The following is a 461,373-nucleotide window of genomic DNA, read 5'->3' as shown; positions in this document are numbered from 1 at the left end:
CGCCAGTTTTATATAAAAGTTATTTAACTCAGGCAAAAATGAAAATATTACGTCCTGAGATTGAAAAAGTAACTGCAAAGTATAAAGATGACGCTCTTAAAAAGCAACAAGAAACTATGCGTATTCAGCGTGAGGCTGGAGCGAGTCCTTTATCGGGATGTTTACCGGCCTTATTACAGATGCCTGTATTTTTTGCCTTGTTCAAATTTTTCCCAACTGCTATCGAATTAAGACAAAAAAGCTTTTTATGGGCACATGATTTGTCGAGTTACGACGAAATTTTTAAACTTCCTTTCCACATACCGGTTTACGGAGATCATGTAAGTTTATTTCCAATTTTAGCATCTGTTGCTATATTTTTCTATATGCAAATGACCACTGGTCAAAACATGGCGCAGGCACAACAACCAGGAATGCCTAACATGAAGTTTATCATGTATTTATCGCCATTATTCATGTTAGTTTTCTTTAATAATTATGCAGCTGGTCTATCGCTTTACTATTTTGTATCTAACTTAATTACAATAGGACTGATGTTGGTTATAAAGAATGTGATAATTGATAAGGATAAGGTCCTTGCCAAAATTGAGAAAGCAAAAGCTAAACCTAAAAAGAAGGGTAGATTTGCTAAAAGAATGGAACAGATGATGGAACAAGCACAAGCTCAACAAGAGTTACAGAAGAAGAAAAAGTAACATCCTATTATACAACATTAAAAACAGCTTTGTGAATATTTCATAAAGCTGTTTTTTTATTAATTGGCTTTACTTACTTAATTCAGTATATAACTTCGTGTAAGCTTAGTAAATATAAAACTATGAACTTTCTCTCGTTTTAAATTTTAAATCATATTAGCAACTACTTAAAATATAAAAAAAGTGTTTTTACATATGTAAAAACACTTTTTATGATTTTCAGTTCTTTTTCCTTAATACCTTACTCCTTAAGAGTAACTGTTCTTGTCACACTATTGAATGGTCCAGGTATAACTTGATTATTATCGTCAACAAGCTCTAGTTTGATGGAAACTTCACCCATAGGAAGTCCTTTTACAATATATGGAGCCCATTCAGTAATAGTAAAAACTTGATCGTTTATAGTAGCTCTTACCTTATTTCCGTCTTCTGAAAGAGTGGTGTTAATAACAAAGAAATCTAATAGTAAATTCTCAGTGTCTTTACCAGAATACTCTCCTTTAGGTCTGCTATAAATAAGAGTAGGAGCATTCATATCCAATTCTTGAGTTATCTCGTCACCTACTTGTACTTTCTTTACCACGACAGAATTGTTATTTTTAACAGATTCATGGTAAGATCTACTTAAAAAAGCTACTAGGTGGTGTGTTCCGTCAGGAAGAGCTTTAGTAAAGGTAGGCTCATAGTGAGCAGAGTAGGGTTGATTATTCACAATAAAATGAATGTGCTGACCTTTTCCTGAATTGGCTAAACGGTTTGCATTTTCACTTTCAGTAATTGCTCCTAATTCATAGTTTGTAACTTCAAAATCAAAGTTAGTATCACCGGAAGGAATAGTTCCAGAAACATCTGGAGATTTAAGAGAAAGACTAGCAGTTTCATAAGCTGGTGAGTCCATTAATTTTTCGATAGTAATAGAAGGCAATTCTTGTTCTACCATCGCTTCTTCAGAGAGCATTTCTTCGGTTTCCTCTGATTTTGGAGATTCTTTACATGCAATAAGTGTGGTAGCTGTTAAGGCTAAACCAATAGCTGCTATTCTATATTTTTTTATGTTCATGATGTTAGTTTGTTAGTTAATTTAAATTTTTAGTCTTCTCAAAGATAGTAATAGTGATTTGCAACAACGTGTAAATTAACGCTTTCTTGGGTTTGTGACTTTTGTTTTGTTAATGTAAGAAAATAAAAAACCCAGCTATAAAAGCTGGAATTTAAAAGTGACACGTACTTATAGAGCTTGACATGAAATTTTAGACGCCCATAGATAAACGGTTTTTCTAATTTGAAAAAATCTATTATATCTTGTTGACGTTCAAATTTTCTACCTTTAATTACATCTCTTAATTTATGCAAATAACTTTGAGATATTTCGATACCCGCAATCAAATTTTTTTGGTATCAGACAGGTCTGATTGGGAAATAGGTAACACCTCATCCTTGTAGGATTGGATAAGTTCTCGAATACTATTAAGCATCTATTAATGCGGTAGCTTATCTCTCAATATACCATACAGAAAAGTACCTGCTATTGCTCCAAAAATCACTATTAATATTGAAATATAGCCTGAACCTGCAAGTACATACATTGGTCCTGGACACGCACCGGCAAGTGCCCAACCTAATCCGAAAAGAATACCGCCTAAAAGGTAACGAGCTACACTCTTGTTTTTTGGTTTTAAGCTCATCTCACTACCATCTAAAGGTTTAATGTTATTTCGTTTTATGACTTGAACACCAATGACTCCAATTACCAAAGCAGATCCTATGATTCCATACATATGAAAACTACCAAATTGAAACATTTCATAAATACGAAACCAAGAAGCAGCCTCAGATTTATACATTATAACTCCAAAGAAAATTCCAATTACTAAATATGTTATATAACGCATTGTCTAAAAGATTAAAGGATATAAAAAATGAACCATTACAAGCCCGCCAATAAAGAAGCCAATTACTGCTATAAGTGAAGGTAATTGTAGATTACTCAATCCAGAAATGGCGTGACCTGATGTACAACCACCAGCATATCGGGCTCCAAAGCCTACTAATAAACCGCCTGTCAATAATATGGCAAGTGTAAACGGGTCGCTAAGTGCCTCTGTTGCAAAAATTTCTGGTGGTAAATAAGCTTCTCCGGCGCTTTTAATATTATAATCTTCTGAAAGCTGTTGTGCAATTTCAGGGTTGATTTCCACCGTATTATCGCTTAGGTAATTTGCAGCGATAAACCCACCGATTACTGCACCTAAAACAACCATCAGGTTCCAGCGTTCCGCTTTCCAATCGAATTTAAAAAAGTCAGAGGCTTTTCCTGCGCCGATAGCAGCACAAGCCGTTCGTAAATTTGAAGACATTCCAAATTGCTTTCCTACAACTAATAGTACAAACATTGTAAGAGCGATGAGTGGCCCAGCGACATACCAAGGCCAAGGTTCATAAATCCAATTCATATTTTTAATTTTTTACAAAGAAATGTCTATTTATAGATTTTGTCAGTAACCAATGTTACATTGGAGTAAATATTATAATGCAAAACACCCAGCTAAATGCTAGATATTTATCTTAGTTTCGATTTTTAATTTATAAATCTTAAAAATTCTTTGGTAATTATAAAGGTGTCTAATAACTCGTATCGTCCAGCTTCACTTTACCGTGGAATGTTTTATATAAAAACAGAAAATAACCAGCCAATAAAGGGGAACCTATAGCTACAATGGTAAGCATAATACCCAAAGACTTTTGGGATGATGCAGCATTGTAAATAGTAACACTATATTCAGGGTCAATGGTTGATGGCAACAGCACAGGATACAGTTGAAATGCCACGAGCATTAATAAAAACGCCATAGTTAATGATGAAAAAATTAATGCATAGGCATACTTCTTCTTTGATACTAATCTAGGAACGTTTGCCACGGCCAAAAATGCAAGTACAGGAATGATAAAGAAAACAGGGTTCTCTTTAAACTTGTCCGTTACACCGGGAAGAAAAACCAATGTATAAAGCGATGTTGCTGCAAAACTTACAATGAAAAACACCATCCCTTTCTTAAGTAAAAAAGTAAGCCTAGCGTGTAGACGTCCTTCTGTTTTTAACAGCAAGAATATAGCACCTTGAGTCATAAAAAGTGATACCGTGGTTAACCCCACCATTATTGCATATGGGTTTAAAAATGAAAAGAACATACCGCCTTTATAACTGTAGTTCTCACCCAGTTCGAATCCTTGTAAAATGTTTGCTAACACAACTCCTAGTAAAAATGAGATGAGTGTATTCGATACAAAATAAATAATATCCCAAGTTTTTCGCCACCATAGCATATCCTCAGCACTTCTAAATTTGATGGCCGATGACCTTAATACGAGAAGCATTAAAAAGAGCATAAACGGTACATACATCGCAGACAACATCGTTGCATACATCACAGGAAACCCTGCAAATAATGCACCTGCACCAATGATTAACCATACCTGATTTGCATCCCATAATGGGCCAATAGCATTTATTGCAATACGTCTACTTAAGTCCTTTCTAAAAAACAAATGCCAAGAACCTGCACCATAATCAAAGCCTTCTAAAATTGCATAACCCGAAAACAGTAGTCCTACTACTAAGTACCAAAGAGTTGGATAATCTATCCCTAAAAATGTTTCCATAATTATGCGCTTAAACGTATTTTAAAAATTCATCTGGATTCTTAGCTTCATCGTAAGGACCGTGCTTTATTTTTTTATTTACAGAATAGAGAAATAAAAGAAACAATATCGTATAGACCACTAAGAATAGTATTAAAGAAAAGAGTATTTGGTTAGAAGATACTTCTTGAGAAAAACCTTCGCTAGTTCTTAAATGCCCATAAACAATCCAAGGTTGTCTCCCCATTTCGGCAGCAAACCATCCAACCTGGTTCGCTATTTGAGGCAGTAATACTGAAAAAGCAAATATTCGTAACAGCCATTTTTTATTGAATAAGGTACCTCGCCACCATAAATAGCTTGCATATAAAGTTAGACCTATAAGGAACATACCAATAGAAATCATAATATGATAAAATTGAAATACAGCGTTCACTTGCCCAGGTCTATCTTCTTTAGGAAATGCGTTTAATCCAGTTACGGGTTCTTCAAAATCTTGATGCACTAAAAACGATAAACCGCCTGGAACTTTTATACCTGTTACCTCTTGGGTTTCATCATTTACCCAACCGAATAAATATAAATCAGCAGGAGCAGATTCTTCATAATGCCCCTCCATTGCAGCTAGTTTTGCAGGCTGATTTTTTGCTACACCGTCGGCAGAACTGTGACCTGAAACTAATTGTGTTAATGAAATTACAGTCGCCAGACCTAAGGCTATTTTAAACGCTTTTTTCGATATTTCAACATAACGTCCGTTCAACAGATAATAGGCGTGTACACTTAGCACTAAGAAAGCACCTGCTAAAAAGGCACCTTGCCAAACGTGAATGATTCTGTCTACACTTGAAGGGTTGAATACCATAGCCCAGAAATCGGTAACTTCCGCTCTTGCATTAAGACCTTCGCCTACGATGTGATATCCTGCAGGTGTTTGTTGCCAACTATTTGCAACAACAATCCATACTGCAGAAAACATCGAGCCTAAAAATACACCTATGGTGGATATAAAATGTACCTTGGGCGATACACGATTCCAACCAAATAGTAGAATCCCTAAAAAAGCGCTTTCAAGACCAAAAGCAAACAAACCTTCTGCAGCGAGCGCACTTCCAAAAATATCACCTACATATCGAGAATACACAGACCAGTTAGTTCCAAACTCAAATTCCATTATAATACCTGTTGCCACACCTATACCAAAAGTGATAGCAAAGATTTTTAACCAAAAACGAGTTAATACCTCGTACTGTTTATTTCCAGTCTTCAAATACATACCTTCCATAAACACCATAATCAGCCCTAAACCAATACTCAATGGCGGATAGATGTAGTGAAATGCAATGGTGAAAGCAAACTGGATTCTAGCAAGAATTTCTGTATCCATAGTGACGAAAAATTTTTATCAAAGGTAAAATCCTATATTTCTTAAATAGGTAACTTGGGTTACATATAGAGTTTTTTTATTCTTTTTTTTAGCTGTGTAACTTAGGTTGCTTATTCTGTTTTTTTTATTTTTTTATTTTGTCTTCAATAAGCGGTATAAATACAATTTACGCTTTCGCAAAAGCGTAAATATGAAAATCAATTTCTGAATGATTTTTATCAGTTTTATTTACGCTGTAGCTATTTAATTTTGCCCCTTGAAGTTTATAAGTGCTGTCATATTATCTATCCTAATACTAAGTAACAGTCTTAGAATTTCCTTAGTCTATACTTGGTACGCTTTAGATATTGAGAGTTTTGTAGAGCAATTATGCGAAAACAAAAACAGACCTCAGTTGCAATGCAACGGAAAATGCTATTTGAGCAAAATGAGTAGTAAAGAACTAACTCAAGATGAGCAGACTATTCCTACTATAGAGTGGGAACAATTAATATTTTGTTTAACCGATTCTATACAAGATAGTCAAGCGAATACAGTTGTTTTAAGATCTGAAAATTTCTACGATTCAAGAATGTTTACCGAAGGTTACTTCCAGTCTATTTTTCATCCTCCTAAAGAGTAATCTGCACACAGCTTTACTATTAAAAGAGAGAATTGTTATGTTCTCTCCAGATTACTATTATTCAATTTTGAAATTTAAAAATGAAAATAAAACAATTTGCGCTCTCCGCTGCGCTTATTCCTGCTATCTTATTAGGTCAGGAAACCATAAAACAAGATTCAATTAAGACAAAATCAATTAAACTAAATACTGTTATTGTGACTGGGCAAGGAAAAACAGATCCGGTGCTCACAATTGTAAAAACAGACTTGCTTAAAAAAGTCGTTCAGCCAAAGAATGTTGCAGACCTATTTAATGATTTCAATGGGTTTTCTTTGATAAAACGTGGTAATTATGCCATTGACCCGTCATTTAGAGCTTCACAATATGAGCAACTAAATATTCAATTTGATGGAGGTACAAAAGTGATGCACGCTTGCCCAAATCGGATGGACCCGATTACCACTCACGTTGTACCAGAGGATATTGAAAGAATAGAGGTTATAAAGGGGCCTTATACTGTTAGGTATGGAGCAACTTTTGGAGGAGTTATTAACCTTGTAACTCAAAAACCTAGTGCTATGGATAACGGTTTGCACGGCAGTATTAACTCTGGTTACGAATCTAATGGCAACGCATTAGTATCTTCTTTAAAACTTCATCAGGTAACCGATACCTATGACATAACTGGGAATGTTGGTTATCGTGATTTCGGTGATTATGAAGATGGTGATGGTACTGAAATCCCATCATCCTTTAGAAGTTTGGATTACGCTTTACGTTTTGGATATAATATATCAGAGAATCAGCGAATACAAGCACACTGGAGGCAATCTTTTGGTAGGGATGTACTGCACGCTGGACTGCCTATGGATACTGAAGAGGATAATAGTTCTATTTTGTCTTTGGATTACAAAATTTCTAATTTAAAGGGTTTAGTAAAAGAAGTAAATGCAAAAGCCTATTATTCTTATGTTGACCATATAATGTCCAATTCGAGAAGGCCATCCTTTACAATGACAGGAGCCTTATCTAAAATAGATGTAACTACTGCTGGCGGAAGAGTGGAACTTAAAATGAAACCTACCGATAAATGGACGCTATATGGCGGACTGGATGCCTTGCTTATTGCGAGAGATGGTGCAAGAACTCGTACGGGAAAGCGTAATATGATGGGAGACTTGCTACCTGAACCTAGGGTGTTTCAAGATAAGATATGGCAAGATTCTTATGTAAATGACTATGGCATATTTGCAGAAAACAAGTATGCTGTTTCAGACAAAACGATGTTAACGGCTGGGGTGCGTTACAATGTAGTATTTTCTGATATTAAAGACCCTGAAGCAGATTTTCAACAACTCTATGCCAATTTAGAACAGCGCGAAGAGCATAACGTTTCTGCTACAGTATCAATAAAACATAAATTATCAGCCAATAAAACGCTAGAAGTTGCGTATGGTCGTGGGGTACGTTCTGCAAATATGATTGAACGTTATATCAATCATTTTCAGGTAGGTCAGGATCCTTTTGAGTATGTAGGAAATCCTAATCTGGACGCTGAGGTAAATAATCAGTTTGAAATAGGTTTTAAAGGTCGTAAGCGTTTTGAAAAAGGGATTAACGCTTTGCGTTATGCTATATCTGGGTATTATGCGCGCTATGAGAATTACATTGTTGCCGTTGTAGACCCTACACTAGATAGAAAGTTTATGCCTAATGCACAGCCGCAAGAAGTGAAACGATTTATCAACCTTGATAAAGCGTATAAGATAGGTTTTGAAGCAGAGGCTAGGATAGATTTTGCAAACTACTTCAATTTTTCTAGTGTATTATCTTACGTATATACAAGAAATCAAGACCTTGATGAGTCATTACCCTTAACACCACCTTTAACTACACGTATAGGATTGAGCTATGAAAAAAATAAATTTTGGGCTAGCATAAATTATACTATAACATCAAAGCAGGACCAAATAGCAATAAGTTTTAGAGAACAAGAAACGGCAGGTTATGAAGTTATCGATTTACGCTTAGGTTACGAACCCATTGACAAACTAAATATTGGGTTTGCAGTTCTTAATCTATTTAATGAAACGTATAACAATCACTTGAATTTCTCATTCGTTAATCAAGCAGATTTTACAAGGATACCAATAAATGACCCTGGAAGAAACTTCTCGGTATTCGTACAATATGCATTTTAAAAATGCTTTATTAAAAATAAAAGCCCTTTTGATGATTTCAAAAGGGCTTTTTAATTTTATACTTGTTTTGCTATTTAATCTCGATAAGCGGACAGCATCCAAACAAGTTTTTCTTGCTGAACAATGTAATCACTCATCAATGCTACTGTACCTTCATCATTAGCTTCTGCTGCTATGGCCAGAATTGCTCTTTCTTTGTTAAGCAATATTTTTAAAGATTCCAGAATGTTATCGATAGCATCTTCACCATCTGTTACATTTTCAGCAGAGTTAATATCAGAAGTATCCAGATACTTTTTGAATGAATGTAGTGGCGTTGCACTTAACGTCAGTACACGTTCTGCAATTTCATCAACCTTTATAAGAGCGTCGTTATATAGCTCTTCAAATTTTAGATGTAGTTCAAAGAATTTCTTTCCCTTTATGTTCCAGTGGAATCCTCTAAGATTCATATAGAACATTTGGTAATTAGACAATAAGTCGTTGAGTTGTAATGCTGTGGTTTGAGATGTTTTATTATCTAAACCTATGTTATTTGTGTTTTTCATAGTGTATTATTTAAAATCATTTACAGCGTCGCTCAAGTCGTAAATTTTTGCATCTTTGAGCTGTCTTTCCAAAATACTGCTTCCTGCTGCACTTCTGTAACCACCTGCACAATGCACTACAATAGGTTTGTCTGTTGGGATGTCATCGGCCGTATCACGTAATTGATTGAGCGGATGCGATATGGCACTTTCAAAAAATTTACCGTCTTCAACTTCGCTAATATTTCGTATATCTACGATGGTGTATTTTTCAGGATTTTTCTTGAAATCTGCTACATCTAGTTGTTCGGTTTTCATAAGATTTTCATCAGATAGCGTAATAACTTTTTTGAGTTGTTTTTCATATCCTATTTTGGCAACTCTGTTTAACATATAGTCTTTAGAATCCTCACTATCTATGACTAAAGTGAATGCTTCTTTGGGTTCTACGATGGAACCTAACCAAGTTTCAAATTTTGCGTTTTCAGAACCTGCTTGAATGTTTATACTTCCAGGTAAGTGTCCTTTCTTAAAAGAAGCTTCATCTCGCATATCTATAATTAGGTCAGTAGCTGTAGACTCTTTTTCAAAAGGTACTTTCGAGATAGCAGGCTGCAAATTTTCTGCGCCAATTTTGTTCACATCTACATTAAATCCAAAATAAGAAGGAATAAAGGGCTGACCATCGAGAATGGTGTCCATAAATTCTTTTTTTGATTGCTTTTTGAACGCCCAATTGTCTCTTCTCTCGTCTCCCAGTGTACTACTAGCAGCATCACTTAAGTTCTTGCCGCATAAAGAGCCCGCACCGTGTGCAGGATACACCACGGCATCGTCTGGTAGCTCATTGAATTTAGTGGTTATAGTTTGGTACATCATTTCGGCAAGTTCTTCACGTTTAGCTTGCATATTGCCTGCTTTCTCACGTAAATCAGGTCTGCCCACATCACCAATAAATAGTGTATCACCAGTAAATAAAGCTGTATCATTATTTTCTGTTGCTACAATGGTAATACTATCTGGCGAGTGCCCAGGTGTGTTAATAGCTTCTAGCGTAGCGTTCCCAATTTTGATAGAATCTCCATCGTCAAAAGTTTGATGCGGATAGTCGGCTCCTAACTTTTCGCTATTGTAAATAATTGCTCCAGTTTCTTTCTGTAGTTCTAAGTGAGAACTCACAAAATCTGCGTGTGGATGTGTTTCGAGCACTGCCACAATTTTTGCGTTATTCGCTTTCGCGAAAGCGTAATACTGCTCAGGGTCGCGCTCTGGGTCTATAATGGCCATTTCTCCATTGCTAACTACAGCGTAAGAGTAATGGGCTAACGGCTTATATTCAAATTGCTTTATTTTCATATGTATATTTTTTAAGAGATTAAAAAAGGGCTTACGTATCGTATCGAAAGCCCTTGTTTTCTTTTTTTAGATATCTTTTTTAGCTAAATACCAAGTGACTTTTTCTACCGAGTCGTCTGCAAGTCTATCGTTTAATGCATCGAGTGATTTTGGTGGTGGGCAAATAGCTTTATCACCTCTTTTCCAGTCTAGTGGCATAGCTACTTTGTGTTTGTCAGATACTTGAAGTGCGTCTAGCGCTCTTAGAATTTCATCCATATTACGACCTACGTTAAGCGGGTAGTACATAATTAAACGTATTTTTTTAGAAGGGTCTATGAAAAATACTGCTCTTACAGCCGCTGTCTCACTTTCATTAGGTTGTAGCATACCGTATAATTTAGATACTTTCATATCGATATCTGCTATAATAGGAAAGTCAAAATACACACCTGTATTTTCTCTTACGTTTTGTACCCAACCTAAATGGGCGTGAATACTATCGATACTCAAACCAAGTAACTCGGTATTTAACGCGTCAAATTCGGCTTTTCTAGTCGCAAAACCACTCATCTCAGTGGTACAAACTGGTGTAAAATCTGCAGGGTGAGAAAACATCACTATCCATTTGTCTTTTGCAAAATCAGACATTTTGATGTTCCCTTTAGTAGTTACTGCTTCAAAATCTGGTGCTGTGTCTCCAATTCTTGGCATTGAAGTAACTGGCTCTTGTAATAAATTTTCTTTATCCATTTTATAGTTTTTAATTATCGTATTTTTAATGTAGTATAAAGATAAACTATGATTACAGTATCTACTGTAACCTGTGTTACATACTAATGGAATTAACTTTTTTTAACATTTAATACACGAGACAACCGTGACTTCATAGGGGTTTTAGAAGAGTTTAGGTAAAAATCGTCCTGTCCTTTTTTTATATATAGGATAATCAATAAATATAGATGTGAGTTTCTTTTCTTCGTATTTTGATTTAAAGAAAAATAAAATTAGAAGGGCTGACGTAATAATTAGTTTATATGCTGAGCCTATGTGCAGACCATATCCAAATAAGGCAAAAAGAATGCCTGTGTAGATAGGATGTCTTATGTACTTATATGCATATCCTCGAATCAATTCACTTCCAGAAACTGGCGTAGGAAAAGGTGATAAATGTTTATTGAGTTGAAGTAAGCTTATGATTCCGAGTAGAACACCTAAAATCAGCGTTATAAGACCTATGTTTTTTAGTATTTCATAAGTTGAAAAACTAAGTGCTGTTGTAGGTATAATGTATATAACAAAGAGTATAAGCTGAATCGCTACATAGATATAATCCCAACTTGATTTTATCATTTCACTTAATAATTTGCTATCACAAACGATATTAAAAAAGGCGAACTTCTTATTTGAAATACGCCTTTGAATTTTAAGATTATAAGATTTTTCCTAAACGTCTTGTCCTTTCATCATCTTATTCCAGTAGAGATAAGGAAGCATAAACTTCTTAAGCATCCATAATCTCCAATGTTCTTTGGCACTATTAAACACTAACATTCTTTTTAGTTTTGGGTCTGGTGTAAAATTACCATCATAATCAAACTCTGCTAAGGTCATTTTACCATATCCAGTTACAAGTGGACAACTGGAATAACCATTATAGGACTTTGTACCTATCTTGTCCTGGGCGATGAGTAGACTTAAGTTGTCTACTACCACAGGAACTTGTTTACGAATTGCCGCTCCTGTTTTAGCGGTTGGTAGTCCAGCAACATCCCCTAATCCAAAGATATTCGAGTATTTATTATGCTGTAATGAGTGGTGGTCTACATCTAACCATCCAGCTTCGTTTACAAGTGTAGAATCGCGAACAAATTTTGGTGCTGCTTGTGGTGGGGCTAAATGTAGCATATCAAACGGCATTTCTATAATTGCATCGCTACTCATCTTTTCTCCTAACGAATTATCCTCAGTAATGATGCACTGATTCTCATCTGTAGCTGTATTTCTAAAATAGATAATTTGTTTTTCAGCATCAATTTTGAAAGGAGCGTAATATGGTTTGAAGTGCATCCCATATCTATGAATTACCTGCATTAACGTGTCCCTTATCGGTTTGACACCAAATATTACTGTACCAGGGGTAGCAAATACAACGTTTGTCTTTTTGCTTAAACCATTTTTTCTAAAATAATCAGCTGCTAAGTAAGCGATTTTTTGAGGAGCACCTCCACATTTGATTGGAGTGGTGGGTTGTGTGAATACAGCGTTTCCTCCTTTGAAATTTTTAATGACCTCCCAAGTGTGTTTTGGGTCAGTATAATTACTGCATACCATACCTTTATCTAGTGCTTCTGGTAATCCTTCTATTAAGGAAGGTTCCATAACCAAACCTGGTGCCACAACAAGATAATCATAAGTGATATCACCACTTTTTTCTGTGTGGACAGTATTGTTATCTGCATCAAAACCTTTGGCTTTATCTTTTATCCATTTTGCTCCTTTTGGGATAATGGATGACATAGGCCTACCCGTCTTTTCATAGTCGTAGGTGCCAGCACCAACTAAAGTCCAAGCAGGTTGATAGTAATGGGTGTCTGCAGGTTCTATTATAGCAACGCTATTAGATTTCTTTTGCTTTAGTAATTGAGCTGCGGTCATTATTCCTGCAGTTCCTCCTCCTATAATTAAAATTTGAAAATGTGATGCCATTTTTTTATGCTATTTTTTTAACTTCATAAAAATACCCGACAAAAAACATTAAATGTGTAACTTGAGTTACATAAGAATAAAAAAAAGCAGTTAAAAATCATAACTGCTTGAAAAATCATTAATTTACTTAAAACTATTTCTTTACCCTGCAGGTATTTAATCCTACAATGGTGTATAAAGGACAGAAACTGACAAAGCTTGTTATTAGGAAAACTCCAGCAACCGCTAATAGGATGTACGCTAAAGTACCTTCGATAATACCTTGCCAATATAAAACACCAACAACTGCTGCTATAATAATTCTGATAATGCGGTCTGCACCTCCCATATTTTTTTTCATAAAAACATTTTTTAAAATAATCTATTAAGAAATAAAGTGCCGTAAATAAACCTGCACAAATAATACAGACCCAAAGCAACTTTAAACCTTTTTTCATTTTTTCTTTTAATGTTGAATCAAAAATATAATATTAGAGTGTTATTTCTTGTGACGGATGTTACAAGACAAAAAAATACAAATGAATTTAACTCAAACACAAGCTGTACTCGGCAGTGTAGATATTTATATCATAGACCAAATTCTAAAAAAAAGATATGCACCTAATGAAAAAATATTAGATGCTGGTTGTGCAGAAGGAAGAAACCTGAAATGGTTTTATGCCAATGATTACGATATCTATGGTTTAGATACCGACAATCAACGTTTGGAAAATGCAAAATTGAATTACCCAAAATCTGCTTCAAACTTTAAAGTAGGTAACATCGATGATTTGCCTTACGGTGAAAATGAATTTCATCATATATTTTGTTCGGCAGTGTTACATTTTGCGGAAAGCGAAGAACATTTTTTTAAGATGTTCTCTGAACTTGTAAGAGTGTTGAAGCCTAATGGGACCTTATTGATAAGAATGGGGTCTGATATTGGTTTGGATGGAAATGTACCCTACCTAAAAGAAAGTAAAACAAATAGAGCAGGAACTTTTTTTCTTACAAGAGGACATATTAAGGCACTTCTGGAAAACCACGAGATAGAACTTATTGAACCGGTAAAGACAACCAATGTTGAAGATAAGAGAGCTATGACCACTTTGATATTTTGTAAAGTGTAACTTGTGTTATAGACTTTTATTTCTTTGAAATCTATTTTTATTGAAAAAGAATGAAAGGCTATGGAAAAGTATTTAAACGGTTTTATGGATGTCTTTTTAGGCACTGTAGATTGGACTTTAAAATCAATTCTTTTTTGAAGTCCCTTGGTACACCAATTATTTTTATGATCTTATTGCCATATCCCTGCTCGTATGGGTATTAGAAATAATATTCCCGTGGCGTAAAGAGCAGTCCATCTTTAGAAAAGACTTTTGGTTAGACGGGTTTTATATGTTTTTAATTTCTTCATTTTCTCGGTAGCCATAAGTGGTTTTTATAAATTACTTCAATTAGGTTTTACCGATATTGGGATAACTTATAAATCCCTCGCTTTGTTTCACTCATCAGGCTGGCCTATATGGGCGCAGTTAGTCGTATTCTTTGTGGTATTAGACTTTGTGCAATGGTTTACACATACACTTTTACACAAGTACTCTTTCTTTTGGAAATTTCATAAAGTACATCATAGTGTTAAGGAGATGGGATTTGCTGCGCACTTGCGTTACCATTGGATGGAGAACATTTTATACAAGCCCTTAAAGACGTTTGCTGTAATGATACTGTTTGGCTTTGAGACACAGCAGGCTTATATCGTTCACTTTTTAGCTATCGCAATTGGGCACTTTAATCACTCTAATATTAAAATAACTTGGGGACCATTAAAGTACATTGTCAATAATCCTGTAATGCACCTGTATCACCACGCCTATGTTTTGCCTGAGGGAAAATATGGGATGAATTTTGGAATTAGCCTAAGCCTTTGGGATTACGTATTTAAAACCAATTATATTCCTGAAGACAGTGGTACTATTGAACTAGGATTTCCTGGCGATACTAAATTCCCTACCGATTTTGTAGCGCAGAATACCTATGGTTTTAGAAAAGGACAAAAGTGATTAAAGTAGGGTAACACTACCTTGAGCTAGCTTTACAATTCCATCAGTTTCTAATTTTTTTAATAACCGTGATATGACTTCTCGCGAAGAACCTAAATCGTCTGCAATGTGTTGATGGGTTGTTACTATTGTGTGTGTTTTTTTTAGTTGAGCCTCTTTCTTTAAATATTCTAGTAATCTGGTGTCTTTATTTGAGAAGGTCAAGATTTCAATAACATTGAGCAGTTCCTCAAACTTTAGGTTGAAAAGGTCGTAGATAAACTCATTCCATCGCGGGTATTTCTTTGCAATACTAATTGCCTTATCAGCAGGTATTAATACCACTTCTGCAGTTTCTTCTATAATTGCCTTTACTTTGCTGGTTGTATTATGAAGTACTGTGGTCATTGACATTATACAACTTTCACCAGGTTTTATATAATAGAGTAAAACTTCATTGCCATTATCTGGTTCTTCTTTAAAAACTTTAGCGAGACCTGATATCATTAAAGGAATGACTTTTACATAAGCACCTTGCTTAAGAATTATAGTGCCAGCATCGAACGTATGTAAGCTACTTATAAATATAAGTTCTTTTTTGAGCTCTGGCATCGTAGCCAATTTAGGGAAATATGTATTTAGAGCTTCTTCTATCAAGACGATTTAAAATTATTCTGCAATATCTCAATTTTATTTAATGCACTTAATAAGCTAAGAAAGAATAAATTCTACAGCCCTTTGTGCGTGTAAGTCTGTAGTAGCTAACAATGGGACTATAGTTTCATCCTGCTTTATTAATAATGGTAACTCTGTACATCCTAAAATTATTCCTTCTGCACCACTTTTTACGAGTAAGTTTATTTGATTAAGAAAAAATTGCTTTGCTTTATCTGTAAAAATACCTTGTGTAAGTTCTTTAGAAACATAGTTGTGAGTTTGACCTAGACAATGTTCTTCTGGGATTATGGTTTCAATATGGTGCTTAGTTTTTAGAATTTTAGGTATAAAGTCACCTGTCATTGTAGGTTTATTACCAAGTAATCCTAAAGTCTTTAGACCTTGTTTTTTTGCTTCATTTCCGGTGGCATCAGCAATGTGTAGAATTGGAATGTTTATTTTGGGCTGTACATATTCATAGGTCATATGAGGGGTGTTAGCACAAATAACAATAGCTTGTGCACCTGCTTGTTCTAGCTTGCGAGACACATCTAGATACTTTGCGTTTATTTTTTCTATATTTTGCTCACGCATTAATTCGATATTAATACTATGAATAATCAATGGTGGATTGCTTCGAGTGCCAATTTTATTACCTACTAATTCATTAATAAGTTTGTAGTATTCTATGGTAGAATGCCAAGATGTGCCACCTATAAGACCTAAGGTTTTCATAGTCTATTTCTTTTGAAGTTTTATGAATAGTTCTTTTCCTTTTCTTTCAGATTCTGAATTATAACAAGGTTCCATTGTCTTTATAGAGAAGTATGGGCTAAAATAGGCCTTGTATTCACATTTATCTCCTCCAAATGGAGGATGGTCTTTGTAAAGTGGTGCATCAAAAAGTAAACCTACTAGTTTGCCTTCTTTTTTTAATAACTCTGATGCTTTTGTAACATACTGGCCTCTTAGTTTTGGGTCAATAGCACAAAAGAATGTTTGCTCTATAATAAGGTCAAACTTCATCTTTACATCAAAAAAATTCATTTTGATTAATTGAGACGAAGGATAGTCTGGTACCCTTTTTTTAAGGTTAGTTAAAGCCGTCTCAGATACATCAACAACAAAAACGTTTTTAAATCCTTTTTTTACTAAATACTCTGCTTCATAGGAATTTCCGCCACCGGGAATTAAGATTTTAAGTTTCTTATTATCCAACTGTTCAAAATAGTATTCTAAAGGCCTAGAGATTTTACCTAAATCCCAACCAATACTATTGCTTTGATAGCGGTTCTCCCAATAGTTAGAGTCCAAAGCTAGTTCAGGATTTTTTTTCATTTGCTTCAATATTATTGGTTTTAAGAAAGTAGTTGTAGGTAAGCGTTAACAGTAAAACGAATACAGCACCAGCTATACCTACCAAAATACTCTCCATTGTGTCTAAACTAAAAGAAATTCTTATGAATATAGTTGCAAGCACAAATGATGAATACCTAAATATTACATTGTATGCTGTAGAGTAGCGCAAGACTATAAGTACAATTAAAATATCACAAAAAATAAGTATGGTATAAAAGGACTCAAACGACTGCGTATAGGTACCTGTTTGTATAAGATGAATGGTGTCATTAATGCCAATGATAAAGAAGCCTACCAAAAGAACTAAAGCAAGCAGTTTTTTTACTGCTATAAATGATAGTAGCTCTGTTTTACTACTAGTTATTTTAGCGTGTTTTTGCAGGGAGTAGGTAAGGCTCGTCAAACCAAAGATGATAAGTCCACCAGCTCCATAGGCAAACATATTAATTACTGGTTCTGAGTTAAACGCCCAGTCTGAAAGATTATCAATATGACTAAATTCTTTGAAACCAGACCTTAAGAAAATTAAAGAGAGGACTTCATATTGTTTACTGTTGGAACGTGCTACTGATTGCGGAAGTGAAAAAATTAAACTAAACAGCTCAAAAATTAAAAGCAACGTAAATGAAATCTCTATGGCAAAAAATGGATGAGTAAAAAACTCGTTGGCAGGTAATAACCACTCTGCTTTTATTGCACCATAATAACATATACCTAAAACAAAACTTGCAACAAGGATATTACTCACCCAGCGTTCAGTAAAGGAAGATGTCCAGACAGTTTTTACGCTATCATAAAGTTTAACTGCTATTTTAAGTATCGGTTTCAATAATAGACTAATTCTGGTGTCTTATAATTTTTTCAATGAGCTCGGTCTTTTGCATTAAACCCGACTCTTTCCATTTAATAACTCCCTTTTGAAACAAAATTAAAGTAGGAACTCCGCGCACATTATACTCTGAAGCGAGTGCTTGATTTTTATCTACATCAATTTTCAAAATGGTAATTCTGTCTCCTAATGATTCCTTAACCTCTTTTAAAATGGGTGACATTATCTTACAAGGACCGCACCATTCTGCGAAAAAATCTACCAATACAGGTTTGTCTTCTTTTATTATGTCTATGAATTTTTTGGGCATATTACTATAGTTTTAATCCAATTCCCAAACCAATGTTCCAAGTGTTATAACCGTCAAACCTTTGGTCTAAAAATAAGTTAGGTAATAAATAAAAAGAATCTGTTATATCTTTTTCGTATTCAATCCCGACACGCATCAAGTAAAACGATTCATCTTTCTCTAGTTCTACACCTGGTCCTAACGTCACGACAAAACCGCCACCAAACTGGTAAAGTGCATCTAAAGTGAGCACCAATGGATTTACTCTTTCAATTTCTTCACCATTAGAAGTTCGGATGATAAAGGTTTCTATTTCAATATCATTATGAAGTCCGATTCCCCACGAATGATTAAACCAGTACTCAAAATCTAAACCCCAAGAAGGTACAAAAACATTATCCATACCTTCACTGTTAACAAGTGTATGGCCAATAACTCCGGCAATTCTAAATCCACTCGCTCCAGCTTGCCTATGTAAGTGTTCTTTATGTTCCTGGGCATTTGCTTGAGCGACCATTGCTATGAGTAGAACTATTGTAATTTTTAAGGTATTCATTTTAAATTGTATAAATGATTTTGGTTTCCCAAATTCGATTATTGGAATTAGTGTTACTTCTAACGAAATAGATATCGTGGTATCCAGAACGTATTTTTATATGGTTGTTTATTCGATAGCTAAGGCTTATGTTCATCCTATTTTGGTCTATGGCTTCGGGTCTAAAACTGTCTTCAAAATCTAGATGCAGTTCATCGTATAGCACTAAATTTAATTTCCTATTAGAGGCAAAGGTTTTCAGCGGAATAGTAACTTGAAACTTATACCTCAATCGATTTCTATAATTGGTTCCATCGATGATATATTTTTCTGGGGCTAATTCAATAATATTTTGCTTGAATCGCTCTTCAAAACGCAATCTATGTTGAAGCGAAAATTTTGAAAATGGGTGCTTTATGGTAAGCTGTTGAAATATATTATGCTCCTTAAAATCTATAGGCGCTCTAAAATCTGAAAAGCTATTGTTGTCTATATAGCTATACCCAAAGGCTAGGTCTAGTTCTTCACTTACCTTATAATGCACAAAGGGTCTGATAATGAATTGCTCCCATTTTTTTAAAAAATCGGTTCGCCGATTATTAAACTCAGAATTTATAGACCATTTATCGCTTATTTTTATACCAATATCTACCGTATTCCAGCTGCTATAATATTTTTCTACCTCCTGTGCATTCGTTTTATAAAATGGCGATACTATCAATAGCGCAAAGAGTACTTGTTTCATTTTATTGATTATAAGTAATACTCCACATACCTCGCACTTCGTTGACATCATATCCTATGGCTTTGTCTTCAGGGTAAAGGCTAGTAATAGTCTTAAATACCTCTGGCTGAATAGTTTTTCTAGGTGTGCCGTGACACTGCAAACACATTGAGTTTGTTAGTATTGGCGCATAGAAAGTAACCTTCCCATTTTCTACTTCTGTTATTGGCTTATATTCTTCGTTGTTTGCAATAGCTTTTTTATATTGAGCGATGATGCTCAGTTCTTTGGTACTTGCCTGATTATTTGGGTTGCGTGGCTTATCCGAAACACGTTTGATGTTGGCGTTCTGTGCGACTGCCATACTATCGGTTATAGGATAAGCTCGTTTATTGCAGAAGGTAACAGCTTCTTTGGTTCCTTTTTTCTGAATAGTACCCATAAGGTTCTTACCTAGTTCTTTTTTGGTGTTTAAAGCATATTGTAACCCACGTTCTACTGGTGTGTTCGCTTTCGCGGAAGCGGAACTTGCACTTGCTTTGCCGTCGTTGCGGTATTTCATTTTGCCCTTACTTTCTTCTTCAATATGTTCTTTAAACCATTCTGGCTCTTCTATTTTAAAGTCATAAATATATTCTGATATCAGTTTGATTTCTTCTTCTGAAAACGGTTGATAAGGCATAACACCGAATCGTTTTACAGCTCCTCTCATTTTGGCTTTGTCTTTTGAAGGTTCCCTCACAAAGTTCCACATAGCAGTCACAAACTCTTCTTTTGTAGTATCATCACCAATGTAATGGGATTTAATGGCCACCATAGGCGGTGCTATTCTACTGTCGTGGTCGGTAGATGGATTATGGCAAACGTAGCATTTGCTTTCCATTAATTTCTTCCCAGGATGATTACTCGCCGAGTATGCTATCGAAGGCTCTTTGATTTCTACTTGCTTTGAGTAGTCTGAATTTTTATTCTGATTACAGCTAACTAATAGTGTTATAGCAAGTATTGGGATTGATTTGATGAAATTCTTCATTTAGGAAATTATTTATCAAGAGGTTGATTTTACAGTAGTTTTATTTCATTTTACCTGTTGCGCAACTCACAAACGATTTCGCTTTGGACAAAACTCCATTTGAGTCATCGATTGTAGGGTAGCCCAGCGTTTTTAATTTCCTTTTTACTTCTAGTGCGTCTTCAGAATTTGTTGCTGAAAAGGCGATAGTGGAATTTTCAATATCAACAGTGATATCTGTTATATTACTTATCTCGGATAGTTTTGAAGTGATGGTCTTTGCACAACTGCCACACTTTAAATTTTGAACTATTATTGATGTTTTCATATTGTTTCAATTTATAGTAGCAATTTATCTCGAAAGTCAAAAGTGTGCAGTAACATAGGTTACATACGAGCAAAAAAAATGGAGACAATTTTTGTCTCCATTTTTTTTCATTAGGGTAATAAGTTCAGAAATTTGCAATTCCTCCATTAAGATTAATGGTCTCCACAAAGCCAGCATCCTCCATATTCTGGCACGCTATTGCTCCACTTTTACCACTCTTACTATAAACATAGTAGTGCTTTTGCTTGTCTAGATTTTCAATGGTACGTTTAAACGATTTTGTATTGTGAAGCGGTATGCTCAAAGCGCCAAAGCGTGTTGTTCCTTCAGGCTCATTTTCAGATTTTACATAAAGTACTTCAGGGTTTGCATCCTGCTCTAAAAAACTATGCCATATAGAACCACTTGCAATCGTCATTGTTTATAATTTTAAGTTTATTACCAGTTAAGATATCCACCCTTTAAATCGTAAATTTCCTTAAAACCTAAGCTGTCTAATTTTCTAGCTGCTTTTTGGCTTCTATTTCCAGAGCGACAATACAGATAAACTGCCTTGTCTTTCTCTAACTTGCTAAACTCGTTTATAAATTCTTTTTGATTAAAAAAGTCAATATTTTTTGCTTTCGCAATATGGCCTGCTTTATATTCTTTGGGCGTTCTCACATCTACAAGCTGTACTTTTTTGGCATTTATGGCAGCTTTAAAAGATGCTTTATCAAGAATAGTAATGGAATTGCTTTGTTGTTGGCCTGAGCCAAATAAGAAAGAAAGTAAAGACATAATGATTAGTAAAAATTTCATTTAATTTTTCTATCAAAATTAGTTTACAACAACTGGATTGTAAGTAACTTGTGTTACACACAGAGAAAAGGCTAATGAAAAAAGCAGCCTTTTAAGACTGCTTTTTTATCTACTAACCAACCAATAAAACCATAGCAATGATGCTATGGTCCTCAAGATTCTTTTATGCAGGAATAACTGTTTTTCCTGTCCAAGCGAGCATCCCTCCAGAAAGGTTGTAGGTGTTTTTAATACCCAATCCATTTAAAAGTTGACAGGCTTGCCCACTTCTATTTCCACTTCTGCAGTAGACGTAATAATTCTTGTCTTTATCTAATTTTTCAATTTCTGATTTGAACTTAGGGGCATCTAGAAAATCAATCATTATTGCATTTTCAATAATACCTTCAGCACATTCTTTAGGTGTACGTGCATCAATAATTACAGCATTACTATCATTTGCAACTAGCTCTAACCATTCGGTTTGATTTATATTTCTCATCTATTGTTTATTAAAGTGTTGAGGGGCAAACATAATCAGTCGCAGGTACTCCTGCTTCTTTTATGGCTTTAAAACCACCCTTTACGTCAATTAAATTATGGATGCCGCGACTTTTTAAAATGGAAGAAGCAATCATACTTCTGTAACCTCCAGCGCAGTGTACAAAGAAAGGTTTGTCCTCAGGAAATTCTGCTAGATGATTGTTCAAGAAATCCAGCGGTGTGTTGTTTGCATCAATCACGTGCTCTGACAAATACTCACTTTCTTTACGTACATCAAATACAGGTAGTTTTTCTTCTTCAAGGTCATTCTTGAATTGTGTAGCTGTAACAGAACTTACTACGTCATATTCTTTAGCTGCCTTTTTCCAAGCTTCAAACCCGCCTTTTAAGTAGCCCAATGTATTGTCAAAACCTACACGAGATAGTCTTGTCACAGCTTCTTCTTCGCGACCTTCGTCAGTAACTAAAAGTATAGGTTGTTTTACATCAGCAATTAGTGCACCAACCCAAGGTGCAAAACTACCATCCAAACCTATAAATATTGACCTAGGAATGTGTCCGTTTGCAAAGTCATCTTGATGTCGTACGTCTAAAACGACTGCTCCCGTTTCGTTAGCTGCTACTTCGAAAGCATTAGGCGAAAGGGCTTGAGTTCCTCTACTCAATACTTCCTCGATATCATCGTATCCTTCTTTGTTCAACTTTACATTTGCTGGAAAATACTGTGGTGGTGGTAGTAACCCGTCTATAACTTCTGCGATGAACTCTTCTTTTGTCATATCTGCACGTAAGGCATAGTTCATTTGCTTTTGGTTACCCAAACTATCTACGGTTTCTTTCATCATATTCTTACCACAAGCAGAACCTGCTCCGTGCGCAGGATATACAATAACATCGTCAGCAAGTGGCATTATTTTTTCGCGTAAGCTATCGTAGAGAAAACCTGCTAAATCTTTTTCTGTTAACACACCCATTTTCTGTGCTAAATCTGGTCTACCAACATCTCCTAAGAAAAGCGTGTCTCCACTAAAAATGGCGTGGTCTTTTCCGTTTTCGTCTCTAAGAAGATATGTGGTACTTTCCATTGTGTGACCAGGCGTATGTAAAGCAATAATAGTTACATTACCCAGTTTAAACTCCTGACCATCCTCTGCTATTATTGCATCAAATGAAGGATTAGCATTAGGCCCGTAAATGATAGGTGCGCCTGTTTCTTTTGCTAGGGTTACGTGACCACTAACAAAATCGGCGTGGAAATGAGTTTCAAAAATGTATTTAATTTTTGCATCGTCGAGTTTGGCTCTATTCAAATAGGGTTTTACCTCTCTCAAGGGGTCGATAATGGCAACATCACCATTACTTTCGATGTAATAGGCGCCTTGAGCAAGGCAACCCGTATAGATTTGTTCAACGTTCATCTCTTTTATTTTAAATTTTATAGTGTAAAACTATATAGATTGTGAAGTATGTACAGTAACCTAAGTTACATAATAGTAAAATTAACAGAAACTCCTATTATTTCTGTGATAATAGGAGTTTTGAAGGTGCCAATTCATTGATTACAATAAGGTCGTTGGGCAAACATATTCTGATTTAGGAACTGTGGTTTCAGAAATTTCTTTAAAACCGCCTATTACATCTACAAAATCATCCCAACCTCGTTGCTTAAGAATGGAAGCGGCAATCATACTTCTATAGCCTCCTGCACAATGAAGAATAAAAGGTTTGTCTTTAGGGAATTGTGCTAAATGCTGATTGATTTCGTTTAAGGGTACGTTTGTAGCATCTATGACGTGTTCTGATTGAAACTCACTGTTTTTGCGTACATCAATTACCATAGGTTTGTCTTTCTTGTATTCACTTTCAAATTGCGATGGCGTTATACGATTTACAGTTTCAATATCCTTTCCACTGTTTTGCCAAGATGCAAATCCATCTTTTAAGTATCCTACAGTGTAATCATAACCCACTCGGGATAGCCTAGTAATTGCCTCTTCTTCTTTACCTACTTCGGTAATTAAAAGAATTTGTTGTTTTACATCTGGAATCATCTCACCAACCCATTGCGCAAAATTACCGTCAAGCCCAATGTTAACACTATTGGGAATAAATCCTTTAGCAAAATCATCAGCATCGCGAGTATCGAGCATTAGTGCTCCTGTTTCGTTTGCAATTACTTCAAATTCATCTGGGCTCAAGGCTTTTGTGGCTCTATCCATAATAGTATCTAGACTTTCGTAACCTTTGATATTCATCAATACATTTTGTGGAAAGTATCCTGGAGGTGCCGTAAGTCCAGTTAAGAGCGCTTTGATAAACTCTTCTTTGGACATATCTTGAAGCGCATAATTATATTTTTTTTGATTTCCTAGGGTGTCGGTCGTTTCCTTACTCATCATTTTACCACAAGCGGAACCTGCACCGTGGTTAGGATATACGATTAAATCATCACTTAAAGGCATTATCTTATTTCTAAGGGAATCGTAAAGATGACCTGCAAGTTTTTCTTCTGTAAGGTCAGAAACTACGTGTTGCGCTAAATCAGGGCGTCCAACATCTCCAATAAATAAGGTGTCTCCTGTAATGATTCCATGTTCCTTACCGTTTTCATCAATAAGAAGGTAGGTGGTACTTTCCATTGTATGACCTGGTGTATGGATTACTTTTACTTTGTATTCACCTACTTCAAATACTTGTCCATCCTCAGCAGTTGTAGCTTCATAGGCTGGTTTGGCCCCTGGGCCAAAAACAATCTCAGCACCTGCTTTTTTACGTAAGTCTAAATGCCCACTCACAAAGTCTGCGTGAAAATGAGTTTCAAACACATACTTTATTGCTGCATTGTCAATTTGTGCACGATCAATGTACGGTTGAACTTCTCTTAAAGGGTCAAATACGGCAGCTACACCGTTGCTTTCAATATAGTACGCTGCGTGAGCTATACATCCGGTATAAATTTGTTCTACTTTCATACTGATTAGATTTTATGATTAAACAAGTTAAAAGTAGACTCTAATTAATTTTTTATCAGTTACTTAAGTTACACAAGAGAACTTTAATAATAAACGATGACTTTTGTCATAAAAGTGGTTTTTTTATCAAGAAATTTGTAAAATAAAAACGACCCCTGAAAAGAGGTCGCTTTAAGTTATCAAAGTACACTAAAATATCATTGCTCAATAAAGAATTCCATATAAAAAATAAAAATTGCCATAACGAATATAAAGTAGCCAAACCCTTTCTTTAATTTTGAGCCATCTATGAAATTACTCAGATAGCTTCCGATAAAAATTCCTACAAAAGATAATCCAGTAAAAATTGATAAAAACATCCAATCAATTTCCATAGTTAATGCATCTCCAAAGAAAAACCCTAAAAGAGATTTAAATGCAATTATAATCAAGGACGTACCGACTGCTACTTTCATTTTGACTTTTGCTAATATTACAAGAGCCGGTATTATTAGGAAACCGCCACCTGCTCCTATGAGTCCTGTTATACCGCCAACAATCAGACCTTCTGCTAATATTAAAGGGTAATTGTATTTAACCTTTTGGCTTTCTTGTTGCTTTTTATCCTCTCGTTTTTTTAACATTGAGAAGGCGGCTGGAATCATTAGAATGGCAAACAGTCCAAACATGGCCATCCTTCGGGTAAAGTCAAAATCATCAATACTAAATAATACATCAGGCAAAGCAGGAACCACATATTTCCTTACGAGTGTAACACCTGCAATTGCTGGTAGTCCAAATACTACAGCTGTCCTCCAATCTACATAACCCTTTAAATGTTGTTTCAAACCTCCTACTAAAGCGCTAGCACCTACAATAAAGAGGGAATATGCTGTTGCTACTTTTTCATTAACTGAGAATAAGTAAGCGAGTACTGGTACAGCAAGTATGGACCCACCACCACCTATTAAACCTAAAGAAATGCCTATAATTAATGCACTAACGTATCCAAGTAATTCTAATAATTCCATATGTATTTAAGTAATTTGGGACGAAAGTATGCAGACATCAATTAATTAGGAGTAACATAGGTTACATAGCTAGTCTAAATTTATTATTTCGATGTAATTTCTGTGAAGTTCGATGCTACCTAGGTTTTCTAATTTTTTAAGAAGTCTCGAAATCACTACTCTTGAACTATGCAATTCATAAGCAATTTCCTGATGTGTACTATGTATTATGTTGTCTTTATTTATACGAGCTTTTTCCTTAAGGTAATTTAGAAGTCGTTCGTCCATATTGTCAAAAGCAATACTGTCCATAGTAAGAAGCATTTCATTTAATCTATTATGGTAGCTTTCAAAAACAAAATTTCTCCAAGATCTATATTTGGAAGTCCAAACCTCCATTTTTTGAATAGGAATCATAATAAGTTTGGTATCTGTTTCTGCAATAGCTCTAATCTCACTTTTGGTTTGTCCCATACAACACGTCATTGTCATAGAACAAGTTTCTCCTTTTTCGAGATAATACAACAAAAGCTCATCACCATTCTTATCTTCTCTCAATACTTTAATTGCTCCAGAGACAAGTAAGGGCATCCCTTTTACGTAAGAGCCAATTTCCATTAATTTGAAACCTGCTGGAACTACCTTATAGGTGCCCACTTGTAATATTTCATTAATTAAGGCACTTTCAAAAAGATGCCCATAGCTATTTTTAAGTTCTTGAATCATTTTGTAAATAAAATTTATTGTCTAAAATTAGTTTTCATTTAAGGAAAAAATGTGCCCAAATAGATTTTGAAACGGCTCCTATGTAAGGCATTAATAGAAATAAACCTAAAACAATATAACTAAATATGGCAAGTGGGTGTTTTGCCAAACCTGAGAAAAAAGTCAAGACGAAAATGGCTACCCCTATAGCTACCCCTACAGCATATGACACATACATTGAACCAGTATAGAAAGCAGGTTCTATGTGATAGTTTAAATCAAATTTAGGACATCTTGGTTTTACCTTATTCAATCCTGATGAAAGTTGATATGGATGCGATTCTAAAAATTTACCCTTCTTACAGCGTGGGCATTTCAAGAATAACATACTGTATAACTTTGTTCTTTTAAACATTTTAGAAATTTTTTGATAAAATTAAATGAACTACTAACTGTTTTCAGTAACATAGGTTACATAGATTTGTGTTTTTCTCTTGTGCTTTTGTTTTGTTGCAATCTATCTCGTAGGACTTTCATGTCTGCACTTACTTTATTCTCTAGCACTCTTGCATAAATCTGAGTGGTGGCAATCTTTGTATGTCCTAAAAGCTTTGAAACGGTTTCTATGGGCACACCATTGGAAAGAGTTATTGTTGTGGCAAAAGTGTGACGTGCCATATGGAAAGTAAGATTCTTTTTGATGCCTACGTGGTTGGCTACCTCTTTGAGGTAGACATTCAATTTCTCGTTTGTGATGATCGGTAATAGTGATGAGGTTATAGCTGTCATAGGATGGTCGCTGTACTTTTCAATGAGTTCTTCAACCTTGCCCAGTAATGGAACTTGTACAGCACTCTTGGTCTTTTGACGTTTAGTAACTATCCAATTACCACCATCGATTCCCTTCATCACATTATCTGCAGTAAGCGCCATAATATCCACATAGCTGATACCAGTATAACAACTGAATACAAACAAATCTCTTACACGGTCCAGACGGTCACTATTGAAGTCGTGGTTCTCGAGATTCTCAAGCTCAGTTTCTGAAAGAAACTCACGATTTGATTTCTCATACTTCGGTTTCCATCTCGCAAATGGGTCGCGCTCCAACCATTCTAAATGATAAGCGAGTGTTACCATTTTGCGTAGGCGCTGAATATGCTTCATAATGGTATTTTGACTTAATGCTCTTGGGTGGCCGACTGGCCAGACATTCGCCAGATAGTTTTCAAAATCCACCAAGAATTTATAGTCCAGCTGCTTAAGGTAGATGTCCGTTGTTTTCTTCTCTTTCTTCAGAAATTTGTTAAGGTAATTTTCTGTTACACCGAAATTCCGAATGGAACCAACCGCAAGTGTATTTTCAATTTTCTTACTGTGGTATTCGATGAGGTCAAGCAATGATTTTGATTTTTCATCGTCACCTATGAATTTGGCTTTGATGATTTTGGCGGTGACGAGCTCTTCTTTGTAAGTTAGGTCTTGGTAAATTTGAAAGAGTTTTGTGTACGTCTGGTCAAGATAAAAGTTAAGCTGTTTGGCTTTGGCATCAGTTCCTTTTGAACGCTTCTTAGTAACATCCCACTTGTTTACGTTAATGCTATGTTTTAGACTGATGTTTGCCCGCTTTTGATTTACAGTTACACGAGCGTATAGATTGGCAACGCCATCTTTGGCGCGCGAAGTGTTAATCCAAAATAGGATTGCAAAGGTGTTTTGTGACTTCATAGTTGTCGTCTTTAAAAGGTTAAACTTTATGCGACGAATGTCAAATCAACTATGGTTCAGAGTTTTATGCCTGCGGTCAACACTGTTGACTGCCATATTCTTTGTTGACCGAATTGTTGACGTTTCAATTGAAATCGTATCAAATTCTATGATGGTCTAAAAACTACAAAACCTTGCAAATCATAAGATTTACAAGGTTTTAGTACTCTTTCAAGTTTTGTTTAGTGAACTCAACGGGACAGAGTTCGAACTTTTTGAAGGAAGATATTAGCTTAATTCTCTCAAAATCAATGATTATGAATAATGCTTCCTCGCAAAGATTTAATCCCACTTCATCTTCTGTAATCTAACAGCATTTAAAATAGCAAGCAAGGCAACACCAACATCTGCAAAAACAGCTTCCCACATTGTGGCAAGACCACCAGCTCCCAAAATGAGGACTATGATTTTAACTCCAAAGGCTAAAACAATATTTTGCCAAACAATACTTCTGGTAGAACGACCTATTTTTATGGAACGTGCAATCTTTGAAGGTTGGTCATTTTGAATGATAACATCTGCAGTTTCTATAGCAACGTCACTTCCTAGACCACCCATTGCCATACCAACATCACTTGCTGCCAAAACTGGTGCATCGTTGATACCATCTCCTATAAAAGCGACTTTTGTATCCGGTTGTGCTTTAAGCTTTTCTACTTCGTTAAGCTTATCTTCTGGCAACAAACCACCTTTTGCCCAATCAATGCCTAATTCTTTAGCAACCTGTTGGGTAATTGAATCCTTATCGCCAGAGAGCATTATAATTTTTGAAATTCCAGATTCCCTGATCTGTTTAATCGCTTGATGGGCATCTTCCTTCAGTTCATCGGCAATGGTAACATAGCCAGCAAATTTGCCATCGATACCCACCATCACGATGGACTCAATAATGCTATCGGTTTCAGCAGGAACATCTATGCTATTTGAAGTCATCAATGCTTTATTTCCTACCAAAACGGTTTTCCCATTTACACTTCCTTTTAATCCCTTACCAGCAATTTCAGATACTGCTGTAGCTTCATAGCCGGCACCTTCTGCCTTGTATTCCAGAATTGCTTTTGCAATAGGATGTGTGGATTGTTCTTCCATCGCCATCAGGTACTGCATAAATTCAGCTTCCGCAAAAGTGGATTTATTTACCACTTCCTTAATCTTAAAAACACCTTTGGTCACCGTTCCCGTCTTATCCATTACCACGGTATTCACCTTAGTCATTGCATCCAAAAATGATGCGCCTTTAAACAGGATTCCGTTGCGAGATGCAGCACCCAATCCACCAAAATATCCTAGCGGAATGGATATTACCAAAGCACAAGGACAAGAGATAACTAGAAAGATTAAAGCTCGATATAGCCAGTCTCTGAACACATAATCATCTACAACGAAATACGGTAAAAAGGTCAGACCTATGGCTAAGAAAACTACAATAGGCGTGTAAACACGAGCAAATTTTCTAATAAACAACTCGGTTTTAGATTTACGAGCGGTGGCATTCTGCACCATATCTAGAATACGTGCGATAGAGCTGTCCTTGAACTCCTTAGTAGTTTCTACCTCAATAACTCCATCAAGATTGATGCTTCCTGCAAATACAGATGCTCCTTTCTGGACGGTATCCGGTTTACTTTCTCCGGTAAGAGCAGCGGTATTGAAAGAACCTTTATCTGAAAGTAATATTCCATCAAGAGGCACTTTTTCTCCTACGCGTACTTGAATTTTTTCGCCTATCTCAACCGTCTCAGGATTAACCGAAATGAAGTCGCCATTTCGATATACTAACGCCTCATTAGGTCGCACATCTAATAAAGCCTTGATATTTCCTTTTGCTCGGTTAACCGCTGCTTGTTGAAATAATTCGCCCACGGCATAAAACAACATTACAGCTACACCTTCTGGGTATTCTCCTATGGCAAATGCGCCCAAAGTTGCAATGGACATTAAAAAGAACTCCGTAAAGAAATCTCCATTCTTAATACTGTTCCAACCTTCTTTTATTACAGGGAAGCCAACAGGGATATAAGCTACGGTGTACCATACGATTCTTACCCATCCTTTAAAGAAGGGAAAAGTGTCAAAATAATCAACTGCAATACCTATTATAAGCATTACAAAACTGAAAATCGCCGGTAGATAAGTTTTCAAATTAGACACTTCGTCTGGACTACTGTGATTGTGTCCATCATCGTGACTGTGCTCGCCCTTATGTTCTTTAGGGTCTATGTCCCGTAAATTTATTTTTTTCTTTTTCATTGACTATTGAATAAGTTAATTATGTCATTTGGTATAGGCATACGTTTTAATGGTGGCACATTTGAACCTCCTGTATTTCCTAGTGGAACGTGATTAATAAACGACTTCCAACCACCAACAACTAATCTGATTATTTGACCAAATACTTCTTTAGTATTCTTTTGCATAAACCCAAATTTCAACATTAACCAATGTGAATAGGTATGCTCAATTGGATACGATTGACCTATAATATGACTCCTTTCTAAATGATACCAAGCAATTGCAAATTGTTCCATTTTCAAATTATTGCGGTACAACTCTAATTCTTTACTATATGCCTGTCTTAGATGTCTTGGTATTTTAATATTGAACCTCATATCCATTGATTTTGAATAAAAGTAGTTTAATAACTAGTGCAACAGAAGTGCATTTATTGACCACTACATTTATCACATATTCCTTTTACGACCAGATTCACATTTTCTGAAACAAACCCATCAGGCACTTTTATTTGAGGGATTTTATGTTCCGTAAGACACACCGTTTCATTGCAATTATTACAATGAAAATGCAAGTGTAAATCTTGGTCAATCTCACAGTTACAGCCACTTTCGCATAGCGCATATTTTGAAATGCCAGTACCATCATCTATTTGATGAACAATTTTCTTTTCTTCAAAGGTTTTGAGTGTACGATATAATGTGGTGCGTTCCGCTTTCGCGAAAGCGGACTCAATATCCGTTAGTGCTACCGCAACTTCCTTTTCAGCCAAATATTTATAAATCAAAATGCGCATCGCTGTAGGACGCACTTGATGATTCTCTAATGTTTTTTCTATTTCGGTCATTGTTATTTCAGATTGTTTTTGATTTTTTTTGCCTTCGATAAAGCTTCCCATCCTTCTTTTGCTGCGTATGGAACAATCAGCAGCGCAGCAACTGGGTCTGCCCACCACCAGCCTAACCAATTCACAAGTAGTAATCCTAATAAAACTACTACCGTTTGATAAAGGCAAATAAATGTATCCTTTGCATCAGCTTTTAGAGCTGGACTGTCCAATTTGTTACCATATTTCCTTTTATAATAAATCAAAATGGGATTTACGATTAAGGATATTACTAATATCACAACCCCAATAGTTGACCAAGAAGCCGTTTCTTGACTTATTAATTTAGATATGGAATCATAGGATATAAAGGCACAGATAAGCGCAAAGGATATAGCAATGACATAAAGCGTTATCATTTTTCGCTTTTCTACACGTTTCTCATCTATTCCTTTGATTTCGCCGTGTAACCGCCAGCCCAATGTTCCAGCACTTATTACCTCTATGGTACTGTCAAGTCCCCAGCCAATTAAGGCAGAGCTGTTTGCGGTAAATCCTGCAATAAGTGACACGACCACTTCAATGATGTCATAGATGACGTTCCATATTTGAAGTGTGCGTGCTTCTTTTAAATTTTGTTGTCTTGTAGCTTCCATAAATTTAGTGTTCGTGTTCTGTTTCTCCTTTTTTCATTTCTGCCATTAGGTAGTAGGCGTTATTAAATGCAAAAGGTGTGTTTAGACTTGGGGTTTCAAAAAAACGTATCGCTATCCAGTCACCATCTTTTTCGCCAGTTTTAACCTCTATTGGTGTAAAACTCCACGCTTCACCTTCCCTTTGCGCTGTAAATACATACGTCTTTCCTGCTTCTGTAACTACGGCACTTTCTGGTAGTGCTATAGTCTGCTGGTTGTCAACTTCAATTTTACCTTTAATGTACATTCCAGGTATAAGACCGCCTTCTTTGTTCTCAATTTCAGCGTGAACGTGCACTGCTTTGGGATCTTGTTCAAAGGTCTGGCTGACCGAATAAATTTCGGCTTGCAGTTCTTTTCCTGGACGCGATTGAATACTGAAGCGCACTTTTTGTCCTTTTATTACTTTATCTACATCTTTTTCAAAAACCATTAAATCTGCGTGCACGTGGTCTGTATCTACTATTTCCATCAGATTGGTCTGTGGCTCTACATACTGCCCAGTTTTTATAAATACCTTTTCTACAACACCTGCAATGGGACTGCGTAATGCCACACGCTGGTAAATCGTACCATCGCGCACGCCACTTGCATTGATGTTGTACTGTTGCAATTGCGCTTCAAGGCCTTTTACCATTGCCGTAGATGCCTGATAGTCTGCGGTGGCTTTTTGATAATTCATACCAGATGCAACGCCAGCTTCATAAAGTCTTTTTTGACGTTCATATTCTTGTTTTAAAAAAAGACTGTTGCTGTAGGCATTTAGGTAATCACTCTGTATCTGAATAATACTGGGATGTGAGAGGTATGCAACCGCCTGGTTTTTTTTAACCTCGTCGCCTTCAATTACTTCTATTGAAGCCACATTTGCTCCCGCGAGCGTGGTAATATTAGCTTCGTTTTGCGGTGGTACTTCCAGCGTTCCGTTTGCTTCTACATAACCGCTCATATTGCGCTGTGCAAGAGTGTCAATTTCCATTTGTAAGGCTACAAACTGTTCTTGCGTAAGCATTACTTCTCGAGCCTCGCCTTCGGTATGGTTTTCTCCATCAGTTTCACCTTCAGAATGGTTTTTTTCTGTTTCAGAATGGGTGGCTTCATCGTGGCCATCTTCAGTTTTTGAGTCGCCACAACTGGTCAATAATAATGCTAGTAGCATTGTTGTAACAGGTATATATTTTATCGTTTTCATCTTTTTAGTTTTGGAAATATTGTAGTTCAAACAAGGCTATTAAATAATTATCGAGTGCGTCCAGCGCATCCATTTCAGTCTGGATGGCATCCCTGATTATTTGTGTGAATGCCGCATAGTCCAGCGCTCCTTCTTTATATGCCAGCAACGCGCCCTTTCGCTGGTCTATGGCAAGCGGCAGCGCTTCAGTTTTATAGAAAAACCAAGTGTCCCGCCATCGCACATAATTTTGCATCGCTTGTGTATATTCAGATTGTAACTCACGCTGTTTATAGGCTGCATTGGTTTCTGCAATCTGTGCATCCAGTTTTGCAGCTTTTGCACGGCTGCGGTCTGGGCCAGAAAACAGCGGAACGGTAATGCCCGCTTGATAGGTGTAGAAACCGCTATCGCCATTTACTCGTTGCAGACCACCTTGCAGATTAAACTGGGGCAGTAAATTTGCCCTTGCTGCGTCATAGCTTGCTTGTGCTTCGTCTATACGCTTTCGCGAAAGCGATAACTCAGGATGATCATTCAATGTATTATTAGACTCTAAAATTGAAATTTCACTAGCTCCCAATTCATCAGAAACGCCGTACATCGCATCTGGTGTCAACCAAAGGTTGAGCTTTTGCAAGGCGATGAAATAGTCTGTTTCTGCCTGCTGAAACTTATTGTTAATTTGTAGTGCTTGATTGCGCGCAGCAGCATATTCCAGTCTTGAAATGGCTTCCACTTCATAATTGAGTTCTACAGATTGTGCAAACTGATCATAAATGCTGTCCAGTTCTCGGTACAAAACAAACTTCTTCTTTGCCTGAAAAGCTTCTGACCAGGCCTTTTTGACTTCCCGTTCTATCTGGATTTCCGAAAGGTCAAGAGCTGTTTCGGCTAACTGGATGCGTTGTTGTTGCAAACGTTTTTTAGCACCTATTCCCAGTAGATCAATATTTTGTTGACCGATACCTATCAAGGTATAAATACCCTGACCATCTGCCACTTCTTCGCCACCCGTAAAGACCTGTGTACTACCATAGTCGTAGGCATTGCCTGTGAGTGCATTCTGTCTTTCGATTTCGAGCTGGCTTGCTTTGAGTACAGGATAATTTTCTTTGGCAATTTCTACAGCTCGTGATAATGTGATGGGCGTGATGCTGTCCTTAGCAATGAGATCTTGCACAGGTGCTTGTGATTGTTGCGCTCTCCCTTCGACTGCTCTCTGGGCAGATGCCGAAGCGGTACCACCTAACATAAAACCAAGTATCAAAATTGTAGTCAACGCTTGCGGATTAAACGAACCAATCTTATTCTGCTCTTTGCGCTCGCGTCTCTTTTCTATAAACGTATAGAGCACGGGAAGAACGACCAACGTGAGTAGCGTAGCTGTAAGCATTCCACCGATGACCACTGTAGCTAGTGGTTGCTGCACCTCTGCACCGGCAGATGTGGAAAACGCCATAGGTAAAAAGCCAAAGATATCTGTAGTAGCCGTGAGCATAATGGGACGAATACGTTCTTTAGTCCCTTTAAATATTCTATCCTTTATACTTATCACACCTTCTTCTTTTAAGGAATTAAATCGGTTTATAAGTACCAGTCCGTTAAGAACTGCAACACCAAATAGCACAATAAAGCCGACACCTGCCGAAATACTAAATGGCATATCCCGCAACCATAGGGCAAACACACCACCGATGGCCGCCAAGGGAATCGCTATGTAAATCATTAGCGATTGTGAAAAGGATTTTAAGGCAAAGTACAGCAGTATAAATATTAAAAACAGGGCGATGGGCACAACGATTATCAAACGATCCTTTGCGCTTTGTAGATTTTCAAACTCGCCACCATAGGTAATATAATAGCCTGATGGCAAGTCCAGTTCTTCATCTAATTTTTGCTGAATATCTTTTACTACAGACTCCACATCCCTGCCTCTTGCATTTACACCTACGTAGGTTCTTCTATACGTATTGTCACGTGAAATTTGCATAGGTCCAGGGACGTATTCAATTTCGGCTATTTCGATAATGGGTATCTGATTGCCATCCTTAAGATCGATATACATATTGCGTAGGTCATCGATACTTTTTCTATGGCTTTCATCAAATCGTACCACGAGATCAAATCGTTTCTCGCCTTCAAAAATTACTCCTGCGGTTCCCCCAGCGAATGCGGTACTTATGTAATCATTTACTTTTTGAATATCCAGTCCATATTGCGCCATTTTATCACGCTTATATTTTACGGTCATCTGTGGTAATCCTGCAGTTCGTTCTGCACTCACATCACCAGCGCCAGGAACGGTCTGTATAATCGCTGCCATTTCCTGAACCTTTTGTGATAACACCTCTAAATCTTCGCCATACAGCTTTACCGCAATATCTTCTCTTACACCTTCTAACAGCTCGTTAAATCGTAACTCTACTGGTTGTGTAAAGACTAAATTCACACCTACGAGTTCTTCATCTAATTTGTCTCTAATGGCATCTATCAAACCTTCTTTAGTAGTAGCTGTTGTCCACTGGTCCATATCCTTGTTTAGGATGATGTACATATCTGCAATATCCATAGGCATAGGATCGGTAGGAATATCTGCAACACCTATACGAGCTGTGACTGTTTTAATTTCAGGGAAATTTTCTAATAGGATAGTTTCTATTTTCTTGGAAACTTCAATAGATTCGGATAATGAACTTCCTGGTCTAATGAGTGCTTGCATTGCTAGATCTCCTTCATCAAGCTGGGGCACAAATTCTCCACCCATATTAGAAAAGATAAAACCAGCAATAAGAAGTAATACGGCAGCAGCTGATAAAACAATAAGTTTTAGTTTAAGGGCTCCCTTTAATAATGGCATATATGCACTATGAATAGCACCTATAATTTTATCACTTATTTTTTCGAGCCAGCGCTCAAACCTGCCGAACCAGTTTTTGGTATTTTGTACTGGTTTCATAAAAAGCGCTGCCATCATAGGCACATACGTGAGACACAAGATGATGGCACCTATCATTGCAAAGCCAAAGGTGTATGCCATAGGTTTAAACATTTTACCTTCTACACCAGTTAGAAAAAGTATAGGCGTAAAAACGATGAGGATAATTATCTGTCCAAAAAAAGCGGAACCCATCATCGTGCTTCCTGCATCATAAGCTACTTTATCCATCACTCCTTGATTGAATTTTAGCTTGCCAGACCTAATTCGTTTTTGGATCTCATAAACCGTTCCTTCTATAATAATTACCGCACCATCTATGATAATCCCAAAATCAATAGCTCCCAAGCTCATTAAGTTTGCCCATACATTAAACTGCTTCATCAGGATAAAGGCAAAAAGTAAGGACAAGGGTATGGTCGTGGCTGTTATGATTCCACCTCTTAAACTACCCAGCAATAACACAAGGGCAAAAATCACTATAAGAGCACCTTCCAGTAAATTAGTTTTAACCGTATCTGTAGTTCTGGCAATAAGCTCACTACGATCAATTATAGGGGCGATCGTTAAACCTTCTGGCAGGGATTTTTCAATTTCTGCCATACGATCCTTTACATTTTGAATAACTGCATTAGGATTAGAACCCTTGAGCATCATAATCATACCGCCCACGGCTTCCTTACCGTCTTGGGTAAATGCACCATAACGTACCTGACTCCCAAAATGGACACGCGTTGCTACATCTCCAATTGTTATGGGAATGTTGCCTTCGTTGATAATCGAGATATTCTTGATGTCTTCCAAAGAGCGAATAAGACCTTCGCCTCTTATGAAGTTTGACATTTTATTTTTCTCAATATAGGCACCACCTGTATTGACATTGTTCATAGCAAGAGCATCATACACTTGTGAAATGCTGATGCCCATACTATTTAACTTTTCTGGATCGACGGCAACTTCGTACTGCTTAATGCTACCACCATATGAGTTAACTTCTACCACACCTTCCAGTAAAGTAAGTTGTCGTTTGATAACCCAGTCCTGTACGGTACGCAGTTCCATAGGCGAATATCTGTTTTCAAATCCTTTCCCTGGCTGAATGGTGTATTCATAAATTTGACCTAATCCTGTGGAAATAGGTCCCATCGAAGGACTTCCAAATTTTTCAGGTATAGATTCTCCAAGTTCGTTGAGTTTTTCCCCTACCAGTTGTCTAGGAAGATAAGTCCCCATATCGTCCTCAAAAACGATGGTTACTACAGAGAGTCCGAAACGTGAGATAGATCTTATTTCGGTAACGCCCGGTAAATTACCCATAGATAATTCTACAGGATAGGTCACGAACTGTTCAATATCTTCCGTTCCCAGATTGGGCGATTGCGTGATGACTTGCACTTGATTATTGGTAATATCTGGCACAGACCCAAGATTTACCGTTGCCATTGACCAGATACCGACACCCACAAGAGTCAAGGTAAACAAGCCAATAATAAATTTGTTATTGATTGAAAAATCAATGATTTTGTTAATCATAGATTAGAAAATTAATTCAGTTAATAAATGACTTTACGCTTTCGCAAAAGCAAAAACATAGTTGAGTATTCCTGTTAGGAAAACTTCAAAAAGGATATAGTTATCCTATTAAAACTGAATTATGCCCGAGGTGGTTGGAAAAGAGATTCCAGATATCTGGAATTGAATTGAAAAGAATAATATGAATATGTCACCCTTTTTTCAAAGAGAAGTGGCTTTATGGTTAATGCGTTAGAAGGCGTTAAAAAAACTGTAGGATAACAGCATTGATGATGTGAATGTACAGGCGCACTATCGTCGTACGAGCCATCGTGATGGTCTTTGTTATCAGACTCATCATTGAAAACTACCTCTACTACATATTCATAAAACGTATCTCCACCATACTCTTTATGCATTTGGTAATGCGATAAAAAATGTGAAAACTTCTCTATTTGTTCACATATTTCCATATTGGCTGTAGCCCCTTGAAAAAGGAATAAGATTGCCATTGATATAGAACAAAATGCTTTCATATATATTACAAAGATAAAAGAATAATGATGCAATTGAGTTGCAAAGGGTTTTTACAACGAATCAATTAAACTTCCGCAAGTCAACATTGCATCGCCATAGTATGGATTTCTTATTTCTTCTTCCATACTTAACCATACCGCACCTTTATTGTTATTTGCCATAGGGCATTTCTGAATGTAATAATTTGTCGAGTTTTCTATGCTCATTGCAATAGGCACGATATTCTCGTTTAGAATGACGAAGTGAGAACGCTGATTTTCCAGAATGTCATTGTTTGCAATGGCATCCAGCATCTCAATACTTTTGGTTAAATGTTGTTTTTCCATCGTACCTAAATCATCAGTCGATATTGCTTTTAATTTTTCTGATGTCGCTTTCGCGAAAGCGGAAACTTGACTTGCATCGCTTGCTACAAGGGCATCTTTCATTTTGAGATATGATGGTAATGCTTTGTTGAAATCAGAACTAAACGCATTACTGAAACTCATTTCCATATCGCCCATCATTGCTGATTCGTCCTGCATCATTTGCTGATTCATCATTGATTTTTTACCCTGTAATTGTGCTGCTGCATCTACCGTGAACGTTCCATTGGTAACAATTTCATCGCCATTATTTAATCCGGAAGATACTTGGTAAGTTTCGCCAGAGCGATTGCCCAAGGTCACTTCGCGCATTTCAAACACAGGCTCGTTAGGATTGGTTTTAACATATACCAATGAGCGCTCGCCCGTCCATAGTACAGCACTTGCAGGTACGGTAAGGGTATTTTCCATAGTTTGCGTTGCGCCTTTAACCTTGCCCGTCACAAACATTCCTGGTTTAAACAGGTTGTCTCTATTTTGAAGGGTTGCACGTACCGTTACCGTGCGTGTCGCATTATTTAGAATAGGGTCGATGAATGAAATAGTTCCTTCAAATTCCTTGTTAGGATAGGCATTGGTCGTGATGTTGATTTTTTGCCCAATGTTGAATTGCGCTATTTGATTTTCATAGGCATCAAATTCTGCCCAAACCGAATTGAGGTTGCTCAACTTCACAATAGGCTGTCCTTGATTTACATAATCGCCTTGTGCTGCCATTACTTCTGAAACCGTTCCGGAAACCGTTGCATAAATCGGGAAATTCTCTCGTACCGTTCCACTTTCTTCAATAGCATTGATTTGTGTATCTGAAAGTTTCCAGTTTTTGAGTTTATTGCGAACTGCTTTATACAAAGCGGGTTGCGATTCTTTCAACGATGCTGCGGTAATCAATTCCTGTTGTGCCGCTACAAGGTCTGGTGCGTAAATGGTTGCGAGCAGCTGACCACGATTTACTTGTTGACCTTCATAGTTGACGTTGAGTCTTTCTATTCTTCCTTTGAAATAGCTGGCTTGCACAGTATTGTTTTCTTCATTAGCAGCTATTTTTCCAGAAAGGGATATCATCCCATCATCATCGCTGGCTTCTGCATTGCCCACGATAGTGGTTTGAATATTTGCCAACGCCATTGCGTTTTCAGTCATTTTTATCTCGTTTGCAGCGAGACCTTCTGCACCAGCTTCTGCAGGGATTAAGTCCATCCCACATATAGGACAATCGCCAGCTTCTGGTTGCATAATCTGTGGATGCATTGAGCACGTCCACATCTGGTCTGCACTCTCGCCAGAGTGGTCGTGTTGATCAGACATCTCGGATATATCCTTGTTTGCCATAGTATCACTTGACCCGTTTCCAAAAATGAGCCAGCCTGCGCCCAGACCTATTATTAGGGCTATTGCTATATATAAAATGTTCTTATTCATAATCTTATTTTTCGTTTTCTAGACGTTCAATCATTGCTTTCATCTCTGCAATTTCCTTACGTTGTGCCTTAATAATGTCTTCTGCCAGTTTTTTTACTTCTGGGTCTTTAATATCTGCACGCTCACTTGTTAAAATTGCTATAGAATGGTGCGGTATCATTGCTTTCATCCACAGTACGTCGCCCACAGTGGATTTTTGGTCGCGTACTAGTCCTAATGCTCCCAAAAACAATATAACACTACCTGCGAGAATTGCAATATTCTTTTTCTTGTCTTTATACATATTCAACATAAATAACAACATAATAACAGCCATAGTAGCTATTCCTAAACACACCATATAAAATCGTGTAAGACTGAACCACACGTGGTCAAACTCGTAGGTATTTAAATACATTGTGATGTACATTGCTATAAATGATGACCCTAGCATAAGGAAGAATTTAGTGTATTGGCTCATTCCTTTGTTCTTGTTTTCGTGTTCGTTTGAATTCATAATTTTTGGTTTTATTTGTTACTAATTATTTGATTTTCTTTTTTAGTTTTCTGATTGATGGGGAACTGATATACCACAAAACGAAACCGCTTAAGACAGTTATCAATCCCAAAAGTGAAAATGCCCTTAACAACAACGTGTTGAAATTATCCCTTCCCTGATAATCCATTGTATGGGTCATCCATAGAAAATCAAACCAGCGCCAGTCTCTGTGTCTCACCGTTTGAAAAGCGCCATTTTCAACCGCCACATAGGCTTTTAAATTTTGTGGTGTCTCATACGAGATTTCATAAGCTGGAAGTGGGCGACCTCGATATTCGTGATGTGGCCCTACAGAATCGACTAATTGAATTTTTGCTATTTCTAAATCGTTCAACATATACCTATTTGCAACTTGTTGTGCCTCTTCTTTAGAAATTCCGTTTTTCATTTGTCCCGTTCTTGCGTTATAAAGCTGTGCTTCATTAATCCAATAATAAGGTTCATTGGCTATTTCCAGTAATTCCAAAGATTGTACGGGTTCTTTAGTAGCAAGTTGGGATGTGCCGAGCAAATCATTAAATGTAGTCTTTAAAGGTGCTTCTTTCTTAAAATGGTCGCCGTGTATCTCGTCGATGTCTGTCCAGCTGAAATACATCCCACTAATCGTCCACATCAGAAACTGAATCCCTAAAAAGATACCCAAATAGCGGTGCGCTTTTCTAATCCATTTCGCTGTTTTTCTGTTCACCATTTTACTTTATTTCAAAAGGAAATTCAATCGTGACTTTTTCCCAACTCATTGATATTGTTCCGGAAGTCTCAGTTGTTTTGTTTACGTTATACTCTAAATGTTCTTTAATTTCTTCGGAAATTTTAGGTGTCACTTTAAATCGTAATACATCATCATTTTCATTATAGTCGTCCTTACCGTGTTGGTTCCAATTCCTGTTGAAAATGACAGTCCATTCTTCTTGATTCGGAATTACAAAAAACCCATATTTCCCGGCTTTCAATTCTTTACCGTCAATTTCTAAATCCTTATTTGTTTCAAGCCAAGTAGCCATATGGGCACCAGCCTGCCAGACTTGGTCGTAAGCCAACAGTCCACCGAAAATAATTCTATCCCTTACGCCTGGCGACGAATAATCTATATGGATATGTGTATCGCCTATCATCGCCATTGCCGATGTATGTGGACTAAGGGTTTTTTTGTTCTCAGATTTAGGTTCACTCTGGGTATGATTGTGCTCTATCTCTATTTTGGTATTATTCTTTTCTTCGTTTTTACATCCGCTGACAGCAACTACCAATAGGATTATCAAAATTTTATATTTCATAAGTATTTAATTAGTTAGATTATATGTTTTTACTTTTTAGACGTAATGAGTTGGCAATTACCGATACCGAACTGAAGCTCATCGCCAAAGCCGCAATCATTGGCGATAAGAGTATTCCAAAAAACGGATACAGTAGTCCTGCTGCAATAGGGATACCCAGCGTGTTATAAATCATTGCAAAAAAGAGGTTTTGTTTGATATTGCGCATTACTGCATCACTTAGATTTCTTGCCTTTACAATACCGTGTAAATCGCCTTTCACCAATGTAATGGCTGCACTTTCAATGGCAACATCCGTACCTGTTCCCATTGCGATACCTACATCACTTTTAGCGAGTGCAGGTGCATCATTGATACCATCGCCTGCCATTGCAACCACCTTGCCTTGCTCTTGTAATTTCTCGACTTCCTGCAATTTGTTTTCTGGTAGCATACTTGCTTGAAAATCGGCAAGGTTAAGCTCATCTGCGACAGCTTGGGCGGTGTCGTGATTATCACCAGTAAGCATAATGACCGCAATTCCCTTATTCTGCAAATCCTTGATAGCTTTTGCACTTGTTTCCTTGATTTTGTCGCCGATAACGACGTAGCCTACAACTTGACCTTCTACAGCGAGATAGGAAACCGTTTTCCCTTGTTTTTGGTAGGATTGTGCCTCGTTTTCCATAGCTTCGGTAAGTGTAGCATTTGCCTGTTCCATCATTTTGGCGTTACCTAAAGCCACTTCTTTATTGTTAACTTCACCTTCAACGCCTTTTCCAGTTACTGCGTTAAATCCATCTGCTTTTAAAAACTCTGCGTTTTGTTCTTTTCCATATTTTACGGTGGCTTCCGCCAGCGGATGTTCACTTTGGCTGTTCAAGGAAACAATGTATTGTAGTACTTCGGTTTCGGTAAAACCCTTCTCAAAAGAACCCACTTTCTCAACTGTAGGTTTTCCTTCGGTTATCGTTCCGGTCTTATCGACAATGAGAGTATCTACCTTATCCATTTTCTCAAGGGCTTCAGCATTCTTGATAAGCACCCCATTTTGTGCGCCTTTACCAACACCGACCATTACGGACATAGGTGTCGCAAGCCCCAAAGCACACGGACAGGCGATAATTAATACGGCAATCGCATTAACCAAGGCATAAACATAGGCTGGCTCTGGGCCCCAAATCGCCCAAACGCCGAATGTCACAGCAGCGATGATGACCACGATTGGCACGAAATATCCCGAAACGGTATCGGCCAACTTTTGGATGGGTGCACGGCTTCGACTGGCATCATTAACCATCTGTATAATCTGTGATAACAGGGTGTCAGACCCCACCTTTTCAGCTTTCATCAAGAAGGACTGATTGCCGTTGATAGTTCCGCTACTTACTTTATCATCTACTGATTTGTTTACAGGAATGGGTTCGCCTGTAATCATCGATTCATCGATGGAAGTTTCGCCTTCGGTAATAACGCCATCCACAGGAATCTTATCGCCCGGCTTCACACGTAGGATATCGCCCAATTCAATTTCATCGATGGCCACTTCCTGTTCTTCCCCATCAACTACCTTTATAGCCTTGTTAGGTGCCAATTTTAAAAGTTCCTTGACTGCGGAATTGGTCTTGCTATGCGCACGAGCTTCGAGGACTTGACCAAGTAGAACCAAAGTTAGAATCACCGTAGCAGCCTCAAAATAGACGTGAACCGTACCGGCTTCGGTCTTGAATTGGTCAGGGAAAAAATCGGGTACGAGCATCCCGAACACGCTGAAGAGCCAAGCAACGCCAGCACCGATACCGATAAGCGTAAACATATTTAAGTTCCACGTCTTTATACTGCGGTAGGCACGTTCAAAGAACATCCAAGTAGCGTAGAATACCACAGGAATAGAAAGCGCAAATTGAATCCAGTTCCAATATTTTAATTCTAAAACATCATATAAGGGGTTGTTGGGCAGCATTTCGGACATTGCAATGATAAAAATGGGCAATGTGAAAGCGACCGCTATCCAGAACTTTTTAAGCAGTTTTTTATAGGTCTTTTCTTCTGCGGATAAATCGGGTTTCATAGGAACTAAATCCATTCCACAAATTGGACAGCTTCCCGGTTCGTCCTTAATAATTTCTGGGTGCATCGGGCAGGTATATTGAGTATCAGAAGTAGTCGCTAAATTCACTTCTTCGACCAAATCCATTCCGCAAACAGGACAATCGCCTGGTCTGTCGTAAGTCTTGTAGCCCTCGCAATGCATCGGACAGTAAAATGTTCCTGTTCCTTTGCCTTTAGGTTTATCAACTTGCTTCTTATCGTGGGTATGATGATGTTCCCCATTTTGATGGATGCTGTATTGCCCACCGTCCGCTTTTAGAGCCTCTTGAAATTTTTCGATGGGAATATGTGCTTGCATTTCGATGATCGCTTCGGCTTTTTCTAAATTGACAGATGCATTAGTAACACCTTCTATTTTGGAAAGCGTCTGTTCGACGTGGTTTCGGCAACCATTGCAGGTCATTCCGTGTATGTGATAGGTGTGTGTCATTTTATGATTGGCTAAAAATTATTTAACATTTCTGGATGATGAATGTGTTTTTACTATCTGCCATTTTTCCTCTATCTTCTTAAGGATAGAAGTCGCCACCCCTTTTTTCTTTATGGTTCGAGTATTGCCTTTATCATCGGGATTGAGAACTATGGTGTAGACATAAGTTTCGGTAGTAAACGCATAGGGCAAATCTACTTCTGCATCAATTTCATAATCTGAAAATTCAAACTTCTTGAAATGCCCCAATTCTGGACCCAAATGATGTTCTATATAGTGGGCATAGGTGCCTTCAACACCACCAGATTCAAAAACCTCGGAATCTTCTGTAAATAAGTCAAAAGTACCTTCGGTTGTCAAGTTTTGTAGCGCATCTTTGTAGGTTTTCATTACTTTAAGCACCGCTTGCTTTTCTGTGTTTGTATCTTGTCCGAACACTTGGCTTGTTGCTATTATAATTAATGCGAATATTGTAGTTTTTCTAAGTGCATTCATCCTGTTTATTTTTAAGAATTTTTACTCAAATTCATTTATATCATTATTCATTTTTCTAATATTTTTTATTGTGCCTGACAAGGGAAGGGCTACTAACTAACCAACCATCAACTTTCCCTTCCCATATCAGGACTTTATTCCAAACTGTCTTTTAACGCTGTCATATAATCTATTATCATCCTCTTATATTCATCTGAAAGAATTGCATCTTTATGAATGAGTGTATAAGAATCCAAGGGCATTTTATCTTCTTCAATTTGGCTTATGATAGACCGAAGTTTACTATTCTTTCGCCGGTCTGAATATGTTGCCCATTCATTAAAATTAAGTTCGTCCTTACCTTCTTGTATGTGATCTTCCAGAAACCAAGCCGCAGGCTGTATCTTACTATACCACGGATAATCTGTATTATTACTGTGGCAATCGTAGCAAGAAACCTGCAACCGATTTTTTATCGTTGCAGGCACTTGATTTTCGACCATAAAATCACTTTGCGGTACATAATCGCTCTCGTTCAGAATTATTGGAAAGAACTGAATCACTATCAATGCCACAAGGGCAAGCCACGCTATGATTTTTAAAAACTTCAATTAGTTGATTTCTCGCTGTACTTTACCGCATTTCAACATTTTGTCACCGAAATAGGGGTTTCTAATTTCTTCGTTCATACTAAGCCAAGCACCACCCTCATTATTATTATACATAGGGCAGAATTGCTCGTATATCTTCATCTCTGTTCCAGTAATGGCAACCATATCGGTAACATCCTTGCTTAATATCTTAAAGTGCTCACGTTGGTGTGCCATATCACTTTCTGAAATGTGTTCTGCGTGTTCAATTGCGTCTTCCATAATATCCTTGAGTTCTTGTTGCTCACTATCTGAATAGCTCGATGCATCAAAACTGCCTAAAGTGCTTGCCAGCGTGGCGCCCAGTTGTTTTGCTTTGTCATTGTCATCGCCTACAAGAGCATCTTTTAAGTTGAAATAGTCATTCAAGATTGCTTCTGCTTTTGCATCTTGGTTGTCATTCATCGCCATATCGTCTTTGTCATCGATAGACTCTTGATGCATCTCATTACTCATAGGTGCAGCCGGTTCGTTCTTGTTTACATCTTTGCAGGAAACCGTTAGTACCGTTGTAGCAGCAAGTGCCATCATACCTAGTGTTCTTTTTACTTTTTTCATCTTTGTTGTTTATTTAAGTTAATTATTGTTTTAAAATCTTAATGAAAGTCCGCCACCCCATCCAAAACGGTTGTCATAGCTTCCCATTAAAGAGAAATCTCTACTCAGTACATATTCAAGTCCTACTTGCCAAGTCGTTTCTTCTTCAAAATCAGTCCCTTCTTCAAAGTCATTTACCCAACCAAAATCCATTTGGTATTCATACTCACCATAAAGGGCAACATTTCTAAATATCATAGTCGCTGTCGCAAAAGAGATAGTAGGACGTAACTTGTTATCAATCCGTAAATCGGAATCGATTAGAAGTGGAAGCAAATAACGAACACCTACGACACCTGTGGTAGATATTTCTTCAAGGCTATCCACGCCTTCGTTTTCAACATTTACACCTCCAAAAACCCTGAAATAACTATTGAGCCAACGCTCGTATGTAAACTCTGCTTCTAAATTTTCATTCCAGCCATATTCTCCTCTTAAGGTAAACTGATTACGAATGTTCGTTGCCGTATAATATAATTCTGTCATATGGCTTGCCCCAGTGACTTCTCCCCAAGTGAACATATGATTTGCCTCATTGGTAAGATTGGTCAAAGGATATCCTTCTAATCGTTCATCTCGTGGTGTATCGTAGCTAAAAATTCTAGCCATACCACTGTTTACGTGATATAGAACGTGACAATGAAAATACCAATCACCCTTTTCATCCGCAGCAAACTCAATGACTACCTTTTGCATCGGTGCAACATTAACCGTGTGTTTTAATGGACTGCGCTCACCATTTTCATTAAGTACCCTAAAAAAGTGTCCGTGTAGATGCATTGGGTGGTGCATCATTGTCATATTGTTAAGCGTTATTCGTACAACTTCTCCCTGATTGATTTTTATTTTATCGGTTTCTGAAAGTGGTACTCCGTTTATTGACCATACATATCGGTTCATATTACCAGTTAGGTTAAATAGCATCTCACGTGTAGGTCTGTCTTCCTCAAATTCGGTACTTTCTGGCGCTTTTAAATAGTGATAATTAAATTCAGGATTACCACCTGTTTTCATATTATCACCTATCACTTTGTCTTTTGGAACCATATAGCCCATTTTCATTCCACCATCCATTTGCATCTTATCGTCTTTCATTTTCATATCCTGATGAGCCATACCGTTGTCTTTCATTTTGATGGAATCTTTATCTTTCTGCATCCCATCCATCTGCATTTTGTCATCTTTCATATTCATTCCATCCATTTGCATTCCATCCATCTTCATTGCGTATTTCTTCATTTTTTCAATACTATCATTTTTTGAAGGGTTGAACTTAACTGCTGGGGCTCCCATTTTCATATCCATTGACATCATCTCTTGCATCTGTTTAATCAAATCAGGTCTAGGAACTTCTGGAGCTTTCAATGTATTGCCTGTTCCTAAAAAGGTAGATGCTTTACCAGAACCGTCTTGTGAAGTTGCAAGGATTTCCAGCTTTCCGCTTTCTGGAATAGTTACTATAAAGTCATATGTTTCGGCAACTCCGATTAATGTTTTATTGTGTGGTACAGGAACAACATCTAACCCATCCGCTGCTACTAGCGTAGGGTCTTCGCCACCGAATGTAAGCCAGAAATAAGTGGCAGCAGCTGCATTTACAAAACGTACCCTTACCTTTTCACCAGGTTTAAAATCAGGATAGTTCTGTTCAGGTTTTCCATTTATAAAAAAATAATCGTAGTAATTGTCAAGTATAGCCATATCTGGCATACGTTGCCACATCATTTTCAACTTAGCTCCAACAGCACCTCTGGCGATTACTTTATCCCAACTTTGTACTTGATTTTTCTTAATGAGGTACCATTCATTACCTCGTTTTAAGTTACGGAGTTGTGTTTTAGGATTTTCATCCATCCAGTCCGAAAGTACGAGTACCAAATCTTTATCATACTCTAATGTGGTCTCTTTAGGATTGATTTGAATTGAGCCATAAACACCTCGTTGCTCTTGCAATCCCGTATGTGAATGATACCAATAAGTTCCAGATTGTTTGAGCGCAAATTTGTACTGTTGAGTTTCGCCTGGCTTAATAGGTGGTGTATTTAGATAAGGTACACCATCGTAAAAATGTGGAAGTATTAAACCGTGCCAGTGCACAGATGTTTCTACATCCATTTTATTGGTTACGTTAATAATAGCAAATTCCCCTTCATTAAATTCTAAAGTTGGACCAGGAATACTACCATTAAAGGTCATCGCTTTTACATCTTTACCCGTGTAGTTTACAGTCTCATAATCAATAGTTAAATCATAGACACGTTCTGGCCAATTATCAACATTTTCTTCGGATTTGTTGGCCACAAAAGGATTGTCTGGTTTTTGTGCTTGCACTGCAAATCCAAATAGTATTAAGAAGAATATTAGTAGTTTTTTCATATTTATTTTTAATTTTTACCAAAATTAAAGCTGTTTTTCAGCGAGTTGTGTCATAATCTTGGTTCTTATCTATAAAATTTGGTCTAATGAATTCCTAAAATTTTGCTGTTGCTTTTTATAGGTCGTTAAGCTCATTCCTGTTTCGGTCTTAAATTGTCTACTCAAATGATTGATATGGCTATAATCCAATAGTTGACTTATCTCGGTAAAATTCTTTTCCTGTGTTTGTATGAGTTCCTTGACCTTTTCGATTTTCAGTTTAATGAAGTATTTTTCAATGGTATTTCCTTGTGTGAATGAGAATACCTTACTGATTTTTGAATAGTCTTGATGTAATTTTTCTGATAGGTGCTTAGATAATTTGTCGCTTAGTTGGATGGGTAGATTTTCCATCATTTTTATAAGAATAATTTTCACCTGCTCAGTTAGTGTATCCTCAGCAGAATCGATAATTGCGAAGCCGTTATTACTCAGAATTTCCTTAAAAGCATATCGCTCATCGTCGTTCTTGATGTCAAGTTTTACACGTCCCAATTCAATTTCTTTTAGTTCAATGCCCTGCAATTCAATTTCAGATTTGAGCACCTTGATACATCTATCACAAACCATATTTTTTATGTAAAAATCCTTGACCATAATTAATTGATTAGATAGTTAATAATGGCCGATTGTACATAGTACATTTGCACCGACTCGATTTGATTCATCTGAAACTTCAACTGCAATTCCTGAATGTCCAGCACATCGTTAAAATCGATAGTGCCCGTTTCATAATTTTTTACCAGAATTTCCTCGGCATCTTGGGCTTGTTTTAAGTTGCGCTCTTGTGTATTGTAAGCGATGCGCGCTTGGTTGCGTTGTGATTGCGCTTTCGCGAAAGCGGATTCCAGCACATTCAATCGCTGTTCCCGTTGGGTTTCTATTTCTTGCTGGCGCAGTTCATTTTGCCTTGAAATGGATTTGTAACGGTTGTTAAAAATGGGAATGGATACCGAAACCATTGGCATCAATATATCTTTCCCATTATCGCTAAAATTGACATCGCTACGTTCTGTTACAGGCAAGTAGTCCACACCAAAACCAATCATAGGTAAGCTTTCACGCTGGTTGAGTAGTTCAGATTGTGCCACAGATTCATAAAGTTTATCGTATTTGAGCAGTTCAGGATTGAGCGCCAGCGCTTCATTACTATAAAACGGGTCTTCCTGTGGAATTTCCATTTCTGGAACGACGTCAACCGTCATCATTGATTCGCGGTTGAGCAAGTTGTTGAAAGCCGTTTGTTCTGCTGTAAATTCTTCTTCCAGCACTTCCTTTTGTTGCTGTAACTCATTTTGCCGTATTTGAAGTCGCAACACATCTACGGCACTCGCTTTACCCACTTCTACAGATGTGAGCGCAAGTTGCTCATAGGTTTGCAATAGCTGTATATTTTCATCAAGCACAGCTTGCTTGGCACGTATAGAATACAGGCTATAATAGGATTGTGCGACCGAAAGTGCGAGCTTGCGCTTTGCAATCGTGATGTCCACATATTCGGCATCTGCCATTGCGGTGGCATAATTTTCACGAGCTGTAATAGTACCAAACCACGGCAACATCTGTTTTACACCTATCCGTGCACGTTGTGCGCCCACTCTGGTTTCTGGCTCGCTCACAAAGTAGCCGGCACTTACTTCGGTATTGGGAATCCAGTTGGCTTCGTTTACCTTTTCTTCGGCGATGTTGTACCGCAATTCAAAGGCTTGAATTTCTGGATTGTTCGCTTCGGCTTCCTGAATATAGGATTGTAATTGTTGCGCTTTCGCGAAAGCGGAAACAAACAAAAACACGAGTATATATTTTAATTTTTTCATCTGTTTGCTCTTTTAAGTTGGTATTCCTTTTTCCAGCTGTATAAAACTGGTAATAGGAAATAAGACGTAACGTCGATTATCATTCCGCCAAAAATGGGTATCGCCATCGGTATCATTATATCGCTTCCCTTGCCTGTGGATGTGAGTACGGGAAGTAGTGCCAGCACCGTTGTTACGGTAGTCATCAAACACGGACGAATGCGTTTACCTGCGGCTTCCAAAGTGGCGAGTCTTATACTTTTTTTATTGTCTGGTTCGTTGCTTTTGAAAGATTGGTCTAAATAAGTCGCCATAACTACACCATCATCTGTAGCAATACCAAATAGGGCAATAAAACCTACCCAAACGGCGACACTTAAATTGATGGTCTTCATATTGAACAAGTCCCGAAGATTTTCGCCGAAAAAACTGAAGTTGAAAAACCAATCTTGTCCGTACAACCATATCATTATAAACCCACCCGCAAAGGCCACGGCGATTGCAGTAAACACCATAAGCGATGTAGAAACCGACCTGAACTGGAAATACAAAATCAAGAAAATGACAAGCAAGCAAAGTGGTACAACAACCGACAGCGTTTTTTCTGCTCGCAACTGGTTTTCATACGTTCCTGTAAAGCGATAGCTCACGCCCTGTGGCACGACCAGCGAACCGTTATCAATATTTTCTTGAATCAGCGCTTGGGCATTTTCGACCACATCCACTTCTGCAAAGCCATCGAGTTTATCAAACAGCACGTAGCCAATAAGAAAAGTGTCTTCACTCTTAATGACCTGTGGTCCTTGCTCGTAGCGAATATCTACCAATTCGCCAAGCGGTACAGGACTTCCTTTTTCAACAGGAACATAGATATTACGCAAGTCGTCTGGATTTGCCCGTAATTCTCTTGGATAGCGGACACGCACGGCGTAGCGTTCACGGCCTTCCACGGTTTGCGTTAGTGGCATACCGCCCACGGCCACTTGAAGGATTTCCTGCACGTCCATAATGGATATGCCATATCGAGCCAATTGGTCTCGCTTAATATCGATGAGCAAGTAGGGTTTGCCCACGATACGGTCTGCAAAGACAGCTTGTTCTTTAACGCCTTCGGCTTGTTTCAAGATGTCTTCCAGTTGCAGTCCAAAATTTTCTATGGACTTTAAATCGGGACCTTTTACCTTGATACCCATAGGTGCTCGCATTCCCGTTTGTAGCATTACCAATCGTGTTTCGATGGGTTGCAACTTGGGTGCAGATGTCACGCCTGGTAGTTTGGTTACTCGAACTATCTCGTTCCAAATATCATCTGGACTCTCGATGTCTGGTCGCCAGTTTCGGTAATACTCGCCGTTTTCATCTTCAATCAACTCTTCGCGTGTAGCGGTAGTCTTGAGCGATGCTTTGTCATAATTGACATCTTCGTCTATCTCATTATTTGGGTTAATAATAAATTTGTCGTTCTTCAGTACAAACAATCCATCGTCATTGACCTTATAGCGTTGTCGCTCGCCTGAACTATTCCGCATATATTCAGATTTATACTGAATGACATTCTCATACATCGAGAGTGGTGCTGGGTCGAGTGCGCTTTCCGTTCGTCCTGCTTTTCCTACTACGGTTTCAATTTCAGGGATGCTCGCCACCGCCATATCGAGCTGTTGTAAGACTCGCTTGTTTTCTTCCACACCAGCGTGTGGTAAGGATGTAGGCATCAGCAGGAAAGAGCCTTCATTCAGCGCTGGCATAAACTCTTTGCCCGTATTTCGCATAATAATGATACCCAACGTGAGCACCGTAGCCGGAACGATTAAGAATAGATATCGGTTCTGAAGTGCCCATCGCAAAATACGCTCATAGTATATCCTGAAAATCGAGAACACACCAAGCAGTCCAAAACAGATAATGGAAACAAATAACAAGTTCATCACAATACTTCGGTCAAAGCCTAACGGTCGCCAGTAGGTAGCGAGCAAGAATACGATGGCAACCGATGAAATGATGATGTCCAGAAGGTTTTTACGCTTTACCGCTACGCTCTCTCGTTGGTCGTGAATCTCGCCAGCTCGATTTCGCGAAAGCGTACCACGCATCTTTAAAAGTGATGTTATGGCAAAGGCAATTAGAATTAGCCCCAACCAAAAGCCGTAAACGATGGCGAGAATTCCCAATAAAACAAGTAAGCCATTGATGACGTACTGTGTCCGTTCACGCAAATTCGTCTTACGGAAAAGAAATGCCGCAATGGGTGGGATGAGAAATAGCGCAATGATGAGTGATGCCGTGAGTGCCATTGTTTTGGTAAAGGCAAGCGGACGGAATAGTTTTCCTTCGGCACCAATCATTGTAAATACGGGCAGGAAACTGATTATTGTTGTTAAAACTGCTGTTAGAATAGCACCAGAGACTTCGGCAGTTGCGTTGTAGATGATTTCGTTTGTGGTGTATTCTTTACCGTTTTCATTAAGGCGCAGCTTTTCATCTTCCAAGTGCCGTATCATATTTTCGGCGAGTATCACGCCCACGTCCACCATTGTACCGATGGCAATGGCAATACCTGAAAGTGCGACGATATTTGCATCTACATTAAAGAGCTTCATCGTGATGAAAACCATCAAAACGGCTACGGGTAACAACCCTGAAATAAGGATGGATGCACGCAGATTGAAAACCATTATAATAATGACCAAAATGGTAATTAGGATTTCCAAAGTGAGTGCTTCATTGAGCGTTCCCAGCGTTTCTTGTATGAGTTCTGTCCGGTCATAAAATGGTACAATGGTAACTTGCGAAATGCGACCATCTGATAAAGTTTTTGTGGGAAGTCCAGAGCTTATTTCGGCAATTTGCGCCTTGACATTATTGATAACTTCCAACGGATTTGCACCGTAGCGAGCGACTACGACACCACCTACGACTTCGGCCCCTTCCTTATCGAGAATACCACGTCTGGTAGCAGGCCCCAAATGGACGTTAGCCACATCTTTGATGCGGATGGAAGTGAAATTTTCAGAATCTACAACTGCATTTTCAATATCTGCTATGGACTTGACGTAACCCAATCCGCGTACGAGGTATTCCGCTTGATTGATTTCGAGAGTCTGTGCCCCTATATCTTGATTGCTCTGTTTGACGGCTTTAACCACATCGCCCATACTCACGTTGTACTGGCGCATTTTTTCTGGGTCAATGTCCACTTGGTATTCCTGAACATAGCCACCAATGGAAGCTACTTCAGAAACACCACTTGCCGATGACAATCCATATTTCACATAGTAATCCTGTATGCTACGCAATTCCTGTAAATCCCATCCGCCAGTTACGTTGCCGTCTTTATCACGACCTTCCAGCGTGTACCAAAAAATCTGTCCGAGACCCGTGGCATCTGGTCCTAATGATGGATTGACACCATCAGGTAATAGGTTTGCAGGAAGTGAGTTCAGTTTTTCAAGTATGCGACTGCGTGACCAGTAGAACTCGATGTCTTCTTCAAAAATGATATAGATGCTTGAAAATCCAAACATAGACGAACTACGAATGGTTTTCACACCTGGAATACCGAGAAGCGAAGTGGTAAGAGGATATGTGATTTGGTCTTCAATGTCCTGTGGCGAGCGACCTTGCCACTTGGTAAAAACAATTTGCTGGTTCTCGCCAATATCCGGTATGGCATCAACGGCAACTGGGTCTGTAGGTAAAAAGCCCGTTTCCCAATTAAAGGGTGCGTTGACCACGCCCCAACCCACAAATAGGGCGAATAGTAGAACGGCAACAAGTTTGTTTTCTATGAGAAATTTAATGCTCTTATTCAGCATAACATTTGATGTATTAGATAATTGGAATTACGTGTTGCGGAAAATGGCAAACACGAGTTTTAGCCCACTACAGCATAGCTATTGGGCTTCATTCAAAAAATCTAACAAATCAAATTAAGAAAGTCTGGTACATCACTTGCACATCCCGTTTGACAAAGGGTCGCGGGTAATCTTCAAAAGGAACTTCTTCAGATTCGGTTCCTTCAAATAGGTTTATATAAGAATATGTAAAAGCAGCGATGAACGTTTGCTGCTCGCAAGTCAACTTGGTAAAGTTTTGCTTTAAATCATCCTGTCCTTCAATAATTAATTGCTCATCAGAGCAACAGGAATTTTTGGTAAGCATCGGATTTTCACAACCTATACTTGACTGCTCTTTTTCCATTCCACAGGTTTCTGCTGATTGGAACAATGAAAAATCTACAAGAGAATCCCCACAATAATGCATATCAACAGTAAATGACATCGTGGTAAAAAGTACCACGACTGCCATTAAGATAGCCATCGATTTGTGGAGGAATTTCTTCATTAAGTACAAAAATAATAAAATTTGATATAATTTGTTGTACTTTCTTATTTAGAATGCTTCTTGAAAGTATAAATTTGGTTATTAGTCTGCTTTTTTAATGCGTTCATTTTTATTCTTCAACAACTTGTTTTTCAAGATATCCATATCATTGCTAACCTTATGCTCGAGTACTCGAGCATAAATTTGAGTAGTAGCAATTTTACTATGTCCTAAGAGTTTTGATACCGTTTCTATAGGAACACCATTGGAAAGCGTTATGGTAGTTGCAAAGGTATGGCGTGCCATATGAAACGTTAGATTTTTAGTTATACCAACATAGTGAGCAACTTCCTTTAGATACACGTTCAATTTCTCATTAGTGATTACTGGCAAAAGTGTTCCTGTTACTTCTGTCATAGGATGCCCTTCATATTTAGAAATGATTTCTTCTGCTTTTCCAAGTAACGGGACTTTGACTGAAGATTTTGTTTTTTGACGTTTGGTATATATCCAATTTCCGCCATCCATACCAAGCACCAAATTATCTTCTGTCAAATTCATTATATCCACATAGCTGATACCGGTGTAGCAGCTAAACACAAATAAGTCACGCACTCTGTCCAGGCGTTCGATAGAAAACTGAAAGTTTTCCATATTGGAAAGCTCATTTTCAGAAAGGAACTCACGTTGCTTCTTCTCGTAAACTGGTTTCCATCTTACAAATGGGTCCCGTGGAATCCATTCCATATGATAAGCCAACGTTACTATTTTACGTAAACGTTGAATATGCTTCATTATAGTATTCTGGCTTAAGGCTTTTGGATGACCAGCTGGCCAGTAATTGGCTAAGTAATTTTCGAAGTCGCACAGGAATTTATAATCGAGCTCTTTTAAATAGATATCGGTTGTTTTCTTGACTTTGTTGAGAAATCTGTTGAGGTAGTTTTCGGTCACTCCGAAGTTTCTAATCGTTCCCTTTGCCAGAGTATTTTCAATTTTTTTACTGTGATAGGCGATGAGGTTTTGAAGTGATTTGGATTGCTCGTTCTCGCCTGTGTAGTGGGCTTTTATGAGCTTGGCCGTTATCAATTTTTCTTGAAATTTTAAGTCTTGGTATATCTGGAAGAGCTTAGTGTAAGTCTGGTCGATATACTGATTGAGTTGGCGAGCTTCTGCAGAGTTACCCTTACTTCGGTTTTTCTTAGGGTCCCAAAGTTTTACCGGCACTCGTCTTTTTAAACTGATGTTAGCTCGTTTTTGGTTTACCGTGATTCTGGCATAAACCAGAGCTTCGCCATCTGTGGCGTTCTTTTGGTCTGCCCAAAAGAGAATTGAGAATGTGTTTGTTGACCGCATAGTTGTCGTCTTTAGATTATACAAATCGTCTTGACGAATGTCAAATCAACTATAGCAAGTATTTCAAAGCTTTTCTTGAAAGTGTCAGTTCAACTGACACTTTGAAAATTAACTGACGATTAGCTACCATATAGAAGCAAATCGTTTCATTTCAAATGTTGGTCTAAAAACCAGAAAGCCACGCAAATCATAGTGATTGCGTGGCTTTGTTGTCATTTTGCAATGACTAAAGTGACCTCGACAGGATTCAAACCTTGTCTGTAATTCCTTAGTATTATTGACTTTCTTAGTTTTTCAATTTGATTACTAACCTAATAGCTACCATTTACATTGAAAGTCTTTATAGTTTTTTGTCTTTCTCAGGACATCATAAAGATACGAAAATCAAGGATTCAAACCTATATAAATCATATTAAATACTATGAAATTTGTTCAAGATATTGGTTAATGATTTCCTCTTTAATGCCACTATATTCGGCGAATTCTTCTGCAGTGATAAATTGGTGTGACTTCTTACCAAAGTGGGTTTTAATGTCATTTAAAAGCTTACGACCGTAGCGTTCACTTCTTCCAGTGATACGCTGTATGTCTTTTGGGTATATACAAGCTCTTACTATTCTCATTTTATACTCTATCCATACTTTATCTATACCTCAACTATGGATTGTTTATATGTCTTCTTATGGCATAAAACGCATTTTGTGGCACCAATGTATGGCTGTTTTTGATTTCTTTTATAAAACTAATGTCTTTTGTCTAATAATCAAAAAATTAGAGTATTATGGCTAGACAAACAGGTATTATCAAATTAAAAGGAACTATCGGAGATATTTCCTTTTACAAAAGCGCAGATGGACACCTTGCGCGCTATAAAGGAGGTGTCGATGCCAATCGTATTGCCAATGATCCTGCGTTTCAGAGAACTCGTGAAAATGGCTCTGAGTTTGGACGTGCTGGTAAAGGAGGTAAAGCGATTCGTAATGCTATTCGTGTGCTTTTGCAGAACGCAAAAGACAAGCGTGTAGTGAGTCGTTTGACTAAATCTCTTGTAGCTATTACAAAAACTGATACTGTCAATGAGCGTGGTCTTAGAACCATTGAAGATGGTGATATGGCTACATTGCAAGGCTTTGAATTCAATGCTAACGGAAAGCTAGGCGCAACATTATTTGCTCCTTATACTACATCTCTTGATCGTACAACTGGAGATGTCGATGTGAGTTTGGCTCCATTTTCACCAACAGTAAGAATTGCAGCTCCAGGAGGTACTACTCACTTTAAGGTAGTAATGGGTGCTGCAGAGCTTGATTTTGCCAATGAGACCTCAACTTTTGAGAGTGATGAAACGGCGATTCTTCCTTATGATAGTGCAAATACTGCAGCAATTGATTTGAGTGTTGCACTTCCAGCAAACTCAGCGCTTCCAATTTTGCAAGTCGTTGGTATTGAGTTTTATCAAGAAGTAAATGGACAAATGTATCCGTTGAAAAACGGTGCATTTAACGCACTTGCTGTAGCAAAAGTAGATACTGTCTAAATGAATGTGTTGTTGCAAAGGACCTATTATAAAGAGGGCACTAATAGTGCTCTCTTCTATAATGGTCAGTTTTTAGGTTTTGCTATTGAATTACCTTGGTTAAACAATGAAAGAAACGTGTCTTGTATACCTGAAGGCGAATACGAGCTGAAAGCGAGGTATTCGGCAAAATTTAAGCATCATTTACATCTTACTAATGTAGAAGGTCGAAGTCTTATACTACTGCATCCTGCTAATAACGCGAAGCGTGAGCTTCGTGGTTGTATAGCTCCTGTAACTCAGTTAACAGGTATAGGAAAAGGAACTTATTCCAAACCACTGTTTCAAAAATTAGTATCTCTTTGCTATCAAGCATTTGACAGAAACGAAAATGTATTATTAACTATTAAATCTTAAGACAATGAATATTGTAGAACGTTATAAAAAACCAACGCCAAAGTTCTTCAGAACTTTGCGTAACATCGGTATTGCGCTCGCTACCGCAGGTGGCGCAATTATCGCAGCACCCATTAGTTTGCCAGCTGTCCTGATAACCGTAGCAACTTATATGACTGTTGCCGGAACCGTTGCTACTGCTGTTAGTCAAGCAGTAACGATTGACGAAAAAACAGAGGTGCCTAAAATAGACGGAAAAGATTCCGCGTCGAATATTAAATAGAGTGACACAAAATGTGACACATATCAAATTTTCGGTACTCGGTGGGACGTTATCTTCTGCGTGGATTCATATCACATCAGATGACCTTATTAAGACAGCACTTATGGCTGCCATAGGCGCTGTAATTAGCTATGTGGTTTCATTACTCGTAAAAAGACTGCATCATACGCTACTACGATTACGGTCTGGACGAGTGCCGAGAAAGAAGAAAAAGTAATAAAGAAGAGCTTCCGAAGAGGCTCTTTTTTTATTCCGATACTTTCATTGTATCACAAAACCCTTCCGTATTATTTTAAAAGAAAAACAAAAAAAAGAAAGCTATTTCTCTAGTGGCGTGGCAATGCTGTCAAGTTTTTTGGAAAAAATCGTGCGCCTAGGAGGAAGGTTGAAAAAAAAAGAACTGCCTTTTGGCGTGCTATTTTTTTCAAAACCTTTGGCTTGAACTTTATAGCATTATTGTGGTGGCCGATGGAAGCCAACTAAATTTGTGGCCTTTTTTATTATTCTTCTTCAGACTGTTGAATAAGTGGTTGATAACTAGAGTTTACTATTGTTATTTGAATTTCTATTTTAAGTACATTTAGTATCAAATCAATACAAATATTATGTCAAAATTTGAAGTATATCAAGATGCTAGGAGTGAGTATCGTTTTAGATTAAAAGCTGGTAATGGTCAAAAAATATTAGCAAGTGAAGGGTATTCAGCTAAAGCTGGATGTATGAATGGAATAGAATCTGTTCGTAAGAATTCACAAGATAATAAACGATATGAACGTTTAAAATCGAGTAATGGTAAGCACTTTTTTAATCTTAAGGCGAGTAATGGTCAGGTTATAGGAACTAGTGAAATGTATGAATCTTCTTCTGGAATGGAAAATGGTATTGCATCGGTTACATCTAATGCACCAAAAGCAACTATTGAAGAGGTTTAAAAATTTTAAAAAGAAGTTTTAAGGCCTTCTTAAGTAGAAGGTTTTTTTATTCGCTATTGTTTGTTAAGCAGGTAATCTAAAAGGCGCGAGCCGACTGCGAGATTAGCAAGGGTACTGTGAGTGATAGTGTGAGGTACGAGCACTCTCACGGTAATGTGGTAACACTAGGTGGCGCAGTTTTTTGATTTGGCTAAAAGTGATTTCTATTTTTAATGGAATAGGTAAGTGCTGTGTGTGAGTGAGGTGACTGACGGTAGGAAGTCGCCGAAGGAATACATAGTTCTTACAAACTAGGACGGAAGCGGTACAGCTTATCCGCTAGGTAAGGTGGTATGGCTGTAGGACGTTATTTAATAACTGAAATTTATTGAATAGGTATCAAAAAATGTGACACCGTTTAAGCCCGCAGCGACACGCAGGCTCGCAAAACATTAAATAGCGGTTGTGCCTTAATAAATTATGCGTGTGCATAGCACACACAGCTTTGGATTTTAAGGCACAAGAGTAGCTATGGGTGAGGAATAGCGTAATGTGTGCAATAGTACAAGTAAATAGTGCGACCGAGGACGTTACGCCGCAGTAGTACTATTTACGGTAAGCACAAATGCGACGATAGAAGTATTTTTGATTATGTACTATGAAACGAAATGGAGCGACTGACGAACACCTTATTACCTGCCTTCCCGAATTTTGAAATTATTAGTGCAGATGAATTGAAAGATGTATTCTTTTTAATTTAGATTATACAGGTTATATTAAACCTTTTTGGCAAAGCGTTTAGTAAAAGCATTTACTCGAATATATTTTAATCCTTTTTGAATTATCGAATTGATCTAATATCCTTTTCTACCGTATTTTTTCACTACGTCTATATACTTGTTGTGCAATCTTAGATAGTTTTCTAATGAACATTCGATGCTACCATTTTTTGAATCTTCAAAGTGCACTGGTATTGGTTTATACTTTTCTATGAGTTCATCATATAAGTTATCTAATATTAAAAAGTAATCTATAACATATTCATATCCTGTAATGTCTAACTCCAATTCAACTTGTTCCTGCTCGTAAAATATTATGGAATCTGTTTTCCAGTTCTCAGAAAATTCAAAATAGATAGATCCATATAGGTTTTCTTGATTTTTAAAGAACCAGATTAGTCTTTCTCTTTCAGTACTACAATTGTGATAATCCACCAGACTCTCAATTGCTTGTTCTTTCACTTGTGTTATCTCAAATACGCGTTCTACTTTACATACCAAACTATAAGCATCGTTATATAAGTTGTAGTCGAAACATTCAAATGGACCAAAACCGTTAATGGTTTCGCTTAAGTAGTTAAAGTTATTGTAGTACCAATTCAATAATTTATCTACTTTTATGGGTTTTTCGATCTCACTTATTTGATTTAATAATTCATTATATTCTTTTTTTATAATGAGGTACTTTGAGGTAGGTTTAAAGTTGTAATATTCATCTTTTCTAAAACTGAAACCTAAATCTATGGACTTTTCAAGATCTGTAAAGTTTGTGAGTTTATTACAGACGTAAATATCATCTGCAAACTCTCCATCTTGACTTTCAATAAACAGGTCTAAATAGTATCCAGAATTTGATAGAAAGGTCATTCCTTCACAGCCCTTATTGCAAGATTCACAAATACCAAAAAATACATCGTCGAAGGAATGGCAATCGTCACGCCTAGCTTGATTAAACTTCTTTTCTAATTTTTCAAGAAAAAGTGATTTAGGAACATCTTGATATGGCTTATTATCATCCAGCAGTTCTTTTAAAGCAGCTATGTCGAAGTTTTTGATGGCTTGTGTTATTTCATTAATAGAATTAATCTTCATTCTCTTTCTTCTCGTAATTCTGTATTAGTGAAGAAATGAAAGCACCACCAGCTGCTGTAGCTAACCAACCCCAAACACCTACACCTGTACCTAAAGCTGCAATACCAATGCCTCCAGTACCAAAAATGAATAGGCCAGTGACAGCACCTAGGAAAGCGCCAATAAATAGCTTGCTATTAGTTGATTGATCACTCCACATAATTTGTTTGATTTCTTTTGCTTTTTCCTTGGTCGTAAGATTTGATGACTGAACTTTATTTACTTGCTTTAAAATCGTCATCAGTTTTTCTTTCTTAGAACTTGAAAGCTTTGAGATATAGTTAATTGCTTTTTGTAAATTACCTTTTGTTTTATTTTCATTCATCTTTATCAAAGATTTTTAGAGCATCAATTGCAGCGACTTTCAACCCACCTTTTTGTTTCTCGTATTCATTAATATTTTTAAGACATTTGATAAGTACGTCTTTTGTAATTTGACTTTCCTCAATTTTTGTTGATTTAAGTTCTTCTAGTATTTTAGACAAAAAAGACTTTCTTTTTTTTAAGTTTTTTTGGAATTCTTGGAAAGTGAATATAGAATCAGAAGAGTCATTTACTGAAGAAGTATTTGAAAATAAGCCTTCATTGACTTGATTGTTTTTTGCTTTAGTTTCAATTAAGTCTTTTTCAGAGTCAGCATTGATTTTTGATTCAATATTTGTTACTGAATTTATTGGTTTACTATTAACTGAGAGCTCAACTTCTATTGATTGTTCAGTTTCTTCGTTGTAATTACTTTGATTAGGTATTATATTGTTTGTCTTTTCACTGTCAGCCTCTTCTTTGCTAGGCTCTCTATTTACAAATTCTTCATCACTAAGTTCTTCTACAATCTCAGGTTTCCAATTTAAATCCAAAGATCTTGTAGACTTCAACAAGGGAGAACTTGAATATGATTGTAATGATTTTGAGATTGTTTGCATAGAAAACGTGTAACCAAGCATAAAAAGAACTTTTGAAGTAGATATAATATCGTGATACTTCAACTCTAAAACGGTATCTTTTATGCTAGAAATATCATATTCATTCTTTTCCATTTTCTTTTTCAAAAAATAGAAATAACTATAAATTGTAAAAGCATTTTCTAGTTTTCCGTTTTCTGATAGCACATTTTTGAGTTTTTTGAAAGGTTCCCTAGTAAGCGATTCAAGTTGGATCTTTTCTTCTATAAATTTTAGTGCTTTATAAAATGAAACTTCATTTATCCTTTCTTTGTTTTCAATCACGAATTTATAAAACATACTACTCTTAGTTTTTTCAATATCTATCCCTGTTTTTTTCATACCGACACAAGCCGTTTTTAAGACCGCTTCAATGTTGCCTTCAGGTATAAAACTTGGTGTGATATTAAAATCTACTAAGTGAGCAAGAGTTGAATCTTTTTTTTCTGGATTTTGATTATTTAATTGAAATAATGTTGCAGCTTTAAAATCACTTATAAAATCATCTTTTGGAACTTCAAGTTCATATATTGAGCAAAGCTCAGTACCTGCTGTATTTCTTAAAATATGACTTCGATGATTAGTAAATGATGAGTAAACTGATGGGTTGAGAGGTCTCGATATTTTAAGATCGTTATTAAGTTTAGATATAAGCAGCCTTGAACCAATTTCAGATAAAGGTATAATAGACTTTATTCCCTCAAATTTTAATAACGGAGCATTGTCATACTCTAAATTTCTGCTATATTCAATGAGTAATACCTCGTGCTCTTGCTCATAAATTGGTATTGAATTTTGTAATAAATCTACTTGATTTTCTTCCGACAGTATATCAAAATCGTAATACGTTAGTGGAATAATTCTATCTGATGATGTTCTTAATCTATCATATTTAATTAAATAATTTAATTCTGAACGAAATAGAACGATGATTATATTTTTCATTTATTTTTTTTATTTAAAAAACGACCTCGTCGTTATCAGATTCTAAATTCTTTATTTCTCTTACTTTAGTGTTTAATAAGAACCTCTTAAATCCTGAATACATAGCGCCAGTAAAGGTTATCAATAAATCTCTTTTAGCTCTTGAAAGAGCAACTAAGATTACCGCATTTTCATTATCTGCTTCTCCTAAATCAGTTTGAATACAAGGCAAAGCAACAGCATCAAAATCGAGCCCTTTAGAAGAATGGTAAGTAATTAAAACAATCTTGTTTTCAGTATTAGCTTTCTCTAATGAACCAGTACCGTTCCCTACATACATTAATGGAACACCTTGGTTATTTAAGTAAGTATTCATAGCTTCAAAATTTCTACTTGACAAGGCATAATCTGGATAAGTACCTTCAGACCATTTTTGTTTCCCTTCCAATTCTAAAATGGTATCGACATACTTTATCATATCATTTTTCTTAAAAAACAATACCGCGTTAACTTCTCCAGGTCTATCAATATTAATTTGCTTTGTTTCATTCCAGGAAAAAGTTATTTCTTCTTCATAGCTATTTGCTTTAAATAGTCTTATCTCAGAATCCTCTCTACCTATATGTACCATATCTGCAAAAAGATTGTTGTACACGTTTTGTAATACTCCTATAACAGTTCTTGTTAAACGATAAATAGTAGTTGTAGTTCTTTCTATTGGACTTAATTGTGCTATAATTTCTTCTTTCGTAGCGGGTTTTTCTTGAAATTGAGGAACTCTTGAATAAATAGATTGCGCTGCATCACCAGCTATGATTAATTGATTGCACCCATTTTTCATTCTTTCTAATAGAATTGTTGGTATATCTTGTATTTCGTCACAGAAAACTGCGTCAAATTTTTCTCCTTTAAAAAGACGCTTATTGACATCATAGATTGTTATTACTGGAATACTTTTACCTCTCAAGGCAGGAATTTGTCTCAATCCTGAAGCCAGTAAATCAATTAAGGCGTGGGTGAAAACGACAACGACAACATTAGCACTTGGGTTTCTTATTACATAATCCGTTAAGGCGTGAAGTAAAACAATAGATTTGCCAGATCCCGCGTGACCCTGTATCCAAATAGGTTTTCCTTTTAAATTGGGTATTTCATCTATTATTTCTCGTTGCTCAGGACCTAGCCTAGCTTCTTCTATCATCCATTGCATATTACTATAGTTTGGTTATTTTTGGTTTTAATCTAATAATTGATTTGTTTGTAACTAATTCACAAATCAATCTAGATTCTTGATTAACTTTCAATATAAGTTTGGTAGGGATATCATTTGTATATTCATCCCAATCAAACCGAATTTTTTCGCCTGTAACACTTGATATTAAGGTTATTGAATTTTTATTGTTGGCAGTTTTACTTTCATATTCTAAAGAAGGAAGAATTTCTCCTTTTTTAAATAAAATAGTTTTCTTAATATTTTCATCGAGATAAATATCTCCATTTAGCACAGTCTCTATAATTTGTTTGCCAAAAGCATTTGACACAAAAGATTGTATCGCATTTCCGAATCCTACTTGTTCTTGGCTATTATTTGGCATAACTATTTTATCTGCCTGAAAATAATCAGCACATAGTGATCTTAAATAAGGGTTTTTTGCTCCTCCTCCAGATATAATGACATAATCAAAATCATCTCTTGATAAATTAGCTTCGTTTATCGTTTTATCAATACTACTTTTAAATCCCTTATAATTTTCATTCCCATTAAAATAATTTGTCATTATATCATTAAACTCTGAATAACTAATGTCAATTGAATTGTATTTTCCGTGATCGCGGGTGTTACACTGTTTATTTATTTCTGACTTAGATAATTCATTTAAAGTATAATGTACTTGAGCGTCTGTCTTAACCGATTTACAAAACTCTAGTTTTAAATCTTCACAATTTTTTAAAATAAAATCTTCATCAATAACTAAACTATTATCTTTTTCAAAAAGCCTTTTAGAAATTAATCTATTAATAAAATTACCACCGATGTTACTATTTCTGTAGATAGCTAAATTTTCTGCAATGACGTTGTCAGTATCTTTAACTAATCTAATAGCGCAACAATCTACTGTCCCTGCTCCAACATCAATTACCAAAATATTTAGGTCTTCCTCTAAATCTAACGCAAGATTTTCTTGATGGATAGTACCTAAAAGAGAAGAAACAGGCTCCTCTATAAAAGCAAATGTTCCTTCTTCATAGCCTGCTTGTAAAATGTAGCTTTCAAGAAGTTCTTTTTCTTTTAATCCATAATTAGCAGGAGTACTAAAAGAATAACGCTTATCAAATGGTAATTGTTTATCTGCAATAATTTTATCAATTTCAACTTTCAGTCTCTTGAAAAAAACGATAAGAGCATCTGCACCATTATTTATTTGGAGTGACGGGTGATTAAGTAGTTTTGAATCTGGAAATGATTGATTTTCTAGGTTTAAAATGTTTTCTTTAAACCCATACCAACCATTTTTACCAAATGAGAACTGATGCCTTTTCTCTTTAGCATACTTACCAAGTAAAAACTGATTTCCTACGATTCCCATAATTGAAGGAACTATTGTACTACTAGAAGCGATCCCCAAATGATCTTTTTGTTCAATTTCGAGTAGTTCAACTTTTAAATTATCATCTTGAACATAAGCTACAGAGCAAACAGAGCTAGATGTACCAAAATCAATACCAATAAACGAGCGATTTGTTAAATCTTGTATTGAGTCATTTATATCATTTAGAGGCCTGTATATAGCATTAATACCTACTTTATTGGACTCTTGCTTTACTTGAGTTTTAACTTTATTTAAAAGCGAATAATCATACTTTAGATTTTTTCTAGGAATTAAGCCGTCAGTATAATTCAATAAGTTTTCTCTTATAATTTGAGATGGTCTATAGTTTATAGAAGTTAGAGCAGAAGCACTCCTGTTTCCAGAGGTAGTGTTTTTATTAATGTTTGGAAATTTGGATTCAATCGCCTTTTCTAATTTTGCTATTTGTGATCTAACGCTAGTTGTTAAATCAATCATAAGTAGAGTTGAGGTATTCGGGATAAAATTAAAAATATCGAGAATATTATTTTCTAAGATTTTATACTTGTTTTGAGCTATTTCGTTGATACAGTTTTGAATTACAACCAAATCCGCATTCTTAAAAATTGATTTATTAGAATTTACAACATTTGGATCAACGAGATCAAATTGATGTCTATTCCAATTCAATGAGATATCATTAAATCTATTTAAATCTGGTAGCATAAAACCAGTAAGAGCAGAATGGCTATAACCCCAAGTTGCAGCATTTATATCTAAGATGTCAACATTAATATATATAATATTAGCACAATATTCCAGAATGTATTTTATTGTACCATAAGCTTCTGATCCTGGACCACCTCCAATAAAAACAGCAGAAAATTCTGTTTTACTTTTCATTGTCGATAGATCTTGCTCTAACAGTATTTTATAAATCAACTGATAGTAATGCGGTAGATACGTTATTAAATAAGCGCTTTGTATGTTTTGTTTTGCATAATCTACATAAACTGGTGGTGGCTTTCGATATGAAGCTCTTAATTGCCTTACATCAGGTTGAAGTGATTGTAAGTAATCCTTTATTTCTAATGATTCATCATTCAATTCAGCAATAGCTTCTACAATTTGATTGTAAATACTCATTAGCTTACAATGGTTCTGAATGTTAGATTAATCCTTGGGTCATTGATTTTTTTCTGTATTGGAATTTGATGAAGCCAGTTATGCTGCAAAGCGCCTTTCATAATTACTAAAGAGCCAGGTACTAGTTCTAATTGAAGTTTTTCATTAGGCTCTGTTTTATGTTTTAAATCAAAACGTCTTGTAGCTCCCAAGCTAACAGAAGCAATAAGAGGATTTATACCCAGTCCTTTTTCATCATCTGCGTGCCAGCTTACTTTATCGTTTCCATTTCTATATAAATTTAATAAGACACTATTGAAATCTGATTCTGGCAAGAAACTTTCTATGACTCTTTTTATACCCAACAATTCTTTAGTCCAAGGTTTGGGATTACATAAAATACCAGAATATTTATAATTAAAACCTTCATAGCCATACCAAGCAGTCTTTCTGGGTATAGGATAAGTTTTTCCGTACATTTTAATTTCTTCCTGCCTCCATTCAATAGAATTTTTTAAGATTTTAAAATAAGATTTTGCTTTGTCTAATGGCATAAAATTGTCCATATACCAAACTTCACCATCAAGCAATTGCATCTTTTTAAATACTCTTTCTTTTGGTTCTTGATTAAATAAATCCATAAGCAAAATATATTATACTATCCTAGATAATTTTAGTTCAACAAAATACTAATATTTTCGTACATAATCCTTAAATTGTCCAATATTTGTCAAGTCTTTTAATGAAAACTTTACTAAGATGATAGGTGAACGCATACGAACGCTGAGAGAAGCTAATGATATCCTACTTCGACAGCTTGCAGCTAAGCTGGATATGGATCAAGCATTATTAAGTAAGATGGAACGAGGTGAGCGCTCTTTTAGAAAAGAAGATATTGATGCACTTGCAAAAATCTTTAAACAATCTAAAAAAGAACTGTATATACTCTGGTTGGCTGATAAGGTTTTAAAGACAGTAGGAGGTGAAAGATATTCTAAGGAAGCTTTAGAGCTTGCTATTAAAAATGTGTGATCAAAATACAATCCTTTTTTTATTTAAAAATTGTATGTAGCTAAATACTGGGTATCTGAGTATTAATACTATGTGTTCTGATTTTTTTTGAATTTGCAATTTGCGCGTTGGCAAAAAATACTGGTTATGGTAATGGAGCGTCTATCCGATAGGTAGGAGCGTAGTGGACATAACTAGTATTGCGCACGAACGGAAAGCTTTTGCGAGTGAATGAATGTAGCTTGCGAAAGGAATGAATGAGTAAGTGCTGGAAGTGTGGCGTTATGATAACTTATTCTCTAACTTATCCTTCCACTTTTTCCAATTAGGCATTATAGAAGTCAAGACATTGTAAAACTCTTTATTGTGTTTTGGTATTACAAGATGGCACATTTCGTGGATCAAAACATACTCAATACATTTAGAAGAAGCTTTTATAATTTCAGGATTGATGGTGACTTTATCAATTGTATTACAGCTTCCCCAGCGTTTGGCCATTCTTCTAATTTCAACTGTGGGCATTTTGATATCGTACTCTTTAAATTTCGCGAAAGCGTCAATAGCTATTTTGTTGAATTTCTTTTCGGCGTGCTCATAATACCATTTTGCCAATAGTTTTTTTACCAATTCTTGATTAGTTGTTTCTTTACAGGTTACTTGTAATCTTCCAGCTTTAAGTTTTACTTGATTCGTGTTACCGGCAATCACTTTTAAAAGGTAGGATTTACCAAGATAAAAATGCGTTTCGCCAGAGATATATTGACGCTCTGGAGTGCGTGGTAGAAATTGTTCAAAGTACTGTTGTTGTTTTATAATCCAGGATGCTCTTTTTTCGACTTTTAAATCAATATCTTTTACAGAACTTTCTACTGGAGCAATGATATGAACAGAACTATCTGGATGTACCTCGATAGCTAATGTTTTACGCTTAGACCGCTGCAGCTCGTAAAAGATTTCTTTTGTGCCGTATTGTATACTTCTCATTAGAAATTGTTTTTAGCTACACGCAAGCACTTGATTAATATGGCATCGATTTCATCAAAACTGATTTCAATTCCTAATTGGCTTCTTTTACTGATCAAATAATCTTCTATTTGATTTTCCATTTTGTTTTGAATGTCGACATTCTTTTTCCAATCTGTGATGATAAGACTGTTTACAATCTGTTCAATTTCAACACCTGCCTCTGCAACTTTTTGTTTGCTTATTTCTTTATCCAGTTTTTTGTTGAGTACTTCATTTAAAGCTCCATAAAAAGCTCTCGCTCTTGGATTGTTTTGTACTGCATTTGGAATACCTTCTTGATAGCCGTTCTCTAGGTCGTCTCTTGTTTTTTGCATTGCCTCGAGGTATTCTTTTTCTGTAAGTCTGCCATCGTAAAAATCTTTAATGGTTTGCTCTATCAACTCTGAGAATTTTTTGTAAAAAGCCTCATCTTTCTCCATATTTTCTGTGATGACTTTTTTCATTTGGTGAGCTATAAAGTCTGCTTTAGAAGCTGGTGTTTTACCGTAACTTTCTAATGCCTCTTGTACCATATTTTTGTCAAAAATATTTACATCACGAGATAGTACTTGTACATTGTCGGCATCTATATAAGTGTCTAATAGCTTACGTACACGTGGTTCATATTCTTTATAAGATACTTTTTCGGCATAGCGAAATTGCACCGATAGACGTAAACTTTGGAATTTCTTTAATTCACTTTTATAAAAGCCAATTTGCTCTGTAGTAAATTCATTATAAAAGTCGTCTGAAGCTAATGCGGTTTGGAGAATTCTAGCAAATGCAGAAACACGGTCGTAAAACTGATCACGAATGTCTTTATCTGCTATATGTCTTTCTAGCGCTTCAATATCTTTTTTGTCATAAACGCCTTTAAAAATATCCCAAACCTCTGCGTGACGTATAGGAACTTTACGTATTTCATCTTTTACATCAACTACGGTGTTTTTTAAGTCCTCTTCATCAAAATCCTCTAAAGCACTGTACTCGGTTAATGCCTCATCAAGTTTTCCTAAAATACCTACATAGTCTATGATATGTCCATATTCTTTACCTTCAAATAGACGATTTACTCTTGCAATCGCTTGCAGTAAGTTATGTGCTACTAGTGGTTTTGCTAAATATAGTACCGTGTTTCTCGGTGCATCAAAACCTGTTAGTAATTTGCTGACTACGATAATAAGTTCAACCTCCTTGCTATCTTCTTTAAAACGCTGAATTACATCTGTTTCATAGGCTTCTTGGTCGTTATGGCGTTCTAAGATTTGTTTCCAATATTTTTGCGATTCGCTAGAGCTTTCTGACCACACATCATCGTTATCTTGTCTGCTATCTGGTGGTGTAAAAACTACACGTGTATTAATTCTAAGAGAAGGATCTGTTTGTGCTTCAAAATACTTTTGGTATTTGATGGCTACATCTATTCTAGGAACCGCTAACTGCGCTTTGAAACCTGTGTTCTTCCAATTGTCTCGAAAATGTTCTGAAATGTCATAGGCAATTTCTTCAATCACGTTATCAGATTCATAGATTTTAGCTATAGTGGCAAACTTCTTTTTTAAATCTTTTCGCGCTTCTTCATTTAGCGGTGCTGCTAGACGTTCAAAACCCTTATCTATTTGTTTTTTGTTGATACTCAATTTTGCAGAGCGTCCTTCGTATAGTAATGGTAATACTGCACCATCTTTTACTGCTTGGTCTATGGTGTATTTATGAATAAAACCACCAAATTTTTTAGAGGTGCTTTTTTGAGACTTCATTAAAGGTGTACCGGTAAAACCAATGTATGAGGCATTAGGTACAATACGTTTCATATTTGCGTGTGCGCTACCGTACTGACTGCGGTGACTTTCATCTACGAGTACAAATATGTTTTGAGACTCCTCTTTAAAAGATGCACGTTTTGTAGCTACTTCAAATTTATCAATGATGGTGGTGATAATTTCATTGCCTTTGTCTTGCAATAGCTCTACTAAGTCATTACCACTTTTTGCCTTTTTTACATTTTTTCCACAGTTTACAAACGTTTTAAATATTTGTTTGTCTAGGCTTATTCTATCGGTTACAATGATTACTCTAGGTGATTCTATTGTTTTATCTAGCGCAAGTGCTTTAGAAAGCATTACCATTGTTAATGACTTACCACTACCTGTAGTATGCCATATTACACCGCCTTGACGGTTCCCTTCTTTGTTTTTAGTTTTTACACGCTGTATGGTTTCTTGTACAGCAAAGTATTGCTGGTAACGACATATTTTTTTGTCTGGACCATCAAAAACTATGTATTTATAGGTTAAATCGAGTAATCTTGTAGGCTTACACAGCGCATAAATGCCCTTATCTTGCTCTGTAACCAATCTTTCTTCGGCTAGCGTGTTATTAGTCTTCTTTTTAAGTAGCTTGGTAATTTCACGTTCTGCATCCTCTTTCCAGACACTCCAGAATTTGGCTTTGGTACCAGTAGCACCATACTTTACTTCATTAGGGTGTACTGCTAGTAACAACTGTGCAAAGTAAAACAGTCTAGGAATGCCTTCGTCCTCTCTTTGGTTACGAATGTTTTGGGAAATAGCTTCGTCTAGCGCTTCATTTTTATCACGACGTTTGTTCTCTATAACAACAAAAGGAATCCCATTAACAAATAGTACGATATCTGGACGACGTTTTCCTTTGCGACCTTCTACCTCAAACTCTTCTGTTACGTGGAAGACATTGTTTTCTGGATGCTCCCAGTCTATGTAGTTTACGGTGTAGGCTTTACGGTCTCCTTGAACCGTCTCGTTAAAACTCTTACCTAGTGTAATTAAATCATACACACGCTCATTAGTTTGTACTAAACCTTCATTAGGTACATTTTTTAATGCATTAATGGCACCTTGAATGCTACCGGTAGAGAATTGGTATGATTCTCCTTTGTACTCAAAAGCATTAATTTTAGCTAACTGAGCTGCTAGTATATCATCTAGAATTACGTTAGTGAATAGCTCGCCACGTGCTTTAAATACGTCATCTGGAGATATGTATTGCCAGCCCATTTTTTGTAATAGAGAAAGTGCTGGTTTTTGAGAGTCGTTATATTCTGAGTAGTTTGTCATCTTATTTTGATAATGTTTTATTTAGTCCTTTCATAATGAGGAAAATTATTTCTGAAGTATGAACTGTACTAAATAGTCTTTTGTTTTCCTCGACTGACAAACCATTGTTTTTACTTAATCTATCTAAAGTGTAATTGTTTAAAAACTCTAAATTTGACTTATAATCTATTTTATCTTCACTCTTTTTAGAATTGTAGTGACTTACAAACTCTTTATAAATTTTGTTTTGTGACGATTGCCATTCAATTGTCAATTCTTGTGGTTTATTGCCTTTAAGAGCTTCAATGATTCTTGATGTTAGCCCACCAAAGATGCCCATAAAATATACAGGTGTATCATTTTTTAATGCAAGAATGGATTCTTCTAAAAGACCAGGATATTTGCCTTTAAAATTGGACATACCACCACCAGTGAAAATTCTAGCATCTGTATTACTTTGCATCTCTTCCCTCATCTTCGTTAAACTTTCTGACCATATAAAGAGATTATCATTTCCTTCAGGAGGATAGAATTTTGACTCATCAATATCTAAATTTGCTGGTGGCTGAACTTTAATAGGTAAAACACCATTCTTTCTAAATTCTAAAACATCGGTAGTTTTAAGATTAAGGTATATAGGGAAACTGAAGTAATTTTGAAAAAAAATCTTACCTGCTTCTTTACTAGGTCTATACTGATATACTAAATTTGAGAATAATCTAGTGTATCCATTTTGACGTAAATCCCCACCATATATCAAATTACTACCGTGTATTATTAAAAACCTGGTTATCTCAGTTATTAGATTTTTTTGATGTGCTAATGAGAAACCTAAATTTTCTATTTCAGAACTATTGCTAATTGAAATAGCAACATTTTTACCGTCAAAAAGATGAACTTCTCTTTCTTTTGACGATTCTTTTAGTTCGTCAGCAACATATTTATCTAAATCCTTGTTAGTTACTTTATTTTCTTTTTTCATATCTATAAAATATATGTTGGTAATAAAAGAGGTGTTATAAATTTAATTTTCTTGTCTACATCATTTAGCAGACTAAGTTCCTCGATACCAATTGGTGGATCTGGATATAAAACAATAAGAGATTTAACTTTTTTGTTGTCTGATTTGAGATTCTCTATATCAATATAGTTAAATAGTTCTGGTGCTTTGGGAAGCACTAAACAACTATGTTCTTTTTCTAATTCATACATCTCAACGATTGATTTCAAATAAAGTTCGTTGTATTTATCGCTGATAATTTGCGATAAAATTAGATTTATAATTTCTTCAAAATTATTGTTCCAAGTGATAGTAGGAAAATTTCCACTATAAGGGAAACTTCTTCTTTCTCCCTTCTTAATATCCATTACACCTATAATTGGACATCTATATCTTTTAGCAATAATGATCTCTTTTCTACACCATTCTCTATCGGAATATATATCTGTATTGAATATTACAAATGCAGAGTGGTCTATATGTTTTTTTATTTCCTGTTCAAATTGATGTCCATCTGCTATATCATTAGCGTCAAAAAATGCTTTCAGTTTAGTATTACTGTAAATATGATTTCTAAATTGTATCGCTAAATCTTTACCGTCATCCTTGGCGTGCGAAATAAATAATTTAATTGGCGGATCACTGTGTATTTCAGTATCATATTTTTCCTTAACGTTAAATAAAAATTTTGCAATGCTTTCAAGTAGTCTGTATTTAATAACTCTATTATTAGCATCAAAAGAATTCATATCTGGATAAAAATGGCTTTCATCTGTCTTAATAAATTGAAAATTATTTAAGTGCTCTGGGTTGAAATCAAATGCGTATTTACTAAATGGTACAGGTAGTATTCTTGTGTTTTTAGGTTTTGATTTTATTAAATCATCTATAGCAGTTGTCCAATTCGTGTCATTAAACATATAATCATCCACCAGAATGATAAGAACATTTTTTTTAGACTCCGAAAATGGTATTTCAGCAAAGGTTTCCTTGTTATGAGGCAATGACCTATAATTAACAGGTATGTCATATTTGGCGTGTGTTACGTTTCCGTTTTCACCACTATAAGTATTGTATATACTTTCTGCATAATCTATACCTACTTTGAAATCTGGGTGCCATAAAACATAAATTGATAAAAGGCTTTTAAACTTTTTCATACGCATAAATTTTTGGTTAATCTTGGTATTGCAGTATTCACAATTTTATCCGATTCATTATTCTTCTTATAAAATGCCAGCTCCATTGCATTTTGAAATTCTAGCCTATTTTCAGTCCAATCCATAACAACTGCGTAACCTGATTCTATATTTGCATAAAACCTCTCTGAATAATTAGCTTCGTTATATGTTTCACCTAAACCGTAATCTGGATGAGAAGGAAGTCTAATTCCTAATAAGCCTGCATATCTATCTCCAACCTTTTTATTGAGTGCACCACCTATTTCCCAATCAACGTGCTTTCTACATTTGGTCTTGGGACCTAACAAAACTGCAAGTACTGTTGTGTCTTTCATATAGCCTTGATTAATCAATCTATGTATATACTCGTCACTATTTTCGCCATTAATCTCGTCTAGCATAACAGATTGATTAATTATTAAATCACTAAAAAGATTATCAAATTCTTGCCTTTTTAATTGATCATCATTGTGATAATAGCTTACAAATACATTACGCTTGGATATGTTTTTTGGTAGAGAGTGTGACCAACTGAAATAACTGCCATCATAGGTAAAACTTCCATACCTAGACCATTTATTGTTTAATGTGCGTTTAAGACCTCCAATATTATTCCCTTGATTGTGGCAATTAACCAACCAATTTCTATCCTTTGTTTCAAAAGGACTTAATGTGTTGTTATTTACTAATCCTATACTTACTGTGTCAATTAGTTGTTGATCTTCTCTGAAGGATAGCTTTGATATTAAATATTCTTTACTCATAATTTCTCTTTTATAATTCCCAGTCTAAAACACTATCCAACGAATGCATAGTATTGGAATGTGCTTTTATATAACCATAAGACTCTAGGACCGGTTGAGGTCTACCTAAAATTCTTGCTAAATAAGTGTTTAATGATTTTGTTCCTCTTACGACAGGTACGGTTTTTATATACTCAGGTAGAGATGCGTTAGAAATACCTTTAAGAGTTAGTGCACCAATAGTTGTTTTATCATAACCATATCCTATTTCCCAAGGAACCCATTTTGAGTATATAGTACTTGGTGAAATAATACATAACATATGAGAACTGTTATTAATCCCTTTTTTAATACAACGTACTACACCAGCTGGATTATTAGTTTGAACTTGATGTTTTAAATCATAATCATATTCATCTAAATAGACGTCTATACCAGCTTTCATAATATAAGTTGCTATTTTTTTGCAATATTCAAGGTCACTTTTGTGATGACTTATGAAAATACATTTCTTACCTATAGATAGGTTTATTTTAGCTTTACTCTCATTGAGGCTGTGCGCTCTGTTAATACCTAACATAATTATATTTTAAATCCTAAAAAGTTGAACGCATTTCTATCTAATCTTTCTAGATTATTGACTATCTCGTGATTAGCATTGTCTCGTTTCCAAATTGCATAGTTGATTTTACTTTCTAAATCACGTTGAACATTTTTCCATCTCATTGAGACTGCGTAACCTGAATCAATATTAGCTTGTAAACGGTCTGGAACAGAATGATTCGCTACTGGTAAGTACACTGCTAGCAATCCTTTGGGTCTGAATGAACGTTTAGGGTTTTTACTGTTTTTATAGCCTCTAAGAGATGCCCATAATTCCCAGTCTATCCATTTTCTATGACCTGTTCTTTCTCCTATAAGGACAATTGTAACTGAACAAGAGCGCATTTTATCTCTTATAACCTTATAAATTTGTTCTTCAGAATAGTGAGAGATATCATTTTTTAATGAATAATCTGCTACTTTCATCCCACGTTTTATTTGACGCAGTTCTTCAACATATTGCTGATCATAATCGTGATGATAACTCACAAAGAAATTTCTTGTTTGTTTAGCCATAGTCCTAAATTTTAACCCTTTTCTCACCAGTTAACAACTGCTGCATTAAACCTTGTTTTTGTTTTTTTAAATGCTCAACTTTTTCCTTTAAGATGTCAATTTCTTTGTCTTTGGAAGAAAGTACATCTGCTATTTTCTTTTGTTCATCTACGGTTGGGAGCATAACTCTAAATCTTCTAATAGCCTTTGTGTCTAAGAAAGGTTGTGCATTTCCTGTAAACAACCCTAGCTGTTGTCTTAAAATCATATCTGATTTTAAATAATAGATTAGAAACTCTTTCATTATTTTTTTATTAACTCTAATTCTAGGCGCATTATAGGAAAAAACAAGTCCAGAGAACTCCTTTGGGACCTCAAAACTAATACCAGCTGTTGCTCCTGTTCCGGCTATTAATAAATCACCTTCTTTCAAAACAAATCTTTCTGTTGCTTCAGTTTTTAAAATATACTTAGAGTCACTACTCAAGAAGTCGGTAATTCTTATTAATCTAATAGCATTTTTATGTTCCTGATTGACGTAGGTAATATATTGTGAGCCTGCGCCTCTTTTGACTTCAGCTAGTTCACCAAGTTTCACCTCTTCCCACTCCTCAGTAAACCCATCAAAACGCTTCTTACCAGTAAGTAGCTCCTGCATAAGTCCTTTTTTAAGCTCTTGTTTTTGGGCAATGAGTTGTTCTTGTGCAGCGATAGCTTTGTCCCAAGTGTTGAGGATGTTGGCTATTTTTTGTTGTTCTGGTAGTGGTGGGATACGTAAAGGGCAATCAAGAACTTGTTGTTTTCTTAGATTAGTCTGTTTAACCCCATCATCAAATTTTAAATAATATCTATTTCTATTCAAACTATAAAATAAATACTTACTATCTATTCCCTTCGTTGTTAACCCACCAATACGTTGGTTTAGAGTGTATTTATTACTTTCATTAACATAAAAACACTTAGCTATCGCTCTACCATTTGGAATATCACTCATAACTATAGCAATATTGTCTTTTTCTAATGGAACTAATTGGGAATTAGTTTTTTTAAATACAAGTCCTTCTGTAGAGACAAACTTTGAATTTACTAGATAAAAATCACCATCCTCATCAATAAGTTTTTCGTGTCCTTTACCGTTTTTAAATCTAGCAACATCTTCAAGCTTTAAGATTTTCCACTCCTCAGGAATCCATCCTAATTTGGTTTTTTTGTAGCCTGGTTTTGTTTGTTCTTTCGCGAAAGCGGTATTGTTTATAGCTGTATTGTTCATTAAAATGTGTGCTTAAAAAGTTGGTATAGAGGATATAGTTTTTCAAAGTCATTCATTATCGTGGTAACAATATTGTTGTCTGAAATTGCTCTGTCATCAGGTCTATATATACGTCCAATCCTGAAATAATAAATTTTAGGGTTGTCTTGCAACGTGAATTCTTTAAGATCTGTCGCATCTGTAAAATCGGTTACAGGTACTTCTTCATCTGCAATGGTTATTGTAAATGATTTATCAAGCTCTTTAATTAGTTGATAATATTGTTTTGTGAAATCAGGATTGCTTTTAAGTTGTTTTTTAATGTAGTCTCTATCTGGATAACTACCATCGTTTTTTCCCACACGCAGTTCTACCCATAAATAGTCTTTAAGAATTAAAATCTCTAAACGCATATGGTATAGTGATGTCATATTATCTCCATACTGGTTTTTATATTCTTCAAGTTCTTCCTCACTGCGACCGTAATGCAGCCAAATAGCATTAAGGCTGCTAGATGCACGCTCGTTATGTCTAAAAGAAGATGTAAGGTGTTGTGACTGGTGGTGCGCATATATTTCCCAACCCTTTTTATTTATTAATGGGTAGATGCGATTGTGTAATTCTTCTAATTTATTACGTACTTCTAGTCGTTCTTTAATAGGGCCAGGCTCGTCTAAGATTGGTTTGGGTGCTGTAAAAGCGTCATAATGCTTAAACGTAAAAAACTGGCCTGTAAAATCGTAATCTTTTAATGCTACCGCTCCTTTAGTTACACCAGTAGCCTTTTTAAATTGCTTTGTAAGTGATTGTAATTGCTTTTCTTTATCTCTACGTTCTGTATAAAACAGTTTATAGTCATTGAGCCATTCTTGAGTGAGTATGGTGCCTAAGTTGTAATAAGTTTCGTACCAATTTAATAAATCATCTACTGTATCTTCATCTTCAATTTTTAAACTCATTTCTATATTAGCATTTAAACCGCCTTTAGTACAGTTGCCAGAACCTACAAACGCCGTCCACTCTTCATCAATTCTAAATAAGTACACTTTAGGATGAAAGAAATGATTTTTTACATCATAAATTTTAGTTGCAACTTTATTATCTATTAGTTTTTGCAATGCACTAGGTTGTGTAGGTAAATCGTACCCTACCAGTATTTCCAAAGCACAGTCTTCATCTCTATCATCAAATAAGGATAGGCCATAGTCTGTTATCATCGCTACAGCGATGCAAATTTCATCTGCTTTACGGATGAATTTTTTAAACTCTGTTTCTAGTTTTAGTACTTTGGTCATTCTGTTTTAAGTTTAAATGTTTTTAAAGCATCTATTTAGTTAGATAGGTATTGCTCATAATACTCTTGTGTATCATTTGAAAGTTTATGATAATAAGCTGCAGCATCTGGTGGAGATAACTCTTGCATTCTAACAGTGTCTATTTTATAAATAGCGTCGTCTACAGTTACAAGATGAACATCTGTAGTTTTGCGTTTTGGATCAAAGTGTAAAACGATACGTGGTTGCATTGCGATTTCCTCTAGTTGTATATGAGAAGCATCAATGAAGATTGCTACAACGGATTTAGGATTGATGTTCGCTATATCTGTTAACAATCTCTCTTTGTAATCTTCAGCAATGTTTATTGCGTAATTAGGTATAAAGACTCTTACATTATTATACTTAGGGTTGTTTGCGTATAGTTGTGCAATCAATCCTGCCATTTCTAATGTATAATTCCAAACTTCATTCATATTCTTTATAATTTAAGCTTTCGTGAAAGCGGTGTTATCTGTAACTGCTTTCATATTATTTTTTCTTTTTAATTTTCTCAGCTAGAGCTTTTAATTCCTCAAGTTCCTTACGGTCTGCTTCTTCAGCAGCTTCTTTTTTGCGCAGCTTATCATAAGTTACATAGTGCATACGTACTTTTTTCTCCATTGCTTTGTGTGATATTTTTCCTGGTGATTTAAGCACAGGAAATTCATTGAAAGCAATGAGCTTGTCCAGATTGTTTTGCCAGTAAGACATTGTAAGGTCTTGCTGGTTTTTTACACGTAATTCTGCTTGTTCTAAGAAGATAACTACGAGTCTGTTAAGGCTGTCTAACTCATCTGCAACTAGGTAATTTTTTGCAGTAGTGATATCTTGTTTGCGCACCACATTACCTTTCCAGTTAGTCAATCCCATATTGGGCTTACGTGCATCTGCTCTAGCAACAATAAGCTCTGCAGCTGTCTGTCGTGTTACTGCAAAAAGTAGTTTGTTTTGTGCTTCGGCAAAAAACATTTGTGTTGCCTTGTCTGTAGGGTCGTAATCGCTACTTAAACTAAAAAGGTCACGTACTTTTTGGTAAAAGCGTTTTTCACTTGCACGTATATCACGTATACGCTCTAGTAACTCATCAAAATAATCTGGGCGACCATCAGGATTTTTAAGACGCTCGTCGTCTATAATAAAACCTTTGCGCATATATTCGGTAAGGTTACGTGTAGCCCATTGTCTAAACTGTACACCACGTTTGCTACGTACACGATATCCTATAGCAAGAATCATTTCTAGTGCGTAGAATGACACCTCATACTCTTTACCATCTGATGCAGTTGTTAAGTAATCCTTAATAACTGAATTAGGGTTTAACTCCTTGTCTTTCAGTATGCTTTTGATATGCATACTGATATTAGGAACAGAGGTGTCAAAAATTTCTGCTAGCTGTTTTTGATTGAGCCACACGGTATCATCACGTTCAAATAAAGCTACTGATGCTTTACCATCTGAACTGGTGTAAATGATGATGTTATTTTGTTCGTTATTTTCCATTTTTAATACCCTAGTTCTTTTAAATGCTTGTTCATTTCTGCACGTACTTCTACGAGCTGGGCTTCTAGTTGTTCAATGTTTTTTTGAACCTCTGCAATATCTACAGGTTCTTCCTCTTCAAAAGTGTCTACATAGCGCGGTATGTTTAAGTTGTAATCATTCTCTGCGACTTCGGCAGGAGATACCACAGCACTGTATTTGTCTACGGTAGCAAACTCTTTATAAGTATTTACAATTTTCTCAATATCCTGCTTACGTAGTACATTTTGCTTTTTACCGTCATCAAATTCTTTACTCGCATCTATAAATAAGATGTCCTTAGTTGCTTTTGCTTTATTAAAGATGAGAATGGCAGCCGGTATACCTGTACCATAAAATAGATTAGTAGGTAATCCTATAACCGCTTCCAATAGATTTTCTTCTATAAGCTTCTTGCGTATTTTTTGTTCTGCGCTTCCGCGAAAGAGTACGCCGTGTGGTACAATAACACCTACTTTACCCGTAGGTAGGGTGGTTTCTATCATATGCAGGATAAAGGCATAGTCTCCTTTAGATTTAGGAGGTACACCACGCATAAAACGCTTGTAGCGATCAGCCTCTGCGTTTTCGTGTCCCCATTTATCTAAACTAAAAGGAGGATTTGCTACCACAATATCAAACTTCATTAAGGCATCGCCTTCTAGCAGTTTAGGGTTATTTATGGTGTCGCACCACTCAATTTGTGCAGCATCCATACTATGCAAGAAACAGTTCATCTTACTTAGTGCCCAGGTATCACCATTACTCTCCTGACCATATACTGCAAAATCATTAGATGGGTTGCCATCTTTATCTTTAGTTTCTTCAGCTACTTTAATAAGTAGTGATCCAGAACCACAAGTAGGATCAAATATTCTATTTCCTTCTTGCGGAGCTACTAATTTTGCTAATAGGCTTGATACTTCTTTAGGCGTAAAAAATTCACCTCCTTTTTTACCAGCTCCAGAAGCAAATTTTTCTAGCAGGTACATATAGGCTTCACCTAAAATATCTTGTTTACCTTCCCATTGTGATGGGCGGAAATCGAGTTCTGGCTTTGCAAAATCGTTAATTAGATTTTTTAAACGACGGTTACGGTCTTTAGTTTGACCTAGCTTATCAGAGTTGAAACTGATGTTTCTAAAAACACCATCGAGTTTTTCAATATTTGCCTCCTCAATTTTTGCAAAGATGGTGTCAATTTTTTCACCTATATCTGTATCGTTTCTATGCTCGTAGATATAATCAAAGGTGCAGTTGTTTGGTAATACAAATCGCTCTCTTCTTAGTTTACGTTGTATAAGTTCGTCATCATCACCATAGCGTTCTTTTAGTTCATTATAGTGATCTTTCCAGACATCACTTAGGTATTTAATAAACATAAAAACGAGGATGTAGTTTTTGTATTCTGACGAATCAAAAGCACCTCTAAAAGTGTCGCAGGCATTCCATAATGCTGCATTTATTTGCTCTTGTGTGGGTTTTGTTTGGTTTGACATTTTATAGTGCGTTTAATAATTGAGTGGTTGTTAATTGATTTTTTAATGCAATGATTTTATGGCTTAATGCTAGTTCCTTATTATGTAAACTGGCTACTTGAGCTATTTTATGTTGTGTTTCTAATGATGGTAGAGCAATAGGTGCTTCTTCTAAAATAGGTTTACTAATACTTTTAGTGTAGGTTCCTGTCTCATTAGATTTAAAATAATTTTGCACCTCAGTTTGATTTAGGTACCAGGCTATGTAAAAAGGATTAGCTAACCTGGTGTCAACTTTGAGAACAAACAGCGCAGATGAAGCTATAGTAGGAGTGTCATCAATTTCTTCAAAAACTAGTGAAAAATTGTTAGTTCCCTTTGCTATGAATAATACATCGCCGTTTTCAAGAAAGTATTTATCTTTTATTTTTTCTCGCTCCACAAGAGTGCAGTCTTGTCCAATTACGGTATAGTCATTTTCAAAATCTTTAAGCTGTATCACACGAACACCTCCATTGTGAATATGCTGAATTTTACCTCTAAAGGAATATCCAGAAGACAAGCCTTTATAGCTTAGAATAGATTTTAATGACACAATTTTACTCCGCATAATTTATGTTGCATAATTATTATGATGCAAATATATGTAAAATTTATGGTTTATGCAAATTTATTTACGCATAATTGCTATGATGCATTTTAAATTATAGTGTTTTGCAGTGATATGTTTAGTTTTGGTATATTAGCTATTACTATGAAAATCTTATTTGTTTGTTCGGTAAATAAACAGCGGTCAAAGACTGCAGAGGACTATTTTGCTGAAAAATATCAAGCATACAAATTTTTAAGTGCCGGTACTAATCTTAGGATTTGTAAGAGAGAAGGTACTACGGAGCTGACTGAAGATTTGTTGCAATGGGCTGATACGGTTTATGTAATGGAGCAGAAACATCTTAATCAAATCCAAAAACATACTGGGTCTAAATATTACTCAAAGATTAGAGTGTTAGATATTCCAGATGTTTTTAAGTATTATGATAAAGAATTGATTCGATTGCTAGAGGATAAGTTGAACTTTTCTTGATTTGTGTAATTTAAATTTTAGATTCTTTTGTCTTTGCTTTTTGCTGAAAAGCTAATAAGATTAAATTGCTCGCGCATTCTAGAGCGAACACGCTCTCCATAACGTTCTTCAATTTCTACAGCATTAAGATTTGTTGTTATATGAGTTAAGATGTCTTTTTGTTTAAAAACCTCATATCTTGATATGAGAATTTCGCCCATTACATTACAGTCTTTACCGTAATGTCTGCCAATGTGCTCAACGCCTAAATCATCAAAACAGTATGCTTTATTATCGCTATAATCTTCAATCATTTTGAACCCTATACCATTAAAACCAAAAACGATATTGCGACACGGAATAAACTTGTAAGTTTTTTTATGAGGAACAAGATGAGGTAATAGACGCATCAGCGTCGTTTTGCCACAGCCTACTGGACCAGATAAGAGTATGCCTTTTTTAGTGTCAATATTTAGTTTCTTACAATACTCGTGATCTTGAATGAAGTAGCTTGCAAGCTTAAGTAATAACTCGTGATCCTCTTTGTAGATTTTGAAATTCTTGCCAAAGCATAATTTCCCTTTTGCATCTAGGTAGTTAAGTATCTTAGGAAAATCATAATTGATGGCTTTGCCATTAAAACTACCTAATTCAAACTGTGTGGCGCCTTCAATAAGTATGTGTGGTGCCTTTGGATTAAATATTGTTTCTGATTGCTTCATAGCGGTTGATTATAATCTTTGTTTCTAACTGTGTGTAGGTTGTCTCTGATTTGGGACTGCTGTTTGTTATTTGTTTTCGCATCTCGACTGCGCTCGATATGACCTGCTCGAACTGATATTTCCATATGTTTGAGCATCCAATTTTTAGCGGAAGCGTGCCAATTTTCCATTTTTATTTTACCACCTATTTTCCAGCCATTAGCTTGATAGTGGTTGTAGAATTTTTGTGCTTCTAATTGAGGCCAGTTTTCTTTTTTGAAAAAATCTAAAACTTCTAATTCGTTTTTTGGAAGCTCCAGTTTATAACTGTTTTCTATTTGTTTATACTGTTTATTAGAAGGTACCAGTGCTTGTCCTTGATTTGGCACACCTAAGTCTAGAGCTTGTCTCGCAACTTGTTCCATTTGTTGTCCTGAATATGGTACAGTTGAATTTTGATGAGAATGAGCGTCTTCATTTATGAGATTCCCGCTTTCGCGGGAACTAAAGTTGAGCATCTTGATTACAGAACCTTTAAACGGATTGTGAGATGGTAAATAAATGAGATATTTGTAGTAGTGCAATTGTTTGGTGCATCTATGATAGGTTGATTTTGAACCTATTTTAGACAATTGCATTACATCTTCTCGGTTTACGTGGAAGCTTTCGCGAAAGCGATTATGGTTCCATATTTGAAAGAATGCTAAATATAGACTAATGTGTGTAGGGTTGAGTCTGGTATCTTTTTGGAACAAAGCAAATACCGCGTTGAGGTGTTTGATGTAATTAACGTCTGCCATTGTTTCATTTTAAGAAGCAACTTTGTTTTCTTGAAGAATACGAAGTATTTCTTCATACTCGTATAGAATAATACCACCAATTTTTGTGTAAGGCAGTGTACCGTTGATTCTTAAGTTCTGTAATGTTCCGGGACTGATTTGGAGCATTTCCATCACCTCTGCAGATTTGAGGTATTTTTTGATAGTTGTTGGAGCTTTTTCTTGTAGAAGTTTTTTGAGTTCTCCAAGAAGTTCTAGTTTAAAATCGTAAAGATCGTCTGTGGTAAGAATTGATGTTGGCATTTGTAAAACTGTTTTAAAAAGCAAAGTCATCCGGTTAATTGGATACAGATGACTTTGCATTGATTTGACTTTCGTTTTACAAAGCTGGTAAGATTTATAATTTTTTATTCGGTATGTGTTCGGTACTACCGAGATAATTTAACATTTATGACGTTGTAAAAAATGAGCATTTATTTTGAGTTCACTTAGCATTGTCAAGGTCTATGCGTTTTTCTAGACTGCGTTTTAAATGGTCTAAAAATTTTGTGGTGTCTTTCTCACGATTCTTAATTTCGGCATAGGTTTTATAGAAATTGTTTAGGTTTAAATCAAATAGTGTCGCGCAGACTTCGGCCATTTTGCTTAATTCAGCTTGTCCGTTTCTGATAGCTCCTGCACTATGTAGTGCATAAATAATTTCTACTAAATCAGTTTTAGAAGCTGTCCAGGACAAGCCATTTAAAATGGCTGGACTGACTTCTTCAATAATTATGTTGTCTTTCTTTTTGTTGAGGTATTCTAATTCAAGATCGTAGTAGTTGGAGAGTAAATCATAACCAATTACTTGCGCAGCAAGATTGTCGTGACTGGTAGAAAATTCTGGATCTGTAAAATAATGAGAAGTATCTACGGGAAAGTCTATGTTGTCTTTACCACGAACAAAATATATATGGTCTAGTGTGTTATTGCATTGCCTGGTATACTGGAAGAATTCAAGATTTCGCATTTTATGTTTTTCTAGTTTGTCTATTGCAGAATGAACATATTTAATTTGTTTAGTAATACTCGCGTTAGGTTTTTCAGAAATAAATCGTCTAACTTTTGAAAAGAATTTTATACGTCCATTGATAAACGGTTTATCATATTTGAAAAAAGATATTTCTTCTTCTTGAGTGAAGAAGTTATCCTTGGTCCTTAATTGTTTTCTTAATTTATTTAATGTCTGTACAGAAAGGTTAAGACCGTCGTTAAGAACAGATAGATTTCTCAGGTTAGATTCTTCTATCTTAATGATTTCTTTTTTGTAACGTTCAATGATTTGGGAAATGTGTTGCATAGGTTGGATTTAAAATTTATCCATTAAGCTATACAACACATTTAAAATTTCAAAATAGGAGTGAGGGAAGCGGGTTCTTGTAAAAACTTAACTGCTTGCTTTTGAGTTTTTTGCAACTGTGCTATCTTTTGATTTATTGAGTAAAACGTTTTTTAAGGCATTCATATCTGCACTTACTTTATTTTCAAGTACACGAGCATAAATTTGAGTTGTTGCGATTTTTGAATGACCTAAAAGTTTGGAAACCGTTTCGATGGGAACGCCGTTAGAAAGCGTTACAGTCGTTGCAAATGTATGTCGTGCCATATGAAAGGTTAGATTCTTATTAATACCTACAAAATTGGCTACTTCTTTAAGAAACATATTGAGTTTTTCGTTTGTGAGTACTGGAAGTAATGAATTATTAACTGCTGTTACCGGATGATCTTTGTATTTATTTACGATATCTAAAGCTTGCCCTAATAGAGGTACTTTGACTGTTGTATTGGTTTTCTGTCTTTTGGTCATTATCCAATTACCTCCGTCTATACCTAAGACTAAATGATTGGGTGTTAAGTTCATTATATCTACATAGCTAATACCAGTGTAGGAGCTAAAAACGAATAGGTCGCGAACACGATCTAATCGTTCAGAAATGAAAACCTTGTTTTCGAGTTTTTTTAATTCTTGCTCTGATAGAAATTCTCTGTTTGTTTTATCGTAAGTCATTTTCCATCTAACAAAAGGGTCTTTATCTATCCATTCTAAGTGATAAGCCAGCGTAACAACTTTTCTGAGTCTTTGTATGTGCTTCATTCTTGTATTGTTGCTTAATGCTTTTGGGTGGCCAGTTGGCCAAACTTCTGACAGAAACAATTCAAAATGACTTAAGAATTCAAAATTGAGTTGGTTGAGGTAAATGTCTGTTGTGTTTCTTTTTTGCTCCAGAAACTTAAATACGTAGTTTTCTGTAATGCCAAAATTTCTTATGGAACCAGAAGCAAGTGTGTTTGCAATTTTTTTACTGTGATACTCAAAAATATTTTTAAGTGTTTTTCCTTTGTTGTCAGCTTCGCCTGTGTATTGTGCTTTAATAAGTTGAGCCGTAATGAGTTCTCCTTTAAATTTAAGGTCCTGGTAAATCTGGAAGAGTTGTGTGTAAATCTGATCTAAATACTGATTAGCGTTTTGAGCTTGGTGCGAATTACCTCTTAGTTTTTTCTTTTTTGGATCCCAAAGATTTTGAGGTACCCGTCTTTTTAAACTAATATTTGCTCTTTTTTTATCTACAGTTATTCTAGCGTAGATTAATACTTCGCCATTGATAGCGTTCTTTTGGTCTGCCCAAAAGAGAATTGAAAATGTGTGTGTTGACCGCATAGTTGTCGTCTTTAGATTAAACAAATCGTCTTGACGAAAGTCAAATCAACTATAGCAATACATTCAGCGCTTTTTGTGAAAGCGTCAGTTGAACTGACACTTTGAAAATTAACTGACGGATAACTGACATATTAAAGCAAATCATATCATTTTAAATGTTGCTCTAAAAACCAGAAAACCACGTAATTCATAAGAATTACGTGGTTTTGATAAGAGTTTAAGCTCTTTAAAGTGACCTCGACAGGATTCAAACCTGTAACCTTCTGAGCCGTAATCAGATGCGCTATTCAGTTGCGCCACGAGGCCTTTATAGCTGCTTAATGAAAACATGTTTCTCACAAAGCGGTTGCAAATATACTATCATTTTTTAAATATTGAAATAACTTTAATTAAAAAGTTTATTCAGTTTTTTAATTTTGATCTATGACTGAAAAAGAATTAAAAGCAATTGTAGTTGATGTCCCAGATTTTCCTAAACAAGGAATCATTTTTAAAGATATCTCTGGTTTATTAAGTACTAATGAAATCAGAAGTGGTGTCGTAGATAAATTAACCCAACCTTATCAGGGTAAAAGGATTGATGTAGTTGCTGGTATAGAATCAAGAGGATTTTTATTTGGAATGTTGCTTGCGCAAAAGTTGAAGGCCAAATTTATTATGATACGTAAAGCTGGAAAACTTCCTGGACCAATACTGAAAACAAGCTATGAGCTAGAATACGGAACAGATTCATTAGAAATTCAGGAGAAATCGATTAAAGAGGATGATGTAGTTTTACTTCATGATGATGTTTTGGCCACAGGAGGAACCGCTGCGGCTGCTATATCGTTGTTAAAGGAGGCAGGAGCAAGTAAGGTGTATGCTAATTTTGTACTTGAACTAGGCTTTTTAAATGGGAGAAAACAGTTTTCTGAATCGACACACTCTATTTTAAAATACTAATCAAAAAAAGCCCGAAGTTATTCTTCGGGCTTTTCTTCCAAAAAAAATCTAACTTAATACATTGCCTGTAGGGCAGTGATGTCGTTATTATTAAACTCTCCACCTGTACTTCCAGAAAAACATGCATTCATAAGGCTAGTAGGATCCCAACCAGTTGGAGTACCAGCTAAATGAACGGCTCCATCAGAACCTGCAGACTCTCCAGATTGATTACAAGATTGTCTAGAAAACCAATCACTGTGGCGGAAACCTATAGAGTGGCCCATTTCATGACAAATCACATGTTCATTCACATTAGTCGAAAAGTTTTCTAAATTATAGATTTGACACCATTTGTAAGGACGCCCATTAGAAGGAAATCCAGCTACACCACCAGATCCAGAATTAGAAAAGGAAGTATCGTAAACTACCATATCGGCACTATTAGTGTCAGTTCCAAAAGTCAATCTAAAATTTAAACTTACTCCACTTAAACGATTATAATTCGCTACAGCCCATCTTAATCCAGTCTGTGCCTTAGAAGATAATCCATATTGATTATTACCAGTGTAACCTAGTATATCAATTGTAGTGTTTGAACTGCTAACTAGATTAAAAGTTCTGTATTGCTTTTCAAGATCTCCTTCTCGTTCAAGCGCAAAGAACTCATCTTCACTTAAAGCAATATCATCTTGAAGAAAAACACGTTCAATTGAAGTGTTATCAGGTAGAAGAAAGTCTTTTAATTCTACGTCTTCTACTTTATAACCAAGTTTAACAGCATGATCTTGTATAGCTTTTAATCTAGGATTGTCTAAATTTTCTTCTCGTGACTCATCCGAGGAACAAGAAGTAATTAAAAGACCTACTAATGCAAATCCAATCATTGATAATTTGATAAGGGATTTTTTCATTTTTAAAAAATTTAAAGGTTAATGCCTTAAAACTAGAAGATTAAATCCTTAGCAACAAAATACGTTTTTTACATAAAATTCATGATTCAATATATAAAATTATGATATTCAAATACTTAAATCTGATGTAGGACTATTTTTACATTTTATATTTTCGATTAAGTGCATCATAATATTAAAATTATCATTTGTTAATCGATACGGCACGATAATTGATTTTAATCTTAATGTTTAACGTTTTAGCGATAAAACATCACAGTGATAGTGTAAAGAAATTAAAATATTGGAAGTCCAATGATAAATTATTAGGAACGCACGATAAGTATAGAAATAAAAAAAAGCCTTAGAATATCTAAGGCTTTTTGGGTGGAAGACCGGTTTCGAACCGGCGACCTCCGGAACCACAATCCGGCGCTCTAACCAGCTGAGCTACAACCACCATATCAATGTGAGTTTTTTAACGTGGTGCTCAAGATATCTCAACCACGACTTTTAAAGCGGTGCAAATTTATAACATTTAAAAATTATACTCGCTATTTTTTTTAATTATTTTAAATCAAATAAACTATTTATTGCAGGATATCGTTCGACTGTATATCCTTCGGCATAATTGCTTCCCGTTAATCGACCTAAATTTGCTGCCCTATACTTTATACTTTGTAAGAAGTTTTCCGAATTAATAGGGGTTTTAGGACCTTCATCACCAGCTTTATAAAACTGCGATTCATAAGCCATTACTGCTTCTAATTTTTGATCTATAAACCCTGAAATATCTACAACAAAATCTGGTTCGATATCTTTCCATTGTATATAATGATAAACGTGATTAGGTCGCCAGTGGTCTTGTTTTTTTCCATTTAAAAAGGTTTCAATCCTTAATAAACCGGATAAAAAACAGCTCACACTTGCAAGGTTGGAACCCTTTGCGTGATCTGGATGACGATCGTCGATAGCATTACATAAAACGATTTCTGGTCTATATTTTCTTATTACCCTTACGATTTCCATTTGATGATGTTCATCGTTAGTAAAAAAGCCGTCTTTAAATCCTAGATTTTCTCTTACATCTAGATTCATAACTTTAGCGGCATTTGCAGCTTCTTTATCTCTTATATCTGCACTACCTCGTGAACCTAATTCACCACGAGTAAGATCAAGCACACCAATTTTTTTTCCTAATGACTTCTCTTTGATTAATGTACCAGAACAACTTAATTCTACATCATCAGGATGAGCACCTATGGCAAGTATATCTAATTTAATTGGCTCCATTATTTTGTGCTTTTCTCCATCGCTTGTTCGATGTCGTTAATTAACAAATCTACTTCCTCAATACCTACAGATAACCTAAGCAAGTCATCACTTATTCCTTGCTCAGCTCTTTGTTCTGGTGTCAACAAACTATGTGATGTTAAACTAGGGGCTAGGATAGTACTTTCAACTCCTGCAAGACTTAATGCTGGCTGAATTAAGTTTAGTGCTTCTAAAAATTTATCCGTTTTTACAGAACTTTTGAGCTCAAAAGAAAGCATACCACCATAACCCTTCATTTGATTTGTTGCAATTTCGTAATCAGGATGTGATGGCAATCCAGGATAGTTCACTTTTCTAATTAACGGATGTAATTCTAAAAACTTAGCCAGTTTTTTTGCATTTTTCGATTGCTTTTTGACTCTTAATCCTAGAGTTTTTATACTACGATCTAGCATCCACGCGGTTTGATCGCTTATGCTGCCTCCATAATTTTTAGCTGTATTCCACACACGATCAATATCCTGTTGTGAACCACTTACCGTTCCTGCTGTTATGTCGCTGTGTCCACCTAAATACTTGGTAGCACTGTGAATTATAATATCAATCCCAAAATCTGCTGGTGTTTGATTAACAGGTGAGGCAAAGGTGTTGTCGATTACAGATTTTAATTTGTTCGCTTTCGCGAAAGCGGAAACAACTTCAAGATCAACAAGCTCTAGTAAAGGATTACTAGGTGTTTCTACATAAATCATTTTAGTATTCGGTCGAAGAGCTTTTTGAAGGTTTTCTTCATTAATACGTTCAACCATGGTAAATTCAATACCCGTATTTTTAAATTCGGCAGCGGCAAAATGTGCTGTTCCACCGTAAATAGCCCTTTGTAAAATGATGTGGTCACCAGTTTTCAAAAAGCTCATGAAAACAGCACTTATGGCAGCCATACCACTCGCTAAAATGAGTCCGGCCTCTGTATTTTCTAATGCAGCCATCTTTTCACCCAATGCAACTTGATTAGGTGTATTCATGTAACGAGGATATAAATTAGTGCCAGGATTGCGGTAATCGTAGGCTGTAGATAGGTACAATGGAGCGGTAGCACCACCGTATTTGTCATCTCTTAATTGCCCAGAATGAACGCACAGGTAATTAATATTTTTTTTCATAGAGCGAATGTAAGAACTGTCTATCACATCTTCTCACAATTACCTGCAAAAACATACCTTTACCTGATTACAAAATTCAATTATAAATGACCACTGTTTACACTAATATTAAAGAACTTTTTCAAATACGTGACGCATCCATCAAAAGAGTAATAGGCAGTCAAATGAAAGAATGTCCCAGCATTAAGAATGCTTTTATCAAAATAAAAGATGGTGTAATAGAGGATTTTGGAAAAATGAGTGATCTAGTTGTTGTTGAAAACCAGGATCAAATAGTCGATGTACAAAATACTATAGTAACTCCTGGATATGTTGATAGTCATACTCACCTTGTTTTTGCAGCTACAAGAGAAAAGGAATTTGAGGACAGAATCAACGGATTAACCTATGAACAAATTGCTGCTCGTGGTGGAGGAATTTTAAATAGTGCTGCCAGATTGCAAGACATGAGCGAAGATGAATTGTACGAACAAGCATTAATAAGACTTAAAGAGGTAATAAAAACAGGAACAACATCTATTGAGATTAAAAGTGGATACGGATTATCCATGGAAGGCGAGTTAAAAATGCTTAGAGTCATTAAACGTCTTAAGGAAACAGAGCTATCACCTGGAGTATTTATGTCTATCAAAGCTACTTTTCTAGGAGCTCATGCGGTGCCATTGAAGTATAAAGACAATAAACAAGACTATGTAGATTTTATCATTGCAGAAATGCTACCTAAAGTAGCCTCTGAAAATCTCGCAGATTATATCGATGTCTTTTGTGAAAAAAATTACTTTTCAGTTTCACAAATGGTCCAAATTTTAGAAGCTGGAGCAAAATACGGTTTAAAAGCAAAGGTCCATGTAAATCAGTTTAATGTATTGGGAGCTATCAAAAAAGCGGTAGAACATAATGCTATAAGTGTAGATCACCTCGAGGTTCTAGAAGATGAAGACTTAGAATCACTGAGTAATTCAAAAACAATTGCTACGGCTTTACCTAGTTGCAGTTTTTTCTTAGGATTAGATTATACACCTGTTCATGATTTAATGGATAAAGATATTGCGGTTGCACTAGCTAGTGACTATAATCCAGGCAGTACACCATCGGGAAATTTGAATTTTGTTTTCTCCTTAGCTTGTATTAAAATGAAAATGACACCGCAACAAGCTTTTAATGCGCTAACTATTAACGCTGCCGCAGCTGTAGAGCTTGATGAATCAGTAGGAAGTATAACCAAAGGAAAAAGAGCCGACTTATTATTCTTTAAAAATATTGATAATCTAGCTGGAATTCCTTATAATTTTGGAACATCACAAATTGATAAAGTGATGATTTCTGGAACTTTTATGTAGGTATGAATTACGTTAAATTTATTGACAAATCGGCTCAGAAGCAATTTGTAAATCACCGATCCCAAATTGATAATTCTAAAGAAAGGGAAGACGCCTCTGTTGTTTATGCAGAAAAAATAACCTTTCTTAATAGTAATGCAGAATTAGTTCGTTGTCAAGAAAAATATGTCTTACTAGGAGTACCAGAGGATATCGGTGTAAGAGCAAATTTTGGTAGAGTAGGAGCTAGTGAAGCTTGGGATTCATTTTTACCGATTTTTCTTTCTACTCAAATTAATAGATATCGCTCAATAGATAATATTGCTGTATTAGGAACTATAAAGACCGAGGATCAAATGGATTTTTGTGAAGGTCTTTATTCCTATCATCCAGATGATCGTTTGATTTTAAGTAAATGTGTACAAGAAATAGATAAACGAGTAGAACAGGTCATAAGTCAAATCGTTCAATTAGGAAAAATCCCTATAGTAATAGGTGGCGGTCATAATAATGCATACCCTTTATTAAAAGCAACAGCTGTAGACCATGCAATTGATGTAGTGAATATTGACGCACATACTGATTTGCGACCAGCAATAGGAAGACACAGCGGTAACGGGTTTTCTCACGCACTTAAAGTCGGAGCAATCGGCAGGTATCATGCAATAGGATTACAACCTAGTGCTCTTACTACTCAAATGCAAGAACTCATAGATCATGATTTGAGAATTTCGGCAGATTTTATAACAGATAGAATAGACTTTACTCAAAGAGTAGAACAGGTGTTTGATAAAATTAAACTGGAACACTTTGCTCTTGAAATTGATATGGACGTAGTAAAAGACTTTCCAAGTAGCGCACAATCTCCTGTAGGTTTTTCATTTCAAGAATTAATAGATATAGTTACCGAAATAGTCAAAAAAGGACAGCCTCGCTATATTCATATATGCGAGGCTGCTCCTGTTTATGGTTATAAAAATCAAGTAGGAAAGGCGCTTTCCTATTTAGTAAATACTTTGATCAACATTTGATTCGTATCGTTGATCTGTTAGGGTTTTTAGAAAATTTATGAGATCAGTTTGCTCTTGTTTAGTAAGGTCTAATGGATCTGGTGGCAAGGTTTGATATTCTTGATCAGTTATTCCAATACCATAACCACCACCACGATTATAAAAATCAATTACTTGCTCAAGTGTGCTGTAAACTCCGTTGTGCATGTACGGTGATGTGATTTCAACATTGCGCAAACTTGGAGTTTTAAAAAAGTGTTTTCTAGATTCAGTTTGATAAACCTCATACACACCTAGGTCTTCATCAATTGTAGCGTTTGTGTTTTCAATTGTTGCAGGAGTTCCCAAATGTTCAATTTCGGTTTCAGTAAAATCAGGCGGAATAGTTCCATTAAAAACTGGGGCAAAATGACAAGTTGCACATTGTGCTTTACCCATGAACAAATTAAAACCATTAATTTCTGACGAAGTTAAGCTTGATTCTTCTCCTCGTAGATTTCTATCCCATTTTGAATCCCAGCTATTCAAGCTACGTAAATAGTCTGCTATGGATCTTCTTACAGTTGATTCATTTAAAGGTTGATCAGGATAAAGGGTGGTAATTGATTTTAAATAATCTTCATTCTGCTTTACCACTTGTAATAGTTTAGAAACATCAGTGTGAAATTCTGTTTCATTTTCAACTACATTAATAATTTGTCCTTCTAGACTTCCAGATCTCTTATCATAGAAAAAATTATTTTGATAAGCTACATAGGTTAGGCTAGGGCTATTTCGTTTTTGATCCTTACTTTTTGCAAGTCCGTCTGTAAATGCTAGTTTATCTACATGACATGTAGCACAGCTTATTGCTCCGTTACTTGAAAACCCTTTCTCATTGAATAGTTTTTTTCCTAGCTCAATTTTTTCTTGTGTAAGTGTGTCTACTCGGTATCCTGCAAAATGATCTAGATTGAGTAGTTCGTTAGAAAATAGAGCTTCTGCTTCATTAGATACCGCCATTTCTAGTGGAAAATGAATGGTTAGTTCTTTAACGGTTTGTGCCCATAATTTAAGCATGGGATCACTATGATTTCTAATGTAATGATAGCGATCAAAAGAAGAAAATGAATGTTTTTTTAAGTAGTTGTTATTTGCCGTAAATGCGTTTTCCCATTCTTTAGCTAGAGATTCATTAGGGTGTTTGGATAACACTAGATTGATTAGGTATTCCGCTTTCGCGAAAGCGGAAACAGCATCCTCTAAACTGTTTTGTAAAGCTGGACTGTCATACCCAGTAATTCCTGTGGTTGTTGTACGTAGGATTTGATTACGGACCATCCATAATACATGATAGGTTTGATAGTGAGAAAAATCGGCATTGCGAGCAAGTGCATCCATTTTATTACTCATGTGATGAGCAGTTTTTTGAGCAAGTATGAGGTCGGGATTTTCACCGAAAATGTTTTCCTCTAAAGATTGAAAACTTAAAGGATTAAGTTCCTTGATATCTGTAGCATCTTCCTCTTCTACCTTAAGTATATTCGGAGCGTTCAAACTAGCATAAACTTGTTTATCATGAAATGATAGAACGGGCTCAAGAGATTTGAAATTTTGTCTAGAAACTTTAAACAAATCCCTCATTACTTTGATCTCCTTGGTCTCACTAATAGAATCTAGAAGATCACGATTTTCAATAAGTTCCTTTTTATAAGTAGACTCAAGTTCTTCCCAGTGCTTGGTAGTACTTATATGGGAATATTCTTGAGGTTGCTTACAGGCGTAATTTAAGAGAATAAGGCTTGCCATGAGGCAAGCCTTTAAAATATTATTTATAATACGTAACATGATTATTGTTCTAATCCTGTAATTACATACAACATACTACCTTCTTTACGGCTGTTTGCAACATCTATAACCGCAGTAGGATCAGAGAAGGCACTACCATCGGCAGGTTCCCATCCGTGATTTTGTGTAGCAACTAGGAAAGAACCTGGTAGGCCAGTTTGCATAGAGATATCAATCATTCCTGTTATTTCCCAAATGCTATTTTCAGTTCCTACTCCTGCAGCAGCAGCAGCAACTTGGTCACATTCAAGAACTGTTTTTACAGTACCGTTGTTTAGGTCGTATTGATACATTCTTGCATAGTGTTGTCTTGCAGGATCGTCAAAGTATCCATTAGGATCTTCTTGAATGTATGCATAGTTTTCTGTAACAAGAATATTATCTGGACTATGGAATCCCCATGCTTTTCCATTAACCTTATCACCATCTAACACACAAGTAATAGTAGCAGGTCCTGTAGGATCATTCTCATTAAGTACTACTTTGTACACACGACCGTATCTAGTTCCTTTTCCTATCAAACCTGGTTTGTCTCTACCAGTTACGGCTATATAAACTTCTCTTTGATTAGCTGCGTTTCCTCTTCTCCAGTCGATATCTTCAAGTCTAGAGAATCCCATTACGCCTTTTTGTTTAGCCTCAGCATCTAGTAGATCAATGTTACGCTGATTAAGTTCTACAAATTCGGCTGTGTATGTTTGACCTTCTTGCATGTCCATTTCATAGTTAATACCGCTGGCAGTAACTTTAAGACCGTATAATTTACCACTGTACAGATCACCTCTATCACCTACGTACATTCCTAATTGTCCAGAAGGAATGTTATTATCAGAATGATCGTCACCAATAAAAACAACAGTTTTATCTTGATAAGCATCTTTACCTATCGCTACTGCATTTTCAGTACTCCATTGTCCCATAGCAGTTAACAATTCTGGAGTAGTGCGTGCGCTAGAAGGTTTTGTAGGTTCAGTTACGAATACACCTTTAGATGATCCACCCCATTCACCACCTGATAAATAAAGCGGTCCAAAGCCATGTTCCTCTGGAGTAATTAGTGATCCAGAACATTGAGCGGTACTTGCTGTTGCCGACTCACTTAAAATATACTCACCTTTTACAGGTTTAAAGGTATTGTCCAAGGTGATTCTAGCTATGGAGTAATCTGCTTCAATGTTATTGATAAGAGTGAAGTTATCATCGGCGCGGTTGTAAATTAATCCCATTCCATCGGCCATTGATCCGTATACGAAATTTGGAGATTCAGTCAATTGATCTTCACTAGATAGTATTGGGTATACTTTTACTGAAGAGAAGTCAGATGTTGTTTTAAGGTAATTACCGGTAACGGAGTGAGCTTTAAAATCGATGCTGTCAGCTTGCGGATTTGAAGCTTGATTATCATCGTCGTTACAAGAGACAAAAATAGCAGTTGCTAAAAGGCTAGCGGTTAGTAATTTAATTTTCATGTGTTTTAAAATTTTTAGGTTGTCAAAACTATTCACACATCGATCATGGTCAGGTTTTAAAACCGCTATTAAAATCTTAACTCCACGTAAACATTTTGCGAAAACACTTTACTTTAACTTTAACTCATTGTTACATCGATTGAAAATCAAATAAATATCAAAATGAATAAAATTATTTTAAGTTTTTTAGTTCTTGCTGTCACTCTTTCTTGTAAAGAGGAAAATAAAAAAGAAGTCATTGAGGAAGAAGTAATGGTTGAAGAACAGACTAGTTATGAACCCGAGTTGTCGATAAACCCTATATCTCATGCTACTTTTTCAATGGAATGGGATGGAACCGTATTTTACGTGGATCCTGTAGGAGGCGCACAAGCTTTTGAAGGAATGAAAAACCCGAATATTCAGCTCGTGACTGATATTCATGGTGATCACATGAATGCCGAAACCCTTAAAGCAACACAAGGAAATGCTACATTAATATCACCACAGGCAGTGGCTGATAAATTAGGAGATGATTTTGAACCTATAATTCTTAATAATGGAGAAGTAAAAACGATCCAGGACTTTACTATAACTTCAATTCCTATGTATAATCTTACGGAAGAAAGATTAAAATTTCATGAAAAGGGACGCGGTAATGGTTATGTTATTGAAAAAAACGGTTATCGAGTTTACATTTCTGGTGATACTGAGGATATTCCAGAAATGCGTAATCTTGAGAATATAAATAAAGCTATTGTTTGTATGAACTTACCATATACTATGGATATAGAGCAAGCGGCAAATGCTGTTTTACAGTTTCAACCACAAGAGGTGATTCCTTATCATTATCGCGGTACCGATGGTTATCAAGACGTAGAGAAATTCAAAAAATCTATTGAAGAGGTTAATTCCGACATCAAAGTAAGTTTGATGGAGTGGTATCCAAATAGAGATAATGGATAAGGATGCTTATAAATTAATACTTTAAAACTGCTGTATGTATTTCTTGTAATAAAGGTAACATTCAGGCTTAAGGATCTTTTCGTATTATGACTCCATTGATGCTATTGAATGTTGTGATTATTGGGATACTACAGGCGGATCTCTTATCGAGTTGGGTAATTTTGAACAGGCTGTAAAACTAAAAGTGAACTTTTGTCATATTTTGAACCTGATTAGATAAACGATGGAAAAAATGATTTTACATAGTTTAAAAAATATCTTACGCTGGATGCTCTTAGTGTATCCAGCGTTACTATTTAGTCAAGAGCAAAATTTCAAGTTTTATGATTTAAATTCTAAAACCCAACTAAAGGAATTTTATTTAGATGTTGTAAGTGAGGTAAATCACCGGATATTTTATCCTGACAATAATGGAATAGTTACAATTGATAAAAAAATTATTCAAACTAGTTCCTCTATTTATTTACATCATAATTTTAATCAGATACTTATAGAAAAGAGTCTTTTTAATAAAGAAACTATCAATATTAAAAGCCCTGAACAAATTTTGGATGAAATTGTACTTGGTGAAGAAGTACCTGTAATTGTAAATATAGGTGCCTTCAAGGGTAGCAAGCCTCCCATGACGATTACCTCTCAGCCCTTTTATGTTGGTATAAAGGTTCCTGATTCATTATCTTATTTATTGCGCGATGTTAATATACCAATTAGAAAAAAAGGAATCTGGGTTCCGGGAAGTAAAGGAGCTGTTTGCAAGGTAGATTTTTTTGTTCTTAATGAATCCACTGGATATATAAGAAAGGTGAATAACGAGAACTATCAAATTAATATTACAAGCAATCGTTCTCATGTTATTAATATTAAAATAATTGAAAGGATTCTTGTTAACTCTGGAGAAACTTTTGTAATCTGCTTGTCTCCCATAAAAGGCTCCTTTAATTTAAAAGAGGCGCCTTCAAAAAAGAATAAAAATGTCAAGAATTTCTTTGCTTCAAAAAGAAATGATTCTATTTTTTTAAAGGATGCAACTGTAGATTCTTGCCCTAAAATAAATATTAATTTAGAAGTGTTAGATTAATCTTCTTAATTAGTTTTTTTTTTCACTTTTACAAGAGTTAACTAATCAAAGCCACCGGTGGTTTAATCTCACTAACCGCTTCTTAACGAAGCATAAAATTAAACCATGAAAAAATTTAATTTATTATTTTTACTACTTTTATCAGTGGTAAGTTTTTCTTGTGAAACAGATTCAGAAGAATCATTAGAAAAAGAATCAAATCAAACCCTATCAAAATCAGGATTTGATGCAGAATCGACCTATTTTAGTATTCTATCGAACACTGAGGAAGGAATGATACAATTTGATAATCTTGATAATCCTGAAAAACAAGCTGTTTGGGTATTTAAGTATAACAGATTTATTACGGATAATATTCTAAATACAGCACAATTGGATGTTGTAAATGCTGTAAAAAATTATGTTGAATCGGTTGATTTTGACACAGAGCCAAATGCTGTCGCAGAAGCTTCATTAGAAGATCAAATACAATCTGTTTTTGATGAAGATACTTCAAGTTTTTTGTTATTAACTCTTGAAAATGGTCCTAGTGATATTAATCAAAGCGGTACCACTCAGACTGAAGGTTGCTTTTGGTGTTCGGAGGTAACTACTTCTGGACCTTGCGAAAGAGTTATTGTTAATGGTGACTTTATTGGTTTTCAAAGAACCAGTCCAGGTAGGGTCAGAAGATTCTGGATTGGATGGAGCGATACCACAATAGTAGAACCTTGCAGTGGTGAGGAATGGGCAGATGAAGGTTTTCAAGATTGGCCTAATAACTCTTAAATGAAATACAACCTATTACTAATAGTTTGCTTGTTTACGCTTAATAATATTTTAGCGCAAACAAGCAGCTTTTATTTTTATAACAGCTCTGATAGAGAGAAAATTAATTTTTACACTTTATTACTATACAATTACGGAAAGCCTTTAAAATATCTACCAGATTCAAATGGTAAAGTAGTTTTGGAGAAAAACCTAATTAATAATTCAGACTCCATATTATTATTGAATTTTCAGAATAGAATTAGAATTAAAAAGGAAAAATTTAGTCAGGAGAAGATATATTTAGATAATACCACTAGTTTAGAACAGATTGTTTTAAATGTTCGAAAAATAGAAGAATATGGAATTGATAGATCTAATTTTGTTCCTTCCGAATTAAGGCCAAATAATAGAATAGGTACGTTTTTTCCAGTCGAACATACCAACAAAAACTTAATTGGTATTAAAATTAAAATCAAAAAAGGGTTTATTCCATATACAAACATTACAAGAGCAAAACGAGAAAAAGGCGGCTTGAGAATCCAATTATACAGTTTGCGAAATGATACTTTGGTCGAACTAAAAAAAATCAATTTTTATCTTGAAGGTAAGTTTTCTAAATGGTTAACTATTCCTATAGAAGAGTTGAATTTGAGGGATTTGGATAATATAATAGTTAAAGTAAATCCAATTAGTAAACCAATTTTTGTTAAAACTGTACGCAAAAAAGAAAGTGACTCAATCAGAAATGTTATGATCATTGGTAAAAAACCTAAGATATGGAATAAGTATTCTTCAGATAATATTTTAAAAATTAAATTGATTTTGAAATAACTAATTGTACTTATGCTTACGTTTTATGATCTCGATGTTTTCCTTTAAAATAATCAAAAAAACTTTTCTTAACTATTGTACATGTATAAAATAAGATTATCTTTGCACCCGATTTAAAATGAAGGTATGGTACCTTCTTTATAATTTATTGAAACAGATTTTTGAGCTATGGCACAGAAGAGAACATATCAACCTAGTAAGAGAAAAAGAAGAAACAAACACGGTTTCCGCGAGCGTATGGCTTCAGCAAACGGTCGTAAAGTACTAGCTCGTCGTAGAGCAAAAGGACGTAAAAAATTATCTGTTTCTACTGAAAGAAGACATAAAAAATAATGATTGTTCATTATTACTTAATAAAGGCGTTAATCTTAAGGGTTAACGCCTTTTTTTATAACTTATCTTTGAATTCCTAAATTACACATTTCCACACCGATGGCTAAACGATCAGACTTAAAATCCATATTACTTATAGGTAGCGGTCCAATTATTATTGGACAAGCTTGTGAATTTGACTACTCAGGTTCTCAAGCATTGAGATCACTGCGTGAAGATGGTATTGAAACCATACTTATCAATTCAAATCCTGCGACTATTATGACTGACCCTAGTATGGCAGATCATGTATACTTGCTACCGCTTAACACAAACTCAATTAGAAAGATTCTAAAAGAGCATCCACAAATTGATGCAGTGTTACCGACAATGGGAGGACAAACAGCTCTTAACTTGTGTATTGAAGCGCAAGAAAAAGGAATTTGGGAAGAACACGGTGTAGACTTAATCGGTGTAAATATTGATGCTATTAATATCACCGAGGATCGTGAGAAGTTTAGAGAACTCATGGAAAAAATAGGTGTAGGTATGGCGCCACAAGCTACTGCTACATCATTTTTAAAAGGAAAAGAAATTGCGCAGGAATTCGGATTTCCTCTTTGTATAAGGTCATCCTTTACTTTAGGTGGTGCAGGAGCAGCAATTGTTCACAAGGAAGAAGATTATGATGAATTACTACGTCGTGGACTAGAGGCTTCTCCTATACATGAAGTAATGATCGATAAAGCCTTGCTAGGTTGGAAAGAATACGAATTAGAATTATTACGTGATAAAAATGATAACGTAGTGATCATCTGTGTAATTGAAAACATGGATCCTATGGGAATTCATACAGGTGATTCTATTACAGTAGCACCTGCTATGACCTTATCAGATCGTACGTATCAAAAAATGCGTGATATGGCTATCCATATGATGCGCAGTATAGGTGAGTTTGAAGGTGGTTGTAATGTTCAATTTGCTGTTAGTCCAGACGAAAAAGAGGAAATCATTGCCATTGAAATAAATCCTCGTGTTTCTAGATCATCGGCGCTTGCAAGTAAAGCTACCGGTTATCCAATCGCAAAAATAGCTACTAAACTTGCCTTAGGTTATACCCTAGACGAGTTGAACAACCAGATCACGGGTAGTACATCTGCCTTGTTTGAACCTACAATCGATTATGTAATTGTTAAAATTCCACGATGGAACTTTGATAAGTTTGAAGGCTCAGACCGCACACTAGGCTTACAAATGAAAGCCGTAGGTGAGGTGATGGGAATTGGTAGATCATTTCAAGAAGCTTTGCACAAAGCAACACAGTCACTTGAAATTAAACGAAACGGACTAGGTGCCGATGGTAAGGGTTACCGTGACTACAATCAAGTGATTGATAAGTTGACTAATGCAAGTTGGGATAGGGTTTTTGCACTATATGATGCTATTGAAATGGGAATTTCTCTTTCACGTATTCATGAGATCACTCGTATTGACATGTGGTTCTTACAGCAGTTTGAGGAATTGCACCAACTGGAAAAGGAGATTTCAAAGTTTGATATAAATACGCTTTCGCGAAAGCTACTCTTAGAGGCTAAACAAAAAGGATTTGCCGATAGACAGATAGCACACATGCTAGGTTGCCTAGAAAGTGAGGTATACAACAAAAGAGACGAGATGAACATTAACCGTGTTTATAAGCTCGTAGATACCTGTGCTGCAGAGTTTCCTGCTATGACGCCTTATTACTACTCAACCTTTGAGGCAGAGATGCAAACTGCTGATGGTAAGAGGTTTGCACAAAATGAAAGTGTTGTATCGGATAAAAAGAAAATTATTGTATTAGGATCAGGTCCTAACCGTATAGGCCAAGGAATTGAATTTGATTACTGTTGTGTTCATGGTGTATATGCTGCTCAAGAATGTGGTTATGAGACTATCATGATTAACTGTAATCCTGAGACTGTGTCTACCGATTTTGATACAGCAGATAAGCTGTATTTTGAACCTGTATTCTGGGAACATATCTATGATATTATTCGTCATGAAAAGCCAGAAGGAGTTATAGTTCAATTAGGTGGACAAACAGCGCTTAAACTAGCTGAGAAACTAGATCGTTACGGTATTAAAATTATGGGTACAAGCTACGACGCGCTGGACCTAGCTGAAGATCGTGGACGTTTTTCAACCTTGTTAAAAGAGAACAACATACCTTATCCTAAATTTGATACAGCGACAACGCCAGATGAGGCCTTAAAAGTAGCCGATGAATTAGATTTCCCGATTCTAGTGCGTCCTTCATACGTACTTGGTGGTCAAGGGATGAAAATTGTGATCAATAAGCAAGAGCTAGAAGCACACGTTGTTGACATTTTAAGAAAAATACCTAATAACGTTCTTTTACTAGATCATTATCTAGATGGTGCCATAGAAGCTGAAGCAGATGCTATTTGTGATGGTGAAAATGTATATATCATAGGTATCATGGAACACATTGAACCATGTGGAATACACTCTGGTGATTCTAACGCTACATTGCCTCCTTTTAATCTAGGAGATCTTGTAATGCAGCAAATTAAAGATCACACTAAAAAAATCGCACTTGCACTTAAGACTGTTGGTTTGATCAATATACAGTTTGCAATCAAAGATGATACGGTTTACATTATCGAGGCTAATCCTAGAGCATCTCGTACAGTACCTTTTATTGCTAAAGCTTACGGAGAACCGTATGTAAACTATGCTACTAAAATAATGCTAGGAGAGAAAAAGGTTACTGACTTTGAATTTAATCCACAACTAGAAGGTTATGCGATCAAGCAACCTGTGTTTTCATTCAATAAATTTCCAAATGTAGACAAGAGATTAGGTCCAGAAATGAAATCAACCGGTGAGAGTATTTTATTTGTAGACAGCCTTAAGGATGACGAGTTCTACGATTTATATGCACGTCGACGTATGTATTTAAGTAAATAATATCAAATTAAATTAATTGATAAAGCCTTTGTTTGTTTGAACAAAGGCTTTTATTTTTAAATAATATGAGAAGCCATGTAACTGTTATTAAGTCTGCAACTGTTTTGCTATTTCTATTGTTCCTAGTTCAATTACTTCATAGGTTTTTTCCTATACCAGGATTAGATGTGATCTATGTAGATTGGATCTGGATATTAATAAGTTTTTTGTTGTTGGGCAGTTATGCAGCTGTGGTTACTTGGATGTTTTCTACAACCAGCACGAGCAAAAAAGTATTTTCCTCGATGACGGTCTTAATATTGGGTTTAATAGGATTGTGTTTTTGGTTGCACGAGGCAGAAGTAGAACTTAAAAAATCAGGTAGAAAATGACTAACGATAAAAAAGATAAAATACGCAAACACGCCAGTATTTTTAGAGGTTTAATTATTGCTTATTCCTTAGTTTTTGTTGCGTTTCTTATTGTAAAATTTGCAAAACCAGAGCTTTTATCTCAGGTTGTGATGGGATACACTTTTAAGTGGTATTTTTTAAGTTTTTTGAGTTTACCTATCTCGTTTTATGGTGTTTGGTATGTTTTAAACCTTGCGCCTAACCGACAACTTACAAAAACTAATCAAGTCTTAGGCTTACTATTTTTTGGAATTATAGGTATGTGGATAAGCTTTCCTTGGAAAAATAAACTAGAAAAGCAGATTAAGAGAGATGAGAAGAGGATTAAGTTTGATTAAATCAACTCTCACTCCTCAACATTTTTAAAGTAAATCCACCCATGATTGCAATTGCCAAAATCATGAGAATCCACAACCATAATTTGTTTTCAAATAAGCCTTTTTCTTCTACCATTGGTTGATTGGGAATGATTAAAATTTCTTCTCCTAATGATAATGAGGTGAGTTCTTCAGGGATGTTGTCTTTAAATTTTTCAATATCATAGCTAGGTAGTTGATCGTTTTCTTTACCATAGGCGAGAAAAAAATCGGCTTCCTTTGTAAATCGAGCTAACAAATAATCTCTAAATCCTGATACGTTAAAAGAGTCTACGTATAAAGGTTCATTGTTGCCGTTATAAATGTTTAATCGTAACTTTTTACAAGTGGTTGCTGGAAAGGTATAGGTATTATCGCTACTAGAATCTAAAACACCTGTGATTAAGGTGGCATACTGATAGCGATAACCATCATCTAATTTTACACTATCGGCTAAATATTCTAGCTTAAATGGACGGTAGTAATCGAAATTTGATTTAATGTTAATAAGAACTCTACTTATACGCGCAGTATCATCCATTTGAGTAAATACTAGACTTTCATTTGAATTTGTTGTTTCCTTTTTTGTAATTGTTGATGGGTATGAGATGTTCTCTCCTTTTTCTACTTCAAAACGTCTTAATCTCGCTCGGTCTAGCTCTGCTTTATCTATGTTTTTAACTAGCACTCGGTAGTATTGATATTCACTAGGTTCAAAATGCAATTGACTATATTGATAAGTAACCTGTTTATTTTTAATACTAGTAATTCTATAATCGTCTAGTAAAGTATACCATTCTTTTTGGTCATTGCTAGCATCTAGTTGAATCTTCCAATCAAAGTTTGTCTCAATAAAATCTAGATGTATTTTATTTATAATTTGTGCGTCCTCCAATTTAAAAGTAAAGAAGATACCATCTTCATTTTTGGTTTGATTGATAAGTTCAAAAGCTAGATCTCTATTTACTTTTTTACTAGTGCTTGAATGCATTAAAAATGGAACCTGCGTTGTATCTGTTTTAGAAACTCCATAAATACGCATATCAGACAATCGTTGATTGAGATGCTTATACATTTCTGGCTTTATATTTATTTTGTGCCAACTATCTGTCGGTCGCTCTATACTGCGCTTATACTCATAAGTATGGAGTTGGGCAAAAGTCAATGAGGCTATAAAAAGAAAGAGAAATGCCAGTTTATTCTTCTGATTCATCTGCGATTTGTTTATTGAATTTATTGTACAAGAAGGATGCAATAAGCATCAAAGCTCCTATACTTATAAATACTATAGTTTTAGAAATGGTGTTCAAATAGGTGAGGTCGTAGAAAAACAATTTTACCAGTGTAAGTCCAAATAAGGTTATGGCAGTGATTCTAATGTATTGTTTGCGTTTCCAAATTCCTAGAATTACTAAACCTAATGAATATACAGCCCACAGAATACTTAAACCCAACTTGTAGTTATTGCTTACTCCAGCAAAATCCATCCAGTGCAATAATTCACTGCTCAAAATCCATAGAATAGTAGTGTGTACGAACAAAACTATGGGCTTAGCAAACGCTTTTCCTATATAGTTTTCCTTATAATGTAATCTTATAAGGTAATGCAGTAATACAGCAGTAGTAATTCCTAGATACCTCAAATTGACCTGCCATAAAGAAATACTGGTATAACCATCCTTAACTCCATCTAAATAGGAATCCCTAAGCTCACTGAAGTTCCACAATCCTGCTATCAGGAGCACAAGAATAGAAAATCCTATAAACCCACAATTAACTTGACCAAGTATTTTGTTTTTAATCCATTTTAAATTAATTCCTGCTAGTAAAGCCACAAATCCAAACGAATAAAACAAAAGCCAAGTGTCATGTAGTAAAGTTACATTTCTATCATGGCGTGTACCACCATACAAGGCAGTGAGCGTTTTGGTTGATATGTTACGTGCATGTTCCCAGTAAATATCAATTTCAACTTTAAAAATCACATAAGACATCATTATTAATAGTGATGGTAAAACATAATGCATTACGTGAAAGAATCCATTAATCGTGAATTCTGGAATCGCTCGCTTTTTATTAAAATAGAGATAATTGATGCTACCTAATCCTATTATATAAAACAACCCTGTAAAAAAGGTAGTATGCCACAACGCTTTCAAATTTGAATCATAAATCTCACGGTCAAGTTGATCCCAGTCTTCAATTAAACTCAAGGTAGCTAGAATAATAATCGCGTAAGCTATTTTTTCATAGGGAGCAATATTTTTAATTCGCCCTATTGCAAAAAGAACAGCAGCGAGAACTGTCCACGATACAGTTACCCATTCACCATCTAGCTGAACAGGAATCGCAAGGGTAATAAAACTTAACACTAGGGCAGCTACCAAATAAAATAGATTGTTTGAAGCTAATTGCTTCTTATGGATTATAACAGCAACTATAAAGTGAATTACAGCATTTAATAGTGTGAATAATCCAGTAAAATCCCTTGTACTTGAATGGGACTCTAGGAGTAAATAACCAGTCGCAAAAAACAATAACGAATTCGCCAATAGCATGACAATATCGATTACCGTATACACTTCTTTTTGTACCAGTTTGTATACAATAAACATCGTATAAAAGGTGAGAAAAATAAGACTAGAAAAGAACAGAGCTTTACCTAGGTCATCGTTTACGTTATAGCTGGTTATTGACCAAGTTATAAAAATGAGCCACGTAGCGCCAAAGGCGACATAGTAAAGTGATTTCCATTCCTTTTTAAAGGCAATGGCAAGAATTCCAAAATTAATAAGAGAAATATAGCTAAACAGTATCGCCATCCTACCAGAACCATCACTTAAAAAAAAAGGTACGGCATAGGCGCCTATTAGTCCTAAATGCGCGATAATAGAGCGGTCGTATTTAAGTGCTGTAATTACAGTGAATAGGGTAAACAAGGCCATCAAAATAAAGGCGACCGATTGGGAATATAAATGGTAGAAGCTATATCCTGAAAAGGTGACAAAATACATCACACACATCGCACCGCTTACTAGCACCGCACTGTATGGTTCGTATTTCTTCTTTAACTTAATTCCGATTCCCAGTAACGAGATACCAGTGATATAACCTAGAATAATTCTTGTAAGTGGGCTTATCAGGTTATTTTCAATTGAATACTTCACCCCAATTATTACACCTATAATTGTGATTAAAATACCGATTTTATTGAGCAAATTTTCTCCTACAAATTTTTCTAGGCTATTTGTTGAGGTTTTTTTACTCATATCATTAAACCTATCCTTAACCTGTGGATCTAGCTTGTCAAACTTTTTTATTGGCTGTTCGGTTGAGGTTTGTTTTTTCTCAACGGTTTCAATTAATTCTGATACAGGTTTAGGTTGTTGTTTTACTGGTTGATCCTGAGATTCCTGTACCAAGCTGTCCTTCTTAAAAGCTTGAATTTCCTCACGTAACTGCTTCATGTTGCGTGCATACTCTTCTTGTTTCCGCTCTAGATATTGCAGCTTGTAAATAAGGTCATTAAGTCGGTCGTTGCTCATAAAAGGAAGTCTTGGTTATGCCAGTATCTAGGGTGAAGGTAATCATTTATCCACAACCTTGGTATAAGAAAAGTATTTACTAAAATCCTATAAAACTTAAGGAGTCAATAGATCGGTTGAATGAAAGGTGTTGGTGAGATTACGCTTTCGCGAAAGCGTAACAAATATTATCTTACCATTTTTAAATACAGATCATGAGAATATTAATCGCCTTTTTGTTCACCGCTCAATTATTTACAGCCCAAAATATAGATCTCAAAGAAATAGATAAGTATATCACTAGCACTCAGAAGGAATGGGATATACCTGGTTTGAGCGTAGCTATTGTAAAAGATGGAGAAATTGTATTTGAAAAGGGATACGGTGTTATGGAAATAGGGAAGAAACAGCAGCCCGATGAGCACACCTTATATGCCATTGCCAGTAATACCAAGGCCTTTACAGCAGCTATTATTGCTCAGTTAGTTGAGGAAGGAAAATTAGATTGGAATGATAAAGTTCAATCTTACTTACCTTACTTTGAAGTGTATGACCCTACCATTAGTCGTATGGTAACCATTAAAGATTTACTGAGTCATAATGTGGGATTAGGTACTTTTTCTGGCGACGCTATTTGGTATAAAAGCGAATTATCTACCGAAGAAATAGTAAAGAGAATCAAATTTGTACCACAAGCATATGAATTTAGGGATGGATATGGATACTCTAATTTGATGTTTATAACAGCAGGCGCAGTGATAGAAAAAGTAACAGGTAAGTCTTTTAAAGATAATGTTACTGAGCGTTTTTTAAAACCTCTAGAAATGGATGACACTGTAGTAAGTGTAAATGATTATGGTTCTAATAGCAATGTAGCGACACCTCATGGTAGATCTGGTGATACTAATTATAAAATCGATCACGTTGCTTGGGATAACGTAAGATCTACAGGTGGTTTGATTTCTAGTGTTCACGATATGGGTAAATGGATGATATTTAACATGAATCATGGGGTTTATAAAGCCGATACTTTATTTAATAAAAACAATCGCAATAAAATGTGGAGCTTACAAAACTCATTTGAGGTGAATCAAGTAAATCGCAATGGTAGAGGTCAGGCTTTTAACGGTTACGGTCTAGGTTGGTTTATCACAAATTATCAAGAGCATTTTCAAATAGGCCATGGCGGTGGATACGATGGTATGATATCTACAGTTCAAATGTTACCTGATGAAAAACTGGGCGTTGTGGTTTTAACAAACGGAGTAAAAGCTCCCACAAATGCTATTGCTTATTATGTTTTTGATAGGTTTTTAAACAGGCCGATGAAGGATTGGAGTAAAGAAATGCTTAATGGCTATAATAAATGGAAAGCTAGTGATACAAGAATTGCAGATAGAAAGGCCGCTCGTGTTAAAAATACAACGCCAACTGTTACTAAAGAAGAGTTGATGGGGACTTATCACACACCGGCTTATGGTAATTTTTACGTAAAGGAGGAAAACGGTGAGCTACAGCTGATCTGGGAACACAGCCCTTTACTATCTAGTACCTTGTCTCATTTCAATTACAATGCTTTTGAAATGAAGTGGAATCATCCACAGGTCTGGTTCAGTTTTGGAACTGTGAATTTTGAAACCGATGCTTATAATAACGTGATCGGTATTTCATTTGATGTCCCAAATGACGATTTCTTTATGGAAGAACTTAATGCAAAGAAGGTAAAATAAAGCTTATCTTTTTTCTAAAACCGCGTTTACTGATACATTAATTTCATCAGCGATTTTATTACTTACAATAGAAGGGATTTCAATATTAAATCGCTCTGGTAACAAGGTGAAGTTAGCTGTTAGCTTTACTTGCTCGCCGCTTTGGGTTAAATTAACTGGAAACTCCAATAGTTCTTTTTTTCCGTGTAATTCTATGGTGCCTTTAAAAGTATATTCATGCAATAGCGCATCATCAAGTGCAGTAGAGGAGAACTCTGCCAAAGTCCCTTTTAAAACAGCTTTAGGATAGGTATCACTTTCTACATAATTCTCATTAAAGTGCTCTTCCATAAGAGCAATGGGAAATTTAAAACCTCTAAGTAGTACAAGAGCGGCTAGTTCTCCAGATTTAACATCGAGTACAATGGTGGCATTATTGTTTATAGCCTCGACAGGCTCAAAGCTAGGAACGCTGGCATTAAATTGAACTTGTCCTGTTCTAGTTAAAAACCGTTCTCTTTGAAGATTTACTAGTAGAAATAAAGTTACCGTTATTAAAAGCGTGAGATTTTTCATGATGAATTAATTTTCTATGAATCCACCATCTCGCCATCTTAAGACAAGATCTATAGAAGATTGAGGTAAACCATTTGTTCCTTGTGGCATTAATAATGGATCGCCAGGTTGTCTGGTTATCCTATCTATAAGAGTACCGTTTTCGGTACTGTTACGTACTTGGTCATAAGTTTCCAGTCTTAATCCACCACTAGGAGCAGCATTTTGATGACAATTCACACAAGAGTTTTGCATGATTTCCTTTATGGAGCCATCATAAGTTACAACCTGTGGTTGTGGATCATTTTGTATTTCTTCAAAATCATCTGGACTTGTTTCACTACAAGATGATATAAATAGGGAAATAAACAAAAAAGTAAGAAAAAACCTCATTAAATTATATTGAATTCAGTATAAATATAAGTATATATTAAAATTGACAAGAATTTTTTATAATATTGATAATCAATAAAGTTAATTTGTTTATAGTTCATCAATTTGAATAGAAAATACTTATACATATTTCTTATTCTGCTTGTCCTTGTTGGTGTCCTCAGTTATAATTATGTTTATCAGGATCATAAGGATATAAAGAATGAAAGTGCTTCCATAAAATTAAATTCTCAAGATTTAATTTTGATGCTCACTGATGATGACCTAGAAAACGATAAATTAATTCTGGATCAAGTTATAGAGGTTACTGGTGTAGCAACAGATAAAGCGGCGCAAGAAATGACATTAGATTTTAATGTTTTCATTCAACTCGCAAACCCAACTAAGTTTCCTCTTAATCACACTTATACAGTAAAAGGTCGATGCATAGGTTACGATGATCTTTTAGGTGAAGTAAAAATAGATCAAGCATACATTCTTAACCCACAAAACTCAAATGATGATGAAAAATAATTACTCTTTTTATTCGATTTTAACAGCAATACCGGTTGCACTGCTAGTATTAGTAGGTTTTACTGGTGGGCAAACAGGTAGTTTTTCTGGTTCGCCAGGAGATAACAATCAAAATTGTACCGCATGTCACGCGCCAGGAGCAAATCATGGTGGAAGTGCAGCATTAAGTGGTGTACCAGCTACATATAACGCAAATCAGGCCTATAATTTAAATCTAGCCATAACAGGATCATCAGTTTCAAAATTTGGTTTTAACATTACAGCAGAAGATGATAGCGGTAACAAAATTGGAACTTGGACCACAGGAACAGGTAGTCAATTGAGATCAGGTGGATCAGGATTGACTCACACAGCAGCAGGATCTAGTCAAAACAACTGGAGCTTCAATTGGACAGCGCCAGCAAGCGATGTAGGAGCGGTAACTTTTTATTATGCAGCCTTACAAGCAAACGGTGCTAGTGGTAACAGTGGTGATCAAGTAATTACAGGATCCTCAAACGCTGTTCTTACCACCATTGATAGTAAATTATCAGACTTTACTTTATATCCTACTCAAGTAATGGATAAAGTAAGCATAGCCCTAGAAAACGCAAGTGCTGCTCAAATACAAGTTTATAACATGCAAGGTAACCTTGTTCTAGAATCAAAAATTCAGGATCAAAATGAATTAGATGTAACTCGTTTGTCTAGTGGTATATACATCACTCGTGTAATGGTAGAAGATGCAGTGTCTGTTGCAAAATTTGTTAAATATTAATAGCACCTAATCCGTATTGTAAGTATTACAAACACCTCTTTATAGAATGAACAAATTTCTACTTTTATTACTACTACCTTTTTTTGTTACCGGTCAAGACGATCTATTAGATGGACTCGACATTGAAGATGATAACCAAGTTACCAGTACTTGGAAATCTCTTAAAGTGGTAAATTTTGAGACCACCAAATTGGTTGCAAAAAATGAGTTTCAAGTTATAATATCTCACAGATTTGGTAGTGTAGAAAACGGAATAGACGATCTTTTTGGACTTGACAACGCCGTGACCAGATTTCAATTTGTGTATGGAGTAACCGACTGGATGCATCTAGAAGCAAGCCGCAGCGGATTCAATAAAACATACCAACTAGCTGGTAAATTCAAACTTAAATCACAAGAAAAGCAGGGATTTCCCTTCACTATTTCTTTATTTACAGCAGCAGATTTTTACAGCGCCGTAAATGAAGAACTTTATCCAGGTATTGAATTTATGGACCGCACCGGTGCTACGTTACAATTTATCGCAGCCCGTAAATTCTCTGATCGTTTTAGTGCACAAATTAGCCCGACTCTTTTTCATCAAGGCTTTGTTCCGGTTGATGAACAAGATAACACTCAATATGCGCTTGGAGTAGGAGCTAGGTATAAGCTGTCTAATAGATGGAGTATAAATGCCGATTATGGCTATCATTTGAACCGTGCTAGTGAGAACAATTTTGTTAATCCATTAAGTATAGGAGTTGATTTGGAAACAGGTGGACACGTTTTTCAAATGCATTTCACAAATGCCCAGCCTATGTTGACCAACAACTTTTTGAGCGGTGGAACAGGCGATTGGACCGAAGGTAGATTTTATTTTGGATTTAACTTGGTACGAGTTTTTTAGAAAGTAAGTGACTATTCACGCTTTCGCGAAAGCGAATCAACCACATGAAAGAAATAGTCTAAAACTGGCTATTTCACATGGTAAAAGCTATAGCATAAATTGTTTGCATTTCAATTTATGACTTATAGCTTAATTTTTTTATTGCAGAAAAAGCTTTGTCAACCATGTGATCTTCAACAAGTACACTGAACTCATTTGTAGTAGAGATTACCTCGTATAACGAAATACCTTCCCAAGCAAACCTCTTAAATATTTGGTAGTATAGACCTGGGATTTTAGTATTAATTTCAGGTAATCCGATACTTATCGCGCATAAATTTTCTTGAAGCCCAATAAGATGTTCACTAGTAAAATGCTTTTCAATTTTTTGCTTTTGACTGGCAGAAATCACGAGATTACTCTCATGTGTACCTCTGGAAAAGCCATAAAATACATTCGTCTCTATGGATGATATCATCTTACTATGGCTTATCATCAAGGTACTCGAGTTTTGAAACGTATAGTCAACCAGATTTGAGCGCACTGTTATATCACCTAGATTTTTTAGAACCGTTTTTAATTTATTAGAGTGTCTTAAATTGTTGGGTGGATTATAACGTCTTAATGCCATCATTACTGCTCCTGTCTTGATAGGTTTCCTCAGCATATCGCTTATAGGTTCTCGTAGCTCTTCAGCAAGTGCCGAAAAGTTGATTATACGTCTGGCAAGTGCTTCTTCTAAAAAGGGTTGTGTGAGTAATATCTCCTCAACACATTCTGATACAGTTTTCATTTTGTTAATTATATAACAAGTTGTGTAATTTTATTCAAATATCAGTAATAATTTACTCAACTTGCAAGTCAGACGTAAGTTTGCCAAAAATTTATTGAAATGTTGGTATTAAAGTTTGGTGGTACATCAGTAGGCTCTATTGAAAATATGAACAATGTGAGATCTATCATTAACGATGGAACACAAAAGATAGTAGTACTATCGGCCATGTCTGGAACGACTAATGCCCTAGTTGAAATATCGGAACAACTCAATGCAGGTGATCGAGATAATGCGCTAGAATTAATTGAAGAACTATTTGTCAAATATGCTCAAGTGGTAGAGGACTTGCTTCAAGATCAACAATTGAAAGAAGAAGTAAGCAAGTATGTGCTGTCTGTTTATGAAACGCTCATAGAGCAAACGAAAAGCAAGTATAACGAGCTAGTTCATAATACGATAGTTGCGCAAGGTGAATTACTTTCTACCTTTATATTCAGCCGATTTTTAATTCAAGAAGGTATTAATGCTGTTTTATTACCAGCACTTGATTTTATGCGTGTGGATCAACAACATGAGCCTGACTCTTTTTACATTCAACAAAATTTGAACAGGATTCTTGATGATAATCAACAAGCTGACATTTATATCACTCAAGGTTTTATTTGCCTAGATGTTCAAGGTCAAATATCTAATTTACAACGCGGTGGTAGTGATTATACCGCATCTATAATAGGAGCAGCAATCCAAGCAGAAGAGGTCCAAATTTGGACTGATATTGATGGGTTTCATAATAATGATCCACGGTACGTTGAAAATACAACCGCTATACAAAAGATATCTTTTGATGAGGCGGCTGAGTTGGCTTACTTTGGAGCAAAAATTCTGCATCCACAAACCGTCATGCCGGTTAGAGATTTGAATATTCCTGTAAGATTAAAAAACACGATGGTACCAGATGCCTATGGGACATTAATTACTCAACAAGTACATGGTGAAGGGATCAAAGCTATAGCCGCAAAGGATGGTATCTATGCTATTAAAATAAAATCGGCGCGCATGTTGCAAGCCCATGGATTTCTTAAAAAGGTATTTGAAGTGTTTGAGAAATTCCAAACTCCTATTGACATGGTCACTACCTCAGAAATTGCTGTATCGTTAACCATAGATGATGCCACTCATATAGATGCTATTGTAAATGAACTTGAACAAATAGCGAGCGTAGAGGTTGATGCAGGAATGAGTATCGTATGTCTAGTAGGAAATAATATAATCTACCATCAGGATACACCACAATTATTTAATATCCTTCAAGATGTAACAGTGCGCATGATCGCTTATGGTGGTAGCAATAACAATATTTCCTTATTGATTAATACGGAATATAAGAGAAACACTCTGCAAAAATTACAGAGTTATGTTTTTGAGTCGGAAGAGAAGATGGTGGTTGCCTAAAACGTTACAATTTTACCTGAACATTATAGTTTTTAAACTCTTCTAGGTATTTGGTGTCAGAGAAATTTGCCTCGGCGATTTCTTTGGCACTTTTGATTTTAATTTGTTTTCTCTTTATAGCACGAGCAAACCTTCTTACGTGAGTCTCGTTAGTAATTTTAAGTCCTGGTACTGTCACGGTATTTCCATTTTCATCTTTGGCAACCATGGTTAAAAATGAAGAATTACAGTGTTTTGACTCACCAGTTTGAATGTTTTCAGAATCTACTCGTATACCTACTACCATCGATGATCTTCCTACGTAGTTGACTGATGCTCTAAGAGTCAACATTTCACCTACCTCTATTGGAGCTTTAAAATCCACTACATCAACACTTGCTGTAACACAGTAATGACCACTGTGTTTTGATGCGCAGGCAAATGCAATTTGATCAATTAATGATAACACATAACCACCGTGAATTTTTCCAGAAAAATTAGCATTTGACGGCAGCATGAGAATGGATAACATAACTCGGGACTGCTCTGGTGATTTAAATGTTGATGAACTCATGGCATGTTTATTTTAAAGTGTTTGATCGTTATTACGCTTTCGCGAAAGCGTAATCCATCACAAGTTACTCGCGATTAAAATGAGGGCTTTGTTCTTTACTGACCTCAGTAATGAAATACTTTGTATCACCCCAAAAAAAGAAAGTGCCAAATTTTTCTTCGTATTTTAATTTTACGTATTGACCTTGATACTCTTTTAATTTCTCAATGACCTCTTTTTCATGATCCATCACTGAAAATGAAAATATTTGAGCACCGCTTATACCTTGAGAAATTTCACCTTCCCAAGTTTTAACCACAACACCTTTACTGGAGAATTTAATTAATTCACCGGTACGGTATCCGTCGGAATAGGTGGCATAGTACAAAAAGGTGTACCATAGAACGGCCATAATTAAAATGGTGGCTAGAATTACTCCTAAAATACGTTTCATGCGATATAATTTTTAAAGAATAGGCCAGTTAAAATGGCGATACCAAAACTAAGCAATGTTCCTATTAAGACATACTCGGTGAGCTTCATATTTTTTGCCTTGCTTAAATCACCAAATCTAAAAACCGATTTTGCAGTGAGTAATAAACCGACTGCGCTAAAGTTATCGGTGATTACAAAAACAAAAATGAGTAATCGCTCAATAATTCCTATCCAGCGACCTGCATTTTTGAGCCCATAGATGCCAGTATCTTTTTCGGTTAATTTCCATCGTGTGAAAAACACTTTGAGCATAATGGCTACTGGCGATGTAAGTAGTACTACACAAGTAATTAAGGGTATGGTATAAGCTGGAAAACTATCTGGAACGATCTCGTTTTTTCCTAAATGCAAATTGACGAGTATTAGTATAACGATAAGATGTGCCACTTGATCTGCGGTAAACATCCAGCGTTTGTTTTTCTTTCTTGTCAATTTAATTTTGAGCGCATCTATAAGTAAGTGAGTAACGGTTATAGTTACTGCTATGTACCACATTTCTAGATCCCAAATAAGTACAAGACTTAGTAAGCCGTGTATCAAAGCATGTAGGTATAAGTGATAGGATGATAATCCGTCTTTTTCCTTCTTCTTAGTAAAGCTATCGGATTGCAGGACAAAATCTCCTAATAAATGAGCGAGCAGTAATTTAAATAGTAGTTCCATGATTGATGTCCTTAAAATAATACTTTTCAAATAACTCCAATAGTGCCTGTACCTCTTTTAATTGTACTCTATCTAATCTACGGCTGGCAGTAGATTGTTTTATTCCTAGTCGTTCACCTATTTGTTGCTGAGTTTGATCGGGATGATTTAAAACCTCAAAAAGGGCCTCGGCGCCATTATTTGTCCAACTATCCATAAAGGTAAGGGCTAGTTGTAATGACGTGTTCATATAGGTGTCGTAGTGAGTATTACCACTACTTACCATTATATTTTGTTTTAATTCTTTGAGAGAATCTAGTAAAGCACCAGATCTTGTAAATGCACTACCTGTTGATATGGCAATGTTGTTTTGTATTAATTCTACATCACCTAATCCTATAGCCATGCGTGCAGCTATTCCTTTACGTTTAAGAGCTGTTTTTATTTTGAGACAAACTAGTAACGCCGTTGAGGTTTCTTTTATAAGTAGTTGAAAGCTGTCTCCTCTATAAATGTGAAATAAATCAACTTCTTGAAGTTGGTTAAGTACTTTATCGAGCTCATTTAAAAAAAAGCCAGCTTCCATTTGTTGAGAAGATATGATGTCTCCTGCAATAATAGCTTTCATACCATTACATGTTTAAGTAGCACTTCAAATATATTACATTATAGTGTAATAAATAGAAATATTACGTTTTTATGTAATTATTATATAAGAATTAGCTATTGATCTAATCATTAGACTCAATTCCTAAAATGTCAGGATCACTGTCAACAGCCCTTTCTACCAGCTTCTCGTTGAGATGTTTATTAGCTTTGGCTCCTAATTTTCTAAGTTTTTCAACACGACCTACTAGATTACCAGAACCTTCTGTAAGCTTGTTCATACTAGAAGAATATGTTTTTTTAACAGTATCTAGTTGAGTTCCTACTTTGATTAGATCTTCTGTAAGACCTACAAACTTATCATAAAGTGCGCCGGCAGCATTGGCAATATCTAGTGCATTGCGCTGTTGCTTTTCGTTTTGCCACATTGTGTCAATAGTACGTAAGGTAGCTAGTAGGGTAGTAGGTGTCACAATTACAATATTCTTTTCAAAAGCATCGCTGTACAAACTGCTATCTGTATTAAGCGCCATGGCAAAGGCAGGTTCTATAGGCACAAATAACAATACAAAATCTGGACTTTCTATTCTATATAGATCGTGATAGTTCTTGCCCGATAAATCACTTACGTGTTTCTTAAGCGCATTAATGTGTTCTTTAAGATAACGTTCTTGTAATTGATCGTCTTCTTCATTTACATAGCGTTCATAGGCATTAAGAGAGACTTTACTATCTATAATCATCTTTTTGCCACCAGGTAAACTCACAATAACATCAGGAAAAACAGTCTTACCATCTTCTGTTTTGAAGCTTTGCTGCACTTCATATTCCATGCCTTTTTCTAGTCCAGACTTTTCCAGCACACGTTCTAAAACAAGTTCACCCCAATTCCCTCGCATTTTGGCATCACCTTTAAGCGCTTTGGTTAGGTTATTTGCCTCGGTGCTCATTTTTTCATTGAGCTCCTTTAAACCTATAATTTGCTGTCTCAAGGCACTTTGACGGTCGATCGTGTCCTTATGAGTGTCTTCCACCTTCTTTTCAAAACTCTTTATTTTCTCCTGTAGCGGATTTAATATTTGTTCAATACTTTCCTTGTTTTGACTGGCAAACTTGGTGCTTTTCTCTTCTAAAATTTTGTTAGCAAGATTCTCAAATTCTTTAGTGAACTTTTCATTGAGCTTCTCAATTTCTAGTTGTGCCTCAGCATGTTTTTCTTCCGCTTTCGCGAAAGCGGTACGTTGCTCTGCCAGCAACACATTCAAATGTTCCTTCTCTCGAGCTACTTCTTTAAGTTCTTCTTTTAGAGACTCATGACGTTTACTTAAGTCATTGAAGTTTTCTACTTTACCAGCTATCTGACTTTGTAAGGTGTTTTGCTCTAATTTAAGTTGATCTCGTTCCTTAGCTACTTGTAGAACCTCTGTGAGTTGAGCTTCTAATTGCTCCTTGTTGTTACGTAGTAAATTAATCTCACCAGAAAACTTAGTTTTAGAAAAAAACCAAGCGATGACAGCACCTAAAACAGCACCAATTAAAAAAATAAATAACCAAGAAAAATCGTCAAACATAAAAACAGATTTAAACCTTAAAAATACATCAGTTGGTTGAGTACTAAAATCACTTTTACAAAGTCTTTTCCACAATTAAAAAGGACTAGGTGCTTCAAAGGTCATTTTTTCTTTTGTGTAAGGATGTACAATAGTGAGTTCTTGAGCATGTAGGTACAACCTGTCCTGTTTTGTTCCATAAAGATCATCACCTTTTATAGGTGCGTTCAATCCCTCGTGATGAGCTGCATGAACTCTTAATTGATGGGTGCGCCCAGTTATTGGATAAAAGTTTACTTTGGTATATCCGTTTTTAACCTCTATGACTTCAAATTTTGTTCTAGCATTCTTACCATGAATGGGATCTACAAGTTGGTAAGGTCTATTGTCTAGATCTACTCTTAAGGGTAATGAAATAAACCCATCTTGTTTTTGAACGATACCATCTAAAACCGCAGTATATTTTTTACTCACAGTTCTCGTGATAAACTGCTCTTGCAGTCTTTTATGTCCTTTTTTATCTAGAGCAATAATCATAATTCCAGATGTTGACATATCCAATCTGTGCAAAATCATGGGGCCTGTGGCATTAGGATATCTTGCTCTCATACGTTCTTCAACACTATCGGAAATATTCTTACCTCGAACTGATAAAAACTCTGCTGGTTTGTTAATGACGACTATGTATTTATCTTCATATAAAATGTCAATTACTTTACCTATTGCTGGGTTTTGTAACATGGGATTTTCATCGACTTGTAAACCTTGTAACATATGCAGGAGTAATGGCTCACATTTTGAACGACAGGCTGGGTAGAAGTTACCATGTTTACGCACCTGTGATGGTGGTGATTCCCCATACCAAAATTCGGCCATGCATATGGGGTCTAGTTTGTTTAAATAAGCGTATTGTAATAGTTTGGGAGCGCAGCAGTCACCAGTTCCTGATGGAGGGAAGAAAGGAGGAACGTTTTTAAAGATATCTAATGCCGTTCTCGATTCGCCTTTTGCATTCAGAAAGTTGTACTGTTCAAAAATAAAAGATTGTAAATCGTTTGACTTTTCCTTGCGCAAAGATTTAAGTCTAGAGATTTCCTTCTCTTGATTTGTAACAATGGAGCCGGCTTTGGTTGCTTTTTCCTCTAGATAAGCACGATACTCTCTCAAAAGAAACTTTTCTTTCATGCTCTGATCGTGGTGCTTTTTGCGTAATTCCTCTAGATCTTCAGGTTGACCAAGCGCTAGGTTTCTAGATTCTTTTCTAGCTTGCTTTTGTTTTTTATGCTTGGCTATTTGAGCCTGTATCTTTTCCTCGTTTTCTTCTAGAATTTTTTGATACCTTATTTTTTGAGATAAAAACTTCTCATCATGTTCTAGTTGGTAAATACGATCATTGATAAAGGCAAGTTCTTTAGATTCAATGGCATACCTGCCAGTAGTTTCAAACATATTATACACTAGCGGTACAAAATAGTTATTCTCTTGTTCACCTGTAATTACACCAGAGAAAGCACTCAAATAGCCCAGCTCTCCTTGTGAATCTCTTACCACCAAAACACCAAACATTTTACCCAAATGGTGTTTATAATTTTTTGGACCAAGATTTAAATCAAAAAACCAATTATCAAAACTTTCCAGGTATTCCTGTAATTCCTGACTCGCTATACTAGCTAGTTCATGAGGTTTATAATAAAAAGGAAATGTAAACCTATCTGGTAATTCAATACCTGATATGTCCTTTGAAAATCTATGTACTAGCGACATTTATCCCAGACTTTGCATTTCAACTAGAGTGTGATAAAGACCGTTTTTGGATAATAATTCATCATGAGTTCCTTGCTCTACAATTTGCCCTTTCTTCATCACCACAATGTGATCTGCGTTTTGAATAGTAGATAGTCGGTGTGCAATAACTACTGATGTTCTATTTTTCATCACACGCTCTAGCGCATCTTGCACTAGTCGTTCGCTTTCAGTATCTAGTGCGCTAGTAGCTTCATCTAGTATAAGAATAGGAGCGTTTTTAAGAACTGCTCGTGCGATAGAAAGACGCTGTTTTTGACCACCGCTTAATTTACCACCGCTGTCACCAATATTTGTGTGTATACCATTAGGAAGATCTTTTACAAATTCCCAAGCATTAGCAATTTTTAAAGCCTCAATAATACTTTCTTCACTGGCATTTTTGTCACTCAACGCGACATTGGCAGCCACGGTATCATTGAAGAGGATAGAATCTTGTGTAACTAATGCCATCTGGTCTCTTAGACTTTTTAAACTAACATCTTTAATATCGTGTTCATCAATAGATATGGTGCCATTTTCAATGTCGTAAAACCTTGTGAGTAAGTTAGCTATCGTGCTTTTACCAGAGCCAGATTGACCAACCAGTGCGACGGTACTTCCCTTTGGGATATCTAGGCTGAAGTCTTTAAGTACTGGTTCATCAATGTATGAAAACGTAACGTTTTTAAGCTGTATCGCTTTCGCGAAAGCGGACATCTCAACAGCACCTTCTTTATCTTCAATCTCATTCTTTGTATGGAGTATTTCAAGTACACGCTGTGCAGCCGCATTACCTTCTTTTACTTGATAACTTGCTTTTGAAAGAGCCTTGGCTGGTGTTAATATGTTGTAAGCCAAAGCCATAAAACCAATAAATGTCGTGGGATCTATACTTTCTTCTGTGAGTACCAGTCTACCACCAAACCAAAGCAATACTCCAATCATGAGAATTCCTAAAAACTCACTCACTGGACTAGCCAATCCTTTTCTGTGATTGAGCTTGATGGCATATCTATTCATGCGCTGCGTACTACTCTCAAATGTTTCTTGTAAGCGTTCTTCTGCATTGAAGCCTTTTATTACTTTCAAACCACTTAGGGTTTCTTCTAAAAGGGACAAAAAGTAACCTTGCTCTCGCTGTACTTGACTACTACGGTTTTTTAATTTTTTACCCAATCTAGAAATCAAAAATCCAGAGACAGGTAAGAATAAAATCATAAAAATGGTAAGCTGTGGACTTAAGATGATCATTAATATTAAAGTGAAAATAATATTAAGTGGTTCCTTTATAATCAATTCTAGAATCGACAAAAAACTATGTTGAATTTGTAATACATCGGCACTTGTGCGTGCGATTACATCACCTTTACGCTTTTCAGAAAAATAAGAAATAGGCAGATTGATGATTTTTGCGTATAAATCATCACGTATATCCTTTAAGACTCCATTTCTCAAATAGGCAATAAAGTACATTCCTAAATAACCAAATAGATTTTTAAGGAAGAAAAGTGATAGAACTAGGGCGATAACAACTATTAATGCTTGTTCTTTACTTTCAGTTTGAGTGGTTACATAATATCCTAAGTATCCTTTGAGATAGTCCATACCGTTTTGAATTCCAGTCCAAACAGGTTCTTCGGTAATTGCTTGTGTTTTGTCAAACAAAACATCTAGCATAGGGATTAAGGATACAAAGCTCAATGCTCCAAATAGAGCAAAGAGAATATTAAAAGTAATATTCAATATTCCTGAGGTTTTGTAGGGCTTTGCATACCTCAGAATTTCTTTAAAATAATTCATTTATTGAATGTCTAAATCTTTAAGTACAGCGTCTATTTTATTAATTAATTGTTGCTGTGTTGCTTTGTAATCTTCTGGATTGGACAATCCAGTTTTAGTTGAAATATAAAATTTGATCTTAGGTTCTGTACCACTAGGTCTGGCTGCTATCTTAGTACCGTCTGCTAGATAAAATATAAGCACATTGGACTTTGGAACTTCCATGGTTTCTTTTTTATCCAAATGCTTATTGTACCTAATACTACTGGAGTAGTCTTCTGTTATGATAACTTCTTGACCAGCTATAGTTTGTGGTGGCTGTTCTCTTAAGTCAATCATCATTTGCTTTATTTCTGCAGCACCAGATATACCTTTTTTTACTAGAGCAACCAGTTTTTCTTGATAAAGACCATGTTGCTGGTAAAGTTTGATCAAGTCCTTGTAAACGGTAGAATTATTTGCTTTAGCTTGCGCGTACATTTCACAGGCTAGTAGTGCTGCGGTTACAGCATCTTTGTCTCTTACAAAATCACCTACCATATATCCAAAACTTTCTTCTCCACCACCTATAAAATCTTGATTTGGATGATCTTTAATCATTTTGGCAATCCACTTAAAACCAGTTAATCCTTCCTTACATTCTACATCATAAGCCATTGCCAAATCATGCATCATCGGTGTACTTACAATGGTAGAACCAATGAAAGGATTAATTAATGAACTTAGATCAGCTTTTTTAAGTAAGAAATCGGTCATGGTGATCATGGTTTGATTACCATTAAGCAATACCATGTTACCATCATTATCACGCACTGCGACTCCTAATCGGTCACTATCGGGATCAGTTCCTATAACCATATCAGCATTAATTTTATTGGCAAGTTCTACTGCCATTTGTAATGCTTCAGGCTCTTCAGGATTAGGAGACTTTACGGTAGGGAAATCACCGTTAGGTATAGCTTGTTCCTTAACAACGTGTAAATCGGTGTAACCAGCTCTTTTAAGAGTTTCAGGAATTAATGTAATGCTGGTACCGTGTAAACTGGTAAACACAATTTTTACCCGGCTACGATCTACATCACCTGCAACTTTTGCAGCTTTTATACTATCTTCAATAAAGGCATTATCATCCTCTGGAGTTAATAATTCTATGAGTTTATCATCACCGTTAAAGTTGATATCTTTAAATTCTAACGAATTAATGAGTTCTAGCAATTCTTTATCCTGTGGAGGAACTAGTTGTCCGCCGTCCTGCCAGTAGACTTTATAACCGTTGTATTCTGGCGGATTGTGACTTGCGGTGAGTACAATACCTGCGTGACAATCTTTACGTTTTACGGTGTAAGAGAGCAGTGGAGTAGGGCGCAATTCTTCAAATAAATAAACTTGAATACCATTTGCGCTAAAAACTTGAGAGACAGTTTGAGCTAATTCTTTTGAATTGTGCCTGCAATCATAGGCAATAGCCACTTTTATTTGTTCTCCTGGAAATGTTTTTTTAAGATATTGAGAAAGTCCTTGAGTGTTTTTTCCTAATGTGTACTTATTAATTCGGTTTGTACCAACTCCCATTATTCCTCTCATACCACCAGTACCAAATTCAAGGTCCTTGTAAAATGACTCTTCTAATTGAGCTATATCTTGATCAATTAGATGTTGTGTTTGACTACGTGTTTCCTTATCAAATGGTTCTTGAGTCCAAGTTTGGGCTACATTCAAGATTTCTTGTTTATTCATAATCATTGATTAGAATTGCAAAGATAGGAATTAGTAGCAATGCTAGCTTTTAAACTCTTACATAGAGTTTGTTAAACTACATGGTGGTCATTCTCCTAATGATCTAGTTTCTCCTCAATAAAGTAACGGCCGCTTTGGTTACCACTGCGCAATATCAACTCTCCTAGAAAACCTGCAATAAAAAATAACGTACCTAATAACATAACGGTAAGCGCAATAAAGAACCAAGGATTGTCAGTCACAAGATTATAGGGTAAATCATTGTATAATCGGTAAAGTTTTGAAATGCCTACATATCCTGCGATTACAAAACCAATTAAAAACATAACGATACCTAAACTACCGAATAAGTGCATGGGGCGTTTTCCATACTTAGACAAGAAGCCAATGGTAATTAGATCCAAAAAGCCATTGATGAATCTTTCATATCCAAATTTGGTACTACCATATTTCCTAGCTTGATGAACAACAATCTTTTCAGTAATATTCTTAAAACCAGCATTTGCAGCAAGAACGGGAATGTATCGGTGCATTTCACCGTGAACATCAACATTCTTTACCACTTCACGGCGATAAGCCTTTAAACCGCAGTTAAAGTCATGCAAGGTTAATCCACTGGTTTTTCTTGCAGCCCAATTAAATAATTTACTAGGTAAGTTTTTGGCAATAACACTGTCATAACGTTTCTTTTTCCAACCACTTACTAAATCAAAACCTTGCTCTGTAATCATTTGGTACAATGCCGGGATTTCTTCAGGACTATCCTGTAAATCGGCATCCATTGTAATGACCACTTCACCGTTTACAGCAGCAAACCCTGCGTGTAGAGCTTGTGATTTTCCATAGTTAGTGAGAAATTTAATGGCGTTTGTGTTGTTATGCTTTCGCGAAAGCGTACTCACCACATCCCAACTGTTATCAGTGCTACCGTCGTCAATAAACCAGATGTCGTAGGTGATATCTGTTTGTTCCAAGACGCGTAGAATCCATTGATGAAGTTCTTCTAAGGATTCCTCTTCATTTAAAAGAGGGATGACTATGGACAGTTGTTTACTCACGATTTAAACCTGTTGTGGGCGTTTTTTTCTTAAAATCAAACCTACGATTATTCCAGGAACCAGCAGTAGTAATATTTTCATGACTGTAGAAAGGGAGAACCCTTGAAAACTTAAATCCATTTTTTGCGGTTTTGGTATAGTCAACCCTGCTGCCTTACGCTCTTCATAAACTTTCATAGCAGCGTCTTGCACCGTGTTTTGTAATTCAGGATCTATTTGTGTGTAAATTAAATAAATGGTTGCTGATTCTGCAATGCAAATTAGTAAAATTGCCAAGAAAAAACCTGCGACTGCTTCACGTGTTTGAATAAAACCTTTCTGACTGATTTTTGCGTGGATTTGCGCGCCAAAACCAAAGCCCAGTGGCCACAGTATATGTGCAAATACACTTATTAAGGGATTGAGAAAATCACCTGTTTTCCAGAATATAAGATAGGTGGTAACCATTACGATTGCTCCTATAATCCCGTAGGATAATCCTATCTTTTTAATTTGTGGAGGCAGCATGTATATTTATTTTATTTAAGGCAAAGATAGTTACTGTACTTTTGTTATGTACAAGAGAAACTTGTTTAAAATAAGTTTCCATGTTTTAGCTCTTAGTAAGTAGTAGAAAAACTAAAAAATGCTGATATTTGCGTTTCAAGCAACATATTTTTTTAAAAGATGTTGTATTACAAATAAAAAAGTTTAAATTTGCACCCGCAAAAAGAACAAGTATAGTCATGCAAAAAGGAATACACCCAGATAATTATAGACTAGTAGCATTTAAAGATATGTCTAACGATGAAATCTTTATCACTAAGTCTACTGCAGATACTAAAGAAACTATTGAAGTGGATGGAAATGAGTATCCACTAATCAAATTAGAAATCTCTCGTACATCTCACCCGTTTTATACAGGTCAGAGCAAGCTTATCGATACTGCTGGTCGTATCGACAAGTTCAAGAACAAGTACGCAAAATTCAAAAAGAAATAAGGTTTACTTATTCAGAATATACAAACGCCTCGAGAAATCGAGGCGTTTTTTTATGCTTGTCTTTAAGTCTTTTTAGTTGTCTTTTTATAAGCTCTTTAATTATCCTTGACGCCTTGTAAAATTTTATCGTGCAAGTTTGCATTACTTGCATCATCACAGTGTAATACTGAGATATCTCCTGTTGTTTCCAAAACTACTGCTACTACTTGATCTAGGTGGATAACATTAGCCTCTCTTAATTTTGCTATTAATTGATCTTCATGTACGTGAGCTTTTTTAAGATTGTCATAAAGAATTTCCTTTCCTTTCATTAACAGAATAGGTTGATTTGAAATACTGCTTTTTATTTTGGAATTACGTTTTTGGATTATTGAAACAATTAAAGTAAGTAATAATAAGGCCGCTATTGCTGTAAAGCCTTGAGCAACTGATGTCGATGAGGTTAAAGTAGAAGAAACAATACTACCTATCGCTACTGTGATGGCAAAGTCGTAAGTAGTAAATTTTGCAAATGATCTTAATCCTACAATTCGTGTTATTATAATAATCAAAATGAAGATTGCCACACTACTTACTATAGTTTCCCAAATGGGGTCGTCGCTTGAGTAAATAAAATCCATAAAACTGTCTTTTCTTTAAATGTAGTAGAATTCTGAAAAGGAGATAGACAACTTAAGGTAGAAATAACATTTCTATCTCTTTTTTCGCTGTTCTTCTTCAGTACGAGTCATTAACCAATAAATCACGTAAAAGATATTCAAAACTCCTGCTACAAATGCCCAGAACATACTTCTATTGCGAGTCCAAGAACAAACCACGGCAAGTGAGGTGAATATGGCGGTTCCCATTGAAATTCCAGAAGAGGTAAAGGTTTCTTTAGAATGGTTGAGTATAATCAGAGTATTCATGTTTTTATTTCAAGAAAAGAAATTTTATCAATAGATATTCCTAAAACTAGTTTAAAAATATCTGAAATCAAAAACGCCTCGAGAAATCGAGGCGTTATAATAAAAAGTAGGGACTGATTACCCTAAATATGACTTAAGGATTTTACTTCTTGAGTTTTGTCTTAATCTCTTAATACCTTTTTCTTTAATCTGGCGCACGCGCTCACGAGTTAAGTCAAAAGTTTCACCTATTTCTTCAAGACTCATAGGTTGTTGATTTCCTATACCGAAGTAAAGAGAAATAACATCTGCCTCTTTTTGAGATAAGGTTTCAAGTGCACGCTTAATTTCTAACGTTAACGACTCGTGTAATAATTCCTTATCTGGATTAGGTGACTCACCACTGCGTACAACATCGTAAAGGTTTGATGTTTCTCCTTCTTTAAGCGGAGCATCCATGGATACGTGACGACCAGCGTTTTTAAGAGATTGCTTAACGTCGCTCACTGTCATGTCTAGCTCTTTAGCTAGTTCTTCAGGTGATGGTGGACGCTCGTGCAATTGCTCAAGGTGTGAAAATGCCTTATTAATCTTGTTAATAGAACCGATCTTGTTCAATGGTAGGCGCACGATACGTGACTGCTCTGCTAGTGCTTGTAGAATAGACTGACGGATCCACCATACTGCGTATGATATAAATTTAAATCCACGAGTCTCATCAAATCTTTTTGCAGCCTTTACGAGTCCGGCGTTTCCTTCATTAATTAGATCTGGCAACTTAAGACCTTGATTCTGGTACTGTTTTGCTACAGAAACTACGAATCGTAAGTTTGCTGTAGTCAGTCTTTCTAGGGCTCTTTGATCACCTTTTTTAATGCGCTGAGCTAATTCTACTTCTTCCTCTGCGGTGATAAGATCAATTTTAGAGATGTCTTGTAGATACTTATCCAGCGATTTAGACTCACGGTTTGTAACCTGCTTGGTGATTTTGAGTTGTCTCATGTAGTAATGAAAGATTTATAAGGGTTAAACAACTGACAGCTTTTGTCAGTCTTTAAATAAGTAGCAAAAATCATGCCGTTCACTTACTTGCTGACTAATCTTCAGCCTAGTAATGGTAAGACTTTTACACAATTTAATTAGTCGTAAAACATTCGATTTTATTACACCTCGTGTTTAATTTTTTCACAGAATTATTCGTTAATTATCTACACTTCTATATTTCAAACGATTGAGAAGTGTTATAATTAATTTATTAAATGCATTAAAAGAAAGATTGTAGTCCATAAAACGACTCTTAACCAATTCTTTTTAGTTAGTTTAATACATGTCTCCTTTTTATCTGGATGTAAATCAATTTTCTTGTGTAATGGAACGTAAATAACCATCGTTGTCACCCAAGTAAGGATAACTAGTGCAAAATAGATGGCATTAACAAAAGAAAGATCGTTCCAGGCTAAATAAATGCTTATAATCAATTGAATAATCATCATAGGAGCAACTATAAAGGTTATGTTGCGTGTGTAGATCTCATGCCATTTTGATAAGGATTCATTAGTAAAGTACTTAAAGCTAGGATAAATTAATAATTGAACCATCCAAATAAGTACTACTAATCCAAAATCGATTGCAAGTTGTAAGTTTTCTATCATTTTATAGTTCTTATTTTATAAGCCCAGTAGATTAAAAATGGATGGATAATGACAAGTCTTAACCAACCTATCCAATTAGGTAAACAAAATGATCCCGCACATCCTTCATTTTGAATGAAGTATATATGAGCAGGAATAAATGCTACTAGCATTATAATGGTGATTTGAGAAGCTAGTTTTCGCGACTGCAGCATTGAAGTATTTATACGAGACTGCAAAGGAAGTGGAATCCATATGAGAACTGCTACCAATATTTCTAGTGTTCCTGATATATAATTAATTGCGGATGGGTAGGGTAAGTAAGAAGGAATCACTGTGTGGTATACTTCAGGAAATATAAAATGAAAAACCCCAGCTATTCCATAAAAAATTGAAAATAGATATAGCGACAACTTTTTCATCAGGTTAATTTCCATTTATAATCCGTATGTACCTTTTTGAGTATGAGATAAAATGGTATCCACCAGATAAAGTCATTTGTAATTAAGGTATAAATAAATTCAAAAGGTACTGTGTCTTGTAGATAGTTGAATACGAATCCAACCGGTCCAAAAATTTTACCTAAAAATCCAACGGCGACTATGGGCCAATGTTTCATTGGGTTGTAGCTAGCCCACCAATAACCTAGACCATAAACACCTATCACCATTCCCATTCCTTGCCATACCATGGGATGATTAAGTGGTTGCATTCCTACTAACTCAAAAAAATGATTAGGAAAAAGTACTACCCATGAACCCCAAAGGATATTGTAAATTGCTGCTAATTGTAAGGTAAGCTTCATTGTTTATTCTCTTAGTACGATCTGTTCGGTCAAGCTTACTCATTTGTAAATTATCGCACCAGGTCCTTACGATATAAACGTCTTCTTTTATGCAAAACTGGATCGTAATTCTTCCATAAAGATTGAACAGCAATATTATCTTCTAATTCTGGATTTGTTTCACAAAAGGTGATCCCATTATCCATGAAAGTTTTTGCTACATTTCTGAATATTAATGCAGTTACTCCTTTTCCTTGATATTCAGGATCAATACCAATTAGATAAAATGCGGCACGGTTATTTTTTCGTTTAGCTCTAAGTAAATGTATAAATCCGAATGGTAATAATTTACCTTTGGCTTTCTGTAAAGCTTTAGAAAATGAAGGCATTGTTATAGCAAATGCTACTAATTTGCCATTGCTGTCTACTACACATTTAATAAAATCAGGATTTATAAAAGGCAGGTATTTTTCTTTATATAAATCTATTTGATATTGCTGGATAGGCACATAGGTTACCAATGACGAATAAGTTTTATTCAATAATTCAAACATCTCGTCTACATAGGGTAAAATATCCTTTGTCGATTTAAATTCTAGAGGTTTAAGGCCGTAACGTTGCATGATGATATCAGCAAACTTGTTGAATTTTTCGGGAACTGGATTGGGTGGAGTGAATTTGAATTCGATCCAGTCCGCACTTTTTTTGAATCCTAACGCCTCCATGTGTTTCATGTAGTAAGGATGATTGTACCATGTTATCATGGTGCCTAATTCTTCAAACCCTTCTACCAGCATTCCTGCCTTGTCCATGTTAGAGAAGCCAACAGGCCCTTCTATAAATTCTAGATTTTTTTTGTGGCCAATTTTTTCGACTGCATTTATTAACGCTTTTGTAACTTCAATGTCATCAATCATATCCAGCCAACCATACCTCATTTTAGGTTTTTTCTGATCATTAATCTCAATATAATTAATGATGCCAGCGATACGACCTACAATTTGTCCATTTTTATAAGCAAGAAATAACCAGCAATCAGCGTTCTTGAAAACCTGATTTTTCTCTGGATCAAAGTTTGCCATTTCGTCTTTGACGATTGGTGGTATGTAGTAGGGATTGTTCTTGTATAATTCCAGTTGGAATTGAACGAATTTTTTAATGTCTTTCTTTGAAGAAATCTGTTTAACTTCTATCATATTCTTATCCTCTTCCGTCTGGGTTTTGGTCTTCTTCTAGATTAAGCTTGTTTTCCTTGTTTTTCTTTTTGCGTTTGTTCCCACCTTGTGAACCGGATTGTTTTATCTCAGGATCTTTGTGAAAGTCGATTCTATAGGACATTCCTAAATTTACTTGGAACACGGTAGGTGTATCTTTAAAGTTTACAGTCACACTACTATCGACCTGCCAGTCTTTATTAATCAAGTAAGTAGCACCGCCACGCGCTAGATCGTCACTATAGAAATCTGATTTAAAACCTTGATACTCTCCAAAAAACGCCCATTTGTTGTTGATACTATGTGTCATGGTAATGATCCATTGCCATGAAGGAAAATCAGTTCCTAGACGATCTACTCCAAAATTTGTAACTAAAACCCATCGACCCCAATTGTTTTGGGTGATTAATTCAATTCTGGGAGAGAAGGTAGGGTCCTTGGGTGGAGTAAGTAAATTATTATCGCTCAAATCAATATTGGCGCCAGCATATATAGCTAGTGCAGGAATTAGATCTTTCCAATTCAAACGATTATTGGCATGATAGCTATAAAGATTGATTTTCTTTTCACCAAATACACGTTTAGGATCAAAAAACATATACTTTGCACCCAAAGTACTTCTAGAAAAGTTATTAAAACTGAATTGAGAATTTCCAAATCCGGTTATTTGAGTTTGTTCCACACTAGCGAATCTTCCTATATACGAGAATTCTAGTTCTTCAAAAAAGGCACCGTATCGCAATTGAAAATTTAAACCATAATAGTCACGTTCATAACGTTGAATTACATGTTCTTCAGTACGATAAAATACATTTGCTTCGACTTGCGCTACTCCAGTACCCAAAGCATAAGCACCTTGAGAAAGACCGGGATTATTTGTGTTTATTGTTTCCGTATATTGCGCTTGTGATAGAAAAGGTGTAACAAAAAGCGCCGTAATTATACTTATTCTATAAATAATTGCGTTCATGGATTAATATCTATGAGCCAAATTTAAGATTTATTAAATACTATCTATCTACTGATATTTTATTTTTGATAGAAACATTTCGTTTTAACTCTAATGAAGACCTTTTTAATCATCCTTATGGTCTTAATAGCCTTAAGGATTTTATTTAAGATATTCCGTAAACCTATACTAGCCTGGCTGGGTAAAAAAGCGATGCAACGTTTTCAAAAATCTTTTGAAAAAAGAGCAGGTTTTAACAATCCATATTCCGCTACCAATAAGTCAGAAAACGCATACCAAACACCTGATAAATCATTTAAAAAAGCTCGCTCCAAAGAAAAGAAAAAGGTCGGTGAGTACGTCGACTTTGAGGAAATTGATTAATTTCCCACCATTAACCATATAACCTTCTTCATGAAGCTTGATTTTAAAAAAATCTGGCCGCACTTTATCGCTATCGCGATTTTTTTAATTGCAGCCTTAGCTTACTTCAGTCCTGTTCTAAGCGGTAAAAAATTATACCAAAACGATATTGTTCAATATAAAGGTAATGCCAGTCAGTTACTGGATTATAGAGCACAAGGTGAGGATATTTATTGGACCGATTCCGCTTTTGGTGGTATGCCTACTTATCAGTTAGGAGCAAGATATGATTACGATTTTTTTGATACTATTGATAGGACCATAAGGTTCCTGCCACGTCCGGCAGATTACCTCTTTCTCTACTTAATTTCCTTTTACATTTTAATGCTGGTAATGCGCATACCATGGAAAATAGGGATCATAGGAGCACTCGCATTTGGATTCTCCACCTATCTTATTATAATATTAGGCGTTGGTCACAATGCCAAAGCCCATGCGATAGGCTATTTCCCACTTGTTCTATCAGGAATTTTACTAGTCTTTCAAAAACGCTATTTATGGGGTTTTATGCTCACCGCACTGGCGATGGGACTAGAGTTACAGGCTAACCATCCACAGATGACCTATTACCTAGGGCTTTCAATGGTAATTTTAGGAATTGCTTATTTTATTGATGCAATTAGAAAAGGCTTATTGCTACATTTCTTTAAGAGCACAGGTATACTGGTAGTAGCAGTTTTATTGGCATTTGGTACAAACAGTGCAAATCTCATGGCAACCAGTGAATATTCTAAGGAAAGTACACGTGGACCATCTTCTATTTCTATTAATGCTCAAGGCGAAAGCGTGGAACCACAACAAGCTTTACCTTACGATTATATCACAGAGTACAGTTATGGTTTAAGTGAAAGCTTAAATCTTATCATTCCAAGTTTTGCCGGTGGTGGTAGTGGAACAACGCCAGATGCTGACTCAAGAAGTATGAACTATCTTTTGGGGCAAGGAATACCAGCAAATTATGCCCAAGAGTTTCTTAATACTAATGTAAGTACTTATTGGGGAGCACAGCCTATAGTTGAAGCTCCTGCCTATCTAGGAGTAAGCGTGGTTTTTCTTGCTGTTATAGCTTTATTTCTAATTAAAGGAAGATTGAAATGGTGGACATTAGGGTCTATCCTTTTAGCATTATTACTTTCCTATGGAGATAACTTCTCGTTTTTGACTAAATTCTTTATCCAGTACGTACCATTTTATGATAAATTCAGAGCAGTTACATCCATACAGGTCATTATAGAATTCTTAGTGCCTGTTCTCGCCGCGGTTGGATTATATCATATCTTCAATGACAAGACACTAGCTGTTAAACGTAAAAAAGCATTGCTCTTTGCTACAGCAGGGTTTGGTGGTTTTTTGTTAATACTAATTCTACTTGGCGGTAAACTATTTGATTTTGCTGGTCCATCAGATGGTTATTTTGCTCAAAATGAACAACTAGGAACCTTATTTGTAGAAGCCCTTAGAAAAGATAGACTTAATATGATGCGAGCTGATGCTATCAAAGCACTTGTAAGTATTTTGATAATTGCTGCTATAATTTACACGGCACTCGAGAAAAAAGTTACAGAAAAGGTTGCTTTGATCGTTTGTGCATTGGTGATACTAATTGACTTAGTAAGTTTTGACTTACAATATGTGAATGAAGAGGACTATGTCTCTGCAAGAGAATATGATAACGCATTACCTTACACACAAGCTGATGCTCAAATACAACAAGATCAAGGGCATTTTAAGGTATATGATTTACTGATGAGCCCTTTGACTAGTGCTCGCGCATCAAAATTTCATAAAGCTTTGGGTGGTTATCACGGCGCTAAACCTAGAAGATTTTATGATTTGCACAGGTTTTATTTTGAAGATGAAAATACGAGACCTATTGGAGTAACCGCGCAAAACATTCAATTGTTGAGTATGCTAAATGCTAGGTACGTGATCGATCAAGACAGTACAGGAGTATTGGCCCAGCGCAATCCATTAAATTTAGGTCCTGCTTGGTTTGTAAAGGATTTAAAAGTAGTTGAAAATCAAAATGAAGAAATACTACAGCTTAAAAATCTGGATGGAGATAATCACGCCTACATCACTAAAGACCAATATGAAAAGTTAGGCAGTCCTATTATAAAATTAGACTCTGCCGCTACCGTTAAATTGACTTCATATCATCCAGAGAAATTAACCTATACTACTCAATCCAATGAAGATGGTGTAGTGCTGTTTTCAGAAATGTATTATCCGCATGGATGGCAAGCAACTGTTGATGGTAAAACAGTTCCTATAGTTAGAGCTAACTATGCTCTACGAGCCATTGCTGTTCCTGCAGGAAAACATGAAGTAACAATGAAATTTGAACCTGAAGTTGTTGCAACAGGAACTAAAATTATGCTGGCAAGTAATGCGCTACTATTACTGTTATTTATTGGTGGATTGTTTTATGAATTTCGCAAGAGTAAATAATGAATAATTCCTTAATTCTGGTTACGTATTACTGGCCACCTGCTGGTGGTCCAGGAGTGCAGCGCTGGCTTAAATTCATAAAATATCTATCGCATTACAACTATGATATAACTGTTGTCATACCTGAGAATCCAGATTATCCTGTAGTTGATTCTTCATTGAATAGCGATGTTCCAGAAAACATATCTATTATAAAAGTTCCAATAGCGGAACCTAGTAAGTGGTTGGGTAAGCTTTCGCGAAAGCGTACTAAAAAATTACAACGTGGCATACTTGATAAGCAACCATCCTGGAAGGAAAAAATCGCTTTGTTTATAAGAGGTAATTTCTTTATACCAGACGCAAGAATTGGTTGGAAGAATCGCGTGGTCAAGGAACTAAAAGATAGAGTCAATAATTCCAGCATTATCATTACAACCGGACCGCCGCACTCTGTTCATTTGGTTGGATTAGAACTCAAGAGGATGTTGTCACAGTTGAAGTGGATAGCAGATTTTAGGGACCCATGGACCACGATAGGTTATCACAAATCACTACAACTTACCCGTATCGCAAAACGTAAACACGAATCCTTAGAACAAAAAGTACTGGATGCTTGTGATCATTTGTTAGTCACTAGTGAACATACTAAACAAGAGTTTGCAACGAAAACTCACACACCTATACGAGTAATTACCAATGGATTTGATAGGGCTGTAAACTCAATGACTAAGCAGCCGCCTGGTGTATTTACAATGTCTCATATAGGGACCTTGCTTTCTGATCGTAATCCACATGTGTTATGGCAAGTTCTATTAGAATTGACTCAAGAAAACGAGTTGTTTAAATCTCATTTCAAGCTAGTACTTGCAGGAAATGTAAGTGATGAAATATTAAAAAGTATTAGGGATTATAACCTGAATCCTTATCTCGAAAATCATGGTTATGTTAAGCATGATGTGGCATACAGCCTAATGAAGGCAACTCAGTTACTATTACTTATTGAAATAGATTCTAAGGACACACAAGCCATAGTACCTGGTAAGTTATTTGAATACTTGGCTAGTAGAAGACCTATAATTGCCCTTGGACCTTCTAATGCCGAAATTAAAACTAGGGTAGAGAAGGCAAAAGCTGGTTCTTTTTTCACCTATGATGCTAAACAAGATCTTAAAAACTATATTCTTTCCAGATTCAATGATTATTTAGAAAATAAGAATATTGGGATTGATGCAACTGATATCGAGCAGTTCCATCGTAAGAATCTTACGCATAGTTTGAATCAATTGGTAAATGAGGTATGGGAATAGTAATTAAACATAGCGCGTGGAATTTTGGCATCACAGGAGCTGGTTTTTTGCTAGGAGCTGTTAATGTATTATTGCTAGCCACTACTTATTTAGATGACGAATATTATGGATTATGGGGTTATGTGTTATCCATGGCATTCCTGCTATTTCCACTTATGTCTTTTGGGATTCACAACACAATCGTAAAAAACTTTGCTCATTTTAAAACTAAAAAGGAGAAAGATACTTTTCTTACACAAATGCTCTTCTGGCCATTATTAATAATTATACCTTTCTTTGTTTTGCTATACTTTAATCAAGACCAAGCAAGGCTTTTCATTTCTAGAGAAAATCAGATAACGGGTGATTTTCTTTGGACGATTCCTTTAATAGCTGTTTTTCAAGGTTACTTCGAAATTTTTTATGCTTGGTCCAAAGTACATATGAAGACAATAGGTGGCAATTTCCTTAAAGAAGTTTTTTATAGGTTGTCTGCTACAGTAATGCTTATTCTTGTAGCAACCCAAATCATTACGCAAGTTCAATTTATCTATAGTCTAGTTCTTATTTATGCTTTGAGAGCTTTTCTCATGAAGATTGTGGCTTATAGAATTTATTACCCAAAATGGCGTTGGGGAAAATTACTAGCTACTAAGGAACTAATTACTTATTCCTTATTTATGATTATAGCTGGATCGGTAGGGACGGCCATGCTAGATTTAGATAAAGGAATGCTCAATCAATTTAATGAAATTGAGAATATTGCCTATTATAACGTTGCAATTTTTATAGCTGCGGTTATAGCAGTGCCTGCTCGAGGAATGGCGCAAGTTTTACATCCACTAGTTGCTAGTTATTATGCTGCTAACAATACCACAGATTTAGAGAAATTATATAAACGTAGTTCTCTTAACTTAAGCATCGTATCTGGTTTTTTGCTTTTAATAATTGTTTGTAATGTAAATGAGTTTTACAAACTACTGGAACCTGAATTTAGCATTGCGATACCGGTAGTGTACTTGATAAGTTTGGTTAAATTTTCTGAATCACTTTTAGGAAGTAATAATGCTATATTATACAATACTAATCTATATAGAGTGACACTTTGGATGGGTTTGTGTTTGGTACTAGTCGCCATAGGTTTAAACATTTGGCTTATTCCCATTTATGGATTGGTAGGTGCTGCCATTGCAACATGTGTTGCCTACTTGAGTTATTCTCTTGCAAAAGTCCTTTACGTTTATCACAGACTTTACATTCATCCCTGGACGCCACAAACCTGGAAATCACTACTGATAGTGATTGTTGGGGTACTTCTATTTGTGTTTTGGGATTTTAGTTTAAATGTATATCTCAACATAGCACTTAAAAGCATTTTAATCACAGCTTATTACATACTAGCTATTTTAAAAGGTAAGGTGAGCTATGAACTTACTGGTTTATACCAAAAGTATAGAATAAAAAAAACTGCCTGATTGCTCAGGCAGTTACAACTTCACTATTTTTTATTTAAGATCTGCCGCCACTACGAGATCTAGAAGAACTAGTATTATTTGATCTTTTTGATCTACTGGAGTTAGTGCTCTTTGCTCTCGAGTTTCCTCTTGTGCTTCTTGCACTAGTTGGTCTACTAGATCTGTTAGAACTTGTTGCTCTAGTGGATCTATTAGATCTTGCAGGAGCTACTCGATTAGTTCGTGTACTTCTAGAGTTTGCGATTCGTTCGTTGGACCTGTTTGATCCTGAATTATTCGTGATTCTGGCAGTTCTATTTGATCTAGATTCTACTCTGGAATTTCTATTAGTTGTACCTAAGGTTGTATTTCTTGAGCTACGAGTTGATCGTGTTGCTCTTTCATTAGACCTACTAGAACTACGTCCTGTAATGGCAGTATTTCTATTATTATTTGAACTACGAGTAGCATTACTGCGTCGTGTTGATGAGGTGGCAGTACGATTTACGGTTGTTCTTCCTCTTGAAATTGCAGCTCTTTCGTTACGACCTCGGTTGTTTGAAGCTATTGCGCGACCACGAGAATCTCTACGACCTCTTTCAAAGCTTCTTAATCGTACACGATCGTTAGGTCTATAAAAGTTACGTCTCACATTATTACGTACAAAGCAACCGTTATAATAATTAGGGCTTCTCCAGTAAGTACGGTGGTAGTTCCAAGAAAATCTAATAGGATTATAATACAATCTGTAAGGATTGTTCCATACAATACATCTATCAACTATTGGAATAGCATAAAACCTGTGCCATGGCCTATAAACATAAACGCGATTAAAAGGATTAATAAAGCCAGCTGTTCTTACAATAACTCCTGGACGATTATAGAATACAGATAAGCTTCCTACACGGTTTACCCATCCATTACGGTAATTTATAAATACATCGCCTGCCTGTATAATTCTACCATAGCCATCATAATAAATAGGAACACTTTCTACTTGTATTACCGCTCCGTAATTATCATATTGTACATAACGGTCATAATCATAACCCGTATTAAAGGATATATTAATATTAGACGTGTTTATACTGACGCTAGATTGAGGACCGTATTCTAAAAAATTGAAGTCAAATTGTCCATCTGGGAACACAGCAAATTCAATGCCTCCTTCAACAAAAATAATTCTATCATCAAAGTTGTAACTACGATGATCTTCTAGTTTTTCGGCTTGGCTTACACCTGATCCTACTAATAATAGTAGTAAAGTAATGAGCTTGTTCATAGTTGTAAGTTTAGATGTAGGACTTCATTGTCAACTACAATTAAGTAATATCAACCAGCGTGCCAAAATAACCTTACGGCCTTGCTAGGGCACTTGATTAAGTTGTTATTGCGTTGAAATCTAGTTGCTTGTATTTAATCCTTCATCGCCATTCCACACCTTACGATTTGGATTGGTATGTTTTTTTATAATTTTTTGTGAATCCAAATTGGATGCGATAGAGTTTTTGATGCCATAAAGGATATCACTTGCACGCTTTCGCGAAAGCTTATCATCAACAATCGGTTTTGGATAAGATTCACCTAGTTTAAATTCATAAAAAGCCTCGTCCATGGAAGTCATTTTCCAAGGTTCATGGATAAATCCAATAGGTAAATTTTTCAATTCTGGAACCCATTTTTTAATAAAGGTTGCATTTGGATCATGGTCTAAACTGTTCTTGATAGGATTGTAGATTCTAATAATATTGACGCCTGTTACTCCTGCTTGCATTTGTAATTGAGGAAAATGAATTCCAGGTTCAAAATCTAAAAAATGTTGGGCGAGATGTGGGCTCGCATTTTGCCAAGGTTGCCATAGATGAAAAACAAAAAAACTGGTAAGCATGGCTCGCAGTCTAAAATTGATAAATCCCGTATCTATAAGACATCTCATGGCAGCATCTACCAGTGGATAGCCTGTTTGACCAGTTTTCCATGCCTTTACTAATCTTTCATCTGTTTTCTTACCCAAATTTCTATAAGCGGGATGAAGACTGCGCCATTGCATTTGAAATTCCATTTCAAATTTCTGGATGAAGTGAGCCTGCCATCTTAATCTTGAAAGAAATGAGTTAAGATTACGTAAGTCCTTAATACTATTTTTTTTACTTGCGGCAGTTTGAACTACCATACGCATACTTAGGTTACCCCAAGCTATGTATGGACTTAACCTACTACTGTGTAATCTGCTGGTCAATGGTTTTGAATAGTTTTTATTGTAGCCTGTTATACGATCGTCTAAAAAGGAATTAAAATATTTCAAACCGGTGGTCGTTCCACCTTTTTGAATATTAGCACATTCCTTATAGGTTAAACTGAAAGTATTGAAATGGTTGCTCAATTGGGAAACACTGTCTTTATGTACTACCATAGAATTATTAAATACAGAATGTTGTAAATCATCATTCATGTATTCAATCCATTGATCTTTCCAGGTTTTTCTATTTGATATACCTCTTATTACTCCATTAGAGATAGATTCATTCCACCGAATACCTTTATCTTTTAATAATTTACCTACTTGTATATCTCGCTCATATGTACTGTAAATTCCAGTTTCTTGATGTGAGTAAACGGTGGTAATATTAAATAAACTAGATAGCTTATTAAAAGTTAAACTAGCATCATCTTTAATACATAATATCCTAGTATTATAGTTATAAAGGGTACGGTTTAAATCTTCAAGACTTTGTTTTATAAAAGTAAAATGACGTTCACTGTAATGAACGTCATTCAATATTATTGGTTCCAAAATATACAGCAGTAGGGTAGGGACATCTTCTTGAAGTGCAATTTTTAAAGGCAGATGATCTTGTAAACGAAGATCCCGCTTAAACCACACGATATTAATCTTATCAAGCTTCAATTGTTAGGATACAGCTTCTTTATAGGTTTTAAGACAACGTTCTCTAGCTTCTTTGTGATCTACCATCATGTCTGGATATTTATCAGTATCGTGTTCAGGTACCCATTCATTGATATACTCTTGTTGTTTATCAAATTTATCCTTTTGTGTTATTGGATTGAATATTCTAAAGTAAGGAGCAGCATCTACACCGCTACCAGCAGCCCATTGCCAATTACCTACATTTGAACTCATTTCATAATCCAATAATTTTTCGGCAAAATAGGTCTCGCCCCAGCGCCAGTCTATTAATAGATGTTTACACAAGAAACTTGCCACAAGCATGCGAACTCTATTATGCATATATCCAGTAGCATTAAGTTCTCTCATTCCTGCGTCAACTAATTTATATCCTGTTTGACCGTTTTTCCATTTTTCAAATTCATCTTCATTATTGCGCCATTCGATACGGTCGTACTTTGATTTGAACGCTTCGTCTTTAGTATGTGGAAAATGATACAAAATTTGCATGAAGAACTCTCTCCAAATAAGCTCTGATAAAAATGTTTTGTTCTCTACATGATCTGCATTTGCTACCATTTTTCTCACACTCACCATTCCAAATCTTAAATAAGGACCTAACCTAGATGTACCGTAGTGCTTAGCAGGGAAATTACGAGTAGATTCATATTCAGATAATACTTTTTTAGTCACTCTATAGTCGGTAACATCGATACTAGATTTTTTAAATCCCATATCTGCCAGGCTCACATTAGGTAATCTACTATGCTCGATACAGTTTTTTAAATAATATCCAGTGTTGTATGTGGTGATGTCTTTACCTTGTCCTACGTCTTTTCTAAATTGTTCTAACCATTTGTTTTTATATGGAGTGTAAACCACATAGGGATCACCATCTGCTTTAACCACTTCATCCTTTTCATATATAACTTGATCCTTGAACGTGTTAAATTCAATATTTTTATTACTCAGGAGCTTTTGAACTTTTTCATCACGCTCTTTGGCATAGGGTTCGTAATCGCGGTTAGTATAAACAGCATTGACATCAAAATCCTTCAGCAATTCATTCCAAGCACTTTCCGGATCATCGTATAAAATTGCTATCGAGCTACCATGCTTTTCTTGAAGCTCATCACGCATACCTTGTAAATGTTCAAAAATGAAAGTCACTCTGGCATCGTCTTCAGGTAATTTATTAAGAATGTTTTTGTCAAAAATAAAGATGGGTAAAACGGGTAGATCGCCCTTCAAAGCCTCAGTAAAACCAGCGTTGTCATCTAGTCTTAAATCCCTGCGAAACCAAAATACATTTACCTTACGAGACATTAATTACCTAAATTTAAAGTGGATTTTCCGCCGTCAACTCCAATTACTTGACCTGTGATCCAACCATTATTTTGTTCTAGTAAAAATTTAGTTATACTGGCAATATCATCAGCAGTTCCTACTCTTTTCAATGGATGTAAATCACCCATTTTCTCTTTTTTTGCATCGTTATTTAATAACCTGCCAGCAAGTGGTGTGTCAACGAGAGATGGTGCTACGACATTAACTCTTACAGTTGGAGCATATTCTGCAGCAAGAGCTTTAGCATATCCTTCTATAGCGCCTTTTGCGGCAGCTACACTTGTGTGAAAAGGCATTCCTGTTCCTACTGCAACGGTTGAAAAGTAAACAATACTGCTGTTACCATCTTTAGTTAATAGTGGAAGAACGGTTCTCGTAACTTTAAGAAGTGAAAAGAAATTTATATTCATATCATCTTCAAAATGTTCTTGTTTAAGCATTTTAAATGGCTTAAGGTTGATACTGCCGGGACAATACACAAACCCGTCTAGACTTTCTGGTAATTGACTTACATCAAGCTCGTCTGTAGTAGCATCAAATGGTATATGTGTGACATCGTCTGGTAAATTCTCATTTTCTCTAGATGCTACAAATAGATTATGGTCTTGATGCATGTGTTGTACAATGGCATTTCCTATTCCATGGCTTCCGCCTATTAATAATATATTTTTTGACATGTTAATTTAATATTTGATGTTTACTTACGGATTTGTTCTCAGGAGCGGTTGTTTCTTTGAAGGAACCAAAATGGTTAATGAGTGCGCTTTCGCGAAAGCGGAATATCTCTTCAAGCTTTTTCTTTACCAATGGAGCTCCTAATTTTCCTAAAATTCCCAATGGTAATCGGTAATGTATAAGATCCTCCATCAAAGTACCACCTGGTATTTCTTTAATGAAATGTACATGGTGCCAGGTAGCATATGGACCATACATTTGTTCATCAACAAAAAATTTTTTGAGTTCTACTTGAGTAATGTGTGTAACCCAATTAGTTCTATAGAAAGGAAGTGGTTTTACTGAATACTCTATAAGCTGCCCAGGATACATACCGCGATCAGTCCCGTATAGAACTTTCATTTGTAATTCTGGTGGAGTGAGTAACTTTAAATTATTGGCATCGGTAAGGAATTCCCATGTCTCATCTAAAGTTATCGGTAGTTTTTGTGTAGCGTGATGCTGATATAATTTCAAAACATTTGTTTAAGTTATAAAATTAATACTTAAACAAAAATAGTTTTGAAAAAGGTTGTTAAATTTTAAAGTTGATCTTGATCAGAATAGATTGCTTACTTCTTCTCTCACAAAACTTAGCGCTGTAGAACTAGGAGATCGTTTGTCCATAAGATCGTTGAGTAACGCACTACGCAACTCTGCCGCCGATGAATTTTTTTCTTTGAGAGCTACTTGTCTTATTTGTTGAATGGTTGTGTTTTTTGCAGCCCTTATGATATTCCAGCATTCTTCACTCACATAAATTTGCATAGCAATATTGTGTTCAAATTCTTGCTCAATGGTATTAACCAGTAACTGCTCGTAATCACTTTTTGATAGATTACCAGGTTTTGTTCGTACAACGATATTGGCTGGTTTAATACGTTCTAGAAAAAGAGTCATTCTTTCATAGGCACTCATGCGAGTAGGTAATGTTTTTCCTTGCGACTCTCTAACGGTTAAAAACCTGCGACGGCGTTCTTCATTTTTCATAAATGAAGCGATAGATATGTATGCTACAAATCCTACTATGGCAGCTGGTAATAAAGATAAAAAGACCTGTGGAAGAATGTTGTCCATTGAAGTTGTTTTAGTTTTAATATAGTTCAGGCGAATTTAAAATAAATAACGCACTTGTAGTCCAGTAATTGTATTCTATTAACCAGATATCTTTATCAAAATTAATTTGATCAAGAACCTATTTTAAAGTATTAATTTGCCTCCTAAATAGGGACAATTTTCCATTTTTGATAAACCGATATAATCTACTGGAGTCTTTCTGTATCTGTAGGTGTGTTCTAAAGTTTGTGTGAGATTCATATCACCCAATGAAATATCAACATCTTCCATGTTAAATTGACAAGGATGCTCATATCCTGAAGCATGGGTAATTTCTAGTAGTTCTTTATTAAACTTAGTAAAGTAACTTGCCAGTCGATCTGCCTTTTCAGGAACCACTATCCCACGTTGTAACCATTTGTTTTGAGTTGCTATTCCTGTAGGACAGGTGTTGTTATGACATGCCTGTGCTTGTATACATCCTATTGCAATCATCGCTTCACGTGCTACGTTAATCACATCGGCACCCATTGAGAATGCCATAGCTGCTTTTGCCGGAAATCCTAATTTACCACTTGCAATAAAGACGATGTCATTTGCCATGCCTCGTTTATTAAAGACTTGATATAGATCTGCAAATCCATGCACCCATGGAAGTGAAACATGATCTGCAAAACTAGGAGGCGCCGCTCCAGTACCACCTTCACCGCCATCTACAGTTATAAAATCGGGTCCTTTTCCTGTAGCTTGCATGATGTCTGCAAGTTGTTCCCATTGAGCAAGCTTACCGATGGCTGCTTTTATACCAACTGGTAGTCCTGTTTCTCGAGCGATATCCTCAACAAATTCAATTAAACCTTCAATACCGTCAAAGGCACTGTGAGTAGGCGGAGATAATACATCTTTACCCATAGGTACATTACGTATCTCACTTATTTCCTTACTTATTTTTGATCCAGGAAGCACACCGCCTTTTCCAGGTTTGGCTCCTTGTGATAGCTTGACCTCGATTGCACGTATTTGTGGGTTGTCTGCGACTAATTTTTTCATGTGTTCCATGGAAAAATTACCTTCCTTATCACGTACACCGAAATATCCAGTTCCAAAATGGAAGACTACATCGGCTCCTCTTTTATGATAGGGAGAAAGGCCACCTTCACCAGTGTTGTGATATGCATTAACTTTTTTTGCACCTTGATTCATGGCGTCAACTGCTTTGGCGCTAAGAGATCCATAACTCATGGCACTAATGTTTATAACACTTGCTGGTCTATATGGTCTTTTTCTATTTTTTGAAGCACCTATGACCTTAGCACAAGGAACGAATTCTGGTTTGCGTTTGGAAATATGATCCTCTTCAACTTTAAAAGGCATCATTGCATTATTAACGAATATGTATTGATGAGAGTGTATATCTCGATCAGTACCGAATCCTTCATAGTTGTTTTCGTTTTTTGCACTAGCATAAATCCAACCTCTTTCAATTCGATTAAAGGGTAGTTCTTCTCTATTATTTGCCACTATGTACTGCCTTAATTCTGGACCTATACTTTCTAGCCAGTAGCGTATGTGACCTACCACCGGAAAATTACGTAGTATAATATGCTTGCGATTGAATAAATCGTAAAGCGCTACTAGGATAATAAATACAACTAGGTACCAATACCACGCTAATTCAGATAAAAAATTAATTACATTTTCCATATTGAAGTATTAAAGGCCTAAAAGTACAATGATTACTATAAAATAAACATGCAAAACTTGGAGCTTGTGATATTCTAAGGTTATATAGTGCTCATAGATTAAAGTAACGTTAATTTGTATGCTGTTTCTAAACGATTGTTTAGTTTTGTATTCAACTTTGTTTAAAATGCCAAGAATTAAAGAATATAACGAAAGTGATGTGCTAGAGAAGGCGATGAATCTTTTTTGGCGTAATGGTTTTGAAACTACCTCGATGCATATGCTGGAGAAGGAAATGGGAATCAATAAATTTTCCATTTATTCAAGCTTTGGCAGTAAACAAGGTCTTTTGTTAGCCAGTATTAAATGTTATCAAGAACAATTGAACAGCTTGTTAATTGAAATAGAAAAAGGAAAGAATGGAAAGCAAGCGATTAAAAATTACTTCTATAAATTCCTTTCATTTTCACAAAGAGGTAACAACAAAAATGGTTGTTTGATTACCAATACAAAAAACGAATTAGGAGATAAGGCTGCTCCAGAAATAAAGAATGCTTTGGTAAACTTTACCTTAGGAGTGAAAGACATTTTTGCCAATGCGTTAAGTAAGGATAGTTCAAGAACAGTCGAAACAATTAATCAACAATCAGATTATTTATTGATTGCTATGTTTGGTTTGTCCAGTGCCTCAAGAGTTTTTGATAGAGATCAATTAGAAAATTACATCGAACAAATATTTAATTCAATATAATTTTTTTTAATCTATAACTAACCGATTAGTTAGTTATAAAAATTGCAAATTATGAATACAAGTCAAAAATCAGAAATCTTAGAAATTCACACAATCGAAAGTGCTCCAGAGAAGAGTAAGGCTCTTCTTGAAAAGTCGCAAAAAGCTTATGGATACGTTCCAAATTTACATGGCGTACTAGCTGAATCACCTAATCTTTTAGAAGCATATCAAAATCTACATGAACTTTTTGCTTCATCATCATTCAATGATGAAGAGTTAACTGTGGTATGGCAAACGATCAATGTAGAACATGAATGTCATTACTGTGTTCCAGCTCATACAGCAATAGCAAAAGCAATGAAAGTTGATGATGAAATCATTGAAGCCCTACGTAATGAATCTGAATTGCCATCTGCTAAATTGGAAACTTTACGCGATACAACTCTTGCAATTGTAAGAAACAGAGGTTTTATAGATGAAAAAACCTTACAAGATTTTTATGCAGCAGGATATAATCAAAAGAACTTACTGGATATAATCTTAGGTTTATCCCAAAAAGTGATTAGTAATTATACTAATCACATTGCAGAAACCAAGCTAGATGAAGGTTTTGCAAAATTTGATTGGAAAAAAAATAAGTAAGCCTATTTTAAGTAGGTACACATTGTTGTGTGCCTACTTAAATTTTATCTAGATTATGACTAACAGAAGAAACTTTATTAAAAATTTGAGTATGATAGGAGCATCATCAATGATGCTACCTAACTTGATAAACTCAGCCCCAAACTGGAATCCTATGAAAACCGAAAATTTAGAACGACCTAAGGTGTTGTTTTTTGATGTTAATGAAACATTACTGGATTTGACACAAATGAAAACGCAGGTTGGTAAAGCTTTAAATGGAAGAGACGATCTTTTGTTCTTATGGTTCACTACAATGTTACAATACTCCTTAGTAACAACAGCGAGTGGTCAGTATGAACATTTTGGTTACATAGGCGCTGCAGCCTTACAAATGGTAGCAAAAAATAATGGGATTGATATTACCGAATCTCAAGCGCGTGAAGTAATAGTTGAAGCTTTAAGAGGTTTACCTGCACATCCTGATGTAAAAAATGCTTTAGCAGATTTAAAAAATGATGGTTACAAATTAGTATCATTTACTAATTCCTCGAACGCAGGAGTTAAAAAACAATTTGAAAGCGCTGGACTCACTGATTTCTTTGACGAAAAGTTAAGTGTAGAAGATATTGGAAAATTTAAACCATTCAGAGAGACGTATGAATGGGGAGCGAGGAAGATGGGAATAAAGTCAAATGAGGCGATGATAATTGCAGCTCATGGATGGGATGTTGCTGGCGCACTTTGGGCTGGATGGCGTGCTGCATTCATTAGTAGACCTGGGAAACAGATTTTTCCTTTAGCACCAAAAACAGAAATTAATGAAACAGATCTTCAAAAAGTTGCTGATATCCTAGTTACTTATAAATAAATAATTTTGTCCTTTCATATAATTCGATTTTATATGGAAGGCCAAAATTTCATCACTCCGTTTTTTTAGGATTATACATTACAATTAGTTGTATCACAATAGCAAGGACAACTAGAATACAAATTTCTAATTGAGTAAAAAATTCGACAGTGTCTAGAGCTTTTCTGCTTATTGACATTTGTTTTCCACCTTCGTCCAACTGTACTTTAGACAAATCACTTAAATTAGATTTAAGATTATCAATTTTTGCTAGAATCTCATTCTTATTTAAGAGATTAATGGAGGTATTCTTGTTTTCTAGAGTCATTAAATCTGCCAGGTTGCTTTTTAAATTTTTATAAATTTTGGATTCTTTTTTGGTGAGCTTCGTTTCATCGTACCTAGCAAGTAAAGACTCTATATGTTGGTTTACTCTAGAGTTTTGATTTTTGTAAAACAAACTATCCCTTAAAACGATAGCAACCTCTTTTTCATGTATGGATTGCTGCAATTCAAAAATCAAATCGCTTGCTATTATTCTATCTTCATAAATAGTAACCACCGAATCACGAACACGTGTAAAGTTGTTCTTATCAATTAGATTGGTTGCGATGATTAAAACGAAAACAATAAGTATACCTAGAATCCACTTTAATTTGTTGTATAAAGACATAATAACATTATTCTTAGTTAGCAAGTTTAAAAGTAAATATACTAAATTGAGTACTTTAAATGGATATTAAAATCATTCAAATTCGTGCATTAATTCTCTAACAAGATTTGCCACTTGATTGTGTTTTTCTTGTTTAATAAGATGTTTCGGTGGTGACTTTCGTACGTCGCAATCTGTGATACTACAACGTTCACAAGTTACACCTACTTTATAGGAGTTTAAAGAAGGGTCTTTAATAAATTTGATTTTTCTTTCTAGACTTTTATCTATAAACATACCTATTGTGATACTACGGTAATGACCATCCTTAAAAGGATCTTTGGTGGCCGACGATAGAATTAAGTATTTCACATTTGGTTCTGGAAACTCTGAAATTTGAATATCCATTTCATGTTCCTTATTTGATGAGGTAATTTTTTTAAAAACTTTTATGGAAGCCCACCTTCTACAATAGTGTTCATCTGTTTCATTGGCCCTAGGAGAATGTTGATGAGCAAGGTGAAGTTCTTTTTTAAGCCAATAATCATCTGTACCTACTTGATGCGTATGTCTAAGAAAAAATAAATTTTTAATTCCGAAAGATGCTGGTAAAATATTCGTTAGCCTTTGGTAAAAGGATTCAGGAGATGCGTTAAAACTATTTATGAGTTGTAAAAAGGCAGATTTATCAAAAGTGTCCTTTTCAAATATTGCTTTTAGCTTGATATCAAGAATTTGCTTACTTAAAATAAGAGCACCTGCTACATAGGACGCGTAAAAATTATTTAAAACAGGATCAAAAGAATCAAAACTAAGCCATGGGAACGTATTGACACGCTGTTCAATTTTAAGATGTTGGTAGGCTAACTCCTTTGCATATATGAAAGTGCGTTGGGATTCATCCACCTCATGATGTACAAGTAGTGTTTTGCTTTTTGGTACAAAAACAGATCTTAAGTTTTCTAAACCATGTTGATGTCCTAACGCCTCTGCATTAATCTTATAATGATACTCTTCGATTAAAATTTCTTTTAAATCTTCTGATTTGATCGACGAAGACAAATTTATTTGAAACCTATTTGCTATTGCTGTTGCTTCATCCTCAAGATGTTTAAAATAGTTATAATTGGCCTCTTGGTAGGATCTCAATGAAGCTAAGTAAAAACTCTCTTTGCTAAAATTATAATGTTGGGCTATTTCAATGATTGTGCTTATAAAAGCACTTACCTTATCAGGAGCGTTGGAAACGAGTTCTATAAGGTGTCGCTCCTTAATTCCAAAAAGTTCCAAAGGAATTTCCTTAAATACATTAGACTCTAATAATCGACCTATAGGTGCAAGTTTTTTATCTAACTTAAGAGATACTAGTTGATCATAAGGAACTTCTAATTTTTCGGCAAGCAGCACAATTTTATCCGGTTTAGGGTACTTTTTACCGTTTTCTATCTCATTTAAATAAGATTTTGAAAGTCCGCTCAATTTAGATAATCCATAAAGAGATAAATCCTTATCATTCCTTATTTGACGTAGCTTAAGCCCAAAAATCAATTTGATATAATCTTCCTTCATATTTCAAAAATAATCATTTTGAGAATAAGATGATAATAGAAAATATTCATATTTAGCGAACGTTCGCTTGTTTTATAAAATTCTTTGATATAGTTTTGGAATCAAATCTACAAGACATGACAAATTTAATAGCTCAAGCTCCGGCAGTATCTTTTGATCCTCAGGTTACTAATCATTATAATGATGTTTTAACCGATGAAGCTTTAGATTTCTTATCGGTGCTTCATCACCGATTCAATGAAAGACGTATAGAACTGCTTGATAAAAGAAAAGCCACACAGGAATATTTTAATAAAGGTAATTTTCCATCCTTTCCTCAGGAAACTTCCCACATTAGAAATTCTGACTGGAGAGCAGGAACTATTCCCAGTGATTTAAGAGATAGACGTGTGGAGATTACAGGTCCTGTGGATAGAAAAATGATTATAAATGCTCTTAATTCTGGAGCGCGCACTTTTATGGCAGATCTAGAGGACAGTAATTCTCCTACATGGGACAACAACATGCAAGGACAACAAAATCTTAGGGATGCCAATCAAAGGACTATTTCATACACACATCCTAAAACTGGTAAATCTTATAACCTCAATGAATGTCCCGCAGTTCTTCTTGTACGTCCGCGTGGACTGCACCTAGAGGAGCGTCATTTGATGTTTGGAGATCAGATTTCATCTGGTAGTCTTATTGATTTTGGCCTATACGTTTTTCACAATACGCAAGTGCTTTTGAAAAAGGGTAGTGCACCTTATTTCTATTTACCTAAACTTGAGCATTATGAAGAGGCTACATGGTGGAATGATGTGTTCGCTTTCGCGGAAGCGTACCTAGAAGTACCACTTGGAACTTTTAAAGCTACAGTGTTGGTAGAGACTATTACGGCGAGCTTTCAATTAGATGAAATTATTTACGAATTACGTGATCATATAGTAGGATTGAATTGTGGTCGATGGGATTATATTTTTTCATATATCAAAAAATTTAGAAATCATAAAGACTTTATAGTTCCAGATCGCGATCAGGTTACCATGACATCTCCATTAATGGATGCCTATTCAAAATTAGTTATTCAAAGATGTCATAAACGAGGTATTCTAGCTATCGGTGGTATGGCTGCTCAAATTCCTATTAAGAATGATGACGAGGCAAATGCAGCTGCACTAGAAAAGGTGCGTAAGGATAAGGAACGCGAGGTTAAAAACGGTCATGATGGTACCTGGGTTGCACATCCTGCGCTAGTACAAATAGCAATGGATGAGTTTGATAAGCACATGCCTAAGGAAAATCAATTAGATCGCCTACTTAAAGACCTTACGGTAAATGAAGCAGACTTAGTTGAGTTGCCTAAAGGATCAGTAACAGAAAAAGGAGTGCGTAAAAACATTAATGTAGGTATTCTATATACTGAGGCATGGTTGAGAGGTCACGGTGCAGTAGCACTTTATAATCTAATGGAAGATGCTGCAACTGCCGAAATTTCAAGGACACAATTGTGGCAATGGCTGAAAAATGAAGTTCGATTAGATGATCATCGTGTTTTAAATAAAACCTTGTATGCCGAGCTTTTTAATGATGAGGTAAATAAGCTCAAAGAGATATTCAGTAAAATACCGAATAACCGGTTAGATAAAGCAATCGAAATTTATACACAGCTGGTGGAGAATCCAGATTTTGAGGAGTTCTTGACTTTACCAGCATATCAATTTATATAAAAAAATCCTGCGATTGCGGCAACAATCTACAGGATTCAAGCAAAATTAATTTACTAATAGCAAAATTATGAAAACTAGCGCACAAAGTACCTACACAACTGTATTAGAAAAAGTGCAACAATTAAAAAAACAATACGGTAACTCTTGGGATCAAATTCAACCAGAATATGCTGCAAGAATGAGTGTACAAAATCGTTTTAAAACTGGATTAGATATTGCAAAATATACTGCTGCGATTATGAGAAAAGACATGGCAGAATATGATGAAAATCCAGAAAAGTATACCCAGTCATTAGGTTGCTGGCACGGATTTGTGGCGCAACAAAAAATGATCGCCGTAAAAAAGCATCATCAAACAACTCAAAAACGCTATTTGTATTTATCAGGTTGGATGGTCGCGGCATTAAGGTCAGAATTTGGACCATTGCCTGATCAATCCATGCATGAAAAAACAGCAGTTCCTGCACTAATTGAAGAAATATATGATTTTCTCAAACAGGCTGATGCCGTTGAACTTAATGATCTATTCAAAAGATTAGAAAATGGAGAAGATGTTATAGACAAGATAGAAAATTTTGAATCTCACGTGGTTCCTATTATTGCTGATGTTGATGCTGGTTTTGGAAATGAGGAAGCTACATACTTATTGGCAAAAAAAATGATACAAGCTGGTGCCTGTGCTATTCAAATTGAAAACCAAGTTTCTGACGCTAAACAATGTGGTCATCAGGATGGTAAGGTAACTGTTCCTCATGAGGACTTTGTGGCAAAATTACAAGCAATACGTTATGCGTTTTTAGAACTAGGTGTAGATCAAGGAGTAATCGTTGCTCGTACAGATTCAGAAGGAGCAGGACTTACTCAAAAATTACCAGTTTCTCAACAACCTGGTGATCTTGCTTCTCAATACTTATCATTTGTAGATACTGAAGAAGTAACCCTAGATGAAGCAAATAACGACGATGTGTTGCTTAAGCGAGATGGTAAATTAGTACGCCCTATTAGACTTGCAAATGGCCTGTATAAGTTCAAGGATGGGACTAATATTGATAGAGTAGTATTAGACTGTATCACGAGTTTACAAAACGGTGCAGATTTGTTATGGATTGAAACACCTACACCTAACGTGAAGCAAATAGCCCATATGGTACAGCGTGTGCGTGAGGTTGTACCAAATGCAAAATTGGTTTATAACAATTCGCCATCTTTCAACTGGACATTGAATTTCAGGCAACAAGCTTATGACCAAATGCTGGCCAATGGTGAAAATATAACACTATACAATCGTGATTATCTTATGGATGAACGATATGATAATACGGAATTGGCCGAGATAGCAGATCAAAATATTAAAACCTTCCAACGTGATGCTGCATTGCAAGCGGGAATTTTTCACCATCTCATAACTTTGCCTACCTATCATACCACTGCGTTACACATGAATGATCTAGCTCAAGATTATTTTGGTTCTCAAGGAATGCTTGCCTATGTTGAAAATGTTCAACGTCAGGAAATTAGAAAAGGAGTAAGTTGTGTGAAGCATCAACGTATGGCAGGATCTGATCTTGGAGATGATCATAAAACATTTTTTGCTGGAGATAAGGCTCTTAAGGCTAGTGGAGAAAAAAATACCAGTAATCAATTTGAGTCGCCACAAGTAGATGTTGAGGTAATTAAAATGGTAACTGGATAATTAAGTTTTAGTAATAGTAATGTAATGTTGAAAGACCGCTCTTTTCTTAGAGCGGTTTTTTTATGATACCCTTTCTCGTGGATGAGTATCTTTATTTTGATGCAGTAAGTTATTATCAAAAAAGAATTCAAAAAGCTACCCTGATTTTACAGTTGTTAACGTGTATAAAATTTTAAAAGATAGGTTTTAAAATCAACCTTCAACTCGTATCTTGAACCGTTCTAGAAAAAGATACTAAGTGGAGGATTATATATCACAACTCAATGATGCACAGCGATTACCAGTTTTGCAAAAAGATGGTCCTATGATCGTAATTGCTGGTGCAGGTTCAGGAAAAACGCGTGTACTTACTTTACGAATAGCCTATCTTATGCAGCAAGGTGTTGACGCATTTAATATTCTGGCTTTAACCTTTACTAATAAGGCAGCACGAGAAATGAAAACTCGTATCGCTGACATAGTTGGACAAAGTGAGGCAAAAAACTTGTGGATGGGTACTTTTCACTCTGTATTTGCTCGACTGCTTAGAATGGAAGCAGATAAATTAGGATATCCATCAAATTTTACCATATACGATTCTCAAGACTCTCAAAGATTAGTAAGTGCTATCATTAAAGAGATGGGACTGGATAAGGAGGTTTATAAATACAAACAAATTCAAAATAGAATTTCTTCACTTAAAAACAGCCTTATAACTGTAAGAGCTTATTTTAATGACGCCGATCTTCAAGAGGCCGATGCGATGGCACGTCGACCTAGGTTTGGAGATATTTATAAAGAATATGTTGAGCGCTGTTTTAAAGCAGGAGCCATGGACTTTGATGATCTGTTACTTAAGACAAATGAATTATTGAATAGGTTTCCACAAGTCTTAGCCAAATATCAAGAACGATTTAAATATATTCTGGTAGACGAGTATCAAGATACCAACCATTCACAGTACTTGATAGTAAAGGCCCTTTCTGATAAGTATCAGAATATTTGTGTAGTTGGTGATGACGCTCAATCCATCTATGCCTTTAGAGGTGCAAATATTAATAACATTCTGAATTTTCAACGTGATTATGATGATGTAAAAGCTTATCGACTTGAACAAAATTATCGTTCAACTAAGAATATTGTGGAAGCTGCAAACTCGGTAATTGAACACAATAAAACGAAATTGGATAAGGTGGTTTGGACCGCAAATTCGGATGGTCCTAAAATCATCGTACACCGATTAATGAGTGATGCCGAAGAAGGTCGTTACGTTGCGAGTTCCATCTTTGAAAACAAGATGCAACATCAATTAGATAACGATCAATTTGCAATTCTATATAGGACTAACGCTCAATCTAGAGCAATAGAAGATGCATTGCGTAAAAAAGATATTCCTTATAGAATCTATGGAGGTTTAAGCTTCTATCAACGTAAAGAAGTTAAGGACGTACTAGCTTATTTACGAGTAATCGTTAATCCAAAAGATGAAGAAGCTCTTAAACGCATAATCAATTATCCTGCTCGAGGTATAGGAGCAACTACAATGGATAAAATTGTAGTTGCTGCAAAAAATTATGGTCGCAGTCTCTTTGAAATTATAGAAAATATTGATCAAATAGGAGCTGGTATTCATACAGGAACTAGAACCAAGTTAAAAAACTTTGCTACCATGATTAAAAGTTTCCAAGTAATGGAAGAGACTAGCAATGTTTTTGAATTAACCGAACATGTTATTAAAAAAAGTGCCTATCTCACCGAGCTTAAGAAAGACGGTACTCAAGAAGGTATTTCTAGAATAGAAAATATAGAAGAATTGCTTAATGGTATGCGTGATTTTGTCGAAGGACAAAAGGAAGTCGATGAAGCGCGTGGGTCTCTCGCAGAATTTCTAGAAGATGTGGCGCTGGCAACAGACCTGGATAATGATAAAGGTGATACAAATAGAGTATCTCTTATGACGATTCACTTATCAAAAGGTTTAGAGTTTCCCTATTTATACATAGTTGGTATGGAAGAAGATCTATTCCCTAGTGCTATGAGTATGAATACCAGAGAAGAACTAGAAGAAGAACGACGCTTATTCTATGTAGCTTTAACTCGTGCCGAACATCAAGCTTACCTCACATACACATTAAGTAGATATAGATGGGGAAAATTAGTTGATGCAGAACCTAGTCGTTTTCTAACCGACATTGATGATAAATATTTAGAATACACCACACCACCTGATGATTATCGTTTTAAAAGTGCACTTAGCGATCATCTATGGGATGAACCAGATAAGTCAAAATTACGTCAATCAAAACCCAAAAACGGTACGCCACCTAGTGTTAACAATCCTAGTCCAGAACAATTAAGAAAGTTGAGAAAACTGCGTCCAGTTGCTAGCGCATCTAATAAAGCAGCGCCTATTAATGATCTAGGCGCTCTGCAACCAGGAGTTTTAGTGGAGCACGCCCGATTTGGTCGTGGTGAGATTTTAAACATTGAAGGAGCTGGTGGCGAGAAAAAAGCTGAAATTAATTTTAAAATAGGTGGTATTAAAAAGTTACTTCTAAGGTTTGCTAAATTAGAAGTGGTTAAAGATTAAATAGAAAGTTAATCAAAAAACTCAATTACAACCAAAAAACCAGATCATGCAGAACATCCAATTCCCTATAAATTTTAAGTTCAAAATCTCGACCATAAGTAATGATTTTGTCGCTACAGATGCTACTGGCAAAACAGTCGCTTATGTGAGACAAAAAATGTTTAAGCTCAAAGAATCGGTCAATGTTTATACCGATGAGAGTAGAACGCAAATTCTTTATAACATAAAGGCAGACAAATGGTTGGATTGGAGTACAGCTTATTCCATGATTGATCCCAACGGTAGGGTAATTGGTAAGGTTGCTCGTAAAGGCTGGCGTTCAATGTGGAAGGCAGAGTATCATATCGTAGATCAAAATAACCAACCACAGTATATAATAAAAGAGCGCAGTGCAATGACACGCTTCTTAGATGGCTTGCTAGGAGAGGTTCCTGTACTTGGTTTTTTTACAGGATATTTGTTTAATCCAGCTTATGATGTAACGGTCGTATCAAATGGAAGTCCAGTAGTAGAGCTAGTGAAAGAACCTTCTTTTTTTGGTCGCAAGTTTAGTTTAAACAAAATAGCAGAGATCGATCAAGATGACAAAATAAGAGTCATGCTCAGTTTAATGATGATGATATTATTAGAGCGACGTAGAGGTTAAAATTGGAAAACCTTGCCATCTAGAGCAAGCTCACTATTCTTAAAAACAGTTTGAGCCTCTTCTTTAAACAAATTGTAGTCACCATATCTTGATGAATAATGTCCCAGTATAAGGGTTCCTACATTTGCTTTGAGAGCTATAGTTGCAGCTTCTTCGGCGGTAGAGTGTTTTGTTTTGTCACATAAATGAGCATGAGATTTTAAAAAAGTACTCTCATGGTATAAGGCTGTTACACCTTGTATTTGTGGAACAATATCTTCTTTATAAACTGTATCACTGCAAAAAGCATAGCTCTTTGGCTCATCACCATCAGTAGTAAGTTCAACATTAGGTATCACCTCACCATTATCAAGCACAAAATTAAAACCTTGTTTTATCTTTCGATAATAAGCTTGATCGATACCATAGCTTTCACAGGCTGCGACATCTAATTTTCTATCGCCTGGTTTTTCTTGAAATAAGAATCCTTGCGTAAAAACTCTATGATCTAGTGGTATGGTGTGTATAGCTAGTTGGTCATCTTCGTATAGTAAAGTTTCTTTGTTTTCTACGCTTTCGCGAAAGCGTAAATCAAAACTAGTATACACCTTAGCAAGTCGCAATTGTAGTAGAATAAGTTCCTTAATTCCTTTAGGTCCATAAATCGTCAAATCAGACTCGCGCCCTAAAAGACAAAATGTAGAAATTAAACCTATAAGACCGTAGACATGATCACCATGCAAATGAGAGATAAAAATGTGCTTAATACGAGCAAACTTTATTCGGTTTTTACGCAAGGCCATTTGAGTTCCTTCTCCACAATCGATTAAAAAAAGATGGCCTCGTAATTCCAATACTTGTGCAGTAGGTCGTGCGTTATCTCTAGGTGTAGCACTGTGACATCCTAAAATGGTAAGTTTCATATCTAATAGTGTAGGGCAAAGGTATGAAAGCACAATAAGTTAAATATAAAATCCTTCTTAATAGTTAAATATCAATAAGTGTGCGTAATAGTAATTTAAAACACTACTTTTGCAAAATATTTAAAACAAGTTATTTGAAAAATTTTGAAGCCTTAGGGCTATCACAGCCGTTACTAGACGGCCTTGCTGAAATGGGGTTTGAGAATCCAACAGAGATTCAACAGCAAGCGATTCCCATCTTGTTACAACATGATGGAGATTTTATAGGTCTGGCGCAGACCGGTACAGGGAAAACAGCAGCTTTTGGTATTCCATTACTAGAGCTCATGGACACATCGTCAGACGATACACAGGCGCTTATTCTAGCACCTACTCGTGAACTAGCACAACAAATTTGTAAGCAGTTAGACTTAATGTCTTCCAAATTGGGTAAGTTGAAAATTGTACCCGTGTTTGGAGGAGCTAATATCATGGGTCAAATCAAGGATTTGAGAAGAGGAGCACAAGTAATTGTTGCTACTCCAGGTCGTTTGATGGACTTAATGAAACGTAAGGAAGTACGCCTAGATTCCTTAAGATTCATGGTGCTTGATGAAGCCGATGAAATGCTTAACATGGGGTTCAAGGAAGATATCGATTACATCCTTTCTAAGAGTGATATGGGTAGAAATATTTGGTTGTTCAGTGCTACTATGGCACGTGAGATCAAGCAAATCGTTAATACCTACATGAACAATCCACAAGAAGTTAAGGTTAATCGTGAGAATATTGTAAATACAAATATTTCTCATGAATACGTACAACTTAAAGCAAGTGACAAGATTGAAGGATTGCGTCGTATGTTAGATTATGATCAGGATATGTTTGGTGTAGTGTTTTGTAGAACAAAACGCGATACGCAAAATGTAGCCGATCAGTTAAATAATAACGGTTACTCAACCGAAGCTTTACACGGTGATATGTCGCAACATCAACGAGATGCAGCGATGAAGCGCTTTAGAGATAAAAATATAAACCTTCTTATTGCTACCGATGTTGCTGCAAGAGGAATTGATGTTGATGACATTACTCATGTAATTCACCTTGCTCTACCAGACGATCCAGAATTTTACACACACCGATCTGGTCGTACCGCACGTGCTGGTAAAAAGGGTGTTTCCATGGCCTTTGTTACCAAAGGAGATACTCGTAAACTTAAATTTCTAGAACGTAAATTGGGAATAAACTTTGAGAAGGGTGAAATTCCTAAGATTGAAGACATAGCCGATAAGCGTATTAATCGTTGGACAGAACAGCTTATTGTTCAAGATCTACACAAGAAACTGAATGTTGAAACAGTAGATGGCGTTATGGCAGCCCTTGAAGGTATTACCAAAGAACAATTGGTAATGAAATTCTTGAGCCGTGAATTTGAAAGTATTTACAAGCGCTCTTCTATTACTGATGTAAATGATCGCAGCAAGGGACGTGATAGAGATTCTGGTAAGGATAGAGGTTATAAAACTAATGGTAAGGAAGAAGGGATGAAAACATTCTTCTTAAACCTAGGTCGTAAAGACGACGTTAATAAAGGTGCTATTCTTGGTTTTATTTGTGATGTTACTGGAATAAAAGGAAAAGAGGTTGGAAGAATTCTAGTTGAAGGTGCACATTCATTTATTGACGTAAGTGAAGAAGTTGCTCCACTTATGAAAGTTCTAGATGGAGCACAACGCGATGGACGTGAACTACGATGCAATGAACACAAAGGTGAGGTAAGAAGATCTAGAGATAGAGGTCGTAGCGGTGGTCGTGATAGAAATCGCGGTCGCGGTGGAAAGAAGCGTGAAAACGATAATGGTTCTTTTAAAGGACGCTCAAAGAGATCAGACTTTGATAAGTCAGGATCTAGACCCAATAAAGATGATAAGGTAGTTGAATTCCCAAGTAAAAGAAAAGGAAATGGTAGTAAAGGAAAATCAAAGAAAAAGGGGCGATCAAATTTCTTTGGATCTAAGTGGGATTAATAATTCCATTTTAACAAATATTAAAAAGGCTCTTGATCATTCAAGAGCCTTTTTATCTTATAACCTAAGATTAGTCTATTTTACTATGTGTTTAATAGTGCTGGTGTTTCCTTCGGTAGATGTGATTTTTAAATAATAAACTCCAGCTTGTAAGTTATGATTAATAGTAGAATTGTTGTCTACAGTTTTATTTTGTACCCATCTTCCAGTACCATCATAAATAGCAACTTCCTTAATAGGTGTAGTAGTTTGAATTAGGAAACTATTTTGTGAAGGATTAGGATAAATGATATACTCATTAAAACTGACCTCATCCTCGCTCAATAAATACGTTTGACCAGATTGATTACCCCATATGTATTCCACTAGATCGGGTAAATCTATAAACGGATTACGATTGAATTGCCAGTTGTAGACTACGTTATTTCTGTTCATTTCAAAATCATCTGGTGGATCATTACGATGCCACTGCAGTAAAGTTGCAAGATCGCCTATTTGACCACTGGTAGAATTACTAGGATTTCCATTTACTACGTCTAATCCATTATAACGTAGCGTCATGTAGAAAATGGCTCTAGCTACATCACCATGCCAACTGCCTTGTGAACCGCTAGGACCATCATATTCAGGATAGTCTTTATTACCACGTTGACTATTCTCTGGTCCGTCTGTAGCTCTTAAATGGTGAGCGTCGCTTTGACCATGTCTTAAACTGTCCGCATTAGTAGGAGTCCAGGCAGACATACCGTCGATGGTCTCATCATACTCAATTTCAAAAAAGCCGCCTCTAGATCTTGGGTAAATATGTTCTCTATTCCACCTACCTACATTACTACTTCCTGTTTGAAACAAAATATCACTGCGATCCTCTTCAGAATATAGTAACCACACTTTATTAGAATTAAGTGGAGAAACATCCGCTTGTTTTAAAATTTCTATGGTGTCATCGTAAGTGTGAATACGTACGGTATTCTCATCTGCGATTAAATTAGTAATAGCTGTTTCAAGAGTGTTTCCTGATAAATTATTTAAACTATCATAATAATTTGAAGGTGCGGTGCTATTAACTATACCATATGTAGGTTGAAGTGGTGTACCGTAATTTGCTATTTGAAAATCATTGTCAACTATCAATACAGTTTCATTATCCTTCAACCTTTTGAAACCTACAGGCAGACTATTTTGAATATTAATACGCATGAATTCATCACCTTCATCAACAACATCATCTATTATGGTAAAACTTTCTGTTATAGAAGTTACACCAGGCGTAAAGGTTACTTGTGTAACTCCTGTATAATCGCTGGTATCAAAACCTGCGTTATTTAAACTATAATTAAGAGTAAATGAGGTACTCGATGCTTGAGTAAGAGTAAAAGTGATATCAACTGACGATCCTTCATCGACAGATGCACTACTAGTGGTATAACTTACACCAGTATAACTAGGTGTGGTCGTATCGTTAAGAGAATGAGGTGTGCTAGTTTTTACTTCAAAGGTTCCATCGGCTTTACGTTGAATAGATTCTGACAGCTTATTACCATTCTCATTTTCATTATACTGCACCGTTTCACCCAGTAAATTAAGTAAATTCTGATTAAGAGCATCATCTGTTTCATAAACTAATGCGTCTATCAAATTGGTCTGATTGGCAAAAGTACGATCTGGCCAATCCGTGTCATCACCCAGATAAATAGCCACTGCATCAGCACCATTTTGTATGTTTGATTCTGCTAGTAATCTATCTGGAACTGGTGATACTTGAGAACTACCTAGAACTATTAATCCATTGTTGTCGGTAGTTAATCCATCTAGATCAACGGTATAATAACTTCTTCCTTGACCGCTAGAGGTGCTAGTACTTCCGTTAAAAAATACCAATACATAACCATTTAATGATTGAAATGGATTGTCTGTTTTAAGCTCGACAAACTCCATGTAATCTGTGCCTGGAGTATCTGTATCAAGTTCATTGATAACTACTTGTGAGTACGCTTTCGCGAAAGCGAAACAAAACACAAACAGTGTGTATACATATTTCATAAAGAGGGAATTATGCTGCAAAGGTAAAATCCTTAGTATGAAGTTATTGTTAAGAATAACGTTGTCAGTAGTTCTTTTATCAACAACGGTACGTATTCAGTCGCTTTTATCATGTTTTTTAATTTCATTTAGAGAAAAAGAGTTAGGTTTGATTATGGCTGATGTTGATTTTTATAAAAATCTATATGTTTATTATGACGCTGTTCATGATGTGCTGGCAGATGAATCTTTATTTGAGATTGTGCCAGAAAGCTGGCATATTATAGTGACTGATGTCCAAAACTCATCGGCAGCCGTAGCAGCTGGAAAACATCAATTGGTTAACCTAGCTGCCACTGGTTGCATTGTGGCATGTCTTAATATTTCTAGAGAGCGTGAAATTTCAATTCCCTTTTTCTTTGGCGGCGATGGTGCTACTATTATGGTTCCCGAGTCATTACTAGACGAATGTTTGCATGCGCTTGTCTTACACCAACAGAACTGTAAGGACAATTTTGATTTCTTTCTAAGAGTTGATTCTAGGCCGCTTAAAGAATTATATAATCAAGGAGCAGTTCTAAAGATTACTAAAGTAAGATTGAATGAGTTACATGTTTCTCCAATTGTCCTAGGAGATGCTCTTCAAATCGCAGAGAAAAGTATTAAGAAGGATAACCGTGAAATCCAATTATCTTCATTTCCCTTTAATCTTAATCTTAACGGGATGGAATGTAAATGGGATAAAATCGAGCCACCACAAACCAATAATGAGATTTTAACTTTAATCATTAATGCTACCAAAACTGAGTGGCAAAGTGACATTTATAGTAACGTATTACGATTACTAGACGAAATTTATGGTGAATATGGTATGAGGCATCCTATTATTCCAGAAAGACTTAATATGGTAGACAATCTTAAACAATTGAAAGATGAAGTTTTGATGAAGTTTTCTTCGATGAGTTGGTTAGAAATGACAAAGTCTATCATGAGAATTTTGATAGGCAAATTTTATTTAAAAAATAGTAAAGAAGGACAACGGTATTTAAATGAACTATCCCTACATACCGAATCATTGATGATTGATGGTTCAATTAATACTGTTATTACTGGAAGCTCTATCCAGCGAGAGAAACTATTAAAGAAACTGGAACAACTAAAAGAAAGTGGACAAATTACTTTTGGTTATCATGTAAGTAATACAAGTGTACTTTCTTGTTTTGTAACTGCGCTTGATGATTATCATGTGCATTTTGTCGATGGTGATCAAGGTGGTTATACCAGAGCAGCTCAGATATTTAAAAGCAAAAAGCCCAACTAATAAGTTGGGCTTTTTTCATAATAGCTTCTAATCTACTAATAGTAAGTAAATCTTCTAACTTTTGCAATGTATTTAGCCAGTCTGATAACTTGGTGACTATATCCATATTCATTGTCATACCATACGTACAGAACAGCATTCTTCCCAGAATCATCAACTATTGTTGCGTTTGAGTCATAAATAGAAGGAGCATTTGAACCAATTATATCACTAGATACTAATTCGTTGTCAATACTGTATTTTATTTGTTCAACAAGATCACCTTCTAATGCATATTTCTTCATGGTTGCGTTTAAGGCCTCTTTGCTTGTAGAATTCTCTAGTTGTAAATTAAGGATAGCAAGAGAACCATTAGGAACAGGAACTCGAATAGCGTTTGATGTTAATTTACCTTCAAAACTAGGTAGTGCCTTACTTACTGCTTTACCAGCACCAGTTTCAGTAATTACCATATTGAGTGCAGCAGCTCTACCACGACGGTATTTCTTGTGCATATTGTCTACAAGATTTTGATCGTTAGTATAAGCATGAATGGTTTCAAGGTGTCCTTTTACAACTCCGAAGCTATCTTCCACTGCTTTTAAAACAGGTGTAATAGCATTTGTTGTACAGCTTGCCGCAGAGAAAATGTCTATTTCATCAGGATTGTTTTCTAGGTGATTCACACCATGAACAATATTTGGTATTCCTTTACCTGGAGCAGTAAGTAAAACTTTGTGAGCTCCTTTTGCCTTTAGATGACGTGCTAAGGCTTCATCATCTCTGAAAGCTCCTGTGTTGTCAATTATTAAAGCATCGTTTATACCGTATTCTGTATAATCAATATCTTCTGGAGCATTGGCGCTTATCATGTTAACGGTTGTTCCATTAATGATAAGAGCTTTATTTTCTACACTATAACTTACCGTTCCAGAAAAATCACCATGCACACTGTCTTGTGCAAGAAGAGAGGCTCTTTTTTCTAGAACACTTTGAGATATTTCTCCACGAGTAACAATAGCTCTAAGTCGCAACTGGCTTCCTTTACCTGCTTTGGTCATTAATTCACGAGCAAGTAATCTACCTATTCTACCAAAACCGTAAAGAACAACATCTTTTGGTGTGATGTTATCTTGATTTTGAGCGTCTCCTAATTTTTTTGCAACAAAACTAGTAGCATCTTGTATTTCATTATCTTCAAGATGATACTCGTAGGTAAGCTTGCCTATATCTACTTTGGCAGGTGGTAAATTAAGCTGTAAAATTGCTTGCGCAATTTCAACACTATCAAATACCGAGATAGGTTTTTGAACAAATTCACCAGCATACTCATGTAAGTTGATGATTTCGCTCACGTTACGATCGATTAGTTGATTACGGAAAAGTACTAACTCAATTGATTTGTCATACCATAAATCACTAACAGCTTTAATGAAGGCTACAGCGGCACGACGTCGGTCTGTTTGAAAAGCAATTTCTTTCTCGTAGGTGTCCATTTGGCTCATGGAAAAAAGGTTTAGTTTTATTTTTTGCAAAAATAAGACAACTACAACGTTTGCGATAATGGTTTGTGAATAAATTTATTTTGTTTTTTACAGGAATCTTTTTCAGTGTTAAATTCTACACATTAATTCATTGAAATGTTGGGAAACTACTGATAACACTGAATGTAAGGGCTATAAATATGATGTAAATACTTGCTTTTATTAACAATAAGTAACACACTTAAAAATCTGTTTATGAAGTATTTAACTTTTAATCTAAATATAGTCGTAAATTTGCACCGCGAAATAGGTAAGGGGTGACAGTAACATACCGAAATCAAATTTTATGAATACACGTTTATTAAATGTGTTAATGTATTCCTTAATAATAGGAATATCACTCATGACAATGAGTAATGTAGGAGCAAACCTACTGGATAAAGAAACCAAAATTGCAGTCAATCGAGAGCCTCAGCAATTTATAGCTTATGGTTTTCATACCATGGGACCTAAGTATTCTGTAAAAAAAGCAAAGGTGACTTCTTTCCCAATTGAAAGTGAAAGAGGATTTGATGCATTCAGAACTGCGCTGGCATTTAAAGAGTCACAAGGTAAATATCATAAGGTAAATTCCTTAGGGTACTTAGGTAAATATCAATTTGGAAAATCTACACTCGAGCAATTAGGTGTGAATGATACTTTATACTTTTTGAACTCACCATCTCTTCAAGAAAAAATATTTGTCAAGAATCTAAACTATAACTATAAAGTTTTGAAAGATTTTCTTGAGGAATATGAAGGTAAAGAGATCGCTGGAGTAAAGGTTACAACAAGTGGAGCACTGGCCGCAGCGCATTTATCTGGACCTGGTGGAGTAAAGCGTTTTTTTAGAACTAAAGGTAGACGTAATAATAAAGACGCCTATGGAAGTTCAGTTAAGGCTTACATGAAAAAATTTGCTGATTACGACTTAAGGACTGTATTGAAATCTTAATTGCGATTTTCAATATGTTTATAAGCTTCAATCACCTTTTTCACTAATCGGTGCCTTACGACATCTTTATCGTCCAGATACATCATTCCTACTCCTTCAGTTTCTTTAAGAATTAATAATGCTTCTTTAAGACCTGATATGACACGTCTAGGTAAATCAATCTGTCCAGGATCACCAGTCACAAAGAATTTTGCGTTTTTACCCATTCTAGTTAAAAACATTTTCATTTGTGCATGAGTTGTATTTTGAGCTTCGTCTAGGATAACATATGCATTGTCCAAAGTTCTACCTCGCATGAAAGCTAACGGTGCAATTTGAATGGTTCCTTTTTCAATAAGTGAACCTAATTTTTCATTAGGAATCATATCGCGTAACGCATCATAGATAGGCTGCATATAGGGATCTAACTTCTCTTTGAGATCACCAGGTAAGAAACCTAAATTCTCTCCAGCCTCAACAGCTGGTCTTGTTATAATAATGCGCTTTACTTGTTTTTCTTTTAAAGCTTTGACAGCCATTGCAACACCTATATATGTTTTTCCAGTTCCCGCTGGACCAATTGCAAAAACTAGATCGTTCTTTTTACATAGATCAACAAGCTTTCTTTGATTATCTGTTTTTGGTTTAATTAGTAATCCACGATTACCGTGAACCAACACATCATCAATTTTTTCTGACTTATAATCGCTAGCGCCATCAGTCATTAGTAATCTTTCAATCACATTTTCATCAATCGCATTATATCTGGAAAAATGAGTTAACAACATCTCCATGCGCTTGTCAAACTCCTCTAACTGTTCTTCGTCACCATATACTTTCATAGTGCCGCCACGTGCAACTATTTTAAGTTTTGGAAAATGCCTTTTTAAAAAAGAAAGATTCTTGTTTTTGACACCAAAAAAGTCAGATGGATTAGTTTCGGAGAGATCAATTATAAGTTCGTTCAAATGTATTCAGTTTTATAAGCTATTGCGTGATTAATTTTATAGCTTTGTTATTGAATTAAGCTTTAGGAAAATTACACATATTTCTTGAAACTGACCTTAGTTTAAGTTTAAAATATTATCAATTAAACGCAGCTACATCTCACTAACCTATGCCCATTATAACCTTGACTACAGATTTCGGATATAAAGATCCTTATGCAGGAGCTGTTAAAGGGGCTATTTATTCTCAATTTTCTGATGCACGTATTGTAGATATATCTCACGATGTTACTCCATTTAGTGTTGACGAGGCTGCATTTATGATTTATACGAGTTACTCACAGTTCCCAAAAGGTACTGTACATGTAATTGGAGTAGATGCAGAGCATACTCCTGAGAGTCCTCACATCGCAGCTCTATTAGATGATCATTATTTCGTATGTGCAGATAATGGGGTTCTATCGTTTATCTTACAGAAGTTTAGATCAACAAAAGCGGTAGTAATAAATATTCACGATAGAATTTATTCCAATTTTACGGTTTTGGATGCCTTTGTTCAGGTAGCCTGTCACATTAAACGAGGTGGTACTTTGGAAGTAATAGGAGAACCAATAACTGAGCTTAAAAGCTTACCTGGAATTCTTCCTATTCTATCTAATGATAGTACAAGTATAAGGGGCAAAGTGATATTTATAGATAATTACGGTAATGCCATCACAAACATATCTCGTGACGTATTTGAAAGTTATGGAAAGGGTAGGAACTTTATTCTACAAGCACGCGATCAAAAATTTAATAGAATTTATAATCGATACTCTGAAATCGTCAAATATGATGAGAACGGAAAATCGAATAAACCAGATGGTAAAGGGCTAGCGCTCTTTAATAATTCAGGATACCTAGAACTAGCTACCTATAAAAGTAATCCGCTCACAGTAGGTAGTGCTAGCAGTCTTTTTGGTTTAGAAATTAACGCACCAGTAACAATACAATTTGAATCATGATAGTACGCATCGTTCAGATGGTTTTTGAAGAAAAACATATTTCTAGCTTCCAAACCATGTTTGATCATTATAAAGAACAAATACGTAATCAAGAAGGTTGTACCTTTTTAGAATTATATCAGGATATAAATGAGCCTGAAAGATTTTTTACTTACAGTTATTGGGATTCAGAAGAGTGTTTAAATAAATACAGGAAATCTACGTTATTTAAGGAAGTTTGGCCTAAAACAAAAGAAATGTTTGCCCAGCCTCCAACTGCATATTCAGTGCTTAAAAAAGTAAGTTTGTCATGAGAGCTATCTTTATAAAGGAATGGAATGGATACTTTTCGTCCATTACGGGTTACTTGATTATAGGGTTGTTTTTATTGATCTTAGGATTAGTATTATTCGTATTTCGAGGAGAGTTTAATTTGTTAGACTACGGATTTGCTGATGCTTCACCATTTTTTAGTTTATTACCTTGGTTGTTTTTGTTTTTAATTCCAGCCATAACTATGCGCAGTTTTACAACTGAGCTTCAATTAGGAACAATGGAAATGCTATATACTAGTCCATTAAGCATGCGAGCAATAATCGGTGGTAAGTTTATGGCTTCCTTTCTAATGATTTTAGTAGCGCTTGTTCCTACCATTTTGTATATCCTAAGTTTAGGGTGGTTAGGTAATCCGCAATTTAATATTGATTTAGGAAGTGTTTTAGGTAGCTACCTAGGAGCCTTACTATTAGCAGCTAGCTATGTTTCGATAGGATTATTTGCAAGTAGTTTAACCAGTAATCAAATAATAGCATTTCTTCTAGCTGCAGTCTTAAGTTTTGTTATGTATTTCGGATTTGAAGGATTAGCTAGTCAGTTATCTAGTAATGATTTTGTAGAGTCATTAGGTATGAAATATCATTATTCTAGCCTTTCAAGAGGCGTTCTAGACACTCGAGATGTAACTTACTTCATAGTAATTTGTGTATTCTTTTTCGCTTTAAGCGAAAACATATTAACCCTAAAACGTAAGAGGAAGTAATATGAAATCCAGATTAAAACTTATACTGTGGCCTAGTTTGATAATAGTGGGATTAATAATATTAAATTCTTTACATCATGAAAGGTTAGACCTTACGAAAGATAAAAGATTTACTTTATCAAAGCAATCCAAAGAGCTGCTTACAAGTATTGACCAAGCTATGTATGTCCAAGTTCTTTTAGATGGTGATCTACCGGCTGAATTTAGAAAATTGAAATTAGAAACCAGACAATTACTAGAAGAATTGTCTAACATCAATTCGAATCTAAAATTCGAGTTTATTAATCCGATAGCCGACTTGAATCAAAATGAAACAGATAGAGTTGCGGCCCAACTAGCACAAGAAGGTATGAAACCAGCAGTTGCAAGCGTGCAGGAAGCTGGTAAAAATACCAAAGTACTTTTATTTCCTTATGCCAAGTTTTATTATAATGAAAAACAAGTGGTCACTCCACTATTAAAATCGGTAGCTGGTGCAAGTGCAGAAGATCGTGTAAACTCCAGTATTCAACAGTTAGAATATCAATTGATAGATGCCCTTAAAAGAGTTTCAACCAAAAAGTCAAAAACGATAGCCGTTTTACGTGATAGTGGTAATCTAACTGACAGGCAACTACAAGATTTTTTACAGTCTATTCAATCGTACTACAAGGCAGCACCTTATGCTATTGAATTTTTAAATGACAATGATAGTGTCCAACCACAAAAGGTATTAAATAGTCTTAAAAAATTCGATCTGGTGGTTGCTCCTAAACCTACTAAACCTTACAGTGAAATAAAAAAATATATACTAGATCAATATTTAATAGATGGCGGAAAAATGCTTATGGCTGTAGACCCGATCATTATGGAGGATGATAGCCTAAGCAATTCACAAGCTAAAGCGTATGCTCTTCCTAGGTCTCTCAATATTGACGAAATGCTATTTAGTTATGGATTGCGATTAAAAACTGGGTTAGTTCGTGATGAAAAGTTTGCACCTATAGCGCTAGCAGTAGGTCAAGGTAGAAACACTCAGTATGAAGCGTTCCCATGGCCTTATTATCCTGTTTCAAATTCTACTACAGATACGACTCAAACAGCCCAATCAATTATAAAAAATCTTGAGGATGTAAAGTTTGAATATGCTGGAACTATTGATACCCTAAAAAATGATATCGAGAAAACGGTTTTATTAACCACTTCAAAAGCTACTCAATTAGTCACGCTACCTGCTGCTGTGAGTTTAAATGAAATAGAAAAGCCTATTAATTCCCAGGCATTCAACTCAACTCAACAACCGCTAGCAGTTCTAGCTCAAGGAAATTTCAAAAGTGCTTATAAAAATAGAGTGAAACCTATTATGTTGAAAGAACACTTGGACTATGGGAAATCTGGTGCATTAGTTCTTATCTCTGACGGTGATATAATGAAAAATCAAATAATTGCTGGACAGGTTCAAGAATTAGGATATGATATTAAAACGGGAATGAGTTTTGGTAATAAGGAGTTTTTAATGAATACTATCAATTACTTGTTGGATGATTCAGGTTTGATTTCCTTGAGGAATAAGGATATCATTATTCCATTTTTAGATGTCCAAAAAACGTATAATGATCGATTACAATGGCAATTAATCAATGTAATAATACCATTAGTTTTTGTTGCTCTACTAGCAGCTATCTTCTTGTTATTACGAAAACGTAAATATTCTAAAAAATAAAAGGTAATTACTGAATGAGCATCAGTAATTACCTTTCAATATATAATTAGTAAAGATTTATACGTTGAATAAGAAATGCATTACATCACCGTCTTGAACGATGTATTCCTTACCTTCAACTTTAAGTTTACCAGCTTCTTTCACTTTTTGTTCTGAGCCGTATTCTACGTAAGTGTCATATTTGATTACTTCGGCTCTAATGAATCCTTTTTCAAAATCGGTATGGATAACTCCAGCAGCTTGTGGCGCAGTAGCTCCTATATTGACGGTCCATGCTCTTACTTCTTTTACACCAGCTGTAAAATAAGTTTGTTGATTGAGTAATTTATAAGCAGATCTTATCAATTTTGCACTTCCTGGCTCTTCAAGACCAATATCAGCTAAGAACATTTGACGTTCTTCATAATCATCTAACTCGTTTATATCGGCCTCCGTTCCAACAGCAAGTACAAGTACTTCGGCATTTTCATTTTTCACGGCTTCTTTAACTTGTTCTACATAGTCGTTACCCGAAACAGCAGCATCGTCATTTACATTGCATAAATAAAGTACAGGTTTATCAGTGATAAGTTGCAACGGTTTTACAAATTCATCACGATCGTCTTGATCAATTTCAACAGCTCTTACGCTTGTGCCGCTTTCTAAAGCTTCTTTAAGCTGTTCTAGTATTGCAAGTTCTTTTTGAGCTTCTTTATTACCAGTCTTTGCAGCCCTTTTAACTTTTTCTAGCTTTTTTTCTACAGTTTCTAGGTCTTTTAATTGAAGTTCAATATCAATCGTTTCCTTATCTCTTATAGGGTCTACACTACCATCTACATGAACAATGTTATCGTTTTCAAAACATCTTAAAACATGAATAATAGCATCGGTCTCTCTAATATTCCCTAAAAATTGATTACCTAAACCTTCACCTTTACTGGCTCCTTTTACTAAACCTGCAATGTCAACTATTTCTACAGTAGCAGGAATTACCTTTTCTGGTTGTACAAGTTCTTCAAGTTTTGATAATCTAGGATCTGGTACATTAACAACACCTACATTAGGTTCTATTGTACAAAATGGGAAGTTGGCACTTTGTGCCTTGGCATTTGATAAACAATTGAATAAGGTTGATTTTCCAACATTAGGTAATCCTACAATTCCTGCTTTCATTACTAAACAATTTTATGAGATTCACATATCTTCCAAATTTCCTTTTGCATCGTCCTGATCAATTATGAAAAGATATGTTGTTTGTTTTTAAAGGCTGCAAATATACAAGTAAAGCATCTTTAATTGGTTAGTTTCAAAAAGTAGAGCGTAAAAAAAATCCTCTTTTATAGAAGAGGATTTTATAAGTGAATTATTTCTAATCTACTGAATATTAATACCGCTGTTTTCTAGGGCTTCTTTAATACTATCTTCATCAATGTTGTCATCGCTATCGGTTTTAATCCCAAACCCTTCAAGCATATTCTTTACCTTTTGTTCGTCAAGATCACTGTTTTCTAGCTCTTTCATCATTTTCATGATATCATTAAGATTCATATTGTCACCTGTGATTCGGGCAAGTCCCATTCCTACTTTTGGCATATTTGCATACACTAGAACCTCATCGATAGCATCCTTTTCTCCTTCATACACTAGATGAACTTTCATATCATCAGAACTATGTCTCATCAATGTTTTATAAGAATCACTTTTAAGAATTTTATCTAAGCGTTCTCTTTCTTCTTCAAAATTTACTTTTTGAGCATCCTTAGGTAGTGCTACCAGATTAATTTTGTTAATGGATTCATAGGCTTTTTGTGAATCTTCACTCATGTTATCCATTTTAAAACCTACGATACCCTTAGGTACACTGGTGGACAGATATCCATCCTTTTCCTGAGTATCAACAAGAAATTTTTGTAAGCTATCCTCTTTTTCACAGGAAACCAAGGCAAGAGCTAAGAATAGACTAGTTCCTATAAGTTTGATTAAATTTTTCATAGTAGTTTGATTTAATGGTTTATAAATTACACCTCTTGTAATTTTCTACAAGAGGTGTTAATTGTGTTTTACTCCTGAGTGGCTTGTTCAATCTGTTTTTGTCCAGGAACATTAAGCTTTTCAGTGATTTTTGAAACTTGATCTAGATCTAGGTCACCGGTGATAACAAGAAATACGGCATTAGGTTCATCGCCATTTACGTTATTGATAAGCATTACCAATTCGCGTATTTTTTTATCAGAGCTACCCTTGCGCATGTGGAATGTAAATAATTGACCATCCTCTTTAACATGCATCAACTTAACTAGCTTTTTTGATTCGATATACTTATTTGCCATTGCGGCCATACGAGTAGCACTTTCTGGATTATCGGTAGCATACACACGTAATTCAGTAAGCTTATCTATCATCTTTTTCATCTCCTTAACCTCTTCATCTTGGGAATTAAAGTCAATGTTTGTAATAAGGCCAAACATTTCACTCGTTACCACTGTTTCTGATGTGTTTTTAAGATTGCCCATGGCATCTAGGTTTTGAGCAGTTGTGTAGGTTACACTTAGAATAAATACTGCTAGGTATAATAACTTTTTCATTGTTGTACTTTTTTTGTGATTGTGATTGTTTTCTATTTTACTAATTGTATAATGGGTTCTGTTTTTTGATTAACATGTTTAACAGGTGCCAGTTTACTTTTTCCTTTATTAAATTTCTCACTGACTAATTTCAGTGCATCCATTGTTGCAGCATAGGCTTCTTCTGGAGATTCGTAAGTTCCTAAATCTGCTTTTTGATTATAAGAATAAAACCCAGCGCCAACTGCTATTAGAAATGAGAATCCTGCGGCGATTGCTAGACCTTTCCAATTAGAAAAGCCTGTTTCATTACTAGTGGAATGTGCTGGTATCGCTTTCGCGAAAGCGTCAAATTCAATATCCTCTTCTACAGCATCATCTTCAAAAGTTTTGAACATGGCAGAATACATTTTGTGTTCTGGAGCTATATCATTTGAATTGAAATAGTCTCTCAATTGCTGCTCCTCGGTTAAAGAGGTATTGCCTTCCCAATATTTTTGTAATAATTCATTCATGCTATGTCTGCTTTAAAATGAGACTCTAATTTTTCTTTGAGCATTTTACGAGCTCTACTCAAACTTACTCGAACAGCTGTTGATTTCATTCCCATTATTTGTTCAATGGATTCAAAATCATACTGTTTAATATCTCTTAATTCCAGAATCGTTTTATACTGTTCTGGTAGTTCTTTAATCATTTTCTGTACCAGTTTAACTTGTGCCCGTCGTTCTAATTCTTCTTGAGCATTACGTTCATCATACTCATAATTGTTGTGAACAATTTTAAGATGACTGGCCTGTTTACTTTTAAGTCTATCTAATGAATAATTACGAGTCATTTGCATGGCATAAGCCTCTTTATTATTGATAGAACTCAAGCTGTCTTTTTTCTCCCAAAGCTTTACCATTACTTCTTGTACGGCATCTGCTGCCTCATCAGAAGAACTTAAAAGTCTTTTAGCGAGAAAGTACATTTTGTTTTGTACTTCTTTAAAAGTATTTACAAAAGTTGTTTGGTTCATTGTTGTGGTTCTATTATCATGACGAGGACCTTCAAACATTGTTACAAAATGAAAATAAAAAATCGTAAATTATTGTAAGATAGATTGTTGCTTTTGTAATGATAGGTGGTTTCAAGTAAAATTAGGTGAAATATACAGGTTCAAGGGGAAATTTATGGCAATGTTTTTGTGATTACTTTTACTTACATTTACTACAAATTGATGAGAATGAATATTAAAAAGCTTTTGATAATACTGGTATTGGCAGTATCGGTAACAGCGTGTTTTGATGACAACGATGATGTTTTTGCCAGTGGCAATACGGTTAAAAATTTTGTTTATCGAGGTATGAACGCTTTCTATTTATACAAAGCCGATGTGCCTGTTTTAGATAACGATCGATTTGCGACGGTAGCAGACCTAGAAGAATATCATGCACAATTTCCATCACCAGAATCCTTTTTTAGTTCCTTGATTTTTGAACCAGAAAATGTAGATAAATTTAGTGTCATTTTTGAAGATTACGTAGTCCTACAAAATGTGTTATCAGGTCAAAATTTAAGCAATGGAATGGAATTTGGTCTCGTGGCCGAGGATGGAAGTGCATCCGACATCTTTGGTTATGTAAGATACGTTCAGCCTAATTCTGATGCCGATTTGCAAGGTGTGACCAGAGGAATGGTTTTTAACGGGATTAATGGCATACGACTTACACGAAATAACTTTCAAACCTTATTGTCGCAAGATTCTTACAGTATTGATCTGGCTACACTATCGGGTAGAACGACAACATCAACTGGAAATTCAATCGCATTGAATAAACAGGTGCTTCAAGAGAATCCTATTTTATTATCTAAGGTCATAGATCAAGGATCCCAAAAAATAGGCTACTTGATGTATACTAGTTTTCTATCCCAATTTGATGAAGATTTAAATATTGTATTTGCTAATTTCCAAGCTCAAGGTGTTACACATTTAGTATTGGACTTGCGATATAATGGTGGCGGATCGGTCAATAGTGCGATCACTCTTGCCAGTATGATATCTGGTAATCCAACTAGTGATGTTTTCTCAACCGAAGAATGGAATCCAGATGTACAACAATTTTTTCTAGATAATAATCCAGAAAGACTTACTAATTTCTTTAGACGTACAACTATTAACAACAATGCATTAAATACACTTAATCTAGACAAGGTACATATTATTACCACAGGTAGCAGTGCTAGTGCGAGTGAACTTGTCATAAATGGATTAGACCCTTATATAGATGTAGTTCAAGTAGGTGACGATACAGCAGGTAAATTTCAAGCCAGTATTACTCTATACGACAGCCCAGATTTTTCATTTAATAATGTTAACCCTTCTCACAGGTATGCTATGCAACCTTTAGTTTTAAAAAGTGTTAATAGTGCAGGAGTTACAGATTATTTTGATGGTCTTGCTCCTGATATCAGATTACTTGAGGATTTTGAAAATTTAGGTGAGTTAGGTGATGAAAACGAGCCTTTATTAAAAGCATGTTTAGATGATATAGCTTTAAATGGAAGATTACAAAATAGAACTAGTCAACCTGAATTCCAACTTATAAGTGATAGTAAGGACTTTAAGCTACTAGGTAATGATATGTGGAAATAAAATGAATAGCATTGTGAATTTTACCAAATTTCCAGCATACGTAATTATAATCGTTACACTTTTCTCTTCTCAGATTAATGCTCAAAAGCAATACTTCGATCAGTTAGGTGAGGCGTTGACAAAAAAAGAGTTTAGGAAATTAAAGCGTAAGGGTAGTGATAGCTTACTTGAAATAACCAGTATGGATAATCAAGTGAATGAATTACGCCTGAGACGAAAAATTGTAGAGGTCTCAAATTCTAATGAAGAAATTAATACTATAAATCAAATCACAGGAAATAGTTTTGATACTGAGCAGCCTTTACTAATTCTTTATTATCCAACTATTGAAGAGGCAACTTTAGTAAGGGATGAATTACTAATTTCTAAACATTGGTACACACGAGAATATGCTATTATACTCAGAGAGATAAATAAATCCTTGGGTAATATTCTAATTGTTGCTGGGCCTAATCCATTTAATATAAAACTACCAGGAATATATAATGATGATTTAAATTACTTTAAGTACACTTACTTCAATTCTAAAATAAGTACTGCGTCATTTTTTTATCTATCAGAAGAAAACTCGTTTATTGAACCTGTAGATTTTATGATTACTTATGCTTCTCTTAATCAAAGGAAATGGATAAGTATTAAAGATTATGAACCAGTAAAAAATGATTCTGTGACCGAGGAGATTGTAACAGTAAATAACTTGTTACAGCCTACAAAAGTTCCTAAAACTAATCAATTGGTAAAAAAGATTGAATACTTTACACTCAATCAATCTAAAGTATTTAAAGTGATACATGAAATGGATGAAGTAAGAACCATTGATACGGTATTGCGTAATAATCTGGCAGATTATTTATTTGATATCTCAGGCCAAGTAGTAGAGCGTAATGATACTATAGTAATTGATTTTAATAAATACTATACGTACCAAGATTACAGTTTAATTTATGAGATAAAACGCCGATTAAAAAGAACGGTAGAACGAGAGGATAATCAAAAATATTTTCATGTGGTTGAACCAGGTTCTCTATACATACCAGAAGAAGGATATTATGATTTTGAGGATAATATTAGAAAAACTTTTTTACCAGAATATTCTAATCATTTAGGTAGTTTAATAGTCATTTTCCCAGATGGTAAAATGACCTTAAGTAATAGTGAGGAATTTGAATTTGACATCTATGATCTTTTAGATTACGAGAAATTTAAACGAACTAGAGAAAGATGGTATAAATCCAATACGTCAATGGGAATCGTTACTCCTAGTGTGCAAGAACCTCGAAAAGAATTCAATCCTGCTTTATTAAATCAGTAGCGTTAACAAGTTTTTAATGATTTCTTTTTGTCATTCGTTTGTATTTTAGTGCTCTTAACTAAAATAACTCATGAAACGTATTCTTTTATTTTGCTTTTTGGCATCGGTTATGATTACCAATGCACAAGAAGTAAACCTTGATTTATTCAAAGATTTAAAACCTAGAAATATTGGCCCAGGTGGAATGTCTGGTCGTGTAACATCTATTGATGTTGTTGAAAATCAACCCGAAATAATTTATGCAGGTACCGCTAGCGGTGGCTTATGGAAAAGTGAAAACGGTGGTGTAGCCTGGAATCCTATATTCGATAATGAAAAAACAGCCTCTATAGGAGCTGTTGCTGTACAACAAAGCAACCCTAGCGTGATATGGGTAGGTACTGGTGAAGGTAATCCTCGTAATAGTTTGAACGGTGGTTATGGTATTTACAAATCATTAGATGGTGGTAAAAGCTGGACTTGTATGGGACTTGAAAAAACTCGCCACATCCACCGTGTAATCATTGATCCCACAAATCCAGATGTTGTTTATGCAGCTGCGATAGGTTCACCTTGGGGTGTTCATAAGGAGCGAGGAGTTTATAAAACTACCGATGGTGGTAGAAATTGGGAAAAAGTTTTATTTACCAATGAGTCATCTGGTGCTGCAGATTTAGTAATGGATCCTACTAATCCTAATAAACTAATAGCTGCTATGTGGGAACACAAAAGAGATCCGTGGTTTTTTAAATCTGGTGGATCTGGTTCAGGCTTGTACATCACACATGACGCTGGAAAAAATTGGAAAAAGATAACCGAAAAAGATGGTTTGCCTAAAGGCGACCTAGGTAGAATCGGTGTCGCTATAGCTCCTAGTGAACCTAATATAGTATATGCACTAGTTGAATCTAAAAAGAATGCTTTGTATAAGTCTACTGATGGAGGATTTAACTGGAAAAAAATAAATGATAAAAGCGATATAGGGAATAGACCTTTTTACTATTCTGAGATTTATGTAGATCCACAAAATGAGAATAGAGTATATTCTATTTTCACTTACGTAAACGTATCTGAAGATGGTGGAAAAAACTTTACCCAATTAATGCCAGCTTACGGTGCAAACAATGGCGTTCATCCCGATCATCACGCTTGGTATATTCATCCTAAAAATGGAAAATTTATGCTTGATGGGAATGATGGTGGACTTAATATCACTTATGATAGAGGTAAAACATGGAGATTTATTGGTAATTTACCAGTAGCGCAATTTTACCATATTAACGTAGATAATGAATTCCCTTATAACGTATATGGAGGAATGCAAGATAACGGTAGCTGGCGTGGTCCAGCATATGTTTGGAGAGCTCAAGGAATTCGTAATAGTTATTGGCAGGAAATTAGTTTTGGTGATGGATTTGACGTTGTTCCAGATCCTGATAACAATCAATTCGGTTATAGTATGAGTCAACAAGGTTTTGTAAGTCGTTACGACTGGAAAACTGGAAATAATTACAGTGTAAGACCTACTCATCCTGATCCAGACGTTCAATTGAGATTCAATTGGAATGCAGCCATTAATATTGATCCATTTGATAGCAAAACTTTATATTTTGGAAGCCAATTTGTACACAAATCAACCGATAAAGGCTTGACCTGGAAGGTAATATCACCCGATCTTACCACAAACGATCCAGAGAAACAAAAACAATCTGAATCAGGTGGTTTAACAATGGATGCAACAGGTGCCGAAAATCACACAACCATTTTAGTAATCGAACCTAGTGATGTTGAAAAGGATGTCCTTTATGTAGGAACAGATGATGGTCGAGTACACGTTACTAAAAATGGAGGAGAAAGTTGGACTGATATTTCAAAAGGACTAAAAGGTTTACCACAAGGTAGCTGGATTGCACAAATCAAAGCAAGTAAATCTAAAAAAGGACACGCCTTACTTATTGCAAACGATTACCGTCGTTTTAATTACGAGCCATACGCATACCGTACTACAAATTATGGTAAAAGCTGGGAACGTATCGTTGATAAAGACGATGTAGTAAGCTATACCTTAAGCATCATAGAGCATCCTGAAGAAAATAATTTGATGTTTCTTGGTACAGACGATGGTCTTTATGTGAGTTTTGATGCTGGTGAAAACTGGCAAAAATACACACATGGTTTCCCAACAGTTTCGGTTAAGGATATGGTAATCCATCCTCGAGAAAATGATTTGGTAATAGGAACCTTTGGTAGAGCAGCTTGGGTTTTAGATGATTTAGCTCCATTTATCGCTTTCGCGAAAGCGAACTCACAATCAAACATAGCTCTATTTGAACCACCAGTTGCTTATATGGCAAGATTTCAACAGCCTACTGGTAGTAGATTTGGTGCAGACGCGATGTTCCATGGAGAGAATAGAGATACTGGCGGTAGGTTCAAATACTACTTTAAAAAGGATCCAACCGTAGCAAAGGACTCCACAAAAACAGACTCCTTAATGCTTAAAATTTACAGAGGTGAAGAACTTATACGCACCTTGAAAAGAAAAGCTCCAAAAGAAGAAGGTATTTATTCATGGAGATGGAATCTTACAGAAAAAGGAGTTAATAGACCTTCAAAATCAGTAAGAAAGAGTACGAGAGAACCATCAGGATTAAGAGTTTTGCCAGGAGACTACAAGGCGCAACTAGTCTATAATGACGTTGTAAGTACAACCATGATAAAAGTCCAAGACGATCCTAGAATTACTGAATATACAGATGTTCATGCCAAGGAAAAGTATGATGCTCTGAAAAAGCTCGAACAATTAACGGTTAAAATTTCTGAGGTTACCGATAAATTGGCAGAGAATATTGAGAAAGCCAGCAACTTTAAATCCTATTTATCAAAATTAGATAAGGAGTCTTATAAGAACGAAATTGAGGCAACTGAGAAAATGGTAGATACATTGAAGAAGGAGCAAGAAAAATACTTTGGTAAGGTAGATAAACGCCAAGGAATTACTAGGAATCCCGAAATTACTGTTCTTAATAGACTGTATGCAGCTCAAAGTTATATAGGTAGTCGTCAAAGTTCTCAAACAGCTACAGAAGCTCAACTGTATGAACATGCAGAAAATGCAGTTGATAAAGCAGTTAAGGAGACTAAATCTCTACTTAATACTCATTGGCAACCTTACGTTCAAAAAATGAAGCAAGTGTCTATCGATACCTTTAAAAATGAGTAGTAGAAAAAATGTTACCTACTTTCTCGTAGCTTTAATAGGTAGCCTCACCTTAGGATTAGCTCCTTTTATACCAGAACCTCATGTGGTTGGGAAATGGCGCTGGCTTTTAGGAGGAGCAAAGGGTATGAAGTTTATGGATTATTTCGATCTATTTTTACACAGCTTACCTTTCATTTTGTTATTGTTTATGACAATTAAATTGTTACCTATAAGAAGGAGAGACTAGAGAAATAAAAAAGCCGGTTTACAATTTGTAAACCGGCTTTTTTATTTGGTAGGTGATAAAAACCACAACACTTATTTAGGGTATAATAAAAAAGGCTGCCTTCAAAAGGCAGCCTTTTCTTAATTAATTAAATCAATTACTTTTTAACAAACTTACGCGAAACTGTTGTTCCATTTGCTTGAAGTTGTATGATATAAACATTAGGATTTAAATCACCTACGATTATTCCTTCCTTCATCACAGCACCGCTTGCTACCTTGCGTCCTGTCAAATCGTATATTACATACGTAGATTGTTGTTCTATACCGGTAGTGAATAGAATATCTCTTACAGGATTAGGGTAAACACTGATAGCATTTACAGGAATAGATACTTGTGAATTATTAGAATCTCTTGCTGTACCACATTCACCTAGATTTACCCATTGTCCAGGTTGTAATTCAAATAGGAAGTTTTGATAAACAACCTGATCGCCTACTGAGTAGGAATTATTACTGTTGTAAGCAGGAACTCCATCACATTTGTCTGTTGACGCTGTGGCAGTTGTTATTCTTAAGTCATCAACAGCAATGTCACCTTGCCAAGATGAAGTTGTATTAACCACAAGTCGCAATTGTACATCCTGTCCTGCATAACTAGCTAGATCAATATTTGCTTGTCTCCATGCAGCTCCTTGATCTCCTTGAACGCTGAATATAGTGGAGTAAGCACCACCATTACTTGCATCCACTCTTAATGAACCTACAGCATTACCAGTCATTTGATATTGGAAAGAAAGTGTGGCATTTGATGTTGAAGTAAGATCAAAACATGGAGAGTCTAATGCTGCTACTTTATCAAAATTAGGATTAGATGCTTCTACATAAATATAGAAAGATCCTTGAACAGCACCGCTAGGTCCTGTACTACTTGAAGGAGTTCCACCAGATCGTAAAGTCCAATCTAAAGAATCTGTATTATTTTGAGACCATTGTCCTAGAGTATTTTCAAACCCTTCTGAATATGGGAAACTTGAAACACCATTTGCACATCCAGAACCACCACCAGATGAACCACCTTCAGAAATAGATATAGCATCGACAGCAATGTCTCCTTGCCATGAGTTTGTTGTATTAACTACAAGTCTTAACTGTTCTACATTAGAACTTAGTGTTGCATTAGCCGTTTTCCATGAAGCTCCTTGATCTCCAGATTGTGTAAAAAGAGTAGACCAGGATGAACTACCTGCATTCCTAGATTGTAATTCAAGAGTACCTACTGCATTACCAGTCATTTGATATCTAAAGCTAACATCTGGTGAAGAACCAGCAGCAAAATCTAAACAAGGTGAATTTAAAATTGCAGTTTTATTGAAATTAGGGTCTGATGCTTCTACGTATACGTAGAAAGATCCTTCATCAGCACCGTTAGGTCCTGTGCTACTTGATGGAGTTGTGCCAGATCTACGAGTCCAATCAAGAGAATCACCAGTATCTTGAGTCCATCCACCAAGTGAATTTTCAAATCCATTAGAATAAGGGAAACTATCAATTGTACTGTTACATCCTGTATCACCACCACCAGATGGAGGCGTACATTTTGTAGACTGCGCTAGCGCAGCATGAAAACCTCCATTTAATAAATTGGCTCTCATACGTGCTTTTTGTCCAGCGGTAAACAAGTTCATACAAGCATCATCAGAATAATCCATGTAATTTTGGACCATATCTACAGATCCACAAGAAACACTACCTATTTGACAACCACCATTTGAGGCGTCAGATTCTGGTGTGTCTGCAACAAAATCATCGGCACCACAAGGTCCATCACCCCAAATGTGGCGCAAACCTAAAAAGTGACCTACCTCGTGAGTAGTTGTTCTTCCACCATCAAATGGTGCCGAAACAGCGCCTACACGCCCAAAATAATTGTATCCCATAACAACACCATCAGTTGCACGGTTTCCACCAGGAAATTGAGCATATCCTAAAATACCTGGTCTACCATTGCTATTAAGAGCAGAAACAGTCCACATATTTAAATATTGAGTGGTATCCCAAGGGTCGGTACCACCGGTTGCACTACTTTTCATTCTATTTTGCGTGGTATTCCAAGATGTAACACTAGAAGCTTTACGGGTGATACCATTGGTAGGGTTACCATTAGGATCAACTTGCGCTAGACAGAATTCTATTTGCATGTCTGCTGCTTGTGACCATGTGTTGTCTCGATCACTATTAGTTCTTCTAAAATCTTCGTTGAGCACATCAATTTGAGATTGAATTTGAGCTTGACTTATATTTTGAGTAGCATTGCTATAAATCACATGAACAACAACAGGAATGGTTATAACAGCACCATTCACGGCTTTTTGTTGAATTAAATCATTGGCTTTCTGTTGAATGTATCGTTCTTCTTTTGCGATTTTTTGGGCAAGGCTAGGGTCTTGTGCCATGGCGTATTCCATATCATCATGTGTAGAACAGTCACGTTGTTGGGCCATGGCTAAAGTAGAGATTAGCATAAACAGAGCTAATACTCCAATAGAGTGCATTTTCTTCATGTATAAATATTTAGGGTTAACATTTGAGCTCTGAATATAGGGATAAACTAATTATTTTATCAAAAAATTAACTATTCATAGCATAATATCTATTTTTTTCTATGTAAACCTAAGAATATGATAAAAATGGGTTAGTAGGTCGATAAACTGTATATGAAAAACTTAATAAGCTTAATAACAGCCCGATAAGATTGGTGGTGTTAACAAAGTAATTTTAACTTCGGTTACATTTAGTCTCCTTCTACCGATAATAATGGGTTTTATTACACTAAAAGATTTTTATTCACAATAAAAGATAAAACTCTGTTAATTAATTACGCTTTCGCGAAAGCGTAATAAGCATTACAATTAGTATATTTCAAGCTACTACAGATAGATGGGATATGGCAGAAAACGTACAATATACTGAGGATAATATCAGGTCATTAGACTGGAAGGAACACATAAGAATGCGTCCTGGGATGTATATCGGTAAACTGGGTGATGGATCTAGTGCCGACGATGGAATCTACATCCTACTGAAAGAAGTTATTGACAACTCGATTGATGAGTATGTGATGGGTGCAGGAAAAACTATCGAGGTGTCCATTCAAGGTGAACGTGTTATCGTACGTGATTATGGACGTGGGATCCCACTAGGAAAAGTGGTTGATGTTGTCTCAAAAATGAACACTGGTGGAAAATACGATAGTAAAGCCTTTAAAAAATCTGTAGGATTAAACGGTGTAGGTACTAAGGCCGTGAACGCTCTTTCCACTTATTTTAGAGTAGAATCTACACGTGATGGGAAAAGTGCAAGTGCCGAGTTTGAAAGAGGTGAACTTACCGACAAGGATTTCCTTGAAGAGACATCAAGACGTCGAGGTACCAAAATGACATTTGTTCCCGATGGTGAAATCTTTAAAAATTTTAAATTTAGGCCTGAGTATGTCTCTCGCATGCTTAAGAACTACGTGTACTTAAATCCGGGTTTAACCATTATCTATAACGGAGAAAAATATTTTTCTGAACATGGTCTAAAGGATTTATTAAGTGAAAAAATTACCGAATCCGATAGGCTGTATCCAATAATACACTTGCGAGGTGATGATATTGAGGTGGCTATTACTCACAGTAAAACACAGTACAGTGAAGAGTATCATTCCTTTGCAAACGGTCAAAATACCACCCAAGGTGGAACGCATCAAGCTGCTTTTAGAGAGAGTGTAGTAAAAACGGTGCGTGAGTTTTATGGAAAAAACTATGATGCGAGCGATGTTAGAAAATCCATTGTAAGCGCTGTGGCTATTAAGGTGATGGATCCTGTTTTTGAATCTCAAACTAAAACTAAATTGGGTTCTACAGAAATGGGTGGAGACTTACCAACTGTAAGAACTTTCATTAACGATTTTATTAAAACATATCTAGATAATTACCTACACAAGCATCCAGAAACTGCTGACGCTCTTCAAAAGAAAATTATACAAGCAGAAAGAGAACGCAAGGAGCTTTCTGGTATTCGTAAGCTAGCTAGGGATAGAGCCAAAAAAGCTAGTTTGCACAATAAAAAACTAAGGGATTGTAGAGTACATCTAGGAGATACTAAAAAAGAGAATAATCTAGATAGTACTTTATTTATAACGGAAGGAGATTCTGCAAGTGGATCTATAACAAAATCACGTAACGTAAACACACAAGCGGTATTCTCATTACGCGGGAAACCATTGAATTCCTATAACATGAGCAAAAAAATTGTTTATGAAAACGAAGAGTTCAACTTGCTACAAGCTGCTCTCAATATTGAGGATAGTATGGAGGATTTGCGTTACAACAAGATTGTCATTGCAACTGATGCCGACGTGGATGGTATGCATATACGTTTGTTATTGATTACTTTTTTCCTGCAATTTTTTCCTGAATTAATTAAAAAGGGGCACTTGTATATTTTACAAACACCCTTATTTAGAGTTCGTAACAAAAAAGAAACAAGGTATTGTTATACACCAGAAGAACGAGCTGCCGCACTTATGGAATTAGGTAAAAATCCAGAAATAACTCGATTTAAAGGATTAGGTGAAATCAGTCCAGATGAGTTTGTTCATTTCATTGGCGAGGACATGCGATTGGATCCAGTGATGTTGGACGATGGTATGAGTATCGATGATTTATTGAAGTTCTATATGGGTAAAAACACTCCAGATCGTCAAGAATTTATTATTGACAATCTTAAGGTAGAAATGGATGTGATAGAGGAGTAGTATGATTAAATACAAACATGTGATAATTGTAGCTGTGATAGCCGTTCTACTTTTTTTGATAGGTAGCACGTTTAAAATATTACACTGGGCGTTTCCTTATGGAAATGGTAATTATTTAGGTGGTGAAGACTTAATTGTACTATCAACTGTTATGTGGATCATATCGGGTACTTTATTAATAATAAAAGCCTATAAATCTAAAGGTGATCACTTTTTCAATAGATGAGGATGTATTGAATTTTGAGTGAGAACATACAAATAAAACACAGTTAACTAATAGCAGATAACTGAAACGAGTAAATGAGCGAAGAACACGAAGAACTAGAGCATTTAAACAGTAGCGATCAAGAACAGCATTCTACTGAAACTATAACCAGAGTTACAGGAATGTACAAGGAGTGGTTTCTTGATTATGCAAGCTACGTGATATTGGAACGCGCTGTACCAGCGATAGAGGATGGTTTTAAACCAGTACAGCGACGTATCATGCAATCGATGAAGGATTTAGACGATGGTAGGTACAACAAAGTAGCCAATATTGTGGGACATTGTATGCAGTACCATCCTCATGGTGATGCCAGTATAGGTGATGCTATGGTGCAAATTGGTCAAAAGGACCTTCTTATAGATATGCAAGGTAACTGGGGTAATATTTTAACTGGTGATCCTGCAGCAGCTTCTCGTTATATTGAAGCTAGACTCTCAAAATTTGCTCTTGAGGTATTGTATAATCCTAAAATTACGGAATGGCAATCTAGCTATGATGGTAGGAGAAAAGAACCTATAAATTTACCAGTAAAATTTCCCTTATTACTTGCACAAGGTGCTGAAGGTATTGCGGTAGGTTTGAGCACCAAAGTATTACCTCACAACTTTAATGAGCTCATTGATGCTAGTATCAAGCATTTACAAGGAAAAAGATTTAAAATTTATCCTGACTTTCCAACAGGCGGCGAGGCAGATATTTCAAATTATAACGATGGTTTAAGAGGCGGTAAAGTGAGAGTGCGTGCCAAGATGCACTCGCCTGAGAAAAACACCATCGTAATTACAGAGATACCATACTCAACAACTACAAGTTCCCTTATTGATTCTATTTTAAAGGCAAATGAAAAGGGGAAAATTAAAATTAAACGTATAGAAGACAACACTGCTGCACAAGTAGAAATCGTCGTTCATTTGCCTAGTGGTTTATCACCAGATAAAACCATGGATGCTCTTTATGCCTTTACAAATTGTGAGGTAAGTATTTCGCCATTAGGCTGTGTAATTGAGGATAATAAACCACTATTTATTGGTGTTTCTGAGATGTTGCGTCGCAGCGCAGATCATACTGTTCAATTACTTAAGTCAGAACTTGAGATATTATTGCATGAGGTTGAAGAACAATGGCACTTTGCTTCTCTAGAAAGAATATTTATTGAAAATAGAATTTATAGAGATATTGAAGAGGAAGAAACTTGGGAAGGAGTAATTAGTGCAATCGATAAAGGACTTAAACCACATATTAAGCACCTAAAGCGCGCAATAACCGAAGAGGATATTGTTAGGTTAACTGAAATTAGAATCAAGAGAATTTCAAAATTTGATATTGATAAAGCACAACAAAAGATTCAGGCTCTAGAAGATCGCATTGCAGAACTTAAACATCATCTAGAACATTTGATTGAATTTGCCATAGATTACTTTACTAAACTCAAGAAGGATTATGGTCAAGGTAGAGAACGCAAGACTGAGCTGAAAAACTTTGAGGATATAGTAGCAAGTAAAGTGGTTATTAGAAACACAAAACTATATGTTAATAGGGAAGAAGGTTTTATAGGTACAGCTCTTAAACGAGATGAGTATGTATGTGATTGTGCAGATATTGATGACATAATAGTATTTACAAAAGATGGTACGATGATGGTGACAAAGGTGGATTCCAAAACCTTTATAGGAAAAAACATAATCCATGTCGCTGTATTTAAGAAAAAAGATAAACGTACTATTTACAATGTTATCTATAAGGATGGTAAGTCAGGACCTAGTTATATAAAAAGATTTGCTGTGACTAGTGTGACACGAGATAGGGCTTACCCTATGGGTAAATCAGATAAAGGTTCTGTAGTTCATTATTTCAGTGCAAATCCTAATGGTGAAGCTGAAGTTGTTACAGTAAACTTAAGACAGCAAGGCAGTATTAAAAAGCTTAAATGGGATATAGATTTTAGTGAAATCCTCATTAAAGGAAGAGCATCTAAAGGAAATCTTGTAACGAAGTATAACATTAAGAAGGTCGAGCTTAAAGAAGAAGGTGTAAGTACACTTAAACCTAGAAAAATTTGGTTTGATGATACAGTACAGCGTCTTAATGTAGACGGTCGTGGTGAATTACTAGGTGAATTTAAGGGAGAAGATCGTTTACTTATTATCAATCAAAAAGGTATCGCAAAGACTATTATTCCTGAGGTGACTGCTAGATTTGATGATGATATGGTAGTCCTTGAAAAATGGGAGTCTAAAAAACCTATCAGTGTTATCTATTATCACGGTGAGAAGGAATTATTTTATATCAAAAGGTTTTTTATAGAAAACCCAGAACGAGAAGAAGGTTTTATTCCAGATGTACAAGGATCCTATCTGGAAGTTATATCTACTGATTATCGCCCTATGGCAGAGCTGGTTTTTAATAAACCTAGAGGTAAAGAACAGCCGCCTAATGAAGAGGTTAATATTGAGGAATTTATCGCTGTAAAAGGCATAGGTGCTCAGGGTAATATGCTTACTAAATCTAAAGTGAAACAAATTAACTTATTAGATGCGTTACCATATGAGGTACAGGAGGAAAATGAAAGTGAAAATGATGAAATAACCACCTCAAAAGAACATCTTGAAACGTCACAACAAACTGATGCTAAAGATGAACCTACGACCAATAAGTCTGAAGATAGTAATCTTCCAGAACCACCGGTGGATGATACGGGACAAAGTAGTCTGTTTTAAATTACGCTTTCGCGAAAGCGTAACAAAAAATATTATTTATTTACTAGGAACGTCTATAGTTGGTTTTTGATCTGATTTGTTAAATACGTAAGTAAATAACCACGTAAGTGTAAAGGTAGGAATGATATCCATACCAGGAACCAGTTCTTCTATTGTAGTAATGATACCAGCTGCAACACCTGTTTTTCCTGGGTAGAGTAGGGTCATGAGGTAACCTGCTATGGGTGCCCAAAATAAATCTGTCGTCTCTCCTAAAAATGGAAGGATGTAAGATGACATACCTACTAAATCTAAGGCTATACTGGCAAAAAGTTTTGATTTTTTAGATTGAAACATATTCAGTTTTTTAAACTGTTTAGTTCAAATAACGTTCCAAACTTATTTTTTAGTATCTGAAAAAGGATTAATGCTTTGTATTTTAATGTTTTATAAAGGTAGGTTTAAAAGTTTAACGTTAGTCCTACCGTATTTGGGGTCGCACTAAAACTGAGAGAGTAGGAACGTTGTTTAGGTTTTTTAGTTCCATAACGCTGCTCGCCATATCCATTTCTAGTATCTAAATATCTATCTACGGCTTCTACGGTTGCAATCGTAATAGCAAGACTTAGAACTACATCGGTTAAGTAGTGAGCTCCTTTCCAAACACGTGAAGCAGGTGAAACTAAACCTAGAGTATAAATACCTGCTTTTACCCAAGGATTATCAAAATGTTTTGCGAGCGCATAGGCTGTGGTGAATGACAAAATGGTATGACCAGATGGGAATGATCTATAACCAGACTCGCCAGAAAACGGTCTAAATTCAGATTTTCCTACACCAGTTTCTGGTCTACCACGTCCAGTAACAGATTTTAAAAACTGTTGTAGAAGACCACCAGCGGTTGCGCTACTTATCATCAATACACCTGTTCGCCTCCATTCAGGGCTTTTGGTAAATAGTCCGTACAAATAGATACCACCAGTTACACCATAATTGTTTTGAGGACTTCCAAAGTACCATCCAAAATCACTAATTACAGTTGGAATATCGTCTTGTTGTCTGCGTGCCCAATCGCTTGTTTGTTCGTCAACTAAATACAAACCACCAACAAGACCAGCAGTAGCACCTGCACGCAACCAATCTCTTTGTTGCCAGTGAAAAGGCCTTGAATAGGTGTAGGCTACACCATTAAACGCATTTTTTCCATCATAAGCTAGTAGTTGCCAGGTATTCATTTCTTCAACTTGTAAAGATGTGAATTTATCTGATTTGAAGTTTTGACTAAAAGATAAACTGTTGGTTAAAAGTAGAATAAGAATGATTACTAGTCGCCTCATAGGTAAATGATAATTTGCAAAGATACACTTAGAAGTTGTTTTGATACGCTGATTAACAATAGTCTATGAAATAAGTGTAATATTTCTACTCAAAAATCGAATTTTAATTTTTAACAAAACAAAATAATAGTATATTTGCAACCGCTTTTCACAATAGCGCTTGATTATTGTACAAGCATGGTCGCGTAGCTCAGCTGGATAGAGCATCTGCCTTCTAAGCAGACGGTCACAGGTTCGAATCCTGTCGCGATCACGAAAATATAAAAGGTTAAAAGCCAGTTACTTGAGTAGCTGGCTTCTTTGTTTTTAAGGCTTTTTTGATGTGTTTAAAGTGGTTATTTATAACTTTACACAACCTTATTATAACTTAAAACGCAATAAAAGCGCAACAAGATCACAATAAAATCACAACATGAAAATATACCTTAAGCACAACCGTAACTGTGAGATTGTATTAAGAGCGGTCCATAAAAACAACCGCAAGCAAACTAAGTTGTGTGATTGTGATCCTAAACACTGGAATGAAAGCGCGCAAATGATTACCGGTGATCATCCACAGTTTGAAAAAATATATCCTTACTTACAAGAGATTATTAAACGATCTCGTGAGCCACAATTGAAACTGGAAAAGGATTTGGATAAAGTAATGCATTATGTACTTAATGGTGTAAATACTGATCCTGATTTCCTAGAGTTTATTGATGAATATCTACAATCACGCAAGCAAGTAGCAAATGAGTTAGAAAATAGAAAAAATCTAACTGAGCGCAACCGCGAAATGGGACATATTAAACACTATAATACGGTGTTTGAAAAATTAAAGGATTACTACAGTTATATAAACTATTCTCAGATTGATAGCTGGTGGTGCCAGCAATTACAACAAAAATTGCATGAGGATGTTTATATAAGTGATGCAACGGCCAATAGTTATATGAGCCGTGTAAAATCACTGTACAGTAAGATGATTTTAAAATATAGGTTGCCAGATGCTGCTGGTTTTAATGCTGTACCTAAATTAAGAGTAAGCCAGCGCAGCTATGAAGCACGCAAAAAGCGCCTAGATGATACTAGTATGATGACTTTTATCAATGCAGACTTATCTGGAAACCAGGAAAGGGCACGCGATATATTTGTTGCTTTATTTGATTTATGTGGTTGTGATCTTACTGATCTGTATTTCCTGGAGCGCAAACAATTGCATCGTGGTCGTATATTCTTTGAGCGCAGTAAGGTGCGTGGTAGTTCTATGGATTTAATGGTGAGTGATAGGTTGAATGATTTTATTGAAAAATATGCGGTTAATGGTGATAAATACTTGTTCCCATGGCGCAAGGATTTGAAAGGTTATCACACTTTTAGGGATAATGCTAGGCGTGACCTAAGACGTGGCGCGGCAAAATTGGATATTAAAGATATTACTGGTGGTGAAATTACGATGAAATGTGCTAGGCACACCTTTGCTAGTCGCTCCAAAGAAATGGGTATTGATGGTGATTTACTTCGTGAACTTATGGGTCACCGCCGCAATGATATTGATAATTATTACAAGGAAGCTTATCCAGAAAAGGTAAGAGATCAAGCTCATAGTAGGGTTATAAGTTTTTGATGATGGTACGCTTTCGCGAAAGCGTAATTATACTACCAGTTATCTATTTTATAGGTAAATAGATCGTTGAAAGCATTTTCTAACCTAGTCAACACGCGTGTAGTCATTTTGTTATTGCGTATTGTGTTGTCTTTGTTTTTTAGCAAATAAGTTTCTGCAGGTGCATCTGGATTGCTATCGGTGACACCTAAAACACCAACTTCTACATCGCGGAAATTGATATTTGTGATTGTTACCCTGTATTTATTTTCTTTAAATTCTATCACGAATTTATACTTAACTGGTCGTTTAAAGATAACGCCTAGTGAACTTTTATCATGTATTATATCGCTGTATTGTGTATAGCCTACTATGGTATTACTGGTGGTGGTAAGCTGCTGGTCAATGGGTATATTTTTAAGCAAATAACTCTTAAATTGTTGTAATTGTACACTGTCATTGAAGGTTTGTTGATATTGCAAATTTCCATTTTGCGCGGCAAAATTGGTTTGAGCAATTATCGTAGTAGTAAAAAATAGGAAAATGACAGTAAGCTTCATGTGTTTTTTAATTTTTTGGTGATGGAAGTTAAGCCTTTTGTATCAATTTGATCTGTGGTTTTAAGTATTTTTTTTGTGTTGTTGTAGGTTTTGAGCAATAGCTCACTTACTGCTTCATTGTTATTTACTAGTGCTCTACTGCTAGTAAGTAATTGATCACCTATATACTGGATCATATTCATTATTTCAACATTGCTTACTGGATCCTTTTCTATCCTGTATTCTGTGGTAGGTTCTTCTACTTTATTAAGGTGTTTTTTTGCTTCGTGGGACTCTAAATATTCTATTAATTTATTCAAAGTTGTACTTCTGGGATTTGTTTTTTGCGCAATTATGTTATCAATTGTAGCAATGGCAATTCCTGTTTCTTTACTTACTAAATATGATGATAAGTTATTGTTTAGTAAATAGTTGCGTATCTCATTTACTGTTTTCATAGTTGTTGTTTTTATAGGGTTTACAAAGTTAAATTAAAAAAAAGACATCTAAAGTTGTATAACATTGTACAAGTTTGTGTATATTTGGTGCAAATATTGGTATTAATACTGATTTAAAAAAGTGATTACTACCAGTTTGAAACAAAAGTACTAATGGAATTATCGAAACGTGAAACTGAGATACTGGATCTTATTTGTGATGGTAGTCCTAATAAACAAATAGCTGATAAGCTGTGTATTAGTGATCATACTGTTAGAAATACAAAGGTTCGTATGATGCGCAGGAATAAAGCGCACAATGTGGCTCACCTAGTACGTATGTACATTTTATCAATTGAGAACCCTAAGCAATATTTTCTTACTGCTGTTTTACTAGCAGTTCATGTATTGAGTATTGCTGTGAATCCTGGTCAAGAATTAAGAAAACCAGCGCGCACAGGTAGAAGGGTAAGAAAAGAGCAAATATTATGATTGATGTAATTATAGGTGAACCGCTTCCAGTAGCTGTGGCAAAGTCTGTCACTAGAATGTTAACTATGATAGAGCGCAAGGAATTGTGTGAAGCTCATGGTTATAAGAAATGGACCATTCAATCCATATTGAAATGTGAGCAAAATGTTACAAGTAATAATAAGCAACTTGTTATTGATGCAATAAAGCTGTCTGTAGAGAATGCTAAAAATCATATTGATATGGTTGATTCTTTACCGGCACAATATCAAGAGGAATTTAAACTAACTGAATTATCGAAAGATGGTAAATACTAATCAATGTAGTGTTCCAGATCATGTAAAAGTGATAAATACTGCTAGGCATATAAGTGAGATTAATGTGCTTGCTGCAAGAATAGATCAGGTTAAATCTAGCTCGCTGTTTACTGATGAGGAAAAGGAAACCATGATAAGAAACTATAACGCTAGACTGGAACGTCTACAATAAACCTGAATAAAGATGAAAATTAAGGATAAAATATTATCAGTCACTATGCTGATTGCATGTGTAATTATTTTATGTGGCTTTTTTGTGATGGTAACCTTTCAACATCTTCTTGCTGGTACGGTATGCATAGCAATAGGTGTGTTTGTAGTTCTAGTTTGTATAGGCGTGTTAATACCTAAATATGAGCAGTATGATGGGTAGTATTAATGTACAGGATTTTATGGATCACTTAAGAGCAAATGATCTTGTAATTACTAAGCGTGAAAACTTGAATGATGCCGCGCTCAAAATGGAAATTTTGAAACATAAGCAACGAAAACTTTTGTCAAAAAAGTGGTTGAGTATTAGAGAGATCATTGATGGGAACCTTATTGAATTAGGTTCAAGATCTGGTGTGTTGCGAGTTATAGAAAGTAGGCCTGATTGTGATCTTATCTATAAGAATATAAATGGAGTTAACAAGGTGCTTACTAGCGCTATAAAACAGATACGTGATGAGCGAGCAATTGTGTAGGGTAAGTAAGACTTACCAAAAACCAACTGTGCAAATATGTAAGCCTGGTACTTGTGAGCTAGATGCTGGGCCATTTGTTGACACGTGTAGGAAGTGTGGTTGTGTAAATGGGTTAATCAATTAGTTATGAGTCAAGTTATAAAAATGACCTTTGATGTTAAGGTTGCAAAAGATGTAGGAACAGATGCTGCTATAGTACTGTCAAACATACAATACTGGGTGTTTAAAAACGCAGCAAATGATAAGAATTTTCATGATGGAAAGTATTGGACTTATAACAGTGTTAGAGCTTTTACTGAAATATTTGAATGGTTATCTACTAGACAGATTAGGACTTGTATTGATAAGTTAACTCAAAGGGGTTATTTGCTTGAAGGTGAGTATAATAAAGACAATCGTGATAGAACTAAATGGTATACCACTACGGATCAATTTACAACTTTACCAAAAAGTAAAATGCAGCTGACTAAATTGACAAGCCCACTTGACAAAAAAGTCAACTCATATAAGGAGCAAATAATAAACACAGATAATAAACTCTATACACAGCCTTCTTCTGAAAATTTAGATGTTATACCAGATTCAGCTTCTAATTTCTTAAGAACTAAATATCCAACCTTATTCACAGATGCTATGCAAAAAGCTCCGCAACATGTGCGCGAGGATATGAAAAAATTACTAGCAGACTACGATGCAAAAGTATTGAAGGAAGATATTGAATATGTTCCTAAAAAACTTTATGGCCGTTTAATCGGTTTGATTAATAACTGGAAAGTAGATACAGTTGTCAATGCTGCTGCTCCAAAAAGAAAACTTCTTCAATAATGAAACAACCAAAAAATACATATAAGCAAAATCAATCCAGCTTAAGAAAAATAAGTGGCGAAGGTATGGTCCCACCACAAGCAGTTGATATAGAAGTTATGATTTTAGGATCATTACTTACTACTGCAGATGCTATACATGAAGTAGCGAATGTAATTAAAGAACCAAAAGTGTTTTATAAACCAGCACATGTAATGGTTTACAAGGCTGTACTATCATTAGTTGATAAGATGGCACCAGTAGATATGATTACTGTAGGTCAAGAGTTACGTAAACTAGGTTACTTTGAAAAAGTAGGTGGTGATAGGTTTTTAGTTGAGTTAGTAAGCCAATCAATTTCTACCGCTCATATTGAGCATCATTGTAGAATATTACTGCAAAAATATATTGCTAGACAAACAATTTTGCTGTCTAATGAAATTGCTAGTAAAGCGTATGATGATACTACTGATGTGATTGATCTTCTAGCAGATGTGAGTAATCAATATAGTAACCTTCAGGATTTAACATTGAGTGGTAGTAAGCAGCCAAGTTTTACAGATGTTTTAAAGAAGGTGGAGCAAAGGGTTGAAATAATAAGTTCTAAAGACTCAGATGCTCTAACAGGTGTAACTTGTGGTTTGTCAAAACTTGATAAATGGACAAGTGGCTGGCAGCCAGGTGAGTTAATTATTCCTGCTGCTAGACCTTCAATGGGTAAAACTGCTTTCATGATTGGTGGGATGAATGCCGCAGCAAAACAAGATTTAGCATGTGGTTTTATTTCTTTAGAAACTACAACTGTTAAATTGGTTACAAGACAAGTTGCTCAAGATAGTCATTTTCATTTGACACAATTATTGACTAAAGGTTTTGATAAGCTTGAAGATTTTGAAAAGCTTAGAAAAGTTACACAAGCTATGTCTGGCTATAAATGTTATTACAACGATCAGGCTTATGATATTTCAGATATAATAGCAGTTGCTAGAAAATGGGTGAGAGATCATCAAATAAAAATTCTCTATATAGATTACTTACAGTTAATTAAAGATAGATCTTATAAAGGAGATAATAGAGAGCGTCAGGTTTCTGGTATTTCTAGAAAATTAAAGTTGCTTGCTAAGGAGTTGAATATTCCTGTAGTTGCTCCATCTCAACTATCCAGAAAATGTGAAGATAGGCCAAGTAAAAGACCTGTGCTATCAGATTTAAGAGAATCAGGTTCTATAGAACAAGATGCAGATATTGTGTTTTTTATTTTCCGACCAGAAGTATATGGTATTGATCCTAAGGATGATGAAGATATGGTGCGCGAGAATTGTAATATGGAATTTATAATAGCCAAGTTTAAAGATGGTCCAGTCGGTTCTGTTTTGGGTTATTTCAAAGCTGATAAAACTAAATTTTATAATCATGATTATATACCATATGAAAATTATGTAGCACAGGGATCTCCTAGTGATGCTTTTGGTGATAAAGATGATTTAGCATTTTAATATGAAAGTGAATAGACCTTGGGTAAAAGAATATAAGCAGCAGGAAAGAACTGTTGATAATTCAAAGTTTTACAACAGTAGAACCTGGCGTAAGACTAGAAAATTATTTCTAGAAAACAATCCATTGTGTATTCATTGTGAAAGGTTGGGTGTAACCACACCAGCAAATGTGGTTGATCATATAATACCAATTAGTGAAGGTGGTGATAAGCTAAACACGAAAAATTTACAGCCTTTGTGTAAAAAATGTCACGAAAAAAAGAGTGCTAGTGAGAGCGCAAAAAAAAGGGGTATGGGTAAAAAACTGAGCGTTTACAAGCGATGTACATCGCATGATAGTCAAAATTTTACTCACGAATAATTTTTAAGGGGGGACCTTAAGTCTAGAGTTATGGAAAAAATAAAAAACACAGTTAAGCCGATTGCAAAAAATCAGCAGTACAAAAAAGTACCAGCTGCACCGGTGTACTTATCACCTAGTGCTAAAAAGCACTGGAAGCAAGTTGCAAAAATCTTGATAGATGCAGAAGTGCTTAAGCCTACTCACTTAACAGGTCTAGAAGTACTTGTTGATGCAAAAGCTCAGTTTGAATATGCGGTGAGAGCTATTCAGAAATCAAATCGCAAAAAAGCAGGATCTGGTTACATCCAGCAATTCAGCACCGGTGCAAAAAATATTTCAGTAGAGCAAACACTTAAGCGCGATGCTATTAAAACAATGATGCAGTGCCTTAAGCAATTTGGATTAGATCCAAAATCAGAAAAGGAATTGAATACTGAGCCTAGCAATCAATTGAATCTGTTTGATGGCATCATGAAAGAATTAAAGAAAACCAGCTAAAAAATGAAACTCACAAAAGAAATAAAACAATCTATTCCATACCAGTATGCAATGAGTGTTGCTGCAGGTGATATTCCTACTGGCAAAATGATGAAGCTAGTGGTAGATCGTTTTTTTAGCTGGATCAAAACAGCGCAAAAAGACGGCTACTACCTGGACCACGAAAACGGAATGATGGTGATTAATTTCTTTAAAACTTGCCTTAATCACACACAAGGTAAACTAGCTGGCCAACCATTTGTACTAGCGCCATTCCAGCAATTCTGTTTGTACAATGTATTCGCTTGGAAAAACAAGAAAACCGACCTGCGACGTATATCAACTGTGTATGATAAGCGCGCCAAAAAGAATGGAAAAACTGCAGAAATGGCTGGTGTTGCATTATTTATGATGTCATTTGAAAATGAAAGCAGTTCACAAGTTTACGTGGGTGCCACTAAAGAAGAACAAGCAAAGCTATGTTGGAAACAAGCCAAAGACTTTATAGATCACACAAGATCAAATCCAGTATTGCGCAGTCTAGGTTTTGAAACAAAACAACGCGAGATAATATTTAAACCACTTAATTCAGTGATGATGCCACTAGGTGGTGACAGTAAAACCCAAGACGGTATATCTGCGCACCTATCAATAATTGATGAATATCACGCACACCGCGACGATTCAGTAAAAGAAAACTTAGAATCATCCAGTGTAATGCGACAACAACCTATCACATATCACATCACTACCGCTGGTGCATCCATTGGTTCAGTGTGTTATGAGTACGAGCAGGTGTGTAAAGATATTTTAATAGGTCTTAAAGAAGATGATCACACATGGATTATGATTCATGATCTAGATGAAGGCGATGACTGGCAAGATGAAACCAACTGGTACAAGGCAAATCCACTCCTAGGGCAAGGCCTATCCGTTAAAAACCTGCGTGCCGAATTCACAAAAGCACAAAACCAACCATCAAAGGTCCCTAATTTCAAAACAAAACACCTCAATATGTGGGTGAATTCCATGACCTCATTCTTTACCGATGAAGAATGGATGGGTAAAGGTAACGATGCCACATTCAGTGACGACGTTTTTAAAGAATTAGGCTGTGTACTAGCGCTGGACCTTTCAACTAATAAAGACCTTACAGCACTTAGTGCAGTAAGCTATCCAGATGAAAACGGAGTGCGCTATCACAAGGCGCTGCACTTTTGCCCTAAAAAAACAATCCTGCTGCGCAGTAAAGAAGATGGAATACCATACCAATCATTTGCAGATGAAGGACTAATCATACCAACACCAGGCGATAGAGTAGACTACACAGTAGTAGAGCGATATGCAACACAGTGGTATGAAGAACTAGGAGCCGATGCTCTAGAGATTGACAGCTGGAATGCAAACAGTGTAGATGAAAACCTAACCAACAAAGGACTGCTAGTACGTGAATTTGCACAAAACATACGTCACATGAATGTACCGTGTAAAACCTTTGAAAATCTAGTCCTAGATGGCAAGTGGCGCCATGGTGGCAACAGGTTACTGCGATGGCAAATAGGTGGATTGGTGGCAAAAATTGACCTTAACGAAAACCTAAAATTTGATAAAAAAGACAGCCGTCGCAGGATTGACGGCATCATAAGCGGTGTGATGGCACTAGGTGGCACCATGACACCGGTAGATACTAGCAACCTCAGTAAGTACAACGACGCAAATCAAATCCAATTCTAAAACCACAACTATGAGCACAGCAAGTAAAGTAAAGCAGTTTATGCAATCACAAGGTTACACAAACAACACCAGTAACTACGGCATCAAGCAAAACCACGATGTAGCAGGCACCTGGAACTACAAAAAACCATCAGTCATGCTATCAGAGTTTTTGAATTTCATGAATACACAACCAGAAAATTCATAACCATGCACAATATACAGTTACAACTCACGCACCACGAGCAACAAGCGCACGAGCAGGCACTAGAAGAAATGAAGTCAAACCACTTTACCATAGAACAAGTTGCGCAAAGCTTCAATAACAAAAAGCATCACATCATCCTTGCATTTAAAAACCTCAATGACATCTACGACTACGGCTATCTAGTACGCATGAAACAAGTAGAAATACTTAATGATACATTGTTTAATGCTAATGATTTAGATATATAGATATGGTTGATTATAAGGAAAAATTAAGATGGAGTGAATCGCTAGCAAAAAGGATAATCAAAGATGTAAATCCTTATGCTGTAATTGTTGGATTGACAACAGGTTTTGATAGTAATGTTGCTTTAAAATTGGCTACCATGTTTTTTAAAGTTGATGCAGCTTTCACTTGTGATACAACAATTGCTGCACCAGAAACACTAGCAAACTGTGAAAAAGTGGCTAAAGAAGTTTATGGTTTAAAATGGATATGTAAAGCACCACCATACAACGGTAAAAAAGAAAACAAAGACACATATTTTGAGGTAGTTAAACAGCACGGATTCCCAGGTAAAACAAAAACAGCTCATAATTGGATGTATAGATGGTTAAAGGATCATACTGTTAGTTCAATAATATCAAATATTAGAAAAGGAAAGCACAATAGGCCTATTGTTATAATAAGTGGTGCAAGAAAATACGAGAGTGTAAGAAGAATGGGGACCAGTGAAGATGTTACTGTTATAGGTAATAATATATGGGTTAACATATGTAATGAATGGACAAATAGTGAAGTTCATGCTTTTGCAGAAGATAATAAGCTTAGTAAATACAGATCACCTATATCAAAAGCAATAGGAATGAGTGGTGAATGTTTCTGTGGTTGTTTTGCTGGCAAAGGTGAATTAAACGAAATAAAAATAGCAAGCCCATCTACTCATCAAAAATTAGTGGACATTCAAAAATGGTTAACTGCTCATACAGAATTCAGTTGGGGATATGAAGAAAGTCCACCTAAACAATGGATTTTAGAGAAACATGGACAAACAAATATGTTCAGTATCTCAAATATGATTATGTGTAGTACTTGTATGAATAATCAATCAGTTTTACAATAGTTACCCCTATTCAACACCAGTGAGTTAGAGTAAATGTATAATTAAAAAGTAAGAAAAATCGTTAATTGTGGCGTAATAATCAATTAAAAAACCCTTGAATTATGAATCAACCAGTAACATTTGAAACCTATAAGCGAGTTTGCCAGTTAGCAACAAGAACTGGCTTCATGAAAGCCTATTACCAGGCATTGCCACAGTACGACACCTTCAAACAAACCTTTGAAGCCATCAACAACGAGTACTACCAGCACTTTAATGAATACCGCTATAGTGATTACAAAGCATTTCAAAAAGCCTACTCAAAATACATGCGCCGTGATAAATAACAAACCAACCATACAAGAACAATATATACTAGACAATTACCTCAGTATGTCAGTAAGTACGCTTTCGCGAAAGCTGAATAAATCACGCACCTATGTACGCAATAGATTCCTCAAGTACAAACTACAAGTAAGTGAACAACAGCAAAAACGCATACTAGCACAAGAACGCGAGCACAGAAGTAAATGGACACCACAAATGATCCAGTATTTAAAACAAAACTATCTAGAACTACCGCAAAAAACACTAGCACGCCATATAGGGATAAGCGCGCCAGCAGTAGGTAACAAGATGAAACAATTAAACCTTCACATACCACAAGAAATAAAGGACCAGCGCAAGCAACAATCCTATTTCAAAAAAGGGCACATATCCCATAATAAAGGAGTGCCCATGGATCAATGGATCTCACCAGAAGGTAAAAAAGCCATCCAGGCTACACAGTTTAAAAAAGGTAACAAGCCGCACAATACAAAACATAATGGCGCCATAGTAGAACGACCAGACAATACTGGTAAAACCTACCTATACATACGAATATCAAAAAGCAATTGGGAACTATTACAACGCCACGTTTACCGCACACAAGTAGGACCACTGCAAGATGATGAAGTAGTACGATTTATTGACGGCAACACCTACAACTGTAAACCAGAAAACCTAGAAAAAGTAAGCCAAAAAGAAAACATGCTGCGCAACTCCATCAATAGATACGGACCAGAAATGGCCAAAGCACAGCGCACACTAGCCAAACTTAAAAAGCACCTACACCATGAAGAAACTTAAAAACATAGAGGAATACAAATGGAAACACTTCAATGATGAGCAACAAGAGATAGTGCGCGATGTAGTACTACATGATTTCTTTCACCATCAAGATAATACAGACAGTGCAATAGCGCACCGCACAAAATTACCCTACTACGTAGTGTTTAGAGTGTTAAACATCTACATTATAAGAGAAACAAACCTTAAAAAATTAAAAGCAAAATATAAAACTATGGATATTCATAATTTAAACCAGAAACTACACCAGCTATTTGATGACGTAAAAGCAGGTAAAGTAGAAACCAAAACAGCCAACACACTTGTGCAAATATCAAATTCAATAGTCACAAGCAGTAAGCTGCAGCTAGATGCTATTAAAACTCAAGATAAAATAGGAACAGTACCGGCAGGAATACTAGAAGAACAACCACAAAAACCAGTACTAGCCGATGGTTTAGTAAAACAAATAGCAGGCAGCGCAAGTAGTGGAGTACTATCAGAAAACGAGTACGCAAAACACCTAGGATTCGATGATAGACTACACGCTATTAGAACCCTAAAAGCAAAGCCATTTGAAAACAAGTACAACGATTACCTAAAAAATCAAGCATCATAATACCACAGAAACCATGAAAGCAAACGAATTAAGAATAGGGAATTACGTTAAATGTTTAAACGAGTCAAGACAGATTCTAGGTGTAACCAAACATAATGGAACAAATGAAACTGAATTGCATTATGCCGAGTTTAAAGGATTGTTTCCTATGAAATTATTTCATTTAAAACCTATCCTAATATCATTTCAATGGTTAAATGATTTAAGGTTTAAAAAATACCCTAAACATTGGGGATTGCATAAAGGTAGTGTTTGTTTCCACGAAAACAATGTTTTTTATAAAGGTGTTGATATAGGTGTGAAAGTTAAATACGTTCACGAGTTACAAAATTTATACTTTGCTTTAACTGGTAAAGAACTAGAAATTAAAAACTAAAACCATGAAAGAAAACTTAGACCTTATCCTAAATCATGTTTTAAATACTGTATTAATCAATAAGAATGATTTAAGAAAAGCACCAAACAGTAATAAGATAGGAAAGTTTGTTAACTCCTATGTTCAGTATCTAGGTAATATCAATTTATCAGATACGAATCCAGCAACAATGCAAGAAATTCTAAACAACTATAAACCAAATACCATGACCATCACACACGACCACGACAACAGCAAGTTTGAAGAACACAAACTATTTGATTGTCCTAGACAATCCTACGGCAACTGCAGCTGCACCACACAATGTGAAAACAACAATCCAGAATTATGACACCACAGCAAGTAAAAAACCTAGGTTACCAGCACATAAAATCCTATGATCACGATGCCTACAATACTGATCGCTTTCAAAAAGGAGTGATACAAGTAGAATTTACCTACCACACCGCTAGCCAGCAATTAGAAACAGTAGACATCACCATTGATGAAGTAATAGGAAAAGAAGTAACCTTTAACCAACTCAAGCAAATAGATAACATACTTAACTAGCGCTATGAATATAATAAACGCACTTATCATCCTTACTGTTACCATAGTGATATGCATGCTTATAAGCCTATTATTTATGTGGGATTTCATAGCAGCACACTGGTTGCGCCAGGCACTAGTAATACTATACATACTGGCCATGCTAGCCATAGGAATCAAAGTATCACTAGCAAACCTATACATCAACAATCCACCAGAAAACAAATAATTGAAAAGCTTAATCATGAAATATACTCTTGAAAATACAATGAAAGCAAAAAGCAGTTTGATAGAAAACGGCTTTAAAGAAGATGATTTTTATCCTGCAAATGAAATGGATGTAGAGTGTGGCAGAATAAAAGGTGAACCAGTTATTAAAAAAGATGAAGATGGTAAAACTGCTTTTGAGCTATGGTCTGAAAAGCTTTTTTGGGATGAAAACGAGGATAGTTATTTAAAATATTGGACTCATAATGGCGTATAAACTAAAACCAGTTAGATGTGAAAATTGCAAATACTGGACTAGAGATAAAAATTACAAGACAGAAGGTATTTGTAGTAAAGATGGCAGAGTAAGTAGAGAGTTTCATGTTTGCAATTTGTTACCTACCAACGAAGATAGAAGAAATGCGAAAATACACAAGTACGCATAATTTTTATAGCGTAGGGATATGGCCGCAGGCAAATTGTCCTGTAACGGCTTTGTATAAAAATTGAAGCCGTAAACAAACGATAAACATTGAATTAGAAACTAATTATTAAACAAGCAAAAGCTTTAAAATTAAGCACCTTAACAGGCTTTTGTTTTTATACTTTGTTAGGGTGCGTTATTTAAAATGGAAGATAAATTGCAAGAAATATTAAATGATAGTGAAGAAACTATCGAAAGATACGAACACCAAGTAAAGGATTTAGAAAATAAGATTAGCTTTTACTCACAGCACAAACTTGAAGAAGAGCTTAGAATAACTCGAATAAAACACGATTGCTTAAATATGGCAATTTATAGGTGGCGAAAACAACAAACAGCTTTAATAGACTTACTTAATGCGTGGAACTCATAATGCACCCTAACGGTCAGGGTATATCTTTCTGGATGGCGCAGCCATACAAAGTGAAAGATTGCTGCGGCATCTAGAAGATAAGCTTTGTTAATGAGCAGTGAACTAAATTAAACAACTAATTAAGTAAATATGAAAAATAATTTGAATAAGCCGAAGCATACCCTGACCGTTAAGGAGAATGAGCAGGGCGAGAACATTTGTAATTACTGTCTTGAAAAAGTAGAAAAACTACCTGACGGAATTTATTGTGAATCTTGTATAACAAAATACTCTTGACACAAATGTGTAGCAATGCGTGCCTTTAGGACATTCTCCTTAACGGCTACTTGTAAGAATAGTAGCCGATTTTGAAACACTAACTTGTCAAATTACAACAAATATTGAACATAGATAATAGCTTAAATAAACCGCTTAACTCGGCTATTATTTTTACAAATTGTTAGGCAACGTTAATTATGATTTACATAACATACAAGTCTAATTCATTTGATAATGGCACTTATATAAATAATGTTTGGGAAAGTCAATATCAGGATTTAGAACAAGCTTATAAAACATTTTTAAAGAGAGAAGCCGATAAAATTGGAGCTACTATAAATCCACATTGGGGGAATTTAATGAACCACAAAGACCATCACAAAACACTTTCGGATAAAGAATATAAAGAGCTTGATAAGAAATGGCGAAAGTTTATCAGAATGTGGAATTTTGATAAGTTTATTGCAGAAAAAGGGAAAGGGCATAAATTGAAATACACTACGATTATGCGCTAATGTTGCCTAACGGTCAGGGCATATCTTTCTGGATGGCGCAGCCAGACAGGGTGAAAGATTGCTGCGGCATCTTGAATATAAGCTTTGTTGTGTGGAGTTACCACAAGGCAGGAAACTAATTAACCAAATAAACAATAACATCCCAATGCCGTAGCATGCCCTGACCGTTGTGGGGAATGAGCGTTGCGGGAGTCTTAAATATTTTGATATGGAAACGAAAAAAGTAAAATGGGAATTCAGAATAAGAACCGATAAATTCTATTGGTTTCATTATGCAAGATCATTGCATTCTTACACAGACACCAATGAGGTAACTTATCATTTCAGGTTCTTATGGTGGTATCTACAAATTAATAAGGTTGGTAGAACTGTTCTTAAAAAATATTTATAGCGTAGCAATGCGACCCTTGTGGTCATTCCCCACAACGGAAATAGATATAAATTGATTTTAAAACGATTAAATAAAAATGGAAATAAAAGAAGCAATACAAGTACTAAAAGACCATAATTTATGGCGAAAAGGTAAAGATGAAACAATACAAATGACAAACCCTAAAAAATTAGGAATTGCCATTGATACAGTAGTAAATGAGTTTGAAAATTTGTTTATATCTGGTGTTAGTGATAGTTCTATGGACTTTATAAGATATAATACTGAAGACCTTAAAAACGCTTATAGAAAAGGTGAAAAAGGAAAAACATATCACTTAAAAGGTCGTGGAGTTATACTACCTAGTAGCTATGAAGATGTCAATGGATGTTAGAATTATCACTAACGCTCGCGGATATGATTTGTTGCGGATTTCGAGCCATGTCAAGAGTTTACTCTTGTAAATGGTAGTAGAAATAGGAGTAACAAACGCTTAAAAAAAACCAATTGCGATAGCAATAATTCATATCCATAGTTATCTGCGGTAAAATATGAATAATTATGACAGAAAAAGAATTTGATAAAAGATTTCGATTTATTACTGAGTACGGTCTTGATACTATAGAAAGTTATAATAAAACTAAGGCTTTTCATTGTAGTGTTTCAATTCCTCTAGAAAAAAATCTTGATTCTCTGGAAAATACTTCTTGATAAAATCCTCTCTTTCATTTTCATTTTGTTGAAGAATTACAATACTAGCAAATTGCGCTAATTCCATATGACCTTTTTGTAATGTTTCAGAATAGAATTCTTGAATTGGTTTAGTGGATTCTTTAATTAAATAATCAGATAACTCTTTGAATTTATCACTATCATATATGACTTTACTTATTTCAAAAGACAACCGTTCATCTCTCATTTCAACGTATTTTTTAACTTCATCTACCTTGAATATTTCGGTAAAGACTTTCATTGAGTTTATGATTTCTTTTTGCTTATTTATTTGTGTTTTTTGAATAAAGAAAACTATTAGATATATTAATGTGTATATTCCAATTATAACTATTGTTAGAGTGTTGTCCATAAAGTTTAATTCTAATCAATGCGCAGCATTGAAAGGTTTTTTTAAACGTTATCCGCGAGCGTTATCTGTGATTAGTGTTACAGGTGAAACGTAGTTTCGTAACACGTATCCGAAAACCGAAAGCAACAAGCGTAGCGTAGTTGCTGAGGTTGAGGTTATCGCAGATAACGGGCAGCGTATAAGGTTTGTGGATGCGCAGCATACACGTAGAAACCGATTGAGCTGCGCATCTATGAACTTTATACTTTGTTATGTATAGTAGTTATCGAATAAGAAAAAAAGAAAATAAATATTAACTCACGATTGCCGATGCGTAGCCATTACGCTGCCCGTTATGCTACAATAGCAATCTTTTAAACTATTAAAAAATTATGAAACAAGCTATTCAAGTAAGAACAAACCTTTATTATATCAAGGATGAAAAAGAAAATTTTGAAAAGATTAATGAGATAATTGTATTGTGTCACAAACACACATATAAATTAAACAATCAGTCTCAGATAGTTAGGGAAAGTGGTATTGAAGAATTAAGGTTTACGATAACTCAGGAAAATGCAAAAGCCTTTATGGAAACTTTTCAAAATATTCTTGATGCTGATGAAAAAGACCTTAGTTAATTTTTTACTGGTTTGATTGCGTGCCTCGATGGCTATTGTAGCATAACGGACGAGTGTATGAATAGTTTTTAACCTTAAATAATAAACAATGACTGAATTTGAAAAATACTTAAAGCTTGAAATTGAGCAAGTAGAGAAAGACCAAAAATTAGAAGATACCGAATATAGGCAAGGAAAAAAGTACGCTTACTATACTGCTTTAAATGCCTTTAAAAAATTATTTATACACGGTGTTGTAGGGTCTAAAGACGTACAGTTAATGCGTGATGCACTCCTTAAATCTCGTGAAGATACTGCAAGAGTTAGGGAACACACTGCTATTAAGCAGACCTTAGAAATATACTGTGACCTCGATGAATTACCGACTGTTGAAGAAGTGCTTGAACGAATAGGAAGAAAGCATTAATTGCCTACAACAACAATTCAACCGCAACTTTCAACACAAATAACTATGGACCAACATATTAAACTAATTAAAAGACTCAAAGATGATACCTTCTTAAAAATGAAAGTAAAAGAAGGTATCATATTAGATACCAGGCTTAATATTGTAACCTGTATCAATAACAGGAGATTCAATAAAATCACTCAAATAGACATGAGTAAGTGGTGTAAAGTATCAATAGCAACCATTAAAAGGTTTGAGCAGCTGCAAGTAGACAGCCTATCATTATACTTAAAATACATGTACCTGCTTTATGATCTCAATGGTAGAAAACAACAAAAACCACCTAAATACCTCTATTACAAGAACTCTTAATTAAATACAAACTATGACATCATTATCAAACGTTCAAAAAGCAATTAAACAATTAAATAAAGCTGCTAGTCAATTGGTTAAAAGCAAGCATTATAAAAATTTAAATAAATCAATCGAAAAACTAAAAGCATTAAGTAATGAACATCCAAGAGATTAAAAAACTAGCTAAACAAAGCGCAGATAATAATGAAATAGATTCTTCAAAAGATGAATGGCATTCGCATTATTATGGTTTTATTTTTGGTATGCAAGAAGCTTTTAAAGTTATACAGTGTGGCGTTAACAAAGATATAGATAACCACCCAATTGAAGGAGTAAACGAATTTATGTCAACAGACATAGATAGTGAATAATAACCTTAAAACACTTACTAATAGTCGTAAAAAATTGATCAAGTTTTTATACTTCTCCAGCTTTTTTAAAAGGTAGTCCTGCATATTAAAACTTTTGAGTTTCAAGTAAATCTGTTTCATAAACTAAATCTTTTGTCGATTCATATATAAAACGCAAAAACACCCTTATCTGTTTATGAAACTTATGAACATAAACATTCCTCACAACAACTCCATAACATAACGACAACGCAACCAAGCCTTAAACCTAATATTGTGTCATTCATAGTTAGATTGATTGATGAAATTAGGAAGCGCATTCATGTTGGTTGGTAATAATGCAACATCCACTACTAGATCACACAGTAGTGGATGGTTTCCTAATCTATTTGCTACAACTCCATCTGCACAAGCAGTAAGCGCCACCAGTGCGCTTACTGTTTCTGCTTTCTATAACGGTGTAGATCAAATATCAAACGACCTTGCCAAAATACCATTCCAGGTATACAAAAAAACAAACCAAGGCCGTTCACGTGATCGCAACCATCCAGTAGATAAACTTATATCCTCAAACCCATCACCACTCATGACCAGCTTTACACTACGCAAAATGCTAGTGCAAAGTGCAATCGTAAAAGGTGACGGCTTTGCAGTAATCATACGTAACAACGCTGGCCGTCCAGTAGAAATACGATACACTGATTACTACGACGTGCACAAAGTATTCAAGTACGATAACGACATCTGGTATAGTGTAAAAGGATATAAAAATCCACTACCTAGTAGTGAAATGATTCATATACAAGGCTACAGCGACAACGGCCTGCGTGGTTGCAGCGTGATACAATACGCAGCAGCTTCACTAGGGATAAGCATCAATGCACAAGCCTTTGCCAGTAAGTCCTACGACAACAAGGCAATTTCTACCGGAGTACTAGAAACCGATAAAGAAATAAAGACTACCAATAAACCATTGGTAGCATCTGCATTTGCAAGCGCAATGCAAGAACCTACCACCTATAGAACAGCAGTACTGGATGAAGGGATGAAGTACAAGCGTATTTCACTCACACCAGCTGAACTGCAATTCATAGAAACACATAAAAACGGAGTAGTAGAAGTAGCACGCTGGTTAAACATCGCGCCACAAAAACTTAAAGACATGGACGGTGCATCATACAACGCACTAGAATTTGTGTCAATACAGCACGTGTCAGACTGTATACAGCCATGGGCAGTAAAAATACAGCAAGAATGTGATCGCAAACTATTCACACCAGTTGAACAAGCAACAACCTACACCGCATTCAAGTACAACGCATTAATGCAAACTGATGCAAAGTCACGAGCAGACTATTACAGCAAGTCCATCATGATGGGTTGGCAAACACAAAACGAGGTGCGCACGCTAGAAGATCTCAATACAATAGATGGTCATGACCAGCTACTCACACCAGTAAACACACAATCACAGGAGCAAATTCAAGCAGCCCTACAAAATACAAACAGCGATGGATAAACAAATAAACATCACACAACACCGTATGGTGCAAGTGCGCAATGTGGATACCAGTCCAGAAAATCGCACCTATGAATTCATAATATCAAGTGAATCACCAGACAGTTACGGTACAGTATTCACCGCAGCAGGTTGGGACATGACACGATACGCCAGCAATCCAGTAGTATGCTGGAACCACCGCAGCCACAGCGACGATCCAGACGATGTAGTAGGGACCAGTGAAGTATTTCGCGATGGTGACCAGTGGATAGGACGAGTAACCCTAGAAACAGGTAATAAAAAAGCCGATAAGTTAAAACGCAAGATAGACAACGGCACCATACGCGGTGCAAGCGTTGGCGCACTAGTGCATGAAGGTGAATGGGGTGATAAAGAGCGCGGTCAGGATCCAGATACTTTGTATTTCACACGTCAAGAATTGATAGAGTGGTCCATCGTGAGCGCACCATCAAATCCAGATGCTGTTAAACGTAACCGTGAGAATATAGATACCGCTTTCGCGAAAGCGCAATCACAACCACAACAACCACAAGAGCAAACAGTGAGAAAACTCGATGAGTTTGAAGCTGTCTATTTATATAATAAAAACAATTCGTAAAATGAAAAAATCTGTCATTTTAAAACAACAACGTGCTGCAAAAGTAACAGCACAAGGACAACTCATCGAGGCCAGAAATGCAACTGCAAATGGTACATTCACAGATGAGCAACAAACGCAATTTAGAACACTAGAACAAGAAATCACTGATCTAGATACTCAAATTGCAAATGAAGAAGCTATTGAAGCTGCACAAGCACGTGCCGCTGCACAAGCTGCAGACACCGCACCAGCTATTCCAGGTGGTAGACAAGAGCGTGGTGAGCAAGCAGAAAAGCGTGATATTCAAAAACGTGCCAGCATCCTTAAAGCAATTCGTGACCGTTCAAACGGTAAACAATTAGAAGGAGCAGAAAAGGAATTAGATGCTATTGGTCGTGAGGACAACCGTAATGCAAAGGTGGATACACCTAACAATGCAGCTATCGTTGTACCTATGATTCAACGTGCAGACCAGCAAACTGTAACACAAGATTCAGGTAACTATGGTGGTCAATTAGTGCAAGATCAGGCACCACGCGTGCAAGATCCATTCATGCCTAGATTATTTCTTGAAGATTTAGGAGCTACTGTGTTAACAGGTTTAACCGGTGGAGATATTCCAATGCCTAATGCGCAAAATTTCAACTTTGAATGGTTGGCAGAAGGTGCAAAAGCTTCAAAGCAAAAACAAACCTTCACAGGTCCATCATTATCTCCTAAACGTGCTAGTACAAATGTAGGTGTGTCAAATCAATTGATCATGCAAACATCTGGATCGGCAGAAGAGATAATCAGAAGATTGTTAAGACAAGGTGCAGCGCGCATTATGAATGCTGCAGCAATTAATGGTGCTGGTGGTGTTGCTCCTTTGGGTGTGTTAAATACATCAGGAGTTAAAGAAGGTACAGGAACAAGCGCACAAGCGTTAACTCACGCGCTAGCTGTTGAACTTAGAAAGCTTATCAATGCAGAAGATGCTACAAGTATAAGCCGTGGTTGGATTATGCACCCATTAGTGCAAGCAGCTGCAGAGTTGATTAAGAAAGATGCTGGATCTGGCCGTTTCTTACTAGAGCCAGGAGCAGACACATTCATGGGTGAAAAATTTGTTTCAACTACACTAGTACCTACACTAGATGCTTCTGGTACTGATGTTTACCCATTAATCTATGGTGATTTCTCACAATTATTTGTTGGTCAATGGGGTGCAATGTCACTAGTAGTTGATCCATATACCGATGCAGATGCTGATAGTATTAGGCTTATACCTAATCTACACGCTGGTGTTGCAATTGCAAAGCCTGATGCGTTTGCTAAAAACGAGTTTATTTCAGAAGCTACTTCATAGTAGTAGGGTTTATTTAGTTAAGAAGGAAAAAGCCGCTGTAACGGCGGCTTTTTTTAAAATCTAATTTAAAAATTTATATCATGTCTACACCTAAAGAAGTGGCAGAAAACAAAGTTGAAACAACTAAGCAAGCTGCAAAATCTACACCTAAAACAGCTAAAAAGAAATCAGTTAAAATGGTAAACGTAGTGCCATTAGTTCCTTTAGCTGGTAAATATAATGTAGCATCAAAACTGGGTAAACCAGTAAAAATGGAAGCTAAACAAGCAGAACTTGCAATTGATGCAGGTGATGTAAAAAAAGCATAACACCATGCAATTCACAGTAGATCCATTAGATTCAGACAGATACTGCACACTAGCAGCAGCAAAAAAACACCTGCGTATTGAAGCAGATTATACCATTGATGATGATCACATCACAGATAGTATTGAAAGCGCAGCTGCACAAGTAGAAAATTACTGCAATGTTTTATTTGGTACACGTGATTTCACAGTAGAAACCGCACAACTAGCCAATAAAATAGAACTACCAGTATATCCAGTACAGTCTATTACGTCTATAATCTATCAAGATGAAAATGGTGATGAACAAACAATGAGTGATAGTGATTACAGGTTGTTTCAACTAGATCAACAAAGAGTTACTAGCATACATTTTATAGGTAATATTCCATCACTACAAGCTAATAATCCTACCGCAGTAACCATTACAGGTGTGTGTGGATTGGGTAAAGTACCAGGTGATGTAAAAAAAGCCGTAAAACTATTAATAGGTGATAGTGATACCTATCGTGAGGACAGGCAACTAGCAGGCACAGACCGTGCAGTAAGCAAGTTACTCAGGCCTTATAAGTATTAAAACATGGTAAAGCAGTACACAGAACAGCCATTCATTGGTCAACTGGACCACAGGATAGCTATATACCAAAACACGACAATCGACACCAGTACAGGTGAAGATGAAGAAAGTGAGGTGTTGCTGTGTAACGCAATGGCACAATACAAGGATAGGAGTGATACACTTACACAAGATGACAAAGTACTTCATGTAAACACACGTGAGTACATCATACGCTACAGGCAAGATGTGTATGATAATAGATTGTCGCTAGTAGTAAGAATTGATAACAGTGATTATCGAGTGTACAGTGTGGTTGAAATGGGCCGCAATAAGTTCTTAAAAATAACCTGCACATTACATGAGTAAGTCACTAGTAGAAATAGAAGGTTTTGACCAGCTGCGCCAGCAAATATCTAGACTAGGTAAGGACAGTTTAAAGCGTCGTGAAATGCTCAAGATATTAAGGCAAAGCGCCAAAGCAACTGTAAGAGCTGCAAAGCGTGAAGCTCCTGTAAGTGCAGCGCCACACCTAGTAAGTGGTAGGCGTACACGCAAGGTAATACAGCCAGGTAACCTTAAGAAAAGTATAGGGAACATCACTGGTAGGTCAAAAACAGTACCTACTATTTATGTAGGAGCAAGAGCAAAGCGCAACCACGATGGCTGGTACGCACATTTTGTACATGGTGGTACACGATCTGGTATACAGCCCAATCCTTTTATGGATCGAGCGTACAACCAGACAAAAGGACAAGTCACTCCAGACCTAGAACAAAAAGTCGCACGATACGTGCAAAAACAAATAAACAAATTAAGAAATGCTACTTAAGGATAGTCAGGACATACATGCGTTATTGGTAGATATGAACAACACAGTGGCTGATGGTAAGTTCACAAAGTTCTATCCACTAGTTGGTGGGGTAAAGGCTGTAGAGCCTTTTGCAACCTATACGATAGTACAAACCAGTGATCCTACAAAGGATAGAATGCGCCAGTATACAGGTGATTTCACAGTAGTAGCACAAACCTATAATGATGCAGCAGCGTTGACTGAACTGCTGCAATCATATTTTGGAGCTGTAAAAGGCTTTTATTTTCAGTCCGGCACACCGGTATATAACGATGAACAAGATCGCTGTGTTGTAGTAACAACGTATAATTTTAAAATGATATAGCCATGGCGGTATATGATGGTAGTGATTTAAGATTCACACTTAATGGTAAGACTGTTTACCACGCTACAAACTGTTCAATTACAGTAAGTAGAGCGCTTAAAGAACGCGCAACAAAGGACACTAATGGAACTGAGGTTGCAAAAGGTATTAAATCATGGTCAGGATCTGGTGAAGGTCTTGCAGTGATGGAATTGCCAGCTGGTGTGACTACATCACAAGCCTTTGAAGATCTGTTTGATGCCTACAATGATGATACAGATGCACTTGTAGATGTAGAATTAACACTAGGTGCAACAGGAGCAACAGGTGATACTTACTACAAGGGTAAGGCTATTATTACAGAGCTTAGTTTAAACGCTCCTAATGAGGAAGATGCAACAGCAAGTTTCTCTATCACTGGTAGCGGTGTGCTAGAAAAAGATACTGTAGCATAATTATGACAGCCGGGACGTTGTTCATAGAAGTGCAAGGCACTCGCTATGGTTTAAAATTTGGATATGCTGTACTCAGGCAGTTAGGAGTTCTTTTAAAAGTTAACGATTTGCAAGAGGTCTTTTCACGTCTCGGTAAGTTGGGCGAGCTGGCAAACGGTAAGCTCAACTTTGAGTCGTTAGATCTTATAGGTGATATAGCACTAGCATCAATACTAGCAAGTGATTCACAGGCCACACTATCACGTGAGGATTTAATCACGCATTTCCTAGCTCATAATGATGATATGATGCAAGTCATCAACCAGTTTGTAGCAAGTATGCCACAGGCAGCTACAAGTAAGCAACCTGCTCCAAAAAAAAAGAAAACCACCAGGAACAAGAAATAGTCACCTGGGACACATTAGAAAGGCTGTGTGGTGAGATTGGTTTACCGCTGTGTGAGTTTTACCAGTACACACCACGTGCTTTCTTTAATTATTTAGAAGGTGTACGCTTTCGCGAAAGCGAGAACGCAAAACTACTTCTAGAAAACCACAGGCGCGAGTGCATGTACATGATACTACCGCACTACGACAGCAAAAAGAACGGTAAACTGAAACCACAGGATATATTAAAATTTACGTGGGATGAGCAACCGGAGCAAGAAAAAAGCACAAAACCTTCCATCTGGGATCGTATAGGACCGATGGCAAAACAAGTAGATAATGGCTAGTTTAGCACAGATTAATATAAAATTTGCAGCCGATCTCAAACAGTTCTCTACACAGATGCAGAATGCACAACGCAGCATCACAAAAATGGGTAGAAAGCTGCAAAGTGTAGGTAAAGGATTATCAATAGGAGTTACGGCTCCTATTGTTGCATTAGGTACTGCCAGTGTTATAGCCTTTGACAAACAAGCCAAAGCAATAGCACAGGTAGAAGCTGGTTTAAAATCTACTGGTAACGCTGCAAATAAAACCAGTGAACAACTGCAAGCCATGGCATCGCAGTTGCAAAACACCTCATTATTTGGTGATGAGGAAATTTTAAAAGATGTTACCGCACAGCTGCTTACTTTTACAAACATTGCTGGCGCACAATTTGACCGCACGCAACAAGCTGCGCTTGATCTAGCCACTAGGTTAGATGGTGATTTAAAAAGTGCATCCATACAGTTAGGTAAGGCCTTAAATGATCCAATAGCAAACTTAAGTGCGCTTTCTAGATCTGGTATACAATTCTCAAACGAGCAAAAGGCTCTTATTAAATCACTAGTAGAAACTAATCGCCTGGCCGATGCTCAAACAATCATCCTTGATGAATTAGAGAAACAATATGGTGGTGCTGCACAAGCTGCTGCGCGTGCTGGTACTGGGCCATTAAAACAGTTACAAAACACACTAGGAGATTTAAGTGAACAATTTGGTGAAATTATAAGTGAAGCCATACTGCCACTGGTTGACTACTTAAAGAATCTAGCTGATAGATTTTCAAAACTAGATAAAAGCACAAAGAAAACTATAGTTGTTATAGCAGCTCTTGCTGCTGCAGTAGGACCGTTATTAGTGACATTAGGTTTTATGATGACATCTGTAATACCTGGTTTAATTACATCCTTTACAACTTTAACCACAGTAATATCTGCAAATCCTTTTGGAGCTGCTGCAGTAGCAGTTGGTTTATTGTTAAGTGCTTTTATTGCATTAAACGCAGGTACAAAAGAAGTTATAGTGCAGCAAAGTGCACTAGCAGAAGTAAGAAAACAGGCAGCTGATAGTATTGCAAAAGAACGTGCTAATCTAGAGCGATTATTAATCGTTGCACGTGATGAAAAGGTAAGTAAGGAACAGCGTTTAAAAGCTATTAAAGAAATTAACGCTATATCACCAAAGTATTTAGGTGATCTTACTCTAGAAACTATAAACACTAATAAAGCAAAGGATGCGATAGAAGCTTATAATGAAGCTTTATTGCAAACGGCTAGAGTAAAAGCAGCTCAACAAAAGTTAGTTGAGATTGAGAAAAAAATTATTAATACTGAGGTTTCATCTGCTCAAACAAGAGTTGATATTGCTAAACTTACTGAACAGCAATTTAGACTACAAAATGATGCTAGAAAAACAAATATTGATCTAGTTAATGAGCAGAAAAAAGCAGTAGAAACTTTTGATAAAGTTATAGAAGCTGGAACTGCAAGCCTAGTAAAACAGCGTAATGCTTTAATTGAGATTATTCGTGAAGGTGAAAAATTCAGTTTAGGTAATGAAAAAGCAACTAAAACAGTTAAAGATTTAACTAGCGCAGTAAATGATTTTGATCCTAAAAAATTAAAAATACAAGCTCCTGAAATAATTGTTCCAGAGATACAAAGACCAAATGCAGATGCGCCACTAGAACTTGTAACACAGGAAGATGTAGATGTATTTGATGAGCGACTGGCACAAATGCAAGCAAACGCAGCGCAGTTTGCAGAAGAACTAGCACCAATAATGGAAACCGCTGCAGAAGGTTTTGCAGTTGGTTTTGGTCAATTGTTAGGTCAGGCAGCACAAGGTGGTAACTTCTTACAAGGTTTTTTCACTTTGTTTGTAGATACACTTGCTACGGTAGCAATTCAAGTAGGTAAAACGGCAATAGGAATAGGTATTGCAGTTGATGGTATTAAAGCAGCTTTAAAATCCTTAAGTGGTCCAGTAGCTATTGCGGCTGGTGTTGCTCTTGTGGCGCTAGGTACGCTAGCTAAAAGTGCGTTATCTAGCATTGCAGATGGTGGTCCTACACCTTTTGCAAATGGTGGTATTGTAAGCGGTCCAGTTAATGCACTAGTAGGTGAATACGCTGGTGCACGCAACAATCCAGAAGTGATTGCACCATTAGATAAATTACAAAGGTTGTTAGGACCTATGGGTGGTGGCACAACTGTAATTGAAGGTGAGTTTGTACTACGTGGTAACGATCTAGTACGAGTAATAAAGAGACAAGAAAATAGAGATAGCCGCACACGATGATTCCAGCAAGTAACTTAACGATCACTATTGTAAATACTGCGGTAAATAATATGCCGCTAGATGAAGAATTTGCACAAAAAGGTACACTAGAACTTAAATGGAATGGTGGTGATGATAGGCACCAGTATATGATGCCTAGTGAGCTTAATTTTTCAATGGAAGTGATAGATGCTCAAGATCTAGCTTTTAAACATCTTTTTACCGGTAATGAAAAACAATATCAAGTAGTAATCACTAATGAAAATAGTGATGTGATATGGCGCGGTCATCTATTACCAGAACAGTATGAAGAACCTTATGAACATAAAATACTCTATGTTAACTTCACAGCAACTGATGGACTGGCAAGATTAAAAGGTAAGCGATTACCTGGTGAATTGTATAAAGGTAGACATAGTGTAATTACAATTATTAACGAGTGTTTAAAGCAAACCAATCTAGAGTTGCCCTTGTATTTTTCACCAGCGATAAGAAATGATTTTGCAGCCGTTGGAACGGATTACACTAAGATATTTGTCGATGGTGGTACGTACCTGGGAACGAGTAATAAACCAGATGATTGTTATAAAATCCTAGAAGGATTGCTAGAAACTTTAGGTTGTAGCCTTTTCACGTACCAGGATAAATGGTTTATAACCGCGCACAATGCTTATGAGTTTGATGCTTTTTCTTCAAACTTAATACAGTATTACGTGTATGATGATGGTGAGTTTACTGGATTTGAAGATATGTTTATCAATCCAGATGTAGTGAATTTTGAAGCTACTCCACAAGTAAGTCTATTACCACCATTAAAGAAGGTAACTGTTAACTGGCCAGTAGATGAACCAGAAAACATATTGCCTGATGATATTATACAACAACCGTATGAAACCAATCTACAGTGGCAAAATCCACCAGCTATAAAATATTGGTCACGCAGTCAAGGTTACATGGGATTGAGACAAGAACCGCTAGGTGAACGACGATTACCAGATAATATAAGTGTGTGGAGTGCAGGAAATTTATCATTAAGTGATGATGAAGTAGCACGACGTCGTAATATGGTGAGCAGTGAACAGTATGTGGTAATGACACAAAATGGTATTGTGGTACAAGATAACCGCAACCATTATATGGAGTTATCGCAACCAGTGTACTTAAAAAGTGTGCCTGATTACATAAGCTTTAGCATCACACTAGTAGGTATTTTTAATTTCATTGATAATAGTGGACCGTTTCCTGCACTAGACGAGACTTTGTATGGTAATGATAATCTTAATTATGCGATACTCTATGATGGTCAAATGATCATAAGTAATCATCCAGATTATATCAATAGAGATGCATATCTATTAGATATCAATTTTGAAGGTGGTAGCGTGAATAATGCTGCTAATCCTAAACGTATTGTAGGTAGTTTGTCTATTGAGGACTTACAACTACCATATCCTGGTGGTGAATTACAATTGCGTATTTACAGTGGTGCTGGTGGTAATATTAACAATAACAATATTTACATAGATACAGTAGGTATGCGCAATTTGCGTATAATTTACACAGCAGATAAGGAGCAAGTAACAACAGTTAGCAGAGATATAGACTGGACCACTGAAATTGAAATAGATACTATTCATGGTGGTAATGTAAATGATTTAAGTATCTCACACTTTACGCTAGATGCTACTGATAATTTACTAGCAAATTACACAGAATATACTCCAATAGGTTCAAGAGAATTAACTACTGGATATGTACCACCGTATACCACTAATCAATACATAGAAGTTTCACAAGCTGATTACAACGCGCTAGAAACGGCTGTAAATGATGGTAAAGAGTTGTATGGTATTATTACTGATACTTTTAACTATACCCAAATTAGAACTAGTTATCCTGCGAGTTTTCCCATGTTTAGAATAGTAGGTAATCAATACTACGTATATCTAGAATATGTAGATGGTAGGGTATTTAATTACTATGTACTTGCTGGTGATGTTATTAAAGATCAATTATTTATTTACAATCAAACTACTGCACAAACAAATATACCTCGTGAGTTTAGAGAGTTGTGGAGTCGTTCAAATATAGACACCTTAAACGAAAATAAGCGCTATACTGCGGTGCGTGCGCAACTAGTTCATGACACACAACCAGCTGCGCTAGTTAAAATAGATGCTAGTGTTTTTGGGTTGTTAGATCCATGGACCATGTTGCAGTATAACATTGATGGTGTTAAAAGGTTTATTACCACTGATTTATCACTACAACTGGATGAGGGAATGAGTCAAGTGACAATGGTAGAAAATATATATCAACCAGATGTAGAGACTACTACAACCATAATAAATGAAGAATAATGGCTACAATTAAAATAGCAACTTTAAGAAACCATGTGCGTGTTGATCAAGATTTTATTGATGATGCAACAGCAGCTGGTGATGTGTTGCAAGTTGAAGTGATTAATGGTTATCTGGGTGAAGCACCGGTACTTGTTGATTATGATAGTTTATCAGGTATGTATCAAAAGGCTATTAAAGATAGTATTGATGTAGCTACCTATCAAAATGAAGATCCGGCCAAAGTATTTAAAGTAAGTTTTGATGGAACCACGCACACGCTGGATGGTTATGTAAGAACAGGTATACCTAGTTCTGGAACAGCTCTTACTTCAAGTGATGAGCTTATTGTTGTATTTACCATTGCATGGTTTAATGGTTTAAATAATCAACTAGAATTGCCATTAACTATTGCAGCTGGGCAAGCCTTACAATCTACTGAAACAGATGTGCTTGCTACCTATGGAATCACAGTAAGTGGGAACAGTGATAGTTTTTCTGTATCAACAACCACACCTTATAAATTGAATGCAGCAGCGCCTTTGGCTGCTAGTGATTACGTGATTGTACGTGATTATGATATTAATACAATTTACCAGTAGTATGCCGCAAGATAATGAGATACATAAGATAGAATTTAGAGTGCCACAGTACAATCTGTATATAGATGAAGGAGTGTATAAGGCAAATACGTATGAAAATGAAACATTTGAATAATGAGTAGAACAATTAAAAGAAGCGGCAATAATGGTCCCTTAACAAGTGCCGATCATGATTTCAATATGGGTTTAGTAGATCAAGCACTAGAATCTATTGAAAACATAAATTTTGACGGTGTAAAGGTTTATGAAACCCTAGCGGATGCGATAGCAGTTACACCTACACCAGCAGATTATACTGGTTTTTCTGTTGATCCTACTACCGATCCTGATAACGCTGGCCAATATTATTATCTAGCTAGTGAGCAAGACGGAGTAAAAAAGTATAGAGAATTTATCGACAATAAATTTATCATCGATTATTTTTACGATGGTATTTTAGAGTTTGGAGGTATCACTACTTCGGGTGCTGAAGTATTCAACGATGTTAGAGCAAGGAGTTTGCTTTTTAAAGTACCAGTAGGTACTTATAAGATTGTTTTACCTAGCACAGTTCTTATAGGTTTTGTAGTTGCTTATGAAGGTAATACACCATCGCAGTATATAAGCAATAACACTTCATTTACTACAACAGGAAACCAAGACGGTATAAGATTTTCGCTTAAAAAAGTAGACGGAAGTTCTTTTACTTCTACTGAGATTCAAGCACTAGATATAAGTATCATAAGTTCAAATGAAGTTGATTTACAACAACTACCTAAACTAGTTGAGTTTATGGGTAAGGTTGATATTAACTATGAAAATCAAGGTTTTGAGTTTGGTGGTATTGATGCAAGCGGTGGTGAGGTTTCTAATTTTGTACGTGTTAGGTCTGTTGATGTTGTTAGTTTACTTCAAGGTGATTACACACTAATTAACCGATCTGATATTTTAGACGTTAATAAATGCTACGGCTATTTAGATGGTAGCTTTATTGGTGAGATTCCATTTGCAAACAGCAAAATAACAATAGGTAGCAATATCAACGGAATAAGGTTATCACTGGCAAAGCCTGATGGATCAACTATAACACAACAGCAATTAGATGACCTTGTTTTTGAGATAAAAAAAGACGACCTATCACCTCAAACAAATGCAGAATCAACAGTAAGTGGGTTTTACGCAGGTAAAAAACTTGCTGTGTTAGGTGATTCTATTTCTTATGGTTTTATTCCTAGAAACGATCCTGATTACCCTGGTCAATTAGACAGCTATGCAAAGTTATTAGCACAAGAACTAGGAATGAGTTTTCAAAACAATGGTATTAACGGTAGTACACTAGGCGCATTGTCTATTGGTACTTCTTCTAATTCTCCATTTGTTTATAGATATAATGACCTAGATGACGATGCTAAATTAATTATAGTAAAAGGTGGTACTAATGACTTAAATAAAGGTATCCCATTAGGCACGTTTACAGATACAGACGAAACGACCTACTATGGTGCATTGCATATACTAGCAAAAGGATTAATTGAAAAGTACTATATAAATCAAGGTTTGACAATAGGTCAAGGCGTTGACATTCTATTTATAGCGTCTATTAAACAAGGTATCGACCTAGAGGCTACAACAAACGCACAAGGAAAAACTATAAGAGATTATGGTCTAGCAGTTAAGGAAGTAGCTGAATATTATTCCTTACAGTTTTGGGATGGTTGGTCGTTAAGTGGATTAAACCCTCATATTTTCAGAACAGTAACTGGAGTTGATGCACCTAGTTTAGACGATTATAATCCATATATGCCTGATGCTGTTCACCCTAATCAAGAGGGACACGCTATAATGGCTAGGAATTTAAAAAGGTTTATTGATATTAAAAACTGATTTAGGTAATTAAAGAGAGAGTATTGAGGAGTATTAATTAAGTGTAATTACGCTTTCGCGAAAGCTTAAATAGTATGATTTATTCAGGTATAAAATTGATAATAAGCTGCTTTATAATGGCATGGCAAATAGATCTATTCCTGTACACTAATAATGGGTATGTGATAGATTGTATGATTATGACTGTTATAGGCGTGTGTACTGTGAATACTGCAAAATCATTAGTAAAATTAAAAGAATACATACGCTCATGGATGCTCAACTCAAATTAATGTTAATAGTTATAGGTGCTGGCATAGTAGGTAGTGTAGTAAGGATACTAAACGAATTGCAGAAACGTAAAATACCTAATAAAAGAAAGGCTTACATAGCAATGTGTACAGGTGCTTTATTGATTGTAATATGGCACCTACCACCGCTTTTTGGTATCACTGATAGTAAGGTATACTTAAGTATCATCGCTGGTATCATAAGTGTAGATGTTGTGGAGCTGTTTATCACCAAAGGTGCAGGATGGATAGAAAAGTTTATCAATAAAAAATTTAATTTCAAAGAAGATGAAAGTAGTTGATTTGTTTTACCTGGTGATACACTTTGTGATCATCGCATTTATCCTAAGGGCGATTTTTTATTTATTCATGGCAAAAAAACACATGCGGTGGTATGCATTTATCACACGTGTGGTGCCGTTAATTGCTGGTTTGATAGGTTTACTGCATCAAACTAATAATCCAGAGCTGCTTGCAGAGCGTTTTCCTTTTATATGGTTGTTTATGATAGGCTTGTCACATTACTTCTATGTAAGTGCACGTGATATTGCTATGGCAGTAAATACTATTGAAAATACTATTACTGATGAAGTAATCACCAGAAAATTACAAGTACTAGAAGATATTGAAGCCGATGATGGAGAAATCACTCATGTGTGTATTGATGATCTAGATAAAATGCTAGAGATTAATGTGACTTATGCAACATCTAATGCTCGTGATAAGGCTATTAGAAAAATACCACCACATGCTTATAGCGATATGTGTTTTGTGTTTTACATGATGTACAATTCGGTATTTGGACTGCAGGAGCATAAAAAAGCGCATGAACGTATAAGAATCATTGAAGGTGAAGTACTAGAACTACACAGTGGTGATGTTTTTAAAGCTGGTGATATTATAGACTTGCCACCAGGTGAACCACATGGTTTTAAAGCATTGACCTATGTAAAAGGAATTAGTGATCTCAAGAAAATAGAATAGATATGGATGCTGTGATTTATCATAAAAGGCATACTGCAGTAATGCATGTGAGCGCGACAAAAATGAGTCAATCGTTTACAGTTGATGACTGTCGTAGGTATCACTTAAGTAAAGGATGGAGTGATATTGGTTATCATTTTTACATTGATAAACACGGAAAAACACATATAGGTAGGCCATTAAGTAAAAACGGTGCTCACGTAAAAGGTCATAATGTAGGGACTATAGGAATATGTTGTGAAGGTGGACTTGCTGAAAATGGAGCACCAGCAGATACAATGACTGGTAAACAAAAATTTGCAGTTGTGGCCTTGCTGCTAGCATTAAAAAAGGGCAATCCAAAAATGAAGGTAAAAGGCCACCGCGATTATAGTCCTGACTTGAATGGAAATGGAGTTATCGAGCCTTTTGAATTCACCAAGGCTTGCCCTTGTTATGATGCACAAGTTCGTTTTGGAATATTTAGTAGTTCGCTTGATAATGTACTAGCACGCCTGGGATGATTTATTTAAGAAAATACTGGTATGTACTTGTTATAGTTTTATTGCTATTGTTTATCTGGTGGCAAAGAAGTGAACACCAGTCCGAAATAGTAGCACATGACAAAGAAATTCTTAAACAAGCACAGGAGCGTGAGCAAAAGGCTATTGATAGTTTGAGAATAATCAATACTAATCTACAACTGGATCTAGAACGAGAACTAAACAAGCCAGCTGTACAAATTCCTAAGTATTATGAGAAGATTATATACATTGATGTTAGTGATAGTACCATTATTAAGTCTGTCACAAACGCCACAAACCGATATAGAACGAAAAGGCAATAAATGGGTTATTTCAAACGATGCTGCAAACGCCTATCACTTCTTAACTGTAGAAAGAGATTCACTACTCAAAGAGGTGTCACGATTAAGAGATCGCATAGACACGCTAGAGAGCGAGAAAAAAGAAATTATTAAACTTGCTTTAACTGCATCACAACAGATTGATGAGCAGGTTAATGAACAACAGCAGGCTAGTGATCAAGTTGATGAAAGTCAAAGTAATATTTTAAGATACTTTAAAAAACAATCAAAAGGCATACAGCTTACTGGTTATTTACTTACTGATGTGCAACAATGGGATGCGATACGTTTTCAACCACGATTAAGCTTTCCTTTGACCGGTAATTGGTTTTTTGCCAGCGATGCTGTAATAACTCAGGATAATAAGCCTAGTTATTTAGTTGGAGTAGGGTATAGGTTTTTATAGTTCAAATACTCTATTTTCAAGATCTTCTGTGGGAATGTATATCTGGAAGTCTTTTCTTGTAGGTATGTTTCCAACAAATAAGCATTTACCTTCACCTATACGCTTACAAGTTAGTTTGTAGAAATCTTTATCGTTTTCTGGGTATTCTGGAAGTACCTTGTATTTTTTGCCTGTAGTTAATTGCATAAAAAAACCTATTCTTGTACAAAAATAGGTTTTAAAAAGATGAAAGAGTATCAAAATGAGGTTGTGAAAATACAAATTAATAGTTATAAATCGCAACAAAATCACAACAAAATATTGTGTTAAAGTTTGTTATGTATTGTAAGTCAATTGATTATGATTATATTGTAGTTTATCTTCTAAGCAGACGGTCACAGGTTCGAATCCTGTCGCGATCACGAAATAAAAAAACCACGCTGATAAGCGTGGTTTTTTTATTTAAGGAGATATCTTTTTTTAATATCTTGATTAATGGATTGGATTAGATAAATGATTTAAAAATGCTATATCCAAGGTGCAGCATAATCATTCCTAGTATCATACTTCCGAAAAAATAAAGGCCTGCATTTAAAAAATCTCCATTTTTAATAAATTTTACTAATTCTAATGAAAATGTTGAGAAGGTGGTAAGGCCACCACAAAATCCTATTCCTAATAATAAATATCTAGGATGCGATATACTATCTGTACGCTCAGTCAACTGCCATAAGATTCCCAATAAGAAACAACCTAGAACATTTACAATCAAGGTAGGTAACCATTTTATTGTACCAGAATTCATGTATATGGAAAGGGCATACCTTAGGTAACTACCTATGCCACCACCAATAAAAACTAAAAAGAAGCTTTTCATTCTTGAATAGGTAAATAAATTTCTGTTAGATATGCTGCTGGATTTACCGTTTCATCTTTAGAGACTCTATAAACGATATAAGGAGAAATATCAGAGGCATCTAAATTATTCGAGACTCTATAAGCTGTTGCCTCTTCCCAGGCTTTATTTAAAAATTCATGTTTTCCTTTTAAGGTTGCTTTAATGGCCTGAGTTGCAGGTGTAAAACCACATAAAACATTGCTACCTGTTTCAGTTTCTATTCTATCTTTAACAGGAATGGCAGCAGAAAATATTAACTGACCTAAAGTAGGATCGTTTTTTTCAAAAATGATCATAGGATTTCCAAATGGCTTTATATCATGAATATTCATGTACTTTTTTATGTTTTGAAACATACTTTCTTGCAAGGTTTCCATGGTTTTTGTTGTTGCACTTGTAGACATGTATAAGTAGTAACTGCCGCCTGTATCAAGAACTCCATCCACTGATACTGTATATTTATTCAATTCCTGATGTACAACACTGTCCAAATTCTTAAGGCCTTGTTGATACATAGGTCTTATTTCCTTTTCTAAATCAATTCCAAAAATCGCGTTGAGCATTTTTTCTTTCAGGCTATTCTCACCTTTAATATTCCAAATAACTTTATTTGCTTTTTCCTCAGGCATTATCATCATACTTACCTCACTATTGGAAACAGCAAATCCGCTATCGTACTGCATATCAAAGACTATTTTCTTATTTGGGTCTACGTTTGTGATAGTCATTTTACCATTACCATATTCATCTGTAAAGGTGTAATAGCCACCTACACCGCTTGTTTGTTCTCTCATTGTCGAGTTTATACCATCTTGCATGGTCCATGGATTCCAATTATTCCAACTTTCAAAATCATCTATTTGCTCATAGATAACTTGTGTAGGTGCTTCGATAGTATATTCTTCAGTAATACTATATGTTCCGTCTTGAAGGGAGAAATACACTACACTGGCAATAATACCAATTACTAATAAGATGATAAAGTACTTTAATGCTTTCATAGGGTTGATAGAATTAATGGCCAAAAAGGTATGACAAATCTATATAAAATAAAACTGCCAGCTGTATAAGCCGGCAGTCTGATGAAAGTCTAGAGACTTTCTTCCCCCTAAAATTCAGTTAATAAAAGAAGTATTGGTCGATTGTGAAAATCCTCTTATTACTTATCCAAATATATTAGCATCTAAGCGGGAAGAAGTACCCCTAAATGGGTATTTTTAAAATAATTTATATATAAAAACACGATTTTAATTAACAAATGTTAATTGTAGTGTTTGTGTACGGATAAAGCGTATCTCATGAGTTCTCCTTTTCCTTTGAGCCCCAACTTCTGAATCATGTTTTTACGATGCTTTATAATAGTACCTACTGCGGTATGTCTGATCTCTGCAATTTCTGAACTTTGTTTCCCTTGCGCTATTAATTTAAGTATAACTCTTTCAGTTGGAGACAATTTAGGTTTAATATCCGCTTTTGTGTAAATTTCTTCAACAGCAATATTTTTATCAAAATAACTTTTACCTCTTGAAACTTCAATAATAGCTTTTCTGATTTCTTCTAGTGGCCTACGTTTCAATAGGTACCCAGATGCACCGGCTTTTATAGCATCGTTTATAGCATCATCATGCTCAAACATAGAGAAAAAAATCACCTTAATTTTTGGATGCGTTTTCTTGATTGTTTTACACATTTCAATACCATTCATACGAGGCATACTTATATCTGATAGAATAATATCGGGATTACGGTGCTTGATGTTTTCTAACAATTCTTTACCGTCGTGGGCAGTTCCTATCACGGTAATTTCTGGATCATTTTCAAGTAATAATTTAGTTGCATCTACAATGGATACATGGTCGTCTGCAATTAGTAGGTTGATCATAACGGTATATCGATGGTTATTGTGGTTCCAAAACCAGGTTGCGAGTCTATTTCAAATGTTCCTCCTGTATTTTCTACCTTTTTCTCTATACTATATAGTCCCATTCCATCAGTTGGTTTAATTGATACAACATTCATCCCTATACCGTTGTCTTCAATCATGATGTTTAAATGGTCTTCATAAGCAGTTAGATTAATAAAGGCCTCGCTGGCTTGTGCGTGTTTTATAATATTATTTAATAATTCTTGTATTATTCTAAAAATCAATAGTTCTAGACTGTTTTCTAATGTCGTGTCTAGCCCATAGTGGATCACTTCGACATCTAACTCTTTACTTTGACTGATTTTTTGAGCTAGACTCTCTACACTAGGTATTAAACCTTTACTAGCTAGAACACCTGTAAAGCGTTTATGCGACATTTGACGAATTTTTTCATAAGTATCGTTAAGCAGTTGTTCTGTTCTATCAAAATAAATCTTATTGTCTTGTTGGGCTGCTTGCCGTTTTAAATTTTCAAAATGCAGTTTCATAGTGGTAAGAGAACTGCCTAGGTCATCATGTAATTCGGTGGCTATTTCCTTTCGTTCTTTTTCTTGACCAGCAATCATAGCATCGATAGTAGATAACTCTTGCTCTTTCAGTATTTTATCTTTTTGGGCCATGATGAGTTTCTTCTCTTTTTCTACTAAAAGCTTTTTCTTACGCTGGTTGTTAAAAAACCACAAACCAATAACGCTTATAAGGACTGCTGTTGCTATAAGCGCGATAATAACCTTTTGATTTTGTTCGTTTTTAGCTTCTTGTTCTGCTATTTTTTTCTCTTTCTCAGCAGTTTCATATTTTGCCTCAAGCTCTTGTATTTTATTCTCACTTTGTCTAGCATTAATGGTATCAATGTTATCAAGTACATCAACAAATAATTCGCTGCTCAGCTTATATTTGTTGTTATAGTGGTAGGCTTCAGCAAGATTTCTCTTATTATTAATAAGGTTAAGTAGGTCTAGGTTATCAGGAGCGAGTTCTTGAGCTTTCAACGTATACTCAAGAAACTTCTCATAATTCTCCATTCTTTTATAGACCTGTCCAGTATTGTTGTAGTTACCATATAGTCCAGTAGTATCCTTAATTTTAGAATAGTACTTTTCTATTTTTTTTTGAAAAATTAAAGCAGAATCTAACAATCCTTGACGCTGATAAACTACTGAAAGATTACTTTCAACAGTAAAAATATCTTCAGTTTTGTTGTATTCCTTTGCTATTTCTCTAGCCTTCCACAATTCATTTTTTGCTTGGTTATATTGATTATTGTGGATTAAGTACCCTGTTGAATATAGGTAGCTAGTAATCTCAAGATCGGGATCCTCTAATTTTTTAGCAATTTTTTTATTGACCTCTATAAGATCCATAAAACCATCAGGCACCTCGCTTACATAAAAATAGGTATAGATTAATTCATCATTAATATAGAATAGACTTTTTAAATCTTGTGGATCACATGATTTTTTAAGTTCAAGAAGCCTATTATAATGAGCAGGAGCATCGTGATTTATTCCATATTGAGCAGCACTTTCTGCAATTTTAATGCGGTACTGCTCATATATTGAATAGTCATCAAGGTTCAATGTATCTACAATAGCTAGAGTAGTTTCATATTCATTATCATAATTATTGATGAGTAAGTCTACATATGAAAATTCCTGAGCTACAATCCATTGAGAAATAAATAAAAATAAGAGGCTGGCTACTGTTCTCAAGAAGGTCTTATTTTATTTTTCTTTTCATCATATTACCAATTAGGATAGGTTTAGAAACTTCTTCGGCGTCCTCACAGTAATCAATATCTAAAGAAGTATCCATGATAAAATCACCACTAAAACTTTGGTTAAATTCAATCGTTTTATTGTCGGGAGCGCCTTGTTCAAAAACGATTACCATTTTATACTTATCATCTTCGTTTATAATTTGAGCATCGGTAACGTATCCTATATCATTAGCAATGGTATGAAACGTACCACTTACTAAAGTTACAGTTTCATCGTTGGTCCCACTAGGTTCCCAGGTAAAATCTGCTTTTACGATAGGAGCATTTTCTTTTGAGGCAAGAATTACATTTTCATCTTCGTAATAAAAGTCTACCGTTATAGCAGGATCGATAGTGTAATTGCATTCCATTGATGCTGCTTTCTTCTCAATTGTGGTTTCCATTTCCTGCATATTTTCTGGCTTTTTTTCTTCTTTACAGGCGGTCATTAAAGTTGCAACGGCGATTAATGCAAGTGAAATTCTTTTCATAATTAATTGGTTTATAGAATGAGTAAATTAAGTTAAATGGCTAGCATTATTCAATACCCTTTATGGGGTACGTCTAGCTATGTAAATGTAAAAATTCTTTACAATATGAATATTCCTACAACTAGCAGTCGTCTCAAATGGATTACAGATTATTCAACTTAATTAAATAATTGATAATTAATTATTTGAAGGTGAGATGGTGTTTTCGCTTTCGCGAAAGCGAAAATCATTAAATAAAAGTAAGTAAGATTTATTTAAGGAATTCCTGAAGAATATATTGATAAAGTTGTTTTTGATTCATGTCTACTAAGCTCATTGAATCATCGAGTAGTTCACTCTCTATAGCATTTACAAGATTATTATTATTCAAATCATGTTTATGAAGTTTCCACTTGTCATCATGATATTCCAAGGCTGTGCAATGTTCAACCCAGTCACCACTATTTAAATATCGTATTGACGAGCCATTTTTAAAATCTATCGTTTTGTCGGTAGGTTGGTGAATGTGACCGCAAATCACATAGTCATAACCTTGTTGACGAGCCATTTCTATAGCAGTTTGCTCAAAGTTGCTGATAAATTTTACTGCACCTTTTACACTGGTTTTTATTTTACGAGATAGTGAAACTTTACCTTTACCTAGTTTTCTAGACAAATAATTAATAGCGGTGTTTACTAAAATCAAGCTATCATAGCTCATCGCACCTATTTTTGCCAACCATTTACTATTTTGAATGGAAACATCAAAAATATCACCGTGAAAAAACAGGGCAGTTTTTCCGTTACAATTCCATTCTAGCTTATTTACAATTTTGATATTACCCAGTTCAAGGCCATTGAATTTTCTGAGCATTTCATCGTGATTACCAGTGATATAATAAATTAGAGTTCCTTTGGATGCTAGTTGAAATAGTTGTTTTACTACTTTCATGTGACTTTTGGGCCAGTAGCGTTTTGAGAACTGCCACATATCAATAATATCGCCGTTAAGAACTAAAGTGTCTGGTTTTATACTTTTTAAATAGCTATAGATTTCTTTTGATTGACAACCATAGGTTCCCAAATGTACATCGCTTATTACTACAAGATCCACTTTTCGTTTCATATAACCCTTTAATAATGATGTTTATAAAACTAATTGAAAGGGTTGATTACTAGGTTATAAGAATTTTATGTGTTCTTTATTTAAAGGCTATCACTTAATGAAATAATTGTAAAAAAGCCGTCATTAAAATGACGGCCTAGCATAACATTGAATTTAGTTTAATTATCTTATTTCAAACTGAGAATCAATAGTTAACCATTTATTTATGTTAGAATTATTATACAATCTTTAACCAAACCTAATCTCGCTTAAGCTTACTTAACTTTTTGACTAATCAACAAATATTGAATTAGTTGAAATGAAAATTTCATCGATAAAAAAACCGCTATTTCTAATTAAAGAATAGCGGTTTCCAACATTTAAAATTAACTTTCTAATTAGAAAGGATAAGCATTACTATCAGTTACTTTATCTGCGATCGTATTTCTTAACGCTACGATATTAGGCAGATTTGTATATTTAGTAAATCGTTTAAGTCCCATAAGCATCATGCGTTGTTCGTCACCTTCTGCAAAGCTTGCGATACCTTCTTCAGCTCTGTTTTGGATGATTTTCACTGCATTGTATAAGTATAGCTGAGACATAGCAATTTGCTCTTTTTGCGCTTCTTCACTTGACCTAGCGATATTTTTCTGAGTTCTAAGGATAGCACTTTCAGCCATATAAATCTCAATAAGAATGTCTGATGCAGCCATAAGTAACTGTTGGTGTTGTTCAAGTTCAGTTCCAAATTTTTGAACTGCACTACCAGCTACCATTAAGAATACTTTTTTAAGTTTCTTAATCATATCCATTTCTTCACTTAATGGCTCAGAAAAATCTGGTACATCAAAAGAAGGAATAGAGGTAAGTTCATTTGCCACAGCCATTGCTGGTTCCAGTAAATTTACATGACCTTTCATCGCCTTTTTAACAAGCATACCAACGGCAAGCATTCTATTTATTTCATTTGTACCTTCATATATTCTTGAGATACGAGCATCACGCCACGCTGCTTCCATAGGAGCATCGGCACTGAATCCCATACCACCGTATATTTGAATACCTTCATCACTACAGTTTTGAATATCTTCAGATACAGCTACCTTAAGAATAGAACATTCAATCGCAAACTCTTCAACTCCTTTCAGTTCTGCAGTTGCAAATTCATCTCCTTGTTCTTGTCTAATATGGATACGATTTTCTATGTCTTTTGCTGCACGATATGAAGCACTTTCACCTACGTAAGCACTTGTAGCCATGTCGGCTAATTTCTTACGAATAGCACCAAATTTTGCGATTGGAGTTTTAAACTGCTCACGTTCATTTGCATATTGAGTAGCTAAAGAAATTACACGACGCTGTGCATCTAAACAAGCTGCAGCAAGTTTGATACGACCTACGTTAAGAGCGTTCATAGCAATTTTAAATCCTTCACCACGTCCAGCCAGCATATTTTCAACAGGAACTAGGCAATCATTAAAAAATACTTGACGGGTAGAAGAGGAGTGAATTCCTAACTTGTGTTCTTCCTCACCTAATGTAATACCATTTGACGGGTCATTTTCTACAATGAAACCTGTGATATTTTTATCATCTTCTAAACGGGCAAATACTACAAATACGTTACAAAAACCTGCATTTGAGATCCACATTTTCTGACCGTTGATTTTGTAGTGTTTACCGTCCTCAGTAAGTTCAGCTTTAGTCTTACCCGAATTTGCATCTGATCCAGCACCAGGCTCTGTCAAACAGTAAGCTCCAAACCACTCACCTGTAGCAAGTTTTGGAACATATTTTTTCTTCTGCTCTTCAGTTCCATAAAGTGTAATAGGCATAGTACCTATTCCAGTATGAGCACCAAAAGCTGTAGCAATAGAACCAGTTGCTCCTGATATGTAATCACATACTAACATGGTTGAGACGAATCCCATTCCTAGACCATCATATTCTTCAGGTACAGCTACACCTAAGAATCCCATTTCACCTGCTTTACGCATTACTTCTTCAGTAAGAGCGTAATCTTTCTTTTCAAATCTTTCTTTATGCGGTACAACTTCTTTGTCTACAAATTCTGTTACCGACTCTTTCATCATGATTTGTTCCTCAGAAAAATCTTCAGGAGTAAATACGTCCTGTGGATTTGTTTCTTTCACGATAAATTGACCACCACGGATTATACCGCTTTCATTTGTTGTTTCTGTTGCCATTTTTTTACTTTTTATTACGATACTTAGAAGAAAGAATGGTACTCAAATCTATTTTGAAATTGATTACCTAGTCCCAGCATATTAATTTGTGCCTAGCAGATCAGTCTTCTAACTTTTTTAATGATTGTTTTATTTAAGGAATTCGTAAACACCACAAGCTCCTTGACCTGTCCCTACACACATAGTTACAAGACCATATTTATTCTCTAAATTTTGACGTCGCATTTCATCAAATAATTGTACACTTAATTTTGCTCCTGTACATCCTAGTGGATGTCCTAGTGCAATAGCTCCTCCATTTGGGTTCACTATATCTTGGTTAAGGCCCAATTCTCTGATTACTGCAAGTGATTGAGAAGCAAATGCTTCATTTAATTCAATCATACTTACATCATTTAAAGTAATTCCTGCTTGTTTAAGTGCCTTTGGAATAGCCTTTACTGGACCAATACCCATAATTCTAGGAGGAACACCTGCAGCTGCAAAGTTTACCATACGTGCGATAGGTTCAAGATTTAATTCTTTTACCATTTCTTCACTCATCACTAGAACCATAGCTGCTCCATCACTCATTTGTGATGAGTTACCAGCGGTTACCGAACCACCAGCAGCAAATACAGGTCTTAATTTTCCTAAAACCTCCAGTTTTGTATCAGCACGTGGTCCTTCATCTTTGTTTACAGTGTAGGAGCGTGTTTCCTTTTTACCAGCAGCGTTAATAAAAGTTTCCTCTACTTCTATAGGAACGATTTGGTCTTGAAATCTATCTTCAGCAAGTGCTTTCAAAGCTTTTTGATGAGAATTAAAGGCAAACTCATCTTGGTCTTCTCTAGAAACTTTGAATTCGTTTGCAACAGCCTCTGCAGTTAACCCCATTCCCCAGTAATAGTCTTCGTTACCGGCTTTTGCTACTCGGTAATCTGGAGTAGGTTTATAACCACCCATTGGAATATAGGACATCGACTCTGCACCACCGGCAATAATACAATCTGCCATTCCCGATTGTATTTTTGCGGTCGCCATGGCAATAGTTTCTACACCACTAGCACAATATCTATTTACAGTTACACCAGGAACATCATCAATTTTTAATCCCATTAATGAAATTAAACGCGCCATATTAAGTCCTTGTTCAGCCTCGGGCATTGCGTTACCTATGATAACATCATCAATTCTTGTTTTATCCAAGGCAGGAACATCTTTAAGCATAGCTTCAATTGTTTCTGCTGCCAGTTCATCTGGTCTTTTAAATCTGAATACTCCTTTAGGAGCTTTTCCCACTGCTGTTCTTTTAGCAGCAACTATATATGCAGTCTTGTTCATTTCTTTAATATTATAACAGGATTATAGATTTATGTTTGAGAACAAGTTATCTAATTGAAATCCTATCATTTGTTATTTTTTTATTTGCTGTGAAACTGTTTTATTAAATTAGTTTCTTAACGGTTTACCTTTTTGCAACATGTGCTGTAAACGTTCCAAAGTTTTACGTTCACCAGTTAAACTTAAAAAGGCTTCTCTTTCAAGATCTAATAAATATTGCTCGGATACCAGAGTTGGAGCACTTAAATCACCACCAGCCATTACGTAAGCTAATTTATTGGCGATTTTCTTATCATGCTCGCTTATGTATTTTCCAGCTTCCATACTGTCTGTACCTACTAAGAACATTCCTAATGCTTGTTTACCTAGTACCTTAATGTCTTTACGTGGTGCAGGTTGTGTGTATCCTTTATCTGCCATTAGGCGTGCCTGCGCTTTCGCGAAAGCGATACGACGATTGTCATTAACAACGACTTGATCAATTCCTCTTCTTAAGATTCCTAGGTCGTAGGCTTCGTAAGCACTAGTTGCTACCTTGGCCATACCTACAGTTAAGAAATATTCTTGTAAACGGTTAAGTTCTACATCGTTCTTTTCGAAGGTGTCACTTGCACGTAGCGCCATTTCCTTTGATCCACCACCACCTGGAATAACTCCTACTCCAAATTCTACTAGACCTATGTAGGTTTCGGCACTGGCTACTGCCATATCACTGTGCATCGTAATTTCACAACCACCACCTAATGTCATTTGGTGAGGTGCAACAACTGTTGGAATACTGCTGTAACGTAATCTCATTACGGTATTTTGGAATTGCTTAATAGCCATATTAAGCTCATCGTATTCTTGCTCTACAGCCATCATGAATATCATACCGATGTTTGCTCCAACGGAGAAATTTGCTCCATTGTTTGCAACTACAAGTCCATCAAAGCGGTCTTCGGCAATATCTATAGCTTTATTAAGTCCAGCTAATACATCGCCACCAATCGAATTCATTTTTGAAGTGAACTCTACATTTAAAATACCATCACCTATATCATGAACAGTAACACCACTGTTTTTAAATACTGGCGCATGTGCTCTAAGGTTGTCTAGAATAATAAAACCATCTTGTCCTGGTTTCTTAACGTAATCCTTGTCAGGAATAGAGTAGTAATAAGTTGCTCCATCGCGTACAGTGTAAAAAGAGTCATAACCTTTTTCTAGCATTTCTGTCACCCAAGCAGCTGGTTCCTTACCTATTGCTTTCATAAGTTCTACACCTTTTGCAACGCCTACAGCGTCCCAAACTTGGTATGGACCATGTTCCCATCCGAATCCAGCACTCATCGCATCGTCAATACGGTATAACTCGTCTGAGATTTCAGGAATCCTATGTTGTACGTAAGCAAATAGTGATGCAAATGATTTTCTATAAAATTCTCCTGCTTTATCTTTTCCTTTTATCAGAACAGGAAAACGATCTGCAACATTATCAATAGTCTTAGTTAACTCTAATGTTGCAAATTTTGCTCTAGGCTGTTTAACATATTCTAGTGTATCTAGATCTAGAGCTAAAATTTCCTTTTTACCCTCGTTTGAAACACTTTTCTTATAGAAGCCTTGACCTGTTTTTGAACCTAACCATTTGTTTTCCATCATAGTGCTGATGAAATCTGGTAATTTAAACGTGTCACGGTGCTCGTCTTGTGGACAGTTTTCATAGACTCCGTTTGCTACGTGTACCAACGTATCCAATCCTACTACGTCTACTGTTCTAAAAGTAGCAGACTTAGCACGTCCAATAACAGGACCGGTAAGTTTATCTACTTCTGTAACTGTAAGGCCCATTTCTTTTACTGTATGAAATAGACTTTGTATAGAAAAAATTCCGATTCTATTTCCAATAAATGCTGGTGTATCTTTAGCTAATACTGAAGTTTTTCCTAAGTATTTTTCACCGTACTCCATAAGAAAATCCGTAACTGATGGATCACAGTTAGGTCCTGGAACTACTTCGAATAATTTTAAATATCTAGGAGGATTAAAGAAGTGGGTTACTGCAAAATGCTTTTGAAAATCCTCACTACGACCTTCATTCATAAATCCAATTGGAATTCCAGAAGTATTTGAGGTTATTAAGGTACCAGGTTTACGGTACTTTTCAATTTGTTCAAAAACAGATTTTTTAATATCTAACCGCTCAACAACAACTTCTATTACCCAATCTGTATTTGAGATTTTTTTCAAATCATCTTCTACGTTTCCTGTCGAAATACGATTTGCAAAAGCTTTATTATACAGAGGAGCTGGCTTACTTTTTATTGCAGCAGCAAGATTATCATTTACCATACGATTACGTACAGCTTTGTCTTCAAGGGTTAAACCTTTAGCTTTTTCTTTATCTGTAAGCTCTCGTGGAACAATATCTAATAATAATACCTCACAGCCAATATTGGCAAAGTGACAGGCAATTCCACTACCCATGATTCCAGAACCGATTACGGTTACATGTTTGATTCTTCTTTTTCCCATATTACTTTCTAACTAAAAAGGGTTGATTTTTAAATATCTTTTTTGAATTAACTATTTCATTTATTCGGTAAGCTACTTCTAGAAATGTTTCTAGTTTATCTTCTTCAATTTCCTCACGTATGTGGTTGTCAAAGGTTTTTACAACGGATTTAGAAAATTCTCGCATTTCCCTACCGAATGGTGTTAAATGAATTAAAACACTACGACCATCTTCTGGATTTTTTTTCCTTTCAATAAGTCCTTTGTTTTCCATCATTTTAAGTGTTCGAGATAATGATGTCGCTTCCATTCCCATCTTTGGACCTAAGGCTGTACTAGGAGTTCCATTCTCGGGATCTATACTTATTAAAGCAAAACCTGTAGCCATTGTACTGCCTTTTACTGCGGCTTGTTCGTTGTACATTTTAGACACTGACATCCAGGTAGCTCTTAAAATATAATCTATTGTTTTATTATGTCTCATACTCATTAATAGACCGCAAGATAAAACATTTTACTATGCACGCATAATAAATTAACAAAAAACTTCAATCGTTATAGTAGTTTGAATAATCATAAAATTACTAATTATATTTTAATTATACTCGAGTTGAATAGCTCAATTTTAGAGTTAAATATCTGACTATAAGTTTATAAAAGTTCGATAAATAAAAAAGCCTCTGATTTTTTATAATCAGAGGCTCTAAAGAGTCGGTTACTTAAAAATCTTTGTTAGTAATTGATATAAACCCAACTAGCTGTATCTTCTTCATCAGGATCATTATACTCAATAGTATAGAAATATACTCCTACAGGTACTAGGCCATCGCCAGCAAGTAAACCTTTATTTGGTATTCCTGCAAATTCTTCATAATTATTTGCTGACGTTTCATAAATCATACTTCCATTACGATTAAAAATCTTCAATACAAAATTAGGGAACTGTTCTGCTAGTCCTGGAATAGAGAATGTGTCGTTTACTCCATCATCATTTGGTGAGAATCCTTCTGGAAAAATGATTTCACATCTTTCGAAAATTATTGTAAATGCAACCACATTGAAACAACCTGTTTGTATATTCTCTAAGCGTGCAAAAAGAGTTCCTGTAGTAACACCGGCCTGAAAAGGCGTTGAGTAATTTGTTCCTAATGCATTAGAATCAGCTTCAGCATCTGCTTGAGATTCATAGTAGTTAACGATGTGATTAGCTGGATCATTACCATTAAGCACAGCATCATCTTGTACTGATAAATCAAATGTATTTTGATCTAAAGAGCTATTTTCATCACAGATATTGGCAAGATCTTGAGGTTGACCAATACTTGGAGCATCTAAAACTGAGATATCAAACTGTGTAGTATTTGAACAACCATTTGAATCAGTCAATCTTACATAAATTGTTTGAGTTCCAGTTACAGTGTATGGCGAGGATAATGGATTAGCTCCTGTTTCAGCATCTCCTTGTGAAGCATGATAGCTTACTGAACCTAGACCATTTGGATCTACTTCAATATCTTGTTCTGTTAGATCAAAGTCTGAACTACCGTCTAAAGGAGCATCGTCACACACTTCTATATTCATAGGAGTTCCGATTGTAGGCTCGTTTAAAACTACCAAATTAAATTGAGCAGTACTGTAACAGTCTTGATCAACGTCGTTTTCAACTCTTACATAAATAGTTTCAGGACTAGAAGTGTTAGTGTAAGCGACAGATGTGTCAATAGCATTCATGCCAGTATCTGCATCCATTTGAGTAGGGTGTAAGGTAATGGTAACATTGAATGAAGTACTTACAGCTGATTGTATGGTAGGTAAATATGAAGCAAGATCAAAATCTTCAATTCCGTCTTGTGAAATATCATCACAAGTTTCAAAATCTGGTATCGGATTGATTGCTGGAGTAGGACTTACCATTAAATCAAATGAATCAATAGCACTACATCCATCGTCAATAGGTGAGGTATTGTTTGCTATCCTTACCCAAATTGTTGTAGTTCCTAAAGGAGCATCAAAATTCAATGGTAATTCATTTACACCTGCATCTGCATCGGTTTGATTTGCGTGGTAAGTGATATCAAATGTAGTAGCATCTTGGCTACCTAAAACATCTGCTGTGAACTGACTTAAGTCAACAATCTCACTACCTGAAGCGTCATCATCACAATAGTTAAGTAATGTAGTATCAATAGGATCAACGATTCCATTTTCATAAATGGTAATTTCTTGAGTAAAGTTTCTTGTATCTCCTGAAACGTTAGTCACGTTTACACTCACTACATAAGTTCCTGCAGAAGCATAGGTATTGTATACAGCAACAGGTCCTGTAACACTGGCTGTATTACCATCACCGAAATCCCATGTACTTGCTGCTACCTGTGGTAAACAAGCTAAAAGAAATTCAGTTGCATCACCTTGACACTGATCGTTAAGAGTGAAAGAACTGGAGAAACTAGATTGAACAAATACAGGTAACCCTTGTTTTGATACACCAGGGCTGATGTCAAATCCGTTTGCATTATAGGTTGCGGTAGGAGTTTCAGGCCCTACTATCATTCCTAATTCTGTTTGATCAAAACGACCAACATAAATATTTCCATCACGAGCTAATTGTAACGTAGATCTCCCTTCCGAAACATCAGCTATCTCTCTTTTGGTTGCTAGAATATTATTAGCATCACACAACTCGTATTGAAAGATCTTTTTATTTCCATTAAATCCATAGGTGCTACTTTCATCATGATACAAATACTGAGAAGAAGGAGAGAATTCTGCTCCATAAACAGGACCGTTATGAAGGACTAAACCATTTCCACCAAATTGACCATTTCCTGGGTTAAAGTCGTACAAAACAGTACCTTCAAAACCATTAAAGCTATTCTGGTTACAGATTACTAGCTTTGTACCATCAGGACTTACTCTAAGTTGTCCTCTGTCTGCACTAGAAGATGCAGTTGGAACTGAATAGTATGGAAGGTTTCCATTTCCTTGTTGTAAAACAGGATTTGGGAATACAAATGAAACATTAGGACCTGGAATACCTCTTACTTCCCAGGTAAATAGTGCGTTAAAGTTACCAGTACCATTTACAGTTGAAGTGGCATTACTTTCAGCAAAGGTCATTACATAGGCATTATTACTACCTGTTTGAATAGTAGCAGCTACTTTCTCTGCACAGGATTGGATAAGTACTACGTTTTTAACACCGGCAACAACATCTCCTAATCCACCGTTAAGAGACATTTCAACTCTAGAGTATGATAAAGGGCCATTACCACCAGCACCTACCGTAAAAATAAAATAAACTCCAGGTGATTCTGGAGCTTTTACGATTATGGCACTTTGGGTACTAGAGAAGTTACCATCTAAACCTGTACCGTTAGGCATTATGTTACCATTTCTATTCCATACTGTGATTCCGTCTGTAAAAAATAAAAGGTTTCCTGAATCATCTGAAATCGATGCAACACCTTCATCCGTATCATATCCAGATGTAGCTACTGCTGGATCTAGTGAACGATTTTGAGGGTTTGGAGTGAATTCTACACCAGCTTGATCTCCAAAGATCCACCATGAGGATTCTTCTTGGGCAAGCATGGTTGTACTTACAAAAATTAAGAGTAATAAAGAGTAAATTGTTTTCATGTTGTTTTTCAAGTTATCTTAAGTATACATAGCCGGCTTGTGGCTTTGTGTTTGGTTCGTTTAATTCAATCACGTAAAAGTATGTCCCTGTAGGTAGCAAACCTGTGGTCGAGGTAAGTCCAACATTACTTGTTCCATCCCAAGATGCAGAGTTATTATCTCCTTCCCATACTTTTTGACCGTATCTAGTAAAAATAGAAATTTTATGATTTTCATAAACATTTTTTAACCCAGAAACGATGAACGTATCATTTAATCCGTCGTTATTAGGCGTTACCACGTTAAACACCTCTATTGGACAGTTTTCTACTTGTAAATTCAGTTGAGAAATGTTAAAACAGTTGTCGTTTTCGACTCTAATAAAAATACTTTCAGGATTGGAAATATTTCTATAAATCATATTACTATTTATAATGTTACTTCCATTTGTCGCATCTTCCCTTGAGGTATGAAAGGAAACGATTTGATCGTTTCTAGTCGAAACTAGATCAGCGATTACGCTTAGATCAAATGAAGCTGTATCAAAACCTTCATCACATTTAGTTATTTGATCAGGAATGCTATTAATAACTACGTTTGGATATACTTGTATTTCTTTTTCTAAATCAATTGTTTGAGTAGGCGTTTGAATGGTTACTCGCACTATAAAAGTACCTACTTGAGAAAAAGTGTGTGTAGGGCTAAGATTGATAGATGAGTTGTTTGTTCCACTTGCAGGATCGCCAAAATCCCATGTAATACTATCAATTTGAGCTGAAGTTTGAACGGTAAATAAATGATTTTCACCAAAACAATGATCCTCAGCTACTATTTCTCCTGAAATTAAAAAACTTTGGACAAATATCGGTAATCCGTATATCGCAAACGAGTTTTGCGATAACTGAAAATCATTAAATCTATAATCGGCCGAGATACCAGAAAAATTAGGAGTATTGATTACACTAAGCGCATTTTGATTAATCCGACTGTGATAAATTTTGTTATCTGGACCTAGCTGTAAAGCTCCTCTAAAGGTCACTAAATTATCTTCATAAACAACTGTCCTTGAATTTGCTATATTATTTGATGTTAAATCAAATTGTAGTATTTGACCATTAACAAATTCAAAAGTTTGAGTAGTTGATGGATTCATAAAATCGACTTCGGCATATAAAAATTGACCATTGCTTGAAAATTCTACACCGTAAAAGGAACCTCCATCGGCTTTGGTCATTAACGGTTGTGGATTGGATACTATACCAGTGGAATTGTCAAAATCATACAGGTATAATTCTCCGCCGTTCGTGTAGGCGATACTGCGTGCTTCTAATAGGGTAGTGGTATTTGAAAAATCTGATAAAGTATTATTTGAAAAATGAGCAGCTACTAATTTGTCACCTCTAGGGTTTACCTTAATATAGCCTCGCATTGCAGCAACGTCAATATTCGTAAGATTTGTATTTACAAGCTCTATAAACGGTGAAACTATAGATACTACAGGTGTTGTGGTTAATCCGCTCGATGTTAATTCATAACTAAAGAATTTGTCTTCGAATTGAGTAATTATCCAAAAACCTGTACCGCTTGAATTAGAAATTGCAGTAAGTTTCTCTGACGTAAGAGCTAGTAAATTTATATTTTTTTCAGTGGTGATAACATCACCATCACCATTATTCAAACTTAGATCTACTACGGAATAAAAGAATCCTTCATTATTGCGATATAAGATGTCATCCGTGTCTACCGTAAAAACATAAAACCTAGTTGAACTTCCTGGTTGTGGTACAATTATCGCGCTACTGGTGCTGCTGGAATTACCTTTGAGTCCTGTACCATTAGGCATTAAATTATGATTACGGTCATAGATTACACTTCCATCAGTATAGAATAGAAGGTTTCCTTGATTGTCAGATATTGTGGCACAACCTTCTCCTGTAACTAGTTGACCATCATTGAGAGCGGTAACAGTGTTGTTACTAAAATTAATACCAGCGTTAATACCAAAATACCAATTGTTAGATTGTAATTGCGCTTTCGCGAAAGCGAAACAACAACAAATAAGTAGAAAGGATAAATGCTGTTTCATAGCATTTAAAGATAGCCTTTTTTACCTTTTCAAGGAGAAGTGGCTAGAAAATTGCGTACCATCCATAAGTGTCGCAGTGAACCAATAGTCACTAGACGGTAGAGGATTACCGTTAAATGTTCCATCCCAGCCTACACTTTCTGGTGAGATTTGTTTTAATAATTTTCCAAATCGATCGTAGATAAATATTGTGGAATTAGGTTCAAACACAGTATTAACACCTATTAATTGCCAGTAATCATTAAAACTATCACCATTTGGTGTGAAAAACCTAGGATATCCCACAATACTGAAATCTTTTCTAGTTACACCACAGCCGTTTTTATCTCGTACATATAAGGTATAAAAGCCTGGTTCAATGTCTGTAAATATTGGACTATCCTGATAAGGAGTTAAAATATCAATACTGTATTCGTAATCACCTAATCCGCTAGCTTCAACCTCCATAGATCCTGAACTATTAGTGCCGGCATGATTGATAATTAAATTATCAATTGTTGCTGGTTCACTAATAACAACTGTAACTATACGTTGTGATGAGCAGCCTTCGGCATTAGTAACGGTTACCGTATAATCTCCACCAGTTGAAACGAGTATTTCATTTGTAGTCTCACCGTTACTCCATGAATAAGTAAAATCATCAGGATTTCCAGAGATGAGACCTGCATCTATTGAGAGCGGTTGTGGATCATTACCACAATATTCAAATAATGCCTGTGGTTCAATATTAGGTAAAGCATTTACTGTAAGTTCTACTTCACTAATTCCGTAACAGTTCCCATCAGGAGATTCGGCTCTGGCAAAAATGGTTTGTGAAAAAGGTGTCGTATTGGTAAATGGACTAGTTAACGGATTCTGCTCTGTAAGTGCATCATCTCTAGTTTCGTAATAATTCACTGTAACATCAGCTGGAGCGTTGGTTAAAACATCGCTATCGGCTAGGGTTAGTGTAAAATCTGCTATTCCATCATTAGATAGGTCATCACATGCTTGTAAAGTGGTGTCTTGCGCATCGCTTGCACTTACTCTCAATGTAACTTGAGATGTTGAATAACATCCTGTAACATCATTGGTTACACGTGCGTAAACTATCTCGGCAGGAGTAGTGTTTGTGTAACTTGTTGTGTTTAATGGATTGGTATTTGAATCTGCATTGGACTGTGTACTGTGGTAGGAAACTGTAACATCACTTGCATTGTTTGATATAGCATCGCTAAAACTATCAAAACTAAAGGTAGTTCTTCCATCAGGAATACCATCTTCATCACATTGAAATGCATCAAAATCAATAGCTTCTGGTTTGTCTTGCACTATAAGATTGAAAGATTGAGAAGTATCTGCACAGGTAGTGTTGTTTCTATTTTCTAACCTCACATAAACTGTTTCTAAAAACGGAGTGTTATTGGTGTATGGACTGTTTATTGGATTTGATCCTGAGTCTGCATCACCTTGTGAAGTATGAAAAGTAATTTCAAAATCGGTACTACTTTGATTTCCGAGTATTAAAGCGTTAATAGAGGTGAGATCAAATTGTTGAATTCCGTCAAAATCGTCATCACAAACTTCAATATCTTGAACAGATTGAATTACAGGTTGTTGAAAAATATTAACATCGAATGAGGTCGTGTCAAAACATTCTGTATTATTACGGTTATAGATACGAACATATATAGTTTCTGAAGGAGTATTAACGGTATATGGACTTGATAATTCATTTACATTGTCAATCGCATTTTGTTGACTCGTAAAATACCTTACGTTGAAAGTCGTGGCATCTTGAGTTCCTAAAATAATAGGAGTCACATCTGTATCTAGGTCTAAAGTTTCGTTCCCATTATTGTCTAGATCACAAATATCTTGATCTACAACATTATTTGCAGTTGGAGAATCAAAAATCTCTACTGTTTTTCTATATGTTCTAGATGCACCACCAGTAGTTAGAGTAAGCGTAACTTGATATACGCCAGGTGTATTATAAACATTGGTCCCTATGGTTTGGGACGACGTGTTACCATCTCCAAAATCCCAAAGAACACTATCAGGTAAATTATCGGTTTCAAATGTAAATTCTGTCGTGTCTCCTAGACAAGTATTTTCAACATCAATCAGTGCAAAAAAGCTTTGAATGAACGGAGGCAGACCTTGTGTAGACAGTCGCCCAGAAAGTGGAATTGCGTCGGCCACAAAATTACAACCTGTACCTCTTACATTGGGATTATTAATGACGCTTAAAAAAGGTCTCCCGTTATCATAGGTGTCTGAAGTGGTTCTATATATTTTCCCGTCAATCCCTAATTGCATAGAGTTACGGTAACCTTGCCTTGTGTCTAATAATATTTCTGATCCTGGAATATTAGGTGCATTAAGGTCATATTGAAACAATGACGTTGAATAAGCGGTAGGATTATTTCCTGAAGCATTATTTAAGGTTGAGATATACAGTAAACTACTATCTGGAGAAAATTCAACACCATAACCAAGGTTGTCGCTTGAAGCAAAATTGAATCGTCTCTCATTACTCAAGGCACCAGTGGTCTGATCAAAATCATAGATGTAAGTTCCACCTACCATGTTGCAGGATACTAAATATTGTCCGTCTGGTGATACTTTGATGTTACCTCTAGGGTCTGTCACTGAGGTTGTAAAGGTAGACCTTACGGGAACTGGATCAACACCAGTTGGAGTCACTTTATAAGTGTAAAAGGTATTAAAGTTTCCACTTGCACCGTTTTGATTTGCATAAACGATAATAAAAATCTCATCATTGGTCGCATGATTAATAGCGGTAAGTTTTTCAGAGGTTCTACGTAAAAGATTGTTTGGAGTATTTAAATTGGTGGTAACAGCACCTTGTCCTAGATTTAAAGACATGTCCACTTCATACCAGTGAAATCCAGTATTAGCATCACCACCTACTTGAGTATCAACTGTGAATATGTAGTAAATGTCAGAATCTTGAGGCTTGGGTATGATTATCGCACTTTGAGTACTTGACGGATCTCCTAAAAGTCCGTTACCATTTTGCATTACTCCATGATTTCTATCATATACAGTGATACCATCCGTATAAAATAAGAGGTTTCCTTGTGCGTCGCTTATACTCGCGCAACCTTCATTTGTACTGAGCTGTCCATTAACTAAAGGAGTAACTGTATTTGAAACAGGATCAAATCGTAAACCTGCATTAAATCCAAAATACCAATTTGAAGCTTCTAATTGTGCATAAACACTGGTGTTTATAAATAAAAATGGCACAATAAAAAAAGCGGAATAAATATTTTTCAATTTCATCCCGCTAAAATAACATCCAAAACGTTAATATTTTACAAATCCCTGCGCTTTAATAAGGCAAAACTCCAATAGACAAACAGTCCAGACCATATAAGTACTGAGATTATGTCTAACCATTCAATATCGTAAGTAAATTCTAGACCTTCTATAGGAATTTGACTAGTGGTAGATTTGACCAAGTCAATCTTAGTAAAAGGTTGTTTGATTAAATTACTCATGGCATTTAATGGAAGTATGTGAACAAGGTAACCATCGTAGATGTTCCAATCATAGTAGGTATCCAGTCCTTTTGCAACTGCATTAATAATACTTTCAAATATGTAGTAAACAAATACCAGCCCTAGTGCAAAGGCACCACGTTTCACCAAAATTCCCGCGAATAGGCAGAAGGTGAAAAAGACTAAGTGAGCTAGAAAAAATCCACCTAGATAACCCATTTGAGAAAATATTATTGATGGTTCATCAAAATCAGAGTAAATTAATCCAAGTATTAATGATGCCAAAAAGACAATAACTGTGGCTGTAATAGCTAGTACAATAGTGAAGTACACTTTGGATAACAACAATTCTTTTTTACTCAATCCATCGATAAGATTTTGTTTGAGTGTTCTATTGCTGTACTCACTTGCAGTAAGTGAAACTATCACAATCGCAATAAAGACTTTTAGAAAACTAGCAAAATATGTACTTAAATGCCATACTAGGGGAAAATTAAAAAGACCTAAATCGCTAAGAGCATATTTTTCACCATTTATAGTAATGGGAATAATACCGGTAAGCATTAAAACTACAATAATCGTTAGGTAAATAATGGTTAAAACCTTACTGCTTTTACTGTGTTTGAATTTGTGAAATTCTATATCGAGTAATCGTAACATATTCTATTGGTTAGTTTTTGGTTAATTCTAGGAATTGATCTTCTAGGCTTTGTTTCTTAAAGGCAAGTTCAGTTAAAACAATACCCTTTTCAAAAGCCTCTTTATTGATTTGGGCTGTCGTTACCGGACTGGATAGTTTTACTTCTAGTAGACTATCCTGTTCAATCAATTCTGCGACAAAGGATTTTTCATTTAGGAAACTACGTAATTGAGCAATATTTTCAGAGCTTAAGAATATAGAACCGTGATTTTGAACCATCTGATCAACTCTGCCTTGATACAGCATGTTGCCTTGTCGTAATACAATAACGTGAGAACAAACCTTTTCAACCTCGTCTAATAAATGAGAGGCGAGCAAAATGGTAGTGCCAGATTTTGCAATATGTTTTATAAGGTCTCTAATCTGTCTTATTCCTTGAGGATCCAGACCATTAGTAGGTTCGTCTAGAATTAAAATTTCTGGATTATTCAATAAAGCACTCGCTATTGCAAGTCTTTGTTTCATACCTAAAGAATAGGTTTTGAAGGGACTATGCTTTCGCGAAAGCAAACCTACCAACTCAAGTGTTTCATCTATTCTATCATAAGCAACACCTTTAATTTTACAAACCAACTTTAAATTTTGCACAGCATTCATTGATGGATAAAAATTAGGTCTTTCTATAATAGCGCCTATTTTTTTTAATGCATCATGGGTAGACATGCTACCGTCAAACCATTTGTATGAGCCACTTGTTGGATTTACAACATTAAGGACCATTCCCAAGGTAGTACTTTTACCGCTACCATTTGGGCCTAGTATACCATAAACGTTACCTTTCTCTATTTTAAAGGAGACTTTATTTACTGCTGTAAGCGCTCCGTAATTTTTATGAAGGTGATTTACTTCAAGAATGTTTTTCATATAGAAGTTATTTTGGTTATTTTATCTGACTGAAAAAAAATTGATTTGTAACAAACAATGAGCGAAAATATAGCTACAGAAAAATTATTATCACGTAAAAAGCCTACTTATCCCATAGACGACGCTCTATTTGGGTATGTGAAAAAATATCATAGGTATACTAATATTCCAGTTTCCTATGACGATTTACTCAGATTTCAAGGTTCAATAAGTGTTTATAATAAAGATGATGAAGATACATTATGGGTACGATGTTATTATCCAGATCATGAGCGTGATATGATAGATAATTACCTTAAAAGAGTTTATGATATTTTATACAGTGATGGGAAAGACAAAACTTTGGACTATTTAAACATAGATGCCATTGACTTTTGCACCTTTGGTAATACAAAACCCTTTAGAATCAAAGTACGTAATGTATTAAACGACAGTTTCACTTATTTCTATGTAAAAAAGGCCGATGCAAGTAGGGTATACGGGCTAGAAATTGAACACTTGTTATCACCACACCGTATAAGCTTTTTGGTGCACGACGACACTTTGATTGAAGAGCATATTGCTGGTATTCCAGGTGATGAATTTATTAAGGATTATCTGGAACGTTGTGATCGTTTAGAAAAAACTCAAATAGCTAAAGAGTTTGTGAAATTCAATGAACGATGTACTATTAGATTGTTAGGAGACATGCGTGCTTACAACTACGTGGTCATTCCTACCCATGATTTTGATAGAGTAAGTTTTACCATAAGAGCTATAGATTTTGATCAACAGTCCTATGAAGGAAATTTAAAAGTTTATAGACCTCAATTCTTCAAAGAGAATTTTCCTATGGTGGATAATGTGAGCAAGCATCTTAAATTAGAAAGTGTAGAACAGTATAGGAAAGAAGAAAGATCCTTAATTGCCAAACGATTGACAAATACTCAAACACGTTTTAGGCAACTCATGAAATGCATGAAGCAGGATGAAATTACGACCAAGGCGAAGCTTAAATCGTTAAAAGCTGATTTGCACAACTTTACTGGTGATATAAAGTTTAAAAAATCAAGAACAATGGGTGGTGTGTTAAATACTGCGCTAGACTTTGTAGTTAGAAACTACAAAACCTAGCGTGTAGAGGTTCTCAATCTTATTAAAGTAAGCAAAATTACCGCCACAGATAATCCAATACCTAAAAAAGGATTTTGATTAGTAGACCAGCTTAGATCTGCATAGTTGATTTTGGTAACATTGAGGATTGCAAAAGCAAGTGCCGCAATCAAGAGAATTAAAAGTGGTGCCTTTGCTCTCATGTGATTATTTCTTTTCCTCTCTATTAAAGTACACTAGGTAGTAATACATTTGTCTTTCTTCGTCCCAGCCTTTTTCTATAAATTTCTCAGCGCTATCAGGATTAGTAAAATCCATTTTTATTTGCACATGAGTGTCAAGATTAATCACGTTTTTGATTCCTTTACGCGCTTGTGTAACAGCGGTATTTGATATAGGAAACTCTGATACATCTTCAATACTATACTTTGGTCCCTTTTCTACCTTAAAATTCTTAAACTCAGGTATTAATTCTGGATTTTCAAGGGTATCATTTAAAAAGGCTGTTTCTTCAAAATTATCATTTTTTGCAAAGTGGTTAACAGCTCTATTCAAAAACATCACCTCTTCCTTTTTATCCTCTGCAGGAAGTACGACCTCTTTGGCAAAGTCTTGACAAAACTTCAAGTACTTTTTAGTAAAGAAGTTTTCATCTTCAAAAACGTCCACACCTAGAAAGCTCTCTAGCCAATATTTTGCATCATATCGATTGCTGTCTACACTTAAAATTTTGTATCCGTTTTCTTCTGCAACATTAAAAATGATAGCTCCTTTATCCAGTTTGTTAAGATTAACACCTTGTTGTAGGATCATTTCCAGTTCAATGTCGCCTTCTTCAAACTGTAAAAAGTCTTGTTTAAGTTCACTTTTGAATATACCGATGGCATCCGTTTTCTGATTATCTACCATTACATTGTCAAAGTAACACACGTACAACTCACCGCTACGTATATGTGGATGAACCGACTGCTCATAAAGGTGCTTTGCAATTTCCTTACTTTTATCTAGCAGGATTGCAGGTGTTGAGAATATCGCTTTCGCGAAAGCGTACATATCATGAAAATCGAGATCAGTATCATGATAAAAGCTATAATAAGCTTCTTCTTTACTACGAAATGGCTTTAAGAAATATTCTTTTAATAATGAGTGCATCTCATCATCTAAAAGAGTAGATTTTGAAGAAGTATAAAGCAGTTCGCCTTTATTTTTGTTACCTATACGATGAATCGCTAGGTCCTCTATACGTGTATTGTAAAGATTAATCATATACTAGTAAAGTTCATAGTCATCAAAAGATTCCTCATCATAATAGTCCTCATCATCATTGAGGTCATCATCGTCTAGATCGTTATCAAATCTAGGATCAGCTTCAAAATTTCTATCTGGTGCTTCATCTGGTAATTCTCCCATTGCAAAAAGTACTCTAGGGTATTGTTCACCATCCTCGGCCTGATCTATATCAACAAGAGTTATCATAAAGGTCCACATGCTCAAAAAATCGTAGATATAGATAAGGTTGGGTTTTTGTTTACTCAATGCCTGATCTATAGTGGTGTCTTCCATTTTCTTGACAGGTTCCATACCACCGCTCATATCAAATAGGCAATATTCTTGCCCTTGATTCCACTCATCGTCGGTTTCATAAAAGCTAGCCATCTCATCACCTTGAAGTTGAAATGACTGGTGAATGATATTGTGAAAGTCTTCTAGTGTACTAGTTGCTGGTATTTCAAGATCTCTCAAAACATCATCGGCGCTGTCTAGTATCACTCTAATTTTATAAATCATGTGTAACTTTTAAAGGGCTTCAAAGATAAAATTATTTACATGTATCCTTAAGATTTTAACGTCATAAATTATGAACGATAATGAACGGTTCTTAGACGCATCCAAAGATAAAATTGCACTCCTAAAATAATAGATGCTAGCACTAAATGTGATGCCTGTGAGCCAAATGGGAAGTCAACGTAATTCATTAATACTCCACCAATAATAGTTAAAATAAAAAGGACAGCTAGCCAGTAGTAATAATTACGAGGATGTTTGTAAAAACGTACTGCTTTATAAATAAAATATCCATGTAGTAGTACTAATAAAATGGAATAACTCCTGTGTATTAAAAATACTAACGGTGCATTATTTTCTAGCCAGGTACTTTTTACAGGATAACCAAAAATATCTATTTGATGATCGATGTACTGCCTTACTTGTGTTCCTAGTGCTACTTGAATTAATGTGAGAACGATAAGCACCAAAGCGAATTGATGCCATTTACCCTTATGCGCATATCTGTTATCTACTGGCTGCACTTCGTGCAATAAATATATAAGCAGTCCTACAATAAGTAATGCCACTATCATATGTATGGTTATGAGTAGTGGTGATAGGTTGGTGTCCACTACTATTTTTCCGATAACGGCTTGTACAAGCATAGCTAATAAGGCAACGGCTGTTAGGATGGTGATGTATTTCTTTTTTCTGAAAAACTGAAAAGAAATAATAGTTGCTATCAATACTACTAGTCCACCTAATGCGCCTATTAACCTATTGATATATTCTGTCCAAGTATGATACTTATTAAATATACTATAATCGTGTTTTGTGTAAGGTTCCCAATTATTGGCATTGTAAGAATTTGATGAAGTAAAATCTTTCTTTGCAACCCTTAAACTTTCATCAACGATAATGACCATTCCTTCTTCGTATGAGGTCAACGGTTGAAAATCTAGTTGAGCTCGCTCAGTAGGTGGTATTAAATATCCGAAGCATTTAGGCCAATCTGGACATCCCATTCCAGATCCAGTCATTCTAACTACTGCGCCAGCCACGATTATGAGGTATATTACGACAATACTTAATCGTAACCACTTGCGATATGTTTTTTCGGTGAAGATATTTTTCATAAAGAAATTCCTAGCACAAAAATACTTCACAAGAATTAAGCTGAAGTATTTTATTTAAGAAGTCTATTTACTTGGAAGTTCTTACAAAAAAAATGGAGCACGAGCTCCATTTTTCATATCCATTCCCCATCATGGATATTAATGCAAAAAAAATGATTTCCCCTACAAAATCAAAAAAATATTTTACCTTCTAAAATAATTTTTCCTCTAGGATTTTTGTAGATTTCTAGCGGATTTTTGTTAAAATACTTGTTTTTACGATTAATTGAGTGTGTTCATTACTCATTTGATTAACAATTTATCTACTTACTTCATTAGGAAAGACAACTATACTTTCTGTTCCATCGGCAGCAACAGCTGCAACACCAAAGTAATAATTATCAATAACAATACCTTCCAAAGTATGGTTATTGGTGTTTCCTACAAATCGACTGTGGTCCCATGTAGGACTTGTGGTGTCTCTCCAATATATTTTATAACCAACCGCATTAGGGACTTTACTCCATTCTAATCTAGCACTAGCTTCAACCATTCCACCAATTTTCACGGTTTTTGGTGGAGCAGGAGCCCAAGCTAGTTGCGCAAGGTTGATAGCGTTTACTGCGGTTAATTTTTTGGCATATGGAAAGTTCACATGTTTTACAACATCGCCATATTCAATTCCATTCTCAGTTCTAATATCTTGATGTTGCTGTGTGTAGTTCTCATGAGCTTCCATAATCCTAATTCCTGGAAAACCTAAGTCATTAAAGGGTCTATGGTGTCCACCACGTCCAAACCTATCCAGTCTATAGATCATCATAGGATTCATTTCGGGCATATAACTTTTAACGGAATTATGAATATACCTAGCAAGCTGTCTAGAATGTCCGTCGACTTCACCTCCATAAAATCTTCTTAAACGTTTAGTTCTCTCATCATCTGTAACGTTGGTAGGTTCACTAAAAATCCTGAAACTTCTATTATCTATGACACCATCTACACCTTTAATATTGCCTATCATGTCATTATTAAGAATTCCTAAAACATTCCAATCATTATCCTTGGCATATCGTGCAAGCCCTGCACCACCAAATAACCCTTGTTCTTCTCCGCTAAGGCCAACATAAACGATGCTGTTTGCAAACTTTCGTTTGCTTAGTACTCGTGCAGCCTCAATTGTTCCTGCCATTCCGCTCGCATTGTCATTAGCACCTGGAGCGTCGGTTGTGAAGTCCATAGTATCACTTGCTCTTGAATCAATATCACCGCTCATAATCACAAAATTATTAGGCTGTGATGTACCTCTTTGAATAGCAACAACGTTTACAACCCAAGCGTCTTTTGGTACGCGACTACCCATTTCTTTAGTAACATAATCTCTTTGATAAAATACTTCTAGACATCCACCGCATTCTGCAGATATCTTATCAAATTCGGCTTTTATCCATCTTCTTGCAGCACCTATACCACGTGTATTACTCAATGTATCAGAAAACGTGTTTCTAGTTCCAAAACCTGCTAATTTTTTAACATCGTTCTCAATACGTTTTTCACTTACTTCATCAATGATTGAATATAAATCTTGTTGGTGGTCACTAGGTACTTGCGCAGTGGCATAAAGTCCTAATAAAGCTATTATTATGTATCGCATATGGTTAAAAATTAAAAACCCTTATTCCTAAATGTTTAATTGAGAATAAGGGTTTTGAGTTAGATTAATAGTTACTGATTGGTACGTTGTGGTTTTTCACCAAATTTTTTCATGTAACGCTCGTATAATTCGGTTTGATGAGAATTCAAAGAGATATCTCTTCCATCAATAAAGGCTCTTGTAAGTTGATTTCCTCTCATGTCTAGAGCGTCGCCTTTTGAAATAAATAGCGTTGCACTTTTACCTTCTTCTAGACTACCGTACTCTTTATCAATTCCTAGAATTTGAGCAGGAGTAAGTGTGATCATTTTAAGGGCTTGTTCTTTATCCATACCATAACCAGCAACAGTTCCTGCGTAGAATGGAAAATTACGCGTTTGATGACGTTCCATGTCACCAGAATTTTCAAGTGCAACGGTTACACCAGCTTTAGCAAGTAAATATGGGAATTTATAAGGCATATCATAGTCTGAATCTTCACGTGCTGGTAAATCGTGAACTCTACCTGCAAGCACAGGAATGTTATTCTGTTTAAGAAGATCTGTCACATTTTGCGCTCCTTGAGCTCCAACTAAAACTGGTTTCTTAATGTTGTTCTTTTTTATAAAAGTAACGACATCTCGTATTGATTTTTCACCGTTCACGTGAAAATAGAACCTTCCATTTCCATTTAACTCTTCTCTCATGGCTTCAAACTTTAAGTTTGATTCATTGTCTTGAGTCATATTGTGTGCCACAGCATCGTTAAAAAAGTCTTGTAATTCAATGATGTTTTCGTCATATTTCTTATTAGGTTCAATTGGACCAGGGTTGTACCAGCTACCTGATCTACTAAAACTACTAGGCCAGTTTACATGGATACCTTCGTCCATTGATATGACCGCATCTTCCCAATTCCAAGCGTCTAATTGTACTACACTGGATTGACCAGAAATTCTTCCACCACGAGGCACTACTTGAGCTATTAAAACTCCATTAGGTCTCATTGATTCGACTACTCGACTTTCCGCATTGTAAGCTATTATACTGCGTATGTGTGGATTGTACACACCTATTTCACGTTGATCGACACTGGCTTTTACTGCATCTACTTCAACAAGTCCTAGAGTACTATTCATGGCTATAATTCCTGGATAGACGTGCATACCGCTAGCCTCGATTACCTCACCTACAGGATCGATACGTACTACACGTGCATCTGCTACGGCTGTTATCACACCTTTATCAACGATAATAACAGAATTTTCAATTACATCACCATTACCTATATGAGCAGTTGCGTTCATAATAGTAAAGGATTTTTTTATGCTTGCCGGAGTTTGTTGTGCACTCACCGCTACGGTAAAAAGAGCACAAAAAGCTATCACTAAGTTTTTCATTTTATTCAATTTACCAGTTAATGGTTTCACATTCATACAATTCTTTTTCTCGCTTTTTAGGGGTTTGCGTTTTCATTCCCTTATTTTTTGCTTCTATCATCTCGTTTACGAGTTGTTGCCTTTCTTTTTTTATGCTTTCACGAAAGCGTAAATCATTTTCCTTGCTAAAGAAAATAATACCATCAATCATAGTATAATCTGCACTTGCTGTTACACTCATAGGATGATCGTTCCAAAGTACCAAGTCGGCATCTTTACCTACTTTGATACTTCCTGTACGGTCGTCAATATGTAAAAGTTTTGCAGGGTTTAGGGTAACAAACTTCCAAGCATCTTCCTCATTTACATTCCCATATTTAACGGCTTTGGCCGCTTCTTGATTTAATCTACGTGACATTTCTGCATCGTCTGAATTAAAAGCTGTAACAACTCCTTGAGAATGCATGATCGCACCGTTGTACGGTATAGCGTCGTTTACTTCATATTTGTAAGCCCACCAGTCACTAAAGGTTGAACCACCTACACCGTGCTCGGCCATTTTATCTGCTACTTTATAACCTTCTAGAATATGGGTAAAAGTATTTACTCTAAATCCGTGACGTTCGGCTAATTTCATAAGCATATTAATCTCGCTTTGTACGTAGGAATGACATGAAATAAATCGCTCTTTATTCAAAATTTCTAGCATTACTTCCATTTCCTCGTCGTATCTAAATGAATCTGTTCCTTTAGTTTTTTCGTATTCTCTTGCTCTTGTGAAGTAATCTTCAAAGACTTGTTCAACACCCATACGACTTTGTGGAAATCTTGTACCGTTTTGATAACGAGATTGTTTAACGTTTTCACCTAATGCAAATTTGATGAACTTTGGTGAGTTTTCTAAGATCATTTCATCGGCAGGATAACCCCATTTAGGTTTAATTATAGCGCTACGACCACCTATAGGATTTGCACTACCATGCAATAGTTGCATGGTGGTAACTCCACCAGCTAGGTCTCTATATAGATTTATATCTTCATGATCTACTACATCCTCAATAGTAACCTCGGCAGTGCTATTGTGACCAGCTTCATTAACTCCATTGTCTATAGCAATATGACTGTGTTCATCAATAATACCACTAGTAAGGTGTTTACCTGTTGCATCAATTACACGTGCTCTTCCTGCATTTAAATTTGTTCCAATTTTTGCAATTTTACCATCTTTTACAAGTACATCGGTATTTTTTAATATACCATCATCCTCGTTTGTCCAAACTGTAGCATTACGATATAGAATTGTTTCTTGCTGTGGTCTTTGAGAAGCTCCATATGCTAGGTTAGGGTAGGTGAGTGCACCTAAACTTTTAACTTCCTTATCCTTATTGTCTTCTTCTTTTTCTTGGTCTTCTTCTTTTTCTTCAGTAGAAGATGCTACAAGAGTAACAGGCAAGGTATCACCACTAGGTAAATGTACAGTTCCCGTAAGATCTTTACCATCGGGTTGTACCACTATACGTGAATAGCTTTTATCATCACTGTCTTTTTGAGTCATCATCAAATTAAGCCATTGTCCATCAAAACTTGATTTACTACCTAATTTTAAGGTATCGATTTTAATAGTGGCCTTTTTACCATCTCCTGAAACAACAATCTTGTATTCATCACCATTCAAGGTGGTCGTGTAGGTTCCATCTACGTCTGGCGTATGACGATTTTTAATGATGTGTTTTGATCCTTGCACCCAATTTTCAAATATTTTAGTTTCCTTATCAAACAAGGGACCAGAGGTCATGATGAAATTTGCAAGTTTTCCTTTTTCAAGAGAACCTACAAGATCATCAGCTTTTAGTATACGGGCTGGTGTTAAAGTAAGGGCTTGTAGGATATCATCTTCACTTAAACCATACTCCATTGCTTGACGTATATTCTCATGAAGTTTTTTAACATCCTTAAGGCCATGTGCTGTTATTGAGAATGTGATGTTGTTTTCTTTAAGCACTTTAAGATTTACAGGCGACTGTTTCCATTCTCTCATATCTCCCAGGCTTACGTACCACTCTTGATAAGGATTTGAAACGTCATAAGCGTCAGGAAAATTTATAGGAACGATAAGAGATGCGTTTGTGTTTTTAATCTCACCTATCATTTCATAAGCATCTTCACCACCTACAATTACAAATTGTTTTCCAACTAAATCACCTACTTTATCAACTCTTAAAATATTTTTTTTATCACCAGCTTCAATTATTTGAGTAAGGTTCTTGTTTTTTATGAGTGCCTCTAAAGAGAGATCTCGAGTGTTTGAGTTTCCTTTTTCATACCAATTTGCATCAAAATGAGCCTGTCTAAGTAAGGCAAGGGTTCCCATAAGTGAAGTAGGGTAGGCTTGATTAGTTTGAACACTACGATTTAGAGAAAAATGCTCTGCATTTTCTCCACGCAAAATTCGATTACCATCATCACCATTATTATTTAAGGCAACTAACATTCCAGTACCACGAGCAATACCATCATGTAAGTGGGTTTGTACTGTTCCATAACCAGCTTCTAAAAGCTTTTTGGCAGCCTTTTCATCGTACTTGAAATAATCAATAGCATTTTGTTCTGCTCTTATGTGATCATTCCAATAGTATCCTTTACGACCTTCATCATATTGTTGTGAGCGACTGCGTTCCGCTCGGCTTGGTTTTTTCATAGAAAAATCACCATATGCTTCGACAAATGAAGGATAAATATGATTCCCATTTGCATCTTCTATAACGGCATCCTTAGGTATGGATACATTTTTACCTATGCTTTGAATTTTACCATCTTTAATAAGAATAGTTGCATTTTTGATGACATCACCTGTTCCTGTGTGAACAGTAGCGTTTGTAATTGCTCTTGAAACATTATTTACAGCGCTTATATCATCGTTGTTAGGGAAATATTCCTGTGAATGCCCAATAAAACACCACAAGAAGAAAAGGAAAAGAATTTTTTTCATCTTTTAAGACTGATTATTATGATATAAATTTTTGTTAAGGCTTAAAGATAGTTGAGCCGTTGCTAAATAAAAGTTAAAACTACTAGTAGTAATTCACTAGTAATGCAACTACATAATTGTAGGTGTCAATTCCTTTAGGTTGATTATTAACTTTTAAATAGGAATCATAGACAGAATGTGAAACCTTTTCCACCAATCCATCTTGATATGGTTTCCAAAAATCTCTTAATTCTTGATAGTTTTTGAAAATACCTGGTTTAATTTCTTTAGCTACCACAGCATACTTTTCAGGATCTCTCAAGTACAAATCATTCAAACAAAATTTAAGGGCGTATAAACTAGCACTGTATTGAAAATGACGATCAGGATGTTTTAATCCAGCATCAATAGCTATAAAATTTGCTTCGTTTTCTTTGGCAAACCCTAGTTGATGAGCCATTTCATGCAAGCATAGCACTGGAGTTTTGTATGCGTTTATCCAGCCATTAATTTGAGCTTCTCCTGTTAATGGATTTAAATAACCACTGTAACCCATATAAGTAAGTGGTACTGTGAGCAATGATTTTTTCAAACTTACGTTTGAATACTTTATCCTAGTATTATTGAGGTGGTAATTCTCAAAAGCCATAGGAGCCATATTCATCCAAACCATTTGGTCGTTTCCAAAATCTACTTTTAGAGAATCGTTGTCTTGGATTGATTCATGCAAATTATTGCTAAGCTCAATGAAATCTTTAGTCACCTCGAGTAATTGCTCTGTAGAATAATCTTCTTCAATTTCCAGTATTTCGTGCATGGGTAATCGATAGTAATTAAAACCCCAAGCCATATGAAAATAAAAAATAATAACATTAAGCGTTATTAAGATCTTTGCAACTTGTTTACCTATTGTTCCTTTAAGAATTGAATTGTTTACTGAATTCTTATCCTTAATGAAATATAGAATTTTGGTTATCAACTTAATGATCCACTTAATAAGCAAAAGGATAAGTAATAAATAAATAAAATCACCAAAGGAAAAGGGAATCCAGCCTAGTCCTATGCGCATAGCATCTGCTATAAAGGGATAAATACCGTTGCTGTAGTAAACCTCGATAAAATTATTTGCATATTTTAATCCGAAAAATACCATAAACTGGCCAACGAGTATGACGCTATATAATAGAATTTTTGCTTTGACCTTCATCTGGTACTAAAGTAAACTATTCCGAGGTAAGCTGGCTTTTAATTGTTTATTTTAGCATTAAATTCAAGTTATGACACAACGTAAAAGAAACCCCAAAATTGGAATATTATTAGCAATACTATTTGTGGGATTTGGTTCATGGCGCTTGGTAGATTATTTTTTCTATGATCAAAATATTCCAACATGGCGTTTAGCATTTTCTGCTATTTTCATCATCTACGGTCTATTCTTGGCCTATTCAGCTTTTACAAAAAATGAATAAAAAGAACTACACCTTGTTTCTTAACCTAGCCTTCATTGGTATAGGTGGTTATAAGCTATACCAGCATTTTATTGACGGCGTTGAACTACCTACTTATCAAATAGTGCTAGCCGGATTTCTAGTTCTTATGGGTGTTTATCAATTAATAATGCTCAATAGAAATTTTAAAAAACCAGAATAATTAATGGTACTTATTCAGGTTATTTAGATTTGCGTAATTGATATTCAATTTCTTTTATCCATTCCTCGCGATCATTTACAGTAAATAGATATTGTTTGTCCTAGGTATGAACTATAAATTGATTTTTAATCCATCTAAACTTGTGAGTTGGTTCTAAATTACGAATGTCAGAAAACCGAATATTATGTTGACCAGCTTGAAAATTTACTTTATGACTTTTAAAAATCAAACCTAGGTTGGTTATTAAAAGCTTTCCACCAACCATCTCATATTTTTTCTTAAAGTTTGCTGGACCTTGGGCTATAATTTCTTCTTCATGTTCAAGAGTAGGTTGAGACTTTTTGTTCCAGCCTTTTCCCATTTTTATCATGATTGTAGGAAATACAAAAGTGAAGAACAGAGCAAAAAAGAAGGCGTTAAATAAAATGTATTGCCACGTGAACAATTCTTTATCCATGTAATATGTCATGAGCGCCATAATACCACCGTAAGTAATCGAGGTAAATAAAAAGATAACTAGTCTAACTTTCCAGTTTGCTTTGTATTTTATACCTATCTCCTTAATCGCCGTATAAGGTTATATACTCATTTTCAGGTTACCCATTTTAATCGCTACCACTGCCGCTTCAGACCCTTTATTGCCGTGAACGCCACCGCTGCGAGCAACAGATTGCTCGTGAGTATCATCTGTAAGCACACAAAAAACTACAGGGATATTAGTGCTATTTAAATTTAAATCTTTTATTCCTTGCGTCACTCCTTGACATACAAAATCAAAATGAGCAGTTTCACCACGAATCACACTACCTATAGCAATAATAACATCCAATTGCTTTTTAAGATTGCGTTCTTTCATAGGATAGGTGCTCTTTTGCATTTGAGAACAACCGTAAATAAGTTCAAATGAACCAGGGACATTCATTCTGAAAATACGTTCTTCATCCACGCCGCAATCTAGGAGTGTTTCATACGCACCTTTAAATAGGTTTTCGGTAATATCATCGTTCCATTCACTTACTACAATCCCTACTCGCAGTTCACTAGAATCTGGTAGTTCATTTTTATCGTATTCTGAAAGGTTTTTTCCTGCTGTTGCCATATTTACAATTTTGTGACGGTAAAAATACAGTCGGTTTGATAGTTACTTAGTTAAATTAACTAAAAAAGCCGTCGTAGAAAAGTGTTCTGCGACGGCCTTTAGGTAGTTTAAAATACACTAGTTTTTTGAAGCTCTAGCTTGAGCTAATAAAACTTGTGCTGTAGTTTTTTCATCAGACTCTGGGAATTCTGATTCAATTTTTTCTAATGCATCAACTGCTGTACTATTATCTCCTGCTTGTAGAGCAGCCTGTGCAGCTTTTAATAAGTACTTAGGTGATGTGAATTCATTTGATTCTATTTCTGCAGCCTCTAGGTAGTAAGGAATAGCTTGTTCTGCTTGATTAGCTTGTACTAGAGCATCTGCGATACCAGCCTTAGCCAGAGATGCAAGTACAGAACCGTTACCATCGTATTCAGATAAATAATCGATAGCTTTTTGATATTTGTCGCCACCTATGTTCAGGTATGCCATTCCCGCTTTATAGTTAGCTATGTTTGCAGCATCAGTACCAGCGTATTCCTCAGCTATTTTGGCATATCCGTATTTACCATTTACACCTTCTATAGAAAGCATGAATAGCGAGTCTTTTTCTTGAGTGCTAGTTGAGTTCATTGCTAGGTCAAAGTACTTGTCAGCCTCTTTACTTTCAACGATAGCTTCATCGGCTTTAGGCGCCATAACAAAATTGTTGTAAGCCCAGTATCCTAATGCTACAAGAGCAGCTACACCAACGATAGCAAAAATGATATTTTGATTTTTACTTACCCATTCTTCAGTTTTACTCGCACCTTCATCTAGGGTACTAAAAACTTCGGCAGTAGTAGATTCACTCTCGTCAAAGATTTCTTCTACTTCATTATCAATCTTTTCTTTCTTCGTTTTAGGTTTATATCCGCGCTTATTATACGTTGCCATAATTTGATTGTTAAACGCGCAAAAATATAACAATTCTGCAATTATAAAAACGTGTGAAAGCTTTATTGTTAACACCTGCATCAATTACATTTGCAGGAAATAGATTTCTGTTAAGATCTATGATATAATTAATGCTTTGTTTGTGGTGTTTTCGCTTTCGCGAAAGCGAACTTAATCTAATAAGAATAGTCAATAATAAGTTATTGTTACTCTTGTTTATAACAGGTGTTATTATCTCTAATGAGTCTAAAAATCATGCATTTAACTAACTTACATCTTATAAACTACAAAAGTTTTGAAGCGGCAGATTTTGATCTGGATGAACGCATCAATTGTTTTGTTGGTAATAATGGAATAGGTAAGACTAATGTGCTCGATGCTATATATCACCTAGCACTTACAAAAAGTTATTTCAATCCAATAACGGTTCAAAACATTAAGCATGGCGAAGAGTTTTTTGTTATAAGCGGTGAATTTCTCAAAAATGAACAAGTAGAAAAAATTACCGTAAGCGCCAAACGTGGAAACAAAAAGGTAGTTAAACGCAATGGTAAGATTTACGACAAATTAAGTGAGCACATAGGTTTAATCCCTGTGGTGATCATATCACCTGCTGATAGGGATTTGATTACTGAAGGCAGCGATACTAGGCGTAAATTTCTGGATAGTGTGATATCCCTAGAAAACTCGGTCTATTTCAATAATTTAATAAAGTACAACAAGCTTATTCAACAACGTAATGCGTTGCTCAAGTATTTTGCAGCCAATAGAAAGTTTGACAGTGCAGCTTTACAAGTTTATGACGAGCAGTTGATTCCTTTAGTCAAAGAAATTCACCTTACAAGGGTTGAGTTTTTAGAGCAGTTCTTACCAATATTTAAAGATTTTTATGCTCAAATTTCGAGTAGTAGTGAAGAGGTTACGATTCATTATAAATCGGACTTGCATAATACTAGCGCTGCACAGCTCTTTACACAAGCGCAACAAAAGGACATGCATTTACAATACACTAGTGTAGGTGTGCATAAGGATGATTTAATTTTTACTTTGCAAGATCATCCAATTAAAAAGTACGGTAGTCAAGGACAACAAAAAAGCTTTTTGACAGCTTTAAAGTTGGCCCAGTTTCAATTCATCAAAGAACGTAGTGGTGTAACTCCTATTTTGTTATTGGATGATATTTTTGATAAATTAGATGAAAACCGCGTGAGTCAGCTCATCAATATGGTAAATGACGATAGATTTGGTCAAATTTTTATAAGTGATACGCACACAGATAGGACTGAAGCCGTTATTAAAACTACTGATCAATCTTATAAGATCTTTGAATTATGAAACTAAGAATAGTACTGTTAATAGCTAGCTTATTATTTATTTCATGTAGCAGTGATAGTGATAAAAAACTTGAATTACTGGATGGTTATTGGAATATTGATACGGTTACTTTACCCGATGGTAGTGAGAAAGAATTCCCTTTTTCTAACCATATGGATCATTTTGAAGTAGAAGGTCTTAACGGTGTAAAACATAGAGTGAGCCCTACTTACGATGGTGGTTTTGTAAATTATGGCAGTCCGGTGTACTTTAAATGGCAAGAAAACGAAGATGAACTAATTCTTATTTTTAAGGAAGGAGATAATTCTTACCAGCAAAGTGTTGAAGAAGTGACAACTACCGATCTAGAACTGAAGCACGAAAACGGTACTATTTATTCATACAAACGATATACGTCTAATGAGGAATAATAAAAAAGAAGATTTTGTAGATATGAAAGAAGTCTTAAAAAATTTTAAGACTGAAAATAACTTACAAAAAGGTTTTGATAAAGTTGACGTTAATAAAGCCTGGGAACAAGTAATGGGTCCTGGAATTTCGAACTATACCACTCATGTAAAGTTTGATAACGGAACTTTATTAGTTTCTCTATCTTCTTCTGTACTTAGACAGGAATTGCTTTACGGAAGATCAAAAATTGTAGAAAATCTAAATGAGCATTTAGGAAAGGAGCTCATCCAGAAAATTATATTGAGGTAATTATTTAAAATTAACTACGGTTTCTTCCTCTTCTTCGCGACGTGCTTTCTTTTTGTTCTCTAGTGCAAGTTGTTTTTTGAATATCTTATTATAGAGTTCTTTTAAGCTATCAAAATCCACCGAATATTGTAATCCAATTCCTTGGGTGAAGTCCTCTTGTTGACCTAATTGCTGTAAAGTGTTTTCTCGATTAAATAGTTTTAATCTTAATGAGCCGTCGTCGTTAAGTAAAAATTCAATTTGTACATTTCCTATCACCGTACGTTCTGTAGATGATGTGTTACCAACTGGAACCCCTAATTTCCCGTTTATAAGTACACGGTCATTGATTTGTGTACTTAAGGTTATACCGAATCGATCGGATCTTTGTAAATCAGAATTTGGATTACGTTCTGACGCCTCGTAATTCACACCAAATTGTAGCTTACTGTCTTCTCTATTCACCAAATCATTTACAATTCCCGTAACACTTTCAACTACGTTTCCTGTTACAGCATTTTGCCCAATGCTATTTGGATTGTAAAAGGAACCAGTTGCAACTAGGGATAGTGCCTGTAATTGACGTTGTGCTTTATCTTGTAAACGGTATTGAAGCTCGGAACTTACAACACTGCCGGCGCTAGGAAATTGTATGTCAAATTCTGGATCAAAGTAAGTTAAATCACCTTGTAATTCCGTAACAACTTCTACTGGGATTTGTGCATTAAGGTTAGGATTATCTAAAAGGATTGATGGGTTTGCATTGGTATAATAGGTGGCTTTTACATCAATATTTGCATTGAATGGATCACCATTCCAGTCGATTGTACCACCAGGTTGAATGATAAAGTTCTTATTTACTATACCTGCATATTTGAAATTGTAAATACCATCGGTAACAATAAAGTCACCATTCATAATAAATTTACCATTTGTATTAATCTCTAATAATAAATTTCCTGCACCGCTACCTTTAAGATAACTACCGTTAGTAGGATCTACGGTAATTTCAACCTCAGCTTCAGGAGTAATGTTTAAATCAAAATTGAGTTCTAGACCGTCCACATCGTTTATAGCCACATCTTCTCCATTAAGTCTAGCTTCTTTTTCTTCTGGGCTTAAAAAATAAATCGCGCTTGTATCTCCTAAAGATTCACCATCATCTATAGGTATTTTAAATACAGTGCCAGCACCAGTAGTAGCTACAACATCGATTACTAGAGATTCTGCAGGGCCTTTAATGGTTGCATCACCATTGATAAATGCTGTTCCGTAATACAGAGCGTCAGGTGTGAGTTCCGTATTTAGAACTAATAACCTATCAGAAGCGAGAGCTAAATCCAATTCCCAGAAACCAAAGTTTTTATGTCGTATTTCGCCAGTTAACTCACCTGTTGTTCCATATTTAGTATCTGTAAGTTCTACTGTGTTAAAATCAAAACTGCCAGTTGTTATAGTAATTTCTTCCTCTTCACCAAAATCAAAGTCTGTATTTAAATAAGGAACTCTTAAACCTGCATTTTTTAATAATAATTCACCGTCAAGATCAGGTTCGACTAATCTACCTGTAATGGCAACTTCGCCACTTGCAAAACCTCTCATGTTATCTAATACAATACCACCTAGTGGACTGAGCGCTATTAAGTTAAAATCATTAAAATAAGTGTCTACATTTATGGTACTGTATTTTCCACTTGTGTCTATGGTTCCTTTAGCCTGAAAAGATTTGTCGTTTTTATTTTTAAGTTGAGCATTGACGTTATAGGCGGTAAGGGCATCGTTTCCTTTAACTTCTAATGCAAAATCTCCTAATGGTGTTTCATTTACGTTTAAATCAGTTACCGTAAAATCAGATACTGGTGCATAATTTCCATCTTTTTGTGAAACCGATAGATAGCCGTCTAATTTACCTTTCATACTTAAGCTATCAATAGGTTTAAGTAAACTAGAAAGCCTAACGTTTTCAAAATCTAAAAAGAGATCTTTATCTTGAGTTCCATTCATGTTTCCAGAAACAACAACTTTCTCTTTTTTATGTTGAGCTACTATCGTATCCAATTTGAAGTCCTTAAAGTCATGATCAAAAACTAATTGAACATTCTCCTGCTTTTTGTTGAGCAACCATTCCTTTCCTCTAAAATTGATGTCGCTTTTACGAACTCCTATTACCGAATTATTGTCACTGTTAACTGTATGATAGAAACTTAAGTTGAATTTTTCACTATTATCGTCGGACCCTACAAACTCTGTTCTAAATAGCAAAGTGTCTTGTCTAGTAACATTAATGAGCTGGAAATCGTCTATATCATAAATACCATTTTTAAAGTTTTCAACTTTAATATATGTATTAAAAAGAGGGTTTTGATTATTAACTTGAACGTTCACATCGTCCAATTTCATGTCATAAACTTGTACTTCTGGAGTTCTAAAGTTCATTCGGAACTCGGCTTCATTACTAGCCACCTCGCCCTTAAGAATCGTGTTTTCACCAAAATCTAAAAAAGGAAAAACAAGGTCAACTATTTTATCATATATTTTAAATTCATATTTCAAATATTGATCTTGAGTTATACTTTCTGATTTATAATTTGTGTATACATTACCTATACTATTCTTAAATAACTCAGGAATTTCCTCAATTATAAATTTACCCGATAGTTCACCTTCAATAATATCTGTACTATTAATGGTAATAAATCGTTCTTCTTCTTTAAAATAAGAGGTGATTAAAAAGTCTTCAAAGAAGAATTTTTTATTAGGATTTGTATACGAAGTATTTTTAAACTCAATAGTTCCTGCTGCGTCGTCAAGGTTAGTACCCTTCATTTTCATAGCAACATTTCCCTGTAGAATGGCTATTGAATCACGAGTGAATAAATTAATGGCATTCAAATCTGCTTTTTCAATATTGGCAGTGAAGTCATAAGTATTTATGTCGTCAGAAAAGTCCGCTAGTCCATCAAATGTAAGCTTCAAATTAGGGTCGTTGACAACGAGCTCACCATTGAACAAAGGTTTCTTTAAGCTACCGTTAACTCTAATATTTCTGTAAGTGTAACCATTGAATTCAAACCTACTAATACTTCCTTTAAGTTGACTGTTTGCATTATTAGGATTAAAACCACGCCCATTCACATCGAGGTTAAGTGTAGTTTTACCTAAGGAAGCTACGCCTAATAATTCGCCCAGATTAACAGATTTTAAAATTATATTACCATTATAACCTATTTGATCTGATTGTATTTCTGTCAAGGTTAATTGAGTATCAAAATTACCTTTACGAGTAGTTCCTGTTAGGTTAGAAACAACAGTGTTTGCATTAACACTAGCATACCCTTTAGCCTTTACGATACCTAGACTATTAAGCTCTTTAGGCATTTTTCCGTTAAGAATATTAGGCAAAAACTTCTCTAGGCTACTTTTTGAAACTTGCAGATTTTCAAAATCACCTTCAATAAAAAAGTTTTCCTCATTTTCAATGAGGTTTTTAAAATGCATATCACCTTCTATAACTATTTCATCAAGGGTTTGTGCTTTTAAATTATCAACTTTAAAATCATTTAAAACACCAGTCAAATTGCCAGATATGGTTACCCTTTCATTTGGTGTTATCTCGTTATAGAACCTTCTTAAATCGTTAGTGTCAAAATCACCTTCACTTATCTTAAAATCCCAATTTACTTTATTGACAAAATCAACAAAGTCTTTTCTGTCATAAGTAAGTTGTAGATCACCTTTAAGAGTAGAGTTTTCAGTTTTTATAGAAAGGTTAGGGACCGATATATTCTGTGGAGTATAGGTTAAGTCGGCAATGAGGTCAGTTATTTTTAAATATTTTGTACCGTTTATTTCTGTCATTGCACCATTGTACATGTCAAAATTAGACGACTCAATAGGCACAATAATGTCAGATCCATCAATGGTTAAAGAAGCAGCAGTAGCATTAAAATTGGTAGCTATAAAGGATTCTGGATACCTTAAATTTTCATCTATTATTTTAATATCTGAATTTGTAATTTCAAGATCACCTGTAGTTAGTATGAATTTACTGCTTGATGTAGATGTACTGTCAGAAAGCTTTTCAATAAATATTTGCAGGTTATCGTCCTCTTCACCTTTATACCTTTTCAAATTGAAAACCACACCATCTAAAGAGGTGGAACCTAGGTTAGGTTGCCCATCAAGTAAATTCCCTAAACTCAAAATAGAACTCTCCAATCTGTTGATAAAAAATAAGGTGTCACCACGATGATCTAGACTCAAAACTTCTTTAAGAGCCACATTGCCGTCATACGTGATTTGAACTCTTTTGACATCTAGATTAATATCATAATCCTCATTTAAAGAGTTAGTTAAGTACTGCGCGGTTGAGGTTTGAACACTAGGAATACTAAATACTATAACTACTACCAAAAATAGTAGGAGTAAAATAAGCACCGTGCGTATTAGTATTTTAAAGAGTCTTTTTATGGTAGAACAGTTATTTTTGCAAAGATGACCAAATTTTGTGCCTAAAAGACATAATGAAACTACAAAATTCTTACATACTTGCCATAGAATCATCTTGTGACGATACGTCTTGCGCAATTTTAAAAAATAATCAGGTGCTCAGCAACGTAACTGCGGCACAAGCTATTCATGAACAATATGGTGGAGTAGTGCCAGAATTAGCTTCAAGAGCTCATCAATCCAATATTGTTCCCACAGTTGATGTCGCTATCAAAAATGCCGGTATTGATAAAAACGAACTTACAGCTATAGCCTTTACAAAAGGTCCAGGTCTTATGGGAAGTTTGTTAGTAGGAACAAGTTTTGCAAAATCTCTTGCTCTTTCATTAAATATTCCGTTAATCGATGTTCACCACATGCAAGCTCATATACTAGCTCATTTTATTGATCATGGTCAACGAGTTCCTGAGTTTCCTTTTTTAGGAGTTACTATAAGCGGTGGACACACACAAATCGTAAAGGTGACCGATTATCACAAAATGGAGGTTGTAGGAACCACTCAAGACGATGCAATAGGTGAGGCCTTTGACAAGTCTGGAAAGTTGATGGGACTAGGATATCCTGCTGGACCTCAAATCGACAAACTAGCTCAATTAGGTAATCCGTCTGCCTTTGAATTCCCTATTCCCAAAGCTCCTGGGCTCAACTTTAGTTTCAGTGGATTTAAAACTGCAGTATTGTACTTTTTACAAAAGGAGAAAAGTAAAAACCCAAATTTTGTAGAAGAAAATCTAGCCGATTTGTGCGCTAGTATTCAACACACGCTCATTAAAATTCTATTTAAAAAGCTAGAAAAGGCTGTCAAAGAAACTGGGATTAAAAGAGTGGCAATCGGCGGTGGAGTAAGTGCAAATTCAGGAATAAGGACTGCTTTACAAGCAAAACAGCAGCAAGGTTGGGACATCTTTATTCCTCCATTTGAATACACAACAGACAACGCTGCCATGATAGGAATAAGTGCCTATTTTAAATATTTGAATAAAGAATTCTGCGGTTTGGACGTGAGTGCCGCACCTAGATTATCCATGTAATGCAATTATTTTATTTCGGAAAAATAGAACCAGACCAATCTTCTATAGAATTACCTAAAGATGAGACACGGCACATTTCACGAGTTTTACGTAAGAAACAAGGCGATCAAATTCATATTACCGATGGTAATGGTAGACTTTTTCTAGGGACAATTATGTCAATTACTAGTACAAAATGTGTGGTTAATCTCGCTTTCGCGAAAGCGGAATCACAACCAACATCTAGTTTACACATTGCCATTGCACCTACCAAAATGAACGACCGTATGGAGTGGTTTTTAGAAAAGGCCACAGAAATGGGAATAGCTAGGATAACTCCTATACTATGCGACCATAGTGAGCGTAAAAAAATCAATCTTGAACGTTTTGAAAAAATAGTGGTAAGTGCGATGAAGCAAAGTAACAGATTGTTTTTACCTGTCCTTGATGAACTCACGGATTTCAGAGAATTTCTTTTATCAACTCACGGAAGTAGATTAATTGCGCACTGTGAAGAGGACGGAGAAAAAAGTGAACTTATCAATGAATTACAACCTCACACATGTTTATTAATAGGTCCAGAAGGTGATTTTTCAAATGAAGAAATAGAACTCGCAAAATCTTCAGGTTTTAAACCGGTGTCTTTAGGACCTACTCGACTGCGTACAGAGACTGCTGGAGTCTACGCTGCAGCAATATTTAATGCTACTAAATTGAATTAGTTATAGTTGCGGCTATAATTTCGTTGTTTGTGTTTTTTACGATAAGAGCAATTTTATAGCTGTTGGTTAAGGGAAAGCGATTAGGGATGTCTATACTGGATTGCCCTTTTTTGTCTATTGTTCCTATGCGTTCTTTGTATAAAACAATGTGAGTTTGATGTAATTCATTACCTTCATTTTCTCCGGAATCAATAAGGGTGGTTTGTTCCTCTAATAATAAGGCTAGGTGAGCATCTTCATAATCTTCCACATTAGATAAATCATAGGTTATATCTAGATGATTTTTTTTACGCTTTACTATAGGAGTGGTTATTTTTTTTATCTGATGGCTGTCATTAAGATAGGTGTTCAGTTTTTTAATGTTATTACCAGAAAACTCTTCCATTCCATTGACTACCACTTGTGGTGTGTAGTTATTGAGTTCAAATTTTGAATTGTAAGCGGTTTGGTATTCGTCAAAGTCTCTTCTTGAAAAACGATCTACCCAACCTAGTTTATTCCAGTATGTTACCGGATAGCACAGTGTTACAACGTTAGGGTAATGTTTTATTTGGCTAATGGTAGCCTCTGCACTAGGACAATCTGCACATCCTTGTGAGGTAAATAATTCTAGCACCACAGGATAATCGCGCTCTACCGCTGGAATGGGTAGTTGCTTATTATTGTAATGGCTGTATGTTATAATTCCTACTATACCAAAAAAACTTAGCAAGGGAACTATGTATTGGAGTTGGTTAAATTTCATTTTATTATTTTCAAATATAACAAAGTCAGTAATCTACTCTCTTATCTATATTCATCTACAGGTAAATATTTGTTCCTTTTGAAAATGGAATGTTGTATTTTGCAAAACTATGAGAAAGATTTTAATCTTATTGTTATTTCTTACAGTATCTGTGTTAAACGCGCAACAGCTGGCTGTTTTGAAGTATAATGGCGGTGGTGATTGGTATTCAAACCCAACTGCTGTTCCCAATCTTATTACATATTGTAATGAAAATATAGGCACTACCATTGATCGAGAGGTAGCTACTGTAGAACCTGGTTCGGTGGATATTTTTCAATTTCCATACGTGCACATGACAGGTCATGGTAATGTAATTTGGAATAATGATGAGGTTGAAAATTTACGTAATTACTTAATGAGTGGCGGTTTTTTGCATATAGACGATAATTACGGAATGGAACAGTATTTAAACAAGGAGTTAATAAAACTATTTCCACAACAGGAATTAATCGAATTGCCAGCGACTCATCCTATATTTAACAATTATGCCAGTTTTCCATCTGGTTTGCCTAAAATTCATGAACACGATGGTAAAAGACCACAAGCTAAAGGATTATTTTATGAAGGTAGATTGGTATTATTGTTTACAGTAGAAAGTGATCTAGGCGATGGTTGGGAAAGCCCAGAGGTTCATAATGATCCACCAGAAGTTCGCAAAAAGGCACTTGATATGGGTGCAAATATTATCAAATACGTTTTTTCTAATTAATGAGTTCGTCTGTGTCATCAAAAACTATATCCTTTGGTATTTTAAGAGCATTAGCTTTTTTACTGGGATTATTTGTTCTAGCTTGGTTTCTATGGTCCATTACTGCTGTTCTAGCATATATTGGAATTGCAGCGGTATTATCTCTTATAGGTAGGCCTATTGTCATGTTTTTAAGAGACCGGTTAAAGTTTGGAAACACGTTTGCTGTTTTACTTACTTTGGTTTTTTTACTTATACTCATATTAAGTGCAGTTTCATTATTAATTCCACTAGCCATTGAGCAAAGTGACAACTTGAAGTTGTTAGATAATGATGAGGTGTCTCGAAATTTAGAAATTTTTGCCAATCAAGTAAGTGAGTTTTTTGGTATACAGCGTGTAAACATCTATGAGCTAGTTAAAGAAACGGAGTATTATCAAAAATTTAATCTTGGATTTTTCTCAGACCTGATTATTCAACTTTTTAGTGCCTTAGGAGATTTTGCAATAGGATTATTTTCTATAATGTTCATTACTTTTTTCTTACTAAAAGACAGTCGACTGTTATTAGAAGGAATATTGGTTTTTTCAAAGGAAGGTAATGAAGGTAGGTTTTTGAGAGCCTTTACAAAAATTAAACAGCTTTTATCCCGATATTTCATAGGTCTTGTTTTCCAAGTACTAATTTTATTTGTCCTTTACACCATTATTCTGATTATCACCGGTACAGAAAATGCCATATTAATAGCATTTTTCTGTGCGCTATTAAATCTTGTACCCTATCTAGGTCCGGCAGTAGGATACGTTCTTATGAGTGCATTTGTAATTACGGATAATTTAGGAGCAAACTTTAGTGAAGTTATTTTCCCTAAATTGATCATTATTGCGGTAGGATATGGAATAGTTCAAACTATCGATAACTTTCTTAATCAACCTTTAATATTTGGTAAGAGTGTAAAATCTCATCCATTAGAAATTTTCATCATTATCTTAATAGCAGGAATAGTATTTGGAGTGGTAGGACTAGTTCTAGCAGTACCGACGTACACAGCTATTAAAGTAATCGCTCAAGAGTTTTTAAGTGAGTATAAAATTGTTAAGAAGTTAACTCGTAATTTGTAATGAATGAGCATCTTACTGATAAGGAAGTAGTAGCCTATTTAAAAAAGATAATTCATAGCAATTCGCTTGATATAGCTCTTAAAAAATCTCCGTTTCCCCATGTATCATCTAACCAACTAGCACAACAGCTAGCTGGTATGCAAATCGCTCGTAAAAAATTTCCAGATCTCTATGAAAATGGAGAAATTATCTATCCACCTAAAGTAAATCTTGAACAAACGAGTTCACAAACGGCCGCTTCTTACAAAGCATCACGAATTAAAGGACCCATTATCGACCTCACAGGTGGCTTTGGGATTGATTGTTGTGCGTTTTACCAACACTCGAATAAAGATGTCACTCACGTTGAATTAAATCCAGATTTACAAACGTACTCTGAGCATCTATTTAAAACTTTGGATTATGGCATTCATTCGGTTAATGCAAACGGACTCACGTATTTAAAGGAAACTGATAGGCACTTTGAGTCGATTTATTTAGATCCTAGTCGTAAAACAAGTTCAAAAAGCAAAGCATTATTTATTGAAGATTACGAGCCCAATGTGTTAGAATTTAAGGAATTGATGTTAGCTAAAGCAAATCAAGTCTGGATTAAAACGTCACCCATGTTAGATTTGTCACAAGGCATTCAACAATTGCAAAATGTTCAAGAAATACATATTGTCGCCGTTAAAAATGAAGTGAAAGAGGTTTTATGGAAATTGGATAAATCCATTAATTACTCTCCTGTTATTCATTGTGTTAATTTGGAAACAAATCAAAACGTATTTCAATTCCCATGGGATAGTATTGCTCCTACCTCGAATTATGAATCGCCACAAACTTACTTAATTGAACCTAATGCGGCTATAATGAAGTCTCAAGGGTTCAGCGAGTTTTCAAAAAAGTATGGCTTAGATAAGATAGACGCAAACAGTCATTTATTCACAGCTACGACAATTGAGCCTGGTATCCCTGGTAGAGTTTTTAAAATAAAAGAGATTGCTCCTTATCAACCTAAATCTGTAAAAAAGAAGTATGGAAATCAAAGATTTGGTGTAGTAACTCGTAACTTTAAATTGAGTGTACAACAACTCAGGCAAAAATTTAAACTAGGAGAGCATGAGACAGACTATTTATTTTTTACTACTGTAAAAGGAAGTCTTTCGGTCATACGAGCACAAAAAATTTAATATTCCCACATACGTTTTTTATTCAATTCCTCTTGTGCGTTCAATTCTTCTTGTGGAATTACTTTTAAAAAACTCGGGTGTTGTTCAATAGCATATTCAATTTTCTCCACAAGGTCATCTACACTGATAGTATCATAATCAATGTCTAGAGGTTCTTTTATAATAAAGGATTGTAGAATATTTCTCTTTTTAATTCGAAGCCCTTTTTTATCAAAGCTTCTTCTAAAACCATCAATAACAATAGGAACCACTATAGGCTTGTATTGTTTGATTATGTGAGCGGTTCCTTTTCTAATAGGTTTAAACGGTTTAGTTGTTCCTTGCGGAAAAGTAATTACCCAACCATCCTCTAAAGCTACACCTATATTTTTTGTGTCATCAGGATTTACAGATCTTTGAATCTCCTTACCCTTTGCTCGCCAGGTTCTTTCTACTGATATGGCACCAGCATAAGCAAGAATTTTAGGCAGTAGTCCACTGCGCATGGTTTCTTTTGCTGCTACGTAATAGATGTTAAGTTTAGGCTTCCATAAGTAGCCTATATTTTTAATCGTGTTTTCTCTTCCTTTTAACGCGGCATTGAATACATGAAACATGCAAACTACATCGGCAAAATAAGTTTGATGATTAGATATAAATAAAACATGACGATCTGGAAGATCTCTTATGATCTCACTACCTTCTATATGTAATTCATTAAACCCTTGATAGCGTCTATGAGAAAGTAGACCTGCAATTCTAATCAACCACTTTTTCAAAAAAAGAATATGTCCGAAAGGATTTTTCTTTAATAATCCCATATAAATCCTAGAATTTTAGAGTCTGCTAAGATAGGTATAGATAAATAAATAAAAACTTATTGACTAGCAATTAGTTAGCTTATGCTCAGTTGAGCGAGGTAGTCGTAATGATCGCCATCCATTACTTTAGTGCAAGAAAAACCTGCTTTTTGGGCATGCTCTTTAAGAGTTTTAAAATCGCAGTACAACCAGGGAAACGAATCACTTATTAAGTTCTTATACTTAAATTGAAAACTCACTTCGCCATAGTAATCAATGCCGGCAGGAATCCATAAACCACCATCTTCATCATCTTCATAAAGGAATTTTAGGTCAGAGCTGTCTATTAAAATCTGCCCGTTTTCTGAAAGCAACGCTTTTAATCGCCTTAAATAATCGGTAAGTTTATTCAGAGATTGCATGATTCCTGTACCATTCATCAACATTAGAATAGTATCATAGGTTCCTTTATGATCCCACACAGATTGTTGCATTACCATCAAGTGATCAAAATTAAATCTATTTTTAACCACATCAATAGCTCCGGCACTTATGTCAATTGCAGTCACAGGCAAGGAACGAGATAAAAGAACGGCAGTATGGCATCCGGCGGCACAACCTACCTCGAGCACGCTACCAGAACTTAAAGACAATGCCTTGCGTTCTATCTTTGGCATGTCATCAATAGATCTAAATAAATAGGACACCGGTAAAACATCATCCTCCATAGTTGGACTTAATACCTCGATATCGGTAGGGTCGTCTTGAAAATAATAATTGCGAATAGCGGTTCCTAATACATCTTGATCCATAGTGCAAAGTTACTCTTTAAACTTTTCAATTGTGACATAATTACTGCCAGCTTGACACCCATTTTATAATTGGTACTAGGTTTGAATAGTGGGCTAGTGATGTAAATAATTTCGCTTTCGCGAAAGCGTAACAAACACAAACACTAATAAAACTATAACTATGTCACAAAAAGGAACTATTAATGTAGCTGTGGAGAATATTTTCCCACTGATTAAGAAGTTTTTATACAGCGATCACGAAATCTTTCTTAGAGAACTTGTTTCTAATGCAACAGATGCAACTCTTAAATTAAAACATCTTGCTAGAATAGGAGAGGCCAATGTTGAATTAGGAGATCAACAAATTGAAATCAAGATTGATAAAGAGGCAAAAACATTAAGTATTATCGATCGAGGTATCGGGATGACGGAAGATGAGGTGCAAAAGTATATTAATGAAGTCGCTTTTTCTGGTGCCGAGGAGTTTCTTGAAAAGTATAAAGACACAGCCCAAGATAGTGGAATAATTGGTCACTTTGGTCTAGGGTTTTATAGTGCCTTTATGGTTGCCGATAAAGTAGAGATCATTACAAAATCCTTTAAAGACGAACCTGCTGTACACTGGACCTGTGATGGATCACCACAATATACGCTAGAGCAAGCGGATAAAACAGAGTTTGGAACTGAGATCGTTTTACATATATCTGAAGACGAGACCGAATTTTTAGAGGATCATAGAATTACCGAGCTATTAAACAAGTATAATAAGTTTATGCCGGTGCCTATTAAATTTGGTACACGAACAGAGACTTTACCAAAAGCAGAAGATGCTAAAGAGGAAGATCCTGCACCTACTCAAGAAGTAGACAATATTATAAACAATCCAGATCCAGCTTGGACTAAACAACCTGCTAATCTTGAGGATCAAGATTATAAAAATTTCTATCGTGAACTGTATCCTATGCAGTTTGAGGAACCATTATTCCATATCCATCTAAATGTAGATTATCCATTTAACTTAACGGGTATTTTGTTTTTCCCAAAAATGACGGGAGATTTAAATATTCAAAAAGACCGCATACAACTGTATCAAAATCAGGTATTTGTTACAGATAATGTAGAAGGTATTGTTCCAGAGTTTTTGACCATGTTGCGTGGTGTGATAGACAGTCCTGATATTCCATTGAATGTATCTCGCTCATACTTACAGGCTGATGGTGCTGTTAAGAAAATCTCTAGCTACATTACAAGAAAGGTAGCAGATAAGTTGAAATCATTATTTAATAATGATAGAGAAGGATTTGAGAAAAAGTGGAACGACATTAAACTGGTGATTGAGTATGGAATGTTGAGTGAGGAGAAGTTTTTTGAAAAAGCTGATGCTTTTGCACTTTACCCAACCGTGAACGATACTTTCTTCACTTGGAACGAACTTATTGAAAAAGTAGGTGAATCACAAAAGGATAAAGATGGTAAGACCGTTCTGTTATATGCTTCAAATAAAGAAGAGCAAGACAGTTATATTACCGCTGCTCATGAAAAAGGCTATGAGGTATTGTTGCTAGATAGTCCAATAGTTTCTCATCTTATGCAGAAATTAGAAACTAGTAAGGAGAACATATCATTTGCTAGAGTTGATGCTGACCATATTGATAACCTCATTAAAAAGGAAGAGAACACAGTATCCAAACTTAATGAAGAAGAACAAGAGCAATTGAAAACTGCTGTAAGTGACGTAATCGCAAGTACTAATTACAACGTTCAGGTAGAGGCGATGAGTAGTGATGCAGCACCTTTCATGATTACTCAGCCAGAATTCATGCGACGAATGAAAGAAATGCAAGCTACTGGTGGTGGAATGATGGGTATGGGAAATATGCCTGATATGTATAATCTTGTCGTGAACAGTAATCATGAATTAATATCAAAGATTGTTGCTGCACCAGATGGTAAAAAACAGGAATTGATTAAACAATCTGTAGATCTTGCCAAGCTGAGCCAAGGTCTTTTAAAAGGCAAAGATTTAACAGACTTCATTAAACGTAGTTACGATTTAGTGAATTAATCTTAGAAATCTAATTGTAAAACCGCCAGATTTTTTAAAATCTGGCGGTTTTTTTGTTGAAGCTAGAATAGTCGTTGATTTTTCATCCGATAAAATACTTAAAAAGAGGTTTTTAAGTAAAATACTCTAGAATAATACTAGGGTTTTAAGCTCTACTCATCGTATTTAAGTGTTTTTTATCTATTTAACTTAAAATTAACATAAATTTTTAACTATTGAATTTACTAGTGTTTTCATCGATTTGTACCCATTAATGGGAATAGCGCGAGCCATAATGTACTTGCTTAACACTTTTTTTTATGTGTACATTTGGAATGTCTTCAACGGCCAACCCTAATTGCACTAGAAGATAACGACAAAATCCCTTATGTCGTTTTATCGTACCCTACTACGGTTTTAAATAGTCCCCTTTAGAATAATTAACATTATTCCAACTGTAAATAATGCGTAAGATTATTTAGAGTGCTCAAAATGAATGTGTTTTTATTAATTCTAAATATTCTAATTATGAACCGAGTAAATTTAAGTGTAGCAGCACTTCTTGTGGCTGGATTTGCCTTTGCGCAATCTCCACAAACTGTAGCAAGCCCAGGTCAGCAAACTGCACCTGTAGCTGTATTACCAGCTGCTTCTGCTGGAGGTAACTATTCCAATATTGACCAGAAAGCAGTAGGTAGTGATGCCACGGTACAACAACAAGGTACCTCAAACATCTCATTTATTGATCAAACAGGATCAAATGCATCAAAGAAAAATAATGTAGATGTACTACAATGGGGTAACGTACAACCAGGTATTAGTGGTTACCTGAACTATTCTGATATTAAACAGACTGGTGAAGGAAACAACTTTGACCTTATGCAACAAGGAGATAAAAACGAAAACTTTGGTCTACAAAATGGTGTAGACAATAGTGTAGTTGTGCAACAAGGTGCTAATACTCCACAGCAAGCTGAAGAAAATCTTGCTTTATCAGACCAAGACGGTCTTGAAAACTATGCTGAAATCCAGCAAAGATATGACAACAACAAAGCAACGATCACGCAACGTAATGACGTGTCATCAGGTGCTGGTAACTGGTCCTATCAAGAACAAATTGCAAATCCTAACCAAAGTGCAGGTCACACTGCAGTAGGTGAGCAATGGGGTGACGATAATACGTTAATCCAATTGCAAGAAGGATCTGCATCAGGACCTAACTCTTTAGGTAACTACGCTCAAGCAAATCAAGGAGACGCTCTTGCAGCTCCAGACAGCGCAACAGGTGCATTTGCTCAACAAGTACAATTAGGTGACGGTAACGAAGCTTATGCAGGTCAAAAATTGACTAACGATACTTCTTTCCAAGAGCAAATAGGTGATCTTAACCTTGCTGAGGTTAAGCAGAACTTAAGTGGTTCAAATGCAGGTGGTGATAACCATGCTGAGCAATACCAAGACGGTAACTTGAACGAAGCTAGAATCGATCAGAATGGTAATAACAACATAGCTTTACAAGAGCAATATGGTGATGACAACTACTCTAAGATTAAGCAACGTTACGGGCAAGTAACTGGTAATGAAGCTATTTCTTATCAAAATGGTACATTGAACAACTCTGTTATTAATCAACAAGCTAATGCAAACATGGCGCTTGTAGATCAAACAGGTGATGGTCAAATGTCTGTAATCAACCAAAACAACCCACTTAACGGTTCTCCAGCAGCTACTTCTGGATCTAACAGTGCAACTGTTATTCAAAGAAACGCTAACGTGGCATTAACTCCATCTACGCTTAAAGCGGCTCAAACAAGAGCAGATCGTCGTAGATAGTATAACTAATCCAGCACCTACCGAGAATCTTCATTCCCTGTCTGGTGCTGGATTTTAATTCTAAATTCTAAATTCTAAATATCAAAACCATGAAAAATATATTATTAAGTGCGGGAGCTATGCTTATCGCTAGCGTTGCATTTGCACAAACACCAGCAACGGTACCAGCAACGACTCCTTCTGCGATTGCAGTGCCTACTCCACAAGTGTCTCCAACTCTTGGAGCAACAGTAGGAGGAAACTATTCTAATATCAATCAAAAAGCTGTAGGTAGTAACGCTTTAGTAGAACAGCAAGGTACTGCTAATGCTTCATACATAGACCAAACAGGATCTGATGTTGGTAATAAAAATAACGTTTACGTTAAACAATGGGGTAATGTTCAACCATCTATTTCAGGTTATCAAAACCACTCTGAAATTACCCAGGATGGTGCAGGAAACGACTTCACAGCCTTACAACAAGGTGATACCAATATGAACTTTGGATCGCAAATAGGTCTAAATAATACCGTGATGGTTAAGCAAGGGGCTAATGCTGCTCAACAAGCACAAGATAATGTTGCTCTTTCTGATCAAGATGGTAAAGACAACAGTGCAGAAATCGAGCAATATTATGATAACAATATGGCTTCTATCACACAACGCAATGATCAAGTAGCTGGTGTAGAAAACCAATCTTATCAATTACAAACAGCTAACCCTAACCAAACTGCTGGACACACAGCTATTGGTGAGCAATGGGGTGATGACAACAAATTAGTTCAAATGCAAGATAGCGGTAGCCCTGCTAGTGGTGGAGCTAATCATGCTGAGGCTTATCAAGGTAACGCAACTGCTGGAGCAGTGAATGCTTTTGCTCAACAACTACAGTCTGGAGATAATAATGAGGCATACTCTAACCAATTTGGTGTAAATGACGAGTCTTTTCAAGAGCAAAATGGTTCTGCAAACGTAGCTGTAGCTAGGCAAAACACTCTTCCAACTAGCGGAGGTGACAATTTATTAGAGCAATATCAAGAAGGTACTGGTAACAGAGCTAGTGCAGATCAAAATGGTAGTAACAACCAGTCTTTCCAAGAACAGTACGGTACAAATAACAGTGCTGTATTAACTCAACGTCAAGGTCAAATAGCTGGTAACGTTGCCTTATCTATTCAAGAAGGTATGAACCACCAGTCTGAAATCAACCAAAAGACTTCTGGTAACATGGCTACTGTAGATCAAACTGGTCACGGACAAATGAGTATTGTTAATCAAAACTTCCCAGCTGGTAACGGTACTACTGCTCAGGCAGGTGCTGGTTACAACAGTGCAACGGTTATTCAAAGAGATGCAAACGTAGCATTAACTCCACAAATTCAGAGAGCTAACGCAACTAGAGCTAGATTCTAATAAAACCATATACAAACATCTAGTCTATAATTAAAATAGGCTAGATGTTTTCAATATTCTAAATCTATAAACTATGAAAAATTTATTCTTAACTGCTGGGGCAATGTTAATAGCAGGTGCAGCTTTTGCTCAAACACCTTCTATGGTACAAGTTCCTACTCAGCAGAGCTCGCCTACCGCGACAGCCACAGTAGGTGGAAACTACTCTAATATCAATCAAAAGGCTGTGGGTAGTAATGCCTTGGTAGAGCAACAAGGAACTGCAAATGCTTCTTTTATTGATCAAACTGGATCTGACCAGAGTAATAAAAATGAAGTTTATGTGAAGCAATGGGGTAATGTGCAACCATCCATTTCTGGTCATTTGAATTATTCTGATATAACTCAAAATGGTGCAGGTAATGATTTTACTGCTTTACAACAAGGTGATGAAAACCAAAACTTTGGTACCCAAGCTGGTTTTGATAACACTGTAATGGTTAAGCAAGGTGCAAACAGTGCACAGCATGCAGAGCACAACATTGCTATTTCTGATCAAGATGGTAAAGAAAACAGCGCAGAAATTGAGCAATATTATGACAATAACGTGGCGACAATTAAGCAACGTAATGATCAAACTGCTGGAATCCGTAACCAATCTTACCAACTTCAAACTGCAAATCCTAATGCTAGCGCTGGTCACACAGCTATTGGTGAGCAATGGGGTGATGATAATAAGTTAGTTCAAATGCAAGATAGCGGTAGCCCTGCGTCTGGTGGTGGTAACTATGCAGAGTCTATGCAAGGTAGTGCTGCACACTCAGCTACAAATGCATTTGCTCAACAAAAACAGTCAGGAGATCTTAACCAAGCATATGCATCTCAATTAGGAGCAAATAATACATTATTCCAGGAACAATTAGGATCTGGAAACAAAGCGGTTGCATCTCAAGCAGATAACCCTGTAAATGGAAGTAACCTATATGCTGAGCAGTACCAAGACGGTACCGATAATGAAGCAAGATCAAAGCAGAATGGACGTAACAATGAAGCGTACCAAGAGCAATATGGTCTTATGAACTACTCTACGATTGAACAAAGAGGTGGAGTAAACCCAAATGACGGTAATGTAGCATTATCTATCCAAGATGGTACATTAAACGACAGTAGAATTAAGCAACAAGCTCGTGGTAACACAGCTTTTGCAGATCAAACTGGAGACGGACAAATGAGTGTAATTAATCAAAATCTTACTTCTAACTCATCTCCTAATGGACATGGATACAACAGTGCTACTGTTATCCAAAGAAATGCTAATGTATCACTAGCACCTCAAGTACAAAGAGCTGGTGCAACTAGAGCTAGATTCTAATAATTATTAATGATCTCGTTCTAGTAACACTAGAACGAGATTATTTTCATTCAATTACAACCCAATGAAACTCTTAATAGGTATAGCGTTTTTCCTTCAGGTAAGCATTCTTGTGGCTCAAAATCCACAACAGGTTGTTTCTCCTGGGCAGCAAGGTTATCCTACAAACAATGCTTCGCAAGGAGGAAATTATTCTTCCATTGATCAAAAGCAAGTAGGTAGTGATGCCGTTGTAGCCCAGCAAGGTACAGCAAATGCTTCTTTTATTGAACAAACGGGAACTAGTGTAACAAATCGCAACACAGTTTCTGTTTTACAATGGGGAAATGTACAACCAGGAACCAGTGGTGAGCAGAATTATTCTGACATAAAACAAAATGGAGCTGGTAACCAGTACACGCTAATTCAGCAAGGCGATATGAATGAAAACTTTGGTACTCAAGTAGGAGATAACAATAAAGTTCTTGTACAACAAGGCGCAACTATTCCTCAACAAGCACAAAATAACCTAACTCTAGTAAACCAAAATGGTTCACAGAATTATGCACAGGTTCAACAGCGTTTTGACAACAGTCGTGCGCAAATAACACAGCATAATGTAGGAAGTGCCGGAATAGGTAACCGTTCTTATACAGAACAAATTGCAAATCCTAATCAAAGTGCAGGTCATACTGCTATTGTATCACAATATGGCGACGATAACGAGGCGATTCAAAAACAAAGAGGATTTATTTTCTTTCCAAATAACAATGGGAATTACGCTCAAATCGATCAAGGTGATTCAACAACTGCAGCTCAAGGAAATGTCGCTCAACAGTTACAAGCTGGTGATGACAACGAGGCGTATATTACTCAATATGGTAATGACAACGCAGTATTCCAAGAGCAATGGGGTAAATCAAATACTGCAATAGCCTCACAGAATGCAAGTTCTTTGACAGGTGATTCTAATTACATAGAACAATATCAAGCAGGAACTCATAATCTTGCTAGTGCAACACAAAATGGATCAAATAATCATGCTTATCAGGAACAATATCTTTCTCACAATACCTCAATTATTGCTCAAAACGGTGGTCAAAATGGTATGAACGAGGCGATAAGTTTACAGCGTGGTTTACATAACAACTCCTTGATACAACAACAAGCAAGTAACAACTTTGCCTCTGTAGATCAAGTAGGTAACGGTCATACAAGTGTGATTCAACAAAATCAAGGAAGTGTAACACCAAATGCTGGTTCAAACAGTGCTGTTGTTATACAACGTAATGCAAATGTTTCTCTAGCAGGATACTCAAGAAGAGCAGCTGCTACAAGAGCACACCAATTTTAAAAACCCAAGAAGCTGGAGAAATCACAACTCCGGCTTCTTTTAATAAAATAAGAGATATGAAATATTTACTAATAGTTCTTCTGTTTTCCGCTTTCGCGAAAGCGCAAACATACGTGGATGATCAAAATCTAGTTAATGGAGGAAATTTACAGACAGAAAATGCGCAGCTTAATGTAGCTACCACTACAACACAACAAAACGCTGCGAGAGGTAATACAACTCAAAATAATTCGGTATTTATTGCGCAAGTAGGTGTAAACAACTTGGCACTTACCAATGTAGCATCGAATGATGCTGAGGTTAATATTACTCAATCAGGATCTTACAATCTAACTGATTTGAGAATTAATTCTCTTGTTGTTAGGCAAAATGTAAATCAAAATGGAGTAGGAAATCAATACTATAACTACAGTACTCAAGGTAATTTACTCAATGTGGCTAACGTAAATCAAGAAGGAAATTACAATACTACAATTAGTGTAGGTAACAATAGTGTGACTGAGAGAGTGAGAGTAAACCAGCAAGGAGTAGGAAGTACTGTATATGTACTTCATTATTAATCAATGAAGAGATTTAAATATTTAATAGCATTGTTTTGTTTAATAGGTGCTTTTACTAGCGCACAAGAATCTCTTTACAACAGAACGATGGCAGCAGAAATTGTGCTGGAGCAACAAGCTGAAAATATTGTGATTAAAGCACTTGCTGTAAACAAAACTCAAGTTGATACAGGTATCAGCTATAAGTTTACTGTTTTTACTAAAGACAGTTTAAATAATTCTAGTAAAAATGAACAAAAAGGTAATGGTGTGGTCAAGGCTGGTATTAAAGCCCTTTTAGGTACTACACAGGTAGGAATTAACATTCCAGAAGAAATAAAAATAATGGTACTTATTTATGATCAACTGGATCAATTAATAGGTAAAAAAATAGAAACTATAGCGCCCTATACTACACAATTGGTAACAGCAAACCAATTTCGAAATGACGATGAATATCTAGGGTTTAGGGGAATAGTAACTAATAAAACAAGAACAAAACCAGGTAAGGATTTTTATATTGAATTCTTCCGATTATATAAAAAATACAATGTCAATAGTGATAAAATCGTCGTTGTCAGGGAAGTGTTTGGTCAGGGACGTACTTCACAAATTCAAATACAAGTAGGTTTTACCAAGTTAGAGCCCTTTGTACTCAGCCCACAAAAAAAATACATTGAATATATGGCTTCACGTATGCTACAACAAGTATATATCGAGCTACAAAAAATGAAAGAAAAAGAAACTCGAGAATATTAATAACTAAAAACCAAAATCATGCTCAAATCGATTACAACAATGCTCACGTTGTTTATGGTTATTCTGTTAAGCTCAACAACAGATTCCCAAGCTCAACAATTAGTGTACCGACCTATTAATCCAGCCTTTGGTGGCGATACTTTTAACTATCAATGGTTGGTTCAAAGTGCCGAATTACAAAATAAATTTACTGATCCCAATGAAGCAGCTCTTGCAGAAGATGAGTCTGCATTAGATGCTTTTGCTCAAGGTTTGAATAGACAACTTTTAAGTTCGTTGTCTCGTAGTTTATTAAACTTACAATTTGACAGCAGTCAGGATCTAGAACCAGGTACCTTCAGTTTTGGAAATCTTGAAGTGGAAGTCTTGGAATCTTTAGAAGGATTGGTAATAAATATTTTAGATACAACTACAGGTGATCAGACTCAGGTAGTCGTTCCTCAATAAACCAACCTTTATTATGAGACTTTTAAAACTAGTAGTGATACTACTGGCCTGTATTGTTTTGCAGGGATGTGGTGCCTACTTTAACCAGCCTTTAGATACTCAAGACGCTAGAATAGGTGAGACTACAAAAGTTACTGATCGCTTGCGTAATCTTCCACCACCTATCATACCAGCAGTTGTAGGAGTATATAAATTTGAAGACCAAACAGGACAATTTAAATTGAGTGAGGTAGGAAGTACTTTTAGTAACGCTGTTACTCAAGGAGGAACAACTATCCTAATTAAAGCTCTTGAAGATTCTGGATGGTTTAGACCTATCGAGAGAGAAAATCTTACCAATCTAATTACAGAACGTAATTTGATACTAGATACTCGTCGCTCTTATGCCAAGCAAAGCAACACTCAAATGAAGGACTTGGATCCTTTATTATATGCAGGGATCTTAATTGAAGGTGGTATTGTATCGTATGACACTAACGTTCTCACCGGTGGCGCAGGAGCTAGATACTTTGGCGCTGGTGGTTCAACAAAATACCGCCAGGATCGAGTAACTGTTTATTTGAGAGCAGTTTCAACTAAAAGTGGTGAAATATTAAAAACCGTATATGTTTCAAAAACTATTTTCTCACAAGCAGTTGATGCTAGTCTTTTTAGATATGTGAGTTTTCAAAGATTGCTAGAGGCAGAAACTGGTTTTACTAGAAATGAACCAGGACAGCTTGCTATTAAAGAAGCCATTGAAAAGGCAGTAGAATCTTTGATTATAGAAGGTATAACTGTAAACCTATGGTCGCCTGCTGGTGGTCAAGAAGTTGCTACAGCCATGGTTCGTAAGTACAATAAAGAGAAAGAAGTGGCAGAGCGTACTGATGTGTATCAACGTGATCTACTACAACGACGTAGTAAATTAAGAATTGATTTGGGCGCTGGTGGAACTTACATGCAAGGTGATTTACCCAATGCCGATTATGAACACCATTTTAATGTAGGTCTTAAATATAACTTTAACCCATACCTAGGTGTGCGTGGAAATCTTAGTCAGTTGCGATTAAACAACGAGGGCTTGTTTAATGAACAATTTCACACCGCTGATTTAAATGCCGAAGTTACCTTACTACCTTTTGAATCTTTTACTCCACATGTTTATGGTGGAGCAGGAGTTTTGGCTGTAAATGGAATTTCAAATTTTGAACCTAAACTACAAGTAGGAGCAGGCTTTGAATATGCCTTAACTCCTAGTTTTGGAATTCAAGCTTTTGGTGAATATAACATGACATTTACCGACGAGCTCGATGGAACCGTGGCAGGTAAACGAGATGATAACTATTATAGAGTAGGAATAGGTCTCAATTTTTATCTAGGAGATAATCAAGCGAAACAAAACAATCTTACTAAACAACAACGTAAAGCTAGACGCCGTCAAAAACGTAGTGAGCGCAAGCAATTGAGAGAAAGTTTGAAAAAAGCTAAAGAATTAGATGCGCTTTCTCGTCCTGCTCAAAAAGATGATAACTCAAACGAATCTACTAACTCAAACTAAACAATCATGAAATACACAACATACATTCTGCTAGGACTGCTACTCATGTTGATGGGTTGTAGTGAAGATACTATCGAGATTAATGGTAAAGGGATTATTAAAGGTAGGGTAGTAGAGGATATCACTTTTTTACCACTTGAAAATGTAAAAATATCAACTAATCCACAAACCAATGTCGTTTTTACCGACGTAGATGGGAATTTTGAAATAGAGGTTGAAGAAGGACAATATGCTGTACAAGCCCAAAAGGATGATTTCTTAGCATCATTTGAAAGCGCCGATGTCTTTACGGGAGAAACCGTAGAACTTGTTTATGAACTTAAACCATCAACAGCAAACAATCAACCACCAGCTACACCGTCATTGGTTGCTCCGGTGGATAATGCCGTTGATCAACCCTTTGAACTTACGCTAGAATGGAGTTCCGTCGATCCTGATGAGGACGAATTAAAATTTACAGTTTTACTTAGAAACAGCAGGGATAATACGGTAGAGACTTTTGAAGATATTACCGAGGAAACACTAGACGTGCAAGTAGCATTTAATACTACCTATTTTTGGCAAGTAATTGCAAATGATGAAATCAATACACCTGTAAACAGTCCGGTATTTACTTTTTCAACTGCAGACTTTCCATTAAACAGATTCCATTTCGTAAGAAAGTCAGGTTCTAACAATCAAATTTTTAGTGCCGATGGCGATGGAGTAGAAATAGCGCTTACTGATGCCACCACTAATTCTTGGAGACCACGAATCAATCGTACCGCAAATAAGATAGCTTTTTTACGAAATGTGGGTGCTCAAATCCACGTATTTACCATGGATCCAGACGGCAATAACCAGCAACAAATAACTAGTCAAATACCAGTTTCAGGATTTAATCCTGATGAAATAGACATCACTTGGTCAGATGATGGTTCCTTGATTTATTATCCTGTACAAGATCGATTGTACAGCATTCAATTAGATGGAACAGGATTAACACAAGTACATCAAACGACGGGTAATCTAATTACCGAAGTTGATTTTAACAACGGTATTCTAGCGGTAAAGACTAATAATTTATCCGGCTATAACTGCGAGATTTATACTATTGATACTGTAGGTAATGTGCTCGATGTGGTTTTAACTGGAGTGACTGGAGCTGTAGGTGGTATTGATCTAAGTGCCGATAATTCTCAAATTTTATACACACGTGACGCTAGTGGATTTGAAAACCAGCAGTATCGCAGGCTAGATGTTAATGCTTACGTCTACAATTTCAATACCATGAATGAGGTTAATGTGAGCTTTAATAAGGATCCAGGGACCAATGATTTGGACGTTCGTTTTTCACCGACTGAGGCTTCCATAATTGTGTATAATCAAGACAACGATGGTATCACACCAGGTAAAGTACAAACACTTGCCATATTAGTGCCTGATACACGTGAAGATGAATTCACAAATGCAATGATGCCAGACTGGAAATAACATTATCTCAAAAATGGGAATAGCTGTCCTTTATCCTGTACATTGTGCGTAACAATGTCGTTTAAACTGTCCCTGAGCAAGATAGTTTATAGGATATCTGAATAGGATACTTACGCAACTTCACTATTTTTAAACGGCTATTCCCTAGGGATAATATATAAAAAAAATAATGCCTGAGAAGAGTATAGGGAAACTCTTCATCAGGCATCTTTCATTCTAAATATCTATAAACCGTTATGTTTTAGACGACACAAATATACAGGTGAAAGGTTTATTTATTGGATTAATTACATAATATTTAGCATTTGTTCAGTAAATAGTGTATTTCATCGATGTAATTTGTAATTAGAATTTAAAAAATGTGTTAAGGTTAAATTATTCAGTGGTTTTTAATTTTCAATCAACCTTAATTACATGTTAATGTCATCCTTTATAATTTCGGCTGCGAGTATCTTTATGCTATGAATGCATTTAATATTCCTCAAAGCAATCACCCTAGAGTCATTATAGTAGGTGGTGGTTTTGGTGGTGTTACGCTTTCGCGAAAGCTAACAAAGCTCCAACTTCAAGTGGTACTTATAGATCAAAATAATTACCACACCTTTCAACCCTTATTGTATCAGGTCGCCACTAGCGGTTTAGAACCTGATAGTATTGCATTCCCTTTACGAGGAATTACGGACAATCAGGAGAATTTCTTTTTTAGAATGGCACAGGTTACTCAGGTTGTTCCCGAAAAGAATGAAATTGAAACTAATATCGGAAAATTACAATTTGATTACTTGATTCTTGCCACAGGTACCAAGACCAATTATTTCAATAATCAACAAATAGAAAATTCTAGTATGGGAATGAAAAGCGTGGTTGAATCGCTTAACATACGTAGTACCATGCTCAAAAATTTTGAAAAGGCAACTATTACAGCTAGTGAAAAGGAGCGTAAAAAATTAATGCGTATTGTAATATCTGGCGCTGGACCTACTGGAGTAGAACTTGCTGGTGCTTTTGCCGAATTTAAAAAAGGAGTAGTTCCCAAGGATTATCCCGATATTAATCCTGAAAACATGGAAATACACCTCATCGATGGGTCAGATAGGGTATTGTCTAGTATGAGCGAGGCGTCTAGTAAGAAGTCTTTAAAATATCTCGAAAAATTAGGTGTCAATATTCATTTGAATACCTTGGTTAAGAATTATGAAGATGATGTCATCTCTACAAATACGGATCTTAATCTAGAAGCATCCACCTTTATCTGGAGTGCTGGTGTTATTGGAAATCACATTCCTGGTATTAAAGAAGATTCCTTTCATGAGAAAACACAACGTTATCGAGTAGATGAATATAACCGTATCATGGGTTACGAATCTATTTATGCTGTTGGTGATATCGCATTAATGGAAACGGATGACTATCCCAAAGGTCATCCACAAGTTGCGCAGCCAGCTATACAACAAGGGAAAAATCTTGCCAAAAACTTTAAAAGGCTACTCAGGGAAAAACCCCTTAAACCTTTTTCATACTTTGATAAAGGAAGCATGGCTACCATAGGGCGTAATAAAGCCGTTGCCGATGTACGATCATTTACGATTGGCGGTTTTGCTGCTTGGTTCACATGGTTGGCAGTACACCTTTATTTTTTGGTAGGTGTTAGAAATCGAGTGGTTGTTTTTCTTAATTGGATTTATAACTATTTCAACTTTGATCGTGCTGCACGTCTTATCTTACAACCAGAGCGATCCAAAGCGGCTCCTAAGAATTAAAACAACCAGCTGCGGTCCCAAACTATTCCTAGATTGATAATAAATTCATACCTACTAGTTGAGGTATTTTGTTCAAATATTTGAGCATCGTTGGTGCTAGCTAATCTACGTGCTTCAAATCTTAAAAACGAATAGTTGGTAGGCTTGTACTCGGTCGATAGCGTTATTCCATAAACTGATAATCCTTCATCCACTGTTAGTTGAGAAGGAACGATTCCCGATATGAATCCATTTTGATCTTTAAATAATTCTATTCGGCTTGTATAACTCCATTTGTTATTTTGTTGAAATTTTGCAGTAAGTAAAGCATTGTACATCCAGGCGGTTTTTCCCGTTTCTAATTCACTATTGGTTTGAGAACCTATATCAAATCCAGCTGTCAACCACCATCTTTCAGAAAATTGGGTGTTTAAATAGGCGTTGTGGTAGGTTCTGTATCGAGAAACAGGATCATCAAGAGTAGCTTCTTGTCCAAAAATATTGGTATAAGTGATGCTTGTACGGTCATTAAAGGCATAGGTAAGTAATGCTCCAACGCTGAGCTCGTCATTCTCGTCAACAAATTGGTTATACCCATTCAAAACCCATAATTCGGCATACCAATTTTCATTGAATTGATTTGAAAGTTTAGCTCCTGCTTGATAAAAGGGTTCATTAAACGTAGCTACAGCTGTAGAAGCCGTCCAATTGTTTTTTGGTAGAAAACTTTCTGTTCCTATATGGGTAGTAAAAAAACCTGCATCCAGCCATAGTGTTTTGAACAACCTTAAGCCAACTGTTGCAGTTTGTACTTCATTAAAGTCATCGGACCAGGTTGCTTTTGCGATATCACCATAATGCAGGGTAAGGCTAGCTCGTACGTCCTTTGATTCATACAGAGCACCTAATTGCGCTATATTCAAACCTATTTGATTATTCCTGTTGGACGTGGTCGTAAAGGATCTAAAACCATCATGGCTACCGTTTGGGACATTGGAATAGTAGGTATCCAAGTAAAAGTCTACAGTAAGTTTCTTTTCAATGGTTTCTTCTTGGCTTCTACCGGTAAAGATTCCAGTAAAAACACAAAAAAGAACGAATAGTGTATTCGATAAATTCATAATACAAAAGTCAACAGCCTTGGACTTATAATTTTGGTAAATAGGAAGAATTTAACTTAAAGTTACTGCATATAATAAGAAATTTGCCAAGTATTAAAATCCATCATGGGCCACTTTTTTAAAACCTTAAATCAGAAATACCAAAGATTTAAGTTAGGACTAAGTCCGCAGCGCAATTTATTTTACGGTTTTTTCACCTACATTATCACAGGTTGCTTGTTATTATGTTTGCCTTGGTTTCAAAAACAGGACGTATCTTTTTTGGATAATCTATTTATAGCCACCAGTGCGGTTTCTACTACAGGTCTGGTTACTGTAAGTGTATTTGACTCTTATAACTTTTTCGGTCAATTCGTGGTAATGTCCTTATTCCAATTAGGTGGTATAGGTTATTTGACATTCACCACTTTTATGTTACTCTCAACGACGAGAAAAATAACACACTGGCATAAAAGATTACTTAGCTGTGAGTTTACATTACCGACTACGATACGCATCAAGGATTTCTTAAAATCGGTAATTTTATTCACCGTGATTATGGAATTGATAGGAGCAATCTTGTTTTTTATTGCTTTTTATCATGATGGGATGCCATTCTGGGAAGCAGTTTGGAACGCTATATTTCACAGTATAAGTGCTTTTTGTACAGCAGGATTTAGTTTGTTCAATAGTGGTTTTACCGAATACGTTGACGACGGATTTATAAACTTCATTATTTCGTTTTTAGCGATCGCTGGATCATTAGGATTTATTGTTGTAACCGATTTAGTGTTATACCTAAAAGACAAGACTCACAAACTGAGCTTTACTACCAAAATCATTTTTATAGGTTTTGCTTTCCTATTAAGTACAGGATTTATGTTTATGTATTTTTTAGAACCTAGTGTTACTACTTTAATGGGATCTGAACGTATTTATGCGGCTTTCTTTCAAACCATGTCTGCCATGACTACAGTAGGATTCAACACAGTTGACTACGGTATATTTTCTCTTCCTATTGTTTTGGTCACTATCTTCTTGATGTATGTAGGAGCATCTCCATCTGGAACTGCTGGTGGAATGAAAATTACCACACTTACGGCTGTTTTTGCTATTATGAAAAGCAGGCTACAAGGAGCAAGAGAAATAACCTTTTTGGGACGTAAAATACCTTTTGAACGATTGTATATAGCTACCTCTTCCTTTATATTTTATACATCACTCATCTTTCTATTTACCTTATTGCTATCTTTTACAGAAGATTTCTCTTTTGAAAAAATACTGTTTGAGGTAAGCTCTGCATTGGGAACTGTCGGACTTAGTATGGGAATTACTGGTGATTTAACGGCTTGGGGAAAAGCTATCCTTATTGTATTAATGTTTATCGGTAGACTAGGAGTACTCACTTTTGGATTGGCGATTTGGTCCAAACAAAAGCATCAAAAACAGGTCGCAGTTTTAGAGGATGATTTGGCAGTGTAAGTAGTTACTTTCAAACCACTTCGACAACTGGTTGATAATTCCCTACAAACTGTAAATCAGTGTATTAGGTATTTATTTTTAACAATGTTTTAAGACTTCTTCTGTGGCTGTAATGGCTGTGATAATTATTCTTGCAGCCTTATTTCATTCTACTATTTCATTCTATTATGTACCGTTTACTTTTAATTATTTGTTTTTTTATAAGTTCCATTTCTTTAGCTCAGGTAGGAATTAACACCAATTCTCCTAGTCCTTCAACTTACCTAGATATTCAAGGAACTGATGCCGGTGTGCTATTACCTAGAGTAGCCTTAACTGGTAGCGGTGATACAACCACCATCTCGCACGGAAATGTTGAAGGATTAATAGTTTATAATACCGCTACGGTAAGTGATGTAACACCAGGTTTTTATTACTGGAATGGTACTGCTTGGTTAAGGTTCCAAACTTTGGCACCGGTACAAACTGGAGTGATGATGCGTAATTTTACCGCAACGGGAATAGGCGGCACCGGTACCGTTTTCAATTTTCCTAACCAGCTTTTTAATACTATTACAGGTGCCAGCTTTAATGGAAATCAAATAACCTTACCTACAGGATTGTACATTATAGAATCTGATTTGCGATTAAACTCCAACAATACTATTGATTGGAATGTACGATTAAACGGCACACAGGTTACTACAGGAGCATCTGGATCTGCAAATCCAGCTGGATTCAATACCAATGCCAGTACGATCAAACAAATAAGCATTGTTCATATTACCGCAGCTACTGGTGAAATTGATTTTATAGTAACTAATGGTTCGGGTGCCACGATCTTAAATGGTCAAACTCACGTTCTCATTAAAAAGATAGGCTAGTAGCCTAGTATCAATTTATGTTCTCATATTTGGCGCGAGCAGCTAGTAAGGTGCTGAAATAACGCACACCGTATTCAATAACCGATTCGTCAACTTGAAAAATGGGTGTATGAGGCATGGCAATTATGTTTTGTTCCAAATTAGAAGCACCCATAAAAAAATAAGTTCCTGGAATTTCTTCTTGAAACAAAGCAAAATCATCGCTACGTCCACCAGGAAAACTTCCAGAAAGCTCTGTGAGTGCATCCTCATAATGATTAGACAGGAATTGCATGGCTTCTTTAGTGGTTTCCGGATGGTTTTTAATCACGTAAGAAACCGGTTCAATGCGGTGGTACTCATATACATCTTGCAAAGCTCCATGCTTAAATAAAGAATCCATCTTTTGACGACCTTGTTCCAGTTCTTCCGCGTTGCTAAAACTAATGTAGGCACTCAAAGTGGTGCTATCTTGTAGTTTTTGCACTTTCACCGGACTTTCTAAATAGGTATAATTCTTATAAATACTAGAACTACCTACGATACCAATATTAGCATCTTCAAAAGAACTATCAGTACCAAAACGTTCATCAGTCACATTTTGTAATTGCTTAAAGTAGGAAGTAGCCGCATTAATTTTGCTAGTATCTTGAGTATGTAAACCCAAAACGATTTTCTTGTAATGGGCATAAATCTCATTGGGTTTAACGGCCACTGTACCTACAGGAAACGGAGTCATATGCAAGGTATAGAACTCATCAGGTTGAATTACTTCTAGCAAGCCATCTTCTAGCATGGCCTTTGCTCCAGTAATAGTTTCTTCGGCAGGTTGAAAAACGAAATAATACGTTCCAACTAATTGCTCTTTGTGCAAGCTCAAATTTTTAGCAATTCCCAAAGCAATGGTAGTATGCACATCGTGGCCACAAATATGTCTTAAACCTGGATTTTTAGACGCAAAAGCTACTGGATCATCTTCAAACTCTGTCGCAAGTGCGTCAATGTCGGCGCGCCAGGCTATTTTCTTACCAGGCTTGCCCGTATCTAAAATACCAACCACACCATAACCACCTATATTCTCATGAACTTCTAGTTCTAACTCCTTGAGGTAATCAGCTACAAGATTTGCGGTTCGTTTTTCATTACCAGCTAGTTCAGGATATTGATGTAAATCTCTACGTATTTCTACCAGTTCATTGAACATTTCTTGTGAAGAGGTAGTCATATCCTCAAACAACAATTCTGTATCGTTTTTAGTCGGTTTGCAAGACAACAGCACACTCATTGTCAATAAGGTTAGTACGTATTTCATGGTCTGGTATTTCAGGTAGTTACTCAAAGGTAGTAAAATAGCTGGGACCTTAAGAATATTGCTAATTGGATAATATGTCGTTGTACCTACTAGCTGCATTTTGAACTTTGAATGCAATTCTACGTCTCAATCTTTTAGGAGAAAGAACCTCGAGACTATCACCAAAACCTAATAACAATCTATCCAGCTCAAAATTTGTATGCACCTTGATGCTATAGGTAGACCAACCATTCTTATCCTTTTCTATAAAACGTTGCGAACTGTGAAAGGGTTTCGTTTCTACATAAGGAGCATTTTTTGAATCTACTTTAAAAATAATGGTTTTTAAATTGCGATTATCCAGTACAGTAACTCCTATCGTGTCTTTGTAATACTCCTCAATATTTATATCACTAGGTGAGTATTCAATACTGAAATCATAATCAATTCCCAGTATTCTATCCAGCGCTAGCGTGATCAATTTATTGCTTTTATTGGACTTCACAATAAGAAACCAGCGGTTGTTATATTCTTTTAAAAAATAAGGATGACAAGTTATTATGGATGGTGCGATTGCTGTAAAACTTTGATAAAACACTTCGATCACCACTTGTTTTTGAATAGCATGGTACAGTTCGTCCAGTAATTCCAGACCTTTTAATTTGGTGTTCTGTTCTAGATGAATAATGGCATTTTTATGATGCCGCTCAGTATGGATACGATCTTCAAGCTTATTGAACAAACCGCTAAGTTCTTGAAATAAGCTAAAATCTTTAAACTGTCGCAGCATATCCATGGTTTCAGATAAAATACCCATATCATTTTGTGACAGCGGTATTTTTGTAATAGAATAATTAGGATCGGTATACCGGTAATACTTGCGATCATATACCTCGATAGGAGCTTGGTATCCCAGTTTTTCGCTACGCATCATTTGTATATCCAATTGTATGGTACGTTTGCTCACATTGATATCCCTACCTTCAAATTCATACAACGCATCGCTACAGGCAGCTATCAAATCTTGTAAAGTCCAGTTGCGCATGCTATTCTGCAAGCACTTATCTATTGTTTTATAGCGAATTAACGCATTTTTATTAACAGCCATTTTCCCTAGTTTATTTTGAAATTGTAGGTTTTAATTCCGCTTTCGCGAAAGCGGAATCACCATAAATTCATACATAAATACAATAAAATTCTAACTACGCAAAAACATTGCGCAGTAGGAATTAAATATTTGTAATGTCAAAAGGGAAAGGGTATTGTGGTTAGATCCTTTCTTGTGGTAACTGCGCCACCATGGGACGTGGCGCAGTTTAATATCAAAAATAAAGAAAATGAAAACAATTACTGGAAAAGACATACGCGATCTAGGATTCCCACCGGGAAGATGGTATAAAGTAGCGATGGAACATATTAATAAACACCAACTATCACAAGAACAAATGTTGGAATATTTGGAGCAGTTTAGATTGCCCGATGCTCAGGATTTACATGAGACTCCAGTTTCATTTAAACTAAATATTGCAGCGCAAAACGAGCTAGAGCAGGAAAATGTAAATCAAGTAAAGGCTACTATGGAACAAGTCATGCGCACGCCTACTGTGGTAAATGGTGCGGTAATGCCTGATGCTTGTCCAGCAGGACCAGTAGGTACTATTCCTGTAGGTGGCGTGGTAGCTACTAGAAATGCCATACATCCTGGTATGCATAGTGCCGATATATGTTGCTCGGTCATGCTAACTGATTTTGGAAATGCTAATCCTAAAACGGTGCTAGATGCAGCACACCAGATCACGCATTTTGGTCCAGGTGGAAGACCTAGAGGACAGCAATTTTCTCTTACACAAGAAGTAGAAGAGTTGTTTAAAAACAATTGGTTCTTAAACGATGATGTCACCATGTCCATTGCTCAAGAACATTTAGGAACTCAAGGTGACGGTAATCACTTTCTATTTGTTGGAAAATCGGCAGCGACTGGTAATACAATGATGATCACGCACCACGGTTCACGTGGTCCAGGTGCGCGCTTGTATAAGAAAGGGATGAATGTGGCCGAACGTTTTAGACAATTATTGTCGCCACAAACCCTAAAGCAAAATGCCTGGATTCCTTTTGATACCGATGAAGGACAAGAATACTGGAAAGCGCTTCAAGCTATACGCGCCTGGACTAAGCTTAACCATGAGATTATTCACGAGCAAACCGCTCTAGAAGCCAATTATCAAGTAGAAAACAGGTTTTGGAACGAACATAATTTTGTTTTTAAGGATGAAGACATTTTTTACCACGCCAAAGGTGCTACACCGCTGGATCAAAAATTTATGCCTGATATTACTGGTCCTAGGTTAATACCTTTAAACATGTCAGAACCTGTTTTGATTGTTGAAGGAGCGACTACCAGTGGTAATTTAGGATTTGCACCGCATGGCGCAGGTCGTAATATGAGTCGTTCACAGCACAAGCGTAACCTGGCAGAACGTAGTGATTTGGATATTTTTAAAGAAGAAACAGCAGGACTAGATGTTCGTTTTTTCAGTAAAGAGATTGATATTTCAGAATTACCTAGTGCTTATAAAAAAGCGGCTACGGTACGCTATCAAATGCAAGAGTATGGTTTGGGAACAGTTATAGACGAGGTCATGCCATACGGTTGTATCATGGCAGGTGACTGGCAAAAAAATGCACCTTGGCGCAAGAGAAAACGTAAAAAGCGTAGGAAATAATTCCTAGTATGTCATTAAAGAGTAAAGAACGTTAAAAGTTTTTTGCTCTTTTTTTTATCCAACATCACATCACATGTTAACCAATGTCCATATTAAATTCACTAAAAACCAAACACTACACATTAGTTAAAAAACCAGTTTTTTTCTATCTTCACAGTCCCCTAAATCGCTGCGTTTTCTTACTCAAAAGAAAATGAGTGGTTTAGGGTGTTTTTATGTTTAATCATAACGAGATTACATAGAGTAATCACTCGTTGTGACCTAAATAAAACCCTATTATCGTGTTGAGAAATTCTTTTTTGAATACAGCAATTGGTTGTTTTAAGGAAATAAAAACAAGCGGTAGAACACGGGTTTAAAGGAAAAGAATAGAATTAAAAAAGAATAATAATTAAACCAACAAATAAAAAATTATGGGATTGTTTAATAAGATTTTAGGTAACGCTAGTCAAGTTTCCTCAGAACAACTAAGTGAAAAATACGGTAGACTACTTACTGATAATGAGCAAATTGAATTGGGCTTTAAATTATTTAGAGACGTGTTTATGTTTACTAATAAACGACTGGTACTTATTGATGTGCAAGGTCTTACAGGAAGTAAGGTAGAGTACAAATCATTGCCCTATAAAAGTATTTCAAGATTCTCACTAGAAACCGCAGGTACTTTTGATCTGGATGCCGAGCTAAAAATTTGGATTTCTAGTGAAAACATACCATCAGTAAGCAAAAAATTCAATAAAAGTATCAATGTATACGAGGTTCAAAAATACCTCGCCAGCAAGGTTATGTAAAGTTTCTTATGGGTAAGCAAGCTGTGAACTATAGCTTCTTCATCTATAAAGCTATCAAAATAAAGCGACTCAACTACGAGCCGCTTTATTTGTTTACATTCTTATAGATCTGTTTCAGAAGATCAACAACAACAACTACATCAAACACTCTGGAACATTGCTAACGACCTACGTGGTAATAGGAGTGCAGCTATCTTAAAGTTATAAGACTAAACTAGTATCAGTTATTGGAACTTCATATATACAGGCAAATGATCAGATAGCATTCTCATGTCATGTAATCGATCGCAAGACTGCACAATGTCTATGCTTCCGCAATCAGTTACGTTAATTTTGGTTGAGTCATAAATAATATTATCTATGGCGTGATTCAAGTAGTTATTGTTTTCACAAGTTCTCTTTAAAGTGGTTTTATCACCGTTGAGACATGCTTTAAATTTATTTTCCTCAAGTATGTTAAATACCTGATGGCTTATTGATAAATTAAAATCTCCTGCGAGAATCAACTTTTCATCTTGATGGGTAAGCATATAATCACTTAGACAACTCATCTCAACTTCAGGTTGCTCACTATACTTTCTAGAATGGTAGTTAAGAATAGTGAACCTATTCCCATTTGCTTCAAATCTCATCCTATAAGGTTCTCGATATACACAAGAATCCAATTCTGCCACAAGAGCTCCTTTTTCAATCACTTTTATTTTACTCGTTTTCCATAGAAAGGCATACTTCTCTGTTTTATACTTAGGACTTTTAGTCGCATAGCTTATAGAATAATCCCATTTACTTCCTTTCCTATTGAGCTCATCAGCCAGTCTGGCAACAGCTTGTGAACCGCCATATCCAGCAACCACTTCTTGAATAGCAATGATGTCATAATCCCTTAAGATTTCGGCAATACTTTCAATTTCCTCAGCAGACTTTGTTTTTCCAAAATCTCTAATGTTCCACGAGATCAAGGACGTTTCTTGTGCATGGATCGATAGCGGTATGCTTAGAGATAAGAGAACTATTAACAAGAACTGTTTTATGCTCATAAAAAAGTGATATAAAGTGATTTTTTTGTTCATTTCGCTTTCGCGAAAGCGGAATTATAAAGAGGTTAACTGCTCAACTCGTGCAAGAAGACTAATCAAGAACTATAAAGATATTCATAACAAATTAAACCTGCGTTACGGGAATCCGTAAAGAAGTTTTGTGGGGTTGGTTTAGGTTTGATAACAAAATTTCAAGACTATTTCAATTATGAAAAATATTCTAGCAGCTTTTCTATGCTTAGCTTCTTTAGCATTTACAAATGCACAAGTAAAAAACGAAAAATCTTCTACCAGAAAATTTATTGAGGACGCTTCTTATACTCAAATTAATAAAGACTGGTCCACTACAGCAATATTCAAATCTGGCCTAAATGAAACGGTTTCATTTTTCCCGATAGAAGTAATAGACCTCAAAACAGGTGAAAAAATTAAAGCGTTACAACTAGATATGTTCATCAAAAATCCAGATTTACATAAAACAGCATGGGTAGGACTAGATGAGATTGCAGGCTTCATAGATTTCATAGAAAAGTATGTTGTCCCCAATCTAGACGTTAAGTTGAAGGATCAATCTAAAGAATTTGTGCTTAAAGCAAGAGAGGTGACTTTTAGCTATTTTATATATGAGCGACGTTCTAGAATTACAATTACATTAAATGATTATGAGAGTGATGATTATAGGAATTACTCCTTCTGGACAGAAACAAGGACTGATGATATTCCTGAGTTGCTACCAGTTCTAAAAAAGATAATTTAAATCAATTATACAAATAACATCAATTTAAAATTAAATAAAAATGAGTAATTCAAGTGAAGATGGTGCATTAATGGGATTAATGTGGATAGTTACAATTGGGATATCGATAGGTTCTGGATTTATGGCCTGGAATTGGGTCGATCCAGATAGTTTTATTGGAGCGATAGGGTTTTTAATTATTTGGGGTGTTTTAAGTAAAATAGGTCATTTTATTGCCATGGCTCTTGTTGCTATTATCGGCGGAGCAAATTCGTAAAATAATACATCATGAAAGCCATATTCTTGACTATCCTATTATCATTATTATCGAACACTACGATTTCCCAAACCTGCGATGAACAAATTGAATATTTAGAAGATAATTACTACGGTACCACCTATAACAGTCCTACCAGTACGGCGATATTAAAAATTACATTTTATGAAGTCACAATAGATTATAGGACGGTACATTTTGCCGTAGTTTGTTTTAAAAGTAAATACTCTTATGGCTGTAGTGAGTACCTGTATCAAGTAGGGTCCCATACAAAGTACAACTACTCAATGAACTATCTGGATAGCGCAGGAAAAGCCTTCTGGAGTTATATAGAACCTTATGGAGATAACTCACCTTGTGCACCAGAATTGGATTAATTGACCTTGCAACTAACGATCTAAAAATTTAGAAATGAAAAAATACTTAGAAATACAAGAGAGTGAATTTTGTACAAATTGTGGAGAGAATTTTAATGACTATGAATGTTTCATCAGTCCAATAAGTAATTAACTATGTCAGAACAAATTATAGAAGAAGATAAAGGCAAAGTTGCTCTTTGGATCGAGCAATACATTGAAACTTTTTTAGGTGCAAACAAATCATATATTGAAGGATATGTTGCAAAATTACGTGAGCAAAATCCTAATATATCAAATGAAAAACTTGCCAAAAAAATAAGGAATAGAAAATCATTTAAAAATGGATTAGTTGGTGCCGCCACAGGAGTAGGAGGTTTAATAACTCTTCCTATTACTGTTCCAGTTGATTTAATTGCATCTTGGAAAATTCAAATAGGACTAGCTTTTGCGATTGCTCATGTTTATGGGCAGACGCACGATACAGCAGATCTTAAAACTGATGTTTATTTAATACTAGCAGGGAACTCTGCGAAGGAAGCGTTAAAAACAGTAGGTGTTGTTGCTTCTAAAGAAATTACAAAAAAAGCAATACAGAAGAAGGTTTCTGTGGAAGTGATGAAAAAAATATGGAAAGTTGTCCCACAAAAAATTATTACTAAAGCTGGTGAGAAATCATTGACTAGTTTTACCAAAATGGTCCCTTTACTTGGTGCTCCTATAGGATTTGGATTCGATTATTTCAGCACAAGAGTTGTGGGAAGTTTTGCAATCAAGTATTACAGTGGTAGATAGAAATTGTATCTGAATTTATTATGGGTATTTCTTTTTTGTGTATTAGGATTCATAAAAAAAGTACAATTTCTTATATTCACAGTCCCCTAAAACGCTCTTTTTCCTACATAATTGGATCAGTGCGTTTTAGGGTTTTTGATTTTAAAAAAAACTACCATGGCTAAAAAAAACAATAACAACAATTCAAATCAAGTAAACAAAAACAAAGGAACATCAGGCACTAATAAGGCTTACGATAAGGCTCAAGGGAATAGAGGTAAGCAGCTGAACCCTAATCAAAAAGGGAAAAAGTAATTGGATGAGGAAACAGATTGAAGACCTATTAATATCCTTAAATGAAGGTTTATATGAAAGAGAGCAAGGTATACGTTTAACCTTGCTTACTGTTCTTTCAGGGCAAAGCATATTTTTATTAGGAAAACCAGGAGTCGCAAAAAGTCTAATTGCTCGCAGAATTAAAGAAGTGTTTAAGTATGCTACTGCATTTGAGTACCTCATGAATAGATTCAGTACTCCAGATGAGATCTTTGGTCCTGTGGCAATTTCTAAACTAAAGTCAGATACTTATGAAAGAGTTGTAAAAGGTTACTTGCCAGATGCAGACATTGCTTTTTTAGATGAGATATGGAAAGCTGGACCTTCTATACAAAACACTTTATTGACCATTATCAATGAGAAGGTATACCGCAATGGAAGGAATGATATTAAAGTACCGCTTAAAGGACTAATTGCCGCTAGTAATGAACTACCTGATCAAGGTCAAGGACTGGAAGCTTTATGGGATCGTTTTATCGTTCGTATTTCTGTAAAAAATATTACTTGCCAATCGCAATTTAGCGATTACTTAATGAGTAAATCACAATCTGATTTTAAAATAGATCCCAAATTACAACTGTCTACGCGAGACTATGAAACGCTTAGAAAAAAGGCAAATCAAGTAAAAGTTTTGCCACACATAGTAGATGTAGTATTTAAAATTAAAAATTATATCAACGTTTACAATGATGATATCGTTAATGAGCACAAAATATACGTATCTGACCGGCGATGGAAAAAAATCATAGAAGTTCTTAAAACTAGTGCCTACCTCAACGGTCGAAAAGTCATTAACGCAACAGATTGTTTTTTGATACGCCATATGATTTGGGACCATCCTTCTCAAGAGAATAAAGTACTAGACTTTGTCACAGACGCTGTTTTGAGTCATGGAATCAAGGGGCAGTCAGAACTGGCAAATTGGACGGCAAAAATTGAGCGACTTAAAAAGCAAACAGATCGTGATACTACTAGAAAAGAGACAAAGGTAATTCAACAAATTTGTGAAAAAGAAATAGACGGAGAAAGTTTATACGAATTTGTAAATAGAGAACGTAAGGATGATACAATATTAATAGATAAAAATGACTGGCTGAACTTAACTGGAGATTATCAACGTTTGGATTATCATGACAACTTCTGGAAAAATACAGATTTCAAAAAATATGGTAATGATATCCTGCATAAAAAAATAGATTACAGTAGAAGATTTACCTCTTATAAATTAAAAGTTGAGTCAATTAAACAAGAAATAACTGTCCGTCTCAAACCAGATGATACCACACACAATAACATTCTGGAAAACTTTAAAACCTTAACCCAAGAATTTCAAGAATTTCTAAAATCTTCTAAAGTAACAAAAGAGCCCATAACTTTTGACAATTTATTTGTATCACAGCATCTTACCAGAATGCTAGATCACCCTTTATCTAAATTAAAATCTCAAGCTATTGCTCTTGAAAAACAACTCGCTCAAATTAAGTTAGACTATGACAAGCTCAAGTAAAGAACAACTGCAAGAATTTCTTGATTTTGGTGTTCTTTATAATAGAGAACAACGATCAGAAATTGTTGCGACCATAGATAAATGGCGTTTAATCACACAAGAGAATACTGTATTGAATGACGCTACTCGATCCTTGTTAAAAGAGTTTTTTAGTAATGGCTCTATTACAAGATTACTGAAACAAGATGCCTCATTTAAAGATCAAATCACTGAAGAGATTTTAAAGGCTTTGGAAGAATCTCCACCAGAAGAAATAGAAGATCAGTTTCAAGAAGATCGAGAATTATTGCAGCAGTGGAAAGATGGTAAGAAATTACGTTTTCGCGAAAGCGATCACAACATTCCCGTGTCAAAAGAGTATAGAATTCATAATAAAGAAATTGAATCTAAAGACAAGGACTTACAAACTTCTAGAATAGAACAAATAAGAAAATTTCAAAACGATTTAATTGCTTTATGGAAAAAACAAATAAAACCTATTTCAAATAGCGCAATAGCTGTTCAACTCAACGAAGCTGGTTATAAAACGAAAGAGAATGAGCTTATAGCAGATCTTAATGGGTATAGCTACACATACTTTGAAAAGTACTGGAAGAAAAATAATAGACATAAAGACTTTATCAGGAAAAAGTATAAGAAAAGGCAGATAGATCTCAATAAACTAGATCTACAGTTTAAAAAAATTATTGCTTTACCTCAATCTACTTCTCAAAAGGAAATTGATCGCCTAAAAAATGAACGCATCAGAAACCTAGAAGAGCAATTAGATCTAGCAGCGATGCAGGCAGAAATTGATGCTATTGATAAGTGGAGAAATGATCTGGTACAACAATTAGAGGAGCATGTAAAGAAGATCTTAGATCTCATAAAAAAGCTCAATCCTATTCTTCAAGAAATCTTACCACCAGGTAGATTATGGGATTTATCACATGGATTGTGGCATGAGATCGATACAGCATCTATTGATAAATATGCCGCTTTACTAGAAGAAAATAAACATGTAAAAGAGCTGGCAGCACTTTTAGGCCGATTAAGACTGGCAGGAATTGCCGTTGAAAAGGAAGAAATGCAAGAAATGTTCTTCAGACCAGAAGATATTATCAATCCTCATGGAAAGGCTGAGGTAATGGGTATCAAAGAAAGTAATGATCTCAATTATGCATTACCAGGCGAGATGGCGCTTCTAGAAACTCCAGAAACAGAAAATATATTTCTCAAGAAATTTGCCGAAAAAAAAATTCAAACCTTAGAGTTAATCGATAGAAATACTGCGCAGTTTCAAGAAAACCGTACAATTACAGTAGATAAAGAAATACCACAGGATAAAGGGCCTTTTCTCATAGCGGTAGATACTAGTGGTAGTATGCACGGCACGCCAGAATTAATGGCAAAATTAATAGCACTCGCCATTGCAAAAGAAGCTTCAAAAGATGATAGACCTATGACGATTATTTCATTTTCCACGAGCATTAAAACGATAGAGTTGAATACCAAAACCATGGACATCGCACAGCTGGCCACCTTTTTAGGGCATAGTTTTCATGGTGGTACGGACATCGATCCAGCCCTAGAATATGCTATTGATACCATGAAATCTGACACGTATAAAAATGCGGATTTATTAATGATTACCGACGGTGTTTTTCCTTCCTTAGACGGTGAACGAATTAAAGAAGTAAAAAAGTTACAAAAAAAGAAAAACAGATTTCACTGTATGAACATTGGCAGTAGCTCTTGGCGCAGTATGGACTGGTGCGATAATCTCTGGACGGTAGATGGTAGTAGCGGTAGTTTAATGGAACTGGTTAAGGATTTAAAAGTGATGGTGAAATAATTTGAAAACATGAAACTAGAATATAACAAAAGTGATATAGAAAATGTTTTATCAAAGCCTCGAGCAGCTACGCTTGAAATTGAGTCACTGATTGAAAAGGTGAAACTTCTGAATGCTCAATGGAGAACAAAATCGTTTATTATAAAAGCTAATAAATATTTTGGAATGGAAGCATCAACTTACAAACCTACCTTGAGAAATATTTATAAAAATCATCCAAATCTTAAGGTCCACTCTAAAAACAGAGAACAAGAAGCTAAAACCACAAAGGAAGATTTTAAAGGAGCTTACATTTACCTATATGAAGAAAAACCTATTTACGTAGGAATATCTAGAAGTTGTATTTATAGAACGCACCAACATCTACGAACTCAATCTCATTTCACATCTACTTTAGCTTATCGTATAGGTAAAGACATTTATAATTTAAAGAATATAGAAAGCCCATATAAAGGTTCTAGAAAGGACTTTTTCCAAAACATTGACACACAGGCTGTTTTTGAATTTTTACAAAATTGTGAAATCGCTTACTTACCCATTGAAAATGACGATGTTTTGGCAAGCTTTGAAATACACTTTGCAGTAGCCCATAATATTACGTTGAATACTTTTAGAACACACTAAGATATCAGGTATTATGCATTCTTATTCCCTAACTTTGAGAGCTACACTACAACCACATTTTGACTATGAACAAACAATCCCATAATAAATTAGTATCCTTTATTTGGTCCATTGCAGACGACTGTTTGCGTGACGTTTACGTACGCGGTAAATACCGCGATGTGATCTTGCCCATGATCGTACTACGACGTCTAGACGCATTGCTAGAACCTACAAAAGAAGCCGTTCTAGAAGAACTGGCGTTTCAACGTGATGAAGCCCAGTTTACTGAATGGGATGAGAGCGGCTTGCGCGATGCTAGTGGTTACGTGTTTTACAACACCAGTAAATGGACCTTGCAACAAATAAAAGATACCGCAACAAACAGCTCACAAATCCTGCAAGCCAACTTTGAAGATTACCTCAATGGTTTTAGCCCTAACGTAAAGGAGATCATAGAGAAATTTAAACTGCGCAGCCAGGTGCGCCACATGGCAACCAAAGATGTATTACTCGATGTACTAGAGAAATTCACTTCGCCCTACATCAACTTAACACCATTTGAAAAGGAAGATCCAGAAGGTCGCAAGCTACCAGCCTTATCTAACTTAGGAATGGGTTATGTCTTTGAAGAATTGATTAGAAAATTTAACGAAGAAAACAACGAGGAAGCTGGTGAGCACTTTACACCACGTGAAGTGATTGATCTCATGACGCACATCATCTTTGATCCTATAAAAGAAAACCTACCACCGGTGATGACGATCTACGATCCTGCATGTGGTAGTGGTGGAATGCTTACCGAAAGTCAAAATTTCATCAAGGATGAAGAAGGCAGCATACGCGCCATGGGTGACGTCTACCTATTTGGAAAAGAGATCAACGACGAGACCTATGCCATTTGTAAAAGTGACATGATGATCAAGGGTAATGACCCAGCAAACATACGTGTAGGATCTACTTTATCTACCGATGAATTTGCTGGTAAAAGCTTTGACTTTATGCTGTCAAATCCACCCTATGGAAAATCATGGAGCAGTGAGCAGAAGTATATCAAAGACGGTAAGGACGTTATCGATCCTCGATTTAAAATACAACTAGCTAATTGTTGGGGACAACTAGAAGATGTAGATGCCGTACCACGATCTAGCGATGGCCAGCTGCTATTTCTTATGGAAATGGTGTCCAAGATGAAACCACTATCGCAAAGTCCTACCGGTACACGCATCGCAAGTGTGCACAACGGTAGTAGCTTATTTACCGGTGATGCTGGTGGTGGCGAGAGCAACATACGACGCCACATTATAGAAAACGATTGGCTAGAAGCGATTATACAACTGCCCAACAATTTATTCTACAACACAGGTATTACCACCTACATCTGGATTTTAAGCAATAACAAAGCTGCACACCGCAAGGGAAAAGTACAATTAATTGATGCCAATTCCCTTTACAAAAAGTTGCGTAAAAACCTAGGAAACAAGAACTGTGAATTAACCGCACAGCATATTAATGAAATACGAGATGTGTATGTGAGTGCGCTTTCGCGAAAGCGTAATGACAACGACCCAGAAGATGCACTAGAAGCCATGGTGTTTGACAACAGTGATTTTGGCTACTACAAGGCAACCATTGAACGTCCTAAACGATTAAAATCTCAATTTACGGCAGCTCGTGTGGCATCACTACGCTACGACAATCGTTTACAGGAGCCTATGCAATGGGCCTATGAACAATACGGTGACGACCTGTATAAAAATCTAGCTAGTTATAAGGAAGAACTACTAGCCTGGTGTGAGGAGCAAGATCTTAATCTATCCAGTGCTTATAAAACAAAACTGACTAAAGCCGCTACCTGGAGCAAGCATTTAAAACTAGTACAGGCAGCACAATCCTTGTACAACACGATAGGCGATGAGGTGTTTATGGATTATAACGCTTTTGCAAAAGCAGTAACCGACGAGATCAAGGCACAAGAATTAGACCTAGCAGCTAGCGAAAAGAAAGCCATACTTAACGCCATGAGCGAGTATGATGCCAGCGCCAAAAAAGTCATCAAGAAAGTAGAAAAGCTGTCTGGTGACAAACTTGACCAATTGTTACAACACCTAGATTGTGAGGTGGCACACTTGCCAGACTTTGGTTACTATCCTACAGAAAAGGCAGGACAATTTGTGACCTATGAAACAGAAAGCGACCTGCGCGATACCGAAAACGTACCGCTTAAAGACCACATACACAGTTACTTTAAACGCGAGGTGCAACCACACGTGGCCGAAGCTTGGATCAATCTAGACGCGACCAAAATAGGCTATGAGATTAGTTTTAATAAATACTTCTATAAACACACGCCACTGCGGTCTATAGAAGAAGTCACTGCCGATATCCTAGCACTTGAGCAACAAAGCGATGGATTAATTGCCGACATTTTAAATTTAGGTTAATATGGAAGCAATAAAAGCAACTACCTACGACAACTACAATGACAGCGGTGTAGAATGGCTAGGTGAGATTCCTGAGCATTGGCAGATTAAGCCTGGTTTTACAATTTTGTTTGAAAGTAAAGAAAAGAATACTGGGTTTAAAGAAAATACAGTTCTCTCTTTAAGTTATGGTAATGTTATAATTAAACCTGAAGAAAAACTTACTGGATTAGTTCCAGAGTCATTTGAAACTTATCAGTTGGTAGAACCTGGAGATATAATAATAAGGCCTACAGATTTACAGAATGATAAGACTAGTTTAAGAACTGGTTTGGCTAAAGATAAGGGCATCATAACAAGTGCTTATATAAACCTTCGAATACTAAAAGGATACTCTAATAAATACTTTCATTATTATTTGCATACTATTGATATAAACAAGGTAATTTACGGATTAGGTTCTGGTTTAAGGCAGAATATCAGTTTTGAAGATTTCAAAAGGTTTCCTTTTCCTTTCCCACCACTACCAGAACAAACCGCCATTGCCCAATTTCTAGACGATAAAACCACCAAAATCGATCAGGCGATAGCCATAAAACAGCAACAAATAGCCCTATTAAAAGAACGCAAGCAAATCCTTATTCATAAAGCCGTCACTTGTGGTTTAAATGATAAGGTCAAGCTAAAAGACTCTGGTGTAGAATGGATAGGCGAGATACCGGAGCATTGGGAAGTAAAGAGATTGAAGAATATTTGTTCAATCAATAAAAATGCTTTGCCAGAAACTACTAATAAAGATTACAAATTAACTTATGTCGATATTGGAAGTGTAACCTTAGAAGAAGGTATAGTTGAAACCGAAAATTTTTTCTTTAAAGATGCACCATCCAGAGCTAGAAGAATCGCTAAGAGTGGTGATACCGTTATTTCTACGGTAAGAACTTATTTGAAAGCGATAGATTTTGTTGGTGTGGAAAAATCAAATTTTATTTATTCTACAGGATTTGCTGTTCTAGAGCCTAAAAAATTTATGCATCCACAGTTTATCGCAAGTTTTGTTAGAAGTGATGCTTTCACAGAACAAGTGACAGTGAACTCCAAAGGGATGAGTTATCCAGCAATTAACAGCACTGATTTAAGTAGATTATTTGTTGTTCATCCAGAAAAATCCGAGCAACAAGAAATCGCTGAATATATAGAAACGGCATCAACTAAAATAGAAACCGCAATAGGTCTTAAAGAGCAAGAAATAGAAAAACTACAAGAGTATAAAAGTAGTTTGATCAATAGTGTGGTAACGGGTAAGGTTAGGGTGTGTTAGGGATGGAGGAAAAGCCGTTACATATCTTTATATCATATTCTTGGGATGATGAAGCTCACAAAGAATGGGTAAAGAAGCTAGCAGACTATTTAATCGAAAAAGGTGGCTGTGAAGTGACGCTAGATCAATACGATCTGACAACTGGTGGTAATACCATGTTGTTTATGGAAAAAGCGGTTAATGATGCAGATAAAGTTTTGTTGATTCTAACACCTAATTACAAACTTAAGGCAGATGGTAGACAAGGTGGAGTAGGCGCTGAATATTCAATGATTTCACAAGGCTTGTACGGTGATCAAACCAATAACACAAAATTCCTTCCTATCCTTAGAAAAGGCAGCTTAGAAACAAGTGCACCTACATTTGTTCAAACAACCATTTATCATGATATGTCAAATGATTTGAAATTTGAGAAAATGGCATTTGACTTATTGAGAGTAGTTCATGGAAAACCTGAACTAGTCAAACCAAAAAGAGGTAAAGTTCCAGACTTTAATTCAAAAATTAAAAACGAAAAAAAAGAAATACTTGATGACGGTTTTGCAGAAAGCGCAAGGAGAATTCTAGAAGATAAACGATTAAAAAAAGAAATAAATAGGCTTTACAATTCCATAGATGGAGTTCGTAAAGTATCAGAATCTGTTATAAGAATATTCGAAAAGATCGAAATTAAAGCACAAGGATATTCTATTCAAATGAAGCAAGATTTTTACGTTGAAAGAGCTAAAAAGCATAATGCAATACGAGTTCAAGTGGATGATTTTTTTGTTAATTTATACTATGGAGAATATCCTTATAATTCAGTTAGACAACTATTATTTGATCTCAGATCTGGTAAAAATGTTCATTACGACCCAACTACTAGAACTTTTGATATGAATGCAATTCAACCCATTTCACACGATTGGCAAGCAATTCGTAGTGAAACAATTTATCCTGATTTTGATAAATCAAAAAATGTGATTTGGTCTCAGAAAAACAGACTACTAACCGAAGATGATATAGTTTCTTTGGTTTTTAGCAAATTATTAGATGCAATGATTAAAGAAGAACCTAATCATGGGTGATTTTATGGGTTTTAATAAAAGTAAAGTTTATACATCATGAAACAACAAAATGAATTAGATGATTGATTGTCAATATGGTAATAAGTAAACTTGAATATTAACAACATGGAAAAAAAGTTAGTACATAATATTGGCGCAAGCAATCATTTACATGTGATTAAGGATTTAATAAAATCTTCCGACGAGCTATGGTTGGCAACAGCTTTTCTAAAAATGTCTGGTTTAAATTTGTTATTACCGCTGATCAAAAAGCACGTTAAAGCCAGCAAACCAATTTTGATTATTGCTGGTCAGAATTTCGGACTAACCGATCCAGAGGCTTTGAAAACTTTATTTCAGTTATTTAAAAATCAAATCAACGCGCATTTGTTTATTGATAAAGCAGCAGATAAATCTAAAGTCTTTCATCCAAAACTATTTCTCTTTAGGACTAAAGACACGGGATTTATCGTTTCAGGTTCTGCTAATATTACTGCTGGTGGGCTTATCTCAAATCAAGAAGTTTCCATTCATATTCAAACCGACACTTCTAGCAAAGAATGGGAGAACGCAATAACTTATTTTAATCATATTACCAGTGAAGAAAATGCCAGTTCTGTCAATCTAATGCTTATCAAGCGATATGAGCAATTTTATAAAGAGCAAAAAGGTATTAGAAAATATCAAAAGGCGATTCCCAAAAAACAAGAAACCGATTTTGAATTTGATTATAGGAAATTAAAAGCTCATTTAAGAGAATACAGAAGTGACGATAGCTATGCTAATTTCGAGCAGCGTAAACTTAATTATAAAGAAGCAAAACAACTTTTACAGGAAATATCAGATAACAGTAGACTTTCTCAGAATAGATTTGAGGAAATTATAGATTCCTTAGTCGGTTCTGCTGGTTATGGCAGTTTGTGGCAAAGCGGTAGTTTATTCAGGCAGCGCTTTAAAGTTTATGAGTGTAAAAATGAGTTTCAAAACTTGGTGAAATTTGTTATTGAGAATAAAAAGAAACCAACTTCAGCTGTTTTTTCAGGCGCCAAGGAGCTCGTAAAAAAGGTAAATGGAGCCAGTATTAATTATGCCACTGAAATTATGGCAACCATTCAACCCAATCGTTTTGCTATACTTAATAGAAATCCCATCACAGTTTTAGATCAGGAAGCAGGTGTATATTTTAAATCTCACAGTAGTTCCTTTAATGGAAACGACTACGCAGAATATTGTTTGCTAATTAGGGAAATTACTGAAGAACTAGATCTTGAAAATATGCTAGAAGCTGACAGTTTTTTTAATGAGATCTATTGGGAGATAAAAAATGATTAAATAAAAAGTAAAATAACCAACCAATGAAAAATGAAAGAAAACTATTCACTGAACAATTTCTCATAGAAATAGAAAAGCTACAAGAGTATAAAAGTAGATTGATCAATAGTGTGGTGACGGGTAAGGTTAGGGATTGTTAGGGATGGAAATAGTAGTACAAATAAAAATGTTAAATCATGGTACCGTATTTGCGGTTTATAGTTACATTTGCAATAATAATACCCACCACGCTACCCATAAGAACAGCGCCCTCAGGTGGGTTTTCGATTTTTATGGGATCTCTAAAATAGAGTTGGTATGAGATACAATAAACCAGCTATTCCTATAACAGATCAAGTAACCAAACTTAAAAAGAGAGGTTTAAAAATTAGTGATGAGGCTTATGCTCAGGCTATGTTATCACGCATTAGTTTTTATAGACTACGCGCTTATACTTATCCATTTCAGGATAATAATAATCCAGATCATCCCTTTACTGTTGATATAGATTTTAAAACAATTATCAAGCTTTATAAGTTTGATAGAAAATTACGCTTACTCATATTTGGCGCACTAGAAAAAATAGAGGTTGCACTACGTACACAGATTATTTATCAATACTCTTTGAATTACGGCAGCCATTGGCACATTGATCAAAGTCATTATTACGATAAATCACGAGCTATTTCTCAATTAGGAAAATTACAAAAAGAGGTAAAACGCTCTGATGAGACTTTTATAAAACATTATCAATCAACTTATACTAATCCTATTGATCCACCATGCTGGATGGGACTAGAAGTCGCTAGTTTTGGAACACTATCCATGTTATATCGTAATTTAAAAAATGGTAATGAAAAAAATCTAATTGCTGACAGTTTTGGTTTACCCAATACTTTTACTCTTCAAAACTGGATGCACAATTTTTCTCATGTACGTAATATTTGTGCACATCACGGGCGATTGTGGAATAGAAGATTAACAGTACAGCCTAAACTTCCTTACAATACAAACTATAAGTTTTTAAGTAAACAAGAAGCCAAGGCTTTACATGCCAATAAACTCTATGCAAGTATATGTTGTATGAATTATATGTTGCACAGGATCGAAAGTGATTTCAACTTTTCAAAAAAATTAAAAAAACTAATGGATAAATGTCCTATGCAACAAGAAAATGATATGGGGTTTCCTACTAACTGGCGTCAACATGATTTATGGAATTAATCATTAACACATTGATTTAATTATTAGTAGTAAATTAGAAGTGAGTATTAAGAAATATAGAATTAAAATTAATTGATGCATAGCCAAACCAACGAACAAGCACTAGAAGCTGCGATAGAAAAACACCTTACAGGAATTAACCTAGAGGAAATTAAAGCAAGTGGTGAATCGGTAGATAGTTTTCGCGAAAGCGGTGAAATCTATCGAACCGGTAAAGGCTATTTTATAGGACAACCCAATAACTTTAATGCGCAGTTTGCGCTAGACGAACAATTCTTTTGGGATTTTTTACAAAACACCCAAAAAGAAGAACTACAAAAGCTGCAAAAGCAAACCGACTGGAAATTAAAAATTCTCAATCGTTACGACCGTATGATTAAGAAATACGGTGTGTTGCATGTGCTTAAAAAAGGTCTAGAAGTAGATGATGCTCATTTTACCTTATTCTATGAGTCGCCACTAGCTAGTAGTAGTCAAACGGTTAAAGACAATTTTGAAAGCAATAGATTTAGTGTCACACGACAGTTGCGCTATAGCATGGATAACCCACGCGAGGAAATAGATCTGGTGCTTTTTGTAAATGGGATACCACTGGTTACGATTGAATTAAAAAATGCATGGACGGGACAAAATGCTAGGGTGCATGGACAACATCAATACAAAACACAACGTGATAATAAGCAACCGTTGCTTCATTTTGCGCGATGTATCGTACACTTTGCTGTTGATACAGATGAAGCTTACATGACGACAAAACTAAATGGAAACGCTACCTTCTTTTTACCTTTTAACAAAGGAAATAAAAATGGTAAAGGAAATCCAGAATTACCGGTTGGTGCAGTAGGTCATAGAACACAATACTTGTGGGATGAAGTATTTACCAGAGAAAGTCTAGCTAATATCATTCAGCATTTTGTGCGTCTAGATGGAAAGAAGAAAGATGCACTTAACACAAAGACCTTGTTTTTCCCTCGCTACCATCAAATGGATGTGGTACGCAAGATTATCAAACATGCTAGCGAGAATGGAGTAGGACAAACCTACTTAATTCAACATTCTGCTGGTTCTGGAAAATCAAATTCTATTACTTGGGCTGCTTATCAATTAATTGAAACTTATCCAGTAAGGGATGGCATACCAGGAGCAAAAGGAATAGAGAAACCCTTATTTGATTCGGTAATCGTAGTAACAGACCGTAGATTATTGGACAAACAAATTAGAGATAATATCGCCAACTTCTCTGAGGTGAAAAATATTATTGCTCCGGCCTATTCCTCAAAAGAATTACGTGACAGTTTAGAGCAAGGAAAAAAAATCATCATTACCACCATTCAGAAATTCCCATTTATTATCGATGGCATCGCAGATTTAAGCGATAAACGCTTTGCGGTTATCATAGACGAGGCACACTCTAGTCAAAGCGGTAGCGCCCATGATAATATGAATCGCGCTATGGGTGAGAAGATAGAAGTAAGTGAAGATGATGATGCGCAGGATAAGATCATTAAAGCCATGCAGTCTCGTAAAATGCGTGGCAATGCCAGTTATCTAGCTTTTACCGCAACACCTAAACCCATAACATTAGAAAAGTTTGGTACAATAAAGGAAGATGGAAAAGGAAGGAAACCATTCCATTTATATTCTATGAAACAAGCCATAGAAGAAGGCTTTATTTTAGATGTGCTGGCAAATTACACGACTTTAAAAAGTTACTATGAGATTTCTAAATCCATAGAGGATAATCCTGAGTTCGCTTCCGCGAAAGCGCAAAAAAAATTACGTGCTTACGTAGAACAAAATGAAAGTACCATAGCTACCAAAGCAGAAATTATACTGGATCATTTCATTCCAAATATCGTAAATAAAAAGCGATTGAAAGGTAAGGGAAAAGCAATGGTAGTGACACAAAGCATCGTATCTGCCATTAAGTATTACAAGGCATTGAAACGTATTCTAGAAGATAAAGGGAATCCGTTCAAAATCGCAATAGCCTTTTCAGGCACTAAAAAAGTAGATGGCATAGAATACACAGAAGCAGATTTGAATGGCTTTGCAGAGAAGGAAACCAGACACAAGTTTGATGAAGATGACTATCGAATTCTTGTGGTGGCTAATAAATATTTAACTGGTTTTGACCAACCAAAGCTTTGTGCCATGTACGTAGATAAGAAATTGCAAGGCGTACTAGCTGTACAAGCTTTGTCCAGGTTAAATCGTGCAGCACCTAAATACAACAAACGAACAGAAGATGTATTTGTGCTTGATTTCTTTAACGCCGTTGATGAAATTAAGGCAGCATTTGATCCTTTTTATACAGCAACGTCGCTCACAGAAACCACTGATGTCAACGTATTACATGAGTTAAAAGATGTTCTAGATGATGTAGGTGTATATGAATGGGATGAAGTAGAAGATTTTAATGTCAAGTTTTTCAATAAGGAAAATGCTCAAGTGTTAAGTCCAATTATTGAAAAAGCATCAGAACGTTTTATCCATGGATTAGAGCTAGAAGATGATGAAAAAGCAGATTTTAAGATCAAGGCAAAACAGTTTGTAAAGATTTATGGTCAGATGGCTTCCATTCTTCCTTATGAAGTTTTGAAGTGGGAAAAATTGTTCTGGTTTTTGAAGTTCTTAATTCCAAAATTACCAATTAAAGATCCAGATATTGAAGGTCTTGATGAGCTTCTGGAGTCTGTTGATTTATCGACTTATGGTCTAGAAAGAGTGAAGTTAAATGCTACCATTCAATTAGATGATTCTGAAACAGAAGTGGATCCTCAAAATCCTAATCCGCGTGGTGCTCATGGAAGTGATGAAGAAAAAGATCCTTTAGATTTAATCATCAAATCTTTTAATGAGAAATGGTTTCATGGCTGGGATGCCACTCCCGAAGATCAGCGAGTTAAGTTTATCAATCTAACTAAATCAGTTCAGGCACATCCAGACTTTATGGAAAAGGTAGTCAACAACTCTGACAAACAGAATAGTGATTTAGCCTTTAAAAAGATACTGGACGATGTAATGCGTAGACAACGTAAACAAGAACTGGAATTGTATAAATTGTATGCAAAGGACGACTCTTTCTATCGAGCATTCTTTGATACAATGAGGCGTATGGCGAGTGTAGGGCAGTAATCAGAAAATTGAAAATACTTATTCAATCAAAAAGCGCATACTTATCAAGTATGCGCTCTCATTCCCCTATAAATGAGTAATAACCCATTGTACGGTAAAAGTAAATTGAAACGAGCTTTAAACTTTACGGTTTTCCGTAAATATGGATTTTTTTTAAATAAGACCTAAATCTTTAACAATGCTTATAAGATGCGTTGCGTTGTTGGCTCTAAATTGTAATAAAAGTTTTGCTTGTTTTTTTTCAATAGAGCTCAGGCTGCTAGGAGTGATGCCATGAACTTTAAATTGTTTACTAATGGCTTCTTTAGATTGTCCAGAGGCTAGTAGTGATAATAACTCTATATCATAATCATTGATCTCTAGATTGTTTTTAGGGTTTAAAGCTTGTTGTACAGCTCCAGAGAGAAACATTTGATCTTGATTTACTGCTGTAATAGCCTTAGACAAGTCTTTTAAGCCATCTCTACCTTTACATACAAAGGCGTTTACTTTAATCGAATTAATCAGATAACGCACTTTTTGTAAACGATCTTCTACAGAATAAACGATCATTTTAAAATCAGGATACTCATTGCGCAGTTGTGCAGCAAGTTCCTCTCCAGAGGTATATTTTTGCTGGCGATGATCTGTTTTAAAGTTTAAATCTGTAATAAATAAATCATAAGGTTCTTCATTAAGAATAGCGCTTTTAATTTCGAGATAAGCATCATCGCAATATTGCACTTGTTTCACCTTTGTAATACCTAATTGATCTAGTACGGCGAGTACACCTTGATTAATACTGCTATAATCGTCTGAAATTAATACCTTTTTAAACATCTTTTAAATCATGATTGTGGCTTTAAAGCCTTTGTCTATTTGTGATTCAAATGTAATTGTTCCGTTAATAGAATGCATACGGTTTTCCGTATTGTGAAGACCGCTACCTTTGATTACTGTTGAACCTACACCATTGTCTTTATAAATAATGCTTAATGATTTTCCTTTTTCTTCAAAATTCAACACAACAATGCTAGCATGACTGTGTTTTTTCATATTGGTTAATAGCTCTTGCAGCACTCTATAGAGAGCTGTTTTTTGTGGATTGTTTAAACGCTCCCATGAAATGTGTTGTAGGCCTTTTGTAATGATGTTTACCTGATCATTCTGGTAACTTAAAAACAGATCTGTAAGTAGTTCATTATAGGGAATATTAAAGTTGATAATACTATTTTGTTTAGAGATATCTCTAGTTCTATAATAGATGTTTTCTAGGTTATCTAGAAGGTCTTTGTTATCCTTAGTACCGGTTTGCAGCTGGGTCATCACATGATATACATCATTGGCTACCTCATCATGTATTTTTCTAGAAATACGTGTTTCAGTATTATAAACTTCTTGTAATTTTTCTTTTTTATGCTTGTACTTTAAAATAAAATAAAGGGACAAAGAAGCTAAGGCAATAAAAAGTAAGAGATATAACAATCGCTCACTTATTAATTGGCTTTTTTGAAGATCTCTTTCCTTCTTATCATATTGATACACGTAGTAATTAAAATTATTACGTTGTGTTTTCTTCAAATTATTAATACTATCATTAATGGTAATAAATCGTTTAGCATATTGTGATTGACCGGTTTCTATCTTTAATCGTAAGGCACTTTGTAGATGATCTGCTTTTTTATTTTTGAGCGCTAATTGTAAAAATTTATCCGTGTATAAATTAGCTGAAATGGTGTCTTTTATTTCGTAATAAAATCGAGCCAGATGATTATAACTCGAACTTAGATCAAAGTTATACTTATTCGTTTTTCTAATATCTAACGCTTCTAATAATCCATTTTCTGCTTTAGGTAAGTTAAGTTTAGATTTTATAAAACTCATATTACTCAAGGACCTTGCAGTTTCTCGCTTGTTAGAAGAAGCAACTGCTTTATCATAGGCTTGTTGGTAATAATCAAGTGCTTTTTCAAACTCTTCTGTGGATTCATATACATGTCCAATATTATTTAATAGTACAGACTGATGATTTAAAGATGTCGCTCTAGATAACCCTTCTTGATATAATTTGATTGCTTGAGCATAATCTTTTCTTTCTCTATAGATAATACCTAACTCATTAATGATTCTCAAATAACTGATGTGAGTCCAATCCGTTTTATGTTCCAGTTGCTCTAATAAGTTTAAACTTTCTAGGTTCAACTTTTCATTTTCAGAAGAGTAGCCTAATTTTTTCTGGATTTCAGCTAGTAACTGTGTAGCATGAATTTCATTGATGATCATTTTTTTATCCTTAGCATACTTCCTTTTTTCTATTGTAAAAAAGGTAAATGCCTTGGCTAGGTCATCTGGTTTTTTAGGGTTGTTTACAATCTTTGAATAATATTGCAAACTGTCAGAAACTTGCGCTATACAAGGCTGCAGCAGTAATAGGGATATAGTAAAAAAGAGGAATGAAAGGGTGGTTGATTTCATTCCTCTAAAGTAATAACTATATTGAAAATATAGTATTAATCTTCTGTGTCATCTTCCGGCGGTGGTGGCGGTGGTGGTAATTCGATAGTACCTTCATTTTCACAACAAGCTTGTTTATCATTGATGTCGTCCATGATACTATCTGGTGTACATGATATAGACGTAGAAATGAGGATTCCCATAAACACTGTTAATGTTATTTTTTTCATATTTGAATGATTTAAGATTGGACAATAGTGTTGCTGTCTGAGGTTTTCTCAGAGAATTTTAATTAGCAACACTTGCTATGATTTGAAGAGCTTTCTCTTCATAGGGAAGTATGGAGATGCGAGAGTAAAAGAGATAATTACTTCCCAAATCGTTGTCTCGTTTTACAATGCAACTCCATGGTAGAATTAATATTCGCAAGCCCTATTGCGAGTAAGGCGGTTATTAATTCTGAAACAAATAAAGAGCTGTCTGTAAAATTTGATGGGAAGTATCGTGGAATTGAATAGGAAATTTTAAAGAATTAGTTTTCCAGAAAATTTCCGTAATTAAAAAACTGAATATCAGTTACATGAATAAGATTTTAATTTTAGACGCTTTCGCGAAAGCGGAACAAGAAATCAAAAAAACAGGTGTGTTAAAACCTTCTTTAACTCAAATGGCTACCGAATTGTCGATGTTCATTGAAGAGAAAGAAGATTTTATTTTGGGTGAAAGGAGTTTGAGGGATTACCGAGGCGATGCGCTCAAGTTGGAGGATGATGAAAGTGATATAAGTATAAAACAGATTGCTGTGATCAACGGTCTATGTAAATACTTAGGCTTCCAAGGTTATCAAGATTATTTTCAAAACAAGAACACCAAACCAGTAGAACCTAGACTTGGAGTTATAAAAAGCAAGCACCATTATTCTTTAACGATAAAACTTTTTATCGCAGCTAGTATTATAGTCTTCATAGTTTTTTTACTATATAAAAACTCTCAAAAGCAACGCTGGATGGTATGGCAGGACGACCATTATGTTGAAACAAGTTTTGATGCTGAAAAATACAGTGTGCACAGACTTAAATTATATAAAGAGGATCGAATTATATCTTTTAAAAAGGTAAGAGTCACCTGCGACACCATTTTTTATAACGAGGATAACAGTGTTCGCTTCTGGTATGGGAAGAATAAGAATAAAGAAATAGAATATTTTACAGACCTAGGTTTACATCCCGAGACCGGTAAGACGTTAAAACCTATAACTAATTATATGATCAACAAATATGTTTGTAAAAATTAGAGGATTAAATATAAAAAAGGAAAGGAATTAATTACAATTCCTTTCCTCTTTTACAACCCATTTAAAAATCTTTAATTCTCGAATTCAATCAATTGTCCAGATACTATAACTTTATATTTTTTGATAAAAAATATTCCTGATCTTTTAACTTCTACTACCTCGTTGATAATGGTTCTAGAAGTTCCTTCTAGTTGAGCTGATGCTAACATTTTTGCTTTAGCTTCTGCAACTAGTCCGTTTTTATTTAATCCGCCAAAACCTAAAAAATAGGAAGCTTCAGACTCTCCTTTTACAATATCAATTACCTTGAAATTATTTTGGGTGAGTACTACTTCAGTAGAGTTTTGAATGTAGTTTTTAGGAATACCATGGTGCGTTGCACAGCTAGTCAGAAACAATACAGCCATTAAAAAAGTTAATAAAAATCTTTTCATGTAATAAAGTGTTTAGTTGTTGCCTACTCCTGTTTCAAGTCGTTTTTCAGCTTATTCCGACTGAGCGGCAAACCTAATTTTATGAGTAAAACTTTCCTTACGGTTTTCCGTAACAACTGGATTTATTTGGATGAATCCATAACACAACTCAGACAAAATGGATGACTACCAATGTTTAGTGAAACCAAATTGTTTATTCGTAATACCTTGTGATGACACCATTTCTCACCAACCTTAACAAAACTTAAAACCATTTTGAGTGGTGGCTCGTATATATTTGAAACCAAATTAAAAATTACCATGCGCAAACCTTACTACTTAATTCTTGCGGTGCTGTTACTCTGCAGTCACGACTTGTATCTTAAAATGGAAACTTACTTTTTATCTACCGGTGATACAGCTACCTTACAGCTGTACAACGGGACTTTTGATAAAAGCGAAAATACCATAACTCGCGACCGCATGCTCGATGCGTCCTATACCGTAAACGGTACAAGAACCAGCATTAAAGAAGATCAATGGACCGATATAGATACCACCATAACTCAGGTTTCGTTTGAAGCAACACAACCTGGAACTTATGTAGCTGGAGTATCAACTAAGGCTCGCAATATAGAATTAAGCGCTGAAAAGTTTAACAGCTACCTAGAGCACGATGGTGTGCTAGACATGCTAGAAAAACGCAAAACAGAACAAAAACTAGATCAAGATGCTGTTGAAAGCTATCAAAAACACGTAAAAGCAATTTATCAAGTAGGTGATACGCGTACCAACGACTGGCAAACCGTTTTAGGTTATCCTATCGAATTTGTTCCTATGCAAAATCCTTACGACACCTATTCTGGTGGTACTCTAGAAGTGCAATTACTGTTAGACGGTAGACCGCTCACCAATCAATTAGTGTATGCTAATTATGTAGCATCGGGCCATTCTCACGACGAAGCTGCACAAGAGCATGAGCACACGCACGATGGCAGTACGCACAGTCATAAACATGAAAAAGAACACAGCCACGATCATGATAAAGCTGCGCAAGATCACGAGCACACGCACGACGGTAGTACGCACAGTCATAAACATGAAAAAGAGCACAGCCACGATCATGACAAAGCTGCGCAAGATCACGAGCACGAGCACACGCACGACGGTAGTACGCACAGTCATAAACATGAAAAAGAACACAGCCACGATCAAAAAGCCCAACAGGAATCACACACACATACCAGCGGTCAACAAATAAGAACCGATGATATGGGAATGGTAACAGTAGACTTACCAAAAGACGGTATCTACTACGTACGTACCATTCACATGAACGAAGTACAGGATAACGATTCACTTACTCATCAGTCTAAATGGGCAACACTTACTTTTGAAGTTACCCATGAACACGGTGCAGCCACGCACACACACGATCACGATCACGAGCATCATGATGAAGACGGCATTCCTACCTGGATTTTTATTTTGGGTAGTATTCTAGTTATAGGTCTTTTATTCTTCCTGTTCAAAAACAAGAATAACAATGCCTAAATCTATAAAGTACCTACTTGTGGTAGGGCTGTGTTTGGTACCCTTTTTAGGTTTTGCCCACGACGTCACCAGCGCCGATCAGGAATTGCTGCGCGGTGGTGGATTATGGGCCTACATTCAAGTAGGTGCTACACACATGTTAACTGGGTACGATCACCTGCTGTTTTTGGCAGGTGTGGTGTTTTACCTCAACAGTTTTAAGGACATTCTTAAATTCATCACGGTATTTACCATCGGCCATTGTATTACTTTAATCGGTGCTACGTATGCCGGTATCACGGCCAATGAGCATCTTGTTGATGCCGTAATCGCACTCAGCGTACTGTATAAAGGATTTGAAAACTTAGGTGGATTCAAAAAAATCCGAGTCAAATCGCCTAATTTACTGCTCATGGTAGGACTTTTTGGCCTAATACACGGTTTTGGTCTATCCACCAGATTACAATCCTTTGAAATGGGATCTGGTGATTTCCTTGCCAAAATTCTGTGCTTCAATCTAGGTGTTGAAATAGGACAGGTGCTCGCGTTGATTCCTATAGTTTTTGTGATTACGCTTTCGCGAAAGCGTACCCATTTTCAAGCCTTTTATAAAGCAACAAATTGGTACCTAGTACTCGCTGGGATAGGTTTGTTTGTGTATCAAATTTACGGGTATATATCGGGTCATTAATCCACAGAAATAGAGCCTGCCATCATGAACAACCTGGAAATCGCCTATACAGATGTGGAGAATTTTATTTACTGCCTAGAGGTAGTACCCGATGCCGATGTGGAGCAAAGTACTGAGGTGGTTTTAATCCTAGAGCATCTGGCTAAACAACAGCATATCACGAGTATTTACAAGGCATGCGATACGATTGAAGGTCTAGAGGAAAGCCTGAATCATTTGTTATACGACGATCATAATTTTAAAAATTATGAAATCATATACCTCGTACTACCTGGCGAGGCCAATTCTATTTTAATTAATGGTTATTACTACAGTATTGAAGAAATAGCCGAACTTTTTGAAGGAAAAATGGATGGAAAAGTGATTCATTTTGCCAATAAGAAACTACTGGATCTCACCGATGAAGAATCACAATATTTTCTAGACGTTACGGGTGCACGAGCTGTATCGGGTTATGGAGTTTCTTCACCTAACACCACAAGTGCCTATACTATAGATAGGTTGTTTTTTAATTTGTTTTATGAGGACGATGATATTAAAGAGGTAGTTGAACACATGTTTAGAAAACAATATGCACTGTGTAAACTCCTAGATTTTAGGTTGTATTACTAGGATCATTTGTCGTCATAAATAAAGTTTACAAGCTAGAACAAATCCAGTAGAATTCCTGAGTTAAACGAGGCCTGTTTGCAAGTCTCCAGGACTGATGTTGTAGAATTTTTTAAACTGACGGTTGAAATAAGAACGGTTGTTGAAACCGCAAGCCATAAAAATTTCCTTGAGTGATAAATTGGTTTGGTCAATCATGCGACGCGCTGCTTGAATACGTACTTTATTTATATACTGAGTAGGAGTAAGTCCTAATTCATTTTTAAAGGCTTTGTAAAAGTGTGATGTGCTCATACAAGCCTTTTTGCTAAGGTTTTCAATACTTAGATCGCCATCCAAATGAGATTTGATGTATTCCATGACATAGGCAAAACGCTGTGAGCTGTTTTGTAAGGCAGTATGTGGTGACTCGTATTGTTTGAATGAGGCGTGTTGCAACAGTCTTATTATAAGCTCCTGTAACATGTTGTTGATAAAGAAATCTTTGGAACTGTGATCCTCGGTAAACAAGAACATGAGTCGTTGTATGATATTAGTAACTTCCTCATCATGGGCAAAATGAAGATTGGCTGTGAGTGAGCTCCAGTCGCCGTGATCTACTTTAGGTTGGTATTCATTTAGATATTGAACGACTTTGTGAATTTGAGCCGTTTCTAGCTCAAGCGCTAGGCAACGTGTAGGACGTTCTCGAGAAGCGATAGGAAAATCAATACACATCAATTCTTGCGGTGGCAATACCACACTCTCGCCAGGTAAAAAATCAAACGAAGGCATACCTTTTAAATACATATGTTTTTTACCGGCAATCATAGTTGCTAGTACTGTATTATCAAAGGTGAGATGTACTTGCTCGGTTACTTTTTGTGTTTCAAAAATATGCATGCTAGATCTAGCCGTAGTAAATGAGGTTTGATTTTCAATTAAGGTTTCCACCTTGCGATTCTTAAAATAGGAAGACGATAAATGCATACTGTTTTGGCTAATAGTCTACTAATTTACTAATAGTAGTTGTTATTTATTGTCAAGTAACGAAAAAATAAGGATTAAAATTACCGATTTAACACAGGTTGATGGAATAGTTCACAAGCATGATAGTATTGTTCAATACTTCATCAATCTTACTTAATAGTTTTAGTCAATGATTTTCTAGTCCGCTAGTAATCTTTCTATTAACTAAAAAACAACTATTATGAGTACCGTACAAACTACAGCGGCAACGCAACTGCAAAAACCAACCTTTAAAAGTCAATATGATAATTATATAGGAGGAAAATGGGTAGCACCTGTTCAAGGAAAATATTTTGACAGCATTTCTCCTGTTGATGGTTCTAGTTTTACCAAAGTAGCACGATCTACGCAAGAAGATGTGGATCTTGCGCTGGATGCAGCCTGGGAAGCTGCTCCATCCTGGAACAAATCATCGGCTACCGAGCGTAGTAACATGCTTCTTAAAATCGCCGATGTGATCGAGGAAAATCTAGAAGCACTAGCAAGAGCAGAAACTTGGGACAATGGTAAAGCCTTAAGAGAAACTCGTGCAGCAGATTTACCGCTTGCGGTAGATCACTTTAGATACTTTGCAGGAGTAATACGCGCAGAGGAAGGTTCAGTAAGTGAGCTAGATGCAACTACAATATCCATGAATGTAAAGGAACCTTTAGGTGTAGTAGGACAAATTATTCCATGGAACTTCCCTTTACTTATGGCAACATGGAAACTTGCACCAGCACTAGCAGCAGGAAATTGTGTGGTGTTAAAACCAGCCGAACAAACGCCTGTAGGGATCATGATTCTTATGGAATTAATCGATGGTATATTACCTAATGGTGTTTTAAACGTGGTTAACGGTTTTGGGGTAGAGACAGGAAAACCTCTAGCTTCTAGTCCACGTATTAACAAAGTAGCATTTACGGGAGAAACATCTACAGGTCAGTTAATCATGCAGTATGCCTCTAAAAATATAATACCTGTTACTCTTGAATTGGGAGGAAAATCGCCTAACATATTCTTTGCTAATGTTATGAATGAGGACGATGCTTTTTTTGATAAATGCTTAGAAGGAGCAGCTATGTTTGCTCTTAATCAAGGCGAAGTGTGTACTTGTCCATCTCGAATTTTGGTACAGGAAAGTATTTATGACAAATTTATAGAACGACTGGTTGAACGTGTAAATGCTATAAAATTAGGTCATCCTTTAGATCCTAATACTATGATGGGCGCACAAGCAAGCGAGGAACAATACAACAAAATTTTAAATTACATAGATATAGGTAGGGAAGAAGGTTGTAAGGTTCTCACAGGTGGTAAAGCTGCCTATAATGAAGGATTAGAAGGCGGTTATTACATACAGCCTACTTTATTAGAAGGGAATAACAAAATGCGTGTTTTTCAGGAAGAAATTTTTGGTCCTGTAGCTTGTATTACCAAATTTAAAGACGAGACCGAAGCTATAGAAATTGCAAATGATACCTTGTACGGTTTAGGAGCTGGAGTATGGACTAGAGATACACACCAAGCCTATCAAATTTCTAGAGCTGTTCAAGCAGGTCGTGTTTGGGTAAATTGTTATCATTTATATCCAGCTCATGCGCCTTTTGGTGGCTATAAAAAGTCAGGTATAGGACGCGAGAATCACAAAATGATGCTAGATCATTACAGACAGACAAAAAACATGCTTATAAGCCATGATAAAAATGCACTCGGATTTTTCTAGTAAACAATCTCTTCAAGTAACCTTTACTCCTGATGCTATAGAACTCCTGAATCGTTTGAAGGTTCAGGGTTCTTTAGTAGTCCACATAAGTGATGGATGTTGTGATGGCACTGTTCCTAATTGCTACTTACAGGATGAGTTTTATAGCGACAGTAATGATGTTGTTGTATACAATGAGCCACCTGTAAAGGTGCTTATTCCTAAAGCTACGATTGATAGATTCAAGAATAGTCTTGTAATCGATGTGCATGATAAAAATGCTGCTGGCTTTTCTCTTGAAGTGGCTCTAGACAAACGATTTTATATATGGAGCGAATAGGGTAGTGCCTTTGTTTTAAAACCGGATTTATAATGAATAGTTTAGAATCAAAAAATGTCCTGAAACTTTTTGAAGTTTCAGGACATTTTTATCTATGATGGTGCGATTATGCCTCGTCCTCTTTTTGATGTTCTTCCATCATTTTGGAATCCTCGGCTTTTATTTGTTCGTGTTCTTTTTCTAACATTTCATGTTCTTTCTTCATCATTTGATGCTCTTCCATCATGTTCTCATGGTCTTTTTTCATGTCTTCTAGGGTTACATTTCCTGATTTATGATCTTTTTCTAGAGTAGCATGACGTTCTAACAAATTACTGTGTTTGGCTAGTAGTTCATCGTGTTTAGAAAGAAGCATGCTGTGTTTTTGTTCTGTTATCATGTGCAAACTATCATTTTCAATTTGCTCGTGTTCAAGCATCATTTCAGAATGATCATCAGACATGGCATTATGTGCTTCCTTCATCATCATGTGAGATTCTTCCATTTCTTCATGGGCTTCTACTAGGGCAAGGTGTTCGGCGCTTTCAGCTGGATTTTGTTTGCAAGATGATAAACTTATCATAACTACAAATAGAACAGCTAGGGATTGAATTAATTTCATGGTTCAGTTATTTATATAAATTTATCTAAGATACGATTTTGTTAGTTAGGTTTTTGTAGTAAGTTGAATTTTAGAATTTTGTATATTTCAATCAATCCTATCTTATAGCTTTTTATAGTATGTTAAGACTACCAATTATTCTAACCTTATCCTTGTTCTGTAGCACATTTTTGTGTGCGCAACAACGTTTTTCTTTTGATTTTGGTAGTTCTAGTTTGTCTCGCGGAACTTATGGCGCCGTTAACAACGTTGCTAGATCATTTAATGCCGGTACTATTGATGAAGTCAGGTTATTAAACTCTGATGGCGTACAAACTGATATCATTCTTAAGGTGACAGACGATTTTAGGAGTGTCAACACCTCAGGAGCTTCAATTCCCGATAGTTCGTTGAGTTATCAAAGTAGTCAATCTAGCGACAGTTTTTTTGGAAATACACAACCTTTTTTAAACAGTACTAATCCTACAGCAGCTTTTGTACTTAAGGGATTATTACCGTCCAAGTATTATTCCTTTGAGATTTTTGCTTCTAGAATGGGTGTTACAGATAATCGTGAGACGAGTTACCTTATATCTGGACAATCTTCCCAAACCGTTTACTTAAATCCATCCAATAACACTGATCAAACCATAGAATTATTAAACGTTCAACCAGACGCACAGGGCGAAATAAACATTCAATTAACTGCCGGACCTAATAATACAAGTTCAAGTGGATTCTTTTATATCAATGCGATGGAACTCATTGAACACGATACTACTTTATCGTCAGTATTTATCACTAATCGATTGGAGTTACTTTATCCTAAACAATTAGCAACATGGGAATCTGGCAAAACAATAGAATTTAAATGGCGTAGTTCAGGTATTGCTACTGTAGATATTGAAGCTACTCAGGATAATGGTGCCAGTTGGTCCACAGTATCTACAGTTCCAGCAGTAACAGGCAGGTTTACTTATACCGTGCCGCCAAACACAGGGATTTATCAGTTTAGAATTTCTGGTAACGGATTAAGTGAGCAAAGCAATGACATAAGAATAATACCTGATGATGGCGTATTCTACGATATATTCATTTTGGGTAGTAGCACGGCGGCAGGAACAGGTCCATCACATGAAATCAACACTTGGGTGAATAAATACGAGAGGTATTTGTATGAATTAGATACAAGGTATCGAGTGGAAAATCTAGCTGTAGGTGGTCAGGTTACCTATAACTTATTACCATCTGGAAGTACCATTCCTACAGGTGTGAATGAGACTATCAATAATAATGGTAATATTTCTGCTGCGATCAATTCCACCGCTGATGGTGTTATCATTAATTTACCCAGTAACGATGCGGCTAGATCTTATTCAGTAAATGATCAACTTGCCAATTATGCTATTATCATGGCAGAGGCTAGTTCTTATTGGATCCCAGTGTGGCAAACGACACCTCAACCTAGAGATTTCGGTAATAATGCTTCAAAACTATCCATACAGCAAGGTATGCTTGCAGCTACCTGGCAACAGTATCCTAGCACTACTGTCGACTTTTGGTCAGGATTACCTGTACCTGGAGATAATGGTTTGCTCGACGAGTTTGATAGTGGTGATGGAGTTCATGTAAATAACGCCGCACATCAACTATTTTTTGAGAGAATGGTACAGTCTGGAATACATACGGATATTAAAAATCGAGTTGACAATCTTCTTATCACCGACCATTCAGAAATTACTGAATTGAGTATTCATCCTAATCCAGTATACCACACGCTACAAATAAATGGATTATCAGGACTAGAAACGTTTGAAATTATAGATTTACAAGGTAGAGTAGTGTCAACAGGAACGACCTCTGGATTCATTGATGTACAGTGGCTAAATACAGGTTGCTACATACTAGTTATTTCAGGGAAACAATACCGGGTAATAAGAGGTTGATAATGAGTTTTTTAAATGTATTATTTACGTTCTGAACAGTCATGAAAATTTAACTAAAAACAGGTAAAAATTTAACTAAAAAAATAATGTGTGACGATGAAAACAGATGCACATTTACATCATAATTAAAGTCATAATACCATGGCAAACAAACCTAAGAAAGAAGCTAAAAACTTTGGTAAACAAGCTCCTGCAGCTAGCAAACCACAAGCTAAAACTTCTCGCAAGGCAGGCAAGAAGTAATCTTGAGCCTTGTTACAAGAACTGGATGTTCTTACAACAAATTAGTAACAATAAGTAGCCACCGCATGGTGGCTTTTTTTATGATTTAATACTGATCAAAAGTTGCAAATCCTTTGACGTTTCCACTGATTATCGTTCCCTGAAAAATTAAGCTATTCTCTTCATTACTAGAGTATCTAGTAGCTCTTATTTCTACATCATTTGATGTTCCGATTGCAATGGTTGTAGTACTTCCGGCACCGAGGTTTCCCGATCCAGTGTTGCTCATAAAATTGCTATGCCAAGCATAACGTAGTGTAAAGGTACTGGTGTTTCTAATGGTAAGTTCACCATTAGTACCGTTATTTTCTATTTCTATCCATTCAATGTCAACTAACTTGTCTGTTGTGGTTCCAGGCATATACGTGTGAGTGTGTTTTGTGATGGCACGTCTATCCCAACTTGCATTTCCTTGATTATCACCAGTAAGCACACTTTCAGGACCTTGTGTACCATCCGTGATTTTTACGGTACCATTAACGTCTAGTTTTGCATCAGGGTTGGGCTGGTTAATCCCTACATCGCCATCTTCACGTATGATAACACGGTCTACCGTACTTAATGAGCCTGTTGGTGTGGTGGCAAGCACTATTTTACCTGCGCTACTTGATGTGCTTGAAGTACCATCACTCTTAAAATAAACCTCAGCAGCTGGTCTAAACGTATATGAAGTGGGATTAGTTAAAGATTGCCCACGTAATCCGCCGATACGTGTGTCATCCGCTAGAATTGCTGGAGAAGCAAGGGTACCTCTGGATCTTAAAAGGTCGATATCAAGGTCATCATCTGGTGAATCGATGAATCGCAGAAATAGCACATCTCTAGAATTTTCAGTAGTAATATGTAATGCGCCTAAAGGGTTTGTAGTTCCTATTCCTACTTGTCCCATCGTGTAAATGTTTTGAGTGTTTTGAGTCGCAGGATTAGTAGTGTTAGCTTCGTTCCATGGTTCAATATTAGTATTAATAGGTGTCCATAAACTAGTTGCTGTACTCCAAAAATAAAATCCAGCAGTGTAGTCGATATCATCGCTGGTAGAAGTAGTTCCCAGATCGTCAGTCCAGTCATTATCCAGAAAGATTAATTGTCCATTTTCAACACCATCTGTGGAAAGAGTTGTCACACGAGGAACTAAAACGCCGTCGGTTGCAGTATTTGCACCCATATGATTCGTTGCTCGTACGTCCAAAGTCGTTTGAGGCAAATTGGTATTTATCCCTACCTGTGCTGTAACTAGATAAGTTGACAACATTAATAAAATGACTGTAATTTTTTGCTTCATAACGGGCAAAAGTATTCGTATAGAATAATTTACCTTAAAAATCTTCCTTAAAATTTTTCAGTTGTTTGTTTACCGTAATTTTTTGTTTTTTAATCGAGACTGTACCAGGTTATTTTTAAGTTAATCGATTATTGATAACCAATTTACAGTCAGAATGTTTAAGTGTTTTACTACCTAAAAACTGATTTTAAAGCTATTTAGAAAAAAACTAACTGCGCACAGAAAAAAGCAATCAATTAATCAACCATAGATTGGGACTTTTGAATCCTAACAATCTTAAATCCAATTCTCATGAAAAACATACTGTTTATTTCTTTAGCAGTTATAAGTTCCTTTACTGCTCAAGCTCAATTTGGAAAAATTCTCAAGAAAAAAGCCAAAGCAGCGATTGAAAAAGAAATAGATCCTAAATCTAGCACCAAAGAGAACAAACAAGACCAAGAAGCTACTGGACTGGTAAAAAGCAACTCGAATCAACAAGAATACTCTGATGAAGAGGTGAGGCAGGAATTAGCTAAAAAATATCCTAACGATAAAGCCAAACAAGATTTATATTACAAAAAATATCGAGAAAAGAAAAAAGAACAAGCTAGCGCAGTTCAAGAAACAGGCTCTTCTGCAATAGGTGATGAGTTCCTGTATTTATCCTATCCGTTTGCTTATTCTTCTGGGACAAGTGCTTACGGAGTAGATAGAGTTATGTTACGACGTCAAATGACTGATAAAGGTGATAACGTAGATATTTTACCCTATCAAGATCCAGAGTACGCCTGGTTACGATTTTTAACAACTCCCGATTTAGAAACTATGTCACCGGAAGGTACAGTAGGTTATGAGATGGTAAGTGGTATGTTCACTACTAAAGTAGGACCAGACCGCTCTCAGGTTATGGAGTTCGGTACGGGTAGACCTGTTCTAGTAAGAGGTATGCTGATTGATAAGGATTTATTTGTAGTCTATGCTGGATCTCATGTTGGTGGTCATGCTTTTAACGTACCTTCTTATATGAATCAAGAAGATATTACTGTATTAAATATCGTAGGAGCTGGTGACCCACAATTACATCAAGAATGGCTGGTGAAATCAAAAGATATCGTCAAAGAATTTGAAGCCTCTTTACAAGAAAACTATAAAAAAGCTCAAATGGCAAAACAGGGTAGTATTAAAATGCCTAGTTCTGGAAGTATGAATTCAAATGCCGATCTACTAAGTTTTGCTACTAAAAAGGTTAAAGAAACCATTCAAAAAGACGGTGCTCAATTATTAAAAATCCATATTGAATCCAACGACTGGAATATCGTAAGGAATAAATATACAGGGCACATTATGTATCGCTGGATTAAGGGAGCTTTTACTGAAAAAAATAAAAACAACGACTGCTACTTACAAGGTTTTCTAATCAAGCAACCTTATACAGGTTCTGGATACGGTAGTTCTCAATTTGGTGGTGTTATTCATGGACAAATGCCTTATGGACAAATTATTAACTGTGATAATGCTCAATAAATAGTCATTTAAAACTTAAATTAAAAGCCTGCATCGCAGGCTTTTTTTATTTAAGGTAAGTTAGTTCGCTTTCGCGAAAGCGAAGTAAAACACATAATAATCAAGTTTATGAAGCTGTTGATTACCAATTCTACTAGGGTGATTTGATTCTGTCATTACCAGATCAGAACAAAATTTAGTCACTAGAAAAAAAGGTGTTTACAATTGAGTCGTTCATTATTACAATTCGGTACTATTTCCTTGATCCTGTTTTGCTTGACTTTTACATTTACCATAAAACTACTGCCATGCCACATGATTTTATAGGTTGGTTTCACACAATCGCTGCTATTCTAGCCCTTATTACTGGAACAATTATTTTAATTAAAACAAAGGGAACTGTTTTACATAAACAAATTGGTCGCATTTATGGAGTCGCTATGATTTTGGTATGTATTACTTCTTTTATGATTTATCGAGTTCATGGAAGCTTTGGGGTACTACACTTTTTTGCAGTAATAAGCACTGTAACATTACTGCTAGGAATGTTGCCTCTTTATTTTAAGTCCAGATTTAAACAGCCCATTATCATGCATCTATCATGGATGTATTGGTCGGTTATAGGATTGTACTGTGCTTTTACTGCCGAGGTTTTTACGAGACTACCAATGCTGTTAAGTATCAAAAATACTTATGGAATATTTTATGCTTTAGTAGGTATATCGGCAGGAGCTGTAGGCTATGCAGGTAGTAAAGTATTCAAAAAGAAACTGAATAACTGGATCGATGCTTTTTCTCAATCAAAATAAATTCTGGGCAACTTCCTGTCTAGTAAGCTTTGATTTCAAACAAAGTAATTATGTATGGCTGTCAATTATGGGTCTGAAGAACCTCTAAGAAAAAAGTTATTTCCCAATACAAAACTGACTAAAAATATTACCTAATAGTTCATCATTGGTAATCTCACCGGTAATGCTGCCTAAAGCCTCGGCAGTCGCTCGTATATCTATCGCTAGAAACTCACTGCTTACTTCTTGTACCATACCTTGTTGCACTTCAAGTAATGAAGCATAGGCTCGTTGTAAAGCATCATAATGGCGTGCATTACTTACCACGGTACTGTCTTGGGACAACGCACCACTATTAAAACTGTCCACCAGTGCTTTCTTAAGATCGTCAACACCAGAACCTGATTGAGCACTCAAACTAATTAAATGAACATCGGGTTGTTTTGATTTTATTTGCTTGCTTATTTCAGCGTGCTCTAGACCAGTTATTTGATCTAGTTTATTCAAGATTACGATCAAGGGTTTGTCAGGAAACTTTTCACGCATGATGTGAATACGCATTAAACAATGTAATATGCGCGGTTGGGTATTTAATTGAGTAGCGTCTAGCAAGTACAATACAAGCTTTGATTGCTCTGCTTTTGAATAAGAACGCTCAATTCCTATACTTTCAACTTTGTCCTTAGTTTCTCTAATTCCTGCAGTGTCGATTAGTCTAAATCTGATTCCGTCAATATTGATTTCATCTTCAATAGCATCTCTGGTAGTACCTGCAATATCGCTTACAATGGCTTTTTCTTCATTAAGTAAAGCATTAAGTAGGGTAGACTTACCTACATTAGGTTCACCTACAATTGCAATAGGAATTCCGGTTTTAATTACATTTCCTAAAGCAAAAGAATCTATGAGTTTACGTAATTTCAGTTGGCTCTCTTGTAAAAGTGATTTTAACTCGTCTCTATTTGCAAAAGCTACGTCTTCTTCACTAAAATCTAATTCTAGTTCAATTAGGCTAGCAAAGTTCAGTAGTTTTTTACGCAAGACTTGTAGTTCATTGGAAAAACCACCTCTCATTTGCTGTATAGCAATTTGATGAGCAGTAGCACTTTCACTAGAGATTAAGTCTGCGACAGCTTCTGCTTGTGAAAGATCCATTTTTCCATTAAGAAAAGCTTGTAGAGTGAATTCGCCAGCCTCTGCAATGCGTGCACCATTTTTAAGACACACATTGATTATTTCTTGTTGGATATATATAGATCCGTGACATGAAATTTCTACTACGTGTTCACCGGTATAAGACCTTGGTGCTACAAATTTAGATAGTAGTACTTCATCAATCATTCTATCGCCATTGTAAATATGACCTAGAGTGATGGTGTTTGCCTTTATTTGATCGTAATTATCAGGATTTATTTTGGATTCCGCTTTCGCGAAAGCGGGCTTAAAAATAGAGCGTATTATTGAATGTGAATCTGGTCCAGAAAGACGTACCACTGCTATGGCACCAGTTCCAGATGGTGTGGCTAAAGCAACTATAGTATCATTTACATGCATGTTGCAAAGATATATAACAAATAGTAGCTGCCCTTTTCAAATACGTGAACGATGCGTTAAAAAGATACAATCCTTAAAAGTCACGTACTATCTTTAGGCCACTAACTTTAAAAAATACTTACGATGAAACACATCTGGATAGGTGTGATTGCCCTATTAACCTTAATTAAAGGGTATTCACAAGAAAAATTAACTTACCAGCAACCACCTGAGGAAATTATGAAATTGGTGGATTATGATCGTCCACCTACTGTACTTATGGATGATGAAGCAAAATACATGGTGCTTATTAATCGTGATACCTACAAATCCATTGAAGATTTATCTGAAAAGGAAATGCGACTTGCAGGTTTACGTATCAACCCTAAAACCAATATAGGAAGTAGAACTACCTTTTATAATAAAGTTATGGTTCAAAAAGTAGGTGGTAATGAACCAAAGACTGTTACTGGATTGCCAGCAAAACCGAAACTTGCAAACATCGCCTGGTCGCCCGATCAATCGATGATCGCAATGACAAATACTGTTGAAAATGGGACCGAAGTATGGGTACTGGATATTAAAAAAGCTGCTGCTCGTAAAATAACTGATGCTACAGTAAACGCGAATATGGGTAATCCTATAAGCTGGTTTAAAGACGGAAAATCCTTACTCGTAAAGATGTTAGGTAACAACCGTAAACCCTTAATTGATACCAGTGAAAAAGTTCCTACTGGTCCTACCATATCTACTAGTGATGGTTCCAAAGCTCAAAACCGTACTTATCAAGACCTTCTTAAAAATCCAAACGACGAACACAATTTTGAACAATTGGCCTTGAGTAAAATTGTACTAGTGAATCTTGATGGAACTCAAAAAGATTTTTTACCAGATGCTATGTATCGTGGTATTTCATTCTCACCAGATGGATCACACGTTATGGTAACAAAACTTCAAAAACCATTTAGCTACATTGTTACTTATGGAAGGTTTCCACAAGTAAGTCACGTTTACACCAATAATGGAAACATGGTTGCCAAGGTGAATGACGTTCCTCTAATAGAAGAAATGCCTAAAGGTTTTATGGCTACAAGAACAGGTAAACGTAGTTTGGGCTGGCGTGCAGATCGCCCACATACTCTTCATTACGTGACGGCACTTGATGGTGGTGATCCAGCTGTTGAGGTTAGTCATAGGGATGTCCTTTACTCTTGGGAAGTGCCATTTAAAGAAGGAACGGCTAGTGAGATGATGAGAACCATTAATAGATTTGCAGGTGTTCAATACGGTGATAAGAACACTGCTATAGCCTATGACCGATGGTGGAACACGCGTAATCGTAAGGTGTATAAATTTAATCCGAGTGATAAAAATCAAGATGCTCAGGTATTATTTGACTTAAATTATCAAGACGTTTATGCCGATCCTGGAAGGTTTGTAACTACTCGCAATCAATACAATCGCAGTGTGCTACTTTTAGATAAGAATCAAGCTTACCTTATGGGAGCTGGATACACTCCAGAAGGGCAGTTTCCTTTTATCGATAAGATTAATTTGAACAGTAGTAAAAAACAACGCCTTTACCAGTCAAAGTATACTGATAAAAAAGAAAGTCTTCTTGATGTAGTCGATATGAAAGCCGGTAAGGTGCTAGTACGTATTGAATCTGCGACTGATTTCCCTAATTACTATATGCGAGATATTACAAAAGGAAATGATGTAACACAGCTTACTTACTTTGAAAACCCGTTTGAAGGTCTTCAAAATGTGGAAAAAGAAGTAATTACCTATAAACGCGATGATGGTCTAGAGCTTAGTGCAACCATGTACTTACCACCAGGCTATGATAAATCAAAGAAAGAAAAACTGCCTATGCTAGTTTGGGCTTATCCTAGAGAATACAAGGATAAAGCAAGTGCTAGCCGTAACACTCAAAACCCAAATGAATTTACCTATCCTTACTATGGAAGTTTTGTTTATTGGGTAATGAAAGGATATATCGTTTTGGACGATGCAGCATTTCCTATTGTAGGAGAAGGTGATGAGGAACCTAATGATACCTTTATCAAGCAATTAGTAGCAAATGGTAAAGCTGCAATAGATGCTGTTGATAAATTAGGATATGTCGATCGTAATAGAGTAGGAGTCGGTGGTCACAGTTATGGAGCCTTCATGACTGCAAACTTACTGGCGCATTCTGATTTATTTGCTGCAGGAATTGCACGATCTGGTGCCTATAACAGAACCTTGACACCATTTGGTTTTCAAAGTGAAGAACGCAGTTACTGGGAAGCACCGGAAATTTACAACACGATGTCACCTTTCATGAATGCTGAAAAAGTTGATGAACCAATTCTTTTAATACATGGACAAGCTGATAATAATAGTGGAACTTATCCATTACAAAGCGAGCGTTATTTCAATGCTCTTAAAGGATTAGGAGCTCAAGCTAGGCTAGTAATGTTGCCTAAAGAAAGTCACGGTTATGTTGCCAAGGAATCTATTCTACATGTATTATGGGAACAAGATCAATGGTTAGAAAAGCATGTAAAAAATAAAAATACTGCAGAGTAGTAGGTATTTGAACTACTCACAAATCATAAAGCTGTTTAATAAAACTAGATGTTTATTAAGCAGCTTTTTTAATTAACTCAATACCTTAAAACGTACCTTTGCCATATGTATTCGCGAGAAGAGGCTAAACAAATACGACAACAATTTTGGACCATGTTTGGTAAACGATACGATCGTAAATGGTTGTTGTACAATACAAAGATTAAGGACTTTGCTTTAAAATTTTCATTTGAGCATAAAAAAGCATTAGTCAGTATAGATATAACCCATGACGATGAATTGTTAAGAGCGTATTATTACGACAAGCTCCTCAGTCTTAAAAGCATACTTAAAGATGAGGTAAGTCAAGACCTCATATTTGAGGAAAGTTACTACCTAGATTCTGGAAAGGAGATATCAAGAGTTTATGTTCAATTGGATAAAGTAAAAATACAGAAACAAACAGATTGGCCTGCAGTCTATGAATTCTTCTATGAGAATATGGATAAGTTAGAGCGTTTCTTTTTAGACTATAAAGATTTTATTAAAGACTAGCGTGATGATCTAGAGTAAGTTTGACCTGATTTAATCCTTCTTGATAATTCTGATTAAATTGATCAAACAGTTGGTGCACATCTTCTAGGTCTTCGTTGTTTTTAGCCTTATTCTCAATTTCTTGTAGCAAGAATGTTTCCGTTTCCATATCCAATGTACGATAGCTACTTTTAACTTTATGAGCTAGTAGTCCAGCAGCTTCATAATTTTTATTTTCTACGGCTTGCTTTAAATTATCATAATCGGTAGGTACCTCTTGTAAAAACATATCTAATATGGATACGATAATTTCATTATCATCGCCAAAATTTTCTTTTAATCCTTGTAATTCTAGAATTGTGCTTTGCCCCATGCTTTCAAAACTAAACAATTATTCATTTATTCAAAATACTCTTACAGTAAAAATCAAAGGTTTTTAACCTAGCCATCCATCACGATCTAGGCTTCTGTACTGTATAGCTTCAGCAATATGGGTACCGTTGATAGATTTACTTCCTTCGAGATCGGCAATAGTTCGAGAAACTTTAAGAATACGGTCATAAGCTCGAGCACTCAAGTTTAAACGTTCCATAGCATTTTTAAGTAGTTCCTTACTTGCCACATCAAGAACACAATGTTGTCGTATGTCTTTAGTATTCATTTGAGCGTTGTAGTGGGTTTTTTCGCTTTCGCGAAAGCGTTCAGTTTGAATATCTCTTGCGGCTGTAACTCGTTTTCTTATCTCAGCTGAATTTTCTGCTTGCCTTTCTTCAGTAAGTTTTTCAAAAGGAACAGGAGTCACTTCAATATGAATGTCAATACGATCTAGTAGCGGACCAGAAATCTTACTTAAGTAGCGCTGCATCTCTGCCGGGCTTGATTGTACTGGAGCATTTGGATCGTTAAAGTAGCCACCTGGACTAGGATTCATGCTTGCTACAAGCATAAAACTTGATGGGTAGGTAACGGTAAACTTTGCTCTTGAAATGGTAACTTCACGATCTTCAAGAGGTTGACGCATTACTTCTAGCACTTCTCGTTTAAATTCTGGTAACTCATCTAGAAATAGTATCCCATTATGACTTAATGATATTTCACCAGGTTGTGGATAGCTACCACCACCTACCAACGCTACATTTGAAATAGTGTGGTGTGGACTCCTAAAAGGTCGTTGTGCCATGAGTCCATTTTGATTACTCGTTCTTCCAGCTACACTGTGAATTTTAGTCGTTTCAAGAGCTTCATGTAAAGTCATAGGTGGCAATATAGATGGTAGTCTTTTGGCGAGCATCGTTTTTCCTGCTCCTGGTGGACCGATGAGAATAATATTATGGCCACCTGCTGCCGCAATTTCCATACAGCGTTTAATACTTTCTTGACCTTTTACATCGGCAAAATCAAATTCTGGATGTTCAAGAGCTTGATAAAAGGTTTCACGAGTATCTATAATCGTAGGTTCTAATTCTTTTTCTCCTTTGAAAAATTGAATAACATCCAATATGTTATCAACTCCGTATACATCTAGATTATCTACTATAGCAGCTTCGGCGGCATTTTGTTTGGGTAGAATAAAACCTTTAAACCCTTCTTGTCTTGCTTTTATGGCTATTGGTAAGGCTCCTTTAATGGGTTGTAGTTGACCATCGAGTGATACTTCACCCATAATGATATAATCTCCCAGTTGATCGCTATCTATTTGCTTACTAGAATTGAGAATACCTAGAGCAATGGGTAGGTCATAAGCACTACCTTCTTTACGTAAATCGGCTGGTGAAAGATTGATTATCATCTTCTTACCAGGCATTTTATAACCTACGTTTGATAAAGCAGCTGTAATTCTAAAACTACTTTCACTTATAGCCTTGTCAGGCAAACCTACTAGGTGATATCCTATTCCTGTTGCAGCATTTACTTCAACAGTTATAGTTTGTGCCTCGACTCCAAAGACGGCACTTCCATAAACTTTTGTGAGCATGTGGTTTGATTAGGCTTTAAATATAGTAAGAATATATATACGAACTCAATGATAAGGTTTACAGAATAAGTTACTTATAAATCATTATAATCTTTTAAGTTTAAGGCAAATACTTATTGATATATTTAGATGAAGTACCTTTTTGCTGTTTTCTTAATTTTCTCATTCACTTATCTAAAAGCGCAATCAGATTTTGAAATGTTGGCTTATAACGTGTTATTAGGTTCTTTTACTTCGGGAGTAGGTTCTACAATCAATAAAACCCCTGAACAGAAATGGAATGAAGCCTTTTTTGACGGTGCGTGGAAAGGAGCTTTAGGAGGTTCTCTCACTTACAGCGGTAAAACATTACTTATGGAAGTTGATGATGATAATGATTGGCAAATTTCTTGGGCCTCGAAAATCATTCACAACTTGGGAACTTCATTTATAGAAAATGGTAGTAATAACCGTCCAATTTTTGAACAATATGTTTTTAATATTGGTTTCTATCGTGCTGAATTTATTTTTAAAAATGGATTTAAATTTAATTCTAGAATAAAACCAATTTCATTCACATTAAATGCCTATTCTATGATAGGTAATCGTTTTGATTTAAATAAATCATTAGTTTACGGGACACCAATATATACTACGCAAGACCAAAATCTACCAAACGCTAGTGCAATCACTCATGGAAACTCGATAGTTTTTAGAGAGAGCTTAATCGATAACTTTAGATTAGCTAACCACGAAATGGTGCATGTATTTCAGTATGACGAATATGTGGGATTTAACTCAATCATTACTAAATTTAAACAAGAAAAAAAATGGTTAAATAAAATTGATTCTTCTATATTTTATTTAGACGCTCATGCAATTATGTTCTATTTGTTTTATTTCACAGACGAATTGATACAAGGAAGATCGTTTAATTTTTTGGAAAGAGAGGCTTACTACTTTTCAGGAGAAATTTCAAGAAACAATTAATGCATTCTATCACCTCTTACTTCTAGGTGAGGAATAAAACTAGCTTCATAATCTAACCAGTACTGCCATCTTTCTTTCACTATTTCTTCTTTAAAATACGTTCGTGCAAGTTTTAGGAAAAGCTTATAATGCTGCGCTTCGGCAACCATAAAGGTGTAATAGAAATCTTGTAAATCGGCATCGTTTAAATTTTGCCACAATTGTTTAAAACGTTCACAGCTGCGTGCTTCTATCAATGCGCATATTAATAATTGATCTAAAAACAGTTGATCACGACCTTGTCCTTTGGGCTTGCCTTTCATAAGTTTTTTTACATACTCGTCAGGTCGCTGGATTCCTAATTTTAAACCACGTTCTTTTAATTTACTAAGAACCATCCTAAAATGTCCCCATTCCTCACTTACCACAGGTGATAAGGCTTCAACAATTTCTTCTTTATCACTGTGCATTTGTATGATAGAAATAATGGTGCTGGCAGCCTTTTGCTCACAAAAAGCGTGATCAGTAAGAATATCTTGTAAACTAAATTTAGCCAAGTTGGCCCATCTAGGATCAGTAGGTAACTGTAAACCTAAGGTTGTTTTATCTTTAGAAACATGCATAATACAAAGTTGCTAGTTTTACTCGATTTATTCAAGAAGATCTTACATATTTAGAATATAAGTTTTGCACGGATTGATTGTTGATAGTACGCTTTTGCGAAAGCATAATATCTTACTAAAAAATCATAATTAAATCATAACTATTTGATAACTAAGGATCATTGTTTTACCTATTGGTTTTAATTATCTTTAAACCTAAACAAAAACCAATAACATTATGACAACTAAACAAGTGGCTGATCAATTAGTCGAATGGTGCCGAAATGGTGAGGAAACAAAATGCTATGAAAATTTGTATAGTCCTGAAATTACAAGCGTCGAAATGGCAGAACCTATGAAAGAAGTTCATGGTTTTGAAGGATTATCTAAGAAAGGAGAGTGGTGGCGTGAAAATTTTGAAGTCCATGGCAATAAGGTAAGTGATCCTATTGTTGCCGACAATCATTTTGCGGTTACCTTTTGGATGGATACTACACACAAACCTAGCGGACAACGATCTCAAATGACCGAGATTGGAGTTTATCAAGTGAAGGATGGAAAAATATGGCGAGAGCAGTTTTTTTACAACACCGAAGAGTAATAAAAAAGAGATCTAGAATCCTAGGTCTCTTTCTATTTCTTCCATTTCTATGATGTCCTGCGCTTCTTGAAGGGTAGGGACAACCATAAGTTCTTCAGGAATTTGATCTGTAGAAAGTGCTTTGTTGATAATAACAAAAGACTGTTTTGTAGCACGGTGTTTATTACTTAATTCTAGAAAATGTAGAAGCTGGTTTAATGTAGCTTGATCATATTCGGATAAATCAACTATAACATTTTTACTTGAAAACTGTTGCCAGATTGTAGGTAAAAATTCTGCAAATTGAACAATATCATTATGTTCATCCTTTAAAAGGACAAAGTTGTCGTGCGATGAGCTTTTCATTTAATTTCTCTTTATTTTGCTTGCTACTAAGTATAAAACGGCCATTCTTACTGCAACACCATTTTCTACTTGATTCAGAATAATAGCTTGATCACTATCTGCCACTTCACTAGTAATTTCAACACCTCGATTAATCGGTCCAGGATGCATGATTGTTATTTCTTTGTCTAACGATTGAAGCAATTCCATATTTACACCGTATTGTTGGGTGTATTCTCTCACGCTAGGAAAGTAGGAAATATCCATGCGCTCATTTTGAACTCTCAACATGTTTGCTACATCACACCATTGAAGAGCTTTACGTAAATCTAGCTCTACCTTAACACCTAGTTTTTCTATATGCTTGGGAATAAGCGTTGCAGGGCCACAAACCATGACCTCGGCACCTAATTTTTGTAGGCAAAAGATGTTAGATAAGGCTACACGACTGTGTAAAATATCACCAACAATGACTACTTTTTTTCCTGATATGTCACCTAATTTTTCTCTAATAGAATAACTATCTAACAATGCTTGCGTAGGATGCTCATGCGCACCATCTCCAGCATTTACTATTCTGGCATTTATATGATTTGATAGGAACACACCGGCGCCTGGATTTGGATGACGCATTACTACAACGTCCACCTTCATAGCGAGAATGTTGTTGACGGTGTCTATTAAAGTTTCCCCTTTTTTTACAGAACTTTGGGCAGCACTGAAGTTAATTACATCGGCGCTTAATCGTTTTTCGGCAAGTTCAAAAGAAAGTTTTGTTCTGGTTGAATTTTCAAAGAAAAGATTGGCAACTGTAATATCTCTAAGTGATGGAACCTTTTTAATAGGTCTATTTATTACTTCTTTAAACTGATCGGCAGTTTGATGAATTAATTGAATATCTTGTGGTGTAAGATATTTGATACCCAAAACGTGATCTACACTTAATTCACTCATTAATTTTCTTTGTTTTTAAGTAAGTAAACGGCGTCTTCACCAGCATTTTCCTTCCAATGTACTTTTACTTTTTGATTGTCAATAGCATCAACTTGTCTGCCTTTATAGTCAGGTTGTATAGGTAGATGCCTAGAGAACCTACGATCTATCAATGTTAATAATTCAATATGTTCGGGTCTTCCAAAGGATTGAAGAGCGGTAAGTGCTGATCGTATGCTGCGTCCTGTATAAAGTACGTCATCAATAAGCACCACCTTTTTATCTTCTATTAGAAAATTTATTTCGGTGGAGTTTGCTTTCAGTGGTTCATTACTTCTTCTAAAATCATCTCTATAGAATGTGATGTCTAATTTTCCCGATAATAAATCGGATATTTCATAATGATCTTGAAGTAATTGTGTCAATCGATTTAATAAAAATGTTCCTCGAGGTTGAATGCCAATAAGAACAGTTTGTTTAAAATCTCCGTGATTTTCAATTAATTGACAGGCTAACCTATGTAAGGTGATGTTTAATGCCGTCGCGTCTAGAAGTAATTTTTGACTCATTGAGGTTACTTGCTAGGGACAAAGATAAGTATTTTAATAATGTAGAAACGTAAGAATGAAACTTAAAAGCGCTTGTTTAGTAGTAGAACGTATGATGTGATCACTAGTATAATGTGATTTTTAAATAAATAAAAAACCCTTACTTAATTTAAGTAAGGGTTTTCTAAACTATTTAGAATAGAGTAGGCTTAAGATTTACCTTCCATTCTGTCTTTAAGAGCTTGTAGTTTAGCATTTGCATCACCTAAAGTAGGTTTGTTTTCCTCTTGAGATTTAGCAGCAGCTTGCTTAACTATTTTAGCTTCTTCTTCTTTATGGATTACCATGTGAGATCCAACTACACGCTTGAATTCTTTGTTGAATTCTATGATTTGGATATCAGCAGTTTCCCCTTTCTTAAGACGACTTCCATCTTCTTTTTCTAGGTGACGAGAAGGAATAAATACGCTGATGTCATCATTTACATTTACAACAGCTCCTTTATCTAATACTTCGTCAATAGTTAATTCATGAGTAGTTCCTACTGCAAATTCAGTAGCATATTTATCCCATGGATTATCTTTAGTTTGCTTGTGTCCTAATGAAAGTTTACGTCCATCAACATCAAGTTCTAATACTACAACATCTAGTTTATCACCAACTGAACAGAATTCACTTGGGTGTTTGATTTTCTTAGTCCAAGAAAGGTCAGAGATGTAAATTAATCCATCAACACCTTCTTCAAGTTCTACAAATACACCAAAGTTTGTAAAGTTTCTTACAGTTCCGGTGTGACGTGAACCTACAGGATATTTAGAAGTAATATCAGTCCATGGATCTTGAGAAAGTTGCTTCATTCCTAGAGACATCTTACGATCTTCTCTATCAATTGTAAGAACTTCTGCTTCGATTTCATCACCTACTTTAACAAAGTCGTTAGCACTTCTTAAGTGAGTAGACCATGACATTTCTGATACGTGTACAAGACCTTCAACACCTTCTTCAATCTCTACAAAAGCACCGTAATCAGCGATTACTACAACTTTACCTTTTACTTTATCACCTGGCTTGATTTTCTCAGAAAGAGCATCCCATGGATGAGCTTCAAGTTGCTTAAGACCTAATTGGATTCTTGACTTATCTTCATCAAAGTCTAAGATTACAACATTTAAAGTTTGATCTAATTCAACAACCTCTTGTGGGTGATTAATTCTTGACCAAGAAAGGTCAGTAATGTGAATTAATCCATCAACACCACCTAGGTCAACAAATACACCGTAAGAAGTAATGTTTTTCACAACACCTTCTAATACTTGACCTTTTTCTAGGCGAGAAATGATTTCTTTCTTCTGCTCTTCGATATCAGCTTCGATAAGAGCTTTGTGAGAAACTACTACGTTTTTGAATTCATGGTTGATTTTAACCACTTTGAATTCCATAGTTTTATCTACATACTGATCATAATCACGGATAGGTTTAACATCGATTTGAGATCCAGGAAGGAAAGCCTCAATACCGAATACGTCTACAATCATACCACCTTTAGTACGACACTTAACATAACCATTTACGATTTCACCAGTATCATGAGCTGCATTTACACGTTCCCATGCCTTGATTAATCTTGCTTTACGGTGAGATAATACTAACTGTCCAGTAGCATCTTCTCTTACGTCTACAAGTACTTCTACTTTATCACCTTCTTTTAGGTGTGGATTATAACGAAATTCGTTTAGAGAGATAGCACCTTCAGACTTTGCATTGATATCGATGATAGCGTCACGATCAGTAATTTTGATTACAGTTCCTTCGATAACATCATTATCAATAGTATCCACAAAGTTTTCAGCTACAAGCTTTTCGAATTTTTTAAGTTGCTCTTCATCAACTTTTTCAATTCCTTCACTGTAACGTTCCCAGTCAAAGTTATCTAGGAAATCTTGTGGGTTTTCTTGTTGTGGAGAAGTAGTTACTTTTTCCACACGTTCTTGAACCTGTGTATCCGTTACACCGTCTTTTGCAGCTTCAAGCTCTTGTTTTGTTGTTTCTTCAGCCATATTTGCTGATTAAAAATTTGTATTCTAGACTTGCTGGAAACTTTATAGAAACAATTTCTAGAAGGGTTGTTTTTAAATTATTGATTTCCAAGCGGTTTCCATATTCTCGCTTTGGGAGTGCAAAAATACTTCTTTTTTATTAATATACCTACTATTCAAGGAAATACAAAAATAAAATTAGTAGTTATATTTAACTAATGCTATATTTGACTGCTAAACCAATTGAAAATGAAATTTATTGTATGCCTTGTGGCACTACTACTAGGGATGAATTCGGTAGTTTCACAAGAAGAATGCAAAATTGATCGTCCCGTCGAATTGTTTACTAGTAAACAATTTCTTGATTTCTTAGATATTAAGAATTACCATGTGTCAGAAATTCAGGCGCACATGTTTTGTTTGACTCAAACTGAAACCACTTTTAATTTTAATAATTATCATCTAGAAGCAAATTCAGATAGTTTCTATAAAACTGATGTTTTTATTATACAACCACAACGTTATTTAAACTACATCACTACTGATGATAATAATTTTTCTAAATACGTTGAAAAATTTAGTCTTTTTGGAGGTGATAGATTAAAAAAGGTGGTCGATAGTACAGTAAGTTTTCCTAATACCAAAGAAAAAATTGTCGCCTTGCCATATTACTATACTTACAAATGTGATTTAGGGACCGCCGTTCTTAAATTTGGTAAAGTGTATGATAAAGGGAAAGTTGTACGCTATCTTATTAATATAACCGCAATTGAGCCAGAGAAGTTTTAAGTCCTTCTACAAGTTGTAAGTTACTTCAAATTACCAGTATCTTTGCCCGTGTAAAAAAAGAAGTATGTTCAATAAAAATATAAAGCTTGTTCTAGCTGCTGCTGTTGTAGCTTGGGCGGTTTATCTCTTTACAAGAAATGAAATTCTTTCTGGTATTAGTCTTCTATTACTTGCCGGAATGTTTGTTTTACTTTATTTCAAAAATGAAATAATTGTACTTGCTTTTCTTAGATTGAGAAAACAAGACTTTGAAGGTGCAAAAAAATGGTTGGATAAAATTAAAAACCCAGAAGCAGCACTAGTCACTAAACAACAAGGTTATTATAACTATTTGAATGGATTAATGATTTCTCAAACCAATATGACTAAGGCAGAGAAGTATTTCAAAAAAGCCATTAAACTAGGGTTGAGCATGGATCAAGATCTTGCCATGGCAAAACTTAACCTTGCTGGTATAGCAATGAGTAAGAGACGCAAAAGAGAAGCTCAAATGCTATTGACTGAAGCTAAAAAATTAGACAAACATAATATGTTGACTGATCAAATAAGAATGATGAAGCAACAAATGAAACGTATCTAACTTGATACTTAAATTAAAAAAGCCTGCTATAAATAGCAGGCTTTTTTATGAAATACTTTTATGCGTTATTATCGAACGATAATTTTCTTAGTCACAGATTTATCGTTTTGTTTAATCTGTATTAAATACAGTCCTTGATTTTCAATTGTGAAATTGTTTTCTGTTCCATTCAAAACGATGCGACCAGTCATGTCAAAAACAACATAGTTCATATCCGACTTAAAGTTATCAATAGTAAATGTACCATTTGTTGAAGGATTAGGATATAGTATTACATCGCCTATTTCTGAAGCAATTATTGACAATGTTACTGCATCATGCATTCCTAAATCATTAGTGTCATCTGTAGGAAAGACATCCCAATCACGATTTTTATTAAAAGGAATCAAAGGTGCTTGAACATTAGATTTACGAACCAGAGTTTCATCTTTGGCAAAATCATTACTTCCAGATCCAAATGTTCCTACAATATCAATAAGATTGCCATTTAAAAACAGTCCTACAGGATCGTTACCATTAAAGTCTAGAGCACTACCGCTACTAACCAGTTGATCTGCAGCATTGACAATCGTACTGGACGCATTTCCACGAGCAATTACCCAAACATCTTGATCAGCAACAGTTCCTGATAGTGTTACCGTACCAGACCAGTTACCACCACCATTCGCATCACGAGCAAGTGTATACCCGTTTAAATCAACAGGAGCACCAGTCCAATTAGATAATTCAATTGCCTTATTATTTCCGGACCCTTCTATGTATTCACTGATAAATAATGTATTAAATACCACTCCTGTTGAAGTACATACTGTCGTTCTATTACGATCATCGGGTAAATTATCTCCATCAGTATCAATATTAGCAAAATTATTTGGGTCATCACTTAATTTGGATAATCCTCCATTTGTCCCAGTCGAATTGAAATCTGCAGTGGTTGTAAGATAATTTTCAAGTTCGCAATTTGGAGAAGAATTGATTAGATTGTTCGTTAAAACTACCACAAGTTTTCCAAACGGGTTAGTAATCGATTGCCCAGGATTCAAACTAGATACTGGCGTAACTGTGTTTTCAAAAGTCCCAACAATAGGGTTAGAGCTTAGGTTATATAAAATCGATTGGCCTATATTGTTATAGGTGTAGTCATATTCTATGCGATCACCAGCATCGATTGTAGCGTTGTTATTCGTGTCTACATAAGTATCTTCAAGAGTAACAAATAACCTTCCAGATGGAGCATTGCTTGATGTCCAAATATCTGTTACCCACGATGGATTGTCGATATAGGGATTTCGATTATTTTGATGTAAATAAACATCGTTATTACGATCTATTTCCTTTTGACTTACTGGATCGGCATTATGCCAGTCTAAAAGTAAATCTACAAACCACTGTTCAAAATATTGATTTTGAGAACCATCTCTAGGGTCATTTGTGGCATTTGGACTATCCCAACTCGTATCGTTGTATTGAGCTTCATAACGAGTGGCAAAATAAAATAAAGAGCGAGCAATATCGCCTTTAAATTCATCAATCGGTTCAAACACTGTCCCAGTGAATCCTGATGTAGCACTAGGGCCTCGACGAGAACCATTTCTGTAAGTAGTAACGCCGCCACTAGAGCTGTCAACTTCTCCAAAGGGTAAGCTACCACGACCTCCATTTACAAAACCGTCAGTCGGTATTACATGGTGAGCATCACTACGCATTGGCTCTCTTTGGTTGAAAAATCCTTGAGGAAACAGGTGCTCGCGATTATAACAATCTCCTTCCTGACTGTAATTACCACATTGCTCATTTGTATTTCCATTAAAATTATATGGATCTGCACCGGTAGGGTTTTCAGAATACATATCTAATATGGTACCAGTTTGCGTCCCGTTATCGTAGTATTCATCATTATCAGATGTAAGATATAAAGTATGTAATGCGCCATATCCTTGGTTATTATAACCATTGGAAATAATGTTACTCAATTCGGTTTTTAACGCATATCCTGTGAGCCCATTGGCACTGTTGTAGTAGTTTGCTGGTGGTTGCGCTTTCGCGAAAGCGAAACATCCAATAACTATATAGAATAAAATTGTTCTCATATTATTTTTTACTAAGTCTTGCCATGTAAAATCCGTCAAAACCATCAAGGTGAGCGAATAGGCTTTTTTCTTCTTCAAGCTCAAATTCTTTACCAATTTCTGATTCTAGAAATGTTTTTACTTGATCCTGATTTTCTGAAGGTAAAATGGAGCAAGTTGCGTAAACTAGCTTTCCACCTGATTTAAGCACTTTAGAGTAAGATTGTAAAATTTCTTGTTGAGTATTTTGAATCGTTTCTAAAAATTGAGGTTCAAGTTTCCATTTTGCATCTGGATTACGACGTAAAACACCTAATCCACTACATGGAGCATCAATAAGTATACGATCCATTTTTCCATGAAGCTTTTTGATCACTTTAGTCGTATCGATTAATCGGGTCTCTATGTTATGTGCTCCAGCTCTACGTGCTCTGCGTTTCAATTCTTTTAACTTACTAGAATAAATATCCGTCGCAATTATTTGACCTTTATTTTGTGTGAGCGCAGCAAGATGTAATGTTTTTCCACCAGCACCAGCGCAAGCATCTAGAATTCTCATTCCTGGTTCTACCTGTAAAAATGGTGCTATTTTTTGACTACCTGCATCTTGGACTTCAAATAGGCCATCTTGAAATTCTGGAAGACTAAAAACATTAGCTCTTTCCCTTAAAACTAAAGCATTAGGGAATTCTGGTGAAATATCAGTAGCGATGTCGTGAGCAACCAATTTTTCTTTTAAGGTGTTGATATCAGTTTTTAATTCATTGACTCTTAATACTACGTTTGCTTGTTCATTAAGCGCGTGCAGTTCTTTTTCCCAAAAGGACTCTTCTAATTGATTAAGAGCAAGCTCATCCATCCAGTTGGGAATAGATTCACGCATTACTCTTTTTTTTCTTAATTCGTCAAAACGACCTTTAATTCTTCTTACGGGTGTATTATAGTATTCTTCCCAAGCAGGTAAATCATGTCCCTTTAAAATAATCCAAACACTTGTAAGTCTCCACAAGTCTTGAGGCTTAAAAGGTTCTTGAACGTCAGCGATAGCGCTATATAATCGTTTGTATCGCACAATGTCATATGTAGTTTCTGCGATGAATGCACGATCCCTGGAACCCCATCGAGTATCTTTCTTTAAAATCTTTTGTATGGCTTGATCTGCATACTTGCCATCATTAAAAATATTATGTAACGCTTGAGTAGTTGCAACTACTAGGTTGTGGTGAAATCTCATTTTGCAAAATTACTATTATCCTTATTCAAATTAGCTTGTCTTAACTTATTTTTACTCACACAACCTATTATATCTATAAAATGAAATATTTTTCAACCATCATCGCCTTAATTTTTATTGTGTCGCTGTTAGGCTGCAAACAGAATATGAATGATGAGAACTCTATTACAAGCGAGAATTCGATTGGAGCTGTCACAACAATCGAAATTAATAACTTGGTAACAGATTCGATAAGCATAAGGGCACTAGAATACGGTGATGGTAAGTACTGGTATGGTGGAAGTAAAGGTAACTACGGTTCCATCGACCCTAAGGACTTAAGCATCGATAAAGGTATTATCAAGGTCAATGATTCGTTAGATGTTCAATTCAGATCTATAGCTGTTACTAATCAATATACCTACATTTTAAGTGCTGGTAGTCCAGCGTTGTTATATAGAATAACACATGCAAATGATAATATTGAACTTCTTCTATCACAATCTGGTGACGATGTTTTTTATGATAGTATGAAGTTTTGGGATGATGAAGAAGGTATAATAATGGGTGATCCTCAAGGTGAGGATGAGTTTGATCGTTGTATAGCCATTCTTAAAACGGAAAATGGTGGTAAAGAGTTTGGACAGTTGGATTGCTTTAAATTACCAGATTATATAGATGGTGAGGCAGGTTTTGCAGCGAGTAACTCAAATATGAAAATTTTAAATGACCATGTTTGGATTGCTACTGGCGGCAAAGCAGCAAGAGTGTTGTACAGTTATGACAGAGGAGTTAATTGGGAAGAATATCAAACACCAATTATTGCCGGAAGTCAGATGACCGGAATATTTGCAATGGACTTTTATGATGAAAAAACCGGTGTGGTTATAGGTGGAGATTGGGAAAACCCTGAAGATAACAAATACAATAAGGCTATAACTAAAAACGGTGGTCGCAGCTGGAAACTTCTTTCCTCTGGTGATGGACCAGGATATTGTAGTGACATACAGTTTGTTCCAAATACGCAAGGAAATGAATTACTAGCCACGGGCTCACAAGGTATTTGGTGGAGTGGAGATCAAGGCACTACTTGGAGAAAACTTACTGATGATGGTTATTACACGGCAAGCATGATTAATCAAAATGAAGGAATGCTAGCTGGTAATGGGAAAATATCTAGTTTCAAGCTTAAAAGAGAATAGTTGGATTAATCTTCCATCTCTTGTTCATACTTTGGAAGGTCTTTGATAAGCTCTTCTAATTTCACTTCTTTATCAATAATTCCTACTGCTGTAAATTCTTCTAATATAGTATCTACAGTAGTATCCCATAGTTGATCGTCACTATATTCGGTACGTAGCATCCATTGTTGAACATCTCCTACTTGTAAATCATAATGAGCAGCAATAGTTCTATCTATACTTGGAATCAATTTAAAGTCGGCAGTGTATGTATTTATCACATAAAGCATTTTGCTTAACGCTTCCTCTTTTTCTTTGATACATTCTTCTCTTGCTGCAATAACAAAACTAGGCCATGGAGTTGCTATGGTTTCCAATCTTTTAAAAACGCCTCTATCTACTAATGGTTGGGTCATATACCGCTCCCATAAAAATAATTGAGCTTTATTGTTAGATAGAGCTTCAACAGCGCCGTCCAAGGTATGAACAAGTTCAAAGTCTAACTCGGTAGTATCCCATCCGTGTTTTTTGGCCATGAGATAGCTCATAAGGTGTGAGCCACTGCCGTAACGACTTATCGCTATTTTACCATCCTCCAACTGTCTAGTGTTATTCGCTTCTATGGTACCAGGAGCATGAACACCCCATAGTAATGGAGTTTGGACATAAACTTGAAGAATTTTTGAAGGGTTTCCAGCGATTATGTCCTTTACAATACCATCGGTGAGTATACATGCCACGTCTAGTTCATCGTCTCGCAACATTTTACTCATTCTTCCCGTTCCTTCAGGAATATCTTGCCATTGTAAATCCAAGCCTACTTTTTCAAAGGCTTTGTCCTCTATTGCTAAGTGCCAAGGTAAATTAAAATGTTCTGGTACTCCGCCTATTCGTATAGTAGTCTTCTTCATAGAAGAAACAAATATACTTTAGAAAAATTAGGAATGAAGTTTTTTTAAGTATTCTCTTATTTCTGTTTGAGAATTTACAACATCTTGTTTCTCAGACTTTCTGAAATTGTTAGATTCACTTTGATCGTGAATTCTAGCCTTATCTGTGTCATTTAATTGAAGGGTTAAAATTGTGTTTAATTCTTCATAAATTCTCTCGTCATAAATAGGAACAAGAACTTCTATTCTACGATCTAAATTACGCGTCATCCAATCGGCGCTACCAATAAATATTTTAGGATTTCCAGCATTATTAAATTTATAAATACGACCGTGTTCCAAATAGGTGTCTACAATGGAATAACAAGTAATATTTTCACTTAAGTTTTTGAGACCTGGGATTAAACAACTAAAACCTCTAACTAACAAAGTAATAGTAACTCCTGCTTGACTTGCTTTATACAGTAATTCTATGATTCTAGGATCTTCTAATTGATTCATCTTTGCCCAAATAGCAGCTGGTTTACCTAATTGCGCTTCATCAATTTCAGCTCTTATAAGATCTTCAAATGTTTGTCGGGTATTGTAAGGACTTACTAATAGGTGTTTAGGTTTGGGGATAATTAAATCACCTTCCAATACTTTAAATACCTGATATAAATCTTTTGTTATAGGTTTATGAGAAGTAAAAAGTCCGTGATCGCAGTAAACCTTAGCTGTTTTAGAATTAAAATTACCGGTTCCTATGTAAGCATATCTCTTCTTTTCACCATCAATGCGTTTTTGAATAAGTAAAGCTTTACTATGAACTTTAATATTAGGAAAACTCCATATGACACGAGCTCCTTTTTCTTCTAATATTTGGCCCCATTTAATATTGTTTTTTTCATCAAACCTAGCCTTTGCTTCAACAAAAACTACGACCTCTATTTCGTTCTCAACAGCTTTTAAAAGAGCTTGCACTAATTTTGAATCGTCGGCAACTCGATATAGAGATATTTTAATAAACTCTGTTGTATTATCATTTGCAGCTTGATTGACTAGGTTAGAGACATAATCAAAACTCATGAATGGAGTGTGAATGAGTTGGTCCTGTTTATCTATTAAAGCAAAATAGTCCTCGTTGCTTTCAAATTCTTTGTGTTCTATTTCCTTTTTAGGTTCGAGATAAAGATCTGGATTATCGAATGGTTTTGGGAAACTAAAGAAGTCATCAAAGTTATGATAAATACCACCTTTAACTAGATCAATTTTACTCAAATCAAGACTTTTGCGCACATTCTTAATTACTTTATCAGGAATGCTATCATCATAAAGTAGGCGAGTAGGTTCTCCAATATTACGTTGTTCTAGACTCTTGTAGATTTTTTCTGCTAGAGTTCCTTCGGCAAAATCTTCCACATAAAGCTCGGCATCACGACTTAGTTTAATACTGTAATAACCAGTTATTTCGTTTGAAAAAAAACGATCTAATTGAAGTTTAATAATATCGTCTATAAACGCAATGTGTGCGTGATGATTATCTTTAACTAGGGTTATAAATCGACCAGAATCTTTAGGTATTTTTACAAGGCCATACTTATCTTTATCATTAAATGTAACTAATAAGTATAATCTTTGATTTTCTAGAAAAATGTTACTTTGTGTTCCTGCGTTGATGTAACTGATATCTAGATTATCCTCGTAATGTTCTTTAAACCACTTGTCTGCCAATAACTTGTGATCGTTTTTTAAACTAATTTCATCGTGTAGATAAATACCATAATCCTCTAATTCTGGCTTAATACTTTCGTGGAATATAGTACCTAAAAAATGCTGTTGCTCTTGGACTTTGGCCAATATTTCTTTTACCAGTTTGGTTGGTTTGGTCTCTAATTTTTTTCGGTACTTTTTTCTTACCTTTTTAAGTTGTCGTAATTGAGAAATACGTACTCTAAAGAACTCATCCAGATTTGATGAGAAAATGGCCATGAATTTAATACGCTCATAGACAGGTAAGTGATCATTGGCTGCTTCTTGGAGCACTCTGTGATTAAAACTTAACCAATTAAGATCTCTATGTCGGTAAGGAAAATCGTATTTCATACAGCTCGTAAATTTAAAAACGAGCTGTGTTTAATTCTGTTATTGTTAGGTTAACTTAACTTAAACAATTAAGTGTAAAGCTAATAAGTTTTTCAACGGTCGCAGCTGGTTGTTCAGAAAAAGAACCTGTAGCTCGATTAGCAAGTATAGCATTTAATGAAACTGCTCTATGACCTAGTAGATTTGCCATGGCATATATTCCAGCGGTCTCCATTTCTAGATTTGTAATGCGCTGGTTGTCATGGTTAAATCCTGCTAATTGCTCGTTGAGTTCCTCAAAAGCTGGTTTCAATCTTATAGTTCTACTTTGTGGACCATAAAATCCTACATTGGTTACCGTGTTACCATTGATCATTTCTACAGTTTGAAATTTTCTCGCTAGATCTGGATTACAATGTATTACATAAGGATTACTGTGATTGTCGTTGCGCGGTATTTGTTGAGAAATCGCTTTCGCGAAAGCGGAATCACCACCATCATTTTGATACCAGTGGTACAGACTGTCAAAACCGATTCCTCGTTGAGAAAGTACAAAAGAGTCAACAGGAATATCAGGTTGTATGGCACCCGAAGTTCCCACACGAATGATGTCCAAGGAAGTAAGTTTCTCTTTTATTTTTCTTGTTTTAAAATCAACATTTACTAAGGCATCCAATTCATTAAAAACGATGTCTATGTTATCCGTTCCAATTCCTGTACTTATAACGCTTATGCGTTTGTTGCGGTATAAACCTGTATGAGTATGAAATTCTCGTTTTGCTACTCTAGTGTCTATTACATCAAAATGTTTGGAAACTTCACTTACACGTTCTGGATCACCAACAGTAATTATGGTAGAAGCTAGTTGTTCTGGCAATAAATTGAGGTGGTAAATACTACCATCATCATTTAGAATAAGTTCTGAGGATTCTAACATGGGATTAAGGCATTTTCTTTGCGATAAATGAAATTTCTACGTTTACGTATTTAGGAAGGTTAGCTACTTCTACTGTTTCTCTGGCAGGAGCTGTTTTATCATCAAAATACGATCCGTACACTTCGTTTACAGTAGCAAAATTTTTCATATCACTCAAAAAAATAGTTGCTTTAATAACATCTTCAAAATTCATATCTGCCTGCTCTAATAAGCTTTCTAGATGTTTCATTACAAGATGTGTTTCTTCTTTTAAATCATCTATTTTAAGTTCGCCACTTTCTGGATCCATCGCAATTTGACCACTGGTATATAAAGTGTTTTCAAAAGCGTTTACATAGTGTATAGCTTGGTTGTATGGACCAATTGGTGCAGGGGCATTTTTAGTATAAATAATTCTTTTCATAGCAGGTTATTAGAATTGACGTAAAGATACTATCAACAGTCTTATAATAAAAAAAACGACCGCTTTTAAGCAGTCGTTTTCATTTATTAATTCTAGAGGGATTCTATTGAACGGCTTGTAAGGCGTCAATATTACCGTAACCATAACTAGAATTGCGGTTAGGGTAGAAGTGAGCACTTTGTTTGAGTTTGTTAAGCACTTGAGTTTTTGTCCATGATGGGTTTTTACTCCAAACTAGTGCTGCAATTCCTGCTGTAGTAGCTGTCGCTACACTTGAACCGCCTACGTATTTTTGTTGACCTGTATTAAAGCCTAAAACAGGAACAGTTCTATTGCTATTACTAGCACGCTGCATGGTTACTGTAAAATCAATTTTAGAACCACTATGGCATACATCACAACGGTTGTAGCCATTATCTTTTATACCAGTTACTGCAACTGTCTCACTCATAGAAGCAGGAAAAATCACACCATACCAATTGGTAAAAGATGTTGAAGTTCCACCTGCAGCAAAAATTAATTTCCCACGACTATTAGCATATCGTACTGCATCTTTAATATTACCGATACTCCAAACATAACCTATACTCATAGATATGATTTTAACATCACTACGGTTACCTAGAGTTCTTAACGCCTCACTTACACCTTTGCGCTCGTGGTAGTCATTAAGTACTACGTCTTCTGTACTGCGGTAAACCACAAGATTAGAATTATAAGCCACTCCTACTGGTAACTTATCATTATTTCTAGGAGCAGCAGCAACGCTAGCCATTTGAGATCCATGTCCACAACGATCATTTGGCCCATCAACATTATTACTCCACCACCAGGAAGAGTCTATGAAGTTACCGTATCGTTGTACATTTCTACCAGTCGAAGCTCCATCATTAAATCCAGCGTTCATTAAATAGTTATTTGGAGTAAGACCTGTGTCAATCACAGCAAGAGTTACACCAGATCCTGTGCTGTAGTTCCAAGCATCGTCAATGTTGTGAATATTGAAATTCCATGGCATTCTTGCTCCTGGACTTATGTTTGTATAATCAGCGGTATTGATGTTTTCAGGACTTTGGTTGCATCCGCTATTCGATTTTTGTTCTCCTGCCATTTCATAGGAGTAACCTATAGGATCTATATATCTAATGCCTTGTAAATTTTGAAGCGCTTGAATGGTTTCAATTCTAGTAACCGATACTTCCAATTGATAGAAAAAATCGTGATCATCAATAAGTACTTCCTTTTCAGTTAAGGATTCTTTGTCTGCAACTATTTCTAGGATTTGATTTTTAAGGTCGTTAATTTCATTGCTTTTGGTTTCAGCAAAGTAATCATCATCGGTTCCATACCCTATATTAAGCATCATGTCTCCATTCACAGCTGCACTCCATAGAATTTGGGCAGGAGCGTTTGTCCAATCTACATCACCTGTTTCTTGAAGTTGTTGATCTACGTATTTGTTGATTTGTTCAGGAGAAAGCAATTCCTTTTGTTGGGAGCTGTCGCTATTATTGCCTTCGGTTAAATCATCACTACAAGAGTAGAGAATAAATACAGCTATCGCAGCGGTTAAGAGTTTTTTCATGGTTAAAATTTTAAGGGTGATTAAAAATAGTAAGGTTTTATCTATAAATCACGCTTGCTTTTCAAATAATTAGATGTAGTTATTTAATAATTGTTAACATGTTCATAATTGTCTATAAAAACAATCAACAAATCACATATGTTAAAAAATTAACATTTCAATCTCTTTATGTTAGATAATCCTAGAACGTTCCTCTTGATCGCTTTAAAGTATTGTTCTTATTGTTAAAAGGTTAGTTTTGCATTTTGTTAATTAAACGATATAAAAAAAGCCACCTTTTCAGGTGGCTTTTAATTGTAAATAGTTTTCTATTATTATTCGACTGGCAGCAGCTCTAATTCGAAAATCAAATCTGAATTAGCAGGAATTGGACCACGTGCTTGATCACCATAAGCCAATTCTGAAGGAATGAACGCTACAATTTTTTCTCCGTAACTCATACTAGCTATTGCATTTCTAAAACCAGAAACCAATTGCATTTTTTGAGGATCAAATGCCATTTGAATAGGCTTGTAAAAACCACCACGATCTTTACCTAGATTGTAAGCATTAAACTTTAAGGCATACTCTTTATCACTACTGTCAAACATTCTTCCGTTTGTTAGAAAGCCTGAATAGGGAATTAAAACAGGTGTTCCTATTTCAGGTTTTGTTCCATTACCTTCTTTAACCACATAAACTTTTACGTCGCTATTAGGTAATTTTTTTGCCTTCTTTTTAAGAGCTGTAAATTCTTTTTCTTTTTCTTCAATCAATTTAGGAGCGTTTTTAGCAAGTTCTGCTATTCTTTCTTGCTCTTTACGAGCTTCCTCCATACGTTCCTGCTCTTTGTCTTTTGAAGTTTGGATATAATCGGCAATAATTTTTGAAGCATCAAATTTTTTAGCCTCTTTACCTTTTCTTATGATTTTAACAGAGTTGATTACCATATCGCTATTCGGTTTGTCACGGAACCCAGTTGGAGTGGTAGCAATAGAATCTACTACTTCTAATCCTTTAATAACCTTTCCAAATACGTTGTAGTTACCATCTAAACTAGGAGTAGGTTTGTGCATGATGAAAAATTGACTTCCATTAGTATTAGGTCCTGCATTTGCCATTGACATAATTCCTTTGGCATCATGTTTAAGTGTATCTACAATTTCCTGATCGAATTTATATCCTACGCTACCACTTCCAGTTCCGGTAGGATCACCTCCTTGGATCATGAAGTTTTCAATAACTCTATGAAAGATTAGACCGTTGTAAAATGGTTTACCTTTAAGTGAGTCTATTACTGCCGGATGATCACCTTCGGCAAGAGCGACAAAGTTTGCTACTGTTGCAGGAGTAGCGTCATGATAAAGCTTTGCAAACATGGTACCTTTAGTGGTGTTTATTTCTGCATATATTCCATCTTCTACTTCTGGATAATCATCATCACACGATGCTGCCATTAATATTAATGATAAAGCAACTAATACTACTTTTAATTTTTTCATTTACTGTTTAATTATTTAATTGTTGGGTATTTGAAATTCAATTTTGTTGTTGGAATCGTTTACGTCAATAAGTTTGATATGACTTTTAAAAGGAATATTTGTTCCTATTTTATTATCATCACCATAATAACCATAGGCTGTGTAAGATGGGAAATAAGCAACCATAGAATCTCCTTTTTGCATTAATTTTAAAGCTTCTCTCATTCCCGTAAAAACACCATACTCTTGTTCCAGAGATTTAGTGATTGGTGATAATTCTTGAGTAGAGTAGATGGTATCGCCATTAAGAGCCAAGACATTATACTCAAAAGTGACCTTATCACCGAATTTAGGTGTAGGAGCATTGTTTTCACTTTTCTTAAACAAGCGGTAGTAAAAACCATTTTGAGAGCGCAACATTGAATCGGCATTGTTTTTAATGGTCTTTTCAATAAGCATTTCTTCTTGCTCTGCTAGTTCTTTATTTCTTTCAATCGAAGATTTTAAATAAGAACTGCTTGATTTTGTTTTTGCTTTACGAGGTATCGTCTCGTTGAAACAGCTGCTTAATGTTATACTAATTAAACTAAATAGCAGTATGTACCAGTTCTTCTTCATATTGTGGCAAGATACTAATTAATTTATCGACTGTAGCCTTCATATCTAGATCTGATTTTCCTCCAGCGGCATTTAAATGTCCACCGCCATTCCAGTGTTTTCGCGCAAGCGTATTAACATCAAAATTTCCCTTGGAACGCAATGAAGTTTTAATAATACCTTCATCAGCTTTTTGTATAAATATTTGAGCAAAAACTACATCCTTTAAACTTAATGCATAGTTTACAAATCCTTCAGTATCACCTTTCTTAAATCCATTGTCATCTAGTTCCTGTTGAGTAAGAGTAATAAAGGCTGTACGATAATTACTCAAAACGGTCATGTTATTGAGTGCAACACCTAATAATTTAAGCCTGCTTACCGAGTTTGCATCGTAAATATTGCGATTAATAGATTCAGCATCGGCACCTTTATCAACGAGTGCTGCCGCTACTCTAAGTGTAGTTGATGTTGTCGATCTATACTTAAAACTTCCTGTGTCAGTCAAAATGCCTGTATACATACTAGCAGCCATTGATGGCGTTATATACTCTACATGATCCATCATTTCAAAAAAGTGATACATCATCTGGCAGGTACTGCTCATGCCAGTATCGCTATACATATAGGTAGCATATGGATCAGGTTGCTGGTGATGATCAATCATGACAAAGCTAGCTGTTGATTCTTCAAGAATTGTTTGCATTTCACCAGTTCGGTGTAGGGCATTATGATCCAAGCTAAAAATGAGATCGGCTTCCTTTATTATGGAATCGGCAAGTTTAGAATCTTTTTCATAATTAATGATCTGTTCTGTATGTGCCATCCATTTTAGAAAATCTGGAAAGTCATTGGGTGAAATCATATGGACTTGATGATTCAATTGTACCAAGTATTCATATAGCGAGGTTATCGAACCTATTGCGTCGCCATCAGGTCCTTTATGAGGTACTATGACAATCCTTTTGGGATGTGATAACTCTTTTTTAAGCGCTGTGATTTGTTGCTCGTTCATAGCGCAAATATAAACAGTGTTGCTAGATGAGCGTAAATGACGGTCACATTAGTTTTTGTATCAATTATTAGGGTATACGTTTAAAAATGCACTACTTTTGCAGCGCATTTAAAAAAGCAAAAATGGCAACAAATAGAACATTTACCATGATTAAGCCAGATGCCGTAGAAGATGGGCATATAGGCGCTATACTTGAAAAAATTACAGCAAGCGGTTTTAGAATCGTAGCTATGAAACTTACTCAAATGACTAAAGCAGATGCTGAGGAGTTTTATGCAATCCACAGTGAGCGTCCATTCTTTGGAGAGCTTGTTGAATTTATGACGCGCGGTCCTATCGTGGCTGCTGTTCTTGAAAAGGATAATGCCGTTGCTGATTTCCGTACGTTAATTGGTGCTACTAATCCTGCTGAAGCTGCAGATGGAACCATCAGAAAAATGTTTGCTAAAAGTGTAGGTGAAAACGCTGTACACGGATCTGATAGTGATGAGAATGCTGCTATTGAAAGCGCTTTCCATTTCTCAGGTCGTGAGATGTTTTAATTAACATTGAACACATATAATAAAATCCACTTTGTAAAAGTGGATTTTTTTGTTTTTAAGAGTACGCTTTCGCGAAAGCGTAATTAACAACCAACGTATTTTAAAATAGCGGTTCCTCTTTTTGGGCAGTTATAAGTGCGGCTACACGATTAATCTTAATGCGCATGCGCTCAAAGAATTGTGCTCTATCTTTTTCTCCAGAATGTACCAGTAGTTTTGAACTTTTCATTTGTTGTTCAAAGAAATTAGCTAGTCGGTCACAGGTAGGTTTGTGTTCTACCTTGAGATAGGTAAGAACGGTAAAAGGTGTAAAGAATACGCGTTCATTTTTGGTTTGAACCATAATCGTATTACTCATGGTAAGTAAATCGCTGGTATATAATTGATAACTTGCGGTAGAGTCGTTATTATCAATGGCTTGAGAAATACATTGCTTTTCAACATGGTCAATAATACCGTGTAAATCCTTGCATATTAATAAGGCATGTTTTTCGTCTAGTCTACCAGTTTCAAAATAATACAATATTTGCTGTAGAGAGCCATTTATAGTATTATCATTCCAAAATTCTGTAATATTTATATAATCGTAGGTGCTGCCTAACTCATGGGCAGCCTTAAATAAACTACTAGGACAACGATCTAGAAATTCTGTGAAGGTCAACTTTGCCATTGAACCATTCTCGTTCAAAAATTTCAACCATACATAACACTTGTACTTTGTGATATAGGAATCTTTTAGTGTATAAAATAAAGGAATATCCTTAGCAGAATAGGTAATACTAGCGCTTTTGAGTTTTACAAGCTCCTGAATATTAGATAAGGAAACCTTAAAGTAGCTTTCTAAATCTTCAATGGTAGCAATGTGAGGAGAAACTTGCGTAAGAATACTATTTTGTTCACCGACCTCAAATAGTTTATTTAGCGATAGACGGTAATGTTTTGCCAGTATAACAGCCTCATTCAGGCTTAATTTGCTCATTCCATTAACACGTCTGTATGCTGCATCATAATTAATATCAAGAATACCTGATATTTCATCCATGAGATTTTTGTGTTCAGGAATTAACTGCTTGATTTTTCTAAATAGTTGTTCTTGCATGGTTTAAAAGTACATCTTAGAACTAAATCCTATTTGTATATTTTACAAAAAACGTAAATCTTTATTTGCGTTTTGTGAATAATCTAGATACTACTAATTGAATGTCTAACCTTTTTAAGAATCTTTCTTTTTAGAAAAATAGTTATCATAATAATATCTAATCAACTCACTTACAATTAAAATAATAAGGAAGAACAGTACTTCAATTACCCAATTTTCAAAGACAAAACGCTCTAATTGAAAATTAATGTCTGCTCCATAGAATAAACTCCCGAAGATAAGTGCTAAAAGAAAAGATATAGTTAACACTACTCTATTCATTATCTGTTTTTCAAATATTCATACACTTTAGGTAATGGTAGTCCCATGACATTATAATAACAACCTTCTAACTTTTCAATCCCTGTGTATCCTATCCAATCTTGAATTCCATAAGATCCAGCTCGATCGTAAGGTTTGTAACTATGAACATAGTATTCAATTTCTTCTTTACTTAATTTTTTAAAATAAACACTAGTGCAGTCGTAGATAGTATCTTGTCTTTGAGTACTCGTAAAACATACTGAAGTAAAAACCTTGTGTTTTTTTCCACTCATGGCAGTGAGCATTTCAATGGCATGTTCTGTAGTTTTAGGTTTACCTAATGCTTGATTGTCTAACCATACAATAGTATCACTCGTGATCAATAAATCCTTTTCCTGTAAAATTCCGTTAAACGCCGAAGCCTTTAATTGCGCGAGGAAATTTGTAATTTGTTCCTCTATAAAAGCTTTGTCGTAGATCTCTTCCACAGGTCTAGTTTGTATGACAAAATCAAGATCTAGTCCTTTAAGTAACTCTTGTCTTCTAGGTGATTGAGAGGCAAGAATGATATTGGTGTCTAGGTATTTTTCTTTAAGCATTTTTTACAAATTGTAATTAAAATATACAGCTATTATACCGATTACTAGAACTATTTTCATGATAGTGCTTAGTGTAGTCAACTCTTTATTGACTGTTGTTGACCACAATCTAATTGATACATACATAAGTGGTCCCATAAGACCAAAAACGATCAAGTAAATCATGTACTCTTGATTTATAAAAACAGTAACTACCGAGGTTCCTAATCCTAAAACCACAAGTAAGCTAATTGAAGCGACAATTTTACAAGCCCTAGATCTTCCTAAAAGAATGGGTAAACTATTGCGACCAGCAACTTTATCGCCACTCACATCCACACAATCTTTAATCATTTCCCTAATTAAATTTAGCACAAAAGCTATACTTGCTATCCATACTAATTGCTGCATGATCGCAACAAATAATGCACGATTCTCTTCATTGATTACCGGAAACAGATCAAAAATCCCTGTTATCACAACAACTAATCCTACCATAAAGGATATTAGAATATTACCAACCAGCACCATTTTTTTTACCTGATTGGCATACGAGTATAATAGAAATGCAATAATGATGAATATAGAAGCTAGTACAGGTTTACCAATTCTATTGGCAAGTATAAAACCGCTTATCACTGCTATAACCGTGAGAATTACATAAAATGAAAAGGCATTTTTTTCAGTGATATGTTTTTGGACAATTATTTTATTCGGTTTATTAATCTTGTCGGTAGTCACATCCATAATATCATTGATTACGTTACCACCGGCAACTAGCATCGCAGTTGAAACAATTAAAAGAATAGCATTTGTTAAATCAAGAGCGGTACCAGTCACCATCGTATCGATAACACCATAAATAATAATACATTGACATAATATTGTAATGACTACATTAAGAGGTCTGGTAAGTAGAAAGTAATATTTCAAAATAGCTTATAACAATGATATTATGACGATACAGCTTGAACAGCTTGTGTAGCGTTCCATTTTCCTTGAACCTTCATTACTTGTTCAATAACATCACGCACACAGCTGTCACCGCCGTTACGATGTGATATGTAGTTGCAAATTGATTTAACTTCTTGAATGGCATCTTGTGGACAAGTAGCCACGCCTGCGTATTCAAGTGCTGGCAGATCTGGCATGTCATCACCCATATAAAGTATCTCTTCTGGTGTTAAATTATGTTTTGCAACATATTCTCGCATTTGCACCATTTTATCACTGGCGTTAAGAAAAACATCTTCAACGCCTAATCCCATTAATCTGGATTTAACACCATCATTGCGACCACCAGTAATAATACAAACCTTATAACCATTATTGAGGGCAGTTTTAATAGCATATCCGTCTCGTGCATTCATGGTTCTTAATAACTCACCACTTTCAGAAATAAGCAGTCTTCCGTCCGTAAGTACACCATCAACATCTAGGATAAAGGTTGTTACATCGTTCAATAATTCTTTATAATTCTTCATACATTTTTTTAATAGATTCTGTAATGGCTAGATACATTTTATGATCTTTTTTTGCCAGTAATTTTAAATGTGTTTCAACTGTTTCTTTATCTCCACGTTTAGCAGGTCCAGTTTGTAAATCTTTTGCCGGTTGATCAATTGTTTTTAAATAAGTTTCTTGACGCAACGCGTTGAGTAAGTCACTGGGAATATCATATTTATTCATGATTTCTTCTGCCTTAGCATAGCAATGATTTACAAAGTTGTTAGTGTATACAGCTGCTACATGTAAATATTTACGTTGGTCAGAATTTAAGTAATTACGCTTTCGCGAAAGCGTGCTAGCCACCGTTTCTAGTATTTCCTTACTTTCATCATTGTTGTATTCCAAGCAAATGGGTATTTCATTGAAATTAACATCTCGTTGTTTAGAAAAACTTTGCGGCATATAAAAAACCCCATAGTTACTATGCTTCTTGAGTACATTCATAGAGACACTGCCTGAAGTGTGTGCAACGGTAGCGTGACTTCTAAGCATACGTGACACATTTTTTATAGTATCATCTGGGGTAGCAATAAATAGGATATCACACTTAGGTATTGTGAATAAATCTGTATATAATTTAGAACTTAATTGAGGTTCTTTTTTTCCAGTACGATTGTAATAACCTATAAGTTTAACTGTTTGTTTTTGAGTGTTTAAAGCGTTTTGCTCAAGTGCTTTACACAAGTGCAATCCTAAGTTTCCAGTTCCTATTACAAAAACACGTATCATAAGCGTAAAAATAAGCACTCTTCATCGACTCACAAACTATGGCAGGTCGGCTTTTGTGAAGTATCTTTGCGGCCGGTAAAATATTCCTGATTTTACCCTTAAAAATTGACTATGAAAGACAAATTGATAGCTTTTTTCTTCAGTACCCGTACTATGGCAGTTCTTATGATAGGATTTGCAGCTGCGATGGCTTTTGGAACCTTTATTGAAAACAGTTACGATACACCTACATCAAAGATTTGGATCTATAATACTTGGTGGTTTTCCTTGATAATGTTGTGGTTGATGGCAAACTTTATTTATAATATTAAACGCTATCAATTGCTACAATGGAAAAAGTGGGCTGTGTTATTACTTCATATCTCTTGGGTACTCATAATAATAGGAGCAGGAATTACCAGATATATTTCTTATGAAGGTATGATGTTGATTCGTGAAGGAGAAACCGAAAAATTCTTTTTCAGCGAGAGTACTTACTTCAGTGCTATTATCCAAGGAAAAAGTCCAGATGGTCAAGATATCCAACGTACTGTAGATGAAAAGGTCCTCATATCACCTTATGATTATGATATAGAAACCTCGTTTGAATACTTTAATGATAAAGTTACGGTGACTATCGATAGTTTACTATACGATGCTGTTGAAGGACTGGTGCCAGTTGAAGAAGGTACTGGTGATAGATACTTAACTGTAGTAGAAGCAGGTAGTGGTTCTCGTCACGATCATCTAATCAAGGATGGTGAGAAAAGTAGTATACACGGTGTACTTTTTGGTGTTAATATAGATCCCGAAATTGCTGCTAAAGAGAAAATTATAAACATCACTGAAAACTGGAATGGTTATACAATTCAAACTCCTTATGAAGGTGAATTTTTAAGAATGGCAGACCAAATGAAAGGAACTGTTATTCAAGATAGTATTCAACCATTACAATTAAGATCTTTATATACCACAGCTGGTTTGCAATTTGTGATACCTAATGGAATTACTGAAGGTAGACCAGGAATTGTTCAAGCAAGTCCACCTACTAAAGCAAAAGCCTACGGCTTGTTTGTTACTGTATCGGATGGTATTGAAAGTAAGAAAATGGAATTGCTAGGAGGAAAAGGTATGATATCAGATTATGAAAATATTCAATTAGGCGATAAAAATGTGTACCTCAAGTATGGCTCAAAGCAACTTGAATTACCTTTTAGTGTAACTCTGGATGATTTTGTGGCAAACAAGTACCCAGGAACTGAAAACGGATATTCTTCCTTTGAATCTTATGTTACAGTAAACGATGAATCTGGTGCAGTAAAAGAACATATCTATATGAATAACGTATTAGATAAAGAAGGATATAGGTTTTTCCAAGCAGGCTTTGATCCAGACGAATTAGGAACACATTTAAGTGTAAACCATGATTGGTGGGGAACAAATATCACTTATTTGGGGTATTACCTTTTATATATTGGTTTATTAGGATTATTGTTTTCAAAACATACTCGGTTTGCAGAGTTAGGTAGATTGGTGAATAGAGTAGTAAAGCGTAAGGCCAAAATGGCTGCTACTATCGTTGTTATTTTGTTTTCTATCTCTGGTGCTATAGCACAAGATAATCATGCCGGTCATGACCATGAAACAAATTCGGTAGCGTCGGATTCATTAGCCTCAGTAATTACGCAAGAGGCACCGCCTATCGAAGAAGTAAAGATGCCTGTGATACCAAAACAAAAATTAGACAGTATCATAGTTGCTAATATGGTTCCAGAGAAGCAAGCAGAAATGTTTGGTAGATTGGTAGCTCAAGATGATGGTAGAATGAAACCAATCTCTACTTTATCAAGTGAAATTTTAAGAAGACTATCAGAAAAGGAATACTACGAGGCTGAAGTAGGAGACAGCATTGTTAAATTGACACCAGAGCAAACTCTTTTGAGTATGATGCAACTGGGACAATTGTGGTTTGAAGTACCTATCATTAAATTAAAAAGAGGTAACGATTCTATTCGTGACTTATTAGGAATTGATCGTAGTAGAAAGTTTGCTAGTGGAACAGATTTCTTCAGACGACCAGATGATACCTTTGGAAGTTATAAATTAAGCAGGTTAGTTGATGAGGCAAATGCGGCTGATATAAAGACTGCGCAGCAGAATAACATATTAGATCTCAATTTTTCGACCGGGATTTTAAACGAAACACTTTCAGGAAATATCCTTAAAATTTTTCCAGGACAAAATACAGAGAATAACAAATGGTATTCCCCAATCGAAACTGAAAAGGCTAACTATCAAGCAGAACCAGAAAAGGAGTTTGCAAAAAATTTCATTCCGGCATATTTGACATTGCTTAATCAAGGTAAACAAACAGGGAATTATCTAGCAGCAAATGCTGCTCTCAATGGGATGTTTGAATTTCAAAAGCAATTTGGTGGTGATTTGTTGCCAAGTCAGGATAAGATTGACGCTGAGATTTTTTACAATAAACACGATATTTTCAAAAACCTGTACAAGTGGTATGGTTGGTTTGGATTATTAATGTTGCTTCTATTGGTGGCAGAGATATTAAAACCAATGAAACAAATCAGATGGAGTATAAATTTTCATCATATAGTTATTATTGGATTATTTCTTGCTCACACAGCTGGATTAGTAGTTAGATGGTATTTAAGTGGTCATGCTCCATGGTCCGATGCTTATGAATCATTGATTTATGTAGCATGGGCTACTATGGGTATGGGATTGTTGTTAAGCCGTAAAAGCCAGTTAATTGTTGCAGGAGCAGCCTTTGTAGTAGCTATAATTCTTTGGGTAGCTCAGTTAAATTGGTTAGATCCATCTATTTCCAATTTACAACCTGTATTAGACTCGTATTGGTTAATGATACACGTTGCTGTGATTGTAGGTAGTTATGGTCCATTTGCTTTGGGTATGATACTAGGATTGATAGCCTTGATTCTAATGATTGTAACTACTGAAAAGAATAAAAAACGTATTGATTTAAATATTAAAGAGCTTACCTACCTTAACGAAGTAGTTTTGACTATAGGTATAATTATGCTTACAATAGGTAACTTTTTAGGAGGTATGTGGGCAAATGAAAGTTGGGGTAGATACTGGGGTTGGGATCCTAAAGAAACCTGGGCTTTAATTTCTATTTTTATTTATGCCTTTGTTTTACACTTAAGACTCATTCCTGGTCTCAAAGGAAGATGGACTTATAACTTGTGGTCGGTATTGGCCTTTGGTTCCATATTGTTTACATACTTTGGTGTTAACTTCTATTTATCAGGTCTTCATAGTTATGCTAGCGGTGATCAAATCTTATCTTATAAATTTATAGTTACCACACTGGCTGTTGTTTTAGCTATTGGATTTTTAGCAAGGTGGAAAGAAATGAAACATTTCAAGCGTAAACAACGTGAAATGGAATAACCCATTTGCACCTCAATTATTATCATGAAAAAACTAAATGCTGCATTTTATCAACAAGATGATGTGGTAGCACTCGCGAGGTACCTAATAGGGACCGAATTAGTTAGTGAAATTGATGGCTTAAAAACTTCGGGAATTATAACTGAAACCGAAGCTTATAGAGGCTACGATGATAAGGCTTGTCATGCACATTTGGGTAGATTCACTGAAAGAACCAAAGTAATGTATGAAACAGGTGGCGTTGCCTATGTTTACCTATGTTATGGTATTCATCACCTGTTCAATATTATCACGAATAAAAAACATAACGCCGACGCCATTTTAATAAGAGCCATACAACCTACTTCTGGTCTAGACCACATGCTTAAAAGACGAAATAAAAGCAAAGTAGAAGCTAGCTTAACAAGTGGACCTGGTAATGTTTCAAAAGCTCTCGGAATATCAAAGTCTCATTACGGTGAGGATCTTCAAGGTTCTCAAATTTACATACTTGATAAAACCAAAACGCTTCCTGTAATACAAAGTGTTAGAATAGGTATAGACTATGCCGGTGAGGACGCACAATTGCCCTGGCGATTTTACGCGGCCGATAATCCCTATGTAAGTAAAAAATTAAAAGCTGATGCGCCGTATCAAGAATGATTCTATTAGACTATTGAGAATATCGCAGCACCGTACAGTGCAAACCTCAAAAATCGCAGCAATCCAATGAGTACCCAATTCTTGAATGGGTATTTAAGCATTCCAGCAACCAGGCTAGCCATAGAAAAAGGTAGCGGTAAAAGAGCGCCTACTCCAATTAAAATTCCACCCCATTTGCGTGCCATTAGTAACTGTTTAGCCATTTTTACTTCTAAATATTGATGTACAGATGGAATTTTAAGAGCACGTCTTCCTATAAAATAAGAAGTCATTCCACCCAAATACGAAAAAAGAGCTAGCAAAAACAAGTTTAATACAGGTGAGCTAGTTTCACCAGCCCAAGCTATGAATAATTCTGGCGGAACTAATCCAAGAATAGTTTCAGAGGCATAAAAGAAAGCAAGAACCCCATAATCAGGTAAATTTTCTACAGCATATTTCAATGCTACCGGAATTTCCATTACAAAAAAGTGAACCAGCAACAAGATAATTACAATAGCGATTACTGGAGGCATTGATTTTTTAATGCTGTCGATCACAAACTCGTAAAATCCAGTGATTTTATAGTACCGGTGAGCACGTTTTGGTTCAAATTTTCTTTTCTTTTTATCTAGCACTTGTTCCATTTTTGATGGCAGGAAAATAAGCCTACAAAAATACGTTGTCTCATTCTATTAATTGTTAAAGAAGACTGAATTAAAAAGAAACTAAAATTCCATCATCATCAAGCTAGATAAACCTTTTAAATGCCCTATTTTTGCAAATCTCAAAAAAATAGCATTGTATGAATTCCCCAGAAAATAGCACTGAAATTAAATCCCTTTACGATTATCAAGAACGTGATTTAGCGGCTATTTTTGATAGAATAAACAATAAACCAGATGACTATAATATGGTTTATCAGCTACCTACTGGTGGTGGTAAAACGGTTGTCTTTTCTGAAATCGTACGTCGATATCTAGAGCAAAAAAACAAGAAAGTTGTGATCCTTACACACCGTATAGAATTGTGTAAGCAAACAAGCAAGATGTTAAAAGGTTTTGGCGTAAGAAATAAAGTGATCAACTCAAAAGTTAAGGATCTTAATGATCAAAAAGACTACGATTGCTTCGTAGCGATGGTAGAGACCTTAAATAACAGAATTCAAGATGATAAACTTCTCCTTGAAGATATTGGATTAGTCATCATTGACGAGGCGCATTACAATAGTTTCCGTAAGTTGTTTAAGTACTTTGAACATTGTTTTATGCTAGGTGTTACGGCAACTCCTTTAAGCTCTAACTTCAAATTGCCAATGAAGGATAATTACAAGGAGCTTATTGTAGGTGATAGTATTTCAACGCTAGTAGAAAAAGGCTTTTTAGCACAAGCTGTTACTCATACATATGATGTCGGATTGAGTGGATTAACTATTGGTATGAATGGAGATTATACGGTTAAATCCAGTGAGGCTCTTTATACTAATGCAACCATGCAGGATAAGTTGTTAACCTCGTATAATGAAATTTGTAAAGGAAAGAAAACACTTATCTTTAATAATGGTATACGTACTAGTCTAGAAGTTGAAGATACTTTTAGAAGAGCTGGTGTTGAGATCAGGCATTTAGATAATACTAATACAAAAGAGGAGCGACGTGAGATATTAAAATGGTTTAAAGAAAAACCAAATGCCGTTCTTACTTCAGTGAGTATATTAACTACAGGATTTGATGAACCTTCTGTAGAATGTATTGTTCTTAATCGTGCTACAAAATCTCTTACTCTATATTTTCAAATGATAGGTCGTGGATCTAGAATATTTGAGAACAAAAAGGAATTTCACATCATCGACTTAGGTAACAACGTCGCACGATTTGGATTATGGAATGAGCCTATCGACTGGCAACAAATTTTCAGAACACCAGACTTCTACGTTGAAAACATAGTGTCTGATGAGGAAATAGAGCGCAATTTTGTATATAAAATGCCAGATGATGTAAGAGCCGAATTTCCTAATACAACAGACTTTACCTTTGATATAAAAGGAGCTTATAAACGAATCACAAAAGAAGGACGTAAGTCCAAAGAGGTACTAGACGAATCTATAGCTCAACACGTACAATGGTGCGTAGAAAATAGTGAAGATGTATTCGACGCACGTATTTTAGCTAGGTTGTTAAAGGATGATATTAAGGATAGAGTAAAACGTTATGCTTACTGTATTATCAATAATACCAACAATTACAAGGAATGGTTAGAAGAGGATTACTACCGTCGTTTACGCATGGGAATCCAACAAGCCTTTGCCGGTATAGAGGCTTAAAATAGTATAGGTAATTAGGTTGTGAATTACGCTTTCGCGAAAGCGTACTATCCACAAGCACCACTAGATAGGTAAGTATTTTTATGGAATAATTAGGAACAATGCACCTCTATAGGTTGTAATTTACCCATTATGAATATGAAAATATACAATCTTGTTGCAATAGCTATTTTTTCTTGTTTAATGATTTCATGTGTTTCATCACGAGGAATTAATTTTAAAAAACAAGCTAGAACAAGTAATAGTTCAGTACCACTAGTTAACGAGATAAATCACCAACAATGGGATGATTTACTAAAAAAACATGTTCGTGAAGAAGGACTGGTGGATTATAAAGGATTTCAAAAAGATAGTGCTTTATTGTCCGAGTATTTAATATACCTATCAGAAAATGAACCTTCTGAAAAATGGAGTTACGAAGAACAACTAGCGTATTTCATAAATCTTTATAATGCGAGTACGGTACACCTGATTGTAAAAAATTACCCTATTAAAAGTATTAAAGATGTAGAAGCTACCATATCTCCGTTTTTGAAAAAATTTATTCAAATAGGTGATGAAAAACTGTCTCTAGCCGATGTAGAAAAGGGAATCCTGCAGAAAATGAATGAGCCTAGAATTCATTTTGCCATCAACTGTGCATCTTATTCTTGCCCCAAGTTAATGAGAGAATCTTATACAGCAAAGAACGTGGATTCTTTAATGGAGCAGGCAACAACGGAGTTCATTAACTCTGATAAAAACGAGATAACAAGTGATAGAGTAAGAATCTCTGAAATATTTAAATGGTATAAGAAGGATTTTTTAAAAAAAGCTAATTCTATAGACGAATACATTAATCAATATTCTAGAGTTAAAATTCAACCGACTACCGAGATTAATTATTTAGAATATGATTGGAGACTTAATGAAGTAGGTGTCAATTAACAACTATTACTCAATAATTACACGACCAGTATACAATTCTTCTACGTTTAAAACAGGTGGCTCTTCGGTTAGAATTAAATTTCCTGTACTCAGTAAGGAGCCTGTCACTTGTTGTTTTGCTTGAAGAAAAATATCGTTAGTACCTCTATGGTAGACCTGAGCTGTTTGCACCTCTAGGTTTCTACCTTCAAATCTCGAGTCTCCTAAAAGGAATTTTAGATCGAGTTCATTCACAGTCCCATTTAAAAAGAAATTACTCAGACCATTTGTTTCTATAGAAAGCTTATCTACATTAATATCGAGATCAAAGTCGCCGCTAATATGAAAAGCATCTTCTTCTTCGGTATCCTCACACAGCAAGGTAAGTTCGTTCAAATTAAGAGTGCCTGAACTTTTCACAGCAAGGCCAGAACTGTTTCTTAAAACTTGAAGATCAGGTAAGGTTACATATACTTTAGTTACTCCATATTCCCGTACCAGGTTACAACTATTGTTGTTTTTAATGGATAGGGTAGCATCGGCTACTGTAATATCAATATCATTTACAAGATTTTCACCGGTTTCTAGGATTACTTCATAAGGTCCTTGTGATACAATAAGCTGGCTACGGTCGTAGACTATAATTTTATTGAAACCTGTAATATCATAATCAATTTGTACTAGATCACCCGATGTTTGCACACAATCATTAACATTCTCTGAATCACAAGAGAAAAGAATCACGACAAAAAGGAAAAAGAGTGCTTTTTTCATAGTTATAATCTTATACCAATTCCAAATTCAACAGCTTCAGCTTTGGCGCCATGTGAATGCACATTTACCACTCCAAAAAATTTATCACCAAAGTATCTTTTAAGTCCTAATCTATTATAAACTCGATTTTCAAATTCTACCGGCCAGTAAACATAGTAGCCTAAGTGTGTGATAAAAGCAATTTTATTAAAACGTAATTCGTGACCTATAAAAACACCAACTCTCTTAAAATCAGTATCGGCGCTTATATTATTCTCAGGAAACGCAATAGATTGATGTTTGATAAATTCCTTTAAAAAATAGGAAACAAATAATTCTGTCCCTGCTAACAACGTGCTTTTACGATTAATTTTTTTATCTATAAAACCAGTAAAAACATAAAATGGGAATTGACCACTTCCATTAATATCACTTTCATTAATACCACTCCTAAATACGAAATTGTATTTAAAAGGTTCTGTGTATTTTTTACTTTCAGTATTAGGAATATAATCTGGGAATTGGTCATGGTTAAATTGATAGCTTAAACCTGCCGTTAGTGCAAAGGTGTTTGTACTATTATTAGGAGCTTTAATGTTTGCATTAGAATAATGAATGATGGTAAAACCAGCGTGAATACCTAATCCTTTAACTAGATTTTCTTTTACATATCCAAATTTTAGGTAAGTCGAGCTCAGTAAACTAGTGCCGTAAGCGTTGTTTATATAATTAGTATTGCGATCATAGGGACTACTAGTATAGGCGATACCTTGACCAATTCTCAAAGTCAAACTTCGTTTCAAAAAGTAGAAATTAAAATGCCCGTATAGGCCAATATTTTCTCCTAAATATTGGTTTTTCATATCTTGATAGGATAGAGAAAAACCCCAGTCAGGATAGTTGAATCGTCTTTCCCATTGGTTGTAACCGTATGTTTTCTTGTTATAACTTACGATAAAACCTGTAGGATGATCAGTGATTAAATGAGCTATATCAGGATTATGTTCTAAAATGGTACCATAAAATGGATTGAAGTCTAATGAAAAGGATTTAATTTCATTATCCTGGGAATGAGCATGGAAACAACTATAAAAAAGAAGTGTATAAAAAAAGTATTTATATTTCGTCAAAGGTTGGTTTTAGGGTTCTCTCAAAAGTAAGAAACAACTTAGAAAAACACCCAACCCAAGGAATAATTTATTAGCTCTATTTTAATAGACTCCAATTAATTACATTTCAATTTTACTCAATTCCTTATAGTTTCTTTTCAATCTTTTGAGTAAAATTCCATAAACCAAGCTGTAAATCCCGTAAATCACAAGACACATTACCAATAAGTAAATGAAGGTAAACCCTAAAAACATCAATTTAATTTTTAATTCATGTCCTGCGTTTGAAGGAGCATGCACCATATTGTAAATTCTAGGGTCATTTTCTAACATTAGGATACTAAAAATCACACCGTATACAAAGACAAAGGCTAGGTTAAACCAGATATAAGCCCTCATTGTTTTACGGGTAATGATAATGTTACGCAACAATTCCTTTACTGGTTGAACTGCTGATATGCGACGGTAGTTACGGTAAAATAAATACACAAAAATTATAAGCGCGATGTAGCTAAATACATACGTTCCATAATGAAAACTCTCGCCTGTGATTTCAATAGCCTCATCTCTAGCATCAGTCATAAAGGGAAGAAAACTTACCAAGGTGAGTAGTGCAAATTCAATTAACGCAATGTAGAGTAACCATTTTACGATGTTACTACTTTTCTTGTGAAGCATACTACTCAGTGCAGTTGTAGAAAATTTAGGTAAACCTTTTTCCTGTTGCTTCCAGTTTTCTTTTAAAATATCTAATTGATCCATAGTTTATGGATTTACAAGTTTAGCAAGTTTTGTTTTTATTCGATTCATCTTTACTCGGGCATTTACCTCGCTTATACCCAAAGTGTATGAGATCTCCTTATAATTTTTATCCTCCAGATATAAAAAAACAAGAGCTTTGTCAATATCATTAAGTTGTTTAATAGCACTGTACAATAAAGTAAGTTGTTCGTTTGAATCATCTTCTTCTTTACGGTCTTCAATTTTAAATTGTACGCTATCGTATTCTTGAGTCTTAACTCTACGTTTGTTTTTACGATACAGTGTAATTGCCGTATTCAGTGCTACACGATACATCCAGGTTGAAAACTTGCTATCACCTCTAAATTTGGGATAGGCTTTCCATAGTTGTATCGTAACTTCTTGAAACAAATCATTATGTGCATCTTGATCGTTGGTATATAACCGGCATATTTTGTGCACGATATTCTGGTGTTTATCAAGTAGCTCTACAAATTGTTTTTCTTGGTCTGGTTTCACAAAATCAGATTATGCTTATAAGTAGCTTAGGTTTACTTTTTGTTACAACACAAATGATAAATTTAAAAAAGTAGGTAGTGAGTACGCTTTCGCGAAAGCCTATAATCACATTCTATCATATAACAGTCCAGAATGTATGAAAAAAAAAGCCTATTTCTTATCTTTGTTATTCATTACAAATATGAAATAAAGACCTCTTTTATGAGTAAATACGATGTAGCCGTTATAGGCTCGGGACCTGGTGGATATGTTGCAGCAATTCGATGTGCACAACTAGGTATGAAAACTGCCATTATAGAAAAATACAATACATTGGGTGGAACCTGTTTGAATGTGGGTTGTATTCCATCAAAAGCACTTTTAGACTCTTCTCATTATTATGATGATGCGATGAGACATTTTGAAGAGCACGGTATTGATATTCCAGGTGATATTAAGATCAATTTTGAAAAAATGATCGCTCGTAAACAAAAAGTAGTTGATCAAACTTGTGATGGTGTAGCATTTCTTATGAAAAAGAACAACATCGATGTTTTTACTGGAATGGGGTCCTTTGTCGATGCTACTCACATTAAAATAGAAGGTGAAGAAACACAAACTATCGAGGCAGCAAAAACTATAATTGCAACAGGTTCAAAACCTGCTACACTGCCATTTATAGAATTAGATAAGGAGCGTATCATTACATCTACCGAAGCATTATCGCTTAAAGAAATACCTAAACACATGATCGTAATAGGTGGTGGCGTTATAGGATTAGAGCTAGGTCAGGTTTATCGTCGTCTAGGAGCCGATGTTACTGTGATTGAATACATGGATCGCATTACTCCTGGAATGGATAAGGTTTTATCTAAAGAGCTTACCAAGGTTCTTAAAAAGCAAGGAGTAAAATTCCAGTTATCTCATGCGGTTAATAAAGTGGAACGCAATGGTGATGAAGTAACGGTAACGGCAAAAAATAAAAAGGGAGAAGAAGTAAGCTTTACTGGTGATTACGTTTTAGTAAGTGTAGGTCGTCGCCCTTATACGGATAAATTAAATGCTACCGCAGCAGGTGTAAAGGTTAATGAGCGAGGTCAAATAGAGGTAAATGAACATTTACAAACCAATGTCTCCAACATTTATGCGATAGGAGATGTAGTCCGTGGCGCTATGCTAGCTCACAAGGCAGAAGAAGAAGGTGTATTTGTAGCCGAAACTATTGCAGGTCAAAAGCCACATATTAATTACAACCTTATTCCTAATGTAATTTACACTTGGCCAGAAGTAGCAAGTGTAGGTCAAACGGAAGAACAACTTAAGGAAGCTGGGGCAAATTACAAAGTAGGTCAATTCCCTATGAGAGCTTTAGGACGATCTAGAGCAAGTGGTGACATTGATGGATTAATAAAGATTATTGCCGACAAAGCAACCGACGAGGTTCTAGGTGTACACATGATAGGTGCTCGAGTAGCCGACCTAATTTCAGAAGCTGTTACAGCAATGGAATTTAGAGCTAGCGCCGAGGATATTGCTAGAATGTCACACGCACATCCTACCTATGCCGAGGCTGTTAAAGAAGCGGCTCTTGCTGCAACTGATGATCGTGCTCTACATGTATAATATTGTATAAGTAATGAATTTATAAAGTGCGAGTTTTAATTTACTCGCACTTTTTGTTTCTAAATTAGTAAGTGAACAAACGACAAACATATTCTATCCAAAAGGATGCTGAGGCATTTAAAACTGCCTTAATACATTTTTTTAAAAAGGAATCTTTTTTCTTTTTATTAGACAGTAACCATCATCAGGATCAATATGCTAATTATGATTGGTTAGTGGCAGTAGGTGCTCTAGAAAAGTTAAGTCCCCAATCAGGTGAAGCTTTTAATAGTTTGAGATCCTTTAGAGAAGAATTCCCAGATTGGTGTTTTGGATGGTTGACCTACGACTTAAAAAACGAGGTAGAAGAACTTGAGTCATTGAATATAGATGGGATGCAAATACCAGTGATGCAATTTGTAGTACCTCAATATGTATTTAGTTGTAAAAAGGGACAGGTAGAATTACATGCCTATATAAACGATTCGAGAGTTGTTACAGACTTAATTAATCAGATAGTTCAGGATCCAATAACTCATCACGCAACAGTAGTTAAATCTCAGTTTATTGAAGCTCGAGATGAAGAAGATACGTACATAAAAAAGGCCCATCGATTTTTAAACCATATTAAGCGAGGTGATATTTATGAAGCAAACTTTTGCACAGAATTTTTTGCTCATGATGCCTATTTTGATAGTATAAAGGCTTATAATGATTTAAATAAAATAAGTGAACCTCCGTTTGCAGCTTATGTAAGAAGTAATGAGTTCTCACTAATATCGGCTAGTCCAGAAAGATATTTACAAAAAAAAGGAACTAAGATCATATCACAACCGATTAAAGGAACAGCTGCAAGATCTGGACATTTTGTGGTGGATGAATCTTTAAAAGAAAAATTACAAAACGATCCTAAAGAACGTTCTGAAAATGTCATGATCGTTGATCTGGTGCGAAATGATTTATCAAGAGTAGCGCAAAAAGGAAGCGTGCAAGTAGAAGAACTTTTTGGTGTTTACACCTTTAAACAAGTACATCAAATGATAAGTACTATTACTTGTGAACTTAGGGAAGAAATAAGCGCTGTTGATGCGATTGAAAATTCCTTTCCTATGGGCAGTATGACAGGCGCTCCTAAAATAAGTGCCATGAAAATTATAGAAGAGCAAGAAAGCTTTAAACGCGGTTTGTACAGCGGTTCAGTAGGGTATTTTACTCCAAATGATGATTTTGATTTCAATGTGGTTATCAGATCTATATTGTATAACTCAAATTTAAAATACCTGTCTTTTTCAGTAGGTAGTGCTTTAACCGTTGCAGCACAACCTGAAAAAGAATATCAAGAATGTATGCTTAAGGCTAGAGCTATGAAGAATGTTTTAGCTTTACAAGGCTTTGAATCACGATAAGTATGTTACAAGATTTTAAACAACATATTCAAACCGCATTTCCAGAACTTTTAAACGCATCCCTGTTAATTGCAGTAAGCGGCGGTTGTGATAGTATGGTGTTGTGGGATTTAATTCATCGGTCTGGTTTGAACTATGCCGTGACTCATTGTAACTTCCTTCTTAGAGATAATGAAAGTGATAAAGATCAAGAGCTTGTTGTTAATAAAGCGCAAGAACTAGGCGTTGTTTGTCATACAACTAGTTTTAACACTCAAGAGTTTATGAATCAGCACAACATGGCTGTTCAAGAAGCTGCTAGAAAATTAAGATACGATTATTTCTATGCTATGTGCAGGGAATTTAATTATGATTACATTCTCACTGCTCACCATTTAGATGATCAAATTGAAACATTCTTTATGCATCTTAATCGTGGTGCAGGATTAAATGGTCTTACAGGCATACCTGACCGCAATAATAAAATCCGAAGACCATTATTGATTTTCTCTAGAGAGAGAATTGAAAACTATGCAACAAATAATCAGGTAGAGTATAGAGAGGACGCAAGCAATAATCAAAATAACTATTTACGCAACCAATTGCGTAACCTCGTGCTTCCTCAATTGTATAAAGCTTTACCACAATTAAGGGAAAATCTTCCTAAAGTGTTGGTTAATTTAAAAGCTAGTAAACAATTACAAGATGATGCGGTATCACGCTTTCGCGAAAGCGTAATTACACAGGTTCAGGATGAAATACATTTCTCGATCAAAGCATTAACATCTTACCATCAAGCTGGTTTGTATTTATATGAAGTTGTCAATCAATATACAGCCGTTAACTACGATGAATTAATGCAATTTATGAGCTCACCAAGTGGTAAGAGATTAGAATTAGGTGCTTATCAATTATGGCGAGATAGAGAATATTTTAAGTTAATTCCCGTACCGAAAAAGCTTGAATTTGATGTAAGTATGCCTATAGAAAATTCTAAAGTGGAAACTGAGATAGGAACTTTTGAACTTGAAATACGATCGGTTAATAAGCCATTAGAGCTTGTAAAAAATGAAGCAAGCAAGAATAATTTGTTTCTTGATGCTGAATTAATAGTCGCTCCTCTAAAAATAACAAATTGGAAAGCAGGAGATAAATTACAGCCATTTGGTATGAAGGGGAAAAGTCAATTAGTAAGTGACATACTTACAAATTATAAGGTTTCTACCTTTGAAAAGCCCAATGTTCCAGTATTGCGTTATCTTGGTCATTTATTATGGGTGATAGGGTATAGAAACAGCATTCATTTTCCAGTTACATCATCTACTAAAAAACTATTAAAAATAACTTTTCATTCATGAGAAACTACCTAAGCATTTTATTGTGCTTTTTGAGCTTTTATGCTTTTGCACAGTTTGGTGACCAAGATCCTACCAATTGGAATACAACCGTTGAAAAAATAGCTGAAAACGAATATGTTTTCAAAACTCAAGTAACTCTAGAACCTGGATGGCATTTATACTCTCAAACAGGTGAAAAGGGTAGAGGACCTGTTCCAACTACATTTAGTTATTACGGAGTTGAAGATAAAATTGAACTTATCGGCGTAAATAAGGAGGAAGGATCTTTTGCAGAGTTTTCTTCCGTTTGGGATTTCAATGTGTATCAATTTTCTGATAAAGGTAGTTTTGAACAACGGGTGAAAATACTAGATGAATCTCTAGAATACATCGTTGGAGAAATAGGTTATCATGTATGTGATGATGAAAAGTGTTTAAGACCAACATCTTTTTCATACGTGTATAAACTCAATCCTAATGTTGTAGTTCCTGATGACGCCACTGATATCATTGATGTTTATTATGATGAAGAAAAGGAACCTTTACTTTCGCAAGGACCTGAAGCTAGTTCCATTCCACTAAAGAAAAGTCATGACTTAGAATCTAAATCAGAATCTGATGTACAAGCATCTAAAAGTGATACGAGTAATAAACAAAATGATAAAATTGAAAATGACACTGAAGAAAAGAGTTTATGGGGTATTTTCTTGGTTTCCTTTTTAGCCGGTTTTGCAGCCTTATTAACACCTTGTGTATTTCCAATGATACCGCTTACGGTGAGTTTCTTTACTAAACAAAGTAGTAATCGAGCTAAAGGAATATCAAACGCTATTCTATATGGCTTTTTTATCATATTAATCTATGTGTTGTTAGGTAGTGTAGTGGTGGCTATTTTTGGTGACCGTATCCTGAATGCCATGTCTACTAATGCTTATGTCAATTTGGGTTTTTTCATCATTCTTATAATTTTTGCCGCTTCTTTCCTTGGAGCGTTTGAAATTACCTTACCGCAATCTTGGGCAAATAAAGTCGACGAAAAATCCAATAAAGGTGGATTTATAGGTATATTTTTTATGGCATTGGCTTTAGCCATAATTTCATTTTCTTGTACGGGACCTATTGTTGGATCATTGATTGTTGAAGCAGCCAGTAAAGGTGGAGTAGCACCTATTGTTGGTATGCTAGGATTCTCGACTGCGCTAGCTCTTCCTTTTACTTTGTTTGCCATCTTTCCTGGCTGGATGAATTCGTTACCAAAATCAGGTGGATGGTTGAATACAGTTAAAGTTGTTTTGGGTTTTTTAGAGTTAGCGTTAGCATTCAAATTTTTATCCAACGCAGATTTAGTTTATCAATTCATGCTGTTACCACGTGAGGTGTTCCTAGCCTTTTGGATAGCCATATTTGGTTCATTAGCCTTGTATTTATTTGGTAGAATTAAAATGCCACACGATGGACCAGAGTCAACTATTTCAGTAGGTAGAGCCTTGTTAGGTGTGGTTGTTTTAGCCTTTACTATATACATGATTCCTGGTATGTGGGGCGCACCATTGAAAATTATATCAGGTTTTCCACCACCATTAAATTATGCGGAGTCGCCTTATGGAGTAGGTTACAAAAAGCTTACTGAAGTGACAGAAATTCCTGAACATGCTCATTTAGGTGTACACGATATAATAACCTTTGATGATTATGATGAAGGATTGGCTTATGCTAAACAAGTCAATAAACCCGTGTTAGTAGATTTCACTGGTTATGCTTGTGTGAATTGCCGTAAAATGGAAGAACGTGTTTGGTCAGATCCTAGAATTTTGCCCATATTAAAGAATGAATTTGTGATGATTTCTTTATACGTAGATGATCAAAACAAACTACCCAAAGAAGAGCAATATGAAAGTGAAGTTTTAGGAGGGAAAGTAAGAACGATAGGAGATAAGTGGTACGAGTTACAAAAGAAGCAATTTAAGAATGCAGCACAACCTTACTACGTAAAACTCAATGCAGATGGAACTCAAAAAGGAATGCCTGATCCAGTAGGTTATACTCCAGACATAAATGAATATAGAGATTGGTTAAAAGAAGGTATCGAATAATTTAGTCGATTCCTTACAATAAAGTACATAACCCGTTTGAAGCTTCAAGCGGGTTTTTTATTGCTAGCTTATCTCAATCTACTTAACAGTTTTATATTCTTCCTATGCATTTCATAGGTTTAAGGACATTATTCTTTATCCATGATTTGGTCAAATCGGAATCGAGTTTGGAAAATGTAAACTACTGTATTAATAATGTATATAGAGGAGTTTCTTTTTGAAAAAAGAATAGAAATGTAGCTACAACAATGCCTGAATAATTAGACTATTTGAGATACAGATTATACTTCTTATGTCTGTCTTGAGATTGCTTATAATCTCATAAGCTTAAGTACCTGTATTAGATGAATTCTTAATCTACGCATCATGTGGGTTGCTAAAAGACTTTTCAGCTTAGTTTAAGTGTTGATGTAAAATGTCTTTTTTCTTAGAATATGTTCAGAACTATATCCACATTTGATATTCATAAATTAGAGAAATAAAAAAAGCTGCCCGATTGGGCAGCTTTATATTAACAGAAAGAACAGTTAGATTAGTTTACTCTAAAAGTAACTCTTCTTACCATTTGTCTAGCTTGTGCGCTATTTTTATCTACTGATGCATCTTCACCATCACCGTTAACAGTTAACCTTGAAGCGTCAATACCAGCTGCAACCATTACATCATTTACCATCTTAGCACGACGCTCAGACAATTGTTTGTTGTATTCTGGGCTTCCGATTTCATCAGCATATCCCGTTAAAGTAGCAGTTGCAGAAGGGTGATCCTTCATGTACTGTACGATAGTGTTAAGAGCTCCTAAACTATAAGTAGTAGGCTTAGTGCTGTTAAACTGGAAATATACATTTACGTAACCTTCGTTGATTAATTTTTTAACTAGATCAGAGTCAGCAGCTCCAGCTTGATTCATCATGTTTTCAGCATCGGTCTTAGTTACATAAGTATTAGCTAAAGAACTTTCCATATCATCTGGGATACCGTTTTTGTTCATGTCGATTGCGCGACCTTTACTATCAACTCTTACACCACTTTCAGTAGTATTATCACGGTCTAAATAGTTAGGAACACCATCTTGATCATCATCTGCTTGCTCGCGAGCCATTTTATCAACAGCTGCTGCCATTTCAGCAATTTTCTCATCATACATATCCGGAGACCAGTCTGCATGAATATCATTACTACCTAGGTAAATATTTAAACCTGCAGAAGCATTCACAACAAATCCATTAAATCCTCTAGTTCCTGTTCTTCCTAGACCGTCAAAAGTATAGTCTTGTCTTACATGTCCTAGTATAGATAAATCTCCGAATAAAGCTACTCGATTTGATAATCTCACTTGTGGAGTAACACCAAGTTGAAAATTAAGCATATAGTCTTCATCTAATTCAACAGGTTCAACTGGCTTAAGAGTAGATACACCCATTCCACCGTGAACTAAAAGACCTAATCGGTCGTCTAATTGATTCAATCCAATAATGTGACCTGCATTAAGTACTCCTTCAAGAGTTGCTCTTACATACCTACTTTCAAAATCACGACTATTTTCATCAGCATTAAAGCTGTTGTATCCTAAGTCAAGATTAAAACCAAATTTATTATTCACCATGTAACGAATCCCTAAGTCTGCCTGCCATAAAGATGGTGTATTAGTATAAGCTCCTGATGATACTGGTCTTACTGGTTTTGTCACACCAGCACCTACATCGATCGACCACTTGTTAAAGTCGTTTACTTTAACATCTGATTCCATTTCGTCATTTTGCGCAACAGCTACACTTGCTACTAAAGCCATTGCCAAAAAAATACTTTTTTTCATGAAGTTTGTTTTTTTGCTTTCTATTAAGCGACAAAGATACTTGTTTTTAAGAGATAGGCTAATCTTTTCTTACTTTTTAGTCTTAAAATTTAATTAAACGTTTTAGTGACTAATCGCTACCTTTGCCTTCTTGTTATTAAATATATGGTAAAAAATATCTGTTGTATTGGAGCAGGATATGTTGGTGGTCCTACAATGACTGTGATAGCAGCTAAATGTCCTCATATTAAGGTTAATGTAGTTGATATTAATAAGAAAAGAATTGAAGCTTGGAATCATTCTGATGTTTCCAAAATTCCTATTTACGAACCAGGTCTATCTGACCTAGTACAACAAGCTAGAGGAAGAAATCTATTTTTCTCGACAGAGGTCGATCAAGCGATCAAGGAAGCTGATATGATTTTTATTTCCGTAAATACTCCTACAAAAACCTATGGAGTAGGAAAAGGAATGGCGGCCGATTTAAAATACATTGAATTATGCGCTAGACAGATTGCCGATGTTGCAGAGGATGATAAAATAATAGTTGAAAAAAGTACACTGCCTGTTCGTACAGCCGAAGCACTCAAAAATATTCTTGACAATACTTCCAAGGACGTAAAGTTTCAAATTTTATCCAATCCAGAATTTCTTGCCGAAGGAACCGCTGTCCAAGATTTGTTAAATCCAGACCGAGTACTTATTGGTGGTGAACAAACTGAGGAAGGACGTATGGCCCAAAAGGCTTTAGTAGATGTTTATGCTAATTGGGTGCCTTCTGATAGAATTTTGACGACCAACGTTTGGTCTTCAGAGCTTTCTAAACTTACTGCCAATGCGTTTCTCGCACAACGAGTTAGTAGTATAAACGCACTTAGTGAGCTTTGTGAAAAAACTGAAGCTGATGTCAATGAGGTAGCGAGAGCTATAGGAACTGATTCTAGGATAGGATCTAAGTTTTTGAAAGCATCCGTTGGTTTTGGAGGTAGTTGTTTTCAAAAGGACATTTTAAATCTTGTATACATTTCTAGGTCTTATGGTTTGCAAGAGGTAGCTGACTATTGGGAGCAGGTGATTATAATGAATGATCATCAAAAAAGGCGATTTGCATCTAATATTGTAAAAACGCTTTATAATACTGTTTCAGGCAAGAAAATAGCAATGCTTGGTTGGGCGTTTAAAAAAGATACGAATGACACCCGGGAATCTGCAAGTATATATGTAGCAGATGACCTACTTAATGAACAGGCAGAAATTGTGGTTTACGATCCTAAAGTAACTGCTGAACAGATTTATGCCGATTTAGATTATTTAAATACTCGAAGTGGCGAAGAAAATAGAAAAGGAGTTACTGTTGTTAACGATCCTATGGAGTGTTTCGATCAGGCTCATGCGATTGCTATTATGACAGAGTGGGATGAGTTTAAAGATTACGATTGGAAATCTATTTATAACGAAATGTTGAAACCTGCGTTCCTATTCGATGGTCGTATGATTTTGGATCATGATAAAATGGAAGAAATAGGATTCAAAATGTATACTATAGGTAAAGGTTAGAAGTATTTCGCTTTCGCGAAAGCGTAATTACAACATCAATGAGAAAAACAATTGTTATAACTGGAGGAGCTGGATTTATAGGTTCGGAAGTGGTGCGCTTATTTGTTACTGAGTATCCAGATGCTCACATTATTAATCTTGATGCGCTTACCTATGCAGGAAATTTAGAGAACCTTAAAACTATCGAGCACAAAGAGAATTATACATTCTATCGGGTAAATATCAATGATGCTCAGGCTATAGAAACTGTGTTTAAAAATCATTCAATTGATGTGGTTATACATCTAGCTGCAGAATCTCATGTTGATCGATCCATAAGTGATCCACTAGCCTTTGCTCGTACTAATGTTTTAGGTACTCTTAATCTTTTAGAAGTTTGTAGATCAACTTGGAATAAGGATTTTACCAATAAGTTGTTTTATCACATAAGCACTGATGAGGTTTATGGTGCTTTAGGTGAGAAAGGTCTTTTTACTGAAGAATCACCTTACAGTCCTAATTCGCCTTACTCGGCCAGTAAAGCTAGTAGTGATCATTTTGTGCGCGCTTATCATGAAACTTATGGTTTGCCTATTGTTATAAGTAATTGTTCAAATAACTATGGACCTTTTCAATTTCCTGAGAAATTAATACCGTTGTTTATTAATAATATTAAACAAGGAAAGCCATTACCTGTTTATGGAGATGGTAATTACACACGGGATTGGTTGTATGTTAAAGATCATGCCTTGGCAATTAAAACTATAATGGAGCAAGGTCAATTAGGTGAGACCTATAACATTGGTGGTCATAATGAATGGAAAAATATTGATCTTGTACAGTTATTGTGTGATGAAATGGATGTGATGCTGGATAATGATGCAGGAACGAGTAGGTCTTTAATTACATTTGTAAACGATAGACCGGGACATGATTTTAGATATGCCATTGATGCGTCCAAAATGTCAAACGAATTAGGATGGATGCCATCAGTAACTTTTGAACAAGGTTTAAAAGAAACAATCTCATGGTACCTAGAAAATCCTTTATGGTTACAACGGGTAACTTCTGGTGCTTACAAAGAATATTATAACCAACAGTATAAATAAATGAAAGGTATTGTATTAGCAGGTGGCTCGGGAACTAGATTGCATCCTTTAACCATAGCAGTGAGTAAGCAATTGCTACCTGTTTATGACAAACCTATGATTTATTACCCTTTATCTGTACTCATGCTGGCAGGTATAAGAGAGATTTTAATTATTTCAACTCCGCATGATTTACCAAATTTTAAAAAACTTTTAGGCGATGGTTCAGATTACGGGATACGTCTACAATATAAAGAGCAACCATCACCTGATGGTTTAGCACAGGCTTTCATAATAGGTGAGGATTTCATAGGAGATGATGATGTAGCTATGGTGTTAGGAGATAATATCTTTTATGGAGCAGGATTCTCTCAAGTACTTCAAAGTGCTGTACGTACTGTAACCAATGAAAAGCGAGCAGTGGTGTTTGGTAATTATGTTAAAGACCCAGAACGTTATGGAGTTGCCTCTTTTGATAAAGAAGGTCAATTAATCAGCATTGAAGAAAAACCTAAACAACCTAAAAGTAATTTTGCTGTAGTTGGTTTGTATTTCTATCCAAATTCTGTTATTGATGTAGCTAAAAGATTGAAGCCTAGTGCTCGAGGAGAGTTGGAAATCACTAGTTTGAATCAATATTTTTTAGAAAAAAGGAAACTGAGCTTAGAAATTTTGAGTAGAGGTTTTGCTTGGTTGGACACAGGTACTCACGAGGCACTTTCTGAGGCAACGGAATTTGTAAAAGCCATAGAGAATAGGGCTGGATTAAAAATTTCATGTTTAGAAGAAATTGCTATTAAAATGGGTTGGGTTGATAAAAACAAAGTTGCAGAACGGATTAAAGATTTAAAAGGGTCCTATTTTGAGTACTTGAAAATGATAACCTTTTCATAACTCGCAAACCGTAAGTTATTTTCGTACTTTTGCAAATTCAAATTTATAATGTGAAATCAATCAAAGTTTTAGTTACCGGTGCTGCTGGTTTTATTGGTAGCAATTTATGCGAATTTTTACTTAATAATAATTACGACGTAATTGGGTTAGACAATTTTTCTAATGGTCATCGTCACAATATTGAACCTTTTCTTCAACATCCTAGTTTTAAATTCATTGAAGGAGATATTAGGGACCTAGATACTTGTCATAATGCTGTAGCTGGTTGCGATTATGTATTGCATCAAGCGGCATTAGGTAGTGTGCCTCGATCTATAAAAGACCCGATCACTTCAAATGATGTCAATGTAAGTGGTTTTCTGAATATGCTAGTAGCGTGTAAAGATGCAGGAATAAAGAAAATGGTATATGCGGCTAGTAGTTCTACTTACGGAGACTCTGAATCGTTGCCAAAGGTGGAAGACAAAATAGGTCGCCCATTATCGCCATACGCTATTACAAAATTTGTTAATGAGCTGTATGCGGATGTATTTTACAAAACCTATGGGCTTAACACTATCGGTCTTAGGTACTTTAATGTTTTTGGCCGTAAACAAGATCCAAACGGAGCCTACGCAGCCGTGATTCCAAAATTTACAGCTACCTTAATGAAAAAAGAATCACCTGTAATAAATGGGGACGGTAGCTATAGTCGTGATTTTACTTACATAGACAACGTTATTCAGGCTAACGTAAAGGCAATGTTGGTTGATTCGCCAGAAAGTGAAAATCAGGTATTTAATGTGGCCTACGGTGATCGAACCACCTTGGTTGAGCTAATTGAGTATTTAAAAAAGCACTTAAGTAAATTTGATTCTGAAATTCAAGATGTGGTAGTTAAGCACGGTCCTAACCGTGCAGGTGATATCCCTCATTCACTAGCTTCTATTGAAAAAGCTCAAAGACTCCTAGGATATGAGCCTCAGTTTAATATAGACCAAGGCCTTAAAGAGGCTGTAGAATGGTATTGGAGTAATTTATAATTATTTAATCTACGCTTTCGCGAAAGCGATCAAAACAAACAAAAGATGAATAAAAAAATATGTGTTATTGGTTTGGGTTATGTAGGACTTCCTCTAGCTAGGTTGTTTGCCACCCAATACGATGTTGTGGGCTTTGATATCAATCAGGGTAGAGTAGATGAGCTCAATAAAGGTAAAGATAGTACACTTGAAGTGGATGAAGAAAGTCTTAAACAAGTACTTAAAAACGAGAAAAATGATTCTCATGGGTTATACTGTACTAATGAATTAGAAGACATAGCAGATTCTCAAATATATATTATAACAGTTCCTACACCAGTCGATAAAAATAATCGACCAGTATTAATACCTCTTCAAAAAGCTAGTGAAACGGTTGGGCAGGTACTTAAAAAAGGAGATATTGTTATCTATGAATCTACGGTTTACCCAGGAGCGACTGAAGAGGAGTGTATACCAGTATTGGAACAAGTGAGTGGTCTTAGCTTCAATACTGATTTTTATGCGGGCTATTCACCAGAACGCATTAATCCAGGAGATAAGTTACATACCGTTGATAAAATTCTGAAAGTTACTTCAGGAAGTACTCCAGAAATTGGTAAGGAAATTGATAAGCTTTATAAATCAGTTATTACCGCAGGTACTCATCTTGCACCAACTATTAAAGTTGCTGAGGCGGCTAAAGTCATCGAGAATTCACAAAGAGATATCAATATTGCCTTTGTCAATGAACTAGCTAAAATTTTTAATCTGTTAGAAATTGACACACATGCAGTTCTTGAAGCAGCTGGCACTAAATGGAATTTCTTACCGTTCAAGCCAGGTTTAGTAGGTGGTCATTGTATAGGGGTAGATCCTTATTATTTAGCACAAAAAGCTCAAGAAGTAGGCTATCATCCAGAGATTATACTGGCTGGTAGACGACTTAACGATTCAATGGGTGAGTATGTAGCTTCACAAGTTGTCAAAGCAATGATTCAGAAAGGAATAAACGTCAATGGAGCTCAAGTCTTAATGTTAGGAATCACATTTAAGGAAAATTGTCCAGACGTAAGGAATACTAAAATAGTAGATGTAATAGCTGCATTAGAGGATTATGGAGTTAACGTCACAACCTACGATCCATGGGCTAATCCAGATGAGGTGAAGCATGAATATAAGTTAAATAGCACCAATGAAATGCCGAACTCAAAGTTTGATGCAGTAGTTTTAGGAGTTTCTCATAATGAGTTCAAAGAAATGGATCTAGATCGTTTTAGAAATACAAACAGTGTGTTGTACGATGTAAAAGGTGTATTAGATACCAGTGATAAAAGATTGTAAGTAATAAGCAATTGATTAAGGACTTTTTAAATAAAATAAATTCTAAAGATGGAAGGTCTTTATTGGAAAACTTTTTTTCATTAGGTGCCTTACAAATTATAAATTTATTGTCACCTTTGCTTGTTCTACCTTATATGATTAGAACGGTAGGATTTGAAAAATATGGTATCCTTGTTTTAGCCTCTTCTTTAATTACTTATTTCTCATCTATTACAGATTATAGTTTCAAAATTACTGCGACTAGAGATGTTGCGGTTTTTAGGGATAGTCCAAAAAAACTTGACTTGATCTACAGTAGAGTGATATCAGTAAAATCACTTTTATTAATTATATCTTGGATTCTCATTGCTATTATTGTTTACTCTTATCAACCATTTTATGAGGAAAAACTTGTTTATTCTTGTAGTTCTTTAATGTTATTAGGTTATGTGTTGTTTCCTGAATGGTATTTTCAAGGGATTGAGAAAATGAAATATATAACCTTTCTAAATGTTGGTATTAAATTATTTTTTACTATTTGCATTTTTGTATTAATTAAAAATCCTGAAGATTACTGGAAATATTCGTTATTGAATAGCCTAGGTTACATTGGAGCTGGTATCATTGGTCAATACATACTTATGAAAAAATACAAATTGAAATTTATTTGGTTAAAAATGAAATTTGTAAAATTTTGTTTAAAAGAAAATTTTCCTATTTTCATAAATCAATTTATTCCGAATTTATATAATAATACCAGTACTTTTTTATTAGGAATTCTAACTAGTACTCAAATAGTTGGTGTTTATGCAGCAATTAAAAAGGTGATAGATATTGGTATAACAATTATAAATGTAAGTTCTCGTGTAATTTTTCCATATTTAAATAGAAATAAAAATAGTTTTGATTATTATAAAAAAACAATGATGGTTATTGGACTGGTTTTAGTAATTATTCCTGTAATTTTTCATGATTTAATTTTTTGGTATTTGGACATTATTGATGATTCTGCATTACGTGTTTTAATCATTTTATCTATTGGACTATTTTTCTTTATGTTATATAATGTATTTGGAATGAATTACTTTATAGTTAACAGGATGGATAGGCTGGTAATGAAAAACACTATTCTAGCATCGTTAATAGGCTTGATTACTTGTTTTCCACTCATACACTATTTCGGTTTAATAGGGGCTGCTTTAAATTTAACAATTTGCAGGTTTATAATGGGAGGATCTTTGTATTATAAATATTTGAGAATAGGTAAATAATGAAATTATTAATGTTTTTATATAATCTTCTATTTTTTCGATTTTCAACTCTTATAAGTCGAAGATTTTTAGGCCTCACATTAGAAAAGGGAGTTAAGTTTAAAAAGATTCCTTATGTTTTTAAACATCCAACGGCAATTATAAAAATTGGTTCAAATACTCTAATAAATTCAGATAATTTTGGATATCATATTAATATGTTTTCTAAATGTAAACTATATGCTGATCGTAAAAAATCAGAAATTATTATTGGACAGAATTGTAGAATTCATGGAACTTGTATTCATTCTTTCAAAAAAATTCAAATAGGCAACAATTGTCTCATTGCTGCAAATTCACAAATCATTGATGGTAATGGACATAAACTTTGTATGCAAAACCCAAAAGAACGATTAATTAAATCTGATGAGGGAAAGGAAATAATTATACAAGACAATGTTTGGATAGCTTCTAGTTGCACTATTTTAGGTGGTTCATTTATAAGTGAAGGATCAATCATCACGGCAGGTAGTGTCGTCAAGGGTTATGTACCTCCCAATTCGATTTTTGGGGGTAATCCTGCTAAATTAATTAAGCAATATTAAAATGAAATTAGCGATTCACCATAGAAAGGATAGCTTTTCAGATAGATGGATATCTTATTGTGAGAAAAACCATATAGATTTTAAATTAGTAAATTGTTACGATAATAATATTATAACTCAATTAAAGGACTGTGATGCTTTATTATGGCATTTTCATCACCATAATTACAAAGATTCTATTTTTGCTAAAGGGTTATTTTTTTCTTTGGAACAATCTGGAATGAAAGTTTTTCCTGATTTTAATACTGCCTGGCATTTCGACGATAAAATAGGTCAAAAATATTTGTTAGAAACTTTAGGAATGCCATTAGTACCCACTTTTGTGTTTTATGATAAATCCACAGCAATTGATTGGGCTAGAAAAACAACGTTTCCGAAAGTATTTAAGCTATCAGGTGGTGCTGGAGGGCAAAATGTACGATTAATAAAAAATTATAATGATTGTGAACGAATCATCAGCAAGTGTTTTTCTAATGGATTTTCTCAGAACGATCCATGGTACCGTCTAAAGGATAGGTTTAATAAGTTTAAACATGGTAAAGCATCTTTAAAAGAATTACTAATCGGATTTTTAAAAATTTTCATCAAAAATGATTTTGAAAAATTGTCTACTAAAGAAAAAGGATATGCTTATTTTCAAGAATTTATTCCAAATAACACCTTTGATATTAGAGTCGTGGTAGTTGGTAATAAGGCTTTTGGACTTAAAAGAAATACAAGACCTAACGATTTTCGAGCTTCAGGAAGTGGTTCTATAATTTATGATTCTAGGGCAATTGATATTAGATGTGTTGAAATGGCATTTAAAGTTAATGAGAAAATTAAATCTCAAAGTATAGCTTTTGATTTTGTTTTTGATAAAAATGACAACCCATTAATTATCGAAATAAGCTATGGTTATTCTGTTGTAGCATATGACGATTGTCCTGGTTATTGGTTGTCTGATTTGACTTGGATAGATGATTCATTTAAGCCGCAGGAGTGGATGATTGAAAATTTAATTAAATCTATAAATGCATAACTTATTACATTCTCATGAACAGAAATATTAATAATTAGAATTTTTAGGATGATTTTGCTTTGTTATCTATTTTTAGGGGTATTTCTTATTCTAATTATAAGTTATTATCTCCGTAAAACAGGTTGGTCGCTTTTTGTATACTCTACCATATATTTATTTTTATTTTATGTTCTAACACCAATTATTTCGTTATTAATATTTAACACTGATATAATTAACAACCTTCAACTAGCTTACAATATTCCAAATCAAGCTGATAATGAGCTGATGATTTTAACATTTTTAGCTATTTTTATTGGTCTTTCGTTTTTTCTTATTGGGTATAATCGTAATATAAAAATAAATATAACTAAAATACTTCCAAAACAAGTTGGTAATAAAAATTTACCTACCGTTTTTATCTTAATTATTTTTTTTCTTTCTTTAATTGGGTTGTTCCTGTACATAAGAGGATTTGGATCAATAAGTAGTGCAATTGCTAATGCTAATTTGGTGAGATCAGGTTATTATTTAGATGTCTCAGACGGTAATACATCGCATACTTTTTTCTTTAGATTTATATTTTTAGCCTTAATTCCTTTATTATATTTTTATTTTAACAAAAAAATAAGTAATAGTCTCAGATATCCAATAATTGTAGGCTGTTTTATAATTTTAGGCATCCTTTACTTTTTCCTTTCTCCGGGGCGTCAATCTATATTTGATTTGATTCTTATATTTATTTTTGCCACCATGTTGGGCAAAAGACAAGTGATAAATAAAAAGATACTATTTTTTGGGATACTTGTCTTTTTTCTACTTCCAATTTTAAATTCCTTTTTTATTGAAAGAAGTTTTAATTCAATTAATTATTCAAACTCTATACTTGAGGTTATCCTAAACGAATTTGGTTTTCCGTATTACAGCTTGTCTCACGCCATAAATGAGAACTATAGTTATTTTTATTTTTCAGACTTTCTTTCAGGAAGTTTTGGAAGAATTTTTCCATCTTCATGGAATCCTGGAATTGAAAGTAGTAATTATTTGAACAGTAGTTATATGCTAGGTAGGTCTGTTAAATCAATACCACCGGGAATATTAGCACAAGGCTTTTATAGTTTAGGTTTTGTGGGTATTATCATAGTATCTTTTTTTACGGGTATAATCTTCAAGGTCCTTGATACCTATTTCGCAAAAGCCTCAATTTTAAACGCGAATTTTAATTATATATACGCTTATTTTATTGTAAGTAGTATGGTTTGGGTACGAACAGGGTTACCTGCAAATTATTTTTATAATTTGACATTTATGACGTTTATAATTTTTTTCTTTACTATGTATAAATTTAAAAACAGTTAGATTGATAAATAAAAAAAACATACTAATTGTTTTACCAAATGATTCTTTAGGAGGTGCTGAACAATATTTGAAATTAATCGCTAATCATTTTGGTAAAATTAATAACTATAACATCTTCGTTATCTTTTTTAAAAAGAAAAAAACCCATGCTTGGGAAGATAACGATTATAAAAAAAATTATGGTACCACTGACAAGGAACGATATGGGGTTTTCAATGTGGTACAAAATATATATAAGCTTAGACGAAAAAAATTTCATTATGTTTTTACTTCACATGTACATTCAAATGCTTTAGTTGGTTTTCTTAGAAAAATAAAGATTTTAAATACTCGCTTTATAATCGGAAGAGAGTCTACTTCTATATTCTTAAGATATAAAGGTCTGAAACTTCTAATTTTTAAATTATATTATAGAATAGGTTATTCAGGAATTGATTTGCTAATATGTCAAAGTGATCTTATGAAAAATCAATTAGTTGATAACATGATATATATAGAGAATAATGTCAATATTAGAGTTATCGGTAATCCAGTAAACCTAACCATGATTAAAAGTTTTGAATCGAAAGAAATTACAAACAATCTGATCCCTAAATCTTTTATCGTTTCTGCTGGTAGATTAATCCCTGAAAAAGGTTTTGATATTTTGATTGATGCTTTTAAATTGATTTATAAGGAGCATTCAGATACTAAGCTAGTTATTTTAGGAGAAGGTGATTTAAGGATAGAATTAGAGAAAAAAATTAATTCGGAAGGGTTATCCGAAAATATATTCTTGTTCGGTTTTGTAAATAATGTCTATCCTTTTTTTCGTAATGCAAAATTGTGTGTAGTATCATCTAGGTTGGAAGGCTTTCCGAACGTGCTGTTACAAATGATGTCTCAAAATAATAATGTCGTATCTACTCTTTGTGCTGGTGGCATAGATAAGATAGATGGTTTATACACCTGTATGCCAGAGGATGTTTTAGCCTTGGCAAATCAAATGATTAAATGCTTAAAAACGAATAATAAGGAAAACAGACGACTGTTTGACAGTGAGCTTAAAGAAAGAAGTGTTGAAGCTTTTATTGGAAAAATTAAATTGTATTTAAATGAAACCGAAGTTAGTTAGGATTACTACAGTACCTATCTCGCTGGAGAAATTATTAGAGGGTCAATTACAATATATGTCTAAAGACTTTAATTTACATATTATTTCTTCAAATGAAAAGTATTTAAAAAAAATAGCTCAGAGAGAGGACGTTACTTATACTACAATTGGATTAACTAGAAAAATCACACCTATACGTGATTTAATTGCTCTTTTTAAAATGATAAGAGTGTTTTATAAACTTAGACCCAATATTGTCCATTCGCACACGCCAAAAGCTGGCACTATTGGGATGTTGGCAGCGTGGATTTCCCGAGTACCTAACAGAATACACACTGTTGCTGGTTTACCCTTAATGGAATCAACAGGAGTGAAATTTAAAATTTTAAAAATTGTTGAAAAGTTGACATATGCCTGTGCCAGTAAAATTTATCCTAATTCGATGGGTTTAAAAGATTACATTCTACGGGAAAAGTTAACGGATGCAAGAAAAATAACAATAATTGGAAATGGAAGTTCCAATGGAATTAATACAAATTATTTTTCTAGACTTGCTATCGATGAGGAAGTTATAAATGATGTGCGTACCAAATGGAATATTAATAAAGCAGATAAAGTATTATTATTCGTTGGTCGAGTAGTAAAGGATAAAGGAATCAATGAATTATTAAAAAGTTTTAAATCAATTTCCGATCATCATCCTGATTTAAAACTTGTTATAGTTGGTCCTCTAGAAGAGGAACTAAACCCTATTTCTTCTGAATCTTTCGAGATTTTAAAAAATCACCCGAGGGTTATTCATACTGGTTTTCAAAACGATGTTAGGCCATTTTTTGCTGTTGCTGATTTGTTTGTGTTTCCCAGCTATAGAGAAGGTTTTCCTAATGTAGTCCTGCAAGCAGGAGCTATGGAAGTACCTTCTATAGTTTCTAATATCAATGGATGTAATGAGATAATTCGAAATGAGGAAAATGGGTTAATTGTAGAAGCCAAAAATGAAGATAGGCTTAGAATGGCAATACTTAGTCTAATTCAGGGTGAAGAGAAACTAAGAAAATTAAAATCTAATACTAGGCAAATTATAGTTCAAAACTATGAGAGAAGTTTCATTTGTAAAGAGTTACTAAAAGAATATAAATCATTATCCAAAATATGATATATAGAAATTTAATTAAACCTACGTTTGATATATTAATCGCTAGTTTGGCTTTTATAACATTGCTTCCAATCTTTATTTTGGTACTAATATTTCTATTAGCCACAAACTCAGGTTCTCCATTTTTTTTACAAACAAGACCTGGTAAGAATGGGCGATTGTTTAAAATATTTAAGTTCAAAACAATGAATGACAAACGTAAAAAAACTGGAGAATTGTTTCCAGATGATGTACGTTTGACAAGAATTGGAAAATTTGTCCGAAAAACTTCATTAGATGAATTGCCTCAGCTATTAAATGTAATAAAAGGAGACATGAGTATTGTAGGTCCTAGGCCTCTCTTACCAGAATATCTATCACTCTATTCTAAAGAACAATCTAGAAGACATGAGGTGAAACCAGGAATAACAGGTTGGGCTCAAGTAAATGGACGTAATGCGATAAGTTGGCAAGAAAAGTTTAAATTAGACGTATGGTATGTAGATAATCAATCTTTTTTAATTGATTTAAATATCCTATTAAGAACAGTGAAAAAGGTGTTTATCTCGGAAGGAATAAATGCCAAAGGTCAAGCAACTACTACTCCTTTTAATGGAAACTAATATGCGAAGAATTGCAATTGTCGGTGCTGGTGGATTAGCACAAGAAATCTGGGACTTAATAAATTATATTAATCTAGAAAAACAACAGTTTGAGATTATAGGGTTCTACGATGATGCCTTTTCTGAAAGGACCAAAATTATTGGGGAAACAGATTGCCTAGGTCCTGTATCTCTTCTTTTTGAGATTAAAGAAGAGCTGTCTATTGTATTTGGAATTGCGAATAGAAAGGTTGTATTATCTATTTTGAAGAAATTTGGTGAGAAGAAGAACTTTAGTTATCCGAATTTGGTACATCCAAAATCTGATTTAGGTTTTAATTTTAAAATGGGGCATGGAAATGTTATAACAAGTCAATGTCAAATTACAGTTAATGTGAAGCTAGGTAACTTTAATTTTTTTAATACTAATTGTTGTGTGGGTCATAATGTAGAAATGGGAGACTTTAATTGCTTTATGCCGAGAGTACAAATTTCTGGAGATGTTATTATAGGAAATTTAAATGAATTTAATATGAATTCCAGTATCGTCCAAGGGAAGAAAGTTGGTGACCAAAACCAAATATTAGCTAATACCTTGTTAACCAAAAGTATTAAGAACCAACGTAAATATTTTGGCATTCCAGCAAAAAGGATCGATCTTTGAAAAAATTAAAAAATGGAAGAATTTATAAATAATTTTGCGGATCAATTTGATGAGACCGAAAGAACCGAATTTAATATTGATACAAAGTTTAAGGATCTAGATGAGTGGGATTCAATGATTGCCTTGTCAATAATTGCTATGGTAGATGAAGAATACGATGTAACAATTAATGGAGATCATATTAAAAATGCGAATACTTTAAAAGATTTATATGACTTAATAAATTCATGATATTAAATGAGTGATTCAAATAGGGTGTCCGCCTGTATAACCTCAATTTATACTTCTGTTCCTTCTAATCGTATAGATAATTTAAATGACATTAATTTAAATAGGAAACAAGCGGAAAAAGTTTTAGAGAATACGGGAATTAGATTTCGATATAAGGCGAATAAAGAAACTTCTTCTGATCTGTGCTATTTTGCTGCGTCAAAGTTGCTTGTAGAGTGTGATTTAGATAAAAATAATATAGAGTTCTTGGTATTTGTATCGCAAACACCTGATTATATTTTACCAGCTACTGCTGCAATATTACAAGATCGACTGGGGCTTCCTAAATCTGTTGCTGCCTTTGATGTTAACATGGGCTGTTCTGGTTACATATATGGTTTATCAATAATTTCATCATTGATTCAAACCTCAACTAATAAAAATGCTGCGGGACTCCTACTTGTTGGAGATACTATTTCAAAAATATGTGATATAAATGACACTGCAACTTATCCATTATTCGGTGACGCCGGGAGCGCAACTCTTATAGAGAGATCTGATGATAATGAAATGGTTTTTGATATGAATACGGACGGAGGAGGTTGTGATGCTATAAAAGTAAAGTATGGCGGTTTTAAAAATTTTAATGAAATTAAACCAATTTCTTTACACTTAAATGGTATGGATGTATTCTCCTTTGGTATTACTACAGTTCCTAAAGCTTTAAAGAGATTTATTAAGGAATTAAAAATAAACACCGAAGAAATCGATTTCTTTATATTTCATCAGGCTAATAAATTTATGAATGAAAAAATAAGAAAAAAAATTAAGGCTTTACCAGAACAAGTTCCTTATTCACTTCATGATTTTGCAAATACGTCAAGTGCTACGATACCTTTAACTCTTACAACACAAGTTAAAAAGGTTGAAAGGGATTTACAACTTTTATTATGTGGTTTTGGAGTCGGGTTGTCTTGGGGTAGCGCGTTTCTCACCTTGAAAAAGGGTAGTGTTTTAAAACACATCATATATGATGAATAAAGAAATTTTCTTACTAAGAAATAAAATTATAATCGTTACTGGTGCTAGTAGCGGAATTGGTAAATCAATAGCTGTTAATTGTTCCTTATTCGGCGCACAATTAATACTGCTAGGTAGAAATATCGATCGCTTGAAGGAAACTTATAATTTGTTAAAAGGGAATAACCACGCTTATTTTTCTTTAGACCTCAATGACTCTGAAGAGGTAGTAAAGTTTTGTTCTCAATTGAATAAAATAGATGGGATTGTTCATTCAGCGGGAATTGTCGAGTCACAACTATTTAATTTTCTTAAAGAGGATTCTCTGCGAAAAATACTAGATACGAATCTTATCTCCCCTATAATGTTAACTAAACATTTGGTCAAGAAGAAAAAGTTTAATAAAGATTCTTCAATAGTATTTATTTCTTCAGTTTCCGGACCATCAATTACATACCTTGGTAACAGTTCTTATTCAGCGAGCAAAAGTGCTATTTGTGGTATTGCCAAAACAATGGCTTTAGAATTGGCTTCAAAAAAAATTCGTGTTAATACTATTTTACCTGCTATGATAAATACTGATTTGATAAATTCTATAGATAGTAGTTCAGAAGATATAGAACTAGATAAAAAAAACTACCCATTAGGGGATTATGGTAAACCTGAAGATGTTGCTTATGCTGCAATATATCTATTGTCTCAAGCTTCTAAATGGATGACAGGAACCGATTTAAAAATTGATGGTGGATTAACCTTAAGATAATGAGCGCATACATCAACTATATTAGTTATTATTTACCTGAAAAAATACTTAGTAATGAAGATCTAGCTAAGGAATTTCCGGAGTGGTCCATTGAAAAGATCGCAAAGAAAATAGGTATTCATAATCGTCATATAGCTTCCGATAATGAAACTTCCTTAGACATGGGAGTTAAGGCCGTTCAGATATTATTTGAACAGTGTAATATTAAACCTGAAAGTATAGATTATCTACTTTTCTGCACTCAAAGTCCAGATTATTTTCTTCCTACTAGCGCATGCATCATGCAAGAAAAGTTAGGATTACCTAAAACTGTCGGTGCTTTAGATTTTAATTTAGGTTGCTCAGGATTTATCTATGGATTAAGCCTAGCTAAAGGATTAATAGCTGGTGGTATTGCAAATAATATATTGTTAGTTTGTTCGGAAACATACAGTAAGTTTTTAAATAAAGCAGATAAGGGAAATCGAACAATTTTTGGTGATGCAGCAAGTGCTATATTAATCAACAATGAGCCGAAAGGATTATCTGCTAAAATAGGTGAATTCACATTAGGTACTGATGGTACAGGGGCAGATAATTTAATTGTCAAAGCTGGCGCAATGAGACAACCTTTTATAAAATCAATAGAATTTCAAGATGATTTTGGAAATACCACTTCAGATAGAAATCTTTATATGAATGGGCCAGAAATATTCAATTTCACATCTTTAAATATACCTAAATTAGTTCAAAACAATGTAGAAAAAAATAAAATGGTTATGAGGGATATTAATCATTTTGTTTTTCATCAAGCAAATGCCTACATGCTTAATCATCTTAGAAAAAAACTTGATATAAAAAAGGAAAAGTTTCAAATAAGAATGAATTTCTGTGGTAATACTGTTTCTTCAACGATACCAATTGCTTTGAAGGAGTTAGAAGTAGAAAATACAATAAAAAAAGGTGAAAAAATACTTTTAGCCGGGTTTGGGGTCGGTTATTCATGGGGCGCAGTAGTAATAGAACTAACATAATATTTAGGATTAATGAAGCGTAGTTTTGACGTTGTACTATCGTTTTTGTTATTACTACTTTTATTACCACCGCTACTTTTTGTAGTTATATTTTCATCAAGTTTGATTTTTACTCAGTATCGAATTGGTAAACACGGTGAACCTTTTCTAATTTACAAGTTAAAAACCATGCAGAATGGAAAAGTAACCCGAATCGGAAAGTGGTTAAGAAAGTATAAAGTTGATGAACTACCTCAATTATGGAACATCCTTAAAGGTGAAATGAGTTTTGTAGGTCCTAGGCCAGATATCCCTGGCTACTACGATAATCTTAAAGGAGAGCAGCGCAAAGTGTTACTTTTGAAACCTGGATTAACCAGCCTTGCCGCTATAAAGTATAGAAATGAAGAGCTCTTACTTTCTCAACAAGTAAATTCACTCGAATATAACGATACTATAATTTTTCCAGATAAGGTAAGATTGAATTTAGAATATTTGGAGAAACGCTCGTTTTTATATGATTTAAAAGTCATAATCCTAACCATAAAATCTCTTTTTAACTAGGCTATCTTTGCCACAAATAAATTTCTATGTCACAGGATAAAATTTGGTTGTCTTCTCCACACATGGGAGGAACTGAACGAGACTTTGTAAAAGAAGCTTTTGATACGAACTGGGTAGCACCATTGGGTCCTAATGTTAATGGATTTGAAGAAGATTTGAAAAATTACCAAGGAGGAAATGTTCACGTTGCAGCCTTAAGTAGTGGTACTGCGGCCATACATTTAGCCTTGATTCAGGCTGGCGTAGGACCAGGAGACGAGGTGCTTTGCCAAAGTTTTACTTTTTGTGGTACCACAAACCCTATATTGTATTTAGGAGCTATACCTGTTATGGTGGATAGCGAACCAGAGACATGGAACATTTGTCCTGAATCCTTAAAGCAGGCTTACGAGGATCGGGTTAAAAAGGGAAAAACACCTAAAGCCTTGCTTTCTGTTCACTTGTATGGAATGCCATATAAAATAGATGAGATTCACGCTTTCGCGAAAGCGAAACAGCTTACAGTCATAGAGGATAGTGCCGAGGCCTTAGGAAGCACCTACAAGGGTAGAAAGTGCGGAACTTTTGGAGACTATGGGATTTTGAGTTTCAATGGAAACAAAATCATTACTACTAGTGGTGGTGGTGCGATGGTAGTACCTTCTAAAGAAAGAAAGGAAAAAACAGTTTTTCTAGCTACACAAGCTAGAGACAATGCACCGCATTATCAACATAGTGAAGTAGGATATAATTATCGAATGAGTAATATAAGTGCAGGAATAGGGCGTGGTCAAATGCAGGTATTGGACAAGCATATTTCCCTGCGTAGGGATATGCATCAATTCTATAGCAAATTATTTAATCAAATACCTGGGGTTACACTTTTAAGTGAACCTAATTCTGATTTTTACAGTAATCATTGGTTAAGTGCTATTTTAATTGATCCTATAAAATCAGGTGGTATTACAAGAGAGGATTTACGACTTGCGTTTGAGGAAGAGAATATAGAATCTCGACCTTTATGGAAACCTATGCACCTGCAACCTTTGTATCAGGAATACCCATTTTATGGAACTGGAGTTTGTGAAAGGCTATTTGAAAATGGATTGTGTTTACCTTCAGGATCTAACTTAACCGATTCAGATAGAAGTCGAATAGAGGAAGTAGTTCATAAGGTTTTTAAGTAACAAAATTCATTACTGCAAATAAAAATTCTTATACTACAATATTTCGTAGTGTCTTGTTTTTATTGGTTTCAAACCATCAAAAAAGTCAGTATATATAGTGATAGTGATTTCATTTTAATAAAGGATAGTGACTTTTAATGTTTTGAATACTAGATGATTCTAGTACATTATTCTAAATCTGATTTTTTAAATTGGTTCTAAGCAGATTTATATTTTGGTTAGTTAATACAATTGTTATCTCATTTAAAACTAATAGTTTATAATTTTTACTTAAGGAATCAAAGCAGGTAACTAATACGAAGTCCCGTTTTGTGATTTCAAAACTTATTCGATAAGTGGTTGTTTATTCTTTATAATTTATCCGAATTATCCGACAAACTGATCGGTTTTTTCTATTAACAACCCAAGCCATTTTATTTAATATAACCTTAATATTCAGAGCTTAAAAAAGAGTTAAAAACAGACTATTTTTGAGATCTAATTAACTATTAATCAACTTATGAAAAGAATTTTACTATTAGTTGTGTTATTTACTAGTTTGTATTCTAACTCTCAAACGGTCTTCTACACTCAAGATTTTGAAGTTTCTCAAACAGGATATACCAATACACCAAATCAAACGCCAGATGCTGATCCTGGTGATCAGTATTTTAGCAATGCCGTAGCTACTAATACATCAATATATGAGAGTGGTTCACAGTTATATACGAACGTTACCAACAGCTCACTTTTTGTTGGAAGTGCTCCCAATGTAATTAATTCAGGAAATCCAGGAATTTTGTTACTAGATCCCATTTCAGTTTCAAATGCGACAGATGTTGAGATCTTAGCTGATTTTGGTGCAGTTCCTAATGACTGGGACGATGTTGATGGGCTTTTTATGGAATATAATTTTGATGGAGGTCCGTGGCAACCTTTACTTGAATTTAGCCATTCAAATGGTTCAAACGATCCTCTGGTTCTACAAGTTAATAATGGTGTAGGGACAACTGATTCGGCTACTGGATTGGTTTTAACTTTTAACCTCCAGACAGTTAAAGCTACCTTGGGATCGACGGGAAGTATTTTAAATGTTAGAATAATATGTGATTCAGGTAATAATTACGAGGCATTTGGAGTTGATAATATAATTGTAAGAGGTACTCCAGTCGGAGGTAACCCAGCTCCTGGTATAGCTAATGTATCCGTTTCTCCAAACACGCCAACATCAAGTGATAATGTTACCATTAGTGCTGATGTTACTGATGACGATGGAATAGCGAGCGTTGTATTAAATTGGGGTACTTCGAGTGGAAGCTTAGGGAACTCCATCGTCATGACTGCGTCAGGTAATACTTATACTGCTGATATTCCAGCCCAAGCTAATGGTACTCAAGTGTTTTTTGAAATCGTAGCTACTGACGACAATGCTAGTCCAGAGATTACTACTACTATCGAAGCTTCTTATCAAGTCTTTGATCCAGAACCTCAAGGTTTTGGCGTTCCAAATACAGATGTTCGATACACGATTGATTTTGCTAACACCGTAGCAAACGTTAATAATGGTAGTTTCGATGGATCTGGTTTAGCTCAACTCCCATCAGCAGGTCAATTGGATTCAAATACTTTCTCCTTTGACGGATTTAGTGATGGAGATACCGATTTTGATGCTGACTACACTTCAGGTGATTATGCCAGAGGTCAAACGACAGGTGGTGTGAGTGGTGGTGGTTTGTATGCCTTTGATCTAGGTGCAGGAAATACAGCTCTTGGAATTCAACCTACAGGTTCAGATTTTACTCCAGGTACCGTCTATTTTAAATTTAGAAACGATACAGGTGAAACCATAACTAATATTTCTGTTGCTTATGATGCATATTTCTTAAATAATGAAAATAGAACAAACAGCCTGATACTTGCTCACGGTCCATCAAAAACAAATCTTACTTCAGTTACTGATTCTTTTATTGAAACAGGAATAGGACAAGATGCTGTAGAAGAGTGGCAACGTAACTTTGTAACAGCTGATATTACAGGTCTTTCCATTTTAGATGGTGAAACCTATCTTATCGCTTGGGAATCTAGTGATAGTGGTAGTGGTAGTTCTGATGAGTTAGCTATTGATAATATCCAACTTGTTGTTAACCCAACATCAGAAAGCCCTAGACTTTTTGGAGACGTTAATTCTTTAACTGTTTTGGGAGATGTAATTGTTAGTTCAAGCAGTAGCGTAAAGGAATTTGTTAATCTAGTAGATGGTGTGGTATCCACCAATGATAACTTAAGTTTATCAAGCACAGACGGAGCAAGCGCTTATGTTGCAGAGGTAACAAATGGTTCATTGAACGGTGATTTAATAGTGGAGCAATTTTTTCCAGCTAGACGTGTATTTAGATTCGTTTCTTCACCAGTAAACATGACATCATCGGTTTTTGATCAATGGCAACAATCGGGTCTTAATCCAGGAGATATTGGTTATCAGGATAATGTAGGTACACAAATTACAGGTGGAATGGTCTCCAACGGTTTTGATCAGTCACCAACAAACAATCCATCGATTTTTAACTTTGACAACTTGCCGTCCCAAACATGGAATGCAGAAGCAGCAACAAATAATTTAAATTTAAATGCCGGTGACCCTTTAAGATTATTTATTCGTGGTGACAGATCTGTAGATTTAACATCGGCCACTCAAACCGCAACGGACACTAAATTAATTACCAAAGGAAGTTTACAAACAGGAGATGTGGTAAAATCTTTTTCAAATACCTTATCTAACGGAGAGTTCTTATTTTTAGGAAATCCATATCCTTCACAGGTTGATTTCAATTTGGTATTACAAGATGGTGGAACAACTGATATTAATGCAGCTAATTACTACGCTTGGGATCCAACTGTGCAAACTAATGGTGCATACGTGTCCTATGACTTTGGTTTAGGAATAAATACGATAGCAGGTTCACAAGTTGATGAAAATTTACAGCCTAGTCAGGCAGTATTTGTTGAGGTAAGTGATGATAGTACAGCTCCTTTTGATCCACAAATAACATTTAAAGAGTCTCACAAGATTGCTAGTAACCAAACTAATGCAGTTTATAGATCTAGTAGTATGGATTACTTTAGAGTTAATTTGAGTCCAATAACTAATGGAACAACTATCGCCGCTGTAGATGGGACTATTGCTAAATTTTCTAATCCTACTTCTTCTACTATGACCAAGTTCATGAATCTTAATGAAAGCATTTGGATTGAAGATAATAATGAAAATTACGCGATAAACTCCTATGGTTTACCATTTGATGGGATGGAGATTCCGTTGAATTTATCTGGATTAATAAATGCTCAATATGAGCTCTCACTTGACCTACAGCTTACAGGTACTAATCTACAAGTAGTTTTAGAAGATGCTTATACTAATACTGAAAAGGTATTAACTGCTTCAGATAATACGTACGTGTTCACCCAAGATCCTGCTACTACCTCTAGTTTCACAAACAGGTTTACCATCAAGTTTACTACTGTGACATTAGGACAAGGTGATATCGCTTTCGCGAAAGCAGTAACCATGTATCCAAATCCTATTAGTAACGGTGATGTATTAAAAATGAATGGTTTAAATCCATCATCATCATACTCCTGGAGTGTAACCGATCTAAGAGGAAGAGTTTTAACTGCTAATATCCAAAAAGGTAGCGAGATTATGAATGATGGATTGTTAATTACGAATTTGAAGTCGGGTGTTTATCTCGTGCAATTGGAGTCGAACGGTACCCTAGCAACTCAGAAAATTGTGGTTGAGTAATCTTACAAAATTTAAGAATAATTAGGAAAGGTAATCCGTACGGATTACCTTTTTCTTTATTTTTGCGGCATGAAGTGGAATTACTTTAAAAAACGATCAGCCAATGTTTTGTGGGGTGAAAAAAGCTCTTTGAGTTTTAAAAATTTGAATTACCTACCTAGATGGGTGATCCTTACCATAGATCTCACCATAGTTCTTATCTCTTTTTTATTGAGTTTTGCGATCATTAACCGCATTACCCCTAATTTTTATCATGTACTTACTCTAGAGCAACAAGGCTTAACTATTGGTCTAAGTTATTTGATGTTCTTTTTTATTTTCAGCACCTATTCTGGTTTAATTCGTCACAGTACGTTTGTAGATTTATTTAAAGTAGCGGTGGCTTGTAGTTCGAGCATTCTTTTACTTTTAATAATTAATTATCTGTATTACTTCACTTTTCATTCAAAGATTTATTTAGTTCCTTTTTTACTGGTAGATCTTATGGTGACTTTTACCTTATTATTTGCTTTTCGATTTACCGTAAAAGGTTTCTATAAGCTCTTTTCTACTATCAATACGGAGTCCATTAATGTCCTAATTTGGGGCGTAAATGATAATTCTATTGCTTTGGCTGAGGCAATTTCCATATCGGATAATGCAAAGTACAACTTAAAAGGATTCATAAGCTCCTCTAAAAGGATGGAGCGAATTAAGATTCAAGGTAAGAGTGTTTTTAAAAACGATGATGAATTATATGAGAATATCGCTCCCTTGAAAATCGGCGGAGTTATTATAGCTGATAATACGATTTCTCGCAAAGAAAAGAACAAAATTGTCGATAATCTACTAGCCAAAGGACTTAAAGTGTTCAATGCTCCTAAAATTGATGAGCTAGACGGATCCTCTAATGTGAATGAAAGTATTAAGAAAATACAAATTGAAGATCTTCTAGAGCGTAATCCGATAAGATTATCAGACGATAAAATTAATGAATATTTAAGAGGTAAAACAATTCTCGTTACTGGTGGAGCAGGATCTATTGGAAGTGAGATTGTCAGACAAATTTCAAATTACAAGCCCAAGAAAATTTTGGTGTTAGATCAGGCTGAGTCACCACTATATCATGTTGAAATAGAGGTGAAAAAAGCATTTTCTGAGCAGGAATACGATTTTCTTTTGGCCGATGTTAGAGAGCATCATCGATTAGAGTCTATTTTTCAGAAAAATGATATTTCAGTTGTTTTTCATGCGGCTGCTTACAAACATGTTCCATTAATTGAACACAATCCTAAGGAAGCTATCAATGTAAACGTTTTGGGAACTACACATCTTGCAAATTTAGCAGTTAAGTATGAAGTGTCTAAATTTGTGATGGTAAGTACTGATAAGGCTGTTAATCCAACTAATGTGATGGGTGCGAGCAAACGTTGTGCCGAAATGTATGTACAGTCTCTACAAAAAGAAAAACACAAAACTACTTTTATAACTACCAGATTCGGTAATGTGCTTGGTTCTAATGGATCGGTGATACCTTTCTTTAAAAAGCAAATTGAAGAAGGTGGACCTGTAACAGTTACTCATAAAGATATTATACGTTTCTTTATGACTATTCCAGAAGCCTGTCAATTGGTACTCCAAGCCGGGACTATGGGTAAAGGAGGTGAGATTTTTGTGTTTGATATGGGTAAACCAGTGAAAATTATGAATCTGGCAGAGCGTATGATAAGGCTTTCTGGGTTTGAACCGAATGTTGATATAGAAATAAAAGTAATAGGTTTAAGACCTGGTGAAAAACTCTACGAAGAATTGTTAACGGATGAGTCGACTACTTTACCTACACACCACGAAAAAATCATGGTAGCAACGGTAGATTCATACCCATATACCGATATACATAATAATATCGAGGACTTAAAAAAGCTTACCTTAGGTTGCAATGATGAAAGTATTGTTTCCAAATTGAAGGAAATTGTACCTGAATTCAAGAGCAATAACAGTATCTTTGAGGCCTTAGACAAAAATTAAATTACATGAAAATTGCTAAGCTTAAAAGCTTAATACTATTACTTGTCCTTTCAGCTCTTTCTTTTTCGTGCACGACAAGAAAGCAGATTGTATATGTTCAGGATATTAACGAAAATCTTCCTGTCGAAAATAACAATTATGAGGTAACGATTAAACCCGATGATTTACTGCGTATTACTGTAACAACAGATGATATGACAACGGCTCAACAATATAATAAGTTTGTTCCAGCGATAAATCAAAATACTACCCAAATTGTTAGTCAACAAATGCTAGACGGTTATTTAGTAAAACCTGATGGAACAATCACATTTCCAGAGTTAGGGGAAATCTTGGTTAAAGGTAAAACCTTAATGGAAGTCTCGGAATTATTAACCTCCAAGCTCTCCAAATACCTGAAACAACCTGATGTCGAAGTGAGATTACTGAATTTTAAATTTACTGTAATAGGAGAAGTAAATCGTCCAGGGACTTATGATTTTAAGGATAACCGAATTTCGCTTATACAAGCATTAGGTTATGCTGGTGATTTGACTATTGATGGTAGAAGAGATGAAGTTCTTATTATTCGTGACAACGAAGGAAATCAGGAAACCTTAAAAGTTGATTTAACTAGTTCTGCTTTTATAAATAGCGAAGCTTACTATTTAGAACAAAATGATACTGTTATAGTGCAACCTAATGGTGCTAAGGCTAGCTCAGGAGGTTACACTCGATATGCAGGTGTATTCGTGAGTATTGCGAGTTTAGTGTTATCAGTAATTATTTTAATTACACGTAATAATTAAAGATACAGATGGAGTCAAATAAACGAACAAACCAAAATAATCTTAATCTAGTTGATCAATTAAAACCTTATTTAAAGGCCAGCCCATTTATTATACTTTCAGTATTACTTTGTACTGTATTGGCATTCATTTATTTACGCTATGCTGTAAACGAATATTCAGCGGATACCTCAGTAATTATTAAGGATACTCAAATGGGAGGAGGAATTTCAGAGCAACTGGCGTTAGGTGAAATAGACGCATTTGGAGGATCTTATAATTCATTGGAAAATGAAATGGAAATACTCAAGTCCAAGAGACTTTTGGAGCATGTTATTAATAAGCTTGACCTAGCGACATCATATAAAGTATTGGGAAATTTTAAGGATTCATATGTTTACAATCAATCTCCAATCTTAATAAAACCTTTAAATGACAGTATTCATTATAATATTGACAAGCCTTTTCACATTTTTCTAACGGATGCCACTAGTAAAGACGTAAAATATCGAATGTCAGAAGAAGATAGTTGGAAACTAATTGATTATGGAACACCACTTTCACTTTTCGAAAATTCAGAAATTATTATTTTACCGAATTCTAATAAAAAAAATAAGTCAGGTAGAAATGATAGAGAAATTAAAAGTAAATCAGATTTACAGATATCAATATTTCCTATAAAGAGTACAATTTTATCATATCAATCAAAATTAAAATTAACCAAAGCAGATAAAAGAAGTAGCACACTTAAAATCTCAATTACTAACCCTAATAAAAGGAAAGCAATTGATTTTCTTAATACATTGGTAGACCTATACAATCAGGATGCCATACAAGATAAGAACGTCGTGGCTTTAAATACTATAGACTTTATTGATGAACGTTTAAAGGAAGTTCAAAGAGATTTGGATAGTGTTGAATCTACTCAACAATTTTTTAAAGATTCTCGTGGAATTACCGATTTGACTGTTGAAGCAGGTTTAGACTTACAACAGTCTACCGAATTACAAACCAAAATAACAGCGGTACAATCTCAGATTGAGATGGCTAAATCTGTCAAAAGATATATGAATACGGATTCTAATACCACACTTCCGACAGGTATTGGATTAGAAAATCTTGCTATTGCTGATTTGTCAGAAAAATATAATACACTTATTTTAGAATACAATAAGCGACTAGAGTCTGCTACGGAAGAAAATCCAGTAGTTCTTAATTTAGCCAGTCAGATTGATGCTGTAAAAACATCTATTGAAAGTTCAATTGATTCTTATATTAAGAACTTAGAAATAAATTTAAGCAATTTAAGAAGTCAAAAGGCGAGGATTGCAGGACAAATTGCAGCTGTCCCTAACAAAGCAAGATACAGTAGAAGTATAGAGCGTAACCGTTCGGTTATCGAAGCTATTTATCTTATACTAAAGGAAAAAAGAGAGACTACAGCTATTTCTGTGGCTTCAGCTACTCCTAAAGCAAAAATAGTAGATAGAGCTTGGGCTTCTGTTCAACCTGTTTCACCAAAACCTAAATTGATATATATAGGCAGTTTTATTTTTGGTTTTATTTTTCCGATCGGTCTAATCTATCTTAAAACTCTTTTCAACAACAAGATTGAAAGTCGCAAAGATCTTGAAAAATTCCTGCCGGAAACAGCTATTCTCGGTGAGGTGCCAAAAATAGCTAAGGACGAGAACGATCGTATACAGACGAACGATAGATCCGTACTTGCTGAGGCATTCCGAATCCTTAGGACGAATTTAGCTTATAAGCTAAATGCTTTACCTGAAGAACAACGTGCTCAAAAGGTTCTAGTAACATCAACCGTAAAAGGAGAAGGGAAAACTTTTGTAGCCTTTAACTTAGCACTTACTAATGCTTATTCAGGAAAAAAAGTATTATTAATTGGAGGTGATATTAGAAATCCACAATTACACAGGTTTTACAACAAACAATTTAAACGCAAGCGTGGAGTAACGGAATTCTTGACTAATGATTCAATCAAAATCAAAGATCTTGTTATTACCGATCCCGATAATTCGAATCTAGATATAGTACTGTCTGGAGCTATACCGCCGAATCCAGCGGAGCTTTGGATGCAAAAAAGAACGCAAGACTTATTTAATGAAGCTGAACATGATTATGATTTGATCATCATCGATTCGGCACCAACTATTTTAGTAACCGACACCTTGTTGATTAACAAATACGCCGATGTTACCGTTTATGTAACTCGTGCCGATTATACAGAGTTTTCACTATTAGAGTATATTTCAGATACTCTGAAATCTGAGAAGATTAAGAATGCTGCATTAGTGATTAACGATGTTAAGATGGCTAACTTTGGTTATGGTAATAAGTATGGTTACTCTTACGGAGCAGAAAAACAAAGTTTTTGGACCTCTTTGAAGGAGAAGTTTAAAAGATAATAGATCAGACCATTTTACTAGGAATTAAAAATAAGCTGGTGGTTCTCCATCAGCTTTTTTGTTGCAGGTACCCACTTGCTCTTAATTTGAATGTTTTTCAATTTTTCCAAGTGTTCTGGCTTGTGAGCATCGGTGCCTATGTAACTGTAGTATCCTTGAAGTAAGTATTTTTCCGCTTTCGCGAAAGCATCCTTACCATAATGATCACTTAACGATAATAAATTAAGTTGTAACTCAAAACCTCTTTCTATCAAACTCTCCATTTTTGTACTGCCAAAATACCGATAACGTTCTGGATGAGCGAGTATCGGAATTAAGTCCATAGAACACATTTTAAATACTAGATCGTTTAAATTTTGTGATGGTTGAAAGTAACTTAACTCGGTAAGGATATAAGTATCCTTGATACATAAATATTTATCTTGATCAAGAAGGGATTCAAAACTACTATCCATCATATATTCAGATGCGGCATGAACAATAAAGTCACGAGCGTGTGTTCCTTCTAATTCTTGTTTTATAGTAAGAAAATGGTTGGTGATTTTTAAATCATCATTTCCGTAGTAATCCTCCATAGTGTGTGGAGTAGCTATAGCGTTTTTAAATCCGCACGACTTCATTCCTTCTACCATTTTTAATGTCATGTCTAAATCCTTAGAGCCATCATCAATATTGGGTAAAATATGATTGTGAATGTCGGTTAATTCGTCAATCAAGTCTACAAGGAAATGCTTTTTTGAAAAAAAGAACATATAATTATAATCCTGTTATTAACTGTTGTATTTCATCGGATTTATAAACCTTGGGGAAAAGTAATTCAAAAGCAATGATCTGTTCAGGTTCAGACTTTAAACAATTTTGCAAATAATACTTTCCCTTGAAAGGTTTACCGGTGAGGTAGTAAACTCCGCTCAATCTACATTCTAAGTCTGGATTATTAGGATAAAACTCCAGACCATGTTCCAAGGTAATAATGGCAGCTCGCCATTCTCCAAGTTGAATTAGAATATCTGCACGCTCTATCCATGTGTCAAATTCATAATTTCCTAATTCGATAGCTTTTCTATAACCGTATTCAGCCTCTTCAAAAAAATTGAGTTTGTTATTTAACACTGCAAATCGAATCCAGTATAAAGCGTTATCACCATCTATTTCTATTGCTTTGTCTAAATAGCTGAGCGCTCGTTGATAATTTAATCTCTCGGTATAAAAATCCACAATGGCTATCCAACCTTTGTCTAATAGTGGATCTTCTTTTACGGTACGTTTTAAATATTTAATCGCCTCTTCTTCATTCCCTAATTTAAGATGACACTTTCCTAATCTCAGGTAGGCAAAAGAAGTTGGATCGTCTAACCCTAGGGTAAGCTCATAATTAAAAATGGCCTCGTTGTATCGCCCGAGTTTTTCAAGGACTTTACCTTTTTCTAAATAAGCACCGACAAAGGTATCATCAGATATTATAGCAAAATCAAATGCAGAAAGTGACTTCTCATACTCTTTAAGGTCAAAATATTGCTTTCCTACTTGATGCCAAGCTACCTCACTATAAGGATTGGAGTCCAAATACTTGTTTAAATAGTCTATCGCCAGCTGATTTTCTTTTAAAAAATCAAAACAGTAAATGATGTTGTATAAGGCAGCATAGTCTTGATCGTCTAGCTCTAGACACTTCATAAAGTTCACCTTAGCATTAGAATAATCCTCCATAAAAAGAAATTCCATGCCGATCAAATTATACACATCAGCTTGATCCTCGGTGAGGTCTAAAGCTTCATTTAATAATTTTATTGCCTTGTCGTGATTCTCAGTCTTTGAGTAAATATTTGCCTTTTGAATAAAAAGTTCGGCATTATTGGGCTCCATTTCATATAGCTCATCTAAAAGCGCATGAGCCTCTTTAAAGTGATTATCAAATATGAGCATTTCTGCCTTGAACAAGCGTATAGTAACTGAACTAGGGTGTTGTGATAATGCTAGACTAATGGCTTTACGAGCTGTAACCATTTGCCCTACATTAAGATAGTGTTCTATGATTTGCTCAAATTCGTCACTATCGAAAAATCCTACTTCATTACTGCGTAGCATAAGTTCAAATTTCTCAATGCTGTGCTCGTGTTCATTATTATACTCAAAATGCATAGGCAGAATTTTTAAAAATTCGCGTACTTAAAGTTGTAAATATTATTGGTTAGTCAGCGGTTGTGCTTCAAAGTGTTGTCAACAAATTATAAACAGGCTTATTTAACTGCTATAAAATTCATCAATAGTTTCTTTTAAAACCGCACAGGCATGATCAATTTCTTGATCAGTAACTGTATAAGGTGGACTTATACGTATTGCTTTTTTTTCAAATAACAATAGGAAAAAGATGACACCTTTCTCTCTACATCTATCCACAATTCGTGCCGTATATTGATCGTCAGGTAAAATAGCGGCAATCATAGCACCTTTTCCGCGTATTTCCTTTATGTTATTGTGTTGTAAGCTTTCGCGAAAGCGTAATTCTATTTCCTTAACTCGTTCTGGATAACCTTCGTCCTCAATAGCTTGCAAGGTTGCCAGGGCAGCAGCGGCTATAACGGGATTTCCTCCAAAGGTAGTTATGTGACCCAGCATAGGAAACTCTTTAAACTGTGTCATGTGTGACTGTCTGGCAGTGAGAGCTCCTATCGGTAGTCCACCTGCTAGACCTTTTCCAGTGATAACCATATCTGGTATGATATCATGTTGTTGGAAATAGCAGAAACTTCCTGTGCGCCAAATCCCTGGTTGAATTTCGTCAACGATTAATAATGTCCCTGTCTGATTGCATCGCGTTCTGAGTTGTTGCAACCAGTGACTAGAAGGCACTTTAAAACCAGCACCACCTTGAATAGTTTCAATAATTACCGCAGCTGTATTTTTGGTTATTAATCTTAACTCTTGAACACAATTAAAGGTAATGTGGTGAACGTCTGGTAATAGTGGTCTGAAAGGCGCTTTACGCTCTTCATAATCCATTAATGCCAGAGAACCGGTTGTATTACCATGATACGCATTTTTCATGGCAATAATTTGTGATCGACCGGTGACTCTTCTAGCTAATTTTATGGAAGCTTCTGTAGCCTCTGTTCCGCTATTTACCAGATAAGTAGTGTCTAATGGATCAGGCAGTAAGGATGCAATTTTTTTACATAATAGGGTAGCAGGTGACATGGCATATTCACCATATACCATAACATGCATATACTTATCTAGTTGATCCTTAATAGCTTTTACAACAGCAGGATGTGAATGTCCTAACGGTAAAGCACTTACTCCAGCGACCATATCTAAATATTTATTGCCATGAGTATCAAAGAAATAGTTCCCATTTGCATGGCTTATTTCTAAACCTGGTGCAAATGGAGTGGTTTGTGCTTGATATTTAAAGAAATCTGATTTAATTCCCATTATTTTCTTCACCTGATGGTTGCAGTAATTCTTTGGACTGATTTTCTATACGATTTTCTAGTTCGCCATTTTGCAAGACCGAATTCTCATTAAGTTTTCCATCCTCTTCATCAAAAAAACCTTCATCCAGTTCAGGTAAAGGAATTCCTTTAATTTTTGTGAGTACAGGTGGTTTTTTGCCTTTGAATAAATCAGTTTTTGTAATTAATCGTTCATCACCTCTCCAGTTAAATCCTCGCAGAGTTCTAGCATTCTCTGGTAATTCTTTTGGTGGATAAAGTATGTCTTCAGAATTATCAGCAGGAGCAATGATGGATATAGCCTTGTCTTCAAACTCTATTTCCATGGTTCCACTTGTACCTTTATTAATTCCTATTAATTCCTGTTTGTCGTTACGGCTATAAATGAGGTTTTCTACATTTTTATTGAGAAAAACTTTATCTAATTCATTGTTCTTGAAAAAGCCAGTCAATTCCTTTCCTTTAATTTGGTTAAAGCCGCCACTGGAGTCTTGATCAATGATAAACGCGTTATAGAAAACTCTTAAACTATCTAACTTTTCGGTTTTGACATTACTTTGTAAGAAAATCGAATCACCCGTCATTTGACTTTTACCACTCCAAAGTATTGGTTTCCTAATCATTTTGGTTAATCCAGTGCTTTGTCTTGTGGTTATAGAGTCACATTTACCGCTTAAGTCTGTTTTAAAAAGTCTTACATCGTTATAACCTCTTACAAATCTATTGTCTTTGGGACCCGTAACAATTAGTTTGTTTGCCGTCATGTAAACGCTGTCTTGCTGTTCTATCGTTATAGCTAGTGGACGTTTAGTAATCATAACCGAATCCTTATCTCTGTAAACTTCGGCGTAATGTCCTTTGATGATACTATTATTGATCGTATCGGTCACAACTATATTGTTAGTTGCGCTTGCAAAATTTCTGGGCCTACTAAAATAAAGACTATCGCCTGTAATAGTTCTCGTGTTGTAGTCTATTCGGGAGTTTTTTACAAAATAACCTGTATCTCCTCGTGTATCATAGAAACCTCGTTCACAATATACCTTACTGGTCTTACCTGTTATGGTACTAGGGCCATACATAAAGGCATGTCCATTTTCTTCGTAAAAATCTAGATGATTTGAGTTTATGGTATATTCAGGATTAGTTACTACTACATTGTCTATAAATCGGTACTTCTGCTCTTGTATATAAAATCTTCCTACTCGGCTTGTTAATGTGCTAGCACTATCTCTAACGGTACCACCAGACCTATAATAAGCTTGCTGTTTTATACGATTGAAAAATAGAGTGTCGGTAGTTAAACGAGTATCGGGTGTAATCATATTTACCTTTTCACTCGCGAATGCTAATTGGGTATTACCATTATATTCGGCATAATTACATGTCATTGTGATACTATCACCTTGTTTCATGATGACGTTTCCCACTGCGCGTAAAAAGTTGTCTTTTTGATATAAAACAGCTCTATCGCAAGTCATTTCAATACCTCGATGATTCACTACAACCCTGCGAGCATTATCCTTAGAATAGATAACTGCATCGGGTAGGACTGCTTCATCGATAGTTTGATATCCTGCAGTTACCCGGATAAGGGAATCTACTGGCTGTTCTTGTGCTGTGAGCGCTTTCGCGAAAGCGAAACATAAAAAGACAATGAGATATTTCAATCTTTATTTATTTTATTTGAATCCAGTCTACAGGAGAATTGTTTACTGAAGTTGATGTATAGGTAACGAGACTAGGCCTTGCGGTATTGTCTACTTTAACAACCTCTTGTACACTATAAGTAATTAAATTCCAACCTTTAAGTAGGTTGATGTCGTACTTGTAATTAGTTGTAAAAATACTAGTCGAATAATCTTCAACTAGATTGTCTTGCTGGTACTCACCTTTAATTAAAACGGGATTATTAGTATAAATATAATATGAAAGCCATCCTGTTTGGGTTTGAGGTATTGCTTGAATCTCATTTTTAATGAAGGCAGCGCTGCTTGCAGGAGCAATTAGAACTTGATCATCAACATCATCTTGCGCCACTTCAAAAGTATAGAATTTACCGGCAAGGCTTATTTGTGAATCTAAACCTTGAGTTTTTAAGCTGTCATGAGGAAGAAATAATTCTGCAGCGTTAGAAAGCTCTAATTCATATTCGGCAGAGTCGCTTTTGTTGTATTCTTCAAATTTATTTGAGGAAATTTTATTAAAACTAGGTGGTAATTGAAAGGTGAACTTTCCACGGTCATCCACACTTCCTGTGTTTTCTGGTTGAACATAGAATCCCAAAATATTAATAGGACCTTTATCACCTTCATAATTAATTACGTTACCAGTTATCGTTGCTTGTTCGACAGGTTGTACTATAGACTCCTTAGATGTTGTTTGAGTTTCACCAGTAGCATCTGTAGCATTGTTTTGTTTGCACGATATTATGGAAATGATTAATAGTAGATAGATAAATTTCATCTTGACTTTTTGGTTTTAAACATAGCATCTAATACGGTCATAATACCACTAAAAATTAAAAATATGGCCAATATACTAAAGGCTATTCCAGGCATGAGAAAAATGATCGGATGGTCACTTCCTGCTCCTAAATAAATTAAAATAGGACCAGCAAATATAAATAGGACACTTAAAGCTAGTCTTTTAAGTCCTTTTCCTAGTATTTCTTTATCTGTAGATGGCTGTTCCATAATTAACAAATACCATAATTATCCAGTGCAGCTCTTACGCTTCCATTTTCTAGCAATAAGTTATGAGCCTTTTCATAACCTAGACCTGTGTTTTCCATAATCATTCTTGTACCACGATCTACTAATTTATCATTGCTAAGTTGCATATCTACCATTTTATTGCCTTTTACATGACCTAACTTGATCATAACACTGGTACTAATCATGTTAAGTACCATTTTTTGAGCAGTGCCAGCTTTCATACGGCTACTTCCTGTAACGAATTCTGGTCCTACAATAGGAACTATGGAATCATCGGCTATTTGATCAAGTGGACTGTTAAGGTTGCAGGTTATCGCTCCAGTATGTATACCTAATTGTTTACAAGCTTGTAAACCTCCTATTACGTAAGGCGTTGTTCCACTTGCAGCAATTCCTATGACTACATCTTGGGCATTTATATTGTATTTCTTTAAGTCTTTTATAGCTTGTTGATCGTTATCCTCTGCATTTTCAACAGCTTTTCTAATTGCCGTATCACCACCTGCGATTAATCCAATAACTTTGTCATAAGAAACACCGAATGTAGGTGGACATTCACTGGCATCCAATATGCCTAACCTTCCACTTGTACCAGCCCCAATGTAAAATAAACGACCACCAGAATTCATTTGATCAACAATACGATCAACTAGTTTTTCAACAGCTGGCAGTACTTTTTTAACAGCTACTGCAACCTTGTGATCTTCGGCATTGATGTTTTCAAGCAAAGTTGCCGTTGACATCGTCTCTAGATTATGATAAAGTGAAGACTCTTCTGTTGTTTTTTTGAATTGCATAAAAGCTGAGTAGTTCTTTTGATTAGTAATCGGTAGTATTCACTACTTCTAGGCCATAACCAACCATTCCTATACGTTTACTTTGCTCAGAATTGGTCATTAAATCTAATTTACTAATGTTTAAATCATGTAAGATTTGCGCGCCAATTCCATAGTCACGATTGTCCAGTTGTTTACGCGGCGCTTTTACTTGTCCAGACTCCTGAATTTCCTTGAGCGTTTCAAGTCTAGCTAGCATATTTTCTGGTTCAAACTGTTGATTGATAAATACAATGGCTCCTGAACCGCGCTCATTGAGTTTATGAAACATTGCATCGAGTTTTCTGTCAGCTTCAGAGGTTAGGGTAGAGAATAAGTCGTTATTAACTCTGGTACTATTCATTCTTGTTAAGACTGTTTCATCTTCATCCCAACTTCCTAATGTTAAGGCCAAATGAATTTGCCCATTTGTAGTTTGTTGATAGGCTCTTAAACGATATTCTCCAAATCTTGTGGTAAGCATGAAATCTTCTTTCTTGATAATCAAGCTGTCGTTTTTCATGCGGTAGGCAACAAGATCCTCAATAGAAACCAATTTTAGATCAAACTTTTTTGCCACTTCATAAAGTTGTGGAAGTCTAGCCATGGTTCCATCTTCATTCATGATTTCTACAATCACTCCTGCTGGTTCATGACCTGCTAGTCTTGCAAAATCAATGGCAGCTTCAGTATGACCAGTTCTTCTTAAAACGCCACCGTCTTTTGCTCTTAAAGGAAATATGTGACCTGGTTTACTAAAATCGTGAGGTCTAGTATCTGGATTAATTAAGGCTTGAATAGTTTTGGCTCTATCACTAGCGCTTATTCCAGTTGTTACTCCATGACCTCTTAAATCTATTGAAACTGTAAATGCAGTTTCCATAGGGTCGGAGTTATTAGTTACCATGGCTTGTAAATCTAATTCTTTACATCTTGAGTCTGTAATAGGAGCACAAATCAAACCACGACCATGAGTGGCCATAAAGTTGATCATTTCTGGTGTTACAGATGCTGCACTAGCCAAAAAATCACCTTCATTTTCACGATTTTCATCGTCTACAACAATGATTACTTTACCTTTTTTAATGTCTTCTATTGCGTCTTCAATGCGATCCAGCTTAATTTCTGCAGGAGCAATCATATCTTTAATTTTTAAGGAGTAACAAAGATAAGGATAAGCAAGATGCCTATGCCTTATTTGGCTTTTTTTTGAATATTCTAAATAGGCTATCCATAGCACCACCTACATCAAAGAAACCTTGATCTGAAGTCGCTCGATAGGTAAGAATAACCCCAATAGGAAATATGATCATGGTACCCAGCCATGCACCTAACCAAACAGGAATAGCACCTCGTGTGGCAGACTGTTCAGCACCAATGTTAATAAAGTGATAGGTAAGGAAAAACACAACAGCAACTACAAGAGGCAGTCCTAATCCACCTTTTCTAATTATTGCTCCTAACGGAGCACCAATAAAGAACAGAATAATACAAGCAATACCTAACACGTATTTTTTGTGAATTTCTATTTCGTGTTTCCACAACCGTTCATTTTCAGTTTTTTCAAAGGATATCCTACTTTGAATGGCAGATCGATCAGATTTAGATCTATTAATCGCATTTTCAATAGCCCTGCGTTGATCAAAGATGCTCATCGTATCAAAGAAGTTTTCTTTGTAAACAATCGAATCAATTTCTTTAACTCTATTGTCTATATTTTCAGGAGTCCATTTAGTGTGTTGTGTTTGATGATACACTTTCATATTTTGCTCAAAAGTGTTTACAAAAGTGTCTATACGTTCTTTCAACTCGTTTATTCGTAGCATCTTTTGATTGTCGGTGACAGTTTCCGTATCTAGATCTACCTCGTTAAGTTCAGAAACGTCAACATTCAATTCGTATTCCTTAAACTCACCCTTGATAAAAGGAAGGCTTATACGTTGTTCAGCAGTTTTGGGAATCATTTCTTCGTAATAATTACCATCATAAAGTACCAGCTGGATTACGTCACTTTTTAAACTACTTTTAAGTTCACCTTTTTTACTTTTAATTACCGTAAAATTTCCGGTACGATTGGGTGTTTTTTTATGTATAATCACATCTTCCAGAAATCTACCATTATCACCAGATTTCTTGGTCACTTTAATATTATAGTCTCCTAATTGCTCAAAAGAACCTTCAACGATAGCCATAGCTGGCTTCATTCTTTTAATATTATTAATGAGGTTTTTTTGTTTTAAATTACCCCATGGTATCACTGTATTTGCAAAGAAAAATGATGTGACACCTATACTAAGTATAATTATAGTAAGAGACCTCATAGCACGTTGCAATGAAATACCATTGGATTTCATGGCTGCAAATTCATAGTTTTCTGCCATCTCACCAAATACGAGTAAAGCGGCTAACAGCACACTCAAGGGTAATGATAAAGGAATCGTAAGTGGTATGTTGTAATACAGAAAGAGAAAAATAGTTTCTGCATCTAGATCTTTACCAGCTAGGGCCTTTATATATAACCAAATAGCTTGTAAAACTAGAATAAACGTAAATACAATAAAGACGCTTAAAAACGTCTTTGTAAATTTAGTTAATATGTAGCGGTCTAGAATTTTCAAATTAGTCCAACTCTTCTATGTCGTAGCCGCTGTACTCTTCTTTATTAAATACAAAAGAATTCTCAGGCAAGGGCTCATTTACCTTCAAAGATTTAATGGTAAAGGTTATAACTGTCCCGTTCTTTTCAGTAACAATAACTTCATTAATATGCTTTGTATTGGAGTCTATACCTATTAAAACACTTTTGTAATTGCTATCTGATTTAATTGGAGTAAGTTTTACAAATTGTATTTTACGACCGCCTACATTTTTGACAATATCCATCTTTTTATTATAGCCTTTATTGTAAAAGGATAACATGTTTGATGGTGTTATAGATTGTGCATTGTCATCATCTAGGGTTGATACTGTAACCTGCTCATCCTCGCTATTAATGACATACTGTTTAGTACCGTCAAAAATTATGGTGGTTCCTAAATAACCTACGTTATATTTTTCGCCAGACATTCTCGCACTTCCTTGAATGTCCATATTAGTTTTACTTTTTGCGTTACGTAAATTCCCTTTGTACAAAAAGCTGATGTTTTCATAGGATTGGAATTTTGCTGTTACTTCATCAAGTAATTTTTCTGCTTTAGCATCTTGTGCTGTTACCGCTTTCGCGAAAGCAAAAATCATAAACACTGCTGTAATAATGTGTTTCATTTTAGGAGTTCTTTTCTTCATTTAACAATTGTTCTAGAGAGTTTAAATCCGGTACTAGGACTTGTCTTGCTTTACTACCTTCAAAAGGGCCTACAATTCCTGCAGCTTCTAATTGATCAATGATACGACCAGCTCGATTGTAACCTAACTTTAACTTACGTTGTAATAAAGAGGCGCTTCCTTGCTGTGCCGTAATAATTACCTCGGCTGCATCACGGAATTTACTATCTCTTTCTTCTATGCTTATATCAAGACTCGTGCCACCGTCTTCTCCTACATACTCCGGAAGTAAGTGAGCATCTGGATATGCTTTTTGCGAGCCTATAAAGTCGGTAATTTTCTCAACTTCTGGAGTGTCTACAAAGGCACACTGAATCCTGATTAATTCATTTCCAGCGGTGTACAACATATCTCCACGGCCTATTAATTGATCGGCACCACCGCTATCTAGGATGGTACGGGAATCAACCTTTTGCATTACTCTAAATGAAATTCTGGCAGGGAAGTTTGCCTTAATCATACCAGTAATTACATTAACCGATGGTCGTTGAGTAGCAATAATCAAGTGAATACCAACCGCACGTGCAAGTTGTGCAAGACGAGCAATAGGAGTTTCTACCTCTTTTCCAGCAGTCATTATCAAATCGGCAAATTCATCTACAACCAAAACTATGTAGGGTAAAAATTTATGCCCATTTGCAGGATTAAGTTTACGCGATTTAAACTTGGCATTATACTCCTTAATGTTACGACACATAGCATCCTTAAGAATGTCGTATCGTTGGTCCATTTCAATACATAAACTATTAAGTGTGTTGATTACCTTAGAGTTATCAGTGATGATGGCATCCTCGCTATCTGGTAGTTTTGCTAGATAATGGCGTTCTAATTTATTAAAAAGAGTAAGCTCTACTTTCTTTGGGTCAACAAGAACAAATTTTACTTCGGCAGGATGCTTTGAATAAAGCAATGAAGTAAGTATACAGTTTAATCCTACCGATTTACCTTGACCGGTGGCTCCAGCCATCAATAAGTGAGGCATTTTTGCCAGGTCAACAACAAAGGTCTCGTTTGAAATATTTTTACCAAGTGCAATAGGTAATTGCATTTCGGCTTTTTGAAATTTAGGAGACGAGATTACCGATCGCATCGATACGATTGACGGCTTTTGGTTAGGTACTTCAATTCCTATTGTTCCTCGACCTGGAATAGGTGCTATAATTCGAATACCTAATGCACTTAACGATAATGCAATATCGTCTTCAAGATTTTTAATTTTAGAAATACGAATCCCAGCTTCAGGTACAATTTCATAAAGAGTAACTGTAGGACCTATGTTTGCAGTGATTTTTGCGATTCCTATTTTGTAGTTCTTAAGGGTTTCTACAATACGATCTTTATTGGCTGCAAGTTCTTCTTCATTAATAGTGATGGTTTTACCTTGTGAGTAATCCTTTAATAAATCAATAGGAGGGAACTGGTAGTTACCCAATTCAAGCGTAGGGTCAAACTCTCCAAAATCTTCTACCAGCTTTGAAGCTTTATTATCTATAAGTTGCTCTTCATCAATTACTTCACCTACTTCTAGATCGACTTCCTTTTCTGTGGTTTTTAAAGTAGGCTCGAGTTCTGGTGATAGTTCTTCCTCTTCTTCTTGAGCAATATTTATTTCCATATCACCACTTTTCATGGTGGTAGGCTGCTTTTCTATTTCGTTTTCTGTAGTTGGTTCACTTGTCGTAGTGGCAGTATGTGTAACAGATTCTTCCCAGTCTTTTTCTTCATCTGTAGATTCAATATGGGAAGAAACGTCTTCTATCGAATTTTCCACAGTTTGTTTTGCTTTAGCAAAACGAGCAGCAATTTTCTCTGGAGTAAGTTTTAATCTTAGAGTTAAGTATACAATCGCAAAAAAGGTAAGTATAAGTATACTTCCTATCAGGCCTACGTAATCTTGAAGAAGGTCATTAATTTCAAAACCTACAGTTCCTCCTAGTAAAGCACTGTAATTATGGAAATATCCTAACACAACACTTAACCATATCATAAGTAATAATCCCCAAAACCACAGTTGCAGGATACGCTTTCGCGAAAGCGATAAAAAGTTCTTGCCTGCTGCAAATAGATAGACACCTGTGAGTATAGTGAGTACAGCGATTGAAAATGCGGCTATTCCAAAACCTTTATAAACAAATATATCGCCTAACCAAGCACCTAGTTGGTTGAGCCAGTTTTTTGTCACAACTGCACGATTTCCTAGATCTACTAGTTCACTTTGATCTTCCCTCCAAGTAAATAGAAAGGACAAGAAGGAGAAGAAGAATATGGCACCTAGAGCCATAAGTCCAGATCCGAGAATAACCTCTTGTCTACGTGTAAGAGAAAAGTTTTTGATTTTAGAAATCAACGATGGTGGAGTAGATGTTTTCTTTTTGCGCGCCATGAATTATAATGAACGAACAAAAATAACAATATTGTACATTCCTTAAACATTTGAAACGTACAGATATCAACAGGATTTATTAACTAAAAAGTTCTACGATATAAGGTATGTAGATGATTAGACCGACAATACTTGCTGTTATTGCGGTTATAAAAACAGCTCCTGCTGCTATGTCCTTGATACGGCCTATTTTTTCGTGAAATTCTGGATGAATAAAGTCGGCAATGCCTTCAATGGCAGTGTTTAAACCTTCTAAACTCATTATGCCTCCTATACACATACATTGTATCATCCATTCTAACCTTGTGATATTAAATACAAAACCAGCAATTGTCATTACAACACCGATGATCGCCTGTACTTGTATACTAGGCTCTGATAAAATAAGGGCAAAGGCTCCTTTAAAAGCATAGCCCACGCCCTTTATTCTACCAATAATAAATTGTTTTAAATTCAATTATAAAAGTGATTTAAGTGCCGAAAGATAGTCAGGTTCATCAGCAATTTCACCAACTTGCTGATTATAAATTACTTTTCCTTCTTCGTCTAGAACTACGACGGCTCTTGAGTGAAATCCTGATAATGGACCACTTGTCATTTCTAACCCATAACTTTTACCAAATTCACCTGTTATGACATCGCTTAAGTTAGTGACGTTTTCTATATCCTCGTCGCTTGCAAATCTTTTTTGAGCAAACGGTGTATCTCTTGAAATACAAAGCACTGCTGTGTTATCAAGTTCAGTCGCTCTTTTATTAAAGTTTTTTACGCTTGTTGCACAAGTGTCGGTATCTATACTAGGAAAGATATTAAGCACAAGGCGTTTTCCCTTAAAATCGTTTAAGGTTTTAGTGTTAAGATCTGAATCTAATAATTGAAAGTCTGGTGCTTGTGATCCTACTTCAGGTAATGATCCTGATGTAGATATTTCATTGCCTCCTAAAGTTATTGTAGCCATAATTATTTTATTTTATGAAGTAAATCGTTTAATGCTTGTTTGATATCTGGATTGATTATACCCTTTTCAACATCAAAGTTTTCATTGAATGAAGGTACGGATAAAGCTCCTATTACACTAGCGTCATTTCTAGGGAATCTATCTCTAGCTATTTCCAATACCGTGGATGCACCACGTGATCCTGGTGAAGTAGCTAGTAATAAGGTCTTGCGATTATGAAATCCTTTTGTATCTGGCACTCTAGATAACCAATCAAAGATATTTTTAAAAGCCGCTGTATAACTTCCGTTGTGTTCTGCAAGAGAAATAATTAAAAAGTCGCTATTTTTTATTTTTTGGGATAGTTCCAGAATTTCACTGGGTATACCTTTTTCAATCTCTTTGTCAATACCGTAAATAGGAACCTCGTATTTATTGATGTCTATTAACTCTACATCTAAAGGAGCTAATAGAGTAGCAACATGAGTAAGCAGTTTCTTATTTATAGATTGCAAACTATTACTAGCCGCAATTGCAAGTATTTTCATTATTGATATTTAAAAGTAAAAATACCTTAGAATATAAATGTATGGAGTTGTGAAAATGTTAATGTGTTTATTTAGGAATTTCCACGTAAGCTAGTATAGCATCAATTTGCTCGTTTGATAATTGAGGGAATGCATTCATATTACTTTGATTCCATTCATTGTAAAGTTTTACCGCTGTTGGGTCACCACTTGCTATTAATGCACTGCTATTTTTGATCCATTTATATAACCATTCTTTTTCTCTTCTTTCTGTGACACCATGAAGAGCAGGTCCGGTAGCCTTTTTGTAACGTTTATGGCAGCTAGCACAGTTTGTATTGAATAGTTCTTTTCCTTGTTTTTGGACATCGGTAAGTTCTACAGCAGGTTTACTCACAACTGCTACTTCTTGAATAGGAGCAGTGGTTTGGGATTGCGTCGAAACATAAAACGCAGTACCAAATATCACTAATACAATCATTAACAATAAAGTGAAAATAATACCAAACGCTTTGGATAAATCTTGAAACATGTTTTTTTGTTTTAGTCTAGTTTAGGTCGTTATAATTACAAAGAACCCAACCTGATCATACTGATGGTAATTTGGTTTATAATTATTGAAAACCGCTATCATTTTAGCCAGTATAAAAGTAGTTGACAATTTGTTGACTGCTTTTTAATTGGGATTAATTTAGCATCGATAATATATATAATAAGCATTATTTTTGTAGAAAATATCTATCATGACAATTACCCAGTTAAAATACGTTCTAGCTGTTGCTCAATATCAAAATTTCACCAAAGCTGCAGAGAAAGTATTTGTGACCCAGCCTACTTTGAGTATGCAAATTCAAAAACTTGAAGAGGAGCTAGATGTCCAAATTTTTGATAGGTCCAAAAAGCCGATTGAACTTACTGAAACAGGGAAGAAAATTGTGAATCAAGCTCGCAATATTGTGAATGAAAGTGATCGTATTCAAGACATTGTAGATCAGGAAAAAGGCTTTATAGGTGGTGAATTCAAATTAGGCGTTATTCCTACTGTAATGCCTACTTTATTACCTATGTTCTTAACTAATTTCATTAATAAATATCCAAAGGTCAAATTAATTATTGAAGAACTTACCACCGATAGTATTATCGATAGTTTACAAGACGGAACAATTGATGCAGCTATAGCCGCTACACCTTTAAATCATGAGTTAATTAAAGAGCGAGTTTTATACTATGAACCTTTCGTTGTTTACGATCCAAGAAAAGCAGCTACCACTTCAGGTAAGATAAAAGTCGACGATATTAATGTAGATGAGCTATTGTTGCTAGAAGATGGTCATTGTTTTAAAGACAGTGTCCTTAATCTATGTAAGGGAAGTAGAGATACAGATGACGATAGATTTATGCTCGAGAGTGGTAGTTTTGAAACGCTTACAAAATTAGCCGATGAAGGTTTAGGGATGACTTTGTTACCTTATTTAAACACGTTGGATTTAAACGAACGTAAACAAAACAATTTGATTCATTTCGAAGAACCTTCACCTGCAAGAGAAGTAAGTTTAATATATCATCGCAGTGAACTTAAATTACAAATCATAGAGGCCCTGCAAAAGGTAATAGCAGGAGTTATTAAGGGAGCTATAGCGTTTCAAAACGTTCAAATCATAAGTCCAAAAGCATAAGCTTTATAATATAGTATCAATATAAAAAGCGACCTACAAGAGGTCGCTTTTTTCGTTTTAAAAATTAATAGAAAGCTATTTTGGTAATAGCGGAATGCAAGTTTTAAGCTCTGGATTTGAAGCAAAAAGCTCATCTAACCAGATTTTGAGTTCAGTAAGTTCAAAAGGTAATAAGCGTTCTACGGCCTTTTCTAATTCCTTACAGAAAAGTGCTGGACTGAAAGAAACTTTCACTAGCACTGTTTTAGTGTACTCAAACATTGCTCTAGCCATATTAAATAGGGTTTTTAGGTTAAAGTAATATTTTCTATAAGCTGTTATTTAGTGTCATTAAAAATAATAAAAAACTATATGTAATAAAATAGTTTAGGTTAAAATTAAAGATCTTTATTAACAATGTGTAATTTTTATGAAATTAATGATCTTAATCTCAATAAATTATCAATATGTTAAATAAATCAAAAAACTAAAACCTGGCTTGTAAAGCTTAAAACGGAAATCAAGAAGGTAGAGAGTGCTACTTTTTTTAATTCTGGATCTAATGAAATAGGTTCCTCGGTATTGTGTACTCTTATGATGTGGCTAATCAAAGGAATAACCCCAAAAAGAGGAATAAGTAGTAGGTAAGAAGTAATTTCATCAAAATAACTAAGTTGTGTAAACTGTAACAAAAGATGACAGACAAGCATTAATAAAGCAATAACTACAATGAAGAGATGTAATTTCTTGGCTCTCTCAAAACCAATTTTTACTACTAGTGTGTTCTTACCAACCTTGCTATCGCTTATCACATCCCTCATATTATTTAGATTGAGAACGGCAACACTCAATAAACCTATAAGTGTTGACGGAATAATGTTTATCATATATACTTCCTTGGTAATCAAATAATACATTCCCATAACGCTTACAGGTCCAAAAAAGATAAAAACAAATACATCGCCAAGTCCCTTGTAACCGTAGGCATTGTCACCTACAGTATACTTTATAGCTGCCCAAATTGCAATGATGGCTAGAAACAGAAATACCGATGCAATTAAAACCTCATCAAAACTTAGACTCATAGCTATTAATGCTATAGCGCTTATTAGAGATATGGTAGCCGTAAGAATAATCGCTATTTTCATTTGCTTTGCAGTGATTGCTCCGCTTTGTATAGCCCTTTCAGGACCTATTCGATCCTCATTATCAGTACCTTTAACACCATCTCCATAATCATTGGCAAAATTAGATAATACTTGAAAGCCTAAAGTCGTGATTATTCCAAGTAGGGTGATGAACCAAAATTGATTAGAAATACTGAAATCCATTTCAGTAAATATGGTAACACTTTCCTTATTTAAATTTATAGAGAATAGGGCGCAGGAGCATCCCATTAAAATACCACTTATGCTTAAAGGTAGGGTGCGCAACCTAGCTGCACTTATCCAAGATTTAATTTTACTCTTCTTACTCATCGTGACATAATATTTACAATAAGCTCCTTAAGAATATCATTTTGTGATAGTTGGTGACTGCCTACACCTTTAGATTGCATATCTGCTTTACGAATTAGTTTTATGGCTCTACTGCAGTATTTCATAGGGAAGTTACGAGCAGCAGTTATTATTTCATTTGCAAAATACGGATTGACACCAGCTGCTCGAGCAACATTTGCAGGATTTTTATCGGATAACGCGTGTACTTTTAATAATTGAGTATAAAATGAATACAATTGGCCTATGGTAAGTACGATAGGATGGTCCTTCGGGTTTTCACCGAAGTAATTAATTATGCGATGTACCTTTACGATATCGCGATTTCCTATTGCCTTTCGTAATTCAAAATTATTGTAATCCTTAGAGATTCCAATGTTGTCCTCAATGACCTGTGGTGTTATAGGTTGATCCTTGGGATGAACAATTTCTAATTTGCCTAATTCATTATTAATTTTACTTAAATCCGTTCCTAAATATTCCACAAGCATTTGTGTGGCTTTAGGATCTATACGATAACCTTTAGATTTTAGTATATCCGTTATAAAAGCAGGTACTTTATTTTCATATAGCGGTTTGCTTTCTAAATAAACACTATGCTTTTTAAGCAATTTACCTGCTTTTGAGCGACCATCTGGAGTCTTATATTTATAGGCAAAACATAAAATTGTAGTTTGCTGCGGTTGCTCTAGATAGCTCGTTAACTGATCAAGTTGTTTTGATAAATGCTGTGCTTCCTTCACTATGACCACTTGATAATCTGCCATCATCGGGAATCGTTTTGCATTCTCCAGGACCGCGGCCATATTTGTTTCCTTTCCATAAAGAATAACTTGGTTAAAACCTTTCTCTGATTCATCCAGTACATTATTTTCTATATAATTAGAAACTAGATCTATAAAATAGGACTCCTCGCCACACAAAAAATAGACAGGTTGATATTTTTTCTGTTTAAGATCAGATAGGATTTTTAAGGCATCACTCATGTAATGGCACGTAGGGTTTTTGTATTATTGCTTTATGATTCCACTGCATTTACCAGCCGGAAAATTTAGAGTCAAAAGTACTGAAAAAGGGCGCTTGATTTTTGACCAGGTTAGAAAAAAATTTGTTGTACTCACTCCAGAGGAATGGGTAAGGCAACATGTGGTGGAGTTTTTGCTTTCGCGAAAGCGTATACCCTTAAATCTTCTTACAGTAGAAAAACAAATAAGTGTATCGGGCACAGTCAAGCGGTATGATATCGTTTCCTATAATAAGGATGGAAGCGTTCACCTAGTCGTAGAGTGTAAAGCACCTGATGTTAAAATCACCCAAGAAACCTTTGACCAAATCGCGAGATATAATAAAGAATTACAATCGGAGTATTTGATGGTTACAAATGGATTAGATCATTATTTTTGTACCATGGATTATGAAACAAGAGGTTATACATTTATCCCGAATATTCCAGAATATTCTTTATGAAAATTGCCATAGCTATACTTAATTGGAATGGTTTGTCTTTACTAAAGGAATATTTACCCGAGGTAGTAAAGTACAGCAATGAACATCCCATTTACATTATTGATAATGCATCAACTGATGATTCTGTTCAATGGATCAAAAGTCATTATGAAAATAAAGTCGAGATTATTATTCTGGATCAAAACTTTGGTTATTCAGGTGGTTACAACCGTGGTATTGACAAGATAAAAGAAGAGTGGATTTGTTTACTAAATAGTGATGTTAGAGTCACCGAGAACTGGTTGGAACCTATCACAAATGCCATAGAAAAATATCCAAAACTTGCGGCCTGTCAACCGAAGATTTTAGATGATAAACAAAAGGAACTTTTTGAATATGCAGGCGCAGCAGGTGGATTCTTGGATCGTTTCGGTTACCCATATTGTCGTGGACGTGTTTTTGATACTATAGAGCAAGATTACGGACAATATGATACGGTAGTAGATGTTGACTGGGCTAGTGGCGCTTGTTTATTTGTGAATAAAAGGGTGTTTGCTGCCGCTGGTAGGTTAGATGAAGATTTCTTTGCCCATCAAGAAGAGATTGATTTGTGCTGGAGAATAAAACTTCTAGATAAAGAAATTAAGGCTATTCCATCAAGTCAGGTCTATCATAAAGGTGGTGCGACACTAAGTTATACCAATCCTAAAAAAACCTATTTGAACTTTAGAAATAGTTTGTTTGTTCAAGTAAAAAACAATCATGATTCATTATGGCTGCTACATTTATTTATAAGAATGGTACTAGATGGTCTAGCAGCTTTTAAATTATGGAGCGATTACGGATTTACTTTTTTTGTTGCTGTTTTAAAGGCTCATAAAGATTTCTATTTATCTCTCGGAAAGTTTGTAAATAAACGTAAAGCGATTAAGAAACAATCGGTTGTTGAAAATGTTACTTTAACTTCATTCTCTGTAGTTTTAAAGTATTACTTCTGGAAGAAAACGCGTTATCAAGATTTATAGAAGATTTTTGATAATCTAGTGTTAATAGCGCATGATTGTGTTTTGACTTTTATATTTTTGATCAAAATTTATAATAAAGATGAAGAAAATAGCAGTATTATTATTAAGTGGGATTGTGCTTGCTAGTTGTGCTTCTAAAAAAGAATTGGAAGCCGCACTAGCTAAACAACAAGAGACTAAAGAATTACTAGATACAGCAACCGTGAAGCTCAACGCATGTGAATCGGATTTAAAAGCAGCAAAAGCTAGTATCGACTCTAAAAACGATCAAATTTCTACCTTAAAGAATACTAATGCAGCTCTTATGGATAATAACGGTGAATTAGTTACTCTTTCTACACAGGGTAGTCGTAACCTAGAGCGTAGCTTAGAAAGCATTCGTGAAAAAGATTTACAAATCAAATCTCTTAACGATGCTATCAGTAAGAAAGATAGTGTAACTATAGCCTTAGTAACCAGTTTAAAAAGTTCATTAGGTAACTTAAACGACCAAGATATCGAGGTTAATGTAGAGAAAGGCGTAGTTTATATTTCGATCAGTGATAAACTCTTATTTAAGAGTGGTCAGGCACAAGTACAACAAGAGGCAAAAAGAGTATTAGGCAAAGTAGCAACTGTTGTAAATGATAAACCTGAAATAGACATAATGATTGAAGGTCATACAGATAATAAGCCTATTGCAAGTGCCAATTTTAAAGACAATTGGGAGTTAAGTACTGCAAGAGCTCTTGCTGTAACTAGAGTATTACAAGAAGAGTTTAGTGTGGACCCTAAACGTATGACAGCGGCTGGTCGTAGTTATTACATGCCTGTTGCTTCAAATGATACGGCTGAAGGACGTGCCAAAAACAGAAGAACTAGAATAGTTGTATTACCTAAACTTGATCAATTCTTTAACATGATTGAAGAAGGTATGGAACAAGCTAAAATAGATGCGAAGAAGCAAAATTAATCCTGTTTATACAGAAATGAAAAGCTCCAATTAATTGGAGCTTTTTTTATTTGTTTACAATCTGCCTCATCAATACTTTATATTCTGAAAGCATCATGGCAGTTGCTCCCCAAACGATATTTCCTTGTAAGCGATAGCAGGGCACACTAACTTCTGTCATATAACTAGTTGATAATACCACTCTATCCGAATCAGAAGTTTCTAGAAATTCACTCAAAGGGACCTCAATTATTGATTTAACTTCTTCAATTTGAGGTGTGAAGGATAAAAAATTATTTGTATCAAGTTCTTTTTTACCATTAAAATCAAGCTGTTTATGGGGATAGTACGCCAAATAATTATACACAAGATAATTGCTAGGTGGAATATACAAGGGTGTGCCTTCGATGATTATTTCTTGAAATTCATAAGGTACGCCAACCTCTTCAAAGGTTTCTCTCAAAGCAGTATCTTCAAAACCGTTATCATCCGGTTCTGTTTTTCCTCCAGGAAAGGCAATTTGTCCACTATGTTTACCTTTGCTTTTTTGCCTTTCAATGAGAACAAAATGAGCCTCGTTGTTTTTAGGATATACATACATCATTACAGCAGCCTTTTTAGGTGTATTTTTTTCTAAGCCTTCTGACTGTAATTCTTCTAATCTTTCCAATGCAGCCATTTTAAGCTGACTTTCTGCTCCTGGAGCTTCAAGATTTTTTAATTTTGGTACCCATTGCAAAAATTGCTCGTATGAAATCATTATACTGTATTTGTCTAATTGTCTTTTTTTATTCATGTAAAGATACACCTGTAACTCTTAATGAGGTTGATACTCCTAGTAAGGAATCAAATGCAGGAAAATGGATTACTAAGGAAGAAAAAGAAGAACGACGTTTAGAGAAAATTTATACACGTGCAGTAAGCGCCAAAGGAGATACGCTTTTACATTACATACCTCAGGATAGTGTGCCATTATTTTTTAAGCGGTATGGAAAAAAGAATCCTGAAACTCGTGTTCTTCTCTCGACAAAATATGGTGATGTAACCTTTGAATTATTTAAAGAAACTGAACTTTATAGATCAAGTTTCATTTACTTGATCAAGAATGGGTACTTTAATCAAACAGTATTTCATCGAGTAGTAGATGATTTTATCGTACAAGGTGGTAACAGCGATGATTCATACCCATCATTGATGCGTAATAGTTCGGGAAATTACCAACTGCCACCTCATTTTTTAGACAACGTAAGACATGAACGCGGTACTTTGAGTATGGCAAAATCATGGGATAATAATCCAGACAACTGGCACAATGCTTTTGACTTCTTTATTACGTTGAAAAAGGCAGAACATTTAGATGGAGAGCACACCATTTTTGGTAGAGTAGTGGAAGGTATAGAAGTATTGGAACGTATCTCTCAAATTCCTACAGATTCTAGAGACTGGCCTGAAGAAGATGTTTATATGACTTTTAAAGTTTTAAAAGAATAATTAAATCCAATAATTGAGATTTGGATCATTTTATATCAAAAAAAAAGCTGTCCAAACGGACAGCTTTTTTTTTGATATAATGAAAATTACTTTCTTTGAGCTTCTTTGATACGAGCTTTCTTTCCAGTAAGTTCTCTAAAGTAGAAGATACGTTTTCTACGTACTTTACCTCTTTTATTGATTTCGATTTTCTGAATAGCTGGAAGGTTGATAGGGAAAATTCTTTCTACACCAATACCACCACTCATTTTTCTAATTGTAAAAGTTTTAGTAGCTCCAGTACCTCTTAATTGTAGTACAACACCACGGAAAAACTGAGTACGGCTTTTTTCACCTTCTTTAATCTCATAATAAACTGTGATAGTATCACCAGCTGAGAATTTTGGTAAATCTTTTGTTGAAATAAATTCGTCTTGTACGAACTTTACTAAATCTGACATTTTTATAGACTTATTATATTTAATTAAAACAACATACACGAACCTCGTCAGAGGTTGATTTAACGAGCTGCAAAAATAAACACTTATTTAAAAGTGTACAATAAATAAAATAAAAAAAAACTTTATTGAATGATAAGTTTCTTAACGTGACTATTTCCTTCCGTATTAACTCTAAGGAAATAAATACCAGCGCTTAATTTTGAAACATCAAAGGACATTACACCCGATTTGATTTTACTGTTTGTTCGATAGACTTCTTTTCCTAGCGAATTAATGATACTTAATTGTAGGCTGCTGGAGTTAGTATTATTCAATGAGAACTTTAAAGTTCCGTTCTTTACTGGATTGGAAAGTAAAATTAGATTTTCGTTTCCTATCTGATTGTAAGAATAAGTCGATACAGGAGAGGTAGGTACTATTACAGAAGCCTTCACTGTAAAGCACAAACCAAGTACTAGGGTAAAAGAGAGTAATAGTTTCTTCATTTTCTACAATTTCAAAATAAAGATACAATTATTTTGCCAAACTGTGACGTTAATTTAAGTTAATCGTCTTTTAATAAGTCAGGGCGACGTTCTTCCGTGCGTTTAAACGCTTGTTCTTCTCGCCATTTATCTATGGCTTGAAAATTTCCGCTTAGTAATATATCAGGTACTTGTTGACCTTTATAATTCGCAGGACGCGTGTATACCGGTGGCGCAAGTAAGTCGTCTTGAAAACTATCGGTAAGTGCACTTGTTTCGTTTGATAGGACACCAGGAATTAAACGTATTACTGCATCACATAGTACGGCAGCTCCTAATTCACCACCAGAGAGTACGTAATCACCTATGGAAATTTCTTTGGTAACAAACATATCTCTTACACGTTGATCGACACCTTTATAATGACCACATAAAATGATAATGTTTTCTTGAAGTGAAATAGTATTTGCTATTCCTTGATTCAAAGTCTCTCCATCTGGCGTCATGTAAATGATTTCATCATAATCACGTTCTTTTTTGAGATCCGAAATTAAGTGATCTATAGGCTCGATCATCATCACCATGCCAGCGCCACCACCATATTGATAATCATCAATTTGATTGTATTTATTAAGACCGTACTTTCTCAAATCGTGTAGATGTACCTCAACAAGACCTTTTTCCACAGCACGTTTTAAAATACTGGCTTCAAATGGACTAGTTATTAATTCTGGTAAAACGGTGATTATATCTATGCGCACTATTCTTATTTTCTTGCAAAAATACTAAGAATAAGCTGTTATAGGATTCTGCTTTTCAACTCATTCCTTTCAATTATCTTTGCAGCCTATTTAGGAAAAGGAATATGGAGGTAGCAACAGCTGCAAAATCAGTCGCATTTTACACATTAGGGTGTAAGCTTAATTTTAGTGAAACCAGTACCATTGCACGCAGTTTTAAAGACGAAGGCTTTGATAGAGTGGATTTCAATGAAAAAGCAGATATTTATGTAATCAATACATGTAGTGTTACAGAAAATGCCGATAAACGATTTAAGTCCATTGTAAGAAAAGCACAACAGCACAATGAAGATGCTTTTGTAATTGCGGTAGGTTGTTATGCACAATTAAAACCTGCAGAACTGGCAGCCGTTGATGGTGTAGACCTAGTTCTTGGAGCTACTGAAAAGTTTAAGGTAACAGATTATCTTAATCAACTGTCTAAAGAAGAACCAGCGCAAATTCATTCCTGTGAAATAGACGATGCCGATTTTTATGTAGGATCCTATTCTATAGGTGATCGCACACGAGCTTTTCTCAAAGTACAGGACGGTTGTGATTATAAATGTACCTATTGTACCATACCACTGGCACGCGGTATTTCTAGAAGTGATACTCTTGAAAATGTAATGAATAACGCTAGAGAGATTAGCAATAAAGGTATCAAGGAAATTGTCCTCACCGGTGTAAATATAGGCGACTACGGAAAAGGTGAATTTGGTAATAAAAGACATGAGCATACTTTTCTAGACCTTGTACATGCTCTAGACACGGTGAACGGTATAGAAAGATTACGTATCTCTAGTATCGAACCTAATCTACTTAAAAATGAAACCATTGAGTTCGTTAGCCGTGCAAACGCCTTTGTGCCACATTTTCACATTCCCTTACAATCGGGTAACAATGAATTGCTAGGTAAAATGCGTCGCCGTTATAATAGAGAATTATATGTTGATCGGGTTACTAAAATTAAAGAGGTAATGCCTGATTGCTGTATAGGTGTAGATGTTATCGTGGGATTTCCTGGAGAAACAGATGAACACTTTCTAGATACATATCAATTTTTATCAGAACTGGACATTTCTTACCTGCATGTTTTCACATACTCAGAAAGAGATAATACACTTGCCGCAACCATGGATAGTCCTGTACCAATGAATGTGCGTAAAAAACGTAGTAAAATGCTACGAGGTTTATCGGTTAAAAAACGTCGAGCCTTCTACGAAAGTCAATTAGGTAAAGAAAAAACGGTTCTTTGGGAAGCTGAAAATAAGGAAGGTTTCATACATGGTTTTACTGAAAATTACGTAAAAGTAAAAACCTTTTGGAACCCTAATCTAGTCAATCAATTAGAGCCTGTAAGTCTAGATTACATTGATGAAGATGGCCTGGTACGCATCAAATCATAGTTCTCTTAAAATTTTTTAAACTTGCATGCGTTATTGCTACATAATTTGGGACACTTAATGAGGTATATTTTCTGTTTGATTTTTCTTTTTTCCGCTTTCGCGAAAGCGCAAATAGGAGGAACCTCAACGTATCAATTTCTTAATCTCGTATCAGGAACTAAGCAGGCTGCTTTGGGCGGTAGAGTGCTTACCAGTGTAGATTATGATCCCACTACAGCATTTTACAATCCAGCGACTATAAATCCCAAAATGGATAATCAATTACAAGTAAATTATGCTAATTGGTTAGGTGATATTAATTATGGAACAGCCAGTTATGCTTATACTTGGGACAGACATGTGCAAACCTTTCATGTAGGTGTAACCTATGTGAATTATGGAACATTTGCCGGTTACAATGAACAAGGGATTTCAACGGGAGATTTTAGTGGTAATGAAACAGCAATTTCTGCTGGATACAGTTACAACATACCTTGGTCTGATTTTTATGTAGGCGCAAATGTTAAGTTCATTTCTTCAAAACTTGACATCTACACCTCACTAGGTGGTGCGCTTGATTTAGGGTTGCTTTATTACAATGAAGATAAAGCGATAAGAGCCGCGCTGGTAGTTAGAAATTTAGGAATACAGTTTACTCCATACAATGAATTACAAGAAGATTTACCGCTAGAGATTGCTTTAGGATTTTCAAATACCATGAAACAGTTACCTGTAAGACTTCATGTTACTTTGGAAAATTTGCAAAAATGGAATTTGGCCTTTTCAAATACCGCAAATGCTCAAACAGATCTGGATGGGAATGTGATAGAAGATGAACCTGGATTTTTTAATAATATGCTCAGGCATACCGTTTTAGGAGTAGAATTATTTCCTGAGCAAACTTTTGAAATAAGGTTGGGTTACAGTTTTAGACGCGCTGAAGAATTACGTATTCAGGATACTCGAGCATTTAGTGGATTAAGCGCTGGGTTTAGTTTAAAAATGAATAAAATGCGATTCAGTTATTCGCATGCTCGCTATAGTCTGGCAGCGCACACCAGTTTTATAGGAGTTAATATAGATTTACAATAATGGGAAGAATTATAATTGCCATAGATGGGCATTCAAGCACTGGTAAAAGCACAGCTGCTAAACAACTTGCAGAACATTTAGATTACGTTTATGTTGATACAGGTGCTATGTATCGTGCTATTGCCTTTCATGCATTATCTTCAAATATGGTTGAAAATGGTAGGCTAGATAAACAAGCCTTAATAGCTGCATTACCTGGTCTTGCCATATCATTTAAATTAAATCCAGACACTCATAAAGCAGATGTTTATTTAAATGGAACAAACATTGAAAAAGAAATACGTACACTCGAGGTAAGTAATATTGTAAGTCCAGTTGCCGAAATAAGTGAGGTAAGAGTTAAACTTGTAGAACAACAACAAGCCATGGGCCAGGAGCGAGGTATAGTTATGGATGGTAGAGATATAGGTACTGTGGTTTTTCCCAGTGCCGAGCTAAAGGTATTTATGACTGCCGCTCCAGAGGTAAGAGCAAAACGCAGGTATGACGAGCTAGTGCAACGTGGCGATCAAGTAACCTATGAAGAAATTCATAAAAATGTTTTACAGCGAGATCATATTGATTCTACTCGTGAGGACAGTCCTTTAATCCAAGCAAAAGATGCTAGATTGTTAGATACTAGTGAAATGTCTAGAGAAGAGCAATTTGAATTACTTAAAAAATGGGCAATGGAGACAATTGAAGCTTCTTAATGTCTATTGTCACAACTTAAAATAATATTAGGATAGTTGCTTTCAAGGTAGTACAACTTTGGACAACCAAAAGATTCACTACTCAGGCCGTAAATAAGTGGTGGTTCATTTTTAAATAGTTTCATTGCAAATTGTGAGGAGCTTTCAAGATAATCTGTATTTAAAGGAATGAGACCAGTACTTTCTCCTTCTTGCTCAATAAATGAGTTGGTAATTTCACCATTTTCTTTTACTACAATCACATAACGGGTTAGTAAGTTATACTTGTTTACATGATCCAGAGAGTATATTGTATAGTTGTTATAAATAGTGTAAAACAATTTAGTCTTAGGTTCATTTGAAAACTCTGATTTAAGATAAGGAAATCGTTTTGTATATAGTTGTCTTAGACTTTCTGTTTCTTCTTCTGGATACCATTTTAAGTATTTAAAATCTGTTGCAGTTTCAAATGGATTATCAATAGCTATGGTAGCAAAATCAAAATCAGTATTTGTATTTTCTGGTAATTCTAGACAAGTTTCAAAATCATAAACGTTGTATTCACCGCTACCGCTGGCATAAACGTTCACATTTGCGATAAGTTTTAAGTCTTTAATAGGATAACTTGCGACTTGACCAGTAGTAATTTTTGTTACGTGTAATTGATCATATTTAGTAATGCCACCTGCCTTTAAAAAGTTATCTCTATACGCCTTGTCCCATTCAAAGTACTCTTTTGAATACGTTTTTTCTTCATCCAGAGCAGAATAAAAGTTCGAATTATAATTAGGGGCTTCACTTATATTTACATTGTCTTTGTAATTTTCATCTTCTCCATAGGGATCAATTGAAGTGACGTAGTATACTTTTCTATCTGAATAAACAGGTGAATCAGATACAAAAGCATCAACAACATATACCGTATCTTTTTGTTTTTTAATGCCTAGCCAAGTACCTTCATAGATTTGATCATCATCAGCTATCTCGTAATATTTATTGGTGTACTCAACCACTTCAATAGTTTCGTTTAGGAAAAACTTTCCTAGAACTTTACCATCAGGCTCTTCTCTGTAATTAAGACCAGATTGGGCTGAGGCATATCTTATAACGGGTTTATTTTCAATAGAATCAATAGGTTCACTTACGGTTGTCTTGTTTACATTTACTTGTTTTATTGCTTCCTTTGATTCTTTAATTTCTATAGAGTTGGATCGTTCTTTTTGATTACAGCCTACAGATGCTAAGAGAGAAAAAGTTATAAAAGCGACATACAAATTTTTCACCGATTATTTTTTTGCTAGATTCTCTTCATACACTTGAATCCATTTATCAACACTCATTTTGGATGCTAGTTCGGCTATTAGTTCAAACGGTATGGCATCTGGTTTTTTAAAACGCACACAGCTTTTTCCCATATCTAATTTATATTTAGAATGCTTGGGATATTCATCTACAAACCATTGATAGGTTGGTTGGTGTGCATACATTCCCATATGATATAGTGCGATGTAATTTTTTTGACTTGCTATATTGATAAAGGGTAGAGGAGTCACCTTTTTATTTGCTCTATACCCATATGGGTAATTTTCTAATGAGATATAAAATCCAGGCATGTTATATAGCATACCTTCTGTAAGTCCAGCCGGTAAATTGCATTTTAAAGTATCATATAATTTAGTAAAGGGCTCTTTACGTTCTTCTGGAATTTGGGTAATATAGTCCTGTATATTTTCAGCTTTAATGGTCATAATATCTATTTAAAAGGAATCATCTCTCATTTCTCCATTGCTATATTCTGGTCCTATTGCGATCTTAAGACCTACATTGAATAAAATGTTTGAGAAATTGGTTAATTTACGATCAACAGTTCCATTTCCACTAAAATAGGCTATAGGTTCTCCTAGTGTACTCATATATTGTGGAGAAAAGAAAACCTGAACGCTTCTTCTAAAGTAATAATTAAAACGCAAACCTACCTGTAGCACGGCAGCGGTCGTATTAAAGTTTTCGCTATCGGTAGCGTAATTCGTTTCTATGAGGCTTGATGTTGCACTAGTTTCTTGCTCATCAATAAATTGAAATCCTATTCTTGTGAATGCGTCTAATTGAAATCTATTGTTAGTAAAGCTATATTGAGGTCCTATTGCTAGAGTAAAGGCACTCCAGTTTTCTTCATTGTTAATGGTTGTTTGTTGAGAGCTTCCGATGGGTGAGAACTCATTATAAACATATCTAGTGCTGGCAGTAAGAGCCCAGTGCTTGTCCATGTAGAAATCATATCCTGCACCTATATTTAATCCAGATACAGCAACATCTTTATAGTCTCCTGTAGGTGATGAAAGTCCGAGATCGATCACTAGATTATGTTTAGGAACCTCTCTTAAATGTACTGCATCTTTAGGTATTGAGTCATTCTGTCCTTTAGCATAAAAGGAAATAGTCAATAAAAGAGTAAGAAATAATATTCTCATAAGGTTAGGGATGAATTATTATGATAGTTTTGTGTACGCTTTCGCGAAAGCGTGATTAAATTTAAACAAAATATACAGCTATGAACAAATTAACTGAGGCACAAATTGAAGAACATTTAAAAGAAGTTGAAGGATGGGATTATTATGACGATGCTATCCATACTACTTTTGAATTTGACAATTTTATGGATTGTTTTTCTGTGATGACGCGAATTGCTATGGAAGCAGAAAAAATGGAGCATCACCCAGAATGGTACAACGTTTATAACACGCTAGAAATCACGTTGAATACACACGATGCTGGTGGTTTAACAGAAAAAGATTTTAAGCTCGCTAAAGCTATCGAGTACATTGTAGGTGATGAATAATTAGAATCATTTATATTTAAGCCGCTTTTATAAAGCGGCTTTTTTTATGAGGATTTTTATTTCATTATTATTTGTTTTTACCATTGCTACAACGACCGCTAGCGATAACCCACGTCAATATTTAAAGTTTATCGATGACCTTAATGAAGATGTTGTTGTTCAAACCTGGGAATACATGAACGCTTATACGAATGGAGGTAGTCTATTTGAACTAAAATCCAATAGGAAAAGATTAGAAAACTATTTACTGCGAGCATTAAAAAAGGTTCAAAAACGTCCTACCGCACATGAGGAGTTTAAAAATCAAGCCAAAGCCTACTTTGAAGGTAATCTGGCAATCGTAAAAAAAGATTTATACGTTTTATTACGAAATAAGGAACTTAAAAAGGTTGAGGTAGATCCTTATGAATTACAATTAAATATACGTAGAGCTATTGTACAACTGCGCGTTGATTATGACAATGCCGTTCAAAACTTTGCTAGTGAACACAATTTACAACTAGAACTCAATAGATCTGATGTGGCCATTGCGATGAATACTACAATGGCTGCCTATGATTACTATCATCATTACAACATCCAGATTAAAAAATTAATTAATCTTGAACAGCAATATTGGACCGATTTACATAATAAAAGTGGCAACCAACTTAACTCTATAGAAAATCAATTGTGCCAGGCAAACCTTGATTTAATTGAAGTGCCTCAATTACTGAATAATGATTCATCTTTAGTTACAGCTGCACAAGAATATATGAGTTATATACAAACATTGTGTGGTCAGGAACTTCAAGAAATTAAAAATTTCAAATTAATAGAAAGCACAGGCGATCGTAAAAAAATAGCTCAAGCAACTAGTGCTTATAATAAAGCTATCAAGGATGCCAATGATAAAAGAAGGAGTCAAATAACGCAATGGCAAAATAAAACAACAGCCTTTTTACAAAGACATGTAAAAATGTAAACCTATCCGCCTACTCGTTTAACCTTAAAGCCTTTGTCTTTAAGAATATCCATAATTCTATCTCTGTAATCACCTTGAATTATGATTTCATCATTTTTAAAACTACCGCCTACTCCTAGAGTTGTTTTAATTTCTTTTGCTAATATTTTGAAGTCACTAGTCGCACCATTGTAGCCTGAAATAATGGTGTTTACTTTTCCTTTTCTCTTCTCAAACTTGCAAAGTAATGGATCATCTTGTAGCCAAACATTGCTTTCTGGTGCTTTTTCTTCCTCCTTATAATCGTGATCAGGAAATAGATTTTTAAGTTGATCTTGTAAGTCCATAATTAAGTAGCTGTGGGATCGGTTTCATTTGTTATATCAAAGATAGACTCTTTTCTTTGATGTAATATAGAAACGCCTTTTTGTAATAATAAGTTATTGGGGTAAGTTATTTCCTCACCTTCACTAGTTTCTAGTAGTGTATAAAATCCTTTAATATCCTTAATGGTAGCGGTTACAGGTAGATCTTTATCATGAATACGCACTCTGTCACCTATCTTATAGGGAAAAGTAAAGTAGAGTATGAAGCTAGCAGTAACATTGCTCAAAATACTCCAGTTTGCAAATAAAGCAACACCTACAACTGCAAATGCACTACCTAGTGCTACCCAAAAACCATCGTTATTAATACCCCAAACAAGTATTATACTTATCAAACACAAGGTCCAAAGTATATAACCAAAATACCTGCTTACGTATTGCTTGCGCAATTCTGATCTTGATACGCGTTCTGATATTTTTGAAGCACTCCATATAATCAATCTATGGGTAACAATCCCTAAGATAACGATGATTACAGTGATTATAAATTCCTCTTTTTTTAATAGTTCGATCATAGTTGCAAACTGTCCCTTAAGTGTGCGAATTTATTAGAGTTTTTATTCCAATAATCGATTTTTATCGTTTTTTTAAGGCTGGCCGTACTTACCATAGGAATTTGATTATCCATGTAGCGTTCCATCCAGTTTAATATCCTGAACGGAAACTCTTTTTCAGTTTTATAAGCAATAGTTCTATTGATTTCAGGATAATTTACACTGTATAAATATCCATCTGGTAATTCTCTAAGTTTGGCTATCGCCTCCATTGGTTCGGCATCTATATGCTTAAGCCTTAAAAATTCTGCACTAGGCACAATTTTAAGGGTGTCTACTGGCATTTTCAATGGTCCTAATCTCAATTGACTAGGAATTTGATTTTCAAGTAGTGCGCTCTCTATTTGGAAACTTTTATTGCCTTCACTTTGAAAATAAGAATGCAATTGAACATCATATGACGTATTGTTCTCATTGAATTGCATATAAGTATGACCGCACCATTCTTGAATTGAAGCTGCAACTTTGATAGCATTACCTTCAAAATCTAAAGGTAAAAATGTACTGCTCATCATTTTATAAGGATAAATACCAGTATTAAAATCCCTTGTTGCATTAAGTTTAAGGACTGAATAATTATCATCTTTAATACGATCAGCTTTAATTTGGTCCTTAGAATCAAACGGTTCAGTTACATAGATTAATACTGCTGTACCTTGTCTCATTTCTCCATAACGTGCTTGATTCAACTCATAACTAGAAATTTCTGCGGTACCATCAAACCAGTAAGATTTAAAATTTTCATCTATAGAACGAGATTGTCTTTTTGATTTTGTTGGAGTACTGACTTCATCGGTAGTTGATGTTTCTTTCTCAGTTTGACAAGAGATAAGTGTTGCGACTAGTACATATAAATAAAAAAACTTCATAACCTTTTTCTCAAAGTTATGAAGTTTGCGATTAATAGGTGTTAAGCTTTCGCGAAAGCGTGATTATAATTTTGTTATAACTAGATTGGTTCTTGGACCGAACTCATCGACAGTAAAATTTGCATAACTATCTGGCATTAGAAATTGAATCTTTACATTAGCATTTTGCGATAATGATATATTAGTATTTAAATTTCTAGTCACACGACCATTTCCACTATGACTAAATTCTACTTGTTCATAGAAAGTATAACTATCATTTCCACCATCACCATCTACCACTAAAACTATTCCGAATCTAAAGGTATCTGTAGTATCAAAATCAGAAGTTACACTAGCCTTTACATTGTAAATCCCGTCCACGGGCGCAGTATAAACACCGTTAGTATTATCATAATTACTACTCGGTGTAGTTTCATTATCAAAAATTACATCTGCCCAATCGTCATTAGTATCGCCTACATTTGGGTTAACTATAGTTAAAGTACTTCCTCCATCTGAATCTGCTCTGACAAAATCGCTAGCATTATTTCCCCAACTCACCATACCAGCGCCATCAGTAGTAAGAACTTGTCCAGCAGTACCATCTACAGTAGGTAATTCATATCCATCGGTATCAGCTTCATTCCTTATGGCAAATCTATCACCTGAAAAATACCCGGAATAGGCATTACTGGATCCATCATTAATTGCCTGAGAATATATCCCGTATCTCACTCCTGTACTTGTTGAATTACCACTGACTGTTCTTATTCCATAAATAGTGCCTGCAGATGTGGATCCCGTATCGATATTGTTATTAATACCATAACTAGTAGCAGTGCTTGATGAATTTATCTCTGTAAGATTATTTAGCCCTATATGTGTACCATCTCCACTGCTGGATATTTCATTATTAATTCCTACTTTATTTCCTCTTGCAGAACTTGTGTTGTTTACGTTTATGGAATACGTATTGGAAGACAGGGCACTACTAGAATGTCTATTAGTTATGGATAATGTGATGCGATCTTCAGAAGCTAGAGCTCCTTGGTTTTCAATACTCACAACACTTGCAGGTACTCCATCGTTACCGAAGCGCGTTCTTCCTGATCTAAATATTTCTGAAGTTGTAGCGGTAGCATTAGTAGTTGTTCCACTGTCAAAAAATGCAGCAGTACCGCTGGATAAATCAGTTACGTTTTGGTAGGCACTACCATTACTAAAATAAAATCCTATTGGGTTTGAACCGTCCACAGTGTCTAAGTAAATTATGGTACCAGCAGGAGCAGCTGGTGATGGTATATTACTTACTCTAGGAACCATAATTCCATTAAATTCTCCTGGACCTAATGATGTACTTGCTTCAACTTGTAAGTCAGTTACTGGTGTTGCTGTTCCTATTCCCACTTGAGCTGTTACCGAGTAGCTGATAGCTATTAAAAATATGAGTAAAAACTGTTTCATATCTGATTTGTTAAGAGCCTTAAATTAATCAGTTTATTTCTACTATATTTTTTAGATTGACTGCTTATGGACAAAAAACGCTTTACATCTTAAAAAATAGATGTAAGGTTTAAATAATCGTTAATATATAGCTATCAGTAAGTTAAGAACTTGCTTTTTCTTGATACATCTTAAGTTGGTCTCGTAATCTAGCTGCTTCCATGAAGTCCAATTCTTTGGCAGCTTTCTCCATCGCCTTGCGTGTATCTCTTACTTTTTTGTCTAATTGCTCTTTTGATAAGTATTCAGCTTCCTCTTCAGCTGCTTGTTGAGTGAGCACTTCTTCAATGGCATAGCTAGCAGCATTTTTACGAGCAATAGTATTGTCCAATGATTTTTTGATTGCAGTTGGAGTTAGGTCATTTTCTTCGTTATAGGCAATTTGCTTGCTACGTCTATATTCCGTTTCATCAATAGTTTTTTGCATGCTATCCGTGATTTTGTCCGCATATAGGATGGCTAGACCATTTACATTACGAGCAGCACGACCAATAGTTTGTGTTAAAGATCGATTGTTTCTTAAAAACCCTTCTTTATCAGCATCAAGTATAGCAACTAATGATACTTCTGGTAAATCTAATCCTTCTCTTAATAGGTTTACACCAATCAACACATCAAATAGACCTCTTCTTAAATCGCTCATTATCTCTACACGTTCTAGCGTGTCGACATCACTGTGAATATAGCGACATCGCACACGTATACGAGTGAGATACTTTGTCAATTCTTCTGCCATTCGTTTTGTAAGAGTAGTAACCAGTACACGTTCATCACGTTCTTCTCTCAGTCGAATTTCCTCGACAAGATCATCTATTTGATTTTGACTAGGACGCACTTCGATTATTGGATCTAATAATCCCGTAGGTCTTATGATTTGCTCTACATAAATTCCTTCGGTTTTTTCAAGTTCATAATCAGCAGGTGTCGCACTTACATATAATACTTGATTTTGAAGAGCTTCAAACTCTTCAAATTTCAAAGGTCTGTTGTCCATTGCCGCTGGTAGTCTAAAACCATAATCAACTAGGTTTTCTTTTCTAGACCTATCACCACCATACATAGCGCCTACTTGCGGTACACTTACATGGCTTTCGTCAATAATCATCAAATAATCGTCTGGGAAATAATCTAGTAAACAAAAGGGTCTAGTTCCTGGTAATCGACCATCTAAATAACGACTGTAATTTTCGATACCCGAGCAATAACCTAATTCTCTGATCATTTCAAGGTCAAATTCTGTGCGTTCCTGTAAACGTTTAGCTTCAAGAGGCTTACCTATTTCTTTAAAATAGTCAACTTGTTTAACTAGATCTTCTTGAATTTGATGAATAGCATTTTGTAGTACATCAGGTGATGTCACAAACATATTAGCTGGATAAATAGTTATCTGATTGAATTTCTCTAAAACATTTCCATTTACCGGATCAAATCTCTCGATTTCTTCAATTTCATCTCCGAAAAAATGAATTCTAAACGCAGTGTCTGCATAACTAGGGAAGACATCTAGCGTATCACCTTTTACCCTGAAATTCCCACGATTAAAATCGGCAGTAGTACGAGAGTATAAACTTTGTACCAGCATTTGTAATAGCTTGGTTCTAGGAATTTCTTGATCTTGTTTTAATCTGATTACATTTTTTTGGAACTCTACGGGATTACCTATACCATACAAACAAGATACCGATGCTACAACAATTATATCTCTCCTTCCTGATAGTAAAGATGAGGTAGTGCTCAATCGCATTTTTTCAATCTCCTCGTTGATAGATAAGTCCTTCTCAATATAAGTACCACTCGTAGGTATAAAAGCCTCAGGCTGGTAATAATCATAATAGGAAACAAAGTATTCTACAGCATTGTCAGGAAAAAAAGCTTTGAATTCTGAGTATAATTGAGCAGCGAGTGTTTTATTATGACACAAAACTAGGGTAGGGCGTTGAGTTTTTTCCACCACGTTTGCAGCAGTAAATGTTTTTCCACTTCCTGTAACACCTAGTAGGGTTTGATATCGTTCTCCTGAATTAATTCCGTCAGCCAATTTTTTAATGGCTTGTGGTTGATCTCCAGTTGGAGAAAAGTCTGATACTATTTTGAAGTCCATAATGTAAAACTAAGATTTTTATGAGTACGCTTTCGCGAAAGCGTAATTAAAATAATCCTAACAAAAATGTAATTATCTGATGAGTGAAAAATGACCTTTAAAGGAGCGTCCATCTGCCAGTTCAACTAAGTACCAATAATCTGTACTAGGCATAGGATTGTTATTATAAGTGCCGTCCCATCCTACACCTAGTGGATCCAATTGTTTGAGCAGTTTACCAAACCGGTCAAAGATGTAAATACTTGCATCTGGCTCCGTTTCAATCGCGGTTACTTGCCAATAGTCGTGAAAACCATCTTCATTTGGAGTGAAGTAAGGTGGAGCAGCTACAATGGTTGCAGGAACTGTTAATGTATTACAGTTAGTTTGAGAGCGTACTGTAATCGTATAAAATCCAGGTAACAAATTCGTAAAAACTGGACTGTCCTGAAATATAAAATTATCTATACTGTATTGCCACGGTCCATCTCCTGTTACATCGATCTTGATGCTATTGGAACGTATTGTGAATTGCTCAATTTCTATGGATTCTAGTTGGGTAAGATCGTAATGAGCTATACTGGTTGAAATACTATCGGTACATCCATTATTATCAATTCCTGTTACCGAATAGATTCCTGGTAGAGTAGTGGTTATACTGCGAGTGGTTTCACCATTATTCCATAAATAGGAATCAAAATTGTTGCTGGCTGTTAAGGTTACTTCATCGTCTGGACAGGTTACAACTGGATCTGTTACTGTAATAACGGGTTTTTCGTTTACGACAATAGTAAATGGTTGTGTATCTATACAGGTTATTGGACCGTTGTTTGCTAATCGTATATAAATTTGTTCAATTGCTTGTGTGTTTTGATAGTTATCTGGTAACGCGTTACTATTACTTACAGCGCTAGCTTGATCAGGATGAAAACTTACATCCCAGTTAGAAGCAATACTACTCAAAATTTGATCACGAATAGCGGTTAAATCAAAAATTTCAATTCCATCTCTAGAGTTATCATCACAAACCTCGTAATCATTTATAAATGGTATTTGTGGTTCTTCAATAAGCTCGAAGTCAAAGGATATAATTTCAAAGCAAGAAGTGAAATCCCTATTTTCTATGCGGGCATAGAAAGATGAGTTTGTTGCATTAAGTATATGAAAATAAGGAAGCTCATTAATCCTATTTTGAGCATCATTATTTGATGAGTAAAAACTGACATCAAAATCTATGGGATTTTGGGATCCTAATATCTCACTAGCGGCTTGAGTGAAATCTATTGTCTCGATTCCATCATTTCCTATATCACATGTGTATTGTGTTTGAATAGGATTTGCAATTAGCGAATGAACTACATTAAATTCAAAACTTGTTACATCATAACAGCCGTTAGAGTTTAAGTTGTCTAATCTTACATAATAGGTGCCTGCAGTTAATTGAGTATTTGGCGCAATAGAGTTAAAATCTTGCTGAGCTTCAAAAAGGTTGTAATGTAAAGAGATTTCAAGATTATTGGATGTATTATTTTGAAGCACTTGTTGCGATACCAGGGAGAAGTCTATTGTAGCTAAACCATCATTTGAGAGGTCATCGCACACAATTATATCATTAATTGCACCTGCATTGGGTTGGTTCACTACAGTAATGGTATCAATTATTGTAAAAGTTTCAAGAGGCGTTGTTATTGTTAAACTTACTTGGTAATCTCCTGGGCTTACAAATGTATGGGTCGGATTTATTACAGTACTAGTATTAGTACTGCTAGTTGTATCACCAAAATCCCACAGCAATGTAGTGTTTGGACAAGTTGCCAAAGCATCTGCTGTGAATTGGGTAGGATTGCCACTACAGCCTTCTACAAAAGAAAAACGTGGTGTAAAAAAAGCATTATAAAAGGGTGGTAATCCTTCATTTACATTGGTACCAGGAGCAAGGCTTACTCCATTAAGAATAAATGCAGCACTTGCTCCTATGTTGTTAGGTTGATCAATTACGCTTAAATAGTTTTTTAAATCATTTGAATAGTAAATTTTACCATCTGGACCAATTTGCAAAGCACCTCTAGAAACATCATCGGTTGAGTCCAAAGGATCTGTTTGATATATAGTAATAGGATTTGATTGGTAATTAGGTGAAGTTGTATCGTATTGAAGTAGCGTGCGTTCACCAAACACACCATTTTGAGCTGTATTCAAATCCAAATAGAATAACCTAGAGTCCAAACTAAATTCACCACCATAAGCCAATAGATTAGAAGGAAAACTAAGTTCGGTGGGATTGGTAACACTACCGTTAGTAGTGTCAAAGTCAAAAATAAATGCACCTGTCCCCAGATTGTTGGCAGGTGTTCCATTAGGTAAAAATTGATTCATTAAGGCTATTTTACTGCCATCAGGAGCAATTTTTAAATATCCACGTCTATCTTCAACTCTAGTTGAAGGACTGTTACTTACAATCACATTGTTATCTAATCCTTGCGGAGTTAACTTAAAAGCATAAAATGAATCAAAAATACCGGTATTAAAATTTGATTCGGCATAGGAAATTATCCAAGCATCTCGACCATTACTGTGGACACTTGCTGTAACTTTTTCAGAAGAATCAGGTAACAAATTGATGTTTTTTTGAGATGGAATAACAGCTCCTAATCCATTATCTAATAGCATATCTACAACACTATAATTTAAACCTGTAACAGGATTAAAATCACCAACAGTAAAGATGTAATAGAGGTTTTCATTCTCGGGCATTGGAATAATTATTCCAGATTGTGTACTGCTGGGGTCACCTAGTAGTCCAGAACCATTGAGCATGACTTGATGATTGCGATTCCAGATTGTTATTCCGTCTGTATAGAATAATAAATTTCCACAAGCGTCACTTATGGTTGCGCAACCTTCCGTAGTATCTAATTGCCCTAGGTCATTTGCAACAGGAGAACCACTATTGAAATCTAAACCAGCATTGGAACCAAAAAACCACCAATTAGCCTGATTTTGTGCATTAATGAAGCAAGCAAAAAAAAGTATCAAAAAAAGTAGCTTTTTCATACTTTAAAAATACGCTAATAAAAAATGCCTTCAAATTATTGAAGGCATTACATGTGTATAAGGTAAAAAGTACTTTTAAATTTTAACTCTCCACCCGTGTTTATCTTCCGTACGATTATATTGAATATCCATCAATGCGGCTTTAATATTAGTCGCATAATCGTTTTCAATTACAGGTAATTCATATTTAAAATCTTCGTGTTTGAAACCTTTAATAGGTACAATTACTGCAGCCGTACCACTTCCAAAAATTTCCTTTAATTCACCGTTTTGCGCAGCTTCTTTAATTTCTGAAACTCGTATTCTTCTTTCTTCTACTTCTATACCGTGATCTTTGGCCATTTGAATAACACTTCTTCTTGTTACTCCATTTAATATTCTGTCATTATTAGGAGCAGTTAAAAGTTTATCGCCTATGCGCACAAAGATGTTCATTGTTCCTGCTTCTTCAATGTACTCGTGCGAGGCAGCATCAGTCCAAATTATTTGTTGATAACCTTCTTCCATCGCCAGGTTATTTGGGTAAAAACTGGCAGCATAATTACCTGCAGCTTTTGCATATCCTACACCACCATCTGCTGCACGTGAAAATTGATTGGCTATAATAACTCTTACTTCACCACGGTAATACGCAAAAGCAGGAGACATAACGATCATAAATTTATACTCGGTAGAAGGAGCTGCCGCTACTCCGTTTTCACTAGCTATCATAAATGGTCTTAAATACAAAGAAAGTCCTTCTCCATATTTTACCCATCCTTTATCTAAATTTACTAATGTTTTTAATCCTTCTACAAATACCTCATAAGGTACTTCAGGCATTGCAAGTCTTTTGGCACTTTCATTAAAACGTTTCCAGTTGTCTTCTGGTCTAAAAAGGAAAACATCACCAGCTTCATCTTTGTAGGCTTTCATACCTTCAAAAATGGCCTGTCCATAATGAAATACTTTACAACTAGGTTCTACTTGAATTGGTCCGTATGGTTTGATATGTGTTGTTTCCCATTTTCCATCGCGCCAGTTGCATTCAAGCATGTGGTCTGTAAAAGTTTTTCCGAAAACTAGATCATCAAAATTCGTTGATGCTAATCTAGATTCCGAAACTCTATCTATAACGATTTCGTTGGTATCGGTCATGGGTTATTTTTATTAATTTTTTGCAAAGATAACGGATAGTATCATTGAATAAATCCCAACGAATTACTAATTTTGTGGAAAATATAAACAAATGAAAACCTATTTACCTTTATTTTTTATCATTTTCTCAATAATCGGCTGTAAAGAAACTCAAAAAGAAACTGACATGCCTGCAGTAAATGATGAACAAGTTGAAGAAATGGCTTATATGAGCTATGGATCAAAAATTACTGCAGAAAATGCTATTTCAACAGCAGAATTATTCGAGAAATATCAAACCTTAACTGACTCAGACACAATCCAAGTAAAGGTAAAAAGTGAGATTCTTGATGTATGTCCAAAAAAAGGATGTTGGGTTAAAATGGCAGTTGGTAGCGATACAACACGTGTGATGTTTAAGGACTATGGATTTTTTCTACCTAAAAACGGTAAAGGAAAAGAAGTGGTATTTGAAGGTAAAGTATATAAATCAATCACTGACGTAGAAACTCTTCGTCACTATGCAGAAGATGCTGGAAAATCTCAAGAGGAAATAGAAAAGATCAATGAACCTGAAACAAGCTATACTTTTATAGCTGATGGTGCTCTTGTGGAAGAGTTTGAAAACCCAGATGTTGAAATGCCTGCAGAAGAAAGCGCAAGCGAATAATGAAAAGAGAAATCATGATCACTGGCGATGGTTCCAAAACCATTCACATGCCAGATCTTAACGAGCAATATCATTCTAAACATGGCGCCTTGCAAGAGGCGCTTCATGTTTTTATAAAGATGGGTTTACAGCCTTTACAAGAGTCATTACAATCTGATAAAGGCAGCGTTAATATTCTAGAATATGGTTTTGGTACCGGTCTTAATGCTATTTTAACCAAGCAACATGCGAGTACTACTAGAATTCATTATACCGCAATGGAAGCATACCCAGTAAGTGCCGATGAGGTCCTAGCTATGGATTATGGAAGCTTACTGAAAGATCAAATCTTTTATGAAGCATTGCATGAGATGGATTGGGAAATTGACAAGCAGTTAACTTCTACATTTAGTATAATTAAAAAGCAAATGAAATTTGAAGAGGTCAAATTCGACAACCAGTTTGATCTTATATATTTTGATGCTTTTGGACCTAGAACACAACCAGAACTTTGGACCAGACCCATTTTTCAAAAAGCGTTTGATAGCCTAAAAAATGGTGGTGTACTCACTACTTATTGTGCTCAAGGTCAGGCTAGACGCAATATGCAAGAAGTTGGTTTTAACGTAGAACGTCTTCCTGGTCCACCAGGTAAAAGAGAAATGTTGCGAGCGACAAAATTATAGGTAATTTAAAAGACTAGCCTGTCTAGTCACTATTAAAAAGATATGAGTAACGAAGTAAGAAATCAAGAACCTAAGTCACTTTGGAATCACTTTGCCGATTTGAACGCAGTTCCTAGACCTTCTAAAAAAGAGGAACGTGTAAGAGCCTTTATGGTGAAATTCGGTAATGAATTAAATCTACAAGTTATAGAGGACGCTGTAGGTAATGTAATTATAAAAAAGCCTGCAACTGCAGGAATGGAGAACCGTAAAAGTGTGATTTTACAATCTCATCTAGATATGGTACACCAAAAAAACAACGACACTCAATTTGATTTTGATACCCAAGGTATTGAAATGATTGTCGATGGTGATATTATTAAGGCAAATGGAACAACTCTAGGTGCCGACAATGGAATAGGCGTGGCTGCAATCATGGCTGTTTTATCCTCAACTGATATTGAGCATCCAGCGATTGAAGCTTTGTTTACGATTGATGAGGAAACAGGTATGACCGGTGCCAAAGAATTGGATAAAAATATTCTTAAATCAACTATACTTCTAAACCTAGATACTGAAGAAGATGATGAAATTGATATAGGATGTGCTGGTGGAGTAGATATCACTGGTAAAAAACAGTACGATACTAGTAATCCAGAAGATACTTATTCTACGGTTACGATTACTGTGAAAGGTCTTAACGGTGGCCACAGCGGTATGGATATCATTAAAGGTTTAGGTAACGCAAATAAAATGGCTACCAGACTATTGGATGCGCTACAAAAGAAATCAGATATTCATATTGTTTCTATTCAAGGTGGTAGTTTGAGAAATGCTATTCCACGTGAGGCTGTTGTAGAATTACGCTTTCGCGAAAGCGAACTACAGAACATGCAATTTACCTTTGAGAAATGCAAGCAAGCCATAATAAATGAGTATAAATCCTTAGAAGAAAATTTAAATATTTCGTGGGAATTGACGAATTCTAGTTTAGGTCATCTTAATGCTTCTGACAGTCGTGAGGTAATACACGTTTTACTAGGAATTCATAATGGTGTTTACAGAATGAGTCCAGATATTGAAGGTCTTGTAGAAACTTCAAACAACTTGGCTCGAGTAAAATTACATGATGGACAATTGGAGATAGCTTGTTTAACTAGATCATCTGTTGAAAGTTCCAAAACAGATCTAGCATCTTCAATAAGTGCTGTAATGCAGTTAGCTGGAATCAGTGTTGAATTATCTGGTGACTATCCTGGTTGGGAACCAAATCGTGATAGTGCAATTTTAGAAATCGCGGAAAATAAGTATAAGGAACTATTCAATGAATCACCTAGAGTAGTCGCTTGTCATGCAGGATTAGAATGTGGAATTTTAGGTGAACGTTATCCAGGTTTGGACATGATATCTTTTGGTCCAAATATTAGAGGCGCTCACAGTCCAGATGAACACGTTGAGATTTCTAGTGTTCAAAAATTTTGGGATTTTTATTTAGAAATCCTTAATAATGTTCCAATGAAATAAAAGAGCACCTACAGCTAGATTAATACTTTAAGTAGGTTTTAAGAAGGATTATTAATGCCAGGTTTTATTTTGCTTGGCATTAATAATTACTTACATGAAAATCAGTACTAAAATTCTTTCTATTTTTTTGGTTTTAGGAATTATTGCTTGTTCTGCACCAAAAAAGGTGAGTTCCAAAGCAACAAAATCCGAAGCATCAAATAAAACCAGCTCAAAGTTTAAACCTTATAGTAAACTTATAACGGGTAAAACTAAAACAGACGACGGTCTTTTTAAAGTTCATCAAAATGAGGATGAATATTTTTATGAGTTACCAGATTCCCTATTAGGTAAAGATATGTTATGGGTTACCCGTATTGCACAAATACCTGCAAATTTGGGTGGTGGATATTTAAATGCTGGTAGTAAAACCAACCAACAATTAGTTTCATGGGAGCGATTTAAGGATAAAATATTACTTAAAGTCAAATCTTATGATGCCGTTACATTAGACTCTACAGCGGCTATATCCAATAGTGTTAAGGTTAATAATTATGAACCTATTATGTACGCTTTTGATATAGAAGCTATTAATGCCGATTCTACGGGTGTAGTAATTGATGTTACCAAATTTTTAAGCAACGATATACCTGCAATAAGTGGTTTGAATTCCAGACTACGCAAACAGTATAAGGTAAGAAGTCTGGATAAATCACGCAGTTTCATTAATCGTGTAGCTGCTTATCCTTTAAATGTTGAGGTTGTGCAGGATATGACTTATACAGCTAGTGACGCACCTTCAAATTCATCTGTAGGTTCCATAAGTTTACAGATGAATCAATCTATGATATTGTTACCTGAAAAACCTATGACACCTAGATTGTATGATCCTAGAGTTGGTTTCTTCACGGTTAATCAAATTGATTACAGTTCTCCTAAATTAAAAGCCGATGAAAAATCTTATATAAGAAGATGGAGGCTAGAGCCTAAAGATCCTGAAGCGTATGCAAGAGGTGAATTGGTAGAACCTGTAAAACCAATTGTTTATTACCTTGATCCTGGTACCCCAGAATCTTTGAAGAAATACATAAAACAAGGTATTGAAGACTGGCAGAAACCATTTGAAACTGCAGGGTTTAAAAATGCTATCATAGCAAAGGAGGCTCCTAGCATAGAAGAAGATCCTGAGTTTAGTCCAGAAGATATAAGATATTCTGTGGTTAGATACGTGGCAAGTACTACTCGTAATGCTGTAGGTCCTAGTGTGAGTGATCCTCGTAGTGGTGAAATTATTGAAAGTGATATTATCTGGTATCATAACCATTTAAGATCTTATAGAAACCGTTATTTACTTGAAACAGGTGCGGCAAATCCTAGTGCAAGAACATTAGATACGCCTGCTGAAGAGATAGGTGAGATGATGAGACAAGTAATTGCCCATGAGGTAGGTCACGCGTTAGGATTTCCACACAATATGGCGGCGAGTTACGCCTATGATGTCGAAAGTTATAGAGACGGAGACTTTACACAAGCAAATGGAATTGCGGCAAGTCTTATGGATTATGCCCGTTATAATTACATTGCTCAACCTGGAGACAAAAACATAAGATTTGTACGCCAAATGGGTCCTTACGATCATTATGCTGTCAATTGGGGTTATAGAGTAATCCCTAACTCCAATACTCCAGAAGATGAAAAAGAGGTACTGAATCAATGGATTTTAGAAAAAGCAAATGATCCTAAATATAAATTCGGAAGACAAAGCAGTCGTTTTGATCCTCAATCTCAAACTGAAGCTATTGGTAATAATCCTGTAAAGGCAAGTAGTTATGGAGTTGAAAACTTAAAAATTGTTGCCAAAAACTTACCACAGTGGACTTCCAATGACACTAATAATTACGACGATTTAGATGAATTGTATAGAGAACTTTTAGGTGTGTTTTCTAGATATGTAGGTCACGTTGTTACAAATGTTGGTGGCGTTTATGAAAATCTAAAAACTCCTTCTCAAGATGGTACTGTTTATGAACCTGTAGATTCAAAAACACAAGAACAGTCAGTACAGTGGTTGATTGAAAATGTGTTTGAAACACCAGAGTGGTTAGTTCGACCTGAGATTCTTAAAAATATAAATGAATCGGGATATACAGATAGAGTGAGATCATTACAATCTAGATATCTGTCAAGCCTACTGTCTTACGATCGCTTGGGTAGAATGATTGATGCAAAAGCAATGGATGATAGTGCCTACTCTGTAGTGGAGTTGATGCAAGATTTGAACAACGGGATATTTAAAAATATACAACCAGATGTATATGAACGTAACTTGCAAAAAGCCTATGTAGATCGTTTAATTGAGCTTATGACAAATGAAAAACCTCGTGCTAGCTTTAATGTTACCCAAAGCGATGTACCTTCAATTGTAAGAGGTCAACTTAATGAAATTAAAAAAATAGCAAGAAGGAATAATGCGCGTACTTCAAATAAGGTGGTAAGTTTTCACTATGAAGATTTAATTGCTAGAATTGAGAGAACGCTCGATCCAAAGTAAGAATAATAGAACAGCAATAGTAAGAACCTACCTGATGGTGCTCATCAGGTAGGTTTATTTTTTTTTACGGTACATCGTCTCCCAAAGAAGCAACGTAAATTTTAAACCACTGCTCTAGGGATAATTTAACTTTTTTACTTTTTACCGCACTTTGTAAACGTTCGTATTTACCAGTTCCTATAACTGGGATAATTTGAGAAGGATGTGCTAGAATCCATGCAAAAATAACTTGATCAAAGGGTATGTTTCCTAGCTCTGTACTGACTTCTTGGATTGCATTAAGAACTCGTTTTCCTTTATCAGTTTCAGGATGTAGTAAAGATCCACCAGCTAATGGAGACCAAGCCATAGGACGTATTCCAGCACTGGTCAAATAATCAATATTCTCATTTTCAAAATGCTCGAGGGCATAAGGAGATATTTCAATTTGATTTGTAATTAAGGGTTCTTCACAATGTTCTTGTAAGCTTTTAAACTGATTAAGTGTAAAATTAGAAACCCCAAAGTACTTTACTTTACCATCTTTTTTTAATTGGCTAAATGTTTCTGCAACTTCAGCATGATCAAAAAAGGGAGATGGCCTGTGTAATAATAGAGCATCGATATAATCGGTCTTCAAATTTTTTAAGGAAGTCTCTACTTGATTAATAATATACTTTTTTGAATAGTCGTAATACTTCACTTGACGATTAGGAAATTTATCTGACCTAAGTTTTATACCACATTTAGTCACAAGCTGCATTTTGTGTCTTATTGATGGGTCTAGAGATATTGCTTGGGCAAATATTTCTTCACATTCATAATTACCATAAATATCAGCATGGTCCATGGTGGTAACACCTAGGTCAATTGCTTGCTTAATATAGGTAAGCAGTTCCTGATTAGGTAAATTCCAGTCGCCTAATCTCCACATTCCCAAAGCAAATTGGGACAATGGGTAATACGATTTATTCTCACTCAATGACATATTCTATTTTTTGCAAAGATGGATATTGTAAGTAGATAAATACATAAATAAAAATTATATTAGTCATTAAAAACATAAATAAAAATATATGAAAACTATTTGCAACCTTTGTACAAACAAAAATTCATGAAAACAATTTCAATAGCAAAAGGTGATGGAATAGGTCCAGAAATTATGAATGCTACATTGGCTATCATAAAGGCATCCGGTGCCGCAGTTAAATTTGAAGAAGTACAATTAGGTAAAGAAGTATACTTATCAGGTAACACATCTGGAATTACTCCTGAAGCTTGGGAAAGTATACGACGTAACAGGGTTTTACTTAAAGCACCTATTACTACACCTCAAGGTGGTGGTTACAAAAGTTTGAACGTAACTATGAGAAAAACTTTGGGACTTTATGCAAATGTAAGACCGTGTGCCAGCCTACATCCATATGTTACAACAAAACATCCTGATATGGATGTAGTTATTGTAAGAGAAAATGAAGAAGATTTATACGCAGGGATTGAACACCAACAAACTCCAGATGTTGTTCAATGTCTTAAATTAATAAGTCGCCCAGGTTGTGAAAAAATCATAAGGTACGCATTTGAGTATGCGAGATACAACAACCGTAAAAAGGTAACTTGTTTTTCAAAAGACAATATTATGAAACAAACTGATGGTTTGTTCCATAAAATATATAATGAAGTAGCACAGGAGTACCCAGATATAGAAAAAGAACATTGGATCGTTGATATAGGTGCAGCTAAGGTTGCTGATTCACCAGAGCATTTTGACGTAATAGTGATGCCTAATTTATACGGTGATATCATAAGTGATATTGCGGCACAAATTACTGGTTCTGTAGGAATGGCAGGTAGTGCCAACATAGGTGAAAGCGTAGCTATGTTTGAGGCCATTCACGGTAGTGCTCCAGATATTGCAGGGCAAAAAATTGCAAATCCTTCTGGTTTGTTGCGTGGAGCAATCATGATGCTTAATCATATAGGAGAAAATGAAGCAGCACAATCTATTCATAACGCTTGGTTACTTACCTTAGAACAAGGTATTCATACTGCAGATATATTTAAAGAGGATATAAGTAGTAGTAAAGTCAATACAGAAGAGTTTGCTCACGCAGTAATTGCTAATATGGGAAAGGAACCACAACAATTAACTAAAGTGAGGTATAATGCAAAAGAGCCGTTTAAGCTGCCTCATGTAAAGGAGCGTGCAGCTCAAAAGAAAGAGTTACTAGGTGTTGATCTGTTTGTAGATTGTGAAAATAAAAACCCTAATTTCGTAGGAGAGCTCTTGCGTAGTATTGAAAAGGAAGATGTCAAATTACAAATGATTACAAATCGTGGAGTGAAAGTATGGCCTAATGGATTTGATGAAACATTTTGTACACAACACTGGCGATGTAGATTTATGCCCGATGGTGGTAGAGCCATGACAAATCAAGAAATTGTTGCATTGCTTAATGAAGCGATTGACAAAAAGGTAGATGTAATTAAAACAGAAAATCTGTACTCATTTGATGGAGAACGAGCTTTTTCTCTAGGACAAGGACAGTAATTTAATATAGATTATACAACTTAATGCCAACAGTACTTTACATTTACTGTTGGCATTTTATATGTAATATTATGAACGAAATTATAAAAACGAGACGCAGTATTTTCCCTGCGCAATATATTGAAGGTACTATAGAGAAACAGGATCTCCTTTCTATTATAGATGCAGCAAGATGGGCTCCTAACCATCGTAAAACTGAACCATGGAGATATAAGGTTCTTACCGGTAAAGCGCTAGATAGGCTAGGTACGTACCTTGGAGATGCCTATGAAGAAACCCCAGGCCACAAGAAAATCAAGCTTAAAAAGTTAAGAGAAAATCCTAGTAAAGCTGCAGCGGTTATTTTAATTTTTATGCACAGGGATGAAAAAGAATCAGTTCCAGAATGGGAAGAAGTAGCAGCAACTTCCATGAGTGTACAAAATATGTGGTTAATGACTCATGAATTGGGTTATGGTGCCTACTGGAGTAGTCCTAAATCCTTTGTTGACATGAAGAATTTTGAAGGTATAACAACACATGAGAACGAACGATTTTTAGGTTTTTTCTACATTGGAAATTATGATAAAAAGGGGTTTGATTATAATGCAACAAGAAAAACTATAGAAGAAATAGCCACTTTTATTGATATGTAAATTTATTGAAATTCAAGTATTTAGTTCATTGTTTAAATTATTTAAACTAACAATTTAGTTTTATAACTATAAAAATAGTTTGAAAACTAAAAAAATAGTTATACGTTTGTAATGCGTTAAGGATAGAGTGGTGTTACCATGTAACAACGATAGCCTGACCTCGAGTGATCACTCGAGGTAACGCCCTTAAAACATCATAAATGGAAAAACTAACAGCTAAAGAAGAAGAAATTATGCAGGTTTTATGGAAGCTAGAGAAGGCTTTTGTAAAAGAAGTGGTACCACACCTGTTTGGAACCAATCATTATAATACCGTATCTACCATTGTGCGTAAACTAGAGGATAAGGGATTTGTATCTCACGAGGCCTTTGGTAAAACACACAGGTATTTTCCAATAGTTCAAAAGGAAGACTATCGCAATAAATACGTGACTACAGCGATTACCGATTATTTCAATAATTCATATAAGAATGTGGTTTCTTTCTTTGCCGATGAGAAGAAAATATCGGCCAAGGAATTAAGAGAAATATTAAATATGATTGAATCTAAAGACAAATAGCATGGAAACACTTGTAGAATACCTTTGGAAAAGTACAGCAGTTCTAGCTGTATTCGTTTTGGGATATCACTTCATATTAAGAAAGTTAACTTTTTTTCAAGCCAACAGAGTTTTTTTACTTGTTGGAATAGTTGCTAGCATCGTTCTACCTTTTGTTGAGTTTACAGAGGTTGTATACATGGAACAATTACCTGTCACCACTACAAATAATGTGATCTATTTTTCTGATGCAGCAATGATGAATACGGTTACTCCAGAAGTTACTACTTATAACTGGATGGAACTTTTTATTTATGCTTATCTAGCTGTCGTATTATTCTTTTTGGGTAAATTAAGTATAGAAATTATGAGCGTTCAACGACTCTTAAACGGCGGTACGAGTAGAAAGGAAGATGGAGTAGTGTTAGTATCGCTTTCGCGAAAGCTTACTGCATTCAGCTTTTTTAATAAAATAGGATTTCATAATGGTGACGAGAAGTCTGAACAGTTTGCACATATTCTAAGACACGAAAAAGTACACGCCAAGGAATGGCATAGTATAGATGTGATTATAACACATATATATTGCGCTTTATTTTGGATCAATCCATTATCGTGGTTTTTGAAAAAACAGGTGGCTCAAAATTTAGAGTTCATTGCCGATGCCAAAGCGGCTGCTGTACAAGAAGGTAATATGAGCTATGCTAGAACATTAGTTAATGCAGTAGTATTACAACAACAACCAGCGCTTGCAAATAATTTTGTAACCCCTTTTATTAAACAACGAATCATAATGTTACAAAAAGAAGCTTCAAAGAAATGGAGTGCCTATAAGTATGCTCTTATATTACCGGTAATCATTCTTTTCCTTTACAGTTTCAATACGGTTACTAAAGTTGAGTATTTAAATAGTCCAGTTGAAAAAATGATTCCTACTGAAAAGGCATCAAAAGATTATGAATCTTCAACTGCACCAGGTAACTCTAATTTACAAACAGCACAGCCTGTTATAGAAGCAATAGATCCCATATTCAGGTTAAAGGAACGAGTTAATTTAAGGATTGTAAGTTCCAGTACTCGAGAATCTCTTGAAAAACAAGCAGAAAATCTTAAAAAGAAGTACAATGTAGATCTTAAAATCAAAAAGTTCAAAAAGAAGAATGGGAAAATTATAAAACTGGCACTTTCAATTGATAACAACAAGGGTTCTGTCATTGAACAGCAATATGAAAGCACCAATGGTCTAGCCGATATCTGTATAGACGGCGTTTTTGATGACACAACAAGTGATTGGTCAATAGGTAAATGTGATGCACAAGTTTCACAAAGAATAATACAATCTGGTCCTGGAAATAAGTTTTACGCATTCAGTACTGATAGTGTAATGAAGCCTTATATCTTCAATGGAACTTTTAAAGATTCTCTGTTATTGAACGCTTTGTCTAATGTAAAAACGGTGAATCTTGATTCAATTTTTGCTCAGATTGAAATGGGAGAAAATTCGATAAAATTAGATTCTTTAATGGCAACAATGAATATCCAATTTAAAGATTTAGACAGTCTAGTAAATATGGGGAACAGCTTTCAATATGCACAACCCATAATTATTGAAGAGCTCGATATTGATATGGATACATTAAGAGTTGATGCATCCCAACCTATGACGTATCGTAGTTCATACAGATGGAATAGTGATGCTAAACCTCTTTTTATTTTAAATGGTAAAGAGGTGGAAGAAGCTAAAGTATTACGATTACATCCTAATGCCATACAAACCGTTACAGTTCTTAAAGATGGTAATGCAACAAGTAGATATGGAGATAAAGGTGCAAATGGAGTAATTGTTGTGGTTAGTAAACCAGAAGATCTTAGAACTCTTGTAGAAGAGGAAATTATAATTGATAATGATTCTACTAGATATAAAGTAAGACGTAAGGCTATAGAAAAGCGTGAGGAGTATATGCGTGAAAGAGAGCAATTAATGGAGGAAAAGCGAGCTCAATACGAGGAGCGACGAGAATTATTACGTGAAAAATCCGAAGCTAAACGAGAAGAACTAGAAAAACGCAGAGAAGTTATGCGTGAAAAAGCTGTGGAGAAAAGAAAAGAAGTGGAATTGTTGAGAGAAGCGAAAAGATCAGAACTAGAGGCAAGAAGACAAATCTTATTAGCCAAGAGAGATTCACTAAAGGCTGGATCACGTTATTATGAAATTGAAGAAGTGATTGATGAGAATGTTGAAAATATTTATCAAGTCAATGATCCTGAGAATAAAGATTCCCTTATCAAATTAGGAGAGATACTATCTGAAAAAGGTCATGTTTTAAATATTAAAACACATAGAGTAAGAGATGGTATTTTACGTAAATTAAAATTTGAAATTGACGGTAATCAATACACATCACAATCAGATGCTGGAATTAAACAAGTTGTATTTAAAGAGGTAAACAGTCAACTTAGAGTAAGCATCATTCAAAATTGATAGGTTATCAGAAAAATAAAAAAAGCCTGCAATAACAAGCAGGCTTTTTTTATCATAGCGTTTAATCTTTTACTAGAATTTTACAATCTTGACTTATTAAGAGTAAACTTAGTCAAGATTTAATAGCGATATACAATAGCGTTTATATTCATTCCTGCACCTACACTGGCAAACATGACCACGTCACCTTTTTCAACTTTGTGTTCTGGCATTTTATCATGGACAACAAGATCCATGACAGTAGGTACTGTAGCGACTGAGCTATTTCCAAGCTTGTGAATAATCATAGGCATGATATCTTTAGGAACTTCCATATCATAAAGTTTATAAAAACGCTGCACAATAGCTTCATCCATTTTTTCATTAGCTTGGTGAATGAAAATTTTCTTTAAATCTTTAATATCAACTCCAGCTTGATCCATTGCGGCTTTCATTCCATCTGGCACTTTTGAAAGAGCAAAATTATAGATGCGTCTTCCATACATTTTTATGTATTGTGTTTTGTCTTCTATTTCTTTATTGTAAGAAGTTTCATTAAAAATGAAATAGGTTTCTTCTTCCGTATAAGTAGCGGTAGCCTGACCTAATATACCGTGTTCATCCATGCTAGGTTCTACAATAGCGGCACCAGCACCATCAGAGTAAATCATAGAATCTCTATCGTGTGGATCAACTACCCTTGAAAGTGCTTCGGCACCGATAACAAGTACACGTTTAGCTAGTCCAGATTTTATAAAACTATCTGCTTGGCTTAAACCTAAAACCCAACCAGGACACCCAAAGAGTACATCATAAGCGACACATTGAGGATTTTTTATTCCTAACTTGTTTTTTATTCGGCTAGCCAGACTAGGAACCATATCGCTGGAACCGCCATCTGGTTTAACATCTCCGTAATTATGAGCTACGATAATAAAATCAATCTCTTCTTGGTTACAATTAGCGTCTACAATAGCATTTCTAGCAGCAATAGCGCCTATATCACTTGTAAGTTGTTCAGGTGTAAGGTAGCGTCGTTCTTCAATACCAGTAATGGCTACAAATTTTTCAATAATTACTTCATTGTCACTACCAAATGAGCTACCGTCATTATTTAAGAATTCATGATTTAAAAAGTCCTCATTTTTAGTTACTACTTCCGGAATGTAACTTCCTACTCCTGTTATTTTTGCTCTCATAAAGGCATTAATATCTTCAATTCATCGTAAAAAAAGTCATTAAACTTGTGTTTTCCTAATCTATCACTCTTAAATTTTTAAGTCTTTCTTAACTATTGAGAATATTTAAGATAATTGTAGATTATTCTATGAATAATACAATGCAATGAATAGTAATAACACTTGAAAAGGCATTTTTATGAGATTTTATACCTTCAGGATGTTTTATTAGTTAATCAACTTTAATTCAAAATTATCTTGAAATTTATCGCCTATTTTATACTTCCCATTTAAATTTGCAGCAAACATCGATCTTGAAAAATCTTATCGTTTTTTCTTTGTTATTTGCTCTTGCGGTAAGGCCTGTTTTCTACTTAGGTCAATGGACGTATTACGCAACTAATTTAGATGATCATAGACGAATATTGTGTTAATAAAGATCGTCCCCAACTACAGTGTGATGGAAAATGTTATTTAGCACAGCAAATGATGCTGGCAGAGGCTAACTATGAAAAGGAACAATTACAAGTAGGTGCATTAGTGGCTTTTTATCCCGTGTATTATCAACAGAACAATATTGATTTTAATTTTTCTAAAGCATTTCATTACAAGCAAGAATTGATTGTAAGTAAAGAACAGCTCTTACTATCTAGTTATAAACACGACCTGTTTAAACCACCAATCGTTTAACGGCTCTCCGTAAAAAAGCTTATGCTATTATTATTCTATTAGCATTGGCTTATATCAATTCATATAAAATCATAATTATCCGTGATCTCATTATTAATCGACATGATGGATCACAACTAGGTTGGATATTTTGAATTATTCAAAATAATCCAACGCACCATTATACTATTAAATAAAATGAAACTAAATCATATATTTTCAACAATCGCTCTTACGTTAATTCTGACCTCATGCTCTACTGATGATGATTCTACCGGTGATCAACTAGAAGGCCAGCAAGGTGATATCACGATTAAATTTGACAATGCTGTGGGAAGCAATGACTTCCTATTTAATAACACTTACTCATTGTCAAATGGAGATACTTTTCAAGTTCAAACTCTTAAATACATCATTAGTAACATAGTGTTGTTAGATGAAAATGGAAACGAGAGTA

Annotated in this window: 441 protein-coding genes, 3 tRNA genes and 2 pseudogenes (2 of these 446 cut by a window edge); 213 read left to right on the top strand and 233 right to left on the bottom strand. The window is 35.4% G+C overall.

Annotated elements, in window-relative coordinates:
• On the top strand, positions 1-695 hold the end of the coding sequence (gene yidC, locus I5168_RS13060; protein ID WP_431472057.1) for a membrane protein insertase YidC. It extends 1,117 nt beyond the left edge of the window; only the last 695 of its 1,812 coding nucleotides appear in the window; its start codon lies off the left edge, out of view; it ends in the stop codon at positions 693-695.
• Between the two features lie 241 nt (positions 696-936).
• On the opposite strand, the gene I5168_RS13055 is transcribed toward yidC, so the two are convergent.
• The 5 genes from I5168_RS13055 to I5168_RS13035 all read right to left on the bottom strand — a co-directional run bounded on the left by I5168_RS13055 (position 937) and on the right by I5168_RS13035 (position 5,721).
• Entirely contained in the window at positions 937-1,755 is an 819-nt protein-coding gene (locus I5168_RS13055) for a hypothetical protein (protein ID WP_105018596.1), read from the bottom strand.
• Between the two features lie 418 nt (positions 1,756-2,173).
• Positions 2,174-2,587, bottom strand: coding sequence for a DUF6691 family protein (locus I5168_RS13050; RefSeq protein WP_105018598.1), 414 nt, complete (start codon positions 2,585-2,587; stop codon positions 2,174-2,176).
• Between the two features lie 3 nt (positions 2,588-2,590).
• The gene (locus I5168_RS13045) at positions 2,591-3,148 is read right to left on the bottom strand and encodes a YeeE/YedE family protein (protein ID WP_431472056.1); all 558 of its coding nucleotides are present in this window, start codon (positions 3,146-3,148) and stop codon (positions 2,591-2,593) included.
• Positions 3,149-3,317: 169 nt separating this feature from the next.
• Complete coding sequence (gene cydB, locus I5168_RS13040) at positions 3,318-4,355, bottom strand: cytochrome d ubiquinol oxidase subunit II (protein WP_431472055.1); 1,038 nt, start codon at positions 4,353-4,355, stop codon at positions 3,318-3,320.
• A gap of 10 nt (positions 4,356-4,365) precedes the next feature.
• Positions 4,366-5,721: a cytochrome ubiquinol oxidase subunit I gene (locus tag I5168_RS13035; protein WP_431472054.1), complete on the bottom strand. Its 1,356-nt coding sequence runs from the start codon at positions 5,719-5,721 to the stop codon at positions 4,366-4,368.
• Between the two features lie 427 nt (positions 5,722-6,148).
• Here I5168_RS13035 and I5168_RS13030 point away from each other — a divergent pair, with 427 nt between their 5' ends.
• Both I5168_RS13030 and I5168_RS13025 read left to right on the top strand, forming a co-directional pair.
• Positions 6,149-6,343, top strand: a complete 195-nt coding sequence (locus I5168_RS13030) for a hypothetical protein (protein ID WP_431472053.1) — start codon at positions 6,149-6,151, stop codon at positions 6,341-6,343.
• A gap of 80 nt (positions 6,344-6,423) precedes the next feature.
• The gene (locus I5168_RS13025) at positions 6,424-8,526 is read left to right on the top strand and encodes a TonB-dependent receptor domain-containing protein (RefSeq protein ID WP_431472052.1); all 2,103 of its coding nucleotides are present in this window, start codon (positions 6,424-6,426) and stop codon (positions 8,524-8,526) included.
• A gap of 74 nt (positions 8,527-8,600) precedes the next feature.
• Here I5168_RS13025 and I5168_RS13020 read toward each other — a convergent pair whose 3' ends face one another.
• From I5168_RS13020 to I5168_RS12995, 6 genes are all read right to left on the bottom strand, one after another.
• Positions 8,601-9,074, bottom strand: coding sequence for a Dps family protein (locus I5168_RS13020; protein WP_105018604.1), 474 nt, complete (start codon positions 9,072-9,074; stop codon positions 8,601-8,603).
• Positions 9,075-9,080: 6 nt separating this feature from the next.
• Complete coding sequence (locus tag I5168_RS13015) at positions 9,081-10,409, bottom strand: MBL fold metallo-hydrolase (protein WP_431472051.1); 1,329 nt, start codon at positions 10,407-10,409, stop codon at positions 9,081-9,083.
• 66 nt (positions 10,410-10,475) lie between these two features.
• On the bottom strand, positions 10,476-11,141 hold the full coding sequence (locus I5168_RS13010) for a peroxiredoxin (protein ID WP_105018606.1): 666 nt from the start codon (positions 11,139-11,141) through the stop codon (positions 10,476-10,478).
• 144 nt (positions 11,142-11,285) lie between these two features.
• On the bottom strand, positions 11,286-11,741 hold the full coding sequence (locus I5168_RS13005; RefSeq protein ID WP_431472050.1) for a methyltransferase family protein: 456 nt from the start codon (positions 11,739-11,741) through the stop codon (positions 11,286-11,288).
• 93 nt (positions 11,742-11,834) lie between these two features.
• The gene (locus I5168_RS13000; protein WP_431472049.1) at positions 11,835-13,097 is read right to left on the bottom strand and encodes an FAD-dependent oxidoreductase; all 1,263 of its coding nucleotides are present in this window, start codon (positions 13,095-13,097) and stop codon (positions 11,835-11,837) included.
• A gap of 133 nt (positions 13,098-13,230) precedes the next feature.
• On the bottom strand, positions 13,231-13,437 hold the full coding sequence (locus tag I5168_RS12995; RefSeq protein WP_431472048.1) for a YgaP family membrane protein: 207 nt from the start codon (positions 13,435-13,437) through the stop codon (positions 13,231-13,233).
• A gap of 178 nt (positions 13,438-13,615) precedes the next feature.
• Here I5168_RS12995 and I5168_RS12990 point away from each other — a divergent pair, with 178 nt between their 5' ends.
• Positions 13,616-14,206, top strand: coding sequence for a class I SAM-dependent methyltransferase (locus I5168_RS12990; RefSeq protein ID WP_431472047.1), 591 nt, complete (start codon positions 13,616-13,618; stop codon positions 14,204-14,206).
• A gap of 60 nt (positions 14,207-14,266) precedes the next feature.
• Positions 14,267-15,142, top strand: a pseudogene (locus I5168_RS12985) (sterol desaturase family protein).
• Here the strand turns inward: I5168_RS12985 and I5168_RS12980 are convergent.
• The 39 genes from I5168_RS12980 to I5168_RS12790 all read right to left on the bottom strand — a co-directional run bounded on the left by I5168_RS12980 (position 15,143) and on the right by I5168_RS12790 (position 56,839).
• A complete protein-coding gene (locus I5168_RS12980) occupies positions 15,143-15,733 on the bottom strand; it encodes a Crp/Fnr family transcriptional regulator (protein WP_431472046.1) in 591 nt (196 codons plus the stop codon).
• Positions 15,734-15,832: 99 nt separating this feature from the next.
• Positions 15,833-16,513: an aspartate/glutamate racemase family protein gene (locus I5168_RS12975; RefSeq protein ID WP_431472045.1), complete on the bottom strand. Its 681-nt coding sequence runs from the start codon at positions 16,511-16,513 to the stop codon at positions 15,833-15,835.
• Positions 16,514-16,516: 3 nt separating this feature from the next.
• The gene (locus tag I5168_RS12970) at positions 16,517-17,116 is read right to left on the bottom strand and encodes a methyltransferase domain-containing protein (RefSeq protein ID WP_431472044.1); all 600 of its coding nucleotides are present in this window, start codon (positions 17,114-17,116) and stop codon (positions 16,517-16,519) included.
• On the bottom strand, positions 17,100-17,966 hold the full coding sequence (locus I5168_RS12965; protein WP_431472043.1) for a hypothetical protein: 867 nt from the start codon (positions 17,964-17,966) through the stop codon (positions 17,100-17,102). Before I5168_RS12965 ends, I5168_RS12970 begins: the two co-directional genes overlap by 17 nt.
• A 7-nt stretch (positions 17,967-17,973) precedes the next feature.
• Positions 17,974-18,276 carry a thioredoxin gene (gene trxA / locus I5168_RS12960; RefSeq protein ID WP_431472042.1) on the bottom strand — a complete coding sequence of 101 codons (303 nt, stop codon included), beginning with the start codon at positions 18,274-18,276 and terminating at the stop codon, positions 17,974-17,976.
• Between the two features lie 4 nt (positions 18,277-18,280).
• A complete protein-coding gene (locus I5168_RS12955; protein WP_105018612.1) occupies positions 18,281-18,811 on the bottom strand; it encodes a hypothetical protein in 531 nt (176 codons plus the stop codon).
• 1 nt (position 18,812) lies between these two features.
• Positions 18,813-19,535, bottom strand: a complete 723-nt coding sequence (locus tag I5168_RS12950) for a DUF2490 domain-containing protein (protein WP_181072569.1) — start codon at positions 19,533-19,535, stop codon at positions 18,813-18,815.
• Between the two features lies 1 nt (position 19,536).
• Positions 19,537-20,397 (bottom strand): Tll0287-like domain-containing protein, encoded by an 861-nt coding sequence (locus I5168_RS12945; protein WP_431472041.1) that lies wholly within the window; start codon positions 20,395-20,397, stop codon positions 19,537-19,539.
• A gap of 190 nt (positions 20,398-20,587) precedes the next feature.
• Complete coding sequence (locus I5168_RS12940) at positions 20,588-20,854, bottom strand: heavy-metal-associated domain-containing protein (RefSeq protein ID WP_105018615.1); 267 nt, start codon at positions 20,852-20,854, stop codon at positions 20,588-20,590.
• 124 nt (positions 20,855-20,978) lie between these two features.
• The gene (locus I5168_RS12935; RefSeq protein WP_105018616.1) at positions 20,979-21,272 is read right to left on the bottom strand and encodes a rhodanese-like domain-containing protein; all 294 of its coding nucleotides are present in this window, start codon (positions 21,270-21,272) and stop codon (positions 20,979-20,981) included.
• Between the two features lie 20 nt (positions 21,273-21,292).
• On the bottom strand, positions 21,293-21,655 hold the full coding sequence (locus tag I5168_RS12930) for a rhodanese-like domain-containing protein (protein ID WP_258150498.1): 363 nt from the start codon (positions 21,653-21,655) through the stop codon (positions 21,293-21,295).
• Positions 21,656-21,818: 163 nt separating this feature from the next.
• Complete coding sequence (locus tag I5168_RS12925; protein ID WP_105018617.1) at positions 21,819-22,136, bottom strand: rhodanese-like domain-containing protein; 318 nt, start codon at positions 22,134-22,136, stop codon at positions 21,819-21,821.
• A gap of 10 nt (positions 22,137-22,146) precedes the next feature.
• A complete protein-coding gene (locus tag I5168_RS12920; RefSeq protein ID WP_105018618.1) occupies positions 22,147-23,556 on the bottom strand; it encodes an MBL fold metallo-hydrolase in 1,410 nt (469 codons plus the stop codon).
• Positions 23,557-23,697: 141 nt separating this feature from the next.
• Positions 23,698-25,110 carry an MBL fold metallo-hydrolase gene (locus I5168_RS12915; protein WP_431472040.1) on the bottom strand — a complete coding sequence of 471 codons (1,413 nt, stop codon included), beginning with the start codon at positions 25,108-25,110 and terminating at the stop codon, positions 23,698-23,700.
• Between the two features lie 197 nt (positions 25,111-25,307).
• Positions 25,308-26,120: a sulfite exporter TauE/SafE family protein gene (locus I5168_RS12910; protein ID WP_105018620.1), complete on the bottom strand. Its 813-nt coding sequence runs from the start codon at positions 26,118-26,120 to the stop codon at positions 25,308-25,310.
• Between the two features lie 69 nt (positions 26,121-26,189).
• Positions 26,190-26,825 carry a Crp/Fnr family transcriptional regulator gene (locus I5168_RS12905; RefSeq protein WP_105018621.1) on the bottom strand — a complete coding sequence of 212 codons (636 nt, stop codon included), beginning with the start codon at positions 26,823-26,825 and terminating at the stop codon, positions 26,190-26,192.
• A 450-nt stretch (positions 26,826-27,275) separates the two neighbouring features.
• The gene (locus I5168_RS12900; RefSeq protein WP_105018622.1) at positions 27,276-28,532 is read right to left on the bottom strand and encodes a site-specific integrase; all 1,257 of its coding nucleotides are present in this window, start codon (positions 28,530-28,532) and stop codon (positions 27,276-27,278) included.
• 321 nt (positions 28,533-28,853) lie between these two features.
• Entirely contained in the window at positions 28,854-30,821 is a 1,968-nt protein-coding gene (locus I5168_RS12895; RefSeq protein WP_105018623.1) for a heavy metal translocating P-type ATPase, read from the bottom strand.
• Positions 30,818-31,180, bottom strand: a complete 363-nt coding sequence (locus tag I5168_RS12890) for a DUF3703 domain-containing protein (RefSeq protein WP_105018940.1) — start codon at positions 31,178-31,180, stop codon at positions 30,818-30,820. The genes I5168_RS12895 and I5168_RS12890 overlap by 4 nt, the downstream gene beginning before the upstream one ends.
• Before the next feature lie 53 nt (positions 31,181-31,233).
• Positions 31,234-31,650, bottom strand: coding sequence for a Fur family transcriptional regulator (locus tag I5168_RS12885; RefSeq protein ID WP_105018624.1), 417 nt, complete (start codon positions 31,648-31,650; stop codon positions 31,234-31,236).
• Positions 31,651-31,652: 2 nt separating this feature from the next.
• Positions 31,653-32,285, bottom strand: coding sequence for a cation diffusion facilitator family transporter (locus I5168_RS12880; protein WP_431472039.1), 633 nt, complete (start codon positions 32,283-32,285; stop codon positions 31,653-31,655).
• A gap of 4 nt (positions 32,286-32,289) precedes the next feature.
• The gene (locus I5168_RS12875; RefSeq protein ID WP_105018941.1) at positions 32,290-33,516 is read right to left on the bottom strand and encodes an efflux RND transporter periplasmic adaptor subunit; all 1,227 of its coding nucleotides are present in this window, start codon (positions 33,514-33,516) and stop codon (positions 32,290-32,292) included.
• A 4-nt stretch (positions 33,517-33,520) separates the two neighbouring features.
• Positions 33,521-37,966 carry a CusA/CzcA family heavy metal efflux RND transporter gene (locus I5168_RS12870; protein WP_431472038.1) on the bottom strand — a complete coding sequence of 1,482 codons (4,446 nt, stop codon included), beginning with the start codon at positions 37,964-37,966 and terminating at the stop codon, positions 33,521-33,523.
• A gap of 119 nt (positions 37,967-38,085) precedes the next feature.
• Complete coding sequence (locus I5168_RS12865; RefSeq protein ID WP_105018626.1) at positions 38,086-38,457, bottom strand: hypothetical protein; 372 nt, start codon at positions 38,455-38,457, stop codon at positions 38,086-38,088.
• A gap of 75 nt (positions 38,458-38,532) precedes the next feature.
• Entirely contained in the window at positions 38,533-40,269 is a 1,737-nt protein-coding gene (locus tag I5168_RS12860) for an efflux RND transporter periplasmic adaptor subunit (RefSeq protein ID WP_105018627.1), read from the bottom strand.
• A 4-nt stretch (positions 40,270-40,273) separates the two neighbouring features.
• A complete protein-coding gene (locus tag I5168_RS12855) occupies positions 40,274-40,765 on the bottom strand; it encodes a DUF305 domain-containing protein (RefSeq protein WP_174270037.1) in 492 nt (163 codons plus the stop codon).
• Positions 40,766-40,790: 25 nt separating this feature from the next.
• Complete coding sequence (locus I5168_RS12850; RefSeq protein ID WP_105018628.1) at positions 40,791-41,498, bottom strand: PepSY domain-containing protein; 708 nt, start codon at positions 41,496-41,498, stop codon at positions 40,791-40,793.
• Position 41,499: 1 nt separating this feature from the next.
• Positions 41,500-42,084, bottom strand: coding sequence for a DUF2911 domain-containing protein (locus I5168_RS12845; RefSeq protein WP_105018629.1), 585 nt, complete (start codon positions 42,082-42,084; stop codon positions 41,500-41,502).
• A gap of 19 nt (positions 42,085-42,103) precedes the next feature.
• Positions 42,104-44,605: a heavy metal translocating P-type ATPase gene (locus I5168_RS12840; protein ID WP_431472037.1), complete on the bottom strand. Its 2,502-nt coding sequence runs from the start codon at positions 44,603-44,605 to the stop codon at positions 42,104-42,106.
• Positions 44,606-44,623: 18 nt separating this feature from the next.
• Complete coding sequence (locus tag I5168_RS12835; protein ID WP_240919370.1) at positions 44,624-44,995, bottom strand: nuclear transport factor 2 family protein; 372 nt, start codon at positions 44,993-44,995, stop codon at positions 44,624-44,626.
• A 239-nt stretch (positions 44,996-45,234) separates the two neighbouring features.
• Positions 45,235-45,690: a heme-binding domain-containing protein gene (locus tag I5168_RS12830; protein WP_105018632.1), complete on the bottom strand. Its 456-nt coding sequence runs from the start codon at positions 45,688-45,690 to the stop codon at positions 45,235-45,237.
• Positions 45,691-46,287 (bottom strand): DUF3347 domain-containing protein, encoded by a 597-nt coding sequence (locus tag I5168_RS12825; protein ID WP_105018633.1) that lies wholly within the window; start codon positions 46,285-46,287, stop codon positions 45,691-45,693.
• 30 nt (positions 46,288-46,317) lie between these two features.
• Positions 46,318-48,702 carry a multicopper oxidase domain-containing protein gene (locus I5168_RS12820; protein WP_431472036.1) on the bottom strand — a complete coding sequence of 795 codons (2,385 nt, stop codon included), beginning with the start codon at positions 48,700-48,702 and terminating at the stop codon, positions 46,318-46,320.
• 69 nt (positions 48,703-48,771) lie between these two features.
• On the bottom strand, positions 48,772-49,338 hold the full coding sequence (locus I5168_RS12815) for a helix-turn-helix domain-containing protein (RefSeq protein ID WP_105018634.1): 567 nt from the start codon (positions 49,336-49,338) through the stop codon (positions 48,772-48,774).
• Positions 49,339-49,340: 2 nt separating this feature from the next.
• Complete coding sequence (locus I5168_RS12810; protein ID WP_105018635.1) at positions 49,341-50,558, bottom strand: TolC family protein; 1,218 nt, start codon at positions 50,556-50,558, stop codon at positions 49,341-49,343.
• The gene (locus tag I5168_RS12805) at positions 50,555-54,352 is read right to left on the bottom strand and encodes an efflux RND transporter permease subunit (protein WP_105018636.1); all 3,798 of its coding nucleotides are present in this window, start codon (positions 54,350-54,352) and stop codon (positions 50,555-50,557) included. Before I5168_RS12805 ends, I5168_RS12810 begins: the two co-directional genes overlap by 4 nt.
• 109 nt (positions 54,353-54,461) lie before the next feature.
• Positions 54,462-54,881, bottom strand: coding sequence for an HYC_CC_PP family protein (locus I5168_RS12800; protein WP_105018637.1), 420 nt, complete (start codon positions 54,879-54,881; stop codon positions 54,462-54,464).
• 81 nt (positions 54,882-54,962) lie between these two features.
• A complete protein-coding gene (locus I5168_RS12795) occupies positions 54,963-56,216 on the bottom strand; it encodes a site-specific integrase (RefSeq protein ID WP_105018638.1) in 1,254 nt (417 codons plus the stop codon).
• Between the two features lie 419 nt (positions 56,217-56,635).
• Positions 56,636-56,839 carry a hypothetical protein gene (locus tag I5168_RS12790; RefSeq protein WP_106679029.1) on the bottom strand — a complete coding sequence of 68 codons (204 nt, stop codon included), beginning with the start codon at positions 56,837-56,839 and terminating at the stop codon, positions 56,636-56,638.
• A gap of 158 nt (positions 56,840-56,997) precedes the next feature.
• Here I5168_RS12790 and I5168_RS12785 point away from each other — a divergent pair, with 158 nt between their 5' ends.
• From I5168_RS12785 to I5168_RS12770, 4 genes are all read left to right on the top strand, one after another.
• Positions 56,998-57,753, top strand: coding sequence for a hypothetical protein (locus I5168_RS12785; protein ID WP_431472035.1), 756 nt, complete (start codon positions 56,998-57,000; stop codon positions 57,751-57,753).
• A complete protein-coding gene (locus I5168_RS12780; protein ID WP_431472034.1) occupies positions 57,754-58,149 on the top strand; it encodes a DUF5675 family protein in 396 nt (131 codons plus the stop codon). It abuts the gene before it with no gap.
• Positions 58,150-58,204: 55 nt separating this feature from the next.
• Positions 58,205-58,411 (top strand): hypothetical protein, encoded by a 207-nt coding sequence (locus I5168_RS12775; RefSeq protein WP_431472033.1) that lies wholly within the window; start codon positions 58,205-58,207, stop codon positions 58,409-58,411.
• Positions 58,412-59,016: 605 nt separating this feature from the next.
• Positions 59,017-59,343 (top strand): YegP family protein, encoded by a 327-nt coding sequence (locus I5168_RS12770; RefSeq protein WP_431472032.1) that lies wholly within the window; start codon positions 59,017-59,019, stop codon positions 59,341-59,343.
• A gap of 833 nt (positions 59,344-60,176) precedes the next feature.
• Here the strand turns inward: I5168_RS12770 and I5168_RS12765 are convergent.
• The 6 genes from I5168_RS12765 to I5168_RS12740 are packed head-to-tail and all read right to left on the bottom strand — an operon-like array spanning position 60,177 to position 67,433.
• Positions 60,177-61,193: a hypothetical protein gene (locus I5168_RS12765; protein WP_431472031.1), complete on the bottom strand. Its 1,017-nt coding sequence runs from the start codon at positions 61,191-61,193 to the stop codon at positions 60,177-60,179.
• Positions 61,183-61,557, bottom strand: coding sequence for a hypothetical protein (locus tag I5168_RS12760; RefSeq protein WP_431472030.1), 375 nt, complete (start codon positions 61,555-61,557; stop codon positions 61,183-61,185). Before I5168_RS12760 ends, I5168_RS12765 begins: the two co-directional genes overlap by 11 nt.
• A complete protein-coding gene (locus tag I5168_RS12755) occupies positions 61,550-63,118 on the bottom strand; it encodes a hypothetical protein (protein ID WP_431472029.1) in 1,569 nt (522 codons plus the stop codon). Before I5168_RS12755 ends, I5168_RS12760 begins: the two co-directional genes overlap by 8 nt.
• Before the next feature lie 13 nt (positions 63,119-63,131).
• Positions 63,132-64,307: a 3'-5' exonuclease gene (locus tag I5168_RS12750; RefSeq protein WP_431472028.1), complete on the bottom strand. Its 1,176-nt coding sequence runs from the start codon at positions 64,305-64,307 to the stop codon at positions 63,132-63,134.
• A 4-nt stretch (positions 64,308-64,311) separates the two neighbouring features.
• On the bottom strand, positions 64,312-66,813 hold the full coding sequence (locus tag I5168_RS12745; protein WP_431472027.1) for an Hsp70 family protein: 2,502 nt from the start codon (positions 66,811-66,813) through the stop codon (positions 64,312-64,314).
• A complete protein-coding gene (locus tag I5168_RS12740; RefSeq protein WP_431472026.1) occupies positions 66,813-67,433 on the bottom strand; it encodes an alpha-ketoglutarate-dependent dioxygenase AlkB family protein in 621 nt (206 codons plus the stop codon). The genes I5168_RS12745 and I5168_RS12740 overlap by 1 nt, the downstream gene beginning before the upstream one ends.
• Positions 67,434-67,551: 118 nt before the next feature.
• Between I5168_RS12740 and I5168_RS12735 the strand changes: the two genes are divergently transcribed.
• Positions 67,552-67,824, top strand: a complete 273-nt coding sequence (locus I5168_RS12735) for a helix-turn-helix domain-containing protein (protein WP_431472025.1) — start codon at positions 67,552-67,554, stop codon at positions 67,822-67,824.
• Between the two features lie 261 nt (positions 67,825-68,085).
• On the opposite strand, the gene I5168_RS12730 is transcribed toward I5168_RS12735, so the two are convergent.
• From I5168_RS12730 to I5168_RS12670, 13 genes are read right to left on the bottom strand one after another with little or no spacing between them, the layout of a single operon-like run.
• Positions 68,086-68,787, bottom strand: coding sequence for a M48 family metallopeptidase (locus I5168_RS12730; protein WP_431472024.1), 702 nt, complete (start codon positions 68,785-68,787; stop codon positions 68,086-68,088).
• Complete coding sequence (locus I5168_RS12725) at positions 68,787-71,903, bottom strand: type I restriction endonuclease subunit R (protein ID WP_431472023.1); 3,117 nt, start codon at positions 71,901-71,903, stop codon at positions 68,787-68,789. The genes I5168_RS12730 and I5168_RS12725 overlap by 1 nt, the downstream gene beginning before the upstream one ends.
• A 1-nt stretch (position 71,904) precedes the next feature.
• Complete coding sequence (locus I5168_RS12720; protein ID WP_431472022.1) at positions 71,905-72,864, bottom strand: hypothetical protein; 960 nt, start codon at positions 72,862-72,864, stop codon at positions 71,905-71,907.
• A gap of 2 nt (positions 72,865-72,866) precedes the next feature.
• A complete protein-coding gene (locus I5168_RS12715; RefSeq protein ID WP_431472021.1) occupies positions 72,867-74,042 on the bottom strand; it encodes a toll/interleukin-1 receptor domain-containing protein in 1,176 nt (391 codons plus the stop codon).
• Positions 74,039-74,827 carry a TIR domain-containing protein gene (locus I5168_RS12710; RefSeq protein WP_431472020.1) on the bottom strand — a complete coding sequence of 263 codons (789 nt, stop codon included), beginning with the start codon at positions 74,825-74,827 and terminating at the stop codon, positions 74,039-74,041. The genes I5168_RS12715 and I5168_RS12710 overlap by 4 nt, the downstream gene beginning before the upstream one ends.
• A gap of 10 nt (positions 74,828-74,837) precedes the next feature.
• On the bottom strand, positions 74,838-75,386 hold the full coding sequence (locus I5168_RS12705) for a toll/interleukin-1 receptor domain-containing protein (RefSeq protein WP_431472019.1): 549 nt from the start codon (positions 75,384-75,386) through the stop codon (positions 74,838-74,840).
• A 2-nt stretch (positions 75,387-75,388) separates the two neighbouring features.
• Positions 75,389-75,925 carry a TIR domain-containing protein gene (locus I5168_RS12700; RefSeq protein ID WP_431472018.1) on the bottom strand — a complete coding sequence of 179 codons (537 nt, stop codon included), beginning with the start codon at positions 75,923-75,925 and terminating at the stop codon, positions 75,389-75,391.
• Between the two features lie 4 nt (positions 75,926-75,929).
• Complete coding sequence (locus I5168_RS12695) at positions 75,930-77,174, bottom strand: restriction endonuclease subunit S (protein WP_431472017.1); 1,245 nt, start codon at positions 77,172-77,174, stop codon at positions 75,930-75,932.
• A complete protein-coding gene (locus I5168_RS12690) occupies positions 77,174-78,448 on the bottom strand; it encodes a phospholipase D family protein (protein WP_431472016.1) in 1,275 nt (424 codons plus the stop codon). The genes I5168_RS12695 and I5168_RS12690 overlap by 1 nt, the downstream gene beginning before the upstream one ends.
• 35 nt (positions 78,449-78,483) lie before the next feature.
• Positions 78,484-78,903, bottom strand: coding sequence for a hypothetical protein (locus I5168_RS12685; RefSeq protein WP_431472015.1), 420 nt, complete (start codon positions 78,901-78,903; stop codon positions 78,484-78,486).
• A gap of 55 nt (positions 78,904-78,958) precedes the next feature.
• The gene (locus tag I5168_RS12680) at positions 78,959-79,969 is read right to left on the bottom strand and encodes a virulence RhuM family protein (protein WP_431472014.1); all 1,011 of its coding nucleotides are present in this window, start codon (positions 79,967-79,969) and stop codon (positions 78,959-78,961) included.
• A 2-nt stretch (positions 79,970-79,971) separates the two neighbouring features.
• Positions 79,972-81,486: a type I restriction-modification system subunit M gene (locus tag I5168_RS12675; RefSeq protein ID WP_431472013.1), complete on the bottom strand. Its 1,515-nt coding sequence runs from the start codon at positions 81,484-81,486 to the stop codon at positions 79,972-79,974.
• 1 nt (position 81,487) lies between these two features.
• Positions 81,488-82,075, bottom strand: coding sequence for a restriction endonuclease subunit S (locus tag I5168_RS12670; protein WP_431472012.1), 588 nt, complete (start codon positions 82,073-82,075; stop codon positions 81,488-81,490).
• A gap of 144 nt (positions 82,076-82,219) precedes the next feature.
• Here I5168_RS12670 and I5168_RS12665 point away from each other — a divergent pair, with 144 nt between their 5' ends.
• Positions 82,220-82,549 carry a phosphotyrosine protein phosphatase gene (locus tag I5168_RS12665; protein WP_431472011.1) on the top strand — a complete coding sequence of 110 codons (330 nt, stop codon included), beginning with the start codon at positions 82,220-82,222 and terminating at the stop codon, positions 82,547-82,549.
• A gap of 17 nt (positions 82,550-82,566) precedes the next feature.
• Here I5168_RS12665 and I5168_RS12660 read toward each other — a convergent pair whose 3' ends face one another.
• The 6 genes from I5168_RS12660 to I5168_RS12635 form a co-directional block, all read right to left on the bottom strand.
• Complete coding sequence (locus I5168_RS12660; RefSeq protein ID WP_431472010.1) at positions 82,567-83,250, bottom strand: ATPase; 684 nt, start codon at positions 83,248-83,250, stop codon at positions 82,567-82,569.
• On the bottom strand, positions 83,247-84,029 hold the full coding sequence (locus I5168_RS12655) for a hypothetical protein (RefSeq protein WP_431472009.1): 783 nt from the start codon (positions 84,027-84,029) through the stop codon (positions 83,247-83,249). The genes I5168_RS12660 and I5168_RS12655 overlap by 4 nt, the downstream gene beginning before the upstream one ends.
• A 9-nt stretch (positions 84,030-84,038) precedes the next feature.
• Entirely contained in the window at positions 84,039-84,311 is a 273-nt protein-coding gene (locus I5168_RS12650; protein WP_431472008.1) for a helix-turn-helix domain-containing protein, read from the bottom strand.
• Positions 84,312-84,492: 181 nt separating this feature from the next.
• On the bottom strand, positions 84,493-85,347 hold the full coding sequence (locus tag I5168_RS12645) for an RteC domain-containing protein (protein WP_431472007.1): 855 nt from the start codon (positions 85,345-85,347) through the stop codon (positions 84,493-84,495).
• An 87-nt stretch (positions 85,348-85,434) separates the two neighbouring features.
• Positions 85,435-86,706, bottom strand: coding sequence for a site-specific integrase (locus tag I5168_RS12640; RefSeq protein ID WP_431472006.1), 1,272 nt, complete (start codon positions 86,704-86,706; stop codon positions 85,435-85,437).
• Positions 86,707-86,938: 232 nt separating this feature from the next.
• Positions 86,939-87,012, bottom strand: a tRNA-Arg gene (locus I5168_RS12635).
• A 117-nt stretch (positions 87,013-87,129) separates the two neighbouring features.
• Here I5168_RS12635 and I5168_RS12630 point away from each other — a divergent pair.
• Positions 87,130-87,648, top strand: coding sequence for an adenine phosphoribosyltransferase (locus I5168_RS12630; RefSeq protein ID WP_105018639.1), 519 nt, complete (start codon positions 87,130-87,132; stop codon positions 87,646-87,648).
• Between the two features lie 53 nt (positions 87,649-87,701).
• Here the strand turns inward: I5168_RS12630 and I5168_RS12625 are convergent, their stop codons facing one another.
• The 4 genes from I5168_RS12625 to I5168_RS12610 all read right to left on the bottom strand — a co-directional run bounded on the left by I5168_RS12625 (position 87,702) and on the right by I5168_RS12610 (position 90,958).
• Positions 87,702-88,541, bottom strand: a complete 840-nt coding sequence (locus tag I5168_RS12625) for a M57 family metalloprotease (RefSeq protein ID WP_105018640.1) — start codon at positions 88,539-88,541, stop codon at positions 87,702-87,704.
• Positions 88,542-88,905: 364 nt separating this feature from the next.
• Positions 88,906-88,981 (bottom strand) — tRNA-His (locus I5168_RS12620).
• A gap of 106 nt (positions 88,982-89,087) precedes the next feature.
• A complete protein-coding gene (bshB1, locus tag I5168_RS12615; protein WP_105018943.1) occupies positions 89,088-89,804 on the bottom strand; it encodes a bacillithiol biosynthesis deacetylase BshB1 in 717 nt (238 codons plus the stop codon).
• A gap of 8 nt (positions 89,805-89,812) precedes the next feature.
• Positions 89,813-90,958 (bottom strand): trans-sulfuration enzyme family protein, encoded by a 1,146-nt coding sequence (locus I5168_RS12610; RefSeq protein WP_042278473.1) that lies wholly within the window; start codon positions 90,956-90,958, stop codon positions 89,813-89,815.
• Positions 90,959-91,044: 86 nt separating this feature from the next.
• Between I5168_RS12610 and hutI the strand changes: the two genes are divergently transcribed.
• Together hutI and I5168_RS12600 are read left to right on the top strand one after the other, a co-directional pair.
• Complete coding sequence (hutI, locus tag I5168_RS12605) at positions 91,045-92,298, top strand: imidazolonepropionase (RefSeq protein ID WP_431472005.1); 1,254 nt, start codon at positions 91,045-91,047, stop codon at positions 92,296-92,298.
• A 2-nt stretch (positions 92,299-92,300) separates the two neighbouring features.
• Positions 92,301-93,308 (top strand): formimidoylglutamase, encoded by a 1,008-nt coding sequence (locus I5168_RS12600; protein WP_431472004.1) that lies wholly within the window; start codon positions 92,301-92,303, stop codon positions 93,306-93,308.
• Here the strand turns inward: I5168_RS12600 and I5168_RS12595 are convergent.
• Positions 93,282-95,075, bottom strand: coding sequence for a cytochrome-c peroxidase (locus tag I5168_RS12595; RefSeq protein ID WP_431472003.1), 1,794 nt, complete (start codon positions 95,073-95,075; stop codon positions 93,282-93,284). The two genes, I5168_RS12600 and I5168_RS12595, sit on opposite strands and share 27 nt — an antisense overlap.
• Before the next feature lie 41 nt (positions 95,076-95,116).
• On the bottom strand, positions 95,117-96,583 hold the full coding sequence (locus I5168_RS12590) for an alkaline phosphatase PhoX (protein ID WP_431472002.1): 1,467 nt from the start codon (positions 96,581-96,583) through the stop codon (positions 95,117-95,119).
• Between the two features lie 162 nt (positions 96,584-96,745).
• Here I5168_RS12590 and I5168_RS12585 point away from each other — a divergent pair, with 162 nt between their 5' ends.
• The 8 genes from I5168_RS12585 (at position 96,746) to I5168_RS12550 (ending at position 104,202) form a co-directional block, all read left to right on the top strand.
• A complete protein-coding gene (locus I5168_RS12585; protein ID WP_431472001.1) occupies positions 96,746-97,528 on the top strand; it encodes an MBL fold metallo-hydrolase in 783 nt (260 codons plus the stop codon).
• A gap of 223 nt (positions 97,529-97,751) precedes the next feature.
• Positions 97,752-98,606 (top strand): hypothetical protein, encoded by an 855-nt coding sequence (locus I5168_RS12580; RefSeq protein WP_431472000.1) that lies wholly within the window; start codon positions 97,752-97,754, stop codon positions 98,604-98,606.
• A 105-nt stretch (positions 98,607-98,711) separates the two neighbouring features.
• Positions 98,712-99,374 carry a hypothetical protein gene (locus tag I5168_RS12575; protein WP_431471999.1) on the top strand — a complete coding sequence of 221 codons (663 nt, stop codon included), beginning with the start codon at positions 98,712-98,714 and terminating at the stop codon, positions 99,372-99,374.
• Positions 99,375-100,187, top strand: coding sequence for a hypothetical protein (locus I5168_RS12570; RefSeq protein WP_431471998.1), 813 nt, complete (start codon positions 99,375-99,377; stop codon positions 100,185-100,187).
• A 168-nt stretch (positions 100,188-100,355) separates the two neighbouring features.
• A complete protein-coding gene (gene rpmH / locus I5168_RS12565; RefSeq protein ID WP_042278158.1) occupies positions 100,356-100,520 on the top strand; it encodes a 50S ribosomal protein L34 in 165 nt (54 codons plus the stop codon).
• 99 nt (positions 100,521-100,619) lie between these two features.
• Positions 100,620-103,472 carry a carbamoyl-phosphate synthase large subunit gene (carB, locus tag I5168_RS12560; protein ID WP_060522887.1) on the top strand — a complete coding sequence of 951 codons (2,853 nt, stop codon included), beginning with the start codon at positions 100,620-100,622 and terminating at the stop codon, positions 103,470-103,472.
• 65 nt (positions 103,473-103,537) lie between these two features.
• Positions 103,538-103,843, top strand: coding sequence for a hypothetical protein (locus I5168_RS12555; protein WP_431471997.1), 306 nt, complete (start codon positions 103,538-103,540; stop codon positions 103,841-103,843).
• On the top strand, positions 103,840-104,202 hold the full coding sequence (locus I5168_RS12550; protein ID WP_431471996.1) for a hypothetical protein: 363 nt from the start codon (positions 103,840-103,842) through the stop codon (positions 104,200-104,202). The genes I5168_RS12555 and I5168_RS12550 overlap by 4 nt, the downstream gene beginning before the upstream one ends.
• 1 nt (position 104,203) lies before the next feature.
• Here the strand turns inward: I5168_RS12550 and I5168_RS12545 are convergent, their stop codons facing one another.
• On the bottom strand, positions 104,204-105,433 hold the full coding sequence (locus I5168_RS12545; RefSeq protein WP_431471995.1) for a DUF3999 family protein: 1,230 nt from the start codon (positions 105,431-105,433) through the stop codon (positions 104,204-104,206).
• Entirely contained in the window at positions 105,417-107,765 is a 2,349-nt protein-coding gene (locus I5168_RS12540; protein ID WP_431471994.1) for a DUF2339 domain-containing protein, read from the bottom strand. Before I5168_RS12540 ends, I5168_RS12545 begins: the two co-directional genes overlap by 17 nt.
• A 194-nt stretch (positions 107,766-107,959) precedes the next feature.
• On the opposite strand from I5168_RS12540, the gene I5168_RS12535 reads away from it, so the two are divergent.
• Positions 107,960-109,474: a serine hydrolase gene (locus tag I5168_RS12535; protein WP_167341696.1), complete on the top strand. Its 1,515-nt coding sequence runs from the start codon at positions 107,960-107,962 to the stop codon at positions 109,472-109,474.
• A gap of 3 nt (positions 109,475-109,477) precedes the next feature.
• Here I5168_RS12535 and I5168_RS12530 read toward each other — a convergent pair whose 3' ends face one another.
• Both I5168_RS12530 and I5168_RS12525 read right to left on the bottom strand, forming a co-directional pair.
• Positions 109,478-110,029, bottom strand: a complete 552-nt coding sequence (locus tag I5168_RS12530; RefSeq protein ID WP_105018658.1) for a YceI family protein — start codon at positions 110,027-110,029, stop codon at positions 109,478-109,480.
• Positions 110,030-110,035: 6 nt separating this feature from the next.
• The gene (locus I5168_RS12525; RefSeq protein WP_431471993.1) at positions 110,036-110,401 is read right to left on the bottom strand and encodes a c-type cytochrome domain-containing protein; all 366 of its coding nucleotides are present in this window, start codon (positions 110,399-110,401) and stop codon (positions 110,036-110,038) included.
• Positions 110,402-110,506: 105 nt separating this feature from the next.
• Between I5168_RS12525 and I5168_RS12520 the strand changes: the two genes are divergently transcribed.
• Genes I5168_RS12520 through I5168_RS12510 form a run of 3 tightly spaced genes read left to right on the top strand, consistent with a single transcriptional unit; the run spans position 110,507 to position 112,557 of the window.
• Positions 110,507-110,914, top strand: a complete 408-nt coding sequence (locus tag I5168_RS12520) for an OB-fold protein (protein WP_338351024.1) — start codon at positions 110,507-110,509, stop codon at positions 110,912-110,914.
• Positions 110,904-111,671 (top strand): choice-of-anchor V domain-containing protein, encoded by a 768-nt coding sequence (locus tag I5168_RS12515; protein WP_431471992.1) that lies wholly within the window; start codon positions 110,904-110,906, stop codon positions 111,669-111,671. The genes I5168_RS12520 and I5168_RS12515 overlap by 11 nt, the downstream gene beginning before the upstream one ends.
• Before the next feature lie 46 nt (positions 111,672-111,717).
• On the top strand, positions 111,718-112,557 hold the full coding sequence (locus tag I5168_RS12510) for a DUF5777 family beta-barrel protein (protein ID WP_042278179.1): 840 nt from the start codon (positions 111,718-111,720) through the stop codon (positions 112,555-112,557).
• Between the two features lie 115 nt (positions 112,558-112,672).
• Here I5168_RS12510 and I5168_RS12505 read toward each other — a convergent pair whose 3' ends face one another.
• Positions 112,673-113,329, bottom strand: a complete 657-nt coding sequence (locus I5168_RS12505) for a hypothetical protein (RefSeq protein WP_167341701.1) — start codon at positions 113,327-113,329, stop codon at positions 112,673-112,675.
• Between the two features lie 99 nt (positions 113,330-113,428).
• Here I5168_RS12505 and I5168_RS12500 point away from each other — a divergent pair, with 99 nt between their 5' ends.
• Positions 113,429-114,763, top strand: a complete 1,335-nt coding sequence (locus I5168_RS12500) for an aspartate kinase (RefSeq protein ID WP_431471991.1) — start codon at positions 113,429-113,431, stop codon at positions 114,761-114,763.
• A 4-nt stretch (positions 114,764-114,767) separates the two neighbouring features.
• On the opposite strand, the gene I5168_RS12495 is transcribed toward I5168_RS12500, so the two are convergent.
• The 10 genes from I5168_RS12495 to I5168_RS12450 form a co-directional block, all read right to left on the bottom strand.
• On the bottom strand, positions 114,768-115,316 hold the full coding sequence (locus I5168_RS12495; RefSeq protein WP_060522872.1) for an acyl-CoA thioesterase: 549 nt from the start codon (positions 115,314-115,316) through the stop codon (positions 114,768-114,770).
• Between the two features lie 64 nt (positions 115,317-115,380).
• On the bottom strand, positions 115,381-115,749 hold the full coding sequence (locus I5168_RS12490) for a hypothetical protein (RefSeq protein ID WP_060522871.1): 369 nt from the start codon (positions 115,747-115,749) through the stop codon (positions 115,381-115,383).
• The gene (locus I5168_RS12485; RefSeq protein ID WP_431471990.1) at positions 115,746-116,453 is read right to left on the bottom strand and encodes a DUF3307 domain-containing protein; all 708 of its coding nucleotides are present in this window, start codon (positions 116,451-116,453) and stop codon (positions 115,746-115,748) included. Before I5168_RS12485 ends, I5168_RS12490 begins: the two co-directional genes overlap by 4 nt.
• Positions 116,437-117,060, bottom strand: a complete 624-nt coding sequence (locus I5168_RS12480; protein ID WP_431471989.1) for a SatD family protein — start codon at positions 117,058-117,060, stop codon at positions 116,437-116,439. Before I5168_RS12480 ends, I5168_RS12485 begins: the two co-directional genes overlap by 17 nt.
• 103 nt (positions 117,061-117,163) lie before the next feature.
• Entirely contained in the window at positions 117,164-118,609 is a 1,446-nt protein-coding gene (gene rmuC / locus I5168_RS12475; RefSeq protein WP_431471988.1) for a DNA recombination protein RmuC, read from the bottom strand.
• Positions 118,610-118,684: 75 nt separating this feature from the next.
• Positions 118,685-120,352 (bottom strand): pseudouridine synthase, encoded by a 1,668-nt coding sequence (locus I5168_RS12470; RefSeq protein WP_431471987.1) that lies wholly within the window; start codon positions 120,350-120,352, stop codon positions 118,685-118,687.
• Positions 120,353-122,173, bottom strand: coding sequence for an ABC transporter ATP-binding protein (locus I5168_RS12465; protein WP_431471986.1), 1,821 nt, complete (start codon positions 122,171-122,173; stop codon positions 120,353-120,355).
• Complete coding sequence (locus I5168_RS12460) at positions 122,174-123,889, bottom strand: phospho-sugar mutase (protein ID WP_431471985.1); 1,716 nt, start codon at positions 123,887-123,889, stop codon at positions 122,174-122,176.
• 95 nt (positions 123,890-123,984) lie between these two features.
• Positions 123,985-124,947 carry a glycosyltransferase family 2 protein gene (locus I5168_RS12455; RefSeq protein WP_431471984.1) on the bottom strand — a complete coding sequence of 321 codons (963 nt, stop codon included), beginning with the start codon at positions 124,945-124,947 and terminating at the stop codon, positions 123,985-123,987.
• Between the two features lie 3 nt (positions 124,948-124,950).
• A complete protein-coding gene (locus I5168_RS12450) occupies positions 124,951-125,454 on the bottom strand; it encodes a DUF4199 domain-containing protein (protein WP_431471983.1) in 504 nt (167 codons plus the stop codon).
• A 218-nt stretch (positions 125,455-125,672) separates the two neighbouring features.
• On the opposite strand from I5168_RS12450, the gene I5168_RS12445 reads away from it, so the two are divergent.
• On the top strand, positions 125,673-125,927 hold the full coding sequence (locus I5168_RS12445) for a type B 50S ribosomal protein L31 (RefSeq protein ID WP_042278201.1): 255 nt from the start codon (positions 125,673-125,675) through the stop codon (positions 125,925-125,927).
• A gap of 95 nt (positions 125,928-126,022) precedes the next feature.
• Here the strand turns inward: I5168_RS12445 and I5168_RS12440 are convergent, their stop codons facing one another.
• From I5168_RS12440 to I5168_RS12405, 8 genes are all read right to left on the bottom strand, one after another.
• Entirely contained in the window at positions 126,023-126,547 is a 525-nt protein-coding gene (locus tag I5168_RS12440) for a DUF421 domain-containing protein (RefSeq protein ID WP_042278205.1), read from the bottom strand.
• Positions 126,548-126,619: 72 nt separating this feature from the next.
• The gene (locus I5168_RS12435; protein WP_431471982.1) at positions 126,620-126,835 is read right to left on the bottom strand and encodes a hypothetical protein; all 216 of its coding nucleotides are present in this window, start codon (positions 126,833-126,835) and stop codon (positions 126,620-126,622) included.
• Between the two features lie 117 nt (positions 126,836-126,952).
• Entirely contained in the window at positions 126,953-127,816 is an 864-nt protein-coding gene (locus tag I5168_RS12430; protein ID WP_042278208.1) for a sigma-70 family RNA polymerase sigma factor, read from the bottom strand.
• Positions 127,817-128,061: 245 nt separating this feature from the next.
• Positions 128,062-128,466 (bottom strand): hypothetical protein, encoded by a 405-nt coding sequence (locus I5168_RS12425; protein WP_042278211.1) that lies wholly within the window; start codon positions 128,464-128,466, stop codon positions 128,062-128,064.
• Positions 128,463-128,867, bottom strand: a complete 405-nt coding sequence (locus I5168_RS12420; protein ID WP_235783961.1) for a DoxX family protein — start codon at positions 128,865-128,867, stop codon at positions 128,463-128,465. The genes I5168_RS12425 and I5168_RS12420 overlap by 4 nt, the downstream gene beginning before the upstream one ends.
• Positions 128,867-129,250, bottom strand: coding sequence for a hypothetical protein (locus I5168_RS12415; RefSeq protein WP_060522862.1), 384 nt, complete (start codon positions 129,248-129,250; stop codon positions 128,867-128,869). Before I5168_RS12415 ends, I5168_RS12420 begins: the two co-directional genes overlap by 1 nt.
• 50 nt (positions 129,251-129,300) lie before the next feature.
• Positions 129,301-130,425, bottom strand: a complete 1,125-nt coding sequence (locus tag I5168_RS12410; protein ID WP_431471981.1) for a GNAT family N-acetyltransferase — start codon at positions 130,423-130,425, stop codon at positions 129,301-129,303.
• A gap of 4 nt (positions 130,426-130,429) precedes the next feature.
• Entirely contained in the window at positions 130,430-131,413 is a 984-nt protein-coding gene (locus I5168_RS12405) for a transporter (RefSeq protein WP_431471980.1), read from the bottom strand.
• An 87-nt stretch (positions 131,414-131,500) separates the two neighbouring features.
• Here I5168_RS12405 and I5168_RS12400 point away from each other — a divergent pair.
• From I5168_RS12400 to I5168_RS12385, 4 genes and pseudogenes are all read left to right on the top strand, one after another.
• A pseudogene (locus I5168_RS12400) lies at positions 131,501-131,776 on the top strand (DUF4834 family protein); the annotation flags it as partial.
• 30 nt (positions 131,777-131,806) lie between these two features.
• Complete coding sequence (locus tag I5168_RS12395; RefSeq protein ID WP_431471979.1) at positions 131,807-134,266, top strand: YfhO family protein; 2,460 nt, start codon at positions 131,807-131,809, stop codon at positions 134,264-134,266.
• Positions 134,266-135,555 carry a glycosyl transferase family 1 gene (locus I5168_RS12390; protein ID WP_431471978.1) on the top strand — a complete coding sequence of 430 codons (1,290 nt, stop codon included), beginning with the start codon at positions 134,266-134,268 and terminating at the stop codon, positions 135,553-135,555. Before I5168_RS12395 ends, I5168_RS12390 begins: the two co-directional genes overlap by 1 nt.
• Complete coding sequence (locus I5168_RS12385; protein ID WP_431471977.1) at positions 135,546-137,009, top strand: lipopolysaccharide biosynthesis protein; 1,464 nt, start codon at positions 135,546-135,548, stop codon at positions 137,007-137,009. Before I5168_RS12390 ends, I5168_RS12385 begins: the two co-directional genes overlap by 10 nt.
• A gap of 34 nt (positions 137,010-137,043) precedes the next feature.
• Here I5168_RS12385 and I5168_RS12380 read toward each other — a convergent pair whose 3' ends face one another.
• The 7 genes from I5168_RS12380 to I5168_RS12350 all read right to left on the bottom strand — a co-directional run bounded on the left by I5168_RS12380 (position 137,044) and on the right by I5168_RS12350 (position 144,717).
• Positions 137,044-138,270 (bottom strand): hypothetical protein, encoded by a 1,227-nt coding sequence (locus I5168_RS12380; RefSeq protein ID WP_431471976.1) that lies wholly within the window; start codon positions 138,268-138,270, stop codon positions 137,044-137,046.
• Positions 138,271-138,390: 120 nt separating this feature from the next.
• Complete coding sequence (locus I5168_RS12375) at positions 138,391-139,872, bottom strand: deoxyribodipyrimidine photo-lyase/cryptochrome family protein (RefSeq protein ID WP_431471975.1); 1,482 nt, start codon at positions 139,870-139,872, stop codon at positions 138,391-138,393.
• Positions 139,873-139,899: 27 nt separating this feature from the next.
• Complete coding sequence (locus I5168_RS12370; RefSeq protein ID WP_431471974.1) at positions 139,900-141,222, bottom strand: cryptochrome/photolyase family protein; 1,323 nt, start codon at positions 141,220-141,222, stop codon at positions 139,900-139,902.
• Entirely contained in the window at positions 141,222-141,920 is a 699-nt protein-coding gene (locus tag I5168_RS12365) for an SDR family NAD(P)-dependent oxidoreductase (protein WP_431471973.1), read from the bottom strand. The genes I5168_RS12370 and I5168_RS12365 overlap by 1 nt, the downstream gene beginning before the upstream one ends.
• 1 nt (position 141,921) lies before the next feature.
• On the bottom strand, positions 141,922-142,434 hold the full coding sequence (locus tag I5168_RS12360) for an SRPBCC family protein (protein WP_431471972.1): 513 nt from the start codon (positions 142,432-142,434) through the stop codon (positions 141,922-141,924).
• Between the two features lie 81 nt (positions 142,435-142,515).
• The gene (locus I5168_RS12355) at positions 142,516-143,034 is read right to left on the bottom strand and encodes a hypothetical protein (RefSeq protein ID WP_042278246.1); all 519 of its coding nucleotides are present in this window, start codon (positions 143,032-143,034) and stop codon (positions 142,516-142,518) included.
• Between the two features lie 123 nt (positions 143,035-143,157).
• On the bottom strand, positions 143,158-144,717 hold the full coding sequence (locus I5168_RS12350) for an FMN-binding glutamate synthase family protein (RefSeq protein WP_431471971.1): 1,560 nt from the start codon (positions 144,715-144,717) through the stop codon (positions 143,158-143,160).
• Positions 144,718-144,883: 166 nt separating this feature from the next.
• On the opposite strand from I5168_RS12350, the gene I5168_RS12345 reads away from it, so the two are divergent.
• From I5168_RS12345 to I5168_RS12335, 3 genes are all read left to right on the top strand, one after another.
• Positions 144,884-145,447 (top strand): TetR/AcrR family transcriptional regulator, encoded by a 564-nt coding sequence (locus I5168_RS12345; protein WP_042278250.1) that lies wholly within the window; start codon positions 144,884-144,886, stop codon positions 145,445-145,447.
• A gap of 51 nt (positions 145,448-145,498) precedes the next feature.
• Positions 145,499-146,071 carry a carboxymuconolactone decarboxylase family protein gene (locus I5168_RS12340; RefSeq protein ID WP_105018946.1) on the top strand — a complete coding sequence of 191 codons (573 nt, stop codon included), beginning with the start codon at positions 145,499-145,501 and terminating at the stop codon, positions 146,069-146,071.
• A 91-nt stretch (positions 146,072-146,162) separates the two neighbouring features.
• Positions 146,163-146,921: a haloacid dehalogenase type II gene (locus tag I5168_RS12335; protein ID WP_431471970.1), complete on the top strand. Its 759-nt coding sequence runs from the start codon at positions 146,163-146,165 to the stop codon at positions 146,919-146,921.
• Between the two features lie 52 nt (positions 146,922-146,973).
• Here I5168_RS12335 and I5168_RS12330 read toward each other — a convergent pair whose 3' ends face one another.
• A complete protein-coding gene (locus I5168_RS12330) occupies positions 146,974-147,573 on the bottom strand; it encodes an MCP four helix bundle domain-containing protein (RefSeq protein WP_042278257.1) in 600 nt (199 codons plus the stop codon).
• A 72-nt stretch (positions 147,574-147,645) separates the two neighbouring features.
• On the bottom strand, positions 147,646-149,121 hold the full coding sequence (locus I5168_RS12325) for a helix-turn-helix domain-containing protein (RefSeq protein ID WP_431471969.1): 1,476 nt from the start codon (positions 149,119-149,121) through the stop codon (positions 147,646-147,648).
• A 116-nt stretch (positions 149,122-149,237) separates the two neighbouring features.
• Between I5168_RS12325 and aceB the strand changes: the two genes are divergently transcribed.
• From aceB to I5168_RS12305, 4 genes are all read left to right on the top strand, one after another.
• Positions 149,238-150,830 (top strand): malate synthase A, encoded by a 1,593-nt coding sequence (gene aceB, locus I5168_RS12320; protein ID WP_431471968.1) that lies wholly within the window; start codon positions 149,238-149,240, stop codon positions 150,828-150,830.
• A gap of 67 nt (positions 150,831-150,897) precedes the next feature.
• Complete coding sequence (locus I5168_RS12315; RefSeq protein ID WP_431471967.1) at positions 150,898-152,523, top strand: isocitrate lyase; 1,626 nt, start codon at positions 150,898-150,900, stop codon at positions 152,521-152,523.
• 238 nt (positions 152,524-152,761) lie between these two features.
• Positions 152,762-155,092: an ATP-dependent helicase gene (locus tag I5168_RS12310; protein WP_431471966.1), complete on the top strand. Its 2,331-nt coding sequence runs from the start codon at positions 152,762-152,764 to the stop codon at positions 155,090-155,092.
• Between the two features lie 46 nt (positions 155,093-155,138).
• Positions 155,139-155,738, top strand: a complete 600-nt coding sequence (locus tag I5168_RS12305) for a hypothetical protein (protein ID WP_431471965.1) — start codon at positions 155,139-155,141, stop codon at positions 155,736-155,738.
• On the opposite strand, the gene I5168_RS12300 is transcribed toward I5168_RS12305, so the two are convergent.
• A complete protein-coding gene (locus I5168_RS12300; RefSeq protein ID WP_431471964.1) occupies positions 155,735-156,640 on the bottom strand; it encodes a ribonuclease Z in 906 nt (301 codons plus the stop codon). The two genes, I5168_RS12305 and I5168_RS12300, sit on opposite strands and share 4 nt — an antisense overlap.
• Before the next feature lie 134 nt (positions 156,641-156,774).
• On the opposite strand from I5168_RS12300, the gene I5168_RS12295 reads away from it, so the two are divergent.
• Positions 156,775-158,646 carry a DEAD/DEAH box helicase gene (locus I5168_RS12295; protein WP_431471963.1) on the top strand — a complete coding sequence of 624 codons (1,872 nt, stop codon included), beginning with the start codon at positions 156,775-156,777 and terminating at the stop codon, positions 158,644-158,646.
• Positions 158,647-158,721: 75 nt separating this feature from the next.
• Here the strand turns inward: I5168_RS12295 and I5168_RS12290 are convergent, their stop codons facing one another.
• Positions 158,722-160,689: an endonuclease gene (locus I5168_RS12290; RefSeq protein ID WP_431471962.1), complete on the bottom strand. Its 1,968-nt coding sequence runs from the start codon at positions 160,687-160,689 to the stop codon at positions 158,722-158,724.
• 37 nt (positions 160,690-160,726) lie between these two features.
• On the opposite strand from I5168_RS12290, the gene I5168_RS12285 reads away from it, so the two are divergent.
• Complete coding sequence (locus tag I5168_RS12285) at positions 160,727-161,989, top strand: DUF3095 family protein (protein ID WP_431471961.1); 1,263 nt, start codon at positions 160,727-160,729, stop codon at positions 161,987-161,989.
• 35 nt (positions 161,990-162,024) lie between these two features.
• Here the strand turns inward: I5168_RS12285 and I5168_RS12280 are convergent, their stop codons facing one another.
• The gene (locus I5168_RS12280; protein WP_167341734.1) at positions 162,025-163,473 is read right to left on the bottom strand and encodes a glyceraldehyde-3-phosphate dehydrogenase; all 1,449 of its coding nucleotides are present in this window, start codon (positions 163,471-163,473) and stop codon (positions 162,025-162,027) included.
• Between the two features lie 325 nt (positions 163,474-163,798).
• On the opposite strand from I5168_RS12280, the gene I5168_RS12275 reads away from it, so the two are divergent.
• A complete protein-coding gene (locus I5168_RS12275) occupies positions 163,799-164,446 on the top strand; it encodes a hypothetical protein (RefSeq protein WP_431471960.1) in 648 nt (215 codons plus the stop codon).
• On the opposite strand, the gene I5168_RS12270 is transcribed toward I5168_RS12275, so the two are convergent.
• The gene (locus tag I5168_RS12270; RefSeq protein ID WP_042278270.1) at positions 164,443-165,393 is read right to left on the bottom strand and encodes a PhoH family protein; all 951 of its coding nucleotides are present in this window, start codon (positions 165,391-165,393) and stop codon (positions 164,443-164,445) included. The genes I5168_RS12275 and I5168_RS12270 overlap by 4 nt on opposite strands.
• Positions 165,394-165,542: 149 nt before the next feature.
• Here I5168_RS12270 and I5168_RS12265 point away from each other — a divergent pair, with 149 nt between their 5' ends.
• The 4 genes from I5168_RS12265 to gldG are packed head-to-tail and all read left to right on the top strand — an operon-like array spanning position 165,543 to position 169,096.
• Complete coding sequence (locus I5168_RS12265; protein ID WP_431471959.1) at positions 165,543-166,376, top strand: SAM hydrolase/SAM-dependent halogenase family protein; 834 nt, start codon at positions 165,543-165,545, stop codon at positions 166,374-166,376.
• Positions 166,373-166,669, top strand: a complete 297-nt coding sequence (locus I5168_RS12260) for a putative quinol monooxygenase (protein ID WP_431471958.1) — start codon at positions 166,373-166,375, stop codon at positions 166,667-166,669. The genes I5168_RS12265 and I5168_RS12260 overlap by 4 nt, the downstream gene beginning before the upstream one ends.
• Positions 166,666-167,394 carry a gliding motility-associated ABC transporter permease subunit GldF gene (gene gldF, locus I5168_RS12255; RefSeq protein WP_085774422.1) on the top strand — a complete coding sequence of 243 codons (729 nt, stop codon included), beginning with the start codon at positions 166,666-166,668 and terminating at the stop codon, positions 167,392-167,394. The genes I5168_RS12260 and gldF overlap by 4 nt, the downstream gene beginning before the upstream one ends.
• Before the next feature lies 1 nt (position 167,395).
• On the top strand, positions 167,396-169,096 hold the full coding sequence (gene gldG, locus I5168_RS12250) for a gliding motility-associated ABC transporter substrate-binding protein GldG (RefSeq protein ID WP_431471957.1): 1,701 nt from the start codon (positions 167,396-167,398) through the stop codon (positions 169,094-169,096).
• A 57-nt stretch (positions 169,097-169,153) separates the two neighbouring features.
• Here gldG and ychF read toward each other — a convergent pair whose 3' ends face one another.
• From ychF to I5168_RS12225, 5 genes are all read right to left on the bottom strand, one after another.
• The gene (ychF, locus tag I5168_RS12245) at positions 169,154-170,248 is read right to left on the bottom strand and encodes a redox-regulated ATPase YchF (protein ID WP_085774424.1); all 1,095 of its coding nucleotides are present in this window, start codon (positions 170,246-170,248) and stop codon (positions 169,154-169,156) included.
• 201 nt (positions 170,249-170,449) lie between these two features.
• Entirely contained in the window at positions 170,450-171,067 is a 618-nt protein-coding gene (locus I5168_RS12240) for a DUF4252 domain-containing protein (RefSeq protein ID WP_431471956.1), read from the bottom strand.
• A gap of 68 nt (positions 171,068-171,135) precedes the next feature.
• Positions 171,136-171,660 carry a DUF4252 domain-containing protein gene (locus tag I5168_RS12235; protein ID WP_431471955.1) on the bottom strand — a complete coding sequence of 175 codons (525 nt, stop codon included), beginning with the start codon at positions 171,658-171,660 and terminating at the stop codon, positions 171,136-171,138.
• 32 nt (positions 171,661-171,692) lie between these two features.
• Positions 171,693-172,154: a hypothetical protein gene (locus I5168_RS12230; protein WP_105018701.1), complete on the bottom strand. Its 462-nt coding sequence runs from the start codon at positions 172,152-172,154 to the stop codon at positions 171,693-171,695.
• Positions 172,151-172,660 carry an RNA polymerase sigma factor gene (locus tag I5168_RS12225; RefSeq protein WP_042278480.1) on the bottom strand — a complete coding sequence of 170 codons (510 nt, stop codon included), beginning with the start codon at positions 172,658-172,660 and terminating at the stop codon, positions 172,151-172,153. The genes I5168_RS12230 and I5168_RS12225 overlap by 4 nt, the downstream gene beginning before the upstream one ends.
• Positions 172,661-172,867: 207 nt before the next feature.
• On the opposite strand from I5168_RS12225, the gene I5168_RS12220 reads away from it, so the two are divergent.
• The 4 genes from I5168_RS12220 to I5168_RS12205 all read left to right on the top strand — a co-directional run bounded on the left by I5168_RS12220 (position 172,868) and on the right by I5168_RS12205 (position 179,017).
• The gene (locus I5168_RS12220; RefSeq protein ID WP_431471954.1) at positions 172,868-174,277 is read left to right on the top strand and encodes a S41 family peptidase; all 1,410 of its coding nucleotides are present in this window, start codon (positions 172,868-172,870) and stop codon (positions 174,275-174,277) included.
• A 1-nt stretch (position 174,278) separates the two neighbouring features.
• Positions 174,279-175,589 (top strand): hypothetical protein, encoded by a 1,311-nt coding sequence (locus tag I5168_RS12215; RefSeq protein ID WP_431471953.1) that lies wholly within the window; start codon positions 174,279-174,281, stop codon positions 175,587-175,589.
• A 70-nt stretch (positions 175,590-175,659) separates the two neighbouring features.
• Complete coding sequence (locus tag I5168_RS12210; protein ID WP_431471952.1) at positions 175,660-178,791, top strand: VPS10 domain-containing protein; 3,132 nt, start codon at positions 175,660-175,662, stop codon at positions 178,789-178,791.
• Complete coding sequence (locus tag I5168_RS12205) at positions 178,784-179,017, top strand: hypothetical protein (protein ID WP_105018705.1); 234 nt, start codon at positions 178,784-178,786, stop codon at positions 179,015-179,017. The genes I5168_RS12210 and I5168_RS12205 overlap by 8 nt, the downstream gene beginning before the upstream one ends.
• 136 nt (positions 179,018-179,153) lie before the next feature.
• Here the strand turns inward: I5168_RS12205 and I5168_RS12200 are convergent, their stop codons facing one another.
• Positions 179,154-181,559, bottom strand: a complete 2,406-nt coding sequence (locus I5168_RS12200; RefSeq protein ID WP_431471951.1) for a M43 family zinc metalloprotease — start codon at positions 181,557-181,559, stop codon at positions 179,154-179,156.
• Positions 181,560-181,942: 383 nt separating this feature from the next.
• On the opposite strand from I5168_RS12200, the gene I5168_RS12195 reads away from it, so the two are divergent.
• The 3 genes from I5168_RS12195 (at position 181,943) to I5168_RS12185 (ending at position 186,781) form a co-directional block, all read left to right on the top strand.
• Positions 181,943-183,796, top strand: a complete 1,854-nt coding sequence (locus I5168_RS12195) for a DNA topoisomerase IV subunit B (protein ID WP_105018707.1) — start codon at positions 181,943-181,945, stop codon at positions 183,794-183,796.
• Position 183,797: 1 nt separating this feature from the next.
• Positions 183,798-184,022, top strand: coding sequence for a hypothetical protein (locus I5168_RS12190; RefSeq protein WP_105018708.1), 225 nt, complete (start codon positions 183,798-183,800; stop codon positions 184,020-184,022).
• Positions 184,023-184,096: 74 nt separating this feature from the next.
• The gene (locus I5168_RS12185) at positions 184,097-186,781 is read left to right on the top strand and encodes a DNA gyrase/topoisomerase IV subunit A (RefSeq protein ID WP_431471950.1); all 2,685 of its coding nucleotides are present in this window, start codon (positions 184,097-184,099) and stop codon (positions 186,779-186,781) included.
• 36 nt (positions 186,782-186,817) lie between these two features.
• On the opposite strand, the gene I5168_RS12180 is transcribed toward I5168_RS12185, so the two are convergent.
• Together I5168_RS12180 and I5168_RS12175 are read right to left on the bottom strand one after the other, a co-directional pair.
• Positions 186,818-187,117 (bottom strand): hypothetical protein, encoded by a 300-nt coding sequence (locus I5168_RS12180; RefSeq protein ID WP_042278290.1) that lies wholly within the window; start codon positions 187,115-187,117, stop codon positions 186,818-186,820.
• Positions 187,118-187,221: 104 nt separating this feature from the next.
• Positions 187,222-188,097 (bottom strand): phosphatase PAP2 family protein, encoded by an 876-nt coding sequence (locus I5168_RS12175; protein ID WP_042278292.1) that lies wholly within the window; start codon positions 188,095-188,097, stop codon positions 187,222-187,224.
• Between the two features lie 179 nt (positions 188,098-188,276).
• Here I5168_RS12175 and I5168_RS12170 point away from each other — a divergent pair.
• A tRNA-Arg gene (locus tag I5168_RS12170) sits at positions 188,277-188,350 on the top strand.
• A 159-nt stretch (positions 188,351-188,509) separates the two neighbouring features.
• Positions 188,510-189,706 carry a tyrosine-type recombinase/integrase gene (locus I5168_RS12165; RefSeq protein ID WP_431471949.1) on the top strand — a complete coding sequence of 399 codons (1,197 nt, stop codon included), beginning with the start codon at positions 188,510-188,512 and terminating at the stop codon, positions 189,704-189,706.
• Between the two features lie 32 nt (positions 189,707-189,738).
• On the opposite strand, the gene I5168_RS12160 is transcribed toward I5168_RS12165, so the two are convergent.
• A complete protein-coding gene (locus I5168_RS12160; protein ID WP_431471948.1) occupies positions 189,739-190,245 on the bottom strand; it encodes a hypothetical protein in 507 nt (168 codons plus the stop codon).
• Complete coding sequence (locus I5168_RS12155) at positions 190,242-190,682, bottom strand: hypothetical protein (protein WP_431471947.1); 441 nt, start codon at positions 190,680-190,682, stop codon at positions 190,242-190,244. The genes I5168_RS12160 and I5168_RS12155 overlap by 4 nt, the downstream gene beginning before the upstream one ends.
• 153 nt (positions 190,683-190,835) lie before the next feature.
• Between I5168_RS12155 and I5168_RS12150 the strand changes: the two genes are divergently transcribed.
• From I5168_RS12150 to I5168_RS12035, 24 genes are all read left to right on the top strand, one after another.
• Positions 190,836-191,153, top strand: coding sequence for a LuxR C-terminal-related transcriptional regulator (locus tag I5168_RS12150; protein ID WP_431471946.1), 318 nt, complete (start codon positions 190,836-190,838; stop codon positions 191,151-191,153).
• A complete protein-coding gene (locus I5168_RS12145) occupies positions 191,150-191,449 on the top strand; it encodes a hypothetical protein (protein ID WP_431471945.1) in 300 nt (99 codons plus the stop codon). The genes I5168_RS12150 and I5168_RS12145 overlap by 4 nt, the downstream gene beginning before the upstream one ends.
• A complete protein-coding gene (locus I5168_RS12140; protein ID WP_431471944.1) occupies positions 191,436-191,621 on the top strand; it encodes a hypothetical protein in 186 nt (61 codons plus the stop codon). The genes I5168_RS12145 and I5168_RS12140 overlap by 14 nt, the downstream gene beginning before the upstream one ends.
• A 181-nt stretch (positions 191,622-191,802) precedes the next feature.
• Entirely contained in the window at positions 191,803-192,135 is a 333-nt protein-coding gene (locus I5168_RS12135; RefSeq protein WP_431471943.1) for a hypothetical protein, read from the top strand.
• Between the two features lie 126 nt (positions 192,136-192,261).
• Positions 192,262-192,960, top strand: a complete 699-nt coding sequence (locus I5168_RS12130; protein ID WP_431471942.1) for a hypothetical protein — start codon at positions 192,262-192,264, stop codon at positions 192,958-192,960.
• Positions 192,960-194,435 (top strand): replicative DNA helicase, encoded by a 1,476-nt coding sequence (locus tag I5168_RS12125; RefSeq protein WP_431471941.1) that lies wholly within the window; start codon positions 192,960-192,962, stop codon positions 194,433-194,435. The genes I5168_RS12130 and I5168_RS12125 overlap by 1 nt, the downstream gene beginning before the upstream one ends.
• A gap of 1 nt (position 194,436) precedes the next feature.
• On the top strand, positions 194,437-194,796 hold the full coding sequence (locus tag I5168_RS12120; RefSeq protein WP_431471940.1) for an HNH endonuclease: 360 nt from the start codon (positions 194,437-194,439) through the stop codon (positions 194,794-194,796).
• 30 nt (positions 194,797-194,826) lie between these two features.
• Positions 194,827-195,276, top strand: coding sequence for a P27 family phage terminase small subunit (locus I5168_RS12115; RefSeq protein ID WP_431471939.1), 450 nt, complete (start codon positions 194,827-194,829; stop codon positions 195,274-195,276).
• A 3-nt stretch (positions 195,277-195,279) separates the two neighbouring features.
• Entirely contained in the window at positions 195,280-196,989 is a 1,710-nt protein-coding gene (locus I5168_RS12110) for a terminase large subunit (protein ID WP_431471938.1), read from the top strand.
• Between the two features lie 10 nt (positions 196,990-196,999).
• Positions 197,000-197,176: a hypothetical protein gene (locus tag I5168_RS12105; protein ID WP_431471937.1), complete on the top strand. Its 177-nt coding sequence runs from the start codon at positions 197,000-197,002 to the stop codon at positions 197,174-197,176.
• A gap of 2 nt (positions 197,177-197,178) precedes the next feature.
• Positions 197,179-197,424 carry a hypothetical protein gene (locus I5168_RS12100; protein ID WP_431471936.1) on the top strand — a complete coding sequence of 82 codons (246 nt, stop codon included), beginning with the start codon at positions 197,179-197,181 and terminating at the stop codon, positions 197,422-197,424.
• Positions 197,425-197,426: 2 nt separating this feature from the next.
• Entirely contained in the window at positions 197,427-198,299 is an 873-nt protein-coding gene (locus I5168_RS12095) for a phosphoadenosine phosphosulfate reductase family protein (RefSeq protein ID WP_431471935.1), read from the top strand.
• Between the two features lie 101 nt (positions 198,300-198,400).
• A complete protein-coding gene (locus I5168_RS12090) occupies positions 198,401-198,625 on the top strand; it encodes a hypothetical protein (RefSeq protein WP_431471934.1) in 225 nt (74 codons plus the stop codon).
• Positions 198,626-198,671: 46 nt separating this feature from the next.
• The gene (locus I5168_RS12085) at positions 198,672-199,409 is read left to right on the top strand and encodes an HNH endonuclease signature motif containing protein (protein ID WP_431471933.1); all 738 of its coding nucleotides are present in this window, start codon (positions 198,672-198,674) and stop codon (positions 199,407-199,409) included.
• Entirely contained in the window at positions 199,396-200,007 is a 612-nt protein-coding gene (locus tag I5168_RS12080) for a hypothetical protein (RefSeq protein ID WP_431471932.1), read from the top strand. The genes I5168_RS12085 and I5168_RS12080 overlap by 14 nt, the downstream gene beginning before the upstream one ends.
• A 13-nt stretch (positions 200,008-200,020) precedes the next feature.
• Positions 200,021-200,383 (top strand): hypothetical protein, encoded by a 363-nt coding sequence (locus I5168_RS12075; protein WP_431471931.1) that lies wholly within the window; start codon positions 200,021-200,023, stop codon positions 200,381-200,383.
• A 4-nt stretch (positions 200,384-200,387) separates the two neighbouring features.
• Positions 200,388-200,714 (top strand): hypothetical protein, encoded by a 327-nt coding sequence (locus tag I5168_RS12070; RefSeq protein ID WP_431471930.1) that lies wholly within the window; start codon positions 200,388-200,390, stop codon positions 200,712-200,714.
• Complete coding sequence (locus I5168_RS12065; RefSeq protein ID WP_431471929.1) at positions 200,711-200,932, top strand: hypothetical protein; 222 nt, start codon at positions 200,711-200,713, stop codon at positions 200,930-200,932. The genes I5168_RS12070 and I5168_RS12065 overlap by 4 nt, the downstream gene beginning before the upstream one ends.
• 4 nt (positions 200,933-200,936) lie before the next feature.
• Positions 200,937-201,140 carry a hypothetical protein gene (locus tag I5168_RS12060; RefSeq protein ID WP_431471928.1) on the top strand — a complete coding sequence of 68 codons (204 nt, stop codon included), beginning with the start codon at positions 200,937-200,939 and terminating at the stop codon, positions 201,138-201,140.
• Positions 201,141-201,155: 15 nt separating this feature from the next.
• Positions 201,156-201,395: a hypothetical protein gene (locus tag I5168_RS12055; RefSeq protein WP_431471927.1), complete on the top strand. Its 240-nt coding sequence runs from the start codon at positions 201,156-201,158 to the stop codon at positions 201,393-201,395.
• Positions 201,396-201,747: 352 nt separating this feature from the next.
• Positions 201,748-201,975, top strand: a complete 228-nt coding sequence (locus tag I5168_RS12050; protein ID WP_431471926.1) for a hypothetical protein — start codon at positions 201,748-201,750, stop codon at positions 201,973-201,975.
• Positions 201,976-202,430: 455 nt separating this feature from the next.
• Positions 202,431-202,748 carry a hypothetical protein gene (locus tag I5168_RS12045; RefSeq protein WP_431471925.1) on the top strand — a complete coding sequence of 106 codons (318 nt, stop codon included), beginning with the start codon at positions 202,431-202,433 and terminating at the stop codon, positions 202,746-202,748.
• Between the two features lie 208 nt (positions 202,749-202,956).
• Positions 202,957-203,139 carry a hypothetical protein gene (locus I5168_RS12040; RefSeq protein ID WP_431471924.1) on the top strand — a complete coding sequence of 61 codons (183 nt, stop codon included), beginning with the start codon at positions 202,957-202,959 and terminating at the stop codon, positions 203,137-203,139.
• 76 nt (positions 203,140-203,215) lie between these two features.
• Entirely contained in the window at positions 203,216-203,512 is a 297-nt protein-coding gene (locus I5168_RS12035) for a hypothetical protein (RefSeq protein WP_431471923.1), read from the top strand.
• Positions 203,513-203,758: 246 nt separating this feature from the next.
• Here I5168_RS12035 and I5168_RS12030 read toward each other — a convergent pair whose 3' ends face one another.
• The gene (locus tag I5168_RS12030) at positions 203,759-204,091 is read right to left on the bottom strand and encodes a hypothetical protein (protein ID WP_431471922.1); all 333 of its coding nucleotides are present in this window, start codon (positions 204,089-204,091) and stop codon (positions 203,759-203,761) included.
• A 482-nt stretch (positions 204,092-204,573) separates the two neighbouring features.
• On the opposite strand from I5168_RS12030, the gene I5168_RS12025 reads away from it, so the two are divergent.
• From I5168_RS12025 to I5168_RS11905, 25 genes are all read left to right on the top strand, one after another.
• Complete coding sequence (locus I5168_RS12025; RefSeq protein ID WP_431471921.1) at positions 204,574-204,819, top strand: hypothetical protein; 246 nt, start codon at positions 204,574-204,576, stop codon at positions 204,817-204,819.
• A gap of 88 nt (positions 204,820-204,907) precedes the next feature.
• Positions 204,908-205,225, top strand: a complete 318-nt coding sequence (locus I5168_RS12020) for a hypothetical protein (RefSeq protein WP_431471920.1) — start codon at positions 204,908-204,910, stop codon at positions 205,223-205,225.
• Between the two features lie 45 nt (positions 205,226-205,270).
• Positions 205,271-205,579, top strand: a complete 309-nt coding sequence (locus I5168_RS12015; protein ID WP_431471919.1) for a hypothetical protein — start codon at positions 205,271-205,273, stop codon at positions 205,577-205,579.
• Between the two features lie 13 nt (positions 205,580-205,592).
• On the top strand, positions 205,593-205,736 hold the full coding sequence (locus tag I5168_RS12010) for a hypothetical protein (protein WP_431471918.1): 144 nt from the start codon (positions 205,593-205,595) through the stop codon (positions 205,734-205,736).
• Entirely contained in the window at positions 205,717-205,932 is a 216-nt protein-coding gene (locus tag I5168_RS12005) for a hypothetical protein (RefSeq protein ID WP_431471917.1), read from the top strand. The genes I5168_RS12010 and I5168_RS12005 overlap by 20 nt, the downstream gene beginning before the upstream one ends.
• A 280-nt stretch (positions 205,933-206,212) precedes the next feature.
• Positions 206,213-207,430, top strand: a complete 1,218-nt coding sequence (locus I5168_RS12000; RefSeq protein ID WP_431471916.1) for a phage portal protein — start codon at positions 206,213-206,215, stop codon at positions 207,428-207,430.
• Positions 207,423-208,031, top strand: a complete 609-nt coding sequence (locus I5168_RS11995; protein WP_431471915.1) for an HK97 family phage prohead protease — start codon at positions 207,423-207,425, stop codon at positions 208,029-208,031. The genes I5168_RS12000 and I5168_RS11995 overlap by 8 nt, the downstream gene beginning before the upstream one ends.
• 1 nt (position 208,032) lies before the next feature.
• Complete coding sequence (locus I5168_RS11990; protein WP_431471914.1) at positions 208,033-209,361, top strand: phage major capsid protein; 1,329 nt, start codon at positions 208,033-208,035, stop codon at positions 209,359-209,361.
• An 80-nt stretch (positions 209,362-209,441) separates the two neighbouring features.
• Positions 209,442-209,669 carry a hypothetical protein gene (locus I5168_RS11985; protein ID WP_431471913.1) on the top strand — a complete coding sequence of 76 codons (228 nt, stop codon included), beginning with the start codon at positions 209,442-209,444 and terminating at the stop codon, positions 209,667-209,669.
• A 4-nt stretch (positions 209,670-209,673) separates the two neighbouring features.
• Positions 209,674-210,222, top strand: a complete 549-nt coding sequence (locus I5168_RS11980; protein WP_431471912.1) for a head-tail connector protein — start codon at positions 209,674-209,676, stop codon at positions 210,220-210,222.
• Between the two features lie 3 nt (positions 210,223-210,225).
• The gene (locus I5168_RS11975; protein WP_431471911.1) at positions 210,226-210,570 is read left to right on the top strand and encodes a phage head completion protein; all 345 of its coding nucleotides are present in this window, start codon (positions 210,226-210,228) and stop codon (positions 210,568-210,570) included.
• Positions 210,563-211,033, top strand: a complete 471-nt coding sequence (locus I5168_RS11970) for an HK97-gp10 family putative phage morphogenesis protein (RefSeq protein WP_431471910.1) — start codon at positions 210,563-210,565, stop codon at positions 211,031-211,033. The genes I5168_RS11975 and I5168_RS11970 overlap by 8 nt, the downstream gene beginning before the upstream one ends.
• Positions 211,023-211,379, top strand: coding sequence for a hypothetical protein (locus I5168_RS11965; RefSeq protein WP_431471909.1), 357 nt, complete (start codon positions 211,023-211,025; stop codon positions 211,377-211,379). The genes I5168_RS11970 and I5168_RS11965 overlap by 11 nt, the downstream gene beginning before the upstream one ends.
• Before the next feature lie 2 nt (positions 211,380-211,381).
• The gene (locus I5168_RS11960) at positions 211,382-211,813 is read left to right on the top strand and encodes a phage tail tube protein (protein ID WP_431471908.1); all 432 of its coding nucleotides are present in this window, start codon (positions 211,382-211,384) and stop codon (positions 211,811-211,813) included.
• Between the two features lie 2 nt (positions 211,814-211,815).
• Positions 211,816-212,199, top strand: coding sequence for a hypothetical protein (locus tag I5168_RS11955; protein WP_431471907.1), 384 nt, complete (start codon positions 211,816-211,818; stop codon positions 212,197-212,199).
• Between the two features lie 161 nt (positions 212,200-212,360).
• Positions 212,361-212,525: a hypothetical protein gene (locus tag I5168_RS11950; protein ID WP_431471906.1), complete on the top strand. Its 165-nt coding sequence runs from the start codon at positions 212,361-212,363 to the stop codon at positions 212,523-212,525.
• On the top strand, positions 212,518-214,803 hold the full coding sequence (locus I5168_RS11945) for a phage tail length tape measure family protein (RefSeq protein WP_431471905.1): 2,286 nt from the start codon (positions 212,518-212,520) through the stop codon (positions 214,801-214,803). The genes I5168_RS11950 and I5168_RS11945 overlap by 8 nt, the downstream gene beginning before the upstream one ends.
• Complete coding sequence (locus I5168_RS11940; RefSeq protein WP_431471904.1) at positions 214,800-217,142, top strand: hypothetical protein; 2,343 nt, start codon at positions 214,800-214,802, stop codon at positions 217,140-217,142. Before I5168_RS11945 ends, I5168_RS11940 begins: the two co-directional genes overlap by 4 nt.
• Positions 217,142-217,723 (top strand): hypothetical protein, encoded by a 582-nt coding sequence (locus tag I5168_RS11935; protein WP_431471903.1) that lies wholly within the window; start codon positions 217,142-217,144, stop codon positions 217,721-217,723. Before I5168_RS11940 ends, I5168_RS11935 begins: the two co-directional genes overlap by 1 nt.
• A gap of 114 nt (positions 217,724-217,837) precedes the next feature.
• Positions 217,838-219,586: an SGNH/GDSL hydrolase family protein gene (locus I5168_RS11930; RefSeq protein ID WP_431471902.1), complete on the top strand. Its 1,749-nt coding sequence runs from the start codon at positions 217,838-217,840 to the stop codon at positions 219,584-219,586.
• Between the two features lie 271 nt (positions 219,587-219,857).
• Positions 219,858-220,157: a hypothetical protein gene (locus I5168_RS11925; protein ID WP_431471901.1), complete on the top strand. Its 300-nt coding sequence runs from the start codon at positions 219,858-219,860 to the stop codon at positions 220,155-220,157.
• 82 nt (positions 220,158-220,239) lie between these two features.
• Positions 220,240-220,839: a hypothetical protein gene (locus I5168_RS11920; RefSeq protein WP_431471900.1), complete on the top strand. Its 600-nt coding sequence runs from the start codon at positions 220,240-220,242 to the stop codon at positions 220,837-220,839.
• Positions 220,840-220,841: 2 nt separating this feature from the next.
• Complete coding sequence (locus tag I5168_RS11915; protein WP_431471899.1) at positions 220,842-221,342, top strand: N-acetylmuramoyl-L-alanine amidase; 501 nt, start codon at positions 220,842-220,844, stop codon at positions 221,340-221,342.
• Positions 221,339-221,665: a hypothetical protein gene (locus I5168_RS11910; RefSeq protein WP_431471898.1), complete on the top strand. Its 327-nt coding sequence runs from the start codon at positions 221,339-221,341 to the stop codon at positions 221,663-221,665. The genes I5168_RS11915 and I5168_RS11910 overlap by 4 nt, the downstream gene beginning before the upstream one ends.
• Complete coding sequence (locus I5168_RS11905) at positions 221,601-222,089, top strand: hypothetical protein (protein WP_431471897.1); 489 nt, start codon at positions 221,601-221,603, stop codon at positions 222,087-222,089. Before I5168_RS11910 ends, I5168_RS11905 begins: the two co-directional genes overlap by 65 nt.
• On the opposite strand, the gene I5168_RS11900 is transcribed toward I5168_RS11905, so the two are convergent.
• The 6 genes from I5168_RS11900 to I5168_RS11875 form a co-directional block, all read right to left on the bottom strand.
• The gene (locus I5168_RS11900; protein WP_431471896.1) at positions 222,084-222,275 is read right to left on the bottom strand and encodes a hypothetical protein; all 192 of its coding nucleotides are present in this window, start codon (positions 222,273-222,275) and stop codon (positions 222,084-222,086) included. The genes I5168_RS11905 and I5168_RS11900 overlap by 6 nt on opposite strands.
• Before the next feature lie 298 nt (positions 222,276-222,573).
• On the bottom strand, positions 222,574-222,945 hold the full coding sequence (gene crcB, locus I5168_RS11895; protein ID WP_431471895.1) for a fluoride efflux transporter CrcB: 372 nt from the start codon (positions 222,943-222,945) through the stop codon (positions 222,574-222,576).
• Positions 222,942-223,967 (bottom strand): SRPBCC family protein, encoded by a 1,026-nt coding sequence (locus tag I5168_RS11890; RefSeq protein WP_431471894.1) that lies wholly within the window; start codon positions 223,965-223,967, stop codon positions 222,942-222,944. The genes crcB and I5168_RS11890 overlap by 4 nt, the downstream gene beginning before the upstream one ends.
• Before the next feature lie 260 nt (positions 223,968-224,227).
• On the bottom strand, positions 224,228-224,848 hold the full coding sequence (locus I5168_RS11885) for a response regulator transcription factor (protein ID WP_042278380.1): 621 nt from the start codon (positions 224,846-224,848) through the stop codon (positions 224,228-224,230).
• Positions 224,845-226,602: a sensor histidine kinase gene (locus I5168_RS11880; protein WP_105018712.1), complete on the bottom strand. Its 1,758-nt coding sequence runs from the start codon at positions 226,600-226,602 to the stop codon at positions 224,845-224,847. The genes I5168_RS11885 and I5168_RS11880 overlap by 4 nt, the downstream gene beginning before the upstream one ends.
• A 7-nt stretch (positions 226,603-226,609) precedes the next feature.
• The gene (locus I5168_RS11875) at positions 226,610-227,140 is read right to left on the bottom strand and encodes a hypothetical protein (RefSeq protein WP_105018713.1); all 531 of its coding nucleotides are present in this window, start codon (positions 227,138-227,140) and stop codon (positions 226,610-226,612) included.
• A 36-nt stretch (positions 227,141-227,176) separates the two neighbouring features.
• On the opposite strand from I5168_RS11875, the gene I5168_RS11870 reads away from it, so the two are divergent.
• Positions 227,177-227,302: a hypothetical protein gene (locus I5168_RS11870; RefSeq protein ID WP_258150502.1), complete on the top strand. Its 126-nt coding sequence runs from the start codon at positions 227,177-227,179 to the stop codon at positions 227,300-227,302.
• An 88-nt stretch (positions 227,303-227,390) separates the two neighbouring features.
• Here I5168_RS11870 and I5168_RS11865 read toward each other — a convergent pair whose 3' ends face one another.
• From I5168_RS11865 to I5168_RS11820, 10 genes are all read right to left on the bottom strand, one after another.
• A complete protein-coding gene (locus tag I5168_RS11865) occupies positions 227,391-228,245 on the bottom strand; it encodes a UDP-2,3-diacylglucosamine diphosphatase (protein WP_105018714.1) in 855 nt (284 codons plus the stop codon).
• A 377-nt stretch (positions 228,246-228,622) separates the two neighbouring features.
• Positions 228,623-230,434, bottom strand: a complete 1,812-nt coding sequence (locus I5168_RS11860) for an acyl-CoA dehydrogenase family protein (RefSeq protein ID WP_042278387.1) — start codon at positions 230,432-230,434, stop codon at positions 228,623-228,625.
• A gap of 129 nt (positions 230,435-230,563) precedes the next feature.
• Positions 230,564-231,757, bottom strand: coding sequence for an acetyl-CoA C-acyltransferase (locus I5168_RS11855; RefSeq protein ID WP_085774448.1), 1,194 nt, complete (start codon positions 231,755-231,757; stop codon positions 230,564-230,566).
• Positions 231,758-231,865: 108 nt separating this feature from the next.
• The gene (locus tag I5168_RS11850; protein ID WP_431471893.1) at positions 231,866-234,274 is read right to left on the bottom strand and encodes a 3-hydroxyacyl-CoA dehydrogenase/enoyl-CoA hydratase family protein; all 2,409 of its coding nucleotides are present in this window, start codon (positions 234,272-234,274) and stop codon (positions 231,866-231,868) included.
• 1 nt (position 234,275) lies between these two features.
• Positions 234,276-234,743, bottom strand: coding sequence for a MarR family winged helix-turn-helix transcriptional regulator (locus tag I5168_RS11845; protein WP_082586886.1), 468 nt, complete (start codon positions 234,741-234,743; stop codon positions 234,276-234,278).
• 242 nt (positions 234,744-234,985) lie between these two features.
• Positions 234,986-237,895: a gliding motility-associated C-terminal domain-containing protein gene (locus I5168_RS11840; protein ID WP_431471892.1), complete on the bottom strand. Its 2,910-nt coding sequence runs from the start codon at positions 237,893-237,895 to the stop codon at positions 234,986-234,988.
• A gap of 13 nt (positions 237,896-237,908) precedes the next feature.
• Positions 237,909-239,960, bottom strand: a complete 2,052-nt coding sequence (locus tag I5168_RS11835; RefSeq protein WP_431471891.1) for a gliding motility-associated C-terminal domain-containing protein — start codon at positions 239,958-239,960, stop codon at positions 237,909-237,911.
• 21 nt (positions 239,961-239,981) lie between these two features.
• Positions 239,982-243,251 carry a T9SS type B sorting domain-containing protein gene (locus I5168_RS11830; RefSeq protein ID WP_431471890.1) on the bottom strand — a complete coding sequence of 1,090 codons (3,270 nt, stop codon included), beginning with the start codon at positions 243,249-243,251 and terminating at the stop codon, positions 239,982-239,984.
• A gap of 32 nt (positions 243,252-243,283) precedes the next feature.
• Positions 243,284-244,129, bottom strand: a complete 846-nt coding sequence (locus I5168_RS11825; RefSeq protein WP_042278397.1) for an ABC transporter permease — start codon at positions 244,127-244,129, stop codon at positions 243,284-243,286.
• Positions 244,130-244,139: 10 nt separating this feature from the next.
• On the bottom strand, positions 244,140-245,033 hold the full coding sequence (locus tag I5168_RS11820; protein ID WP_167341760.1) for an ABC transporter ATP-binding protein: 894 nt from the start codon (positions 245,031-245,033) through the stop codon (positions 244,140-244,142).
• A gap of 57 nt (positions 245,034-245,090) precedes the next feature.
• Here I5168_RS11820 and I5168_RS11815 point away from each other — a divergent pair, with 57 nt between their 5' ends.
• Complete coding sequence (locus I5168_RS11815; protein WP_042278399.1) at positions 245,091-246,146, top strand: hypothetical protein; 1,056 nt, start codon at positions 245,091-245,093, stop codon at positions 246,144-246,146.
• On the opposite strand, the gene I5168_RS11810 is transcribed toward I5168_RS11815, so the two are convergent.
• The 8 genes from I5168_RS11810 to I5168_RS11775 form a co-directional block, all read right to left on the bottom strand.
• Positions 246,143-246,328 (bottom strand): hypothetical protein, encoded by a 186-nt coding sequence (locus I5168_RS11810; protein WP_060522813.1) that lies wholly within the window; start codon positions 246,326-246,328, stop codon positions 246,143-246,145. The genes I5168_RS11815 and I5168_RS11810 overlap by 4 nt on opposite strands.
• Before the next feature lie 4 nt (positions 246,329-246,332).
• The gene (locus I5168_RS11805) at positions 246,333-247,391 is read right to left on the bottom strand and encodes a nucleoid-associated protein (RefSeq protein ID WP_042278402.1); all 1,059 of its coding nucleotides are present in this window, start codon (positions 247,389-247,391) and stop codon (positions 246,333-246,335) included.
• A 3-nt stretch (positions 247,392-247,394) separates the two neighbouring features.
• The gene (locus I5168_RS11800) at positions 247,395-247,913 is read right to left on the bottom strand and encodes a plasmid pRiA4b ORF-3 family protein (RefSeq protein WP_167341761.1); all 519 of its coding nucleotides are present in this window, start codon (positions 247,911-247,913) and stop codon (positions 247,395-247,397) included.
• A gap of 68 nt (positions 247,914-247,981) precedes the next feature.
• On the bottom strand, positions 247,982-249,028 hold the full coding sequence (locus I5168_RS11795) for a COX15/CtaA family protein (RefSeq protein WP_167341762.1): 1,047 nt from the start codon (positions 249,026-249,028) through the stop codon (positions 247,982-247,984).
• Positions 249,029-249,326: 298 nt separating this feature from the next.
• Positions 249,327-250,661, bottom strand: a complete 1,335-nt coding sequence (locus I5168_RS11790; RefSeq protein ID WP_431471889.1) for a M28 family metallopeptidase — start codon at positions 250,659-250,661, stop codon at positions 249,327-249,329.
• A 71-nt stretch (positions 250,662-250,732) separates the two neighbouring features.
• Positions 250,733-252,040 (bottom strand): amidohydrolase family protein, encoded by a 1,308-nt coding sequence (locus I5168_RS11785; RefSeq protein WP_240919375.1) that lies wholly within the window; start codon positions 252,038-252,040, stop codon positions 250,733-250,735.
• A 10-nt stretch (positions 252,041-252,050) separates the two neighbouring features.
• Entirely contained in the window at positions 252,051-255,008 is a 2,958-nt protein-coding gene (locus I5168_RS11780) for an amidohydrolase family protein (RefSeq protein ID WP_431471888.1), read from the bottom strand.
• A gap of 82 nt (positions 255,009-255,090) precedes the next feature.
• Positions 255,091-256,194, bottom strand: a complete 1,104-nt coding sequence (locus I5168_RS11775) for a DUF3810 domain-containing protein (protein WP_431471887.1) — start codon at positions 256,192-256,194, stop codon at positions 255,091-255,093.
• A gap of 70 nt (positions 256,195-256,264) precedes the next feature.
• Here I5168_RS11775 and I5168_RS11770 point away from each other — a divergent pair, with 70 nt between their 5' ends.
• Together I5168_RS11770 and I5168_RS11765 are read left to right on the top strand one after the other, a co-directional pair.
• Complete coding sequence (locus tag I5168_RS11770) at positions 256,265-256,456, top strand: hypothetical protein (RefSeq protein WP_042278414.1); 192 nt, start codon at positions 256,265-256,267, stop codon at positions 256,454-256,456.
• Positions 256,449-256,637 (top strand): hypothetical protein, encoded by a 189-nt coding sequence (locus tag I5168_RS11765; protein ID WP_431471886.1) that lies wholly within the window; start codon positions 256,449-256,451, stop codon positions 256,635-256,637. The genes I5168_RS11770 and I5168_RS11765 overlap by 8 nt, the downstream gene beginning before the upstream one ends.
• 100 nt (positions 256,638-256,737) lie before the next feature.
• Here I5168_RS11765 and I5168_RS11760 read toward each other — a convergent pair whose 3' ends face one another.
• The 3 genes from I5168_RS11760 to I5168_RS11750 form a co-directional block, all read right to left on the bottom strand.
• On the bottom strand, positions 256,738-257,094 hold the full coding sequence (locus I5168_RS11760; RefSeq protein ID WP_431471885.1) for a hypothetical protein: 357 nt from the start codon (positions 257,092-257,094) through the stop codon (positions 256,738-256,740).
• A 120-nt stretch (positions 257,095-257,214) separates the two neighbouring features.
• On the bottom strand, positions 257,215-257,736 hold the full coding sequence (gene ribH, locus I5168_RS11755) for a 6,7-dimethyl-8-ribityllumazine synthase (RefSeq protein ID WP_042278418.1): 522 nt from the start codon (positions 257,734-257,736) through the stop codon (positions 257,215-257,217).
• A gap of 117 nt (positions 257,737-257,853) precedes the next feature.
• Positions 257,854-258,654, bottom strand: a complete 801-nt coding sequence (locus tag I5168_RS11750) for a tetratricopeptide repeat protein (protein WP_042278420.1) — start codon at positions 258,652-258,654, stop codon at positions 257,854-257,856.
• 255 nt (positions 258,655-258,909) lie between these two features.
• On the opposite strand from I5168_RS11750, the gene recF reads away from it, so the two are divergent.
• From recF to I5168_RS11735, 3 genes are read left to right on the top strand one after another with little or no spacing between them, the layout of a single operon-like run.
• Positions 258,910-259,989, top strand: coding sequence for a DNA replication/repair protein RecF (gene recF, locus I5168_RS11745; protein ID WP_042278486.1), 1,080 nt, complete (start codon positions 258,910-258,912; stop codon positions 259,987-259,989).
• Positions 259,986-260,399: a lipocalin family protein gene (locus I5168_RS11740; protein ID WP_085774462.1), complete on the top strand. Its 414-nt coding sequence runs from the start codon at positions 259,986-259,988 to the stop codon at positions 260,397-260,399. Before recF ends, I5168_RS11740 begins: the two co-directional genes overlap by 4 nt.
• On the top strand, positions 260,389-260,688 hold the full coding sequence (locus I5168_RS11735; protein ID WP_042278422.1) for a DUF721 domain-containing protein: 300 nt from the start codon (positions 260,389-260,391) through the stop codon (positions 260,686-260,688). The genes I5168_RS11740 and I5168_RS11735 overlap by 11 nt, the downstream gene beginning before the upstream one ends.
• Here I5168_RS11735 and I5168_RS11730 read toward each other — a convergent pair whose 3' ends face one another.
• Positions 260,689-265,080, bottom strand: a complete 4,392-nt coding sequence (locus tag I5168_RS11730) for a translocation/assembly module TamB domain-containing protein (RefSeq protein ID WP_431471884.1) — start codon at positions 265,078-265,080, stop codon at positions 260,689-260,691.
• A 110-nt stretch (positions 265,081-265,190) separates the two neighbouring features.
• Between I5168_RS11730 and tsaD the strand changes: the two genes are divergently transcribed.
• Together tsaD and I5168_RS11720 are read left to right on the top strand one after the other, a co-directional pair.
• Complete coding sequence (gene tsaD / locus I5168_RS11725) at positions 265,191-266,207, top strand: tRNA (adenosine(37)-N6)-threonylcarbamoyltransferase complex transferase subunit TsaD (RefSeq protein WP_431471883.1); 1,017 nt, start codon at positions 265,191-265,193, stop codon at positions 266,205-266,207.
• Positions 266,207-266,908: a 16S rRNA (uracil(1498)-N(3))-methyltransferase gene (locus tag I5168_RS11720; RefSeq protein WP_431471882.1), complete on the top strand. Its 702-nt coding sequence runs from the start codon at positions 266,207-266,209 to the stop codon at positions 266,906-266,908. Before tsaD ends, I5168_RS11720 begins: the two co-directional genes overlap by 1 nt.
• Here I5168_RS11720 and I5168_RS11715 read toward each other — a convergent pair.
• Entirely contained in the window at positions 266,895-267,653 is a 759-nt protein-coding gene (locus I5168_RS11715; protein ID WP_167341767.1) for a DUF1223 domain-containing protein, read from the bottom strand. The two genes, I5168_RS11720 and I5168_RS11715, sit on opposite strands and share 14 nt — an antisense overlap.
• A 109-nt stretch (positions 267,654-267,762) precedes the next feature.
• On the opposite strand from I5168_RS11715, the gene I5168_RS11710 reads away from it, so the two are divergent.
• The 3 genes from I5168_RS11710 to I5168_RS11700 are packed head-to-tail and all read left to right on the top strand — an operon-like array spanning position 267,763 to position 270,676.
• A complete protein-coding gene (locus tag I5168_RS11710; RefSeq protein WP_105018730.1) occupies positions 267,763-268,404 on the top strand; it encodes a DUF4159 domain-containing protein in 642 nt (213 codons plus the stop codon).
• A complete protein-coding gene (locus tag I5168_RS11705; RefSeq protein WP_060522800.1) occupies positions 268,404-269,504 on the top strand; it encodes an AI-2E family transporter in 1,101 nt (366 codons plus the stop codon). The genes I5168_RS11710 and I5168_RS11705 overlap by 1 nt, the downstream gene beginning before the upstream one ends.
• The gene (locus tag I5168_RS11700) at positions 269,504-270,676 is read left to right on the top strand and encodes a class I SAM-dependent methyltransferase (protein ID WP_431471881.1); all 1,173 of its coding nucleotides are present in this window, start codon (positions 269,504-269,506) and stop codon (positions 270,674-270,676) included. Before I5168_RS11705 ends, I5168_RS11700 begins: the two co-directional genes overlap by 1 nt.
• Here I5168_RS11700 and I5168_RS11695 read toward each other — a convergent pair.
• Complete coding sequence (locus I5168_RS11695) at positions 270,673-271,476, bottom strand: lysophospholipid acyltransferase family protein (protein WP_042278430.1); 804 nt, start codon at positions 271,474-271,476, stop codon at positions 270,673-270,675. The two genes, I5168_RS11700 and I5168_RS11695, sit on opposite strands and share 4 nt — an antisense overlap.
• A 74-nt stretch (positions 271,477-271,550) precedes the next feature.
• Positions 271,551-272,267: a class I SAM-dependent methyltransferase gene (locus tag I5168_RS11690; RefSeq protein WP_431471880.1), complete on the bottom strand. Its 717-nt coding sequence runs from the start codon at positions 272,265-272,267 to the stop codon at positions 271,551-271,553.
• A 160-nt stretch (positions 272,268-272,427) separates the two neighbouring features.
• On the opposite strand from I5168_RS11690, the gene htpG reads away from it, so the two are divergent.
• The 11 genes from htpG (at position 272,428) to I5168_RS11635 (ending at position 286,719) form a co-directional block, all read left to right on the top strand.
• Positions 272,428-274,311: a molecular chaperone HtpG gene (htpG, locus tag I5168_RS11685; RefSeq protein WP_431471879.1), complete on the top strand. Its 1,884-nt coding sequence runs from the start codon at positions 272,428-272,430 to the stop codon at positions 274,309-274,311.
• A gap of 507 nt (positions 274,312-274,818) precedes the next feature.
• Positions 274,819-276,123 carry a hypothetical protein gene (locus tag I5168_RS11680; RefSeq protein WP_105018734.1) on the top strand — a complete coding sequence of 435 codons (1,305 nt, stop codon included), beginning with the start codon at positions 274,819-274,821 and terminating at the stop codon, positions 276,121-276,123.
• An 89-nt stretch (positions 276,124-276,212) separates the two neighbouring features.
• Entirely contained in the window at positions 276,213-277,517 is a 1,305-nt protein-coding gene (locus tag I5168_RS11675) for a hypothetical protein (protein WP_431471878.1), read from the top strand.
• Between the two features lie 73 nt (positions 277,518-277,590).
• Positions 277,591-278,868: a hypothetical protein gene (locus I5168_RS11670; protein WP_105018736.1), complete on the top strand. Its 1,278-nt coding sequence runs from the start codon at positions 277,591-277,593 to the stop codon at positions 278,866-278,868.
• Positions 278,869-278,932: 64 nt separating this feature from the next.
• A complete protein-coding gene (locus tag I5168_RS11665) occupies positions 278,933-280,201 on the top strand; it encodes a hypothetical protein (RefSeq protein WP_431471877.1) in 1,269 nt (422 codons plus the stop codon).
• Between the two features lie 56 nt (positions 280,202-280,257).
• Positions 280,258-280,761, top strand: coding sequence for a hypothetical protein (locus I5168_RS11660; protein ID WP_431471876.1), 504 nt, complete (start codon positions 280,258-280,260; stop codon positions 280,759-280,761).
• Positions 280,762-280,764: 3 nt separating this feature from the next.
• The gene (locus I5168_RS11655; RefSeq protein ID WP_431471875.1) at positions 280,765-281,499 is read left to right on the top strand and encodes a CsgE family curli-type amyloid fiber assembly protein; all 735 of its coding nucleotides are present in this window, start codon (positions 280,765-280,767) and stop codon (positions 281,497-281,499) included.
• A gap of 18 nt (positions 281,500-281,517) precedes the next feature.
• Positions 281,518-281,946, top strand: a complete 429-nt coding sequence (locus tag I5168_RS11650) for a curli assembly protein CsgF (RefSeq protein WP_235783964.1) — start codon at positions 281,518-281,520, stop codon at positions 281,944-281,946.
• Between the two features lie 13 nt (positions 281,947-281,959).
• A complete protein-coding gene (locus I5168_RS11645; RefSeq protein WP_431471874.1) occupies positions 281,960-283,486 on the top strand; it encodes a CsgG/HfaB family protein in 1,527 nt (508 codons plus the stop codon).
• Between the two features lie 6 nt (positions 283,487-283,492).
• Positions 283,493-284,959: a hypothetical protein gene (locus tag I5168_RS11640; RefSeq protein WP_338349787.1), complete on the top strand. Its 1,467-nt coding sequence runs from the start codon at positions 283,493-283,495 to the stop codon at positions 284,957-284,959.
• Positions 284,960-285,420: 461 nt separating this feature from the next.
• Complete coding sequence (locus I5168_RS11635) at positions 285,421-286,719, top strand: NAD(P)/FAD-dependent oxidoreductase (protein WP_431471873.1); 1,299 nt, start codon at positions 285,421-285,423, stop codon at positions 286,717-286,719.
• Here the strand turns inward: I5168_RS11635 and I5168_RS11630 are convergent.
• Positions 286,716-287,819, bottom strand: coding sequence for an outer membrane beta-barrel protein (locus I5168_RS11630; protein ID WP_431471872.1), 1,104 nt, complete (start codon positions 287,817-287,819; stop codon positions 286,716-286,718). The genes I5168_RS11635 and I5168_RS11630 overlap by 4 nt on opposite strands.
• Before the next feature lie 105 nt (positions 287,820-287,924).
• Between I5168_RS11630 and I5168_RS11625 the strand changes: the two genes are divergently transcribed.
• The gene (locus I5168_RS11625; protein ID WP_431471871.1) at positions 287,925-289,280 is read left to right on the top strand and encodes a TrkH family potassium uptake protein; all 1,356 of its coding nucleotides are present in this window, start codon (positions 287,925-287,927) and stop codon (positions 289,278-289,280) included.
• Positions 289,281-289,447: 167 nt separating this feature from the next.
• Positions 289,448-290,143: a hypothetical protein gene (locus I5168_RS11620; RefSeq protein WP_431471870.1), complete on the top strand. Its 696-nt coding sequence runs from the start codon at positions 289,448-289,450 to the stop codon at positions 290,141-290,143.
• Between the two features lie 10 nt (positions 290,144-290,153).
• Here the strand turns inward: I5168_RS11620 and I5168_RS11615 are convergent, their stop codons facing one another.
• Both I5168_RS11615 and I5168_RS11610 read right to left on the bottom strand, forming a co-directional pair.
• Positions 290,154-291,434: a M20 metallopeptidase family protein gene (locus I5168_RS11615; protein WP_431471869.1), complete on the bottom strand. Its 1,281-nt coding sequence runs from the start codon at positions 291,432-291,434 to the stop codon at positions 290,154-290,156.
• Positions 291,435-291,495: 61 nt separating this feature from the next.
• On the bottom strand, positions 291,496-292,521 hold the full coding sequence (locus tag I5168_RS11610) for a helix-turn-helix transcriptional regulator (protein ID WP_338351345.1): 1,026 nt from the start codon (positions 292,519-292,521) through the stop codon (positions 291,496-291,498).
• Between the two features lie 229 nt (positions 292,522-292,750).
• Between I5168_RS11610 and I5168_RS11605 the strand changes: the two genes are divergently transcribed.
• Together I5168_RS11605 and I5168_RS11600 are read left to right on the top strand one after the other, a co-directional pair.
• The gene (locus tag I5168_RS11605; protein WP_431471868.1) at positions 292,751-294,139 is read left to right on the top strand and encodes an RtcB family protein; all 1,389 of its coding nucleotides are present in this window, start codon (positions 292,751-292,753) and stop codon (positions 294,137-294,139) included.
• 413 nt (positions 294,140-294,552) lie between these two features.
• Entirely contained in the window at positions 294,553-294,930 is a 378-nt protein-coding gene (locus I5168_RS11600) for a PH domain-containing protein (RefSeq protein WP_105018749.1), read from the top strand.
• Between the two features lie 224 nt (positions 294,931-295,154).
• Here I5168_RS11600 and I5168_RS11595 read toward each other — a convergent pair whose 3' ends face one another.
• The gene (locus I5168_RS11595) at positions 295,155-295,967 is read right to left on the bottom strand and encodes an endonuclease/exonuclease/phosphatase family protein (protein WP_431471867.1); all 813 of its coding nucleotides are present in this window, start codon (positions 295,965-295,967) and stop codon (positions 295,155-295,157) included.
• A gap of 208 nt (positions 295,968-296,175) precedes the next feature.
• Between I5168_RS11595 and I5168_RS11590 the strand changes: the two genes are divergently transcribed.
• The 14 genes from I5168_RS11590 to I5168_RS11525 all read left to right on the top strand — a co-directional run bounded on the left by I5168_RS11590 (position 296,176) and on the right by I5168_RS11525 (position 312,853).
• Positions 296,176-296,724, top strand: coding sequence for a hypothetical protein (locus I5168_RS11590; protein WP_431471866.1), 549 nt, complete (start codon positions 296,176-296,178; stop codon positions 296,722-296,724).
• A gap of 40 nt (positions 296,725-296,764) precedes the next feature.
• Positions 296,765-296,980, top strand: coding sequence for a hypothetical protein (locus tag I5168_RS11585; RefSeq protein WP_431471865.1), 216 nt, complete (start codon positions 296,765-296,767; stop codon positions 296,978-296,980).
• A gap of 11 nt (positions 296,981-296,991) precedes the next feature.
• On the top strand, positions 296,992-297,357 hold the full coding sequence (locus I5168_RS11580; RefSeq protein ID WP_431471864.1) for a hypothetical protein: 366 nt from the start codon (positions 296,992-296,994) through the stop codon (positions 297,355-297,357).
• A gap of 135 nt (positions 297,358-297,492) precedes the next feature.
• Positions 297,493-298,131: an EcsC family protein gene (locus I5168_RS11575; protein WP_431471863.1), complete on the top strand. Its 639-nt coding sequence runs from the start codon at positions 297,493-297,495 to the stop codon at positions 298,129-298,131.
• 156 nt (positions 298,132-298,287) lie between these two features.
• The gene (locus I5168_RS11570) at positions 298,288-298,425 is read left to right on the top strand and encodes a hypothetical protein (protein WP_179944166.1); all 138 of its coding nucleotides are present in this window, start codon (positions 298,288-298,290) and stop codon (positions 298,423-298,425) included.
• Between the two features lie 4 nt (positions 298,426-298,429).
• Entirely contained in the window at positions 298,430-299,953 is a 1,524-nt protein-coding gene (locus I5168_RS11565; RefSeq protein WP_431471862.1) for an AAA family ATPase, read from the top strand.
• Complete coding sequence (locus tag I5168_RS11560) at positions 299,937-301,787, top strand: VWA domain-containing protein (RefSeq protein WP_431471861.1); 1,851 nt, start codon at positions 299,937-299,939, stop codon at positions 301,785-301,787. The genes I5168_RS11565 and I5168_RS11560 overlap by 17 nt, the downstream gene beginning before the upstream one ends.
• A gap of 9 nt (positions 301,788-301,796) precedes the next feature.
• Entirely contained in the window at positions 301,797-302,411 is a 615-nt protein-coding gene (locus I5168_RS11555) for a GIY-YIG nuclease family protein (protein ID WP_431471860.1), read from the top strand.
• Between the two features lie 65 nt (positions 302,412-302,476).
• Positions 302,477-304,834, top strand: a complete 2,358-nt coding sequence (locus tag I5168_RS11550; protein ID WP_431471859.1) for a type I restriction-modification system subunit M — start codon at positions 302,477-302,479, stop codon at positions 304,832-304,834.
• A 1-nt stretch (position 304,835) separates the two neighbouring features.
• Positions 304,836-306,134 (top strand): restriction endonuclease subunit S, encoded by a 1,299-nt coding sequence (locus I5168_RS11545; RefSeq protein WP_431471858.1) that lies wholly within the window; start codon positions 304,836-304,838, stop codon positions 306,132-306,134.
• 2 nt (positions 306,135-306,136) lie between these two features.
• The gene (locus I5168_RS11540) at positions 306,137-307,201 is read left to right on the top strand and encodes a toll/interleukin-1 receptor domain-containing protein (RefSeq protein WP_431471857.1); all 1,065 of its coding nucleotides are present in this window, start codon (positions 306,137-306,139) and stop codon (positions 307,199-307,201) included.
• Positions 307,202-307,306: 105 nt separating this feature from the next.
• Positions 307,307-308,512, top strand: a complete 1,206-nt coding sequence (locus tag I5168_RS11535) for a phospholipase D-like domain-containing protein (protein WP_431471856.1) — start codon at positions 307,307-307,309, stop codon at positions 308,510-308,512.
• Between the two features lie 297 nt (positions 308,513-308,809).
• Positions 308,810-309,715, top strand: coding sequence for an Abi family protein (locus I5168_RS11530; RefSeq protein WP_431471855.1), 906 nt, complete (start codon positions 308,810-308,812; stop codon positions 309,713-309,715).
• A 75-nt stretch (positions 309,716-309,790) separates the two neighbouring features.
• Positions 309,791-312,853 carry a type I restriction endonuclease subunit R gene (locus tag I5168_RS11525; RefSeq protein WP_431471854.1) on the top strand — a complete coding sequence of 1,021 codons (3,063 nt, stop codon included), beginning with the start codon at positions 309,791-309,793 and terminating at the stop codon, positions 312,851-312,853.
• Positions 312,854-313,006: 153 nt separating this feature from the next.
• Here I5168_RS11525 and I5168_RS11520 read toward each other — a convergent pair whose 3' ends face one another.
• From I5168_RS11520 to I5168_RS11510, 3 genes are read right to left on the bottom strand one after another with little or no spacing between them, the layout of a single operon-like run.
• The gene (locus I5168_RS11520; protein ID WP_431471853.1) at positions 313,007-313,672 is read right to left on the bottom strand and encodes a response regulator; all 666 of its coding nucleotides are present in this window, start codon (positions 313,670-313,672) and stop codon (positions 313,007-313,009) included.
• 3 nt (positions 313,673-313,675) lie between these two features.
• Positions 313,676-315,307, bottom strand: coding sequence for a tetratricopeptide repeat-containing sensor histidine kinase (locus tag I5168_RS11515; protein ID WP_431471852.1), 1,632 nt, complete (start codon positions 315,305-315,307; stop codon positions 313,676-313,678).
• A 35-nt stretch (positions 315,308-315,342) separates the two neighbouring features.
• A complete protein-coding gene (locus tag I5168_RS11510; RefSeq protein WP_431471851.1) occupies positions 315,343-315,516 on the bottom strand; it encodes a hypothetical protein in 174 nt (57 codons plus the stop codon).
• A gap of 350 nt (positions 315,517-315,866) precedes the next feature.
• Here I5168_RS11510 and I5168_RS11505 point away from each other — a divergent pair, with 350 nt between their 5' ends.
• Positions 315,867-316,580, top strand: coding sequence for a hypothetical protein (locus I5168_RS11505; RefSeq protein ID WP_431471850.1), 714 nt, complete (start codon positions 315,867-315,869; stop codon positions 316,578-316,580).
• Between the two features lie 71 nt (positions 316,581-316,651).
• On the opposite strand, the gene I5168_RS11500 is transcribed toward I5168_RS11505, so the two are convergent.
• The gene (locus I5168_RS11500) at positions 316,652-317,014 is read right to left on the bottom strand and encodes a DUF6567 family protein (RefSeq protein ID WP_431471849.1); all 363 of its coding nucleotides are present in this window, start codon (positions 317,012-317,014) and stop codon (positions 316,652-316,654) included.
• A 300-nt stretch (positions 317,015-317,314) separates the two neighbouring features.
• Here I5168_RS11500 and I5168_RS11495 point away from each other — a divergent pair, with 300 nt between their 5' ends.
• The 3 genes from I5168_RS11495 to I5168_RS11485 are packed head-to-tail and all read left to right on the top strand — an operon-like array spanning position 317,315 to position 319,829.
• The gene (locus tag I5168_RS11495; protein WP_431471848.1) at positions 317,315-318,547 is read left to right on the top strand and encodes a DUF4198 domain-containing protein; all 1,233 of its coding nucleotides are present in this window, start codon (positions 317,315-317,317) and stop codon (positions 318,545-318,547) included.
• Complete coding sequence (locus I5168_RS11490) at positions 318,540-319,217, top strand: HupE/UreJ family protein (RefSeq protein WP_431471847.1); 678 nt, start codon at positions 318,540-318,542, stop codon at positions 319,215-319,217. The genes I5168_RS11495 and I5168_RS11490 overlap by 8 nt, the downstream gene beginning before the upstream one ends.
• 24 nt (positions 319,218-319,241) lie before the next feature.
• Positions 319,242-319,829, top strand: coding sequence for a DUF6642 family protein (locus I5168_RS11485; RefSeq protein WP_085774491.1), 588 nt, complete (start codon positions 319,242-319,244; stop codon positions 319,827-319,829).
• A 60-nt stretch (positions 319,830-319,889) separates the two neighbouring features.
• Here the strand turns inward: I5168_RS11485 and I5168_RS11480 are convergent, their stop codons facing one another.
• Positions 319,890-320,795: an AraC family transcriptional regulator gene (locus I5168_RS11480; RefSeq protein ID WP_167341791.1), complete on the bottom strand. Its 906-nt coding sequence runs from the start codon at positions 320,793-320,795 to the stop codon at positions 319,890-319,892.
• Positions 320,796-321,015: 220 nt separating this feature from the next.
• Here I5168_RS11480 and I5168_RS11475 point away from each other — a divergent pair, with 220 nt between their 5' ends.
• Both I5168_RS11475 and I5168_RS11470 read left to right on the top strand, forming a co-directional pair.
• Positions 321,016-322,539, top strand: a complete 1,524-nt coding sequence (locus tag I5168_RS11475) for an aldehyde dehydrogenase family protein (RefSeq protein WP_431471846.1) — start codon at positions 321,016-321,018, stop codon at positions 322,537-322,539.
• Complete coding sequence (locus tag I5168_RS11470) at positions 322,520-322,858, top strand: DUF779 domain-containing protein (protein ID WP_431471845.1); 339 nt, start codon at positions 322,520-322,522, stop codon at positions 322,856-322,858. Before I5168_RS11475 ends, I5168_RS11470 begins: the two co-directional genes overlap by 20 nt.
• Before the next feature lie 106 nt (positions 322,859-322,964).
• Here I5168_RS11470 and I5168_RS11465 read toward each other — a convergent pair whose 3' ends face one another.
• Entirely contained in the window at positions 322,965-323,459 is a 495-nt protein-coding gene (locus I5168_RS11465; RefSeq protein ID WP_431471844.1) for a hypothetical protein, read from the bottom strand.
• Positions 323,460-323,578: 119 nt separating this feature from the next.
• On the opposite strand from I5168_RS11465, the gene I5168_RS11460 reads away from it, so the two are divergent.
• Positions 323,579-325,384 carry a GDSL-type esterase/lipase family protein gene (locus tag I5168_RS11460; RefSeq protein WP_431471843.1) on the top strand — a complete coding sequence of 602 codons (1,806 nt, stop codon included), beginning with the start codon at positions 323,579-323,581 and terminating at the stop codon, positions 325,382-325,384.
• A 328-nt stretch (positions 325,385-325,712) separates the two neighbouring features.
• Here the strand turns inward: I5168_RS11460 and I5168_RS11455 are convergent, their stop codons facing one another.
• A complete protein-coding gene (locus I5168_RS11455; protein ID WP_431471842.1) occupies positions 325,713-326,948 on the bottom strand; it encodes a hypothetical protein in 1,236 nt (411 codons plus the stop codon).
• Positions 326,949-327,239: 291 nt separating this feature from the next.
• Here I5168_RS11455 and I5168_RS11450 point away from each other — a divergent pair, with 291 nt between their 5' ends.
• Together I5168_RS11450 and I5168_RS11445 are read left to right on the top strand one after the other, a co-directional pair.
• Positions 327,240-328,454 carry a hypothetical protein gene (locus tag I5168_RS11450; protein ID WP_431471841.1) on the top strand — a complete coding sequence of 405 codons (1,215 nt, stop codon included), beginning with the start codon at positions 327,240-327,242 and terminating at the stop codon, positions 328,452-328,454.
• Positions 328,455-328,741: 287 nt separating this feature from the next.
• Positions 328,742-329,242 carry a DUF2306 domain-containing protein gene (locus I5168_RS11445; protein ID WP_431471840.1) on the top strand — a complete coding sequence of 167 codons (501 nt, stop codon included), beginning with the start codon at positions 328,742-328,744 and terminating at the stop codon, positions 329,240-329,242.
• Positions 329,243-329,338: 96 nt separating this feature from the next.
• On the opposite strand, the gene mnmE is transcribed toward I5168_RS11445, so the two are convergent.
• Complete coding sequence (mnmE, locus tag I5168_RS11440; RefSeq protein ID WP_431471839.1) at positions 329,339-330,775, bottom strand: tRNA uridine-5-carboxymethylaminomethyl(34) synthesis GTPase MnmE; 1,437 nt, start codon at positions 330,773-330,775, stop codon at positions 329,339-329,341.
• Between the two features lie 123 nt (positions 330,776-330,898).
• Here mnmE and I5168_RS11435 point away from each other — a divergent pair, with 123 nt between their 5' ends.
• Positions 330,899-333,328: a prolyl oligopeptidase family serine peptidase gene (locus tag I5168_RS11435; RefSeq protein WP_431471838.1), complete on the top strand. Its 2,430-nt coding sequence runs from the start codon at positions 330,899-330,901 to the stop codon at positions 333,326-333,328.
• A gap of 105 nt (positions 333,329-333,433) precedes the next feature.
• Entirely contained in the window at positions 333,434-333,862 is a 429-nt protein-coding gene (locus I5168_RS11430; protein WP_431471837.1) for a DUF4268 domain-containing protein, read from the top strand.
• On the opposite strand, the gene I5168_RS11425 is transcribed toward I5168_RS11430, so the two are convergent.
• Both I5168_RS11425 and I5168_RS11420 read right to left on the bottom strand, forming a co-directional pair.
• The gene (locus I5168_RS11425; RefSeq protein WP_042278527.1) at positions 333,852-334,214 is read right to left on the bottom strand and encodes an Hpt domain-containing protein; all 363 of its coding nucleotides are present in this window, start codon (positions 334,212-334,214) and stop codon (positions 333,852-333,854) included. The two genes, I5168_RS11430 and I5168_RS11425, sit on opposite strands and share 11 nt — an antisense overlap.
• A gap of 63 nt (positions 334,215-334,277) precedes the next feature.
• Positions 334,278-335,816: a YifB family Mg chelatase-like AAA ATPase gene (locus tag I5168_RS11420; protein WP_431471836.1), complete on the bottom strand. Its 1,539-nt coding sequence runs from the start codon at positions 335,814-335,816 to the stop codon at positions 334,278-334,280.
• A 129-nt stretch (positions 335,817-335,945) separates the two neighbouring features.
• On the opposite strand from I5168_RS11420, the gene I5168_RS11415 reads away from it, so the two are divergent.
• The gene (locus I5168_RS11415) at positions 335,946-336,785 is read left to right on the top strand and encodes an eCIS core domain-containing protein (RefSeq protein ID WP_105018775.1); all 840 of its coding nucleotides are present in this window, start codon (positions 335,946-335,948) and stop codon (positions 336,783-336,785) included.
• Here the strand turns inward: I5168_RS11415 and I5168_RS11410 are convergent.
• On the bottom strand, positions 336,782-337,387 hold the full coding sequence (locus I5168_RS11410) for a tRNA-(ms[2]io[6]A)-hydroxylase (protein WP_042278529.1): 606 nt from the start codon (positions 337,385-337,387) through the stop codon (positions 336,782-336,784). The two genes, I5168_RS11415 and I5168_RS11410, sit on opposite strands and share 4 nt — an antisense overlap.
• A gap of 217 nt (positions 337,388-337,604) precedes the next feature.
• Here I5168_RS11410 and I5168_RS11405 point away from each other — a divergent pair, with 217 nt between their 5' ends.
• Positions 337,605-337,967: a nuclear transport factor 2 family protein gene (locus I5168_RS11405; protein WP_042278530.1), complete on the top strand. Its 363-nt coding sequence runs from the start codon at positions 337,605-337,607 to the stop codon at positions 337,965-337,967.
• A gap of 12 nt (positions 337,968-337,979) precedes the next feature.
• On the opposite strand, the gene I5168_RS11400 is transcribed toward I5168_RS11405, so the two are convergent.
• The 4 genes from I5168_RS11400 to rpsA form a co-directional block, all read right to left on the bottom strand.
• The gene (locus tag I5168_RS11400; protein ID WP_431471835.1) at positions 337,980-338,312 is read right to left on the bottom strand and encodes a ribonuclease Z; all 333 of its coding nucleotides are present in this window, start codon (positions 338,310-338,312) and stop codon (positions 337,980-337,982) included.
• On the bottom strand, positions 338,313-339,245 hold the full coding sequence (locus I5168_RS11395) for an aspartate carbamoyltransferase catalytic subunit (RefSeq protein ID WP_085774510.1): 933 nt from the start codon (positions 339,243-339,245) through the stop codon (positions 338,313-338,315).
• A complete protein-coding gene (gene pyrR, locus I5168_RS11390) occupies positions 339,245-339,793 on the bottom strand; it encodes a bifunctional pyr operon transcriptional regulator/uracil phosphoribosyltransferase PyrR (protein WP_105018778.1) in 549 nt (182 codons plus the stop codon). Before pyrR ends, I5168_RS11395 begins: the two co-directional genes overlap by 1 nt.
• 188 nt (positions 339,794-339,981) lie before the next feature.
• Positions 339,982-341,829, bottom strand: coding sequence for a 30S ribosomal protein S1 (gene rpsA, locus I5168_RS11385; RefSeq protein ID WP_042278534.1), 1,848 nt, complete (start codon positions 341,827-341,829; stop codon positions 339,982-339,984).
• Between the two features lie 228 nt (positions 341,830-342,057).
• Between rpsA and I5168_RS11380 the strand changes: the two genes are divergently transcribed.
• Both I5168_RS11380 and I5168_RS11375 read left to right on the top strand, forming a co-directional pair.
• Positions 342,058-342,597, top strand: a complete 540-nt coding sequence (locus I5168_RS11380) for a hypothetical protein (RefSeq protein ID WP_431471834.1) — start codon at positions 342,058-342,060, stop codon at positions 342,595-342,597.
• A gap of 64 nt (positions 342,598-342,661) precedes the next feature.
• A complete protein-coding gene (locus tag I5168_RS11375) occupies positions 342,662-343,177 on the top strand; it encodes a hypothetical protein (protein WP_105018779.1) in 516 nt (171 codons plus the stop codon).
• 68 nt (positions 343,178-343,245) lie between these two features.
• Here I5168_RS11375 and I5168_RS11370 read toward each other — a convergent pair whose 3' ends face one another.
• A complete protein-coding gene (locus tag I5168_RS11370) occupies positions 343,246-345,267 on the bottom strand; it encodes an endonuclease (protein WP_431471833.1) in 2,022 nt (673 codons plus the stop codon).
• A gap of 1 nt (position 345,268) precedes the next feature.
• Positions 345,269-346,480, bottom strand: a complete 1,212-nt coding sequence (locus I5168_RS11365) for an RsmB/NOP family class I SAM-dependent RNA methyltransferase (RefSeq protein WP_060522754.1) — start codon at positions 346,478-346,480, stop codon at positions 345,269-345,271.
• Positions 346,481-346,560: 80 nt separating this feature from the next.
• On the opposite strand from I5168_RS11365, the gene I5168_RS11360 reads away from it, so the two are divergent.
• Complete coding sequence (locus I5168_RS11360) at positions 346,561-347,661, top strand: WD40/YVTN/BNR-like repeat-containing protein (RefSeq protein ID WP_431471832.1); 1,101 nt, start codon at positions 346,561-346,563, stop codon at positions 347,659-347,661.
• A 5-nt stretch (positions 347,662-347,666) separates the two neighbouring features.
• Here I5168_RS11360 and I5168_RS11355 read toward each other — a convergent pair whose 3' ends face one another.
• The 8 genes from I5168_RS11355 to I5168_RS11320 form a co-directional block, all read right to left on the bottom strand.
• Positions 347,667-348,551: a substrate-binding domain-containing protein gene (locus I5168_RS11355; RefSeq protein WP_431471831.1), complete on the bottom strand. Its 885-nt coding sequence runs from the start codon at positions 348,549-348,551 to the stop codon at positions 347,667-347,669.
• A 27-nt stretch (positions 348,552-348,578) separates the two neighbouring features.
• Positions 348,579-350,615: a polyphosphate kinase 1 gene (gene ppk1 / locus I5168_RS11350; RefSeq protein WP_431471830.1), complete on the bottom strand. Its 2,037-nt coding sequence runs from the start codon at positions 350,613-350,615 to the stop codon at positions 348,579-348,581.
• Between the two features lie 55 nt (positions 350,616-350,670).
• Complete coding sequence (locus tag I5168_RS11345; protein WP_431471829.1) at positions 350,671-351,531, bottom strand: nucleoside phosphorylase; 861 nt, start codon at positions 351,529-351,531, stop codon at positions 350,671-350,673.
• A 4-nt stretch (positions 351,532-351,535) separates the two neighbouring features.
• A complete protein-coding gene (locus tag I5168_RS11340) occupies positions 351,536-351,934 on the bottom strand; it encodes a Rid family detoxifying hydrolase (protein ID WP_105018785.1) in 399 nt (132 codons plus the stop codon).
• 103 nt (positions 351,935-352,037) lie between these two features.
• On the bottom strand, positions 352,038-353,519 hold the full coding sequence (locus tag I5168_RS11335) for a S8 family peptidase (protein WP_431471828.1): 1,482 nt from the start codon (positions 353,517-353,519) through the stop codon (positions 352,038-352,040).
• A 314-nt stretch (positions 353,520-353,833) separates the two neighbouring features.
• A complete protein-coding gene (locus I5168_RS11330) occupies positions 353,834-355,000 on the bottom strand; it encodes a peptidylprolyl isomerase (RefSeq protein ID WP_431471827.1) in 1,167 nt (388 codons plus the stop codon).
• A gap of 15 nt (positions 355,001-355,015) precedes the next feature.
• A complete protein-coding gene (gene gldI, locus I5168_RS11325) occupies positions 355,016-355,597 on the bottom strand; it encodes a gliding motility-associated peptidyl-prolyl isomerase GldI (protein WP_431471826.1) in 582 nt (193 codons plus the stop codon).
• The gene (locus I5168_RS11320; protein WP_431471825.1) at positions 355,566-356,591 is read right to left on the bottom strand and encodes a DHH family phosphoesterase; all 1,026 of its coding nucleotides are present in this window, start codon (positions 356,589-356,591) and stop codon (positions 355,566-355,568) included. The genes gldI and I5168_RS11320 overlap by 32 nt, the downstream gene beginning before the upstream one ends.
• Positions 356,592-356,713: 122 nt before the next feature.
• Between I5168_RS11320 and I5168_RS11315 the strand changes: the two genes are divergently transcribed.
• On the top strand, positions 356,714-357,133 hold the full coding sequence (locus tag I5168_RS11315) for a nucleoside-diphosphate kinase (RefSeq protein WP_060522747.1): 420 nt from the start codon (positions 356,714-356,716) through the stop codon (positions 357,131-357,133).
• 100 nt (positions 357,134-357,233) lie between these two features.
• Here the strand turns inward: I5168_RS11315 and I5168_RS11310 are convergent, their stop codons facing one another.
• The 5 genes from I5168_RS11310 to I5168_RS11290 all read right to left on the bottom strand — a co-directional run bounded on the left by I5168_RS11310 (position 357,234) and on the right by I5168_RS11290 (position 361,351).
• A complete protein-coding gene (locus tag I5168_RS11310; RefSeq protein WP_105018788.1) occupies positions 357,234-358,232 on the bottom strand; it encodes a hypothetical protein in 999 nt (332 codons plus the stop codon).
• 320 nt (positions 358,233-358,552) lie between these two features.
• Positions 358,553-359,134 carry a Maf family nucleotide pyrophosphatase gene (locus I5168_RS11305; RefSeq protein ID WP_431471824.1) on the bottom strand — a complete coding sequence of 194 codons (582 nt, stop codon included), beginning with the start codon at positions 359,132-359,134 and terminating at the stop codon, positions 358,553-358,555.
• A gap of 3 nt (positions 359,135-359,137) precedes the next feature.
• The gene (locus tag I5168_RS11300; protein ID WP_431471823.1) at positions 359,138-360,046 is read right to left on the bottom strand and encodes a geranylgeranylglycerol-phosphate geranylgeranyltransferase; all 909 of its coding nucleotides are present in this window, start codon (positions 360,044-360,046) and stop codon (positions 359,138-359,140) included.
• Positions 360,047-360,066: 20 nt separating this feature from the next.
• Entirely contained in the window at positions 360,067-360,597 is a 531-nt protein-coding gene (locus I5168_RS11295; RefSeq protein WP_060522741.1) for a KdsC family phosphatase, read from the bottom strand.
• A complete protein-coding gene (locus I5168_RS11290; RefSeq protein ID WP_431471822.1) occupies positions 360,584-361,351 on the bottom strand; it encodes a Rossmann-like and DUF2520 domain-containing protein in 768 nt (255 codons plus the stop codon). The genes I5168_RS11295 and I5168_RS11290 overlap by 14 nt, the downstream gene beginning before the upstream one ends.
• Positions 361,352-361,462: 111 nt before the next feature.
• Here I5168_RS11290 and ccsA point away from each other — a divergent pair, with 111 nt between their 5' ends.
• Together ccsA and I5168_RS11280 are read left to right on the top strand one after the other, a co-directional pair.
• On the top strand, positions 361,463-364,768 hold the full coding sequence (ccsA, locus tag I5168_RS11285; protein WP_431471821.1) for a cytochrome c biogenesis protein CcsA: 3,306 nt from the start codon (positions 361,463-361,465) through the stop codon (positions 364,766-364,768).
• Between the two features lie 24 nt (positions 364,769-364,792).
• Complete coding sequence (locus I5168_RS11280) at positions 364,793-365,410, top strand: DNA-3-methyladenine glycosylase (RefSeq protein WP_431471820.1); 618 nt, start codon at positions 364,793-364,795, stop codon at positions 365,408-365,410.
• Positions 365,411-365,415: 5 nt separating this feature from the next.
• On the opposite strand, the gene I5168_RS11275 is transcribed toward I5168_RS11280, so the two are convergent.
• Positions 365,416-366,036, bottom strand: a complete 621-nt coding sequence (locus tag I5168_RS11275) for a YqaA family protein (protein ID WP_060522734.1) — start codon at positions 366,034-366,036, stop codon at positions 365,416-365,418.
• Positions 366,037-366,194: 158 nt separating this feature from the next.
• On the opposite strand from I5168_RS11275, the gene I5168_RS11270 reads away from it, so the two are divergent.
• Together I5168_RS11270 and I5168_RS11265 are read left to right on the top strand one after the other, a co-directional pair.
• Positions 366,195-367,712, top strand: coding sequence for a DEAD/DEAH box helicase (locus tag I5168_RS11270; protein ID WP_431471819.1), 1,518 nt, complete (start codon positions 366,195-366,197; stop codon positions 367,710-367,712).
• A gap of 138 nt (positions 367,713-367,850) precedes the next feature.
• Positions 367,851-368,639, top strand: coding sequence for a DUF547 domain-containing protein (locus I5168_RS11265; protein ID WP_431471818.1), 789 nt, complete (start codon positions 367,851-367,853; stop codon positions 368,637-368,639).
• Between the two features lie 6 nt (positions 368,640-368,645).
• Here I5168_RS11265 and I5168_RS11260 read toward each other — a convergent pair whose 3' ends face one another.
• The 4 genes from I5168_RS11260 to I5168_RS11245 all read right to left on the bottom strand — a co-directional run bounded on the left by I5168_RS11260 (position 368,646) and on the right by I5168_RS11245 (position 371,740).
• Positions 368,646-369,392 (bottom strand): head GIN domain-containing protein, encoded by a 747-nt coding sequence (locus tag I5168_RS11260; protein WP_431471817.1) that lies wholly within the window; start codon positions 369,390-369,392, stop codon positions 368,646-368,648.
• Between the two features lie 2 nt (positions 369,393-369,394).
• A complete protein-coding gene (locus tag I5168_RS11255) occupies positions 369,395-370,501 on the bottom strand; it encodes an acyloxyacyl hydrolase (protein ID WP_431471816.1) in 1,107 nt (368 codons plus the stop codon).
• A gap of 99 nt (positions 370,502-370,600) precedes the next feature.
• A complete protein-coding gene (locus tag I5168_RS11250) occupies positions 370,601-371,242 on the bottom strand; it encodes a hypothetical protein (protein WP_105018799.1) in 642 nt (213 codons plus the stop codon).
• Positions 371,243-371,245: 3 nt separating this feature from the next.
• Complete coding sequence (locus I5168_RS11245; protein ID WP_042278559.1) at positions 371,246-371,740, bottom strand: RNA polymerase sigma factor; 495 nt, start codon at positions 371,738-371,740, stop codon at positions 371,246-371,248.
• Between the two features lie 201 nt (positions 371,741-371,941).
• On the opposite strand from I5168_RS11245, the gene lpdA reads away from it, so the two are divergent.
• The 4 genes from lpdA to I5168_RS11225 all read left to right on the top strand — a co-directional run bounded on the left by lpdA (position 371,942) and on the right by I5168_RS11225 (position 378,136).
• On the top strand, positions 371,942-373,342 hold the full coding sequence (gene lpdA / locus I5168_RS11240; RefSeq protein WP_431471815.1) for a dihydrolipoyl dehydrogenase: 1,401 nt from the start codon (positions 371,942-371,944) through the stop codon (positions 373,340-373,342).
• 71 nt (positions 373,343-373,413) lie between these two features.
• A complete protein-coding gene (locus I5168_RS11235; protein ID WP_431471814.1) occupies positions 373,414-374,727 on the top strand; it encodes an anthranilate synthase component I family protein in 1,314 nt (437 codons plus the stop codon).
• A gap of 2 nt (positions 374,728-374,729) precedes the next feature.
• Positions 374,730-376,064, top strand: coding sequence for a tRNA lysidine(34) synthetase TilS (gene tilS, locus I5168_RS11230; RefSeq protein WP_431471813.1), 1,335 nt, complete (start codon positions 374,730-374,732; stop codon positions 376,062-376,064).
• Entirely contained in the window at positions 376,061-378,136 is a 2,076-nt protein-coding gene (locus tag I5168_RS11225) for a protein-disulfide reductase DsbD family protein (RefSeq protein WP_431471812.1), read from the top strand. The genes tilS and I5168_RS11225 overlap by 4 nt, the downstream gene beginning before the upstream one ends.
• Before the next feature lie 532 nt (positions 378,137-378,668).
• On the opposite strand, the gene I5168_RS11220 is transcribed toward I5168_RS11225, so the two are convergent.
• On the bottom strand, positions 378,669-379,952 hold the full coding sequence (locus I5168_RS11220) for an OmpA family protein (RefSeq protein ID WP_431471811.1): 1,284 nt from the start codon (positions 379,950-379,952) through the stop codon (positions 378,669-378,671).
• Between the two features lie 144 nt (positions 379,953-380,096).
• Here I5168_RS11220 and I5168_RS11215 point away from each other — a divergent pair, with 144 nt between their 5' ends.
• The 23 genes from I5168_RS11215 (at position 380,097) to I5168_RS11105 (ending at position 407,174) form a co-directional block, all read left to right on the top strand.
• Positions 380,097-381,488: a UDP-glucose 6-dehydrogenase gene (locus I5168_RS11215; protein WP_431471810.1), complete on the top strand. Its 1,392-nt coding sequence runs from the start codon at positions 380,097-380,099 to the stop codon at positions 381,486-381,488.
• Positions 381,489-381,526: 38 nt separating this feature from the next.
• A complete protein-coding gene (rfbB, locus tag I5168_RS11210) occupies positions 381,527-382,576 on the top strand; it encodes a dTDP-glucose 4,6-dehydratase (protein ID WP_431471809.1) in 1,050 nt (349 codons plus the stop codon).
• Positions 382,577-383,449 (top strand): glucose-1-phosphate thymidylyltransferase RfbA, encoded by an 873-nt coding sequence (gene rfbA / locus I5168_RS11205; RefSeq protein ID WP_431471808.1) that lies wholly within the window; start codon positions 382,577-382,579, stop codon positions 383,447-383,449.
• Between the two features lie 41 nt (positions 383,450-383,490).
• Complete coding sequence (locus I5168_RS11200; RefSeq protein WP_431472771.1) at positions 383,491-384,471, top strand: SDR family oxidoreductase; 981 nt, start codon at positions 383,491-383,493, stop codon at positions 384,469-384,471.
• Between the two features lie 45 nt (positions 384,472-384,516).
• Positions 384,517-385,791 carry a nucleotide sugar dehydrogenase gene (locus I5168_RS11195; RefSeq protein WP_431471807.1) on the top strand — a complete coding sequence of 425 codons (1,275 nt, stop codon included), beginning with the start codon at positions 384,517-384,519 and terminating at the stop codon, positions 385,789-385,791.
• 11 nt (positions 385,792-385,802) lie between these two features.
• Positions 385,803-387,041: an oligosaccharide flippase family protein gene (locus tag I5168_RS11190; RefSeq protein ID WP_431471806.1), complete on the top strand. Its 1,239-nt coding sequence runs from the start codon at positions 385,803-385,805 to the stop codon at positions 387,039-387,041.
• Positions 387,041-387,625, top strand: coding sequence for an acyltransferase (locus I5168_RS11185; RefSeq protein ID WP_431471805.1), 585 nt, complete (start codon positions 387,041-387,043; stop codon positions 387,623-387,625). Before I5168_RS11190 ends, I5168_RS11185 begins: the two co-directional genes overlap by 1 nt.
• 1 nt (position 387,626) lies before the next feature.
• Positions 387,627-388,646, top strand: a complete 1,020-nt coding sequence (locus I5168_RS11180) for an ATP-grasp domain-containing protein (RefSeq protein ID WP_431471804.1) — start codon at positions 387,627-387,629, stop codon at positions 388,644-388,646.
• Positions 388,647-388,694: 48 nt separating this feature from the next.
• Positions 388,695-389,984 (top strand): O-antigen polymerase, encoded by a 1,290-nt coding sequence (locus I5168_RS11175; protein ID WP_431471803.1) that lies wholly within the window; start codon positions 388,695-388,697, stop codon positions 389,982-389,984.
• A 1-nt stretch (position 389,985) separates the two neighbouring features.
• The gene (locus I5168_RS11170) at positions 389,986-391,098 is read left to right on the top strand and encodes a glycosyltransferase (protein WP_431471802.1); all 1,113 of its coding nucleotides are present in this window, start codon (positions 389,986-389,988) and stop codon (positions 391,096-391,098) included.
• Positions 391,079-392,233, top strand: coding sequence for a glycosyltransferase family 4 protein (locus I5168_RS11165; protein WP_431471801.1), 1,155 nt, complete (start codon positions 391,079-391,081; stop codon positions 392,231-392,233). Before I5168_RS11170 ends, I5168_RS11165 begins: the two co-directional genes overlap by 20 nt.
• Positions 392,233-392,835 (top strand): sugar transferase, encoded by a 603-nt coding sequence (locus I5168_RS11160; protein WP_431472770.1) that lies wholly within the window; start codon positions 392,233-392,235, stop codon positions 392,833-392,835. Before I5168_RS11165 ends, I5168_RS11160 begins: the two co-directional genes overlap by 1 nt.
• Entirely contained in the window at positions 392,825-393,478 is a 654-nt protein-coding gene (locus tag I5168_RS11155) for an acetyltransferase (protein WP_431471800.1), read from the top strand. Before I5168_RS11160 ends, I5168_RS11155 begins: the two co-directional genes overlap by 11 nt.
• Before the next feature lie 12 nt (positions 393,479-393,490).
• The gene (locus tag I5168_RS11150) at positions 393,491-393,709 is read left to right on the top strand and encodes an acyl carrier protein (RefSeq protein WP_431471799.1); all 219 of its coding nucleotides are present in this window, start codon (positions 393,491-393,493) and stop codon (positions 393,707-393,709) included.
• A 6-nt stretch (positions 393,710-393,715) separates the two neighbouring features.
• Positions 393,716-394,729, top strand: a complete 1,014-nt coding sequence (locus I5168_RS11145; protein WP_431471798.1) for a 3-oxoacyl-ACP synthase III family protein — start codon at positions 393,716-393,718, stop codon at positions 394,727-394,729.
• A complete protein-coding gene (locus I5168_RS11140) occupies positions 394,719-395,471 on the top strand; it encodes an SDR family NAD(P)-dependent oxidoreductase (protein WP_431471797.1) in 753 nt (250 codons plus the stop codon). The genes I5168_RS11145 and I5168_RS11140 overlap by 11 nt, the downstream gene beginning before the upstream one ends.
• Positions 395,471-396,484, top strand: coding sequence for a 3-oxoacyl-ACP synthase III family protein (locus I5168_RS11135; protein WP_431471796.1), 1,014 nt, complete (start codon positions 395,471-395,473; stop codon positions 396,482-396,484). Before I5168_RS11140 ends, I5168_RS11135 begins: the two co-directional genes overlap by 1 nt.
• Before the next feature lie 12 nt (positions 396,485-396,496).
• A complete protein-coding gene (locus I5168_RS11130; RefSeq protein ID WP_431471795.1) occupies positions 396,497-397,027 on the top strand; it encodes a sugar transferase in 531 nt (176 codons plus the stop codon).
• Positions 397,028-397,053: 26 nt separating this feature from the next.
• Entirely contained in the window at positions 397,054-398,193 is a 1,140-nt protein-coding gene (locus I5168_RS11125; RefSeq protein WP_431471794.1) for a DegT/DnrJ/EryC1/StrS family aminotransferase, read from the top strand.
• 499 nt (positions 398,194-398,692) lie between these two features.
• Positions 398,693-401,974 carry a T9SS type A sorting domain-containing protein gene (locus tag I5168_RS11120; RefSeq protein WP_431471793.1) on the top strand — a complete coding sequence of 1,094 codons (3,282 nt, stop codon included), beginning with the start codon at positions 398,693-398,695 and terminating at the stop codon, positions 401,972-401,974.
• A 69-nt stretch (positions 401,975-402,043) separates the two neighbouring features.
• Entirely contained in the window at positions 402,044-403,981 is a 1,938-nt protein-coding gene (locus tag I5168_RS11115; RefSeq protein ID WP_431471792.1) for a polysaccharide biosynthesis protein, read from the top strand.
• Between the two features lie 5 nt (positions 403,982-403,986).
• Positions 403,987-404,769 (top strand): polysaccharide biosynthesis/export family protein, encoded by a 783-nt coding sequence (locus I5168_RS11110; RefSeq protein WP_105018825.1) that lies wholly within the window; start codon positions 403,987-403,989, stop codon positions 404,767-404,769.
• A gap of 8 nt (positions 404,770-404,777) precedes the next feature.
• Entirely contained in the window at positions 404,778-407,174 is a 2,397-nt protein-coding gene (locus I5168_RS11105; protein ID WP_431471791.1) for a GumC family protein, read from the top strand.
• A gap of 17 nt (positions 407,175-407,191) precedes the next feature.
• On the opposite strand, the gene I5168_RS11100 is transcribed toward I5168_RS11105, so the two are convergent.
• The 15 genes from I5168_RS11100 to I5168_RS11030 all read right to left on the bottom strand — a co-directional run bounded on the left by I5168_RS11100 (position 407,192) and on the right by I5168_RS11030 (position 421,864).
• Positions 407,192-407,926 (bottom strand): tyrosine-protein phosphatase, encoded by a 735-nt coding sequence (locus tag I5168_RS11100; RefSeq protein ID WP_431471790.1) that lies wholly within the window; start codon positions 407,924-407,926, stop codon positions 407,192-407,194.
• A gap of 4 nt (positions 407,927-407,930) precedes the next feature.
• Entirely contained in the window at positions 407,931-409,316 is a 1,386-nt protein-coding gene (locus tag I5168_RS11095; protein ID WP_431471789.1) for a tetratricopeptide repeat protein, read from the bottom strand.
• A 102-nt stretch (positions 409,317-409,418) separates the two neighbouring features.
• Complete coding sequence (locus I5168_RS11090; RefSeq protein ID WP_431471788.1) at positions 409,419-410,609, bottom strand: aspartate aminotransferase family protein; 1,191 nt, start codon at positions 410,607-410,609, stop codon at positions 409,419-409,421.
• A complete protein-coding gene (locus I5168_RS11085) occupies positions 410,599-412,299 on the bottom strand; it encodes an OstA-like protein (RefSeq protein WP_431471787.1) in 1,701 nt (566 codons plus the stop codon). Before I5168_RS11085 ends, I5168_RS11090 begins: the two co-directional genes overlap by 11 nt.
• Before the next feature lie 7 nt (positions 412,300-412,306).
• Positions 412,307-413,095 (bottom strand): hypothetical protein, encoded by a 789-nt coding sequence (locus tag I5168_RS11080; RefSeq protein WP_431471786.1) that lies wholly within the window; start codon positions 413,093-413,095, stop codon positions 412,307-412,309.
• Entirely contained in the window at positions 413,092-413,325 is a 234-nt protein-coding gene (locus I5168_RS11075; RefSeq protein ID WP_060522665.1) for a DUF6095 family protein, read from the bottom strand. Before I5168_RS11075 ends, I5168_RS11080 begins: the two co-directional genes overlap by 4 nt.
• Positions 413,326-413,327: 2 nt before the next feature.
• A complete protein-coding gene (gene murQ / locus I5168_RS11070; RefSeq protein WP_431471785.1) occupies positions 413,328-414,143 on the bottom strand; it encodes an N-acetylmuramic acid 6-phosphate etherase in 816 nt (271 codons plus the stop codon).
• A 22-nt stretch (positions 414,144-414,165) separates the two neighbouring features.
• Positions 414,166-415,302 (bottom strand): 3,4-dihydroxy-2-butanone-4-phosphate synthase, encoded by a 1,137-nt coding sequence (gene ribB, locus I5168_RS11065; protein ID WP_431471784.1) that lies wholly within the window; start codon positions 415,300-415,302, stop codon positions 414,166-414,168.
• A gap of 46 nt (positions 415,303-415,348) precedes the next feature.
• Complete coding sequence (locus I5168_RS11060; RefSeq protein ID WP_060522660.1) at positions 415,349-416,779, bottom strand: LptF/LptG family permease; 1,431 nt, start codon at positions 416,777-416,779, stop codon at positions 415,349-415,351.
• A 1-nt stretch (position 416,780) separates the two neighbouring features.
• Complete coding sequence (locus tag I5168_RS11055; RefSeq protein ID WP_240919377.1) at positions 416,781-417,446, bottom strand: LolA family protein; 666 nt, start codon at positions 417,444-417,446, stop codon at positions 416,781-416,783.
• Entirely contained in the window at positions 417,427-419,868 is a 2,442-nt protein-coding gene (locus tag I5168_RS11050) for a DNA translocase FtsK 4TM domain-containing protein (RefSeq protein WP_431471783.1), read from the bottom strand. The genes I5168_RS11055 and I5168_RS11050 overlap by 20 nt, the downstream gene beginning before the upstream one ends.
• Positions 419,869-419,947: 79 nt before the next feature.
• Positions 419,948-420,325: a diacylglycerol kinase gene (locus I5168_RS11045; RefSeq protein WP_105018834.1), complete on the bottom strand. Its 378-nt coding sequence runs from the start codon at positions 420,323-420,325 to the stop codon at positions 419,948-419,950.
• Positions 420,326-420,826, bottom strand: coding sequence for a thiol peroxidase (tpx, locus tag I5168_RS11040; RefSeq protein ID WP_105018835.1), 501 nt, complete (start codon positions 420,824-420,826; stop codon positions 420,326-420,328). It lies immediately after the preceding gene.
• Between the two features lie 2 nt (positions 420,827-420,828).
• Positions 420,829-421,353, bottom strand: a complete 525-nt coding sequence (locus tag I5168_RS11035; protein ID WP_105018836.1) for an NADPH-dependent FMN reductase — start codon at positions 421,351-421,353, stop codon at positions 420,829-420,831.
• A gap of 67 nt (positions 421,354-421,420) precedes the next feature.
• Positions 421,421-421,864, bottom strand: coding sequence for a cytochrome c (locus I5168_RS11030; protein ID WP_308736865.1), 444 nt, complete (start codon positions 421,862-421,864; stop codon positions 421,421-421,423).
• Positions 421,865-422,075: 211 nt separating this feature from the next.
• On the opposite strand from I5168_RS11030, the gene I5168_RS11025 reads away from it, so the two are divergent.
• Positions 422,076-423,008, top strand: coding sequence for a LysR substrate-binding domain-containing protein (locus tag I5168_RS11025; protein WP_105018838.1), 933 nt, complete (start codon positions 422,076-422,078; stop codon positions 423,006-423,008).
• Positions 423,009-423,083: 75 nt separating this feature from the next.
• Here the strand turns inward: I5168_RS11025 and I5168_RS11020 are convergent, their stop codons facing one another.
• The 3 genes from I5168_RS11020 to holA form a co-directional block, all read right to left on the bottom strand.
• On the bottom strand, positions 423,084-423,281 hold the full coding sequence (locus I5168_RS11020; protein ID WP_042278618.1) for a hypothetical protein: 198 nt from the start codon (positions 423,279-423,281) through the stop codon (positions 423,084-423,086).
• A 185-nt stretch (positions 423,282-423,466) separates the two neighbouring features.
• Positions 423,467-424,465, bottom strand: coding sequence for a 1,4-dihydroxy-2-naphthoate octaprenyltransferase (gene menA / locus I5168_RS11015; RefSeq protein ID WP_105018839.1), 999 nt, complete (start codon positions 424,463-424,465; stop codon positions 423,467-423,469).
• Positions 424,462-425,469 carry a DNA polymerase III subunit delta gene (holA, locus tag I5168_RS11010; protein ID WP_105018840.1) on the bottom strand — a complete coding sequence of 336 codons (1,008 nt, stop codon included), beginning with the start codon at positions 425,467-425,469 and terminating at the stop codon, positions 424,462-424,464. The genes menA and holA overlap by 4 nt, the downstream gene beginning before the upstream one ends.
• Before the next feature lie 34 nt (positions 425,470-425,503).
• On the opposite strand from holA, the gene I5168_RS11005 reads away from it, so the two are divergent.
• From I5168_RS11005 to I5168_RS10995, 3 genes are all read left to right on the top strand, one after another.
• Positions 425,504-425,950, top strand: a complete 447-nt coding sequence (locus tag I5168_RS11005; RefSeq protein WP_431471782.1) for a type I restriction enzyme HsdR N-terminal domain-containing protein — start codon at positions 425,504-425,506, stop codon at positions 425,948-425,950.
• Complete coding sequence (locus I5168_RS11000) at positions 425,947-426,954, top strand: glycosyltransferase family 2 protein (RefSeq protein WP_431471781.1); 1,008 nt, start codon at positions 425,947-425,949, stop codon at positions 426,952-426,954. The genes I5168_RS11005 and I5168_RS11000 overlap by 4 nt, the downstream gene beginning before the upstream one ends.
• A 79-nt stretch (positions 426,955-427,033) precedes the next feature.
• Entirely contained in the window at positions 427,034-427,906 is an 873-nt protein-coding gene (locus I5168_RS10995) for an OmpA/MotB family protein (protein ID WP_105018843.1), read from the top strand.
• Positions 427,907-427,952: 46 nt separating this feature from the next.
• Here the strand turns inward: I5168_RS10995 and I5168_RS10990 are convergent, their stop codons facing one another.
• Positions 427,953-428,645, bottom strand: a complete 693-nt coding sequence (locus I5168_RS10990) for an NUDIX hydrolase (protein WP_105018844.1) — start codon at positions 428,643-428,645, stop codon at positions 427,953-427,955.
• On the opposite strand from I5168_RS10990, the gene I5168_RS10985 reads away from it, so the two are divergent.
• Positions 428,636-429,376 (top strand): peptidylprolyl isomerase, encoded by a 741-nt coding sequence (locus I5168_RS10985; protein ID WP_431471780.1) that lies wholly within the window; start codon positions 428,636-428,638, stop codon positions 429,374-429,376. The two genes, I5168_RS10990 and I5168_RS10985, sit on opposite strands and share 10 nt — an antisense overlap.
• An 86-nt stretch (positions 429,377-429,462) precedes the next feature.
• Here I5168_RS10985 and rplS read toward each other — a convergent pair whose 3' ends face one another.
• The 3 genes from rplS to trmD form a co-directional block, all read right to left on the bottom strand.
• The gene (rplS, locus tag I5168_RS10980) at positions 429,463-429,816 is read right to left on the bottom strand and encodes a 50S ribosomal protein L19 (protein WP_042278627.1); all 354 of its coding nucleotides are present in this window, start codon (positions 429,814-429,816) and stop codon (positions 429,463-429,465) included.
• A gap of 122 nt (positions 429,817-429,938) precedes the next feature.
• The gene (locus I5168_RS10975) at positions 429,939-430,301 is read right to left on the bottom strand and encodes a T9SS type A sorting domain-containing protein (protein WP_105018846.1); all 363 of its coding nucleotides are present in this window, start codon (positions 430,299-430,301) and stop codon (positions 429,939-429,941) included.
• Between the two features lie 59 nt (positions 430,302-430,360).
• Positions 430,361-431,041, bottom strand: a complete 681-nt coding sequence (trmD, locus tag I5168_RS10970; RefSeq protein WP_105018847.1) for a tRNA (guanosine(37)-N1)-methyltransferase TrmD — start codon at positions 431,039-431,041, stop codon at positions 430,361-430,363.
• Positions 431,042-431,145: 104 nt separating this feature from the next.
• Between trmD and mtaB the strand changes: the two genes are divergently transcribed.
• The 3 genes from mtaB to cmk are packed head-to-tail and all read left to right on the top strand — an operon-like array spanning position 431,146 to position 434,231.
• Positions 431,146-432,468 (top strand): tRNA (N(6)-L-threonylcarbamoyladenosine(37)-C(2))-methylthiotransferase MtaB, encoded by a 1,323-nt coding sequence (gene mtaB, locus I5168_RS10965; protein WP_042278629.1) that lies wholly within the window; start codon positions 431,146-431,148, stop codon positions 432,466-432,468.
• A gap of 57 nt (positions 432,469-432,525) precedes the next feature.
• Positions 432,526-433,539 carry a type IX secretion system protein PorQ gene (porQ, locus tag I5168_RS10960; RefSeq protein ID WP_105018848.1) on the top strand — a complete coding sequence of 338 codons (1,014 nt, stop codon included), beginning with the start codon at positions 432,526-432,528 and terminating at the stop codon, positions 433,537-433,539.
• Entirely contained in the window at positions 433,539-434,231 is a 693-nt protein-coding gene (cmk, locus tag I5168_RS10955) for a (d)CMP kinase (protein WP_105018849.1), read from the top strand. The genes porQ and cmk overlap by 1 nt, the downstream gene beginning before the upstream one ends.
• Here cmk and I5168_RS10950 read toward each other — a convergent pair.
• The 3 genes from I5168_RS10950 to I5168_RS10940 are packed head-to-tail and all read right to left on the bottom strand — an operon-like array spanning position 434,228 to position 436,681.
• A complete protein-coding gene (locus I5168_RS10950; protein ID WP_105018850.1) occupies positions 434,228-435,493 on the bottom strand; it encodes a hypothetical protein in 1,266 nt (421 codons plus the stop codon). The two genes, cmk and I5168_RS10950, sit on opposite strands and share 4 nt — an antisense overlap.
• A gap of 3 nt (positions 435,494-435,496) precedes the next feature.
• Positions 435,497-435,958, bottom strand: coding sequence for a DUF1801 domain-containing protein (locus I5168_RS10945; protein ID WP_431471779.1), 462 nt, complete (start codon positions 435,956-435,958; stop codon positions 435,497-435,499).
• Positions 435,959-435,967: 9 nt separating this feature from the next.
• Positions 435,968-436,681 (bottom strand): autotransporter outer membrane beta-barrel domain-containing protein, encoded by a 714-nt coding sequence (locus tag I5168_RS10940; RefSeq protein WP_431471778.1) that lies wholly within the window; start codon positions 436,679-436,681, stop codon positions 435,968-435,970.
• A gap of 80 nt (positions 436,682-436,761) precedes the next feature.
• Between I5168_RS10940 and I5168_RS10935 the strand changes: the two genes are divergently transcribed.
• Positions 436,762-437,049, top strand: coding sequence for a 4a-hydroxytetrahydrobiopterin dehydratase (locus tag I5168_RS10935; RefSeq protein ID WP_060522635.1), 288 nt, complete (start codon positions 436,762-436,764; stop codon positions 437,047-437,049).
• A gap of 46 nt (positions 437,050-437,095) precedes the next feature.
• Positions 437,096-438,013 carry a hypothetical protein gene (locus I5168_RS10930; RefSeq protein ID WP_431471777.1) on the top strand — a complete coding sequence of 306 codons (918 nt, stop codon included), beginning with the start codon at positions 437,096-437,098 and terminating at the stop codon, positions 438,011-438,013.
• Between the two features lie 2 nt (positions 438,014-438,015).
• Here the strand turns inward: I5168_RS10930 and I5168_RS10925 are convergent, their stop codons facing one another.
• From I5168_RS10925 to I5168_RS10895, 7 genes are all read right to left on the bottom strand, one after another.
• On the bottom strand, positions 438,016-438,339 hold the full coding sequence (locus tag I5168_RS10925; RefSeq protein WP_042278637.1) for a translation initiation factor: 324 nt from the start codon (positions 438,337-438,339) through the stop codon (positions 438,016-438,018).
• 2 nt (positions 438,340-438,341) lie between these two features.
• Entirely contained in the window at positions 438,342-438,893 is a 552-nt protein-coding gene (locus I5168_RS10920) for a mechanosensitive ion channel family protein (protein ID WP_060522631.1), read from the bottom strand.
• The gene (locus I5168_RS10915; protein ID WP_431471776.1) at positions 438,890-439,801 is read right to left on the bottom strand and encodes a septum formation inhibitor Maf; all 912 of its coding nucleotides are present in this window, start codon (positions 439,799-439,801) and stop codon (positions 438,890-438,892) included. The genes I5168_RS10920 and I5168_RS10915 overlap by 4 nt, the downstream gene beginning before the upstream one ends.
• A gap of 63 nt (positions 439,802-439,864) precedes the next feature.
• A complete protein-coding gene (locus I5168_RS10910) occupies positions 439,865-441,247 on the bottom strand; it encodes a hypothetical protein (protein ID WP_431471775.1) in 1,383 nt (460 codons plus the stop codon).
• Positions 441,248-441,389: 142 nt separating this feature from the next.
• Entirely contained in the window at positions 441,390-443,387 is a 1,998-nt protein-coding gene (gene uvrB / locus I5168_RS10905) for an excinuclease ABC subunit UvrB (RefSeq protein ID WP_431471774.1), read from the bottom strand.
• A 72-nt stretch (positions 443,388-443,459) separates the two neighbouring features.
• Complete coding sequence (locus I5168_RS10900; protein ID WP_431471773.1) at positions 443,460-446,420, bottom strand: T9SS type B sorting domain-containing protein; 2,961 nt, start codon at positions 446,418-446,420, stop codon at positions 443,460-443,462.
• 75 nt (positions 446,421-446,495) lie between these two features.
• On the bottom strand, positions 446,496-447,557 hold the full coding sequence (locus tag I5168_RS10895) for a branched-chain amino acid aminotransferase (RefSeq protein ID WP_167341881.1): 1,062 nt from the start codon (positions 447,555-447,557) through the stop codon (positions 446,496-446,498).
• A gap of 91 nt (positions 447,558-447,648) precedes the next feature.
• Here I5168_RS10895 and I5168_RS10890 point away from each other — a divergent pair, with 91 nt between their 5' ends.
• The 4 genes from I5168_RS10890 (at position 447,649) to I5168_RS10875 (ending at position 452,904) form a co-directional block, all read left to right on the top strand.
• Positions 447,649-448,206 carry a DUF4920 domain-containing protein gene (locus I5168_RS10890; RefSeq protein WP_105018858.1) on the top strand — a complete coding sequence of 186 codons (558 nt, stop codon included), beginning with the start codon at positions 447,649-447,651 and terminating at the stop codon, positions 448,204-448,206.
• Positions 448,206-448,871 carry a tRNA (5-methylaminomethyl-2-thiouridine)(34)-methyltransferase MnmD gene (gene mnmD, locus I5168_RS10885; RefSeq protein WP_105018859.1) on the top strand — a complete coding sequence of 222 codons (666 nt, stop codon included), beginning with the start codon at positions 448,206-448,208 and terminating at the stop codon, positions 448,869-448,871. The genes I5168_RS10890 and mnmD overlap by 1 nt, the downstream gene beginning before the upstream one ends.
• A 42-nt stretch (positions 448,872-448,913) precedes the next feature.
• The gene (locus I5168_RS10880) at positions 448,914-450,374 is read left to right on the top strand and encodes an aminoacyl-histidine dipeptidase (protein WP_105018860.1); all 1,461 of its coding nucleotides are present in this window, start codon (positions 448,914-448,916) and stop codon (positions 450,372-450,374) included.
• A gap of 94 nt (positions 450,375-450,468) precedes the next feature.
• Positions 450,469-452,904 carry a zinc-dependent metalloprotease gene (locus I5168_RS10875; RefSeq protein WP_431471772.1) on the top strand — a complete coding sequence of 812 codons (2,436 nt, stop codon included), beginning with the start codon at positions 450,469-450,471 and terminating at the stop codon, positions 452,902-452,904.
• Between the two features lie 64 nt (positions 452,905-452,968).
• Here I5168_RS10875 and I5168_RS10870 read toward each other — a convergent pair whose 3' ends face one another.
• Entirely contained in the window at positions 452,969-453,871 is a 903-nt protein-coding gene (locus I5168_RS10870; RefSeq protein WP_105018862.1) for an aldo/keto reductase, read from the bottom strand.
• A 126-nt stretch (positions 453,872-453,997) separates the two neighbouring features.
• Here I5168_RS10870 and I5168_RS10865 point away from each other — a divergent pair, with 126 nt between their 5' ends.
• The 4 genes from I5168_RS10865 (at position 453,998) to I5168_RS10850 (ending at position 459,090) form a co-directional block, all read left to right on the top strand.
• Positions 453,998-455,434, top strand: coding sequence for an NADP-dependent isocitrate dehydrogenase (locus I5168_RS10865; RefSeq protein WP_105018863.1), 1,437 nt, complete (start codon positions 453,998-454,000; stop codon positions 455,432-455,434).
• Positions 455,435-455,505: 71 nt separating this feature from the next.
• Positions 455,506-456,069, top strand: a complete 564-nt coding sequence (locus I5168_RS10860; RefSeq protein ID WP_308736866.1) for a nitroreductase family protein — start codon at positions 455,506-455,508, stop codon at positions 456,067-456,069.
• A gap of 200 nt (positions 456,070-456,269) precedes the next feature.
• Positions 456,270-456,629, top strand: a complete 360-nt coding sequence (locus tag I5168_RS10855; protein WP_105018864.1) for a BlaI/MecI/CopY family transcriptional regulator — start codon at positions 456,270-456,272, stop codon at positions 456,627-456,629.
• A 1-nt stretch (position 456,630) separates the two neighbouring features.
• The gene (locus I5168_RS10850) at positions 456,631-459,090 is read left to right on the top strand and encodes a M56 family metallopeptidase (RefSeq protein WP_431471771.1); all 2,460 of its coding nucleotides are present in this window, start codon (positions 456,631-456,633) and stop codon (positions 459,088-459,090) included.
• 119 nt (positions 459,091-459,209) lie between these two features.
• Here I5168_RS10850 and I5168_RS10845 read toward each other — a convergent pair whose 3' ends face one another.
• Positions 459,210-460,268, bottom strand: coding sequence for a 3-oxoacyl-ACP synthase III family protein (locus tag I5168_RS10845; RefSeq protein ID WP_167341890.1), 1,059 nt, complete (start codon positions 460,266-460,268; stop codon positions 459,210-459,212).
• Positions 460,269-460,655: 387 nt separating this feature from the next.
• Here I5168_RS10845 and I5168_RS10840 point away from each other — a divergent pair, with 387 nt between their 5' ends.
• Both I5168_RS10840 and I5168_RS10835 read left to right on the top strand, forming a co-directional pair.
• Positions 460,656-460,937 (top strand): hypothetical protein, encoded by a 282-nt coding sequence (locus I5168_RS10840; RefSeq protein WP_431471770.1) that lies wholly within the window; start codon positions 460,656-460,658, stop codon positions 460,935-460,937.
• 177 nt (positions 460,938-461,114) lie between these two features.
• Positions 461,115-461,373: the start of an MbnP family protein gene (locus I5168_RS10835; protein WP_105018867.1), read on the top strand. Its footprint extends 542 nt past the window's final position; only the first 259 of its 801 coding nucleotides appear in the window; the start codon lies at positions 461,115-461,117; its stop codon lies off the right edge, out of view.

The sequence above is a fragment of the Nonlabens sp. SCSIO 43208 genome, assembly GCF_050703575.1.
Lineage (GTDB): Bacteria > Bacteroidota > Bacteroidia > Flavobacteriales > Flavobacteriaceae > Nonlabens > Nonlabens tegetincola.
The sequence above is the reverse complement of the archived record's forward strand: the minus strand, read 5'-3'. Positions and strand labels throughout refer to the sequence as shown.

What these genes read in the sequence shown, in the direction of transcription:
- I5168_RS13055 (WP_105018596.1), bottom strand. Translation starts at nt 1,755, where the DNA reads ATGAACATAAAAAAATATAGAATAGCAGCTATTGGTTTAGCCTTAACA.
- I5168_RS13050 (WP_105018598.1), bottom strand. Translation starts at nt 2,587, where the DNA reads ATGCGTTATATAACATATTTAGTAATTGGAATTTTCTTTGGAGTTATA.
- I5168_RS13045 (WP_431472056.1), bottom strand. Translation starts at nt 3,148, where the DNA reads ATGAATTGGATTTATGAACCTTGGCCTTGGTATGTCGCTGGGCCACTC.
- cydB (WP_431472055.1), bottom strand. Translation starts at nt 4,355, where the DNA reads ATGGAAACATTTTTAGGGATAGATTATCCAACTCTTTGGTACTTAGTA.
- I5168_RS13035 (WP_431472054.1), bottom strand. Translation starts at nt 5,721, where the DNA reads ATGGATACAGAAATTCTTGCTAGAATCCAGTTTGCTTTCACCATTGCA.
- I5168_RS13030 (WP_431472053.1), top strand. Translation starts at nt 6,149, where the DNA reads ATGAGTAGTAAAGAACTAACTCAAGATGAGCAGACTATTCCTACTATA.
- I5168_RS13025 (WP_431472052.1), top strand. Translation starts at nt 6,424, where the DNA reads ATGAAAATAAAACAATTTGCGCTCTCCGCTGCGCTTATTCCTGCTATC.
- I5168_RS13020 (WP_105018604.1), bottom strand. Translation starts at nt 9,074, where the DNA reads ATGAAAAACACAAATAACATAGGTTTAGATAATAAAACATCTCAAACC.
- I5168_RS13015 (WP_431472051.1), bottom strand. Translation starts at nt 10,409, where the DNA reads ATGAAAATAAAGCAATTTGAATATAAGCCGTTAGCCCATTACTCTTAC.
- I5168_RS13010 (WP_105018606.1), bottom strand. Translation starts at nt 11,141, where the DNA reads ATGGATAAAGAAAATTTATTACAAGAGCCAGTTACTTCAATGCCAAGA.
- I5168_RS13005 (WP_431472050.1), bottom strand. Translation starts at nt 11,741, where the DNA reads ATGATAAAATCAAGTTGGGATTATATCTATGTAGCGATTCAGCTTATA.
- I5168_RS13000 (WP_431472049.1), bottom strand. Translation starts at nt 13,097, where the DNA reads ATGGCATCACATTTTCAAATTTTAATTATAGGAGGAGGAACTGCAGGA.
- I5168_RS12995 (WP_431472048.1), bottom strand. Translation starts at nt 13,437, where the DNA reads ATGAAAAAAAATATGGGAGGTGCAGACCGCATTATCAGAATTATTATA.
- I5168_RS12990 (WP_431472047.1), top strand. Translation starts at nt 13,616, where the DNA reads ATGAATTTAACTCAAACACAAGCTGTACTCGGCAGTGTAGATATTTAT.
- I5168_RS12980 (WP_431472046.1), bottom strand. Translation starts at nt 15,733, where the DNA reads ATGCCAGAGCTCAAAAAAGAACTTATATTTATAAGTAGCTTACATACG.
- I5168_RS12975 (WP_431472045.1), bottom strand. Translation starts at nt 16,513, where the DNA reads ATGAAAACCTTAGGTCTTATAGGTGGCACATCTTGGCATTCTACCATA.
- I5168_RS12970 (WP_431472044.1), bottom strand. Translation starts at nt 17,116, where the DNA reads ATGAAAAAAAATCCTGAACTAGCTTTGGACTCTAACTATTGGGAGAAC.
- trxA (WP_431472042.1), bottom strand. Translation starts at nt 18,276, where the DNA reads ATGCCCAAAAAATTCATAGACATAATAAAAGAAGACAAACCTGTATTG.
- I5168_RS12955 (WP_105018612.1), bottom strand. Translation starts at nt 18,811, where the DNA reads ATGAATACCTTAAAAATTACAATAGTTCTACTCATAGCAATGGTCGCT.
- I5168_RS12950 (WP_181072569.1), bottom strand. Translation starts at nt 19,535, where the DNA reads ATGAAACAAGTACTCTTTGCGCTATTGATAGTATCGCCATTTTATAAA.
- I5168_RS12945 (WP_431472041.1), bottom strand. Translation starts at nt 20,397, where the DNA reads ATGGAAAGCAAATGCTACGTTTGCCATAATCCATCTACCGACCACGAC.
- I5168_RS12940 (WP_105018615.1), bottom strand. Translation starts at nt 20,854, where the DNA reads ATGAAAACATCAATAATAGTTCAAAATTTAAAGTGTGGCAGTTGTGCA.
- I5168_RS12935 (WP_105018616.1), bottom strand. Translation starts at nt 21,272, where the DNA reads ATGACGATTGCAAGTGGTTCTATATGGCATAGTTTTTTAGAGCAGGAT.
- I5168_RS12930 (WP_258150498.1), bottom strand. Translation starts at nt 21,655, where the DNA reads ATGAAATTTTTACTAATCATTATGTCTTTACTTTCTTTCTTATTTGGC.
- I5168_RS12925 (WP_105018617.1), bottom strand. Translation starts at nt 22,136, where the DNA reads ATGAGAAATATAAATCAAACCGAATGGTTAGAGCTAGTTGCAAATGAT.
- I5168_RS12920 (WP_105018618.1), bottom strand. Translation starts at nt 23,556, where the DNA reads ATGAACGTTGAACAAATCTATACGGGTTGCCTTGCTCAAGGCGCCTAT.
- I5168_RS12915 (WP_431472040.1), bottom strand. Translation starts at nt 25,110, where the DNA reads ATGAAAGTAGAACAAATTTATACCGGATGTATAGCTCACGCAGCGTAC.
- I5168_RS12910 (WP_105018620.1), bottom strand. Translation starts at nt 26,120, where the DNA reads ATGGAATTATTAGAATTACTTGGATACGTTAGTGCATTAATTATAGGC.
- I5168_RS12905 (WP_105018621.1), bottom strand. Translation starts at nt 26,825, where the DNA reads ATGATTCAAGAACTTAAAAATAGCTATGGGCATCTTTTTGAAAGTGCC.
- I5168_RS12900 (WP_105018622.1), bottom strand. Translation starts at nt 28,532, where the DNA reads ATGAAGTCACAAAACACCTTTGCAATCCTATTTTGGATTAACACTTCG.
- I5168_RS12895 (WP_105018623.1), bottom strand. Translation starts at nt 30,821, where the DNA reads ATGAAAAAGAAAAAAATAAATTTACGGGACATAGACCCTAAAGAACAT.
- I5168_RS12890 (WP_105018940.1), bottom strand. Translation starts at nt 31,180, where the DNA reads ATGAGGTTCAATATTAAAATACCAAGACATCTAAGACAGGCATATAGT.
- I5168_RS12885 (WP_105018624.1), bottom strand. Translation starts at nt 31,650, where the DNA reads ATGACCGAAATAGAAAAAACATTAGAGAATCATCAAGTGCGTCCTACA.
- I5168_RS12880 (WP_431472039.1), bottom strand. Translation starts at nt 32,285, where the DNA reads ATGGAAGCTACAAGACAACAAAATTTAAAAGAAGCACGCACACTTCAA.
- I5168_RS12875 (WP_105018941.1), bottom strand. Translation starts at nt 33,516, where the DNA reads ATGAAAACGATAAAATATATACCTGTTACAACAATGCTACTAGCATTA.
- I5168_RS12870 (WP_431472038.1), bottom strand. Translation starts at nt 37,966, where the DNA reads ATGATTAACAAAATCATTGATTTTTCAATCAATAACAAATTTATTATT.
- I5168_RS12865 (WP_105018626.1), bottom strand. Translation starts at nt 38,457, where the DNA reads ATGGCAATCTTATTCCTTTTTCAAGGGGCTACAGCCAATATGGAAATA.
- I5168_RS12860 (WP_105018627.1), bottom strand. Translation starts at nt 40,269, where the DNA reads ATGAATAAGAACATTTTATATATAGCAATAGCCCTAATAATAGGTCTG.
- I5168_RS12855 (WP_174270037.1), bottom strand. Translation starts at nt 40,765, where the DNA reads ATGAATTCAAACGAACACGAAAACAAGAACAAAGGAATGAGCCAATAC.
- I5168_RS12850 (WP_105018628.1), bottom strand. Translation starts at nt 41,498, where the DNA reads ATGGTGAACAGAAAAACAGCGAAATGGATTAGAAAAGCGCACCGCTAT.
- I5168_RS12845 (WP_105018629.1), bottom strand. Translation starts at nt 42,084, where the DNA reads ATGAAATATAAAATTTTGATAATCCTATTGGTAGTTGCTGTCAGCGGA.
- I5168_RS12840 (WP_431472037.1), bottom strand. Translation starts at nt 44,605, where the DNA reads ATGACACACACCTATCACATACACGGAATGACCTGCAATGGTTGCCGA.
- I5168_RS12835 (WP_240919370.1), bottom strand. Translation starts at nt 44,995, where the DNA reads ATGAAAACCTACAAAGATGCGCTACAAAACTTGACAACCGAAGGTACT.
- I5168_RS12825 (WP_105018633.1), bottom strand. Translation starts at nt 46,287, where the DNA reads ATGAAAAAAGTAAAAAGAACACTAGGTATGATGGCACTTGCTGCTACA.
- I5168_RS12820 (WP_431472036.1), bottom strand. Translation starts at nt 48,702, where the DNA reads ATGAAAAAACTACTAATATTCTTCTTAATACTATTTGGATTTGCAGTG.
- I5168_RS12815 (WP_105018634.1), bottom strand. Translation starts at nt 49,338, where the DNA reads ATGGTCAAGGATTTTTACATAAAAAATATGGTTTGTGATAGATGTATC.
- I5168_RS12810 (WP_105018635.1), bottom strand. Translation starts at nt 50,558, where the DNA reads ATGAAAAAATTAAAATATATACTCGTGTTTTTGTTTGTTTCCGCTTTC.
- I5168_RS12805 (WP_105018636.1), bottom strand. Translation starts at nt 54,352, where the DNA reads ATGCTGAATAAGAGCATTAAATTTCTCATAGAAAACAAACTTGTTGCC.
- I5168_RS12800 (WP_105018637.1), bottom strand. Translation starts at nt 54,881, where the DNA reads ATGAAGAAATTCCTCCACAAATCGATGGCTATCTTAATGGCAGTCGTG.
- I5168_RS12795 (WP_105018638.1), bottom strand. Translation starts at nt 56,216, where the DNA reads ATGCGGTCAACAAACACATTCTCAATTCTCTTTTGGGCAGACCAAAAG.
- I5168_RS12790 (WP_106679029.1), bottom strand. Translation starts at nt 56,839, where the DNA reads ATGAGAATAGTAAGAGCTTGTATATACCCAAAAGACATACAGCGTATC.
- I5168_RS12785 (WP_431472035.1), top strand. Translation starts at nt 56,998, where the DNA reads ATGGCTAGACAAACAGGTATTATCAAATTAAAAGGAACTATCGGAGAT.
- I5168_RS12780 (WP_431472034.1), top strand. Translation starts at nt 57,754, where the DNA reads ATGAATGTGTTGTTGCAAAGGACCTATTATAAAGAGGGCACTAATAGT.
- I5168_RS12770 (WP_431472032.1), top strand. Translation starts at nt 59,017, where the DNA reads ATGTCAAAATTTGAAGTATATCAAGATGCTAGGAGTGAGTATCGTTTT.
- I5168_RS12765 (WP_431472031.1), bottom strand. Translation starts at nt 61,193, where the DNA reads ATGAAGATTAATTCTATTAATGAAATAACACAAGCCATCAAAAACTTC.
- I5168_RS12760 (WP_431472030.1), bottom strand. Translation starts at nt 61,557, where the DNA reads ATGAATGAAAATAAAACAAAAGGTAATTTACAAAAAGCAATTAACTAT.
- I5168_RS12755 (WP_431472029.1), bottom strand. Translation starts at nt 63,118, where the DNA reads ATGAAAAATATAATCATCGTTCTATTTCGTTCAGAATTAAATTATTTA.
- I5168_RS12750 (WP_431472028.1), bottom strand. Translation starts at nt 64,307, where the DNA reads ATGCAATGGATGATAGAAGAAGCTAGGCTAGGTCCTGAGCAACGAGAA.
- I5168_RS12745 (WP_431472027.1), bottom strand. Translation starts at nt 66,813, where the DNA reads ATGAGTATTTACAATCAAATTGTAGAAGCTATTGCTGAATTGAATGAT.
- I5168_RS12740 (WP_431472026.1), bottom strand. Translation starts at nt 67,433, where the DNA reads ATGGATTTATTTAATCAAGAACCAAAAGAAAGAGTATTTAAAAAGATG.
- I5168_RS12735 (WP_431472025.1), top strand. Translation starts at nt 67,552, where the DNA reads ATGATAGGTGAACGCATACGAACGCTGAGAGAAGCTAATGATATCCTA.
- I5168_RS12730 (WP_431472024.1), bottom strand. Translation starts at nt 68,787, where the DNA reads ATGAGAAGTATACAATACGGCACAAAAGAAATCTTTTACGAGCTGCAG.
- I5168_RS12725 (WP_431472023.1), bottom strand. Translation starts at nt 71,903, where the DNA reads ATGACAAACTACTCAGAATATAACGACTCTCAAAAACCAGCACTTTCT.
- I5168_RS12720 (WP_431472022.1), bottom strand. Translation starts at nt 72,864, where the DNA reads ATGAAAAAAGAAAATAAAGTAACTAACAAGGATTTAGATAAATATGTT.
- I5168_RS12715 (WP_431472021.1), bottom strand. Translation starts at nt 74,042, where the DNA reads ATGAAAAAGTTTAAAAGCCTTTTATCAATTTATGTTTTATGGCACCCA.
- I5168_RS12710 (WP_431472020.1), bottom strand. Translation starts at nt 74,827, where the DNA reads ATGAGTAAAGAATATTTAATATCAAAGCTATCCTTCAGAGAAGATCAA.
- I5168_RS12705 (WP_431472019.1), bottom strand. Translation starts at nt 75,386, where the DNA reads ATGTTAGGTATTAACAGAGCGCACAGCCTCAATGAGAGTAAAGCTAAA.
- I5168_RS12700 (WP_431472018.1), bottom strand. Translation starts at nt 75,925, where the DNA reads ATGGCTAAACAAACAAGAAATTTCTTTGTGAGTTATCATCACGATTAT.
- I5168_RS12695 (WP_431472017.1), bottom strand. Translation starts at nt 77,174, where the DNA reads ATGAACAATACAGCTATAAACAATACCGCTTTCGCGAAAGAACAAACA.
- I5168_RS12690 (WP_431472016.1), bottom strand. Translation starts at nt 78,448, where the DNA reads ATGACCAAAGTACTAAAACTAGAAACAGAGTTTAAAAAATTCATCCGT.
- I5168_RS12685 (WP_431472015.1), bottom strand. Translation starts at nt 78,903, where the DNA reads ATGAATGAAGTTTGGAATTATACATTAGAAATGGCAGGATTGATTGCA.
- I5168_RS12680 (WP_431472014.1), bottom strand. Translation starts at nt 79,969, where the DNA reads ATGGAAAATAACGAACAAAATAACATCATCATTTACACCAGTTCAGAT.
- I5168_RS12675 (WP_431472013.1), bottom strand. Translation starts at nt 81,486, where the DNA reads ATGTCAAACCAAACAAAACCCACACAAGAGCAAATAAATGCAGCATTA.
- I5168_RS12670 (WP_431472012.1), bottom strand. Translation starts at nt 82,075, where the DNA reads ATGCGGAGTAAAATTGTGTCATTAAAATCTATTCTAAGCTATAAAGGC.
- I5168_RS12665 (WP_431472011.1), top strand. Translation starts at nt 82,220, where the DNA reads ATGAAAATCTTATTTGTTTGTTCGGTAAATAAACAGCGGTCAAAGACT.
- I5168_RS12660 (WP_431472010.1), bottom strand. Translation starts at nt 83,250, where the DNA reads ATGAAGCAATCAGAAACAATATTTAATCCAAAGGCACCACACATACTT.
- I5168_RS12655 (WP_431472009.1), bottom strand. Translation starts at nt 84,029, where the DNA reads ATGGCAGACGTTAATTACATCAAACACCTCAACGCGGTATTTGCTTTG.
- I5168_RS12650 (WP_431472008.1), bottom strand. Translation starts at nt 84,311, where the DNA reads ATGCCAACATCAATTCTTACCACAGACGATCTTTACGATTTTAAACTA.
- I5168_RS12645 (WP_431472007.1), bottom strand. Translation starts at nt 85,347, where the DNA reads ATGCAACACATTTCCCAAATCATTGAACGTTACAAAAAAGAAATCATT.
- I5168_RS12640 (WP_431472006.1), bottom strand. Translation starts at nt 86,706, where the DNA reads ATGCGGTCAACACACACATTTTCAATTCTCTTTTGGGCAGACCAAAAG.
- I5168_RS12630 (WP_105018639.1), top strand. Translation starts at nt 87,130, where the DNA reads ATGACTGAAAAAGAATTAAAAGCAATTGTAGTTGATGTCCCAGATTTT.
- I5168_RS12625 (WP_105018640.1), bottom strand. Translation starts at nt 88,541, where the DNA reads ATGAAAAAATCCCTTATCAAATTATCAATGATTGGATTTGCATTAGTA.
- I5168_RS12610 (WP_042278473.1), bottom strand. Translation starts at nt 90,958, where the DNA reads ATGAAAAAAAATATTAATTACCTGTGCGTTCATTCTGGGCAATTAAGA.
- hutI (WP_431472005.1), top strand. Translation starts at nt 91,045, where the DNA reads ATGACCACTGTTTACACTAATATTAAAGAACTTTTTCAAATACGTGAC.
- I5168_RS12600 (WP_431472004.1), top strand. Translation starts at nt 92,301, where the DNA reads ATGAATTACGTTAAATTTATTGACAAATCGGCTCAGAAGCAATTTGTA.
- I5168_RS12595 (WP_431472003.1), bottom strand. Translation starts at nt 95,075, where the DNA reads ATGGCAAGCCTTATTCTCTTAAATTACGCCTGTAAGCAACCTCAAGAA.
- I5168_RS12590 (WP_431472002.1), bottom strand. Translation starts at nt 96,583, where the DNA reads ATGAAAATTAAATTACTAACCGCTAGCCTTTTAGCAACTGCTATTTTT.
- I5168_RS12585 (WP_431472001.1), top strand. Translation starts at nt 96,746, where the DNA reads ATGAATAAAATTATTTTAAGTTTTTTAGTTCTTGCTGTCACTCTTTCT.
- I5168_RS12580 (WP_431472000.1), top strand. Translation starts at nt 97,752, where the DNA reads ATGGAAAAAATGATTTTACATAGTTTAAAAAATATCTTACGCTGGATG.
- I5168_RS12575 (WP_431471999.1), top strand. Translation starts at nt 98,712, where the DNA reads ATGAAAAAATTTAATTTATTATTTTTACTACTTTTATCAGTGGTAAGT.
- I5168_RS12570 (WP_431471998.1), top strand. Translation starts at nt 99,375, where the DNA reads ATGAAATACAACCTATTACTAATAGTTTGCTTGTTTACGCTTAATAAT.
- rpmH (WP_042278158.1), top strand. Translation starts at nt 100,356, where the DNA reads ATGGCACAGAAGAGAACATATCAACCTAGTAAGAGAAAAAGAAGAAAC.
- carB (WP_060522887.1), top strand. Translation starts at nt 100,620, where the DNA reads ATGGCTAAACGATCAGACTTAAAATCCATATTACTTATAGGTAGCGGT.
- I5168_RS12555 (WP_431471997.1), top strand. Translation starts at nt 103,538, where the DNA reads ATGAGAAGCCATGTAACTGTTATTAAGTCTGCAACTGTTTTGCTATTT.
- I5168_RS12550 (WP_431471996.1), top strand. Translation starts at nt 103,840, where the DNA reads ATGACTAACGATAAAAAAGATAAAATACGCAAACACGCCAGTATTTTT.
- I5168_RS12545 (WP_431471995.1), bottom strand. Translation starts at nt 105,433, where the DNA reads ATGAATCAGAAGAATAAACTGGCATTTCTCTTTCTTTTTATAGCCTCA.
- I5168_RS12540 (WP_431471994.1), bottom strand. Translation starts at nt 107,765, where the DNA reads ATGAGCAACGACCGACTTAATGACCTTATTTACAAGCTGCAATATCTA.
- I5168_RS12535 (WP_167341696.1), top strand. Translation starts at nt 107,960, where the DNA reads ATGAGAATATTAATCGCCTTTTTGTTCACCGCTCAATTATTTACAGCC.
- I5168_RS12530 (WP_105018658.1), bottom strand. Translation starts at nt 110,029, where the DNA reads ATGAAAAATCTCACGCTTTTAATAACGGTAACTTTATTTCTACTAGTA.
- I5168_RS12525 (WP_431471993.1), bottom strand. Translation starts at nt 110,401, where the DNA reads ATGAGGTTTTTTCTTACTTTTTTGTTTATTTCCCTATTTATATCATCT.
- I5168_RS12515 (WP_431471992.1), top strand. Translation starts at nt 110,904, where the DNA reads ATGAAAAATAATTACTCTTTTTATTCGATTTTAACAGCAATACCGGTT.
- I5168_RS12510 (WP_042278179.1), top strand. Translation starts at nt 111,718, where the DNA reads ATGAACAAATTTCTACTTTTATTACTACTACCTTTTTTTGTTACCGGT.
- I5168_RS12505 (WP_167341701.1), bottom strand. Translation starts at nt 113,329, where the DNA reads ATGAAAACTGTATCAGAATGTGTTGAGGAGATATTACTCACACAACCC.
- I5168_RS12500 (WP_431471991.1), top strand. Translation starts at nt 113,429, where the DNA reads ATGTTGGTATTAAAGTTTGGTGGTACATCAGTAGGCTCTATTGAAAAT.
- I5168_RS12495 (WP_060522872.1), bottom strand. Translation starts at nt 115,316, where the DNA reads ATGAGTTCATCAACATTTAAATCACCAGAGCAGTCCCGAGTTATGTTA.
- I5168_RS12490 (WP_060522871.1), bottom strand. Translation starts at nt 115,749, where the DNA reads ATGAAACGTATTTTAGGAGTAATTCTAGCCACCATTTTAATTATGGCC.
- I5168_RS12485 (WP_431471990.1), bottom strand. Translation starts at nt 116,453, where the DNA reads ATGGAACTACTATTTAAATTACTGCTCGCTCATTTATTAGGAGATTTT.
- I5168_RS12480 (WP_431471989.1), bottom strand. Translation starts at nt 117,060, where the DNA reads ATGAAAGCTATTATTGCAGGAGACATCATATCTTCTCAACAAATGGAA.
- rmuC (WP_431471988.1), bottom strand. Translation starts at nt 118,609, where the DNA reads ATGTTTGACGATTTTTCTTGGTTATTTATTTTTTTAATTGGTGCTGTT.
- I5168_RS12470 (WP_431471987.1), bottom strand. Translation starts at nt 120,352, where the DNA reads ATGTCGCTAGTACATAGATTTTCAAAGGACATATCAGGTATTGAATTA.
- I5168_RS12465 (WP_431471986.1), bottom strand. Translation starts at nt 122,173, where the DNA reads ATGAATTATTTTAAAGAAATTCTGAGGTATGCAAAGCCCTACAAAACC.
- I5168_RS12460 (WP_431471985.1), bottom strand. Translation starts at nt 123,889, where the DNA reads ATGAATAAACAAGAAATCTTGAATGTAGCCCAAACTTGGACTCAAGAA.
- I5168_RS12450 (WP_431471983.1), bottom strand. Translation starts at nt 125,454, where the DNA reads ATGCTGCCTCCACAAATTAAAAAGATAGGATTATCCTACGGGATTATA.
- I5168_RS12445 (WP_042278201.1), top strand. Translation starts at nt 125,673, where the DNA reads ATGCAAAAAGGAATACACCCAGATAATTATAGACTAGTAGCATTTAAA.
- I5168_RS12440 (WP_042278205.1), bottom strand. Translation starts at nt 126,547, where the DNA reads ATGGATTTTATTTACTCAAGCGACGACCCCATTTGGGAAACTATAGTA.
- I5168_RS12435 (WP_431471982.1), bottom strand. Translation starts at nt 126,835, where the DNA reads ATGAATACTCTGATTATACTCAACCATTCTAAAGAAACCTTTACCTCT.
- I5168_RS12430 (WP_042278208.1), bottom strand. Translation starts at nt 127,816, where the DNA reads ATGAGACAACTCAAAATCACCAAGCAGGTTACAAACCGTGAGTCTAAA.
- I5168_RS12425 (WP_042278211.1), bottom strand. Translation starts at nt 128,466, where the DNA reads ATGATAGAAAACTTACAACTTGCAATCGATTTTGGATTAGTAGTACTT.
- I5168_RS12420 (WP_235783961.1), bottom strand. Translation starts at nt 128,867, where the DNA reads ATGAAAAAGTTGTCGCTATATCTATTTTCAATTTTTTATGGAATAGCT.
- I5168_RS12415 (WP_060522862.1), bottom strand. Translation starts at nt 129,250, where the DNA reads ATGAAGCTTACCTTACAATTAGCAGCAATTTACAATATCCTTTGGGGT.
- I5168_RS12410 (WP_431471981.1), bottom strand. Translation starts at nt 130,425, where the DNA reads ATGATAGAAGTTAAACAGATTTCTTCAAAGAAAGACATTAAAAAATTC.
- I5168_RS12405 (WP_431471980.1), bottom strand. Translation starts at nt 131,413, where the DNA reads ATGAACGCAATTATTTATAGAATAAGTATAATTACGGCGCTTTTTGTT.
- I5168_RS12395 (WP_431471979.1), top strand. Translation starts at nt 131,807, where the DNA reads ATGAAGCTTGATTTTAAAAAAATCTGGCCGCACTTTATCGCTATCGCG.
- I5168_RS12390 (WP_431471978.1), top strand. Translation starts at nt 134,266, where the DNA reads ATGAATAATTCCTTAATTCTGGTTACGTATTACTGGCCACCTGCTGGT.
- I5168_RS12385 (WP_431471977.1), top strand. Translation starts at nt 135,546, where the DNA reads ATGGGAATAGTAATTAAACATAGCGCGTGGAATTTTGGCATCACAGGA.
- I5168_RS12380 (WP_431471976.1), bottom strand. Translation starts at nt 138,270, where the DNA reads ATGAACAAGCTCATTACTTTACTACTATTATTAGTAGGATCAGGTGTA.
- I5168_RS12370 (WP_431471974.1), bottom strand. Translation starts at nt 141,222, where the DNA reads ATGTCTCGTAAGGTAAATGTATTTTGGTTTCGCAGGGATTTAAGACTA.
- I5168_RS12365 (WP_431471973.1), bottom strand. Translation starts at nt 141,920, where the DNA reads ATGTCAAAAAATATATTATTAATAGGCGGAAGCCATGGAATAGGAAAT.
- I5168_RS12355 (WP_042278246.1), bottom strand. Translation starts at nt 143,034, where the DNA reads ATGGACAACATTCTTCCACAGGTCTTTTTATCTTTATTACCAGCTGCC.
- I5168_RS12350 (WP_431471971.1), bottom strand. Translation starts at nt 144,717, where the DNA reads ATGGAAAATGTAATTAATTTTTTATCTGAATTAGCGTGGTATTGGTAC.
- I5168_RS12345 (WP_042278250.1), top strand. Translation starts at nt 144,884, where the DNA reads ATGCCAAGAATTAAAGAATATAACGAAAGTGATGTGCTAGAGAAGGCG.
- I5168_RS12340 (WP_105018946.1), top strand. Translation starts at nt 145,499, where the DNA reads ATGAATACAAGTCAAAAATCAGAAATCTTAGAAATTCACACAATCGAA.
- I5168_RS12335 (WP_431471970.1), top strand. Translation starts at nt 146,163, where the DNA reads ATGATAGGAGCATCATCAATGATGCTACCTAACTTGATAAACTCAGCC.
- I5168_RS12330 (WP_042278257.1), bottom strand. Translation starts at nt 147,573, where the DNA reads ATGTCTTTATACAACAAATTAAAGTGGATTCTAGGTATACTTATTGTT.
- I5168_RS12325 (WP_431471969.1), bottom strand. Translation starts at nt 149,121, where the DNA reads ATGAAGGAAGATTATATCAAATTGATTTTTGGGCTTAAGCTACGTCAA.
- aceB (WP_431471968.1), top strand. Translation starts at nt 149,238, where the DNA reads ATGACAAATTTAATAGCTCAAGCTCCGGCAGTATCTTTTGATCCTCAG.
- I5168_RS12315 (WP_431471967.1), top strand. Translation starts at nt 150,898, where the DNA reads ATGAAAACTAGCGCACAAAGTACCTACACAACTGTATTAGAAAAAGTG.
- I5168_RS12305 (WP_431471965.1), top strand. Translation starts at nt 155,139, where the DNA reads ATGCAGAACATCCAATTCCCTATAAATTTTAAGTTCAAAATCTCGACC.
- I5168_RS12300 (WP_431471964.1), bottom strand. Translation starts at nt 156,640, where the DNA reads ATGAAACTTACCATTTTAGGATGTCACAGTGCTACACCTAGAGATAAC.
- I5168_RS12290 (WP_431471962.1), bottom strand. Translation starts at nt 160,689, where the DNA reads ATGAAATATGTATACACACTGTTTGTGTTTTGTTTCGCTTTCGCGAAA.
- I5168_RS12285 (WP_431471961.1), top strand. Translation starts at nt 160,727, where the DNA reads ATGAAGTTATTGTTAAGAATAACGTTGTCAGTAGTTCTTTTATCAACA.
- I5168_RS12280 (WP_167341734.1), bottom strand. Translation starts at nt 163,473, where the DNA reads ATGAGCCAAATGGACACCTACGAGAAAGAAATTGCTTTTCAAACAGAC.
- I5168_RS12275 (WP_431471960.1), top strand. Translation starts at nt 163,799, where the DNA reads ATGAATACACGTTTATTAAATGTGTTAATGTATTCCTTAATAATAGGA.
- I5168_RS12265 (WP_431471959.1), top strand. Translation starts at nt 165,543, where the DNA reads ATGCCCATTATAACCTTGACTACAGATTTCGGATATAAAGATCCTTAT.
- I5168_RS12260 (WP_431471958.1), top strand. Translation starts at nt 166,373, where the DNA reads ATGATAGTACGCATCGTTCAGATGGTTTTTGAAGAAAAACATATTTCT.
- gldF (WP_085774422.1), top strand. Translation starts at nt 166,666, where the DNA reads ATGAGAGCTATCTTTATAAAGGAATGGAATGGATACTTTTCGTCCATT.
- gldG (WP_431471957.1), top strand. Translation starts at nt 167,396, where the DNA reads ATGAAATCCAGATTAAAACTTATACTGTGGCCTAGTTTGATAATAGTG.
- ychF (WP_085774424.1), bottom strand. Translation starts at nt 170,248, where the DNA reads ATGAAAGCAGGAATTGTAGGATTACCTAATGTTGGAAAATCAACCTTA.
- I5168_RS12240 (WP_431471956.1), bottom strand. Translation starts at nt 171,067, where the DNA reads ATGAAAAATTTAATCAAACTTATAGGAACTAGTCTATTCTTAGCTCTT.
- I5168_RS12235 (WP_431471955.1), bottom strand. Translation starts at nt 171,660, where the DNA reads ATGAAAAAGTTATTATACCTAGCAGTATTTATTCTAAGTGTAACCTAC.
- I5168_RS12230 (WP_105018701.1), bottom strand. Translation starts at nt 172,154, where the DNA reads ATGAATGAATTATTACAAAAATATTGGGAAGGCAATACCTCTTTAACC.
- I5168_RS12225 (WP_042278480.1), bottom strand. Translation starts at nt 172,660, where the DNA reads ATGAACCAAACAACTTTTGTAAATACTTTTAAAGAAGTACAAAACAAA.
- I5168_RS12220 (WP_431471954.1), top strand. Translation starts at nt 172,868, where the DNA reads ATGAATATTAAAAAGCTTTTGATAATACTGGTATTGGCAGTATCGGTA.
- I5168_RS12215 (WP_431471953.1), top strand. Translation starts at nt 174,279, where the DNA reads ATGAATAGCATTGTGAATTTTACCAAATTTCCAGCATACGTAATTATA.
- I5168_RS12210 (WP_431471952.1), top strand. Translation starts at nt 175,660, where the DNA reads ATGAAACGTATTCTTTTATTTTGCTTTTTGGCATCGGTTATGATTACC.
- I5168_RS12205 (WP_105018705.1), top strand. Translation starts at nt 178,784, where the DNA reads ATGAGTAGTAGAAAAAATGTTACCTACTTTCTCGTAGCTTTAATAGGT.
- I5168_RS12200 (WP_431471951.1), bottom strand. Translation starts at nt 181,559, where the DNA reads ATGAAGAAAATGCACTCTATTGGAGTATTAGCTCTGTTTATGCTAATC.
- I5168_RS12195 (WP_105018707.1), top strand. Translation starts at nt 181,943, where the DNA reads ATGGCAGAAAACGTACAATATACTGAGGATAATATCAGGTCATTAGAC.
- I5168_RS12190 (WP_105018708.1), top strand. Translation starts at nt 183,798, where the DNA reads ATGATTAAATACAAACATGTGATAATTGTAGCTGTGATAGCCGTTCTA.
- I5168_RS12185 (WP_431471950.1), top strand. Translation starts at nt 184,097, where the DNA reads ATGAGCGAAGAACACGAAGAACTAGAGCATTTAAACAGTAGCGATCAA.
- I5168_RS12180 (WP_042278290.1), bottom strand. Translation starts at nt 187,117, where the DNA reads ATGTTTCAATCTAAAAAATCAAAACTTTTTGCCAGTATAGCCTTAGAT.
- I5168_RS12175 (WP_042278292.1), bottom strand. Translation starts at nt 188,097, where the DNA reads ATGAGGCGACTAGTAATCATTCTTATTCTACTTTTAACCAACAGTTTA.
- I5168_RS12165 (WP_431471949.1), top strand. Translation starts at nt 188,510, where the DNA reads ATGAAAATATACCTTAAGCACAACCGTAACTGTGAGATTGTATTAAGA.
- I5168_RS12160 (WP_431471948.1), bottom strand. Translation starts at nt 190,245, where the DNA reads ATGAAGCTTACTGTCATTTTCCTATTTTTTACTACTACGATAATTGCT.
- I5168_RS12155 (WP_431471947.1), bottom strand. Translation starts at nt 190,682, where the DNA reads ATGAAAACAGTAAATGAGATACGCAACTATTTACTAAACAATAACTTA.
- I5168_RS12150 (WP_431471946.1), top strand. Translation starts at nt 190,836, where the DNA reads ATGGAATTATCGAAACGTGAAACTGAGATACTGGATCTTATTTGTGAT.
- I5168_RS12145 (WP_431471945.1), top strand. Translation starts at nt 191,150, where the DNA reads ATGATTGATGTAATTATAGGTGAACCGCTTCCAGTAGCTGTGGCAAAG.
- I5168_RS12140 (WP_431471944.1), top strand. Translation starts at nt 191,436, where the DNA reads ATGGTAAATACTAATCAATGTAGTGTTCCAGATCATGTAAAAGTGATA.
- I5168_RS12135 (WP_431471943.1), top strand. Translation starts at nt 191,803, where the DNA reads ATGAGCAGTATGATGGGTAGTATTAATGTACAGGATTTTATGGATCAC.
- I5168_RS12130 (WP_431471942.1), top strand. Translation starts at nt 192,262, where the DNA reads ATGAGTCAAGTTATAAAAATGACCTTTGATGTTAAGGTTGCAAAAGAT.
- I5168_RS12125 (WP_431471941.1), top strand. Translation starts at nt 192,960, where the DNA reads ATGAAACAACCAAAAAATACATATAAGCAAAATCAATCCAGCTTAAGA.
- I5168_RS12120 (WP_431471940.1), top strand. Translation starts at nt 194,437, where the DNA reads ATGAAAGTGAATAGACCTTGGGTAAAAGAATATAAGCAGCAGGAAAGA.
- I5168_RS12115 (WP_431471939.1), top strand. Translation starts at nt 194,827, where the DNA reads ATGGAAAAAATAAAAAACACAGTTAAGCCGATTGCAAAAAATCAGCAG.
- I5168_RS12110 (WP_431471938.1), top strand. Translation starts at nt 195,280, where the DNA reads ATGAAACTCACAAAAGAAATAAAACAATCTATTCCATACCAGTATGCA.
- I5168_RS12105 (WP_431471937.1), top strand. Translation starts at nt 197,000, where the DNA reads ATGAGCACAGCAAGTAAAGTAAAGCAGTTTATGCAATCACAAGGTTAC.
- I5168_RS12100 (WP_431471936.1), top strand. Translation starts at nt 197,179, where the DNA reads ATGCACAATATACAGTTACAACTCACGCACCACGAGCAACAAGCGCAC.
- I5168_RS12095 (WP_431471935.1), top strand. Translation starts at nt 197,427, where the DNA reads ATGGTTGATTATAAGGAAAAATTAAGATGGAGTGAATCGCTAGCAAAA.
- I5168_RS12090 (WP_431471934.1), top strand. Translation starts at nt 198,401, where the DNA reads ATGAATCAACCAGTAACATTTGAAACCTATAAGCGAGTTTGCCAGTTA.
- I5168_RS12085 (WP_431471933.1), top strand. Translation starts at nt 198,672, where the DNA reads ATGTCAGTAAGTACGCTTTCGCGAAAGCTGAATAAATCACGCACCTAT.
- I5168_RS12080 (WP_431471932.1), top strand. Translation starts at nt 199,396, where the DNA reads ATGAAGAAACTTAAAAACATAGAGGAATACAAATGGAAACACTTCAAT.
- I5168_RS12075 (WP_431471931.1), top strand. Translation starts at nt 200,021, where the DNA reads ATGAAAGCAAACGAATTAAGAATAGGGAATTACGTTAAATGTTTAAAC.
- I5168_RS12070 (WP_431471930.1), top strand. Translation starts at nt 200,388, where the DNA reads ATGAAAGAAAACTTAGACCTTATCCTAAATCATGTTTTAAATACTGTA.
- I5168_RS12065 (WP_431471929.1), top strand. Translation starts at nt 200,711, where the DNA reads ATGACACCACAGCAAGTAAAAAACCTAGGTTACCAGCACATAAAATCC.
- I5168_RS12060 (WP_431471928.1), top strand. Translation starts at nt 200,937, where the DNA reads ATGAATATAATAAACGCACTTATCATCCTTACTGTTACCATAGTGATA.
- I5168_RS12055 (WP_431471927.1), top strand. Translation starts at nt 201,156, where the DNA reads ATGAAATATACTCTTGAAAATACAATGAAAGCAAAAAGCAGTTTGATA.
- I5168_RS12050 (WP_431471926.1), top strand. Translation starts at nt 201,748, where the DNA reads ATGGAAGATAAATTGCAAGAAATATTAAATGATAGTGAAGAAACTATC.
- I5168_RS12045 (WP_431471925.1), top strand. Translation starts at nt 202,431, where the DNA reads ATGATTTACATAACATACAAGTCTAATTCATTTGATAATGGCACTTAT.
- I5168_RS12040 (WP_431471924.1), top strand. Translation starts at nt 202,957, where the DNA reads ATGGAAACGAAAAAAGTAAAATGGGAATTCAGAATAAGAACCGATAAA.
- I5168_RS12035 (WP_431471923.1), top strand. Translation starts at nt 203,216, where the DNA reads ATGGAAATAAAAGAAGCAATACAAGTACTAAAAGACCATAATTTATGG.
- I5168_RS12030 (WP_431471922.1), bottom strand. Translation starts at nt 204,091, where the DNA reads ATGAAAGTCTTTACCGAAATATTCAAGGTAGATGAAGTTAAAAAATAC.
- I5168_RS12025 (WP_431471921.1), top strand. Translation starts at nt 204,574, where the DNA reads ATGAAACAAGCTATTCAAGTAAGAACAAACCTTTATTATATCAAGGAT.
- I5168_RS12020 (WP_431471920.1), top strand. Translation starts at nt 204,908, where the DNA reads ATGACTGAATTTGAAAAATACTTAAAGCTTGAAATTGAGCAAGTAGAG.
- I5168_RS12015 (WP_431471919.1), top strand. Translation starts at nt 205,271, where the DNA reads ATGGACCAACATATTAAACTAATTAAAAGACTCAAAGATGATACCTTC.
- I5168_RS12010 (WP_431471918.1), top strand. Translation starts at nt 205,593, where the DNA reads ATGACATCATTATCAAACGTTCAAAAAGCAATTAAACAATTAAATAAA.
- I5168_RS12005 (WP_431471917.1), top strand. Translation starts at nt 205,717, where the DNA reads ATGAACATCCAAGAGATTAAAAAACTAGCTAAACAAAGCGCAGATAAT.
- I5168_RS12000 (WP_431471916.1), top strand. Translation starts at nt 206,213, where the DNA reads ATGAAATTAGGAAGCGCATTCATGTTGGTTGGTAATAATGCAACATCC.
- I5168_RS11995 (WP_431471915.1), top strand. Translation starts at nt 207,423, where the DNA reads ATGGATAAACAAATAAACATCACACAACACCGTATGGTGCAAGTGCGC.
- I5168_RS11990 (WP_431471914.1), top strand. Translation starts at nt 208,033, where the DNA reads ATGAAAAAATCTGTCATTTTAAAACAACAACGTGCTGCAAAAGTAACA.
- I5168_RS11985 (WP_431471913.1), top strand. Translation starts at nt 209,442, where the DNA reads ATGTCTACACCTAAAGAAGTGGCAGAAAACAAAGTTGAAACAACTAAG.
- I5168_RS11980 (WP_431471912.1), top strand. Translation starts at nt 209,674, where the DNA reads ATGCAATTCACAGTAGATCCATTAGATTCAGACAGATACTGCACACTA.
- I5168_RS11975 (WP_431471911.1), top strand. Translation starts at nt 210,226, where the DNA reads ATGGTAAAGCAGTACACAGAACAGCCATTCATTGGTCAACTGGACCAC.
- I5168_RS11970 (WP_431471910.1), top strand. Translation starts at nt 210,563, where the DNA reads ATGAGTAAGTCACTAGTAGAAATAGAAGGTTTTGACCAGCTGCGCCAG.
- I5168_RS11965 (WP_431471909.1), top strand. Translation starts at nt 211,023, where the DNA reads ATGCTACTTAAGGATAGTCAGGACATACATGCGTTATTGGTAGATATG.
- I5168_RS11960 (WP_431471908.1), top strand. Translation starts at nt 211,382, where the DNA reads ATGGCGGTATATGATGGTAGTGATTTAAGATTCACACTTAATGGTAAG.
- I5168_RS11955 (WP_431471907.1), top strand. Translation starts at nt 211,816, where the DNA reads ATGACAGCCGGGACGTTGTTCATAGAAGTGCAAGGCACTCGCTATGGT.
- I5168_RS11950 (WP_431471906.1), top strand. Translation starts at nt 212,361, where the DNA reads ATGTACATGATACTACCGCACTACGACAGCAAAAAGAACGGTAAACTG.
- I5168_RS11945 (WP_431471905.1), top strand. Translation starts at nt 212,518, where the DNA reads ATGGCTAGTTTAGCACAGATTAATATAAAATTTGCAGCCGATCTCAAA.
- I5168_RS11940 (WP_431471904.1), top strand. Translation starts at nt 214,800, where the DNA reads ATGATTCCAGCAAGTAACTTAACGATCACTATTGTAAATACTGCGGTA.
- I5168_RS11935 (WP_431471903.1), top strand. Translation starts at nt 217,142, where the DNA reads ATGGCTACAATTAAAATAGCAACTTTAAGAAACCATGTGCGTGTTGAT.
- I5168_RS11930 (WP_431471902.1), top strand. Translation starts at nt 217,838, where the DNA reads ATGAGTAGAACAATTAAAAGAAGCGGCAATAATGGTCCCTTAACAAGT.
- I5168_RS11925 (WP_431471901.1), top strand. Translation starts at nt 219,858, where the DNA reads ATGTTAATAGTTATAGGTGCTGGCATAGTAGGTAGTGTAGTAAGGATA.
- I5168_RS11920 (WP_431471900.1), top strand. Translation starts at nt 220,240, where the DNA reads ATGCGGTGGTATGCATTTATCACACGTGTGGTGCCGTTAATTGCTGGT.
- I5168_RS11915 (WP_431471899.1), top strand. Translation starts at nt 220,842, where the DNA reads ATGGATGCTGTGATTTATCATAAAAGGCATACTGCAGTAATGCATGTG.
- I5168_RS11910 (WP_431471898.1), top strand. Translation starts at nt 221,339, where the DNA reads ATGATTTATTTAAGAAAATACTGGTATGTACTTGTTATAGTTTTATTG.
- I5168_RS11900 (WP_431471896.1), bottom strand. Translation starts at nt 222,275, where the DNA reads ATGCAATTAACTACAGGCAAAAAATACAAGGTACTTCCAGAATACCCA.
- crcB (WP_431471895.1), bottom strand. Translation starts at nt 222,945, where the DNA reads ATGAAAAGCTTCTTTTTAGTTTTTATTGGTGGTGGCATAGGTAGTTAC.
- I5168_RS11890 (WP_431471894.1), bottom strand. Translation starts at nt 223,967, where the DNA reads ATGAAAGCATTAAAGTACTTTATCATCTTATTAGTAATTGGTATTATT.
- I5168_RS11885 (WP_042278380.1), bottom strand. Translation starts at nt 224,848, where the DNA reads ATGATCAACCTACTAATTGCAGACGACCATGTATCCATTGTAGATGCA.
- I5168_RS11875 (WP_105018713.1), bottom strand. Translation starts at nt 227,140, where the DNA reads ATGAAAAGAATTTCACTTGCATTAATCGCCGTTGCAACTTTAATGACC.
- I5168_RS11870 (WP_258150502.1), top strand. Translation starts at nt 227,177, where the DNA reads ATGGCTAGCATTATTCAATACCCTTTATGGGGTACGTCTAGCTATGTA.
- I5168_RS11865 (WP_105018714.1), bottom strand. Translation starts at nt 228,245, where the DNA reads ATGAAACGAAAAGTGGATCTTGTAGTAATAAGCGATGTACATTTGGGA.
- I5168_RS11860 (WP_042278387.1), bottom strand. Translation starts at nt 230,434, where the DNA reads ATGGCAACAGAAACAACAAATGAAAGCGGTATAATCCGTGGTGGTCAA.
- I5168_RS11855 (WP_085774448.1), bottom strand. Translation starts at nt 231,757, where the DNA reads ATGAACAAGACTGCATATATAGTTGCTGCTAAAAGAACAGCAGTGGGA.
- I5168_RS11850 (WP_431471893.1), bottom strand. Translation starts at nt 234,274, where the DNA reads ATGGGAAAAAGAAGAATCAAACATGTAACCGTAATCGGTTCTGGAATC.
- I5168_RS11845 (WP_082586886.1), bottom strand. Translation starts at nt 234,743, where the DNA reads ATGAGTATGAGACATAATAAAACAATAGATTATATTTTAAGAGCTACC.
- I5168_RS11840 (WP_431471892.1), bottom strand. Translation starts at nt 237,895, where the DNA reads ATGAAAACAATTTACTCTTTATTACTCTTAATTTTTGTAAGTACAACC.
- I5168_RS11835 (WP_431471891.1), bottom strand. Translation starts at nt 239,960, where the DNA reads ATGAAACAGCATTTATCCTTTCTACTTATTTGTTGTTGTTTCGCTTTC.
- I5168_RS11830 (WP_431471890.1), bottom strand. Translation starts at nt 243,251, where the DNA reads ATGAAATTGAAAAATATTTATTCCGCTTTTTTTATTGTGCCATTTTTA.
- I5168_RS11825 (WP_042278397.1), bottom strand. Translation starts at nt 244,129, where the DNA reads ATGTTACGATTACTCGATATAGAATTTCACAAATTCAAACACAGTAAA.
- I5168_RS11820 (WP_167341760.1), bottom strand. Translation starts at nt 245,033, where the DNA reads ATGAAAAACATTCTTGAAGTAAATCACCTTCATAAAAATTACGGAGCG.
- I5168_RS11815 (WP_042278399.1), top strand. Translation starts at nt 245,091, where the DNA reads ATGAGCGAAAATATAGCTACAGAAAAATTATTATCACGTAAAAAGCCT.
- I5168_RS11810 (WP_060522813.1), bottom strand. Translation starts at nt 246,328, where the DNA reads ATGAGAGCAAAGGCACCACTTTTAATTCTCTTGATTGCGGCACTTGCT.
- I5168_RS11805 (WP_042278402.1), bottom strand. Translation starts at nt 247,391, where the DNA reads ATGATTAATCTTTACAATACACGTATAGAGGACCTAGCGATTCATCGT.
- I5168_RS11800 (WP_167341761.1), bottom strand. Translation starts at nt 247,913, where the DNA reads ATGATTTATAAAATTAGAGTGATACTAGACAGCGCCGATGATGTTTTG.
- I5168_RS11795 (WP_167341762.1), bottom strand. Translation starts at nt 249,028, where the DNA reads ATGAAAAATATCTTCACCGAAAAAACATATCGCAAGTGGTTACGATTA.
- I5168_RS11790 (WP_431471889.1), bottom strand. Translation starts at nt 250,661, where the DNA reads ATGCGATACATAATAATAGCTTTATTAGGACTTTATGCCACTGCGCAA.
- I5168_RS11785 (WP_240919375.1), bottom strand. Translation starts at nt 252,040, where the DNA reads ATGAAAAACTTAGTGATAGCTTTTTGTGCTCTTTTTACCGTAGCGGTG.
- I5168_RS11780 (WP_431471888.1), bottom strand. Translation starts at nt 255,008, where the DNA reads ATGAAAAAAATTCTTTTCCTTTTCTTCTTGTGGTGTTTTATTGGGCAT.
- I5168_RS11775 (WP_431471887.1), bottom strand. Translation starts at nt 256,194, where the DNA reads ATGAAGGTCAAAGCAAAAATTCTATTATATAGCGTCATACTCGTTGGC.
- I5168_RS11770 (WP_042278414.1), top strand. Translation starts at nt 256,265, where the DNA reads ATGACACAACGTAAAAGAAACCCCAAAATTGGAATATTATTAGCAATA.
- I5168_RS11765 (WP_431471886.1), top strand. Translation starts at nt 256,449, where the DNA reads ATGAATAAAAAGAACTACACCTTGTTTCTTAACCTAGCCTTCATTGGT.
- I5168_RS11760 (WP_431471885.1), bottom strand. Translation starts at nt 257,094, where the DNA reads ATGGATAAAGAATTGTTCACGTGGCAATACATTTTATTTAACGCCTTC.
- ribH (WP_042278418.1), bottom strand. Translation starts at nt 257,736, where the DNA reads ATGGCAACAGCAGGAAAAAACCTTTCAGAATACGATAAAAATGAACTA.
- I5168_RS11750 (WP_042278420.1), bottom strand. Translation starts at nt 258,654, where the DNA reads ATGGCAACGTATAATAAGCGCGGATATAAACCTAAAACGAAGAAAGAA.
- recF (WP_042278486.1), top strand. Translation starts at nt 258,910, where the DNA reads ATGCATTTAACTAACTTACATCTTATAAACTACAAAAGTTTTGAAGCG.
- I5168_RS11740 (WP_085774462.1), top strand. Translation starts at nt 259,986, where the DNA reads ATGAAACTAAGAATAGTACTGTTAATAGCTAGCTTATTATTTATTTCA.
- I5168_RS11735 (WP_042278422.1), top strand. Translation starts at nt 260,389, where the DNA reads ATGAGGAATAATAAAAAAGAAGATTTTGTAGATATGAAAGAAGTCTTA.
- tsaD (WP_431471883.1), top strand. Translation starts at nt 265,191, where the DNA reads ATGAAACTACAAAATTCTTACATACTTGCCATAGAATCATCTTGTGAC.
- I5168_RS11720 (WP_431471882.1), top strand. Translation starts at nt 266,207, where the DNA reads ATGCAATTATTTTATTTCGGAAAAATAGAACCAGACCAATCTTCTATA.
- I5168_RS11715 (WP_167341767.1), bottom strand. Translation starts at nt 267,653, where the DNA reads ATGAAATTTAACCAACTCCAATACATAGTTCCCTTGCTAAGTTTTTTT.
- I5168_RS11710 (WP_105018730.1), top strand. Translation starts at nt 267,763, where the DNA reads ATGAGAAAGATTTTAATCTTATTGTTATTTCTTACAGTATCTGTGTTA.
- I5168_RS11705 (WP_060522800.1), top strand. Translation starts at nt 268,404, where the DNA reads ATGAGTTCGTCTGTGTCATCAAAAACTATATCCTTTGGTATTTTAAGA.
- I5168_RS11700 (WP_431471881.1), top strand. Translation starts at nt 269,504, where the DNA reads ATGAATGAGCATCTTACTGATAAGGAAGTAGTAGCCTATTTAAAAAAG.
- I5168_RS11695 (WP_042278430.1), bottom strand. Translation starts at nt 271,476, where the DNA reads ATGGGATTATTAAAGAAAAATCCTTTCGGACATATTCTTTTTTTGAAA.
- I5168_RS11690 (WP_431471880.1), bottom strand. Translation starts at nt 272,267, where the DNA reads ATGGATCAAGATGTATTAGGAACCGCTATTCGCAATTATTATTTTCAA.
- htpG (WP_431471879.1), top strand. Translation starts at nt 272,428, where the DNA reads ATGTCACAAAAAGGAACTATTAATGTAGCTGTGGAGAATATTTTCCCA.
- I5168_RS11680 (WP_105018734.1), top strand. Translation starts at nt 274,819, where the DNA reads ATGAACCGAGTAAATTTAAGTGTAGCAGCACTTCTTGTGGCTGGATTT.
- I5168_RS11675 (WP_431471878.1), top strand. Translation starts at nt 276,213, where the DNA reads ATGAAAAATATATTATTAAGTGCGGGAGCTATGCTTATCGCTAGCGTT.
- I5168_RS11670 (WP_105018736.1), top strand. Translation starts at nt 277,591, where the DNA reads ATGAAAAATTTATTCTTAACTGCTGGGGCAATGTTAATAGCAGGTGCA.
- I5168_RS11665 (WP_431471877.1), top strand. Translation starts at nt 278,933, where the DNA reads ATGAAACTCTTAATAGGTATAGCGTTTTTCCTTCAGGTAAGCATTCTT.
- I5168_RS11660 (WP_431471876.1), top strand. Translation starts at nt 280,258, where the DNA reads ATGAAATATTTACTAATAGTTCTTCTGTTTTCCGCTTTCGCGAAAGCG.
- I5168_RS11655 (WP_431471875.1), top strand. Translation starts at nt 280,765, where the DNA reads ATGAAGAGATTTAAATATTTAATAGCATTGTTTTGTTTAATAGGTGCT.
- I5168_RS11650 (WP_235783964.1), top strand. Translation starts at nt 281,518, where the DNA reads ATGCTCAAATCGATTACAACAATGCTCACGTTGTTTATGGTTATTCTG.
- I5168_RS11645 (WP_431471874.1), top strand. Translation starts at nt 281,960, where the DNA reads ATGAGACTTTTAAAACTAGTAGTGATACTACTGGCCTGTATTGTTTTG.
- I5168_RS11640 (WP_338349787.1), top strand. Translation starts at nt 283,493, where the DNA reads ATGAAATACACAACATACATTCTGCTAGGACTGCTACTCATGTTGATG.
- I5168_RS11635 (WP_431471873.1), top strand. Translation starts at nt 285,421, where the DNA reads ATGAATGCATTTAATATTCCTCAAAGCAATCACCCTAGAGTCATTATA.
- I5168_RS11630 (WP_431471872.1), bottom strand. Translation starts at nt 287,819, where the DNA reads ATGAATTTATCGAATACACTATTCGTTCTTTTTTGTGTTTTTACTGGA.
- I5168_RS11625 (WP_431471871.1), top strand. Translation starts at nt 287,925, where the DNA reads ATGGGCCACTTTTTTAAAACCTTAAATCAGAAATACCAAAGATTTAAG.
- I5168_RS11620 (WP_431471870.1), top strand. Translation starts at nt 289,448, where the DNA reads ATGTACCGTTTACTTTTAATTATTTGTTTTTTTATAAGTTCCATTTCT.
- I5168_RS11615 (WP_431471869.1), bottom strand. Translation starts at nt 291,434, where the DNA reads ATGAAATACGTACTAACCTTATTGACAATGAGTGTGCTGTTGTCTTGC.
- I5168_RS11610 (WP_338351345.1), bottom strand. Translation starts at nt 292,521, where the DNA reads ATGGCTGTTAATAAAAATGCGTTAATTCGCTATAAAACAATAGATAAG.
- I5168_RS11605 (WP_431471868.1), top strand. Translation starts at nt 292,751, where the DNA reads ATGAAAACAATTACTGGAAAAGACATACGCGATCTAGGATTCCCACCG.
- I5168_RS11600 (WP_105018749.1), top strand. Translation starts at nt 294,553, where the DNA reads ATGGGATTGTTTAATAAGATTTTAGGTAACGCTAGTCAAGTTTCCTCA.
- I5168_RS11595 (WP_431471867.1), bottom strand. Translation starts at nt 295,967, where the DNA reads ATGAGCATAAAACAGTTCTTGTTAATAGTTCTCTTATCTCTAAGCATA.
- I5168_RS11590 (WP_431471866.1), top strand. Translation starts at nt 296,176, where the DNA reads ATGAAAAATATTCTAGCAGCTTTTCTATGCTTAGCTTCTTTAGCATTT.
- I5168_RS11585 (WP_431471865.1), top strand. Translation starts at nt 296,765, where the DNA reads ATGAGTAATTCAAGTGAAGATGGTGCATTAATGGGATTAATGTGGATA.
- I5168_RS11580 (WP_431471864.1), top strand. Translation starts at nt 296,992, where the DNA reads ATGAAAGCCATATTCTTGACTATCCTATTATCATTATTATCGAACACT.
- I5168_RS11575 (WP_431471863.1), top strand. Translation starts at nt 297,493, where the DNA reads ATGTCAGAACAAATTATAGAAGAAGATAAAGGCAAAGTTGCTCTTTGG.
- I5168_RS11570 (WP_179944166.1), top strand. Translation starts at nt 298,288, where the DNA reads ATGGCTAAAAAAAACAATAACAACAATTCAAATCAAGTAAACAAAAAC.
- I5168_RS11565 (WP_431471862.1), top strand. Translation starts at nt 298,430, where the DNA reads ATGAGGAAACAGATTGAAGACCTATTAATATCCTTAAATGAAGGTTTA.
- I5168_RS11560 (WP_431471861.1), top strand. Translation starts at nt 299,937, where the DNA reads ATGACAAGCTCAAGTAAAGAACAACTGCAAGAATTTCTTGATTTTGGT.
- I5168_RS11555 (WP_431471860.1), top strand. Translation starts at nt 301,797, where the DNA reads ATGAAACTAGAATATAACAAAAGTGATATAGAAAATGTTTTATCAAAG.
- I5168_RS11550 (WP_431471859.1), top strand. Translation starts at nt 302,477, where the DNA reads ATGAACAAACAATCCCATAATAAATTAGTATCCTTTATTTGGTCCATT.
- I5168_RS11545 (WP_431471858.1), top strand. Translation starts at nt 304,836, where the DNA reads ATGGAAGCAATAAAAGCAACTACCTACGACAACTACAATGACAGCGGT.
- I5168_RS11540 (WP_431471857.1), top strand. Translation starts at nt 306,137, where the DNA reads ATGGAGGAAAAGCCGTTACATATCTTTATATCATATTCTTGGGATGAT.
- I5168_RS11535 (WP_431471856.1), top strand. Translation starts at nt 307,307, where the DNA reads ATGGAAAAAAAGTTAGTACATAATATTGGCGCAAGCAATCATTTACAT.
- I5168_RS11530 (WP_431471855.1), top strand. Translation starts at nt 308,810, where the DNA reads ATGAGATACAATAAACCAGCTATTCCTATAACAGATCAAGTAACCAAA.
- I5168_RS11525 (WP_431471854.1), top strand. Translation starts at nt 309,791, where the DNA reads ATGCATAGCCAAACCAACGAACAAGCACTAGAAGCTGCGATAGAAAAA.
- I5168_RS11520 (WP_431471853.1), bottom strand. Translation starts at nt 313,672, where the DNA reads ATGTTTAAAAAGGTATTAATTTCAGACGATTATAGCAGTATTAATCAA.
- I5168_RS11515 (WP_431471852.1), bottom strand. Translation starts at nt 315,307, where the DNA reads ATGAAATCAACCACCCTTTCATTCCTCTTTTTTACTATATCCCTATTA.
- I5168_RS11510 (WP_431471851.1), bottom strand. Translation starts at nt 315,516, where the DNA reads ATGAAAAAAATAACATTAACAGTGTTTATGGGAATCCTCATTTCTACG.
- I5168_RS11505 (WP_431471850.1), top strand. Translation starts at nt 315,867, where the DNA reads ATGAATAAGATTTTAATTTTAGACGCTTTCGCGAAAGCGGAACAAGAA.
- I5168_RS11500 (WP_431471849.1), bottom strand. Translation starts at nt 317,014, where the DNA reads ATGAAAAGATTTTTATTAACTTTTTTAATGGCTGTATTGTTTCTGACT.
- I5168_RS11495 (WP_431471848.1), top strand. Translation starts at nt 317,315, where the DNA reads ATGCGCAAACCTTACTACTTAATTCTTGCGGTGCTGTTACTCTGCAGT.
- I5168_RS11490 (WP_431471847.1), top strand. Translation starts at nt 318,540, where the DNA reads ATGCCTAAATCTATAAAGTACCTACTTGTGGTAGGGCTGTGTTTGGTA.
- I5168_RS11485 (WP_085774491.1), top strand. Translation starts at nt 319,242, where the DNA reads ATGAACAACCTGGAAATCGCCTATACAGATGTGGAGAATTTTATTTAC.
- I5168_RS11480 (WP_167341791.1), bottom strand. Translation starts at nt 320,795, where the DNA reads ATGCATTTATCGTCTTCCTATTTTAAGAATCGCAAGGTGGAAACCTTA.
- I5168_RS11475 (WP_431471846.1), top strand. Translation starts at nt 321,016, where the DNA reads ATGAGTACCGTACAAACTACAGCGGCAACGCAACTGCAAAAACCAACC.
- I5168_RS11470 (WP_431471845.1), top strand. Translation starts at nt 322,520, where the DNA reads ATGCACTCGGATTTTTCTAGTAAACAATCTCTTCAAGTAACCTTTACT.
- I5168_RS11465 (WP_431471844.1), bottom strand. Translation starts at nt 323,459, where the DNA reads ATGAAATTAATTCAATCCCTAGCTGTTCTATTTGTAGTTATGATAAGT.
- I5168_RS11460 (WP_431471843.1), top strand. Translation starts at nt 323,579, where the DNA reads ATGTTAAGACTACCAATTATTCTAACCTTATCCTTGTTCTGTAGCACA.
- I5168_RS11455 (WP_431471842.1), bottom strand. Translation starts at nt 326,948, where the DNA reads ATGAAGCAAAAAATTACAGTCATTTTATTAATGTTGTCAACTTATCTA.
- I5168_RS11450 (WP_431471841.1), top strand. Translation starts at nt 327,240, where the DNA reads ATGAAAAACATACTGTTTATTTCTTTAGCAGTTATAAGTTCCTTTACT.
- I5168_RS11445 (WP_431471840.1), top strand. Translation starts at nt 328,742, where the DNA reads ATGCCACATGATTTTATAGGTTGGTTTCACACAATCGCTGCTATTCTA.
- mnmE (WP_431471839.1), bottom strand. Translation starts at nt 330,775, where the DNA reads ATGCATGTAAATGATACTATAGTTGCTTTAGCCACACCATCTGGAACT.
- I5168_RS11435 (WP_431471838.1), top strand. Translation starts at nt 330,899, where the DNA reads ATGAAACACATCTGGATAGGTGTGATTGCCCTATTAACCTTAATTAAA.
- I5168_RS11430 (WP_431471837.1), top strand. Translation starts at nt 333,434, where the DNA reads ATGTATTCGCGAGAAGAGGCTAAACAAATACGACAACAATTTTGGACC.
- I5168_RS11425 (WP_042278527.1), bottom strand. Translation starts at nt 334,214, where the DNA reads ATGGGGCAAAGCACAATTCTAGAATTACAAGGATTAAAAGAAAATTTT.
- I5168_RS11420 (WP_431471836.1), bottom strand. Translation starts at nt 335,816, where the DNA reads ATGCTCACAAAAGTTTATGGAAGTGCCGTCTTTGGAGTCGAGGCACAA.
- I5168_RS11415 (WP_105018775.1), top strand. Translation starts at nt 335,946, where the DNA reads ATGAAGTACCTTTTTGCTGTTTTCTTAATTTTCTCATTCACTTATCTA.
- I5168_RS11410 (WP_042278529.1), bottom strand. Translation starts at nt 337,387, where the DNA reads ATGCATGTTTCTAAAGATAAAACAACCTTAGGTTTACAGTTACCTACT.
- I5168_RS11405 (WP_042278530.1), top strand. Translation starts at nt 337,605, where the DNA reads ATGACAACTAAACAAGTGGCTGATCAATTAGTCGAATGGTGCCGAAAT.
- I5168_RS11400 (WP_431471835.1), bottom strand. Translation starts at nt 338,312, where the DNA reads ATGAAAAGCTCATCGCACGACAACTTTGTCCTTTTAAAGGATGAACAT.
- I5168_RS11395 (WP_085774510.1), bottom strand. Translation starts at nt 339,245, where the DNA reads ATGAGTGAATTAAGTGTAGATCACGTTTTGGGTATCAAATATCTTACA.
- pyrR (WP_105018778.1), bottom strand. Translation starts at nt 339,793, where the DNA reads ATGAGTCAAAAATTACTTCTAGACGCGACGGCATTAAACATCACCTTA.
- rpsA (WP_042278534.1), bottom strand. Translation starts at nt 341,829, where the DNA reads ATGGCTGAAGAAACAACAAAACAAGAGCTTGAAGCTGCAAAAGACGGT.
- I5168_RS11380 (WP_431471834.1), top strand. Translation starts at nt 342,058, where the DNA reads ATGAAATTTATTGTATGCCTTGTGGCACTACTACTAGGGATGAATTCG.
- I5168_RS11375 (WP_105018779.1), top strand. Translation starts at nt 342,662, where the DNA reads ATGTTCAATAAAAATATAAAGCTTGTTCTAGCTGCTGCTGTTGTAGCT.
- I5168_RS11370 (WP_431471833.1), bottom strand. Translation starts at nt 345,267, where the DNA reads ATGAGAACAATTTTATTCTATATAGTTATTGGATGTTTCGCTTTCGCG.
- I5168_RS11365 (WP_060522754.1), bottom strand. Translation starts at nt 346,480, where the DNA reads ATGAGATTTCACCACAACCTAGTAGTTGCAACTACTCAAGCGTTACAT.
- I5168_RS11360 (WP_431471832.1), top strand. Translation starts at nt 346,561, where the DNA reads ATGAAATATTTTTCAACCATCATCGCCTTAATTTTTATTGTGTCGCTG.
- I5168_RS11355 (WP_431471831.1), bottom strand. Translation starts at nt 348,551, where the DNA reads ATGAAGAAGACTACTATACGAATAGGCGGAGTACCAGAACATTTTAAT.
- ppk1 (WP_431471830.1), bottom strand. Translation starts at nt 350,615, where the DNA reads ATGAAATACGATTTTCCTTACCGACATAGAGATCTTAATTGGTTAAGT.
- I5168_RS11345 (WP_431471829.1), bottom strand. Translation starts at nt 351,531, where the DNA reads ATGTTAGAATCCTCAGAACTTATTCTAAATGATGATGGTAGTATTTAC.
- I5168_RS11340 (WP_105018785.1), bottom strand. Translation starts at nt 351,934, where the DNA reads ATGAAAAGAATTATTTATACTAAAAATGCCCCTGCACCAATTGGTCCA.
- I5168_RS11335 (WP_431471828.1), bottom strand. Translation starts at nt 353,519, where the DNA reads ATGAAAAAACTCTTAACCGCTGCGATAGCTGTATTTATTCTCTACTCT.
- I5168_RS11330 (WP_431471827.1), bottom strand. Translation starts at nt 355,000, where the DNA reads ATGAAAAAATTAAAAGTAGTATTAGTTGCTTTATCATTAATATTAATG.
- gldI (WP_431471826.1), bottom strand. Translation starts at nt 355,597, where the DNA reads ATGAAGAAGAACTGGTACATACTGCTATTTAGTTTAATTAGTATAACA.
- I5168_RS11320 (WP_431471825.1), bottom strand. Translation starts at nt 356,591, where the DNA reads ATGAACGAGCAACAAATCACAGCGCTTAAAAAAGAGTTATCACATCCC.
- I5168_RS11315 (WP_060522747.1), top strand. Translation starts at nt 356,714, where the DNA reads ATGGCAACAAATAGAACATTTACCATGATTAAGCCAGATGCCGTAGAA.
- I5168_RS11310 (WP_105018788.1), bottom strand. Translation starts at nt 358,232, where the DNA reads ATGCAAGAACAACTATTTAGAAAAATCAAGCAGTTAATTCCTGAACAC.
- I5168_RS11305 (WP_431471824.1), bottom strand. Translation starts at nt 359,134, where the DNA reads ATGCTTAAAGAAAAATACCTAGACACCAATATCATTCTTGCCTCTCAA.
- I5168_RS11295 (WP_060522741.1), bottom strand. Translation starts at nt 360,597, where the DNA reads ATGAAGAATTATAAAGAATTATTGAACGATGTAACAACCTTTATCCTA.
- I5168_RS11290 (WP_431471822.1), bottom strand. Translation starts at nt 361,351, where the DNA reads ATGATACGTGTTTTTGTAATAGGAACTGGAAACTTAGGATTGCACTTG.
- ccsA (WP_431471821.1), top strand. Translation starts at nt 361,463, where the DNA reads ATGAAAGACAAATTGATAGCTTTTTTCTTCAGTACCCGTACTATGGCA.
- I5168_RS11280 (WP_431471820.1), top strand. Translation starts at nt 364,793, where the DNA reads ATGAAAAAACTAAATGCTGCATTTTATCAACAAGATGATGTGGTAGCA.
- I5168_RS11275 (WP_060522734.1), bottom strand. Translation starts at nt 366,036, where the DNA reads ATGGAACAAGTGCTAGATAAAAAGAAAAGAAAATTTGAACCAAAACGT.
- I5168_RS11270 (WP_431471819.1), top strand. Translation starts at nt 366,195, where the DNA reads ATGAATTCCCCAGAAAATAGCACTGAAATTAAATCCCTTTACGATTAT.
- I5168_RS11265 (WP_431471818.1), top strand. Translation starts at nt 367,851, where the DNA reads ATGAAAATATACAATCTTGTTGCAATAGCTATTTTTTCTTGTTTAATG.
- I5168_RS11260 (WP_431471817.1), bottom strand. Translation starts at nt 369,392, where the DNA reads ATGAAAAAAGCACTCTTTTTCCTTTTTGTCGTGATTCTTTTCTCTTGT.
- I5168_RS11250 (WP_105018799.1), bottom strand. Translation starts at nt 371,242, where the DNA reads ATGGATCAATTAGATATTTTAAAAGAAAACTGGAAGCAACAGGAAAAA.
- lpdA (WP_431471815.1), top strand. Translation starts at nt 371,942, where the DNA reads ATGAGTAAATACGATGTAGCCGTTATAGGCTCGGGACCTGGTGGATAT.
- tilS (WP_431471813.1), top strand. Translation starts at nt 374,730, where the DNA reads ATGTTACAAGATTTTAAACAACATATTCAAACCGCATTTCCAGAACTT.
- I5168_RS11225 (WP_431471812.1), top strand. Translation starts at nt 376,061, where the DNA reads ATGAGAAACTACCTAAGCATTTTATTGTGCTTTTTGAGCTTTTATGCT.
- I5168_RS11220 (WP_431471811.1), bottom strand. Translation starts at nt 379,952, where the DNA reads ATGAAAAAAAGTATTTTTTTGGCAATGGCTTTAGTAGCAAGTGTAGCT.
- I5168_RS11215 (WP_431471810.1), top strand. Translation starts at nt 380,097, where the DNA reads ATGGTAAAAAATATCTGTTGTATTGGAGCAGGATATGTTGGTGGTCCT.
- rfbB (WP_431471809.1), top strand. Translation starts at nt 381,527, where the DNA reads ATGAGAAAAACAATTGTTATAACTGGAGGAGCTGGATTTATAGGTTCG.
- rfbA (WP_431471808.1), top strand. Translation starts at nt 382,577, where the DNA reads ATGAAAGGTATTGTATTAGCAGGTGGCTCGGGAACTAGATTGCATCCT.
- I5168_RS11195 (WP_431471807.1), top strand. Translation starts at nt 384,517, where the DNA reads ATGAATAAAAAAATATGTGTTATTGGTTTGGGTTATGTAGGACTTCCT.
- I5168_RS11185 (WP_431471805.1), top strand. Translation starts at nt 387,041, where the DNA reads ATGAAATTATTAATGTTTTTATATAATCTTCTATTTTTTCGATTTTCA.
- I5168_RS11180 (WP_431471804.1), top strand. Translation starts at nt 387,627, where the DNA reads ATGAAATTAGCGATTCACCATAGAAAGGATAGCTTTTCAGATAGATGG.
- I5168_RS11175 (WP_431471803.1), top strand. Translation starts at nt 388,695, where the DNA reads ATGATTTTGCTTTGTTATCTATTTTTAGGGGTATTTCTTATTCTAATT.
- I5168_RS11165 (WP_431471801.1), top strand. Translation starts at nt 391,079, where the DNA reads ATGAAACCGAAGTTAGTTAGGATTACTACAGTACCTATCTCGCTGGAG.
- I5168_RS11155 (WP_431471800.1), top strand. Translation starts at nt 392,825, where the DNA reads ATGGAAACTAATATGCGAAGAATTGCAATTGTCGGTGCTGGTGGATTA.
- I5168_RS11150 (WP_431471799.1), top strand. Translation starts at nt 393,491, where the DNA reads ATGGAAGAATTTATAAATAATTTTGCGGATCAATTTGATGAGACCGAA.
- I5168_RS11145 (WP_431471798.1), top strand. Translation starts at nt 393,716, where the DNA reads ATGAGTGATTCAAATAGGGTGTCCGCCTGTATAACCTCAATTTATACT.
- I5168_RS11140 (WP_431471797.1), top strand. Translation starts at nt 394,719, where the DNA reads ATGATGAATAAAGAAATTTTCTTACTAAGAAATAAAATTATAATCGTT.
- I5168_RS11135 (WP_431471796.1), top strand. Translation starts at nt 395,471, where the DNA reads ATGAGCGCATACATCAACTATATTAGTTATTATTTACCTGAAAAAATA.
- I5168_RS11130 (WP_431471795.1), top strand. Translation starts at nt 396,497, where the DNA reads ATGAAGCGTAGTTTTGACGTTGTACTATCGTTTTTGTTATTACTACTT.
- I5168_RS11125 (WP_431471794.1), top strand. Translation starts at nt 397,054, where the DNA reads ATGTCACAGGATAAAATTTGGTTGTCTTCTCCACACATGGGAGGAACT.
- I5168_RS11120 (WP_431471793.1), top strand. Translation starts at nt 398,693, where the DNA reads ATGAAAAGAATTTTACTATTAGTTGTGTTATTTACTAGTTTGTATTCT.
- I5168_RS11115 (WP_431471792.1), top strand. Translation starts at nt 402,044, where the DNA reads ATGAAGTGGAATTACTTTAAAAAACGATCAGCCAATGTTTTGTGGGGT.
- I5168_RS11110 (WP_105018825.1), top strand. Translation starts at nt 403,987, where the DNA reads ATGAAAATTGCTAAGCTTAAAAGCTTAATACTATTACTTGTCCTTTCA.
- I5168_RS11105 (WP_431471791.1), top strand. Translation starts at nt 404,778, where the DNA reads ATGGAGTCAAATAAACGAACAAACCAAAATAATCTTAATCTAGTTGAT.
- I5168_RS11100 (WP_431471790.1), bottom strand. Translation starts at nt 407,926, where the DNA reads ATGTTCTTTTTTTCAAAAAAGCATTTCCTTGTAGACTTGATTGACGAA.
- I5168_RS11095 (WP_431471789.1), bottom strand. Translation starts at nt 409,316, where the DNA reads ATGCATTTTGAGTATAATAATGAACACGAGCACAGCATTGAGAAATTT.
- I5168_RS11090 (WP_431471788.1), bottom strand. Translation starts at nt 410,609, where the DNA reads ATGGGAATTAAATCAGATTTCTTTAAATATCAAGCACAAACCACTCCA.
- I5168_RS11080 (WP_431471786.1), bottom strand. Translation starts at nt 413,095, where the DNA reads ATGAAATTTATCTATCTACTATTAATCATTTCCATAATATCGTGCAAA.
- I5168_RS11075 (WP_060522665.1), bottom strand. Translation starts at nt 413,325, where the DNA reads ATGGAACAGCCATCTACAGATAAAGAAATACTAGGAAAAGGACTTAAA.
- murQ (WP_431471785.1), bottom strand. Translation starts at nt 414,143, where the DNA reads ATGCAATTCAAAAAAACAACAGAAGAGTCTTCACTTTATCATAATCTA.
- ribB (WP_431471784.1), bottom strand. Translation starts at nt 415,302, where the DNA reads ATGATTGCTCCTGCAGAAATTAAGCTGGATCGCATTGAAGACGCAATA.
- I5168_RS11055 (WP_240919377.1), bottom strand. Translation starts at nt 417,446, where the DNA reads ATGAAGAAAAGAACTCCTAAAATGAAACACATTATTACAGCAGTGTTT.
- I5168_RS11050 (WP_431471783.1), bottom strand. Translation starts at nt 419,868, where the DNA reads ATGGCGCGCAAAAAGAAAACATCTACTCCACCATCGTTGATTTCTAAA.
- tpx (WP_105018835.1), bottom strand. Translation starts at nt 420,826, where the DNA reads ATGGCTACAATAACTTTAGGAGGCAATGAAATATCTACATCAGGATCA.
- I5168_RS11035 (WP_105018836.1), bottom strand. Translation starts at nt 421,353, where the DNA reads ATGAAAATACTTGCAATTGCGGCTAGTAATAGTTTGCAATCTATAAAT.
- I5168_RS11030 (WP_308736865.1), bottom strand. Translation starts at nt 421,864, where the DNA reads ATGTTTCAAGATTTATCCAAAGCGTTTGGTATTATTTTCACTTTATTG.
- I5168_RS11025 (WP_105018838.1), top strand. Translation starts at nt 422,076, where the DNA reads ATGACAATTACCCAGTTAAAATACGTTCTAGCTGTTGCTCAATATCAA.
- I5168_RS11020 (WP_042278618.1), bottom strand. Translation starts at nt 423,281, where the DNA reads ATGGCTAGAGCAATGTTTGAGTACACTAAAACAGTGCTAGTGAAAGTT.
- menA (WP_105018839.1), bottom strand. Translation starts at nt 424,465, where the DNA reads ATGAGTAAGAAGAGTAAAATTAAATCTTGGATAAGTGCAGCTAGGTTG.
- holA (WP_105018840.1), bottom strand. Translation starts at nt 425,469, where the DNA reads ATGAGTGATGCCTTAAAAATCCTATCTGATCTTAAACAGAAAAAATAT.
- I5168_RS11005 (WP_431471782.1), top strand. Translation starts at nt 425,504, where the DNA reads ATGATTCCACTGCATTTACCAGCCGGAAAATTTAGAGTCAAAAGTACT.
- I5168_RS11000 (WP_431471781.1), top strand. Translation starts at nt 425,947, where the DNA reads ATGAAAATTGCCATAGCTATACTTAATTGGAATGGTTTGTCTTTACTA.
- I5168_RS10995 (WP_105018843.1), top strand. Translation starts at nt 427,034, where the DNA reads ATGAAGAAAATAGCAGTATTATTATTAAGTGGGATTGTGCTTGCTAGT.
- I5168_RS10985 (WP_431471780.1), top strand. Translation starts at nt 428,636, where the DNA reads ATGAAATCATTATACTGTATTTGTCTAATTGTCTTTTTTTATTCATGT.
- I5168_RS10990 (WP_105018844.1), bottom strand. Translation starts at nt 428,645, where the DNA reads ATGATTTCATACGAGCAATTTTTGCAATGGGTACCAAAATTAAAAAAT.
- rplS (WP_042278627.1), bottom strand. Translation starts at nt 429,816, where the DNA reads ATGTCAGATTTAGTAAAGTTCGTACAAGACGAATTTATTTCAACAAAA.
- I5168_RS10975 (WP_105018846.1), bottom strand. Translation starts at nt 430,301, where the DNA reads ATGAAGAAACTATTACTCTCTTTTACCCTAGTACTTGGTTTGTGCTTT.
- mtaB (WP_042278629.1), top strand. Translation starts at nt 431,146, where the DNA reads ATGGAGGTAGCAACAGCTGCAAAATCAGTCGCATTTTACACATTAGGG.
- porQ (WP_105018848.1), top strand. Translation starts at nt 432,526, where the DNA reads ATGAGGTATATTTTCTGTTTGATTTTTCTTTTTTCCGCTTTCGCGAAA.
- cmk (WP_105018849.1), top strand. Translation starts at nt 433,539, where the DNA reads ATGGGAAGAATTATAATTGCCATAGATGGGCATTCAAGCACTGGTAAA.
- I5168_RS10945 (WP_431471779.1), bottom strand. Translation starts at nt 435,958, where the DNA reads ATGACCATTAAAGCTGAAAATATACAGGACTATATTACCCAAATTCCA.
- I5168_RS10940 (WP_431471778.1), bottom strand. Translation starts at nt 436,681, where the DNA reads ATGAGAATATTATTTCTTACTCTTTTATTGACTATTTCCTTTTATGCT.
- I5168_RS10935 (WP_060522635.1), top strand. Translation starts at nt 436,762, where the DNA reads ATGAACAAATTAACTGAGGCACAAATTGAAGAACATTTAAAAGAAGTT.
- I5168_RS10930 (WP_431471777.1), top strand. Translation starts at nt 437,096, where the DNA reads ATGAGGATTTTTATTTCATTATTATTTGTTTTTACCATTGCTACAACG.
- I5168_RS10925 (WP_042278637.1), bottom strand. Translation starts at nt 438,339, where the DNA reads ATGGACTTACAAGATCAACTTAAAAATCTATTTCCTGATCACGATTAT.
- I5168_RS10920 (WP_060522631.1), bottom strand. Translation starts at nt 438,893, where the DNA reads ATGATCGAACTATTAAAAAAAGAGGAATTTATAATCACTGTAATCATC.
- I5168_RS10915 (WP_431471776.1), bottom strand. Translation starts at nt 439,801, where the DNA reads ATGAAGTTTTTTTATTTATATGTACTAGTCGCAACACTTATCTCTTGT.
- I5168_RS10910 (WP_431471775.1), bottom strand. Translation starts at nt 441,247, where the DNA reads ATGAAACAGTTTTTACTCATATTTTTAATAGCTATCAGCTACTCGGTA.
- uvrB (WP_431471774.1), bottom strand. Translation starts at nt 443,387, where the DNA reads ATGGACTTCAAAATAGTATCAGACTTTTCTCCAACTGGAGATCAACCA.
- I5168_RS10900 (WP_431471773.1), bottom strand. Translation starts at nt 446,420, where the DNA reads ATGAAAAAGCTACTTTTTTTGATACTTTTTTTTGCTTGCTTCATTAAT.
- I5168_RS10895 (WP_167341881.1), bottom strand. Translation starts at nt 447,557, where the DNA reads ATGACCGATACCAACGAAATCGTTATAGATAGAGTTTCGGAATCTAGA.
- I5168_RS10890 (WP_105018858.1), top strand. Translation starts at nt 447,649, where the DNA reads ATGAAAACCTATTTACCTTTATTTTTTATCATTTTCTCAATAATCGGC.
- mnmD (WP_105018859.1), top strand. Translation starts at nt 448,206, where the DNA reads ATGAAAAGAGAAATCATGATCACTGGCGATGGTTCCAAAACCATTCAC.
- I5168_RS10880 (WP_105018860.1), top strand. Translation starts at nt 448,914, where the DNA reads ATGAGTAACGAAGTAAGAAATCAAGAACCTAAGTCACTTTGGAATCAC.
- I5168_RS10875 (WP_431471772.1), top strand. Translation starts at nt 450,469, where the DNA reads ATGAAAATCAGTACTAAAATTCTTTCTATTTTTTTGGTTTTAGGAATT.
- I5168_RS10870 (WP_105018862.1), bottom strand. Translation starts at nt 453,871, where the DNA reads ATGTCATTGAGTGAGAATAAATCGTATTACCCATTGTCCCAATTTGCT.
- I5168_RS10865 (WP_105018863.1), top strand. Translation starts at nt 453,998, where the DNA reads ATGAAAACAATTTCAATAGCAAAAGGTGATGGAATAGGTCCAGAAATT.
- I5168_RS10860 (WP_308736866.1), top strand. Translation starts at nt 455,506, where the DNA reads ATGAACGAAATTATAAAAACGAGACGCAGTATTTTCCCTGCGCAATAT.
- I5168_RS10855 (WP_105018864.1), top strand. Translation starts at nt 456,270, where the DNA reads ATGGAAAAACTAACAGCTAAAGAAGAAGAAATTATGCAGGTTTTATGG.
- I5168_RS10850 (WP_431471771.1), top strand. Translation starts at nt 456,631, where the DNA reads ATGGAAACACTTGTAGAATACCTTTGGAAAAGTACAGCAGTTCTAGCT.
- I5168_RS10845 (WP_167341890.1), bottom strand. Translation starts at nt 460,268, where the DNA reads ATGAGAGCAAAAATAACAGGAGTAGGAAGTTACATTCCGGAAGTAGTA.
- I5168_RS10840 (WP_431471770.1), top strand. Translation starts at nt 460,656, where the DNA reads ATGATCATAGACGAATATTGTGTTAATAAAGATCGTCCCCAACTACAG.